The organism is Bradyrhizobium sp. USDA 3364 (assembly GCF_054056355.1).
This window is the reverse complement of record NZ_JBSRYG010000002.1, coordinates 1020147-1481519: the sequence shown is the minus strand read 5'-3', so window position 1 is coordinate 1481519 and position 461373 is coordinate 1020147. Positions and strand designations below refer to the sequence as shown.

Annotated in this window: 367 protein-coding genes, 3 tRNA genes, 43 pseudogenes and 4 riboswitches (2 of these 417 running past the window's edge); of the genes and pseudogenes, 235 read left to right on the top strand and 178 right to left on the bottom strand. The window is 59.6% G+C overall.

Annotation, left to right across the window (positions count from 1 at the left end):
• Together ACVILL_RS06970 and ACVILL_RS06965 are read right to left on the bottom strand one after the other, a co-directional pair.
• Positions 1–695 carry the 5' portion of an ABC transporter substrate-binding protein gene (locus ACVILL_RS06970; protein WP_456728400.1) on the bottom strand. The gene continues 691 nt to the left of window position 1, outside the view, so 695 of the gene's 1386 nt are visible here — the first part of the coding sequence; it begins with the start codon at positions 693–695; its stop codon lies beyond the left edge, outside the window.
• Between the two features lie 172 nt (positions 696–867).
• Positions 868–2829, bottom strand: coding sequence for an AsmA family protein (locus tag ACVILL_RS06965; RefSeq protein WP_456728399.1), 1962 nt, complete (start codon positions 2827–2829; stop codon positions 868–870).
• 244 nt (positions 2830–3073) lie between these two features.
• Here ACVILL_RS06965 and ACVILL_RS06960 point away from each other — a divergent pair, with 244 nt between their 5' ends.
• The 5 genes from ACVILL_RS06960 to ACVILL_RS06940 all read left to right on the top strand — a co-directional run bounded on the left by ACVILL_RS06960 (position 3074) and on the right by ACVILL_RS06940 (position 6499).
• Complete coding sequence (locus tag ACVILL_RS06960; RefSeq protein ID WP_456728398.1) at positions 3074–3781, top strand: CoA transferase subunit A; 708 nt, start codon at positions 3074–3076, stop codon at positions 3779–3781.
• Positions 3782–3804: 23 nt separating this feature from the next.
• Positions 3805–4455, top strand: a complete 651-nt coding sequence (locus tag ACVILL_RS06955) for a 3-oxoacid CoA-transferase subunit B (protein ID WP_456728397.1) — start codon at positions 3805–3807, stop codon at positions 4453–4455.
• Position 4456: 1 nt separating this feature from the next.
• Positions 4457–5101 (top strand): GNAT family N-acetyltransferase, encoded by a 645-nt coding sequence (locus tag ACVILL_RS06950; RefSeq protein WP_456728396.1) that lies wholly within the window; start codon positions 4457–4459, stop codon positions 5099–5101.
• 644 nt (positions 5102–5745) lie between these two features.
• The gene (locus ACVILL_RS06945) at positions 5746–5988 is read left to right on the top strand and encodes a hypothetical protein (protein WP_456728395.1); all 243 of its coding nucleotides are present in this window, start codon (positions 5746–5748) and stop codon (positions 5986–5988) included.
• 25 nt (positions 5989–6013) lie between these two features.
• Positions 6014–6499 carry a Crp/Fnr family transcriptional regulator gene (locus ACVILL_RS06940; protein ID WP_456728394.1) on the top strand — a complete coding sequence of 162 codons (486 nt, stop codon included), beginning with the start codon at positions 6014–6016 and terminating at the stop codon, positions 6497–6499.
• Here ACVILL_RS06940 and ACVILL_RS06935 read toward each other — a convergent pair.
• Positions 6438–7265: a metallophosphoesterase family protein gene (locus ACVILL_RS06935; protein ID WP_456728393.1), complete on the bottom strand. Its 828-nt coding sequence runs from the start codon at positions 7263–7265 to the stop codon at positions 6438–6440. The two genes, ACVILL_RS06940 and ACVILL_RS06935, sit on opposite strands and share 62 nt — an antisense overlap.
• Before the next feature lie 377 nt (positions 7266–7642).
• Positions 7643–11365, bottom strand: a complete 3723-nt coding sequence (locus ACVILL_RS06930) for a PAS domain-containing protein (RefSeq protein WP_456728392.1) — start codon at positions 11363–11365, stop codon at positions 7643–7645.
• 363 nt (positions 11366–11728) lie between these two features.
• On the opposite strand from ACVILL_RS06930, the gene ACVILL_RS06925 reads away from it, so the two are divergent.
• The 3 genes from ACVILL_RS06925 (at position 11729) to ACVILL_RS06915 (ending at position 13157) form a co-directional block, all read left to right on the top strand.
• The gene (locus tag ACVILL_RS06925) at positions 11729–12127 is read left to right on the top strand and encodes a phasin family protein (protein ID WP_456728391.1); all 399 of its coding nucleotides are present in this window, start codon (positions 11729–11731) and stop codon (positions 12125–12127) included.
• A 271-nt stretch (positions 12128–12398) separates the two neighbouring features.
• Positions 12399–12836 (top strand): phasin, encoded by a 438-nt coding sequence (locus ACVILL_RS06920; protein WP_456728390.1) that lies wholly within the window; start codon positions 12399–12401, stop codon positions 12834–12836.
• A gap of 244 nt (positions 12837–13080) precedes the next feature.
• Positions 13081–13157, top strand: a tRNA-His gene (locus ACVILL_RS06915).
• A gap of 1609 nt (positions 13158–14766) precedes the next feature.
• Here ACVILL_RS06915 and ACVILL_RS06910 read toward each other — a convergent pair.
• The 3 genes from ACVILL_RS06910 to ACVILL_RS06900 form a co-directional block, all read right to left on the bottom strand.
• Positions 14767–14898, bottom strand: a complete 132-nt coding sequence (locus ACVILL_RS06910; protein ID WP_456728389.1) for a hypothetical protein — start codon at positions 14896–14898, stop codon at positions 14767–14769.
• Positions 14899–15046: 148 nt separating this feature from the next.
• Entirely contained in the window at positions 15047–18151 is a 3105-nt protein-coding gene (locus tag ACVILL_RS06905) for a DEAD/DEAH box helicase (protein WP_456728388.1), read from the bottom strand.
• 6 nt (positions 18152–18157) lie between these two features.
• Positions 18158–18394, bottom strand: a complete 237-nt coding sequence (locus ACVILL_RS06900; RefSeq protein WP_456728387.1) for a DUF2158 domain-containing protein — start codon at positions 18392–18394, stop codon at positions 18158–18160.
• 226 nt (positions 18395–18620) lie between these two features.
• Between ACVILL_RS06900 and ACVILL_RS06895 the strand changes: the two genes are divergently transcribed.
• From ACVILL_RS06895 to ACVILL_RS06880, 4 genes are all read left to right on the top strand, one after another.
• Positions 18621–19475 (top strand): type IV toxin-antitoxin system AbiEi family antitoxin domain-containing protein, encoded by an 855-nt coding sequence (locus ACVILL_RS06895; RefSeq protein WP_456728386.1) that lies wholly within the window; start codon positions 18621–18623, stop codon positions 19473–19475.
• Positions 19462–20373, top strand: a complete 912-nt coding sequence (locus tag ACVILL_RS06890) for a nucleotidyl transferase AbiEii/AbiGii toxin family protein (protein ID WP_456728385.1) — start codon at positions 19462–19464, stop codon at positions 20371–20373. The genes ACVILL_RS06895 and ACVILL_RS06890 overlap by 14 nt, the downstream gene beginning before the upstream one ends.
• Positions 20374–20511: 138 nt before the next feature.
• Complete coding sequence (locus tag ACVILL_RS06885) at positions 20512–21411, top strand: hypothetical protein (RefSeq protein WP_456728384.1); 900 nt, start codon at positions 20512–20514, stop codon at positions 21409–21411.
• 506 nt (positions 21412–21917) lie between these two features.
• The gene (locus tag ACVILL_RS06880) at positions 21918–22463 is read left to right on the top strand and encodes a hypothetical protein (RefSeq protein WP_456728383.1); all 546 of its coding nucleotides are present in this window, start codon (positions 21918–21920) and stop codon (positions 22461–22463) included.
• 138 nt (positions 22464–22601) lie between these two features.
• Here ACVILL_RS06880 and ACVILL_RS06875 read toward each other — a convergent pair whose 3' ends face one another.
• Entirely contained in the window at positions 22602–22784 is a 183-nt protein-coding gene (locus ACVILL_RS06875) for a hypothetical protein (protein ID WP_456728382.1), read from the bottom strand.
• A 236-nt stretch (positions 22785–23020) separates the two neighbouring features.
• Here ACVILL_RS06875 and ACVILL_RS06870 point away from each other — a divergent pair, with 236 nt between their 5' ends.
• Positions 23021–24097 carry a hypothetical protein gene (locus ACVILL_RS06870; protein ID WP_456728381.1) on the top strand — a complete coding sequence of 359 codons (1077 nt, stop codon included), beginning with the start codon at positions 23021–23023 and terminating at the stop codon, positions 24095–24097.
• Between the two features lie 680 nt (positions 24098–24777).
• Here the strand turns inward: ACVILL_RS06870 and ACVILL_RS06865 are convergent.
• The 7 genes from ACVILL_RS06865 to ACVILL_RS06835 all read right to left on the bottom strand — a co-directional run bounded on the left by ACVILL_RS06865 (position 24778) and on the right by ACVILL_RS06835 (position 37380).
• Complete coding sequence (locus ACVILL_RS06865) at positions 24778–28050, bottom strand: UvrD-helicase domain-containing protein (RefSeq protein ID WP_456728380.1); 3273 nt, start codon at positions 28048–28050, stop codon at positions 24778–24780.
• Positions 28047–30698: a PD-(D/E)XK nuclease family protein gene (locus ACVILL_RS06860; protein ID WP_456728379.1), complete on the bottom strand. Its 2652-nt coding sequence runs from the start codon at positions 30696–30698 to the stop codon at positions 28047–28049. Before ACVILL_RS06860 ends, ACVILL_RS06865 begins: the two co-directional genes overlap by 4 nt.
• Before the next feature lie 211 nt (positions 30699–30909).
• Positions 30910–31749 (bottom strand): HNH endonuclease, encoded by an 840-nt coding sequence (locus tag ACVILL_RS06855; protein WP_456728378.1) that lies wholly within the window; start codon positions 31747–31749, stop codon positions 30910–30912.
• 3 nt (positions 31750–31752) lie between these two features.
• On the bottom strand, positions 31753–33267 hold the full coding sequence (locus tag ACVILL_RS06850; RefSeq protein ID WP_456728377.1) for an AAA family ATPase: 1515 nt from the start codon (positions 33265–33267) through the stop codon (positions 31753–31755).
• A gap of 157 nt (positions 33268–33424) precedes the next feature.
• A complete protein-coding gene (locus tag ACVILL_RS06845; RefSeq protein ID WP_456728376.1) occupies positions 33425–34849 on the bottom strand; it encodes a UvrD-helicase domain-containing protein in 1425 nt (474 codons plus the stop codon).
• On the bottom strand, positions 34836–36563 hold the full coding sequence (locus ACVILL_RS06840) for an AAA family ATPase (RefSeq protein WP_456728375.1): 1728 nt from the start codon (positions 36561–36563) through the stop codon (positions 34836–34838). The genes ACVILL_RS06845 and ACVILL_RS06840 overlap by 14 nt, the downstream gene beginning before the upstream one ends.
• A 118-nt stretch (positions 36564–36681) precedes the next feature.
• Positions 36682–37380, bottom strand: coding sequence for a DNA-binding protein (locus tag ACVILL_RS06835; protein WP_456728374.1), 699 nt, complete (start codon positions 37378–37380; stop codon positions 36682–36684).
• 73 nt (positions 37381–37453) lie between these two features.
• Between ACVILL_RS06835 and ACVILL_RS06830 the strand changes: the two genes are divergently transcribed.
• Genes ACVILL_RS06830 through ACVILL_RS06815 form a run of 4 tightly spaced genes read left to right on the top strand, consistent with a single transcriptional unit; the run spans position 37454 to position 44238 of the window.
• Positions 37454–38836, top strand: a complete 1383-nt coding sequence (locus ACVILL_RS06830) for a Wadjet anti-phage system protein JetA family protein (RefSeq protein ID WP_456728373.1) — start codon at positions 37454–37456, stop codon at positions 38834–38836.
• A complete protein-coding gene (locus tag ACVILL_RS06825; RefSeq protein WP_456728372.1) occupies positions 38833–39507 on the top strand; it encodes a DUF4194 domain-containing protein in 675 nt (224 codons plus the stop codon). Before ACVILL_RS06830 ends, ACVILL_RS06825 begins: the two co-directional genes overlap by 4 nt.
• Positions 39504–43025 (top strand): SbcC/MukB-like Walker B domain-containing protein, encoded by a 3522-nt coding sequence (locus tag ACVILL_RS06820; RefSeq protein WP_456728371.1) that lies wholly within the window; start codon positions 39504–39506, stop codon positions 43023–43025. Before ACVILL_RS06825 ends, ACVILL_RS06820 begins: the two co-directional genes overlap by 4 nt.
• Complete coding sequence (locus ACVILL_RS06815; RefSeq protein ID WP_456728370.1) at positions 43012–44238, top strand: Wadjet anti-phage system protein JetD domain-containing protein; 1227 nt, start codon at positions 43012–43014, stop codon at positions 44236–44238. The genes ACVILL_RS06820 and ACVILL_RS06815 overlap by 14 nt, the downstream gene beginning before the upstream one ends.
• Before the next feature lie 162 nt (positions 44239–44400).
• On the opposite strand, the gene ACVILL_RS06810 is transcribed toward ACVILL_RS06815, so the two are convergent.
• The 3 genes from ACVILL_RS06810 to ACVILL_RS06800 are packed head-to-tail and all read right to left on the bottom strand — an operon-like array spanning position 44401 to position 46019.
• Positions 44401–45126, bottom strand: a complete 726-nt coding sequence (locus ACVILL_RS06810; RefSeq protein WP_456728369.1) for an SOS response-associated peptidase — start codon at positions 45124–45126, stop codon at positions 44401–44403.
• Between the two features lie 3 nt (positions 45127–45129).
• On the bottom strand, positions 45130–45579 hold the full coding sequence (locus ACVILL_RS06805) for a hypothetical protein (RefSeq protein ID WP_456728368.1): 450 nt from the start codon (positions 45577–45579) through the stop codon (positions 45130–45132).
• Between the two features lie 44 nt (positions 45580–45623).
• Entirely contained in the window at positions 45624–46019 is a 396-nt protein-coding gene (locus ACVILL_RS06800) for a hypothetical protein (RefSeq protein WP_456728367.1), read from the bottom strand.
• A 146-nt stretch (positions 46020–46165) separates the two neighbouring features.
• Here ACVILL_RS06800 and ku point away from each other — a divergent pair, with 146 nt between their 5' ends.
• From ku to ACVILL_RS06785, 3 genes are read left to right on the top strand one after another with little or no spacing between them, the layout of a single operon-like run.
• Complete coding sequence (ku, locus tag ACVILL_RS06795; RefSeq protein WP_456728366.1) at positions 46166–47098, top strand: non-homologous end joining protein Ku; 933 nt, start codon at positions 46166–46168, stop codon at positions 47096–47098.
• Between the two features lie 58 nt (positions 47099–47156).
• Positions 47157–47660: an NUDIX domain-containing protein gene (locus ACVILL_RS06790; protein ID WP_456728365.1), complete on the top strand. Its 504-nt coding sequence runs from the start codon at positions 47157–47159 to the stop codon at positions 47658–47660.
• Positions 47657–48121 (top strand): metallophosphoesterase family protein, encoded by a 465-nt coding sequence (locus ACVILL_RS06785; RefSeq protein WP_456728364.1) that lies wholly within the window; start codon positions 47657–47659, stop codon positions 48119–48121. The genes ACVILL_RS06790 and ACVILL_RS06785 overlap by 4 nt, the downstream gene beginning before the upstream one ends.
• Before the next feature lie 84 nt (positions 48122–48205).
• Here the strand turns inward: ACVILL_RS06785 and ligD are convergent, their stop codons facing one another.
• The gene (gene ligD, locus ACVILL_RS06780; RefSeq protein ID WP_456734196.1) at positions 48206–49153 is read right to left on the bottom strand and encodes a non-homologous end-joining DNA ligase; all 948 of its coding nucleotides are present in this window, start codon (positions 49151–49153) and stop codon (positions 48206–48208) included.
• Between the two features lie 142 nt (positions 49154–49295).
• Between ligD and ACVILL_RS06775 the strand changes: the two genes are divergently transcribed.
• Positions 49296–49910, top strand: coding sequence for a cell envelope biogenesis protein TolA (locus ACVILL_RS06775; protein ID WP_456728363.1), 615 nt, complete (start codon positions 49296–49298; stop codon positions 49908–49910).
• A gap of 195 nt (positions 49911–50105) precedes the next feature.
• Here ACVILL_RS06775 and ACVILL_RS06770 read toward each other — a convergent pair whose 3' ends face one another.
• Positions 50106–51080 carry an ATP dependent DNA ligase gene (locus tag ACVILL_RS06770; protein WP_456728362.1) on the bottom strand — a complete coding sequence of 325 codons (975 nt, stop codon included), beginning with the start codon at positions 51078–51080 and terminating at the stop codon, positions 50106–50108.
• Between the two features lie 66 nt (positions 51081–51146).
• Positions 51147–51337: pseudogene (locus ACVILL_RS06765) on the bottom strand (hypothetical protein); the annotation flags it as partial.
• Positions 51338–52210: 873 nt separating this feature from the next.
• Between ACVILL_RS06765 and ACVILL_RS06760 the strand changes: the two are divergent.
• From ACVILL_RS06760 to ACVILL_RS06720, 9 genes and pseudogenes are all read left to right on the top strand, one after another.
• Entirely contained in the window at positions 52211–53413 is a 1203-nt protein-coding gene (locus tag ACVILL_RS06760; RefSeq protein ID WP_456728361.1) for a cytochrome P450, read from the top strand.
• A gap of 94 nt (positions 53414–53507) precedes the next feature.
• Positions 53508–54797 carry a cytochrome P450 gene (locus tag ACVILL_RS06755; RefSeq protein WP_456728360.1) on the top strand — a complete coding sequence of 430 codons (1290 nt, stop codon included), beginning with the start codon at positions 53508–53510 and terminating at the stop codon, positions 54795–54797.
• 1 nt (position 54798) lies between these two features.
• Positions 54799–55107 (top strand): ferredoxin, encoded by a 309-nt coding sequence (locus tag ACVILL_RS06750; protein WP_456728359.1) that lies wholly within the window; start codon positions 54799–54801, stop codon positions 55105–55107.
• A pseudogene (locus ACVILL_RS06745) lies at positions 55094–55940 on the top strand (SDR family oxidoreductase). Before ACVILL_RS06750 ends, ACVILL_RS06745 begins: the two are co-directional and overlap by 14 nt.
• A complete protein-coding gene (locus ACVILL_RS06740; RefSeq protein ID WP_456728358.1) occupies positions 55940–57283 on the top strand; it encodes a cytochrome P450 in 1344 nt (447 codons plus the stop codon). Before ACVILL_RS06745 ends, ACVILL_RS06740 begins: the two are co-directional and overlap by 1 nt.
• A 145-nt stretch (positions 57284–57428) precedes the next feature.
• Positions 57429–58428, top strand: a pseudogene (locus ACVILL_RS06735) (polyprenyl synthetase family protein).
• Between the two features lie 280 nt (positions 58429–58708).
• Positions 58709–60259, top strand: coding sequence for a hypothetical protein (locus ACVILL_RS06730; protein ID WP_456728357.1), 1551 nt, complete (start codon positions 58709–58711; stop codon positions 60257–60259).
• Positions 60256–61143, top strand: coding sequence for a terpene synthase family protein (locus ACVILL_RS06725; RefSeq protein ID WP_456728356.1), 888 nt, complete (start codon positions 60256–60258; stop codon positions 61141–61143). The genes ACVILL_RS06730 and ACVILL_RS06725 overlap by 4 nt, the downstream gene beginning before the upstream one ends.
• Positions 61144–61348: 205 nt before the next feature.
• A pseudogene (locus tag ACVILL_RS06720) lies at positions 61349–61612 on the top strand (IS5/IS1182 family transposase); the annotation flags it as partial.
• A gap of 134 nt (positions 61613–61746) precedes the next feature.
• Here the strand turns inward: ACVILL_RS06720 and ACVILL_RS06715 are convergent.
• The 3 genes and pseudogenes from ACVILL_RS06715 to hisN all read right to left on the bottom strand — a co-directional run.
• Positions 61747–61962: pseudogene (locus ACVILL_RS06715) on the bottom strand (hypothetical protein); the annotation flags it as partial.
• Positions 61963–62096: 134 nt separating this feature from the next.
• Positions 62097–62519 (bottom strand): DeoR/GlpR family DNA-binding transcription regulator, encoded by a 423-nt coding sequence (locus tag ACVILL_RS06710; protein ID WP_456728355.1) that lies wholly within the window; start codon positions 62517–62519, stop codon positions 62097–62099.
• 145 nt (positions 62520–62664) lie between these two features.
• The gene (gene hisN / locus ACVILL_RS06705; protein ID WP_456718553.1) at positions 62665–63456 is read right to left on the bottom strand and encodes a histidinol-phosphatase; all 792 of its coding nucleotides are present in this window, start codon (positions 63454–63456) and stop codon (positions 62665–62667) included.
• Between the two features lie 824 nt (positions 63457–64280).
• Between hisN and sfnG the strand changes: the two genes are divergently transcribed.
• From sfnG to ACVILL_RS06670, 7 genes and pseudogenes are all read left to right on the top strand, one after another.
• Entirely contained in the window at positions 64281–65381 is a 1101-nt protein-coding gene (gene sfnG / locus ACVILL_RS06700; protein WP_456728354.1) for a dimethylsulfone monooxygenase SfnG, read from the top strand.
• A 24-nt stretch (positions 65382–65405) separates the two neighbouring features.
• Positions 65406–66315: pseudogene (locus tag ACVILL_RS06695) on the top strand (ABC transporter ATP-binding protein).
• Entirely contained in the window at positions 66315–67205 is an 891-nt protein-coding gene (locus ACVILL_RS06690; RefSeq protein ID WP_456728353.1) for a branched-chain amino acid ABC transporter permease, read from the top strand. Before ACVILL_RS06695 ends, ACVILL_RS06690 begins: the two are co-directional and overlap by 1 nt.
• 3 nt (positions 67206–67208) lie before the next feature.
• The gene (locus ACVILL_RS06685; protein WP_456728352.1) at positions 67209–68252 is read left to right on the top strand and encodes a branched-chain amino acid ABC transporter permease; all 1044 of its coding nucleotides are present in this window, start codon (positions 67209–67211) and stop codon (positions 68250–68252) included.
• A 27-nt stretch (positions 68253–68279) separates the two neighbouring features.
• Entirely contained in the window at positions 68280–69611 is a 1332-nt protein-coding gene (locus ACVILL_RS06680) for an ABC transporter substrate-binding protein (protein ID WP_456728351.1), read from the top strand.
• A 60-nt stretch (positions 69612–69671) separates the two neighbouring features.
• The gene (locus tag ACVILL_RS06675) at positions 69672–70460 is read left to right on the top strand and encodes an ABC transporter ATP-binding protein (RefSeq protein WP_456728350.1); all 789 of its coding nucleotides are present in this window, start codon (positions 69672–69674) and stop codon (positions 70458–70460) included.
• 22 nt (positions 70461–70482) lie between these two features.
• Positions 70483–71676, top strand: coding sequence for an acyl-CoA dehydrogenase family protein (locus tag ACVILL_RS06670; RefSeq protein WP_456728349.1), 1194 nt, complete (start codon positions 70483–70485; stop codon positions 71674–71676).
• Positions 71677–71683: 7 nt separating this feature from the next.
• Here the strand turns inward: ACVILL_RS06670 and ACVILL_RS06665 are convergent, their stop codons facing one another.
• The gene (locus ACVILL_RS06665; protein WP_456734195.1) at positions 71684–72439 is read right to left on the bottom strand and encodes an IS630 family transposase; all 756 of its coding nucleotides are present in this window, start codon (positions 72437–72439) and stop codon (positions 71684–71686) included.
• On the bottom strand, positions 72340–72723 hold the full coding sequence (locus tag ACVILL_RS06660; RefSeq protein ID WP_456728348.1) for an IS630 transposase-related protein: 384 nt from the start codon (positions 72721–72723) through the stop codon (positions 72340–72342). Before ACVILL_RS06660 ends, ACVILL_RS06665 begins: the two co-directional genes overlap by 100 nt.
• A 409-nt stretch (positions 72724–73132) precedes the next feature.
• Between ACVILL_RS06660 and ACVILL_RS06655 the strand changes: the two are divergent.
• The 3 genes and pseudogenes from ACVILL_RS06655 to ACVILL_RS06645 all read left to right on the top strand — a co-directional run.
• Positions 73133–73315: pseudogene (locus tag ACVILL_RS06655) on the top strand (hypothetical protein); the annotation flags it as partial.
• The gene (locus tag ACVILL_RS06650; RefSeq protein WP_456728347.1) at positions 73249–73773 is read left to right on the top strand and encodes a DEAD/DEAH box helicase; all 525 of its coding nucleotides are present in this window, start codon (positions 73249–73251) and stop codon (positions 73771–73773) included. The pseudogene ACVILL_RS06655 and the gene ACVILL_RS06650, both read left to right, overlap by 67 nt.
• Before the next feature lie 73 nt (positions 73774–73846).
• Positions 73847–74020, top strand: a pseudogene (locus ACVILL_RS06645) (ribonuclease toxin HepT-like protein); the annotation flags it as partial.
• A 143-nt stretch (positions 74021–74163) separates the two neighbouring features.
• Here ACVILL_RS06645 and ACVILL_RS06640 read toward each other — a convergent pair.
• Positions 74164–74367: a hypothetical protein gene (locus ACVILL_RS06640; RefSeq protein WP_456728346.1), complete on the bottom strand. Its 204-nt coding sequence runs from the start codon at positions 74365–74367 to the stop codon at positions 74164–74166.
• Between the two features lie 205 nt (positions 74368–74572).
• Between ACVILL_RS06640 and ACVILL_RS06635 the strand changes: the two genes are divergently transcribed.
• The 3 genes from ACVILL_RS06635 to ACVILL_RS06625 all read left to right on the top strand — a co-directional run bounded on the left by ACVILL_RS06635 (position 74573) and on the right by ACVILL_RS06625 (position 77281).
• Positions 74573–75343, top strand: coding sequence for an SDR family oxidoreductase (locus ACVILL_RS06635; RefSeq protein WP_456718543.1), 771 nt, complete (start codon positions 74573–74575; stop codon positions 75341–75343).
• A 356-nt stretch (positions 75344–75699) separates the two neighbouring features.
• On the top strand, positions 75700–76029 hold the full coding sequence (locus ACVILL_RS06630; RefSeq protein ID WP_456728345.1) for a helix-turn-helix domain-containing protein: 330 nt from the start codon (positions 75700–75702) through the stop codon (positions 76027–76029).
• Positions 76004–77281: a type II toxin-antitoxin system HipA family toxin gene (locus ACVILL_RS06625; protein WP_456724965.1), complete on the top strand. Its 1278-nt coding sequence runs from the start codon at positions 76004–76006 to the stop codon at positions 77279–77281. Before ACVILL_RS06630 ends, ACVILL_RS06625 begins: the two co-directional genes overlap by 26 nt.
• A gap of 18 nt (positions 77282–77299) precedes the next feature.
• On the opposite strand, the gene ACVILL_RS06620 is transcribed toward ACVILL_RS06625, so the two are convergent.
• From ACVILL_RS06620 to ACVILL_RS06605, 4 genes and pseudogenes are all read right to left on the bottom strand, one after another.
• Positions 77300–77554 carry a hypothetical protein gene (locus ACVILL_RS06620; protein ID WP_456718541.1) on the bottom strand — a complete coding sequence of 85 codons (255 nt, stop codon included), beginning with the start codon at positions 77552–77554 and terminating at the stop codon, positions 77300–77302.
• Between the two features lie 234 nt (positions 77555–77788).
• Positions 77789–78000, bottom strand: a pseudogene (locus ACVILL_RS06615) (RES family NAD+ phosphorylase); the annotation flags it as partial.
• Positions 77997–78346 (bottom strand): annotated as a pseudogene (locus ACVILL_RS06610) (antitoxin Xre/MbcA/ParS toxin-binding domain-containing protein); the annotation flags it as partial. The pseudogenes ACVILL_RS06615 and ACVILL_RS06610, both read right to left, overlap by 4 nt.
• A 408-nt stretch (positions 78347–78754) precedes the next feature.
• A tRNA-Ile gene (locus ACVILL_RS06605) sits at positions 78755–78830 on the bottom strand.
• A gap of 807 nt (positions 78831–79637) precedes the next feature.
• Between ACVILL_RS06605 and ACVILL_RS06600 the strand changes: the two genes are divergently transcribed.
• On the top strand, positions 79638–82742 hold the full coding sequence (locus ACVILL_RS06600) for an efflux RND transporter permease subunit (RefSeq protein ID WP_456728344.1): 3105 nt from the start codon (positions 79638–79640) through the stop codon (positions 82740–82742).
• 175 nt (positions 82743–82917) lie between these two features.
• On the opposite strand, the gene ACVILL_RS06595 is transcribed toward ACVILL_RS06600, so the two are convergent.
• Positions 82918–83136, bottom strand: coding sequence for a hypothetical protein (locus ACVILL_RS06595; protein ID WP_456728343.1), 219 nt, complete (start codon positions 83134–83136; stop codon positions 82918–82920).
• Positions 83137–83522: 386 nt separating this feature from the next.
• Between ACVILL_RS06595 and ACVILL_RS06590 the strand changes: the two genes are divergently transcribed.
• From ACVILL_RS06590 to ACVILL_RS06580, 3 genes are all read left to right on the top strand, one after another.
• Positions 83523–84473, top strand: coding sequence for a sulfite exporter TauE/SafE family protein (locus tag ACVILL_RS06590; protein ID WP_456728342.1), 951 nt, complete (start codon positions 83523–83525; stop codon positions 84471–84473).
• A 971-nt stretch (positions 84474–85444) separates the two neighbouring features.
• Positions 85445–85639, top strand: coding sequence for a hypothetical protein (locus tag ACVILL_RS06585; RefSeq protein WP_456728341.1), 195 nt, complete (start codon positions 85445–85447; stop codon positions 85637–85639).
• Positions 85639–86778, top strand: a complete 1140-nt coding sequence (locus ACVILL_RS06580) for an MFS transporter (RefSeq protein WP_456734194.1) — start codon at positions 85639–85641, stop codon at positions 86776–86778. Before ACVILL_RS06585 ends, ACVILL_RS06580 begins: the two co-directional genes overlap by 1 nt.
• A 330-nt stretch (positions 86779–87108) precedes the next feature.
• On the opposite strand, the pseudogene fcl reads toward ACVILL_RS06580, so the two are convergent.
• Positions 87109–88069 (bottom strand): annotated as a pseudogene (fcl, locus tag ACVILL_RS06575) (GDP-L-fucose synthase).
• On the bottom strand, positions 88050–89135 hold the full coding sequence (gene gmd / locus ACVILL_RS06570; RefSeq protein ID WP_456728340.1) for a GDP-mannose 4,6-dehydratase: 1086 nt from the start codon (positions 89133–89135) through the stop codon (positions 88050–88052). Before gmd ends, fcl begins: the two are co-directional and overlap by 20 nt.
• A gap of 918 nt (positions 89136–90053) precedes the next feature.
• On the opposite strand from gmd, the gene glmS reads away from it, so the two are divergent.
• Positions 90054–91880 (top strand): glutamine--fructose-6-phosphate transaminase (isomerizing), encoded by a 1827-nt coding sequence (gene glmS / locus ACVILL_RS06565; RefSeq protein WP_456728339.1) that lies wholly within the window; start codon positions 90054–90056, stop codon positions 91878–91880.
• A gap of 727 nt (positions 91881–92607) precedes the next feature.
• On the opposite strand, the gene tnpA (ACVILL_RS06560) is transcribed toward glmS, so the two are convergent.
• Positions 92608–93033 carry an IS66-like element accessory protein TnpA gene (tnpA, locus tag ACVILL_RS06560; protein ID WP_456728338.1) on the bottom strand — a complete coding sequence of 142 codons (426 nt, stop codon included), beginning with the start codon at positions 93031–93033 and terminating at the stop codon, positions 92608–92610.
• A 462-nt stretch (positions 93034–93495) separates the two neighbouring features.
• Positions 93496–93618, bottom strand: coding sequence for a hypothetical protein (locus ACVILL_RS06555; RefSeq protein WP_456728337.1), 123 nt, complete (start codon positions 93616–93618; stop codon positions 93496–93498).
• Between the two features lie 322 nt (positions 93619–93940).
• Between ACVILL_RS06555 and ACVILL_RS06550 the strand changes: the two genes are divergently transcribed.
• Together ACVILL_RS06550 and tnpC (ACVILL_RS06545) are read left to right on the top strand one after the other, a co-directional pair.
• Positions 93941–94741, top strand: a complete 801-nt coding sequence (locus ACVILL_RS06550) for an effector protein NopP (protein ID WP_456728336.1) — start codon at positions 93941–93943, stop codon at positions 94739–94741.
• 497 nt (positions 94742–95238) lie between these two features.
• Entirely contained in the window at positions 95239–96084 is an 846-nt protein-coding gene (gene tnpC / locus ACVILL_RS06545) for an IS66 family transposase (RefSeq protein ID WP_456728335.1), read from the top strand.
• Positions 96085–96329: 245 nt separating this feature from the next.
• Here the strand turns inward: tnpC (ACVILL_RS06545) and ACVILL_RS06540 are convergent, their stop codons facing one another.
• Positions 96330–97355 (bottom strand): IS110 family RNA-guided transposase, encoded by a 1026-nt coding sequence (locus tag ACVILL_RS06540; protein WP_456728334.1) that lies wholly within the window; start codon positions 97353–97355, stop codon positions 96330–96332.
• Positions 97356–97403: 48 nt separating this feature from the next.
• Here ACVILL_RS06540 and ACVILL_RS06535 point away from each other — a divergent pair.
• Together ACVILL_RS06535 and ACVILL_RS06530 are read left to right on the top strand one after the other, a co-directional pair.
• Positions 97404–97826, top strand: a pseudogene (locus ACVILL_RS06535) (IS66 family transposase); the annotation flags it as partial.
• 62 nt (positions 97827–97888) lie between these two features.
• Positions 97889–98071 carry a transposase domain-containing protein gene (locus ACVILL_RS06530; protein WP_456728333.1) on the top strand — a complete coding sequence of 61 codons (183 nt, stop codon included), beginning with the start codon at positions 97889–97891 and terminating at the stop codon, positions 98069–98071.
• Here the strand turns inward: ACVILL_RS06530 and ACVILL_RS06525 are convergent, their stop codons facing one another.
• On the bottom strand, positions 98072–98509 hold the full coding sequence (locus ACVILL_RS06525; protein WP_018268855.1) for a hypothetical protein: 438 nt from the start codon (positions 98507–98509) through the stop codon (positions 98072–98074). It lies immediately after the preceding gene.
• A gap of 784 nt (positions 98510–99293) precedes the next feature.
• Between ACVILL_RS06525 and ACVILL_RS06520 the strand changes: the two genes are divergently transcribed.
• Positions 99294–101258 carry a glycoside hydrolase family 127 protein gene (locus ACVILL_RS06520; protein ID WP_456728332.1) on the top strand — a complete coding sequence of 655 codons (1965 nt, stop codon included), beginning with the start codon at positions 99294–99296 and terminating at the stop codon, positions 101256–101258.
• Positions 101259–101637: 379 nt separating this feature from the next.
• On the opposite strand, the gene ACVILL_RS06515 is transcribed toward ACVILL_RS06520, so the two are convergent.
• From ACVILL_RS06515 to dctA, 4 genes are all read right to left on the bottom strand, one after another.
• Positions 101638–102024: a response regulator transcription factor gene (locus ACVILL_RS06515; RefSeq protein ID WP_456728331.1), complete on the bottom strand. Its 387-nt coding sequence runs from the start codon at positions 102022–102024 to the stop codon at positions 101638–101640.
• A 103-nt stretch (positions 102025–102127) separates the two neighbouring features.
• The gene (locus ACVILL_RS06510; protein WP_456728330.1) at positions 102128–102784 is read right to left on the bottom strand and encodes a response regulator transcription factor; all 657 of its coding nucleotides are present in this window, start codon (positions 102782–102784) and stop codon (positions 102128–102130) included.
• Entirely contained in the window at positions 102781–105453 is a 2673-nt protein-coding gene (locus ACVILL_RS06505) for a PAS domain S-box protein (protein ID WP_456728329.1), read from the bottom strand. The genes ACVILL_RS06510 and ACVILL_RS06505 overlap by 4 nt, the downstream gene beginning before the upstream one ends.
• A gap of 1078 nt (positions 105454–106531) precedes the next feature.
• On the bottom strand, positions 106532–107836 hold the full coding sequence (dctA, locus tag ACVILL_RS06500; RefSeq protein ID WP_456728328.1) for a C4-dicarboxylate transporter DctA: 1305 nt from the start codon (positions 107834–107836) through the stop codon (positions 106532–106534).
• Positions 107837–109697: 1861 nt separating this feature from the next.
• Here dctA and ACVILL_RS06495 point away from each other — a divergent pair.
• The 22 genes from ACVILL_RS06495 (at position 109698) to ACVILL_RS06390 (ending at position 133150) form a co-directional block, all read left to right on the top strand.
• Positions 109698–110378 (top strand): molybdate ABC transporter permease subunit, encoded by a 681-nt coding sequence (locus tag ACVILL_RS06495; RefSeq protein WP_456728327.1) that lies wholly within the window; start codon positions 109698–109700, stop codon positions 110376–110378.
• Between the two features lie 85 nt (positions 110379–110463).
• Positions 110464–111726, top strand: a complete 1263-nt coding sequence (locus tag ACVILL_RS06490; protein WP_456728326.1) for a serine hydrolase domain-containing protein — start codon at positions 110464–110466, stop codon at positions 111724–111726.
• Positions 111727–112542: 816 nt separating this feature from the next.
• Positions 112543–113634, top strand: coding sequence for a hydrogenase small subunit (locus ACVILL_RS06485; RefSeq protein WP_456728325.1), 1092 nt, complete (start codon positions 112543–112545; stop codon positions 113632–113634).
• Positions 113635–113657: 23 nt separating this feature from the next.
• The gene (locus tag ACVILL_RS06480; RefSeq protein WP_456728324.1) at positions 113658–115448 is read left to right on the top strand and encodes a nickel-dependent hydrogenase large subunit; all 1791 of its coding nucleotides are present in this window, start codon (positions 113658–113660) and stop codon (positions 115446–115448) included.
• 4 nt (positions 115449–115452) lie between these two features.
• Positions 115453–116172, top strand: coding sequence for a Ni/Fe-hydrogenase, b-type cytochrome subunit (gene cybH / locus ACVILL_RS06475; RefSeq protein WP_456728323.1), 720 nt, complete (start codon positions 115453–115455; stop codon positions 116170–116172).
• On the top strand, positions 116169–116768 hold the full coding sequence (locus tag ACVILL_RS06470; protein WP_456728322.1) for a HyaD/HybD family hydrogenase maturation endopeptidase: 600 nt from the start codon (positions 116169–116171) through the stop codon (positions 116766–116768). Before cybH ends, ACVILL_RS06470 begins: the two co-directional genes overlap by 4 nt.
• A gap of 16 nt (positions 116769–116784) precedes the next feature.
• The gene (locus tag ACVILL_RS06465) at positions 116785–117075 is read left to right on the top strand and encodes a HypC/HybG/HupF family hydrogenase formation chaperone (RefSeq protein ID WP_456728321.1); all 291 of its coding nucleotides are present in this window, start codon (positions 116785–116787) and stop codon (positions 117073–117075) included.
• 186 nt (positions 117076–117261) lie between these two features.
• Positions 117262–117687 (top strand): hypothetical protein, encoded by a 426-nt coding sequence (locus ACVILL_RS06460; protein WP_456728320.1) that lies wholly within the window; start codon positions 117262–117264, stop codon positions 117685–117687.
• Positions 117688–117707: 20 nt separating this feature from the next.
• Entirely contained in the window at positions 117708–118571 is an 864-nt protein-coding gene (locus ACVILL_RS06455) for a hydrogenase expression/formation protein (RefSeq protein WP_456728319.1), read from the top strand.
• An 85-nt stretch (positions 118572–118656) separates the two neighbouring features.
• On the top strand, positions 118657–119751 hold the full coding sequence (locus ACVILL_RS06450) for a hypothetical protein (RefSeq protein ID WP_456728318.1): 1095 nt from the start codon (positions 118657–118659) through the stop codon (positions 119749–119751).
• Entirely contained in the window at positions 119744–120085 is a 342-nt protein-coding gene (hypA, locus tag ACVILL_RS06445; RefSeq protein WP_456734193.1) for a hydrogenase maturation nickel metallochaperone HypA, read from the top strand. Before ACVILL_RS06450 ends, hypA begins: the two co-directional genes overlap by 8 nt.
• Positions 120085–121035 carry a hydrogenase nickel incorporation protein HypB gene (gene hypB / locus ACVILL_RS06440; protein ID WP_456728317.1) on the top strand — a complete coding sequence of 317 codons (951 nt, stop codon included), beginning with the start codon at positions 120085–120087 and terminating at the stop codon, positions 121033–121035. Before hypA ends, hypB begins: the two co-directional genes overlap by 1 nt.
• Positions 121032–123290: a carbamoyltransferase HypF gene (gene hypF / locus ACVILL_RS06435; protein ID WP_456728316.1), complete on the top strand. Its 2259-nt coding sequence runs from the start codon at positions 121032–121034 to the stop codon at positions 123288–123290. The genes hypB and hypF overlap by 4 nt, the downstream gene beginning before the upstream one ends.
• A gap of 1 nt (position 123291) precedes the next feature.
• Entirely contained in the window at positions 123292–123528 is a 237-nt protein-coding gene (locus ACVILL_RS06430) for a HypC/HybG/HupF family hydrogenase formation chaperone (RefSeq protein WP_456728315.1), read from the top strand.
• Complete coding sequence (gene hypD / locus ACVILL_RS06425) at positions 123525–124667, top strand: hydrogenase formation protein HypD (protein ID WP_456728314.1); 1143 nt, start codon at positions 123525–123527, stop codon at positions 124665–124667. The genes ACVILL_RS06430 and hypD overlap by 4 nt, the downstream gene beginning before the upstream one ends.
• Positions 124664–125710 carry a hydrogenase expression/formation protein HypE gene (hypE, locus tag ACVILL_RS06420; RefSeq protein ID WP_456728313.1) on the top strand — a complete coding sequence of 349 codons (1047 nt, stop codon included), beginning with the start codon at positions 124664–124666 and terminating at the stop codon, positions 125708–125710. Before hypD ends, hypE begins: the two co-directional genes overlap by 4 nt.
• A 400-nt stretch (positions 125711–126110) precedes the next feature.
• Positions 126111–127223, top strand: a complete 1113-nt coding sequence (ald, locus tag ACVILL_RS06415) for an alanine dehydrogenase (protein ID WP_456728312.1) — start codon at positions 126111–126113, stop codon at positions 127221–127223.
• A 641-nt stretch (positions 127224–127864) separates the two neighbouring features.
• Positions 127865–128059, top strand: coding sequence for a 4Fe-4S dicluster domain-containing protein (locus tag ACVILL_RS06410; RefSeq protein WP_128971097.1), 195 nt, complete (start codon positions 127865–127867; stop codon positions 128057–128059).
• 185 nt (positions 128060–128244) lie between these two features.
• Complete coding sequence (sufB, locus tag ACVILL_RS06405; protein ID WP_456728311.1) at positions 128245–129741, top strand: Fe-S cluster assembly protein SufB; 1497 nt, start codon at positions 128245–128247, stop codon at positions 129739–129741.
• Positions 129742–129811: 70 nt separating this feature from the next.
• Positions 129812–130564, top strand: coding sequence for a Fe-S cluster assembly ATPase SufC (gene sufC / locus ACVILL_RS06400; RefSeq protein ID WP_456728310.1), 753 nt, complete (start codon positions 129812–129814; stop codon positions 130562–130564).
• A 19-nt stretch (positions 130565–130583) separates the two neighbouring features.
• Positions 130584–131906, top strand: coding sequence for a Fe-S cluster assembly protein SufD (gene sufD, locus ACVILL_RS06395; protein WP_456728309.1), 1323 nt, complete (start codon positions 130584–130586; stop codon positions 131904–131906).
• Entirely contained in the window at positions 131903–133150 is a 1248-nt protein-coding gene (locus ACVILL_RS06390) for a cysteine desulfurase (RefSeq protein WP_456728308.1), read from the top strand. The genes sufD and ACVILL_RS06390 overlap by 4 nt, the downstream gene beginning before the upstream one ends.
• 182 nt (positions 133151–133332) lie before the next feature.
• On the opposite strand, the pseudogene ACVILL_RS06385 reads toward ACVILL_RS06390, so the two are convergent.
• The 6 genes and pseudogenes from ACVILL_RS06385 to ACVILL_RS06360 all read right to left on the bottom strand — a co-directional run.
• Positions 133333–133509, bottom strand: a pseudogene (locus ACVILL_RS06385) (transposase); the annotation flags it as partial.
• A gap of 454 nt (positions 133510–133963) precedes the next feature.
• Positions 133964–135847: a TRAP transporter large permease gene (locus tag ACVILL_RS06380; protein ID WP_456728307.1), complete on the bottom strand. Its 1884-nt coding sequence runs from the start codon at positions 135845–135847 to the stop codon at positions 133964–133966.
• A 3-nt stretch (positions 135848–135850) separates the two neighbouring features.
• A complete protein-coding gene (locus ACVILL_RS06375) occupies positions 135851–136876 on the bottom strand; it encodes a TRAP transporter substrate-binding protein (RefSeq protein ID WP_456734192.1) in 1026 nt (341 codons plus the stop codon).
• A 162-nt stretch (positions 136877–137038) separates the two neighbouring features.
• The gene (locus ACVILL_RS06370) at positions 137039–138049 is read right to left on the bottom strand and encodes a transketolase family protein (protein ID WP_456728306.1); all 1011 of its coding nucleotides are present in this window, start codon (positions 138047–138049) and stop codon (positions 137039–137041) included.
• A complete protein-coding gene (locus tag ACVILL_RS06365) occupies positions 138046–138891 on the bottom strand; it encodes a transketolase (RefSeq protein WP_163156047.1) in 846 nt (281 codons plus the stop codon). The genes ACVILL_RS06370 and ACVILL_RS06365 overlap by 4 nt, the downstream gene beginning before the upstream one ends.
• A 20-nt stretch (positions 138892–138911) precedes the next feature.
• The gene (locus ACVILL_RS06360; protein WP_456734191.1) at positions 138912–139661 is read right to left on the bottom strand and encodes an SDR family NAD(P)-dependent oxidoreductase; all 750 of its coding nucleotides are present in this window, start codon (positions 139659–139661) and stop codon (positions 138912–138914) included.
• A 139-nt stretch (positions 139662–139800) separates the two neighbouring features.
• Between ACVILL_RS06360 and ACVILL_RS06355 the strand changes: the two genes are divergently transcribed.
• From ACVILL_RS06355 to ACVILL_RS06305, 11 genes are all read left to right on the top strand, one after another.
• Entirely contained in the window at positions 139801–140682 is an 882-nt protein-coding gene (locus ACVILL_RS06355) for a LysR substrate-binding domain-containing protein (RefSeq protein WP_456734190.1), read from the top strand.
• A 390-nt stretch (positions 140683–141072) separates the two neighbouring features.
• Positions 141073–142575 (top strand): nitrogenase molybdenum-iron protein alpha chain, encoded by a 1503-nt coding sequence (nifD, locus tag ACVILL_RS06350; RefSeq protein ID WP_456728305.1) that lies wholly within the window; start codon positions 141073–141075, stop codon positions 142573–142575.
• 65 nt (positions 142576–142640) lie between these two features.
• On the top strand, positions 142641–144197 hold the full coding sequence (gene nifK, locus ACVILL_RS06345; RefSeq protein WP_456728304.1) for a nitrogenase molybdenum-iron protein subunit beta: 1557 nt from the start codon (positions 142641–142643) through the stop codon (positions 144195–144197).
• A 90-nt stretch (positions 144198–144287) separates the two neighbouring features.
• Positions 144288–145934 (top strand): nitrogenase iron-molybdenum cofactor biosynthesis protein NifE, encoded by a 1647-nt coding sequence (gene nifE / locus ACVILL_RS06340; protein WP_456728303.1) that lies wholly within the window; start codon positions 144288–144290, stop codon positions 145932–145934.
• Between the two features lie 9 nt (positions 145935–145943).
• Positions 145944–147350 carry a nitrogenase iron-molybdenum cofactor biosynthesis protein NifN gene (nifN, locus tag ACVILL_RS06335; protein WP_456728302.1) on the top strand — a complete coding sequence of 469 codons (1407 nt, stop codon included), beginning with the start codon at positions 145944–145946 and terminating at the stop codon, positions 147348–147350.
• On the top strand, positions 147347–147742 hold the full coding sequence (gene nifX / locus ACVILL_RS06330; protein WP_456728301.1) for a nitrogen fixation protein NifX: 396 nt from the start codon (positions 147347–147349) through the stop codon (positions 147740–147742). The genes nifN and nifX overlap by 4 nt, the downstream gene beginning before the upstream one ends.
• Before the next feature lie 6 nt (positions 147743–147748).
• Positions 147749–148213 carry a NifX-associated nitrogen fixation protein gene (locus ACVILL_RS06325; protein WP_456728300.1) on the top strand — a complete coding sequence of 155 codons (465 nt, stop codon included), beginning with the start codon at positions 147749–147751 and terminating at the stop codon, positions 148211–148213.
• Positions 148214–148221: 8 nt separating this feature from the next.
• Positions 148222–148431: a CCE_0567 family metalloprotein gene (locus ACVILL_RS06320; RefSeq protein ID WP_456728299.1), complete on the top strand. Its 210-nt coding sequence runs from the start codon at positions 148222–148224 to the stop codon at positions 148429–148431.
• Positions 148432–148434: 3 nt separating this feature from the next.
• The gene (fdxB, locus tag ACVILL_RS06315) at positions 148435–148734 is read left to right on the top strand and encodes a ferredoxin III, nif-specific (RefSeq protein WP_456718482.1); all 300 of its coding nucleotides are present in this window, start codon (positions 148435–148437) and stop codon (positions 148732–148734) included.
• Between the two features lie 416 nt (positions 148735–149150).
• Positions 149151–150008 carry a host specificity protein gene (locus ACVILL_RS06310; protein ID WP_456728298.1) on the top strand — a complete coding sequence of 286 codons (858 nt, stop codon included), beginning with the start codon at positions 149151–149153 and terminating at the stop codon, positions 150006–150008.
• A gap of 717 nt (positions 150009–150725) precedes the next feature.
• Positions 150726–151121: a Rieske (2Fe-2S) protein gene (locus ACVILL_RS06305; RefSeq protein ID WP_456728297.1), complete on the top strand. Its 396-nt coding sequence runs from the start codon at positions 150726–150728 to the stop codon at positions 151119–151121.
• Positions 151122–151130: 9 nt separating this feature from the next.
• Here ACVILL_RS06305 and ACVILL_RS06300 read toward each other — a convergent pair whose 3' ends face one another.
• The gene (locus ACVILL_RS06300) at positions 151131–151721 is read right to left on the bottom strand and encodes a hypothetical protein (RefSeq protein WP_456728296.1); all 591 of its coding nucleotides are present in this window, start codon (positions 151719–151721) and stop codon (positions 151131–151133) included.
• Between the two features lie 277 nt (positions 151722–151998).
• On the opposite strand from ACVILL_RS06300, the gene ACVILL_RS06295 reads away from it, so the two are divergent.
• From ACVILL_RS06295 to ACVILL_RS06230, 14 genes and pseudogenes are all read left to right on the top strand, one after another.
• Positions 151999–152319, top strand: coding sequence for a HesB/IscA family protein (locus tag ACVILL_RS06295; protein ID WP_050420676.1), 321 nt, complete (start codon positions 151999–152001; stop codon positions 152317–152319).
• Positions 152320–152339: 20 nt separating this feature from the next.
• Positions 152340–152621, top strand: coding sequence for a NifU family protein (locus ACVILL_RS06290; RefSeq protein ID WP_456728295.1), 282 nt, complete (start codon positions 152340–152342; stop codon positions 152619–152621).
• Positions 152622–152692: 71 nt separating this feature from the next.
• Positions 152693–153823, top strand: a complete 1131-nt coding sequence (locus ACVILL_RS06285) for an aminotransferase class V-fold PLP-dependent enzyme (protein WP_456734189.1) — start codon at positions 152693–152695, stop codon at positions 153821–153823.
• Positions 153820–154035: pseudogene (nifT, locus tag ACVILL_RS06280) on the top strand (putative nitrogen fixation protein NifT); the annotation flags it as partial. The gene ACVILL_RS06285 and the pseudogene nifT, both read left to right, overlap by 4 nt.
• Before the next feature lie 57 nt (positions 154036–154092).
• The gene (locus ACVILL_RS06275; protein WP_456734188.1) at positions 154093–154905 is read left to right on the top strand and encodes an SIR2 family NAD-dependent protein deacylase; all 813 of its coding nucleotides are present in this window, start codon (positions 154093–154095) and stop codon (positions 154903–154905) included.
• Between the two features lie 343 nt (positions 154906–155248).
• The gene (gene nifB / locus ACVILL_RS06270) at positions 155249–156808 is read left to right on the top strand and encodes a nitrogenase cofactor biosynthesis protein NifB (protein WP_456728294.1); all 1560 of its coding nucleotides are present in this window, start codon (positions 155249–155251) and stop codon (positions 156806–156808) included.
• A 9-nt stretch (positions 156809–156817) separates the two neighbouring features.
• Positions 156818–157042, top strand: a complete 225-nt coding sequence (locus ACVILL_RS06265) for a 4Fe-4S binding protein (RefSeq protein WP_128970651.1) — start codon at positions 156818–156820, stop codon at positions 157040–157042.
• 1346 nt (positions 157043–158388) lie between these two features.
• Complete coding sequence (locus ACVILL_RS06260) at positions 158389–158709, top strand: nitrogen fixation protein NifZ (protein ID WP_050420795.1); 321 nt, start codon at positions 158389–158391, stop codon at positions 158707–158709.
• Complete coding sequence (locus ACVILL_RS06255) at positions 158706–158945, top strand: nitrogen fixation protein NifZ (RefSeq protein ID WP_456728293.1); 240 nt, start codon at positions 158706–158708, stop codon at positions 158943–158945. The genes ACVILL_RS06260 and ACVILL_RS06255 overlap by 4 nt, the downstream gene beginning before the upstream one ends.
• 15 nt (positions 158946–158960) lie before the next feature.
• Positions 158961–159320 carry a DUF3024 domain-containing protein gene (locus tag ACVILL_RS06250; RefSeq protein ID WP_456728292.1) on the top strand — a complete coding sequence of 120 codons (360 nt, stop codon included), beginning with the start codon at positions 158961–158963 and terminating at the stop codon, positions 159318–159320.
• 34 nt (positions 159321–159354) lie between these two features.
• Positions 159355–159624 (top strand): hypothetical protein, encoded by a 270-nt coding sequence (locus ACVILL_RS06245; protein WP_456728291.1) that lies wholly within the window; start codon positions 159355–159357, stop codon positions 159622–159624.
• A gap of 44 nt (positions 159625–159668) precedes the next feature.
• A complete protein-coding gene (locus tag ACVILL_RS06240; RefSeq protein WP_456734187.1) occupies positions 159669–160823 on the top strand; it encodes a DegT/DnrJ/EryC1/StrS family aminotransferase in 1155 nt (384 codons plus the stop codon).
• A gap of 550 nt (positions 160824–161373) precedes the next feature.
• Complete coding sequence (locus ACVILL_RS06235) at positions 161374–161847, top strand: Rieske (2Fe-2S) protein (RefSeq protein ID WP_456728290.1); 474 nt, start codon at positions 161374–161376, stop codon at positions 161845–161847.
• Between the two features lie 1203 nt (positions 161848–163050).
• Positions 163051–163398: a (2Fe-2S) ferredoxin domain-containing protein gene (locus tag ACVILL_RS06230; RefSeq protein WP_050420686.1), complete on the top strand. Its 348-nt coding sequence runs from the start codon at positions 163051–163053 to the stop codon at positions 163396–163398.
• A gap of 106 nt (positions 163399–163504) precedes the next feature.
• Here the strand turns inward: ACVILL_RS06230 and ACVILL_RS06225 are convergent, their stop codons facing one another.
• The 3 genes from ACVILL_RS06225 to ACVILL_RS06215 all read right to left on the bottom strand — a co-directional run bounded on the left by ACVILL_RS06225 (position 163505) and on the right by ACVILL_RS06215 (position 165567).
• Complete coding sequence (locus tag ACVILL_RS06225) at positions 163505–163759, bottom strand: hypothetical protein (protein WP_456728289.1); 255 nt, start codon at positions 163757–163759, stop codon at positions 163505–163507.
• A 202-nt stretch (positions 163760–163961) separates the two neighbouring features.
• Positions 163962–164705 (bottom strand): OmpW/AlkL family protein, encoded by a 744-nt coding sequence (locus tag ACVILL_RS06220; protein WP_456728288.1) that lies wholly within the window; start codon positions 164703–164705, stop codon positions 163962–163964.
• 448 nt (positions 164706–165153) lie between these two features.
• Complete coding sequence (locus ACVILL_RS06215; protein WP_456728287.1) at positions 165154–165567, bottom strand: ArsC/Spx/MgsR family protein; 414 nt, start codon at positions 165565–165567, stop codon at positions 165154–165156.
• Between the two features lie 561 nt (positions 165568–166128).
• Here ACVILL_RS06215 and nifH point away from each other — a divergent pair.
• The 8 genes from nifH to ACVILL_RS06175 all read left to right on the top strand — a co-directional run bounded on the left by nifH (position 166129) and on the right by ACVILL_RS06175 (position 173991).
• Complete coding sequence (nifH, locus tag ACVILL_RS06210) at positions 166129–167013, top strand: nitrogenase iron protein (RefSeq protein ID WP_050403050.1); 885 nt, start codon at positions 166129–166131, stop codon at positions 167011–167013.
• Positions 167014–167162: 149 nt separating this feature from the next.
• Positions 167163–167873: a nitrogen fixation protein NifQ gene (locus tag ACVILL_RS06205; protein ID WP_456728286.1), complete on the top strand. Its 711-nt coding sequence runs from the start codon at positions 167163–167165 to the stop codon at positions 167871–167873.
• A gap of 371 nt (positions 167874–168244) precedes the next feature.
• Positions 168245–169426 carry a homocitrate synthase gene (gene nifV / locus ACVILL_RS06200; protein WP_456734186.1) on the top strand — a complete coding sequence of 394 codons (1182 nt, stop codon included), beginning with the start codon at positions 168245–168247 and terminating at the stop codon, positions 169424–169426.
• A gap of 485 nt (positions 169427–169911) precedes the next feature.
• Entirely contained in the window at positions 169912–170253 is a 342-nt protein-coding gene (gene nifW / locus ACVILL_RS06195; RefSeq protein ID WP_050402987.1) for a nitrogenase stabilizing/protective protein NifW, read from the top strand.
• Positions 170254–170547: 294 nt separating this feature from the next.
• Positions 170548–170679 (top strand): hypothetical protein, encoded by a 132-nt coding sequence (locus ACVILL_RS06190; protein ID WP_456728285.1) that lies wholly within the window; start codon positions 170548–170550, stop codon positions 170677–170679.
• A gap of 547 nt (positions 170680–171226) precedes the next feature.
• Complete coding sequence (locus ACVILL_RS06185; protein WP_050420689.1) at positions 171227–172336, top strand: electron transfer flavoprotein subunit alpha/FixB family protein; 1110 nt, start codon at positions 171227–171229, stop codon at positions 172334–172336.
• 11 nt (positions 172337–172347) lie between these two features.
• Positions 172348–173655, top strand: a complete 1308-nt coding sequence (locus ACVILL_RS06180) for an FAD-dependent oxidoreductase (RefSeq protein WP_456728284.1) — start codon at positions 172348–172350, stop codon at positions 173653–173655.
• 39 nt (positions 173656–173694) lie between these two features.
• Positions 173695–173991: a ferredoxin family protein gene (locus ACVILL_RS06175; RefSeq protein WP_157348532.1), complete on the top strand. Its 297-nt coding sequence runs from the start codon at positions 173695–173697 to the stop codon at positions 173989–173991.
• Positions 173992–174174: 183 nt separating this feature from the next.
• On the opposite strand, the gene ACVILL_RS06170 is transcribed toward ACVILL_RS06175, so the two are convergent.
• Together ACVILL_RS06170 and ACVILL_RS06165 are read right to left on the bottom strand one after the other, a co-directional pair.
• Complete coding sequence (locus ACVILL_RS06170; protein WP_456728283.1) at positions 174175–174723, bottom strand: carboxymuconolactone decarboxylase family protein; 549 nt, start codon at positions 174721–174723, stop codon at positions 174175–174177.
• 6 nt (positions 174724–174729) lie between these two features.
• Positions 174730–175284: a peroxiredoxin gene (locus ACVILL_RS06165; protein WP_456728282.1), complete on the bottom strand. Its 555-nt coding sequence runs from the start codon at positions 175282–175284 to the stop codon at positions 174730–174732.
• An 845-nt stretch (positions 175285–176129) separates the two neighbouring features.
• Between ACVILL_RS06165 and ACVILL_RS06160 the strand changes: the two genes are divergently transcribed.
• Positions 176130–176327 carry a Ulp1 family isopeptidase gene (locus ACVILL_RS06160; protein WP_456728281.1) on the top strand — a complete coding sequence of 66 codons (198 nt, stop codon included), beginning with the start codon at positions 176130–176132 and terminating at the stop codon, positions 176325–176327.
• A gap of 379 nt (positions 176328–176706) precedes the next feature.
• On the opposite strand, the gene ACVILL_RS06155 is transcribed toward ACVILL_RS06160, so the two are convergent.
• The 4 genes from ACVILL_RS06155 to ACVILL_RS06140 all read right to left on the bottom strand — a co-directional run bounded on the left by ACVILL_RS06155 (position 176707) and on the right by ACVILL_RS06140 (position 180567).
• A complete protein-coding gene (locus tag ACVILL_RS06155) occupies positions 176707–177297 on the bottom strand; it encodes a DUF2478 domain-containing protein (RefSeq protein ID WP_456734185.1) in 591 nt (196 codons plus the stop codon).
• Positions 177298–177325: 28 nt separating this feature from the next.
• Positions 177326–178522 (bottom strand): molybdenum ABC transporter ATP-binding protein, encoded by a 1197-nt coding sequence (gene modC / locus ACVILL_RS06150; RefSeq protein WP_456728280.1) that lies wholly within the window; start codon positions 178520–178522, stop codon positions 177326–177328.
• Positions 178519–179046 (bottom strand): hypothetical protein, encoded by a 528-nt coding sequence (locus ACVILL_RS06145; RefSeq protein ID WP_456728279.1) that lies wholly within the window; start codon positions 179044–179046, stop codon positions 178519–178521. The genes modC and ACVILL_RS06145 overlap by 4 nt, the downstream gene beginning before the upstream one ends.
• A 450-nt stretch (positions 179047–179496) precedes the next feature.
• A complete protein-coding gene (locus ACVILL_RS06140) occupies positions 179497–180567 on the bottom strand; it encodes a cytochrome-c peroxidase (RefSeq protein ID WP_456728278.1) in 1071 nt (356 codons plus the stop codon).
• Positions 180568–182313: 1746 nt separating this feature from the next.
• On the opposite strand from ACVILL_RS06140, the gene ACVILL_RS06135 reads away from it, so the two are divergent.
• The 4 genes and pseudogenes from ACVILL_RS06135 to ACVILL_RS06120 all read left to right on the top strand — a co-directional run bounded on the left by ACVILL_RS06135 (position 182314) and on the right by ACVILL_RS06120 (position 188321).
• Entirely contained in the window at positions 182314–182652 is a 339-nt protein-coding gene (locus ACVILL_RS06135) for a hypothetical protein (protein ID WP_456728277.1), read from the top strand.
• A 1032-nt stretch (positions 182653–183684) separates the two neighbouring features.
• Complete coding sequence (locus ACVILL_RS06130) at positions 183685–185280, top strand: hypothetical protein (RefSeq protein ID WP_456728276.1); 1596 nt, start codon at positions 183685–183687, stop codon at positions 185278–185280.
• A 187-nt stretch (positions 185281–185467) separates the two neighbouring features.
• On the top strand, positions 185468–185713 hold the full coding sequence (locus tag ACVILL_RS06125) for a hypothetical protein (RefSeq protein ID WP_244485016.1): 246 nt from the start codon (positions 185468–185470) through the stop codon (positions 185711–185713).
• Positions 185714–186499: 786 nt separating this feature from the next.
• Positions 186500–188321, top strand: a pseudogene (locus tag ACVILL_RS06120) (NEL-type E3 ubiquitin ligase domain-containing protein).
• A 223-nt stretch (positions 188322–188544) separates the two neighbouring features.
• Here ACVILL_RS06120 and ACVILL_RS06115 read toward each other — a convergent pair.
• From ACVILL_RS06115 to ACVILL_RS06055, 13 genes are all read right to left on the bottom strand, one after another.
• The gene (locus ACVILL_RS06115; protein ID WP_456728275.1) at positions 188545–189264 is read right to left on the bottom strand and encodes a hypothetical protein; all 720 of its coding nucleotides are present in this window, start codon (positions 189262–189264) and stop codon (positions 188545–188547) included.
• A 60-nt stretch (positions 189265–189324) separates the two neighbouring features.
• Entirely contained in the window at positions 189325–190074 is a 750-nt protein-coding gene (locus ACVILL_RS06110; RefSeq protein ID WP_456728274.1) for a hypothetical protein, read from the bottom strand.
• A 740-nt stretch (positions 190075–190814) separates the two neighbouring features.
• Complete coding sequence (locus ACVILL_RS06105; RefSeq protein WP_456728273.1) at positions 190815–191513, bottom strand: hypothetical protein; 699 nt, start codon at positions 191511–191513, stop codon at positions 190815–190817.
• Between the two features lie 1307 nt (positions 191514–192820).
• Positions 192821–193345, bottom strand: coding sequence for a tetratricopeptide repeat protein (locus ACVILL_RS06100; protein WP_244978862.1), 525 nt, complete (start codon positions 193343–193345; stop codon positions 192821–192823).
• A 105-nt stretch (positions 193346–193450) separates the two neighbouring features.
• A complete protein-coding gene (gene sctV / locus ACVILL_RS06095) occupies positions 193451–195562 on the bottom strand; it encodes a type III secretion system export apparatus subunit SctV (RefSeq protein WP_456728272.1) in 2112 nt (703 codons plus the stop codon).
• Positions 195563–195570: 8 nt separating this feature from the next.
• Positions 195571–195999: a type III secretion apparatus assembly chaperone SctY gene (gene sctY, locus ACVILL_RS06090; protein WP_456728271.1), complete on the bottom strand. Its 429-nt coding sequence runs from the start codon at positions 195997–195999 to the stop codon at positions 195571–195573.
• 2 nt (positions 196000–196001) lie between these two features.
• Positions 196002–196541 (bottom strand): hypothetical protein, encoded by a 540-nt coding sequence (locus ACVILL_RS06085; RefSeq protein ID WP_456728270.1) that lies wholly within the window; start codon positions 196539–196541, stop codon positions 196002–196004.
• A gap of 33 nt (positions 196542–196574) precedes the next feature.
• On the bottom strand, positions 196575–197462 hold the full coding sequence (locus ACVILL_RS06080) for a SctD/MshK family protein (RefSeq protein WP_456728269.1): 888 nt from the start codon (positions 197460–197462) through the stop codon (positions 196575–196577).
• A gap of 115 nt (positions 197463–197577) precedes the next feature.
• Complete coding sequence (locus tag ACVILL_RS06075; protein ID WP_456728268.1) at positions 197578–197811, bottom strand: nodulation protein NopA; 234 nt, start codon at positions 197809–197811, stop codon at positions 197578–197580.
• A 73-nt stretch (positions 197812–197884) separates the two neighbouring features.
• Complete coding sequence (locus tag ACVILL_RS06070) at positions 197885–198181, bottom strand: hypothetical protein (RefSeq protein ID WP_456728267.1); 297 nt, start codon at positions 198179–198181, stop codon at positions 197885–197887.
• A gap of 862 nt (positions 198182–199043) precedes the next feature.
• Positions 199044–200849 carry an HrpF/NolX family T3SS translocon protein gene (locus tag ACVILL_RS06065; RefSeq protein ID WP_456734184.1) on the bottom strand — a complete coding sequence of 602 codons (1806 nt, stop codon included), beginning with the start codon at positions 200847–200849 and terminating at the stop codon, positions 199044–199046.
• Positions 200850–201231: 382 nt separating this feature from the next.
• The gene (locus ACVILL_RS06060) at positions 201232–201684 is read right to left on the bottom strand and encodes a hypothetical protein (RefSeq protein WP_456728266.1); all 453 of its coding nucleotides are present in this window, start codon (positions 201682–201684) and stop codon (positions 201232–201234) included.
• 301 nt (positions 201685–201985) lie between these two features.
• On the bottom strand, positions 201986–202687 hold the full coding sequence (locus tag ACVILL_RS06055; protein ID WP_456728265.1) for a secretin N-terminal domain-containing protein: 702 nt from the start codon (positions 202685–202687) through the stop codon (positions 201986–201988).
• Positions 202688–202879: 192 nt separating this feature from the next.
• Between ACVILL_RS06055 and ACVILL_RS06050 the strand changes: the two genes are divergently transcribed.
• The 11 genes from ACVILL_RS06050 to ACVILL_RS06000 all read left to right on the top strand — a co-directional run bounded on the left by ACVILL_RS06050 (position 202880) and on the right by ACVILL_RS06000 (position 211998).
• On the top strand, positions 202880–203401 hold the full coding sequence (locus ACVILL_RS06050; RefSeq protein WP_456728264.1) for a nodulation protein NolB: 522 nt from the start codon (positions 202880–202882) through the stop codon (positions 203399–203401).
• Between the two features lie 95 nt (positions 203402–203496).
• On the top strand, positions 203497–204273 hold the full coding sequence (gene sctJ / locus ACVILL_RS06045; protein ID WP_456724956.1) for a type III secretion system inner membrane ring lipoprotein SctJ: 777 nt from the start codon (positions 203497–203499) through the stop codon (positions 204271–204273).
• Positions 204274–204295: 22 nt separating this feature from the next.
• Positions 204296–204916, top strand: a complete 621-nt coding sequence (locus ACVILL_RS06040; protein WP_456728263.1) for a nodulation protein NolU — start codon at positions 204296–204298, stop codon at positions 204914–204916.
• On the top strand, positions 204913–205536 hold the full coding sequence (gene sctL, locus ACVILL_RS06035; protein ID WP_456728262.1) for a type III secretion system stator protein SctL: 624 nt from the start codon (positions 204913–204915) through the stop codon (positions 205534–205536). The genes ACVILL_RS06040 and sctL overlap by 4 nt, the downstream gene beginning before the upstream one ends.
• Positions 205533–206888, top strand: coding sequence for a type III secretion system ATPase SctN (gene sctN, locus ACVILL_RS06030; protein WP_456728261.1), 1356 nt, complete (start codon positions 205533–205535; stop codon positions 206886–206888). Before sctL ends, sctN begins: the two co-directional genes overlap by 4 nt.
• On the top strand, positions 206864–207400 hold the full coding sequence (locus ACVILL_RS06025) for a hypothetical protein (RefSeq protein ID WP_456728260.1): 537 nt from the start codon (positions 206864–206866) through the stop codon (positions 207398–207400). The genes sctN and ACVILL_RS06025 overlap by 25 nt, the downstream gene beginning before the upstream one ends.
• A gap of 57 nt (positions 207401–207457) precedes the next feature.
• Positions 207458–208513 (top strand): type III secretion system cytoplasmic ring protein SctQ, encoded by a 1056-nt coding sequence (sctQ, locus tag ACVILL_RS06020; RefSeq protein WP_456728259.1) that lies wholly within the window; start codon positions 207458–207460, stop codon positions 208511–208513.
• Positions 208506–209171 carry a type III secretion system export apparatus subunit SctR gene (gene sctR, locus ACVILL_RS06015; RefSeq protein ID WP_050420712.1) on the top strand — a complete coding sequence of 222 codons (666 nt, stop codon included), beginning with the start codon at positions 208506–208508 and terminating at the stop codon, positions 209169–209171. The genes sctQ and sctR overlap by 8 nt, the downstream gene beginning before the upstream one ends.
• A gap of 1 nt (position 209172) precedes the next feature.
• Complete coding sequence (locus ACVILL_RS06010; protein WP_025038819.1) at positions 209173–209448, top strand: EscS/YscS/HrcS family type III secretion system export apparatus protein; 276 nt, start codon at positions 209173–209175, stop codon at positions 209446–209448.
• A gap of 700 nt (positions 209449–210148) precedes the next feature.
• A complete protein-coding gene (gene sctT, locus ACVILL_RS06005) occupies positions 210149–210964 on the top strand; it encodes a type III secretion system export apparatus subunit SctT (protein ID WP_456728258.1) in 816 nt (271 codons plus the stop codon).
• Positions 210961–211998, top strand: coding sequence for an EscU/YscU/HrcU family type III secretion system export apparatus switch protein (locus ACVILL_RS06000; RefSeq protein WP_456728257.1), 1038 nt, complete (start codon positions 210961–210963; stop codon positions 211996–211998). Before sctT ends, ACVILL_RS06000 begins: the two co-directional genes overlap by 4 nt.
• A gap of 182 nt (positions 211999–212180) precedes the next feature.
• Here ACVILL_RS06000 and ACVILL_RS05995 read toward each other — a convergent pair whose 3' ends face one another.
• The 5 genes from ACVILL_RS05995 to ACVILL_RS05975 form a co-directional block, all read right to left on the bottom strand.
• A complete protein-coding gene (locus tag ACVILL_RS05995) occupies positions 212181–212813 on the bottom strand; it encodes a CpaD family pilus assembly lipoprotein (protein ID WP_456728256.1) in 633 nt (210 codons plus the stop codon).
• 9 nt (positions 212814–212822) lie between these two features.
• Positions 212823–214283: a type II and III secretion system protein family protein gene (locus ACVILL_RS05990; protein WP_456728255.1), complete on the bottom strand. Its 1461-nt coding sequence runs from the start codon at positions 214281–214283 to the stop codon at positions 212823–212825.
• 26 nt (positions 214284–214309) lie between these two features.
• Entirely contained in the window at positions 214310–214999 is a 690-nt protein-coding gene (locus ACVILL_RS05985) for a response regulator (protein ID WP_456728254.1), read from the bottom strand.
• A gap of 39 nt (positions 215000–215038) precedes the next feature.
• Positions 215039–215377: a hypothetical protein gene (locus ACVILL_RS05980; protein ID WP_456728253.1), complete on the bottom strand. Its 339-nt coding sequence runs from the start codon at positions 215375–215377 to the stop codon at positions 215039–215041.
• 1637 nt (positions 215378–217014) lie between these two features.
• On the bottom strand, positions 217015–217995 hold the full coding sequence (locus tag ACVILL_RS05975; RefSeq protein ID WP_456728252.1) for a hypothetical protein: 981 nt from the start codon (positions 217993–217995) through the stop codon (positions 217015–217017).
• 733 nt (positions 217996–218728) lie between these two features.
• On the opposite strand from ACVILL_RS05975, the gene ACVILL_RS05970 reads away from it, so the two are divergent.
• Together ACVILL_RS05970 and ACVILL_RS05965 are read left to right on the top strand one after the other, a co-directional pair.
• Positions 218729–219103: a VirK family protein gene (locus tag ACVILL_RS05970; protein ID WP_456728251.1), complete on the top strand. Its 375-nt coding sequence runs from the start codon at positions 218729–218731 to the stop codon at positions 219101–219103.
• 1687 nt (positions 219104–220790) lie between these two features.
• Positions 220791–221531 (top strand): hypothetical protein, encoded by a 741-nt coding sequence (locus ACVILL_RS05965; protein WP_456728250.1) that lies wholly within the window; start codon positions 220791–220793, stop codon positions 221529–221531.
• A 40-nt stretch (positions 221532–221571) separates the two neighbouring features.
• Here the strand turns inward: ACVILL_RS05965 and ACVILL_RS05960 are convergent, their stop codons facing one another.
• The 3 genes from ACVILL_RS05960 to ACVILL_RS05950 form a co-directional block, all read right to left on the bottom strand.
• The gene (locus tag ACVILL_RS05960; protein WP_456728249.1) at positions 221572–221835 is read right to left on the bottom strand and encodes a hypothetical protein; all 264 of its coding nucleotides are present in this window, start codon (positions 221833–221835) and stop codon (positions 221572–221574) included.
• Between the two features lie 40 nt (positions 221836–221875).
• A complete protein-coding gene (locus tag ACVILL_RS05955; RefSeq protein WP_456728248.1) occupies positions 221876–222994 on the bottom strand; it encodes a Fic family protein in 1119 nt (372 codons plus the stop codon).
• Positions 222995–223954: 960 nt separating this feature from the next.
• Positions 223955–224833, bottom strand: coding sequence for an SPASM domain-containing protein (locus tag ACVILL_RS05950; protein ID WP_456728247.1), 879 nt, complete (start codon positions 224831–224833; stop codon positions 223955–223957).
• A gap of 876 nt (positions 224834–225709) precedes the next feature.
• Between ACVILL_RS05950 and ACVILL_RS05945 the strand changes: the two genes are divergently transcribed.
• From ACVILL_RS05945 to ACVILL_RS05935, 3 genes are all read left to right on the top strand, one after another.
• Positions 225710–226948, top strand: a complete 1239-nt coding sequence (locus tag ACVILL_RS05945; protein WP_456728246.1) for a cytochrome P450 — start codon at positions 225710–225712, stop codon at positions 226946–226948.
• Positions 226949–227208: 260 nt separating this feature from the next.
• Positions 227209–227562: a hypothetical protein gene (locus ACVILL_RS05940; protein ID WP_456728245.1), complete on the top strand. Its 354-nt coding sequence runs from the start codon at positions 227209–227211 to the stop codon at positions 227560–227562.
• A 580-nt stretch (positions 227563–228142) separates the two neighbouring features.
• Complete coding sequence (locus tag ACVILL_RS05935) at positions 228143–230371, top strand: hypothetical protein (protein WP_456728244.1); 2229 nt, start codon at positions 228143–228145, stop codon at positions 230369–230371.
• Positions 230372–231282: 911 nt separating this feature from the next.
• Here the strand turns inward: ACVILL_RS05935 and ACVILL_RS05930 are convergent.
• Positions 231283–232188, bottom strand: coding sequence for a hypothetical protein (locus ACVILL_RS05930; RefSeq protein ID WP_456728243.1), 906 nt, complete (start codon positions 232186–232188; stop codon positions 231283–231285).
• Between the two features lie 1165 nt (positions 232189–233353).
• Between ACVILL_RS05930 and ACVILL_RS05925 the strand changes: the two genes are divergently transcribed.
• Both ACVILL_RS05925 and ACVILL_RS05920 read left to right on the top strand, forming a co-directional pair.
• The gene (locus tag ACVILL_RS05925) at positions 233354–233560 is read left to right on the top strand and encodes a hypothetical protein (protein WP_456728242.1); all 207 of its coding nucleotides are present in this window, start codon (positions 233354–233356) and stop codon (positions 233558–233560) included.
• A gap of 446 nt (positions 233561–234006) precedes the next feature.
• Positions 234007–234195 (top strand): hypothetical protein, encoded by a 189-nt coding sequence (locus ACVILL_RS05920; RefSeq protein WP_456728241.1) that lies wholly within the window; start codon positions 234007–234009, stop codon positions 234193–234195.
• A gap of 25 nt (positions 234196–234220) precedes the next feature.
• Here the strand turns inward: ACVILL_RS05920 and ACVILL_RS05915 are convergent, their stop codons facing one another.
• Both ACVILL_RS05915 and ACVILL_RS05910 read right to left on the bottom strand, forming a co-directional pair.
• A complete protein-coding gene (locus ACVILL_RS05915) occupies positions 234221–234544 on the bottom strand; it encodes a hypothetical protein (RefSeq protein WP_456728240.1) in 324 nt (107 codons plus the stop codon).
• Entirely contained in the window at positions 234544–234858 is a 315-nt protein-coding gene (locus tag ACVILL_RS05910) for a hypothetical protein (protein ID WP_456728239.1), read from the bottom strand. Before ACVILL_RS05910 ends, ACVILL_RS05915 begins: the two co-directional genes overlap by 1 nt.
• Before the next feature lie 564 nt (positions 234859–235422).
• On the opposite strand from ACVILL_RS05910, the gene ACVILL_RS05905 reads away from it, so the two are divergent.
• A tRNA-Thr gene (locus tag ACVILL_RS05905) sits at positions 235423–235499 on the top strand.
• 131 nt (positions 235500–235630) lie between these two features.
• Positions 235631–235840: a hypothetical protein gene (locus tag ACVILL_RS05900; protein ID WP_456728238.1), complete on the top strand. Its 210-nt coding sequence runs from the start codon at positions 235631–235633 to the stop codon at positions 235838–235840.
• Positions 235841–236278: 438 nt separating this feature from the next.
• Here ACVILL_RS05900 and ACVILL_RS05895 read toward each other — a convergent pair.
• Positions 236279–237220: pseudogene (locus tag ACVILL_RS05895) on the bottom strand (IS630 family transposase).
• 476 nt (positions 237221–237696) lie between these two features.
• A complete protein-coding gene (locus tag ACVILL_RS05890; protein ID WP_456728237.1) occupies positions 237697–239028 on the bottom strand; it encodes an MFS transporter in 1332 nt (443 codons plus the stop codon).
• Positions 239029–239962: 934 nt separating this feature from the next.
• Here ACVILL_RS05890 and ACVILL_RS05885 point away from each other — a divergent pair.
• Complete coding sequence (locus ACVILL_RS05885) at positions 239963–240328, top strand: hypothetical protein (protein ID WP_456728236.1); 366 nt, start codon at positions 239963–239965, stop codon at positions 240326–240328.
• A 343-nt stretch (positions 240329–240671) separates the two neighbouring features.
• Here the strand turns inward: ACVILL_RS05885 and ACVILL_RS05880 are convergent, their stop codons facing one another.
• On the bottom strand, positions 240672–241103 hold the full coding sequence (locus ACVILL_RS05880; protein WP_456728235.1) for a hypothetical protein: 432 nt from the start codon (positions 241101–241103) through the stop codon (positions 240672–240674).
• Between the two features lie 210 nt (positions 241104–241313).
• Here ACVILL_RS05880 and ACVILL_RS05875 point away from each other — a divergent pair, with 210 nt between their 5' ends.
• Together ACVILL_RS05875 and ACVILL_RS05870 are read left to right on the top strand one after the other, a co-directional pair.
• On the top strand, positions 241314–241568 hold the full coding sequence (locus ACVILL_RS05875) for a helix-turn-helix domain-containing protein (protein ID WP_456718407.1): 255 nt from the start codon (positions 241314–241316) through the stop codon (positions 241566–241568).
• The gene (locus tag ACVILL_RS05870) at positions 241568–242875 is read left to right on the top strand and encodes a type II toxin-antitoxin system HipA family toxin (protein WP_456728234.1); all 1308 of its coding nucleotides are present in this window, start codon (positions 241568–241570) and stop codon (positions 242873–242875) included. The genes ACVILL_RS05875 and ACVILL_RS05870 overlap by 1 nt, the downstream gene beginning before the upstream one ends.
• A gap of 5 nt (positions 242876–242880) precedes the next feature.
• Here ACVILL_RS05870 and ACVILL_RS05865 read toward each other — a convergent pair whose 3' ends face one another.
• The 4 genes from ACVILL_RS05865 to ACVILL_RS05850 all read right to left on the bottom strand — a co-directional run bounded on the left by ACVILL_RS05865 (position 242881) and on the right by ACVILL_RS05850 (position 248158).
• Positions 242881–243114, bottom strand: a complete 234-nt coding sequence (locus ACVILL_RS05865; RefSeq protein ID WP_456728233.1) for a hypothetical protein — start codon at positions 243112–243114, stop codon at positions 242881–242883.
• 401 nt (positions 243115–243515) lie between these two features.
• Positions 243516–243950, bottom strand: coding sequence for an SET domain-containing protein (locus ACVILL_RS05860; RefSeq protein ID WP_253624662.1), 435 nt, complete (start codon positions 243948–243950; stop codon positions 243516–243518).
• Between the two features lie 883 nt (positions 243951–244833).
• The gene (locus ACVILL_RS05855) at positions 244834–246228 is read right to left on the bottom strand and encodes a hypothetical protein (RefSeq protein ID WP_456728232.1); all 1395 of its coding nucleotides are present in this window, start codon (positions 246226–246228) and stop codon (positions 244834–244836) included.
• Between the two features lie 808 nt (positions 246229–247036).
• Complete coding sequence (locus ACVILL_RS05850; RefSeq protein WP_456728231.1) at positions 247037–248158, bottom strand: type III polyketide synthase; 1122 nt, start codon at positions 248156–248158, stop codon at positions 247037–247039.
• Positions 248159–249261: 1103 nt separating this feature from the next.
• Between ACVILL_RS05850 and ACVILL_RS05845 the strand changes: the two genes are divergently transcribed.
• From ACVILL_RS05845 to ACVILL_RS05820, 6 genes are all read left to right on the top strand, one after another.
• Positions 249262–249996, top strand: coding sequence for a type IV toxin-antitoxin system AbiEi family antitoxin domain-containing protein (locus tag ACVILL_RS05845; RefSeq protein WP_456728230.1), 735 nt, complete (start codon positions 249262–249264; stop codon positions 249994–249996).
• A gap of 25 nt (positions 249997–250021) precedes the next feature.
• Entirely contained in the window at positions 250022–250894 is an 873-nt protein-coding gene (locus ACVILL_RS05840) for a nucleotidyl transferase AbiEii/AbiGii toxin family protein (RefSeq protein ID WP_456734183.1), read from the top strand.
• Positions 250895–250977: 83 nt separating this feature from the next.
• Positions 250978–251766, top strand: a complete 789-nt coding sequence (locus ACVILL_RS05835) for a hypothetical protein (RefSeq protein ID WP_456728229.1) — start codon at positions 250978–250980, stop codon at positions 251764–251766.
• Between the two features lie 269 nt (positions 251767–252035).
• Positions 252036–252680 carry a type IV toxin-antitoxin system AbiEi family antitoxin domain-containing protein gene (locus tag ACVILL_RS05830; RefSeq protein ID WP_456728228.1) on the top strand — a complete coding sequence of 215 codons (645 nt, stop codon included), beginning with the start codon at positions 252036–252038 and terminating at the stop codon, positions 252678–252680.
• 37 nt (positions 252681–252717) lie between these two features.
• Entirely contained in the window at positions 252718–253470 is a 753-nt protein-coding gene (locus ACVILL_RS05825; protein WP_456728227.1) for a nucleotidyl transferase AbiEii/AbiGii toxin family protein, read from the top strand.
• Between the two features lie 32 nt (positions 253471–253502).
• A complete protein-coding gene (locus ACVILL_RS05820; RefSeq protein ID WP_456728226.1) occupies positions 253503–253772 on the top strand; it encodes a hypothetical protein in 270 nt (89 codons plus the stop codon).
• A 290-nt stretch (positions 253773–254062) separates the two neighbouring features.
• Here the strand turns inward: ACVILL_RS05820 and ACVILL_RS05815 are convergent, their stop codons facing one another.
• From ACVILL_RS05815 to ACVILL_RS05805, 3 genes and pseudogenes are all read right to left on the bottom strand, one after another.
• Positions 254063–254359, bottom strand: a complete 297-nt coding sequence (locus ACVILL_RS05815; RefSeq protein ID WP_456728225.1) for a hypothetical protein — start codon at positions 254357–254359, stop codon at positions 254063–254065.
• Positions 254356–255474: pseudogene (locus tag ACVILL_RS05810) on the bottom strand (transposase); the annotation flags it as partial. The gene ACVILL_RS05815 and the pseudogene ACVILL_RS05810, both read right to left, overlap by 4 nt.
• A gap of 68 nt (positions 255475–255542) precedes the next feature.
• Positions 255543–255974, bottom strand: a complete 432-nt coding sequence (locus ACVILL_RS05805; protein ID WP_456728224.1) for a hypothetical protein — start codon at positions 255972–255974, stop codon at positions 255543–255545.
• A 496-nt stretch (positions 255975–256470) separates the two neighbouring features.
• Here ACVILL_RS05805 and ACVILL_RS05800 point away from each other — a divergent pair, with 496 nt between their 5' ends.
• The 3 genes from ACVILL_RS05800 to ACVILL_RS05790 all read left to right on the top strand — a co-directional run bounded on the left by ACVILL_RS05800 (position 256471) and on the right by ACVILL_RS05790 (position 258408).
• Positions 256471–256986 carry a hypothetical protein gene (locus tag ACVILL_RS05800; protein ID WP_456728223.1) on the top strand — a complete coding sequence of 172 codons (516 nt, stop codon included), beginning with the start codon at positions 256471–256473 and terminating at the stop codon, positions 256984–256986.
• 217 nt (positions 256987–257203) lie between these two features.
• The gene (locus ACVILL_RS05795) at positions 257204–257722 is read left to right on the top strand and encodes a hypothetical protein (RefSeq protein WP_456728222.1); all 519 of its coding nucleotides are present in this window, start codon (positions 257204–257206) and stop codon (positions 257720–257722) included.
• Positions 257723–257730: 8 nt separating this feature from the next.
• A complete protein-coding gene (locus tag ACVILL_RS05790; RefSeq protein ID WP_456728221.1) occupies positions 257731–258408 on the top strand; it encodes an HAD family hydrolase in 678 nt (225 codons plus the stop codon).
• A gap of 370 nt (positions 258409–258778) precedes the next feature.
• On the opposite strand, the gene ACVILL_RS05785 is transcribed toward ACVILL_RS05790, so the two are convergent.
• Entirely contained in the window at positions 258779–259423 is a 645-nt protein-coding gene (locus ACVILL_RS05785; RefSeq protein WP_456728220.1) for a TonB-dependent receptor plug domain-containing protein, read from the bottom strand.
• Here ACVILL_RS05785 and ACVILL_RS05780 point away from each other — a divergent pair.
• Entirely contained in the window at positions 259422–259718 is a 297-nt protein-coding gene (locus ACVILL_RS05780) for a hypothetical protein (RefSeq protein WP_456728219.1), read from the top strand. The two genes, ACVILL_RS05785 and ACVILL_RS05780, sit on opposite strands and share 2 nt — an antisense overlap.
• Positions 259675–259874, bottom strand: a riboswitch (cobalamin riboswitch). It overlaps the preceding gene by 44 nt.
• A gap of 102 nt (positions 259875–259976) precedes the next feature.
• On the opposite strand, the gene ACVILL_RS05775 is transcribed toward ACVILL_RS05780, so the two are convergent.
• Positions 259977–260447, bottom strand: a complete 471-nt coding sequence (locus ACVILL_RS05775) for a hypothetical protein (protein ID WP_456728218.1) — start codon at positions 260445–260447, stop codon at positions 259977–259979.
• Between the two features lie 12 nt (positions 260448–260459).
• Positions 260460–261881, bottom strand: coding sequence for a short-chain fatty acyl-CoA regulator family protein (locus ACVILL_RS05770; RefSeq protein ID WP_456728217.1), 1422 nt, complete (start codon positions 261879–261881; stop codon positions 260460–260462).
• A gap of 136 nt (positions 261882–262017) precedes the next feature.
• Between ACVILL_RS05770 and ACVILL_RS05765 the strand changes: the two genes are divergently transcribed.
• Genes ACVILL_RS05765 through prpB form a run of 4 tightly spaced genes read left to right on the top strand, consistent with a single transcriptional unit; the run spans position 262018 to position 266116 of the window.
• Positions 262018–262431: an acyl-CoA thioesterase gene (locus ACVILL_RS05765; RefSeq protein WP_456728216.1), complete on the top strand. Its 414-nt coding sequence runs from the start codon at positions 262018–262020 to the stop codon at positions 262429–262431.
• 14 nt (positions 262432–262445) lie between these two features.
• Positions 262446–263975, top strand: coding sequence for an MmgE/PrpD family protein (locus ACVILL_RS05760; protein ID WP_456728215.1), 1530 nt, complete (start codon positions 262446–262448; stop codon positions 263973–263975).
• Between the two features lie 28 nt (positions 263976–264003).
• Positions 264004–265182: a bifunctional 2-methylcitrate synthase/citrate synthase gene (gene prpC, locus ACVILL_RS05755; RefSeq protein WP_456728214.1), complete on the top strand. Its 1179-nt coding sequence runs from the start codon at positions 264004–264006 to the stop codon at positions 265180–265182.
• Between the two features lie 10 nt (positions 265183–265192).
• Positions 265193–266116 (top strand): methylisocitrate lyase, encoded by a 924-nt coding sequence (gene prpB, locus ACVILL_RS05750; RefSeq protein ID WP_456728213.1) that lies wholly within the window; start codon positions 265193–265195, stop codon positions 266114–266116.
• A 24-nt stretch (positions 266117–266140) separates the two neighbouring features.
• On the opposite strand, the gene ACVILL_RS05745 is transcribed toward prpB, so the two are convergent.
• Both ACVILL_RS05745 and metE read right to left on the bottom strand, forming a co-directional pair.
• On the bottom strand, positions 266141–266296 hold the full coding sequence (locus ACVILL_RS05745; RefSeq protein WP_456728212.1) for a hypothetical protein: 156 nt from the start codon (positions 266294–266296) through the stop codon (positions 266141–266143).
• 66 nt (positions 266297–266362) lie between these two features.
• Positions 266363–268708, bottom strand: a complete 2346-nt coding sequence (gene metE, locus ACVILL_RS05740) for a 5-methyltetrahydropteroyltriglutamate--homocysteine S-methyltransferase (RefSeq protein ID WP_456728211.1) — start codon at positions 268706–268708, stop codon at positions 266363–266365.
• A gap of 114 nt (positions 268709–268822) precedes the next feature.
• Positions 268823–269023: riboswitch (cobalamin riboswitch) on the bottom strand.
• A 121-nt stretch (positions 269024–269144) separates the two neighbouring features.
• Positions 269145–269355: riboswitch (cobalamin riboswitch) on the top strand.
• Between the two features lie 114 nt (positions 269356–269469).
• Here metE and ACVILL_RS05735 point away from each other — a divergent pair.
• The 3 genes from ACVILL_RS05735 to ACVILL_RS05725 all read left to right on the top strand — a co-directional run bounded on the left by ACVILL_RS05735 (position 269470) and on the right by ACVILL_RS05725 (position 273881).
• Complete coding sequence (locus tag ACVILL_RS05735) at positions 269470–272349, top strand: ribonucleoside-diphosphate reductase subunit alpha (RefSeq protein WP_456728210.1); 2880 nt, start codon at positions 269470–269472, stop codon at positions 272347–272349.
• A gap of 14 nt (positions 272350–272363) precedes the next feature.
• On the top strand, positions 272364–273494 hold the full coding sequence (locus tag ACVILL_RS05730) for a ribonucleotide-diphosphate reductase subunit beta (protein WP_456728209.1): 1131 nt from the start codon (positions 272364–272366) through the stop codon (positions 273492–273494).
• Between the two features lie 219 nt (positions 273495–273713).
• Positions 273714–273881 (top strand): hypothetical protein, encoded by a 168-nt coding sequence (locus ACVILL_RS05725; protein ID WP_456728208.1) that lies wholly within the window; start codon positions 273714–273716, stop codon positions 273879–273881.
• 344 nt (positions 273882–274225) lie between these two features.
• Here ACVILL_RS05725 and ACVILL_RS05720 read toward each other — a convergent pair whose 3' ends face one another.
• Positions 274226–274657, bottom strand: coding sequence for a hypothetical protein (locus ACVILL_RS05720; RefSeq protein WP_456728207.1), 432 nt, complete (start codon positions 274655–274657; stop codon positions 274226–274228).
• Positions 274658–275307: 650 nt separating this feature from the next.
• Between ACVILL_RS05720 and ACVILL_RS05715 the strand changes: the two genes are divergently transcribed.
• The 3 genes from ACVILL_RS05715 to ACVILL_RS05705 are packed head-to-tail and all read left to right on the top strand — an operon-like array spanning position 275308 to position 277430.
• The gene (locus ACVILL_RS05715; protein ID WP_456728206.1) at positions 275308–275514 is read left to right on the top strand and encodes a helix-turn-helix transcriptional regulator; all 207 of its coding nucleotides are present in this window, start codon (positions 275308–275310) and stop codon (positions 275512–275514) included.
• The gene (locus tag ACVILL_RS05710; protein ID WP_456728205.1) at positions 275514–276197 is read left to right on the top strand and encodes an RNA polymerase sigma factor; all 684 of its coding nucleotides are present in this window, start codon (positions 275514–275516) and stop codon (positions 276195–276197) included. The genes ACVILL_RS05715 and ACVILL_RS05710 overlap by 1 nt, the downstream gene beginning before the upstream one ends.
• 12 nt (positions 276198–276209) lie before the next feature.
• Positions 276210–277430 carry an AAA family ATPase gene (locus tag ACVILL_RS05705; RefSeq protein ID WP_456734182.1) on the top strand — a complete coding sequence of 407 codons (1221 nt, stop codon included), beginning with the start codon at positions 276210–276212 and terminating at the stop codon, positions 277428–277430.
• Between the two features lie 73 nt (positions 277431–277503).
• Here ACVILL_RS05705 and ACVILL_RS05700 read toward each other — a convergent pair whose 3' ends face one another.
• Together ACVILL_RS05700 and ACVILL_RS05695 are read right to left on the bottom strand one after the other, a co-directional pair.
• Positions 277504–278007: a DUF4760 domain-containing protein gene (locus ACVILL_RS05700; protein WP_456728204.1), complete on the bottom strand. Its 504-nt coding sequence runs from the start codon at positions 278005–278007 to the stop codon at positions 277504–277506.
• 138 nt (positions 278008–278145) lie between these two features.
• Positions 278146–278532, bottom strand: a complete 387-nt coding sequence (locus tag ACVILL_RS05695; protein WP_456728203.1) for an avidin/streptavidin family protein — start codon at positions 278530–278532, stop codon at positions 278146–278148.
• A gap of 1353 nt (positions 278533–279885) precedes the next feature.
• Between ACVILL_RS05695 and ACVILL_RS05690 the strand changes: the two genes are divergently transcribed.
• Both ACVILL_RS05690 and ACVILL_RS05685 read left to right on the top strand, forming a co-directional pair.
• A complete protein-coding gene (locus tag ACVILL_RS05690; RefSeq protein WP_456728202.1) occupies positions 279886–280071 on the top strand; it encodes a hypothetical protein in 186 nt (61 codons plus the stop codon).
• A 910-nt stretch (positions 280072–280981) separates the two neighbouring features.
• Positions 280982–281296 carry a hypothetical protein gene (locus ACVILL_RS05685; RefSeq protein ID WP_456728201.1) on the top strand — a complete coding sequence of 105 codons (315 nt, stop codon included), beginning with the start codon at positions 280982–280984 and terminating at the stop codon, positions 281294–281296.
• Positions 281297–282033: 737 nt separating this feature from the next.
• On the opposite strand, the gene ACVILL_RS05680 is transcribed toward ACVILL_RS05685, so the two are convergent.
• Positions 282034–283065, bottom strand: coding sequence for a hypothetical protein (locus ACVILL_RS05680; protein ID WP_456728200.1), 1032 nt, complete (start codon positions 283063–283065; stop codon positions 282034–282036).
• Positions 283066–283148: 83 nt separating this feature from the next.
• Positions 283149–283445: a hypothetical protein gene (locus tag ACVILL_RS05675; RefSeq protein WP_456728199.1), complete on the bottom strand. Its 297-nt coding sequence runs from the start codon at positions 283443–283445 to the stop codon at positions 283149–283151.
• Positions 283446–283969: 524 nt separating this feature from the next.
• Between ACVILL_RS05675 and ACVILL_RS05670 the strand changes: the two genes are divergently transcribed.
• Complete coding sequence (locus ACVILL_RS05670; protein ID WP_456728198.1) at positions 283970–284752, top strand: hypothetical protein; 783 nt, start codon at positions 283970–283972, stop codon at positions 284750–284752.
• Positions 284753–285186: 434 nt separating this feature from the next.
• On the opposite strand, the gene ACVILL_RS05665 is transcribed toward ACVILL_RS05670, so the two are convergent.
• The 8 genes and pseudogenes from ACVILL_RS05665 to ACVILL_RS05630 all read right to left on the bottom strand — a co-directional run bounded on the left by ACVILL_RS05665 (position 285187) and on the right by ACVILL_RS05630 (position 292648).
• A complete protein-coding gene (locus ACVILL_RS05665; protein ID WP_456728197.1) occupies positions 285187–286530 on the bottom strand; it encodes an IS1380 family transposase in 1344 nt (447 codons plus the stop codon).
• Positions 286531–287201: 671 nt separating this feature from the next.
• Entirely contained in the window at positions 287202–287468 is a 267-nt protein-coding gene (locus ACVILL_RS05660; RefSeq protein WP_456728196.1) for a hypothetical protein, read from the bottom strand.
• A 21-nt stretch (positions 287469–287489) separates the two neighbouring features.
• Positions 287490–288044 (bottom strand): YfbU family protein, encoded by a 555-nt coding sequence (locus ACVILL_RS05655; protein WP_456728195.1) that lies wholly within the window; start codon positions 288042–288044, stop codon positions 287490–287492.
• Between the two features lie 118 nt (positions 288045–288162).
• Positions 288163–289074: a tyrosine-type recombinase/integrase gene (locus ACVILL_RS05650; protein WP_456728194.1), complete on the bottom strand. Its 912-nt coding sequence runs from the start codon at positions 289072–289074 to the stop codon at positions 288163–288165.
• Positions 289056–289259: pseudogene (locus tag ACVILL_RS05645) on the bottom strand (Arm DNA-binding domain-containing protein); the annotation flags it as partial. The gene ACVILL_RS05650 and the pseudogene ACVILL_RS05645, both read right to left, overlap by 19 nt.
• 940 nt (positions 289260–290199) lie before the next feature.
• Positions 290200–290784: an anthranilate synthase component II gene (locus ACVILL_RS05640; protein WP_456728193.1), complete on the bottom strand. Its 585-nt coding sequence runs from the start codon at positions 290782–290784 to the stop codon at positions 290200–290202.
• Positions 290781–292175: an aminodeoxychorismate synthase component I gene (gene pabB / locus ACVILL_RS05635; RefSeq protein WP_456728192.1), complete on the bottom strand. Its 1395-nt coding sequence runs from the start codon at positions 292173–292175 to the stop codon at positions 290781–290783. The genes ACVILL_RS05640 and pabB overlap by 4 nt, the downstream gene beginning before the upstream one ends.
• Before the next feature lie 116 nt (positions 292176–292291).
• A complete protein-coding gene (locus ACVILL_RS05630) occupies positions 292292–292648 on the bottom strand; it encodes a Dabb family protein (protein WP_456728191.1) in 357 nt (118 codons plus the stop codon).
• A 792-nt stretch (positions 292649–293440) separates the two neighbouring features.
• On the opposite strand from ACVILL_RS05630, the gene panD reads away from it, so the two are divergent.
• From panD to ACVILL_RS05605, 5 genes are all read left to right on the top strand, one after another.
• Positions 293441–293794, top strand: coding sequence for an aspartate 1-decarboxylase (gene panD, locus ACVILL_RS05625; protein WP_456728190.1), 354 nt, complete (start codon positions 293441–293443; stop codon positions 293792–293794).
• Between the two features lie 803 nt (positions 293795–294597).
• The gene (locus tag ACVILL_RS05620) at positions 294598–295233 is read left to right on the top strand and encodes a dethiobiotin synthase (protein WP_456728189.1); all 636 of its coding nucleotides are present in this window, start codon (positions 294598–294600) and stop codon (positions 295231–295233) included.
• 257 nt (positions 295234–295490) lie between these two features.
• Positions 295491–296960, top strand: a complete 1470-nt coding sequence (locus tag ACVILL_RS05615) for a hypothetical protein (RefSeq protein ID WP_456728188.1) — start codon at positions 295491–295493, stop codon at positions 296958–296960.
• Between the two features lie 2 nt (positions 296961–296962).
• Complete coding sequence (locus tag ACVILL_RS05610) at positions 296963–298165, top strand: DUF2235 domain-containing protein (RefSeq protein WP_456728187.1); 1203 nt, start codon at positions 296963–296965, stop codon at positions 298163–298165.
• Between the two features lie 1601 nt (positions 298166–299766).
• On the top strand, positions 299767–300972 hold the full coding sequence (locus ACVILL_RS05605) for a CapA family protein (RefSeq protein WP_456728186.1): 1206 nt from the start codon (positions 299767–299769) through the stop codon (positions 300970–300972).
• A 482-nt stretch (positions 300973–301454) separates the two neighbouring features.
• Here the strand turns inward: ACVILL_RS05605 and ACVILL_RS05600 are convergent, their stop codons facing one another.
• Positions 301455–303137, bottom strand: a complete 1683-nt coding sequence (locus ACVILL_RS05600; RefSeq protein WP_456728185.1) for an AMP-binding protein — start codon at positions 303135–303137, stop codon at positions 301455–301457.
• Between the two features lie 510 nt (positions 303138–303647).
• Here ACVILL_RS05600 and ACVILL_RS05595 point away from each other — a divergent pair.
• The 11 genes from ACVILL_RS05595 (at position 303648) to ACVILL_RS05545 (ending at position 314367) form a co-directional block, all read left to right on the top strand.
• Complete coding sequence (locus ACVILL_RS05595; protein ID WP_456728184.1) at positions 303648–304529, top strand: N-formylglutamate amidohydrolase; 882 nt, start codon at positions 303648–303650, stop codon at positions 304527–304529.
• Entirely contained in the window at positions 304516–305178 is a 663-nt protein-coding gene (locus ACVILL_RS05590) for an isochorismatase family cysteine hydrolase (protein ID WP_456728183.1), read from the top strand. Before ACVILL_RS05595 ends, ACVILL_RS05590 begins: the two co-directional genes overlap by 14 nt.
• A gap of 130 nt (positions 305179–305308) precedes the next feature.
• Positions 305309–306181, top strand: coding sequence for an ABC transporter substrate-binding protein (locus ACVILL_RS05585; protein WP_456728182.1), 873 nt, complete (start codon positions 305309–305311; stop codon positions 306179–306181).
• Positions 306182–306296: 115 nt separating this feature from the next.
• Positions 306297–306551 carry a hypothetical protein gene (locus tag ACVILL_RS05580; RefSeq protein WP_456728181.1) on the top strand — a complete coding sequence of 85 codons (255 nt, stop codon included), beginning with the start codon at positions 306297–306299 and terminating at the stop codon, positions 306549–306551.
• Positions 306552–306672: 121 nt separating this feature from the next.
• Complete coding sequence (locus ACVILL_RS05575; RefSeq protein WP_456728180.1) at positions 306673–307989, top strand: M20 family metallopeptidase; 1317 nt, start codon at positions 306673–306675, stop codon at positions 307987–307989.
• Positions 307990–308035: 46 nt separating this feature from the next.
• Positions 308036–309271 carry an ABC transporter substrate-binding protein gene (locus tag ACVILL_RS05570; protein WP_456728179.1) on the top strand — a complete coding sequence of 412 codons (1236 nt, stop codon included), beginning with the start codon at positions 308036–308038 and terminating at the stop codon, positions 309269–309271.
• A 70-nt stretch (positions 309272–309341) separates the two neighbouring features.
• Positions 309342–310097 carry an ABC transporter ATP-binding protein gene (locus ACVILL_RS05565; protein ID WP_456728178.1) on the top strand — a complete coding sequence of 252 codons (756 nt, stop codon included), beginning with the start codon at positions 309342–309344 and terminating at the stop codon, positions 310095–310097.
• The gene (locus ACVILL_RS05560; protein WP_456728177.1) at positions 310094–310825 is read left to right on the top strand and encodes an ABC transporter ATP-binding protein; all 732 of its coding nucleotides are present in this window, start codon (positions 310094–310096) and stop codon (positions 310823–310825) included. Before ACVILL_RS05565 ends, ACVILL_RS05560 begins: the two co-directional genes overlap by 4 nt.
• The gene (locus tag ACVILL_RS05555; RefSeq protein ID WP_456728176.1) at positions 310822–311706 is read left to right on the top strand and encodes a branched-chain amino acid ABC transporter permease; all 885 of its coding nucleotides are present in this window, start codon (positions 310822–310824) and stop codon (positions 311704–311706) included. The genes ACVILL_RS05560 and ACVILL_RS05555 overlap by 4 nt, the downstream gene beginning before the upstream one ends.
• Positions 311706–312788, top strand: coding sequence for a branched-chain amino acid ABC transporter permease (locus ACVILL_RS05550; RefSeq protein WP_456728175.1), 1083 nt, complete (start codon positions 311706–311708; stop codon positions 312786–312788). Before ACVILL_RS05555 ends, ACVILL_RS05550 begins: the two co-directional genes overlap by 1 nt.
• A 271-nt stretch (positions 312789–313059) precedes the next feature.
• A complete protein-coding gene (locus tag ACVILL_RS05545; RefSeq protein WP_456728174.1) occupies positions 313060–314367 on the top strand; it encodes an aspartate aminotransferase family protein in 1308 nt (435 codons plus the stop codon).
• A gap of 751 nt (positions 314368–315118) precedes the next feature.
• On the opposite strand, the gene ACVILL_RS05540 is transcribed toward ACVILL_RS05545, so the two are convergent.
• Together ACVILL_RS05540 and ACVILL_RS05535 are read right to left on the bottom strand one after the other, a co-directional pair.
• A complete protein-coding gene (locus tag ACVILL_RS05540) occupies positions 315119–315529 on the bottom strand; it encodes a MobA/MobL family protein (RefSeq protein WP_456728173.1) in 411 nt (136 codons plus the stop codon).
• Positions 315530–315536: 7 nt separating this feature from the next.
• Positions 315537–316253 (bottom strand): hypothetical protein, encoded by a 717-nt coding sequence (locus ACVILL_RS05535; protein ID WP_456728172.1) that lies wholly within the window; start codon positions 316251–316253, stop codon positions 315537–315539.
• Between the two features lie 291 nt (positions 316254–316544).
• On the opposite strand from ACVILL_RS05535, the gene ACVILL_RS05530 reads away from it, so the two are divergent.
• From ACVILL_RS05530 to ACVILL_RS05515, 4 genes are all read left to right on the top strand, one after another.
• Positions 316545–317225 (top strand): hypothetical protein, encoded by a 681-nt coding sequence (locus ACVILL_RS05530; protein ID WP_456728171.1) that lies wholly within the window; start codon positions 316545–316547, stop codon positions 317223–317225.
• On the top strand, positions 317173–317550 hold the full coding sequence (locus tag ACVILL_RS05525; RefSeq protein ID WP_456728170.1) for a hypothetical protein: 378 nt from the start codon (positions 317173–317175) through the stop codon (positions 317548–317550). Before ACVILL_RS05530 ends, ACVILL_RS05525 begins: the two co-directional genes overlap by 53 nt.
• Before the next feature lie 14 nt (positions 317551–317564).
• Entirely contained in the window at positions 317565–317927 is a 363-nt protein-coding gene (locus ACVILL_RS05520; RefSeq protein ID WP_456728169.1) for a hypothetical protein, read from the top strand.
• Between the two features lie 726 nt (positions 317928–318653).
• Entirely contained in the window at positions 318654–320237 is a 1584-nt protein-coding gene (locus ACVILL_RS05515; RefSeq protein WP_456728168.1) for a patatin-like phospholipase family protein, read from the top strand.
• A gap of 398 nt (positions 320238–320635) precedes the next feature.
• Here ACVILL_RS05515 and ACVILL_RS05510 read toward each other — a convergent pair whose 3' ends face one another.
• From ACVILL_RS05510 to ACVILL_RS05495, 4 genes are all read right to left on the bottom strand, one after another.
• Positions 320636–320857, bottom strand: a complete 222-nt coding sequence (locus ACVILL_RS05510; RefSeq protein ID WP_456734181.1) for a hypothetical protein — start codon at positions 320855–320857, stop codon at positions 320636–320638.
• 144 nt (positions 320858–321001) lie between these two features.
• Positions 321002–321343 (bottom strand): helix-turn-helix domain-containing protein, encoded by a 342-nt coding sequence (locus ACVILL_RS05505; protein ID WP_456728167.1) that lies wholly within the window; start codon positions 321341–321343, stop codon positions 321002–321004.
• A 60-nt stretch (positions 321344–321403) separates the two neighbouring features.
• Entirely contained in the window at positions 321404–321535 is a 132-nt protein-coding gene (locus tag ACVILL_RS05500; RefSeq protein ID WP_456734180.1) for a type II toxin-antitoxin system RelE/ParE family toxin, read from the bottom strand.
• A 246-nt stretch (positions 321536–321781) separates the two neighbouring features.
• The gene (locus ACVILL_RS05495) at positions 321782–323950 is read right to left on the bottom strand and encodes a phage infection protein (RefSeq protein WP_456728166.1); all 2169 of its coding nucleotides are present in this window, start codon (positions 323948–323950) and stop codon (positions 321782–321784) included.
• Positions 323951–324624: 674 nt separating this feature from the next.
• Here ACVILL_RS05495 and ACVILL_RS05490 point away from each other — a divergent pair.
• A complete protein-coding gene (locus tag ACVILL_RS05490) occupies positions 324625–326406 on the top strand; it encodes a hypothetical protein (protein ID WP_456728165.1) in 1782 nt (593 codons plus the stop codon).
• A 294-nt stretch (positions 326407–326700) separates the two neighbouring features.
• On the opposite strand, the gene ACVILL_RS05485 is transcribed toward ACVILL_RS05490, so the two are convergent.
• The 11 genes from ACVILL_RS05485 to ACVILL_RS05435 form a co-directional block, all read right to left on the bottom strand.
• Positions 326701–327465 (bottom strand): HAD family hydrolase, encoded by a 765-nt coding sequence (locus ACVILL_RS05485; protein ID WP_456728164.1) that lies wholly within the window; start codon positions 327463–327465, stop codon positions 326701–326703.
• Between the two features lie 4 nt (positions 327466–327469).
• The gene (locus ACVILL_RS05480) at positions 327470–328246 is read right to left on the bottom strand and encodes a hypothetical protein (RefSeq protein ID WP_456728163.1); all 777 of its coding nucleotides are present in this window, start codon (positions 328244–328246) and stop codon (positions 327470–327472) included.
• A 13-nt stretch (positions 328247–328259) separates the two neighbouring features.
• Positions 328260–328967, bottom strand: a complete 708-nt coding sequence (queC, locus tag ACVILL_RS05475) for a 7-cyano-7-deazaguanine synthase QueC (RefSeq protein ID WP_456728162.1) — start codon at positions 328965–328967, stop codon at positions 328260–328262.
• 28 nt (positions 328968–328995) lie between these two features.
• Positions 328996–329358 (bottom strand): 6-carboxytetrahydropterin synthase QueD, encoded by a 363-nt coding sequence (gene queD / locus ACVILL_RS05470; RefSeq protein ID WP_456728161.1) that lies wholly within the window; start codon positions 329356–329358, stop codon positions 328996–328998.
• A complete protein-coding gene (queE, locus tag ACVILL_RS05465; RefSeq protein ID WP_456728160.1) occupies positions 329355–329990 on the bottom strand; it encodes a 7-carboxy-7-deazaguanine synthase in 636 nt (211 codons plus the stop codon). The genes queD and queE overlap by 4 nt, the downstream gene beginning before the upstream one ends.
• Positions 329991–330003: 13 nt before the next feature.
• Positions 330004–331041, bottom strand: coding sequence for a DGQHR domain-containing protein DpdB (gene dbpB / locus ACVILL_RS05460; protein ID WP_456728159.1), 1038 nt, complete (start codon positions 331039–331041; stop codon positions 330004–330006).
• The gene (dpdA, locus tag ACVILL_RS05455) at positions 331038–332324 is read right to left on the bottom strand and encodes a tRNA-guanine transglycosylase DpdA (RefSeq protein WP_456728158.1); all 1287 of its coding nucleotides are present in this window, start codon (positions 332322–332324) and stop codon (positions 331038–331040) included. Before dpdA ends, dbpB (ACVILL_RS05460) begins: the two co-directional genes overlap by 4 nt.
• Positions 332321–333436 (bottom strand): DGQHR domain-containing protein DpdB, encoded by a 1116-nt coding sequence (dbpB, locus tag ACVILL_RS05450; RefSeq protein WP_456728157.1) that lies wholly within the window; start codon positions 333434–333436, stop codon positions 332321–332323. The genes dpdA and dbpB (ACVILL_RS05450) overlap by 4 nt, the downstream gene beginning before the upstream one ends.
• Complete coding sequence (locus ACVILL_RS05445) at positions 333433–334377, bottom strand: hypothetical protein (RefSeq protein WP_456728156.1); 945 nt, start codon at positions 334375–334377, stop codon at positions 333433–333435. Before ACVILL_RS05445 ends, dbpB (ACVILL_RS05450) begins: the two co-directional genes overlap by 4 nt.
• Positions 334378–334568: 191 nt before the next feature.
• Positions 334569–335762 (bottom strand): hypothetical protein, encoded by a 1194-nt coding sequence (locus ACVILL_RS05440; protein ID WP_456728155.1) that lies wholly within the window; start codon positions 335760–335762, stop codon positions 334569–334571.
• The gene (locus tag ACVILL_RS05435) at positions 335759–338167 is read right to left on the bottom strand and encodes a UvrD-helicase domain-containing protein (protein ID WP_456728154.1); all 2409 of its coding nucleotides are present in this window, start codon (positions 338165–338167) and stop codon (positions 335759–335761) included. Before ACVILL_RS05435 ends, ACVILL_RS05440 begins: the two co-directional genes overlap by 4 nt.
• Before the next feature lie 673 nt (positions 338168–338840).
• Here ACVILL_RS05435 and ACVILL_RS05430 point away from each other — a divergent pair.
• The 3 genes from ACVILL_RS05430 (at position 338841) to ACVILL_RS05420 (ending at position 341969) form a co-directional block, all read left to right on the top strand.
• Positions 338841–340646 (top strand): DNA/RNA non-specific endonuclease, encoded by a 1806-nt coding sequence (locus tag ACVILL_RS05430; RefSeq protein ID WP_456728153.1) that lies wholly within the window; start codon positions 338841–338843, stop codon positions 340644–340646.
• Positions 340559–340936, top strand: a complete 378-nt coding sequence (locus tag ACVILL_RS05425; RefSeq protein ID WP_456734179.1) for a DNA/RNA non-specific endonuclease — start codon at positions 340559–340561, stop codon at positions 340934–340936. Before ACVILL_RS05430 ends, ACVILL_RS05425 begins: the two co-directional genes overlap by 88 nt.
• A gap of 274 nt (positions 340937–341210) precedes the next feature.
• Positions 341211–341969 carry a hypothetical protein gene (locus tag ACVILL_RS05420; protein WP_456728152.1) on the top strand — a complete coding sequence of 253 codons (759 nt, stop codon included), beginning with the start codon at positions 341211–341213 and terminating at the stop codon, positions 341967–341969.
• Between the two features lie 27 nt (positions 341970–341996).
• Here ACVILL_RS05420 and ACVILL_RS05415 read toward each other — a convergent pair whose 3' ends face one another.
• Positions 341997–343670, bottom strand: a complete 1674-nt coding sequence (locus ACVILL_RS05415; RefSeq protein ID WP_456728151.1) for a hypothetical protein — start codon at positions 343668–343670, stop codon at positions 341997–341999.
• A 171-nt stretch (positions 343671–343841) separates the two neighbouring features.
• Here ACVILL_RS05415 and ACVILL_RS05410 point away from each other — a divergent pair, with 171 nt between their 5' ends.
• Genes ACVILL_RS05410 through ACVILL_RS05400 form a run of 3 tightly spaced genes read left to right on the top strand, consistent with a single transcriptional unit; the run spans position 343842 to position 363335 of the window.
• A complete protein-coding gene (locus tag ACVILL_RS05410; RefSeq protein ID WP_456728150.1) occupies positions 343842–355298 on the top strand; it encodes a hypothetical protein in 11457 nt (3818 codons plus the stop codon).
• Complete coding sequence (locus ACVILL_RS05405) at positions 355295–362704, top strand: hypothetical protein (protein WP_456728149.1); 7410 nt, start codon at positions 355295–355297, stop codon at positions 362702–362704. The genes ACVILL_RS05410 and ACVILL_RS05405 overlap by 4 nt, the downstream gene beginning before the upstream one ends.
• A gap of 40 nt (positions 362705–362744) precedes the next feature.
• Positions 362745–363335: a polysaccharide deacetylase family protein gene (locus ACVILL_RS05400; protein ID WP_456728148.1), complete on the top strand. Its 591-nt coding sequence runs from the start codon at positions 362745–362747 to the stop codon at positions 363333–363335.
• An 86-nt stretch (positions 363336–363421) separates the two neighbouring features.
• Here ACVILL_RS05400 and ACVILL_RS05395 read toward each other — a convergent pair whose 3' ends face one another.
• Positions 363422–363691, bottom strand: a complete 270-nt coding sequence (locus ACVILL_RS05395; RefSeq protein ID WP_456728147.1) for a hypothetical protein — start codon at positions 363689–363691, stop codon at positions 363422–363424.
• 94 nt (positions 363692–363785) lie between these two features.
• Here ACVILL_RS05395 and ACVILL_RS05390 point away from each other — a divergent pair, with 94 nt between their 5' ends.
• Positions 363786–364496, top strand: coding sequence for a hypothetical protein (locus ACVILL_RS05390; RefSeq protein ID WP_456728146.1), 711 nt, complete (start codon positions 363786–363788; stop codon positions 364494–364496).
• Between the two features lie 267 nt (positions 364497–364763).
• A complete protein-coding gene (locus tag ACVILL_RS05385; RefSeq protein ID WP_456728145.1) occupies positions 364764–365447 on the top strand; it encodes an isochorismatase family cysteine hydrolase in 684 nt (227 codons plus the stop codon).
• 130 nt (positions 365448–365577) lie between these two features.
• Here ACVILL_RS05385 and ACVILL_RS05380 read toward each other — a convergent pair whose 3' ends face one another.
• The 5 genes from ACVILL_RS05380 to ACVILL_RS05360 form a co-directional block, all read right to left on the bottom strand.
• Positions 365578–366597 (bottom strand): hypothetical protein, encoded by a 1020-nt coding sequence (locus ACVILL_RS05380; protein WP_456728144.1) that lies wholly within the window; start codon positions 366595–366597, stop codon positions 365578–365580.
• Positions 366598–366961: 364 nt separating this feature from the next.
• A complete protein-coding gene (locus ACVILL_RS05375; RefSeq protein ID WP_456728143.1) occupies positions 366962–367966 on the bottom strand; it encodes a phosphotriesterase family protein in 1005 nt (334 codons plus the stop codon).
• A 904-nt stretch (positions 367967–368870) separates the two neighbouring features.
• Positions 368871–370181, bottom strand: a complete 1311-nt coding sequence (locus tag ACVILL_RS05370; protein ID WP_456728142.1) for a glutamine synthetase family protein — start codon at positions 370179–370181, stop codon at positions 368871–368873.
• On the bottom strand, positions 370171–371040 hold the full coding sequence (locus ACVILL_RS05365) for a MurR/RpiR family transcriptional regulator (protein ID WP_456728141.1): 870 nt from the start codon (positions 371038–371040) through the stop codon (positions 370171–370173). Before ACVILL_RS05365 ends, ACVILL_RS05370 begins: the two co-directional genes overlap by 11 nt.
• 130 nt (positions 371041–371170) lie before the next feature.
• On the bottom strand, positions 371171–372127 hold the full coding sequence (locus ACVILL_RS05360) for an IS256 family transposase (RefSeq protein ID WP_456728140.1): 957 nt from the start codon (positions 372125–372127) through the stop codon (positions 371171–371173).
• Positions 372128–372737: 610 nt separating this feature from the next.
• Here ACVILL_RS05360 and ACVILL_RS05355 point away from each other — a divergent pair.
• Entirely contained in the window at positions 372738–373832 is a 1095-nt protein-coding gene (locus tag ACVILL_RS05355) for a type IV toxin-antitoxin system AbiEi family antitoxin (protein ID WP_456728139.1), read from the top strand.
• The gene (locus tag ACVILL_RS05350; RefSeq protein ID WP_456728138.1) at positions 373832–374725 is read left to right on the top strand and encodes an antitoxin; all 894 of its coding nucleotides are present in this window, start codon (positions 373832–373834) and stop codon (positions 374723–374725) included. Before ACVILL_RS05355 ends, ACVILL_RS05350 begins: the two co-directional genes overlap by 1 nt.
• A 143-nt stretch (positions 374726–374868) precedes the next feature.
• Here ACVILL_RS05350 and ACVILL_RS05345 read toward each other — a convergent pair whose 3' ends face one another.
• The 4 genes from ACVILL_RS05345 to ACVILL_RS05330 all read right to left on the bottom strand — a co-directional run bounded on the left by ACVILL_RS05345 (position 374869) and on the right by ACVILL_RS05330 (position 377482).
• The gene (locus tag ACVILL_RS05345) at positions 374869–375225 is read right to left on the bottom strand and encodes a DUF1488 domain-containing protein (RefSeq protein WP_456728137.1); all 357 of its coding nucleotides are present in this window, start codon (positions 375223–375225) and stop codon (positions 374869–374871) included.
• A gap of 16 nt (positions 375226–375241) precedes the next feature.
• The gene (locus ACVILL_RS05340; RefSeq protein ID WP_456734178.1) at positions 375242–375508 is read right to left on the bottom strand and encodes a GSU2403 family nucleotidyltransferase fold protein; all 267 of its coding nucleotides are present in this window, start codon (positions 375506–375508) and stop codon (positions 375242–375244) included.
• Between the two features lie 17 nt (positions 375509–375525).
• Positions 375526–375993 carry a GSU2403 family nucleotidyltransferase fold protein gene (locus ACVILL_RS05335; RefSeq protein ID WP_456728136.1) on the bottom strand — a complete coding sequence of 156 codons (468 nt, stop codon included), beginning with the start codon at positions 375991–375993 and terminating at the stop codon, positions 375526–375528.
• A 1012-nt stretch (positions 375994–377005) separates the two neighbouring features.
• The gene (locus ACVILL_RS05330) at positions 377006–377482 is read right to left on the bottom strand and encodes an Lrp/AsnC family transcriptional regulator (protein ID WP_456728135.1); all 477 of its coding nucleotides are present in this window, start codon (positions 377480–377482) and stop codon (positions 377006–377008) included.
• 192 nt (positions 377483–377674) lie between these two features.
• On the opposite strand from ACVILL_RS05330, the gene ACVILL_RS05325 reads away from it, so the two are divergent.
• The 5 genes and pseudogenes from ACVILL_RS05325 (at position 377675) to ectB (ending at position 387799) form a co-directional block, all read left to right on the top strand.
• Entirely contained in the window at positions 377675–379153 is a 1479-nt protein-coding gene (locus ACVILL_RS05325) for an NAD-dependent succinate-semialdehyde dehydrogenase (RefSeq protein WP_456734177.1), read from the top strand.
• 10 nt (positions 379154–379163) lie between these two features.
• Positions 379164–380564 (top strand): aminotransferase, encoded by a 1401-nt coding sequence (locus ACVILL_RS05320; RefSeq protein WP_456728134.1) that lies wholly within the window; start codon positions 379164–379166, stop codon positions 380562–380564.
• A gap of 562 nt (positions 380565–381126) precedes the next feature.
• A complete protein-coding gene (locus tag ACVILL_RS05315) occupies positions 381127–382638 on the top strand; it encodes a porin (protein ID WP_456728133.1) in 1512 nt (503 codons plus the stop codon).
• 2001 nt (positions 382639–384639) lie between these two features.
• Positions 384640–386017: pseudogene (locus tag ACVILL_RS05310) on the top strand (MATE family efflux transporter).
• A gap of 486 nt (positions 386018–386503) precedes the next feature.
• Positions 386504–387799, top strand: a complete 1296-nt coding sequence (ectB, locus tag ACVILL_RS05305) for a diaminobutyrate--2-oxoglutarate transaminase (RefSeq protein WP_456728132.1) — start codon at positions 386504–386506, stop codon at positions 387797–387799.
• Positions 387800–388363: 564 nt separating this feature from the next.
• Here ectB and tnpC (ACVILL_RS05300) read toward each other — a convergent pair.
• Genes tnpC (ACVILL_RS05300) through tnpA (ACVILL_RS05290) form a run of 3 tightly spaced genes read right to left on the bottom strand, consistent with a single transcriptional unit; the run spans position 388364 to position 390809 of the window.
• Complete coding sequence (gene tnpC / locus ACVILL_RS05300) at positions 388364–390016, bottom strand: IS66 family transposase (RefSeq protein ID WP_456728131.1); 1653 nt, start codon at positions 390014–390016, stop codon at positions 388364–388366.
• Positions 390017–390063: 47 nt separating this feature from the next.
• The gene (tnpB, locus tag ACVILL_RS05295; RefSeq protein WP_165124204.1) at positions 390064–390411 is read right to left on the bottom strand and encodes an IS66 family insertion sequence element accessory protein TnpB; all 348 of its coding nucleotides are present in this window, start codon (positions 390409–390411) and stop codon (positions 390064–390066) included.
• Positions 390408–390809, bottom strand: a complete 402-nt coding sequence (gene tnpA, locus ACVILL_RS05290; protein ID WP_166205105.1) for an IS66-like element accessory protein TnpA — start codon at positions 390807–390809, stop codon at positions 390408–390410. The genes tnpB (ACVILL_RS05295) and tnpA (ACVILL_RS05290) overlap by 4 nt, the downstream gene beginning before the upstream one ends.
• 264 nt (positions 390810–391073) lie before the next feature.
• On the opposite strand from tnpA (ACVILL_RS05290), the gene tnpA (ACVILL_RS05285) reads away from it, so the two are divergent.
• Complete coding sequence (gene tnpA / locus ACVILL_RS05285; RefSeq protein WP_456728130.1) at positions 391074–391502, top strand: IS66-like element accessory protein TnpA; 429 nt, start codon at positions 391074–391076, stop codon at positions 391500–391502.
• Complete coding sequence (gene tnpB / locus ACVILL_RS05280) at positions 391499–391684, top strand: IS66 family insertion sequence element accessory protein TnpB (protein ID WP_456728129.1); 186 nt, start codon at positions 391499–391501, stop codon at positions 391682–391684. The genes tnpA (ACVILL_RS05285) and tnpB (ACVILL_RS05280) overlap by 4 nt, the downstream gene beginning before the upstream one ends.
• Before the next feature lie 560 nt (positions 391685–392244).
• On the opposite strand, the gene ACVILL_RS05275 is transcribed toward tnpB (ACVILL_RS05280), so the two are convergent.
• The gene (locus ACVILL_RS05275; RefSeq protein ID WP_456728128.1) at positions 392245–392397 is read right to left on the bottom strand and encodes a hypothetical protein; all 153 of its coding nucleotides are present in this window, start codon (positions 392395–392397) and stop codon (positions 392245–392247) included.
• A gap of 114 nt (positions 392398–392511) precedes the next feature.
• Here ACVILL_RS05275 and ACVILL_RS05270 point away from each other — a divergent pair, with 114 nt between their 5' ends.
• From ACVILL_RS05270 to ACVILL_RS05220, 11 genes and pseudogenes are all read left to right on the top strand, one after another.
• Positions 392512–392721 (top strand): acyl-CoA dehydrogenase family protein, encoded by a 210-nt coding sequence (locus ACVILL_RS05270; protein WP_456728127.1) that lies wholly within the window; start codon positions 392512–392514, stop codon positions 392719–392721.
• A complete protein-coding gene (locus tag ACVILL_RS05265) occupies positions 392721–393152 on the top strand; it encodes an acyl-CoA dehydrogenase family protein (protein ID WP_456728126.1) in 432 nt (143 codons plus the stop codon). Before ACVILL_RS05270 ends, ACVILL_RS05265 begins: the two co-directional genes overlap by 1 nt.
• A gap of 298 nt (positions 393153–393450) precedes the next feature.
• Positions 393451–393696 carry a hypothetical protein gene (locus tag ACVILL_RS05260; protein ID WP_456728125.1) on the top strand — a complete coding sequence of 82 codons (246 nt, stop codon included), beginning with the start codon at positions 393451–393453 and terminating at the stop codon, positions 393694–393696.
• Positions 393697–395223: 1527 nt separating this feature from the next.
• Positions 395224–396900, top strand: coding sequence for an HAL/PAL/TAL family ammonia-lyase (locus ACVILL_RS05255; protein ID WP_456728124.1), 1677 nt, complete (start codon positions 395224–395226; stop codon positions 396898–396900).
• A 494-nt stretch (positions 396901–397394) separates the two neighbouring features.
• On the top strand, positions 397395–398540 hold the full coding sequence (locus tag ACVILL_RS05250; RefSeq protein ID WP_456728123.1) for an IS3 family transposase: 1146 nt from the start codon (positions 397395–397397) through the stop codon (positions 398538–398540).
• 3 nt (positions 398541–398543) lie between these two features.
• Positions 398544–398936 carry an IS66 family transposase gene (locus ACVILL_RS05245; protein WP_456734176.1) on the top strand — a complete coding sequence of 131 codons (393 nt, stop codon included), beginning with the start codon at positions 398544–398546 and terminating at the stop codon, positions 398934–398936.
• Positions 398937–399658: 722 nt separating this feature from the next.
• On the top strand, positions 399659–400828 hold the full coding sequence (locus tag ACVILL_RS05240) for a M24 family metallopeptidase (RefSeq protein WP_456728122.1): 1170 nt from the start codon (positions 399659–399661) through the stop codon (positions 400826–400828).
• A gap of 283 nt (positions 400829–401111) precedes the next feature.
• A riboswitch (glycine riboswitch) is annotated at positions 401112–401199 on the top strand.
• Between the two features lie 183 nt (positions 401200–401382).
• Complete coding sequence (locus tag ACVILL_RS05235; RefSeq protein ID WP_456728121.1) at positions 401383–403407, top strand: recombinase family protein; 2025 nt, start codon at positions 401383–401385, stop codon at positions 403405–403407.
• A 37-nt stretch (positions 403408–403444) separates the two neighbouring features.
• Entirely contained in the window at positions 403445–403639 is a 195-nt protein-coding gene (tnpB, locus tag ACVILL_RS05230; protein ID WP_456734175.1) for an IS66 family insertion sequence element accessory protein TnpB, read from the top strand.
• A gap of 136 nt (positions 403640–403775) precedes the next feature.
• Positions 403776–403973 (top strand): annotated as a pseudogene (locus ACVILL_RS05225) (IS66 family transposase); the annotation flags it as partial.
• Positions 403973–404146 (top strand): annotated as a pseudogene (locus tag ACVILL_RS05220) (transposase domain-containing protein); the annotation flags it as partial. The pseudogenes ACVILL_RS05225 and ACVILL_RS05220, both read left to right, overlap by 1 nt.
• Positions 404147–404227: 81 nt before the next feature.
• Here ACVILL_RS05220 and tnpA (ACVILL_RS05215) read toward each other — a convergent pair.
• Together tnpA (ACVILL_RS05215) and ACVILL_RS05210 are read right to left on the bottom strand one after the other, a co-directional pair.
• On the bottom strand, positions 404228–404548 hold the full coding sequence (gene tnpA / locus ACVILL_RS05215; RefSeq protein ID WP_456728120.1) for an IS66-like element accessory protein TnpA: 321 nt from the start codon (positions 404546–404548) through the stop codon (positions 404228–404230).
• A 224-nt stretch (positions 404549–404772) separates the two neighbouring features.
• Positions 404773–404979, bottom strand: a complete 207-nt coding sequence (locus ACVILL_RS05210) for a hypothetical protein (RefSeq protein WP_456734476.1) — start codon at positions 404977–404979, stop codon at positions 404773–404775.
• Here ACVILL_RS05210 and ACVILL_RS05205 point away from each other — a divergent pair.
• Positions 404887–405439 (top strand): annotated as a pseudogene (locus ACVILL_RS05205) (L-serine ammonia-lyase, iron-sulfur-dependent, subunit beta). The gene ACVILL_RS05210 and the pseudogene ACVILL_RS05205 sit on opposite strands and share 93 nt — an antisense overlap.
• Positions 405440–405458: 19 nt before the next feature.
• Positions 405459–405578 (top strand): L-serine ammonia-lyase, iron-sulfur-dependent, subunit alpha, encoded by a 120-nt coding sequence (locus tag ACVILL_RS05200; RefSeq protein ID WP_456728119.1) that lies wholly within the window; start codon positions 405459–405461, stop codon positions 405576–405578.
• A 320-nt stretch (positions 405579–405898) separates the two neighbouring features.
• Here the strand turns inward: ACVILL_RS05200 and ACVILL_RS05195 are convergent, their stop codons facing one another.
• Positions 405899–406702 carry a Crp/Fnr family transcriptional regulator gene (locus tag ACVILL_RS05195; RefSeq protein WP_456728118.1) on the bottom strand — a complete coding sequence of 268 codons (804 nt, stop codon included), beginning with the start codon at positions 406700–406702 and terminating at the stop codon, positions 405899–405901.
• Positions 406703–407795: 1093 nt separating this feature from the next.
• Here ACVILL_RS05195 and ACVILL_RS05190 point away from each other — a divergent pair.
• Entirely contained in the window at positions 407796–408968 is a 1173-nt protein-coding gene (locus ACVILL_RS05190) for a M20 aminoacylase family protein (RefSeq protein ID WP_456728117.1), read from the top strand.
• Positions 408969–410312: 1344 nt separating this feature from the next.
• Here ACVILL_RS05190 and ACVILL_RS05185 read toward each other — a convergent pair.
• From ACVILL_RS05185 to ACVILL_RS05175, 3 pseudogenes are all read right to left on the bottom strand, one after another.
• Positions 410313–411339 (bottom strand): annotated as a pseudogene (locus ACVILL_RS05185) (IS110 family RNA-guided transposase).
• A gap of 100 nt (positions 411340–411439) precedes the next feature.
• Positions 411440–412762, bottom strand: a pseudogene (gene tnpC / locus ACVILL_RS05180) (IS66 family transposase); the annotation flags it as partial.
• Between the two features lie 214 nt (positions 412763–412976).
• Positions 412977–413195, bottom strand: a pseudogene (locus tag ACVILL_RS05175) (transposase); the annotation flags it as partial.
• A 264-nt stretch (positions 413196–413459) separates the two neighbouring features.
• On the opposite strand from ACVILL_RS05175, the gene ACVILL_RS05170 reads away from it, so the two are divergent.
• A complete protein-coding gene (locus ACVILL_RS05170) occupies positions 413460–414677 on the top strand; it encodes an IS110 family RNA-guided transposase (protein WP_456734174.1) in 1218 nt (405 codons plus the stop codon).
• Here ACVILL_RS05170 and ACVILL_RS05165 read toward each other — a convergent pair.
• A complete protein-coding gene (locus tag ACVILL_RS05165) occupies positions 414656–414979 on the bottom strand; it encodes a hypothetical protein (RefSeq protein ID WP_456728116.1) in 324 nt (107 codons plus the stop codon). The genes ACVILL_RS05170 and ACVILL_RS05165 overlap by 22 nt on opposite strands.
• An 11-nt stretch (positions 414980–414990) precedes the next feature.
• A pseudogene (locus ACVILL_RS05160) lies at positions 414991–415993 on the bottom strand (IS256 family transposase); the annotation flags it as partial.
• 547 nt (positions 415994–416540) lie between these two features.
• Here ACVILL_RS05160 and ltrA point away from each other — a divergent pair.
• From ltrA to ACVILL_RS05145, 3 genes are all read left to right on the top strand, one after another.
• Complete coding sequence (gene ltrA / locus ACVILL_RS05155; RefSeq protein ID WP_456728115.1) at positions 416541–417950, top strand: group II intron reverse transcriptase/maturase; 1410 nt, start codon at positions 416541–416543, stop codon at positions 417948–417950.
• A 70-nt stretch (positions 417951–418020) separates the two neighbouring features.
• A complete protein-coding gene (locus ACVILL_RS05150; protein ID WP_456728114.1) occupies positions 418021–418200 on the top strand; it encodes a hypothetical protein in 180 nt (59 codons plus the stop codon).
• 1012 nt (positions 418201–419212) lie between these two features.
• Positions 419213–419995 carry a GntR family transcriptional regulator gene (locus tag ACVILL_RS05145; protein WP_456728113.1) on the top strand — a complete coding sequence of 261 codons (783 nt, stop codon included), beginning with the start codon at positions 419213–419215 and terminating at the stop codon, positions 419993–419995.
• Between the two features lie 73 nt (positions 419996–420068).
• Here ACVILL_RS05145 and ACVILL_RS05140 read toward each other — a convergent pair.
• Together ACVILL_RS05140 and ACVILL_RS05135 are read right to left on the bottom strand one after the other, a co-directional pair.
• Positions 420069–420536, bottom strand: a pseudogene (locus tag ACVILL_RS05140) (transposase).
• A 40-nt stretch (positions 420537–420576) separates the two neighbouring features.
• On the bottom strand, positions 420577–420945 hold the full coding sequence (locus ACVILL_RS05135) for a hypothetical protein (RefSeq protein ID WP_456728112.1): 369 nt from the start codon (positions 420943–420945) through the stop codon (positions 420577–420579).
• A gap of 48 nt (positions 420946–420993) precedes the next feature.
• Here ACVILL_RS05135 and ACVILL_RS05130 point away from each other — a divergent pair.
• The 6 genes and pseudogenes from ACVILL_RS05130 to ACVILL_RS05105 form a co-directional block, all read left to right on the top strand.
• Positions 420994–421539 (top strand): annotated as a pseudogene (locus tag ACVILL_RS05130) (integrase core domain-containing protein); the annotation flags it as partial.
• Between the two features lie 619 nt (positions 421540–422158).
• Positions 422159–423220, top strand: a complete 1062-nt coding sequence (locus ACVILL_RS05125; protein WP_456728111.1) for an ABC transporter substrate-binding protein — start codon at positions 422159–422161, stop codon at positions 423218–423220.
• Between the two features lie 220 nt (positions 423221–423440).
• Positions 423441–424265 (top strand): ABC transporter permease, encoded by an 825-nt coding sequence (locus ACVILL_RS05120; RefSeq protein WP_456728110.1) that lies wholly within the window; start codon positions 423441–423443, stop codon positions 424263–424265.
• Between the two features lie 118 nt (positions 424266–424383).
• Positions 424384–425085 carry an ABC transporter permease gene (locus ACVILL_RS05115; protein WP_456728109.1) on the top strand — a complete coding sequence of 234 codons (702 nt, stop codon included), beginning with the start codon at positions 424384–424386 and terminating at the stop codon, positions 425083–425085.
• A gap of 149 nt (positions 425086–425234) precedes the next feature.
• The gene (locus ACVILL_RS05110; RefSeq protein ID WP_456728108.1) at positions 425235–426335 is read left to right on the top strand and encodes an ABC transporter ATP-binding protein; all 1101 of its coding nucleotides are present in this window, start codon (positions 425235–425237) and stop codon (positions 426333–426335) included.
• A gap of 247 nt (positions 426336–426582) precedes the next feature.
• Positions 426583–427705: pseudogene (locus ACVILL_RS05105) on the top strand (MFS transporter); the annotation flags it as partial.
• Positions 427706–428254: 549 nt separating this feature from the next.
• Here ACVILL_RS05105 and tnpB (ACVILL_RS05100) read toward each other — a convergent pair.
• Both tnpB (ACVILL_RS05100) and ACVILL_RS05095 read right to left on the bottom strand, forming a co-directional pair.
• Positions 428255–428410, bottom strand: a complete 156-nt coding sequence (tnpB, locus tag ACVILL_RS05100; protein WP_456728107.1) for an IS66 family insertion sequence element accessory protein TnpB — start codon at positions 428408–428410, stop codon at positions 428255–428257.
• Positions 428411–428619: 209 nt separating this feature from the next.
• On the bottom strand, positions 428620–428805 hold the full coding sequence (locus tag ACVILL_RS05095; RefSeq protein WP_456728106.1) for a transposase: 186 nt from the start codon (positions 428803–428805) through the stop codon (positions 428620–428622).
• Positions 428806–429025: 220 nt separating this feature from the next.
• On the opposite strand from ACVILL_RS05095, the pseudogene ACVILL_RS05090 reads away from it, so the two are divergent.
• Together ACVILL_RS05090 and ACVILL_RS05085 are read left to right on the top strand one after the other, a co-directional pair.
• Positions 429026–429946: pseudogene (locus tag ACVILL_RS05090) on the top strand (IS110 family RNA-guided transposase); the annotation flags it as partial.
• A gap of 275 nt (positions 429947–430221) precedes the next feature.
• Positions 430222–431457, top strand: coding sequence for a threonine synthase (locus ACVILL_RS05085; protein WP_456728105.1), 1236 nt, complete (start codon positions 430222–430224; stop codon positions 431455–431457).
• Positions 431458–431617: 160 nt separating this feature from the next.
• Here the strand turns inward: ACVILL_RS05085 and ACVILL_RS05080 are convergent.
• Positions 431618–432149, bottom strand: a pseudogene (locus ACVILL_RS05080) (IS66 family transposase); the annotation flags it as partial.
• Positions 432150–432205: 56 nt separating this feature from the next.
• Here ACVILL_RS05080 and ACVILL_RS05075 point away from each other — a divergent pair.
• The gene (locus ACVILL_RS05075) at positions 432206–432283 is read left to right on the top strand and encodes a hypothetical protein (protein WP_456734173.1); all 78 of its coding nucleotides are present in this window, start codon (positions 432206–432208) and stop codon (positions 432281–432283) included.
• 703 nt (positions 432284–432986) lie between these two features.
• On the opposite strand, the gene ACVILL_RS05070 is transcribed toward ACVILL_RS05075, so the two are convergent.
• The 4 genes from ACVILL_RS05070 to ACVILL_RS05055 form a co-directional block, all read right to left on the bottom strand.
• On the bottom strand, positions 432987–433223 hold the full coding sequence (locus ACVILL_RS05070) for a hypothetical protein (protein WP_456728104.1): 237 nt from the start codon (positions 433221–433223) through the stop codon (positions 432987–432989).
• Between the two features lie 329 nt (positions 433224–433552).
• Positions 433553–435028, bottom strand: coding sequence for an NAD-dependent succinate-semialdehyde dehydrogenase (locus tag ACVILL_RS05065; RefSeq protein ID WP_456728103.1), 1476 nt, complete (start codon positions 435026–435028; stop codon positions 433553–433555).
• 21 nt (positions 435029–435049) lie between these two features.
• Positions 435050–436270: an iron-containing alcohol dehydrogenase gene (locus tag ACVILL_RS05060; protein WP_456728102.1), complete on the bottom strand. Its 1221-nt coding sequence runs from the start codon at positions 436268–436270 to the stop codon at positions 435050–435052.
• 22 nt (positions 436271–436292) lie between these two features.
• Positions 436293–437306: an Ldh family oxidoreductase gene (locus ACVILL_RS05055; protein WP_456728101.1), complete on the bottom strand. Its 1014-nt coding sequence runs from the start codon at positions 437304–437306 to the stop codon at positions 436293–436295.
• A 91-nt stretch (positions 437307–437397) separates the two neighbouring features.
• On the opposite strand from ACVILL_RS05055, the gene ACVILL_RS05050 reads away from it, so the two are divergent.
• Complete coding sequence (locus ACVILL_RS05050; RefSeq protein ID WP_456734172.1) at positions 437398–438117, top strand: GntR family transcriptional regulator; 720 nt, start codon at positions 437398–437400, stop codon at positions 438115–438117.
• A gap of 449 nt (positions 438118–438566) precedes the next feature.
• Here the strand turns inward: ACVILL_RS05050 and tnpC (ACVILL_RS05045) are convergent.
• The 8 genes and pseudogenes from tnpC (ACVILL_RS05045) to tnpA (ACVILL_RS05010) form a co-directional block, all read right to left on the bottom strand.
• A pseudogene (tnpC, locus tag ACVILL_RS05045) lies at positions 438567–439582 on the bottom strand (IS66 family transposase); the annotation flags it as partial.
• A pseudogene (locus tag ACVILL_RS05040) lies at positions 439556–440040 on the bottom strand (MFS transporter); the annotation flags it as partial. The pseudogenes ACVILL_RS05040 and tnpC (ACVILL_RS05045), both read right to left, overlap by 27 nt.
• 120 nt (positions 440041–440160) lie before the next feature.
• Positions 440161–440418, bottom strand: coding sequence for a transposase domain-containing protein (locus ACVILL_RS05035; protein WP_456734171.1), 258 nt, complete (start codon positions 440416–440418; stop codon positions 440161–440163).
• Positions 440419–440512: 94 nt separating this feature from the next.
• A pseudogene (gene tnpC / locus ACVILL_RS05030) lies at positions 440513–441400 on the bottom strand (IS66 family transposase); the annotation flags it as partial.
• Positions 441304–441534, bottom strand: a pseudogene (locus ACVILL_RS05025) (hypothetical protein); the annotation flags it as partial. The pseudogenes ACVILL_RS05025 and tnpC (ACVILL_RS05030), both read right to left, overlap by 97 nt.
• Positions 441467–441733: pseudogene (locus ACVILL_RS05020) on the bottom strand (IS66 family transposase); the annotation flags it as partial. The pseudogenes ACVILL_RS05025 and ACVILL_RS05020, both read right to left, overlap by 68 nt.
• A gap of 31 nt (positions 441734–441764) precedes the next feature.
• The gene (gene tnpB / locus ACVILL_RS05015; protein ID WP_456728100.1) at positions 441765–442139 is read right to left on the bottom strand and encodes an IS66 family insertion sequence element accessory protein TnpB; all 375 of its coding nucleotides are present in this window, start codon (positions 442137–442139) and stop codon (positions 441765–441767) included.
• Positions 442120–442591 (bottom strand): annotated as a pseudogene (tnpA, locus tag ACVILL_RS05010) (IS66-like element accessory protein TnpA). Before tnpA (ACVILL_RS05010) ends, tnpB (ACVILL_RS05015) begins: the two are co-directional and overlap by 20 nt.
• A 165-nt stretch (positions 442592–442756) precedes the next feature.
• Here tnpA (ACVILL_RS05010) and ACVILL_RS05005 point away from each other — a divergent pair.
• From ACVILL_RS05005 to ACVILL_RS04990, 4 genes and pseudogenes are all read left to right on the top strand, one after another.
• The gene (locus ACVILL_RS05005) at positions 442757–443083 is read left to right on the top strand and encodes a hypothetical protein (RefSeq protein ID WP_456728099.1); all 327 of its coding nucleotides are present in this window, start codon (positions 442757–442759) and stop codon (positions 443081–443083) included.
• A 74-nt stretch (positions 443084–443157) separates the two neighbouring features.
• Positions 443158–443820 carry a tyrosine-type recombinase/integrase gene (locus tag ACVILL_RS05000; protein ID WP_456728098.1) on the top strand — a complete coding sequence of 221 codons (663 nt, stop codon included), beginning with the start codon at positions 443158–443160 and terminating at the stop codon, positions 443818–443820.
• Between the two features lie 106 nt (positions 443821–443926).
• Positions 443927–444145 carry an IS66 family insertion sequence element accessory protein TnpB gene (gene tnpB / locus ACVILL_RS04995; RefSeq protein ID WP_456734170.1) on the top strand — a complete coding sequence of 73 codons (219 nt, stop codon included), beginning with the start codon at positions 443927–443929 and terminating at the stop codon, positions 444143–444145.
• A gap of 230 nt (positions 444146–444375) precedes the next feature.
• Positions 444376–444673: pseudogene (locus tag ACVILL_RS04990) on the top strand (transposase); the annotation flags it as partial.
• A gap of 55 nt (positions 444674–444728) precedes the next feature.
• Here ACVILL_RS04990 and ACVILL_RS04985 read toward each other — a convergent pair.
• Positions 444729–445454, bottom strand: a complete 726-nt coding sequence (locus ACVILL_RS04985) for a GntR family transcriptional regulator (RefSeq protein WP_456734169.1) — start codon at positions 445452–445454, stop codon at positions 444729–444731.
• 1747 nt (positions 445455–447201) lie between these two features.
• Between ACVILL_RS04985 and ACVILL_RS04980 the strand changes: the two genes are divergently transcribed.
• The gene (locus ACVILL_RS04980; protein ID WP_456728097.1) at positions 447202–447690 is read left to right on the top strand and encodes a GNAT family N-acetyltransferase; all 489 of its coding nucleotides are present in this window, start codon (positions 447202–447204) and stop codon (positions 447688–447690) included.
• Between the two features lie 90 nt (positions 447691–447780).
• Here the strand turns inward: ACVILL_RS04980 and ACVILL_RS04975 are convergent, their stop codons facing one another.
• A complete protein-coding gene (locus tag ACVILL_RS04975) occupies positions 447781–447930 on the bottom strand; it encodes a hypothetical protein (RefSeq protein ID WP_456728096.1) in 150 nt (49 codons plus the stop codon).
• Positions 447927–449316 (bottom strand): annotated as a pseudogene (gene istA / locus ACVILL_RS04970) (IS21 family transposase); the annotation flags it as partial. The gene ACVILL_RS04975 and the pseudogene istA, both read right to left, overlap by 4 nt.
• An 89-nt stretch (positions 449317–449405) precedes the next feature.
• Here istA and ACVILL_RS04965 point away from each other — a divergent pair.
• Positions 449406–450920 carry an ISNCY family transposase gene (locus ACVILL_RS04965; RefSeq protein ID WP_456728095.1) on the top strand — a complete coding sequence of 505 codons (1515 nt, stop codon included), beginning with the start codon at positions 449406–449408 and terminating at the stop codon, positions 450918–450920.
• 373 nt (positions 450921–451293) lie between these two features.
• Here the strand turns inward: ACVILL_RS04965 and ACVILL_RS04960 are convergent, their stop codons facing one another.
• From ACVILL_RS04960 to ACVILL_RS04945, 4 genes and pseudogenes are all read right to left on the bottom strand, one after another.
• Entirely contained in the window at positions 451294–451464 is a 171-nt protein-coding gene (locus tag ACVILL_RS04960; RefSeq protein ID WP_456728094.1) for a hypothetical protein, read from the bottom strand.
• A pseudogene (locus ACVILL_RS04955) lies at positions 451398–451535 on the bottom strand (hypothetical protein); the annotation flags it as partial. The gene ACVILL_RS04960 and the pseudogene ACVILL_RS04955, both read right to left, overlap by 67 nt.
• Positions 451536–452326: 791 nt before the next feature.
• A complete protein-coding gene (locus ACVILL_RS04950) occupies positions 452327–453304 on the bottom strand; it encodes a cysteine synthase family protein (protein ID WP_456734168.1) in 978 nt (325 codons plus the stop codon).
• A 117-nt stretch (positions 453305–453421) separates the two neighbouring features.
• Complete coding sequence (locus ACVILL_RS04945) at positions 453422–454141, bottom strand: GHMP family kinase ATP-binding protein (RefSeq protein WP_456728093.1); 720 nt, start codon at positions 454139–454141, stop codon at positions 453422–453424.
• A 542-nt stretch (positions 454142–454683) separates the two neighbouring features.
• On the opposite strand from ACVILL_RS04945, the gene ACVILL_RS04940 reads away from it, so the two are divergent.
• A protein-coding gene (locus ACVILL_RS04940; protein WP_456728087.1) for an IS3 family transposase occupies positions 454684–455816 on the top strand; the annotation gives its coding sequence in 2 pieces (ribosomal slippage) (positions 454684–454939 and positions 454939–455816; 1134 coding nt in all).
• Positions 455817–456452: 636 nt separating this feature from the next.
• On the opposite strand, the pseudogene ACVILL_RS04935 reads toward ACVILL_RS04940, so the two are convergent.
• Positions 456453–456638, bottom strand: a pseudogene (locus ACVILL_RS04935) (carbamoyltransferase N-terminal domain-containing protein); the annotation flags it as partial.
• A gap of 165 nt (positions 456639–456803) precedes the next feature.
• The gene (locus ACVILL_RS04930; protein WP_456728092.1) at positions 456804–457193 is read right to left on the bottom strand and encodes a carbamoyltransferase N-terminal domain-containing protein; all 390 of its coding nucleotides are present in this window, start codon (positions 457191–457193) and stop codon (positions 456804–456806) included.
• On the opposite strand from ACVILL_RS04930, the gene ACVILL_RS04925 reads away from it, so the two are divergent.
• Positions 457121–457381 (top strand): transposase, encoded by a 261-nt coding sequence (locus tag ACVILL_RS04925; protein WP_456734167.1) that lies wholly within the window; start codon positions 457121–457123, stop codon positions 457379–457381. The genes ACVILL_RS04930 and ACVILL_RS04925 overlap by 73 nt on opposite strands.
• A 52-nt stretch (positions 457382–457433) precedes the next feature.
• On the opposite strand, the gene ACVILL_RS04920 is transcribed toward ACVILL_RS04925, so the two are convergent.
• Positions 457434–459635, bottom strand: a complete 2202-nt coding sequence (locus tag ACVILL_RS04920) for an FkbM family methyltransferase (protein ID WP_456728091.1) — start codon at positions 459633–459635, stop codon at positions 457434–457436.
• Positions 459636–460061: 426 nt separating this feature from the next.
• Here ACVILL_RS04920 and ACVILL_RS04915 point away from each other — a divergent pair.
• Both ACVILL_RS04915 and ACVILL_RS04910 read left to right on the top strand, forming a co-directional pair.
• Positions 460062–460349, top strand: a pseudogene (locus ACVILL_RS04915) (IS66 family transposase); the annotation flags it as partial.
• A 440-nt stretch (positions 460350–460789) separates the two neighbouring features.
• Positions 460790–461373 (top strand): annotated as a pseudogene (locus ACVILL_RS04910) (saccharopine dehydrogenase family protein) (it continues 503 nt past the right edge of the window).

The window sequence follows — 461373 nt, the reverse complement described above, 5'->3', positions numbered from 1 at the left end:
TCATCATCGACCAGCTTGACGTGGTAGGCGTCCATGAAGGTGTAGAACGACTGAAACGAGTCGGTGGATTCCACGCCCATCGGCTGGCCGACGCCGTAGATGCGCTGGCCGGTCGCCTTGCGGATCGCCGGCTGCACCTTGTCGCACCAGAACGACCAGTAATCCTCCCACTTGGTGGGGATGTCGGCGGCCTTGAAGCCGGCCTTCTCCAGCATGTCGCCCCAGATCTGGACGTGCATGCTCTGCTGCTTCAGCGGGAAGCCGTAATAGGACTTCTTCTTGGTGACGTCGTTGTAGAGCAGGGCCGCTTCGAGCGTGTTCGGCGCGAAGGCGTCCTTCATCGGCAGCATGATGTCGGAGAGGTCCTCGAGCTTGCCCTCGAAGGCCCACTTGCCCTGGGCCTGCACATCGTAAGTGTCGGAATAGGCGACGTCGGGCACGGTGCCGGAATCGAGCGCGGCGACCGTCTTCGGAATCATGTCCTGGATCGCGTATTGCGACAGTTCGACCTTGATCCCGGTCTTGGCTTCGAACTTCTTGATCGTGTCGAGCAGCGCGTCATCTTCGGATTTGTAAAATCCCTTGCCCCACCAGACGGTGATCGTCTTGCCCTGGGCCAGAGCGGGTGCAGTTGCGGCGAACAGGCCGACCGCAGCGACCGCAATTGATAGCGCACCGATAACCTTGGATTTCACGTTGTTCTCCCCTCATGACGCCGGCTTATTTTAACCGGTTGGGTAAAACACTAGCGCATGGCTGTGACCCGATAAAGATGTCGCAGCGACGACTTCTGTAGGGGGCTCGCAGCGAGAGTGTGGATCGGTCCCGGTGCATCCATGCGGAAAGTGAATGGATCGATCGACTTGATCAGTTCGATTTGGCATTCTCGGCCGAGGTCGCCGGTCCGCCTCCGGGCGGGCTCGCCGCAGCATCGGGCGCCGGCTGCTTCGCGTTGCCGCCGGTGAAGCGCTCGATCACCGAGCGCACCGCGTCGCGGGTCTTGCGATCCTTCACCGCATCGAGCAGCGGGGCGGATGCGGGCGAGCGGCGGATCAGGCTTTCCGGATCGGGGAAGATCAGGGGATCGTCCCACGGGCCCTGGATCACGAACGGCAGATCGAATCCGTTGCCGCCGCCCGCGGACGAGGTCAGGCTGGCGACGCCCTTGAGATCGTATTCGCGCGACGGCACCGAGGCGGTGCCGGTCAGCGTGATCTTCGCCGCGGGGCTCTCGACATGGATGTCGTCGGCGGTCGCGACGCCGTCGGCGAATTTCACCGAGATGTTGAGGTTGCTGTAGGGCGTCGAGCCGGAGCGGAAATTGCCGCCGCCGGACAGCGGCCGCTTCTCCAGCCGCTTCAACAGCTGTTCGACATTGAAGCCCGCGATTGCGCCGTCATGCCCGTTCAGGGTGGCGGTGCCGTCGAGCGACGATGCCAGCCCGAACGGGCTCGAGCCGGAGGCCATCAGCGAGACGTTGAGGTTGCCGCGGCCGGACAGCTTGTTGATGCCGAACAGTTCGCTGACGCAGGATTGCAGATCGACATCGGTGAACTGGAATTGCGCCCTGACATCGGCGACCGCGTCCGAGCGCGCGATCGCGAACGAGCCCTTGGCGATGCCGCCATACATCTGCGCCTCGCCGACGCTGAGCGCGAGCGCGCCGCCGCGCAGATTGGCGCCGAACGCGGTGCGGCCGAGTTTCGACGGACCGACCGTCACCTTGGCGGCCGACAGGCGCATGTCGAGATCGGTCGATGACAGCGAGGACAGGTCGAACAGCTGCCTGTTCCAGTCGCGCTGGCCGCTGGCCAGCAGGCGGAACGTCGAGATGTAGGGCGTGAAATCGAGATTGCCGGCGGCGAGCGTCGCCTGCAGCGTCTGCCGGCCGTTATTGGCGTAGGTCATCACGCCCTCGGCGACGTTGCCGTCGAGCTCGACATTGACATTGGTGAATGCGACCGAGCCGCCGACCACATTGGCGCGGGCCTTCAGCGCGAAGCGGCCGAAGCCGCCACCGCCGCCGGGCGGCGCCTGTCCCATCCAGCGCAACGCGTTGCGCAGCGACGGTGAGTCCATGGTGGCGACGCCTTCCATCATCAGGCTGGTGCGGTTGGCCACGGTTCCGTCGAATGCAACCTTCAGCGGCGCGCTGGCGAGCCGGGCCTTCAGGCCGGAACGGTCGCCCGACAGAAGCGCGACGAAATCGCTGGCGCTGATCGAGCCGTCGACGCGCTCGCCGCGCCAGTCGAACTGGCCGGTTGCGGCAAAGGAACGCGAGATCGACGGCCAGGCCAGCGACAGGTCGATATCGCCGAGCTGCTCGGAGATGTTGTTGGTCCCATCCTGGTAATTCAGTTCGCCGTCCTGGATCCGGATTTCGGAGAACGACACCTGATTCTCGGCGCCGGGTGTCATCGCCTTGGCGATGGTCTCGACGAACGGTGTCCAGTTGCTCTCGCCGGCGCCGTCGCGGACCACATGGATATGCGGGCGGAGCATCATGACGTCGGCGATCTCGAACCGCCGCAGCAACAGCGGCAGCAGGCGCAGATTGGCGGTCAGCACATCGACCTGCAGCGCGGGACCGACGGTATCGGCGCCCTTCAGCCCGACATTATGGAAGGAGACATAGCTGCCGGGAAAGACTGAAACGTCGATCGGGCCGTTGATGACCAGTTCGAGCCCGGTGACCGCGCGAATCTGGGCTTCCACCGCGCGCTGCAGCGCGTCCCGGTTGAGGAACCATGACGTTCCGACCAGCCCGACGAGCGCCAGGCCGAAAAGCGCCGCGATCGGCATCCCCAGGCGCTTAATTCCTTGGGCCATCGTCAATGACATATCCGGGTCGGGTTGAGTTTTGTCGGGTCGTCGTCGAACACAGTGGGCGCTCGCCGGAGGCCCCTGCCAACCCACGCAACTTGAAGGGTTTTCTTGACGCTTTCAAGGCCATGTTGACGTCGCAGGGCGTCGCCCGTCGCCGCACGGGGCCGTGATTGACGCATCGCGAAGATTTCGCCTAATAATCCGCATTGTCACAGCCGTTTCGCGCCCTCGATCAGGTATTCGCCGCATGAACAAAGTTTATCCCGACGCCAAATCGGCACTCGATGGTCTCCTCAAGGACGGCATGATGATCATGTCGGGCGGTTTCGGCCTCTGCGGCATCGCCGAGACCCTGTCGGACGCGATCCGCGATTCCGGCGTGAAGGGGCTGACGGTCGTCTCCAACAATGCCGGCGTCGACGGCATCGGGCTCAGCCGCCTCCTCGAGACCCGCCAGATCAAGAAGATGATCTCGTCCTATGTCGGCGAGAACAAGCTGTTCGCCCAGCAATATCTCGCCGGCGAGCTCGAGCTCGAATTCAACCCGCAGGGCACGCTGGCCGAGCGCATCCGCGCCGGCGGCGCCGGAATCCCGGCCTTCTACACCAAGACCGGCGTCGGCACGCTGATCGCCGAAGGCAAGGAAGTGAAGGAATTCGACGGCGAGAAGTACATCATGGAGCGCGGCCTGTTCGCCGACGTCGCCATCGTCCATGCCTGGAAGGGCGACACCGCCGGCAATCTGGTCTACCGCAAGACCGCGCGCAACTTTAACCCGATGATGGCCACCGCCGCGAAGGTCACCGTCGCCGAGGTCGAGCACCTGGTGCCGGCCGGCGAGATCGACCCGGACCACATCCACACCCCCGGCATCTTCGTCAAACGCATCATCGAGGTCGGCACGGCCAAGAAGCGGATCGAGTTCCGCAACACCCGTCCGCGGCCGGCCGCTTAAACCCAATTCTGCAGGAGAGCCTCATGGCCTGGACCCGTGAACAGATGGCCGCCCGCGCCGCCAAGGAATTGCGCGACGGCTACTACGTCAATCTCGGCATCGGCATCCCGACGCTGGTTTCGAACTACATCCCCGACGGCATCGACGTCAGCCTGCAGAGCGAGAACGGCATGCTCGGCATGGGCCCGTTCCCCTATGAGGACGAGGTCGACGCCGACCTGATCAACGCCGGCAAGCAGACCGTGAGCGAATTGCCCTCGACCAGCTATTTCTCCTCGGCCGAATCCTTCGGCATGGTGCGCGGCGGCCATATCGACCTGTCGATCCTCGGCGCCATGCAAGTGGCCCAGAACGGCGACCTCGCCAACTGGATGATCCCCGGCAAGATGGTGAAGGGCATGGGCGGCGCCATGGACCTCGTCGCCGGCGTCAAGCGCGTCGTGGTCGTGATGGAGCATTCCGCCAAGGACGGCCCCAAGCTGCTCAAGCAGTGCAACCTGCCGCTGACCGGCGAGCGCGTGGTCGACATGGTCGTGACCGATCTTGCGGTGTTCACCATCGACAAGCACGGCAAGGACGGCATGGCGCTGATCGAGCTCGCCGACGGCGTCACGCTCGACGAGGTCAAGGCCAAGACCGAAGCGGAATTCCGCGTCGCGCTGAAGAACACCTGAGATGATTGGCGCGGGACGATCCTCGATCCGTCCCGCACGATCCGACGACGCCGGTTTCATCGCGCGCGTCGTCCTTGCCGCACAGCGCGGCCCGCTGCCGCGCGGCTGGTGCGACATCGCGCTGGACCGGCCGGAGGACGAATGCCTCGCGTTCATGACGCGGCTCGCTGCTGCGCGGGTGAAATCATGGTATCACGTCGCCCACTTCCTGATCACCGAGGTCGATGGCATTCCCGCGGCCGCGCTCTGCGCGATGCCGGCATCCGGAACGGTCGTCGCCGCGCGCGCGGCGATCGAGGAGGTGGCGGCGCAGCTCGGCATGGATGCCGATGCCATCGTGGCGCGCGGCGGCTATGCCCGTAATTGCTGGGTGCAGGGCGGCGAGGGCGACTGGCTGATCGAGCATGTCGCAACCGATCGAGCTTATCGCGGCAACGGCCTGGTGCAGCCGCTGATCGGCCGCGCACTCGCCGACGGCAGGGCCGCCGGCTTTGCGCGGGCGTCGATCTCGTTCCTGATCGGCAACGGCGCGGCCGAACGCTGCTACACCAAGGCCGGCTTTGCCTTCGCCGAAGAGAAGCGCGACGCCGCCTTCGAGGCGCTGACCGGCGCGCCCGGCTTTCGCAGATTTGCGCGCGCGATTTGAGCCGTTCACGGCAAATGCTGCCGCATCCACCGCTGTCGTCCTGGCGAAGGCCAGGACCCATAACCACCGCATTCGGTGATGAACGGGATCGTGGCCCCGGCCTCGCGCAACAATTGAGATTTGGGGTAATGGCTCCTGGCTTTCGCCAGGACGACACCGAATGTGGGCGCGGCCTACATTCAGATCGTTCTCCCGGCGAAAGCCGGGACCCATAGCCACAGGATAGCGTTGTTGAAAAGCAGGCCGTGGCCCCAGCGTCGCGCAACAATTCTCATTTGGGGCAATGGGTCCCGGCCTTCGCCGGGACGACGCTGCGGATGGTTCTCGATTCAAGATGTCAAACGCGGTGTCATCACCCGCGCATGTTCGAATGCGACTCCCTCCCCACGCCTAAAATCGAACACGGCGGTCATGACGGTCGCGTCTCCGGAGATATTTTTATTGTCATCTGCGTGTCGCGTCAGTCCAAACGCTTGTCGTGATAGTCCAAGTGTCGGGACCTTGCGCCGTCGTAGTCATCCTTGCGCTCCGATTGTCTCCATCATCGAGGACTGATCCGTGATTGAGGTTTTTCGCCGCTCGTTCGTTGTCGGCCTGCTGTCGCTCGGCCTGGCTCTGCTGTCACCCCATGGCGCGCAGGCGCGGTGGCCAGCGAGGCGCCGCTGAAGCCGGTCGCCGATCCCTTCATCGGCAAGAACATCCGCGGCGTGGCGCGGCTTGCCGAAGGCCTCGACCCGATCAGCGACGAGGACGTCAACTGGGGTATCTACAAGCGCGCCGGCGACAAGAAGGGCGAGCATGTCACTCCCTTACGTCGCCGCACCTGCCGACAATTTGGGCAGATCGCCCAGCTAATCCGGTTTCACCTCGACGGCATCTCTGCCTAGTCTGATGCGGGCGGAGATGGACAGCATGCGAGCGATCCTTGATCACTGCACCGGCGGGACGCGGCGGAGCCTGCCGGCCGGCACGGATTTCGTCGAGGAGGGCGGCAAGACAGGTCACCTGTTCGTGCTGCTCGACGGCAAGGTCGAAGTCCTGAAGGGCGATAGTCTGGTAGCCGTCATCGACGAGCCCGGTGCTGTGTTCGGCGAGATGTCCGTTCTGCTCGACAGGCCGCACAGCGCCAAGGTGCGCACGGCCTCCGATTGCGTGCTGTACGAATTCGACGATGCGGCGTCGTTCCTGCGGGAGCAGCCTGCGGTGGCGCTTCTGATCGCGCAGTTGTTGGCGCAACGGCTTCATGTCGCGACGACCTATCTTGCCGACCTGATGCACCAATATGCCGACCACGGCACCCATCTGGCGATGGTCGGCGAGGTGCTGCAGAGCATGATCAACCTGCCGCCGATGCAGGTCGCGCCAGGCTCGGATCGGCAATCCGATCCAAGGATGTAAGCCAGTCCGGCGCCTCGCGCAGCGGCGTTGCCGGCCGGGACAACGGCTTCCCGAGATCGACGATCTGCGCATCGCCGGCGGCGAGCCAGAACGCCTTGTCCTGATCGAGGTCGAGCACGATGTAGACCGGCGGCCGGCCGGGCTGCAGGCCGGTATTGAACACCCAGGTCGTCCCGATCCGGTCGAACCACGACCCGCTCTGGATGAACGGCGACTGATGCACGTGGCCCGAGATCACCATCGCCGGATGATGGCGCTCGATCCATCGCTTGAGTTCGACGTCGCCGAAAAAGCGCTTGCCGCCCCAGCTCACCGGTGAATCCGCCGGCGGGGCATGATGGACCCAGACCCAGCGGCGATGCGGGATAGCAGCGGCCCCGCCAAGCTGAGCGTCGATCCGCGCCTTGACCATCGGGCCGTCCCACCACGGACACACCGTAAACAGCGTGTCGTCGATGGTCAGGTTGTCGCCGTCGCAGGCAATGCCGGCTTCCCTGATGCCGGCGACCCAGCGCGCGATCTTCTCGCCTTCCGCATTGCGCTCGTCGAGGTCGTGATTGCCCGAGCAGAAGATCACCCGGGTGACGTCGGCGAGCCGCGCGAGGTATTTGGTGACCACGACGATCTGGGCGCGGAAATCGACCGCCGAGCCGAGGTTGAGCGCATCGCCGGCGAAGATCACGAGATCGAATTGCGGCGCGGCCGCGAGCAGCCAGTCGAACTGCGGCAGTGAATAGTGCAAATCGGCGACGACGAGGCAGCGCATCCGCCAGATCCAGATGCCCGTGAAAACAGGGCGAGTCCGCAAGGCAATGAATTTCAAGCAAGCTGAACTGCAGCAAGATTTATGCCGTGCCGCGTAGGCCCGGCGCGACAGATTTTCGCAGCGATGTTGAGCACGTAGTCGGGCTCCCTCCCCCCTTGCGGGGGAGGGTGGGGAGAGGGGTGAGCCTCGGGCGAGATGTTCGACGTGAGCGAGGTCTCACAATCTCAATCGTGCGGTGTCGAAGGGAGTCGGAGAGGACTTGCCGTGTGGCCCCCCTCTCCCCAACCCTCCCCCGCAAGGCAGGAGGGAGCCCTTCCGCTAATGCGTCCCTCACGGAGGAAGCGAGGAAGGTGATCCGTTCGCATGTTGCGAATGGCTCACGCCCTTGCGGCTGCGTGGGCGAAGGTCACCTCGATCAGCGTGCCGGTGCGGCCGCCGGTCTTGATCTGGAATTTGGCGCGGTTGGCTTCGACCAGCGCCTTGGTCAGCGACAGGCTGACGCCGCCGGAGCCGGCCTGGTCGGATGGCGCCGGCGCGCGGAACGGCTCGAGCGCGGCGGCGACCTCGTTGTCGTTGAGGCTCTGGCCGGTGTCGCGCACGCGCAGCATCACCTCGCCGAAATCCGATAGCGCAGTCGAGACGATCACCTGGCCGCCGGCATTGGCGAGATGGATCGAGTTGCCGATCAGGTTCAGCGTGATCTGGCGCAGCGCGCGGGCGTCGGCGACCACAGGCGGCAGCGTGTGCGCGAGCGAGGTGCGGATGATGATGCGCTCGCGGTTGGCCTGCGGCTGCATTACCGCGACGCAGCTCTCCACCATCTCGTTGAGGTTCTGATTGGTGAAGGCGAGGTCGAGCTTGCCGGTCTCGATCCGCGACAGGTCGAGCAGGTCGTTGACGATGGCGATCACCCGCTCGCCGGAGGCGCGGATGTCCTTCATGTATTCGACATAACGCTCGTTGCCGAGCGCGCCGAAGCGCTCCGATATCATCACCTCGGCGAAGCCGATGATGGCGTTGAGCGGGGTGCGCAGTTCGTGGCTGATCCGCGCCAGCATGTCGGACTTGGCATTGGCCGCGCGTTCGGCGAGCCGCCGCGCCTCGCGGATTTCGCCCTCGCTCTTCTTGGTCTGCGTGAGGTCGCGGAACACGGCGAAGAAGTTCGGCCCGTCGGCGCGGGTGCGGCCCATCGTCACCGACAGCGGGATGATGCCGCCCTGGCGGACGCGGCCGAGCGTCTCGCGGCCGTGGTCGAGCAGGCTGGCGACGCCGGCAGATTTCACGCTGGTGAGATAGTCGAGGATGCCGTGCTGGCTCTCCGGCGCGAACAAGTCGGCGAGATTGTGCTTGATGAACTCGTCGCCGTCATAGCCGAACAGCGCTTCCGCGCTGCGGTTGCAGGAATGGATGTTGCCCTCGGCATCGAACATGATGATGCCTTCGGCGGCGGTGTCGAGGATGGCGCCGAGCTCCTCGGCGTCGGCGTGGCCGGCCTGCGCCGGCGGCGGTGCAAGCACCGGCTCCGCGATTGCGGCAGGCTCCGGATCGGACAGCGCGGCGGCGACGGCGGCGTCTTCCTCCAGCGTGCGCGAGAAGATCAGCGCCAGCGCGGACTCTTCGTTCCAGCTGATGGTGTGCAGCCGCGCCTCCGCGGACACCGCAGGCACGCTGCCGTCCGCGCTCTGGTTCGCGGAGATCGTCACCGGCGTGCCGGTGCCGGAGGTGCTGCTCGCCTGCGAGACGCCGGGCTCGACATAGAGCGCGTCGAGGCCGCCTGCGGCTTCCAGCGCGTGCAGGCTGTCATGGCCCATGCGCGCGAGGAAGGCCTGGTTGGCATAGAGCAGGCGGTCGAGCCGGTAGATCAGGATGCCGACCGGCAAAAGATCGAGCAGCGCGCGATCGCGCCGGGAATCCGCGCGCGGCGCCGGCGCTGTTTCGCCCAGCCAGCCCGGCTTTGGCGTGTCGGCCGGCGGCTCCTGCTGTGCGACCGTCTCCTGCTGCGGCGCCTCCGCCGCCTGCAGCGGCTCGCTCGCGGGCGGCTCTGCGGCAACCGGCTCCGTTGCCGCACTCCCGTTCGTCGGTGCGGTGAGGCCGGCTTCGCTCTCGAGCCGCGCCGACAATTGGCGGGCGAGCTCGTTGAAGGCGTTGTTCTCGACCGGCGTCAGCGACGGCGGCCGCGTGTCGCCCGCGGGGCGGAACGGCACCACATTCGGTGGCGGGTCGTGACGCACTTCGTGCGCTTCCTCGTGCGGTTCCACGGCGTGATCCGGATCGGCTTGGTGTGAAGTCTCTGTGGTGGTCGGTTCGGTCAATTCCTCGGCTGGTGCTATCGCGGTCGGCTCGGGCGGCGGCTCCGCCTGCGGCGGAGAAACATCATGTGGCGCGGCGGGCCCGGGCGGCGCATCGGTGCGCGGCGAAGGCGCGACGCCGGCCGACAGCGATCGCGGCGCGACCGCGCCGCTGAAGAACTCATAGCGGCGCAATGCGGCGAGTCGCGCAAGCCCGTCCAGGTCGCGGCACACACCAAAGCCGCGATAGCCGGCGAAATTCCGGGAACGGTCGAACACCGGCAGGCCGGACAGTTCGACCGGCAACCGGCCGCCGCCGTCGACCGGCCAGTGCAGCGTGATGCCGCTCCAGGTGTCGTGGCTGGCGAACGCCTGCATGACGCGGCCCTCGGGGTCGAGGCCAAAGCTCTCGGCGATGTCGCTCCACAGCCGGCCGAAGCCGGCCGCGGTGTGCAGGCCGATCAGGCGGGTAAATTCGTCGGAGCCGAGCGAGAAGCGCGCTTCGTGGTCCATCTGCCACATGAAGCGAAGCGGATGCCGCCGCACCGGCAGCGGCTCGTCGAGCCAGGATGGCGGCGGCACCGGCGCTGATGTCGCTGGTTCGGGAGCCGGTGGCGGAGCGGATACATCCGCGATCGCATAGGGCGAGGGGACAGGATCGGCGGGTGGCGCCGATGTTTCCGGCGCCGGCGCGGTTGCCGTCTCTTCGAGAACAGGCGCGGGCTCCGGCGCAGGCTCTGCGACCTGCGCTTCAGCCGGCGCCTCGATCAGCGCTTCCGACAGCGGCTCCTCGACGGCGGGCGTTGCGTCGGGTGTGGTGTCGAGAGCGGGGCTCTCGACGGTCTCTGCATGCGCCGGTTTTGCCGCGGCGGGAGATAGTGCGGCGTCCTGAGGCACGGGCTCGGTCGCGCTGAAGATCTGCTCGGCTGCTTCTTCCAGCGCCGGATCAAGCGCATCGAACAGCGCGAGGGTGGCCGGCGCTTCGCTCGCCGGCACAGGGGGCTCGTGATGCACGACGGGTTGCTCGACGGCGACCGATGCCGGTGGCGGCTCGACTGCGACGGACTCTTGCGGCGTTGCCGGTGAAGGCACCGGTGTCTCCGGGGCAGCCGTTTCCGCCGCAACCGCATCAGGCACGGCCGGCGCCGCCGGTTTTGCGGAGAGACGCGGCTTGATCAGCGCGACCAGCGCGCGATCCGCGCCGCGGCCGATCCGCTGCAGCACGACGCGGCCGATCGCAACGCTGGCCGCCGCGCGGCCCTGCGCCAGCGCCTCGTCGCGCGTGGCATCGAGACCGGCCTCGGTGAGGTCGTGCAGGCCGGGCAGCGAACGCGCCCCCTCATTGGCTGCGATCAGCAGTCCGTCGCCGCTGAAGGCGGCCGCCGGCCGCTGCAATCCCTGCATCAGCCGCTGCAGTCGCTCGGCGAGCGGCATGCCGCGGCCGTTGGCATTGAGCGCCGACATCAGGATGCCGTGGCTGCCGTCGGGCAGGTCGATCCGCCTGCAGCCGCAGGTCGCGAGCATCCCGGGCGCTGCGCCGAACCCGCGCAGCCGTTCCAGCCGCATTGCGCCGTTGAGGCCGAGGCTGTGGCCGAGCCGCGCGACCTGGCGGCGATGCGGATCGGCCGGACCGAACGCGCGCTTCACCAATTCGGCGCCGTCGGCGGCACCGAATACCTGCGCACCGACCGGATTGGCCCAGAGAATCCGTGCGCCGTCGGCCGACCACAGCCAGGCCGGCAGGGGGCTCGTCGCATGGTCCGCCAGCCTGACATCGCCTAGCGCCTGGATCTGGAACTCCGCGTCACTCATCACGCAAGATTTGACCGCATAGGTTTGGCTTCTTCCTTAGCTCAGCCGAAGCGCCGACAGCCGCAGGACGACAGCCTTAACAGAAGGTTAGTATCGCAACTGGGGGGCGGCAGGTCCATGACCGCAGCAAAACTGCCCCCGGTAAAGCCGGGATAACGTTAACTTCGCTGAACGATCCACAGCCGTTTTGCGTTGTCGGGCGAAGTGTGGTTGCTGCGAAAGCGGCGTGGTGCGGAACCAGACGGCACCGCGTCACACCTGCGATTGCAGTGCCGCGATATCCTGTCGTCTATTCTACCTTGTATTCCACCTTGGGCCCGCAGGGCCAACAGGCGGGCCGATCACCAGCGAGGGAGAGCGACCATGAGTGACAACGGGCGTGACCATTTCGAGATCCCCAAGTTCGAAATCCCGAAGGACATGCGGTCGATGGCGGAGGCGAGCTTCGATCAGGCCCGCAAGGCTTTTGAGCAGTTCGTGACCAACGCGCGGGACGCCGCCGGCAAGATCGAGGAGCGCAACGCCACGGTGCGCGCCGGCGCCAAGGACCTGTCCACCAAGGCGCTGTCCTATGCGGAAAAGAATGTGCAGTCGTCGCTGGACTATGCCCAGTCGCTGCTCAAGGCCAAGGACCTCACCGAGGTGATGAAGCTGCACAGCGAATATGTGCAGGGCCAGATGCGTGCGCTCGCGGAGCAGGCCAGCGAAATGGGCCAGGCCGTCAGCCGCGCGGCGATGGATGCGGTCAAGCCGAAGAACTGACGGGGGCGGCTGATCGGGGCCGATTGTGGCAGGCCCGGCCTTGGTCGGGCGCGGCAACCCCATATTCCGCCATATAAAAAATATGGCGTCGCACGCGATCTTACGTTGCGTTGCACAAAATTGACATGATATGGGTGTTTATTAGGCGCGCCCGACGAAGGGCACTCCCGTGAATCAAGGCAGCGTGATCCATTTCAGCGCTCCCGGCCTGATGGGCTCCGGGACGTCCGCAATGGTCACATCTACTCACCCGTTGCGAAGGATTACACGTATGACCAACCCGTCCGATCCGTTTTCCGCTTCGATCATCCCGTTTGAAGTTCCCGAACAGGTCCGCGCGTTCGCCGAAAAGGGCGTGCTGCAGGCCCGCGACAGCTACGCCAAGTTCAAGGACGCTGCCGAGACCCACAACTCGACCGTCGAGGCCGTGTTCACGTCGATGAACAAGGGTGCCACCGCGTACTCGGCCAAGCTGATCGAGTTCTTCAAGGCCAACACCACCTCGTCGCTCGACTTCGCCCAGGAGCTGTTCAGCGTGAAGTCGCCGACCGAGGCGGTCGAACTGTGGACTCAGCACGCCCGCAAGCAGTTCGAGACCTTCACCGCGCAGGCCAAGGAACTGGCCGAGCTCGGCCAGAAGGTCGCCAGCGAGACCGCCGAGCCGATCAAGGCCAGCGCCGCGAAGTTCGCCCATCAGCCGGCCGCCTGATCTCAGGTCTGCAAGATCCAGCCGAAGGCTCGGGCCGAAGCGGTCCGGGCCTTTTGCTTTGATGAGGAAACGGCCGCGTTCGCGTTTTCGAGCCGGACGGAGCCCGGTTTGCGCCACGAAAGCGCGTTAAGACAAAGCGGGTCGAGGTGCAAAAGCCCGCGTTAAAGCCTTGCCAAAGCGCGGCGTTGCACCTAGTTTCCGCCCGAAATCGCCGCCCCCTTTACGCCGGGCCGTGCGTCAGGATGCAGTTGTAGCTCAGTTGGTTAGAGCGCCTGTCTGTGGAACAGGAGGTCGGTGGTTCGAGCCCACCCAACTGTACCAGCGAAATCAATCAGTTAGAGAAATATCCGCAGCTTCGAAATCCCGTATAGCTACCATATAGCTACCACGACGACGTTAGTCTTGCGCAACTGGATCTCGCTCGTACGACTTAGTCGAAAAATATTTGCGGCGAGCGCTTTCAACAGAATCGACGATGGCAACTTGCCCACGCATTGCCGTTGCTCTCTCAAGGCTGAAACAGGGGTTCGATTCCCCTTGGGAGCGCCAGCAAACTCAGGCGCGGATCGCGTCCCCTGGCGTGGTGTAACTGGCGGCGGGGCACCGCGTTCGCCGTTAAGAAAGCAGGGCTTCTGAAATAGTGGGTTTCAGGGTGTAGCGGACCCTTGGCTCGAACCCCGACGCCTCACAGCGGCTTCGACATGTTGGATAGTAGGCGCGCGGCACTGCAGCATTCTGTTCTTGCAAACAGACCGTCTCCACCTCGCGCCTTTTGACGATCGGGGCTATTCTTTCCTCACTTGATCGTGGTCGGCGAACCGCATCAAGCTTGGCCCTGTTGGCGCCTTCCCGCGTGCGCGAGATTTGGCGCACAGCTTTCGTTAGTGATCAAATGGCGCATGGTGGCCAAAAGGGTTTCGGCATGACCAAACACGGCCGATCGGGGCACGCGACCCGGTCGCCCCGTTTCCGCTTCCTGCAGAAGCTCGAGGCACAGAAGAACGATCGCAAGGACCGCTCCCGGATCAAGGACCCGAAACAGTCCATCGACGAGCTATTCCATTCCCAGAAGCCAGCGCGAACCTAACGGACTAATCGGTCAACCGACCATGCCGAGAACGCGCAACGAAATCGCAACGAATTGGGTGAAACGACGGTGAACAAAACGGGGCGGAAACCCTCGTCACCGCGAGAAAGATCAACAACTTAGAGGGTGTTCACTGCGTTCGGGACGCAGGGGTCGCAGGTTCGAATCCTGCCACTCCGACCATTTTTTCAAGCGCTTATAGTTTCGATGCTTTTTCTGCGCAATGAAATGCGCAACGATTTGAGGCGCGGCAGCCATGCCCGACGACCTCGAGGCACACGCCAAGGACGTCGAGGAGCTATCCGCGACGACCTTACGCTGCTCGAAACTGGAAAAAAGACGACCGGGGAGCGCGAGGGAACTGGCCCTTGGCGTAACGCCGCCTAAAACATCATCAAGCACCACAAGTCCTCCCTTCGGACCCACGAGCTGATTTTGGCCAGCATCAAAGCACGAATTGGTCGTGGCGAGTAGTGCTCAGCTCAGCGCCTTCCGCCAAATGCCTCGGCAGCCTCTTCCTGGAAGTCAGGGTGGTGATGGCCGTAGTTGGTCTCCAGTTGCTCAACTGTCATACCGAGCCAACCAGCAGCTTCCCCACATGTCAACGCCCGCTTGCATCAGCCAGGTCGCTGCGGTGTGCCGCAGTGAGTGGCGGACCACGTCGTCGCCCAGCCCCGCATCCTCCAGAATGCCTTCCCAGGCTGATCGGTGCTCATGAGGCCTTTGGCTCGGCCGCTAGGTCCAAGTTGTATGCGAAATCTGCTCCTCGGGAAGGATTGCCTCTAAGCTGGTGCGGCAATCGGCGGTTCTGGAGTACAAATCGGACTGTTTCCGGACTCTTAATCAGCGGGTCCCAAATGCGGTGATGCCGAGCCATACGCGATAGAGTGCGCCGGCGATCTTCAGCGCCGTGAACGTTTCGACGCTAGCCATCACCAGGGCAGAGATGCCGATCGCGCCGGCGAGGACGTGCACGAACCCACCGAACCCCAGGCCGATGCCGGATGCCAGACCTCGGCTCGACCGCCGGCAAGCGTACGAGCGACGATGTAGAAGATTCCCGGCCCGGGCGTGATGGCGCAGCGTTGCTTAAAGATACGGGCCACCGTAGCGTCTGCCTTCCTTAGGCGACATATGGCTCCAGAACCGGGAGGCTGAGGGCGCTGGTCGCTGCTCTTTGGGTGGCGATGCGTTCGCCGGCCCCGCGTACCAGCGCAAGTTTGCGTTTGTCCCGATCGACGCAGGCGAGGATCTGGTCACTGGATGCGGCCTTGATTTGCTCAGGTTCGCAAAGATTGGCGCCCGCCAAGCGACAATAATCGCCGCGTAGCAAGTCCCCACCAATGACTTGAGCAAGTTCGACAGCCGCGCCTGGTACCCCATAGGTCAAGCGAATAGCGAGCCGTCTTATCCGATCGCCAAGATCAAGAGTTGGATGCAGGATTTCCGCAACGCGGGCTGCAACGGATACGAGATCGCACGTGCGCGAGGCGACTGAGCGGATAGGGCCTGCGGCGCCCCCAAACGCGCCACCAAATTGCGTCATAACCCTCTCGATATCGTTCATGGCACGACCTGAAATGAACAGGAGACAGGCGACGGCCTTTTTGGCGCGCAGCGTGGATTGATGCTCTTCTGTTATGCGTTGATAAAGAGCATTCAGGACCTGCCCAGGTACGCCTTGGCCGCGTAACTCGTTCGGCCATAGTTGAGGTTCTTTTTGTGTGCTCTTCTTGTTTATCGGAAAGAGAACCTCATCGACCTCCAGCGTCGCTTGTGCAGCGGTGATCAGGACTGGATCACTGATTTCCTCAGGCCGAAGCGTGCCGAGGCAATCGACGAGAGCAACAATCGAGCCGACTTCTGCGGCGCTTTCCCCAGCCAGACGGCCGAGTTTGGTAAGTTCGTAGGCCCCTGCCGCGCTTTTTTGAACAAGCTGATGATGTTCTAGGTCAGCCAAGGCGGAGAGAAGATCCGCTCGATCCCATTGCCAACCGGTATGAGCCCGACACGCCTGGAAGGCGCCGAAGCTCGATTCAAGAAACTCGATGATCTCTTCACTCGGTACACCTTCACCTGCAGCGCGGCGGGCGGCGACCAGCACCCGGATGATGAGGGACCGTGCATCCGTTTCGCCGTCCAAAAAGCGCGAGATCAGATCCTCCGGCATCGCAGTAACGTACCGAGACCAAAGATCGTGCTCGGCACGGGGATCGAGAGCCAGAAGATACGAAGCGCCTTTCTCCGAATAGCCTAGCCGTCCCGCGCGCCCCACCAGATTCTTGTATTCGGCGACCGAATACGGTTCATCACCGGGATGGTCCAACCCGGCAATGATGACAGAGGACGCGGGTGTGTTGACGCCCATCGCCAAAGTGGTTGTCGCGGCGATAACCCTAAGTCCAGAATTCGGACGCCGGAACTCCTCTTCGACAATGCGCCTCTCTTCACGCTCAAGGTCGGCGTTATGGAAAGCGACCCCATGTCCCAGCGCGCTTCGCAGATCGGTGCTGGCTTGCGACGGATCTCCGCCAGGCATTTGTGCCAAGGCATCTGTAGCCGGAGGAAGCCCGAGAGCCCCGGCAAGGTAGTTGGCGCAGCCCCGAGCTTCGCCCTTGGTCTCGCGGAATACGATAACCTGTTGGCCCTCGCTCACAAGCTTGCGCACCAGCGGGATGATAAGGTCCTGACTTGAGCCCTTGCCGAATATAGGCTGGATCAGAGGACCCTCGACTTTTTCCGTTCCCGTCGCCGGGTCGATGAAGCGGAAATAGCCATTGCCGAGAAGCAGACCTTCATCAAGCGGAACGGGCCTTTCCGTCCGTCGAAGGAGCCGGGCTCCAAGCCACTGCTCAAGACCATTAGTGTCGCCGATCACGGCAGAGAGCGCGATGATTTGTGGCTCGATCCCTTCATGCCGCCGCATGCGGATGAGGGTCAGGATGAACTCCAAATTGGCGCCGCGTCCGCGATCAGCGATCATCTGGGCTTCATCGATCACGATCACGCCGACCTGCGCCAACACATGCGGAAAGGTGAGGGCGATGGCGGCAAATTTCTCATAAGTCAGTAGCCCAATATCGTACCGGCCCTTCAGGAGCGGCGAGATATCGTCCGTCTCGCCGGTCGCCTCCACGGTGCGTATACCGAACGCGCCGTACACGTTCTCGAAGTACCTTCGCTTGTCCGCTACGAGAGCCTTCAGCGGAAGCAAGAACAGAGCGCGCCTTCGGTCGATGACGCTGCGAAGCGCAGCGAGCTCGCCAACCATTGTTTTGCCGGAGGATGTTGGAGCCGACACAACCAGATTTTCGCCATCCAAAACGCCGAAATCGTTGATGGCGGCGATCTGGAGCGCGTTGAGTGCCGGAATCGCACCTGCCCAGGCGGTGATTAGGCCGTCCGGAAAACCTGCGCCGGTAAGGCTGGCAAGATCAGAACTGATCTTCGCAGGCATTCGTTCTGGGAACGCGGCCCGATACTTGTCCCCTGCGACAAATACCGGCCACTCAATGCCTCCATCGATACTTCCGCGCATGGTGGGGTTCTGTTGTTTTCCCCCTTGTAGTGCAGCGGCCTTTACCCGGTTGGTGACGTGTTCTATAAGACGGTAAAGGGAGATCTTGCCGGCATTGGCGACTTCCTCGGCACCACGCAGCGCCTCCAGCAAATAATGTGTGAGGAATCCATGCCCGAACCGGCGATCTTCATAAGCCGGTTCATTCGCCGCGGACGCCGTCAAGATGATCCGGCCCTCGCCGGCGAGTTGAGCTAATCTCGCTTCTGTCGATTCAAGGCTTCGTGGCTTGGTATCAACCCGTAAGACCTTTGCGCCAATGCCTCCCGAGAAGCAGCAGTCAAGGAATAGAACGAGTCGCTTCGCAGGTATCCGCGCGAACCATTCTTGCAGGACATCAAGCGGCACGGCGGAACCGCTAAGATCGGCCAAATCAGCATCATGAGTGACGAGCTCGTGCGTCTCAGATCCGTGCCCCGAAAAAGCAATCACGACGGTATCTTCGGGATCACACGTAGCCAGTCTGCCGAATTCGGCTTCTAAGCCTTCGCGCGTTGCGCTCTCGTCTGTGAGCAGCGAGCTTTCGCCTCCGAGAGTGTCCGAGAACACCGCTTCCAGCGCCATCGCGTCGCGTCGGGCGCAGGTGAGTTCATCTATGTCTTGGGAGGCGTAACGGTCGATGCCGATGAAGAGACCGCGAAACGCCATCATGCACCTTTAGGACCTGACGATCCCGACCGAGAATGCCGTGTTCGGCTTCTCGGCCTTTTCAAGCACGACAGGGGAGAAGCTTTTTTCCTGAGCGATCTGCTTGTTCCCAACCTTCTCGAACCAGACGCACCAAACCGCCGCTTCCTGGAGCATTGCGGTTATGCCGACCTTTTCGACCGTCATCACGGGGCCGCCTGATTTCACTCGAACCAGGTCGCCCGGTTTGAATTCACTGCCTTCCATTTTTCATCTCTTTCGAGTTGCCTTGAGCCTGCTGGGCCTTGGGATTTGTAACATCAATTTGTTCTTTATTTGTTCGTTTCGCAACTGGTCCTGAATCATCGTCCACAGGACGCGTCTGGGTAGAAGTAGATTGGTTTGGAAAATCGCACAAAAATCAACGGATGATTGATAAATATTGGAAATTTCAAACTAGCCTGCGGTTTGGAAATATGCTATTATATCAATCATGGATAGACAAAAGGGCCAACTCCTAAACCAGCTCGACAAGCTCCTTCCCGAAGGGTTGGTCGTGGATTCCGTTTGGCTCAAGCGGCACGGTTACTCCACTCAGCTCCAACATCTGTATGTGATGCGCGGTTGGCTTGAACAGCCAACCCGAGGGGTTTTCCGGAGACCACGTTACGAACTGAGCTGGCAGCAGGTCGTCATATCCCTGCAAGGCATCCTGAATTATTCACCGCTCGTCGTGGGCGGCCGCACGGCACTCGAATTACAAGGCTACGCTCACTACCTGCCGCAAGCGACGACCCGAGTTCATCTCTACGGTCCCAAGTCGCCGCCGTACTGGCTCGACAAGCTGCCGCTGTCTGTCAAGTTCGTCTACCACAATGACCGGCGGCTCTTCAAAAACGAACCCGTCGCGAAGGGCATAAGCAGCGTCCGCTGGAATGTCGAAACCGGCGAGATGACGGACTTTACGGCGTTTCGAGGAGGCGACATAGCTCGACTGAACTGGGGGCAATGGGACTGGCCTCTAACCCTGTCAACGCCCGAGCGCGCCGTTTTCGAACTCCTCGACGAATTGCCCAACAACGAAAGCTTCGAACAGGTCGATGCCCTGCTCGGTGGCCTTGCCAATCTTCGCCCCGATCGCTTGCAAAAGCTCCTGAAGGATTGCGCAAGCGTAAAGGTCAAGCGTCTCTTCCTTTATTTCGCCGACCGCCACAACCATGCCTGGCTCAAACGGCTGAACAAGGAAGCCGTCGATCTTGGTCATGGCAAACGCATGCTCGTCAGAGGCGGTGTTCTCGATCCGACCTATCAGATAACAGTGCCGGGAGATCTCGATGGCGTTCGCTGACGCTTACAAAAAACAGGTCGCGCTCTTGCTGCGCACTCTCCCATTTGTCACCGAAGAGAAATGCTTTGCCCTGAAAGGCGGTACCGCGATCAATCTTTTCGTGCGCGACTTGCCGCGCCTCTCGGTCGATATTGATCTAACCTATATTCCTGTCGCGCCACGCGCTGAATCCCTTGCCAATATCGATGCAGCCATGAAACGCATCGTCGCCAAGATCAAAGAGAAGATCCCCGGGGCACAGGTCCATGAGACCCGCAAAGAGGGCACGATCGTCAAACTCGTGGTTCGCTCGCAGAACGTCCAGATCAAGATTGAAGTCACGCCTGTACTACGTGGCTGCGTTTTCGAGCCGGTCGTAACTTCGGTGCGTCCCGCCGTTGAGGAGGCGTTCGGATTCGCTGAGGCTCGCACGGTCTCTTTTGCTGACCTTTATGGCGGAAAAATCGTCGCCGCTTTGGATCGCCAACATCCGCGTGATTTGTTCGATATTCGCGATCTGCTGGCCAATGAAGGAATCACCGATGAACTCCGCAAGGCCTTCATCGTCTACCTCCTGAGTCACGACCGGCCGATGTTTGAGGTACTTGGCTCGCCTCAAAAAGATATCAGCGATGAATTCCTTCACGGCTTCGAGGGTATGACGGATAAACCCGTTTTGAAGTATAACCTTATTGCGGCGCGCAAGACCCTGGTTGAAGAAATTGTCGGTAAGATGCCAGAGGCTCACCGGAAATTTCTCGTCTCGTTCGAGCGCGGCGAGCCGGACTGGGATCTCCTCGGCATCCCCGCTGCTGCCGATCTGCCTGCCGTCAAATGGCGTCAGCAGAATCTCGATAAGCTATCGAAAGAAAAGCGCGCGGAGCTCGTTGCGGCCCTTGAAAAGGTTCTCTTCAAATAAGCCTCGCGCCGATCTCGATTAACGTCTGCTCCCGCTAGGCTTTATCTCCGATCAACCAGAAGAGATACACATGAAAGTCATCACCATCGGAAAGCGACTGGTCCCGGCCGATCAGATACGTTTTGCGGGAGGGCGGATATGCGAAAGCTTGTCGATACAAACTATCTCAAGTCCGAGAAGTTGCGCGAGTATCTATCTGACCCAGCGAACATCGCCGTCATTCCCGACTACGTGATGATGGAAGCGCTCGCCAGTGGCGATGCAGCATCCATCTGCGAGCGGTTCAAGATTTTAGCCGAACACCCCGACCAGGTCAGGGTTCTGAAGTCAACCCATGCGATCAGCGGCCTGCGTGCAAAGCGGCGAAGTCGCGGTCTTCAGAAGCGCCTCATCGAGCGAGATCAAACCGCCAATTTCAAGAAGTTCTACGCAACGCTTGAGCGGGCGCGCGACGGCGACGAGCCTGCCAAGCGGCTCTTGGCGCAAAAGTCGGCTGCGGCGACCACCGAAATCGCGCAACTGCGAAAGGGTCAGGAGACCTACACCGCCAATCTGGCCGAGCATGCCAAGAAATACACGGATGCCGAGCTTGCCATTCTGGCCAAAGGAAAGCCAATCCCTCAGGAGTTGTTCAGCAAGATCACGGGAGAGATCGTCGAACTTGCCGACAACATGTTCATGGCGCATGGCTACTTCAAGAAGCAGCCTCCGACGAGGACGTTGTCCAATGCATTCATCTTCCGCTACGCCGTTGCGGGTTACGTGGTGGCGCTTCGCTGCATCAAGGAAGGTGGCGCACAAGGAGCATCGGCGAAGAACATAGGCAACCAGATCATTGATGCGATGATTGCCGCTTATGCAACGTATTTCGACGGCTTCTTGAGTGAGGACAAACGAGCGCAGCAGATATACGAAACCACAGGCGATCTGCTGAAGTTCTATCATAACGACATCAAACGCTTCGAAGAAGCGTCTGCGGCAGAAAACGCGCCAGCCGATGCAACCGTCAGTAGGGCGACAGCCCTCGCCGAAGCATGACGCAACGGATATTGTCGAGGCTAGTCAGCGCGTTCAGTCTTGCTACTGTGCCGGGCTCGAAGACGGAGAAAGAGCCTTCGACCCTGCCAGCGAGATCGCAAAGTTCATCTCGCGTCAGATGCATCAGTTCGTTGATCGTCCAGAGCTGCATTTTCTCCTCAATCGTTTTTGCCGCGCCGATCGCGGCGTTCGAGGGAGGCCGTTGCGCCGGAGGAGGCGGATGCATCGCGCAGCGACCGCAACGCAGTGGAGGAGCACGGTCAGTGCTTGTATCGATCAGCCGACGAAGGTGCTAAAGGTCCGGAACTGGACGCGTGGCGCGGTCAATCGAGTATGAGGGAAGGGAGCTTTTTGGCGATCCGCGAGAACCTGGCCCCTTGATCGGGGATTGATCGCACGCCAAGGAAAACCGATACGATTTGGCTTGCCGCCAAAATAAGGCAAGAAACTCAGTAGACCTGAACACTTTGTGATAAACTGGCCGCAGTCTCCTCGATGATCTTCACATGCAAGACGGCAACACCAAGCTTCGTGCAGAACTTCAGCGTCTTACCGTGCCGCCCGATGGCGCAACCATCGAATGGCTCAATGTCCAGATTCGAGAAATGCACGAGCTGAGCAAGCGAATTCCCCACAGCGTTCGGCTGCAAACTCGATTTTCGGAAGCGATCCATGATTTTAACTGCTTCATGTTCGCCCTGGACATTGCGCCAGAGGCCGTCAGCGATATGCGTTTGGGTCGCATCTTTCCGGGACAGAGATTTATCGAATTCTTGCTGGCGAACAATCATCTTCGTGAAGTGAAGACCGCGCCTTCCATCGTTATCTATTTTAGCGATGGAGTTCCCCAGCATGCCGGAAAGTTCGACGCCGGTACGGTCGTTTCGAAATGGGGCGCTGGTGGAACACATATCTGGCAACACGATCTGTGGCACATTCCGTCTGATTACGGCGACGAGTCCCGTATTTTTGCTAGCTTGCCCGGAGCTGTAGATCTGTACCGGACGCTGATCAGGGACTATGAAGCTGGAGTTTGTCGGCGCGTCCGCTGATCGCAGGCCGGGCTCTATAAGCCACACTTGCCGAGGTTCCAACTCGCCCGTTTGCAGAAGGTGCGGCACCCGAGAGGATAGGCGGTGTTGGCAACGCCGGCATGCTGCCCGGCAGCGGGAAGCAGCATGAACCGCAAACTAGCGACGATGGCCCAGGCTGATGCCGAGTTTCAGCGCCTTTTGCCGCAAAGAGCCTTCGCTTCGCTTTGTCAGTTTCGCGAGCTTTGCGACGGGCGTGCGCGCTTTGGAATGAGCGCGCAGCTCCTTGACGTCCGCCGTCGTATATTCGCGACGGACAATCTTCTTTGCTTTCTTGGCCATTGCTCTTCCGCTGTTTTGTGAGCGGCCTTGTAGCACGGCATTCAAGAGCGTCAATCTTTAGCACAAAGTAGAGCGCGCTTCCGCTCAAAGAGCGATTTGCACAGTCGCAGCACTCAGGCAGTCGTACGATGGGCGCGGCTCGCAGATCGTGCCTGGATGAGTGAGTGCGGTTGCAACCCGTGCCTTCTGCCCCGTGGCATGGTATAGTCTCATTCTTTGTAGGACACGGTATTGCCTTGAAAAAAATCATTGGCGGAATGGCTTACGACACCGACACGGCGGAGTGTCTGACGAGGTCAGATCACGATCACGAAATGTCACAGGCCTGGTGGTCGCTCTATCGGACTCGTCAGGGTGCGTTCTTTGAGGTCGCTGCCGATCATGACGGAGTGGTGGAGACGTTCCGCCCTCTTTCGAAGGAAGAGGCGCGCAAGTATCTGGAGCGCTACGCCAATCATTTGGTGGAACGGTACTTTGGGCCAGTACCCGAGGCCGGGCCAAAGCGATTTTCACGCCGCACCGTCTTTGCCGCCATTCAGGTTCTGAACCGCCTCACGCACGCCGAATTCACCCGTTTCCTCTTCGAATTGGGACCCGACTGGCCGAAGATGATATCGCCGGAGCCGCTAAGTCTTGCCAAGCGGCTTAACGAGCTTATGGGCGCGTACGATCAGAATCCGGACCGCTTGGTTGAGGATGGGGAGAGCCTGGACGACGTTCTGGTCGAAAAGGCAGTGTCGCTGCTGCCCGCAAAGCGCAGGCGGTCCTGGTCGGGCGAAGAGGAAGAGCTGCGCAAGGATCATCGCGATTTTCTGCACCGACTTGAGATCGATGGCTTCGTCATAACGGACGGGAAGTTACAGACGGCGCTTCCGCGGTCTATCGCGTTGCCCGAGGCTCAGGACGAACTTTCCGGACTTCTAGTGAAGCACCGCTTTACCGTTGCACGAGGTCATCTCGATCAGGCCTTCACCGCCCATACGGGCGGAAATTGGGCCGCAGCAAATGCACAGATACGGACCTTTCTCGAAGGACTTCTCGACGAAATAGCCAAACGGCTAGATCCTTCCGTCACCTCGGACTCGGCAAATCAGCGCCGGATTCGACTTGCGGCCCTCGGGTTCTTGAGCCGTGACCTGAACGAGTGGAATGACAATGGCCAAGGTTACGTCAACGGCCTAATGAAGCGTTTGCACCCGCACGGCTCGCATCCCGGCCTCTCCGATGCCGATGACTGCACATTCCGGCTGCACACCGTACTTCTCGCCGCGCGCCTGTTTCTTGTCCGGTTTGACAAATGGGGATCAGCGTGAGCGGGAAGGACGAAGCCGCGACGACAACGGGAGAACTCCGCGAAGACGAGCGGTTTGTCATGACCTCGATTGCCCGAGACCGTTCTGCAACCTGGCGCCCCGGCGAGAATCCACCCGATGCCTATCTTAGGCTTGATGCGGGCACCGTCGGCATGGAGATAACAACCCTGACCCAGTATGTCACCGATGACAGGGGCACGCGGCCGAGGCTTTCGGATGACTCCGCGACGGCTGACTTCGCGAATGCGCTGAATCATGAACTGGGCCGCCCTTGCAGTCCGATCCAACAATCCAGATCAACGGCAACAGCATTACGATCAGCTTCACTCACCACGGAGACACACAGTACAAGAAAGTATCTGCCGTGTTCATGAACCGGAACTCGAGCGCCCAACATCCTCGTGAATGCGACGCAGATTCTCGAGGACCGCATCATAACCAAAGCGCGAAACTGTGCCCATCTTCACGATCGCGATCCAGTGTGGCTGGCACTGCTTAATGACTATTGGCTCGCCGGACAAGCGGCGGAAATTGATCGTTAGTGCTTTTCCTCGATAGCCGTGTTGAAGCGGCGCATTTCGACCTTTTAGTACATCTTGTCGTCCAACGTGATGATGCACGTGTGTGCGACGGAAATCCGAATAGGGAGCAATCGGAAGAATGTTTGGAATGGGGATTGGCTAGTCGATCCAGGCAATTTCGCCTAGCGTCAGGAACACGATCAAGCCTCTTTCTGCACCCGTCGCTGCCAAATAGTCATGCAGTTGTCCCGCATACGCGCTTCGCGTGGCTGAGGATGGATTGATGTCCGACTTCCAGTCAATCGCCACCTCTACCCGTTCGCCTCGGATCGAGAGGGCGTCCGCACGGCCTGCCAGCAGATAGCTTTCGCCTGCTGCCCAGACGGGTACTTCGGGTACGAGATACGGTCGCAATGCCGCGACCTCGGGCAGGGCAAGAGCGCGCAACGCACATCTTGTCATTTCGGCCGGGTCTGGTGGTTGCCGCCCGTCCGCCTCCGCTCGCAACTGAATGAGTAGATCCCGTGCGCGCGAAACAGCGGCCGTCTCGTCTTCCTCCAGTTCACCGGTCAGGAATTCCTCCATGAGCTTGTGAAGGACGATCCCGCGCAACGCGCCGGCGCCTGCGACCTCCCTTTTTTCGGGGTTGGAATCGGAGACAACGACCGTATCGAGCGGATTGCTGAGACGGTCTTGATCGTTATCGCTCGGGCGACGCCAGACGAAGGCTGGCGCGGTATCCTCTACCTTCTGCTGCTCCAACGCAAATACGTCCGGAGACTGTTCATTGTTGAATGCAGTCGCGAGTCGCACGCCGTAGGCGGAAAAACTCGAAAGATCGAGTTCGGGAATCTCCTGCTGCAGGAGATCAATCGAACTGAACCATGTGCTTTTCGAAGCTTGGGGGATATGCGGAAGGATGAGCAGGTCTCTCGCCTGAGTGCATGCGACGTACCAAATTCTCTCGCGCTGATTGGCGTCTTCCCGGCTTTCTTCCGCGCGCGCCGCGGCCAGATCCGGTGACGCCACTCCTCCGACCATCCAGTGGAGCGTGTCGTCGGACTGACGATGCACAAACTGATCGGGCCGATAGAGCTCAGTCGTAGAGTTGATGGGTATCACGACAGGCCATTCGAGCCCTTTCGCCGTGTGAATGGTAATGATCTCGATCGCGTGCTCGGCGGTATCGATGCGGCCTTCTGGCGCCCGCACATTACGCTCCCAGTCCGCCTGAAGGTCTCGAACGAATGCACGCAGCCCGGAGACTCCATAGCTGCGCGCCCGCTCGATGAGCGCGTCCAGATTGGCGAGAGCGCGTGCGTTGCGATTGCCGTGACGAGCCGCCATGATCACGCGGACATTCAGGAGTTCGATCGCCTCCGCCAGGATCAGGCTCGGGGTCGATATTGCTGCTCGCCGCCGCAGCTGTTGCAGACTCGAAAGGATCGCTTTGGCGACCGGGTGATGGACCAACGATGGATTAGTCCTTACGCTGAGGAAATTCGCTCGTGCGCCAGACTGTGGAAGTGCGGCGGTGATATCGAGGAGCTCCTGATCACTCAGCCCGACAAGGGGCCCTCGCATGAGCGCGCCGAAAGCTAGCGTGTCGGAAGAATCCGCCAAGACACGGAGGAGTGCGAGCACATCTTGCGTCTCCTGTCGCCGCATCAGCGTTTGACCGGCCTGCGACGACACCGCCAGGCCGCGCTGCTCAAGCGCACGCTCGTATAGCCAGAGCTCTCGGTGTCCAGGGGACAGAAGTGCAATATCTCCGGGACGCAGGGGAGAGCAGGAATTGTCCGCGCGCCTGATCATCACGTTCCCGATCAAACGCGAACAGATGTCCGCGACCCTCGTAGCCTCGGCCTCACGAAACATTTCGGCATAGATCCGCCCATCGGTGGACACTTGGACCGTGAAGCGCGTTACACAGGGCACGGGGTACGACTGATCCGGGATAGTGGGGGCCAGGGCCACATATCTGGGCTGACCCGTCTGTGCGAATACCGGCGCGAAACATGAGTTGATGTGCCGAATGATCGCCTGCTGAGACCGGAAGTTCGCCGTCACCTCGATAACGGCGCCACGATCCTGGGCACCAATCAATCGGCGGCAGAGCTCATAGGCCTCGATGTCGGCACCTCTGAACCGATAGATCGCCTGCTTGGGATCCCCAACGAGAAACAACGAACCCGGCCGTAATCGACTGTCTTCCCAGCGTTCGGGACGATCGTCAGTCGCAGCGATCGAGAACAGAATTTCATTTTGGACACGGTCGGTGTCCTGGAATTCGTCGACCAGAATGTACTTGTAGCGTTGTCCGATCGCACGACGCACCTCCTCGTATCCCCGTATCAGAGACCGTACGTGCAAAAGGAGATCGTCAAAGTCCAGCACTGCCGCCGCACGCTTTCTGTTCTGATAACTTCCGAGCAGCAGGTCGAGCGACGAGGACAACGTGCAAACGAGAGAGCCGGCGATGTGCCCAATGAGTTCATTCCAGGCATCAGCGACTACCTGATAGTGCCGAAGAGCAGCCTCGCTGGCCGACTCCCCCGGATAGGCACCAAAGGTCTCTGCTGCCTCGATGTACGACTTCAGCTGAATGCCCTTCCCGAACAGCCGGCAAGGACCGGCATCACAGAGCTGCCACAGGGTTGCGAAGTCCGGGCGGCTATCGAAAACGCGCTCGTATCGCGTCGCAAGCCGTCGCAGTTCATGGGCGATGCCGGCCGCAAACTTTTCGTTGGCGATGCCAGCTTGCCACCTTGCAAAATCATCGACGGCCTGGACGAACACGATATCAGGCCGGGCACCTTCCGGCGGCAATATCGGTGCTGCTTCCGGATGCTTTCGGCGCAGCATGGCCAGCTCGCGTATCAGATCGACGACCTTCAACGGAATTTGCTCAGCGAGCACCACGATCGGATCGTCCTCAATCGCATCCGCAGCGAGCCTGCGTGAAAACCAAGCGGATAATTCGCCGAGGAACAGCGCATTGGCGACCGTTTCATCTACGATGCGCGCGCCGGGGTCGAGTCCTGCCTGGACGCCGTGGCTTCGGATAATGGCTTGGCAGAACCCGTGGATCGTCGTGGCGGTGAGTTCATCGAGTTGAGGGGCCACCGCAGACAGGGTCACTCGCTGGGTAGAACTGAGGCCGTGAGGGAGCACGGCTTCGATGAAGTCTGGTATGTCACCTGCCAGGAGCCGGTCGACAGTATCTTTGATGCGGCGGGCGAGTTGGCTGGCCGCGAGCTCCGTGAAGGTGATCGCGGCAATTTCGCCGGGCAGATGGCCATTCGCCAGCATCATCGCAACGCGACCGGCCATCAGCGAGGTTTTCCCCGTTCCGGCGGCTGCCTCGACCAGCAGTACCGACGCAAAGTCGGTCATGGCTCGACAGCGATTGTCCTGATCGATGAGCGTCATTTGGACGAATACCAAAGCTTGCCAAGTTTCTGGTTGGCCGTGCGGAAGTCGGAGGCTTTGCGGCGGAGATAACTGTCACGATCCGCCGGCAGTGCAAGACGCATATCGTCGTACACCGCGTCCTGCTCCGACCGCGGTGCAATTTGTCCGCTCCGAAGGATTTGTACCGCAGCGATCAGATAGGTCGTTGCTTCTGCGATTGCTGCGTCGAGCTCGTCACCTCTCAATTCGAATCTGGCGGGATTGTCGGCCAAATAGACAAGCCTTGTGACCATGGTTCTGACCTCCGGAAGCAAAACCCGGACCGCCATCGCGTAGAGCACGCGCTGCAATTCGCGCCCTTGCCCGAGTGTAATACGCTGGGTCCTCGGTGGCGGTTTGATGCTCTTATAGTCTGTGATCTGGGCGCCATCGCCGGAGACGCGTATATCGAGCCGATCCATCCGCCCGCCATATACGAGACCCGCTTGCTCGATCGGGATCTTGATCGTTTCATCCCACGGCAGTTCGCCGCCTGTCGGCATCTCCTGACCGAACGGCACTTCGCTCCAGCTTCGCGTATCCGCCCTTGTGGGCTCGTCCGACGCCAGTCCCCTGATCGTGCGGCGAGCCGCTTCCTTCACGGTGTGTTGCCATAGGATAGCTGGCGGCACGGAGCGCTGCAGTGGCCAGGAGGCCATAACTTTGCTGGATGCTGCCATAATAGCAGCCTCGATTTCGTCCGCGCTCGCGCGTGCGAAGCCTGGTTCCGGCTCGAGCCGTATTATCGCGCCACCGATGAGCTCGTGCACCAGTTCGCCAAATGTTATCGGATCAAGCTGGAGAGGCTCCGGCTCCAGGCGGATGGAACGCCATCCCAGCGCGTAGCGCCAGACGTAGCCGAGCGGGTCCCGCAGGAGACGCTGAAGTGACGTCGTCGATTGGGTCCGAGCAAGAGCGGCCAATATAGCCGGATGGTCGGGCGCGACCAAACCGTCGTGGCGCGTCAGCGTCGTTTCCCGCTGCCAGTCCCGCCAGCAGACTTGGCTCTGACGGACGTGATCGAGCGCTCCCGCATCGCGCGGCCGCGCCAGAAGCCGGTCCGCTTCACTGAAGGCGTGCTCGGGAATTCTGTCGCGCTTGTGGACGACCTCGTCCGTGGGCCAGAGCGAGCTCGGCGAGAGGATGCTGCCCTTCGCACTGCGCTGTGGACGCGAAAGGACCAAATGCTCGCGCGTTCCATCCCGGATGACCTCAAAATGTCTGCGGTCGCGATCCGCCGTCATCAATCCATGCAGCGTCCGACGGTCGAGAAGGTGATGCGGAATCACGGGATCGTCGTTCTCGAAGCGAGGCCAGGATCGGCTCGTCAGACCGAGCAGACGCGTGAACGGCCGTGGACTCGCAGCGAGGTGCGAAGCAGGGCACCAGACAACGCTGTTCGCCGGGTCTCGCCCATCGCGCACCCGCAGGGCCTGCAATGAAAGCGCAACGGCGTGAGGCGGCGCACTTCGCAACGCTTCATTCCAAATGACCAGGCTCGCGCCGCTGAGCAGGAGAGAGCCGGCGTCCCGGCTAGCCTCCGGACCACGTGCGAGAAGCTCGAGAATCGGAAAAAGGATGGTTTCGGCTAGAATGTCGTCCGCGCGATGCGGTCTGGCCGCGATGAGTGCCTCACGCCATTGTTCCAGGGTCTTCAGGCCCGCGCTGCGCAGTATCCCTGCGAACCAGTCATCTGGGAGCGTGCCGACAAAAGGTCGTGGCGGAAGCCGCCTGATCAGGCGCCAAATGCGCTCCTGGCTGAGGCCGGTGGTCAGAACATCGGCCAATGCAGCACACGCTTGCCCGTCGGGCGTGCTCAGCGCGGGAATGCCGTGGGAGAAGTGAAGGGGAAGTCCTGCACTATTTCTATAGGCGAGAAAATGATCATCCCAGTCCGTCGTTGACGTTGCCGCAATACCGATGTCCTCGGCCTTGGCCTGGCCCGAGGACAGGAGTAGACGCACCCAGCGAAGCGCCTCAACCACCTCGGATTTGGGGTCGGCGCTCGCCTCAGCCGAGGATCTCGACGGGGTAGCTATTGGTTGGCGGCGCAGGGTGCCTTTAAACCAAGTTTGCTCGGAAGAAGTCGACACATGCCAGGAAAGTTCAGTGAAACGTGCGATCTCGTTCAACAGAGGACGCCAGATGGCATCGATCTCCACGATTCCCTGTATCGTGACTGGGCCGAGTAGGGACTTGGAGAACGAAGCCCGGGCCAACCCGGCGTCGCGAAGATCGCGGGGAAGCATACTGGAAGCGGGAAGGCCTTCCCTTACACGCGTCTCGAGCAGACACAGGTCCGCAAAGCGTGCGACGTGCCGGGGCAGGGAGGCAAGGTCGATGTCGGCGCGCCAGGCCGCGTCGAGCGACTGAAGAACCGCCCGAGGCATCCCAGGCAGGCTGCACACGCGGCCGAGATCCTGGAAGCCGCCCGCCGCCAATGCTGTTTGAATGGCAGGATAAAGAACGTCGGTAGCAGCCGGCGTTATGAAGCCGCCGGCGAGACGGGCCGCAAGCAGCGGGAGCGTAAGGATCTCACGGCCGACCCGCCGTTCACGCGCCGCCGCCGTGCGCTGCATCCGCATCGCCAGCGTTCCGTCCACAACAAAGGTTGATCGATCAATCATCTTTTGCTCCGGGCCGGGGCGGAAGTGCAAGTCGTCCCGCCAACCTCGGCGTCGTATGAATACACTTGCCTCGCTTCCGATCGATCTCGTGTCATCAACATTCGCCGGACACTTCCATGAACACATGAAGGTCCTATTTCTCGATCGCATGGCGGAAGATGGCAGGATCCATCTGCCCTATCCGGCATCCAGGCAACACCGTGCGATCTGCCTAATCCTCCTCGATCAACTCGAATCCGCCGTCGCAAAATTCGTCGCTTGCCGCAAGTCCCCAATAGAGTGCGGCTCGCCAGGCGTTCAGGTTTCCGCGCTGACGACTGCGAGCCGTGTGCCTCAGTTCTGATCTAAGGACATCGGCGCCGGCCTTGAAGTTGCGACGAAAGGTGTCCTTGGATTCGACCAATTCCACGGCTGCGTTCGTTGCGTAGAGTGACCCGAGCTTAAGCAGACCGAAGTGGTGCCGGGCACGCGCTATCCGTGCCGCCGAGACCCCTGCGGTCGGTTCGATGGAAAAACTGACCTTGATCGAGTTGTCGATGTCGACACTCGCGTGGAGAATGCGATGTGCTCCCCAGTTGTCAAAATAGGGATGGAAGCTCTGCTCGACGCGTGATCGCGGGGCGTGCGCGAGCTTCGTTTTATTGCAGTCGGAGCAGCTCGGAACAAGGTTCGCGGGAAAGACGGCAAGCTCGGGATAGTCCGATTGCGACAAATAATGATCGATCGTCTTCACATCTCTTAAGCCGCAAAGCGGGCACCGGCGAAACCTTGCCCCGGCCCGCAATCGGTCGTAGATCGGCCGTCCCTTGCCTCGAACCAGAACACGATCGTAGACCTTGGAAAGCTCGTGTTTGCTGACGCCGGCCGGATCCTCGGCCGCCAGCCTGAACAGGTCTTCGATCGTGGCCAACCGCAGATATTCGTCCGCGCGCTCACCCACCCGCTCGGCTACAGCGAGTAGGGCCCTGCGGAGCGCCAGATCACGGGTGCGGACAGCTGCGTCGCGAAATACTTGCTCGGCATCGTCGTCGGGACATCGGATCGCGATCATGGATCACCGCTCATCCCACAGAGCACGAACCAGAGCCCGGCCTTCGGCGCCCAGACGGTCATCGAACGCGGCGAGAGCTTGTTCGACCGTGTTCGATCTCGCCACGATTTTGGAGATCAATTCGTGATATCCGCTCTCCTCGAATTCGACCCGAAAGATCTCCCGCGTCAGAAGCCCGATGTTTTCAGCGAAAGTCTCGACATCGGGACGCTCGATATCGACGTTGTCGCCATCACGGAAGAACAGAGACACGCAGCTACTTGGAACCTCCTGAACGATGACGGGCGCATGCGTGGCGAGGATTGCAGCACCGTTGCGGTCTGCCAGCAACTCGGAGAGCGCCCTGACGAAAGACGCGGCAAGCGGCGGATGAAGGTGTGATTCCGGTTCGTCAATCAGCACCAAGGTCCGTTCGCTGACCAGTTCGACCAGACGCGTCATGGTAAGCAGAACGATCTTATGACCAGAGCTCGCGGCGTCGAACAAGTCGATGGCGGCTTGTTCGACGTCGTCCTGGGGTATTTCTGCCAACCTCTCCAAACGGATCGCGGCAAAGAGTGGGTCGCTCTGGAGCACTCGCATTGCGGACCGCCAGCGTGCTCTCCGTAGACTTCGCAAACATTTGAGCGTGCTCGCGACAAAATCGTCGCGGAGCTCGGCAGTCGTCTTGTTCCTGGACTCCCGCCGGCCGCTCTTCAGGCGTACCATCTTTTTCAAGCCGATATAGGCATACTTGAGACCGGTGGGGGTTCCTTCATTGGAGGGTGTCGGATCGAATTCGTCGAAGGCGCTAAACGCGACGGCGACAAGATTGGCGAAGCCTTCCTCGCCGTTAGATTCGCCTCCGTCATCGACAAAGGTCAGGCGCCCCAGCGTTCGCTTTCGGCCAACCTGCAGGAGCGTGCTCATCGACTTGAGAAGTGTCGTCTTGCCAACGCCGTTGCGCCCGATCACAACATGGATATTCGTGGGTGGAACGGCGTGAGGGGTAACCTGAACCTCAATGACAGCATTCTCGGCGGTGGGAAATCTATAGCGGAAGTGGAATGGCGTCAGTGCCGCTTGCTGATGCACGATTGTTTTTAGTTTCGTGAGCTCTCGTGCCGGAACTGAACGCAGCAGCGAAGTGTCGAAGGCATCTTCTCTTTGAAAAGCAGAGAAGATGTCATCGTTCCATATGGCATCGCGTAACGCCTCCAGTATTTCGGTCCGGTCTGCCTCGTCAATCGCAATCAGATTCTCGTAATAATCCTGGTCTTGGCCGATCGATGCATAGTCAACGCCCAACGCCGTGAACTCGTCGTCGATCTCGGTGTACCCACGCGTCATGCCGCGACGCATGATCTTGACGTTGCCGACGTCGTTACGGATCCCGTTGGCGTCGAGATAGACCAAATAGAACGAAGTCTTGAAGCTGTAATCGTCCCAATTGTCGGTGAGCAGGAAACATTGCCGTTGACCGGCAATGTCGTCGTCCCTAACGGCCCTGCGCGAATACGGCATGACGGTGAATTGCAACAGACGCCTCCGGGCCGTAGTTCTACGGCGACGATGGTTAGATGTATTGGCCAGGCAGGTTGGCCGACCAGGCGGACGGATACAACCTACACAATCCTGTCACAACCTGCATAGCGTACTCTAATCGTCTCCCGGGCTTATTTGCATCTTGGTTGATCTAGCGTGCAAGATTCAAAAGCGGAGAGCGTGAGCAGACCACAATTCGCTTCGATCCGCGCGTCATGGCAACGTACAGATTGCGCGCATCCAGATTGTCGGCGTTGAGGATGACGACAACTTCCGCCTCGAGCCCCTTCAGGAGAAGGGTGCTGCCCACGGCCCGACGTGGCAAAGGGCGGCCAGTGAACCGATTCTGTTCGCGTATATAAAGCGCCGCTTCATAGAAAGTCTTTCCGCCAAGGCCATGGCACATATCCAGTGCGCGCAAGCAGGCCTGCAACACCCCCGGCCGATAAACTCGGACACCCGTCTGCTTGTTCAGCTCGACCAGCAATGTTCCGACTTGCTGGTAAGTTCGATTGCCCAGAAAGGCGATTGCGGCGCGTTCCGCCTCGGAGGCCTCTCGCCTTTCGGCACCGCGCATGATGGTGGTGACTCGGCGGATAAGATCTGCCGCACCGATATTGGTCATCATCTCTTCCGCGAACGATGCGATCTTGAGGAGGGCGTCGGCGCCCGAGAGGTCCAGTCCGGCAGCGAAACTGACGAGGTCGCGAAGGTCCACGGCCTCGACGGTGACGGCGCCTGGCGTTTGGCTTGCGAAGCGGCGCTGGCTGCCCGGGTTTGTGCTCTCCCCGACAATCAGCACGGAACCCTGTCCGTCGGGTGGGACCGTTCGGCATGCTTCCAGCATTCTGGTATGGTCGTCGCCGGAACCATCGAGTTGTATCCACTGGACGTGGGTTGGCAAGGTTCGCAGATCGACTGGCGCGCCCGACAGAAGTTTTGATCGTGCGTCAAGGAGCCACTGACCTAGAACGCCGGCGTCAGCATTGACCCAGCGCCACGGCGTCGTGAGTGCGCCAGCCGGCGCGAAGTGCGAGCACACATGCTGATGCCAATCTGCAAGCGGATCGTTCCCCAACCCGAAGATTGCCTGCATGTCATCCCCCATGACGCAGACGGGCAATATGAAAGAAGCATAGTAGACGACGGCATGCTGCCGGATCGAACAATCCTGATACTCGTCGACCAGAAGACGCGCATAGCTCGCCGCGATCACATCGTTGATATGTTGGTTCTTGAGCAGGTCGGCGGCGGCTTCGCGAATCGCCGGGTAATTGGGGGGTGCACCGCTCACGATTGCAGGATGATGGGCCGCGCGTTGGGGGAACGTTGTGATCAGCCTTATCGCCCAACCATCGATGGTCGACAGGCGATAGGCCGTGGGCTTTATGCCTGCTCTGTCGAGCCGTGAACGAAGCGCGCCAACACCCGCATTGGTGTGCGTCAGGATCAGAATCGGCTTGCGCTCAGTGTGCCGCACCAGCGCGTCTGCGATCAGCTGCGTTTTGCCGCATCCCGCCGGTGCGACGACTAGGCCACGGGCGACACTCAGAAGATCGATCTCACTGGCCGTCATTGGCGATCCAGTTGAAAACCTGTTCCATGAATTGACCGATGCTGCCGTCCAAAGCGTGCTGGAAATCGGGACCAATGATCTCCCGCGCAGCCTGCTCCATGAGTCCGACCGATTTGAACCAGCCCTTCGCGCCCTTGAAGCGAGCGGCCCTACCCAGGATTGCGCGGCTCTCCGGCGACAGTCCGGTCGCGTATTCGGCTCTGATCGCGGCCAGGTCTTTGAGATTTTTTGACGCCGATTTGATGTGCTCATTGACCAGCGCTTCTTCCTTGTCCGCGACGGCAAGCTCGATCAGTTTGGCGACCGCCTGAGCACTGGCGGTCAGGAAGATCTCGTCTTCCAGCGCGCGGCCGTCACGCCATCTAAAAGCCACGCCGCCGGCAGCCCGAAAGGCTGTCTCGAGATGCGGAGTAGGGTGAACGTCGCTATCCCGTAAGGTCGCGACGCGGTAGCCTAGCGCCTGGAGCGCCAATGCACGTTCGAACAGCTCATTGCCTCCGCCGTCCACCAGGGCGCAACCGCAGGCAGCGATCGGTTTGAATCCATTGGATACCCGCAACTGGTCGAGACCGCGCGTCAATCCGACCTCGCTAGCGCCCTCGCATACAAGCAGAGTCTTGGCGAGAAGTGCCTCGGGATAACGTCGGATCGTGCCCTGGATCCCAGTTCTGTCGGCGGTAGGCAGCAGATGGTGTCGATCATTCTGCTGACGCAAAATGAAGAGCTGTTCCGCAGAGAGTTCGCGGACCGCGACGGGTGAGTGGGTCGTCATGAAAACCTGTAGCGGCGCCGGCGTATCCTTGGCGCCAAGGGCGGCCAGCAGCATGATGATGCGGTGAGGCTCCAGCCCGTGTTCCAGCTCGTCAATCAGAATGATCGAGGCGTTTGCTGCCGCCTGCCGCTGGAGCCCGGCAATAAGCAGGCGCGTCGATCCGAGCCCCAGCCCCCGCAGCGGAATGCCACGCTCGTCATGCAAAGAAATCGTGCCGCCGGTAAGCGAGACCGAGCCTGCATCAAGGAGTGCCCTTACCGCGGCTCCGATCGGGATGCCAAGAGATGTCGCAGCCTTCGTCACGAGAGAGAGGGTTTCGGCGACCTGCACGCTTCCCTGCGCGCCGAAAGCTGCTCGGACGTCCCGGACAGCCTTAGCCAGCTCTTTCGAAGCGTCGGCGCGTTCGTCCGACAGGCGATTGAGGATAGATCCGCGCCGCCAAGTCAGATTGTTGTCGTTGAAGGCACCGAGCCGTGTGGGCGCGAGCCTGATGCGATCGGCCCAGTTCAGCGAACGGGTCTGGCCCTGGGCGGCCGCTCGCGGGGACAACAGCGACCATTGCGGCTCGAGGTCGCTGTCGACCAGAAGCTGGACCGTTAACACGGTCTCCAGGCCGGCTCCGGGTTCTGGTGCGATCTCGCCGGTGCCCCGGTCGAAGCCGCGCAGATAGAGGCCATAGATCTCGATGCCCTTCAATTCGTCGGGCAGGGCGCCAAGTGTTACCGCGATCCGAATAGGTTTTTCGACGTCCAGCCCGTGGAAATCGGAGTCGGCGAGCTGCAACGAGCGGCGAGCCCCGATGCAATAGTCGATCGCGTCCAGGAGCGTGGACTTCCCGCTATCGCCGGGACCGACCAGGCAATTAATCCCCTCGGCCGGGCTCCACATCAGGGCCTTCACGCCCCGAAAATTCTCGATCTCTACAACCCGAATGGCTGTCATCGTTGTCGGCCTACCATCGTGTTAGCTGAGGGGGGAGGGTTCCGGATCTGAAACTGCGGACGGTCGGCAGAAGACCAACCGGTCCCGCGACCGCTGCCTTGGTGAATGCTCTTTTGGCTTAGCTGGTGCGCGATTTGGAAGAGCCCATCTCGCGTGATCGGCCTTTTTCCTGTGGGCCAACCGCCTGCTGAGTCTTCAATGAGGCGATGCTGCCGACAAGATCCTCAATTCGCCCGTGAAGGTCCCGGATTTGGTCCCGGTCCTCGCGCCGATGACGTTCGAAACCTTCGATTGTCCGTTGTGCGGCGCGAAAGTCGGCTTCCGCGTTGCGCAGAGCAGACTGCAGGTTGCCAAAGTTCCGGGCGAGATCGTCCCTCTCGGTCGCCACTTGCTTCATGGCCCGTTCCGTCTCCTCCCGCTGGCTTTCGGCGAGCGCGAGCTTCTCCGACAGGGCGAGCCGGTCTTTCTCGAGGGCGGTGATGCGGCTTCGAAGCCCAGCGTTCTCTTCGCCCATCGTATTGGTTGATGCCGCGGGCACGCCTGCCCAATACTTGGCGAGAATAAGCAGGATCTGCTGGGAGGCTCCGGCCGTGAGGTTTAGCAACTCACGCTTCAACGCGGGTGGTAGGCGTCCGGCAAGCGCGGGGCCCTGCGACTGCCGCCGGGGCATCCCGGCTAGGACGGCTTTGATCCGTTTAACATTCCCCCCTCCCAACCGCATCCGGACGCGCATCGGATTGATTTCTTCGCCCTGTGCAATCAATGCTTGCGCCGCCGCCACAATTTCGGAATCGGTATATTTTTGCGGGCGGGGCATAGTGTTCAGCCGATGGTTTGTTTGATTTGTGCTAACTTATTTTACAGAAGGTTCCCCGCGATGAAAGGGCAGAATGAGCTTTCTTGATGTCATTCCGCATACGTTATTTCGCCTGCTGTCATCGCCGGCCCATATTCGCAACGTCGCGATCCTGGAAGCCATCTTTGAGCAGTTCTTCGATGATTTTGCTTTCGCGCCGAAGAAATCCGAGGTGCTGCAGGTCATTCGCCAGGTTCTCGAGAACCCCGATTTCCGGAGCGTTTCTGACGACGACGAGCCAAGCTCAACCGCGGAGACCGCCGAGTACGTTATCTATGGGCGATTGCGGGATGACGGCTGGATCATGGAAGTCGCGAACCGAAAGGCCGCTGAGGTCTACATGCCCCGCGAGGCCCACGCTCTGCTTTCCTCGCTGATCACTCTGAAGGAGGAACTCAAGGTCGATATCTCAGCCGAAGCCAGCCTGATCGACAGCGGCATTTTCGCCGCCTATCAGGACCCCGTCGGCAAGGTCATGAACATTGCCAGTGCGCGCCGCCAAGCGGTGCAGTTACGGCGTTCGATCGACGGTGTCCTGACGTCCCTCCATCGGATCGAAGAAGACCTGATGCGGTCCGAAGGACTCGCCGACCTGCTGGCTAGATTCATGGAGCGCTTTGTCGAGAAGATACTGCTTGAGAACTACCGAGCGCTGAAGGCGTCCGCCTACAATCCAATGCGATTCCAGCGCAGTATCCTGACGAATACCGACCTGTTCATCAATGACGAGGGCCAGATTGCGCGAGCCGCCGTTGCGCTTGCGGATCAGGGCGTGGTCGCCGACATCGCTGCGGCCGAAACCCAGATCATCCAGGACCTCATGCGCATCCGTGCCGTGTTCGCCGGTCTCGGAGAAAAGCTGGACGTGATCGACCGCTTTTCGCATCGGCTCGAGCGCCGGATTGCCACGACCGTGCGGTACCAGGAGACAGCACGCAATGTCCGCGAAGAAAGACTGCGGGATGCGATCCGCCTCGCGTTCACCCACTGGAGCGCCGGCAACGACGAATGCGTCACGCCACTTGTTGAAATCCCAGTTCCTTATGCGAACGCCACTCTGGCTCTGGCGAAGAAAGCGCGCGAGCCGGTCCAACCGCAGACGCGGGAGCAGAAGATAGTCGATCCGGCAGATGTCAAGCGTGAGCAGATGATCGACGCCTATGTCGCCGCCATGGACGTTACTCCCCGTGCCGTCGCCGAACGTATGCGGAAGCTGGTGCCGGATGACGGCACCTTCTTCGATCTCGACCAGTTCGAGCCGGAATCGGCGAGGGATATCGCCATCCTCTACGAAGCACGGTCGGGTGCACTCGCATCGAACCCCGAATTCGAAGTGCGCGCGAGCGCCGCTCGGGCCACAAACAGATTTGTTTCCGGACCCGGCGTGCTCGTGCGCCGCAGACAGGGCAAAGCATGACCTACTTCTCGCGGTGGGCGACAAAGCAAGCAGCCCAGGACCCCAACTTCAGTGCTGAACAGCTCACCGAGACGGCCAATCGGCTCCTGCACCGGCAGTTCGTCTCCCGCGGTGATTTCGGCGGAGCCGCGCATTTCGACCGGATCGCGAGCAACCTCGACTATTTTAAAGACCTGTTCGCGAGCTTCGGGTTCAGCTTCGTCTTCAATGACACCTGGGGCTATGCCGGATTCGTCAGCCCGGTTGCCTACGGCAATGCGCGGGTCCCGACACAGGAAACCATCGTTCTCCTATGTCTTCGTATGCTCTACAATGAAGGCGCCGAGAAGGGCTATTTCGTCGACTCGAGCGCGCAGATCCTCGTCGAAGAAGAGGAGGTCCAAACCGTCTTCTCCTCCATGGGGTCCCGAACTCTCAAGCCGGGCGAATTGCGATCGATTCTGACGACGTTCAAGCGCAAGGGGTTGGTCACGTTCGACCAGAACCACTCGCTCCAGGTGTCCGCCGACATCTACATCCGTCCCACCATCACGGAGGTGGTCGACGGTTCTTTCCTGGCCCGCATCGAGGTATGGGCCGGTCAGACGGTGCGGGCCGCTGAACCTGTCGACGAGGAGGATGATACCGCAGACGATGTCTCCGATAGTGCGCCGGAGAGCTCTCGATCATGATTCCGGCCTTCGTGTTGCGGAACATCGCCGCCGTCAATTTCTATCTCTACGCCCAGGACTTCCCCATTTCCGGGCGCGGCAATGCGGTCTTTCTCGGTGGCAACGGATCGGGCAAATCCGTTCTGCTCGATGCGATCCAGATCGTCATGACGGGCATGAACCGGCGTTACCTCGATCTCAACAGCCGCGTTTCCGAGGGAGGGCGCAGCACCAGAACCGTGCGCGAGGCCTGTCTTGGTTTGCTCGATGATGGTGAAGGCTATCAGCGCGACGCCTGCCTGACATATATCGCTCTCGGCTTCGAGGCTGTCGACGGATCGCGTCGCTGCACCGCAGGCGTCTGTCTCGAGGCCAAGGCATCTCTCAGTGAAGAGAACGTTCTCGGCCTCTTCATCCTGGAGGGCGAGATACTGGGTTTCGCAGACTTCGTCCATCCGAAACCCAGGGGCTTTGAGGAGAAGGCGTGGCAGACTTTCCTGGATGAACAGCGCCGTAAGGGACGAGAGGTCAAGACATTCCAGCGACAGAAAAATCAGGCCTTTTTGCGGGAGCTCTACGCGATCATCAACGCGAATGCCCGAGGGACCCAACTCGATCCCGATCGTGCGCGCGCCGCGCTGCGCCAGGCGCTGTCTTTTGACATCGCGCAGATCACGAGCGTCACCGACTTCGTCAAGCGCTTCCTGCTTGACGACCTCCCGATCGAGATCGAGACCTTCCAGGCGCGTTATAACACCTGGCGCGACATGCAGAAGACCATCGAGCGCGTCGAGGCGGAAATCAGGACGGTCGAGACGATCCGCGCGGCATGCGAGCGCGTCATGGACGATCAATTTAATGCGCGCATGTGGAACTACGGTGCTCAGCGCGCGGAATACGATCGATATGGTGCTTTCATTGCGAAGCAGCGCCAAGAGATCGCCGAGATGCAGGAGAAGCTCGATAGCACTAGGTCTTATCAGCAGACGCTCGTCGAAGGGATCGAGCAGATCCGGCGCCGACTGGACGCCATCAAGGACCAGATCGACGGAACGCCGGCCTTTGAGCAGATCAAGAAGGCGCAGGCCGAGAGGAACACCCAAGACGCCATCCGCAAGGCGGGCGTCATCGAGGCTAAGCCGATCTTCGATGCGCTCAACTCCTTGCGCGAAGCTACGAACAGCCCCGCCTTTCCCAGCGGTCTTGCCAAAATCACAGATTTTGCTTCGAGGCTGACGTCCGACCTGGTCGGCGTCCACGATGCCGCTTGGCCGAAATCTCCCAAGCAGATCGCGGCGCTCGTGTCCGCCGTGCCGCAGCTATCTGACGTCCGGGCCGTGCTCGACGAGCGCCATCAGACCGCCGCCTCGATTAAGGCGGGTTTGACGAAGGAATTTGACGAGGGCGATCGCATATTGAAGAAGCTGCAGTCGGGCGGCACCTACATGTCGAACGACACGCAGGACTTCCTAGCCGATATGGCGAAGATGCATGTGCCGGCGCAAAGTCTTTCGGAAGTCGCCGATATCGCGCCTGCGTTTGCCGAATGGCGCGCCATCATCGAATCGATCCTCGGCGACTGGGCCGATGCCCTCATCATCGAGCCGCGTTTTATGGACCAGGCCTACCGCCATTTCGACAGCCACTATAAAGCGACCAGAGCCAAGCTGATCCAGTCGGAGAATGTGCTGGCTCAGGACCAGAGTGTCCGCTCCGGTACGTTGGCCGAGGCCGTGGTTACCGATAACTCATATGCGCGCGCGTTCCTCAACGTGCGGCTCGGCCGTATCATTCGCGCGCGCTCCGCCAATGATATCCGCAAGGGCGATCTGGCCGCATCAGCCGACGGCAAGTACGCCCATGGCCGCGGCATCGAGTATCGCCAGCTCAAGCAGATTCCGCGCCTGGGACAATCGGTCCGCGAGCAGCAGATCGCCCAGCTCAGCGAACAGCAACGCGACCTCGAGACTAAGTTGCAGACCGCGCGGGACAATGAACGCCGATCATTCGCTGTCCTTGAGGCCATCAAACGCGCTGAGACGACTCTCGTGACCAATCGCGGCGCGGCCGCCCAGCTGCTTGAGACGATCGAATCCGCGGATCGCGAGAGCGAGCGCCAGGTCGTCCTCATTCGCGACCTCGAGGCCGAGTTGCCGGAAGGGGTGATGCAGGAAAAGCGCGAGGTCGAGCAAATGCTCGTTCAATACAAAAAGGAAAGAGACGAAGAGGAGGGGAAGGAAGACGAGCTCATCGACGCCATCGGGCAACGAAAGGGCGCGATGAAGACGAACGCGGACGAACGCAAGAAGGCCGCCGAACGTGCCTGCGAGGCGTTCCCGCCATTCGACCGGCGCTGGCAGCGGCACGATCCCGCGATTGGCCTGGAGGCGTTCGCCCGGCGCGCTCGCGCTGTCTATGTGCAGGAGCGCGCCACGCGCGGGCATCCCGCGCATGTCCGCAATCACTTTGAGGGCCTTCTCAAGGACAGGGCACCGGCCCAGCGGGTAGCGAGGCTGAACGCCGCCGTCCAAGACTATGTTCAGGCAAATCCCGACCAGCATCCGCACTTCGAGTGGACGCAGTTTGTCGCGACCGAACAGACGACCACTCTTTACGACTGGATCGACTCGAGACATCGCGAGCTCACCCAAACCATTTTGCGTAACTTCAAGGGTCAGATTGATAAAGCTGTCGCCGCCCTGGTTGAGACAATGGTGCACGACTTCCTGAGCCGCCTTAGCGGCAACATCGATGCGGTCGACCGCATTAAGGACGATCTGAACCGGGCGTTGCGCGGCAGCGTCTTCATGGGGGAAGTTTATCAGATCCGCCAGGAGCGTGATCAGGACAAGGAGACCATCCGCTACCTGATCGATCGGCTCGACATCGTGGCGCCGAAGGCCACCGCTCTGATGCAGAGCAATCCGGATCCGAATGATCCTGATCAGGTGAAAATCAAAGAGTTGATCGACATGCTGACGATCGAGAATGGCGACGATGCCCAGAATCGCCGCCGAATTCGCGAGCTTGCGGACTATCGGAGTTACTTTCGTTTCAGCATCGATATCTGCGATCCGCAGCAGGGCTACCGCAGAATCTCCGACCTCGAGCAGCGCCGCGGCAAGGCCAGCGGAGGACAGAAGTTCGTCCCGTTCTATATCTGCCTTGGCGTCGCGGCCGCGTCAGCCTACTTCAATCACCTCGGAGGCAGTCGCGAGGCGCCGCCTCAATCGGCGCTCATGCTGATGGACGAGGCATTCGAGAAGCTCGATCCCGACAATATCTACAAGATCATCCGGTTCTACGATCAGCTGGGCCTGCAGCTCATCATGGCCGCGCCAAAAACGCACCAGGCGCTCTATCAAGAGACGTTCGATACATTGATTTCGATTATCAAGGTTGGTCGCGCGATCCAGGTGACTCCGCAGCACTTCCATCACGAGGCCCACGCTCTCTTGCGCAAAGAGAATCCGATGCATCAGCCGCGAAGCTTCTTCGAAGATCGTGTCCGCGAGGAGCGGAGGCATGCCGCGGAATAATCAATACACCGCGGAGACACTGCTGAATCGGCTGCTCGACCGCTTTGAGGCGCCGCTGGCTCGCTCACGCGACATCACGCAGACGATCGACTACACCTTGGTTGGGGGTCCCGCCGCGCAGGACGAATTTCATCGTGTGCTGCGGGATGCGGAACGAGCGGGCGGTATCGCGCTCGAGCAGGATCGACTTGGACGCTTCACCGGCGAATTCGCGCGGGTGCGCCTCGTCGATCCTGACCAGCTTTATCGATTCCTGGTCAGAGCGCGCGCAACAGCGACCGCTGCGACCGCGCATCAGGCGATACTATCCGCCATCCCGGAGATCCTGGCCGATGCCTTCTTCCAAGACATCGAGCAAGAGGCGATTGCAGCCTGGAAAAGCAACAAGACCTTTCTCGGGCTCTCGGTGGGCGAGATCAACACGTTCCTCACGATTATCCGTCTTGTGCATGGCATCGTGAACCTGTCGGGCCGCGATATCGATCACCGGACGTTTTCTCGCCGAATCGTAAAAGACAGCAAGGCCCTGGAACGCATGGAGGGACGCGTCGCCCAGTTGCTCCGGCGTCGCGATCCGAGCCTGGCCGGTGAAGAGCCGCGCGAGGTTCTGGAAGCGAGTGGCATCGTGCGTCGAGCCCATCTCTTGCAGGTCAAGGGTCCGCTTCGGCTCTCTTCCGACGCGCTGAACATCCATGGTACTGGAGATGCGTTTATTGGCCTTCCATGGCTCTCGGTTAGGCAAGCTTCTTTGGCTCACGGCGTCGACTACGTGATGACTGTCGAGAATCCGACCAGCTTTTGGCGCTACAGCACGGAAATCGATGGAAACTATCTCGCACTCCTGACCGATGGATTTCCGGCGCGCGATGTCCTCTCGAGCATGGTGCATCTCGTTCGGCACGCTGTTCTCCTGGCGCCGGAAACGCCAGTGTACCATTGGGGTGATATCGATGCGGGTGGTTTGAGAATTGCCGCCCATCTCGAAGATGCGTTCGGAACTCGTGTTCAACTGCATCAGATGAAGCCAAAACTCGCGCTGGCCTTCGGGTCACCGCTGCAATCGCAGAAAGGTCTCGAGAAACTCGCTATGCGCTCAGGCGAAATCGGACAATTAGCGCTTTGGCTTCGCAGTGAGGAAGCAAAAATGTTGGAGCAGGAGGAACTCGATCCGATACCCCCAATTCTCGCGGGCGGGAGGCTCCTTTCGTCATGAGCGAAAGTAGCGTCGCATCTGCCGGGGGATCACGATCGGAACACAACCTGGCTGCCTTGTTGATTAATCGCGCTGCTCCGCGGATGCGTAGAAGGCGTCCATATCGACATGGATGATCTTCGCCGATGCGGTGCTGGCGCCGTTGGTAGTCAGTCTCGTCGGTCACGTCGTTGGCCCTGTTAGGTTTTCCTTGACGCCGCGAGCGACGATCCGAAGTGTCTCATCCGGTAGAGGCCGCTGCAGCTTCAGGGCCTCGTCCGGAGGAGCCGTCATCCAGGTCTCTACCTTATCCGGCGTCGTTAGGATCACGGGCATCGCCTTCGGATGGATGGCGGCGACCTCGGTGTTTGGCTCCGTCGTGAGGAAAGCGTAGAGGTCGTTGGTGGTCTCGCCTTCCTTGACCTTCCGGACAGATGTCCAGTTGGTCCAGATGCCGGCGAAGCAGGCGAGAGGGCGGGTCTCATCGAGGGCGAACCAGATATCGCCGCCTTCGGCCTTGTTGAACTCACTGAACGAGTTGAACGGGACTACGCAACGATTTTCGACGCTGAGCCAGCGGGCCCAGTGCTTGCTCTTGACGTTCCTGATATTGGTCGTACCGCCGTCGGGCTCCATTCTGAGCAATTCCTTGAAATCGACCGTCTTGCCCTTGGCCTGCAGCTTCTCGGCTCGCTGCTTCGTGGCGTCCATCAGTGCCTTCGATGAAGATGGCATCCCCCATCGCGCCGTAGCGAGCTCGCGGCCTTCGGCTCCGTTCCGCACGATCGGTGCTTTGTAGTCGGGAAACACGCCGGGCATCGGCGCCAGATTGCCCACGTATCGGTTCACGACGCGGAATAGCGCGCTGATAGCGGCCTGGTTGGTCGTGATCGAATAGAGATTGCACATCAATCAGTCTTCGGTTCGAGGGTGGCGAGGCTGCCAAGCCAATTGTAGCAGAGTCGCAGACGGACGCCGGCCCGCCTTGGCGCATTTGCGGCAGCGCAGCCGGCTGGCGAGATCATGCACGAAGGTGGTTGGCGGGTGCTTCATCGCCGCGAGGTCGACGTCGCTCGGCGTCTTGCAGCGCGCGCACCTGATCTCAAGCCAGGGAAAGCCTCCATTCACGGCCTGATCGATGGTGGGCGAGGGATCGATTGGTTCGCCGTCGCTCCACATGCGCTCATTCCAGCTTTCGCAAAGCAGCCTGTCAGCCTGCTGGATCATTGCTTCGCCCTTGGCCCGCGTTTCCGCCGATTGGGCCGCCAGGATGTTGGCCATCGCGCGTGCCTTGCCGAGCTCTTTCGCCAGAGCCTTTCGGTCGCCGCCCGACAGGGGAGTGGGGTGATACTTCGGGGCCATCCGGCATCCAGGCGCTAAGAGATCGGATCGCGTTCCGGAACGGGCTAGGACGTCTCGAACGCCGGCCAGCACCCGTCTTCTTCATGCCTGCCGGTGCGCTGCTGGCACGTGTTGTCGAGCAACCGCTGCGCCACGTCCTTCCAGACCGCGTTGCCGCCATACAATCGGACTGCATCGGCCTTCTGGATTTCCACGGTCCGCTCGCAGCGACGGCAGGAGATGCGCAGCACGTGGCGCTGAATCTCGGAAAGACGTCGCTGTCGCCTTTCAGCTCCGCTGTCGTCCGCGCGAGGGTCTTTCAGGACCGATTCCCAATATTCCACCGGGAGTGGCGCATCTGGAGCCGCCGCGGAGGGGCCCGGTCTACGGGTAGCTTCAGCGGCCAGTTTTTCCATCTGCTTTGGGGTAGGCATACGCCAGCTCGCGGGTCGATCCGCCATGCCGGGATTAGAACATAAAGAGAACAAAAGTCGAGTCCGATCGAGCCTGCTCCGTGAAAAAATCCCCCTGTTGGAAAGGTCACGGTGTCGGAACCAAGCCTGGTCATTCGTCTTGAATCCGGCATCAGTATTGGAGTTCCCCCGTCATGGCCCCCCGCGCTAACTGGAAAGGCTTCCTGCGTCTTTCCCTCGTCACCTGTCCGGTAGCGCTCTATCCGGCCACGTCGGAATCCGAAAAGGTCTCGTTCAACCAGCTCAATCGAAAGACCGGCCATCGGATCAAGTACGCCAAGGTTGATGCCGATACCGGCGAGGAGGTCGACAACGAGGACATCGTCAAGGGTTACAAAGTCGACACCGATACCTTCATTGAGGTGACGAAGGAGGAGCTCGAGAACGTCGCGCTGGAATCGACGCGAACCATCGAGATCGATGAGTTCGTCGACCGCAGCGAGATCGATCCGAGGTATCTGATCCGTCCCTACTACTTGGTGCCGGACGGAAAGGTCGGTCACGACGCCTTCGCCGTCGTCCGCGAAACCATCCGCGAGATGAACAAGGTCGCCATCGGCCGCGTGGTGCTGACCAACCGTGAGCACATCATCGCGCTCGAGCCCATGGACAAGGGCCTGACGGGAACGCTGCTGCGTTACCCCTATGAGGTGCGACCCGCGGCCGAATATTTTGACGAGATCCAGGATGTCAAAGTGACCAAGGACATGCTTGATCTCGCCAAGCACATCGTCAATCAAAAGTCGGGTCACTTCGAGCCGGACAGGTTCGAGGATCAGTACGAAACCGCTCTCATCGACCTCATCAACAAGAAGCGCGCCGGCAAACCCATCACCGCGAAAGCGCGCCCCCGCGGCGAGAACGTGGTCGATCTGATGGACGCACTGCGCAAGAGCATCGGAAGAGACACGTCGGCAGCGACAGAGGCGCCGAAGAAGCCGGCCAGGAAGGCGCGCAAGGCAGCGGCCGGACAGAAGGAAATGCTGATGCCGATTGCCGGCAAGAAACCGGCCAAGGAGGCCGCGGCGAAGAAACCGGCGGCCAGACCGCAGCGGAAGTCAGCCTAGCCTGTCGTGAAGCATCCAGTGGAGCCAAACGGGCGTTACTTCGTTGCCAGGGAGCGATATGGCTGCGCTGAAAAAGACTTCCAGGAGATCGATGTTGAGCGCGGGCATTCTCGCCTACCGGAAGGGCGCTCGCGGGCTTGAGGTTCTGCTCGTTCATCCCGGCGGTCCGTTCTGGCGCAAGAAGGATAATGGCGCCTGGTCCATTCCCAAGGGCGAAATCGATGCCGCGGATGCTCCGGAGCAGGTCGCGCGGCGTGAGTTTGCCGAGGAGCTCGGCCCGAGCGCTTCGATTGGTCCACTCCAGCCGCTGGGAGAGGTCCGACAGCGAGGAGGCAAGCGCGTAATCGCGTTCGCCGGAGAAGGCCATTTTGACCCGGTGGCGCTGATCAGCAATACCTTCGATATCGAATGGCCACCCCGAAGCGGTCGACGGCAGAGCTTTCCCGAAGTCGATCGCGCGGAGTGGTTCGATATCGAGTTCGCGCGGACCAAGATGCTGTCCGCTCAGGGAGAGCTTCTCGATCGTCTTTTGGCGATCGCGGCTGAGAGCGACGGGAAATGACGTTCAGGATTGGAATCATTTCGGACACGCACGGCCTGTTGAGGCCCGAGGCGGAACGAGGCCTGACGGGCGTCGATCACATCATCCATGCCGGCGACATCGGGCGCCCCGAGATCGTCGATGCGCTTCGCCGGATCGCGCCTGTCACCGCCATCCGTGGGAACGTGGACAATGGCGAGTGGGCTGCCGAATACCCCGACACGAACCTTGTGCGCTTGGCGGGAAAGTCGATCTACGTCTTGCACGACCTGAAGACCCTGCAGGCCGATCTTGGCGCCGGCATCGACGTCATCGTCTCCGGGCATTCCCACGTGCCGAAGATCGACACGGTCGGTGGCGTTCTTTACCTCAATCCCGGCAGCGCGGGACCGCGGCGCTTCAGGCTGCCGATCACGTTTGCGACGCTCGAGGTCACGCCTGAGGGCATGCGACCGGAAATCCACGACCTTGGAGACGACTGAGCGCACCATCGCGCAGGGAATACACAACGGAAGAGGCGAATGCGTTAATTCATCCCGTTTGCCGGTTACGTCCGAAGGGAAGCGCTATTTGCGCGGGCGTTCTCGCTCGCGCACGACATCCTTCGCCCGCTTGTCGGACCGGAGCCCGAGGTAGACGGGCTGGCGCAGCTCGCCCTTGCTCGTCCACTCCGCGAATTTGACCTCGGCAACCAGTGAGGGTTTGACCCAGGCCGTGTTGGCCTCGTCCTTCACTTTGGCAGGAAAGGGCGATTTAGGGGCCGTCAGCTTCACGAGCCTGGCATGGAGATCTTCCAGCACCTTGTGGCTGAAGCCGGTGCCGACATGTCCGATGTAGCACCATGCGTCGCCTTCCCGCACGGCGAGGACCAGGGCGCCGAAGAACGGCCTGGTGCGCCTGGGCGCCGTGAACCCCGCGATCACCACTTCCTGTCGCTTTGCCGTCTTGATCTTCAGCCAATCCGCCGTCCGACTTCCGGACGCATACGCGCTGTCGGCGCGCTTCGCCATGATGCCTTCGAGACCCTTCCGCTCGGCCTCGGCGAAGAATTTCGTGCCTTTCGCTTTGCGGTGACGGCTGAAGGCGATCAGCTTGTCGCGCGGCAGAATTGCCTTCAGCCGCTTCTTGCGCTCGACGAGAGGCTGCTTGCGCAAGTCCACTGCATTCTCAAACATGAGATCGAAGACGCAATACTTGAGCTTCGCTTCATGACGCAGCGCATTTTGAAGCAGCTGGAAATGCGAGACGCCGTCCTTTCCGATCGCGACGAGCTCGCCGTCGATCACGGCGTCGCTCTTCACGCCCTCCAGCGCTTTGGCGACCTCGATATAGCTGCGGCTGATGATCTTGCCGTTGCGGCTGTAGAGGGCAACCTTGCCCCGCCGGATTTCTGCGATCATTCGGAAGCCGTCGTACTTGTCCTCAAAAACCCAGCCGGGGTCGTTGAAGGGCGCGTCGGTGAGGGTCGCGAGCATCGGCTGCAAGCGCCTTGGCAGCGTCGACGTCCGGGTCATCCGAGGCCCATCATTAAAAAGCCCGTTGCGAAATGCATGGACGTCCTTCAAGGATTAGGGAACGCTTCGAGGCCGCATCGTGTTCCGCAGGCACCGGGCGTGCGCAAGGGTGACGATCGACCGGGGAGGGCGGGTCAGGCCGATGGCCAGAAAACTGAAGACCTACCACACTTCGCTGGGCTTCTTCGATCTGGCGATCGCCGCTCCCTCGATGAAGGCGGCTCTGGAAGCGTGGGGCGCCGACAGCAATCTCTTCCATCAGGGCGCGGCGAAAGAAAGCGACGATCCGGACGTTATCGCCACGACCGTGGCAAAGCCCGGTGTCGTTCTCAGGCGCCCTGTTGGAACCGACCGAGCTTTCAGCGACCATGCCGAGCCGCCCACCTATCTTGGCGGCGGCGGACCAAAGAAAGGCGCCGACAAGTCGAAAAGCCCAAAGCCGAAGAGCCCTCCCTCTCGCTCTGTCGACACGGCTGGAGAGCGGAAGGCCGCTTTGGCTCACGAACGGGAGCAGAGGCGCCGCGAGCGAGAACAGGCGAAGGAGGAGGCCGCCAGGCAGAAGGAGCGTGAACGCCGTCAGGAGGCGGTGGACAAGGCGCAGGCTGCGCTGGATGAGGCTGAGCAGGAGCACGCGAAGCGGGTCGCCGCTATCCGGGCCGAGGTCGAGGCTCTGGAGAAGAAATCGCAAACCGAAGACGCTCGCTGGGATAAGGAGAAGGAGCGGCTGAAAGCTGCGCTGCGGCGCGCGCGTGGCTAGCCTATGGCGGGCCGACGCGTGAAGTCCCTTCAACCCTTTCGGGAATCTAGGACGCGTGTAGGGGCCTCGTTCACGGTGGCGCGGTCCCGTCCGTCCTCCAAAGCGAGCTCCATGACGGCCTGATACAGCTCGGCTGGAATCATCAGGTGGCTTTCCAGGGGCTTGTTGGCCGCCGGAACCGATCGAATGCATCCATCAGAAATCCTCCCGCAGGCCTCGGTAGAACGGGTGCCGGACCTTTCCCTCGGCTGACTTCGCGCGATACTCGATTTCCGCGAGCAGCTTTGGTTCGACCCAGATGCCCTTATGTGCGATCCGCTTAGTGTACGGCTGCGTCCTCCCGATCAGCGGCTTCAGTCTCTTCTGGAGATCTGCGGCGGAAGCCTTGTCGAAGCCGTGGTCGACCTTCCCCGGATAGACGAGATCGTCGCCCTTGCGGCGGCCGACATAGATGCCGTCCCACTTTCCCTCGTCGAGTGCGAAGCCGGCGATCGTCAGCGTCTCGCGCTGGATGCAGGTTTTCTTGACCCAATCGCTTGTGCGGCCCTTCGGATAGGGACCGTCTCGCACCTTCGAGACGACGCCTTTCAAACCAAGTTTGCTGGCGTGCGCGAACATCTCGCGTCCTTCGATCTCGAAGCTTTCGCTGAACTGGACGTCGGTGCGATCGACGATTCTCCTCAGCTCGGCTTTCCTCAGGATCAGCGGCAGCTTCCGCAGATCGCGGCCATTCAGATGGAGCAGAGGGGACGCGACTCGTCGAGGGCGAACCAAATGTCGCCGCCTTCGGCCTTGTTGAACTCGCTGAAGGAGTTGAACGGCACTATGCAGCGATGCTCGGGGCCGAGCCAACGGGCCCAATGATTGCTCTTCACATTGCGGATGTTGGTCGTGCCGCCGTCCGGCTCCATTCTGAGCAATTCCTTGAAATCCACTGTCCTGCCCTTGGCCTGCAGCTTTTCGGCTCGCTTCGCCGTCGCTCCACATCCGCTCGTTCCAGCTTTCGCAAAGCAACCTGTCTGCTTGCTGGATCATGGCCTCGCCCTTGGCCCGCATCTCAGACGATTGAGGGGGCAGCATGTTGGCCATCGCACGTGCCTTGCCGAGCTCTTTTGCCAGAGCCTTGCTATTGCCGCCCGACAGGGGCGTGGGGTGATACTTTGGGGCCATCCGGACATCCAGGCGCTAAGAGATCGGATCGCGATCCGGAACGGGCTAGGACGTCTCGAACGCCGGTCAGCACCCGTCTTCTTCATGCCTGCCGGTGTGCGCTGCTGGCAGGTGTTGTCGAGCAACCGCTGCGCCACGTCCTTCCAAAGCGCGTTGGCACCATACAATCGGACTGCATCGGCCTTCTGGATGTCCACGGTCCGCTCGCAGCGACGGCACGAGATGCGCAGGACGTGGCGTTGCATCTCGGAAAACCGCCCGCGCTGCGGCCTCATTGACCTTTGCGCGGTCCCGCCCGTTCTCTGGAGACAGCTCCATCACCGCTCGATGGAACTCCGCAGGGATCGTCACCGGACTATCGAGCGGCTTTCCACCCACTGCCAGAAGCGGTCACCTGCCGCAACCAATCCGGTTGCTTGAAATCGCGCAAGGGCCGCCCCGCACATTCAGCCCGAGAGCAGGCCTTTGTCGGGAATTTGATGCGCCGGTTGTCGGCATTGAGCCTCAATGCCAGAAACCTGACATACGCGCCGCTACGAAGTGCCTGCTGAGCCTGCGAATTCACCTCGGCACGCGATTTGCTCTGTTTACGGCATCATCACCAATCGCAGTGCGATGGTCTTCGGGACACGGCGCGCGTCGCTGTTCGCGTTTCGTCCGTTCCGACGGTTTGCTGTAGCAATAACTTGGCGCTCGGTTGTGGACGAGAAAATGCAGGGAAGGGTTGGATGCGATCTAGAGTTCTTCTTTTGGAAGCCAGTGAAACTGCCACGGGAAGTGTGCGACTGGTCCGGAGGCTATATTGGGCGGACAAGTCGGTGGCGGGTACCTCCACCTCCTTCACCGATCCCTACGGTCAGCCGGTTTATCGCGATGCCGACAGGTTCGATGTCATGCGGCGGCACAACCCGCACCTCTCGTTGGGGTAGGGGCCGCATTTCTGCCTGAGCGCTGCGCTGGCACGCCTGGAATTGCGATGCGCCTTCCTCGCGCCGCTCGCGCGGATGGGGGATCTGGCGGTGACTATCGCCGCGGAGGATGTCGTCTACCTGCCGTCTTACGCATTTGCTGCCTGCGCCGCCTACGGGTCACCTTCCGCCCTTCCATCGCTTAGAGAGTGAAGTGCCACCATGTCCGAACAATCCTTGCCGACGCTGCCGATGTGGCGCGTCGATCACATCGAGCCCTCGCCCGAGATGTTGGCGCTACGCGCCAACTGTCCGATCCACCGCGTGCGCTTCCCGTCCGGACACGAAGGCTGGTGGGTGACAGGCTATGACGAGGCCAAGGAGGTGCTGTCCGACGCGGCGTTCCGGCCCGCGGGAATGCCGCCAGCGGCATTCACCCCGGATTCGGTGATTCTCGGTTCGCCGGGCTGGCTGGTCTCGCACGAGGGAGGCGAGCATGCCCGGTTACGCACGATCGTGGCGCCGGCCTTCAGCAACCGCCGGGTGAAGCTGCTCGCGCAGCAAGTCGAGGCGATCGCCGCGCAGTTGTTCGAGGCGCTGGCGGCCCAGCCTCAGCCCGCCGACCTGAGGCGCCACCTCTCCTTTCCGCTTCCGGCCATGGTCATCAGCGCGCTAATGGGCGTGCTCTACGAGGATCGCGCCTTTTTCGCCCGGCTGTCCGACGAGGTGATGACGCACCAGCATGAAAGCGGCCCGCGCAGTGCGTCGCGCCGGGCCTGGGAAGAACTGCGCGCCTACATGCGTGGCAAGATGCGGGATAAGCGCCAGGATCCGGGCGACAACCTGCTGACGGATCTGCTCGCGGCGGTCGACCAGGGCAAGGCGACCGAGGAAGAGGCGATCGGCCTGGCGGCAGGCATGCTGGTGGCGGGGCACGAGAGCACCGTCGCGCAGATCGAATTCGGCCTGCTGGCGATGTTCCGCCATCCGCGACAGCGCGAACGCCTGGTCGGCGATCCATCCCTGGTGGACAAGGCGGTGGAGGAAATCCTGCGCATGTACCCGCCGGGCGCGGGCTGGGACGGCATCATGCGCTATCCGAGGACCGACGTGACCATCGCGGGCGTGGATATTCCCGCGGAAAGCAAAGTGCTCGTCGGCCTGCCGGCGACGTCGTTCGATCCGCGCCATTTCGATGACCCGGAAATCTTTGACATCGGACGCCAGGAAAAGCCGCACCTGGCGTTCTCCTACGGGCCGCACTCCTGCATCGGCGGGGCGCTGGCCAGGCTCGAACTCAAAGCGGTGTTAGGTTCGATCTTCCAGCGCTTTCCCGCGCTACGCCTGGCCGTGCCGCCCGAAGAACTGAAGTTGCGCAAGGAGATCATCACTGGCGGGTTCGAGGAGTTCCCGGTGCTCTGGTGATGCGCGGACGGCGCCGCGGATCGCGATCTTCTCCACAATTTGCCTGCGCGCGTGGGGCGCGCCGGTCAGATCAGCCAGCCGATGGGTAACCAAGATGGACGTGCAAGAAACCACGGCAGCATGCCGGGATGCCTTCGCCGAACTGGCGTCGCCAGCCTGCATCCACGACCCATATCCGTTCATGCGGTGGTTGCGCGAGACCGATCCGGTGCATCGCGCGGCTTCGGGCCTCTTTCTGTTGAGCCGCCACGCCGACATCTATTGGGCGCTCAAGGCCACGGGCGATGCATTTCGGGGGCCGGCACCGGGCGAACTGGCGCGCTATTTTCCGCATGCGGCGACCAGCCTATCGCTCAATCTGCTGGCGTCCACGCTAGCGATGAAGGACCCACCGACGCATACGCGTCTGCGCCGGCTGATCTCGCGCGATTTCACCATGCGCCAGATCGACGACCTGCGGCCGGGCATCGCGCGCATCGTCGCCTCTCGCTTGGACGGCATGGCGCCCGCGCTGGAGCGCGGGGAGGCCGTGGACCTGCATCGGGAATTCGCGCTCGCCTTGCCCATGCTGGTCTTTGCCGAACTGTTTGGCATGCCCCAGGACGACATGTTCGGGCTCGCCGCCGGCATCGGCCCCATTCTGGAAGGCCTGAGCCCGCACGCCAGCGATCCCCAGCTCGCCGCGGCGGACGCAGCCAGTGCCAGAGTGAAGGCCTACTTCGGCGGCCTCATACAGCGCAAGCGCACCGATCCCCGGCACGACATCGTGTCGATGCTAGTCGGCGCACACGACGATGATGCCGACACGCTGTCGGATGCGGAGTTGATCAGCATGTTGTGGGGCATGCTGCTGGGCGGCTTCGCCACCACTGCTGCGACCATCGACCATGCGGTCCTGGCGATGCTGGCGTATCCCCAACAGCGGCACTGGCTGCAGGGAGACGCTGTGGGGGTGAAGGCATTCGTCGAAGAAGTCCTGCGCTGCGACGCGCCCGCGATGTTCAGCTCCATTCCGCGTATCGCCCAGCGCGACATCGAACTTGGCGGCGTGGTGATCCCGAAGAACGCGGACGTGCGCGTGCTGATCGCGTCCGGCAATCGCGACCCGGACGCCTTCGCCGATCCCGATCGCTTCGATCCCGCGCGGTTCTACGGCACCAGTCCAGGCATGTCGACCGACGGGAAGATCATGCTGAGCTTCGGCCACGGCATTCACTTCTGCCTCGGCGCGCAACTGTCCCGGGTGCAGTTGGCCGAGAGCCTGCCGCGGATCCAGGCCCGCTTCCCCACGCTGGCATTGGCCGATCAGCCGACCCGGGAGCCCTCCGCGTTCCTCCGGACGTTCCGCGCGCTGCCGGTGCGGCTGCATGCGCGGGGGACCTGAGATGCGCGTTGTGGTCGACCAGGATCTGTGCGGAACCAGCGGGCAGTGCGTGCTGACGCTGCCGGGCACCTTTCGCCAGCGCGAACCGGACGGCGTGGCCGAAGTGTGCGTGGCGACGGTCCCGCAGGCGCTGCACGCCGACGTGAGGCACGCGGCACGCCAGTGCCCGGTCGCCGCCATTCGGGTCATCGAAAGCGACGCTGGCGATGACGAGCGCGCCAGCGCCGACCCTGCGCCTTCTGCAGCGGAGGCAGAGCGGCATGCCGAGAGAGACCAACGCCATCCAGGAGGACACGATGGGACGGTTTGAAGACAAGGTGGCAGTGGTGACCGGCGCCGGCGCCGGCATCGGCAAGGCATGCGCTCTCGCTATCGCGCGCGAGGGAGGGCGAGTGGTGGTCGCCGACATTGATGGCTCGGCGGCCATCGCCTGCACCGCGCAAATTGCATCCGAGGCGGACCGCGCGCTGGCCTCGGCAACAGACATCGCCGATGCGCAGGCGGTGGTAGCGCTGTTCGAAACGGCGGAGCGGCACTTCGGTGGGGTCGACCTGCTGGTGAACAACGCGAGCGCCATGCATCTGACTCCGCGCGACCGCGCGATCCTCGATCTGGAACTGGCGGTCTGGGATCAGACAATGGCGACCAATCTGCGCGGCACGTTGCTCTGCTGCCGGCAGGCCATCCCACGGATGATCGCCCGCGGTGGTGGCGCGATCGTCAACATGTCGTCGTGCCAAGGGGCTCAGCGGTGACACCGCGCAGACATCCTACGCGGCGTCGAAGGCGGCGATGAACATGCTGTCCGCCTCGCTCGCCACCCAGTACGGTCATGCGCAGATCCGCTGCAACGCGGTTGCGCCGGGTCTCATTATGACCGATCGTCTCCTCGCTAAGCTGGACGAGTGCACGCAACGGCATCTGCGCCGGCACCAGCTCCTGCCGCGGGTCGGCCGCCCCGAGGACGTGGCCGCGCTGGTGGCGTTCCTGCTCTCCGACGATGCTGCGTTCATCACTGGCCAGGTCGTGTGCATCGATGGCGGCATGCTGGCGCATGTGCCGACATACGCCGATGGTGGCAACAGCCGCGCCGCGCGGCCTTCCGGCAAGACCGCCAAAGCGGACGCGTCGCCGCGCTGCTGATGGACATGCTGCTCAACCCGCTGAACCGTCGGCATCGGCTGCGGCACGACATCCCGGTCGTGCCCGGCGCTTTCCCCTTGGTCGGGCATCTTCCCGCCGTTGTTTGCGACCTGCCGCGCCTGCTGCGGCGCGCGGAACGGACGCTGGGCAGCCACTTCTGGCTGGATTTCGGCCCTGCCGGACACCTGATGACCAGTCTGGATCCGGATGCTCTCGCGCTGCTCCGGCACAAAGACGTGTCCTCGGCGCTGATCGAAGACATCGCGCCCGAATTGTTTGGGGGAACATTGGTCGCCCAGGACGGCATCGCGCACCGGCAGGCGCGCGATGCGATCCAGGCGGCGCTCCTGCCCAAGGGGCTGACCCAGGCCGGCATCGGCGAACTGTTCGCGCCCGTCATCCGGGCGCGCGTGCAGAGGTGGCGCGACCGCGGCGACGTAACCATCCTGCGCGAAACCGGCGATCTGATGCTCAAGCTCATCTTCAGTCTCATGGGAATCCCCGCGCAGGACCTGCCGGGATGGCATCGCAAGTACCGGCAACTGCTGCAGTTGATCGTCGCGCCCCCGGTCGACTTGCCCGGACTGCCCTTGCGGCGCGGCCGCGCCGCCCGCGACTGGATCGATGCGCGGTTGCGCGAGTTCGTCCGCGCCGCGCGCGAACATGCCTCGCGCACCGGGTTGATCAACGACATGGTGAGCGCCTTCGATCGCAGCGACGATCCGCTTTCCGATGACGTCCTGGTCGCTAATATCCGCTTGCTGCTGCTTGGTGGTCACGACACCACCGCCTCGACGATGGCCTGGATGGTGATCGAGCTGGCGCGGCAGCCTGGGCTGTGGGACGCCCTGGTCGAGGAGGCGCAACGCGTGGGCGCGGTGCCGACCCGGCACGCGGACCTGGCGCAGTGTCCGGTCGCCGAGGCGCTGTTCCGCGAGACGCTGCGCGTGCATCCGGCGACGCCGCTCCTGGTGCGTCGCGCACTGCGTGAATTGCGACTCGGCCAACGGCGCATTCCCGCGGGCACCGATCTGTGCATCCCGCTGCTGCATTTCTCGACCTCGGCGCTGCTGCACGAAGCGCCTGATCAGTTTCGACTGGCGCGGTGGCTGCAACGCACCGAGCCGATCCGGCCGGTGGACATGCTGCAGTTCGGTACCGGCCCACACGTCTGCATGGGCTACCACCTGGCATGGCTGGAACTAGTGCAGTTCTGCATCGCCTTGGCGCTCACCATGCACGAGGCCGGGGTGCGGCCGCGGTTGCTGGGCGGCGTCGAAAAAGGCCGGCGCTATTACCCGACCGCACATCCGTCCATGGCTATCCGCATCGGATTCTCATGAGCTGGCATCGCATGCCCATGTGGCGAGGCAGCGGCGCCGGCGACGCGCGGCATTGCTGCACTCGGCGCGCGCACGGTGCGACGCCGACAACACCGCGGCGGGCCGCCGCTGGCGGTCTCCTGTCAGGTACGAGGACATGAACAACATGCAGGCCACTTCCACGCCACAGGACGACAGAACTGGTGATTCCGCGCTCGGCGGATTGGGCGCACAGGCGCGCGGCGCATCCGGCGGGCTGCTGCCCGAGATCTGGATTGCAGGACGGCGCAAAGCGGGTCGAACAGGCGCTAGCGCGCCTTCTCTTTGTCGAACATGACGGTGAGACCGAGCTGATGGCGGCGATGCGCTACGCCACCTTGCATGGCGGGAAACGCACCCGTGCCTTGCTCTGCCTGGCGGCCGGCGCACTGTCCGACACGCCGGCGCACATGCTCGACGACGTCGGCGCCGCCATCGAGATGATGCACGCTTGCACCCTGGTCCACGACGATCTGCCCGCGATGGACGACGACGTGCTTCGCCGCGGCCTTCCGACCGTGCACGTCAAGTTCGGCGAAGCTACTGCGATCCTGGTCGGCGATGCGCTGCAGGCGCACGCCTTCCTGACCCTGGCGAGCCTGGATGCGCCGGGCGATTACCGTATCGCGCTCGTGCGCGAACTGGCGCAGGCGGTGTCCTCCGAGGGTGCCGCAGGCGGGCAGGCCATCGATCTGTCGCTGATTGGAAAGCACGTGGAGCTGGACAGGATCGTGGCGATGTACCGGATGAAGAGCGGAGCGCTAGTGCGCGCGTCCGTTCGCATGGGCGCGCTATGCGCCATCGCGGAGGATGCCGCGCACGCTGCGCTGTACTGTGCGCTCGATCGCTACAGCGCCTGTTTCGGCCTGGCGTTGCAGGTGATCGACGACATTCTCGACGTGACAGCGGATACCGCGACGCTGGGCAAGACCCCCGGCAAGGACGCGGCGGCGCAGAAGCCGACCTGCGCGTCGATCATGGGACTGCAGGCAGCGCGCCAGTTCGCGCTGGATCTGTTGCGCGATGCCGGGGAGGCCATCGCGCCGCTGGGGCCGCGTGCAGAACGGTTGGCGCAAATCCTGCAGCGGGCCAACGCGTATCTGTTCAAGCACGCGCCATGCGCATGAGCGTGCCCGTCCGCTTGGAGACGCTCATGTGCCGCTGCGATCGGCCGGCGGCAGCGGTGCATGCTGCACTATGTGCGAAGTCTCCGGCGCCGATCGCAGCGGTTGCCCGGCACGGCCGCGGCGCACGCGGGCGCGCTGCCCGCAAGCCTATGCGGCGGGCCGGCGCCAGCATTGGGGTGGTCGCCGCGCCGGAGCAGGGCGGCCGTCCGGCACTGCCTAAGCGACGGCCTGCGGCGACATGCGCGCGACGTTTGCCCATCCGTCTGAAGGAGCATCCCGCGTGAACGCGCTGTCCGAACAGATCCTCTCCGAATTGCGTCGCCTGCTGAGCGAGATGAGCGATGGCGGCAGCGTCGGTCCGTCCGTCTACGACACGGCGCGAGCTCTGCGGTTCCATGGCAACGTCACCGGTCGGCAGGATGCATACGCGTGGCTCATGGCGCAGCAACAGGCCGATGGCGGATGGGGAAGCGCGGACTTCCCGCTGTTCCGCCATGCGCCTACGTGGGCGGCATTGCTGGCATTGCAGCGGGCCTATCCTTTTCCCGGCGCTGCCGACGCAGTCCAGGCCGCAACCCGGTTCCTCCAGCGCCAGCCCGATCCCTACGCGCATGCGGTCCCGGAAGACGCGCCGATCGCCGCGGAGCTGATCCTGCCGCAGTGTTGCGGCGAGGCCGTATCCTTGCTGGGCGGCATGGCGTTTCCGCGCCACCCGGCGCTGTTGCCGTTGCGGCAAACGCGCCTGGTCAAGCTGGCGGCGGTGACGACGTTGCCGAGCGGCCATCCGTTGCTGCACTCCTGGGAAGCCTGGGGGACGTCGCCGACCACCGCACTCCCGGATGAGGACGGCAGCATCGGCATCAGTCCGGCGGCCACCGCCGCGTGGCGCGCGCACGCCGTGACACAGAGGAGCACGCCGCAGGTCGGGCGCGCCGACGCGTATTTGCAGACGGCATCGCGGGCGACGCGCAGCGGCATCGAAGGGGTCGTTCCCAACGTCTGGCCGATCAATGTGTTCGAGCCATGCTGGTCGCTGTACACCCTGCATCTGGCCGGGCTGTTCGCGCATCCCGCGCTCGCCGAGGCGGTGCGCGTGATCGTCGCGCAGCTTGACGCGCGTCTGAGCGGGCGCGGTCTGGGCCCGGCCTTGCACTTCGCGGCCGATGCGGACGACACCGCGGTTGCGTTGTGCGTCCTGCGACTTGCTGGCCGTGACCCGGCGGTCGATGCGTTGCGCCATTTCGAAATCGGCGAGCTGTTCGCCACCTTCCCCGGCGAGCGCAATGCCTCGGTGTCGACCAACATCCATGCCCTGCATGCCTTGCGGCTGTTGGGAAAGCCCGCCGCCGGCACCAGCGCCTACGTCGAGGCCAATCGCAACCTGCAAGGTCTATGGGACAACGAAAAATGGCACGTTTCGTGGCTGTATCCCACTGCGCATGCGCTCGCTGCGCTGGCGCAAGGCGAGCCGCAGTGGCGCGACGAGCGCACGCTTGCGGCGCTGCTACAGGCGCAGCGTGACGACGGCGGCTGGGGCGCCGGTCGCGCGTCCACATTCGAGGAAACCGCCTATGCGCTGTTCGCGTTGCGCGTGATGGACGGGAGCGAAGAGCCGACAGGGCGCTGGCGCATCGCGCACGCGGTCGCACGTGCGCTGGACTGGATGCTCGCCCGCCATGCGGCGCATGCATTGCCGCAAACGCCGCTGTGGATCGGCAAGGAACTGTATTGCCCCACCCGGGTCGTGCGTGTGGCCGAACTCGCCGGGTTGTGGCTGGCGCTTCGTTGGGAGCGGCGGGTCCTGGCCGAGGGAGCAGGAGCGGCGCCATGATCCAGCCCGAAGGCGCGCTGCAGCAGGTGCTGGAGTGGGGGCGTTCCCTGACCGGGTTCGCCGACGAGCATGCCATGGAAGCCGTCAGGGGCGGCCAGTACATCCTGCAGCGCATCCACCCGAGCCTGCGCGAAATCAGCGCCCGAACCGGCCGCGATCCGCAGGACGAAACGCTGATCGTGGCGTTCTATCGCGAATTGGCTCTGCTGTTCTGGCTCGACGATTGCAACGACCTTGGCCTGATCGCGCCGGAACAACTCGCCGCGGTGGAGCAGGCGCTGGGACAGGGCGAGCCGTGCGCGCTCCCCGGATTCGAGGGCTGCGCTGTGCTGCGCGCTTCGCTGGCTGCGCTTGCCTACGATCGTCGCGACTATGCTCAGCTTCTCGACGATACCCGGCGCTACTGCGCGGCGCTGCGCGCCGGACAGGCGCAGACGGCAGACGCGGAACGTTGGTCCTACGCCGAGTACCTGCACAACGGCATCGATTCGATCGCCTACACGAACGTGTTCTGTTGCCTGTCGTTGCTGTGGGGGCTGGACATGGCGACCTTGCGCGCGCGTCCGGCGTTTCGCCAGGTCCTGCGGCTCATCTCCGCGATAGGGCGCCTGCAGAACGATCTGCATGGACGGGACAAGGACAGGTCGGCCGGCGAGGCCGGCAACGCGGCGATCCTGCTGCTGCAGCGCTATCCGGCTATGCCTGTCGTGGAGTTCCTTGACGACGAGCTGGCCGGCCATACGCGCATGTTGTATCGGCTGACGGCGGAAGAACGCTTTCCCGCGCCGTGGGGAGCGTTGATCGAGGCCATGGCGGCCATCCACGCCCAGTACTACCAGACCTCGACCAGCCGCTACCGCAGCGACGCCGCGGGGGGAGGCTAGCGTGCGCCGGCTTGAACGCGCGGGAGGCGATGGCGTGCACGCACTGCCGTCGGTCCAATCCGGCGCAACGCCGTCGCCCGATGCGACCGACGGAGCGAACATGAGCGACACGGCGCCCTGAGCCGGCTTAAGGACAGCCATCTGGACCTCGTGCTGGGTCGGCAAACGGCGCCGGCCAAGGTTGCAAGAACTGCGAGCGATTGACGATGCGGTGATCGCGCTGTTCAACAAAGTGGTGGAGATCGCCAATGACCGGGGCTGGTTGTCGGGCGAACATTTCAGTGTGGATCGCACGTTGATCTAGGCTTGGGCCGGGCAGAACAGGTTCAAGAAGGACGGCGATGACGAGGGCGGCAGCGACTTCCGCGGACAATCGCGCAGCAACCATGCACACGTGTCCACGAGCGATCCGGATGCGCGGCTGTATCGCAAAGGCAGCACGGCGCTGCGCTACATCGGACACGCGCTCCGCTCACTTCTGAGCAATTCGATGGCGGCACAATGGCGCGAGCCGCAAGCGGTCGCTAAGTTTTTACAAATTTGGAATCTAGGTATGTTGGGATGGAGGAAATGCCTCGCGTGCCTCTCGATGCGCCGCAGTCCCTAAGCGACAACTACGTTCGGATTGACTGAGCACAGTTGCGGAAACATGGCGTTCTGACGGGCCCTGACGTCGACGATCACGCAGTCTGCGTCTACCAGCGCGCAATACGAAACCCGGCTAACGACACCCACTTTGGAATAGTCGGCGAGAATAACGCGCTTCCGCGCATGATCAAACATCGCTCTCGCTGTCTCTATTTCGTCGGGATGTAGCTCATCGCACCCGCGGTCGCATCGAGACCGAACGGAGAGACCATCGCTAAATCTTCTCGGTAGCGAGTGCTATCTCATTGACGGTAATCGCCCCGAGCGTTGCGGGCGGATCGTCAGTCCCCACCCAGGATCACACCTCAGTTTCCGCGCTGCGTGCAACCACCCGCGGAAGTTGAGCACTTGGCGGCATTCAGAGAATTGGTGACGACAATGAGCCCTTCCATCTGAGCTGAGCGTTGGGCCAGGGTGGTTGTCGTGCTTCCCGCGTCGAGAAGGATCGTCTGACCGGCCTCGACCATTGCTGCCGCTGGCCTGGCAATCGCTCTTTTCTCGCGGCTACGTACGGCAGTGCGCAATTGGCAGGCAGCCTCCTTGTCCTTGGCAACCGGAACGACTCCGCCGCGGACCCGGCGGGGTTCTCCGCTTTCTTTCATTTCCATGAGATCGCGGCGTATCGTTTCGAGCGACACTCCAAAATCTTCCGTCAGCCGATCAACGCTTAGCGTGCCGAACGTTGCCAACATCGATCGAATGTGACGCCGTCGTTCCTCTTGCCACATAGATGCTCCCCAGTATCTTAGCAGTTTCTATCGTCGGCTTCGGGCCATAGCGCGATACGACAATAGGCTCGATGCGTCCAACCGACATGATGCTGGCGCCCATCCGTCCACGTAACTGACCGACTCAGCCGCGCTTCTATCGTTTCTAGAGCAACGGCAGAACTTCGGCGTGAAGTTCTGCCGTGCTTGCAGCGATGACCCGCTTGCCGGAGGTGATCGTGAGCGGCTTGCCCTCCCAGTCGGTGACAATGCCGCCGGCTTCTTCGATCACCGGCACCAGCGCCATGAAATCGTAAGGCTCCATCCGCGTCTCGATGACGAGGTCGATGTGTCCCGATGCAAGCAACCCATAATTATAGCAATCGCCGCCGAAGCGACACATCCGGGCAGTTTGGCTGATGCCCAGGATTTGATCGCGTTCTGATTCTGCAAAATAGAGGGGCGACGTGGTGTAGAAGTTCGCGTCGGCGAGGCGCCGGCAGTCGCGAACTTGGCATTTTGTGCGAATGCCGCTCGAGTTGACAAACCAGCTACCCAGGCCGGTTGCGCCCGTCCAGCGTTCCCGCAATGCGGGCATCTCGACGACGCCAATCTGTGAACGCCCTTGGATAGCGAGCGCGACCAGCGTTCCCCAAAGCGGAGACCCGGAAATGAAGCTGCGCGTGCCATCTATGGGATCGACCACCCACGTAGGCGAATCGAGATCACCTTGGATCCCGTATTCTTCACCGAAAATCGAATGCTCTGGAAATCGAGCGGAAATCGCCTTTCTGATGGCTTTCTCGACACGCCGATCTGCCTCCGTAACGGGGCTCTCGTCATCCTTCGTGTTGATGTCTATCGGCCGTCGAAACAATTCGGTGGCGTGAGCACCTGCGCTTCCGGCGAGCTCGAACGCGAAATCGACCAAATCAGACATCGAGTCTGCACCATCCATGCTGGCAACCTCCTGAGCATTACAGATCCAGCTTAAGGTACAAAAACACATATTGCCATATCGCTTTTGATACCGTGGCTTCGGTTGCCACGCAGAAACCCAAAAACAAAAAAAGCCATCTCGATTATTGCTCGCATCTCTAACCGGACGGCCACTCGGGCCTACCATGCGGTAATTGATATTGGCTTCGACAGAGAATTGCCTTTGGCTTCGTCGGGCAATTATGAGTCGCTGGGAAAAACTTGCCGACACTTCCGGGAGGCGCGCAAAACCCACATTGGTCCGCGATATTCGGCACCTCATCTCTTCGCGCATGCATGTTCGCCTTACCGAATGGAGCAGCAAGGCTCGGGGCTAGACGCATTGCCAGCGCGCTATAAGCGTCGCTCGGTGTTTAGCGGCGCGTTCAATCCGAAGAAAATCGACCGCTCAGCATCAAACGACGCATTTTGCATCAACAAAAGAATACCGCTTTCCCGGACTGGCTGAAAAAGAGATTGCCTTGGACTCGCTCGTCTCTGCTTTCTCTGCGACTATTGATCGTTCGCCGATGCTGCCTGCGAGGGGAATGCGGATGACTTGCAATGGCCCGTTTGATCGATCTCGAAGTCGCGCCGCGCCGCTGACATCGTGTCGAACGGTGTGTTGTTGACGCAGCGAGCGTGTGCCGGCGCGTATCACGGATACTGATCGGCCACCCTCCCCTAGTTCAAATCTGCCGGCAGCTCGCATGAGCCGCGCTGTAACCCGCTGGATGGGCGCCCGCGCGAACGCTTCGTGCTGCCTTCCTCACCCCATCACGTCCAACGTTTGAGGTAATTCAAATGACCACCAGTCATGATCAGGTCAAATTCGCTTACTGGGTTCCAAATGTTTCCGGTGGCCTCGTGATCAGCAAGATCGAGCAGCGAACCGGATGGGACATCGACTATAACCGCCGTCTTGCGCAGATCGCGGAACAGGCAGGGTTCGACTATGCACTGAGTCAGATCCGTTTCACCGCCGGATACGGCGCCGAGTTCCAGCATGAGCCGGTCGCCTTCAGCCACGCCTTGCTCGCCGCGACCACAAAGCTGAAAGTGATCGCGGCGCTGCTGCCCGGCCCCTGGAATCCGGCGGTCGCGGCCAAGCAGATCGCGACCATCAGTCAGCTGACCGAGGGGCGCGTCGCCGTCAACATCGTCAGCGGCTGGTTCCGCGGCGAGTTCGCCGCGATCGGCGAGCCCTGGCTCGACCACGACGAGCGCTACCGCCGCTCCGAAGAATTCATCCGCGCGCTGCGCGGAATCTGGACCCAGGACAATTTCACGTTCCGCGGCGATTTCTACCGCTTCTCGGACTACACGCTGAAGCCGAAGCCGGCGCATCCATTGCCCGAGATCTTCCAAGGCGGCAGTTCGCGCGCCGCACGCGACATGGCCTCGCGGGTGTCGGACTGGTACTTTACCAACGGCAATTCGGTGGCGGAAATCAAGAAGCAGGTCGACGACATCAGGGCGAAGGCGCACGCCAACAATCACTCGGTCAAGATCGGCGTCAACGCTTTTGCGATCGCGCGTGACAGCGAGGCCGAGGCGCGCGCCGTGCTCGACGAGATCATCGTCAAGGCCGATCCGGCGGCGGTCAACGCGTTCGGGCATGAGGTGAAGAACGCCGGCAAGGCCTCGCCTGAAGGTCAGGGCAATTGGGCGCAATCCAGCTTCGAGGATCTCGTCCAGTACAATGACGGCTTCAAGACCAATCTGATCGGCACGCCGGAACAGATCGCCCAGCGCATCGTCGCGCTGAAGGAGGTTGGCGTCGATCTCGTGCTGCTCGGCTTCCTGCACTTCCAGGAGGAGGTCGAATATTTCGGCTGCCGCGTCATTCCGCTGGTCCGTGCGCTGGAGGCAAAGGCCACTGCGCACGCCCAAGCAGCCGAGTGATGGGGGTCGCGCGACGTGACGGCGATGGGGACAAATGTCGACGTCCTTGCGCTGGAGGCGGCTCCAGCGGAAGGCAAGGCGCGGCAAACGGTGACCGTCAATGCTCACGATCGGCTGGCGGCGCCGGCCGCGGATCGTGTGGCGCGGCCGGTGCTGGCGCTGAGCGACATCGCGTTGACCTTCGGTGGCGTCGCCGCATTGCGCGACGTCGATCTTGCGGTGGAGCCGGGTGAAATCCGTGCCATCATCGGGCCCAATGGCGCCGGCAAGAGCTCGCTGCTCAACGTCATCAGCGGGCTCTACCGGCCCGACCGCGGCCGGGTCTGGCTCGGCGAACGCGCCTTCGCCCAGGTGCCGACGGCGCGATTGGCGGCGCACGGCGTTGCGCGCACGTTCCAGAACCTCGCGATCTTCAAGGGGCTGTCGGTGTTCGACAATGTCCTGATGGGGCTCGCGCACCGCGTCCGCGCCGGCTTCCTGCGCCAGATCATCGGCTCGCCGCTGGCGCGCCGGATCGAGGCGGAAAACTGCGCCGCTGCCGAAGACGTCATCGGTTTCCTGCATCTCGGCGACGTCCGCGAGCGCGCCGCCGGAAGCTTGCCTTATGGCTTGCAGAAGCGGGTCGAACTGGCGCGGGCGCTGGTGGCGCGGCCGAGGGCTGCTGCTGCTCGACGAGCCGTTCGCCGGTGTCACGTTGAGCGAGAAGCTCGATCTGTCCGAGCACGTGCGCAATGCGCGCGACCTCTATGGCGCCACCATCGTTCTGATCGAGCACGACATCGGTGTGGTGATGGGCCTCTCCGACCGGATCGCGGTGCTCGACAACGGCAGCAAGATCGCCGACGGCACGCCCGACGAGGTGAGGGCCGACCAGGCGGTGATCGACGCCTATCTCGGCGTCGCGCATCAGGACGTCACGGAGCTCGCGGTCTGATGTTCGATTATCAGTTTCTGATCGAGGTTTTGGTCGGTGGCCTGCTGTCGGGGGTGATGTACTCGCTGGTCGCGATCGGCTTCGTGCTGATCTACAAGACCTCGGGCGTACTCAATTTCGCGCAAGGCGCGATGCTGCTGTTCGCGGCGCTGACCTTCGTCAGCCTGATCGAGCGCGGCATCTCGTTTCCGGTTGCTTTCGTCATCACGCTCGCGATCATGGTCGTGCTCGGCGTCAGCGTCGAGCGCGCGGTGCTGCGGCCGCTGGTCAACCAGCCGCCGATCACTTTGTTCATGGCGACGCTCGGGCTGTCCTATGTGATCGAGGGCGCGGCGCAGCTGTTGTGGGGCACCCAGGTCCACGGCCTCGACATCGGGATCAGCGACGTGCCGCTCGACATCGCCGGGGTCCTCATCAGCCGGTTCGACCTGTTCGCCGCGGCGGTCGCGGGCAGCCTGGTGGCGCTGTTTGCGCTGTTCTTCTGCTACACCCGCACCGGGCTGTCGTTCCGCGCAGTCGCCGATGATCCGTTCGCGGCGCTGGCCGTCGGCCTGCGGCTGCCGCGGGTCTGGGCCAGCGTGTGGACCGCCTCCGGCATCGTCGCGCTGGTGGCGGGCCTGCTGTGGGGCGCGCGGCTCGGCGTGCAGTTCTCGCTGTCGCTGGTGGTGCTGAAGGCGCTGCCGGTGCTGGTGCTCGGCGGCTTCGATTCGATCGCCGGTGCGATCATCGGCGGTCTGCTGATCGGCGCCATCGAGAAGCTCTCCGAAGTCTATGTCGGGCCGCTGTTCGGCGGCGGCATCGAGGCCTGGGCGGCCTATGTCATGGCGCTGGTGCTGCTCCTGGTGCGGCCGTCGGGGCTGTTCGGGCAGAAGCTGGTCGAAAGGGTCTAGGCCATGAGCGCAGCACCATCGACCGCACAGCTCTCGCCCGGCGCCGGAGCCTTTGCGATTGCTGTCGGGGCCGCGATCGCTTTCGGCGCCGTTCCGCTGCTCGGCTCCGATTATCTGATGGACGCGGTGCTGACGCCGTTCCTCGCGCTGGCGCTCGCGGCCGTCGGGCTCAACCTGCTCACCGGCTACGCCGGGCAGGTGTCCCTGGGCTCCGCCGCGTTCCTCGCGGTCGGCGCTTATGCCACCTACAACCTTCACCTCCGACTGCCGGAGCTGCCGCTGTTGGTCGATCTGGTGCTCGCCGGCCTCATCGCGGCCGCGATCGGTATCGTGTTCGGATTGCCGAGCCTGCGGCTGCGCGGATTTTACCTCGCGGTCTCGACGCTCGCCGCGCAGTTCTTCGTGCAATGGGCGCTCACCAAGTTCGGCTGGTTCTCCAACGACAATCCGTCCGGTGTGATCGATGCCCCGGTGCTCAGCGTGGCCGGCTTCACCTTCACCAGCCCGGCAGGGCGCTACGTGTTCTCGCTGAGTGTCGTGGTGGTCGCGACGTTCCTGACGCTGCGGCTGTTGCGTGCACAGAGCGGCCGCAACTTCATCGCGGTGCGCGACCACGAACTCGCCGCCAAGGTGATCGGCGTGCCGCTGCTACGCACCAAGCTGCTCGCTTTCGGCGTTTCCTCGTTCCTGATCGGCATTGCCGGCGCGCTGTGGGCCTTCGCCTATCTGCGCACGGTCGAGCCGGCCGGCTTCAATCTGGATCGCTCGTTCCAGATCCTGTTCATCATCATCATCGGCGGGCTGGCCTCGCTGCGCGGCGCATTTCTCGGCGCCGCCTTCATCGTGGTGTTTCCGCTGATCCTGTCACGCGCCGGCGCGGCCTTGCTCGGCGGCGTGTTCGATTCCGGCGTGCTGGAGATGAGCCAGCGCATCGTCGTCGGCGTGCTCATCATCGCCTTCCTGATCGCCGAACCGCGCGGCCTGATCGCGCTGTGGGACCGGCTTTGGCGAGCGGTCGCGCGGCCGGCCGCCATCCGCAACACCTGACATTTCGCACCACTGGAGAGACCCAAGATGATTAAATCGAGATATCTGAAATTTGCCTTCGCCGCGGCGGTGGCCTCTGTGCTGGCCGCAGCACCGGCGGCGCGGGCCGACGAGCAGTTCTTCCCGCTGCAGAGCTACCGGGTCGGTCCCTATGCGGCCGGCGGCACCGGCTTCTTCGGCGGCTTCATCGACTATCTCAATTTGATCAACATCCGCGACGGCGGCGTCAACGGCGTCAAGCTGACCTGGGACGAGGGCGAGACCCAGTACGAGGTCGAGCGCGGCGTCGAGGTCTATGAGCGGCTGAAGGGGCGGCCCGGCGTTGCCGCCTGGAATCCGCTGTCGGTCGGCATCGCCTACGCCATGATCGACCGCATCACCAAGGACAAGGTGCCGCTCATCACCATCAATCACGGCCGCACCGATTCGACCGACGGCCGCGTGTTCCCCTACGTTTTCCCGCTGCTGCTCAATCCCTACAGCGAGACCTCCGGAATCGTGAACTACATCGCGAGCCGCGAGGGCGGGGTCGACAAGCTGAAAGACAAGAAGATCGTCGTGCTCTATCACGGCTCGCCCTACGGCAAGGAGACCATCCCGATCTACAAGCTCTTGGCCGACAAGTACCAGTTTAGTCTAGAGCAGATCGAGGTGCCGCATCCCGGCAACGAGCAGCAGTCGCAATGGCTGTCGATCCGCCGCGCCAAGCCCGATTACGTGGTGCTGCGCGGCTGGGGCGTGATGAACCCGGTGGCGTTGAAGACCGCGCAGAAGGTCGGCTTTCCGGCCGACCACATCATCGGCAACGTCTGGTCCAATTCCGAGGAAGACGTGATCCCGGCCGGCGACGCCGCCAAGGGCTACATCGCGATCACGACGCAGGCCTCGGGCGCGCAGTATCCGGTGCTGCAGGAGGTGATCAAGACGGTCTATGGCGCCGGCAAGGGCAATCTCGACGACAAGAAGCGGATCGGCAGCGTCTACCACAATCTGGGCATCGTGAACGGCATCCTCAATGTCGAGGCGATCCGCATCGCACAGGCGAAGTTCGGCAAGCGCACCTTGACCGGCGACGAAGTGCGCTGGGGCTTCGAGCATCTGCAGCTCGATCCGGCGCGGGTCGAAGCGCTCGGCGCCAAGGATCTGTTCCACTCGATCAACGTCACCTGGGACAATCACGAGGGCGACGGCCGCGTCACCTTCCAGCAGTGGGACGGCGGCAAGTGGAAGGTCGTCTCCGGCTGGATCGCGCCGGACTGGGCCTTCCTGCGTCCGATCATCGAGAAGTCGGCCGCCGCCTATGCCAAGGAGCACGGCATCAAGGTGCGGACCTCCGGCGACGATCCCGTCAGCAACTGACGCCGCAACGGGCGCGGGAGCTGTCCGGCTCCCGCGTCCCTCAAGACGATGGATCAACAGATGAGCGAAACCCTGCTCTCGGTCGAAGGCCTGGCCGCGACTTACAACCACGCGATCGCGGCCGTCAGCGACGTCTCGCTTGCCGTGCGGCGCGGCGAGATCGTCGCCGTGCTCGGCGCCAACGGCGCCGGCAAGTCGACCACGCTGCAGGCGGTCTCGGCGTTGCTCTCGGCGCGGCGCGGCCAGATCACCGCGGGCCGGATTGTTTTCGATGGCCGTGAAATCGCCGGCACCTCGGCGGCAACCCTGGTGCGCGCCGGCCTCGTGCCGGTGCTCGAGGGGCGGCACTGCTTCGCCTCGCTGACAGTGGAGGAAAACCTCATCACCGGCGCGATGGGGCGCGATGCGCGCCGGGCGGAGATCGCCGCGGACCTCGATCGCATTTATCAGCTGTTTCCGCGCCTGAAGCAGCATCGCCGCACGTTCGCCGGACTGACCTCGGGCGGCGAGCAGCAGATGACAGCGATCGGCCGGGCCCTGATGTCGCGCCCGCGGCTTCTGCTGCTCGACGAACCGTCGATGGGCCTCGCGCCACTGGTCGTCGAGGCAATCTTTCGCGCGCTCCAGCAGCTCAACAGCGAGCAGGGACTGTCGATCCTGGTCGCCGAGCAGAACTCGACCGTGGCGCTGCGCTTTGCTGACCACGCGGTCGTGCTCGAGAACGGGCGCAGCGTGCTGGCCGGCCGCGCGGCCGACCTGCGGCAGCGCGCCGACATCAAGACCCATTATCTCGGCGGATCGTCGCAAGGCGATCAGGGCCGGAGGCAGCCGCGCGAAGCTGTCGCATGATTGCAACCCGGAGAAACTGACCATGGCCAACGACAATCTCGCACGCAAGATCGACGACGTTTATGCCAGGCTCGATGCCGCCATCGACGCGACGGTGAAGGTGAATGCCGACCGCAACGACCGCGAGAGCCGCTTTCCGCGCGAGAATCTTCGCGCGCTGGCGGAGGCCGGCTGGACCGGTGTGCTGAACGAGCCGCAGTTCGGCGGGCTCGGCCTCAGCCATCTGGACTTCGCGGAAGCCGCCTACCGGATCGGGCAGGCCGATGCCTCCACCGGCTTGGTCTATGTCATGCATGTTGGTGCGGCGCAGACCATCAATCTGTTCGGTAACGCCGACCAGAAGGAGCGCTGGCTGAAGGCGAATAATGGCAGTCTGCTCGGCACCTATTCGACCAGCGAACGCGCCACCGGCGGGCACTGGTGGTACAATCTGTCCGAAGCCTCGCGCGACGGTGACGACTATCGCGTCAACGCGGAGAAGTCGTTCACAACGAGCTCGGGCCAGGCCGACTATTACGTGGTGCAGACGCGCACACCGGGCGCCAAGGATCAGGCCGACATCATCTTCTTCATCGTCGACGGCAAGGCAGAGGGGATCGAGTCCCGGCCCTGGGATGCGCTCGGCGTGCGGGCCAACCATTCCGGGGCGATCCGCTACAGCAATGTTCATGTGCCGCAACGCGACCGGCTCGGTGCCGAAGGGCAGGGCAAGGAGATCATCTATGACGGCGTGTCCCCGGTCTATCTGATCGGGCTCGGCGCGGTCTGGGAAGGCGTCGCGCGCGGCACGTTGAACGCTGCGATCGCCCACACCACGAGCTTCGTGCACAAGGACAGGAACAAGAGCCTGTCGGACTATCAGGCAATCCGCCAGGAGCTCGGCGCAGCCAAGGTGCTGGTCGAGACGCTGCGGCCGTGGCGCAACGAACTCGCGGGCAAGCTCGACGCGCTCTGGCGTGCCCGCAAGCGGCAAAGCGAAATCCTGATCCCGCTGACCGAGTTCAAGGTGCATGCTGCCGAGGTCGCCAACAAGGTCGCGGCGACGGCGCTTACGGTGACGGGCGGCTACGGCTATCACCGCGGTCCGATCGAGCGCGCCTATCGCGACGCCCGTGCAGCGATCGCGATGGGGCCCTCCAACGTTATCGCGCGCGACTGGATCGGAAAGTCGCTGGTCGGTCTGCCGCTGGAGCTCTTCTACGAGGGGGGAGAGTAAGTCGAATTTAGGGGAACCTTGCCAACCTTGGCGCACATGAGATGTCTCTCTTGTGGAATAGCTCTCCATTGCCGGTGGCGATGCTAGAGCATTTTCCGATCACGTTGCGTCGTAACCAGCCGCGACGAGATAATTTTGACATTCCTCGGGTGAGAAGCGTTTGAGCGCGCTGGCGATTGCTTGCCAGAGATCGGGCATGGTGCGCGCGGCCCGCGGCGCGCAGCAGCGCCTTCAATTTAGAGAAGGCCATCTCGATCGGGTTGAAGTCCGGACTGTAGGGAGGGAGATAGAGCAGGCTTGCGCCGACCGCCTGGATGGCCTCTCGAACGCCATGGACCTTATGAGCGGGCAGATTGTCCATGATAACGGTATCGCCGGGCCGCAGCGATGGGGCGAGCAATTGTTCGACGTAGGCCAGGAAAGCGTCGCCATCCATTGGACCGTCCAGAACAAGCGGCGCGATTAGACCATTTGCGCGCAATCCAGCGGTGAATGTCGTCGTCTTCCAATGTCCATGTGGGACGGCCGCGCGACATCGCTCGCCGCGTGGCGAGCGCCCGTAAAGCCGCGCCATTTTGGTGTTGGCGCTGGTTTCGTCGATGAAGACGAGGCGCTCTGGGTCAAGATCGATTTGCCCTTCGAACCACTCCTCACGCGCAGCATTTATATCGCGGCGCCGTTGCTCGGCGGCGTGCGCTGTCTTTTTTTGAGTGTGATCTTTCTGCGCTGGAAGAAACGCCAGAGCGACGCGATGCCGGCCGATATGCCACGACGCTTCAATAGTTCTTGCAACTCGGCGAGCGTGATATCCGGCTTCGCTGTCACCGCGTCCAAGATCAACTGTGCATGTGCTTCGATGCGCTGCGATTTGCGGTCACCGCCCTGGCGTTTAGGAACGATGTCGCCAACTTCCTTGAGGCGACTGCGCCAGCGGATCGCGCTCGCCGCGCTGACACCAAAACGCTCCGCGGCCTGTCGACAGGACAAGCCACCGTCAATCGCGGCTACCACCCTCTGGCGAAGATCAACTGAAAGCGCCCTGGTCATACATGCTGACCTCCTTCGTCAGCATGTCCCTTGAATCTGACTCGTGCTGTTTTGGGAATCCCTACCGATTCATTCCCGTCGGAAAATGCTCTAGAGCGACCAGGAGGTGTGCTGTCGGGAGGTCGACGGTCTCGATCAGACCAGCGGCGTCCATGTCCACGGCAAGACTCCCGCCGTCTTCTCAAGGCGCTTTAAACGGAGCCTTATCTGTCGAATGGCAGCTAGGGCGGGTCCGAGATCAAGAGCGATCCTGTTGGCGATAATTGGATCCGCCATTTTGCTTCGATATTGAGGTCGATAAGGATATTCATCATCTCCTGCCTTCCCGAACTCGCTATTGAGGGCCTCCCGAGAGAGGGGCAGATGATGTAATGGCGCCATCGGGACATCCAGGATTCGGACAAAGGACCGGCGGGCGCCAGCGCTACGACTGTACGGTCCCCAGTCGGTCTGGCAGGAGGTCGGCCAGGGGCTCCTCGACGATGCCTGCGCTCGGCTGACCGGCCGTCACGAAGAAGACGGCTGTTGGCTCCGGGCGGCGTCGTGCCGCGCTTCGAACCTTCGACCGGCGAGCCCGCGCACGACAGGCTAATAGCGGAAATGCGATCGGTCTATCTCGCGAACGACGTGCCATCTTACCTCGACGAAAAGGCCAAGGTCCTGTTGTCCGAAGGACGCGAGATGTTCAGAAGTCTCGATCTGGAACATCGATGGTTGGTGCCGGAAGACCGGGACATGCACGTCTTTCTATGGAGAGGATCCCAAGCGACCGCGGTCTTCAGTGCAGCCTTGGCGATGGCCGGCCTCAAATCCGGCGTTCACGAACTGGGCGTTTCGGTCTCCAAGATCAAACAGGAGGAGCTTCGCCCGATCTTGGACAAGCTCGCGCAGATGCGGGAGATCGATTCCGAGGACGTCGCGGAATTCGTCGCCAACATCAAGGTCGGAAAGTTCAGAGAGCAGGTCCCGGAAGGATTAGCACGATCGCTCTGGGCCAAGCAGAACCGCGGCAAGATAGCGGACATATCGGCGATGGCCGGCGGCACGTAGCCGTCCGAGCTTTCGGCCGCGAGGGGGAGGGACAACAAAATCCATTAGCTCCTCGCAAACGACATTGACGGCCATGTGCCGACTGGCGAGTCGGCTCGTCAGGACCTGCTGGATCAGATGTCGGCCGCGGATCGATGGCAAACGTCCTCCCTTGTTTGACTCCGAACTCTACGGCCTCCTTGTCGAGTTGAAGGGATTCCGTCACGTCGTCCGGCATCGGTATGGGTTTGATCTTGATCCGCGAAAAGTCGACAAGAACCTTGCTGGAGTACGCACAGCGTTTCCGGCGTTTGTCAAAGCCGTGACCTGCCTTGAGCGGATGACCGCTGGGCCGATGATGAGCCTTCTGCGTCGTCTTGCTCTCTCTCTGAAGGGCCTTGAACACATACATCATGCAGCCGATGGTGCATCCGATATCGGACAGTCTTGGGCGTCAAAGTATTCTTCGATCTCACCAACCGCTCTCTGCTCCCATTCGTCGGCCTGTGTCAGCAATGAAATTCGTTGGACTGGGCGGAATGCTGCGGCTTGACGGCACAGCGAAGCTATTGCGCGGTAGCGACGCACGTTTTCAAGAATTGCCGATCCCGTCATGTTTGATCTTCCCATTCAGCTTCGAGACGCGAACATGAGGCGGATCGATTTTCGATTGGTTAGCGGCCGGCTCGGAAAGCATCTATGGTTGGCAAATCGTTGCGATTTTGCCCCCCCCTCAACGCGGGACGTCAGCGGCGAGCGCTATCGGTAGTGATGCGTTGGTGCTGTAGAGTGCGTTCCGAAACATCCGGAGGTGCAGCGCATGGCGATCGTATTCATTGCCGGCAGTACGGATGGTCTCGGCTGGGCGGCGGCGCAGTCGCTTCTCGATCAGGGGCATCGAGTGGTGTTGCACGCGCGATCGGCGGATCGGGCCGCAGCCCTCGGAGAGCTCGCGTTGCGCTCCGAACGAGTTGTGGTCGGGGACCTGCAGAGCGGCGCCGAGACGAAAGGCATCGCGGACCAAGTGAACGCGATCGGGCGCATGGATGCGATCATCCATAACGCGGGCGTCTACACACAGCGGAGTCGTGGTTCGACTCCAGAAGGCCATGCTGGAACGCTGGCGATCAATACTCTTGCACCCTACGTGCTGACGGCACTGATCGAGCGCCCCGCTAGACTGGTCTATCTCAGCAGCGGGCTGCATCGTGGCGGGGAAGGCTCGTTGGATGACCTTGATTGGACCAAAAGGTCTTGGGATTCGGCCAGGGCCTACGCCGAGAGCAAGCTGCACCTCGTCGCGCTTGCGTCCGCGCTGGCGCGACGCTGGCCAAGCGTCCTAAGTAACGCGGTCGATCCAGGCTGGGCGCGCACGAAGATGGGTGGCGCGGGCGCCCCGGTAGATGTCGAAACGGGTCAGAAGACGCAAGCCTGGCTGGCCGTGAGCGACGATCCGGCCGCGCTAGTTAGCGGCCGCTACTGGCATCAACTCCGGCAACAGGAGCCGGCCAATGAGGCGACTGATCCGAGCTTCCAGGACGAACTCATCGATAAGTTGGGCAAGCTGACCGGAGTTAAACTACCGGCGTAGGTAACCAGCTTGGATCTGCTCTGGGCAAAACCGCCCGCGGCGGACCTATTGCCTGCACTTGAAAAAAATATGAAAAAAATTCCTTGATTTGGGCGTGTCGCCGGCGCCGTCGAAGACTTGCTCGACGCCGTTTTGGCTGGGCGGCGGGAGTCGTAGAAGTCCATGCGGACGCGGTGGTTCGCCCAGCGCTGGTCGAGATTGCTTCAGGCATTGGGAGCCGCGCTTTGGCCTTGAAGATACGTTTGAGGATCTTTTTATTGTACAATGATATGTAGACAGATCTAAGCCTTGACGAAGTTGGCGACAAATGATACCTTTGCATATCTTATAGAATAAAAAAGATACGTAAACAGATCATGGAACGGAACTCGGAAGCAACCCAACAGCTAGGACGCCTCCTCCGGGATGCAAGAAAGCAAGCGGGCCTGACTCAAGAGCAGGTGGCCGAACGCGCGGGCATTTCCCGGCCGCGTTACCGCGATATTGAGCAGGGCAACGCCGCTGCGCGGGCGACTACGCTGATTAACGTCGCGCGCGCTCTCGGCATGGAGCTAATGCTGATCCCACAGGCCATGGTGCCCGGCGTCACCGCACTCCTTCGGCCGTCCGAAGACGAGGACCGACCAGCGTTCACCACCGATATGGATGATGATGATGATGATGAGCACCCGGGTCCGCGCTCCTAACACCATCCAGTCGCTGGACGTGTTCCTTCAAGACCTCAAGGTCGGAACGGTCGTGCGTACGCCAGGCGATTTCAATGCCTTCAGTCTCGATCCGGCCTATCGAGCTATGGCGAAGCCCCCGATACTAAGCCTCTCGCTCCGCTCCGCCGATGGTGGCCTTCGCAAGGATCCGAAGCCCGTAGCACACATGCTGCCCGCGTTCTTCGCGAATATGTTGCCCGAGGACAAGCTTCGCGAGGCGATGGAAAAGCACCACGCGGGAACAGTGAGGCAAGGAAACGATTTCGACCTCCTGGCGGCGCTTGGCGAAGACCTGCCAGGTGCAGTGCGCGTCGTGCCGAGCGACGGCAGCACCACGATAGCCGTTCAAGACAATCCACGTGAGATCAAAGCGCGGTTTTCCTTGGCCGGAGTTCAGATGAAGCTCTCCGTGATGAAAAACACGGGCAAGGGTGGCGGGCTGACTTTGCCTATCGGCGACGAGCAAGGACAGTACATCGCAAAATTCCCCTCGACCAATCTTGCCGGATTGTCGGAAAACGAATTCGCCATTTTGGCGCTTTCCGAAATCCTCGGAATGGATGTGCGGGAACGCGAGCTTGTCGAAAAATCCGATTTCGAGGGAATTCCCGAAGAATTCAATACGCTGTCGACCGGCAAGGTCTTGCTGGTGAAGCGGTTCGACCGTGGGCCCAAAGGTACCCGAATTCACATCGAAGACTTCGCTCAGATCTTCGGTCGGCAGCCATCCAAAAAATACGATGACGCATCATACCACGACATCGCTTCCGCGCTGAACGTGGCGGTTTCGACCGACGCCGCACTCGAATTCGTTCGCCGACTGGCACTTGCCGCACTTGTCGGCAACGGCGACATGCACTTGAAGAACTGGTCCACAATATACCCAGGTGATGGTTGCACTCCGGCCATCGCCCCCGTGTACGACGTCCTATCAACCACCGCTTATTTTCCGAAGGACGATATGGCGCTCTCTTTGGGAGGAGAGAAATCCTTCAAAGCGCTTACTCCGGACCGCTGGCGAAAGTTCGCCAATCGCGCGCGGCTACCCGAACCGGCGGTAATCTCGGCCGTCGAGGAGGTCGTTTCGTTGGTGAACGACCATTGGTGGCAGCTCCCAGAGCGGGAAGTCGTTCCGGCCGCTGTTCTTAGTAAGATCGATGCCAAAATCGAGGAGATGAGCCCGGTTCTAGATCCCGGCCACGTTCCGAGGCCCTCCCTGGCTAACCCATGAGCTTGGTGCTGCCCAGATCTAGATCCGCGGTCGCGCCGATTGCGCTTCTGAACGCTCCACGTACTTTGCGTAGGCCCGGCGGATTCGGTTGTCGTCGTCTCCGCCGGTGTGGATCTTTTCACTTCGTTCCCCAAAGGCGGCGACTGCAATGGCCGTATCGAAGACGCCTTCCACGGTGTCGCCATCACAAAAGGGGATCGCGACTGCCCCGAGATACTCGTCCCGCTTCCGCTTCTCGAGCCCCCACATCTCGTATTTCAGCGAAACCAGCACATGGATGACGTCGTCTTCGACTGCAGTCGGCTCGATCGCATAGAAGCGGTGGTCGCGTCCACAAACAAGATCAAACTAAATTGGCTTGGCGATCTTCTTCACAAAGTAGGCTGCGATATCGGTGGCTCTCATCGTCGGCACTCCTGTTGCCGAAGATTCTATGACCGCATCCTGCAAGACGCGAGCGAGGGAAACACGACGGCGATATGAAGCTCGGTCAAAACGCGGCGGAGCGTCGAGTGCTTTGAAGCCTCTGCGAACCGCCAATTCGAGGATCGCGGTCGCAGGATCAAGCGCAATACACGACGCGAGCGCCTTTGCTGTTCCATCGGTCGCCGACCTTGGAACGCGCCCTCGCCATTATCCGAAGTCGACGCAGAGCGTCCCTGGTCGAGACGCCAAGCGATGAGCCTACCGCCTCCTAATCGCTCTGTAGAAGGCGTCATGCATAGAGGCCGTATGCGAGGCGTTTGAGGTACTGTTCAACGAGCTCGATGCCCACCGGCGTGGCAAGCAGATCGATCGGGCGGCGCTGGTCAAGACCGATGGCTGGACGCTCGAGCCACTGCTCTGCCTCTTCCTGCGAACCGAACACGTCCGTGGCCTTGGCCAGGAGCTGAGCGGCTTTTCTGGAGCACCCCTGCGTCGCTGAAAGGTGCGAAGGCTCATTCCGAGGGCTGTTTCCAACGAGTCCATTTGAATGAAGAGGAGGTGACTGACTAAGTGGGTCAGCGCGGAGAGGCCGTCCAGCAGCAGTTCGTGGGCGTCCAGGGTGCTTGTGATGCGGCGTGCGCCGATCATCGGCGCCGCATGATCAGCATGGTGCTGCTGCTCGTCGGCACGCCGATGATGATCGCCCCGGCATCGGCATCGTCCCCGGCATCATCATCTCCAGCACTACCTGCAGCAGCAGCACCACAAGCGGCAATACCATCCTCGCATCCCGATCGGCGCTGTCGGACTAGCCGACGGCCCAGCGGCCGCTGACCATAGTTGCGATCACGGCGAAATCGCCTACCGTACTCACGGTGAAAGCAGCGCAGCGTTAATGTTTGGGTTTGAGATTTTCTGCCGATTTGAGATGATCTGGCGATGACTTATGAAATCGAGTCGTTCTTCGACTAGAGATCGGTATCGAGTCGTTCTTATAGCCCGAACGAGTCGTTCTTAAAGTGGACTACAGTCGGAGGAAATCGCCGCTGGTGGGCCCGGCAGGACTCGAACCTGCAACCAGACCGTTATGAGCGGCCGGCTCTAACCATTGAGCTACAGGCCCCCGCCACTGAAAGGCGGCGGCGCGGCATGCTGGCATCGTTACAGGTTGTCTGCCGCTCCGGCAAGGTTCAGTCACGCTTCCGCGCCCGCGCTTCGCACTTCTCCGCAGACGTTCCTTTCCCGTTCTGTAGCTCGAAGCGTCAATTCAGTCCAAGGGCCTGCTTTGGCGCTGTTATCATGTGTCCTTATGAAAACGAGCGACGTGCGTAGAATCAGCAGGCCGCGCCGGCCCGGAGTCAAAAGAGAGGCTTTTCCAACCCAGCGAGCTCTTCACTGGTGGTGAGGGGGCGATTAGGCTTCAGCGTTCCTTTTGACAAACCTTGGTATAGGTTTGACAGCCCATCCTATATTACCCACTCACCTTTGTAGAGTTGAGCATCCGTCAGGTCGATTCTACTTTCGACATTGAAGCTGGATCATACGAACGAGCGATCGAAGCGAAGCCTTGAGCTGGCTTGATTCCTTGCTGGAAGTCGTTGTGTTCCATCAAGGCCTGAGGACGAAACTACATGGAAACAGGTGAGCCCAATTCCACGTCTTGAGGCGGGCCGCAGGCTACTTAGGCGCAAAAAAGACATGGATGTTTAACTTGGGAAATGCTCCCGCAATTTGAGGTCGCGGTCAGTGACGAGAAGGGCAAGGCCGATGTTCATCCAAGCAACCACGATGTAAGAGGCGCAGAACTGAGCTCCCTGGTTGGGAGTATGTCCCTTTGGATCAGGTGTTTCCAGTTCCCAAATATTACGCGCATTAGCCGCGGGTAGCGCGACCTGCTCGCGAATTTGCGTTACCTTGAATGAGAGTTGAGATGGCATCTACCGAACTTTTCATCAAACGTCCGGTGTTGTCTGTCGTCCTCAGTCTCCTGATCCTGCTGATCGGACTTCGCGCGGCCACCGTTCTGCCGATCCGGCAGTATCCCAAGCTGTCCAATACGGTCGTCGATATCACGACTTCCTATCCTGGCGCCTCCGCCGACATGATCCAGGGGTTCATCACCGCTCCCCTGGAGCAGGCCGTCGCTTCCGCTGAGGGCGTCGACTACATCACTTCTTCATCGGTGCTCGGTACGTCGACGATCCAAGTCTACATAAAGCTGAATTTCGATCCCAACGAGGCGCTCACCGAGGTGCTTTCTAAGGTCAACTCAATCAAATATTTAATCCCGAAGGAATCAAACGATCCAGTCGTCACTAAGGCAACGGGTCAGGCCACCGCTGTCATGTATATCGCTTTCTCCAGCGAGGAACTGACGGCCAGCGCGATTTCCGACTATCTCTCGCGCGTCGTGCAACCAGTTATGTCAACCGTTGACGGCGTCGCCGCGGCAGACATCCTGGGCGGCCAAAGTTTTGCGATGCGGCTATGGCTCGATGCTGCGAAAATGGCAGGGCGCGGCGTCTCGCCGGCTGATGTTTCGGCTGCAATCGCCGCCAATAACTTCCAGACGGCGGCCGGCCAGACCAAGGGATATTTCACGATCTCCGACGTCACGGCAAATACCGATCTACGGAGTGTTGATGACTTCAAGCGCATGATCGTCAAAGCCATTGATGGGGGCTTTGTGCGCATTGAGGATATTGCGACAGTCGAGCTTGCAGCGCAGACCACAGACGTCAGTGTGGCCATGAACGGCGAGCACGCGGTCTTCATCGGCGTGCAGGCGAGCCCGCAAGGCAATCCGCTGAATATAGTGCGAGGCGTTCGCGCGCTGTTTCCAGAAATGGAGCGTAACCTGCCGCCATCGCTGAAGATGAAGGTGGCCTACGATTCAACGAAATTCATCCAATCGTCGATCGATGAAGTGGAAAAGACGCTCATCGAGGCCATCGTGATCGTGATGGTGGTGATCTTCCTGTTCCTGGCCTCGCTGCGATCGGTCATCATTCCCGTCGTCACCATTCCGCTGTCGCTCGTTGGCGTCTGCAGCTTGATGCTGGCGCTGGGATTTTCATTCAACCTCCTGACCCTCCTTGCGATGGTGCTCGCGATCGGTCTTGTGGTCGACGACGCGATCGTCGTGGTGGAGAATATCCATCGTCATCTAGAAGAGGGGCGGCCGCCCCTGCAGGCCGCCACGAGGGGAGCGCGCGAGATCGTGGTCCCCGTTGTCTCCATGACGATTACGTTGGCGGCCGTATACGCACCCATCGGCTTTCTCGGTGGCCTCACCGGTGCGCTGTTCCGCGAGTTCGCGTTCACGCTGGCCGCGGCGGTGATCGTGTCTGGCGTGATCGCTTTGACGCTGTCGCCGATGATGTGCTCGGTCTTTCTAAAGAGCGCCGAGGAGGGACGGTTTGCAAGATTCGTGAACCGCGTGTTCGCCGCCATGACATGCTGGTACGGCCGCAAGCTCGATCGCTCGCTCGACTATCGCCCAATTACCTGGCTGTTTGCGCTGACCATGCTGGGCCTCGTCGGCTTTCTCTATATGCATACTTCCAAGGAACTTGCACCCGAGGAGGATCAAGGTATCGTATTCGCACTAACGAAGGCGCCGAAATATGCCAATATCGACTATCTCGACTATTACGGCGCCAAGCTCGAAAGGGCATTCCGGAAGTTTTCCGAGACCGATTTGACCTTCGTGCTCAACGGTAGTAGCGGCTCGCAGGCAGGCATGGCCGGAATGTTGCTGAAGCCATGGGACGAGCGCAAGCGATCATCGATCGTGCTTAGGTCCCTTGTTCAAGCCGAGCTGTCCAAAATCGAAGGTATTAACGCATTTGCTTTTAACTTGCCGGCACTTCCGGGCGGATCGGACGGCCTACCGGTGCAGATGGTGATCAATTCGACGCTGGGCTTCCAATCCGTCTATGAGCAGATGTCGAAACTGAAGGACGCCGCGCGCAAGAGCGGTCTGTTCATGGTCAGCGACTCTGACCTCGAGTTCAACCAGCCGGTGGTGCGAATCAAGGTCGATCGGTCCAAGGCCAACGATCTTGGCATTACCATGCAGAATATCGGTGACGCGCTCGCCATCCTACTTGGCGGAAACTACATCAATCGCTTCAATCTGCAGGGCCGCTCCTACCAGGTGATCCCGCAAGTGCCGCGCGAGAAACGCATGGCTCCGGAAGCGATTGGGAACTATTATGTAAAGACAGCGACGGGCTCGATGCTTCCGCTGTCTACCGTCGTCTCGGTCGAGACTGCGACTGATCCGAACGCGCTCACCCACTACAACCAGCTCAGCTGCGCGACCTTTCAGGCTGTGCCGATGCCCGGGGTCACGATCGGTCAAGCCGTGGACTTCCTGGAGGCGGAGGCAAAGAAGCTGCCCGCAGGCTTCAGCCACGACTTCCTTGCCGACGCCCGGCAATATGTGCACGAGGGTGACCAACTGGCCATCACCTTCGCATTTGCACTGATCGTCATATTCTTGGTGCTTGCGGCGCAGTTCGAAAGTCTGCGCGATCCCCTCATTATTATGATCAGTGTACCCATGGCAATTGTCGGCGCCTTGATACCGCTATTCTTTGGCTGGGCGACGATGAACATCTACACTCAGGTCGGGCTGCTGACGCTCGTCGGTTTAATTTCCAAGCACGGGATCCTGATGGTTGAGTTCGCCAACGAGCTGCAGCTCAAGGAGAGACTTGATTGTCGCTCGGCTATAGAGATGGCAGCTCGCGTCCGACTTCGTCCAATCTTGATGACGACGGCGGCGATGGTCACAGGCCTGGTACCTTTGTTGACGGCAACAGGAGCTGGCGCCGCGAGCCGCTTCTCGATTGGGCTGGTGCTCGTCGCGGGCATGTCTATCGGCACGCTGTTCACGCTCTTCGTCCTGCCGGCGGTCTATGTCGCGATCGCCTCCGATCACCGTGTCGATGCGAGTGCCGGTCACGCGAAGAAGGGCCCCAAGTTCGACCTCACCAGCACTGCTGAGGCCCAGCCGGCGGAGCAATGACGCTAACATCAGGCCGGATTGACCGATTGCTGCTAGGCCAGGGCGTTACTTGCAACGCGGTGATCTGACGCGCCCTAAATTCGTGACGGGACCAAAGGCGGTCCCTCGCGGCTGCGCTCCTCTCGACCTATCGTTCGCCCGCGGCAAAAGACTACCTCATCGAGGGTAAAGAAGATCATTTCAAGATGTCGGCGTGGCGAACGGCCCGCATCAAGATCTTCGCGCCATTGCTGCTGAGGTTGGTGCGCATCGGGCGCTCGACGAACGCGTCAACAATCCGCTGTTGCTTCGCCACGATGAATTGCCGACGTTCACCGCAGCCGAACGCTGGCTCACCGCGCCGGGCGCGGAGAGAATTAATGCGCTCTCGAGCAAAAGGCAGCTTTTCCATCATCCAAATTACCCTTGAAGGAGAATTTATTTGCTTTCGCCTGACCGCGTTGAATTGCTAGCTGAAAGAGATGAACTCCAGTCTGATCCGCCTTAGGGTGGCTGCCGACAAGTGTAATTCTGTGGGGTTGGAGAACTGGTTGTCCGCGCTTATACGGATGCCGACGCAGTTGCGGGTTCGATACGAAGACCATTGGTGGAGCAAACCGAGGCGCATGCTGAGTGATTTAGTTAGGTAGCGGGAAGTACAGCGCCGCTTTTGTTGCACAACTGCAGCCCATAACAGGGAGCAAATGTAGAAGCTCTGCACTTGACCGCGGCCATCGGCATTATCAAGGCAGCGGGAGCTCGTAAGCGAGTGGTCAGAATCTTTCGCAATCCTGAAGACCAATGTTTACGTCTGATTCCCCGACGGGATTGGACGCCATCTGGCGTGAGAAAGTTAAGGAAATGGCTGCGTTTGATGCTTCTATCTGGTTCCTGGCCGCAACGACGTGTTTTGCGGCTTTCGTAAACGGAGCCATCGGCTACGGTTTTTCGTCGCTCACTGTGCCGCTTGCGCTGGTTTTCTACACCAATCGCATTCTCAATCCTGCCATTGTCATCGTCGAAGTCTTCGTCAACGTTTACGTGCTCCTCATCAATCTGAAGGGCGTACCGGCGGTTTGGAGACGCGTGTTTCCCATCTTGGTTGGGCTCTTGCCAGGCATTGCGCTTGGCGGCTATGCATTGGCTTCACTGCAGCCGGGCTGGATCAAATTCGCCACCTACACGATCATTCTACCGTTGATCCTGCTGCAAGCCGCCGGTTGGCGCCGCCCTATCGAAGCAAGCTGGCTGATCGGTCTGCCATTCGGATCGATGCTGGGCATCCTCTATTCGGTGACGACTATCTCCGGCCCGCCCTTGGCGATGCTGTTTAACAACCAAGGCCTGGTCAAAAACGAATTTCGCGCCGGCCTTGCCCTGGTGCGCGTGGCGGAATCGAGCGTGACCGCTTTCGTCTATTACAAGCTCGGTCTGTTCATTTCCGAAAGCGGCAGTCTTCTCCATGTCTTAGTACCCAGCGTTGTGCTCGGCATCCCGCTGGGATCCTACGTCATTCGCCGACTTGATCCGGAGATATTTCGACGCATCTGCATGAGCTTCGATGCTTGGATCGTGGGTTTCGGTTTGTCACGGGTTCTGATCGAGCTCAATCTAGTGCAGAGCGCATGGGCTTATAGCGTGCTAGCGGCGACGATATTGATCGATCTTTGGTTGCTATATTCCTTCCTTACCACGCGCCGTTCGAGCTGGTCTGAGCGGCGACCTCGGCAAGCTGCGGATATAAGCGCTTGAACGATGCCAGAGCGCGCCTCGATGTCGAAGGCACCCGTCCTGGACCTGGCCAAGCGATTGCAGAGCTCATTGAGTGCTCGCGACACCGCGCTGGCCCTTTTCGGGGTCGACGGGAACGACATGGACATCCGGTTGATTGCTCCAAAGACAACCCAACGCACGGGCCAGATATCCAAAATCAGAGGAAAACCCAGGACATTTGGAGGCTGATGTTCTCGCCGTTCCACTCGAAATGGCGGTGATCTTCGTCAGTGCACACTACCCAGAAAGAGCGGATCACCCGAAATGCGAAGACATTTGGCACGGCATAGGGAATCACCAGCCTGAAGCTGGAAATAAATGGAATCTCACAAGTATCGGACCGACATTGACGGCTTGCGCGCGACCGCCGTCCTATCGGTCATCGCCTTCTACGGCTCAATCGTCCCCGGCGGCTTTAGCGGCGGAGATGTCTTTTTCGTCATCAGCGGGAACTTAATTGCGTCCGAGAGATCCCTGCGCGCACGTTCAGCCTGCTCAGCTTCTACCATCGTCGCATTCGGCGCAATCTCCCCCATATAACGAGGTGGCAATTCGCTGAGCTCATTGGGTGACGGAAGCGCTTGCGGAGAAGCCAGACGCAAGGCCCGAGGCGTCGCGCACGCCGCACGAATGCAGGAGTCCTTGGCCTCCGCGACAGTGCCGAACAAAGCTAGGTGTTGATCTGGAAGCCCGCTCTGGTGATGCTCGTTGTATTGATCTTGCAACGCAGGGCCGTTGCAAATGATGAGAGCTTCCGGATTGGCTGAAAAGTTCTGTCATAAAAACTGACGACCGTGTTCGAGGTAAGTCAATGCGGGCAGGACGCGTTGGGCTTTGTATGTTTTGCGACAAGGATCCGTGAACGCTGCGCTTCCGACCGTCGGTTACCAGCAAGGACGATTGTCACTCGTAGGGCTAGTCTATCCCAGAAAGATTGCGCGACACGCCGGATGGAGCTCGACAATCACTTTCATTTGGCGTTTGCGCGCCAGGACCTGGGCCAGTTTTGCGACGGCATCGCATTTGCAGAGATGAAGATGGTCAACTTGAGCCCTTCATCATCGAGCTTCGGGCCGCCTGCAGGCGTCGCGCACGGGATGAAAGGCGCCGCGCTCGCGAGCCCGCCCTCTCAGGAGTGCCTGTGATACCATCTTCCAATTGGTCTGCCGGCCTGCTCGGGACGCGGCTCGCATTTTTCGTGGCCGGCTTCGGCCTCGCGGCCTGGGCGCCTTTGGTGCCGCTCGCGAAGGAGCGGCTCGGGGTGGATAACCGCGTGCTTGGTCTTCTGCTACTCTGTCTCGGAGCGGGGTCCGTCATCGCTATGCTTTCGACTAGTGTGTCGAATGCGCGCTATGGCAGCAAGCCCATCATCATCGCGGGTGGGCTTGGCATCTCGCTCATCCTGCCCTGGCTTGCAGTGGCCGGCACACCTCTCAGCCTCGGTTCCATGCTATTTGCTTTCGGTGTTTCACTTGGTTCGATCGATGTAGCCATGAATATTCATGCGATCGAATTGGAGCACGCCACTGGACGTCCATTGATGTCCGGCTTCCACGCCCAGTACAGCATTGGCGAATTCACCGGCTCTGCCGCGGTGACCTCGTTCCTTTCGCTGCAGCGTGGCCCGTTTATCTCGACGTTGGTCTGTTCGGCCATAATGATGATCGCGATTATGTCAGCTTGGCCGCGGTTGCTCGCCATGAGTTCGAGACGGCAGGAACCGTTGTTTGTCTTGCCCAATCGCAGTGTGTTGCTAGTAGCCGTACTCGCGGCTATCACCTTTCTCGTCGAAGGTGCAATGCTTGATTGGAGCGCTTTGCTTCTCGTTGGACAAGGCCTCCTCGCAGAGGCGCACGGAGGCCTTGGTTGTATGCTCTTCTCAATTGCGATGGCCGTAGGCCGTCTCAGCGGAGATACCATGGTAGCTCGATTCGGCGACCGTACCACATTGATGCTCGGGACCGTGCCAATCTTGACCGGTTTCTTGGCCGTGGTGGTCGCGCCGATTGCGTTGATTGCCATGGCGGGGTTCCTGCTTATTGGATTGGGCATTTCAAATGTTGTACCCGTACTGTGTCGACGCGCCGGCAAACAGAAAGTGATGCCCGTAGGCGTTGCGATTGCAGTCATCACCACAGCCGGGTATGCGGGTATACTGGTCGGTCCCGCCAGCATCGGGCTCGTCGCACACATGGTCGGCTTGCCGTTGGCGTTCGCGATGTTAGGCGTGCTCATGTGCATCGCGACGCTGTCGGCGCGGAAGGTGATGGCAGAGTCTCTCTAAGCGTCGGGCCAGAGGAAACAGCGACGCGCGTCGAGCTAATGACCGGTCGCGAGGCGGCGTTCGTGCCGAGCGTCGATAGCTCGCAACTTGATGGGTGTAGAACAGCACGTCGATCATGCCTCTGTCCCTGCAAGTCGGCTGGCTGAGCCGTGGCTTTGACACACCGGTCACTCGGATGTTGGGCGTCCCACCGAGCGCTGTTGTTAGCGAACTGGGTGGACTGCGCGGCGAAGTTGATCGTTTGCGCGAGCGGTTAGCCCGGCTATGTTGGGACGTTCACCGCCGAGTAATTCTGGGATCGGCCCTGCGCCCGCTTGTCGAGACACGCGGTTACTCTGGGGCCGTCCATCTGCTGCCGGCGAGATACGCCCGATACGCGAACTGAATGCCCTCCTGCAGTGAAGTCTGCGCGCGCCAGCCAAGCTTGGCGAGTCGGCTGACGTCGAGCAGCTTGCGCGGCGTGCCGTCGGGACGCGAAGTGTCGAAGCTGATCTCGCCGCGATAGCCGACGGTGGCGGCGACCACGCGGGCGAACTCGGCGATGGTGATGTCCTCGCCGGTGCCGATATTGACCAGCTCCGGCGAGGAATAGGTCTTCATCAGATGGATGCAGGCGTCGGCGAGATCGTCGACATAAAGGAATTCGCGGCGCGGCGTGCCGGTGCCCCACACCACGACACGGCCTGCACCGGCGACCTTGGCCTCGTGGAAGCGGCGGATCAACGCGGCGACGACGTGGCTGTATTCGGGATGATAATTGTCGCCGGGACCGTAGAGATTGGTCGGCATCACGCTGATGAAATCGGCGCCGTACTGGCTGCGATAGGCCTCGGCCATCTTGATGCCGGCGATCTTGGCGATGGCATAGGGCTCATTGGTCGGCTCCAGCGGGCCGGTCAGCATCGAATCCTCGCGGAGCGGCTGCGGCGCCAGGCGCGGATAGATGCAGGACGAGCCGAAGAACATCAACTTCTCGCACCCATTGGCGTGTGCCGCCTGGATCACATTGGTCGAGATCGCCAGATTGTCGTAGAGGAATTCCGCCCGCAGCGTGTTGTTGGCGACGATGCCGCCGACCTTGGCGGCGGCGAGGAACACCGCCTGCGGCCGCTTCGCGGCAAACCAGGCGTTGACCGCGGCCTGGTCGCGCAAATCGACCTCGCCGCGCGACACGGTCAGCAGATCCGCCTGTTCGCGCGCCAGACGGCGCATCAGTGCCGAGCCGACCATGCCGCGATGGCCGGCGACGAAAACCGTCTTTGCCCTTCAGTTCAAACGCCGCGCTTGCCATTGGCCACATCCTGCCTGGCCTCGACGAGATCGCTGGCGACCATTTCTTTCACCAGTTGCGCGAACGGCGTCTTCGGCGCCCAGCCGAGCTTGGCGCGCGCCTTGCTGGCGTCGCCGATCAGAAGATCGACCTCGGTCGGACGGAAATAGACCGGGTCGATCTGCACCAGCGTGTTGCCGGTCGCCTTGTCGACGCCGACCTCCTCGACGCCCTTGCCGCGCCATTCGATGCTGCGGCCGACCTCGGCAAATGCCAGCTCGACGAACTCGCGGACCGAGCGCGTCTCGCCGGTTGCGAGCACGAAGTCGCCGGGCTCGTCCGCCAGCAGGATCTTGTGCATGCCCTCGACATAGTCGCGGGCGTGGCCCCAGTCGCGCTTGGCATCGAGATTGCCGAGATAGAGCTTGGTCTCGAGACCGACTTCGATGCGGGCCACGGCGCGGGTGATCTTGCGCGTCACGAAGGTCTCGCCGCGGATCGGGCTTTCGTGGTTGAACAGGATGCCGTTGCTGGCGAACATGCCGTAGGCCTCACGGTAGTTCACCGTGATCCAGTAGCCGTAGAGCTTGGCGACGCCATAGGGCGAACGCGGATAGAACGGCGTGGTCTCCTTCTGCGGCACCTCCTGCACGAGCCCGTACAGCTCCGAGGTCGACGCCTGGTAGAACCGGGTCTCCCTTTCCATGCCGAGGATGCGGATCGCCTCCAGCAGGCGCAGCACGCCGATGGCGTCGGCGTTGGCGGTGTATTCCGGGCTCTCGAAACTGACCTGGACGTGGCTCTGGGCGGCGAGGTTGTAGATCTCGGTCGGCCGGATCTGCTGCACCAGCCGGATCAGATTGGTCGAATCGGTCATGTCGCCATAGTGCATCAGGAACGGCACGTTGTCGGCATGCGGATCCTGGTAGAGATGGTCGACGCGGGCGGTGTTGAACGAGGACGAGCGGCGCTTGATCCCGTGCACGGTATAGCCGAGCCCAAGCAGATATTCGGCGAGATACGCGCCGTCCTGCCCGGTGATGCCGGTGATCAGCGCAACGCGCCGCTTCGAATCCTGAACCGCCATGGTCTCTCTTAGCTGCGCTGGAAAGAAAGCTTCCCTTCGAATCGTCCTTTGCGAAACGGGCTTCCGGCGCACTTCACCCGCAATCAGAGGAAGCCGATCGTTAGATCTAGTCATACACATCGTGCAGGAACGCACACTACATACATTGATTTATATCGTGCTGGAGGGGGACTGCCATCGAGCTTCAAAATGAAGGCCAACGAACGCTCGCAGATGGCAAACCCCGTTACGTGCGCACGTCAATGAGAGAGGCCGAAAGTCTGTGTTCTCTATCTTTCATTGGGCGCATGGGTGCATTCGCTCGGTGTGGCCGTGGTGCAAGAGGGTGACTTTGCTGAAGCCGCGGTAGTCGATGTATTCGTCTGAACTCTGGCACGCAAGCCAGCGCACGTCGAAGCCTGCGCATCAACAACGTTGGCCCTACAAAATGCCCCGATCCTTCTTCTGAATGGAACCCATAATTTGGGCGGCAGGATCATCGACGATGATCATCGCTCTTCTGCTGACGGCCCGCTCGCGTAAGCGGCGGATGGTCGACGCAAGCACGAAATGTGAGAACGCAGCAAACGTTGGTATAGTTCTTCAAACAAGTTCGATATCGAAAACTTACGTCCGTACAATGGAGGTTCGGTGCCAATTGTTTAGTCTCATCCCGACCAACATAGCTGGAAACCGTCAGAGGCTGATGAGCCTATTACACCCGCGCGACAAACCCTAGGACGGTTGCGTGAAGGCGAGAGCAGGACGTTGTAAGGTGACGCCACACTACTTGCGCGATGTATTCTTGCGACGGCCTTGTGCGGCGATGACGCGGTCGTCGCTATCCAGCGAAAGCCAGTCTTTGTCGAAAGCGAATTTCATGACCAGATTTCCTGTCGGGGACGTCGGGCTCTTTGAGCTTGGGCGGCATTAGTCGATATGTGTGGAATTGTCGGCATCTTGGGGCGTGGTCCGGTCGTCGGGCAGTTGGTCGCTTCGCTCAGGCGATTGGAATATCGTGGCTACGACTCCGCAGGCCTTGCGACGCTCGAAGGGCTACGTATCGAGCTCCGGCGGGCTGAAGGTAAGCTGAGAAACCTTGAGGAGCGGCTGCGCTATTGTCCGCCCGCGGGTCATGCCGGTATCGGTCATACCCGCTGGGCTACTCATGGAAAACCGACCGAGAGCAATGCTCATCCGCATGCTACGGAAAATGTCGCGGTCGTTCATAACGGGATCATTGAAAACTTCCGCGAGTTGCGAGCCGAGCTGGAGCGGGATGGGGCCAACTTCCGCTCAGAGACGGACACGGAGGTGGTGGCGCATCTCGTCGAATCTTATCTCAAGAATGGCTACTCGCCGCAGGATGCAGTACAAGCTTCGCTCCCGCGGCTGCGCGGAGCCTTCGCGCTTGCATTCCTCTTCAAGGCCCACGACGACCTTTTGATCGGTGCGCGCAAGGGATCGCCCCTCGCGATCGGACATGGCAACGGCGAAGTGTATCTGGGGTCGGACGCGATCGCGCTCGCGCCGTTGACGGACACCATTACCTATCTTGAAGACGGCGACTGGGCCGTGCTTACCCGCGCGATCTGCGTGATCTATGGCGCAGACGGCTCAGTCGTCCAGCGGGAGACATCAAAGCCTGGCGTATCGTCACTCCTTGTGGATAAAGAGAACTATCGCCATTTCATGGCCAAGGAAATCCACGAGCAGCCGAGAGTGGCCTGCAAGACACTGGCGCATTATCTTGATAGGTCAGGCGAGCGCGTAGCCCTGCCGCTCACATTGCCGTTCGATTTTAGCTCCATTCAGCGCATCTCGATTACCGCGTGCGGAACGGCAAACTATGCCGGTCACATCGCCAAATACTGGTTCGAGCGGTTGGCTCGCTTGCCTGTCGAGATAGATGTAGCCTCCGAGTTTCGCTACAGGGAGGCGCCTTTGCGCCAGGGTGATCTCGCGATCGTCATCTCGCAGTCCGGCGAAACCGCTGACACACTAGCTGCGTTGCGATACGCCAAGAGCCAAGGCCTGCACACGATATCTGTAGTCAACGTCTCTACGTCGACGATTGCGCGCGAAAGCGAATCCGTGCTGCCGACGCTGGCGGGGCCAGAAATCGGCGTCGCTTCTACGAAGGCATTCATCTGCCAGCTGATGGTATTGGCGGTGCTTGCCGTCGCAGCAGGAAAAGAGCGCGGTAAGCTGTTAGAGATCCATGAATCGAAGCTCGTGCGCGAGCTCATCGAAGTGCCGGGGTTGATTGCTGCGGCGCTGTTGACTGAGCCGCAGATCGAAAAGCTCGCGGGTGATATCGCCAACGCAAGGGACGTGCTCTATCTCGGCCGTGGCACGTCGGCCCCCCTGGCGTTGGAGGGCGCACTCAAGTTGAAGGAAATTTCCTATATTCACTCAGAAGGTTATGCCGCCGGTGAGCTCAAGCACGGACCGATCGCCTTGATCGATGAGGCCGTGCCTGTGGTGATGATTGCGCCTTACGACGAGCTCTTCGAGAAGACCGTATCGAATATGCAAGAAGTTGCAGCTCGCGGCGGCAAGATCGTTTTGATCACCGATGCGAAGGGCGCTTTGGAAGCGACGCTAGACACGCTCATGACCATTGTGCTGCCGGAGATGGTCGCAAACTTTGCGCCGATGGTCTATGCCATTCCGCTTCAGCTCTTGGCTTACCATGCCGCCCTCGTAAGAGGCGCGGACGTAGATCAGCCACGTAATCTCGCCAAATCGGTGACTGTCGAATGAAGCCGCAGTGGTAATGTCGGAGCCTCCCGCCTCGGCATCGGGCTGTTAAGTTTGCGTTCCGTTGTGTTGGTTGTGGATGACGGAGCCGGACAAGTTCTCGATATAGTCGCATCCGAAGTTGCTTGTAGCCTCTGTCTGGTTGCGCGCTCACGCAATCCTGTTGCGCCGCCCCTGGCTCCGCTGATCGGCCAGACAGGTGAGCTTCGAAGGAGAACGATCCCGGCATCAACAGGTCAATCATAGACCGATTAGCTGGACGAGCAGATTCAATCTTGTTTGGGTTATCATCGTAACCCCTGACTAACGCTGATGGGGACCAGGCCCCCCTTCCTACAGGGCCAAATCAGCCTGAAGCCGATTCAGAACCGATGCTCTGTATCCTCGCGCCCTTGCCGAAACCGGCGAGCAGACCGGCGTAGGGAGCTTCGGGCTCCTCCACCGCGGCTAGCTCATTGGCAGCGCGTAGGCGCGGCAACTGACTTTTTTCAAAATGACAGCATGCGCGCCATGTCGGCCAACTTGAGCGTGGTGAGCGTCATGAGGAGACCTCGCCTGAAGGTTGATCTGGGCGGCTAGGAAGATCTCGCGGAATGGCTTGTCGCGAGGTCACAATGTCCAAGGATAGTCGTAAGGACTTCCTGCACCAGCAAGCCCAATGAGTTCACGCCGCGACGCATATCGGTGTGACCGGTCGCAATCCACACCCGCAAGCCCGACGCAATGGGGATCACCGTAGGCGCCCATATGCCAGCGCCGCCACGGCGGCCTTCAGCGTCGCCGCGTCGACCGCACCCGTGATCCGCATCCGAGTTCCGCTCGCAAACTCGATCTCGATCGCCCCGCCGCTACTGGCCGGCGCGACTGGACAAGGCGTCGGCTCCGCGACCACCATCGTCGGTACGAAGCCGGGTTGATCGGCGGCATCCTTCGGCTCAGGTCGAAACGACCGTCGCCATCGCAGCAGCAATGAGCGCGAAACGCCATACCGCCGCGCTGTCGCCGCGACCTGGCGCGGCGCCTGTAAGCTCTCCAGGACGATCTTGACCTTCTCGTCCTCGGACCAGCGCCGCCGCCGCCGGCCCGTGTCCACCACCTCAAGCCGCTCGCCTTGGGCACTGCGCCTATCACTGTCCAAAAAGACAGTTCTCAACAACGCGCCTCATTCGGCAAGGCGGCCTTCACCGGTCTTCACCGGACGGATACTAACGAACTTGCGGGCGCCATCGCTTAGCGGCTCCTTGTTGAGCCGAACAGCGGCGGCCCCTTCCTGTTTGTGAACAGCGTCATCACGTTGCGGGCTGATTGCGGCGAGGTGATAGTGCAGAAAAAATCGGAGGTGACTGCCGACCCCTCAGGGGCCGCTCGTCGTTATAATGTCTGCCGATGTCTCCACTTTCTTTCTGGCAAGGCACAGGAACGAATAAGCGTTGACGCATTCGGCCCTGCTCTGAGTCTAACGCGCACCAGGATGTATGACACCGAACTTCGCAATTACAATTAATCGACTACTCAAGATCGGCCCGTGGTCAGGCCTCATCCGCCCTGAATGGCGACGCAGAGCCACTGAGTTTGGTCGTGTTCCATGCCAAGTCGCACCGCATCGAAAAGATCCTGATCACGGAAACGCCTCAAGAAAGCAACGAGTAAACCCTTGCTCGTGCTTCAGGTGGATGATCCGATCGAACCTGGCGCGAAACAGGTCGCCTTTCCCCGTCGTTTCCGGCTTCTTCGGGCGCATCGCGCGCCTCCGCTACGATGGAATCACGGCTGGCTATTCTGCAGGCTTTCCGGCCTTCCGCCGTGAAAAGCTTGCAATCTCGTATCGCAGCGGGGCCAAAAACCGACTCTCACTCAACGGCTTGGACACTTCTTCACGGCCGACACTTATGAAGACGCCCCCGCGAGCGCGGCGCCGGACTGCGCGCCTGGCCCTGTCGTTTCACCGAATTTAGCTCTCCCTTTATTTGCCCGCGTCAGCTTACGGACAGCTAAGCTGCTTATCAGCGGAGTCAGGTCTAACGGCCTGAACACAATGCAACATCCATAGGAGTGTGGTCGTCATGTACGGTCGAATTAATAATTGGTCGGGTGTTCCATCCGATGATGAATATCATCACGCAAGCTCTCCGGAGCACGGGAATGCCGACGACTTCGCGGACGCATTCTCTAGAATGCGATTGCAGGATTCCGACGCCAGCTCATCCTCGGGTCCAAGTTATTACAACAATCCAAGACCTCCTATTATCGAGATCAACCAAGAGAGATTCCGGCGAGAGGTGAGGACTTTTCATGGCGAAGAAATCGATCATATCGCCAACAATCCACAGGAATACTCACAATTTGTATCCGAAAGGGCTAGGCGCACGGCGGACGTCGCTAGGGATTTTGGCATCCGAAGAGATTCGGACGCCGCCCGATATTACAGCTACCAACTCGGAAATAGGAGCGTCGGTCTCCAAAGAACGGAAGGCGGATTTCCTATGACTGACTTCAACAGCCAAGGCTGGCGAGAACAGTTTCCCGGTCGAACTGACGTCACGTCCATCGTGGATTTCCAGGTTGCTCATCCGCTCGTTTCGAATGCCGGCGATATTCTGCTCGAGCATCAACTTCGGCGAGACGGCGAACGGCCTCTGGTGAACTGGCGTCCTGCGAATGACGAAGCGAGAACCCGTGCAGAACAAATGGGCTTCGTCCATGTGGACCGAGACGATATGGTACTTGACCCAACCCGGTCCGGACCCTGGAGCTACAGGGATGGTGAATGGCAGCGTGATACCCAGCATTCGACGTATCTTTCCAAATACGCCAGCGATCCTGAATCTTCGTCAGAGTCCGACTCGGATGGAGACTTTATGTGACGTGAGATCTCGCCAATCCATGAACGGGGTGGAGCTAGGAGCGCAGACAAACCGACATCTGCGGCTTGCGATCAAGACCTAGGATCGAACCCGGGTAGCGCTGTGATATCGCTGCGTGAAGGTTAGGCAGCTTGCTGATCGGTGGGCTCGTCGGCTTGGTGCGGGAGCTTCTATTCCCAGGGCAGCAATTCGTGCAGACGCGAAGCGGGAAGGTCGGCAATGGCTCGGACTGCAAGCGTGTGCCGATGCGACCTGTGGATCAGCCGGTACGAGCTGGTTGATCATTATCAAGAGGCGTTCGTCACTCATGCGGAGTTGTTGTAGAATTACTCTGCACGAGTGATTGGCCTTCCGATCCAGCATTGCTCCGACAAACCGTGATGGCGCTATCGTCACGGCTTGCAGCGTTGTCGGAGGAATGCAGCACGCGGGCGACTGAGCGTGATGCAGCGATCGCTCACCGCGACGCTGCGATCCAGGAGAACGACAAGCTCCTGATGATCCTGTCCCAGTACAAGCGCGCGATCTTCGGTGCGCGCTCCGAGACACTGGATATCGGACAGCTGCCTCTCTTCACCATCAGCGCACAGGCGGCTCGTGCCGCCGCCAACGACGATGTGATTGGAGGCAGGCTGCCTGACGGAGCGGAGGGCGGTGGAAAGCGACCGGCGCGACGCACCCGCGGGAAGCTTCCGGAGCATATGCCGCGCATCGACGTCGTGATCGATATCGAGAGCCACGGCTGCCCCTGCTGCGGCGAGCAGCTGCACAAGGTCGCGGAGACCGTTAAGGAAGCCTTCGACGTCATGGCGATGCAGTACCGGATCAAGCGCATCGTGCGTCCGCGGTACGGCTGCCGGGGCTGCCGCCAGGGTGTGGTACAGGCACCCGCGTCGGCCCAGGCGATCGACGGTGGAATGGTGACGGAAGCCTTGCTGGCCCACGTCGCGGTGATGAAATATGGCTACCAGCTGCCGTTGTATCGCCAGGAACAGATGTTTGCCGCCCAAGGCATCACGCTCAACCGGCAAACACTGGCCTCGTGGATGGGCCGCCTCGCCTGGTGGCTGAAGCCGCTTCACGCGCTGTTGCACCACGCGGTGATGTCCTACCCGCGGCTGTTTGCCGACGAGACGCCGCTGCCGGTCCTCGATCCCGGCCGTGGCAGAACCAAAGTCTGCCAGTTCTGGGCGACCCCCACCGATGACCGCCCATGGGGCGGCCCGGCGCCGCCGGCGGTGATCTACGTGTTCGCCGAGGATCGCAAGGCGATCCGCGCCAAGCGGCTGTTCGGGGAGTACCGCGGCATCCTGCAGGTCGATGTGTGCGGACGCCCCAGTTAATGCAAGCAAAATATAACTTCGGAACAGGCATGTGGTCGGGTGCTGACGTGTGTCCGGCCTCGGAATGCGACCTCGACACGTCGCGGGCCCTTATGGAATGCGTGGATTGGATCCAATTCAGCTACGCGTGCTCGCTGGCACTCATCGACCTGTTGATTCTTCCAATCCCAGTCCCTGACCGATTGCCCATAACCCTCCGTTAGACCTTACCACATTCCCGATGTCTCTCGGCTTCTGGCCTTGCGTTAAGCAGCGCCAGACGCTGGAGCCTGGTAAGCGCCACCGCGGACCGTCAAGGCCCAGGCGATACGCGCCATTTTGTGCGCTAGAGCGACCGCGATTAGCTTTGGAGGCTTCTTCGAGAGCATTCTTGCCAGCCAGGATCCTGCTGGCAATCCATAGCGTCTTGCCCATCGCACAACGGCGGTCGCACCAAGCACAAGGAGGCGTCGCAGATCTCGCCGGCCCATCCTGGAGATCTTGCCGAGCCTATCCTTGCCTCCGGAAGAATTCTGCTTAGGCGTGAGACCAATCCAGGCCGCAAAATCGCGCCCCTTCGAGAAGGTCTCCGCCGACGGCGATAACGCCTCTATCGCTGTAGCGCAAATTGCGCCGATTCCCGGAATGGTCATCAAGCGAGAGGCGACTTCGTCCTGTCTCGCGCGCACCCGTAGTCCCTTCTCCAGCTCTGCTATCTGCTCCGACAGGGATTTCACATGCGTCAAGAGATTCTGGCAAAGGCTGCGGGCTAGATCGGGCAGGTCCGGATATGTTGCAAGGAGCTCATCCAATCGGGGGATATGTCTCACGCCCTGAGCCACGATCAAACCGAATTCCGCAAGATGTCCGCGCAAACCATTGATCGCCTGTGTGCGCTGTCGGACTAAGAGATCACGAACCTTGAACGCTATTGAGGAGCCTTGCTTCTCGGCGCTCTTAACGCCGACAAAGCGCATCGTTGGTCGGGACGCGGCTTCGGCGATCGCTTCGGCATCCGCCGCATCGTTCTTCTGACGCTTAACGAAGGGCTTCACGTACGAGGGATGGATCAACCGGATATCGTGGCCAAACTTACCAATCTCCCGTCCCCAATAATGGGCGCTGGCGCAGGCCTCCATCGCGACCACACACCTCGGCAACCTCGCGAAAAACTCGAGCAATCTGCTGCAATTGAGTTTCTTACGCAGAACTGTCCTCCCATCCCGCCCAGCTCCGTGGGCCTGGAACACGTTCTTAGCCAAATCCAAACCAATGATGCTAACCTCGTCCACGGACGTCCTCCCTTACCGGGTTTGAACACCCACATCTTGGCACAATCGATGCCGTCGGGGGGCGTCCACTCCATCGGCAATGCCGCCTACAAGGGCCTGATCAAGAGCGGCAGCCGTCTGATGCAGCTGGCGTTCTGCTTCGCGCATGCGCGGCGGAAGTTCTGGGACGTTCACGTCGCGACGAAGTCGCCGATTGCTGCGGAAGCGCTGCAGCGGATCGCGATGTTCTACGCCGCTGAGGATCGCATTCGCGGTTTGCCGGCGACGCAACGAGTTGCGGTGCGACAATCCGACACGAGGCCGCTGATCGAGGACTTCAAGCCCTGGCTCGAAGCGCGACTGCTGGAAGTCTCGAAGAAATCCGGCCTTGGCAAGGCGATCCGCTACACTCTCAAGCATTGGGAAGGCCTGACGCGATTCATCGATAATGGGCGCATCGAGATTGACACCAATGCGGTCGAGCGCAGCATCAAGCCGATCGGGTTAGGAAAGAAAAACTATCTGTTCGCCGGCAGTGAACGCGGGACCGAGACGTGGGCCATTCTCGCGCGCTCATCAACACGGCAAAACTTCACGACATCCACCCGCGGCACTATGTTAATGACGTTCTCAAGCGCATCGTCTCCGGACGCACCAAGATCAATCAGCTGAACACGCTGTTGCCGTGGCATTGGAAAGCCGAGCGCGACGGTTCCGACGCAAAGATCGCTGCTTGATCAGTTCGACGGCAAGGCGTCGGGAACTTCCTGCGCATCGCTGGCGTCGTCGTAAATCTCTTCGCGGATCACGCGCAGCGTCACCTCGTGCAGATACACTTGTAGCGCACCCTCAAGCTCTGTGAACTCCGGCAGCAGGACCCGATCAACGAAGCCCCGTGACGCACGGACCATCACCGTGTTGCGTCGCTGCCGGCGATAACGAAACGGCCGCAGCCCATATCGGCGGCAAAGCGCCAGAAACAAGTGCCGAGACCACTGGTCGGGAAGTGAGAATTGCTGTTCGATCGGTGGATCGTGGCGAGCAAGTTCCTCGACCCGGGCCCGCACCCGCTGCAGTGCGGCTTCCGCTGCAAGGCGCTCACCAGCAGTTCCGGCACCCACGAACAACGCCTCGATCTTCCGAAGCTTCTCGCGCAGCTGCGACTCGCTGGTCATTCTGATCCCCGTTGCCCGCTCCGAACCGGGATCAACCCATCATCGCGCGCCGGCGGCGTCAATCATCCCGACCGTGCTATCCAGAGCATTCCGCGCAGGTCAAGCCCAGGAACCGGTGATCCTCTCGTGACGCTCACGAGCATGCGCTTCGACCCGTCGGGATTGCCTAGGATTAACGCCCCAGCGTCTCAGTTGAATCCTGCGTAGCGGCGGCCCATTCGATCCGACTTGGGTTTCACGCGCCCTGCGGTCCGCCCACCTGCCACGCGTCATCAAAGGATTGTTCGAAACCGGACATTCTCGCGCAGCGCATTAAAGGCCTCGGATCAGGTGCGGGCGGCTTGTCGCGACGAAAGGAGCGGCGTTCCGGCTGTATCTGCGGCTGGCGAGGGCCCTGGGCGATTATCTGCCCGGGGACAGCCGATCGGTTCGTATACCAGGATCGACCCAGCGCTGCGGCGATGCGGGATTTAGCTCGACTGGTAAATCCGGTTGGTTGGGCGGACCAACGGACGCTCGCAGAGCCGCAGATCGGATCGACCAGAAGAACAGCCCTCATTCTCGGCATGGGAATTGCTGGCCCGCTCCTCGAACGAGCCGCTGCCCGCACTTGTCTGGTCGTACGACGCCGCAGGAGAACCCTCTCCATTTCTGTCACTGCAACGCTCGCTTCGGGAATAGGACTGTGCAGCCGCAAACCTCAGTGTCGCAACCCCAGCAACGTAGACAAGGTGAGTTGGCTTGCCTTGCTAGGCGTCCTTCCGACCCAACAGGGAGGAACGAAATGAGTGAGCGGAATGTGGCCGAAATCGATCTTCACAAGATACACGTCTTGGATCCGCTGATTGGGAAATGTCAGCAGTTGGTAAGGGAAGTGGCAATTCCCTACCAATGGGAGGTGTTGAACGATCGCAATCCCGAGGCGATACCGAGCCACGCGGTGGAGAACTTCCGCATCGCCGCAGGAGATGCGAGAGGCGCGTTCCATGGAACGGTTTTTCAGGACAGTGACGTTGCAAAATGGCTAGAGGCGGTTGCTTGGTCACTATGCCAGGCACCCAATCCAGAGCTGGAGAAGGCTGCCGACGAGCTGATTGAATTGATTGCAACCGCCCAATGTGGCGATGGCTATCTTAACACCTATTTCATACTGAACGCGCCTCAGGAGCGCTGGAGCAACCTAGCGGAGTGCCACGAGCTTTACTGCGCCGGCCATTTGATTGAAGCGGGTGTCGCTTTTTTTCAGGCGACTGGAAAACGGCGATTGCTCGAGGTTGGTTGCAGACTTGCTGACCACGTCGACACGGTTTTCGGCCCGGAGCGCGATCAGCTACATGGCTACGATGGCCACCCGGAAATTGAACTTGCGTTGACGCGCCTCTACGAAGTGACGCATGAGCAGCGATATCTCACGCTAGCCAATTTTTTCGTGGAGCAACGCGGCTCGGAGCCACATTTTTACGACATTGAGTACGAGAAGCGCCGGCAATCCTGTGCCACAGAATCAGGCGGCCTGCCCTGGATGTTAAAAAACAAAGCATATAGCCAAGCGCATTTGCCACTTTCCAAGCAGCGGACTGCCACCGGCCATGCGGTTCGCTTTGTATACCTCATGACTGGGGTAGCGCATCTTGCGCGTCTGCGTCAGAACGATCAGCAACGTCAGACTTGCCTACGGCTGTGGCAAAACATGGTGCGGCGCCAGATCTATATCACCGGAGCCATCGGCTCGCAAAGCGCGGGCGAAGCGTTTAGCTGCGATTACGATCTGCCGAACGATACGGCGTACGCGGAAAGTTGCGCGTCCATTGGCCTAATGATGTTCGCGCGTCGTATGCTGGAGTTGGAGCTGGATGGTCAATATGCCGACGTGATGGAGCGCGCGCTCTACAATACCGTTCTCGGCAGTATCGCGTTCGACGGTCGTCATTATTTCTATGTTAACCCGCTCGAAATGCATCCCAAAACGCTGAGGTCCAATGGCATTTATAATCATGTCTCGCCGGTGCGAAGGCCCTGGTTTGGCTGCGCGTGCTGTCCGCCGAACATCGCACGGCTTTTCGCATCGATTGGTCATTATATCTATACGCTCCGCGCCGATGCGCTCTATGTAAATCTCTACGTCGGCAATAGGGTGGAAATGTCGGTCGGCGGGGCTAAGCTGCGACTGCTCATGAACGGCAACTATCCCTGGAAAGACGAGGTGGAGATCGCCGTCGAATCCGCTCTGCCAATTTCTCACACGCTCGCTCTGCGCCTTCCACAATGGTGCAGCGCGCCGGCGGCGAGCCTGAACGGAGAACGTATCAATTGCGAGCCGCGAAATGGCTATTTGCACATTCACCGGACATGGAGGCAGGGAGATCGCGTCAAACTATTGCTGCCGATGCAAGTGCGTCGCGTCTACGGCCATCCGCAAGTTCGCAATTTGGCCGGCAAGGTGGCCATAGAGCGTGGCCCGTTAGTTTATTGCCTTGAGGAAGTCGACAACGGGACCGAGTTACACAACGTTTGGCTTCATGCAGACAGCCAGTTTTCGCTTGTCGACGGAACTGGTCTCTTCAAGGGCAAGATTTTGCTGCAGGCTGACGGAGTGCGACTGCAACACACGCAATCCGAAGAAGCGGCACTTTATCACTACGACAAGGTGCCTGGACAGCTAGAACCGCAGCGGTTGACATTCATTCCGTGGTTCAGCTGGGCTAACCGCGGCGAAGGCGAAATGCGGATTTGGATAAATGAGCGCTGACGCCGACCACAGAGAGCTTCTGAGTTGAACGAAGCTCTTTTGTTGCGCCAGGCGGTATGTCGCAATCGCATTCAGCTGCTACGAATCTGAGCGAAGAAGCGCTTGAGCTTGTCGAATAACTTCTGCGCAAGGTCACCTGAAGTGCCAAAAAGCAGAGACGAGCGGCGTCTAGAGGTGCCAAGTATACCGACTCTTGGTGGCAACGTCGTTCTGAGCGGCCTGATGCCTGGTGGACAGCTCACGGGCCAAGAAGGCAATACGACATCGACTGCCGCTGGCGCCACCTGATTTCGGAGAGCCCGCTTCAATAAGATCGCGCCGGGCTCGCGACCGAATCTCAACATTCAGGGCTGAAATGACTCGCCGCCGGCTGTTCGTTTCAAGTGCGTCCTCCGTTGCGGTTTTCCTTCAGTGCGGCATCGAGGTGCTCGATCAGTGCATGTCCGGCGAAGGGCTTGGCCAAGAAGCCAATCGCTCCTGCGCTCAAGGCTGAGGCGCGCACGCGGTCGTTCGGGAAGGCAGTAATGAAAATGAACGGCACCCCGTAACCGCGAGTCCGCATTTCCGCCAGCAGGTCCAAGCCGCTCATAGCCGGCATCTGCACGTCCGTAATTACGCAAGAGGTCTCGTTCAACCGCGGCGATGTCAAAAAATCCTCCGCCGATGTAAATGTTTGAACTATGTAGCCGCGCGATTTCAATAGGTTCTCCGTCGACGCACGGACAGATGCGTCGTCGTCAACGACAGAAATCAAAGGCGTGGACAAGACGATTCCTCCTGGCGCGGGACTAACGGTTGCCGAGGCATTAGCGACCCTGGGCGAAAAGTGGGCTCGAGTGACGAAATTGTAAAATCATACTTAGGTTTGTTCAGGACGATTTGGCGCCGATCCCTAGAGTCTCAGCCGTTCTGATCAGATCGGCCAGCGAGCGGGCACGCATCTTTCTCATTACGTGTCCCCGGTAGATCTTGACCGTAATCTCGGCGAGCCCAAGCTCAGCGGCTACCTGCTTGTTCATCAGGCCGGCAGCGACCAACTTCATCACCGCTTGTTCGCGGGGGCTTAGGGTCTCAAATAGGGACTGCAGCTCCGCGACGGTTTGCTGGGCCTCCCGTCTTTTGCGGTCGCGCTCGGTCGCAGCGATCACCGCGTCAAGCAATTCCTGATCGCGAAACGGTTTGGTAAGAAAATCGACCGCGCCTCCTTTCATCGCCCTGACGGTCATGGGAATGTCGCCATGGCCGGTAATGAAAATGATCGGAATATGGATGTTCAACTTCGCCAGCTCAGTTTGGAACTCCAGGCCGCTCAAGCCTGGGAGCCGGACATCAAGAACCAGACAGCTAACAACATCCGGAAGTGCGCTCTGCAGCATTTCGCGGGCCGATCCAAATGCAGCGACGTCCAAGCCTACCGATCGAAAAAGGTTGATGAGCGACCGACGCATGGAGATGTCGTCCTCGACGACGAAGACGGTCGCCGTTGTCGAAGCCTCGGGTTTGCTGGTTGGCGAGCGTCGCGTCACGAGACGACCTCCTCATGCAACGGCAGGGCAAACTGGAAGGTCGCGCCCGGCGGCTGCTTGCGCACCACTGACAGCCGTCCTCCGTGAGCTTCAACGATCGACCGGCAGATCGAAAGACCCATTCCAAGGCCGCTGGACTTCGTGGTGAAGAAAGGATCTAGCACGCGGTCAGTATCATTCTCGGCGATCCCGACGCCCCAATCTGTCACGGCCACCTGCACATGCCCTATATCGTCCATAGATGACTGAATCAGCAACTCACGCGTCCGGTCCGTGACTGCGTCCATGGCTTCGATCCCGTTCATCACCAGATTGATGATCACTTGTTGCAGCTGAATCCGGTCACCGAGAATCATAGGCAGCGCTGCCGTCAGCTCGGTTCTTAACGCCACCTGGTGGCTCACCAGCTCTCGTGTCACCAGCGCAATGACGTCCCCAACGACCTCATTGATATCGAGCGGCACCATCTCGATCTCGCCCTTCTTCGCAAGAGCGCGCACGCGACGGATCACTTCGCTTGCCCGTATTGCGTCATCGATGATCCACTCAACCGAAGAGCGCGCCGCGCAAAGATCAGGAGTTTCGCGGCCCATCCAACCGAGGCACGCATCGGCGTTGTTGATAATAGCAGCGAGTGGCTGGTTGATTTCATGGGCAATGGAGGTTGTCAGCTCTCCTAACGTCGTCACACGTGTCACATGCGCAAGTTCCGCCTGTGCCTTCCGCAACTGTTGTTCGGCTTGATCTGCGCGAATAATAGCGGTGATGTCGGTGCTGACGCCGCGGTAACCAAGGAACTTGCCGTTCGGATCAAAAAAGGGCTTGCCGCTCGTCCGAATGTAGATCGGAGATCCGGTCCGGTTGACAGTACGGTAGACCAGATCCCGGAACGGCAGATGCGCCTCCAGTGTGGCCCGGTGCTGCCGCCACTTCTCAGGTTCCTCTTCCACATCGCACGCAATGTCCCAGCGGAGCAGGCCCATCAATCCTGTCGCTAAGATTCCCGCAGCGCTGGTGTGCTCGGACAAGCGCGTAACCTGGTGATCAGGCCCGGTCTCCCAGAGCCAATCGGAAGCCGTCTCAGCGTAATCGCGAAAGCGCTGCTCGCTTTCGCGCAGCGCAGCCAGTGTGTTTTCCAGGCGCTCTCTGGCGGCGTATTGCTCGGTCACATCCATATGCGTTCCGATCAGTTCGCTCACGCTGCCATCGTTGCCGACCACGATATGCGCAACGGAGTGTATGCGCCTTATCCCGCCGTCTTTCAGAAGGATTCGAAAATCATACTCGAAGCGATCTTTCTTGAGCTCGATAGCCTGGCGCTGAACCTCCTGGAGCCCGGGGAGATCGTCTGGATGGATGCGCGAGCGAATGGTCTCTATTGATACAGTCTCTTGCGGATCGAACTCAAACAGACGATCGACCTCGGCGGAGCGATACACAAAATCGAGCCCATGAACGTCCCAGGACCAACTGCCCGTGTGACTGAGATGCTGGGCTTCGGCGAGATAGGCCTCACTGCGGCGCAGCTTCTGCTCTGCTTGCCGCTCCGCGGTAACATTCGTCGCTGCTCCGACAAACTCAATATCACCGCTGGCGGTTCTCGTGGCTCGTGCCCGCGCATGGATGTGCTTCACCGAGCCGTCCGGCAGCAACAGCCGGTATTCATGTTCGAAATCCTTCGGATCTCGCATCGCCCGATCAATGACCTCTTGAACCGAAGCCCTATCATCTGGATGGGTGCGCTCGACGACGAGGTGCGGCGACGGAACGGTCTGCGGGTCCAACTCAAATATTCGAAACGTCTCCTTTGACCAGAAGGCCTCGCCGGTGACGACATTCCAGCCGAAGCTGCCTGTATGGCTCAGCTCCTGCGCCTGGGCCAAATGTGCTTCGCTCCGCTGCAGGGCAGACTCGGTCCGCTTCCGTTCGGTGATATCTTCGCAGGATATCAGAACAATGGGCCGGTCATCAGCCCAGATCATGGCTTTGGCATTTTCACGTACCCACAGTACCGAGCCGTCGTTCCTGACTTTCCGGGCCTCCCAGGTTCGCGATTGACCGATATCTTCAAGGCAGGCGCGAATGCATTCGCGAGCTAACTCGCGATCCTCCTCCAGAAAGACTCCCAGGATGGAGTGGCCGATCAGTTCGGAACGCGCATAGCCGAGCTGTGCCGCGCCGAACGTATTGGTATTGAGGACGGTACCGGCTTCGTCGACCATGACGTACATGGCCGGATTGTGTTCAAAGATCGCTTGCCAGCGTTTCTCGCGGTCCTCCAAATCGGCCGCGCTGATCCGGAGCTTGGCTGCGGCCTCACGCGCGGCTTGGCTTTCCTGGCGGACTTTTCCCATCAGGTGCGTTCCGACGATCGAGACAACGAAAAACGCAAAGACCACCGGAAGATCTTGTGGATCATCGATCCGCAGACTGAACGCCGGCGGCGCAAAGTAGTAAGCTAAAGCCGCGATCGCCACGACGCAAAGCGCGGATGACGCGATGAGGCTGCCCATCAACGAAAACAGCAATACGACTAACAAATAGGCGAACGCCGTCGCAGCGAACTGCGCGTGAAGGTACAAGCAGGCCAGCGTTACCACGGCCAACGTTATGCTGCCGAAGGTAAACTGGGGCGCTGAAACTTTCAAACTGCTGATCTGGCTACGCATTTTTATATCGTCCGGCCTTTCTCGGCGGGAGAGCTATAACATTTTAGGCAAAAATGAGGCAATTCTTTCCGTGCCGACAGACGCTCGTGCGCGGTTCCGAGATATTGCCTTTCATTGAACTCAGCACGCGCCGAAGGAAGACGCATTACAAACGTACGTATAGTTGTCCTAAACCTTTCAATATTCCGCGCTGACCTCTGTACAATCGAGGCTGGGTTGTCTGCTTTCCTCCGCTGCCGGTGACCTCGGGGCAGGCATTCGAGGCTGCGGCCGAGGACCGCCGCGACCCAGTGGCACTCACGACGAGGACAAGGACTCCAGTTTAGCCAGGACGTCGCGGCCGAAAAAGCAGGCTCCCTCGCCGAACCCGGAAAGGACAGGTGCAAGCTGCGCGACCACGCATCTCGCGATCGATCATGCGGAAGGGAGCAATGTAATGTGCCGAGATAGCAAGGCGAAGTTATGCAACTGCTGTCTATGCCTCGCGGCCATCTCCGCCCAGGCTCGGTGCCGACGAGCCGTTAGCCGGAATCGAGAGTGCGTATATGACGCCGAGCCAATACTAGCTATGTGCTAGCCGCCTCGTCTCAGTCAAGGTGCCAATCTAGTCCACGCTGATGACACCATCGCGATCTGCTACGCACCGTAGTATGACTGAGTTGAACGTGGAGGATGCTACCACCTTGTCGGCCGGGCAAGGCAAGTGCGGTGACCACGCACATGGGCATTGTGGGCAGGCCAACACCTTGGTCCGTCACGCTGGATCCGTTCTTTCGCAATCTTACTACCTGGCTCGGCAATGTTGCATAGGCGCTCGGCTGGTCAGGAGCCTTGACCTTGAAAGACCACGCTTGAGAATGACTTTCTAAAATCGCGGCTCCTTCTCGCGTACGGTAACCCTTCACAGGCTCTTGCCGGGGGCGTGACGCGGAGCAAGAGCTGCGTTCTGGGGATGCCGTGGGAGAAGGTTCGATTCGCCGGTCCAAGCACGGTGCCGACTTGAACTGCGAAGCATTGTGAATGCGGTTGCGCTTGGATTCGACGCGTCTTGGCAATGACGGCGACCGAGAGCCGGGGCCTACCTCCTTGTGTCGACAGTGGTGGGCCGGTCGAGCCGAGCGTGCAACGTCGCGTGCTCTAGCTCGCCTTCCCACCAAGATACGAACACGGCTGCAATGCCGTTGCCAGTGATGTTGGTAAGGGCGCGTACCTCGCTCATGAACTTGTCGATCGAGAACACGATTGCCATACCCGGTACCAGCGCTGGGTTGACGACCGACAATGTTGCGGCGAGCGTGATGAAGCCCGCGCCGGTGACGCCGCTTGCCCCCTTGGAGGTCAGCATGGCCACGATCAAGATCGTGAGCTGTTGGCCAAAAGTGAGATCGACTCCGAGTGCTTGGGCAATGAACAATGTGGCAAGCGTCATATAGATGTTGGTACCATCGAGGTTGAAGGAGTACCCAGTTGGGACCACCAGGCCGACCACGGGCTTAGAGCAGCCCAGCCGCTCAAGCTTCTCCATCAATTGCGGCAGCGCGCTTTCCGAGGACGAAGTGCCGAGCACGATCAAAAGCTCGTCCTTGATATAGACAATGAACTTGAAAACCGAAAAGCCGACGATCCGTGCGATAACGCCGAGCACCACCACCACAAAAAGCGCAGCCGTCACGTAAAATAGCGCGATCAGACCGATCAGATTGCCGAGCGCCGTCGGCCCGAACTTGCCAATCGTGAAGGCCATGGCGCCGAAGGCCCCGATCGGGGCCGCTTTCATGATGATGCCGATTACGCCGAACACCGCGTGCGCGACGTCGTCAATCATGCCGCGCAGCCGCTCCCCGCGTTCTCCTAGCGCCATCAGAGAAAAGCCGAACAGGATCGCGAACAGGAGTACCTGCAAAACATCGCCGCGAGCAAACGCGCCGACCACGGTATCGGGAATGATGTTGAGGATGAAATCGACGCTCTTGGACGCTTCCGCTTGCTTGACGTAATTGGCGACCGCTGCTGCGTCCGGCTTGACTGCAAGGCCACGACCGATTTGGACCAGATTACCCATAATAAGGCCCAACAGCAGCGCAAAGCTGGAGACGATCTCGAAATAGACCAATGCCTTGACGCCGACGCGACCGACTTTCTTTGCATCCTGAATGTGCGCGATGCCGGATGCGACGGTGCAGAAGATGATCGGTGCGATCACCATCTTGATGAGTTTGATGAATCCGTCACCGAGCGCCTTGACCCAATCGTTGGTCGCGACAGATGGCCACAGCCAACCGACCAGGGCACCAACCACGATGGCGATCAACACCTGGACGTAGAGGATCTTATACCAAGTCTGCGACGCGCGCGCGGGTGCCGCGGTTGCCATGGTGGTCATGACGCTTCCTTCCCGAATATACTCGAATGCAAGCCGCCGCGCCGTTGAGAGGCGACAGCATCATGCGAGGCTCGTTGTTTTAGCCGTTCCGATAGAAGACGATCCGAGCGGCGGCGCGTCATCCCAAAGGCAGGCGTTCAGTTACGTTATCTTTTTTCGCTAAGCAAGATATGCACCAGATGCCCGATCTGCGGCGAATCAAGTGCCCGCGGATAAACCGTCTCTCACCGTTGGCTCGGTCCAGGCGCTCCGACCGCGGTCGCAAGCTCGAACATGACATTGCAGCATATTGCGTATCTTTGGTCGGCTGGGCGTAACGCGGGCATGTCTCGACCTAGAAGCTTGGCGTGATCGGTATGCGCCGACTGATGAGGTTGATGCAACACTGCGTGAGATTGGTAAAATCCATAGTTTCGATCGTAGGCATTCACACGATGGAAGTCTGGCACATCGAAGATCTAGAACCCCATATTGCCTCGCAAATCTGTGATGGAGGTGCTACATTTTCGCTAGCGGCAGAGCATGTCCGTTCGCGGGGCATTTGTCTCCAGGTGAAGTGACCGCACAGTTCAGCAGAAGGCGGACATCTGGCTGTGCGCACAAGAGCCCGCAGAGGTCGTCCAAGAAGAGGGAATCTTATGGCCCTTGAAGTCCTGCCGTCTGTTGCCGAGTTCAGCGGCAGCGTGGCCCCTCAAGACCGGCTACCGTCGTCGCTGCTCGACGCGGTTGACCAGAATGGGAACGCCGCACATGCTCTATAGCTCCTGCATGTAGGCGCGCACTGCAGAGCCGCATCGTCGTTTGATGAGAATCTCCGAGCACGGCGCATGCGGCGCGCCGCAAGATGATTGGGCGCGCTGATTCTGTCGTTTTTATCGGATTGTCCAAGCGTGCGCGATGCTTGAGCAACGCGCCTTCACGCCACTATGCGCATCGGGGGAGGGGCTGCCACTATCGTAAATCGCGCAGAGGCGCGCTTCGGCGATTTGGTGCGCAGCGAGTGTGGCGTTTGCGCCATCGACATCGTCAAGACCGACGGTGAGCTTGACCACCGTGACGTCTTCTTCAGCGAGCCGCAGAAACGCGCGAACGAAAAGATCTTTGCGCCCGAGGCACTATCACGGTCGACATACGGCACCGCCCGGACGCTCTGTAGGTTCGCTGCAAACCGCTCTCGGCGGCAGGTCCCGGCCCCTGCACAACGGGCTGCATGCCGGATGAAGGCGTCTCCGCTTGACGGTCGTTTCCGGCAATGTCCAGCAAAGGCGTTAATTCCGATGTCCTTGCTAGCAGCCGCGTCCATATCGTAAATGCGAATGCGGCGGGTTGTGCTCGCGCTCAGCCGCGCCCGCGTTCGAGCGAACTCCAAGTGGCCGGGGCAATTTTCGAAACAGAATCCACTTAAGGATCGCCTCGAGCGATCATTAAGCGCCGTAAGATCCAATAACAACCCTGAGGGCGTCAAACTCTGCCAATCATTGTGCCGTCGCTGTCTGCTCGGGAACAAAGATGCCGGAAATCTGACAGAGCGCAAGACCCACTCCACAGCGAACTCGTCGTCTGTGCGCATTTTCTCCCGTTGAGCCTAGAATGCACCACATTGCGCAAGCGGCACAGGGATTGCTGGATGACAAACGAGGAGCTGCAGCCGTCAGACCGGCCGACGCGGCCCCGTGCAGGAGTTTCCTATGAAGTGTGCGACGCTGCTCTTGCTCGCGAAAACGACGCGCGTCAATGTAGTGGTCGCCGCGAAGGTCCGCACCACTAAGAGGCGCTGCGCGCCCCACGCCTCGGCGCGCCGGATGTGTAGGCGATCACTGCCCCGAGACGGCGACCGTCTCTCACTGGGGGGCTGACGCCTATGGATGCGTTTTCGACAGAGATTTGGCAATCCGTTGCGCTTACGATCGAGCTCGCCAGCGTGACGACCATCATCCTCTTGGTGATTGGTGCGCCGCTCGCGTGGTGGCTAGCGCGTTCACATACTGTTCTGCGCGAGGCGGTGGCAGCGATCATCACGCTTCTGCTGGTGCTACCGCCGACGGCACTCGGTTTCTGTGTCCTCGTGCTGCTCGGGCCCGCCGGACCGGGGGGGCTTCTCGCTTCTTTCTGGGGCGAGCGCTCGCTCGCCTTTACCTTCGCAGGAATCGTAGTCGGATCGGTGCTCTCGGCGCTGCCTTTGGTGGTGCAGCCGATCCGCAACGCCTTTGTTGCGATGGGCGACCCTCCGCTGGAAGCCGCGGCGCGGGTTTCTCCGTTGCATGCCTTCATTACCATCGGTTTGCCGCTGGCGCGATTGGAGTTTGTCAAAGCCGCTGTGATTGGCTTTGCTCATACGATCGGCACATTCGGTGTCGTGATGATGATCGGCGGCAATATTCCTGGGCGCACCAAGGTGTTGTCGGCCTACGTCATAGACTACGTCCAAGCATCACGCTGGCGCGAGGCGACTGTAGTTGCGGGCGGTATGGTGATGTTCGCTCTTGCGGTCATCTTCACCTTAGCTCTCCTCGACAGACGCGGTGCCAGGAGAAGCACATGAGCGCAGGCGCGCCAGACCGGATCGAGTGGCTTTCGGCTTGTCAGACCAGACATGCCAGAGCTGGAGCAGCGCGAGCCAGGATAGAATGAACAAGCTTGTTATGGCCGCAGTGGTTGCTGGAATCAGCTTCAATTCAGTGCATTCAGCGCCTCTGCCCGAGGCCATGGCCGATGACGTTGGAGTTTCTCAGCAACGCCTTGCCAAGCTAGACGAGTTCTTCGATCGTGAGATCGAAAGCAAGCGCGTGCCGGGCGCGGTGGTTGCAGTCGCCCGAGACGGCAAGCTGATTCATTACAAGGCGTATGGCCGACTTGATCCTGCAAAAGGATCGTCGATGCGGCTCGATGCGATGTTCGCGCTTGCATCTATGACCAAGCCGATGGTGGCCGTTGCCGGGCTCACCCTCATGGAGCAAGGTCGCCTGCCTCTACGGAGCAGGCTCACGGATTATTACCCGGAATTCGCAAACATGAAGGTCGCGGTGCCACGGCCTGACGGTTCGTTAAAGTATCAAGCGCAGAGTTCTCCGATCTACATCCACGATCTTTATCGGCACACATCAGGTCTCACCTATGGCGCGCCTCCAGATAGTCCAGACCAAGTGGCGCGTCTGTACCCGAATTTTGCAGCCCCGGCGCTAAAGGGTGACAAGCAGACTTTTATCCAGGCCATTACCAAGTTGCCGCTAGCGCACCAACCGGGGACGGAATTCGAATACGGCTTCTCGACCGACGTGCTCGGAGCTGTTGTGGAACAGGTCAGCGGACAACGATTGGGCGACTATCTTGCCAGCAACCTGTGGAAGCCGATCGGGATGCAGGATGCCACTTTCCATTTATCCACATCACAACGCGAGCGCCTCGCGCATCCGTTTCCAGACGACCCGCTGACTGGAAAGCCTCAAGAGATCGAGCTCCTCGAAAGTCCGACAATGTTTGACTGCGGAGGAGCCTGCGCGTTTGCGACCGTCGGTGACTATGTGCGCTTCGGGCAAATGCTGCTAAACGGCGGGGAGCTCGATGGGCAGCGCATTCTCGGCCCGAAGACGGTGCGCCACATGATCTCCAACCACCTCGGGCCGGAGATCAAGAATAAGGTCGCCAATGTGGAGGCGCATCGTGCCGGCTTCGGCTTTGGACTCGGAGTGGCTGTGCGCATAAGCGAGGGTATCTCGGCGGTTCCGGGCAATCCAGGTGAGTTCACCTGGACCGGCGCTTACGGAACACAATTTTTCTGCGACCCGAAGGAGCGTCTGATCGTGGTCGTCGGAACGGCCGCGCCCGGAGAAATCCGGAAGTACTATCGCGAACAAGTCCAGTACATCGTCTATGCTGGAATACTTCGATAATTTACCCGGCGTTGAACGAGCCCGACGACGGTTTTTGGCTAGTTGGCAACCGGCGTTGCCGCTGGACACCGATGACTGAACGTCAGCGCCCGCTATACTCGGCCAGATTGCGCCGGTGCTAGGAACGAATGCGACGCCTCCGGCATCGCGAAGAGACTCTCGCAGGTGAGTGCGGTGTCGTGATATGCTAAGAGGACCGCGCCTTGCCGTCGATTGGTTCGCGCGATGCACTCCTAGATGATCGCTTCAGAACATCCAGACCTTCGCGCTCGATCCCGTGGTAATGCCGTGCGGCAGCCACATTGAATGACAGACAGATCGGATCGATCCGCCCTGCAAATCAAAGCATGTACGCTGCGCGGCTCGGCATCGCGTTCTGTGCGGCGCTGGGCCGCCACTTTGGCGTGTTTCCGCAGTCGGACTATGACGCGGATCGAACCCGCCATTGGTCCGCAGAGAGCAAGTCTGATTGAGATGGACGGCTGGCGCGGTGCCCGTCAACTGCACCAACTCCTTCAACAATGGGCATGCGCGCGCGTGTTCCGATCGTGCAAAAGTGAGTATGATGTGGTCGCCCTGGATTGGCAAATCATTGTGCAGCTCTGTTGAAGTTCTCACATCGACGTTCAAAGCCCGACATCACTGGTATGACAGGGCTCGACGGTGCGAGCCTGTGGCAGGCTGGCCGGCCCGCCGATAGGGCAAGTGTCGAAAGGCTGGCTTGGCAACCAGTCAAGTGTTGCGCTCCGATGGCCTGTTTCTTGCTGCTGTGTCAGCAGTTCGTTACTGCCGACGACGACTCACATGGAAGGGTTCATGGGTGGGGCAACGGAGACGCTTTACAGCGTGATCAGACGTCAGGGCATCACGCGTCGTAGTTTCCACAAATTCTGCAGTTTGACGGCCGCAAGCTTCGGACTTGGTCCGCTTGCCGCGAGCACTATTGCCGATGCCCTGGAGACCAAACCGCGCGTACCCGTCATCTGGCTGCACGGGCTCGAGTGCACCTGCTGCTCGGAAAGCTTTATCCGCTCGGCCCATCCGCTGATCAAAGACACGCTGCTGTCGATGATTTCGCTCGACTATGACGATACGATCATGGCGGCGGCTGGACACCAGGCTGAAGCCATCCTGGAGGAAGCCCGCGCCAAGTATAAAGGAAAGTATGTGCTTGCGGTCGAAGGTAATCCGCCGCTGAAGCAGGGGGGCATGTTCTGCATTGACGGCGGCAAGCCGTTCGTTGAAAAGCTCAGGTCGATGGCGGAAGAGTCGATGGCGATCATCGCTTGGGGCACGTGTGCGTCCTGGGGATGCGTCCAGGCGGCCAAGCCCAATCCGACTGGCGCTGCGCCGATCGATCAGGTGATCAAGAACAAGCCGATCATCAAGGTGCCCGGGTGTCCGCCTATCGCAGAGGTCATGAGCGGCTTGGTGACTTTCATCACCACGTTCGGAAAGCTTCCGGAGCTCGATCGCCAAGGGCGCCCAAAGATGTTTTATTCCGAGCGCATTCACGACAAATGCTATCGACGTTCCCATTTCGACGCCGGCCAATTCGTCGAAGAGTGGGACGATGAGTGCGCGCGCAAGGGTTATTGCCTCTACAAGATGGGCTGCAAGGGGCCAACCACCTACAATGCCTGTTCGGCCCTTCGGTGGAACGGCGGTGTTTCGTTTCCCATTCAATCCGGCCACGGCTGCCTCAGTTGCTCCGAAGACGACTTTTGGGACAAGGGTTCATTTTACGACCGACTCACGACCATCAAGCAGTTCGGCATTGAGAAGAACGCCGATCAGATTGGTATGGCTGCTGCCGGGGTGGTTGGGCTGACCGTCGCCGCCCATGCGGCGGTCACCGCCGTGAAGCGGTTGACCAACAAGCCGGATCGCACAGCTCCACCAAAGTAAACGGAATTGAGAAGAGGGCGACGGTGGCCGGACAGATACCAAATGGGTTCAATCTCGATCGCTCCGGCAAGCGAATTGTCATCGATCCGTTGACGCGCATCGAAGGCCATCTGCGTGTCGAAGCCAATGTCGATGCCGACAACGTGATCCGCAATGCGGTTTCGAGCGGGACGATGTGGCGTGGCATCGAAGTCATCCTGCGCGGGCGCGATCCACGCGACGCCTGGGCGTTTACTGAGCGGATTTGCGGTGTCTGCACCGGCACCCATGCGCTGACCTCCGTGCGCGCGGTTGAGAATGCGTTAAGGATCACGATTCCGGAGAATGCCAATTCGATCCGAAACATCATGCAGCTGTGCTTGCTCGTGCATGATCATCTCGTGCACTTCTACCATCTGCACGCACTCGATTGGGTCGACGTGGTCTCCGCGCTCCAGGCCGCCCCCAAGTCGACCTCCGCGCTGGCGCAGTCCATCTCGCCGTGGCCGTTGTCGTCTCCTGGCTATTTTAAGGATCTGCAGATCAGGCTGACTAAATTCTTCGGATCAGGGCAATTAGGTCCCTTCAAGAACGGTTATTGGGGGCATCCGGCCTACAAGCTTCCAGCGGAGGCGAACCTGATGGCCCTGGCGCATTATTTGGAAGCGCTCGACTTCCAGAAGGAGATCGTCAAAATCCAGGCCGTCTATGGGGGCAAGAATCCGCATCCGAACTGGCTGGTCGGCGGCGTGCCCTGTGCGATCAACATCGACGGAACTGGTGCGGTGGGTGCGCTCAACATGGAGCGCCTTAATCTCGTATCCTCGATCATCGACCGTTCGATCGAGTTTGTCGAGCAGGTCTATCTGCCCGACGTCGCAATGATCGGCTCGTTCTATAAGGATTGGCTCCATGGCGGCGGACTTTCAAGCAAAAGCGTAATGTCCTATGGCGACATCCTCGAAAACGCCAACGACTGTTCTTCGAACAATCTCAAGCTGCCGCGCGGCGTGATCCTTGATGGCAACCTCACGGAGATATTGCCGATCGACCATAGTGATCCGGAGCAGATCCAGGAGTTCGTCACGCATTCGTGGTATAAATACCCGCACGATTGCTGTGGACTGCATCCATGGGATGGCATCACCGAACCGAGTTTCGAGCTCGGGCCAAAAGTCAAGGGCAGTCAGACTGATATCAAGGAACTCGACGAAGGCGGCAAGTATTCGTGGATCAAAGCGCCGCGCTGGCGTGGCCACGCCGTCGAGGTCGGGCCTTTGGCGCGATACATCATCGGCTATGCGCAGGGCAAAGCCGAGTTCAAGGAGCCGGCCGACAGACTGCTCAAGGGACTGAATCTTCCCCTGACGGCGATGTTCTCGACGCTCGGCCGTACCGCGGCGCGGGCACTCGAATGTCAGTGGGCGGCGCATCAGCTGCGTTATTTCCAGGATAAGTTGGTCGCCCACATTAAGGCAGGCAATACCGCAACTGCCAATGTCACAAGATGGAAGCCGGAAACCTGGCCCAAGGAGGCCATGGGCTACGGTTTCGCTGAGGCGCCGCGCGGTGCGCTTGGACACTGGATCAAGATCAAGGACACAAAGATCGACAACTATCAATGTGTCGTGCCGACGACATGGAACGGATCTCCTCGCGATCCCAAGGGCAATATTGGCGCCTTTGAAGCCTCGCTGATCGGCACCCCGTTGGCCGATCCGCTGCGACCCCTGGAGATCTTGCGTACGATCCATTCCTTTGATCCGTGCCTGGCGTGCTCGACCCATGTGATGAGTCTTGACGGCCAAGAGATGGCTTCGGTCAATGTTCGTTAGGGCCATGCTGAACAAGGCTCCGCAGCCTCCCGCTGCCGTCGATGCGGCACCGACCGAGCGCGGCATCGGCCATCGCGGCGCCTACGTTTATGACGCGCCGGTGCGACTGTGGCACTGGGTCAATGCGGCGGCCATTCTGATGTTGGCCTTAACCGGCTATCTGATTGGAACGGGCACACCGGCGATGTCGGGACAAGCAAGCGGCAATTTCCTGTTCGGCTATATCCGATTTGCGCATTTCTCTGCGGGATATGTCCTCAGCGTCGGCTTTGTTCTGCGCATTTACTCGGCCCTGATTGGAAATCGACATGCCACGCAGATCTTTTGTGTTCCGCTCTGGCGCGGGTGCTTTTGGCGCGAGGTGCACCACGAGATTCGCCGGTACGGGTTCCTTGCAGTTGAGCCCGACAGACGCGTCGGGCACAACCCCCTGGCTCAGCTCGCAATGTTCCTTATGTTTACGCAAACGATCACGTTCATGATCGTCACAGGCTTTGCACTTTATGGGCAGGGCGCCGGTAGCGACAGTTGGCAGGACAGGCTGTTCGGCTGGGTGTTTTCAATCTGGCCGAATAGCCAGGACGTCCATACCTGGCATCATCTGGGCCTGTGGGTGATCTTGGTCTTTGTTCTGGTTCACATCTACGCAGTGATCCGGGAGGACATCATGTCGCGCCGGAGCATCTCCTCCATGATTTCGGGTGAGCGCGAGTTTCGCGATTGAATAGCACGCGGCTACTAGTTCCGGAGAACAAGCAGCGGATCCTTGTGCTTGGCATCGGCAATATCCTGTGGGCCGATGAGGGGTTCGGCGTGCGGGCGGTAGAGGAGTTCCATCGCCGCTATGTAGTCGCTGACAACGTCACCATCCTTGATGGCGGCACGCAGGGGCTCTACCTCGTGAGTTATCTTGAGCAGGCCGATTGCCTGATCGTGTTCGATGCCATCGACTTTGCACTCCCGCCCGGAGAGTTGAAGCTCATGCGGGACGCCGAGGTGCCAAAATTTGCTGGTGCCAAGAAGATAAGTCTACATCAGACCGGCTTTCAGGAGGTCTTGAGTGCGGCCGATCTGCTTGGCCGCTGCCCGCGAGACCTCGCTCTCATCGGATGTCAGGCGCTGGACCTGCAGCACTGGGGCGGTCCGCTGACGGCTCCGGTGCGCTTCCAGATTGCGCCGGCGATCGAATTGGCTTGCAAACTCCTGGCGCAGTGGGGCTCGCCGGCCGCACCGCGAACGGCGCCGCTGCCTGCATCAGAACGGCTGTTGGCGAACAATATCGACCATGCAAGTTATGAGATGGGAGCGCAGCCGATCTAGCGGCCCGCGATTGATCATGTGCCTTGGCTTACCAATGATGATTGTTGAGACGGACGACATCACGGCACTTTGTGAGTATCGCAACGAACAGCGGCGTGTCTCGGTCATGCTGCTCTACTGCGCCCCGGTCGGTGCCAGGGTGCTCGTTCATATCGACACCGCCGTGCGACTCTTGAATGAGGATGAAGCAAGACTGATCTCGGAAGCACTCGACGGGCTTGACGCCAGCCGTAACGGCCAGGACTGCGGCCCCTTTTTTGCGGACCTGGTCGGTCGTGAGCCGCAATTGCCCGAGCATCTACGTTAGCGGTTCTGCTGCGGATGTTGCGGTGACTAAGCCTGCTCGCAAATCGATCAATCGCGCGCACCTTCCGCATGGAAAGGTCAATGCTTCGAGCGATGATTCCAGTCTCCCTCACAGCGCGACGATGATTGGCACGTGCCTTGCTACATCTCACCTAGCTCAAACCAAGGACTATCTGAAGGGAGTCTGATGAAGTTCCAGCCGGCGCGGCATGATCTCGCAACCTGTCCGTCCGAGGTGGAGAGCATCAGCGCGCATGCACGCCTGGCCACGCACGCTTCCGCGAGCGCGCCCGAAGTGCTGCTGGCGGTCGCTGCCATGCATTCGCTCCGGGCCGTCCATGTCGCATTATCCCTTCCTGAATTGATCAAGGCTTTAATTGATCAAGGCTTCTCGGCGTTGCGTGCAAGGCGCAGGGCCTGCGCATGCGTTGACTGGAAAGCTGGTCGGAAGACTCGGCCCGCGTCGTCGATCGACGCCAATTTGTGCCATCGGCACGATACGCTCTGCCTGATCGGCAGGCGCCTGGTCCGTTTGGTCAAGATGAACCGCATCGTCGTACCGATCGTTTGGCTGTACGCGGGTAGCATTTGTGCCGGCTATGCCTCCCGATAGATCCAACGGGACATCGTATCATGAAAACAGCGGTCCGCGTCGTATCCGGGGACGTCGAGCAGGTGGTGAGCAAGTCTGCCAGGGGGACGGAAAGTCTCGATGTATTCCATCGCGGCCTGACGACTATGGAGGCGGTAGTCAAGCGCGCCCAGCGCGACGGCAACGAGCTTGCAAGGAACTATCCGAATGTCACGGTGCTGTTGTCGAATGTCGCCGCTGCCGCTCGCGGCCAGAGGCAGAGCACTCGGACGCAGCTGTACGGACTCGCCAATCTCAGCGAGCTCGAGCGCAAGCTGATTGGCGAGGTGCTCGGGGAGGGCGAGGTCGCCGGCGTGGTCGCGCTGCCAGATGGCTCTTTTGCGCAACTCCGGGAGACGGTCCTTGCAGGAATCTGGCGCGTGCGTATCGGGTCCGAGCCGACGCACGAATATGTCGAGGTTGGGGCAATCCCGCAGATTGTGCAGCGCGCCGCAACTGAGTTGACGTCTGCCGACTTTCCGATCGGCGCGGCGCCGGACGGCGCCATGAACGTGCTCGCGGTACTTGCGGAAATACGCGAGCGGGCGCGTGTCTGGCGGTCAGGCATGCGGGCGCATGTTATCAATCTGACGTTGCTGCCGATGAGTGCTGTTGACATGGCGTTCCTGCAGCAAAGTTTGGGCAATGGTCCGGTCCAGCTCATCTTCCGCGGTTACGGCACATGCCGCGTGCAGGCGACCGGGGTGAGGAACGTCTGGTCGGTACAGTACTTCAATTCTTTGGACGACGTCATCCTCGATACGGTGGAGGTGGGAAACGTGCCGATCGTAGCCTTGGCTGCTGACGAGGATTTCGAGGACTCCGCCGGGCGCCTGCAGGCAATTATGGAGGCGTACCTCACATGAAGAACTTAAAGATACTCGAAATCCAGCGGGATCTCGCAGACAGCGCGGCTGCCGTTCCGCGCAAGCTAATGACGCAGCGGTGCATATGAGCTTCGCGATCCGCAACAAAATCGATGTCACGGTCTGGCTTGCTGCCGACGTAATTGCCGCGGTCGAGATCCTGCCACGAGCCCGGCCACTGCTGGCGCGGCTGTTCGCCGGCAGACCGGCTTCGTCGCTGCTCAAACAGATCCCCCGGCTCTTCGCATTGTGTGCTGTTGCGCAACAAACCGCGCTGCTGTTTGCGATCGAGACGGCGCGGGACGAAGCGATTACCCGCACGACGAAACAGCATCGTATTGCGCTGGTCGTTGCCGAGCGCATCGCGGAATTGCTGCGGGGCCTCTTGGTCGGACACCTTGCGCAGGACATCGCCGGTGCCGCCGCGATTCGTTCCGTGATGCAGGGAATGTCCGCACTTATCGGTAGCGGACAACCGGCCTGCGGTGCTGCTCGACGCGAAGCGACGGCAAGAATTGTGGCTGGGCTGGCCGCGATCGGCATGCCGAACGGAGATGGCGCGCCCAGGCCCGGCAGCCCATTGGCAATTCGTATAGCCGCGCTGGACGAGATCGACTTGAAATCGATCCGGATCGCGCACTCGTTCCTGTCCGTTGCCGACGACCGAAACATCATTGAACGGCTGCTCGGCGATGATCCGACATTTTGTCATTGTCCCGACCTTGGGGGGCGCGCGCCCGAGACGGGTCCATGGGCACGCCAAATGACGCGTGATCGGCTCTGGCTGGGTCGGTCGGGTGCGGTCGAGCGGCTGAAGGCCAGAATTGCAGAGATCGTTCGGCTCTGCGATTGGCTCAAGTCCGGCGCTCATATCGACTCAGCGGAGCCTGGGATCATCGAAAGCTACCGGTTGGGTTCGGGACGCGCCGCGACCGCGGTCGAATGCGCCAGGGGCAGGCTCTATCACGCGGTTGAGCTTGATCCTCAGGGCCAGATATGCCGCTTCGAATTTCTTGCTCCGACGGAATGGAATTTCCATAGGAGCGGACCGGTTGTCCGGAACCTGCAGGGCGCGGCGCTGACGGCGAGACGGCATCAGAAAGCGGTTCGTGCGGTGATTGAATCGCTCGACCCCTGTGTCGGATTCACACTCAGGTTTCGCAAAGTTGAAGATGCATGAAATGGCGGTTTGTCTGGGCATCATCCAAATCGTCGAGGAGGAGGTGCGTCACCGATCGTTGTCGCGGGTGCGGAGCATCTGTCTCGAAATCGGGGCGCTCAGCCATGTCGCGCCTGATGCGATCAGGTTCTGCTTTGCTGTCGTTGCAACGCGAACGATTGCCGAGGGGGCAGCTCTTGAGATCCTCGAACTCCCGGGGGTCGCCTGGTGCATGAGCTGTTCTAGCAGTGTCGAAATTGCTCGCCGCGGTGACCCCTGTCCTTGCTGCGGGAGCTACCAGTTGCAAGTAACCGGCGGCGAACAGATGCGAGTGAAAGAACTGGAGATCGATTGATGTGTACCGTTTGCGGTTGCAGCCAAGCGACGTCTTCGTTCGAACTTGCCAGAGGGCGTGATCCGGCGAGCCAAGGCCGTTGCTGTCCTCATAAGCAGAACGATGGCGAGCGCCATGACGCGCATTTTCACGGCGACGAGAGGGTGCAGCATTCGTCCCATGCCCGCCACGGTCATGATCACGAACATTATCAGAGTGATGGTGGTCGGCAAGCGCTTCTGAGCTGCGGCGCCGGCCCAGCTGGATTGAAGGTCAAGGGCACGAGCCGCGAACGCATCATTTGGGTCGAGCGTGACATCCTCGGCAAGAACAATGCGATCGCGGCCGACAACCGGACGCTCTTTGCGGCCGATGAGCTGCTGGTATTTAATCTTATGTCGAGTCCCGGTGCGGGCAAAACCTCGTTGCTCGTCCGCGCCGTATCCGAGCTCAAGCTCAGCTATCCGACCGGAGTCATCGAGGGCGATCAGCAGACCTCAAACGATGCCGAACGCATTCGAGCGGCCGGTGTGCCAGCTATTCAAGTCAATACGGGTAAGGGGTGCCATCTCGATGCTGCAATGATTGGCGAGGCTTATCGCCGCTTGCCGCGGCTCACGCGCGGTATTCTCTTCATCGAGAACGTCGGTAACCTAGTCTGTCCCGCGGCCTTCGATCTTGGCGAGGCCTGCAAGATCGTTGTGTTGTCGATGACCGAAGGTGAAGACAAGCCGCTGAAATATCCCGATATGTTCGCGGCTTCTTCACTCATGGTGATCAACAAGATCGATCTGGCCTCACTGCTTGAGTGCGATCTGGACAAGACCATTGGATATGCCAGACGCGCCAACCCAAAGATCGAAGTGCTCACGGTCTCGGCCCGTACCGGCGAGGGTTTTGGCGCGCTCTACGCTTGGATCGATAGACAGGTGGCCCACCAAAGGCAGGCCGTAGAGGACGCCAGGCGATGAGCGCCGCAACCATTTGCGACCGAACACGACTGCGCGTGCGCGTGAGCGGAGCGGTGCAAGGGGTCGGCTTTCGTCCTTACGTCTATGGCCTCGCTACGCGGTACGGATTGGCGGGATTTGTCGCCAACGGCCCGGAGGGCGTCACAATCGAAGTCGAAGGTGGCCGTGCGTCAGAATTTCTTGCCACATTGCCGCTCGAGGCGCCTCCGTTGGCGCGCATCGACCACATCTGCGTTCAGGAGACAGCGGCGCTCGCGACAGAAAACTTTTCGATCGGCGCGAGCGAAGGCGGAAAATTGTCAACGCACATTATCGCCGACGCCGCGACCTGCGGGCAATGCCTCAGCGAGCTATTCGATCCACAGAATCGCCATTACCTTTATCCCTTCATTAGTTGCTCCCATTGTGGTCCACGCTACACTATTGCCGGGCGGCTCCCATACGATCGCCACAACACGGTGATGAAGGCGTTCAGGCTGTGCGCCGCCTGCACGGCCGAATATGCGGATCCGGCGAGCCGCAGGTTTCATGCGGAGGCGATCGCGTGTCCAGAATGTGGCCCTCGGCTTAGCCATGGGATCAACGCCATTGTCGCTGCAATCGCAGGCGGTCAAGTCATAGCCATAAAGGGTCTCGGCGGCTACCAGCTCCTCTGCGATGCCCGGAACCAGGACGCTGTGCAGCGCCTGCGCAGCAGAAAGCAGCGCCGTCAGAAGCCGTTTGCAGTTATGCTCGGTTCCATAGAGTGCGTCAACGAGATCGCGGAAGCGAACGCTCTCGAGCTCGCGCTACTCGAATCCGCAGCGCGGCCCATTGTGCTCTTAACTTCGCGCAAATGTCTGGCGCCCGCCATAGCGCCCGGCTTGTCTCGCGTTGGCGTCATGTTGCCTGTAGCCCCGCTGCATCATCTGATCTTTCATGCGCTTCGCTCGACAGGAGCGTGGATTGCGGAACCAAGCCCGGTCATTGTCGTCACCAGTGCCAATCCTTGCGGCGAGCCGCTCCTGATCGACAACGCGCAGGCGGAGCGCCGACTCGAGGCGGTCGCCGACCTTGTCGTGACCCATGATCGGGATATTTTAACGCGTGCTGATGACTCCGTGGTCGCGGTGGTGGCTGGCCGCTCCCAATTCATTCGTCGCGCTCGTGGCTATGCTCCCGAACCGATCCAGCTCGCGCAATCTGTGCCGCCCGTGCTCGCCGTCGGCGGCGCGCTGAAATCGACCGTCACCATCACGCGCGACAACCAAGCGTTCGTTTCCCAACATATTGGCGATCTCAATACGCCCGAAGGCATCCGTGTGTTCGAGGGGACGATCCAACACCTTACATCGATCCTTGACGTAGAGCCTGTCGTCATCGCTCATGATCTGCATCCCGACATGGCATCCACCCGCTTTGCGCAAGCAAGCGACCGCGCGCTGATTGCAGTCCAGCACCACCACGCACACGCCGCCGCCGTGATCGCTGAACATGGCCATGCGGGACCGGCGCTAGCTCTGGTGCTCGACGGCCATGGCGTTGGCTCGGATACTGGTAACTGGGGTGGCGAGCTATTGTTGTGCGAAGGCGCGATGTGCCGACGCATCGGGCATCTCGCGCCGCTGCAAATGCCTGGTGGTGATCGCGCATCCCGTGAGCCGTGGCGCATGGCGAGCGCGATACTACACTGGCTCGGACGGGGTAACGAAATCGCGCCGCGCTTTGCAGCGCAACGGCAAGCTCGATGTATCTCGGCCTTGCTCGATCAGTCGGGCGGGGCCACCACCACCAGCGCGGGCCGGCTATTCGACGCGGTGGCGGCGCTGCTGGGGATTGTGAGTTGGCAGAGCTATGAAGGAGAAGCCGCGATCAAGCTTGAGGCGCTAGTGCGGCGGACTGCGATTCTAGAGGCCGGGTGGACGATCGATGGTGGCGTTCTGTCGCTTCGTCCGCTGTTTGCGCGGTTGATTGCGGACGACATTGACGCTGCGGGCGGAGCCGGCTTGTTTCATGGCACCTTCGCCGCTGCCTGCGTTGACTGGGTCATGCGCTCCGCGCGGACAACCGGCGTCAATACCGTCGTTCTGAGCGGAGGCTGCTTTCAGAACGCGATACTGATGGATGAAATCTGGCGCGGGTGCTGCGCTGCCGGCCTGACCCCGCTGGTGCCACAGCGGGTGCCGCCCAACGACGGTGGTTTGAGCCTTGGCCAAGCCTGGATTGCCGCTTTGCAGATTGCTGAACAGTCGTCCGCCAGCGAAGGGAGAGGCTGATATGTGTCTTTCGGTTCCGGCAAAGATCGTAAAAATTCTTCCTGACCACATGGCCGCCGTGTGCATCGATGGTGTTAGCCTGGAGATATCGATTGCTCTTATCGACGAGCTCGACGTCGGTGATCACGTCCTTGTCCATGTTGGGTATGCGCTGGCCAAGATCGATCCGATAGAAGCCACGCGCACGCTGGAGCTCCTGCAGGAGCTAGGCAGCACAGGGCAGGAACTCCGGCCATGAGATATACCGACGAATTTCGCGACAAGACCCTTGCGCAGGGGCTCGCCGCTGCGATTAGCGCCGAAGCCGATCGGCAAAAAGCCTATCGGTTCATGGAATTCTGCGGTGGACACACTCATGCGATATCACGCTATGGCCTTGAGGATCTGCTGCCCGCGAATGTGCGCATGATCCACGGGCCCGGTTGTCCGGTCTGTGTTCTACCTGCCAGCCGGATCGACATGGCGATTCGTCTCGTCGAGCGGCCGGAGGTCACCCTTTGCGTCTACGGCGATCTGATACGGGCGCCCGGCTCGCAAGGACAGTCCCTGTTGCGAGCCAAGGCGCTCGGCGCAGACATCCGGATGGTGTACTCGACGCTCGACGTTATCCGAATCGCCGAACAGGCGCCGAGCCGCGAGGTCGTGTTCTTTGCCATCGGATTTGAGACCACGACACCCCCGACGGCCGTGATGATCCGGATAGCCGAGAAGAAGCGGCTGAAGAGCCTTAGCGTGTTCTGCAACCACGTGCTTACACCCTCTGCGATGCAGAGCATTCTCGAGAACCCTAAGATCCGCAATATCGGCGGGGCTGCAATCGACGGTTTCGTCGGGCCTGCACATGTCAGCACGATCATCGGGACGCAGCCTTACGAGCTCCTGGCGGAACAATTCGGCAAGCCGATCGTGATCGCGGGATTTGAACCGCTCGACGTGATGCAGGCGATCCTGATGCTGGTGCGACAGGTGAACGAAGACCGCTACGACGTGGAGAACCAATACAGCCGTGCAGTGAGGCGTGAAGGCAATCGGCGCGCCAAAGACGAGGTCTCGCAGGCATTCGAACCGCGTGAGCAGTTCGAATGGCGCGGGCTCGGTTTCGTACCAAATAGTGGACTGAAGCTGAAGCAGGCCTACGCGCGGTTCGACGCGGAGGCGCGTTTTGCGATGCACGAACTGCGGGTCGCCGACAATCCGGCGTGCGAGTGCTGCGCCATCCTGCGCGGCGCCAAGCGGCCAGTCGATTGCAAGCTGTTTGGAACCCTCTGCACGCCGGAAACTCCCATAGGATCCTGCATGGTCTCATCGGAAGGCGCCTGTGCGGCGTATTGGACATATGGCCGGGTTCGCGATGATCAGGTGAGGCGAACGTCATGAGCGTACAGGGCTATCAACGCAAGCTCGATATCGAGAACGGACGCGTTGATCTTTCCCATGGGGCCGGGGGACGAGCCATGGCACAGCTGATCTCCAGCCTTTTTCACCGAGCCTTCGGTAATGAATGGCTTGCCCGCTGCAATGATCAATCGGCCTTTGACGTTGCGACGGGTAAAATGGTGATGACGACCGACGGTTATGTGGTTTCGCCGCTGTTCTTTCCTGGCGGCAATATCGGCTCACTCGCTGTGCACGGGACGATCAACGACGTCGTGATGTCCGGCGCGCGCCCTCTCTATCTGTCGGCCAGCTTCATCATTGAGGAGGGGTTCCCGCTGTCTGATCTGAAGACGATTGCGGATTCGATGGGCGCGGCAGCACGCGGCGCGGGCGTCTACATCATTGCGGGGGACACTAAGGTCGTCGAGCGCGGCAAGGCTGATGGTCTGTTTATCTCCACGACCGGAATCGGGGCTCTGGCCCATGGGTTCGATCTCTCCGCCGATAAGGCTATGGTCGGGGACCGTGTGTTGGTGTCCGGCAGCCTTGGCGACCATGGCGTGGCGATCATGTCAAAACGCCAGAACGTCGCGTTTCAAACCGAGATCGTGTCGGATTCCGCAGCGCTACATGACCTTGTCGCCGTTATGATTGCGGCTGGCGGCGCCGGCATCCGGGTGATGCGCGACCCCACGCGCGGCGGTCTTGCCGCAACCCTCAACGAAATTGCGCATCAATCGGGCCTTGGCTTCCGTCTACAGGAAGCAGCCATTCCGGTGAAGGCAGCGGTCGCGGCAACCTGCGAACTCCTTGGGCTTGATCCGATCCATGTCGCCAATGAGGGCAAGCTCGTTGCGATCGTCGCGCCCGATTTGGCCGATGCAGTGCTTGCAGCTATGAAGGCGCATCCGCTCGGACGCGATGCTGCTGATATTGGCGAGACGGTAGCTGACGATCACAAATTTGTGCAGATAGCGACCAGTTTCGGCGGCGGACGGATCGTCGATTGGTTGTCAGGCGAACAGTTGCCTCGGATATGTTGAACAATCCACGCCCATTTGCGACGAGCATGAAGGCGTCAAGCGTGCGCATCTAAGAATCAGGTTGATGATCAATGGTCATTTGGCCATCAGCGGTGGCAAGCAATCCAGCCGCTGGGCAAATCCTGCCTCACTGGCAGACTACGTTGTTCGCTCTTTAACAATGTCGGCAAGACTGGAATCGTTGTTAACTTTTCTGCGAGCCGAGAATCCGATTAAGCGCGTCATCTCCATCGCGGAGTACGACGGTTAAGCTTAGCGAGCACGGTCGCTCAACCCATTCGGCATCGAAAACCTGCACGGCTGGTCAAAGATCGCTGAATTCCTGCGCAATTTGGGCTGCTGCGTCGCAATATCGCTGCGCTCTTTCAATTAGAAAGGCGCACTAGCAAGGAGTTTGCAAATGAAGGTCGGAGTTCCCAAGGAAATCAAGGCACACGAATATCGAGTGGGCCTGACCCCTGGAGCCGTCCGCGAATACGCGGCAGCAGGACACCGCGTAATGATCGAGACCAATGCCGGCGCTGGCATCGGCGCAACCGATGACGATTATCGCAGCGCCGGCGCAGCGATTCTGGATTCTGCAGTTGAGGTATTCGCATCGAGCGAAATGATTGTGAAGGTCAAGGAGCCTCAGCCGTCCGAATGGAGCCAGCTGCGGGAGGGCCAGATCCTGTTCACATATCTGCATCTGGCGCCGGACCCGGAGCAGGCCAAGGGGCTTCTAAAATCGGGATGCACGGCAATCGCCTATGAGACCGTGACTGATGGGCATGGTGGCCTTCCGCTGCTGGCTCCGATGAGCGAGGTCGCAGGCAGGCTCGCGGTCGAAGCGGCGGGTAGCGCGCTAAAGCGCAGTGCAGGCGGACGAGGGCTGTTGATCGGTGGCGTGCCCGGTGTTCAGCCGGCCCGCATCGTGGTGGTCGGTGGTGGCGTCGTTGGTACGCACGCGGCACGGATGGCGGCCGGTCTGGGTGCAGAGGTGAGCATCATCGACCGCTCGATACCTCGGTTGCGCGAGTTGGATGAGCTATTCGAAGGGCGCGTTCGAACCAGGTTTTCGACCATCGAAGCTGTGGAGGAAGAGGTATTTGCGGCCGATGTTGTGATTGGTGCCGTGCTCGTTCCAGGTGCGAGTGCGCCCAAGCTGATCCGCCGGAGCATGCTGAGCTCGATGCGCAAGAGGGCTGTGCTCGTGGATGTCGCTATCGATCAGGGCGGCTGTTTTGAGACTTCCCACCCAACCACTCACGCCGATCCAACCTATGAAGTGGATGGCATCATTCATTATTGCGTGGCCAATATGCCCGGCGCCGTGCCGCTGACCTCGAGCCAGGCACTAAATAACGCCACGCTGCCGTTTGGCTTGGCTCTAGCCAATAAGGGTTTTTCCGCCGTGTTGGAAAATCCGCATTTGCGTGCAGGCCTCAACGTCCATCGAGGCCGGCTGACTTACAAGGCGGTGGCCGACAGTCTCGGGCTCCCGTTCTCACCGATCGAGCAGGCTGCAGCCTGATCCCAGAGGCCCCTATGGGCGTTTCCTCCCTGACTTGGGCCACCCTCCGGGGTGGCTTTTTTTCGGCTCTATCAATCTGCTGGGGTCCGCTGAGATTTATTCGCGACGCCGAGCGCGGCTGTAATCTGCGAGATTTGAACATTTGCGTGCGCCAGCTCGGCCAGGGGGCCCTCGATCACCGGAGCGGCTCCATTTAGCGCCATCGCGACGATTTTTCTGGTTGCGGTATGGAGACGTTGCTTGAGCCGATGACGACGTTGCCCGATTGACATCGTGGTGCCTTCGCTGCCGCTGTCCGGGTGAGCAGAACCATCACCAGAGGGCGATCTGCGATCCCCCCAAGACGGTGGCACGGCTACAATCGAGACCACTTCAAAAGCGCTCCGCCGCCACGTCAGGTCGAGCCGAGCTGCTTCTTATTGGCGAACCCCTTCACATGATCGCTGGCTATCGCGAAATCTCGACAATGCGCAAGCTACGAGATCAAGCAGCTGCGATGCCGATTGTAGGGTTTACGACACCTGGTCGAGGCGGCGGCTTGCGCTATCGAAAGTAGCCAAGACAAATCAAGCACAAGACTCCTTGGCATGAGATTTGAAAGCAAGGCGTCGTCTCGCACCTTTGCTTATGGAATCGTAGTGATGGCCTACAAAATAATCGCGTCACAATGCACGGTCTGTGGTGCGTGTGAGTACGAATGCCCTAACGCCGCGATCAGCCTGAAGAATGACATATATGTGATTAATCCGAGCCAGTGCACTCAATGTGAAGGGCATTTTGATGCGCCGCAATGCGCCGTCGTTTGTCCGGTTCCTGATACCTGTGTGCCGGCATAGCCTACGGGTGGCACTCCGGCGCAAAACATGATCGAAACCCTATCGAGGGCGGCTCCCTTTTGGGTTCGTCTCCTGGTTCTTTCCCAAACTGGCCTCGAGTCGGCCGTGACTTGCGCGATCCGCTCGGAGGAGAGGCGACGCGATCATTGCCGCCGGGAATCGTCCATGCGTGAACGGAGTGGGCAATGGTAGCTGTACAAGAGACGGTCGAGCGCGTCCGGCGCATCGACGTCGACCAGTATCGATATGGGTTTGAGACGCTGATCGAGTCCGACAAGGCCCCGAAGGGGCTGTCGGAAGACACCGTCCGCTTCATCTCCGCAAAGAAGAATGAGCCGGCCTGGATGCTGGAATGGCGGCTGGAGGCGTATCGCCGCTGGCTGACCATGACCGAGCCGACCTGGGCGCGCGTCGACTATCCGAAGATCGACTACCAGGACATCTATTACTACGCGGCGCCGAATCCGAAGAAGACGCTGTCCTCGATCGACGAGATCGATCCGGAAATCCTCAAGACCTACGAGAAGCTCGGCATTCCCCTGCGCGAGGTCGCGATCCTGGAAGGCGTTGAGCCGACGCCCGGTGGCGAGCAGGTGCCGAATCGCAAGATCGCGGTCGACGCCGTGTTCGACTCGGTCTCGGTTGCGACCACCTTCCAGAAGGAGCTGAAGGCGGCCGGCGTGATCTTCATGCCGATCTCGGAGGCGATCCGCGAGCATCCCGATCTGGTGCAGAAATATCTCGGCACCGTGGTGCCGACGTCGGACAATTATTTCGCGACGTTGAACTCGGCTGTGTTCTCGGACGGCTCGTTCGTCTATGTGCCGCCGGGCGTGCGCTGCCCGATGGAGCTGTCGACCTATTTCCGCATCAACGAGCGCAACACCGGCCAGTTCGAGCGCACACTGATCATCGCCGACAAGGGCTCCTACGTCTCCTATCTCGAAGGCTGCACCGCGCCGCAGCGCGACGAGAACCAGCTGCATGCCGCCGTGGTCGAGCTCGTCACGCTTGATGATGCCGAGATCAAGTATTCGACGGTGCAGAACTGGTACCCGGGTAACTCGGAAGGCAAGGGCGGCATCTACAATTTCGTCACCAAGCGTGGCGACTGCCGCGGCAAGAATTCCAAGATCTCCTGGACCCAGGTCGAGACCGGTTCGGCGATCACCTGGAAGTATCCGAGCTGCATCCTGCGCGGCGACAATTCGAGCGGCGAGTTCTATTCGATCGCGATCTCGAACGGCTTCCAGCAGGTCGACTCTGGCACCAAGATGATTCACCTCGGCAAGAACACGTCGAGCCGGATCATTTCCAAGGGCATCGCCGCCGGCAAGTCGCAGAACACCTATCGCGGCCTCGTCAGCGCGCACCGCAAAGCGACCGGCGCGCGCAACTACACCGCCTGCGATTCGCTCTTGATCGGCGACAAGTGCGGCGCGCACACGGTGCCTTATGTCGAGGCCAAGAACTCCTCGGCGACGTTCGAGCATGAGGCGACGACGTCGAAGATCTCCGAGGACGTGCTGTTCTACTGCTCGCAAAGAGGCTTGAGCGAGCAACAGGCCATCGGCCTTGTCGTCAACGGTTTCGCGAAAGATGTCCTGCAAAAGCTTCCGATGGAGTTCGCAGCGGAGGCGCAGAAGCTGATCTCGATCTCTCTCGAGGGATCTGTCGGATAACCAAACGTCCCGCGAGCCCCGAACGCGGCTCGCCGTTCCGGACGACGCATTTTGAGGAATCAGATCAAAAATGACGCTGCTCGAAATCCAAGATCTGCATGTTGGTGTCGACAGTCGTGAAATAATCCGTGGCCTCGATCTTATGGTCAATGCGGGCGAAGTGCACGCGATCATGGGGCCGAACGGCTCCGGCAAGTCGACGCTGTCGCACGTCATCGCCGGCAAGCCGGGCTATGAAGTCACGGGCGGCCAGATCCTCTTCAGGGGCGAGGACCTCCTGGAGATGGAGCCCAATGAGCGCGCCGCCAAGGGCGTGTTTCTGGCGTTCCAGTACCCGGTCGAGATCCCCGGCGTCACCACCATGAACTTCCTGCGCACGGCGCTGAACGCCCAGCGCAGGGCGCGCGGCCGAGGGGAATTATCCACGCCCGAATTTCTGAAAAAGGTCCGTGAGGTGGCCGGGTCACTCAACATTACCCGGGATATGCTCAAGCGCGGCGTCAATGTCGGCTTCTCGGGCGGCGAGAAGAAGCGCAACGAGGTACTGCAGATGGCGTTGTTCGAGCCGAGTCTATGCATACTGGACGAGATCGATTCCGGGCTGGATATCGACGCTCTGCGTATTGTCGCGAGCGGCATCAACGGCCTGCGTTCGCCGGAAAGGGCGATGATCGTGATCACCCACTATCAGCGGCTCCTTCATTACATCGTGCCCGATTATGTGCACGTGATGTCGAAAGGCCGCGTCGTGAAGAGTGGCGGCAAGGAACTCGCGCTGGAACTCGAGGCCTGTGGCTACGCCCAGTTCGAAACCGCGGCCTGACGGCTCAAGGGATTTCCCCATGAAGCAAGTATTGGTTAAGGCCGATGCCGGGTGCGCAACGAGCAATTTTCTAGCAGCCGCGCTCGAACGGTTGCCTGGCGCGGGCCTCGTCCCCCATATCCGTGCGAGGGCATTCGAAGCCTATGAGCGCGCCGGCCTGCCGCATCGGCGCATGGAGGCCTGGAGATACACGGATCTGCGTGCCCTGATCGGCGAGGTGTTGCCACTCGCTCCGCGACCGGATGCAGCGGCGTTGGCGCGCGCAACGGCGTCGGCCAGGCGAGTGGCTGTCGATCAGGCGGTCAAATTGGTCTTGGTGGACGGCATATTCGCGCCTGAGCTATCGGATCTCGGCGAGCTGGAAAACGAGCTCCATGTGCAGTCACTGCGAGAGGTGTTGGAGAATTCGGCCACTGGCGCAATGGCCGGGTTGGTGCTTTCGACGACGGACGATGCGGTGATCTCGCTCAATGCGGCAATGGCCTCAGATGGTCTGGTAATTTCGATTGCCGAAGGCAACACGATTAGACGCCCTATTCAAATCGTTCAGGTCGCAACGGGATCGTCGGTGTCCGCTTTTACACGCTCATATCTGCAGCTCGATAAAGGGGCGCATGCGACCGTGGTGCAAAGTTTCATCTCGGCCGAAGGCGCGAGCGGCTATCAGGCCAACGATGTCTTAATCGCCCTGGCTGGGGACGAGGCGAGCCTTTCGCATCTCCGCATAGCGGCTGACGCCGCTGATGCGGTGAACATCTCGTCGGGGATCATCGCGGTCGGCACCAGAGCTAAGCTCGATCTCTTCAGCATGACGTGCAGCGGCTCCATCAATCGCTATCAGGGATTCGTGACGCTGGGTGGCGAGGGATCCAAGCTCTCTGCGAACGGGGTTAATCTCATCAAAGATAAACTGCACGCCGACACAACAATCGTGGTCGACCACGCCGTGCCGCATTGCACCAGTCGGCAGAAGTTCCGCGCGGTCGTTGATGATTGCGGCCGCTCGGTGTTTCAGGGCCGAATCGTTGTTCGTCCCGTCGCCCAAAAGACCGTCGCCAGCCTGTCGACCCGAGCGTTGCTCTTATCCGATCAGGCCGAGGCGGACAATAAGCCGGAACTTGAAATCTCGGCCGACGACGTGACCTGCAGCCACGGAGCGACCTCAGGAGCGCTGGATGGTAATCTCGTATTCTATCTGCGCGCGCGGGGGCTATCCGACAAGGATGCGCAGATGTTGCTCATTAAAGCGTTCATTGGAGAGTCGATTGAGGAGATATTCGCCGATAACCTGCGCGATTTTGTGACCGCGCAAGCTGAACACTGGCTGCAGGAACGGCTGTGAGCGAACATCCCGCGGTCAGCGATGGTCGTTACGAGGTCGACCGTCTACGTAGTGACTTTCCGGCGCTGGCCATGACCGTTTACGGCAAGCCGCTTGTCTACCTCGATAACGCTGCGTCCGCGCAAAAGCCAAATGCGGTACTTGACCGCATGATGCAGGTGTACTCCAGCGAATATGCCAACGTTCATCGCGGCTTGCACTATCTCGCCAATGCGGCGACCGAGGCGTATGAAGGTGCCCGTGCCAAGGTGGCGCGGTTTGTGAACGCGCATTTGAACGAAGAGATCATCTTCACCCGCAGCGCCACCGAGGCAATCAACCTGGTCGCGCAGACGTTTGGTCGTGAGCGCATCAGCCCGGGTGATGAGATCGTTCTGTCAATCTTGGAACACCACTCCAATATTGTGCCGTGGCATTTTCTTCGGGAACGGCTCGGTGCAGTGATCAAATGGGCACCAGTGGATGATGACGGTAACTTCTTGCTCGATGACTTTGAGCGACTGCTGACCTCGCGCACCAAGATGGTTGCGATCACACAGATGTCAAATGTGCTCGGCACGGTCTTGCCGGTGAAAGACCTGGTGAGGGTCGCACATGCTCGTGGTATCCCGGTGCTGGTCGACGGTTCACAGGGATGCGTCCATCTGAGCGTCGACGTCTGCGACATTGATTGCGATTTCTACGTCATGACCGGCCACAAACTCTATGGTCCGACCGGAATCGGCGTGCTTTACGGAAAATCCGAGCATCTGGCATCGATGACGCCTTTCAATGGCGGCGGCGAGATGATCCGCGAGGTCTCGCGTTCCGGCGTCATTTATGGGGATCCGCCGCACCGGTTCGAAGCGGGTACGCCGCCGATCGTTGAGGCGATCGGGTTGGGCGCAGCCGTGGATTACATCAATTCGATAGGCAAGGTGCAGATCCGCAAGCACGAGAGCGCACTGCTCGCTTACACGCAGGAGAAGCTCGGGGACATCAACTTTGTGCGCATGATCGGGACGCCGGCCGAGAAGGGGCCGATCATCTCGTTTGATGTGAAAGGTGCGCATGCGCACGACATTGCCACCGTCGTCGATCGCGCCGGCGTAGCGGTGCGGGCGGGGGCGCACTGCGCGATGCCGCTGCTCAAGCGCTTCGGCACACTGGCAACATGCCGTGCGTCCCTTGGACTTTACAACACCCGTGAAGAAATTGATGTGCTCGCGCGCGCACTTATCAAGGCACGCCAGCTATTTGCGTGATCGGCGGGCGTGCTGCGTCAAGGTGAGAGGGAGGCCGCATTGAGTTGCGAAGTAGAATGACGTCGTGCCTGATCATCGTCATCGCAGAAGATCAACACCTGAGGTCTCGGCAAGCTAAGTTCGCATTGGCAAGCCTGGTCGGCCAGGGCACCTTGCAGCCGTTTTCCCTTTGCGTCCGCCTTCGTCGAGCGCGGGGTCCGTAGTTCTAACGGCAGGTCGCGCCATGGCGCACCTGAACGTAGGACCCAAAAGATGCCATTAAGCACGCGACGGACATTTACGCGCTGAACGCCACGCGGCTTGTTCGGCAGCATCGGTTTGATGGCGGTCCATTCGTAATCGCTGAGTTCGTAGCGCATGATTCGAGGCTCCAAATTCGGAGCTTGAATCATGTTTCGGGCCGGCCATCAATCGGCAACGCCCCGCGGCCGTACCGGTAACGCTTTGCATATGCTTCCGCTTTCGGCGGCATAGCGGACTTGGCCGGGCTTGCTAGTGGCTCGACCCGGTCGTCCATGATCGAAGTGGACATGACGTAGGATCGGCCTTTCAGAGGCTAGTCGCGCTGTCGTGAAAGTAATCGGAGCTTCGAGCGAAGGGCGACCCGCATTCACGTCAGGCCTTTTCGAAAACTCGCATGGTGATCTGGTCGATGCGCGATCCATAGTCGGGTATGCCCCTGAACGCCGTGTGTCGCTTCGCGCCCGGATCGTTGCCTCCACGAGGGGCAAAGAACTGTGCGAACAACCTGTCTAGCTCGCCAGAAGCTCACCTTGCGGACGATCTCCGCGCAGCTGAGACGTTTCGCGGATCTTAAAGGAAACCTATGGAAATCCACGGCACTGCAGCCACTATGACCGTGCCGAGGAGCAGGGCCAGCATGTACGCCAGGATCGGACCCATGCCTTCGTCGGGATGAATCCGGCTGATGGCGCACGCCGCATAGTAGCCGACGCCGAATGGCGGCGCGAAAAGTCCAATCCCCATCGCCAGAACGACGACCATGGCATAGTGGACCTCATGCACCCCCACCTGACGGGCAATGGGGAAAAGCAGCGGACCGAAGAGCACGATGGCAGGGATGCCTTCGAGCACGCTTCCCAGGACGACGAACGCAAGGATGGTGACGATCAGAAATATCGGCGCACCACCCGGCAAGGAGGTCATGAACTTCGCAAGAGATGCCGAGAAGCCCGATTGGGTCAAAGCCCAGGCCATCCCCGTCGCCGCACCGATGATGAAGAGGATCGCGCCGGAAAGAGCCGCGGTCTCAACCAACATCGGATAGAGGCGACGCCAGTCGAACCGGCGATAGATAAAAAGCCCGGCCAATACGGAATAGACGATGCCTATCGTCGAGACCTCGGTGGCTGTTGCTACCCCCTCGACCACTGCGGCGCGGATCACAAATGGAAGGGCAATGGCGGGAATCGCGATCAGAAAGGAACGGCCGATTTCACGCCTGGTCGCCCGCTGAACGTGCGACAAATCCTCTCGACGGTACCGCCACCACACCACCGCGCACAGTCCGACCGCGAGCACGATCGCCGGCAACAACCCGCCCGTGAACAGGGCCGCGATCGACACACCCGTCACCGATCCGATCGTGATCAACACCAATGATGGGGGGATCGTCTCGGTCTGAGCACCGGTCGCCGCCAGGAGCGCGACGAGGTCACCACGCTTCGCGCCGCGTCTGGTCATTTCGGGGAAGAGCACAGGCGCTATTGCTGCCATATCGGCCGCCTTGGATCCCGAAATACCCGAGACCAGATACATCGCACCGACCAGCACATATTGGAGGCCGCCCCGAACGTGGCCGAGCAGGCTGGCGAGGAAACCGACCATAGCGCGGGCCATGCCGGTCATTTCGATCAACAAGCCGAGGAACACGAACATCGGTACCGCGAGCAGGATGAGATGGCTCATGCCTTCGTCCATGCGACCGATAACGACCACGTCGGGTGTGTTGGTCGTCAGTGTTATGTAGCCGATGGTCGCCAGGCCGAACGCGAAGGCGATCGGCACCGCTGCGAAAACCATAGCGCCAACGATAAACACGAAGAAGATCAGCAGGTTCAGATTGCCGAGGGGTTTAAGGATTGGTGCGAGCAGCGCGAGAACCCCGATCAGCGTTCCTACCGCAGCGATTGCAGCCGCAAGGTGCTTCACATTGGCTGTGGCTGCCAGCCTCAGGGTGGCTACGACCAGCATCAAGCCGACGCCGACCGGCAGGGCGGCCGCGCGCCAAGTGTTGACTATTCCCAGAGCCGGAGTTGTGACGAAGACTTCGTCGGCCGCAAACTCGTAGGCGGGGCGAACTACCAGAAGCAGGAACGCGAACGCGGCAGCCGTCGCAAAGACGTCAAGGAACAACCTGGCTTCCGGTCGGATCATGCCAATGATGGCCGTCATCCGCATATGCTCGGCCCGCTGGAAGGCGACGACCGATCCCAGCATCGCCAGCCATAGAAACAGGATGCCGGCGAGCTCATCCGACCAGACAATCGGGGTGTGGAGCACGTAGCGAGAGACGATGCCGACGAAAAGGACGATCACCTCCGCAATGACCAACAGTGCGGCAGGAATGGCGACGACGGGCTTCAATGCCTTGTTCAGGTTCACAACAGCCTTGCGCCATCCGGAGGCAGGCTCAGGAAGAGCGAGTGTCGCCCCGTCCATGTGCGCATGTTCCATGACTCACCCCAACTTGCCCGAGGCTTTCTCAAGTTGAACCCAGGCCTCCTCGCCGAATTTGGATTTCCAGTCGGCATAGAAGCTCGTCTTTGCCAGCGCCTGCCGGAAGGCGGATCGGTCGACGTCGAGGAATTGCATCCCCTTGGCTGTCAAATCGGTGCGGAGGGACTCAATGAGCTTTGCGATGTCGGCTCGTTCATCGTTGGCCGAGCGATCGAATTCGCGCGTCACGATCTCTTGCACGTCCTGCGGAAGCTTCTGGAACGCGCGCTTGTTGCCGAGGATCCAGTAATTGTCCCAGACGTGACCCGTCAGGCTGCAGGTCTTCTGCACCTCATACAGGCGCGCCGTTGCTATGATCGGAAGGGGATTTTCCTGACCGTCCACGACCTTGGTCTGGAGCGCGGAATAGACCTCGTTGAAGTTGATCGGCGCTGGTCCGGCTCCGAGCGCAAGAAACAGCGACGTCAGATTGGGTGCGGCAGGTACCCTGAGCTTAAAGCCCTTGAGGTCGTCCGGTGTCTTGATCTCACGACCCGACGACGTGATGTGGCGGAAGCCATTGTCCCAAGGTTTGGACACCGCCATGACGGGCGTCTTGGCGATCTGCGCGCGGATGTAGGCGCCGAGTTCGCCGTCCATGGCCTTCCAGACGGCATCGTAGTTGGGGAAGAGGAAGCCGAGATTCACGATGCCAGCGGCGGGTACAAGGGTGGCGAGGATCAGAGAGGAGAGGTTGAAAAGCTCGACGCTACCGTTGCGAACCTGCGTCAGCAGATCCGTATCCGAGCCAAGCTGGTTGGCCGGAAAGAGATTGATTTCTAGGCGACCGCTAGTCGCTTCCTTGATGCGATCGGCGGCCTCCTTGGCCCGAGCATTCACCGGATGCGCGGGGTCCTGCCCGGTCGCGAGCTTGTAGGTGAACTCTGCGGCGGCGGCCGGGCGGCTGAGGATGGCGCACAAGGGGACGGCCGCGCCGGCCAGGAGCAACTTGCGACGGGTGATGGCAGTCGATTTGCGTTTGGTCATTGCTTCCTCCTTGTTGAGTATCGGTATATTGATCGCCAGCAGCACGCTTCTGCTCCCGCCGGTTCTCGGGCACCGACCGCCAGGCAGTGGCCATCGTTCTCCGCGGCGACGCCGCGTAAGCGATTATTCCCTCAGTCGAACTTGACGTATCGAGGTGCGCGCCTAGCGCAGCCACTCCTTGATCTGCCTTGCAACTGCGGCAGTCGAAATGCCGTAACGATCGTGCAGCGTGGGAAGCGCCCCAGCAGCAAGGAACTCATCGGGCAACGCGATCTGGCGGAAGGTGGGATGGACGCCGGAGCGCATCAACAACGCTGCAATCGCCTCTCCGAGCCCGCCGATGATGGTATGGTTCTCGGCGACCACGACGAGACGGCCAGGTTTCCCTGCTTCGCGCAGTATCGCTCCGTGGTCGAGCGGCTTGATTGTCGGGACATGCAGCACGGCCACGTCCACGCTATCACCGGCGAGTTCCTTTGCGGCTTCCAGCGCCCGCATGGTCATGATTCCAGAGGAGATGATCAGGACATCCCGACCGTCCCGAATCAAGGATGCCTCGCCGAGCCTGAATTGATAGTTGTACTCGTCCAGGACGAGGGGCACCTGACCACGCAAGAGCCGCATATATACGGGCCCGTGATGCGCCGCGATGGCCGGAACGATCTGCTCGATCTCATGAGCGTCGCAGGGATCGATCACGGTCATGTTCGGCATTGCGCGGAACAGCGCGAGGTCTTCCGCCGCCTGGTGGCTTGGGCCGTAGCCGGAGGTGAGACCTGGCAAGGCGCAGACGATCTTCACGTTGCGGTCTTCCTCTGCAATCGTCTGGTGGATGAAATCGTAGGCGCGCCGAGAGGCGAACACCGCATAAGTGGTAGCGAAGGGCAAGAATCCTTCAGCCGCCATGCCCGAAGCCGCGCCGTAGAGGAGCTGCTCCGCCATACCCATTTGATAATAGCGGTCTGGAAACTGCTTGGCGAAAATGTGCAAGTCCGTGTACTTGCCCAGATCGGCGGTGAGGCCCACCACCTCGGGACGGCTCCGGGCCAATTCGACGAGCGCGTGACCGAACGGCGCCGGTTTCGTCTTTTGTCCCTCGGCGGCGATCGACGCGATCATCGCGGAGGTGGTGAGCCGCGGTTTCCCGGGCGTAGCTGAGGTAACCGACTTCATGACCTGTCTCCCGCATCAAGTTCTGCCAGCGCCAACTTCCATTCGTGCGCTTCGACCCGAATGAAGTGGTTCTTTTCGCGCTGTTCGAGGAACGGAACTCCCTTGCCCATGACAGTGTCGGCGATGATGATCCTCGGTTGCGGCTCGGGGTGCGAAATCGTTGCGTCGAATGCTGCCACGACGGCGTCCAGGTCATTGCCGTCGACTCGACGTACGAACCAGCCGAAGGCCTCGAGCTTGTCGACCAACGGCTCGAACCCCATCATCTGTTTCGAAGGGCCGTCGGCCTGCTGGTTGTTGACGTCAATGATCGCGATCAAATTGTCGAGCTTGTGGTGTGCAGCCGACATCATCGCTTCCCACTTCGAACCCTCGTCGAGTTCTCCGTCCGAGAACAGCGTGAAGACACGGCTCTTGGAGCCCTTGCGCTTCAACCCGAGGCCCATGCCGACCGCGATGCTCAGTCCGAGCCCCAGGGACCCGCCGGACATTTCCATGCCGGGCGTGTAGGACGCCATGCCCGACATCGGCAGGCGGCTTTCGTCGAAGCCATACGTCTCGAGTTCGACTTCGGGGATAATGCCGGCCTCGATCAGTGCGGCATAAAGGGCGATCGCGTAGTGACCGTTGGAAAGGAGGAAACGATCGCGATCTTCCCAGGTAGGCTCCTCGGGCCGGTAGCGCATCGCGTGAAAATATGCGACCGCCAACACGTCGGAAATATCGAGCGCCTGCGCGATATAGCCCTGGCCCTGAACTTCGCCCATGCGCAGGGCGTTGCGGCGAATGTTGCGCGCACGCTGCGAAAGGCTAGGCGCGTTGACAAGTGAACTCGTGGACATCCGTCTCTCCATTGCTGCTCTTAGTGAATGAGCATCCCGCCGTTGACGTCGATCACGGCGCCGGTGACGTATGCGGAGAGGTCCGATGCGAGAAACGTGTAGATGCCGGCAACATCCTTGGCCTCCCCGAGCCGTCCGAGCGGAATGCCTTCCAGGATCTTCGCTTTCATCTCGTCGTTGAGCTTGCCGGAGGTGATGTCGGTGCCTACCAATCCCGGCGTGACGCAGTTGACGCGGATACCATCGGCGCCAAATTCCCGAGCCATCGCCTTGGCAAGCCCAAGGACCCCCGCCTTCGCCGCCGAGTAGTGCGGACCACCGAAAATGCCGCCGCCGCGCTGGGCCGATACCGACGACATGCATGCAATCGATCCCGACTTGCGCTTCCGCATATGCGGGATCACTGCCTGGGACAGGAACAGAATGCCCTTGAGGTTGACGTCCTGGATACGGTCCCAGTCGGCCGGCGTGATGTCGAGGAATTTGACCGGCTGTGTGATGCCGGCGTTGTTGATCAGGATATCGATTTGGCCGAAACCGTCGACGACAGCTTCGACTGCCTTCTGACACGAAGCCTGGTCGGCGACGTTGCAAGCAATTCCGATATGAGCGCCGCCGAGGCCTTGCGCGGCGGCTTGTGCGGCGGTCCCATCGATGTCGAGGATGGCAACCCGCGCGCCCTCTTCGGCAAATCGTCTGGCAGTTGCGAGGCCAATCCCGCGGGGCGAGGCCGCCCCTGTGATGATCGCCGTTTTGCCGCGAAGCAGCATTCGAATCCTCCCTGTCCCTGTCGTTTTGGACGCCGCGGGTGGCAGCCGGTCCTCTTGCCCCATTGCTAGAGCCGAGGGGCCGGCCGGGACAAACGCGCAGTTGTCTTGGATGTGTGAATCTGGTTCACTTATGGGTATGCTGCTGTCGAGCATCCCGATCTCCGCTATCCGGGCCTTCGAAGCGGCTGCGCGCACCGGCTCCTTCAGCGACGCGGCCGACGAATTGCATTTGACGCCGAGCGCCGTCAGCCACGCGATCCGCAAGCTGGAAAGCACCATGAGCACCGTTCTGTTCGAGCGGAGTGCTCGTTCCGTCCGTCTAACGCCTGCTGGCGAGAACCTGATGCGCCACGCCGGTGCGGCCTTCGACAATTTGCGGCGCGGGATCGAAGAAGTCGCAGGTCGCGGGCCGCAGCTCCTGAGGGTGCATTGTGCCCCAAGTTTCGCAGCGCAATGGCTGGCCCCGCGCCTGACCAAATTTCTCGCGGCCGAACCGAAACTGGAGGTTCGGCTCGCCGCCAATACGGAGTACGCCCGCTTCACGAACGACGATTTCGATCTGGACATCGTCTACGGTTCACCTCGCGGTGAGGGCCTCGACGTGATCCCGCTTGGTGAAGAAACCGTCACCCCTCTGTGTGCTCCTCAGATTGCGAAAAGAATCCGCCAGCCAAAGGATTTGTTGAGCCAAGTTCTTATTCGCTCCGACGTGAAGCAGGTTCAATGGTATCAATGGTTCGCCGCGAACGGGCTCGAACCTCCAGCGATCCATGGAATGCGATTCGACCGCAGCTTCCTCGCAATAGCCATGGCTTGCGGCGGGGTTGGCGTGACGTTGGAATCAACTCGGTTGGCTGAAAGTGAGATAGCATCGGGGCGCCTGATAGCGCCCCTGGCTGGCCGCTCCACCGACATCCGCTACGTTGGTCATCATTTGGTGTTCCCGCGCGCTGGCCGTCAGCGCCGCGCTTTGCAGACCTTCGTGGAATGGATCAGGTCTGAGATTGCGCCAAGTCTATAGAGTAGCGTGAACTGGAGCTGACGTCCGCTCCTCACCCTTCGCGTTATTTCGTCGCGCTGCGGAATTTGGTCGCTATCGGGCCATAGCGGATTCTGGCAAGCCGTCCGCCCGGCAGATTTATGGGTTCACGCCTAGAACGAAAACACGCGCTGATAGCTGAGCGGGGCCATTTCGCACATAGCTCCCCCTTGTTCCGTTTCGAACAGGTCAAACCAAGAAGCCTCCGAGCAAAGCGCGATGTCGCGTTCGCAACAACGGCGTTGCCGCCGCGCGAGACGCGCTAACTGCCGTTAATCGTTATGGGTTTTGTGTTCGCGAAGCGCTGGCATGCTGGTTGCAAAAGTTCTGGTCAGAAGCCGCTCTTGCAACAGCTAACCTTGAGGACATCAGATGAGTCTCGCCACGACCCAGAGTATCGCAGATATCAGGGCTCGCAACAAACAGCTGATCGAGGAGGTGCTGAAGGTCTATCCGGAGAAAACCGCGAAAAGGCGTGCCAAGCACCTCAACGTTCACCAGGCCGGCAAGTCCGACTGCGGGGTGAAGTCCAACATCAAATCCATACCCGGCGTGATGACGATCCGGGGCTGCGCCTATGCGGGATCCAAGGGCGTGGTTTGGGGGCCTATCAAGGACATGGTCCATATCAGCCATGGTCCTGTTGGCTGCGGCCAGTATTCGTGGGGATCGCGCCGCAACTATTACGTTGGTACGACGGGTATCGATAGCTTCGTGACCCTGCAATTCACCTCCGACTTCCAGGAAAAGGATATCGTATTCGGTGGTGACAAGAAGCTGGTCAAAGTTCTTGACGAAATCCAGGAGCTGTTTCCCCTCAACAGCGGCATCACCATCCAATCGGAATGCCCGATCGGACTGATCGGCGACGATATCGAGGCTGTCTCAAGAACTAAATCCAAGGAGTATGGAGGCAAGACCATCGTGCCGGTCCGCTGCGAGGGCTTTCGTGGCGTGTCGCAGTCACTAGGTCACCACATTGCCAACGACGCGGTGCGTGACTGGATCTTCGACAAGCTCGAGCCCGACGGCGCACCAAAGTTCGAGCCGACGCCTTACGATGTTGCAATCATCGGCGACTACAATATCGGCGGTGATGCCTGGTCATCGCGAATTCTGCTGGAGGAAATGGGCCTGCGGGTGATCGCGCAGTGGTCCGGGGACGGTTCACTCGCTGAACTCGAGGCAACTCCGAGAGCCAAGCTCAACCTTCTGCATTGCTACCGTTCAATGAACTACATCTCCCGCCACATGGAAGAGAAATTCGGCATCCCCTGGTGCGAATACAACTTCTTCGGACCTTCAAAGATCGCAGAATCGCTGCGGAAGATTGCGGCCTATTTCGACGACAAGATCAAGGAAGGGGCCGAGCGGGTGATTGAAAAGTACCAGCCGCTGGTCAACGCGGTGGTTGCGAAGTATCGCCCGCGCCTGGAGGGCCGAACGGTCATGCTATATGTCGGCGGGCTTCGTCCGCGTCATGTGATTGGCGCCTACGAAGACCTCGGGATGGAAGTCGTGGGCACCGGATACGAGTTTGGCCACAACGACGATTATCAGCGCACCGCTCAGAACTACGTAAAGGACAGCACGCTGATCTATGACGACGTCAATGGCTACGAGTTCGAGCGCTTCGTCGAAAAGCTCCAGCCTGACCTCATCGGCTCGGGCATCAAGGAAAAATACGTGTTCCAGAAGATGGGTGTGCCGTTCAGGCAGATGCATTCCTGGGACTATTCGGGTCCATATCACGGCTATGACGGCTTTGCGATCTTTGCGCGCGACATGGACATGGCTGTCAACTCGCCTGTCTGGAAAAAGACGAAGGCGCCCTGGAAGGAAACGCCGAGGGCCAAGCTCTTGGCTGCAGAATAGGGCAACAAGTCTCGCTCTCAGCGGAGAGCGGGGCGGTCAATTTCGATATTAAAAGGATCTTAATAATGGCGCAAAGTGCCGAGCACGTGCTCGATCATCTCGAACTGTTCCGCGGTCCAGAATACCAGCAGATGCTGGACAAGAAGAAGATGTTCGAGGATCCCCGCGAGCCCGCCGAAGTCGAGCGTATCAAGGAATGGACGAAAACGCCGGAGTACCGCGAGAAGAATTTTGCGCGGGAGGCGCTAACGATAAACCCGGCCAAGGCCTGCCAGCCGCTTGGCGCCGTATTCGCCTCCGTCGGCTTTGAAGGCACGCTGCCTTTCGTTCACGGCTCGCAAGGCTGCGTGGCCTATTATCGCAGCCATCTGTCGCGACACTTCAAGGAGCCGTGTTCCTGCGTCTCTTCGTCGATGACCGAGGACGCTGCTGTATTCGGTGGCCTGAACAACATGATCGACGGGCTCGCAAACAGCTACAACATGTACAAACCCAAGATGATTGCGGTCTCCACGACCTGCATGGCTGAGGTGATCGGCGATGACCTGAACGCCTTCATCAAGACGTCCAAAGAGAAGGGCTCGGTTCCGGCGGAGTTCGACGTGCCGTTCGCCCACACGCCGGCCTTCGTCGGCAGCCACGTCACCGGCTACGACAACGCGCTCAAGGGCATCTTGGAGCATTTTTGGGACGGCAAGGCCGGAACGGTGCCGAAGCTGGAGCGCAGGCCGAACCAGGCCATCAACATCATCGGCGGTTTCGATGGCTATACCGTCGGAAACCTTCGCGAGATCAGGCGCATCCTGGAACTGATGGGAATCCAGCACACCATACTCGCCGACAACTCCGAAGTCTTCGACACCCCGACAGATGGCGAGTTCCGGATGTATGACGGTGGCACCACGCTGGAAGACGCAGCCAACGCCGTTCACGCCAAGGCGACAATCTCCATGCAGGAGTGGTGTACGGAGAAAACGTTGCAATTCGTGGCCGAGCATGGGCAGGATGTCCTGTCCTTCAACTACCCGATTGGCATATCCGCAACGGATGACTTGCTGGTGGCGTTATCGCGCATCGGCGGCAAGGACATTCCGGAGCAACTCGCACGAGAGCGTGGCCGCTTGGTCGATGCCATCGCCGATTCCAGTGCGCATGTCCATGGCAAGAAGTTCGCGATCTATGGTGATCCGGATCTCTGCTACGGGGTAGCTTCCTTTCTGCTCGAACTGGGCGCCGAGCCAACCCATGTGCTTTCCACCAACGGCAACAAGGCATGGCAGACAAAAATGGCGGCGCTGCTTGCAAGCTCGCCGTTTGGGCAGAGCTGCCAAGTCTACCCTGGCCGGGACCTCTGGCACTTGCGCTCGCTCCTATTTACCGAGCCGGTCGATTTTCTGATTGGCAACACGTACGGCAAGTACCTCGAGCGTGACACTGGAACGCCACTGATCCGAATTGGCTTTCCAGTCTTTGATCGGCATCACCATCACCGCTCGCCCGTCTGGGGTTATCAGGGTGGCCTGAATGTGCTGGTCAAGATCCTCGACAAGATCTTCGACGAAATCGACAAGAAGACCAACCTTCTTGGCAAAACCGACTACAGCTTCGACATCATTCGCTGATGACGAACGGTGCGCGTGCCATCGCCAAACCCGGCGGTGGCACAAATGCACGGCGGTTAATCTCCAATTAGTTTGCTGAGGGGAAAACGGATGAGTTCGCTAGCGGCCACGGTCCAGAATATCTTCGACGAGCCGGGCTGCGCCAAGAATGGCAGTAAGCCGAAGGCTGCTCGCAGGAAGGGCTGCACCAGGCAACTGCAGCCGGGCAGTGCCGCGGGCGGCTGCGCTTTCGACGGTGCCAAGATCGCGCTGCAGCCGTTTACCGATGTCGCTCACTTGGTGCACGGTCCGATTGCGTGCGAAGGCAACTCCTGGGACAATCGCGGCTCGGCGTCGTCTGGCTCAAATCTGTGGCGGACCGCATTCACAACCGACCTGAACGAAACAGATATCGTATTCGGAGGCGAGCAGCGGCTGTGCAAGGCAATCACAGAAATCATCAATAAGTGGGACCCTCCCGCGATCTTCGTCTATCAGACTTGCATCCCGGCGATGATCGGCGACGATATCGATGCGGTTTGCAAGGCTGCGTCTCAAAGGTTCGGCAAACCAGTTATACCGATCAATTCCCCAGGGTTCGTTGGCTCCAAAAACCTGGGTAACAAGCTCGCCGGCGAGGCCCTGCTCGAACATGTCATCGGAACGCAGGAGCCGGACTACACAACGCCGTACGACATCAACCTGATCGGAGAATACAACCTTTCAGGAGAGCTCTGGCAAGTGAAGCCATTGCTCGACGAACTCGGAGTCCGGATTCTCTCCTGCATCTCTGGCGACGGAAAGTATCGCGAGGTCGCTTCTTCTCATCGTGCGCGGGCGGCGATGTTGGTATGCTCAAAATCTATGATCAATGTCGCACGCAAAATGAAGGAACGCTACGGGATCCCGTTCTTCGAGGGGTCGTTCTACGGTATCCAGGATTCGAGTGATTCGCTTCGCCAGATCGCCCGCTTATTGGTCGAGCGCGGCGCCCCCCAAGAGTTGCTCGGGCGCACTGATGCGGTGATCGCGCGCGAGGAAACGCGCGCCTGGGCTGCCATCGAACCGTACAAGCCACGTTTCAAAGGCAAGAAGGCCTTGTTGATTACCGGCGGCGTCAAGTCATGGTCGGTCGTGGCGGCACTGCAGGAAGCCGGTCTCGAATTGGTCGGAACCAGCGTGAAGAAATCGACCAGGGAGGACAAGGAACGCATCAAGGAGCTGATGGGGCAGGATGCCCACATGATCGAGGAGATGACGCCGCGCGAAATGTACAGAATGTTGAAAGAAGCGGAAGCGGACATCATGCTGTCGGGCGGCAAATCGCAGTTTGTCGCACTGAAGGCGGCGATGCCCTGGATCGATATCAACCAAGAGCGGTGCCATGCCTATCTGGGCTATCTTGGAACGGTCAAACTGGTGGAGGAGATCGACAAGTCGCTCTCCAATCCGATGTGGGAGCAGCTGCGTCGACCTGCGCCATGGCAATTCTTGGCGAAGGCGATAGTGCAGATGCGATCACCGCTGGCCGAGATCGCCTGCGATCCTGTGCTCGGCGAAACGGCGCGCCGAGCCAAGGAGATCTGCTTCTGCAACAAGGTCGATCTCGGAACAATCGAGGATGCGATCACCGCCCATGGCTTGATCAGCGTGGAAGCTGTCAGAGAGCACACCAATGCGGTCGGCGGCTGCTGCAACAGACGCATCGAGGGAATCTTGGCGGCCTCACCATCCGCCCTGCCACAGGCCGCAGAATAAGGACCTGTTATGGCCCTCGTCAAAGCGTCTACTAAATCTTGTGCGGTCAATCCGCTGAAGATGAGCCAGCCGATCGGCGGAGCCTTCGCCTTTATGGGGTTGCGTGGGGCTATGCCGCTTCTGCACGGTTCGCAAGGCTGTACATCCTTCGGGCTCACGCTCTTCGTGCGCCACTTCAAGGAAGCAGTACCGCTGCAAACCACCGCTATGAGCGAGGTCGCAACCGTGCTCGGTGGCTACGAGAATCTCGAGCAGGCGATACTCAATATCCACAGGCGAGCCAAGCCAAAGATCGTGGGGATCTGCTCAACCGGGGTTACAGAGACCAATGGCGACGATGTCGATGCCTACCTCAAGCTGATCCGGGACAAGCATCCGCAACTTGCGAAATTGCCGCTGGTCTATGTCTCGACACCAGATTTCAAGGGAGCGTTCCAGGACGGCTGGGAGAAGGCTGTGGCGCGCATTGTGGAGGCGTTGGTCGAGGAGCCGGGCGTGAGTGGACTGCGCGACCCGTCCAAGGTGAATGTTCTTCCAGGATGCCACCTCACCCCCGGTGATCTCGACGAACTCCGGGCCATCCTGGAGGATTTCGGGTTGCGGCCGTCCTTTTTGCCTGATCTGGCAGGCTCGCTTGATGGGCATATCCCCGATGAGTTTACGCCGACAACCATAGGCGGCATCGGCATCGACGAAATTGCGAGCATGGGACGCGCTCAATGGACGATCGCAATTGGCGCACAGATGCGACGCGCGGCGGAGGTCCTGCTGGCCAAGGCCGGCGTGCCATTTCGCCTGTTCGAACGGCTTCGTGGTCTCGACCCCAACGACGAATTTATCACCTTTTTGAGCGAGATCAGCGGCCGGCCCGTACCGGTGAAATATCGGCGGCAGCGTGGCCAGCTCACCGATGCAATGCTGGACGCGCACTTCCATATTGGTGGTCGCAGAGTTGCGATCGCCGCCGAGCCAGACCTCCTGTTCGACCTGTCCAGTACGCTGCATGACATGGGTGCGCAGGTGACCGCAGCAGTGACAACGACGCAGTCGGTCGTTCTTGAGCGAGTTAAGACCGAGGAGGTCCTCATTGGCGACCTCGAGGACCTAGAAGAACTCGCCATAACCAAGCAATGCGACCTACTGGTCACGCATTCGCATGGTAGGCAGGCGGCGGCTCGGCTGAAAATCCCGTTCTATCGCGCGGGTTTTCCGATGTTCGATCGGCTTGGTGCAGGACACCAACTATCCGTCGGCTACCGTGGTACGCGGGACATGATCTTCGATATCGCCAATCTCGTGATTGCTGACCGCGAGGAGAACCATCAGCCTACGCCCGATAGCTGGCGAGCTCCGTCTGCACTGCCACGACGAGCCGGCCACAGCTCGCCTGGCACAGCTGAGAGATCGATTGCATGAAGGTCGCTTTCGCTACGCAAGATCTCAGACGGGTCGATGCCCATTTTGGATGGGCAAAGAATATCGCAATCTATGATGTCACGCCGGGCGGGCACGTCTTTCTTAAAGCAATTGAGTTTGAGGGCGATCTCAAGGAAGACGGCAACGACGATAAGTTGGCGCCGAAGATCGATGCAATCAAGGATTGTGCAATTCTGTACGTCGCCGCCATCGGCGGTGGCGGAGCCGCCAGGGTGGTGGCCAACAAGATCCATCCCATCAAGGTGAGCAAGCCGGAAAGCATCCTGGTGCTGCTTGAAAAGCTTCAGGACGTACTGAAGGGAACGCCACCTCCCTGGCTGCGCAAAGCCATGGCCAAGGACCAGCGCCGCGCGTTTGAGTTCGACGAATGAGGTGAGATGACCGAAGAAATCGTGCGGCAGGGTAGCGGCATCGACGCGCCGTTCCTCGTGGAGCTGATCAAGATTTGGCGCGCTCAGGATGCCAACGGCGCCTGGGCGAGTAAGAGCGATCTCGACCTGCTCGAACCCTACATCTTGGACAAGGAGAAGCGGCGCGCCCTGCCGATTGTCGGCGATCCCGATCCCGACACGCTGTGGCGGCTTGAGCTATTCTTCGACGCGGTCGCGCTCTCGATCGAGAGGGTCACCGGCGTGATGGTCCAGCCCATTATGAAGCTGCATCATGAAGGCTTCGGCCGCGCGGTGTTGATCGCAGGACGGCTGATTGCCGTGAACAAGCAGCTACGCGATGTACATCGTTTCGGCTTCGTTAATCTCGTAAAGCTGGCACAGGAAGGCGACAAATATGTCAACGACGGAATCGAGATGATTCGCAGATTTCCGGACGTGGCTAACTATTGAGGGCGCTCATGAGCGATCGCGAAGCATTGAAAGCAGAACTGAAGAAACTGTCTGGCAAAGCGCTGCAAGCCAAAATGGATTTGCATGATCTGTCGGAGGAATTGCCTGTCAACTGGAGCTCGATTATGACGGTGGCGCAGAAGGCGTACGATGCCTATGCCGAACTCGAGCGCAAAAGCCATGATTTGAAGGCGCTGGAAAATAACCAGAGGGGCTGACTCATGTCATTTGCAGCGCGCGATGGCCGCGAGTGGATACCAGAATACTTGACATCGATCGATGACAAGAAGTGCATCGGTTGTGGGCGCTGTTTCAAGGTGTGCGGTCGAGATGTCATGACTTTGAAGGGAATCAGCGAAGAGGGCGAGCTTGTCGATCTAGACGATGACGCGGATGATGAGATCGAAAAGAAGATCATGGTTCTAAATGATCAGGGCGCCTGCATCGGCTGCGGCGCCTGCGCAAGAGTGTGCCCGGCCAATTGTCAGATCCACACCTCAGTCGGAGCTGAAGTCACGTGAGCGAGGACCGCCTCGTCCAGCAGCAGGAAAGGATAGTGCAATCACATGCGCGACCTGGGCGGGTGACGCGCACGTGATCAGTGAGCTCGCATCTTTGATCAGGCCATCGTGCTCAAACCTCCGAGACTAAGTGACTTGGAAATGATTGATCGGGTATTTTAGTACTGGTTGAGAGCAACAACGTCGAGCGGCACGTCGTTGATCGCCCGTCCGCGACAAGGGACGCGCGGTTCACCTATCCAGTGGAGCCTTAGGGCGGCCGAGTCGTTGTCTGTCTTCCGGCGGATGCCTTGCCGACCCCGTAGTGGGCCGGTGGCGCGGTAAGCTTGTGGTCAGCTAGAGATTGTATCCTCATTGCAGAGCTTGCGCGGCACGAGCTCGATTGCGTGCAATTCGCCGATAGGAGAGCGATCCGGATGTATGGCAGAATCGTTGGCTCATCCAGCCAGTCCACGAGCGCGAATCAAGCTGATGATTCGAGCGAGGCGGGAGATAGCCCCCGTTTTGCGGAAACAGTTGCGCGCATGGAGCGAGGTGGGTCGTCGTCGGGGGCCGCGGCGCCATACTCTCTGAGTTCCGATCCACCCATTATCAAAATCGACGAACAAGAAGACTTCAGGGATCTCGTGGAGAGATACTTGCGTCGCGATATCAGGGACATCGCCGACAACCCACAAGAGTACTCTGAGTTTGTTTCGAGGAAAGCTGAGTGGGCTGCAACTGTTGCTGGATCCTATGCCAACACTTACCGTGATCCGAATAACCCCGCGAAGTTTTTCAGCTATCAGCTGGGTGAGGAAAGTGTCGGCCTGCTAGCAGTGGGTGGCCCGGTCCGGATCAAGGGAGACCGGTTTCGAGAACAGTTCGGGCGTAACGATATCACGTCCGTAGTAAATCTACGCGTTACTCACCCGCTTGTCGAAAACGCAGGCGATATCCTGCTCGAGCATCAATTGCGTTTGGACGGCGATCATCCATTGGTATTGTCGCGTCCTGCCCGACCGGGGATGGAGCCCCGTCTAGCTGAAATGGGTTTTGTTCACGTGGGTCGCAATCACTGGGTGCTCGACCCTCACCAGAATCCCGAAGTGTGGACGAAGAACGAGAACAACGAGTGGCAGCGAATAGGCAAGCCTACAAAATATCTTTCCAAGGTGGAAGAAGCCGGCAGCGGTCGTCGAGAGAGCGTTGAGACGGACTCATCTGACGATGATCCCTCGTTTTATTTGGAGCGTGAACTTCGACGAATGGCTGTTGAAAGCGATTCGGAATAATGGGAGTGAGGCGGAACTGATGGGTTTTCGCCCTGGCTCGCGTACGAGCAGAAGGCGTAGCCTTGAGGGGAGCGCGCGCCACGTCGCGCTCCCTTATGCTTGCCAGATGCCAGTTCGCGAGTTGGTTGGTGGAGTTGGGCCCGCCTTGTGTCATACGAGCCGGGGGCCTGCTTCGCCGAGCCAGCAGGGCCTTGGTGTGCGGTTTGGGAGAGGACCTATTTTAATCCGGCTTTTGAGCGGCAATCTGAGGCAAATGCGGGAACCGATTGCGCTCACGATGTCAGTACTTCCGTTGAATCTGGTATCACTGAACGGGTTGCGAAGTTGGCGATCGTGAAAATCGTTCTGCGACGGCTAGCGCGAGGTGCCCCATCGGGTGTGCGACCAAGCGAGCGTTCCAGCATACGATCGAGCGTCTTGTCGGGCTCGTCCAGCAAATGGATGTAATTATCAGTACAATAGAGCATCAGTTTTATAGAGACCCTGTTTTATAGAGACCCTGGGAGTACCAATGCGCGTACGCTGGGAAGCCGGAATGGATCCCCTACGCCAGGAGCAACGAGCTGCGCACGCGCTTGCGGTTCTGCTAGCCGGTCAAGTCGTGCGGCACCGCTAAGGCTGCGCGTTGGGCTAAGAGAACGCCGAGCAGAACTCCGACGATTCTTGCAGCACAAGGCACAGCAACAGGGCAGAGCCCTTGTGATAGGCGAGCAATGAATGCAAGTAGATGCTATTTACGCGATTTGTGGTTTTAACGACATTCCGAGCCGCAAGGCCATGGGATTTCACCTTATGGTCCTCGATCATGACGGCAATCACCGGCCGTGGTCCATCGTTGTGGTACGCTGGGGTAAGAAGGTGCTTGGCTATCTCAATAGATGTCCGCACAACGGCGTTGCTTTGGACTGGGAACGAAACGAGTTCCTCGATCCAGACGGCGTCCGGCTGATGTGCGGCAAACACGGATCCACCTTCGAGCTCGGAACCGGGCTGTGCGTCGATGGTCCGTGCAAGGGCAGAACGCTCACGCCAATCGCCTTGACAGTGCTGGATGGCGATATCTGTGTCGTCGGCGTGCGTCTTGTCGAAGACGGCGCGTCCCGGGACGAATGAAGTCCGCGCTCAAACCGGCCGGTTCTCGTTGCGGTTTTTTACCGGCTCCATCCTCTCCAGCCCGTCTTCATAGGAGATCTCGTCGTAAGATAGGTCGAGAGCCTTCGCCGCATCGAGGAGGTAATCAAGCTTGCCGCCCGCATCCAGCTTCTTGAGGTCGTCCTTGTTGAGCCCGACCAGGTCCATCATCTCCTTCCAAACAGTGGATTCATCGCACGGCAGGACGTGGAAGGTAATGCCACCGAGCTTGATGTGGTACTTCGCCAGCAAATCGACGTTGTTACAGAACAAGAAATAACTGCCCTTTTGGCTTAACGCACCGTCAAGCACGGCCGCGACGTCAGCAAGATAAGCGAAGGAGTGCAGGTAGCCGGCCAGCACCGGGATAGTACGTTCTCCGTCCTGCGCGATCGTCAGAACCTGTTCGATCGAATAGTCCGGCGGCCGCTTCTCGTCCGCGACTTGCGTCTGAAATTTTAGTGCTATGTCGCCGCGAAAGCCAAACCGGCCAGGCTTGGTCGTCCCGCCCTTGAGTACAGCATTGAGCAGGCGGCCCTCCTTCTCAAGTCGACCGAGTGCGGTGTTCTCGATTGCAGTCATTAAATTCGTCCTCGATTTGAGCTTTTCACCGGCGCGCTGGCCGATGCCAGATGCGATGCAAGTTGCTTGCCGCCGCCTCTGTAACGACCTCCAGCCGTGCCGCGAAACAAAACGCCTATGCGAGAGGCGATCGTCCCAGGCAGCGTTGTCACAAACTCGACACCGGCGCTGATGAAGCCGACAGATGCCACCAAAAAAAGTAAGCGGGATCAAGCTGTGCACGCTGGCACATGACTTGCCATTGTCGGGCAGACCTAAGCTCATGAGAGGGTAAGCCATGATCAACCTGACAGATAGCGCAGTGAGTGCCATCAAAGGCGCGATGGCATCATCAATGCACCCGACCGGCGGCCTGCGCATTTTGGTCGAAGCAGGCGGCTGCAATGGGTTCAAATACAAGATGGGCTTGGCCGAGGTGCCGACGCTTGGTGACACCGTGATCGAATGCGGGGGTCTGAAGGTATTTGTCGACAGCAAGAGCCATGAGCATCTGATCGGCACGACCATTGATTTCGTCCTGGCGCCGGATAGTTCCGGATTCATCTTTCAAAACCCGAACGCCGCCGCGAGCTGCTCCTGCGGCAAATCGTTCAGCTAATAAAGAGGAAACATCGCAGCATGCTGGCCGAACCGGAAGAAGTATGGCAGTCGTCGGCTGCGAGAGCGCTTCGCATTCGCGACGCAATCGGACAGATGCGAGCGGATCTGCATGGCGATCGTGGCGACCGTCGGCTCATCCGGACCAATAGCCACAGGACCATCGCCAGTCTGAACGGCGCATCCGCGTTCTGTAAGCGTCCTAGACTGACGCTGGACCGCATTCAGACGAGGCTGATCGACAAAATAGGCGAATGCGTTCGTCTCGTCCCGATTGCGGCTGTCGGCGAGGCGCTGGATTGAGCGGGATTCAAGTGCCGATTTACCTCGACAATAATGCAACGACCCGGACCGATCCATCCGTCGTGCAAGCCATGTTGCCGTTCTTCACAGAGCAATTCGGCAACGCATCATCCACGCATGTCTTTGGCGGCGAAGTCGCAGTCGCCGTGAAGCAGGCCCGGGGTAGCTTACGGCGGTTGCTAGGCTGCGCATACGATCATGAGATCGTTTTCACCTCGGGAGGGACCGAGGCCAACAATGCCGCGATTCTCTCTGCGCTTGCGACCCAAGAGGGCCGCGACGAGATCGTCACCACCTCGGTCGAGCATTCTGCCATTCTTGCCGTAACGGAGCAATTGGGGGCAAGCGGAGTCAAGACGCATGTCGTACCGGTAGATTCCCGCGGCCGGCTCGATATCGAGGCGTTTCGCAGCGCTCTCGGGCCACGGACAGCGATTGCTTCCGTTATGTGGGCCAACAACGAGACCGGTACGATATTTCCTGTAGAGTTCCTTGCAGGGTTGACCCATGAGGCGGGCGCGCTGTTTCACACCGATGCGGTCCAGGCCGTCGGCAAGATGCGCGTAGACCTTAAGGACAGTGCGATCGACATGCTGTCGCTATCCGCGCACAAGCTGCATGGACCCAAAGGCATCGGCGCGCTATATCTGCGCAAGGGGACAAGTTTCCGACCGCTGATCTGGGGCGGATCGCAGGAACGACGGCGCCGCGGCGGAACGGAGAATATTCCCGCAATCGTGGGCCTTGGAAAGGCTGCAGAGCTCGCGGCGGAGCGGCTCGAACCTGAGCGCGTTCGCATTGCTGCGTTGCGCGACCGCCTCGAGCAGGGAATACTGCACATTGGCGAGTGTATTGCGCTCGGCGATATCAGCAACCGGCTAGCGAACACGACCAATATTGCCTTCGACCATCTCGAAGGCGAAGCGATCGCCCACCATCTCAATCGGGCCGGCATTGCTGTGTCGCTCGGATCAGCCTGCAACGCGGGCTCAATGGAGCCATCGCATGTCTTGCAGGCCATGCGGGTGCCGGCGTGGAGCATGCGCGGTGCGGTGCGCTTCTCGCTATCGCGAGAAACCTCATTCGCGGAGGTCGACGAGGTCGTGTGCGCCGTGTCTGACATCGTGGCTCGCCTGCGCGCCACTTCGCGGGAGTCGGCCCGCTCGGCCAGCCATGATTCACAGTCAAGGAGTTCAACGTGAAAATCATGATCCGCCGGTCTCCGGACGCGGGCCTGTCGATCTACGTACCAAAGAAAGATCTCGAAGAGCCGATCGTCGAGTCCGAATATGAGACCCTCTGGGGCGGGTGGATCAAAATAGCCAATGGCTGGGTACTCGATTTGCCCAAGATGGCGAGCGATACAAAATTACCGATCACAATCGACGCTAAAAAGCGGAGCGCGGACGGAGAGGGTTTCGTGAAGGGGCCTCGGCGGATCGACTTTGTCGATGCAGCCGATGCCAAGACCATGCTCGCGGACATCGCTGCCGGGTTAAGGGCTGCGCGCGTGGTGCCCTATCTCGGTCCTGGCCTCACCGGACTGTCCAGATCCGATGTGCCGACCTCGCCCGAGGCGCTGGCCGACTTCTTCGCCCGCAAGGTTGCGCTGCCTCGGCGGACCAAAGGCAATGCGTGGGCGTCGGCGCAGCATATCGAGGTCAGCAAACATCGCTCTACGCTGACGACATTGATGGTGCAGGCCTTCGCTCGATCAGCGGAGCCGACGCCGTTACATCATCATTTCGCGTCCCTGTCGCCGCCCGTCATCGTCGATGCATGGTACGATGGGGCGATGCGCGCCGCGCTGGGCAAGCGCGAGGGATGGGGTGAAGTTCAGGGCATTACCCGTGCCGGCATGGCGAGAATCGTTGGTATCGCTTCTATGATTCTTCTGGCCAAGAGGTCGACAGTGCCATTGGCCGGCAGCTGGGCGACGTTGCTCTATAAGCCGCATGGCAGCGTGCACCCGGCCAACAACTTCCTGATCTCCGATGCTGACTATGTCGAGGCCTTGACCGAGATCGACATTCAGACGCCAATTCCGGACATCATCAAGGAAAGGCGGAGCGGACGGACCTTTCTCTTCATCGGCTGTCGCTTTAACGACCAGTTGTTGCGCAGCTATGCGCGGCAGATTATCAAGCGCTCGGGTGGCCCCCGCTATGCGATCGTCGATCCGGATACGCTGTCGCGCAACGAGTTCCTTATTCTACTCGAACAAGGTCTGTCGCCGCTTGCGATTCGGCTCCCTTGCGCGGTTGAGATACTGCTCACCCGTTAGATGTGTGAAGCTCGATAGCCCAACTGGTATCGCCAGTTGTGAGATGGCGCGATGCACGAAACGCCCGCTCGGATGAAGCCGGGTGTTGCGCGCGCTTTGGCACCATCATTGATGCGCCAGCCCGCAGAGTTCTGAGTGAGGATGAGGACGTATCTGTCGCATTCTCAACAAGCGTATCATTGCCGCTCTTACATGTCTCAACGTCGGTCGTGGCCCGATAACGCTATGACATGCTGACCAAATATCGTCTTCTGCGCCGTGGCATGTGAGTTGCTACGCCTCGTCTTGAGGCTCGCTCACGGATGGTCCTGGGAAGCCAATGTGCCTGCGGGGAAGAAAGAGAATGAATGCGATCGTGGGGAGCGGAGGATACGCCAAAGCTGCGCTGGATAACGGCACGATGATGCAGTCTGCCGCCGAGCATAAGGGCTGTCGCACCGCAGCCAAGACCGCCCAGGCAGGCTGCGGGTCACAGACAAGCCAAGGCGATCTGCCGAGCGAAATCTGGGAAAAGGTGAAGAACCATCCGTGCTACAGCGAAGAAGCGCATCATCATTACGCCCGCATGCATGTGGCGGTCGCGCCAGCCTGTAACATCCAGTGCAATTACTGCAATCGCAAATATGACTGCGCCAATGAATCTCGCCCGGGCGTAGTGAGCGAAAAGCTTACCCCCGAGCAGGCGGTGAGAAAAGTGCTCGTGGTCGCGACCGCCATTCCGCAGATGACCGTGCTCGGAATCGCTGGTCCCGGCGATGCTCTCGCCAATCCAGAAAAGACGTTCAAGACATTCGAACTGGTCGCCAAGGCGGCGCCCGACATCAAGCTGTGTCTATCGACCAACGGACTGGCTCTGCCGGACCATATTGACACGATCGTCAGGTCTAGAATCGACCACGTCACCATCACTATCAACACGATCGATCCCGAAATCGGCGCCAAGATCTATCCCTGGATCTTCTTCAACCATAAACGCTACACCGGCATCGACGCGGCGAGGATACTCACCGACCGTCAGCTGCAAGGACTGGAGATGCTTAGCGAACGTGGGATCCTGTGCAAGGTGAACTCGGTGATGATCCCCCACATCAACGATCAGCACCTGGTCGAGGTCAACAAGGCGGTGAAGGCGCGCGGTGCCTTCCTTCACAATATCATGCCGCTGATCTCCGCGCCTGAGTACGGCACGGTGTTTGGCCTAAACGGTCAGCGGGGGCCGACGGCGCAGGAATTGAAGACGCTGCAGGATGCTTGTGAAGGGAAGATGAACATGATGCGGCATTGTCGCCAGTGCCGCGCTGATGCTGTCGGACTGATCGGAGAGGATCGCAGCGCAGAGTTCAGTGCCGATCAGATCATGAAAATGGACGTCAAATACGACCTTGGGACGCGGAAGGCTTATCAAGACAGGGTGGCGGACGAGCGGGCCGCTAGGGTCGTGGCCCACCAACAAGAGCTTTCACAGTTCGCCGGCGAGACGAGCGCGATCACGGTTCTGGTGGCGGTCGCAACCAAGGGTGCGGGACTCATCAACGAGCACTTTGGGCATACAAAGGAATTCCAAGTATATGAACTTTCTACATCCGGCGCCAAATTCATCGGTCACCGTCGCGTCGACGTCTACTGCCAGGACGGTTATGGCGAGGAGGACAGGCTTTCGACCATCATTCGTGGCATCCATGACTGCCATGCGGTGTTCGTGGCCAAGATCGGTGGCTGCCCAAAAAGCAACCTGATCAAGGCCGGGATCGAGCCAGTCGATCAATACGCGCATGAGTTCATCGAGAAGTCGACGATCGCCTGGTTCAGGTCCTATCTCGACAAGGTAAAGAGCGGCGATGTCCAGCACGAGGAGCGCGGCGACGCCGCGATCCGCCAGGGAGCTCTGATCTCCGCGGCGTAAGGGGGGTATATGCCATTCAAGATCATCGCCTCTCAGTGTACCAGCTGCTCAGCTTGCGAACCCTTATGCCCGAACGTTGCCATCTCGGAAAAGGGAGGAAGCTTTGTCATCGAAGCGACGAAATGCACCGAATGTGTTGGCCATTTCGACGAGCCGCAATGCGCCGCGGCTTGTCCGGTCGACAACACCTGCGTAATTGACACGTCCTTACCCCGCTATCAGGCGCCAGCTTAGGACGCGAGCTTCCATGAACGGCATGCCAAGAGCTGGGGCTGAAAAATTTGCAAACTTCGTGCGGCGCGTTGTCGACACCGCAGGTCTCGACCTTCGCGTCTCCCGTCGCGAAGGCGGCTGCTCCGGATGTCCCTGCGATCGTGCTGCTGCTCGCCGGCAGCGGAGCGTTGGCAGGCATTTCATTTGGCGCGGCAGGCCAAAAACGCCTCTCAGCTCCGAGCGTAGGCTTCTGGGCCGCGCCATTATCGTTGATGTGACTGACGAGATCACGCTGATCGGCGCATGCGCGGCGGGATCAGCCTTACCGAGCCGCAACATCGCGGAATGCGCCGGGCGAACGAAGCTGCCGATGACCTTCGAGGCCGCAGCCAGGTTGCCATTTGCCGGTCAGGGAACGCTGATCGCGCGCACTTTGTTCGGCGAAGTCCCGGGCCAAGACTGGCGGATGGTTAACGCGACTGATGCTGCACTTGATCACGCCGATATCATCATGCCGCGGTTGCATCCCGCCGTGTTGAAGGACCTCGCCGGCCTGCCGATATGGGCAGGCAATCGGGAAGAAGGGACGAGGCCGCGACCAAGCTGCTCGTACTCGAACCGGCTGACACCATCGGTACCGAATCGTTCGCGGACGTCCTGGAGCGGAGGAGCCAATCCGAAGATCGACCACATTGGCAACACCGCCCTGGGGCATCACTCCAATTACAGGGCCTGCGCTCGTCCGTCGCGCAAGAGGGGCTGCGACTGCTGGCGTTCGGCTATTTGCACAAATGATTGTGCCGGCTACGTCTCCAGCACGTCTCCCGGCGGAATCCCGCGCTCAGCAATGGCGGCACATGGCGCGCAGAGGTCGAGGTCTGAGCGATCGTGTCCACGCAGGCTAATGCCGTCGTCTTATCGTCGATGCTTGATGGCCATAGAAGCCTCGTCTCCCCAGCCGCAACATCGTTTCGTACGGGGAAATGATGCCGATGCTGACCGACAAGGAGCTGGCGACGTCCTCGCGTGCCACTTGGCCCCGCAGCTCCGCAATCAATCGATCTGCGCTGAGGACGTCCAGTTCCGCCACATCGTACCGCGTCGCGCTGCCGTTGCGGGGCTACTTGGTGTAGCTACGGGCCAATACGCTAGAGCGCGGCTAGATACCGCAGAACGGCTGTCACGCGGAGCACGAACTGCCCTACAGCGACATCCTGGTCAGCACGTCGACACGAACTGGCGAACCGCATTGCGGAGAGCGAATCGGCTGAGTGCGGCGAGGGATGAGCACAATTGTGGAGGATGGCTCCTGGTCGGACCGGCAGCACCCCTGATGTCTACCAGCAACGATGCATGAGGAGCGCTACATGAGCGGTATTGTTCGCGACAGCGACGTCGTCGAGCTCGACGAGCCGCCTGTCTTCAGTTTTAGCCAAAAGGTACGAGCCAATCGCACCATTCGGAATGATGGCACCTTTCGTGGCAAGGAGATTGGCGACATCTTGGTCAAGAAGGGAGAGGTCGGTTACGTCATCTCGATCGGGACATTCCTGCAGCAGTTCTACATATATGGTGTCGAGTTTCTGGAAAGCGGCTACCGCGTTGGCATGAAGCGCAAGGAACTCGTGCCGGTGGATGCCTGCGAGGAGATCGATGATCTGCCATTGCCGGAGGAGGCCGTGTCGTGAGTGAACCCGGCTTTCTGAAATATCGGCGGGGCCAGCGGGTTAAAACCACAGTCGATATCATCAACGACGGCTCTTTTGCCAATGCGGCGCCTGACGGCGTCTTGCTCGGCGCCGGAGTGGCCGGAGAGATCATCAGGGTTGCCATCCATACCGATGCGAACGTTCCGATCTATACTGTCGATTTTGGAGAACGGTTGCTCATCGGCTGTCTTGAAGAAGAAATCACAGGTCTTTGAAGGGAGGCTTTCGCGATGAATGCCGGGCTGATGAGGAAGGTCAAGACCGGGCTGGTGGCGCACCCCAACGAGCTTGATCGCAAGCGGATCGAGCGCAGCTTGAGCTCCCGTACGCGCTATCTCTACGTCTCGCCGAAGGTGACACCGGTGAAAGGCGGCTACCTCGTCGAGAGCCCCTGTTGCTCGCGCAATATTGACAAGGACGGCGCACTAATCGACGTCGCGCTGATTCTTTTTGATCGCGTGAGCGGAATTTGGAAGGTGTTTTGCAAGAACCACGCCCAAGGAATCTGGGAATTTTACAGCCTGTATCACCGCCTGACTTCAGCGATCGACGAATTGAACGCGGATCCGGAGCGTCTGTTCTGGCAATGAGGGGCGGCTTTTGAGGGGTCACAGAGGAGCCACGATGACGCTCACTGGGCAGGAATTGATTGAAATCGAGCAGCTGCTTGCGGCCGACAGGGCCGAGGAGGGGCTGTTTGTCGAGCTGCGGCGCCGCTTTCCGCAGCTTGCTTGTGTGCGCTGTGATGCGTCGGATATGCCGGAGCAGCCATTCCGGCAGTTTGTGCGTTTCGATCTCCATCTGATCGATGGATCGGATCACTGCGTGCAGATTACGGCCGATCCGGCACGGGCGACTGGCATCATATTGGCCAAAAGGAGCGCTGCGCAGTGAGCGGCACTGAGCTCGCAGAGCATCCGTGCGATGGCCCGCACAATGTGGAGAATAATGCATCCTTTATCCCACTGTCGGACCCGGATATTACCGTCGCTGAGCTCTCTGCAGTTGAAACCCTGCTATGTTCGTCGCAGATTTCCAGCGGGCGGATCACTGAGGCGTTCGAGCAGGCTTTCGCGGTCTATCTGGGCCGCAAACATGCCGTTGCGGTTTCGAGTGGTACGATTGGGCTCCTGCTTGCACTCAGGGCGCTCGGGATCGGAGCAGGACATGAGGTCATCGCCTCGCCCTACGCTTTTCGCGAAACAGCGCATGCCATCAGTCTCGCAGGCGCACGGGTGGTATTTGCCGACGTCGACTATTGGTCGGGAACATTGGTTCCAGCTAAGGTCGAAGAGAGCATTACGGCCTGCACGCGGGCGATTGTCGCCGGCAATCCCAACGGTCATCCTGCGCCATGGGCAGAACTGCGGACGGTCGCACAGCGCCACCGGCTGCTGCTCTTGGAGGATTCTACCGAGGCGATCGGGTCGAGCTACAAGGGGGAGCTCGTCGGCCGATTTGGCGACCTGGCCGTGTTCGACTTTGCCCAGCCGGTAGCCCTAAGCTGCGGTGAAGGCGCAATGGTGGTGACGGATGACATCGATATTGCGCTTGGGTTGCGCCGCCATCGCGCCCACCGCCTGGACGAGCGATTCTCAGTCGTCGTCGCGAGCACAGCACCTTACCAGGCTGGCATCAGCGATCTCACGGCTGCCTTGGGGCTGGCGCAGCTGACGCGTCTCAATGAAATTCTGCAGCGTCGTCGGCTCATCGAGCAGCTCTATAACGCGCATATCCAGTCATTTGAAGGCATCAAGCCGCCTTATGTCGGTCCCGATGTGACGGATGTGAACTGGATGCTTTATCTCGTTCAATTGGGGACACGCTTCACGCGATCCGGTCGGGACGCCATCATCGATGATCTGCGCGCCGCCCAGATTCAGTCCGCTGCCTACAGCCAGCCGTTGCATTTGCAACGCCACTATTTTGACCTCGGCTATCGCCGTGGCGATTTCCTGGTTACCGAAAAGGTCGCCGATCGTGCTTTAGCGCTGCCGTTTCACACCCATCTCACGAACAAGCAGATCGCGTTTATCGTGGAGACCATGAAAGATGCCTCGATCAACGTGGGCGCAGGTGCGGCGATCTACTAAGATGATCTTTGTGCACCACATGAAAGGAGGATTGATTGAGCACAATCGTAGCTCTGGGCGTGCGCGAGATGAGAAATCAATCGAGCGCATGTCATGCGATGCCCCGCGGGCGGATAGATATCCGCATAAATGCGGAACACGTCGCATGCCGCTGCATCATGTACTGTTCGGGAAGCTGCGGGAGAAATGCTCCTCGCAGAAAGCCTGCTCGATCGTCGCAAAGTGTCGTGCCCACGCCGTGGTTTAAGGCCTACCCGCCAAGATGCTCGAATCCGAGCACGCCATCCTCGGTTTCGGCTGGGGCGTCTCAAGTTAGTCAAACAGAGATTACTATGAACGTACAAGAAGTCATCATTCACGTCCGCTTCGCTCCGAATGGAAGGGTGGTCCAGATCAGCGAGCGCCCGGCAAAGCTCACGCCGAACCAATGGTTTGAAGTTCTCAACGCCCGCGCTAGCTCGGCATATCGACCGCTCGCTCGTGGCCGTGGCATCTTCCGATTGAGCCGTACTACGGTCGAAGCCTTCAAGCAGGAAACTGCGAGGCCGGGATGAGCCAAGCGATGATCGGGAACCCAATGGGCGATCAGATCGAGGTTTTTACCGTCTGTCCGGCCGATGCCATCGAGCGGAGTGGCGCCAGGGGCTTTAGCCTGTCGCGTATCGATGATAGCGGCGAGAGCCGGTTGTTTTCCATTATTGTGGTGCGCACCTTCGGCGACGACTATTTTGGCTATGTGAACCGTTGTCCGCATGACGGCGTCTGGCTGAACATCGGCTCCGGCGAGTTTTTCTCGGCAGACCATTCCTTTCTCAGATGCGGCCGGCATGGTGCAAGGTTCGAGATCAAGACCGGAGTGTGCATCGATGGTCCCTGCAATGGACAAGCGCTTGAGCCGGTAGCGCTCGCCGTGATCGAAGGTGACGTTTGCCTATGCGGCGTCGAGCTACTGGAGGAAGATCGGGCTTCCGAGCGCTTCGAGGACAGCGAAGAAACAATGGATATCACGATCCATCCGGATTGACGGCGTATCATTTGGCTGTTGTTCAAGTTGGCTGAGGGATTTTATCGGAGGACGAAATCGTCGCTCCTAAGCGTTGGTGCAGATGGGTATTATGCTCTCTTAGCTTGTCAGAGCAAACGGCAATCCAACGCCTTGCTGCCGGGCGCCAGCGGGCTCTGCCGTACCAACAAAAGGTTGCTCTTACATCAACTCGCCTAATGGATCTCGCAGGCGGGACGTGCTTCTTGCAGCCGGTCGATAGAACATGTTCAAGAAATGTCCTCGGCGGCTGGAAGTCCGCCGAGGACACCGTCTGGGCTGCGAGAATGGGGAGACCCAGACTGACAGGATCGTTTGGGAGGAAGAATGACGATCCTGTGTCAGAAGCTTTTGGCCGTCAGCGACAGCTGGCTTATTTTCTGCGCTGCAATTGCGATGCCAAACGCCTCAATGCGACCTCTCAGCGAGTGGCGCCGCGATCTTCGGGGGCCGCCGGTTTACGGACGCATGCATGAATGAACACGCGTTCGCTGTTCGGCATTGAGGCGGCAAGTGCGCCTTGACGGTATCGTGGAGGGCTGTGGGCGCGATCCAGGACCGCTGTGTTGCCGGTTTCGTGACGGCCGATCAAGTCCGGGCAGCTTAAGCTATAGCCTTGAACGCGGGTCCGCGTTCACTCTGACTGTCGGGGCGTTTGCGCCAGGCGCTATCCTGTTGAGGTAAACAATAGATCGGAAACAGCGGAGCGCACATCATGCGTGCGAACGGCTGGAGCAGAATGGGGGGCGTCAAACGCGAAGCCAACGATTGTCCTGTCCAGAACAGAAGAGAAACGACATTGTCGGAACTCCAGCATCAACGATGAGGAGCGCCTCAGCAGAACAAGAGATAGTCGTAAAAACGCGAGGATTCTGCATTTGGTGTGGAACTTGCTTTGCAGCAATCGGATGGTTGAGCAATGTAGGAGCAAAGAGATTGCGATGGTAGGAGAAGACGTTGAAACGAATCAGGAAGCTTGTGCCAGACGTGAGTCATCTGTGGCTGATCTTCAGCGTTTACAATTAGTGTTATGTTCGCTCATTTCGCCGGCGTTCGCAGGCGAGCATCGAAATCAGTAGCATCAATCTATCGATGCGGCGTTCGACAGCAAGAGACCCTGTGAGGGCGATGCGAGCCCGGGCCATGTCTCTTTCGGATCGCTCGCATTGATCACAGGATAAGCGCATGGACTCAGAAACCGAATTCGAGCTCCCCCAAATTTATAGGCATCATGTCTTTGCCTGCAACACGCAGCGTCCGCCCACTCATCCGCACGGCAGTTGCGGCGCCTCTGGCGCGCAAGCATTGTGGGATCGAATGGGCAAGGCGATCGAAGCGCAAGGCCTTAACGATATCGGTTTCACGATGGCTGGCTGCCTCGGCTATTGTAACTCCGGTCCCTTGATGGTCGTCTATCCTGACGGAATCTGGTACCGCGCGACTACGCCGGAAGACGTCGACGAAATCCTGGAATCCCATCTCAAGCAGGGTAAACGTGTCGACCGCCTCGTGATGGTGCTAAAGCGCAGCTAAACGCCTTGCTTCGCGCCGCTTGGCCGGGCAATCAAGCATGGACAGCTTCTCCGTCGATGAGCTGTTCCCTCGGTACGTCGGTCGGCTCAGGATGACCGGGTGGCCCTCAGGCGTCAGGACGTGCGAACAGCGCGTCATGGAGCTTGTCGTTATGGCGCTCTTTGAGATGTTCGGTGAGACTGGCCCAGATTAGAGCGCTGCTCGTGCCCGGGCCCTGAACCTTGAGCGTCAACTCCCTTGTCAGACTATCATTGTCACGGCGCAGCGCGGCGCCTTGAATTTTCAGACCCGATCGGCAACTGGCACGGTCGCAACGGCTGACAAAGCAAGAACGTGTTTCTTTCGATGGCTGTTCGATCAATCTGTTCGCGTCACTTAATACTGTCCCTACGCAGCACGCCGCAAGCGCAAGGTGCGGATGGCGCTCACGATCTTCGCGAGACGACGCGTCTTTGACACGCCATCTCGCTCGCGGATGAACTGCGGTGCGGTTGAAGGACGCGCTCGATGGCTCGCCGCGTCCGGATTGATCAACCTTGTCTTCTCTGGATCCTGTTCTGACGTCAGAACTTGTAAGCGATGCCGCCGCTGATGAGCCATGGGTCGATATTGGCGCGCCCGGAGACGGGAATCGCATTGTTTACGGTCGCAGAATAGTCTGGCCGCAGCCACAGCTTCTTCACGTCGAAGTTGAGGCCCCAATGACGGTCAAGCATGTAATCGAAGCCAAATTGGACCGCCGCGCCGAACTGGTTGCTGATGTGCAGATCCGTCACGGTAAGGCCGGCGAGCGACGTATTGGCCGCCGACTGATTGAAGAATGCGGTGTAGTTGATGCCTGCGCCGATATAAGGCTTCAGTGGGCCGAAATCGTTGAAGTGATATTGCAGGGTCAGCGTCGGCGGCAATAGCCAGGCTTTGCCGATATCGAGTCCATTAAGCGTACCAGTGCCGCTGATGTGATGGCGGGTCACGCCGAGAATGAGTTCGGCCGCGATGTTCTTCGTAAAGAAATAGGTGATGTCGAGCTCCGGTATGGCTTGATCGCTGATCAACAGACCGGAGTTGGGAGAAGACAGCGAAGGTACCCCGGAGACGTGGACTGAACTGCCTGCAGTATCCGGGAAAACGCCGAGCACTCGCAGGCGGATCATCCATGGATTGAACGGTTCGATCGGGGGTGCTTTGTAATAAACCGGCGCCGGGCCGAGATCTGCAGCCTGTGCCGAGATGCTGGCCAGCGAGATCGCGAGCGTGAGGAGCGACGTCGTCGTCAGAATTGTTCTTGTTCTCATCGAATTCTCCATTCCAAAAGTCGCGCGATAAGGCGCGCGAGATCTCTGTCACACATGACAAGCGGCGGAGGATTTGATGCGGATCAAAATAGTGGCGGGCTCACCAGAATTATGCGGCTGAGTTGCATAAGAAGCACGGCTAAAAGCGTCGTTGTCTTTGCTTGATAGCTGTTCGAGTCATAGTCCGTGCTGAGTCCAATCTCTTCAGGGGAGTGTTTGTTGGCTTGATGCCCCGGTCCAATCCATGACCGTTGGGCCATGCAGAATCAAAGTGGCAATGCAGCGACCCTGCACATTGCAGGGCCGGTAGAGGCAGCATTCACCCGAGGCGCAATATCGGCAGATCCGTGTTACGGAACAGCCAGCTTGGCCTTCTCAGCGAGGGTCCGAGTCGGCGGTCACGAACCAAGCCGGAAGCAGAAAAATGTTGTTCTTCGCATCAAAGCCTTCTGTGCTAGCCTCACGTTTGCGGACAGCGCGTCTCGTTTGCGTCATGCACACATCCCTCGAGATCATCTGGGGTCTTGCGGCCAAGCAGCGACAGCACGAGCTCATGATCGAATCCGGCGCATCGTGATCCATCGACGTCGATCAGAGGTCTGCGTATCAGGAGCGGATCGTCTAACATCAACGCCAGTGCGCGCTGGGCGTCAATCATGGCGGGATTGACTTCGCCTGATTTGATACGGGGGGCCGCTTGATTGAACCAGGAGGCAACCGGGGTATTGCCGAAGAAGCGGCGCAGTTCTTGCGAAGCCCACGGCTCCATCAAAATATCTTTGGCTATGATGTCGTGACCGGCAGCGTTGAACGCTTGAATCTGGCGCGCATTGGTCGCGCAGCCGGGCTTTCGATAAAAGGTGATTGTCGCCATGTCATACCTATGTTGGCAGCGCTGAGCTGAACGATGGCCATGTCGCTGATGCGTTCGACGCCCATTCGATGGTCTTGCCGATTATCTTCAATGTCAGTTGGCTAAGCGCCGCTGGCATCCGCTGTCCGGTCAGTCTGGATCGCAACCGACATTGTCGCACCGCTCAAGTCCCAGAAAGCCGGTTCACGAGTGGAGTAGCAAGTCCCATTCCGTGGCTGAAGATATGGGACAGCCGATGCAAATGGGCTTCGCGTCAGCGGTTGCCGCTCTTGTTCGTTTTCCGACAGCCGCGCTGACCGATAGGTTCCAAGACAGCCAGGCGCACTTGCGGGCAGGTGGCTTTTTAAATGTAATCAAAGACTTGGGCAGCGCTTACGAGCGTTGGCACGGCGGTTGCTAATATCGGGCAGCAACACTGAGTGAGGGCTGAGTGCACGCCGACGCGTAAGACGAGCGATGTGCTCCTTCCCTTGAACCCGTGTGCCCCGTTTCTGAGAGAGAGAAACAAGCTCGCGCGTCAGAAGCGCGCAACTTTTGGCAAATCGGTTGATGGAGAGCAACATGTCTTCACTAAGGCAAATCGCGTTCTACGGAAAAGGTGGCATCGGCAAGTCGACGACTTCCCAGAACACGTTGGCGGCGCTGGCCGAGATGGGTCAGAAAATCCTGATTGTCGGGTGCGATCCTAAAGCGGACTCGACCCGCTTGATCTTGCACGCCAAGGCGCAGGACACGATTCTGAGCTTGGCGGCGAGCGCCGGCAGCGTGGAGGATCTTGAACTCGAGGACGTGATGAAGGTCGGCTACAAGGACATCCGCTGCGTGGAGTCCGGTGGTCCTGAGCCGGGCGTCGGCTGCGCCGGTCGTGGCGTTATCACTTCGATCAACTTCCTCGAGGAGAACGGCGCCTATGAGAACATTGATTACGTATCCTATGACGTGCTCGGCGACGTCGTTTGCGGAGGCTTTGCGATGCCAATCCGTGAAAACAAGGCGCAGGAGATCTACATCGTGATGTCCGGTGAAATGATGGCCATGTATGCCGCCAACAACATTTCGAAGGGTATCCTGAAATACGCCAACTCGGGCGGTGTGCGGCTGGGCGGCCTGGTCTGCAATGAACGACAGACGGACAAGGAGTTGGAACTGGCGGAGGCGCTGGCCAAGAAGCTAGGCACTCAGCTGATCTACTTCGTGCCGCGCGACAACGTGGTCCAGCATGCCGAACTCCGCCGCATGACGGTGCTCGAGTATGCGCCGGATTCGAAGCAGGCCGATCACTATCGCAATCTCGCTACCAAGGTTCACAACAATGGTGGCAAGGGTATCATTCCGACACCGATCTCCATGGACGAGCTCGAGGACATGCTGATGGAGCATGGCATTATGAAGCCGGTCGACGAATCCATCATCGGCAAAACTGCCGCCGAACTCGCGGCCTCGTAAAGGTCGTGAGTCGCGGCCTTGTGAAGGCGCGCGACGGATGCCGGCCTCCCTCACCCCCCATCCGGGGAGGCCGGCATTCTGATCAGCGCTCCCGGACGGGACCAGGACGCGGCGAGGCAAACCTGGCCGCTATAGAGACCCACAAAATCATGTCCGAAGTGCACTTCCTTCCGTTTATGGCTGCTTGTGAGCCTGATGCGAGCAGTTCCAACGGAATTGTAGCCTACCGCCTCCTCACCGGCGTACTTCCTGCGGATGCCGACATTGCCAGTGACAGTTATTTCGACCGCCACGCTTTGGCATCTATTCTGGCGGCTGCCACGATGGATGGTGGCGCTCTTCCGGAGAAGACTGGCCTATCGGGCGATGAACTCGCGGCTTTGCTCGCGCAGTACTTTCCCTCACTTGAGGTCGAACTTCCCGATGAGCTCCTGAGGTACAAATGCAACGAGAACGACGAAATCGCAATGGTGCGCGATCTTCTCCTGAAGCACCGCTCGACGGAAGGAGATCTCGGCCGCTGGCTGGCTGCCATGATCGCCCGACGAGCCATCGAACCAGACCATCTATGGGAAGATCTCGGATTGCGCAATCGTGACGAGCTCTCTCGGCTGCTCAGCCGTCACTACGCGCCGCTCGCCGCGCGCAATGTCAACAATATGCGTTGGAAGCGTTTCTTCTATCGCATGCTTTGCGAGGATGAAGGCCTCGCGACGTGCACAACACCAGTGTGCACGCAATGTAACGACTTCAATCTTTGTTTCGGCGAAGAAAGCGGTGAGAGCCGGATGGCCGAGCGCCGGCGCGACCAGTTGCTGGAGGCGGCTCGCCAGCAGGTCACCGCTGATTGGCCCATCTGACTTGCCACAAATGTTCTCGTGCGTTGCAGCGCGACAACGCTTCCAGGATCTGGCGATCCCCGCAGCATGTCATCGTGCGGATAAACGCCGCTTTAATGCGAGCAAGTGACCATGGATCCAAGACATGCCGGCCTGAATTGCTCCGGGACCAATCGCCAACATCGCGGCGCGCTGCAATCGCCTTGGCTTTCGAACTCGACCTGGGAATGGCAAAAGCGCCCGTTTCATGAGCCAGTCGCGTTTGCGGCAATCCGTTGGCGGGAGGAGGTTAAGGAAGGAAGCGTAGATTTTCAATCCGTTGGCAGGGATAGCGCAGTGGCGTGCGGGTTGCTGAAGGGGATGTGGTCAAGGATAAGGGGGCAGCCTGCGTGATCGCCTCTAGCGAAGAACCCTCATGGTTCGATCAAGAACGCGCGAAGCCGACCGTCCTTAACGATACGACGCTAAGGGACGGGGAGCAGGCGCCCGGTGTTGCGTTCACCACGAAGGAAAAGCTGGCGATCGCGCGGGCGCTTGCGCGGGCCGGGGTCACGGAGATCGAGGCGGGAACGCCCGCGATGGGCAATGAGGAAATCACAGCAATCCGCGCCATTGTCGAAGCAGATCTTCCGCTGACGACGATAGGCTGGTGCCGGATGAGGAAAGCGGACGTCGATGCGGCGATTGAAGCCCGGGTGTCCATGATCAACATGTCGATCCCGACTTCCGATGTGCAGATCGCAGCCAAGCTCGGTGGTCATCGCAGCCTGGCACTGGAACAGGTGAGGCAATTGGTCGGCTATGCTCGTCAGAAGGGGCTTCAAGTTTCTGTTGGTGGCGAGGACGCTTCGCGCGCCAACGTCGAGTTTCTGATCCGGCTGATTGCAGTCGCAAAAGCCGCGGGCGCGTGTCGTTTTCGTGTTGCAGATACGCTCAGTGTGCTCGATCCCGACGCAACCTACGCGCTGGTCAGGAAACTGCGTGTGACCACCGACTTGGAACTCGAATTTCACGGCCACGACGATCTCGGACTCGCAACCGCCAATACACTCTCAGCCATCAAAGCTGGCGCGAGCCACGCTTCGGTGACCGTCATCGGGTTAGGCGAGCGGGCCGGAAATGCGCCGCTCGAGGAAGTCGCGGTCGCACTCAAGCAGCTCTACGGGCGCGAGACCGGCATCATATTTCCGGAGCTCGAGAACGTCGCCGCACTGGTGGCTGCGGCAGCCGCGCGTGCCATTCCTCTGAATAAGGCCATCGTTGGAGAGTACGTATTTACGCACGAATCCGGCATTCATGTCGATGGCCTTTTGAAGGATCAGCGCACCTATCAGTCGCTTGATCCGGCTTTGCTTGGCCGCCGCAACCGCTTTGTGATCGGCAAGCATTCCGGACTTGCGGCGATTACGGCGTTGCTCGATGAACTCAAGCTGGCCGCCAGCGCCGATCAAGCCAGACAGATCCTGTCGCAAGTTCGCAAGCATGCGATCGAGCACAAGCTGCCAGTCGAGCGCAAAACGGTGGCGGCGATCTGGCGCGACGTGTGCGGATGCCCAGCCAGCCAAAGCGGGTGAAGAGCCGTGCTTAGCAACGTTTGCGCCGACTATTCGAGAGACCAAGTGTGTCGCAAGGAGGCCATCCGATGCCACTGACCGGCGCAAAAATGCCCCTCTTCCTCAGGCCAGTTCGCCGGCCGCAAATCTCCGCTCCAGTTATTGCGGACCATTCCAGCATACATGCTGTGATCTGCAATCCAGCAGCGAGCGGTCCGCGGACTGCCAAGCGACGTCTTCTCTTGAGGCTGCCGTCCCGCCCGACCACCGGTCCGACGAGCATCAGCACCGATTGCGGTTTGGCCGTTCATGCCCCTTCCTCATCCGGGCTGACGTCGGCGCCAGCCGAACCTGCAGATCTGGAGAGCGAAGTTGAGCGCCTCGGCGTTCCAGGGGCGGGCGTTGGCGATGCGCACCCGCTGTGCGACGTAGAACCGCGGCAATATCATCAGGCGCTAAGAGTATCTTATTTGGCGTCCGAGAGCTGATCCAAAGGAGACCTTTCAATGATCAACTCATCCCCGGCAGCCCCTATCCTGGACCGGCTTAGCAACGCCTCGTCGGCAGAGGAGTTCTTTTCGCTGCTTGGCGTCGATTATGATCCGAAGATTGTAAATGTCGCGCGCCTTCACATCCTAAAGCGCATGGGACAATATTTCGCCAAAGAGCAATTTTCTGGCGCCACAGAGCCGGAAATCAGAGCTCGGTGCAAAGCGATGCTGGAGCAGGCTTATGCTGATTTCGTGGCATCGCCGCCGATTGATCAGCGAGTATTCAAGGTTTTGAAGGACGCGGTTGCAGGCCCAGGCAAACCGACAGCTTTTGTCCCGTTGAGCGAGCTGAAGTGACTTCGCGCTCCGCCGTAATGAGGTGTTCTCTAACGATTGCCGTGCGGTCTGAAAGCTCCTTCATCCGGATCATCTCTCCGCCAGCCATGACTCGAGCGACGCTGTCGCATTCCCGACCCATGTCCGGACTGATCGTGTCCAATGCCCTGAGCGAGCATTTAAGTTTCTGTCAAATCATTGCTTCCGCCGGACTTTTGATGGTTCTTGCAAGTGGTACGACACTTGCTGTCGTCGTGCCTATCCCGTCATCGATGCTGACAGATGGCGGTCGTCCGAGATGAAAAAGGAACACCTATGACGCTGCTTCTACCGCCTGCCGAGCGATGCGGCATGATCTCGCGGCTCACGCTCGCGCCCGGTCCGTTCGATATGGCCTTTGATGCGAACGAGGCCGACACCGACCGTGAGATGGTGGTCAGTGGCTAAGTCGTCCGTTGCGCAACATCTGGAGAGGGCATGTACATAGTCGTCAGCGTCGAGCGAGTCCGCGGATGCGCGCAAAGTGGAATTCGTCGCAATGCGGATAGCAACATGCGTCCGGCGGAGGCGCCAAGCGCGGCCGATGCAAGGTGCCGGGGCTGGAGGCTGACCACGCAGTGCATGACAGGTGCGCAGATCCGATCGCTTTGGTGGGCGCACCCGGTGCAGAGCGCTGGGCCGAAAGCGAGGCGCCGATACTGCAGAGCAGGCGGACGCAACAACTCTTCCGGGCACAGATGCCGTAGCGGCGTCGCGGGCACCGTGGCGCTTGTCGAACCGAGCGCGCGAGGCACTACCGTCGAGGACATCTCTGGCTCTGGCCCGCCCGGAGCGTCTACGTCGATGACGAGTTTTACTGCCTGGTCGGTTTGCACTAAGCGGGCCGTGCAGCCGATGAGCCGGCCACCTGCTGATCAGAACTGATCCTCAGTCAACTGAATCTAGATACAAACCTGTGGCGCGGGCGCGCGTATTCTTGAGGGGACTTTAAAGCATGAGCAATGTCACCAAAACGGCTGTGCCTGCGGCGGCCGGCCGGGCAGCAGCCAAGAAGGAACTGCCGGAGCACTTTAAGGCCTACAAGCATGTCTGGGTTTTCGTCGAGCTGGAGCGCGGCCAGGTGCATCCGGTTTCCTGGGAGCTCATGGGAGCGGGGCGCAGGCTTGCCGACAAGCTGAAGGTGAATCTCGCCGCGGTCGTTGTCGGCCCGGAGGGGCAGTCCACCCGTAACGCCGCGCTTGAATCTTTTTGCTATGGGGCCGATCTGACCTATCTCGTGAGCGACAACGTTTTGGCGGATTACCGTAATGAATCCTATACCAAGGCGCTCACCGAACTCGTCAATACCTACAAGCCCGAGATCCTGCTGTTGGGCGCGACAACGCTGGGGCGCGATCTCGCGGGTTCCGTGGCGACGACTTTGTCAACGGGACTCACTGCCGACTGCACCGCGCTCGATGTCGACGCCGATGGTTCTCTTGCGGCGACGCGTCCGACCTTTGGCGGCTCGTTACTCTGCACGATCTATACCTTGAATTATCGTCCGCAGATGGCAACAGTGCGCCCGCGGGTCATGCCGATGCCTGAGCGCGTCGAACGTGATGCTGCCCGTATCATCGTCCATCCGCTCGGCCTTGTCGAAGACGATATTGTCACGAAAGTTCTGTCGTTCCTCCCAGATCGTGATTCCGAGACATCAAATCTAGCCTATGCCGACGTCGTGGTTGCGGGTGGCTTGGGACTGGGATCGCCTGAGAACTTCCGCCTGGTGCGCGAGCTCGCAACTCTTCTTGGCGCTGAATATGGCTGCTCGCGTCCTCTGGTGCAGAAGGGGTGGGTTACGTCTGATCGGCAGATCGGTCAGACCGGCAAGACGATCCGGCCAAAGCTCTATATTGCGGCCGGTATTTCCGGCGCGATCCAGCACCGGGTGGGTGTCGAGGGGGCGGATCTGATCGTCGCCATCAATACTGACAAACGTGCTCCGATCTTCGACTTCGCCCATGTTGCGATCGTCAGTGATGCCATGCAATTGCTGCCGGCGCTGACGGCGGCATTTCGCGCTCGGCTCTTGCCGAATTCGCGCGCCCGGATCGCGGTCTAGAGGAGATTATGATGATTGAAGAGAGGTTCGATGCCATCGTGGTAGGAGCCGGTATGGCTGGTAACGCGGCGGCGCTGTCCATGGCCAGGCAAGGCATGAAGGTGCTGCAGCTCGAGCGCGGCGAATATCCTGGATCGAAAAATGTGCAGGGCGCAATCCTCTACGCGGACATGATGGAAAAGCTAATTCCCGAGTTTCGCGAAGAGGCGCCGCTCGAACGTCATCTGGTTGAACAACGGTTCTGGATGATGGACGACCGCTCGCATGTCGGGATGCATTACCGCTCGGACGACTTCAACGAGGAGCGGCCGAACCGTTACACGATCATACGCGCGCAGTTTGACAAATGGTTCTCGTCAAAGGCGCGCGAAGCCGGCGCGACCGTGCTCTGCGAGACGACCGTGACGGAGCTCGTACGCGACGAGCGTGAAAGAATTGTCGGCGTTCGTACAGATCGCCGCGACGGCGAAATACATGCCGATGTCGTCGTGCTCGCTGAAGGGGTCAATGGTCTGCTTGGGACGCGCGCGGGCCTGCGCGCGCGGCCGACACCCGATAACGTTGCGCTCGCCGTCAAGGAAATGCACTTCTTGCCTCGCGAGACTATCGAAGCGCGTTTCAATCTTAAGGGCGAAGAAGGCGTCGTGATCGAGGCGGCGGGCACCATTTCCCGCGGTATGACCGGAATGGGTTTCATCTATGCCAACAAAGAGTGTATTTCGCTGGGCATCGGTTGTCTCGTCGCCGATTTCCAGCGCACCGGCCAGACGCCCTACGGCTTGCTCGATCAATTCAAAAGGCATCCCTCGGTGTTGCCTCTGCTCGCAGGTTCCGAAGTCAAGGAATATTCGGCGCATCTCATCCCTGAAGGAGGCTACAAATCGATCCCGCAGCTCTACGGGGAAGGCTGGGTGGTCGTTGGCGATGCGGCGCAACTCAACAATGCCGTTCATCGCGAGGGGTCCAATCTCGCGATGACCTCAGGTCGCATAGCGGCCGACGCGATCGGCCTGGTTAAATCGCGCGGCGAGCCGATGACAGCGACAAATCTGTCGCTCTACAAGAAGATGTTGGATGAGTCCTTCGTCATCAAGGACCTCAAGAAGTACAAGGATTTGCCGCCCCTGATGCATACTCACTCACAAAACTTCTTTCTCACCTATCCGCAGCTCATCTCTAAGGCAATGCAAAACTTTGTGCGGGTCGATGGTACGCCCAAGGTTGAGAAGGAGAATGCGACCTTGAAATCCTTTGTCAAGGCGCGCTCATGGACCGGTCTGTTCGGCGATGCATGTCGTTTTGCGCGAGCCTGGCGCTAATTATCAACAGTGTGAGTTCCAACTATGGAAGGACAAAGTATGGATGCCGAGCCCTCGGTGCGCGTGGAAGACAAGCTGTATTACAACCGCTACCTTGTCGACATTGGTCGTCCGCACGTCAAGGTTCGCGCACACACGTCCCCATCGCCGCAGCTAGTCGCGCTTTTGAAAGCGTGCCCCGCGCGATGTTATGAGCTGAACGATGAGGGGCGGGTCGAGGTGACTGTCGACGGCTGTATCGAGTGCGGTACCTGCCGGGTGATCGCCGAGCCCACCGGCGATATCCAGTGGAGTTACCCGCGCGGCGGATATGGGGTGCTGTTCAAGTTTGGCTGAGGATAAGGTGAGGATGGAACGAAGCCGTGGTACGAACCGCCCCTAAGCGTCGGAACATTAGCATATTCGCGCGTTCCGCCTCTGGCACGGGCGCGAGCAATTCGAGCTAGGCACGTTTCAAGGTAACCGGTGTGGCGATACGGAACGGCGCCACACCCTATCGATCGGATGGCAGAGGAGAAATCAGCCCGTTGCCTGGGATGAGCTCGGCCGAGCGGCCTCGATTGCAGTCGCCACTGATTGGACGATCGCAGCAGATCGCACGGCGGAGAGGATCACTCCGGAGCTGATTCCCGCAGCTCGCAGTGTCTTCTCGTGGGCATCGATACAAGCACCGCAGCCGTTTATGGCGGACACAGCAAGCGACCATAGCTCGAAATCAGACTTGTCAACACCTGGACTGCCAATCACGTTCATGCGCAGCCGTGGCGGCATCGTCTTGTATTCCGGATTGGAGGCCAGGTAAACGAAGCGGTAGTAGACATTGTTCATCGCCATCACAGCGGCGACGGATTTCGCTGCGGCGATCGCCACGGGCGTCATGACGGCGGCCGCGGCGGATTCCATTGCGGCAATTACGTCTGCATTGCGGGTGGCAATTGCGCTCGCCAGCAGAAGCCCGTATTGCCGCTGCGGAGAGAGTGTCTCATCGGCCATCAGGGAAGTCAGATTGAGCCTGACGTCCTTGGCGAAATCGGGGATCTTTTCGTTCAATTGTTCAATCGACGACATGCTGCCTCAAGCGACCTTCAGGACTTCGCCGCCGATTTCGCGATTGCAGGGACAGAGCTCGTCGGTTTGGAGAGCGTCCAGCACGCGCAGTGTGTCCTTGGGGCTGCGTCCGACGTTGAGATTGGTCGCGTAGACGTGCTGGATCGTGTTGGCGGGGTCAACAATATAGGTGTAGCGATACGCGACCCCTTCGGGGGAACGCACACCAAGGCCATCGACCAAGGTCCCCTTCGTGTCGGCAAACTGCCAGATTGGCAGATTTTGCAAGTCGACATGTGAGCGTCGCCACGCAAGCTTGCAGAACTCGTTGTCAGTCGAGCCCCCCAGTATCACTGCATCGCGGTCAACGAATTCCTTGGAAAGCCGGGCAAACTCGGCGATTTCGGTCGGACAGACGAAGGTAAAGTCCTTGGGATAGAAGAAGATGATCTTCCATTTTCCTGGAAAGCTAGCTTCGGTCAATGTCTCGAATGCACTCTGCCCATCTTCGTCGTGCGCGTGAAAGCCAGGCTTCACGCCTGTGATCTCGAACGGCGGCAATTGACTTCCAATTCCAAGCATGCGGTCCTCACACGTTTGTTTTCCGGACATGGTGACCACGCTGATGAAGCAAACGATATGCCATCAGTTTCAAGAGCCGATTGTCCCTAGTTGCGCCGCGCAGCGGCTTGGCTGCAGATTTCCCCTCGCGCATTAAGCCCGCTCGAAACGGCAGGAGCTCACCAAGCTGCAAGGATTTGCCGCACCTGAAACGGGAATGATAACCGACCAGGCTCGCGGCGGCAGCAACGAAGGCATGAAGTCTACGTAGCGTCAGGTTGCAGAGTTTCAATCGTACATAGGGCATGGCTCTGAGGCTTCGTGAGCACGAGGAGAGGCTTCAGTATGTCAGGTCCTTTAATGGTGCGCGGGAGTATGTTCTGTGCAGGTACGACCCGGTTGGTTGTAGCTAATGTGAGACGTAAACTGAAGGGTCGAGACAAAGCAGAATCTGCAGTGCCAATAGCAGATCCGGGGGGGCCAGCGGCAATGGCGCGGCCCGCTTTCTGTCGCGATGTGCCGCATGCGACCCCAGCCGGGCGGGTGGCCGAACGCCTTGCTTTTCGAATGACAAGTATCTGGCTTTCGTTTCTCTTGGTTGTTTTGAGGATATCCAGCAAGCACCTATTGCCTTGGAGGCCGGAGCGCCCTCTGCAGCAGCCAGGGCCGGGCAGATAAGAGTGATGCGTGCGCCCAGAGAGGAGCGCGAGGACAGTCGCTTTTGTTCAATTTGACGAGCTTGGCGTCCGGCTTCCTTAGGCCGGAGGCTCCGTGATTAGTGCACCGGAGCGCGAGCTGGTGCAGCTGTGAAGAGTCATCTCATCAAAGGAGAATGGTGTGGAACCGGTCTATAACGATCCGAACTATTGGATGTTGGTACGCTGAGCAGCAGGAGTTGCAGCGCGCGCAACAAGAAGCAGAGGTCGGTCGACTTCCTGTTCTTGCCGGTCAATGATGCCAGCGCCACGGACCTCGATCACCGCGGCTCCCATTGGTCGTTGTTGCTGGTGGACCGCCGCGATCGCGGCAGGCCGGTTGCCTACCACTACGACTCCGCGCGCTGATAAAACGACAGACCTGCAGCAATGCTCGTAGCGCGGATGGCTGCAAGACGCCTCCGTACGCCAGCAGAGGAACGGCTATGATGCGGCGTCTTTGTGGTCGACGGGACGCAGGCGCTGGTCAGGCGGTTGGCGGGAAGACGGCAGCCAGATCTGAACCTTAGCGACCTCGTCGTCGATCGGCAGGCACTGCAGAACAGACTGAGGGGCTGATGTCGGCTTCAACCGAATAGCGCGCGCAGCTGCTTGAACTGCGACTCCCCGCCGATTAAACGTCCGCAATCGGAGCGTTCGCAAAGCATAATGCATCATGGTGTCTCGTAACGAGGAGCGGAGGCCCGAGCTAAGGCTTTTTTCAGAGACGGCGAAGGAGCCCGACGGGCTATTTCGGAGCGGACGTATCCGCTGGTCGTATAGTCGTCATCAAACGCTCCGGTATCATAGTGCCTAAATAGTCGCGGCTCGGGAGGAAAGCCCAGCTGTGTCCTAGGCGCGAGGGGAAATCGCGCCACCATCGCTGAACGATTTGGCGATCGCAAAGTAGCAACGTGCCAACATCACCCGTGCAAGTTCGCCGGGCGGCAAGGCATGTAACTAGAACGGCTATCCTAGGTGGTACGCCACGGCCAATTGGGTCCACGAATTCGGCGCGCAGGCTGCCGCCAGCTGCTTGCTGCCGGCAAAATGTGCTCGTCGCGAGGAGATTGACCAGGTGGCGAAGCGCTCGGGAAACGATAGCTGCGGCCTTCGCAAGTCCATTTATATCGAGCTTATAAGACAAGACTGCGCTGCCGACTTGCTCGCAAATCGAGATTTGTTGCCCTGACGTAATGTCCCCTGCGACCAAGCAGGGCGTACCGTGTGCGCCCGTCAAACGTCGCCAGATGATGCCGCCGACGCGTACGCCTCGCCGCGCGAGATTCTGGGCCAAATCGCCCTGCTGCATATCTACATTGTCTGGCCAGTCGAACACGGCCGCAATATGCTTCGGATCTATCTCATCAAGATTGCCGCTCACTGTCGCACTCCGATTGCTGTTCGTTTCTCGTATCGGCGCTCGTCTGTCGAACGCCTCCTGCTGATGTGGAAGGCCTTACGAGCAACCGCTCTGGGACTACGACCGGCAAGGCGCGCGCGACCTCGGCGAATACGTCAGTGCCATTGCTGAGCCGTAGCGCATCAAAGGAGCGACGCGGGATGCGGGCCAGAAGCGGTACGCCCGAACGGCCAGTTTCGAGAGCCAGGACCAAGGTGACCTCGGCATCGTCGAACGGCAGAGAAGCCTTGATGCGTGCCGGAAAAACATTGAGGATAGAGCTGGCGCGCGGTGGCTCGCAAGCGATGCTGACATCGTCGGCTGCGACGCGCAGCCGCAGCTGTGCGCCCGGCCTAAGAGGCGCTCCAGGGATCAACAGGCGCGCTCCTTTGAGGCGGAGGATGACGAGCCCATAGCGCCCGTCATAGCCGCCGACCACGGTATCAAGGCAGACCGCCGCATCGCCGCGCGCGGCAAGCGCCGGGGCGCTCTGAACGACGTTGAGTGGCCCGGCCGCAGTCACAATGCCATCTTTCATCATGACGAGATGATCGGCAAAGCGCTCGATGTCAGCCATGTCATGGCTGACATAGATCATGGGCAATGGGAGCTTTTCCCGCATGAGCTCGAGAAATGTCAAAATTTCGCATTTGGCGGAGCGGTCGAGCAAAGTGAGCGGGTCGTCAAGCAAAAGTAGTCGAGGTTGTGCTAGCAGCGCACTGCCCAGGGCAAGGCGCTGTCGCTCGGCGCCAGAAAGATGCGATGGCGAACGCTCGAGCAGTGGGGTAAGGGCGAGCAATTCGACCACCCCATCAAAATCGATCAGTGTCGGTTTCGATTTCGATGCGTTGAACAGAAGGGTACGCTTGACGGAAAAATTAGAAAAAAGAATTGGGCGCTGGAATACATAAGCGACCGGACGCAGATGAGGCGGCCGAAACGTCGTTTGATCTTGCCAAATCTCGCCATCGATTGCGCAAAATCCACCCGGCAGACGCTGCACGCCGGCGATGCAGCGTGCGACCGCGGTCTTGCCGCAGCCAGGCGGGCCGAAAATTGCCGTGACGCCTTTCGCGGGTACGCTAAATTGGGCCACTAACGGGATGTTTGCGATAGAGCCGTTGAAGGCGAATTCGATAAAGCCAGGTTTTGCTTCTCTCACGTGCCCGCGCCTGTGATGTATCTTTCTACCAAGATCACGAGCAGAATCGCCGCGATCACCATGCCTCCGAGAGTCCAGACTGTTGCGTTCCAGCGCGGTGTCTCCTCCCCAAGGGGGACATAACGCGTGGCTGCGGCATTACAGATCGATGGTGTCACGATAAGCGGCTTGTTGAGTATCTCCGAGCCGTCGATGATCGAGGTAATCGGACGCTGCCCTGCGCGCTTGCCGATCACGCAGGGAGAGCCCAATTCCAGCATCGTGGAATGCTCAGCCGGCTTGGCCGGGTGGCCGAGGGTGTTCGTTGCAAGCTGAATTGGCGCCGCTTGTGATGTTTGACGGGAAGGCTGTCGGCTCGCGCCAGAGCTCAAGATTGGCTCTGCGGCCGAAATCCCCTCCCATGACGCCACAGCTTTGGTAGCAGATGTGAAGGCTACGCCGGCGCCCAAAATCGTGGCTTCTGCGCTCCCGGGTGCAAGCAGCATCAACGTCAGATCGATCAAGATCAACCGAATAAGCCTCATCTTTGACTCCGGGTCCGCTGCGGCCGCCTTCTTCGCGCCAGCACGTTAGTCCTTGCCCAGCAATCCGCGTGCCGTTGCTGGGAATATGGTGCGCGGCTGGCGTGACAAAGGGGCTTCGCATCGGTCTCAGCCCGACGTCAAAGATGGTCGTATCTTATGGTAGGGTTTTGGACGATCGCGTCATCAACCGCACATGCAGGGCGATGAGATGGAAGCGGGGCGGGGTACCATCGTCACTTGCGCTTTGGAAACGGTGCGTTGGCGAACAGGCGACCGTCAAACTCGCTAATAACGCACAAAGCGATATGATCCAGTTTGTCAGACCTGATCCTCCGGAGGAGAAGGTCGGCTTATTCGCAACCTGGGGGGCTTGACTTGGAGGTCTAGAAGCTTTCGTGCTCGAGCTCCTGCGTTCACGCTAATCACACGGAGTGTCGCGATCGTGACGGCCTATTTGTCTAAAGAGGGCCTTGGGGTGACGTTGGTGCGTGTGGGCAGTATCGGATAGTCGATCTTCGGAAACTGCCCGGTAAGCGAGTTTAGAAAGGCGACAATTTCGTCAGTTTCTTTGTCACTCAGTTTTATACCGAGTTGAACCTCACTCATTACGCCAACCGCTTGTTTGAGGCTCCAGACCTGACCGGAATGGAAGTAGGGAGACCGCAATGCGACGTTACGCAATGGCGCGGAGCGGAAAACATACTCATCGTTAGGATTCTTAGTGACGGCAAAACGTCCCCTATCGTCTCTCGGAAGCAAGTTTGCGGCGGGCCTTTCAATCACGCCGAACGGGAAGTAATCCTGTCCACCGACATTAATTCCGTTGTGGCAAGAGGAGCATCCCTTTTCGATGAATAGCTTTAGCCCGGCTTTCTGGTGGTCACTAAGAGCATATCCATCGCCCTCAAGGTACTGATCGAAAGGGGCGGCGGGTGTGATCAAGGTCGCCTCGAAAGCCTCGATGGCCTTGGCAAAATTTGCAAAGGTAACGGGCGCCGCATCGTTGGGGAACGCCTTACTGAACATAACGACATATTCCGTCATTGAATTCAACGTGCTGAGCACGCGATCGGGCGTCGCATTCATTTCGACTCCGGCCTGGATAGGTCCCGCGGCCTGCGCCTTGAGGTCTGCCGCGCGCCCGTCCCAGAACTGTGCCACGTTGAAGACCGCGTTGAAGACGGTTGGCGCGCGACGTGTACCCTGCTGCCAGCGATGACCGATCGAAGTCGGACCGGCATCTACCCCGCCCATCCCAACGTTATGACACGTGTTGCAGCTAATGACCTCGCTCGCCGAAAGCCTCGGATCGAAGAACAAGGATTTGCCAAGGGTGACCTTTTCGTGAGTGATCGGGTTGTCCTTGACCGCTGGAACCATTGAGGGGATCGGCTTGAATAGTCGCCTGGCGGCGCTCATTAGATCATCATTGGCACCTGCCGCTGACGAAACCAGAATGGCAATAGCCACGACAAATAGCTTGCCTACGATGTAAAGCCCGTCTGCCGCTGGTTTCCTCATATTAAGCCTCGTTCGTCGTAGATTATGCAATCGCGAACATAGAGCGGTGCGCGCGACTCAGTCCGTCCGAAGAACGACTCGCAGCAATCAACGACGAATGATATCTTCAGCGTTGCGGCTAGGCTGCGCCCAGCTCACGCGCCGAGTAGCAACTGCCGTGCCAACGGGGCTCAAGGCCGAAGCCGCTGAGCTGGGGTCGAGCAGTTGCAAACCTGGAATAGCAGCAAGCAATCTAAGCCTGCGGAATCCACGGTAAGATCATTGGCTCGGACGACGAACAAGCCAGCCGACTCGGCGACAACTTCTCGCCGATCGTCCCAGCGGGTGTCCTTTGCGCCTTCAATCTCAACACCAAGCCGAGCGATCATCGACCAACACCGGTGACGTGTCGTACACTGCAACGGTGAAGCGTGCAGCTGGCGGGAGTTCGTCCACAATGCGGATGTGCCTGTCTCAGGGCGTATTTATGCTCGCTAGACGCTCAAAATGCTTGAATCGATCGTAGCGTCAGGTTGTAGGCATTGCGAAGTAGAACTCTCGCACCAGGGGACGCCACATTGGGAACTAGCTTCGCGAATGTCACAAAGGCTGGAGCGCATTGCGCGCGCTGCAAAGCGCAACCGACCTCTCGGTCTTCGCAGTGAACGTGTTGCGCGTAGTGAGACGATGATTCGGGAGACCGTAATGATTGCGGCGGCGCCACGACGGCTGCTGCCGAGCTGCCGCCTGGTTCCTGGAAAACAGATGATGCTCGTTGGGAAAATAACAATAGTGAAGGATATGCGGCTTAAGAAGGGTTTGGTGAATCAAGAGCGACGAATGGGGTGGACCTACAACGGCCGCTGCGCAACTACCCTTGCTGCGATCGCGATCGCAGCCATGTGGTGCACAGGATACGCATGCGCGCGAGATCGGCGGGCCGAAGAGGTCCTCACGTCGTGCAGACCAGACGTAATGCGCTTCTGTGAGCGCTTCACAGGACGGAGGGATGTAGACGCAGCCATGTTTTGTCTTAGGGACAATTTCAAAAGCTTGGGCGTCGAATGTCGCCGCGCGATGCCAACTGCGGCGGACAGAAACGGCGGACCGAAACGACGCCTCAATAGAGTTCCGATCGTCCTTCATCGAGAGTGAGCCGTCCGAGCAGAGGTTACAGAGGTAGACGCACGGTGCCGTGTTCCAGGCTGATTGGCGCCGGACTTTGACCAGCTTGCTGTTCGAAAGTCTATCGCGCTGGAACGTCACGCTACCGAGTCGGAGCTCATCCAACCGCGGCACTGGACTTCGATCGACCTCATTCGGCGATCGACTGGGCCATCACGCGTGTTACGAGGTCATGGTGCGCTCTGAGGTTCGATGTGCTACTACGGCGGATGCCGGCGCTGCAGTCCGTTCGTCGGACAAGGCAACCGCGAAGTTACCGCCGTCTGGCTGGAAATGGTCCGACGAACGAATCCGGTTCAACGACGGAAGTCGTCAGGCCGCACATCGTTCAGGAATTCGTGTTGTCCATTAATATGGCGTTGTTGTCGGCGGCCTAGCATTTCCAGCAGGTGACCAGATCGACTATGCTTGGCAAAAGATCGCCGGAATGCTCGCGTCGGGCACATTCGATCGCGCTCTTCCAGATATCGTCGCCTTTGGATTAGGTTGGGCTGGAGAGTGCGAATCGAGCCGAGAAACTGCTGAGGTTAGCTCCCAATCGAATTCGAGAAGGAACTGCTTGATGCCATTGCGGCGTTTTCGATGGGCGCTTCAGAGGAGCCGCTTGGCGGGGGCGTGGTGCTCTTGGTCGAATTCACTTTAGGGTTCAAGGCCAAAGGAAACGTCGTCGACAAGAGCCGCTCAAAGGCAGACAGCTGTTCGAGCAGGTGCTTCTCAATGCCCTTGCGCTCTGCGCCAGATAGGCCCGTTTTAAGTAACCGACGGCAGCGCCAGATCTCGTTCCGCAGCCACCTGATCTCACTTAATCTATCGTCGATCGAAGTCATTGCAGATGTAGTTCACTTTGCCATTCGAGCATTACGCACGCGGATCGTCATGAGTACCGGTGCCGCCGCATTCATGTCGAATAATTCCGTCTGAGGACTTGCGACTTCCCACCCGTTTCTCCGCAGATGTGGCGAGCAGTTGGATTGGTACAAGGCTCCTGTTAATCGATATCACCTTGCGGCCCGCGTCTAACGAAAAATCGTGGCAGTTCCACGGGTTTTCACTGCGCCGTGATGGCGTATCTTGCACAATTCCTGCGCTCTACAATTTATTTGTGCGTATCAGATACCAAGGATGGTGAGATGCTAAGTCACGTCCGGCATTAGGTGGCTTTAGCATGAGCTGGTAAAGCATGGCGCATGTCGCGAAGGTCTTTATAGCACCAAAACCTACAAGCGTCCGGTGGCTTTGTTGATTGTCCAGGCTGGGCGCGACCTGAGGGCCCTCATCCACAGCATGGGAAATGGGATGGCGAAAATGTTCTCCCTATGGGGAAGGGTGGGGCGGGCCTGAGCGCGACCGACGGCGCTCGCGAACCGATCAAACAAAGCGCATGAGCCAAGGGTGGAATCGCAGCTATCGACGGCAAATGTAGCTGGACGCGGTGTCGAGCTGAATAGCCACTCCACCGGAAATCGTTGCAATCGATATCCGCCTTGTACAATCCGCCTGCGCCTCAGGAGGTCGATTTACAGCTTGAATCTCACGCTGCGACAGGTTGTAGACTTGCCGATGCATCAAGACAAAGCTCGGGATGGGGCGCGCGTCGACGGCTCATTGGCAAATCGAGATGAGGGGGAATGGCTGGCTGATTGCCAATCTTGTTCACGCGATGGCCAGGAAGGGCAGTTGCACCATCGCCACGGGAACGCTGGGCCAGCCATTGTCAAGGGCTGGCAAATGGTGTCGCCATATGGCTGGAACGATGAAATGAAACGGGCAGCAAAATGTGGTTGGCCACAACTGCAATCACGTTGTTTGGTCGCGCAGGGCAAGTGCGCAGAGTGAACAGCCCGGCGCTCGCAGGCAGATGCTGCAAAGAGCGTGGACGATTAATATCCAGCCAGAGACGATGACTGCTTGCATATAGCCGCAGGGTGCTTCGATGAAAGCTCGGAAGGTCTTATGTCCGTTCAAACTAGTCTCACGACGGCGTTAAGCGAAATCGATCGCGCTGTCGGCATTGTTGAATTCTCGACTGCAGTCGTCAGGCGCGACAAGCAACTGTACAAGGCGGACCTGCCGGTGTTTCTGCAACAAGCAGCCGTTGAGTTTCAATCCAGATTTCTACCGAGTTTCGAGGAAAGCATCCGTGCAGAGAAATCGTGGGGCTATGCGACGACATGCAATGCGGTGAGCCGAAGGGCTGGAGGTCAGGCGGGTCGGGATACTTGCGAGAGAATAGCTTCTCGCGTGTCGCAGCTGGACCATGCTCTGATGAAGAAGATCGGTATCAGGGCGCTTTCCATATTTGCGGCATCATTCGGCAGGCACGCCAGGAGAGCGGAATGTCGCCATGGGGCGGTCCGAATAGCCAAATTTTGTCGCGAGGAAAGCAGATCGCTTCAAGAATTGAACAATCTCAGCCTGGCAGGGCTGATAAACGGCTTCAGCAAGTGGCCGGAAGGGAGTGACTTTCGACAGGCCGCGGTTGCAATCGCGGGCGAGGTCATCCGCCGAGCGGGCAGCCACCATCAGCTCTCTGAATTTAGACAGCAAGGCTTGGTGAGCCTGGTAAACGGATTTAGCAAATGGCCAGAAGAGGCGGCCTCGCGCCAAGCCGCGACCACGCTTGCACTGGAAATCTTGCGGCGCCCCCGCCGGGTCGCCGATTTCGCTCAGCAGGGGTTGGCCATCCTTGTAAACGGTTTTAGCAAGTGGCCTGAGGAGTTGCCCTGTGGTCAAGTCACCGTCGCGGTTGCAATCGAAGTGCTTGGACGTGCGACGCGGCTCCACGAGTTCAGCGAGCAGGATCTGGCGAATTTGGTGAATGGCTTCAGCAAATGGCCAGAGGAGAATGCATCTCGTCAGGCAACAGTCGCGATCGCAAGTGAGCTCCTGCGCCGTGCCGTCCAGCTTCCGCATTATACCCAGCAAGGATTGGCGAACCTGGTGAACGGGTTCTGCAAATGGCCTGAAGATGCGACTTGCCGTAAGGCTGCGGTCGCGATCGCGGGTGAAGTATTTTGCCGTGCTGCTCAGCTCCCCGATCTGACTCAGCAGGGGCTGTCAAACCTGGTGAACGGTTTTAGTAAGTGGCCCGAAGAGGCCGCGTCTCGCCGAGCCGCGGTCGCACTCGCTCGCGAGGTCCTGCGCCGCGCCGCTCAGCTCTGCGAGTTCTCACAGCAGGGACTTGCGAACCTAGTCAGCGGCTTCAGTAACTGGCCGGACGAGCTGCCGTGCGGTCAAGTGACCGTCGTGCTCGCAGGCGAGGTCCTTCGCCGCGCCGATCGGAGGACGGGGCTCTCGGATTTCACTACCCAGGATCTCAGGGGCCTGCTGATCGGCTTCAACAGATCGCCACAAGAAAGTGCCGCTCGCCAAGCCACGATCACGATCGTCAATGAGGTCCTTGGTCGCGGTATCAGGCTCCTTAATTTTACCAAGCTGGAAGCGGAGAATTTGCTGTGTGGCTTTAGCAAGTGGCCGCACTACGCCGCCGGGCAAGGGAGGGTGACCGAGATCGTCAGGGAGCTGCAACTCGCGTCTGAGACCGCGTAGGCCCGTGAGAGGAGAAGCGATGTTACCAGATGGGGCGATCGAGGAAAGAAAGCGCCAGCTAGTGGTGTTCGATACTCATGGGGCGATGCCATGGCACGACAACCCGGAACAATGAGAGGTGTCATAGCTCTATCGGCGACGCCCATATTGTACAATATTGAGCGACTAATCAGAAGGACGTAGATTCGTGAGTCAGGCTGAAAACGACGTCGTCGAGCATATGCTCTCATCATTGACGATCAGCTTGTTTCAGAATCGTATCGCGCCATCCGACGAACAGGTGATGTATCATTTCGGGCTGGCCTGCGAAAGAGCGGGGTTGATCGCGACGGAAGAGGTCGCAATACGGATATTGAAGCGCGTGTCGCGCGAGATCAACCAAGCGCAGTCGGTGCTTGAGTTCGTTGGTCGCGGCGAGGGTTGGCTACACTGAGCGCAACGTAAGGAAATTCGATGCCGACAGTGATGTGCGGTGTCTGTTCGACTCGGGAGGGATCCCCGAGCGGAATCACCGCTTGCTTGCCGCAAGCCGCGAAAGCGCCAGTCGAGCTTGAGGATCATGTCCGCGGTCGTTAGTAGCTGAAGGCTAATCATTCAGGTCGGCTTTGCTGATTGGGTGTGCGCCTTGGCCATCGGTGAAGAGCGAGCGCGTTACGCGCAAAAATCTACGAGCGTTCGGCTCGTCGATCAACACAACGTCTCCCAGGAAGGGGTAGCCTCGACCGCACAGGAGCGGCAACGTCGCCGTCCTGTCAGCATCACGCTGCCGGCGTGCCGCCGCTCGGACACCAAATTTACCGAGCTGGAAACTGTTTCGTTCCCGTCGGACTTTTTGCGGAGCGCTGCGCCTAAGCGTCGAGAAGCATCGAAGGAAAGTTGGGCGGCGCATTGATCATCGCTTCGAGGCTGTCAGCTTGTCGACAGCTATATCTCGTAGGCTGAATGTCCCGAATTGCTGGCAAGGCCGGCTCGATGTGCTCAGGCATGGCAGGAAAGGGGAGATGGATTCCAGTATCAACCCGATCCGCGAGCGAGGCCCCTTGAGATTGGTCCTCGGTCGCCATCGGGCGCAGAGTAATCGCACCAAGCCCTGCGTGGCGACCGCTTCGTGATGTGCTCTCGTCAGCCGATGAAGCGCATCCATAGCGGGGCTCTACCGGCTTCATGATACGCCGCCCCGGTGCATTTGCTTCCTTTAGCAACCGAAGAGACGACATCTGTGAATGCAGAACAGCTTGGCACTGGGGCTCCTTCCGAAGCTTCCGATTGGGAAAGCTCCGAACCAGGGTCACCGGCCGCATCGCAATGGGACGAAGCCTTGACGGAAGCGCAGGCGTCTGCCGACTTGCCGGATCAGGTCTTGACGGATTGGGCTGCCGAAGACGGGCAGGGGCAGCATGAGGATCGGCAGCTGGTGGTAAGTCGAATGAGGGCCTGGAGTGACACGGGCGATCTCAATGAGCCAATAGATCTGTCGTCCCTGTCACTGACCAATTTGGCGGCCCCGATCCCGGCCGGCTTGCGCCGCCTGAATGTCGACGACAATCAGCTGAGCAGCCTTCCCGAAACTCTTCCGGCCAGTCTGCAGCGGCTCTACGCGAACAATAATCGGCTGACCGGCCTGCCCGAGCTTCCGCCCGGTCTGCGGCGGCTCTATGCCATTAGCAATGGGCTGTCCAGCCTGCCCACAGAGCTGCCGCCTGGATTGCGGCGCCTGAATGTCGACAACAATCAGTTATCCAGTCTGCCCGATCGCCTTCCAGCGACGCTTCAGGAGTTGGACGTCTCGGGTAATCGGCTGACGCGTCTGCCCGAGCTTCCAGCCGGGCTCGAGCACCTGAATGTCGACTATAACCAGCTGACCGATCTGCCCGAGCCTCTTCCGGCCGGGCTTGAATGGCTTAGTGCCAGCCATAATCGGCTGACCAGTCTGCCCGAGACGTTTCCGGCCGAGCTGCTATGGCTTGGCGCCAGCAACAACCAGCTAACCAGCGTGCCCGAGACTATGCTGACACAGCTAAGCCGCGACGCGAGTGTTGATCTGGAGAACAATCCTCTGTCCGACGCGGTGCTGGCCGGCCTGGCGACTGCCATGCATGCCGGAGACTATGCCGGCCCGCAGGTTTTCTTCTCGAACACCGCAGGCGCGGTGCAAGTTGAGCCGCGGTCGCTGCAGGAGGTTGTCGCGCACTGGCTCGAGGGCGAGCCGGCAGCAATAACCGCTTGGCAGGCCTTCGCCGAAGAGCCGGGTGCCTTAGATTATGCACGCTTTCTCGACAGGCTCCGCGGCACCGTGAACTATGGTAACGACGCGTTCCGGCACGCGGTCGTCGAAGATCTGCGGCAGGCAGTCATCAGGCCGAATTTACGCGAGCAGTATTTCGAACTGGCCTCCGGAGCGAGCGCGAGCTGCGAAGATCGCATCACTTTGACCTGGAACGGCATGCAGAGCGCACGTGTGAACGCGGATGTCGAGGACGGCGCCTATGACGGACGCCTTGGCGAACTGCTCCAGCACGGCCGCGTCATGTTTCGCTTGGAGGCCCTGGACCGAATCGCGCGCGGGACCGTCAACTCGCTTCGTCGAACCGATCCGGACACGGACGTCGATGAGATCGAGGTCTACCTTGCCTACCAAACCCAATTGCGTGATGCGCTGGAAGCTGCGGCACATCGCTCCCGATATGCGCTTCATGAGCGTCTCTCACGTTACCGGGGACGATGTCGCCAGGGCCGAGACGGCAGTGCGGAACCAGGAAGCGACCGAATTTGCGCAGTTCCTGGCGACCCGATGGCAGCCATGGGAAAGTGTGCTAAGGCGCATCGCGCCCGAAGACTATGCTGAGATGCAGGAACGGCTCGTCGATGCGATGGGCGAGCCGTTTCAAGCCCGCTTGGATCGGCGGCTGGCGGAGGATGGGTTGACAGGCGACGCCGATGCCGAGCGAGTGCTCGGCGCCCAGATACGCAACGAGATCGCCCGCGAGATCAAAGGCGCGGTCATGGACCGGGTGCTCGGGGAGCTCGGCTTCGAGCTATGAGCTCCTCCGCTGGCATCATCGATGCGTCTCGTCGCCCGCAAAGCCCAAGAGGGCAGTTGCCGGTCGCGCGATTGGGGGCGGATGAGCTCAACAACAAGTACGCTTGATTGCACCCAATCCAGACGGGGATTCGCACAGTGCATATCAGCATGGCCAAAGCCATTGGCGGCCGGTCAAACGGCTGCTCATAAGCTTAACGAGTGGATGGCGAGTAGTCTCAGCCTCAAGTTGCCTTTGTGCAACGCAGGCTCTCGATGTTCGTCCCCCGCGATCGATAGGATCTTCGCAGCATCAAACTCGATTCTAGATCGCGGAACATTGTGTAGTTCCGTCGTATCCACTGATGTAGCTCGGTGGACCAGTCCTTTTCGTCCCGCAGATATCCGGTAAAGGAAAAGCCAAGTCGGTCGATATATCTCTTGAGAAACGGCGGCAGCGCGGAAATCCGGAGCACCCGCTCGCCATCCATGACTTCAGGTAATCCGCCGCGCAGCGCAAATTCATTGTGGACGGTGACCAGCGATGCTGGCGGAATCTGCCGCCGCAGTATGTCATAACCGCGCAAGGAAATGCGGTCAGCGCCTGCGATGAAGAGAATGATAGGAGCGACATAGCGGCGCGCCGTCTCCTTTATGAAGCCGATTTCCTCGCACATCTTGAAGAATTCGTCGAAGGCATGGAAGCCGAGATCGATCACCTTGGGTACCCGGTCGTGGACGATAAGCGGGTCCATCAACTGCATCTTGCCGTAAGTGTCGGTCACATCCGCGGTCTCGGTGATCATAGGCAGGTAATCGAGCAGTGATGGCTCTTTTAGATTGACATCGAACGACAGGGCGGCACCGTCTTTGAGCAGCAAGAACTCGCTCAGGACGCGCGCGATGAGGGTTTTTCCGACCTGCGGGCTAGGAGAGCAGATGATGTAGATAGGGGTCGCTACCATAGCCAGCAGATCAATCTCGTTTCGTATATGGGCCTGCTCTTGGCCCGCAAGAATATGCGACTACTTCTCGCCACTCCGCGTAGCGGACTTGGCGCCGGTCAATTCCGTCAAGTTGATGCGATCAAATTCGCTCCAGACATTTGCCAGCCAGTGCCGGACATAACCGCGTAGCACGAAAGAGTTGTTCGCGGGCTCATCGTTGCGGCCCTTGTTTGCCACGAAATCTACGAACGGGACGGATGCGACTTCGACCTGCTCATATGCCATCTCGTTCAGTTTCGGGATGGTCAACTCGGTCGCCTGTTTGATGCGGTGAAAATAGGAATTATAGGTCGACTGGTCCCACTGGAAGAACTGAGTGTCATTGATGAAGTTCTTGACCAGATAGTACTTTGCGCCGCTCATGAAGGTAGCGGTCTCCTCGATCTCGTCGAGCGACGCGATAGACGATCCTAGAATGTGGAATACGGCAAAGGTAACCTGGCCGGACCGCGCCGAATCCAGAAATCCGATGTCGCGCAAGGAGGCCAGCGCTGAGGACAGTAATCCGGCGCGAGCGTCGATGACGGTGACAGATAGCCCGGAGTCCAGGGTATCGAAAATCTTCATCTGGTCCGCGGTCGTCGTCATGTCGACGATCTCAGTGATCTCGGGATAAAAGCGCTTCAGCGTTCCCCGCGGAGACTCCGTATCGAAGGCGCGTGTTTGCACGTTGTTGACGCTGAAGTAGTCCAGCAGCGTTCGTGATACGGTCGTCTTGCCGACTCCTCCCTTGTCTGCACCCACCACAATCACAACTGGCTTCACCATCGAATTCTCCTGAGGCACTCGCTCTTGCCGCGCGCGAAGTGCGCAATCGGCGCGTCACTGCTTTGGGTGAGAACATGGCAGAAAGAAGGGTAATTGAATTTTCAACGCGAGAGCTCCTCAGGTTGACCAACGTTTTCAACATCGAGCGAGTTGCGCGGTCTGACTGAGACGTCGGCGCACGCTGAGAGTAGCAAGTAATCGCTCCTGCTCGTGATTTACGTCAGGTTCGTGAGTAGCCGGAAGGCCGGGCGTCGAAGGATCAACCGTGAGCCTGATGATCGTTGCGATAGCGTTCTATCTACCGATCGTTGGATCGGCATGAAGGACGTGAACCTTACGCGGCGTCAGCTTGTAGCATCGATGTAAACAGGATTGAGGTGGTGCTGCACTGCCTGGAGAGTAGTCGCGGCTCTAGCTCGTTCGACATGGGGTGGCCCGATCTAGTATCTCCAGAAGCGTGATGACGTTTTCGCTAGAATGCGTCTCGTCAGTTCGTAAATCCGCGACGACGCAAAATCGCCGGTTCGCCGGTCCGACAACATCGCGCGTGACGACAACTGCATCTATCGAGCTAGGGCGGACTTGTACAAGATCGGGCGTTCCCGATGCGATCGTCGAAATTCGAAACGCTCGAACGCAAACGAAAAGCTGGAGCCAACTGGCACAACGGAAATTGACGAGGAAGGGCGGCGAAGTGGCGCCGACTCAAGTGCCGATAGGCTCGCTGTCAACATTCTGCTCTACACAGAGAATGGCCTGGCGATATTTCTCATGGTCACGATGCGAGAGTCGGCAAGCAGTTCTTTAGAGTACACTGCGCCGAAGTAGTCGAGGACGAAAGTGCCGGAATAGCGTAGACTTTCGGTCGCGCGGATTAGATTATCGAGAATTGAGTCCACTTGGCCAATGCGGTCGCGGTAGCGCGCACGGATAACATTGACGGCGTTCATCGAGTGAACCGCCTCGTCAGCAATCAACTCCCTCAGCCAGTGATGAAACGTGTTGTTACCAAGGGTGTCATAGAAGGGCTTCTCTGCTGCATAGGCACGGCAAGTGCACATCTCATCAAATGCAATCATAACCATGAGGGAGAATTCGTCCTTCAGGTGCTCAACGATTGGACCAAAATCGTGCGGCCGAGCGTCCAATCTCTCCCGAAGATCCTTTTCGGATCCATTAGCGACGAGTTCAATGGTGCGGATGAAGCCATCGGTGTGGCGCTCCTCGTCGATCGCCCAGGCGTTGAAGAATGCCGCAGCTTCATCGCTAACGATGAGGTTTCGGTCGGCTAACTCTTGTTTCAGGTGCCGGGCGTCATATTCCGTGTATAGGTCAGGCCACAATTTGTTCCAACGCGCACATATAGCCGACGGCTCAGCGTTGAACATCGTTGGCGTAAGTTCTTTTGGACTCCAGTGCCGCCGAACCGGCGTGATCATCTGAGTGCCCCTATTCGCGGTGCGAGCGCTCCAGCGTGCCATCGTGAATCGAGCGCTCGTACAGCAGTCTGCTGCAAACTACAGGTGCCGTCACCTATATGCTTTGGCGAGTTGATTCTAGGTCGGAGACGTCTGCCTTGGCCGAAGCGCCACCCGAAAGGGCAGCAAGTGCTTGTGGCCCAGGGCTGCAAATCGAAAACCCGACTCTCAATTGGAGGGGGAAGATGATGCGTCGACGTTGAGAGTGCAGCCTCCTCGGGGCTGTCATGCTGACAGGTACTTTTAGTGTCCCCAGCTCCAGCGACGCCGCTGGTTCGGGCTAGGGATCGGTCAGCCTGGACCGCGCAGAATTAGCCCTGTCGTGTGGCATGGGACCGAGGTTCGGACTGGCACCAAGGGATGTCAAACTGCGTCGGAGTCGATCCCAATCCTTGGCCTCGTCGAGGGGTTGACAACGCGTTGGCCGCTTGTGACTTCGCATTGGAAGCCAACTAGCATTACAGGTCGCTTGATTGATGTGTAAGCCGAGAAGCGCGCTCGACCCTGTTCGTCATCTATACTCTTGCCTGGCTGAGTTTGTTGCCGAACAAACGCGGAGCAACGGCGACCTTGGCCGGCATCGCCGAGACGCGTTTGATGGAAGATGTCCTCCTCGGGAAAGTTCATCGGCTGTCAAGCCGGCAAGAATCTGCCAACCACTCACGCCTTTCGTCCTTGCCGCGCTAACGGATCAAAAACTGTTATGCAGCAAGTTCTCGCCTGGGACCACAGGGGAAATATTTGCACATGACCGGACTGGCCGTTATGGAAAACGTGCGCCGCTATCGTGCGATAGCGTCCCTGTGCCGGCAGGCTGCCGCATTTCGGCCAATCCAAGGGGGCTCATTGCTGGCGCAAGCTGCAGATTGGGAAGACCGTGCAGTTGCGGAGCTTGAGAGATATTTTGATTGTTCGACTGCGTGTCCTCGTTGAAGTGGCCGGGCGATTCAAAGATCCGCTACCCGAGAATGGGTAAATTCAAGATATGGGGAATTGTGGCTGGATGACCTGGTTAGGCAGTCGTGTGAAAGATCGGTTTGAACCTATTGGCTTCTAATTGAGGGTAGAGGCCTGCTCAGTCCAGGCGAGCGCGTGTCGGCTCACGCCATCCAGCCAGGAGATGGCGCTCGTCTCTCGCGATTGTACACGATAAAGTTGGGCTCCTCGCGACAACATCGTTCGAAAGCAAATGTGCCCTTTAATCTCTGCACGTGATCATTATCCAGCTGTCTGTCGGTCAGACGACCGACATGGTAGGCATCCGCGATTTACCGCTGTTGGCTGTGAGATCTCGATCTGGCTAACGCGTACTGGTCGCCAGTTTGCAACTCCTGATTGGAGTTTCGGCTACCCGTCTTGCCTTCAAGTGCGGCCGACAGCTTGAGATTGTTGCGCAACATTGAATTTGTGGGCTCGATCGCGAGGCCTTGACGGTATAGCACTTGCGCCTCCTCGTGGCGCCCCTGTTGATCGAGCACGACGCCCTTTGCATTCAATGCGCGCAGGTCGCCGGGGGCCGCCAACAGTACCTCATTGAGTACCTGAAGTGCCTCATCTGAGGAGTTGCGCGCCAACAAGGCGCGTGCAAGCGAAATTGCCGCATTGACGTTGTCCGGTTGTTGGTCCAAGGTCGCACGCAGACTCTGCTCATCGGCATGAACGAGAGCGCGCGAGATGCGCTCGTGCATGGCGGGATCAAACTCTTTGCCGCCTGCCAAGTCTGACGTGGACCACTGCTGGCGTGAAAGATCGGACGGGCTCGCGCAACCGGTGAGCATCACAATAGTGAGCATCGCAGGCAGAGCCGACCATGGGCCTGGACTAACGAAGCACAAGCGCCGCCGACGTCTGGTCCCATTTGAATTCATAACCTGCTCACGATGATCTGCTGTGCCGTCTCAACTCGCAGCGCTCAGGAGACTGCCCGGGGAAGGGCTCTTGTCCTTGGCAGCTGCCAGCTTCACGGATCCGATCGGTTGGACCGTGAAATCTGCGGCGAGATCCTGATAAGAAAGGACAGGTAGGTCGATTCCGTTGCGGGTGAGAAAGCCGCGAACGAAACGCCGGATATCCATCGAACCCAGAATAACTGGCTGGTTCTGGCTGCGCGCGATGCTCGAATGGATCTGGCGAAATTGGGAAAGCAGCATCTCGCTTTGCCGGTCGTCCAAAACGAGGTATGGGCCGACGGCGGTTTCACGCACGGCACCCCGCACGATATCCTCAGTCTCGCGCTCGACGATAAAGGCGGCCACAACGCGATGCGCGTTGGCATAGCGGTGGCAGATCTGCCGCTTCAGAACAGAACGCACATACTCGGTGAGCAACACGGCGTTCTGCTCCCGCTCGCTCCATTCCGCAAGCGCCTCCAGAACCAAGCGGGTGTTCCGGATCGGGATGCCCTCGTCCAGCAAACGACGCAGGACATCCGCGATCCGAGGGATCGGTGTCGTGCGCAGCACCTCCTTTACCAGATCGGCATATTCCTGCTCCATCCGGCCAAGCAACTGGCGCGTCTCCTGAATGCCAACCAGGCGCTGTGCATAGCGCGTCAACGTGGACCGGACGCGCAAGGCGATGATTTCGCTCGGACCGTGATGCCCTATGCCGGCCGCCTTGAGAGCAGCCGCATGGCCCTGTTCGATCCAGATCCGATTCGTGTCTGGATCCTGCCAGAACGGGATGCCGCTCAATTCGATGTTCGCGACGTCGTCGTCAAGCAAGAGCTTTGTCGGGTCAATAGCGCCCTCTTCTACGGGTACGCCCTCGACGGCCACACTGAATTGCGATCGGGCCAGGTGGTTGGAGCTTTGGGCGGGAATGCGTGGAATTGTGATACCTAGATCAGCTGAGACCAGTGCTGAAACCCGTGCGACGCACTGCTCGAGTTCCCCCACATCCATTGCCTTCATCAGGTTCGGCGCCAGCAACAGCGTAATCGGAAGTGCTTCGGCCGGCACAGTTTGCTTCTGACCCTGCGTGGAAGCGGGAGCCGAACCGGCGGGATTGACGCCGGCCTTTGGAGCGATCTTGCTCTCTGGCACGCCAACCTTGACAAAGCTGGCGGCGGAGAAGAGTGCGGCCAGTATGACAAAAGGGGGCAAAGGGAAGCCAGGAACGAGCCCCATCACAAGCAGGACGCAGGCGGCCAGCCGGAGCGCTTGTGTGCTAGCCGTAAGCTGGTTGACGATATCGGCGCCGAGATTGAGTCTGGAAGGACCGTTGACACGAGTGACAATGGTTGCGGCTGTAATTGACAGCAGCAGCGCTGGGATCTGCGAAATGAGCGCATCACCGATTGTCAGGATAGTATATTGATGCATCGCCTCCTCAAGGGACATGCCCCTGGAGAGCGAGCCGATCGTGATGCCACCCAGCATATTAATACAGATGACTATGAGTCCGGCGATGGCGTCGCCCTTCACGAATTTCATGGCGCCGTCCATCGCGCCGTGAAGCTGGCTTTCCCGCTCCAGCGCGCCGCGTCGGCTGCGGGCTTCGTGCTGATCGATATGGCCATTGCGCAGCTCCGCGTCGATCGCCATCTGCTTGCCCGGGAGCGCATCGAGCGTGAAGCGCGCCGACACCTCTGCCACTCGTTCGGCGCCCTTGGCCAGAACCATGAATTGCACCATGGTTACGATCAGAAATATGACAATGCCGACGGCGATGTTGCCGGATATGACGAAATCGCCGAATGTATGGATGATGCTGCCGGCGTCACCCTCGGACAGGATCAGCCGCGTCGTTGCAACGGTAAGAGCGAGCCGAAAAACAGTGGAGATCAGGATGACGCCCGGCAGCGACGAAAAGTCGAGTGGCGTGTTGAGATACAGGGCAACCATCAGCAGCAATATGGCAAAGCCCAGATTGAAGCCGATCAGCATATCGATCACGACGATCGGGATCGGCATGATCATCATTCCGATCGCCAGAAGAAGCATCAGCGCGACCATCAAATCCGGGTGGGCGGGCGCGCGCGTGATGAGATTTCGTAGAACGTTGGCCATGAAAAGCCTTATTGTTGCCTAGCTGCAGCTGTGTTGGCCCGCAATGAAACATAGCGCTTGAAGGTGGCTTGCGCTTCGGTCATGCGGCCGGCGTGGCGAAGCGCGTGGCTACGCATCAGCATCAAGGGCAGAGATGAGGACGGTTCGTCATCTAGTTTGTCAAGCCGATCCAATACCGACAGTGCTTCGTCACCGCGACGCTCCGAGATGAGAGCGTAGGCCACGATCCGCAGCACGTCGATGTCTCGAGACTGTTCGTGAGCAACCAACCGCAATAGAGCCAGGCTCTTTGCGCTCTGCCCGCACGAAAGATAGATATAAGAAAGCACGCAGAGCAAATCTCGCTCCGGCCCCGAGACCAGCTCGAGAGCATCAGCTTCGGAAACGTTTGGCGGCTGTGTAGATGTGACGTGCTGCAATTTGTCTAGCTCGGCCATTGCTAGCCTTTGATCAAGCCGTTGTGGCTCTGCCGGAGCAAGATTAACCGCTGCAGCTCCAGCTGCAGAAGGGCGGCTCCTTCACGTGCCAACAAATCCTCTGGCGCGGCAGATAGCGTATTGGCTAAACGCTCCAAAAGAGGGCCGTGTTGATCAGGACGCAGAACGTGCGAATGACGTAGCCGCGGCGTCACGAAAGAGAGCAGGCTATGCGCGAGATTAGGCCCGTTAAGCCAAGCGAGTTCCGAGCCTGGCTCGATCTGACCTGGTTGGGCGCGGGCCTCGTCGAGATTGACGCGCGAAATCGCATTGATCGAACCGAGCTCGAGCACGCTGTCGATCGTGGCGTCAACCAAGCGGTCCGGCGCATCGTCATGCCGGGAAGTTGCGCTGTGGCTCTTGTCATCATTGCCACGCGTCCGGTCGACGCCGATGGACTTGGCTCGAGAATTGTCCGGCGTGATGGCAGATGCATGATTATCAACGTTTGGTCCCTGAAAAGAGGTGCCAGGCTCGACGGGATTCGGGGGCAGCCTAGTCATGGCACTTTGCTTCCTTACCTGCGGCCTGAAGCGCTAATAGGATAGAGCGGCAAGCCGGCCATTCCGGCTCAGCAGAACACGCCCTTCCTCAATCCCGTTGACGGTCCATCCATTGCTCAAGAGCGCGCCAACAAAATATTTCTGACCAGCAATGACGATATAAGGATCGCTGCCCCGCCACACAGCCTGGAGTCCAACTGCGGAGGGTGTCTTCTCATCCTTGACGACGACTGCATTGACGAGCGCATAAGCGCCGTTGCTATCGCGATCAAACCGTTGCTGAATGTCTTGCCACGTGGCAAGTGCAGCGGGCGTAACGCTGCCATCGGCGGTGACAACGCCGGCCCCAGAACCGACTTTGATGCCGACAAGGCCTGCTCTGTCAACTTCTTCCTGCAGCAGCCCCGCAGTTGCATCGGTGACCAGAGCATCAGGAGCGTTGAGCGCCAGCTTGGGGGCAACGTCGGCAGCAGGAGGCGGACTTGGCACTGTAGCCGTGTCGGTCTGGACAAAACTGGTCGAGAATGTGCCAACCACGGCAAAGCTGATAACGACCATGGCGAGTCCGGCGAGCGATACACGCCGGCGATCGATAGAGCCAGCTTTTTCGAGATCCTCGATAGACCACTGGATCGACATTTCGCCGGCATACAGGACGGCAGGAAGAGGGACAACGACGGGCTCGTTAGGCAAAATAGTGTCGTGCCCTTCGACACGGACGTCGCTCGCCAGAGCCTCAATCTCGATCGAATTGGAATGCGGGGTGACACGAAGATGGTGCGGTTCGAGGCCTTGTTCGACAAAGATTAAATCAGCATCGAGGCTGCTGCCGATCAGACACGATCCGACCCCCACTTTCCCTGTCAGCCCAGAATAGCACCCCAGCAGCACTTCGAAGCGCTGGCAATGTGGTTCACTCACGGTCGCTCTCCTGAACAGCGAACGGAACCGTACGGCAAAACCGTACGGCCCGTCGAGACTTCACGGACTAAGCAGCCCGGGAAAGTGGGCGACGTACATCGCCCCGCCTCATCCCTTACTGCACCCGCTCGTCGGCTGCTTTCTTGACGGTCGAGAGCTCGGTCGAGACGACGCGAAGTTCCACATCCCTTTCAGCAGCCTTGGTGCTTGTGGCAGTCAGAGCGGCGATTTGCCGTTGGAATGCCGCCTCGCCGGCAACTTCGGCAGTCGCGGAGCCGGCGGCCGCAGTAGCGGTGCCAGCTGCACCACCTGCAGTCGAGGTATGAGACGCACCAACACCCTTAGTCATACTAGTTCTCCTGTGTGCTCGAATTTCGCCGCAACGTGCGGCTCCTATTTTCCTGATGCCGCAACATGCGACGTCAGGAATCCTCTTCTGTTTCAGCCATGACGTCGTCGAAATGACCCATTGCACTATTTGCAAACTGCAGAGCAACGGCTCCCAGAGCGACGCTGAATGCTTGCTGCATAGCGGCTTCTCGCGAGGTGCCGCCTGAAGTGGACGCGCCGCCGCTTACGGGAATGTTCGCATCTGGCGATCGGTCATGATCATCGCGCTCGTCAGGTTTGTGAGATCCTTTTTTGCCGCTGCTTTTGCCGCCAGCCGCATGGAGGTCGGCATCAACGTGCCCAGCGGGGCTAGAGCTCGTAACGCGCATCGGGGTCTCCTATGTCAATTCGATCGTGCCAAGGGAGGTAGTCTCCGCCCACCAATGTGCAAACGTTAGCTTTCGAAAAGCTGACGAGTTTTAAAAAATGACATGTGCCAATGCTGGATCTACGAAAGCCGCAGATCAGATGGTATGTACCAGGACAAACGTTCGTTTGTGGAGCTTGTTCGGGTCGGATCGCTGCTCATCAAGTTGAAAGCTTCAACAGGCGGATGTTAACGCGACCATTAATAGATCGCGTTTGAAGTCGATGTGCTGCAATCTCGGGCTGACGTCACTTTCGATGCCCGCGGGGTCTTTCGACAATTTGCTTGCGGCCGGGCGCAGCGGGACAGAGCTTGACCTGGTCTGGAGCGGGGTGGAAAGCCAGATTGACGGTGATTCAGCGGTCAAGGACGATCCCTCGGTCCTGGAGGGCTCATGAAGGATCCGTCAATCGGGGCCCGCCATCATGCAGAGCGAACAGCAGCCTGTCGCTCGAGAACCGGTCCTTCGCCCTCGCGCTCCGCAATCAGCGTGCTCCTGATCGTTGCGCAAGCCGGCAGGCTCCGCGGCTCTGACCGGTTCTATCGCCGGTTTTAATGCATCGACCTTCTTGCCGGGCTGCGTATGCAGTTGATTGACCTTCGCAGCGGAAAACTGGATTTGAGGTCGGCCTCGTGCGATCGAGCGCGGCCCACATAAATTGTGCGCAGTGAAGAGCGAGACGAGTTCTTCGGATCCGGCGGACGGTATCGAGGATGGTAGAGCTTGCGCGGACCGACTGCTCGGCAGGGAGACCCGACCGCGCGTAAGCCGCACAAGCTCGACTGGCGTTTTCAGCGTGATCCTGACGGAGAGTGCGATCCGGCTAGGCGTTAGCACCTGCAGCTTGCATGCGTTCGGACTCGATGCGAGCCTTCAAGTTGTTCAGGTAGTCTTCCGCGTAGGACTGGGCTACCGAAACCGGGAGGTTGACCCCCGCCGTGGCCGCTTCTTGAATTGCCTGCTTCACCAAGCCTTCTCGCATTGCCAATTTGACCTCAGGGCCGCCGATGCAGCCTACCGCCTGTGCCGCAAGGTTCAGGCCAGCTTCTTCGAGCGCTTGCTTTATGTTGCCACCGCTGATGGCGGTGTGAAGAAGATTTGCAGCTTGCGCTTCGGATTCGAGCACCATTGACGCCAGATCGGCCAATTCGCCCAAGCCTGGAATGAAGCTAAGTACACCGACTGCTGTCGCGGCCCAGTCGAGTACCTTCGAGCCAACCTTGAGCACGTCATTGATTGCGTGCATGAAGGCGCCACCGTTTTTTTTGGGAGACTTGATGTCGGGCTGGTCTGCCACGCCCATCGTCATGTCCGCGACCGCGTCCTTCTCGGCTGCAGTTCGGGCGGCATGCGTCTTCACATGCTGAACGGTGCGGTTCGCACCGGACATGTTGCTGAAGAACTGGTTGAAGTCGCTCTTGCTGATATTGCCGGAATCGACCGTATGGCCGCCGCCGAAGTCGAAGAACTTGTGGTGGGTTTTGTAGCCCGTAATCGCGTTGTTCATTAACCCGAACAGCACAGGATCGGACAGCAGCTGGGAGGCCGCCTTTCGCACCTCGGGCGCGAGGCTCTTGTCATCGGCCATGCTCGCCAGCTTTTCCCGCGTGAGATCGCCCTTCCCAAAAAAGGCGCTTTGGCTCTTGCTGATCGTGTCGAGCGTATTGAGCTCGGCTTTCGTGAGATTCACAGATGATGAAGCAACCTGCAGGAAGTCCTCTTTGTGGACCTTGTCTATCGAGCCGCCGTACAACTGCTTCCATTCATCCGGATGGTCGAGGAAGTATTGAGCGGCCGCGAGAACCTGCGGCGGGCATTTGCCCGTCTTAGCTTCGCCGTCGATGATCTGCTTGAAATCCGAAAGGCTTAGGTTCTTGGGCAGGTTGTCGGAATAGCGATAGAGCTCGCGCAATGCATCGCTCAGCATCATAACCGATGGCTCGCCATTCCCGCTGCCGTCGGAGGGGATGTAGTTTTGCGTATAGTTCTTTGCCCGCTGCTCCTGGAACTCAGCAACTTGCGGGTGGTGATCGGAGAAGCCGGAGAGATCACCTGCTTTGATCTTGCCGCCGCAGTGGCCGTCGCCTTGCGAGCCTATCGCGTAGAAGAGCTCGGGGTCCCGCTGCAGTGCCTCGATCGCCGCCTTTAGATCCGGCGGTGTGGAAGGATCGTTGGCCAAATCTCCCAGAGATTTCCAATCCAGAGGGCATTTGTCCTTGTGTCGGATCAGCACCGACACAATCTGCAGCTCGGCCTCAGTCGGGGTGCCGCTGTTCCACGTGATTCTGGAGCTTTGTACGGGAGCTTCTGCGATCTTTGGGGCGTTCGCAGGGGAGGAGGCTTCCTCGGAGGACGGCTCGGGGGTCTCCTGACATGCGTCCAGTGCGGCCTTGATCTCCGGCGGGATAATGTTCCGCACCTCTCGCGTGAGTTCTTCCGTGAGTTGCTTGGCCGAGTCCTCGGCCGCCGGACCCTGCGGTGGGGAATGCTCGTCAGTCGTGCCCTTCAACGACAAACTGACCAGCACCGCCTCAAAGCCTGAAAAGTCACGCGCCGGCGAGGGCCCGGAGGCTAGCCCCGACAAAGCCAAATTCGAGCTGGTAGTTAGCGGCAGATTGTTGACTGACATCATACGTCCTCTGATTTGAGATCGCACCACAAACTGACTATGTGGCGCAGCCTGAGATCGCGGCGAACAACGAGCAAGAAATGTCGATAGGCGTCAATGGCTCCTACCGCTTGCTTCCGATTGCACAGCGCTCCCAGCGCTCAGTTTCGCTACAATCTATAGGCACATCGCCGTCTAGATATTCACGCCGTATGGTAGGAACGATTAGCTTTCGAGAAGCTGACGGCGCTCAGAGGATTTCACAATTAGTTGCGAAATGGCGTCGCTCAAGGCGACGACGTGTCCTCAATTCGGCATCGGCTTGCTTGGGTGCTCGGTCGCTCTCCTCTGCGACAGCCAGGTCAACGAGTCTGCCGCTCTTCGCAGGATTCGCGTGTGCTGATCAACATCTCGATCTGAGCAGGCGTAGCTGTTTGGCCGATGAAGACCCAGTTGTCCCTGGCGAGATATCCGTTCGCCTGACGAAATCGCCAAGTTCCGGCGGCGCGATGCGTGCGGGCAGCGCGGGCCGCCCTTGGGGCCGTCCGGCGTGAGGCGACCCCGCCTGCATGGGTCCAGGCTCAAGATCTTGCCAAACAGGGTCGTTGCCGAAATCGGAGGCGTCCGCGCGATCTTGAGCGACCGCTGGGCGGGAATTGGACTGCTCGCCGCCGATCAATGACGGCTCGCCGCGCGATGATTGGCCTCCAAGCTCCTGCCAAATCAGGTCCTGACTGTACGCGGGCATTTCATGCAACGCTATCAGTTCACGCTCAAACTCACTTCGATCGGCGGGCGATGAGGCCGAGTGGGGTGGTGGGTTCTTGTCTGCTCCGCTTAGCGCATTGAAGTCCATCCTGTTTCTCCTTTTGCACAACAAAACGGCTCTCAACCGATGCGACAAAGTTCATGACGGACTTCGTAGAGCATTTCAAAGGCTCGCATGAAGCGCTAAGGCTGCAAGGCGGGTCACGGAGACTGCTTGCCCGGATTCCGGCTCGCGCATCCCGTGGTGCGGGCCCGGACGTTTATTGCCTGTCCTGCGGCATCGCCGCGGGACAGCCGCCCTCTAATCATGACAGCAGCGGCTTTCGAAAAGCTGACAGAGGGCATGAGTAGAAATTACATCTCTTCCCAACCTATCTGTTATCATCCGTTCATTTCTTGCCAGTATCAGGTGCGTGAACCGCGCCGTCTTGATGTGATAGTGCGGGCGAAGGAGCGTCATTGGGGCGTCCTTCGCGAACGACCACGCTGGAAGATCCGCGAAATAGCATCAAAACCGACTCACGCGGTGGCTTTTCGGCTCCGTTCGGGTTTCGTCGCGCTTGTGCCTCCGCGACCAGTCCTTTGAGTGTCTGCTCCACAAGTGCGATAAAGCGAGGCGGACCGGACGCGAAGACGAGGCCATCTCCCGGTACGGCTCTCACGAGGTAGCGGTCGTCCGAGATGTTGAGTGCGTCGAGCGCCGCCTTGAATGCGTCGAAGCTGATCGGACTCAAGACCAGAAGGCGGCTTTGCACCTCATGCGCGTCAGATACGTAGAGCACCAGCCCATCGTAGTACCATTGAAGATTGTAGAGATTGGTCAACCGTTCGAGGAACTCGCGCGGTGGGAGATCCGGCATTCGCCCGCGAATTCGTCCCTTCACCCCGGTGCTGATATTGACTCTGATATTGAGGTTGTTGCCGAACTCCTGCAGCGCGGCCGCGAGGTCCTGATCCAGCACTGTGTAACTATACGGCGTCGACGGCAGCGCCAGCGGGGCGCCGAGCGCCTTGATGGCGCCCAAGCAAATGAAAACACCAACATAGAGAACTTTCTTCAAGATATGCAGCCTTGTAGACGAGATGAGCATTTCTGCGATTTCTTCTACTTGAGACTAAGCACTGGAATTCGTCCCAAAATTTGGAGGCCGACGCTTCGCCGGAAATTGGAAGCCAACCGTGATCATTCGATGACAGATGCTCGTCAGCTTTTGGTCAGCTTGCCTCTCTAGGGTGCCAGCCCATTCATGCCAGCGAATGGCTAATCTCACAACGTGACAGAAATGATTTCTCCCATGTTGCTTGGAATTGCGTCGGTCTCCGCCAACCCCGTCGAGTGTGCCTCCAGCGGCTGTTCGCTGGCACACGCTCAGTTTCACGAGAATCTCGCGCAGGCCGCCTTGAAACAGGAGGGCGCCTCTTCTGTGACCGAGCGCGTGCCGGTGTCATTGGTGCCGGAAGTGCAGCGCGCAGTCACGCCGGCGAGCCCGCTTGGCGATCGCGTCCTTCAGAGCATTTCTGCTATCCACCAGGGCAAACCATTTCCTGGAGGTGCAGTTTCGCCGGCACTCGTCGGCGACGCTGATCCCGCGAAGAGTTTCCAGCTTGGGCCGGCCGCGCAACCGCTGCTGCGGCCGCAGCAAGTCGAGGTGCATCCGGCGGGCAAGCCGGAAGGTGCGGATCATTTCGATTCGGCGCTGACGAATTTGCGCGATGTTTACAACGGCGTCGTCCAGGTTTCGCTCATCTCCAAGGGGACAGGTGCCGTCAGTTCATCTCTGAATAAGCTTCTATCAGCAGGCTGAGCGGGCCGTTGGCTGTCTTGACGAAAGGCAAGATCGGTAACGGTCGGCCCGCGAGCAAGCGGCTTCATGCTCTTGTTCTGCTGCTGCTTTTACCGATGCTCACCGGTTGCAAAACCGATCTGTATACCAAAGTTCAGGAGCGTGACGCCAACGAGATGCTTGGGCTGCTGCTGAGCAGGGGTGTCGATGCCATCCGGGTTATCGGGAAGGATGGGACGAGCACCATTCAAGTCGAAGAAAAGCAGCTCGCCTATTCCATCGAGTTGCTAAATGACCAGGGCTTGCCGCGCCAGCCCTTCAAGAGCCTTGGTGAGGTGTTCAAGGGGTCGGGGCTCGTTGCCTCTCCGGTTGAGGAGCGGGCCCGCTACGTCTATGCCCTCAGCGAAGAATTGTCGCGCACGATCAACGATATTGATGGGGTTCTCTCCGCCCGTGTTCATGTCGTTCTGCCGAAGAATGATCTTTTGCGGCAGGATGCAACCCCGTCCTCCGCGTCGGTGTTCATTCGGCACGCCTCCAACGCGAAGCTCTCAGCCTTGCTGCCGCAGATCAAGATGCTCGTCGCCAACAGCATCGAAGGTCTATCATACGACAAGGTGGCGGTCGTGTTCGTGCCCGTTGAGCGGACTCAGCATGAGGCCTCGGTTACGCCAGCGGCAGCTTCGAACGAGTCAACCAGGTTCGTCTCGGCTCCCATTGCGATCGGCGCAGGAGGTGCGCTCGCCGTATTGGGCATCCTATCTTGCGTACTGCTGAGCGCACGTGGGGGCCAACTTCGCCAATCCTGGCGTAAGCTGATGAATCTCGGCAGTGGTGCCAGCAAGCCAGCGGTCCAGTCCGTCGGCAAAAAGCTCTCCTCCGATGCGAAGTAGGCGGGCATTCAGGTCCGTATCGATGGTATCCCCCGACCAAAATCATATACTCAACGCGCATTCCGATCGCCTGCGCGAGCTTGCCGCCTTGATCCATCCGAGCCGTTTGGCCGGCCATCTTGATGGGCTCCTGTCGGAGGCCACAGTACTGCAGTTGCAGAAGACTCCGAGGCTGCAGCAAAGACTGGCCGAATTGCTGCTGAAAAGTGAGGAGGCGTCGAACGGAACTGACTGGGGCAGGGACGTTCTGCTCGGGCATGATCCGCGTCGGGCGGCCCTGCTCGCTGGCAGTATCTGGCACGCCCGCTCGGTGCTGAAGCTTGTGTCAAAGCATGATGTGGCGATTCTGATCGAAAATATTGGTGCGGAAGCACATGCTTTCTCAATCCGACACTTATCTGGTGCGGTCGCGACCACATCGATTGTCGATCCGCATAAACTATCGAGCCAGATTGAACATGACGGACTTGCCTGCCTTGGTGCCTGGCTCAAGGACGCATCAGAGCTTGACCGTGTGCGCGTCCTTTTCCGTTTACCTGTGGGGACCGCCGCCGAATCCCCAGCAGCCGAACACCACAACGCAGCGAGTCGTTTGCTGTCTTTGGTGGTAGCCCACTTGGCCAGCGAGGCGCCAGCGGCATGACGGCCGATGAAATAGCCCGGCCAGACAGCCCACGGATACGGCCGCTTGGTCCACTCATACCAGCCGCAGAACTCGGCATCTGGTACGATGCGGTGCAGACGCGTGCGCTAGCCGACCGCTATCTGCGGCAGGTTCGCAGCTGGGCAAGCAAAGCCCATCAGCAAGAGCGGGAGCGCGGCCACAGCGAGGGTCTTAGGTCAGGATCGGACGAAATGGCACAGCTGATCGCCCGAGCTGCTTCCGATGTGGCCCGGCGAAAAGCCGTTCTGCAGCAGGAGTTGCCACAGCTCGTCCTTGAGATATTGACCGACCTGCTGGGCTCCTTTGATCCCGGCGAGATGCTGGTAAGGACCGTTCGTCACGCCGTCGAGCAAAGATATGGCAGTGCAGAAGTATGCCTTCACGTGTCTCCTGTGAATGCTGATGCACTAAGACATGAATTCCAGGCGTTCGACGGGACGGATGGTCGGCCGAGAGTCAGAATTGATCCGGACCCGGCTATGGGGCCTGACCAGTGCGTTCTGTGGAGCGAGTTCGGCAATGTGGATCTAGGACTTGCCGCACAGCTCCGCAAATTGCGTCTCAGGCTTGATCCGTCCTCTCAGGAAGGCGAATCGTGACGATGCAACGATCAGACCATGATCAAGCGGCCGGAGAAGGAGATTTGCATGCGGCGCTGGCATCTGTAAGGTCCGCAGCAAAGGACGTCGATACGCGGGCTGTGCGGGGACGGATCACGCGGGCGATCGGCACGTTACTTCATGCCGTATTACCAGGGGCCCGTGTCGGAGAACTTTGCCTGGTGCAGGATCACGTATCCGGATGGGCGCTTGAGGCCGAAGTCATCGGTTTGTTGCCGGATGGGGTTCTGCTGACGCCTATCGGCGATATGGTGGGCCTGTCACACCGCGCGGAAGTGGTCCCAACCGGGCGCATGCAGGAAGTGTCAGTCGGGCCCGGCCTGCTCGGTCGCGTGATCGACAGCTTCGGCCGTCCACTCGATGGCAAGGGGCCCATAAAGACGGTCCATACTTGTCCGCTCCGCGGCAGGGCACCCAACCCGATGAAACGGCGTAGCATCGAGCAACCATTTCCTCTCGGCGTTCGCGTGTTGGATGGGCTTCTGACGTGTGGCGAAGGTCAGCGGATCGGAATCTATGGAGATGCTGGGTGCGGTAAGTCGACGCTGATGTCGCAAATTGTAAAAGGGGCGGCCGCTGATGTCACCGTAGTTGCCCTCATAGGAGAGCGCGGCCGCGAGGTGCGTGAATTCATTGAGCGTCATCTTGGAGATGCCATGGCGCGCACGATCGTTGTCGTTGAGACATCCGATCGATCCGCAATGGAGCGGGCGCAGTGCGCTCATATGGCGACCGCACTCGCGGAGTATTTTCGTGATCAAGGACTGCAGGTCGTTCTAATGATGGATTCGCTGACGCGCTTTAGCCGTGCGATGCGCGAAATCGGCCTCGCCGCGGGAGAACCTCCGACCCGGCGCGGCTTTCCTCCTTCCGTCTTTGCGCTGCTGCCCGGTCTGTTGGAACGTGCCGGTATGGGGGAGCGGGGCTCCATCACGGCATTCTATACAGTGCTTGTTGAAGGCGACGGCACGGGCGATCCGATCGCCGAAGAGTCGCGCGGCATCCTCGATGGTCATATCATTCTTTCGCGCGCACTGGCTTCGCGCGAGCATTTTCCCGCCATCGACGTGCTGTCGAGCCGAAGTCGTGTCATGGATGCGGTCGCCTCCGCGCCACATCGCAAGGCGGCCTCCGTCTTCCGCGATCTGCTCTCGCGCTACAATGAAGCTGAGTTCCTGATCAAGGTCGGTGAATACAAGCCCGGCAGCGACCCGCTGACTGATCGAGCAATCGAGTCAATCGAGGAACTGCGCGCATTCTTGCGCCAGGGACAGGACGAGCCGTCCAGCTTTGAGGAGACCGTTTCATGGATGTCGCGTCTCACGGCCTGAATCCCGTGCAAGCGTCGAAATTGCGGCTGGTGAAAGACATGAGGGAGCGAAGCGCGCTTCGTGAATTGTCGAGCATGGAAGACAAGCGCCGAATTGCAGCCGACGCGCTGCAGCGGGCGTCTGAGGATCTTGAAGCCACGCAAAAGCATCGCGCCAAGGTCGAAGCTGAACTTTATCGGGAACTGGCGCAGCTCGAGACAACGTCCGTGACCGAACTCGATCGACGGTGTCACCTCGTCCTTGGGCGACTGGCAGCAGAGATCGAATCGGCGCGTCAGGCGCTTGTGCAGGCACGCATCGCGCACGAGGAGACCCAGCGGGCGGTGAATGAAGCGCGGGCACTATGGGCCGGGCGTTCGGCGGCGAGCCAGAAATGGCAAGAGATTGAGGGAAATGTCCAGCGCGCGACCGCCGTCCGTTCGGAGTCTGCGGCCGAAATCGACGCCGACGATGAAGTTCTGCTCCGATATCAGGGTGGTTCGCGCAGCCGGACGATCGGCGGGGCATTCTAATGGCTGGTTCTGTTATGACGTCGCGAACTGCGCCTGTGCAACATGTCGGTAAGTGCCGTGGCTGAACCCGCACTCTTTCAGCCAGCGGTGAAGCTCGCGCATGAAGTGGTCTCGTGGGTCAACGAGATTGCCGCACGGCGCACCGTCCTGCAGAGCGGCCTTGGCGACAAGCCGCTATCCATCCGTGTGAGCCGGCTTGTCTGGCAGGCCGAGCCATATGCCATGTCGATGCTCGACTGCGTATTTCGCGCCGGAGGCGAGACAGCTGTTTTGTCCTTGCCTCGCCTTCTCGTCGAGACACTGATTTCAACAGTCCAGCAGGGCCTTACTTTACCCTCCGACCCCACCCGCTCGCTCGTTCTCGAGCTTGCACTGGCACCCTGGATCGTTGGATTAGAGAACGTGCTCGCATCGAATGTGCAGCTGATCCGCATCGAAGACGCAACGGCGAAAGACCCCTATCTGGAGCTCGATGTTGCCATCGGAGCGCTGGCAGGAAAGGCTCGCCTGTTCTTGTTCGCGCCTCTTGACGGTCTGATTCCTTCTGCGTTTCGCTTGTTGGGCGAGTTGATTGGCCAATTACCGCGAGAGCAAGGCAACATTTCGTCGGAATTGCCGGTCGTGATTGCGAGAGAGATCGGCTCGCTGCGGGCGCCTGTCAGGCTCCTTCGCCAAGCACAGCCCGGCGACGCACTGCTGCCCGACGTCATTCCCTTTGCCCATAGCCAGCTGATCCTCACGGCGGACAGGTTGTGGGCGCCGGCGCAGGCCGCGGACGACAGACTTGTCCTTCGCGGACCATTCCGCCTGCAGCCCCATCCTCTAAGGTATGTAGATATGACGATACGCTCCCAAACGGAACAAGCAATCCCGCCCTCGGAAGCCGACATCGACAGTGTTGAGATCACGCTTGTCTTTGAATGCGGCCGCTGGCCTATCCCGCTGGGTACGTTGAGAAGCATCAACGAGGGACACGTGTTCGAACTTGGGCGGCCCCTGGACGGTCCAGTCGATATTGTAGCCAACGGTCAATTGATCGGCCGGGGCGACATCGTGCGCATCGGTGAGGCGCTTGGGATCCGGTTACGTAGCAGGTTGGCAGTCAATGGTTGACATTCAACCGAGCATCCTTGCGCTTCTTGCGGCGACGGTCGGCCTTGGCCTGCTGGCGTTCGCAGTCGTCACAACGACGGCCTTCATAAAGGTTTCTGTCGTTCTCTTCCTGGTTCGCAACGCGCTTGGAACTCAGTCCATACCGCCGAATATCGTCCTGTATGGCGCTGCATTGATTCTTACCGTGTTCATAGGCGCTCCAGTGTTCGAGCAGACTTACAATCGCGTGACCGATCCGCAACTTCGCTACCAAACCGCCGACGACTGGTTGATCGCCGCCAAGGAGGGCAGCGAGCCGCTGCGCGCCCACCTCAAAAAGTTCACCACTGAGGAACAGCGCACGTTCTTCCTGTCATCGACGGAACATATCTGGTCGGATGAGATGCGCGGCAACGCATCAGCTGATGATTTAGCAATTCTCGTGCCGTCCTTTTTGATCTCGGAACTTAAGCGTGCATTTGAGATTGGCTTCCTTCTCTATCTTCCGTTCATCACGATCGACCTGATCGTGACGACGATTCTGATGGCCATGGGCATGTCAATGGTGTCACCAACAATGATATCCGTTCCTTTCAAGCTCTTTCTGTTCGTCACAATCGACGGCTGGTCGCGGCTCATGCACGGATTGGTGTTAAGCTACGCAACGCCCGGAGGTTGAGATGGACGAAGCCAGCATCCTCACCCACCTGAGCCGATCACTTGTCCTGTTCATGATCTGGGTTCTGCCGCCGCTCCTGGCAGCTCTCGTGGCCGGATTGGGTATCGGCATCGTGCAGGCAGCAACCCAGCTGCAGGATCAAACCTTGCCACTGACAGTGAAGCTCCTCGTCGTCGTCGCGGTGCTCGTTCTGTTTGCCCCGGTGCTGAGCGCGCCGCTAATCGAGCAAGCCCAGCATATCTTCACTGAGTTCCCCGCGCTCACAGCGAGGTATTAGTGCGGGGAACGCAAGGCTGACCAAGCATAAGCTATGGCGTCGCGTTTGTCTGTCCTCATTGTGAACCGTGACCAGAAGAGGCGAGTTTCGTCAGCTTACCGAAAGCTCGCCTCACTAGCATGGGACAGATAGATATCCGAACTGTCCTGTTCGGCTCGATGGGCCTTCGGAGGAAGAATGATCTCATCTGAAATTGACATCCACTCAATTCAAATCTTGCTCACGATGGAATGACCTGCGGTAAGGCCTGGCCCTCGATGTCTAACCTGGCGAGTTATCAACTAGGGGGACAGGCGAACCGCTTTGATCTCAAGCGGCCGCACGGTTTTGACGTTCTGATGGATCATGCCGCGATGAAGGTGCCGCCCGAGACCGATCGCCGCAAACTGTTGAACTGATGGAAGCTCCGAAGCTCCAGATCATCAGCACCGCCCTGCGGCCGGTGAGACCCGAAGGAGCTTGGCTTGCTGGCCTTGCAGCGGCGCTATTCGGCGGGTCCTATCTTGAAATGGTTTCATACCTTATTGGCGACAGCCGTGGCTGCGGAGAGTTAAAGCTCATGACCTGGCCTGGCGCTAGGTATGTCGCTCTGCAACCGCTAGGACACGAGGTAGATGACCAGCAGAGTGCTTGACGACTCGCATCATGGCGAGGCACGGGCGATTAGATTGGCTTGAAGCGAGCGGCGGGCTGAGCTCAAATGGATGCGTTGTCACCCACCGAGACGCAAAGTCTGGTTCAGACTGCCGTCGAATTCGTCGTTGCGGCCGGACTTGGCGCGGCCCGGGCGCTTGGCATTATGCTGGTTCATCCGGTATTCACCAGGCCGCACATTAGCGGGATGATCCGCGCAAGCGCGACGGTTGTGATTGGATTGCCTTGCTTGATGCAAATCAAGAGCGGCTTGCAGACGCTGGATCCCGGCACCCGTATGATTGCGGTCGCGCTCCTCGGTGTGAAGGAGATATTTATCGGCCTATTATTCGGCTTTCTGCTCAGCATACCACTTTGGAGCATCCAAGCGGTTGGTGACATCATTGATACCCAGCGCGGCATCTCAAGCCAGGTAGACGATCCTGCGACGCGCAGTCAAACCTCCGCAATGGGGCTCTTTCTCGGAACTGCGGCGGTTACGATCTTCGTTGTATCGGGGGGCCTGCAGACAATGGTCAGGTGCCTCTACGGAAGTTATCTGATCTGGCCCGTGTATCGACTGCTACCGCCCCTGACCGAGCAGGGGGCAATGGAGTTTATCAAGCTTCTCGACCATATCATGCATACGACCCTCCTGGTCGCCGGGCCCGTGCTGGCTCTGCTGCTTCTGATCGACGTATCCCTCATGCTGCTCGGGCGCTTTGCGCCGCAAATCAAGCTGAACGATCTCTCTCCGACTATCAAGAATGCCGCCTTTGGCATCATCATGGTGAGCTACGCCGTCTTCCTGATCGAATATATGGGAGCCGAGATCGTTCAGTTCGACGGTGTGCTGGAGTGGCTCGAGATGTTCTTGAAATGAACGACACGAGTGAAGAGAAAAAGCTTCCACCAAGTCACAAGAAGCTGAGGGACGCGCGTAAGAAAGGGCAGAGCCCGCGCAGCGCCGACTTTGTGACCGCGGCAAGCCTTTGCGCTGGTTTCGGCTGCCTGTGCTTCAGGGCGGGCCCGATCGTAGACGCATGGCGCGAAGCGGTGCGGCTCATCGACAAGCTGCAGGGCCGGCCGTTCAACAGCGCGGTCGGGCAGGCGTTGGTCGGATTGATGGACCTTTCTATGGCAGCCGTAGCTCCCATCCTGGGTGCGGCGTTGGTTGCGGCCATCTTGGCCGGCGTCTTGGCCAACGGCGGGTTGACGATTTCCGTCGAGCCGTTGAAACCCAGTTTTGAGAAATTGGATCCGGTCAAAGGGCTGAAGCGGATTGTCTCCCAGCGCTCGCTTGTCGAGCTTGGAAAGTCCCTCGTCAAAGTATTGGTCCTTGGTGCCACGTTCCTCTTCACTGTGCTCGCAGGTTGGAGGGCACTGGTCTATTTGCCGGTGTGCGATTTAAGCTGCCTTGGTTTTGTCTTTAACGAGCTGAAAGTACTGATAACGATTGCTGCCGGCGCCTTTTTGATTGGTGGGCTCGCCGATCTGCTCATTCAGCGTTGGTTGTTCCTGCGCGACATGCGCATGACGCAGAGCGAGGCCAAGCGCGAGTCCAAGGAACAGGATGGTAATCCGCACATCAAGGGTGAACACCGCAGGATCCGTCGCGAGTCGGCGAACGAGTCTCCGCTCGGCATCCACCGGGCAACATTGATACTGAGTGGACCGGCGACGGTGATTGGGCTGCGCTACGTTCGGGGCGAGACAGGCGTCCCGGTGCTGGTGTGCCGCGGTGAAGGCGCGGTGGCGTCACAGTTACTGGCGCAGGCGCGGGCCCAGCGTCTGAGCATTGTCGAGGATCATGTGTTGGCGCGGCAGCTGATCCGCAAAGGTGCGATGGGCAAGGCCGTTCCGATGGATTATTTCGAGAGAGTCGCAAAGGCGGTGTTTGCCGCCGGCCTTGTATAGCGTCGATACGCTCAGACCTTCGGGCAAAGACCCTATGTCGCAGAACCTGGTACAAGCTGCGCGATCCAAAGACAACGGCCGAGCAAAGACAGGATTCCAGGAGCCTCGTCGGCCCATCGCAAGACTGATATGGAAACCAGAGTGCCCAGCGTCGTTCGTCCTGCCCGGATGTTGCGAGCCGCTTATTGGGTTTCTGGCGCCCCCCTGTTTTGGGTTCCACCCTCCAAATTGCTGCGATTGCCCGTCGCCGCGGGCCCACGAGCTGTGATGGGAAGCACTGCGCGATCACCGCTGGTCGGCATGACGGCGCCATTGCCTAGCAGGTCGCCAGGATCGTTGACCATGACTGCGAGGTTATTGCGGACTGAGCAGCCAAGCGTTGGATCGAACGAATTGTCGCCTAGAGAAGGGCCGGTGACAGCGAGCGGCGGACAGACGGCAGGATGTGCTTCGTAGGTAATTGCCTCGATCCGGACCCCGAAATGTGCGGGTAGATCGACGGGAGAGGCGGACAGGCGGATATTGTAGGGGGCAAGGCCCATCGCGCGCGCCTCATGGGCAACCTGCGCTACGAGCCGCGGTGAGCCGGCGACGTCGAGTTGGAGTGCATCGCGCCGGCCGCGGCTGGCATTCGCAATGAAATCCCGCAGGCCGTACCTCTCGTTGCGACGAAGATTTTGAAGCAGCAGGACACTGGTCTTCTGCTCCACCCGAGCCGCTTGTCCAGCCGGTCCGGAAGAAATCGCAGCACTATTTGCACATCCGCCAAGGGCCGCCGCAACTGCGATCAAAAGCCATAGGTGTCGCAAGGTCATTGGCAGTCCTCATTCAATGATAAAGCCGGCACCGACGGTTGCACCCGATCTGGCCGTGCCGGGCGCCGCCTCACGGCCCTTCGATGAACCAGCCAGCGTATTCGTCAGGGTGCGCCCTGCGTCCGAAGGCGGCCCGATGCGATCAGTTGGAGCGCTCATCTTGCCCGGGCCAGATCCCGGTCGGACGATGTAGGGAGTGACAATGATGACCAGTTCGGTCTCCTGCTTCTGAAATGAAGAGGAGCGAAACAGCACACCAAGGATCGGAACATCGCCTAACCAAGGAAAAGTGTCGATGTCGGTACTGAAATTGCGCCTGATGAGCCCCCCAATGGCGAAGCTTTGACCGCTGGCAAGCTCGACGACAGTACTGGCACGACGCGTGGAGAGGCCGGGCACCTTTATTCCGTTGACGTTGACCTCGCTTTCTTTCGACAGTTCGCTGACTTCAGGCTTCACATGGATATTGATCTGATTATTGCTGAGGACGGTTGGGACGAACTCTAGGCTGATTCCGAATTGTCGGAATTGGACCGAGACTTGCCGGTTGTCCTGCATCACCGGAATCGGAAATTCGCCACCTGCCAGAAAACTTGCGGATTCCCCGGACATGGCGGTCAGGTTCGGTTCAGCCAGGATCGAGGCGAGGTGCTCGCTGGCGAGTGCGTCGAGAATAGCGCTCAGGTTGGTATTGCCAGCGCTGTACCCGATGCCGATCGTGCCGCCGCCGCGGGCCGGCCCGGAACCGCCACTTTTTCCGGTGTTAAGGAAAGCGCCGTTCGGACCGGAAGCCGTGAAGTTGATATTGAGGTCCTTGACGGCACTGCGGGAGACTTCTGCCACCCGCACACTCAGATTCACCTGCAGCGAACCTGCCACCTGAATCTTGTTGACGACCAGCGCACCCGGACCGAGAAACTGCTCGGTCACCTTCCTGGCCGTCTCGACGATATCGGCGTTGGGAGCCGTACCGCCAAGGATTGCGCCGCGTGGGGTATAGCTGACCTGGATCGGATAATCGCCGATCTCGGCCTTCAGCGTGGCACGCAGGTCCTCGATCGGCTGGGTGACAACGACGCGCAGTTCGGCGAGAGCCTCGCCGTTTTCGTTCAAGGCGAACAGGCTGGTTCGTCCGGATTTTTTGCCAAATACGAATATCGTGCTGCTCGATGGCGCCTGATAGTCCGCGATCGCCGGGTCGGCAACAAAAATGCTCGCTGCCGGCGCGTTCAGATGAACCGTCTTGCCCTGTGAGGAGGTGAGGTTGAGCGTGCCGGTGGTGCTGCCAGGCGCCGCACGTGGCGGCGGCTCTCCTTTGCCGTCCCGTTTTGTCTCGGCTGCGCCGGCAAGCGGAAATAGCAGAGCAAGTCCGCACAGGACGTGGCACAAGCGGGGCAGAGCGGCAGAGCGTTGCGCGATCATGACCATCGGCGGCAGATTGGCGCCGGCAGCATTCTTGACGACCTTCAAGGGATTGTTGCTTTCAAGTTAGATTGCTAGGCAGCCGATGCCGCGCCGACGAGTTCAAGGGTGTAGCCGACCCCGCGCGCGGTCTTGATCCTGAGCGTCGCACCGGCCTGGTTCAAATGCGCGCGTAAGCGATAAATCCCGACTTCCAGCGCGTTGGTCGAGACATCGTCGTCAAACGCATACAAGCTATCTTCCAGCGATGTGCGCGGCACGGTGCGGCCGGCGCGGTTGAGCAGATGTTCGAGAATGCACACTTCGCGCCGCGCAATTCTCAGCATGCGGCCGCCAACCGAGACTTGCCTTGCGATCGGGTCGAAATGCAGATTGCCGAATGTCACCACCGGCGCCGTCATTTGCGTCGATCGTCGCAGGATGGCTCGCATGCGGGCGATGAGTTCGTCGATAGACACGGGCTTGGGCAGGAAATCATCCGCACCTGCATTGAAAGTCGCAATTCGGCGGCTGAGATCATTGAGACTACTCATCATCATCGCCGGCATTGATCGTCCCTCGCGCCGCAACTGCTTCAGCCAATCCAGTCCGTCTCCGTCGGGCAAGACAGATTCGAGCAGGACCATGTGGTAGTTCGCGCATTCCAGCGCGGCCGACGCCTCATCCAGTGTGCGCGTCACATCAACGGCGAAGCCGCAATTCAAGAGCGCTTCCTTCACGGCGCGGCCAAAGTCCGCATGATGATCAACCAGGAGAATTCGCATTCATTGCCTCTCGTCCATCCTCGGCAGGACTTGAGCGTGTCACGGTTGACCATGTGGCTCGGTGGGCGGCCGCTTTGACGTGAATTTGAAAAGTCGGAAATGCCAGGATGGAGCATAGTGGCAGGCGATCAATGTCTGCCGGTCTATCGTCATCGGATAGGCGGCCTGCCGCGCATCGCGTCCGCCGGCGACACCGTTCAAAAGACCCTGCATGTTGGCTCCGCGATTTCCAACAAGGTTGAAAGCCTTGGCAGCGCGCTGATGCATCTGTGGGCCGAGGCCGCCGCCTGCAGGAGCGATTGCGCCAAACCGCGCGGGTGAAACGAAATCGCAGGCGAGAGCGGCTGAATTGGCCGAACAGACTAGCGAAGTTGACATTTGGAAACTCCCCCAATTCGTCTTAATCCGCGGTCGGTCCTGCTAGGCTGTTGAGCCTGTAGTGTCGTCAAGCCACGACAATGCAAGGTTTTTCGCGTTTTAAGACAGTTCACGCGCTGTGCATCTGGCCGATGTGCTGGAAGAAGCCGAGATGCACGACGAAAGATCAATACGCCTGTCGGCTGGATAGGCATCCTCTCGTTGGCCGGTGATTGCTGCGCAAGGTGCCAACCGTCCAGAAGTGCGGTCGCGCCGAAGTCCTCCCATGCCGCCGCGGAGCGAATGCTGCGAACGAAGGAGGAATCGAGTCCGGCGTTGCGAGCGCGCATCGCCTGAGGTGGTTACGCAGGCTCCGTGTCGTCACACGGGGTAAACCACGAAACAATGATCTGATCTCGAACTCGGCGTGTGACCGGCATGGACAAAATTGCGACTGCCCGCGTTCTTCTCGCCCGCTGGTTCCTGGCCTGGCTACGCGTGGGGCGCGTCGTCCTCCACTGTGCGCAGAGGCGATGCACGATGTCCGCTCTGAAGAGAAGCCATCGAGTAGTGTAACGAGGCGGAGCGGCCGTGCATTGAGTTTTTGAGACGTTCGCAATTCTTGCTACCTGTCAGGAAAAGTTCACGCGAGCGGGCTCTGTCGCGAGACTGTCGGAAATCCTACAATCTGACGCTACGTGAGATTCAAGTGCCTTTGACGACTGCTTGTAGCGGTACCATCAGGCTCGAAAGCATTGTGAGATAACGGCGACACAGTGTGGACCAGACCATCGACCTGCGCATGGCGGTCTTGCGCTATCCAGGTCGTGAGCATTCCGCCGTCCGATCAAGCTTTGCGCCAGAGCCATGGATGTGCACGAAGAGCCAGTCGTTCGTGCCAGGCTTTGGGCAAAGCCATGGCGTCACAATCGGACGATCGACGGATCCGCCTCATGCGTGGCAATTTTGCGGGAAGACCGGGGCAGGTATGCGTTCACGTGACGGGCATGGGCTAACAGCCGAGATGCGGACGAGCGATCGCGCGAGCCAATTTGATCATCAGGGAACTGAGGAGAGAATCGATTGCCAGACGTCATTTTGAATGCTGCCTCCATAGATCGCGGTCGACTATGAGGCGTTTAGGCGTGCCCGGCAAAATCGATTGTTTTGATGGAACACATCCAGGTGACGGATCGGCCCTGCTGCAACAGTATCGCTAGCCGCGGACGAGTGAATAGCTGAAGCGATCGTGGCCGAAGCATTGATCGCGCCTTCAATGTCAGGTCGAGTTAGCAAAAAGGGGCGATGCTTCGCGTTCAGAGGTTTACCTCATCACGCCTCCGGCCACGCGTGATGGCCACTAACAAATTGATGCCGTGCGATGTCAAAACGCAGCCAAGATAGCAGGATGCGTCGAACGGCCAGCTCCTCCCGACCGTCGTAGTGCGACTTTCCCTCTCGGAGCCCTCAACCGCCCGTAGCGCATTGCGTAGGGGGCTGCCCCGTTCGATCGGCGAGTTGATCAGACGTCGGTCGCGCCACGCCCTATGCTCAAACTGTTACGCGTGAGGTGTGCCGTGCTCCAGGTCTACCTTGAGGTGGTTGTCTTGGTGCATGAACCCAAACGAACCTGCTAAATGGCGCGGTCGACAGAGTATCTATTCATTACTCCCGCGCTTGTAGGGATTTGCTTCGCTGGCGGTCCGATAGTTCTCCAAATTGCCGCCCAGGAACAGGCGCTCGGTCTCTCGGGTTGGAGTTCTGCCGAGTGAGCACATCAAATCGACATCCCCGTCGATGTGGTCCGGATCTTCGGCATTCATTCCAAGCCCGATGCTGCTCAGCACGTCGTCGGGCGTCCAGATCGCGGACTTCGGTACCGTGTAGGTGTGCAGCGCATCCGCATTGTTGGCGATCGCTCTCGCCCAAGGATCGCGCGAAACGGCGAGTTTTTCCGGATCCTCGACCAACGATACGAAGGCAGATGTGGTCGTCTGGCCGCGCATATGCCAGCCAGCTTGGCGCGCCCGGTCCATAGGATAGCGCTCCAGCGGGTATCCAACGGAAGAATGATCCCGAGCCGTGTTACGGACATGCGATATTGCGCTCGTGTTTTCTTCCGTGCGCGGCTTGCAATCGCTGTTCTGATTCTGAAAGCGCCGCAGTGTGACATATGACGACCCCGCCACGTCGTCGAATACGCGGTCCCGATCGACGGGGGCTGCGGTTACCGGTGACCAACGTGCCGATTGCTGCTCAGCAAGGTTGATCTCGTTCCGGAGCGCTTCAAGAGTGGCACCCGTCAGTGTTGCGGCAAGTTGAGCGCGGGCGCTGACAAATGACGTGGCTGGATAGCAACCGGCTTCCAGGACCGCCTGGTTCGACGCAGACGACGACGTGCCAGTTGTGGAGCTTGCCACTGACGAGACTGAATCCGACCTTGGCAAAGCCGAATCCTGGTCATTGAGGTCCAGGTCCTCCAACTGCTGCTCAAAGCTTGCTTGATCCTCGGAACTGTGTGCCGGTGCGCTGGTCTGGGCGCTAAGCTCGTCTGATTGCCCGTCGACCTGGCTCGGCTGCTGCAGCACGTCGTGAACCTCGAATGGAGTGTCGGCGGCATTCCGGGGATCAACATTCATTTCAGTCTCCATTCGAGTGCCGGCGATTGGCGCAGACTATTGCAGGCGCAGCTTTCGAGAAGCTGACGGACCAGGCAGGAAGCCATTTGACTTGGCCTTTGAGGGGAGCCGGATGGATTTGGTCAGTGAGGCGATCGTCAGCCAGAAGGAAGACGCGCAAAGCCAGGGATCACAAGTCGGCGCTGTCTTGTGCTCTCTGTCGTTGCTGTTTCGAATGGGCCGAGATCGGGTCCCTTGACTGAGCTCGTTCGGACCGCCGCGCCAGGTTCGCTCCACCACCACCTCTTTGCGGGTACGCCCTCTGGGGCAGCAGTCCTTGCCCGGCTATCGCATGGACAAGCTGGCGGTTGCGACGGGCCGCCGTGTTCTTCTTAAGTTCTCTCGGCCGTCGGACCTGCAATGGACGAGCGCGACCGGTTGCCGTTTTGTGGTTTCCAAGCGGCCGACGCTCGATCAAATCGTTCTAGTCGATTTCGCACGGGGGCGAGCCGCTTTAGCAAACCTGACCTACGAGGTTGTGACGTCGGAATAGCCGTTACAACCACTTGCGCCTAGTTGCGGCAAATTGTCTTTGTCGCAGGCACGCTTGATGTCTTAAATCCGCCAATCGGCTTACACGACGTCTTGCAGCGTGCGATCTGTGGTACTTATCGAGGGAGAAGAGCGTATGAAGTGTACAGGCAAAGGACTGGCGATCGTATTATCCTTGCTTTCGACCGTAGGCGTGAGCACGATGGCGAGAGCCGATGAGCCCTCGCCGAAATACACCGAGGTGCTCCATGCCCTGCAGACCGGCAAGAATGTGAAGCTCGTACTGGACATGAGCCGCTGTACAGCCGCGGAGGGTGGCAAAGCTGCGTCGGCAACTCAGGCTGGTCTGGTCATCAATGCCTTCAGGGTGACCCCCCAGAACGGCATTAGCTTCGCCAATGCCCACCAAACGGTGGACAGCTCCGGACATGCCGTGACCGAGTACATCCGCCATAGCCTCAGCCGCGACGGCAGGCTCACGGTGCGGGCTTCGAAGCTTGTCGTCGGGACCACCGAACTCGTGAACCAGGGCGAATTCATCTGCGAACTGCCGGATGGCGCTAAGTTCATCTGGTAAACGAAGAGAACAGCGCAGGGGACGCGCTTCGAAACCTTGATCCTTTAACCGTGCAAACACCTTCGCAGGTCATGACGCATGGTTTCGATCGTGAGAGACGGCCAGATGGTTTCTGGCCGTCTTTTCCTGAAGCGCGTCGAGTGCACGAACTTGCTGTCTCAAGGTACCGTATGACGCCCATCGATCCTCATTGAACCTCAGTTATCGGAAGATCGGCGGTTCCGGCTATCCTCATATTGTTCGGAGACAGGCCTGTCGTTTGAACATTCCAGACGGGTCTTTCCAAAGTACGTCCGCACCTGATCTGCGATCCTGTGAGGATTCAGCCCGATCAAGCTGCTGGCCCGCGATGATGACGCTTACTCCTCGGCCGCCCGACAATGCGCTCGTATCATGCATCCCGCGTCTTTATCATCCTTTCATCTGAGAGTTTCGTGCTTCCAAATGTGGTCACAGTGATTGGACCATCCCGCTTAAGATCGTGCCGCGACTGCCGCGGTGGGTTTGCACACCGCTTAGGCTGTCGTTTGGACGCAATTCTTGATCTTTCACTTTTCCATTCGGGGTAACGATCCAGCGCAGACTTCCACGCTGAACCGTCATGCCCAGCCCACTGAGACCGGGGGCGCACGCAGGGACGAGCTGCCGAGGGGATCACTCAGCCTGCACAAGCGCAGCGCGGAAGGCTGGGGAGACGGCCGCGGCGAGCGCAACGATCCTCGTGGGCGCCGGGGCGGAGCCCCTCGCGAGGGGGCTAATCGAAGGCCGGATGGGAGGCTCGGCGCGCGTCGAGCCAAGTCGGCGAAGCCGACGCGCCAACTCGATAGATTACTTATTCGACTAAGGCAAACACGACACGGCGCCGATCGACCTCGTCAAGAGTTGAGAGCCAGTCATCCCCTTTTTGGCGATGGAAGAAAGTAAAGAAATGATTCTCCTCGGACAGGAACGATCTGTTTGTTAGAGTCGATCTCCGCACGCGATACACTCATTAAGTTGTCCAAAGTTCGACGAATGAAAATTATTCTAATTGGGTATCAGTGCATCTCTCTCGTATGCACGTGCCGGACGTTAAAATGCCGTCGTTGTCGGAAGATTCTGAAGACGCCTGAGATAGAAAGCACAATCACCAATGGCCAGACTGCTATTGAGATGATTGGAACGCAGGTTGTGTGTCTAAGAGTGCCGCAAACAGCTTGGAGCAGGAGTCTTTTACGAACCGGACGGACTAAACTAACCATGAGGGAGCCCAGCGCTGTTGCAGGGGGGCCGATTTAAAGCGCCAATAGCGAAAGCAGAAGGCTTTTTGATCCATTGCGGAGACGGCAGCATCAAGATGAGCCCGCTGCGGACAAGCTCTACTGCTAGGATCGAGACCTTAGTATGTCGGGAAGCAGACAAACCCAACTCAAACGTCATCCAAACTGTCGACGATTGCTTGGCACGAAGAATGCACACCCCTAGCCATGCCTAGGGCTTTCCGGGCATGGCTACCATCGCAAGTTGCGGCCGTGGCTGGCCACTGAAGTTAGCGGCGCTAACATAAGGCAGACAGCGTCTGCTCGGCCGATACCGGCGGGCGTCTTGTCACGTCGCCGCTAACTTTCAACGGCGTGAATAGCGGGCTTGTAGTACGGTAGAGCAGAATGAACGGGACGCTTTGGAGAGGCGCGAAAGACCTCGGAAAATGAACGCAGAGAACAACTTCGCGGCCCGGCTCCTTGACGCCGGACGCCTAGCAGCAATCGCGCGTACACGTGGCCTGAAGGCGGATGTTTCATACTACGTCGACGAGGCGCTCAAGGAGCTTTGGCGGACCAGATCACCGGAAGAAGCAAAAGCGATCGCAGAGCGTTGGGTCTTATGGGACGCAAAGGGGAAGCCTTGGCCGCGCATGCCCTCACTGGAAAACGTCGTCCCGTTCAAACGGACCGGCGCGGCCGAGATGCCGAGGACGCCCTTGCAAGCAATCCGCGAATGGTTCGAAAAACAAGATGAGGACGTACGATTTGAAATCGCTGGCATGGCGGCGCTTTTGATTTTCGAAGGTGGCAATCTTCTCGACTTCAGCAACAAGGAATGGTGCGACCATTTGCGCCGATGGCTCAGTGAGACGGGATTACCAAACCATAAGGTCATCGGCCGTGCTCTGACGTTTCGCACCTGTTTCGAATATTTCTCGGAAAACAGGTTCACCGAAGCGGCGTGGATGCGATCCAAAGAGGCAGCCGTGAAAATCCTTGCAGATGCTGGCCTTGACCCAACCTCTGAAGCTGCGAGTCTCGCACCTATTGCCCAAAAAGTGCTGGAGAGCTTGCCCGCGCGAAAATGCCGCTGGATCGAAGTAGGCAAGTCCTGGAGCAAACTCGTCGATACCAGACTGGCACCCCGGGTCCTCAGGGGGTGGAACGCCTTGCATATGGAATAAGATCAAAGGCAGCGCTTGAATGTGTGCTTGGCGCGGCGCCCTAATACAGTAAGCTGACGGAGTCGTCATCTGTCTCGAAAAACTGAGCCAACACCTGGGGGACAAACGACAGAATACAAACCAGACCGCCCACAGCGAGGAGAGGAAGCGCCGCGCAGAATGCGACGTTGTAACCGAGTGGCAAGCTGGCCTGGCTCGTTAGCAGGTTGATCGTGCCGATGATCCAAAGCGAGGAGAACGTAAGAAGGGCGGCATTCTTGGTTTCGGCGAACTTGACGAAATCGATGGTTCGGACAAGTTGCATGGAGAGCGTCTTCTCGAAGGCTTCTTCTTGATCGTATCCTTCATGAGCGTTCTACCATCGGCTCGATCAAAGAATAGCTGGTACTTCTGCCGCCTGCTGCGTCTTTCTTCAGGATGCCGAGTGCAACGAGTTCATCAATATCTCTCGAAGCCGTCGCTTGGGAAATCTTTGTCAACTTCGCCCACTTGGATGAACTCATTTTTCCATGGAAGCCATCCAGAAGCCGGTTGAGAACGGCCCGCTGACGCTCATTGAGTTGCTTTCCCGCATGTTCGTCCCAAAAAGTAGCCTTCCGCAGAACGCTGGCGAGGACCACCGCAGCTCCGTCAAAGGCACGGTCCAAGCAATCTAGGAACCACTTAATCCACTCGGTGATATCCAGGTCGCCTTTTTGGGTTCTTTCGAGAACCGCATAGTAATCGTTCCTTTCGCGACGGATCTGGGCCGACATACTGTAGAAGCGGTGCGTGATGTTCTCGGAACGCGCCAGCATTAGATCGGCGATGGCTCGCGCGATGCGTCCATTTCCATCCTCGAAAGGGTGTATGGTTACAAACCATAGATGGGCAATTGCAGCTTTGAGAACGAGGTCCATATCAGCCCGGCTGTTAAACCAGGCCAGAAAGGCGCGCATTTCATTTTCGAGCCGTGCGGCGGCGGGAGCCTCGTAATGCACGTGCTCTCGCCCTATGGGTCCAGAGATGACTTGCATGGGCTCGGACTTCTCGGTGCGCCAGGCACCGACCACGATCTTGGTCATGCCGCTTCGTCCGGTGGGGAAGAGCGACGCATGCCAAGCGTAGAGGCGTTCGGCTGACAGCTCATCGGCATATTTTTCTGTGGCATCGAGCATCATTTCGACGACGCCTTCGACATTCCGGTCAGCCGGTGTAAGCGCACCGATGTCCACGCCCAATCGGCGAGCAATTGACGAGCGCACTTGGTTGCGGTCGAGGACTTCGCCTTCGATCTCACTGGACTTCACGACTTCTTCGGTGAGGCTTTGAAGCGTTGCTTCTGCTTTAAGTGGGAAGCCTAGTCGCTCCATGCGGCCTATGAGGCGCCCCTGCTTGTGGCGGACTGCGGCGAGCCGATCAGCAATGCTTTGAACATTCCAGTTGAAACTGGGCCAGGCGGGAGTGTTGTAAATATACGGCATAATCTCGGCATCCTATGAGGAGATTATGGGGATTCTCCGTCATCCGCAAGCTGCTCGTCAAAAAATGATGAGAATAATCTAGCTAACGTGCGAGCCACTGGCCGGCCTGCTAGCCTGGGTTCCCGTAAGTTCCTGATACGTTCTATAAAGAGAGCTTAAACCTGTGGATTGTTTCCGTTCGAGGCTGGCGGAACTTCCTGAGACGCACCATTTGCGGTTTCCATCCGATTTTATTACCGAAAAGGCGCTCGGCGCTGAACAGGAGCTTTGGAGGCAGGCCGCAATTGGAATAAGGATCGGGCGACAAAGCGCGAGAGCGTATCGCTCCTTCAGCTGGAAAATCCCTCTCCTCATGAGAACGTCAGTCGGCCAATATACTGTTTGCGCTATGAGCGTCCTATTGAGCGGAAGATCAGCGGACAATGTCGCAGTTGATTCTGCGGCAGCTCTTTCGATATGCAGGTGATGACCTCCCCGGGGAACGAACCTGTCGGATGCCCACATCGCATGGTTTGTGAGAGGGCACCAGCGCCGCCGTGTGCGGGTTTTCCTGGCAAGATCGGCAAGTCGAGGTCGTTGTAATCGATCCTGGATGGAATATTCTGCAGCTACTGACCTCGCTGAATTGCAAGCGCAACGTTGGTCTCGTCATGGCGGGCATGTGGGTCAGGCCCGTTACGCTCTCTTGTACGTTCGAACTCCCATTGGAGAGCGGCTCATTGAATTACTGAAGACGGCTTTTGGATCGATCGAGAGGCACGAGATCAACTGCGAAGCCAAATCGTCCGTCATCTTGCGGGAAAAGCATCTACCACCTCCAGTGCACCAGTTGAACATAGGCGATCCTTGGAGCTCTCCTAAGGGCTGGTCCCCGGTCGTGCATTCGCCGAAGCGCGACTCTGATCCGTCTTCTGGGACTAGTCCAGCTGGTGCGGCGCGCTTCCATCGGTATGGCCATTCTCACAGCGCGCGGGCAGGGCTCCTACATTCCGGCTCCGGTTTGGCAAATTCACACGTCCTGCAAAGCAGAAAGCCATCCGTACCGTTCATGCGGTCGGCGATTTCGCTAAATATCCGGCCTTTGAACAGATCTTCGTACTCGTGGCGCAAAAGATTCCCAAGGACATGACGCCGCTCAAAATCCATGCAGCACAAAGTAACATCGCCGTTTGGAAGAAGGACATTCCGATGCTGCTGTTTCCCATTGCACGTCAGAGTGCCGGCGATCGGCTGCCGGGAGGTGATCATTCTCGGATCTATACGTCCTCGCCTGCTACTCAGCGGCCGCAGGCGTTGTAGCTTTTTGGCGGGGATTACGTCGGCTAGATCAGGATGGATTTTACCCAGGACCACCAATTGAATTGAGGGAATGTTTGCCTCAATCAGTCGGCGCATGACATTGATGTAGTTTTTTCCGACGAGGCGGCTGTTCATATAGGTGCCGTCGTCGGGTACGTGAACGACGAAAGTCTTGAACCGGAGCACTTGCAAGCGCCGAACGTCAGTTCCGTTCATTCCAACAAGGGTCGTGAAGATCCGGACGTCGTGGCCGCGTGCGTAAGCATGCTCAACCATCGTGCTACAATGCGGATGCAACCAGGGCTCCGAATATCCGGCAAAACTAATGCCGGTAGCTGTCGGTACGCGTGAGAGACATTGCTTGAAATCCTGAACACCCAGATGCTTGGCTTGGGATACGAGCCTTTGGCGATCTGCAAACTTGTCCTGGGAGCAATAAGAACATCTGACGATGCAGCCGGTGGTCGTGGTTATCTCCAATACCTTGCTACCAGGATCGGCCGCGCGCAGTTTCTTCAGCGTCGTCGGGTATGCCGTCATTCTCTTTGATCCTTTCAGGTGGAACTGCTGGAAGGAGAGCAAGGGGCGGTCGGCAATGCGCCGGGTTCGACAACGCGTTTGCTGAACGTAGCACCGATCTCTCGGGGTCGAATACCGCTTTCTACGTGCTGACTACGCATAGTACCGTTCGCTGTCATTGACATCCTCGTCTAGTTTTCGCGTGAGCCGGGTGCCAGGCCCTGGCCTCCTCGTCGCAATGTGCGCAGAGCTTGCCGAGCAGCGGCGATGCTGATCAGAAGCTGACCGGGCGAAAGGGCTATTTGGAGTTCTGCCTATGACGGTGCCAGGGTCCGGACCATCCTTTTTACTTGTCGCGCAAGCCATCGTCCTTGCGAATGGTTCCGCGGCCATGAACTGGGTGGATAGCGATTGAGCATCGTAGCCTCGGAGACGATCGTCCTCGAGAGCTCCTGTCTCGTTCAGTTGCTGGGCTGCCCGCCAGGATGTTGGATCAAGCAGGCGATTGTCGGGCCGAACAGAACATTTGCGTACTCTCGGTGGTGCTGCGGCTAGGTGGTGTCATGGAGGATGAGCAGCGCTAATGATTGTCGCCGCACGCGCTGCGGAAGACCTGGAAGGCTGTGGCGGCATGTCAGCTATTTGATTTCGAGCAACGATATCGCCGATCTCAGGCGATGCCAGCGTTGCCGTGATGGTTCTAAGGTCCACTGGATTGGATCGACTTAGAAAGTCAATGCGATCTGTCCTGCCAGAAATGGTAGGAGAGGCCGGCTCGTGCTTTGAGATACTCTGTTGGAGCGAGGACATGCTCGCAACCAACACATCAGGGCGGTCGTGGAGCGCGACTATGCGGACCCGTATGCTCTCGAATGAACAAAATCTGCGGAGACCATCATGAAAGCGAGATCGGCACGTAGAGCCGATGAGGCGTCGAGTATCCCGCTGAGCAAGCTGGATGTTAGCGAAGCCAAGCGCTTTCAGGATGATAGCATATGGGGGTACTTCGAGCGGCTGCGAAGGGAGGATCCCGTTCACTACTGCCAAGACAGCTGCTATGGCCCCTATTGGTCCGTCACGAAGTACCACGATATTGTCGCGGTCGATACAAACCATAAGGCATTCTCGTCAGAACAGGGTGTCACGATCGTCGATGTGCCTGACGAGCACTGGACCCCGAGCTTCATTAAGATGGGTCCTCCAAAACACGCCGGGCAGCGCAATACCGTAAGTCCGATAGTCGCACCGGATAACCTGGCGAAGTTTGAAAGTCTGATCCGCTCCCGGGTCAGGGTGATTCTGGACGGGTTGCCGCGCAATGATCCGTTCAATTGGGTGAATATGGTGTCGATCGAACTGACGACGCAGATGCTTGCCACACTCTTCGATTTTCCCTTCGAAGACCGAAGGCTCCTGACCTATTGGTCAGATGTAGCTGTTACACCTCCGAGAGCTGGCCATGCCATCGACAGCTGGGAAAAGCGAAGAACAATCCTGTCCGGATGTCTCGAGTATTTCACGCGACTTTGGAACGAGCGCATTAATGCCGAGCCGCGCCTGGACCTGATTTCTTTGATGGCACATTCGCCCGACACGCGCCATATGAAGCCGGATGAGTTTCTCGGCAATCTGATCCTGCTGATCGTCGGAGGCAATGACACCACCCGCAACTCGATGACCGGCGGCGTCTTATTCATGAATCAGTACCCCGGCGAGCTGCAAAAACTGCGCGATAACCCTGCGCTCGTGTCGAGCGCCGTGTCGGAGATTATTCGATATCAGACCCCGATCGCCCATATGCGCCGCACCGCGGCGGCAGATTGCATTCTGGGTGGCAAGCAGATCAGCAAGGGCGACAAGGTCGTTATGTGGTATATCTCTGGCAACCGGGATCAAGAAGTCATCGAGAATGGCGACAGCTTTGTGATCGACCGCAAGAATGTGCGGCAGCATCTATCGTTCGGATTTGGTATCCATCGGTGCGTTGGTCGGCATCTTGCACAACTGCAGTTGAATATCCTCTGGGACGAAATATTGCGTGCAGGGCTAGACGTAAGCGTTATCGGCGAACCCGAGCGAATCGCATCTAATTTCGTGCACGGCTATTCCTCACTCCCAGTGCGGATTGCAGCCTAGTCCCTGATCGCGTCGGCGGCACGCGGTGCGGTTGGGCTCGTCTTGAACCGCATTCGTTGACGCCGCTAGCGAAAGCGGCCTGATCGGCGCCAAACGATCGCTGCATGTCGCGAGCCGGTCGGCAATCGGGCAGGCGTTGACGAGCCCGCGTAAGGAGCGACAGGTGAGCCGGCCCGGCGCCGTGCAGGCGCCGGACAAGCGAAAAAACAACACCAACGGTGCCCTCCAATTCCCCATATCCGGGCCACCATGGACAGCCGATGAACTTGATATTGAAGATTGTAGCGGTGGCAGCGATTTTCCTTGGAGAAGCGATTTCGATCATCGCCGAGTTGATTGCCTCAAGGCGGTTTGGAAAGGCCGGCGGGGATGTGACGATGCTCCTGCCGATGTTTCTCCTGATATCTTTCGGTGGCATCCTTCTCGTTTTTGGATACGCGCTGGGCTATATGCATCTGAAGAATATCTGGATCATTGTCGCAATATCGGTGGGAGCTATTCTGGTGGTGGAGCCGATACTCACTCTTCTCCTCTTTAGAGACGTTCCGACGGCCGGTTCGCTGATCGGGTTGATGCTCGGTGCGCTTGGTACGCTCGCTGCCGTATGTCTATAAGGCTGATCTGACTGAGCCTGGATGGGTACCAGCTTCGCCGAGATGTAGTTGCAAAAGACCTGCGCATCGTCGGTTCTGCTCGCTTCGGCCGGGGCTAATGTTGTTGCTGATCGGCTTTCTACGCTTCATCAGAGGCGGTGCGTGGCCGCTGGCTTCGTAAACTCTTCTCGAAGTCTCCTTGCCGGATAGTGAGACGCCTGCGGGGCGGCCGTAGGTCTTGATCAATCTTCGCTGGCCAATTTCTGCCCGACCACGGCGTTGCCTCGTGCTCTCCAGCATGTGGATGGCTTCGTCCAGTTCGTGTGAACACACCACTGGTCAGGAAGCAGGATGATCACGAATCGCCTCGCGGCCGGTACTGTCGCATTCGAGTCCGCGGTCATGTGCTTCAGCTGACTATCCGGCAACACACGCGTCATCCCCGCACTTGAGCACAACACAGGAGCTGCGACGGGAAATGAAACCACAGGCGACATACGCTTTTTGGCGCATCCCTGGAGAACGCTCTTGGTCAGCTACTCGTCAGCCAAGCGGTCTATCCAGACAGGCTGCACATCGTCGACTTAATCGGAGATAAAGCATGACGGGCATTGGCCGATCCGGGAAATCGCACGTGGGGGCGGCAGCAGCCGACAGCACCGGGGAACTCGGCGTCGTCCCTGGGGAACGCAGCCGATCCTTCGACGCCGTCGTGGAGCGGATGCGCTCCGGGCCTGAGGAGCGGGCCGTGCCGCTCGCCAGCCAGCCACCAGATTCAGATGTGGTGGCGCCAACGCGGCACGAGATCAAAGCAGCAAGGCAAACATTGGAGAGTCTCCTTGAGGAGCTTGAACCTTGTCGTCGAGCGGCCATGCGCGCCCGAGATTTGCCCGAGGCGCAAGAGCTGATTGACCAAGTCGTCAGGGCAGGCTCAGCAGTTCTGGAGTACTACGCCGATCTGCCCCCAAATTTGGCGCGTCGCATTCTGCCCGACGATCGGGCCCGCCTTCTCCGCGATGACGTGCTTGACGCAGCCACCCAGTGTAACACCGTGGCCAGGCAGATTGTTGACCAACTGGAGAAGAAGAGAAAAGAAGCGTTGAGATGCCTCGAGAGGTTGAAAGGCACCGCAACGCCCCACCAGCTGAGCCGCTCGGTTGCAAGCGTGGCGGAACATTATGCGGCCCACATGGAGTGGTGGGGAAAGAAGACACTGCGCTTGGAGCGGATGCAATCCGTCTGCGCAGCTACTGCGGACTTGCCAAGCGCTACGCCCGAGATGCGCAAGGCCGAAGAGGCCGCACTAAGGCTGCACACCGGCCATGCGCTCAATACGAAGTGCATGTATCTGCAAACCCGGATAGCTCTCGCGGAGCTCTTGATTGACTCGCAAGCGAGCACGTTGGAACCGGGCGCGCACGAAACCCTCATGAACGAGAACGGGCGGGTGCGTCTGCTCGGGACCTTCATCGAAGATGTTTTTCCAGCATTCGTCTCGACCAGCCATGCTGTTCTGAACAGCAACGGGGCACCGCTCGACGCCGAGCATCGCGCCGTTCTGGAAGGTGTCATGGAGCGGCTTTCGGAATTCGCTTCAGGGGTAAGTTCCATGGTTGCCACGCTGAGGGAAGCCGGATCAGGAGCTGACCTTCCGTTGCAGTTGCTGGACCAGATCGTGGAAAGTGCGTGGCTTACGGCGAACGAAGTCATGCGGTTGCTAGCAGTGCAGCCAAAGTTGGCAGCCACAATTGAACCGCCGGCTTGGGCTGCGCTGCCGGAAAATACCGCCATGGTGGGCGAAAGCAGCAGAGCGCGCAGAAAGGGCAAAGGAAGGCGCGCAGCGGCCGCAGGCGAGGGGAGTTCGACGGCGCGCCCGCCCGAGCCGCAACTCGCCAGGCCCGATGCGGCCACGGCCCCGACCGGCAAGGTTATCGTGCTCTCGGACCTCGGTACAAAAAAACTCGCGACCGCGGAGGAGGCACGCGCGAGCGCGTCACCCTCTGCTACCGAGCACCTCCAGATGTGGCAGGCTCCGCCCTCCAGGAAAGCGCTGGCGGGATTACTCGAGCGACTGGACGAACTGGTGCAATTCGATCTGCCGGCTCAGCAAAGTGCCATCTCGCAAGCGCGCCAGATGAAGCCCGAGGACGCCGACCACGTCTTGGATCTCGTCAGTAAGCGCTTGCAGACGCAGGCTGCCGAGATTGAGGCCTGTGTAGTCGCGCTGGAGGAGCCTCGCCGCCGGGGCCTGCTCACGCCGGTGCAAGTGCCCGAAGTGCACGAAAAAATATTTCGGCTCAAGGCGATGCGGTCCGAGGTGCAGGGCCAGGCAAACTCATTGAACGTGCGAAAGGCGGCAATCACGAGCGATTGCATGAAGACCTATGCGTTTCCGTCGCAAAGGTACCTTGAACAATTGCGGGCGGCCGGGGAATTGGCGCCAGTCGATCCACCGCGCGCCTTGCAGGGAGAGCCAGGGAGGCTGTTCGAGGTCAAGCTGCAGCCCAAGGCGCTGAGCAGTGGTGCGAGGCCAAGCCCGATGTGGGTGCACATCCATACCAAGCGGCCGGTACATGCCTGGCAATTGCCAATGTTGGGGGACCTCGACTTCGCCGCTTGCCACGTGAAGTCCGATGAACAGCGCGGCTATAATCGCCACTGGCAGAACGCTCGAGCCGCCGAGGGGCACGACAACGTCGTGATCCACCGCGGCAAGCTCACACCTGCGTTTTGCAAGTCATTGTTGAGCACCGCAGCTGGCGGCCAAGCGTTGTACCACCTTTCCGATGCTGGGCACGTGTCAGCGCAGATGGGGCGACTGGGAATCTAGTGAGCTTCTTGTCTTGCGGCAGCATGCCGTTCGATGGCAGCTTTCATGCCTCCAGGTCGGCTCGGCGGATTACCTGAGCCGCACCGGGCTCTTCAGGTTCCACCTCCCCAACGGATGGAGCTCGGAGGAGAGACCACGCACCAAATCCACGAGAGGCTCGTCGGCTGGAGAGCCGGATCATTTTCGATCACGGGCAAGTAAGCTCTCACTATGAGGCCATTGGTGGCGCCAAAGATCGGCGCGGGCACGAAGCCAGCCGCTGAGCGCGGCAGCCGGAGAAACATGTGTGTGATCCCGAAGACGATACGGCCGGATGCGTCGCGCTCGTTGCGAAGGCCTGCATGTGCGCCGCCAACTGACAAGTAAACCTCCAGAGGGATTGCTTCGGATGGTTGGCATGCCAAAAGAAAACGATGCGCTCTGGTTTGACGAATCGACTTCGCAATGCACAATGAGCCCGCCTGTCCGTTTGCTTCACTTGGATAAGGCGACGAGAGCCCCAGCATCCCGGCCTCCAGGCCCCCAGAAGGTGCTGGGGCTTTTCGTTCTTCCGAGTGTCCCAGCCGGTGAGGGCGGGGCTGCTTCTCTGCAAATCCCGTGACGGCCACGACCGCGTCGGCGTGGCGGGAAGCTCGTTGTGCTCTGCTTGCATTTGCTGACTCGAGTGTGGAGCTCTGGCGACTATAACGGGGCCATATTGGCCTATCGGCGCGCGAAATGCCTCGCTTTCCTCCGACGACAAGTGCGACGAATTTGAAGACGGTACAGATCTCGGCGGACACTTTGATGGTCGACGTGCGCTACCCGACCAACTCCCCCGCGGGCCACTCAGATCAGGCATTATAGATGCCGCGGAACGCTACTTCCGAGCAGCGCGACAAGAGATGTCGCGTTTCTCGCACCCTTTAGCCTCAGCCTCTCGTCTCTGACTTTTTGTACGGATTCGATTCGCTAGCGGTCCGATAGTCATCCAGATTCCCGCCCAGAAATAGTACCTCGCGCTCCTCGGTTGGGGTATCGCTCACCCATGCAAGGTTGGGTTCATCACTCTCAGTCCCGTCCTCAAGGATACTGACGATCTCTTCGGCCGTCCAGGTGGTGACCCGTGGCACCGTGTAGGAGTGCAACTCGTTCGCGCTTTCCGCAATTGCTTTGGCGCCATACTCGTTGTCATCGTCCGGCGACAGGAGCAGTTGTGAGGCCTCCTCGGACAGTGATACAAAAGGCGAAGAATAAGTGTCCCCTCTCATGTGCGCTGCCGCTGCGCGACCCAGATCAAGTTGTTGGCCTCCCCAAATATTCCAGGGGGCGGCGTCGTAACGCAAAGCCGCCATGGAGCGCAGATGGTCCATCGCGCTTTGACGGTCCAGTACATGTGGCTTGCAATGGCTGGCGTGATTTTGAAAGCGCTGCAGCTCAGCGTACGACGATGCCACCACCTCGTCGTAAACGCGGCCACTATCGACGCCGCCGGCTGATGGCCCAGTTGCTTTTGACCATCGTGCTGATTTTTGCGCCGCGAGTTCGATTTCTCTTCTGAGTTCCGCAACGGTTGCGCAGGTCAGCGTCGCGGCAAGCCGAGCGCTCGTCCTGATAAAGGATGCAGCTGCGCACCGTTCGTTCCCCTGAATAGCCCGCGCTCTCAAATTGCCTTTCGTGTCAGTCCGGGACGATCCGGCCCCGGCCGCCTCTGATGTTTGGAGAATTGGCTGAGGCTCTCCAAGCCGCTGCTCAAAGTCTGCTTGCCCCATTTCTTCCTGTTGCAGCTCGACGTAATTCGTAAGAGCCGCAGGACCGATATTGTCAAACGGGTTCATTCCATTTTCCCTTTGGTAGCCTTGTCGATATCAATCGGACAAGTTGATCAGATTTGAGCGAGTCGCGAGGGTCGGAAACCGAGACGTGCACAAACGCCTATAAAACGGAAGCGGATCTGGTTCTCGACGGGGCGGTATGTCGAGGGATCCAGCTCCTTCTTCTGTTCCAGATTATGAGCCCATCAAGCCCAGCCTTGTGCGGATAGAGATGGTATCATGCTAGAGGGTTTGGCTGTCGATCAGCTGACGAGTTTCATTGCTTGAAGAATATCCAGCCCTTGCGACTGTGCCGACCGTCCATTGTTCATCGCAGAGCTGACTTTGGCGAGATGGCGCCATCGTCGCTAAATCCGGCAGTCGAAAGGTCGGCAGACGCAGCCCGGCGGAGGCGCAACGAGCCTGAGCTTAAGTTGCATAAGGAAGGCTGCCGAGGCAGGCTTGCATCGATCGTGAATCGATGTCCCGAAAGTGCCGCTCGAGACGCGGGCTCTGGTCCGAATAGCCGATCTTGTCACAGCCGTCGGGCTCGTGACCGCTTGGGGTTGCGTGGAAGCAGATTGTGCTCTGCAAGGAGTCCTGACGGAGCGCGAGGATTCGCGTGGGCACGCAGGGCATTGGTGGCGAACAAGACCCGCGCGGCGCAACTTCGAGCTAGGCATCCGCACCACACGGCGAATAGCTTAAGCTTCCAACGCTAAGGCGCTGCGACCGAGACGTTGAACTGCCAGCCGGACTTGGCACTACAGCCGAGCAAGCCTTGCGGTGTGGTCTGCAGCGCAGCCGTAACAAAGAGGAACCAGGGCGATCCCCATAATCGTCGTATCGGCCGTGAAGAAATCGCGTATTCACTAATCGCAAGGGGACGCAGGGGTCGTCGGGAAACCCGCGCGGTTCCAACCATTGCAACGCACAGTATGCCATGATCAACAAACGAGGGTGCTTCGATTGCTTCGACAGCTGCATCGATAGCTTCGATGGCTGGGCGAGAGCTCGAGCGTAAACGGCTCCGCTGATTCCGATTGACTTAAGGCGAGGTCCTGCCGAGATATCCGAACGTATCCATTCCGTAGATAGACCCAATCAAGAAAATCAATTTTACCACTTGCGGCGCGGTCATATAGACGTGATGGACGGGTTGGGGCCAACCTAGCGAAGCGACTCTAGAATGAAAAAATTCGTGATCGTGACTGCGAGCGCCCTCGCGCTTGGAACGGCGGCGGTGCCGACCTTTGTTGCTGAGGTTGCCGCCCAACCGGTCGACACCAAGGTGCAGGTAGCCGATACGTCATATCCTCAATGCGCGGATGACCCGTTGGATGGTATCTGCGACTTATTTTTCTGTTTGACCGATCCGTCGTGCGTACAGCACTAACGACGGAAGACAACCAAGCATAGAACGAGGATATCGAGTCCAACGAGGTGCGCCAGTACGAACGGCAGGCCCGAGAAGCGGCAGAAAAGGCCTCGACGCTGCTCCGCGGCGAGTTCATCAACGCGCTCACGGCCCGGATCGGCAAGATGGAGCGGGAACTGCAGTCATTGAACCGTAGCCTCTACGCACATCCCTTCCACAACGAGAGATATTCGTTCCATCGCACCCAATTGGTGGAATTCCGATTAAGCGAGCGGAAACCACGCGTTAGCCGATGTTCTCGGTAGGACTACTGGGACGATCACTGAACGTTCTGGGGTCCATTATCAGCGATTATACGGCCATCCAACGCTATATGCAGTTGTGCCAGCGCGGGCCTTGCTCAGTCCAATTTGCTGATGTCCTTCGTCCCGGTAAGGGTATAGCGTCGGGGCAAAGGGACAAAAATGAAAGACATTCGGAACTATCTGGAGAAGCTCCGCTGCGATGCAGCGGAGTGCGCGATGATCCGCGATCTTACGACAGACATTCCGAAACGAGAGCTATTTTCACGATTGGCAGAGCATTTAGGTTTGCTGGTATCGATGGTTGAGCGCGAGATCGCCACGCGCGAGCCGCCGGCCAGTGCACAGTAAGGCCGCCTCAGTTGGCGGCCTCCTTTCATTTGGTGTTGTCGCCCTTAGCCCAAGGCATCTTATCGGGATCGGGAAAACCAGTATCCACCGACTCAGAACGTCCAGCTGGGGTTACGGGCGCGTCTTTGTAGATCAGCTGAAAACTGCCCTCCAGCAATTGCAGCCACAGCTTGCGTTCCGATATCGGCCATACGTCACCCGACTTCGAAAGACGCGCCAAAAGACCGGCAATGATAGGATCAACTGGCGGCTGTTTTCCTCCACCCCCACCAATGCCGCCACCACCATTTTGTTCTTCCTCGCGCGGCTTCTCTTCCTCACGTTGTGCCCCGGGAGCAATGCCCGGCATCACAAGTCAATTTCGTCCGTGCTCAAAATAGCCAGCCTGCTCAGCCGATCTTTCGAACACTTGTCGGGCGCGCTCTTTTTGTTTTTCGGCGACACCGAGCCCGACCATCTCGCGCTCAGTATACGTTCATTGGCATAGCGTCGTCCGCCAAGGCCATCATCAGCTATCGCACCGGCAAGCGCGACAGCGAGAATACGGACCTGTTCGTGCAAGACCTTCGCCAGCGCGTGATCGGAGCGCCAGAGATCAGCACGGACGGCTTCCATCCCTACAAGGTATCGATCCGCGACGCCTTCAACGGCCGCGCCCATCATGGCGTGATCGTAAAGACCTACAGCGTAACGAACCTGGCTGTAAAAGAAGCCGCGCCGCTACAGCCCCGCCGAAGTAGTAGCAGTAAGCCGTGAGGTAGAGAGTGGGACGCCAGGCAATATCTCGACCAGCTACGTCGAGCGTCAGAACCTCACGCTGCGGATGACGCAGAAGCGGTTTGCACGCCTCACCAACGGCTTCTCAAAGAAGCTCACCAACCACGCTGCGGCGGTCAGCCTGTACGTGTCCCACTACAATCTCTGCCGCGTCCATGAGGCGCTGCGGACCACGCCAGCGGTCGCGCTGGGCATTGCTGAGAGGGTATGGACGATTGGGGATTTGCTCGACGCTGTGCTTCCCATGGAGCCGAATCGGCCGGTCCGCGTAACGCGAAACTTCAGCGTAATTCAAGGAGGTAAAAGCCGATGAATAGTGTGGACGCGCGCAAAAAAATCGCGCTCCCGAATCGGTCGGAACCGAAGTTTCGGATATCTTGAGGGTAATGCGATTCGCCCCGCCTTGTTAAGGGGCGGGGCGAACGCTGAAGGCCGTTACGAGCGGCTTTCGGGCTCGTAGCTCAGCTGGATAGAGCGGGGGCTCCGTAATCCCAAGGTCACAGGTTCGAATCCTGTCGAGCTCACCAACTTCACTACAGCCGGACGTCCGCAAGGGCGTCCGGTTTTTCTTTAGCGCACCAACCCCTTCGGTGGCGAATCACCTTTGCATCGTGCGGCAAAAATGAGTAATTTTCCACTCATTTTTGAGTAGGCGAAAATGGCATCGCGCACAGAGAAAACAGAGCGTTTGCAAGTCATGCTGGGCCTCAAAACGCATGGTTTTCTGGCCGTGCTTTCAGAAAAAGGCACCCACGGGACAAGTCCAACTGATGTGGCTAAGGCTCTGATCGAGGATGGAATTCGACGCGCGATCCAAGAGGAATGGTTGAGCCCTGATGACGTGAGAAAAGTACAGCGTCCCGGGTAATCCCCGATTCTATCCCCACTTGGCAAATGCGAATGCCGGCGCGCCGCACACAAAGAAGCGGCCCCAGCGCGTTGGAATACGCTGAGGCCGTCCTACCGCGCCGCAACTTCTAAGATACCCCTTCTGAGGTAATCGCCCCAGTATGCATTTTGTGCCAAGCTGCATCCATCAGGATTTTGCCGCGACCTTCCTGGGGCTAAAGCCGACGCCGCCCGCAAGCATTTTAAGCGAGGCGGCGTTGTGTTGAGCCCTTAGAGAAAACGGCCCCAGCACCTTTGGGGGCCAAGGGGCCGGTGCTGGAGCCGATACCCGATCCGCCGATCGGTAGCCATCAATCCTGCACCCGGCTCGAATCCCTCGCTATAGCCAGCTTGCAACAGTGTCCTAGTTCCGCAGGACGAGTGTCCGAATTAGGACAGCACCTAGAGCATGATGTGTTTATACGGAAACGTACCCTGAATTTTTGAGATAGTTGGCGCACTCCTCCTTGGAGAAGACGTCGAGGAGTTCGCCGACCTTGCGCCAAGTCGCTTCGACATCACGCGGCTGCGCGGCTCGCATCAGGTGTTTGAGCTTGGCGAAGACCTGCTCGATCGGATTGAGGTCGGGGCTATAGGGCGGCAGGAAGAGCAGATGGGCTCCTGTGGCGCGGATGGCGTTGCGCGCCGCCTTGCCCTTGTGACTGCCGAGATTGTCGAGAATGACGAGTTCGCCCTTTGCGAGGGTCGGCGCCAGCACCTGCTCGACATAGAGGGTGAAGAGCTCGCCATTGATGGGGCCGTCGATGACCCATGGCGCGCTGATCCGGTCGTGGCGCAGCGCCGCGATGAAGGTCATGGTCTTCCAATGGCCGAAAGGCGCAGACGCCTGGAGACGTTGCCCACTCGGTCCCCAGCCTCGCAGTGGCGCCATGTGGTTTTGATCCAGGTCTCGTCGATAAAGACCAGGCGCGAAGCGTCGATCCTGCCCTGATGGGTCTTCCAGCGCGTCCGTTTACGCGCGATATCGGGACGATCTTGTTCGGCCGGCAGGATCGTTTTTTTTGAAGCTCAGCCCTTCGGCATGGACGAACGTCCACACTGCCCGCACGTCGGTCTTGATGCCGCGCGCAGCCAGTTCCTGCGTCAGCTTCCGCAAAGTGAATGGGCCGGAGCGAATGCGTTTGCGCAGCCAGTCGGCATTGGTGCCGGACAGAACCGGCTTCTTGTGACCGCCGATCTTGCCGGGAGAAACGCCTCCGGTCTCCCGCCGCAGATTCTTCCACTTCGTCACACAGGAAGGACTGATCTGAAGCGCTTCTGCAATCGAACGAACGGTCTCGCCCGCGTCAGCCCGCGCCAGAGCGAGTTCACGAAGATCTTCCGAATAGGGTCGCGTCATCCATGCTGGCCCCCGTTCCAGCATGGAGTTTGAATCAGAAATTGTCCCTTCTGGGAATCCCGATTCTCGCAAAAAACAACATGCACTAGCTTGCCGAAGGGAAGCTGTCGAGCCTCAGGGCTCCGTGCCGGTGTTTTGAGGGAGGGATGAGTCATCGGGGAAAAGCCGTTCAAAGAACTTCGGCAAGCTATGTTGTCCAATGAGACAAAAAGCCCCGCTATTCGACCGAAGTAGACGCAGAGAGCCTTGAGGTACTTTGCGTCATCGATCGCGTCGTGTGAAGCGCTGCGGGCGCCCGACAGTCTGATGAGCCTGGTAACCATCGACGAGGTCTTGGGTGCTCTCAGAGTACTCCGCGCTATCGGCTCTCGACGGTCGCGCGATCGACCTGCGAAGGCAGCAGCCTACATTCTCGCCAGACCGCATGAGACGTCACGCGATCGGCTGGAAGTGACCCGTGATCATATTGTCCAGCGCTATGGCGGGCTTTGCTTGTTTACAGCGCTATTAATTTTGAGCGGTGCGGTCTCGGGCATCATGAGCATGGCACAGAGCGCGGCCGTGCTAGCGACAAGCATGTACCAGGCGGGCGCCAGCGCGCTTCCGGTAAGATAGATCAGCCAGGTGACGACTGGTTGAGCTGTGCCTCCGAAAATCGCTATCGCAAAAGCGTAGATGATCGCGAAGGCGCCACCACGAATGTTCTTGGGCAAACCTTCGGCCATGCTCACATAGAAGGCGCTATACGGAATCGTTCCGATAAGTGTGAGCGCGCCGAGACCCCCGAGAAGTGCGAGGGCACTGCGGCTCTCTGAGATCCAGAAGAACACCGGATAGGTCATCAACAACGCAGCGATCTGCGGCCATATCATGATGTGCCGGCGGCCCGCGCGGTCTGCGAGCCAGCCGCCCAGCAGCGCGGCAGCAATTCCTACCGTATTGCTAACGAGCGTGGTGCCAAAGGCGAGAGGCGCCGAAACGTGCAGGGTGCTCAGTGCATAAGTGGTCATATATCCCGTGACATAGGTAATGATCGTGCAACTGGCCAAGATGACAAACCCCAATCTCATGGTGCGGCACGCAGTAGGCGATTTCCGTACCGTCTGGATGACCAGAGCAGGCAGCTCAGGGCGGTGTAACGTTTCGGGTAGGGAGTTCCGCAACCAAAGTCCGAAGGGTAGCGTAGCGGCGCCGAGCAGCAGCGCGATCCGCCATCCGTACACATTGAGTGCCTCGCTGGTCATGGTCAGCGAGAGTATTTCTCCAACAAGCGCTCCGGCCGTCGCAGCGATCTGTTGGCTGGCAGGCTGAAACGAGACAGCAAGACCGCGCCCCTCGGCCGGCGCCGCTTCCAGCAAATAGGCAGTTGTCGGACCAACCTCACCGCCGAGCGCGAAGCCTTGCACCAAACGCGCGACAATGACCAGGAGCGGCGCAGCAGCTCCTATTGTCCCGTATGAGGGAGTGAGCGCTAACACAAGGATCGCGGCGCTCATCAAGACAAAGCTCGCGGTCATCGCGGGCTGGCGCCCGGCCCGATCCGAATACGAGCCGAGCACTATGGCCCCGATCGGCCTGGTCACAAAACCCGCGCCGAAGGTTGCGAGCGACAGCATGAGGCTGGCGAACGGGTCGCTTGCCGGGAAGAACGCCTGACCGATCTGGATGGCGAAAAAGCTGTAGGTCCCGAAGTCGTAGAATTCGAGAATATTGCCGATCGTTGCACCCAACACGGCGCGACGGGTCAAGGGTTCGTCTGCCGGAACGAGGACCGGCTCCGGTTTCCGCCGAGTAGATTGCTTGCCCATTCTCGATCCGTCCGAGGCACGATCACCGGCCTGATCATTTCGAAGCGAGGTCGAGCGCATTGCACTTCATTTGCTCTGCGTCATCTAGCTTGATGTGGGCTGGACCCGCGTCCCCGTGCTCTACATTCCTGACGCATGCCAGGACGAAGCTCACGAGTGCAATAAGAATGCCTGCCTCTTGCGGCCCGTTCAAAGCTTGAGCTGATCGCGGTAATCGCCGGCAAGATGAACAGGCGCGCTGCAATTGTCGGGCGCGGCACTCGTTGTGCTTCTGTGCATGGCGAGTTTGCGACAATTTGGTGGGCACCGAACAGAAGGCGCCTGTTTTCACACAGATGACCGCGCATGCACGCAGGGTTCAGCCGGCGCGCGTATGCGCAAAGGATCAGGCAATTGGCCCGGCTTTTGCTCCACTGCTTACCAATTGTGTGCGGCCACCTACTTTGTCGGGATTGTCGCTGCAGAACCAGGGACCTTCCTACGATCAGAGGTAGCATGAGCTCGCATTGTTGACGACACAATTTAAAGGAAGGATCGTGCCTGCGCTGCAGACGTCGAGGATATCCGCTCATGGCGGGCCGCGTTCAGCCGGACGCACATGGCGAACCTCACGCACCGGACACTGAGCTCCAGGAAAAGGAAGTAAACGTCATCAGCGAGTGCGCCTCTGTGAGTTGATCCAGATTCATCAGGTCACCTCCACGGGAGGAGCCTTCCTTTGATATTGCGGCGCGGCCGTCAGGTTGTCGCCGCGAATGCGCACAGCCAGTGTTTGATCAAGTGCGGATTCCGATGATCTCGCCCGGGTGTACCGATTTGATCTCGCCCAGGAATCAAGGGCAGGCGCGCTTTCTCAGGCGCATTACGCGTGCGCATGGTCGAACATGTGATGGCAACGCACGCTGCAATCAACTCCTCGAATTGAATGGGTAGTATGAATTCGAAGACAATTGCCACCGTCGTGCTTACGGTTGCAGCGGTGCTGGGGTCGCCCAGTAGGGCCGTCGAAATTTACGATGTCGCTGATTCGAACGGTGTGCCGTTCATGCGGGTCCGCATACTCAGTGCCGACGAGGCCGATCCGGGATCTTCATCGCGCAATTTGTCTCGTTGGGAGATAGATCAGGTGCTTACCGGGATTCAGTATTGGGCTGAAATCATCAAGGTCATCCCTGGTCAATCGCCAGCGATGAGGGCGTTGCGCAGATCGCCATTACACGCGGTGACGACCTCGTCTATGCGCCGGCTCACCGAGCATGCTGTCTCGGCCTCGGGTCACGATTACTCGCGCAAGACATAAGGTTCTCCTCGCCGGGGCACTCGCTGAAGCGGTCCGGCGGTCAGCCGCCGTCGCTATCGCTGCCGCGTCAGACGGGTGCCGCTCAAAGGCCGGTGCCGCCGGAGCGCCACTCTCCCCGAGGCTTTGGAAATACTTCTATTCCCAAGCCCTGCGCGCCTTTAGTTCTATAAAGCATTGTATCGCCGCTGCCGCGGCAGCAGCTTAGGGGCGTCGCCCCTCAGCGCGGCGCAAGGACAGGCCTTCGGTTTTGGCTCCCCCACGGTCCGCGGTGCCCCAAAAAAGTTGTTCCAACTTCCTTCAGCCCTTGCGCCTTGCACACCTCGCTACGCCTGCGAGGCAGGGGTTATGGCGGCTTTTTGTCGCGCACAAACTCAGCCTTAAGGAGAAAAATAACAGAACCAAGACCTCCGCCGCAGCCTGTCGTGATGGTGCCGCGCGGCAAACTGAAGAAGTCGCCCAAGAATGCTCGTAAGATGCCAAATTCGAAAGGCTGAAGTCGAAGCTCTCGCCGCAGTATCGCATCCTCGGCATGCTGCAATTTCCTGTCGTCGAACCCGAACGCGGCCCCAAGGACAAACCGACCGGCCACTTTCTGGTCAATGCGGTTGAGGGACGCTGTCTCGCTCAGTTGCTTCGGGCCAAGCGCAAGGAGATCAAGAAGGACGAGCAAGCCGCATTTTTCGATCCCAACAGCGGATGGGTCTTTGCGACCATCTGGCACGACGGATAAGCACGTCTCGAGTACGGCAGCATTGATGGCGGCGATCGATGACATTTTGGAATGTTGCCGAACACTGACTTGCCAAGCACCACCCAGCACGGCCGGCAATCGAGAATAGCCGATACGCGATCGCGTATATCTGTTTCATATACGCATACACGTATATTACTATGATATACGGATTTGCGTATATTGACAATATATACGGATTCGCGTATATTGACAATATATACGGATTCGCGTATATTGAACGAGGAGATTCACATGACGCAGCATATTGCTCGTACGGAAAAGCAACTCGGCGCCATTCTACGGCGGGCCCGCCGACAGGCCGGACTTACCCAGTCAGGCTTAGGAAAGCAGATCCATCTGCGTCAGGGCACCGTATCCCGACTGGAAGCGGGCGAGCCTGCCATTCAGCTCCGCACCCTCATGGAGGCGCTGGCCGCGCTCAATCTTGAACTGGTGGTCCGTACCCGCAGCAAGGCCACCTCGACTGACATCGAGGACATTTTCTGATGGGCCGGCCTCCAGCAAACGCGCCCCTGAATGTGTTCGTCAACGCACGCCTGGCAGGCATGCTCCGGCGCGAGTCCAGCGGTGCGATCGATTTTCGTTACACTCCGCAATGGCTCTCCTGGGAATCGACCTTCCCAATCTCGCTATCGCTGCCCTTGCGCGAAGACCGCTATATCGGCGCACCTGTAATCGCCGTGTTTGACAACCTGTTGCCCGATAGCGAACAGATACGCAAACGAGTCGCGGAGCGGGTGGGGGCAAAAGGTACTGACGCCTACAGCATGCTCTCTGCACTCGGGCATGATTGCGTTGGTGCACTCCAGTTTCTTCCACAGCGTGTCGATCCTGCACCTGCCGGTACGATCGAAGGGAAGGCTGTCACCGACCGCGATGTCGCCGCCATCATCAAGAACCTTGCGAGCGCTCCACTTGGGATGGGGGAAGACAACGATTTCCGGATTTCCATCGCTGGTGCCCAGGAGAAGACCGCCCTGCTGCGGCGAGATGGCAAATGGTACAAGCCGACTGGTACCACGGCGACGACGCACATTCTCAAACCGCAAATCGGTCGTTTGCCGAACGGGATCGATCTCTCGAACAGCGTCGAGAACGAATATTTCTGCCTTAAGCTGCTGGCCGCGCTTGGCGTGCCAACGGCGAACGTCGAGATCGCCGATTTTGGTGGTCGCCGCACGTTGATTGTCGAGCGCTTCGATAGGCGCTGGACCAATGATAAAAGGTTGCTGCGCCTTCCTCAGGAAGATTGCTGCCAGGCTCTATCCGTACCCACCACCCGGAAATATCAATCGGATGGCGGCCCCGGCATGAAAGACATCCTGCAACTGCTCAAGGGTAGCGATGAACCGACCGAAGACATCGCGACATTTTTGCGGGCCAGCATCGTGTTCTGGCTCATCGGCGCAACCGACGGACACGCCAAGAATTTTAGCCTATTCCTGAGCCCCGGCGGGCGCTTCCGACTCACGCCGCTTTATGATGTCTTGAGCGCGCAACCAAGCCTCGACGCCGGACAAATTCAGCGCAAAGCTTTTAAACTTGCAATGTCGGTCGGCAAAAATCGCCACTATGGAATGACTGATATTTTGCCGCGTCATTTCCTGCAGACCGCCGAAATCTCCGGCGTTGGGCCGGCCGTAGTCCACGCAATCTTTGAGGATCTCGTCGAAAACTTCGAGGCAGCCTTTGCGAAAGTGATAAAGGGCCTCCCCAAGGGCTTTCCCAAAGAATTGGCAGACTCGATAAGAGTCGCCGCTATTCGCCGGATCGGTCTTATAAACGACCGTTGACACTTTCAGCCTAAGGGGCTGCGTGCGCGGGCCAGCGCTGGCGGCACCAACACCGGCACCAGCAGGATGAGGATCGTCGGCGTCGGTATCAATGTCGACAGCGCGATCATCGCGCCCATGATCGCCGTCGGCGGCGCCGGCGCCAGAATTGCCGGAACGCGATGATCGGCGCGCCGATGATGATCAACCGCCGCCGGCTCCGCAACCTCCAAGCCTATCTCAGCCGAGCGCATCGACAAATACGTCGGTCACGCGAACCGGGCTGCTCTCGTCAACCAAGTCTTCGAGGCATTCTGGCAGCAGCGTCCGCTCCCACGATCTGCTTCTTCATGAGCGCCTCACCAATTCCTTTAAAGACTCAGGAGGGAATCGTAACAGCAGCCCAGTGTTTTCGCTGCCAGGACGCGTTGCGGACGTTTAGCGAGTCAGTGGCGAAGCCTTAGGTTGGCGCAACAGATGTAGTAACTCCACGTAGGCGCTACCAACGTCATCGAAAGCGCGTTCGTGGGCGCCAAGGGACGTCGAACAAGACCGCGCTCACGATGATCTTCAACTCGCGTCGTCTCGATGGGAACAACCGCTGCCAAAACTATCCCCGGTGCCGATTCGCCGACGGAATCAACGTCGCCAGACCGCAAACTCAATCCAACGCCGCCTGGCGCCTTCCGGCCCCAGGATTCGGCGCTAGCTCTTTAACCCACGATAAGTCGCACCTTGGATCGAAAGACAAGTAATCGCAAGTCAGTTCTTCACCAGGTTGTACGTCACGGGCCGTGAAAATTCGGCAATGATCGTCTTGATATGTGTTTGGCTGACTGCTGTGATTCATGAAACGGGCATTGTCAGCATTGTACTCTACAACACCATCATCAACATCGCGGTCTCTCGGATAGGCATGCTTGTCAAGTAAAGCTTGAAACGTTGGAGGTAGGGCTTCGTACTGTTCAGGCGTCACGGCAATGTCAACGATTGGATTATGAATCCAAACTAATGTGCCTTTAGGTAAAAGAGTAGCGGAGAAAAGTCCGATGCCGCCAAAGCGGTCTGGCTTCAAAATGGTTTCAACAATCAACACTGAAATAGCTCCAAAAGTGACTAACACCGAGCAAGCTAACTGACCTAGGTCCCGCAAATCTCCTGCAAGAATTGGCAGGGTCGTTTAATCGCGCCTCCGCCACAAGTTCGATTTTTCTTCGATCTCTGCATTGTTTTCGGTGCTGCTACTGTCAGATCAGGATCTCAGCGAACTGAGCGAGCGTCGGTGACCTAGTTGGAAGGATCTATGCACTGCTCTCAGAGGTCAGCGACTATCTGCCTCAAAAAATAGGGCATTGCTGGCCGGCTTTCCGCAGAGGCGCTGGATGCTGATTTCAAGAGCTATAACCAGGACACTGGCGTCGCGGCAACGTCGGCGCAGCACGGGCTCAGCTGCGGAAGTCGGTCGGCGCAAAAGCGACGGCGATCGCACCCGGTATCCGACCATTGCTGATCCCGAAGATACGGCACTAATAGACTCGAGGCGAATCGACGACGCTGCAGCACGGCGTTGGCCAGAGGAGCTGCGGAAGGCCACGACCAGGATGTGCATCTGGGTTGATGGACCACCAGAACCGTCATCAGTTGGCACCAATCAGTCGACTGGGGTTTCAATACGACGCAGGAAGCAGCCTCTTTACTCCGAGGATGCTTCCTTTATTTCGGGGCTTAGGAGGGCCTTACGAAGGGCAATGCCGCCAAACGTGCGGTCAAGAACACCGTAGGTTTTTCTTTGCAGCTTTGGCGGCCGGCTCTTCAATAACAAGACGCGATGGCCGTTCGGTTGAACGAGGAGTCGCTGAGCGATGATGCGCGCAAGTTCGTCGGGACGGGTAGCGCTCATCTGCACCGCCCATAAGGTCGCCAAGCTCGTAAGAGTCGCTGGAGCAAGCTGTCGTCCATTAACGAGCCCGATACCAGAGCTATCTGGACGGGCTCCTAGCGTCGGGAGTGTCCGTCGGCGCCATTCGTGGTTCATGGATGAGCCGAACGTCATTGGGCCCTCCCGGCCCCACGATGGCGAAGTAGCGCTCGCCGCGAATGTCGTATTGTTTTACCGGCTGCGTCGCGTCGGGCAACAGGCCCCAGCGGCCGAGCTTCGAGAGCATCGTGGCCGAGGCGGGTTGGGTGCCGTGCGAAAAATCCTCGGGAACGGCGAATGATGCAGCATAAACCTCGCGGGCCGCCGGAGATGTCGTCGCAGCCCTGGCGGACGACGGAGCGGCTTGCTCCATCGACCGTCCAAGCAGCGCTGGCGAGGCCCGATTCGCAGGCCGCGCGCTGGGCTGCGGAACGTTTTCCGGCCGAGATCCGAGACGAATGCCAGCGCCTGGCGGATTAAGCGGGGTGGTTCGCCTCATCTCCGCCGCGGGCACGAACAGCGCGGTGTAGCGGTCATTGTGAACCACGAAACGGGTGGGGCGGCTGTCCTGGCTCGCCGGGACGCTGCTACTGTCAAGGGCAGCAGGCGCGTGCTGGTCGCCGTGCCGCGAGTTAAAGGAACGAACGGCCTCTCCTAAATCCAGGGCTTGGTGATGGCGCGCGGTCGGCTCGCGAGAGGACGATGGGCCGGCGTCTTCCATCATCGCCCACAGCAGATCCTGAACGTAGTCTTCCGCGGGAAGGACGATCGGCGAACCGACCGCTGTCCCGAAAGGCGACGGTGCGCCGGCGTCTTCCATCAGCACACGAGCGACTGAATTGTCGGACTCGCTCAGCTGGCGCCCAATGGCATCCCCTTCCAGCTGATTTAGCGTCCTCTGCCTCTTCGCAGGCCTCAACTGCCCCGTGTAATCCTCACCCATGAGGACCTCGTGCCTTGAAAGGGGGCAGCTCCCTGTCAATTCGGTCGGAGCCGGCTGGTAGCTATCGCTCCGGCTGAAGTGATGCACGGCTCCGGGATCCGGTGCCTGGTGATCGCGCGCGGTTGGCATGAGAGACGATGCTAGGATGGCTTCGCCCATCATCCCTCGCAGCGGATCCTGACGGTGATGTTCCGCAGTCAGCTCGTTCGGCCAACCTAAAGCTTCCTGCGGCGCGCTGTGCTGCGCACCGGTGCCCCCGAGGCGTCTGGTAACTGCGTCTTCAGGGCGGGCCCTATGGTGCCCAAGTTCCAACACCTCGGTGAGTCCACGGTCCTCGTCAGACAGATGAGGGTAGTGATCTGAAGAAATAATCCCTGCGACCGCACTGGTATCAAGCTGCGCCACCTCATCCAAGTACGGCTCAAACTCCGCTTGCTGCTGCGGTTGTGGCTCCGCGGCGTTGTGAGCAGCGCGATCTTGGCTGAATGGGTTGATGCTGTTAAATGGTTCCATGTCACCTCCCGTTTGAGTCGGTCGCGATCCCGAGCAGATGGTGTCGCTCTCTGTTCTCGCTCTATTAGGTTCAGCTGTCGACAAGCTGACGCACTTAGAGACTTAAGAGAGAGCCAAATTGGCTAGCCCCTGCCACATTCACCAGAGGGACGCGCCAAGGATGCCGGATTGCATTTTTCGGAAATACTGGCTGGGCTGAGCCGGAGCCGGCACGAACAGATTCTATTTTGAGTAGCATCATGGGACCTACAAAATCGGTCCCAAATAGAGTGTGTACTGAGCTGGTATGTGCTCTGACGATGCCGACCGGATGGTGCCCAAACTGAGGCGGAAGGCATGCTTTGCCGAGAAGGTCTGGAGGCTGGCCGCAAAGGATGAATCGGATCCAGCAATCTTGGCACGTGTCGCGGTGCGGACAGTGCAGGAATTTCTGCATCGATTGATGTGAAGGTGGACGTGACGTGCGACATGTTGGGTGTCGCCAGGAGCGGGCTTGAATTATTGCACTCGCAAGGCGTCATCCGTCGAACGGGCGAGGACCTGAAAATCGAGCAAAAGCGCTTTCCGGTCTTCAAGGCGATCAGGGCGGTGCATGAGCGATTAAACCGTGACGAAGTTTCGATATTGATCAACTCGCCGTCTGAGGTTACTTAAGAGGGAGAGCCGGATTGGCGCAGCAAATTCTGTAACTGCAAGCGGTCTTGCGGACGCTGCTGTGTTCCGTGGAACAGAGCTGATCAGCGGCAGCATCTCGGCCACGCAAGCGCTCAACAGCACCAAGCGATCAGTTTGGTGATGCCGATCACGACTAGGAAACCCGCTTCAATTGGTTGCCCGGCTGTTCGAGGTGGGCGGGCTTTGGCTGTGCTGCTTCCGTGTCAGCCCATTTCAGTAGCGTCAGTTCGGCTGAGAACCCTGGTCCGAAGGCGCCTAAGATACCGTATGATCCAGCCGCTTGCTCCTCATGCGCCAGCACGTGTTCCAGCACGAATAGCACAGTTGCGCTCGACATATTTCCATGAAGTCGAAGCGTCTCATAGCTGGAAAAAAAGCTCTCAGAGGACCTGCCGAGGCCCCGCTCACAAACTTCCAATACTTTTCTGCCGCCAGGATGAAAGATAAAGCTCCTTACTTGGCCAGGAAGGATGCCAGCCTCCGCGAGCAACGAGTCCATTGCACGTGGCATCAATTCCCTAATCATTGACGGAATGCGCTCGGAGACCACGACTTCAAATCCCGCGTCGCCAAAATGCCAGCCCATTAGAGAAGTCGAGTCCGGGTGAAGCAAACTCGTACTTCTCACGATATCCAGCTTGCCAGAACCGCTTTCAGCTGGCGCGATTAATAACGCGGCAGCACCATCTCCAAAGAGGCTTGAGGCGACAACGTTTTTTGGCGTGAGATCATTCGGTTGGAATGTAAGGGAAGTCAGTTCCACAGCAACGAGGAGAATGCGTTCGTTGGTAGCTCGGCAAAGGGCTCCTGCCAAACTAACTCCTGATGCTCCCCCAGCGCATCCGAGGCCAAAAATCGGCGTCCGTCCCACATCTGGTCGCAACCCGACCTTGAAGATCAGGTCCACGTCGAGACTAGGGGTCGCTATCCCTGTCGTCGAGACGAACAAAAGCCGATCGACTTGCTCGGGCTTAACCCCAGCCCGGTCGAGGCAGAGCATCGTCGCTTTGTACGCGAGCTCCTTCGCCCAATCCAAATATATCTGGTTGGTCTCACTTATGCGATGCTCGCCGAGAAGCCATTCGGGCGTAACACAAAAGAACCGCTGATCGACTAGCGCATGATCGAATACGGTAAGATATCTCTTCAGCTTCTCCATTCTGGATACGAAGTGGTGACCCGCTAAAGCCTTGAGCTCGGTCTGAGAGAACCGAAACGGTGGCAAAGCCGTCCCAACAGCCAAAATTCTGGACATCAGTGCCTCTTGTCGTTCGACATGGATTCACACCAACAAGGACGCCCGCGACATCCAGCCGTTAGCTTTCACGTGGACCAAGCCGACGTTGATGTTCTGCCCAACGCGGGCAGTTCCTACGGGCAGCTCGTTGGAAAAGCCTGCGATTCCGGTTGAGCAAAAACCAACGAGCGGAGGGCCATGGGCACGCAATCGTACTCAGCGCTGGCGGCCAAGGGGGCAGAAAAGAAGACTTATGTCCACGCCTGCTGCACAGCCCTGTTGGCCCTCGCTGCCGTTGACGAGCGGCAGCTGAGTCGCAAGGTCGCAGGTCTGATATTTATTGATGACGACCGCAGTAGCGCCTGTTGCGTACAGGAGGACGTCAATCCAGGCGTCACCGAGTGGGTCGTTAACGGGGCTACAGGTAACAAGTTTGCGTTCATCCTGAAGGCCCGGCAGAATGAGTCTAGCGTTAGAGCCGTCGGGACTGGCGCAGTGCCGTTCATCGCGATTCCAAACACCGAGTTGGCGATCTGCCAGCGGAAGCCGATTTCACCGCCGGCCGGACTTCCTGTTGGATTAGGATACGTCAGGGCAGGAGATGGCGCACGGACCACATCTGCCGCGTTGCCGAGTTCCCAACGTCGACGGCCATCACCGCGATTGAGACCGATATCAGAACCGCTTCGCTCGCAGAGCGGCGCGGCCAGACTGGCGACAGTTGCGACCAGCAAGACGATGACTATCGTGCCCAGGAGCAGCCGTTTCATTCTTCTCGACCCAATCCGAGGTCAACGTTCTTGAGAGGTTCATAGACGCGGATGCATGCCATGTGGCTATCTTCTTGATCAACTGATCAGGTTGGTAGGTGACTGGAAATAGTGTGTCCGCCTCTGCGAATGAATGGCTCGTGTTCTTCTGTGCGAACTCATATGAGTTCGTCGCGACCAAGCCGTGTTGCCATCGTCGATAGGCCTGTCAGGCATCGGATACACTGACGGAATTTCGCGTAGCTGACATGTCGGAGGAAATCGGCTCGGGTCGTCGCCAAGCATTTAGGCGATGCCCGCCATGAGCCGTGAGCCTTTCAGGAACCAGTTACCCAGCTCCAAAATCTGTACGTGAAGTCTGGCTGGCTCGAACAGCCCACCCGCGGTGTCTTCCGGCGACGGCGCGGCGCCTTGAGCTGGCAGCAGGTGGTCATATCCCTACAGACGATCCTCGACTATTCGCCGCTCGTAGTTGGCGGGCGGACGGCGCTCGAACTGCAAGGCTATGCGCACTACCTTCCGCAATCGACGACGCGCGTTCATCTCCATGGACCAAAGGCACCGCCGCACTGGGTTCAAAAGCTGCCGTTGCCAGTCAAGTTCGTCTACCACAACGACCGGCGGCTCTTCAAAAACGAACCCGTCGCAAAAGGCATAAGCAGCGTCCGCTGGAATGTCGAAACCGGGAAGATGCTCGACGTTACGGCCTTTCGGGGAGGCGACGTAGCTCAACTGAATTGGGGGCAATGGGACTGGCCTCTGACCTTGTCCACGCCCGAGCGTGCCGTCTTCGAGCTGCTCGACGAATTGCCCAACCATGAAAGTTTCGAGCAGGTCGATGCACTGCTTGGCGGCCTAGTCAACCTTCGTCCGGATCGCCTGCAAAAGCTTTTGCAGGATTGTGCGAGCGTAAAAGTGAAGCGCCTCTTCTTTTACTTTGCTGATCGCCATCAGCATGCCTGGCTCGAACGCCTCAACAAAGAAGCTGTAAATCTGGGCCAGGGCAAGCGCATGCTCGTTAGAGGTGGCGTCCTCGATCCCACCTATCAGATAACCGTCCCGGGAGATCTCGATGGCGTTCGCTGACATTTACAAATAGCAGGTCGCGCTACTGCTGCGCGTTCTTCCGTTTATCACGGAGGAGAAGTGCTTCGCCCTGAAAGGCGGCACCGCGATCAATCTGTTCGTCCGAGACATGCCTCGACTCTCCGTCGATATAGATCTCACTTATGTTCCCGTCGCGCCAAGAGCTGAATCGCTTGCCGACATTGACGCGGCGATGAAACGCATAGTCGCCAAGATCAAAGAAAAGATACCTGGTGCGCAGGTACATGAGACGCAAAAAGAGGGTGCCATCGTTAAACTCGTCGTTCGTTCCCAGAACGTCCAGATCAAAATTGAAGTCACGCCGGTCCTGCGCGGCTGCGTCTTCGAGCCTGTCTTGATCTCCGTACGTCCCGCCGTCGAAAACGAGTTTGGGTTTGCGGAGGCGCGCACCGTCTCTTTCGCCGACCTCTATGCCGGAAAAATCGTCGCCGCCTTGGACCGCCAGCATCCGCGCGATCTATTCGATGTGCGTGATCTGCTCGCCAGCGAAGGCATTACAGATGAAATCCGCAAGGCCTTCGTCGTCTATCTCTTGAGCCACGACCGCCCAATGTCCGAGGTTCTCGCTTCACCTCAAAGGGACATAACCGACGAATTCATGCACGGATTCGAGGGGATGACCGATAAGCCCGTTCCAAAGGATGAGCTGATAGCGGCGCGCAAAGCACTCGTTGACGCGATCGTTGGCAAAATGCCCGAAGCTCACCGAAAATTCCTCGTGTCGTTCGAGCGCGGTCAGCCCGATTGGGACCTTCTTGGCGTGCCGGGCGCGGCTGATTTGCCGGCCGTCAGGTGGCGCCAGCAGAACCTCGACAAGTTATCGAAAGACAAACGGGACCGGCTTGTCACCGACCTTGAAAAGGTACTGGCACGGTAACCCGCTCAGCCTCCGGCCTCATTGTCCCCTTGCCGCCGTAGTATATCGGATAGCGTTTACACGGACGTGCTAGGCAGTCACTCATGATTGATTTCGACCGACCCCGACTCAAGGAATTTCATCGCTGGATCGCTCACGAGATACCCTGTAGAGAAAAGGAGGCGCGTGCAGAATTGCAATCTATTCCGCTGCCTTCACTCCTCATCCACTATCTGAATTGGCGGGACCGCATTGTGCCGGTAAGGCTCCGCGCCGTCACGACCTGGGATAAGTTCCTAGGCGACAAACGGACATTGGATAATTGGCCGGCCGTCAGTGCTCATGCGGCGCGTATTGCTGCGGGCCAGGATCTCACGCCATATCTTTCGCAAGATATCGCTCAATCCGGGTATGTCCGTTCTCGCGTGGGTAGCAACGGAAAACGCCCGGGTGTTGAGTGGGGTGACAAGGATTATGCGTTAAATGCATATGGATTTCATCACCTGCATCTGAGCGACAAGATCCTTTCGAGCGGCTGGGCTCGTCGAACCAAAGAGCTGCTCTATGTATTGTTCGATCGAAATTCTGCATTCTTCCTTATGGTCGGTGACCATAAGAGTTTTGATGATGGAACCTTAGCGCAGGCGGTGGCCGAGACGCGTGCAGCGTCGCGCGGGTCAATGCCGATCATCGCAGGCCGCGGCTTTGAAGGAGCGGATCACTCGGAACGAAATAGGTTACAACGTCACGGCTTCACAACGACAATGACAGTCGGCGATATACCCGTCCGCCGATGGCATGATGCACGACGAGTGCATGGTCGGCATGGGCGGCACCTCGCTGCACTGGTCAAAAGCAGTCCGTGCTGTTCCGGACACGGCTCAACTGCATGAGACGGTCTATCAGCGGCTTTCGATGAAATCGGTGCGCAATTTCACAAGCTTCGGTCCGTATCCTCCGGTGGCATTACAGAGACATCAGAAGGCTAAGGCGTTCTTTGAACCGCCGCCTTCGGATGAGAACAAGAGCTCACCTGCCGAACTGAACTCTCCTTCAAATACAATGCCTCCTTGAACGGAGCCGGCGGCGCGACGTTAGCGATAGCTGTGATATGAAATGTAGGATATAAATCAGCTATATCCGACAAATAAGATCAAGAGCCATGGCCAAGTCAATTTCAACACAACAGGACCGTGCCATTGAACTCCTCAGGAAGCGCGGCATTGCGCGTCCGTCCGAGCTTGCCACATCAGGCGTCACGGCGGCGACCATTGCCCGCATGAAGGAGAAGGGTCTCGTTGTCCAACTCGGACGCGGCCTCTACCAACTGCCCGACGCGCCTATCGACACGCACCATTCCCTCGCCGAAGCTGCCAAGCGCGTGCCTAAAGGGGTCGTCGCGCTGACCTCGGCGCTCGCCTTTCATGACCTGACCGATACCATCCCCTCGATGGTCTGGCTCGCCATTGGTCCCAAAGACCGGCAACCGCTTCCGACCAACCCACCCATGCAGTTCGTACGCTTCAGCCGGGAGCGGCTTCACGAGGGCGTGGAGACCCATACCATCGAAGGTTGCCCCGTGAAGATCTTCAGCCCCGCCAAAACCGTCGTCGATCTTTTTCGCTACCGACGGAGTGCCGGGACACGCTATCGTCACAGCACCGGCCTTAACCTCGCGCTCGAAGGCCTGCGCGAGGCCCTTAGAACACACAAGGCTACGCCTTCGGAGATCGCGGATTTCGCGCGCAAAGCCGGGGTTTGGAAGGCGATGCAACCATATATGGACGCGATGACCGCCAATGGCTAACCCACCCAAGAATGTTGCCGCCTCGGTCCGCGCGCGATTGCTCACGCTCTCCAAGGAGCGCAATCAGCCCTTTGAACTTCTCCTCACCCGCTACGTGCTGGAACGGCTGCTTTACCGCCTCGGCTCGACAGACTATCGCAATCGCTTCGTTCTCAAGGGCGAGATGCTGATTGCTACCTGGGTCGATAACCAGTTCCGGCCGACCCGCGACCTCGACCTTCTCGGCTCGGGCAATCCGGACCCGGACGCGCTCCTGGCGATATTCAAGGAGATCGCTGCCGTCGATGCCGCCGACGACGTCATCTTCGACCCGGCCAGTTTCACCGTCGACCGCATCCGCGACGAGAACGAATACGGTGGCGTCCGGATCAAGGGCAATGCCACGGTCGACAACGCCCGCGTTCGCGTCGTGATCGATATCGCATTCGGCGACGCCATTGAGCCCGGTGTGCAGGAAACCGACTTTCCGGTGCTGTTGGATTTTCCGGCGCCGAAGCTGCGCTCTTATCCGCGCGAGGCCGTCGTCGCCGAAAAATTTCAGGCGATGGTCGCGCTCGGCCTCGCCAACACACGTCTCAAAGACTTCTACGATGTCTGGGTCCTGATCCGCTCCTACAAGTTCGAGGGCGACACGCTGGCCCGCGCCAAAAGGCGACGTTCGCGCGCCGCAAGACCGAGATTCCGACGGCACTGCCGGACGCCTTCACCCCGGCCTTTACTGAGGACGCCGGCAAGAAGGATCAGTGGGCGGCGTTCACCAAGCAGGTCGCGGTCGATCCGGGCCCGCTGACGGACGTGGCGCAAACCCTTGCGGAGTTCTTGATGCCGCGGGCGAAAGAAGCTCTGTCCCTGAAGGACGGGGAAGAAAGCGACCATGCCGGGATGACCATGATGGTCATGCCGATCATCGCCATGATGACCAGCAGCATCAGCAGCGCGATCGGCGTCAAGATCATCAGCATCATCATCGGTAGCGTCATCAGTACCAGCCGCTGCTGGTCGCTGCCGACATGTCCATTATCGGTCACCCGGCATGACCGTCAAGATCCCGGCGGCCGGACCCTGGAAGGCGCACTTCGTCGCCCTTACTAGAGGAGTTACATCGGTCCGGAGCCTCGAATGTCATTGATGGATTTTTCTCGCCCGACCTTGAGCGGTTTCAGCGCGCGGTGGGCACCACCACGCCGACCAAGGCATGGTTCGCCTATGCGCTCGACCTAAACCGTATCGGGTTTGATCTGCTTCGGAACGCGACCACCGCGAAGTCCGAAAGCGCAGCCTTCGCCATACACGGGCTGTTTGTGCCGGTTCACCAATCATTCCAGTCGGCACTCCTGCTCGCAGAGCGCGGGCTCGTCGGTGATGCGCGAACGGTTCTAAGATCAGGCGTCGAGGGGACCATCGCGATCTATGCGCTGCACTCCGATGCCGCTTTCATCGACAGGCTGATCGAGGCCCCCGATGCGATCCTTGCCGCGATTGGCAAGGAAGTAAGCCAGCAGGCTATCGAGCTGGTAGCCCATCAGCCCGAGCCATGGGCTCAGCCCATCGATTGCTTTCGTAACATCGCGCGCAAGATTGCTGAGAGTGGCGGCAGCGCGCAGTGCGGCTTCACATTCCACCACCACTTCGCCCAGAAGATCGAAGGCCGGCCGCTCTACATTTACCTGACCCATCATGCCGCGTGGGTGTCACCCGCGGGAGCGGGGGCCGCGAGCGTGAACTCGTCGCGCGCGCCGTTTGGGCCGCGTTGTCGTAGACGGTCGAGCTTGAGAATCCGCTTGAGGTGCGCGAACAGCATCTCGATCTTTTTGCGGAGCCGGCGCGAGGTGCCTCCTTCCCACGATGCGATCTGACCGGCCATGTCGCGAGCGCCCTCATAGATTGAGCGCGGTACCCTTCAGGAAGGCTGCTTGGGACAACACCGGGATTTCAGTGCGCACCGATCACATCGTGCTTGCTGGCAAGGTAAAGCATGGTGGCACCGTCATTCACCAGCGTTCCAGTGGTGGTAAGAACTTTGCCACCGGGGCAACGATAGGCGTCTCCGGTATGGTCATAGGTGAAGTCGTCGCGCGAAAAGATCCCGTCTGTCCGGGCCGACTTGTCGAGGACTGTAACGTGCGGCTCGATGCCGTGCTCATAGACTAGCCAGGCGAGCATCTCGGCCGAGCCATAGCCACTGTCGCCGAGGAGCCGGCTCGGATAGAGATCGAATCGTTCGAGCGAGCGCTCAATCATGCGCTTGGCGGTTAAGACCTCAGCCTGCCGGATTGCTGTTGTCGCTTCGACGTCCACGATGATCGCATTCTCGACGTGGATCAGGTAATTCGCCGAATAGGCGAAGAAGGCTTGACCGCCGTGGGCTCCCGTCCAGCGCGCCGCCGGATCGGAGGGCGACACGAACTTCGGGGTGACCTCGGTCGCTGCTCCGATAGCGGCCTCATCGAGGACGGCCAGGTACTCGTTTATCGCTCGGCTTGCCGCCTCCGGTGGGAGTCCCTTGTCGCCTTCAATCCCTTTTTGCCGATTGGCGTCGGCCTTGATCAGGCTCGCATCGACCGCAAATCCTTCACCGCCGACCAGCCGTTCCTCGATACAACGGTGCAAGACGTTCTCGAACACGCGGCGAAAGAGATCGCTTTCTCGGAAGCGACCATGTCTGTTCTTAGAGAACGTCGAGTGATCTGGCACCGCACCGTCCAAGCCGAGCCGGCGGAAAATTGAGATGAACGTCATCGCACAAACGTCGCTCCGATCGGATAAAGGCGCAGATTTCGCTGCTTATGACGCGCTTTCGGCCGAGCGGCTGAAGCTCGGCCGCTTTCAGCCTTGGATTAGCCAATCCTTCGCCCGGGGGTGCTAAGCCGGTCGTGTTTCATCGCAGGCAAAGATATTGACACCCGGTATGCCGATCGTCTGCAGCGCGTCTTCAACGTGTCCGAGCTTTATGTCGTAGCCTTGCAGCGCATCCTCGGCGCTTTCGCCGGAATGATGACGCATCGAAAGTGCATCGGCGGCGCGTGCAAGGGCGACGATGGCGACGCGATCGAGCAGTGAGGAGTCCGCGTTCGACTGGGAGACGTGTGTCAGAGGGTTCTGACCGCTTGGATCCGGAGCGCTGCCCCACTTGGAGCAAAAGTTTACCGCGCACTCGTACTCGAGATGAGCAAGAATATCCGGACGCACTGCACTGCCGTCTACACCGCGTGTATCGACCACTGCGATGGCAAGTCGCGCATCGTCGCGCGCGGCGACACGAATGATAGCACGCTTGAGCTTGCCATTTTTCACACAAGGTTCGGCGCGCTTCAGACAGATTGTCGCGAAACCACCAGCACAGGTATCTGGCCATAGAGAGAGCGTGAATCGTTACCTCAGCGGGTTTGACGGTCCGAGTGAATTGCTATGCGCTGGTACGAAGCTTGCTTAAGGGCAGGATCATGTCCTCTCGGATCGGTGGAGCATGTCAGGTATCGCTGCCGCTTTTCTATTGCCTTGGAGTAGTTCCCATCAGACGGTTTATGATCGGCTCCAGCACATGCTTCCAAAGCTCGCACTTCGCGGACAAGCAGAAGTCGTCGTCACCGCCTTCACGCACAACAAAGGCGTTCGAGGTGGAAGCGTGCCTCACCCATCACACGAACTGTCTTCCATTCAAAAGAATAGGCGGGATTCGGAGGTCAGTCCGCACGTTGCGATCGCTCTTATCAGCGGCCGAGTTTGCAGATAGGATAGGAACGACGATCATCCAAATCCCAAGCGCACGGCCTCGTCCCGTGAACTGACAGTGTCGGTAGATGGAGCGTTAGCAAATGGCCACGAGGTGAGGGCAGAACTGATTGCACAAGGTTACACCCGGGTTGGTCGGACGGATGCTGAGCTGTTGCTCAAGCTGATTGAGAAAATTTGTGAGAGGGATTATTGGCGGCAAGGCTTGCGGGTCAAGTATGAGAACGTTTTCCGTGAAATCGATGAGCGCATTGATGGTGCTATCAGTGCGCTCTTGTTGGACCCAGCGGGAAATCTGGTCGCGTTCCGCAATAGATATGGTTTGCGTCCATTGGAGTTCATGCAGACGGACGATGGAGTTTTGCTCTTTGCCTCGGAAAATTGCGCCTTTGCCGGCCTTCGAGGCGAGTCAGGTCAAATCCTGCCGGGCTACATCAAATATGTGGATGGCAAACGGGGGCATTGCCTCGATCATCGCGTCAGTGTTTCTCAAGAAACCGCCAAGCTATGCGTTTATGAGACCCTTTACCTCGGAAACCCGGATACGTCCATCGATGGCCAAACTCACCGCTAAACCCGCTACAATATCGGTTTCTCGCTAGGTGATCTTATTGCGCAACGGATCTGCGCAGAGCAGGACCCAGATCCCATCATCGTCTCGTCCATGCCTTATACCGGAAGACCTTACGCTGACGGGTTATTTGCATCTCTGGTAGCGCGCGGCGTTAACGCTCAACGACGTGAAGTCATCGAGGCGCAATTCGCTGAGCGAACTCTCATCGGCCCAACCAGTGAGCGCAAGCATCGTATCGCTCGCAAATATCGGCTGGCTTCGACTGATGTTGGCAAACGCACGATACTCATTGCCGATGAAGCCCTCATTCGTGGCGATACCCGGCCGGACCGTGACGAATATGCTCCTTGCTGCGGGCGTCAAAGCTGTCCATTGGGGAATCGGTTCGCCACCTATCGTGGCTCCGAATTACTACGGCGTGGATATTGAGGCCATCGATGAACTGGCTTTTTGGCAGGCATGGAAACGGCTGTCCGCGCAACAGCAGAAGCAAAGCCTGCTGTTCAAAGACATCGAGCCGCATGTTCTTCAATCGGTTGAAAGCAGAATCGCTGCCGCGATCAACGCGACAACTGTGACTTACTTGCCCTTTTACCGATTGTCCTCGTTGCTGCCGCGCGGGAGCGAGGGAGTAGATTTATCACCCTTCACATTCGAAATGCCGACTTCTGCAGGTCAAAGCCGCGCAAACAGAGATCTGCATAGCCTTGTCGCTGACTACCAGAGCGCTGCCTGAGATTGAGTATGATGAGGCCCATTCTTGTTTTTGATTGGAATGGCACGTTGCTTGACGATGCCAGCGCACTACTCCAAACGACGAACGTTATCCTGAAACGTTTCGGTCGCCCGGCGATCGATTTAGACACCTTTCGGGATCATTGCGATGTCCCACTGTCCATTCTTTTCCGAAACATCGGGATGTCAGAATCGGAAGTCGCAGCCGTAGATCGCGATGGCAGTGCAATCTTCCATGACACTTACGAGCCGCTGGCCGATAAAGCAGATCTACGCGTGGGGGCGCGCACAATGCTGGAATGGGTTCGCCGGGAAGCGGCTTCGTCCATCATCGTGAGCAACCATATAGTCGCACCTCTTGTTGCTCAATTGCAAAGGCTCGGCATCGATCGCTGCTTCAACGACGTCCTGGCCTTTGAAAGCCGTGCCACGCAGAATAAGACGATGAGCAAAGGGGAGCGACTTCGGCGATATATGGTGCAAAACGATCTAAAGCCGGAGTCGACCTTCATTATCGGGGATATGCCGGTAGAAACTGATATTGCCCGAAGTCTTGGACTGATCAGCGTAGCCATTACCGGCGGATTTGTTTCCGAGGCGCGGTTGCGGGCTACGAAGCCGGACCACATCATCCAGAACCATCACGAGCTATTGCCGATCGTTCGAGAGCACGGCTCTTTCCACTAGGCGGGTAGCGGGGGCGCGGCAGCTAATAGTCCAATGCCGGTGAGACGCGCAGGGCTTCCGTACTGCGTCTATTTCAAGATTCCGGCCGAGCGCGATCTGAGCGAAATGTCTTGCTCGACAATATTACTCGGATTGCCCGTGCTCTAAAGGTCAAAGTCCACGCGCTTCTTGACGACGGCACTTACTGGACCAAGGCCTATCTCACGAGGCTTGCGGGTGACGGGCGAAGTGAACCGAAACATCCACGATTTGGTCTTTGGTCCCACTCCCAGCGACGAAGAGCCAGAGCCCGTCACCATCGCCCAACCGATCGCCTGGCCCGGCATGCTCAACCCTGTTTTACAGTGAGGGTTCCCATCGAGGTGGTCGGCTAGGTGCCGAGCGTATCGATCGAGCCGTCGAGTTCGCTCCTGATCGGTCCGGTGGTCAGCTGCTTGCTGACATAATTGACCGAGCCGCCGATCGTGGCGAGCCCCGACGTGATCGAGTTCGGGCCCTTGACGAATTCGACCTGCTCGAGGCTCGCCGTGTCCATCACGCGGGAGGTGATGTCTTGCGGACCGATCCAGATGCCGTTGTAGAGTGTGGTGATTTCGCTGCCCGTGAAGCCGCGCATCGAGAACCCCGCGGGTGGCGCCGGCGGCATCGCCCGACAGCACGCCAGTCGCCCCCCGCGCGGTCTCGGTCGTGGTGCGGTATCCTGCTCCTGCATCTGCTGCTGGCTGACGACTTCGACGGTTACGGGCGTCTCGTGTACCGTCAGGCCAAGCAGGCTGGTGCTGCCGGCTATCACGTTGCTGTTGAGCGGCGTCGCGGCCGTTGCTGCGAGAGGGGCCGGTCCCGGCACCGGCTTCGGCGCTGGCGCAGGCTGGCGTGCCGCACGCCGGACGCGCTTAGCGGGCCCGCAGCTTTCGCTGCCACGTTGCTCCGCGCTCGGCCGCGGCGTGGGCGGAGTGACGGTGACGGGATTGAGCTGCTGCGGTGTTTGCGCCGATGCCCGGCCGGCCGCGGCCATGGAAGCCATCACGATGCAAAGCGTGACCGCCGAACCGGCCAGCAAGCGGTGCTTGCGTGAAATCAGTGAAAGCCCTGAAATTCGCGCCGACGAGCGCAACGCAACATCATCTGAAATGAACACAGTGGTGACCAACGGCGAAGCAAAAAAGCCGTCACGTACATTGGCCGTGAGCGGCTGCCGTTCGCCCCAGATGCGGCAGATCCCAACCGGCTTTGCAACGCCCTGGAGCACCCCGCCCAATGCGTCAGCACATGACCACGACGGTAGCAAGGTTTCCTGGCTTGCGGCTTGACGCTTCCGACCACCTTCCCAGATTCGAATCGAATCCACTGGCTTCAAATGTCGTCGGCTCGCCGCTTACAGTTGCGGGGGCAGCTCCGGCCTAGTCCGTGAGGACGCACCGTATTCCCTTGATATGCCTTTCGGCACTACCGCCGATGAGCCTGAACGGCCCCTCCAAGCGAATCAAGCAAGTGGCGCTTGTCGAATGCGGAGTAGCAGCACATGTGGCAGTTTGGTCACGCCGAACGGCTGCGAGCATCTCGGACGTTCACGATCTGTTGGGATGGCGCCAATCCGCGATCTGCTGGGGCCGAGTCGCAAGCTCCCTGACAATATCGGGAGAATACAGGAAGAGGCTGACCTGCTTCCGACCGCTACTGAAGAAGGTGTGGCCAGCGGTCGGTACTCGACCTTGCTTCGACCACCGTCGCAATTCGGCTGAGGTGATCGACAGTATCTGCTCGACCATTCTCCCCGTCAGTGGCTCCTTTTGAAGCTTTTGCAGCTTCTGCTCGACGACTTCACAAACTTGCAGGACGGAGTTCACGTCGCCCAACGGGCAATGAATCAGAATACCCCCTTGGCAATCTGTCACGCTGCATTCGAGCCGCTGGCGAAAGGTCGATCGCGTGATTCGAAGTGCTTGCGCCGCCCTCTTGTGCGAGCCCGCCGTCAATTCTTCTGAAGGAAAGAACTCGATGGTCCGTGTCGTCAAAAGGCTGGCGGTGTTCAGATGCATATGTCCTCTCGGTCAGGGAGTGGAGGCTGCATAGGGAGAAAAGTAGGCGTGTTTTTCATCGATCATAAGCGGGCGTCCGAGCGGAGGGAAAGCCCTCTGCGGGCAATCGACGCGCTCACATACCTTGCAGCCTATGCCAATCGGCGTCGCGGACGCAGGATCGTGAACGTCAAGTCCTCGTGAGTAGACAATTTCTTCGGCGTGCCGGATGTCACATCCCAGGGCGACGGCAAACGTCTTGCTCAGCGAGCCATATCCCCCCTCGCGACGGGTGACGGTGCGCGCGATCCAGAGATACGTGCGATCGTCCGGCATTTGGGCAAGCTGGGTGAGGATGCGTTCAGGAGTCGTGAACGCTTCGTATACATTCCAAAGCGGGCAGGTGCCGCCAATCCGGGAGAAGTGAAAATCAGTTGCAGATTGTCGTTTCGAGATGTTTCCAGCGCGATCGACGCGGATGAAGAAGAACGGCACGCCGCGTGCGGAAGGCCGTTGTAGCGTACTCAGCCGGTGGCACGTGGTTTCGAAGCCGACGCCAAACTTCTGGCCCAGCAGCTCGATGTCATAGCGAAGCTTTTGAGCGGCACCCAAGAATTCCCCATAAGGCATGATCAGTGCTCCGGCGAAATAGTTGGCAAGCCCGATGCGGGCGAGCCCGCGCGTATCCGCATTGGTGAACCGTGCACCGTCGACCAGTGCTGACAATTCTCCATCGCAAGCCAGTAGGGCGATTTGAGTGGCCAACTGGAAAGCCTGTTGGCCCGGTTCCAGCTTTCGCGAGAGATGCAGGGCCGCGCATTCTTGGTCGAAGCGTCGATGTGCCGCAGCAGGCGCATCGTCGAACATCACCGTTATTCCAAATTTGTCGCGCAGATGGTCGCTAAGGCTCGCCGACGTCAGCTGGCGCGATGGCGCAAGCTGTTGCGCGAGCTGCTCGGCGGCGTCGTCCAGCTCGGCAAAGTAGTTGTGGCGTGCATAGAAGAAGTCGCGGACTTCCTCGTGGGGGGTCGAGGGCAGGATCGCGGTCGCCGCCTGGCGGTCCTCGCCGAGCCGCGCGGCGAGCACCGCGGTTTGCTCGATCGCGAGCCGGTGATTGCGGCTGAGCGAGATGATCGCCCGCGCTACCGCGGGCATGTTGACGGCGAGCTCCCGGATTTCGGCGGCTGATACGTTCTCGCCGACGACTGTGGGCGACAGCGTCTCGCGGAGGTCGGCAACCAGCCGCGCCTCGTCATCCTCCGAGAACATCTGCACGTCGACGCCGAAGACGGTGTTGAGTTTGAGCAGGACCGCAATCGTTAGCGGCCGCTGGTTGTTCTCCAACTGGTTGAGGTAGCTCAGCGAAATCCCGATCGCGGACGCCAGGGCCTGCTGGGTGAGGCGGCGCTCCTCACGCAGGCGCTTGAGCCGGACGCCCATGAAAGCCTTCTTCATTTGCTCCTCCGTCGGCTTCGCAAACTTCGCAGTTTTGCTACTCGCCCTTCGCAAGTATCCGCAATTTCAGCACTATTCACACTTTGGTCTATGCGGATATTGCGAATAGCGAGCAAAGTTGCAAGGGCGTCATTCGATGCAGGCTTCCTACGGGCAGGCGGTCAGCGCGGCCGAATCCACGTGTTTCGTCGAACTGGTCTTCCCCGACCAGGCCAACCATTACGGGACCCTGTTCGGCGGCAACGCGCTCAGCATGATGGGCAAGGCCGCCTTCGTGGCCGCGACGCGGCGGGCACGCCGAGCCGTGGTCATGGCAACTTCGGACAAGGTGGAATTCCATGATCCGGTTCGCGTTGGCGAACTCGTCGAGCTCACGGCGAAGGTCGAACGTGTCGGCCGCTCGTCGATGACGGTTGCCGTCGAGGTGATCGCCGAGGCCCTGATATCGGGTGACCGGCGAACCGCGATGCGTGGGTCTTTCGAGATGGTCGCCGTGGACGAGCAGGGCAGGCCGACGCCTGTTGCGTCGTCTCCTCAAAACAACGTCTGACAGGAAACTGAACCGTGAAACTGCACAACGTCCGAACCCACAAGTCCTCAGAGCATCTGCCGCGCGCGGACCAACTGGCCTGGAAGATTGCCGAGGTCGCGTCCGATCCGGTCGCGGTCGTGCCGGCGGTGGTCGAGATGATCGGCAACCGCATCATCGACAACGCTGCCGTCGCGGCCGCCTCGTTGGCGCGGCGTCCGGTCGCCAGCGCGCGAGCGCAGGCGGTTGCGCATCCCTTCAGGCCTGGCGCGACGGTGTTTGGCCTTGCGCCATCGCAGCGAATCTCGCCGGAATGGGCGGCGTGGGCCAATGGTGTTGCGGTTCGCGAGCTGGACTTCCACGATACGTTCCTGGCCGCCGACTATTCCCATCCCGGCGACAACATTCCGCCGGTGCTTGCCGTGGCCCAGCATTGCGGTCTCGACGGCCGCGCGCTGCTGCGTGGCCTTGCGGCCGGCTATGAGATCCAGGTCGATCTCGTGAAGGGCATCTGCCTGCATGAGCACAAGATCGACCATATCGCCCATCTCGGGCCGTCGGCCGCGGCCGGTATCGGCTCGCTTCTCAAGCTGCCGACCGAGACGATCTATCAGGCGGTCCAACAAGCGCTGCACGTCACCACCACGACGCGTCAATCGCGCAAGGGTGAGATTTCGAGCTGGAAGGCCTACGCGCCGGCGTTCGCCGGGAAGATGGCGATCGAAGCGGTCGATCGCGTGATGCGCGGCGAGGGCGCGCCGTCGCCGGCGTGGGAGGGCGAGGACGGCTTCATCGCCTGGCTGCTGTCCGGGCCGAAGGCCAATTACAGCGTGCCGCTGCCGGAGAAGGGCGAGCCCAAGCGCGCGATTCTCGATACCTACACCAAGGAGCATTCGGCCGAATATCAGAGCCAGGCGCTGATCGATCTCGCCCGGCGGATGGGGCCGAAGATCGGCGATCTCACCAAGATCGAGAGCATCGTGATCCACACCAGCCATCACACCCACTATGTGATCGGCACCGGCGCCAACGATCCGCAGAAGATGGACCCCAAGGCGAGCCGTGAAACGCTCGACCACTCGATCATGTACATCTTCGGGGTCGCGCTCGAGGACGGTGGCTGGCACCACCAGAAGTCCTACGCGCCGGAGCGTGCCGGGCGTCCGGAGACCGTGGCGCTATGGAACAAGATCTCCACTGTCGAGGACCCGCAGTGGACGCGGCGCTACCATAGCCATGACCCCAAGGAGAAGGCGTTCGGCGGCCGCGTCGTGGTGACGCTGAAGGGCGGATCGACCATCAGCGACGAGATCGCGGTCGCGGATGCGCATCCGCTCGGCGCGCGCCCCTTCGCCCGTGCGCAATACGTCGCCAAGTTCCGCAGTCTCGCCGACGGCATCGTCGCGCCGCAGGAGCAGGATCGCTTCCTGACGCTCGTGGAGCGGCTGCCCGAGTTGAAGGCCGAAGAGCTCACGGGCCTCACCTTCACGGCCGCCGCCGGGCAGCTTGGCACGACCAGCGCCACCGGCATCTTCGATTGGTCCGGCTCATCCGCCGGACGCTAGATCACAGCAGAACAACGGGAGGAACAGGATGGCCATCGAACCGAACAAGCCGGCGCCGAAGAAATCGGTCGTGCTATCGGGCGTCGTTGCAGGCAATACCGCGCTCTGCACCGTCGGCCGCACCGGCAATGACCTGCACTACCGCGGCTACGACATCCTCGATGTCGCGGAGACCTGCGAGTTCGAGGAGATCGCCCATCTTCTCGTTCACGGCACCCTGCCGAATGCCGCGGAGCTTGCGGCCTACAAGGCGAAGCTGCGCGGCCTTCGCGGCCTGCCTGTCGTGGTGCGCAACGCGCTCGAGGCGCTGCCGGCGGCGGCGCATCCGATGGACGTAACGCGAAGCGGCGTCTCGACGCTCGGCTGCGTGCTTCCGGAGGCGCACGATCATAATCATCCCGGCGCACGTGACGTCGCCGACCGGCTGATGGCATCGCTCGGCTCGATGCTGCTGTACTGGCATCATTTTGCCCAGAATGGCCGCCGCATCGACGTCGAGACCGACGACGAGACGATAGGCGGGCATTTCCTGCATCTGCTGCATGGACGCCGCCCGTCCGAATCCCACGTCCGCGCGATGCACACCTCGCTCAACCTCTATGCCGAGCATGAGTTCAACGCCTCGACCTTCACCGCCCGCTCGATCGCGGGAACCGGCGCGGATATCTATTCGGCGATCACCGGCGCAATCGGCGCGCTGCGCGGACCCAAGCACGGCGGCGCGAACGAGGTCGCTTTCGAGGTGCAGAAGCGCTACGATGGCGTCGATGACGCCGACGCCGATATCCGCCGCCGGGTCGCCGCCAAGGAGGTGGTGATCGGCTTCGGGCATCCGGTCTACACGATCGCCGATCCGCGCAACAAGGTGATCAAGGAGGTCGCCCGACGGCTGTCGGCGGAAGCGGGCTCCACGAAGATGTTCGAGATCGCTGACCAGATCGAGGCTGTCATGGCCGAGACCAAGAAGATGTTCGCCAATCTAGATTGGTTCAGCGCGGTGTCCTACCACATGATGGGCGTGCCGACGGCTATGTTCACCCCGCTGTTCGTCATCGCGCGCACCTCTGGCTGGGCCGCCCATATCATCGAACAGCGTGCCGACAACAAGATCATCCGGCCCTCGGCGAACTATGTTGGACCGGAAAACCAGGCTTTCGTACCGATCGAGCGCCGGGGCAACCCGCCGTCATCCGTGCGCGCCGCATAAAGGATCCTGCATGCCCTATCTCGTTGCATCCGATCTGCCTTCGGAATCCGCCGGCCGGCGATTTCGCGAGCTTCTGAAACGCCCCGGCATCCTGAAGCTGCCGGGCGCGCACAACGGGATGGCGGCGCTCCAGGCCAAGCGTGCGGGATTTGACGGATTGTATTTATCCGGCGCGGCCATGACCGCGTCGATGGGCCTGCCGGATCTCGGCATCATCACGGTCGACGAAGTCAGCTTCTTCATCCGCCAGATCGTACGCGCCTCTGGCCTGCCGCTTCTTGTCGATGCCGACACCGGCTACGGCGAAGCGCTCAATGTCATGCACGCCGTTCGGGTATTCGAGGAGGCGGGGGCAGGCGCGCTGCATCTCGAGGATCAGATCCTGCCGAAGAAGTGCGGACATCTGAATGACAAGCGGCTCGCTGACGCACATGACATGGCGGCCAAGATCGCGGCGGCGGCCAAGGCGCGGCGCGATCTCGTCATCATCGCTCGCACTGATGCGGCGGCGAGCGAGGGGCTCGACGGCGCCGTGGCCCGCGCCAAGCTCTACATGCAGGCCGGCGCCGACGCCATCTTCCCGGAGGCGCTCAACACCGAAGACCTGTTCCGCGCCTTTGCGCAGCGGATGCCTGATGTGCCGCTACTCGCCAACATGACGGAATTCGGCAAGACGCCGTTCTATACGGCGGCCGAGTTCGAGGCGATGGGCTACGCCATGGTGATCTGGCCGGTATCCGCGCTGCGCGTCGCCAACAAGGCGCAGGAAGCGCTCTATGCAGCAATCGCGCACGATGGCGGCACGCATGGTGCCGTCGAGCTGATGCAGACACGCGCCGAGCTCTATGCCACAATCGGCCTGCATGAGTACGAGGCGCTCGACGCCTCGATCGTTCAGACCATCATTCCCGAGGGCATGCCGCAGCGGCGATAGTCGTCGGGCAGGCGCGGCGCTCGTTCAAGAGCGCCGCTCTCCCGACCCACCGAGGTGAATCGCCAGAATTTTTTCGGGCGTCTCGTTCACTTCGATGATTTGAGCGTTGCTGCCGACGAATTCCAGGATCGTCCTGTCGCCCTCGCGTGACAATCCCGCCGACCAGCGAGATGTTGACATGGTAGGGCGTCGCTTTGCCAAAGCGGGTGCATTTGATCCAGAACTGCATCGGCAGTCTCCGTAGTGTCAGGACGCCACCCGCAAGGCGTGCGCAGCAGCGACCATATTGACGAGGGCAGGGCGGACCTCTTCCCATTTGCGGGTCTTCAGGCCGCAATCCGGGTTGATCCAGAGCTGGCCGTCCGACAGGCGCTGGCGCGCTAGCTTGAGCAGCTCGGTCATCTCGTTGATCTCAGGCACGCGCGGCGAGTGGATGTCGTAGACACCGGGACCGATCTCGTTCGGATAACGGTAGTTCCGGAATGCATCCAGCAGCTCCATCTTCGAGCGCGAGGTCTCGATCGAGATCACATCGGCGTCCATCGCGCCGATCGCGTCGATGATGTCATTGAACTCGGAGTAGCACATGTGGGTGTGGATCTGGGTCTCGTCGCGGACGCCCGACGAGCAGATGCGGAAGCATTCCACCGCCCAGTCCAGATAGGTCGTCCACTCCGAACGGCGCAGCGGCAGGCCTTCGCGCAGCGCCGCCTCGTCGATCTGGATCATGCCCGCGCCGGCACCTTCGAGGTCGGCGACCTCGTCGCGGATCGCAAGCGCGATCTGCCGGCAGGCTTCGCTGCGCGGGATGTCGTCGCGAACGAATGACCAATTCAGGATCGTGACCGGGCCGGTCAGCATCGCCTTCATCGGCTTTTTGGTCAGCGACTGCGCGTATTGCCACCATTCGACCGTCATCGGCTTCGGGCGCGACACGTCGCCGAACAGGATCGGCGGCCGGACGTAGCGTGAGCCATAGGATTGCACCCAGGCATGCTCGGTGAATACGAAGCCGGAGAGCTGCTCGCCGAAATACTGCACCATGTCGTTGCGTTCGAACTCGCCATGGACCAGTACATCAAGGCCGATGGCTTCCTGCCAGCGCACAGTCTCTGCCGTCTGCTCCTGCAGGAAGGTCTTGTAGCTGGCGTCGCTCAGGCTGCCCTTGGCATGCGCGGCGCGCGACTTGCGGACCTCGAGCGTCTGCGGGAACGAGCCAATGGTGGTGGTCGGGAACGCCGGAAGATTGAACCGCGCGCGCTGTACTTCGGTTCGTTCCTCGAAGGAGCTGGCACGGCCGCGCATCGCGGTGTCAATGCCAGCCATGCGCTGCGTAACCTTTGCATCGTGAATCCGCGGCGAGGTCTTGCGCGCGGCGGCAGACGCGTCGGAGGCCGTCAGCGCAGCCGCGATCGAATCGCGGCCGCTTGCAAGCGCGGTGCCGAGCGCGACCAGTTCCTCCATCTTCTGCACCGAGAAGGCGAGCCAGCTCTTGACCTCGGCGTCGAGCTTCGCTTCGAGGGCAAGATCGATCGGCACGTGCAGCAGCGAGCAGGACGGCGCAATCTGCACACGGTTCTTGCCGAGCTTCGCGACGACCGGTTCCAGCCGGTTGAGCAGCTTGCTGAGATCGGCGCGCCAGATGTTGCGGCCGTCGAGCACGCCGAGCGAGACGACGCGCTCAGCGGGCAGGTGGGCGAGGTCATCGAGCTGCTCGGGCGCGCGCACCAAGTCGAAATGCAGGCCGGCGACGGGGAGCGCAAACGCAGTGTCGCGGTTTGCGCCGAGGCTGCCGAAATAGCTCGCCAGCATGATCTTGATCTGCGGCACCGCCTTGGCGATCTCGCCATAGGCGCGACGCAGCGCATCGTGGGCGGTATCGTCGAGATCGAGCGCCAGGCAGGGCTCGTCGATCTGCGCCCATTCGGCGCCGCGGCGGGCAAGCTCGCGCAGTACCTCGATATAGACCGGAAGCAGGCGGTCCAGCAGCGACAGCGGTTCGAAGCCGGCGTCCTTGCTCTTGGCGAGTTTCAGGAAAGTAACCGGGCCGACCAGCACCGGTCGGGTCTGGTAACCGAGGGCCTTGGCTTCCTCATATTCCTCGATCGGCTTGCGTGAGGCGAGGCGGAACTGCTGATCTGCAGAGAGTTCGGGCACCATGTAGTGGTAGTTTGTGTCGAACCACTTGGTCATCTCCTGCGCCGGTACGCCATGACCTTGGCTATGGTGCGCGTGACCGCACGACGCGTCATGCGCGCTACCTTCAGCGCCGCGCGCCATCGCAAAATAGGTCGCAAGCGGCACCGGGCCGCTGCTCCAGCCATAGATGGCCGGGATCGCGCCGACCATCACCGAGGTATCGAGCACCTGGTCGTAGAACGAGAAGTCGTTCGACGGGATCACCGAGACGCCGAGCTTTTTCTGGCGTGCCCAGTTGGCGGCGCGCAGACCGACGCCGGTCTCGATCAGCGTCTTTTCGTTTGTCGCGCCGGCCCAGAAGCTTTCCAGCGCAAGCTTGAGTTCACGGCGCGGACCGATCCGCGGCGTGCCGAGAGTCGCAACAGCAAGTGAGGAGGTAGATGTGGAAGACATTGGCTTAACCCCAAAAGTTGGGGGCAAAGGCCGTAGTGACACGTCTGGACTCCGCAAGACGCGGGAAAAGCGCGTGCGGGGTCGCAACCGCACCACCGGGACACCCCGCCCGAGGACGTTCATGTTGTCGAGGCAGGTCTCCTGGCTCGCGGGTCCTAGCTGTCGTCTGGCCTTCCCGAAGCTTTCGCCTCAGTGGCTTTGAGTGGACGACAACTCGCCGCTTACAGTTGCGGGGGCAGCGCCGGCATTGTACCGGCTTCCCTCTTAGCTCCGGGAGAAAGTGCCTCTCGGAGAACCACGACGCCGCCACTTATCGGCAACTTCGCGTGGCCGTCAACTCGGGCGGCATCACGTGTGATCGAGCGACGTTGTTCACATCATCAACAGGCGCCATCCGCATTTTCTGGCGACCCATTGACACAGTGTGCCAAATCACACCAGATATAGTTGTTACGGTCCGTCATGCCGCAAAGCATGGTGGCTAAGAGGGAAGCCGGTGATCTCACCGAAAATCCGGCACTGCCCCCGCAACTGTAAGCAGCGAGTTGTTCCCGAAATCACGTCACTGATGCGTCGTCCGCATCGGGAAGACACGGGAGCGACGACGACCTGCGAGTCAGGAGACCTGCCGTAACACCGAAATTACGTCCACGGGCGGGGTGTCCCGGCGGTCGCTTGCACAGCCATGCCGGTGCGTTGCCGCCGGGATGATGCAGCGTCCCCTGACATCCGGCCCCAACAAACGTCACGGGGTCTGCACGATGTCACTCTCTCTCGATCGCGAAACAAAGCCAGCGCCACTCATCCTGCTGCGTCCGGAAGTGCTTGCCGCGCCGGAGGCCGCTCCTCCGATGCAGGTGATCCGCCGCAATGGCACGGTGTCGAAATTCGACGCCAGCAAGATCTCGGTTGCGATGACCAAGGCGTTCCTGGCGGTCGAGGGGCACACCGCCGCCGCATCGCGCCGCGTCCATGAGGTTGTCGAGCAGCTCACCGCCGAGGTCCTCAGTGCGCTGACGCGTCGCATGAGCGAAGGTCGCACCTTCCACATCGAGGACGTGCAGGACCAGGTCGAGCTCGCGCTGATGCGGAGCGAGCACCATAAGGTGGCGCGCGCCTATGTGCTGTATCGTGAGGAGCGCACGAGGCAGCGCGCTGAGCAGGACGCGGCGAGGGCGGTGGCCCAGCCTGTGGCCGGGCCGGCCATTCACATCACATTGCCGAACGGTAGCGAGGTGCCGCTCGACCACGCCCGGCTGGCGCTGATCATCAACGAGGCCTGCGCCGGCCTCGATGGCGTCGATGCTGCGCCCGTGATCGCCGAGACCCAGCGCAACATCTATGACGGCATCAGCCAGGATGAACTGGCGCTCGCCTCGGTGATGGCCGCGCGCACCCTGGTGGAGCAGGAGCCGAACTACACCTATGTCAGCGCGCGCCTCTTGCTCGACAAGCTGCGCACCGAGGTGTTGTCCTATGTGCTTGATATGCCGACCAGCGCCTCGCAGGCCGACATGGCGAGCCGCTATGCCGAGTATTTCCCGGCCTATATCAAGACCGGGATCAAGGCCGAACTGCTCGATGTCGAACTCGGCCGCTTCGATCTGGCGCGGCTTGCGGCGGCGATGAAGCCGGAACGCGATCTGTCGTTCCAGTTCCTCGGGCTGCAAACGCTGTATGACCGCTATTTCCTGCACGTTCGGGGCAACCGCATCGAGCTGCCGCAGGCATTCTTCATGCGCGTTGCGATGGGTCTGGCGCTGCGCGAGATCGACCGCGAGGGGCGCGCGATCGAGTTCTACAATCTCTTGTCGTCGTTCGACTTCATGGCTTCGACGCCGACCCTGTTCAATTCTGGCACGCAGCGGCCGCAGCTCTCATCGTGCTTCCTCACCACCGTGGCTGACGATCTCGACGGCATCTTCAAGTCGATCAAGGATAACGCGCTGCTGGCGAAATATTCCGGCGGGCTCGGCAATGACTGGACCCGCGTCCGCGGGCTCGGCGCGCACATCAAGGGCACCAATGGCGAGAGCCAGGGCGTGGTGCCGTTCCTCAAGGTCGCCAACGACACCGCGATCGCGGTGAACCAGGGCGGCAAGCGCAAGGGCGCGGTCTGCGCCTATCTCGAGACCTGGCACGTCGACATCGAGGAATTCCTCGATCTGCGCAAGAACACCGGCGATGACCGCCGCCGCACCCACGATATGAACACCGCGAACTGGGTGCCCGATTTGTTCATGCAGCGCGTCGAGGCTGACGGCGAGTGGACGCTGTTCTCGCCCGACGAGACGCCGGACCTGCACGATCTCTACGGCAAGCCGTTCGCCGAACGCTACGCCCATTACGAGGCCAAGGCCGCGCGCGGCGAGATGCGAGTGTTCAAGCAGATTCGCGCCGTCGATCTCTGGCGCAAGATGCTGACCATGCTGTTCGAGACCGGCCATCCCTGGATCACCTTCAAGGACCCGTCCAATCTGCGCTCGCCGCAGCGCCATGCCGGCGTGATCCACTCCTCGAACCTCTGCACCGAGATCACGCTGAACACGTCTGACGACGAGACTGCGGTGTGCAATCTCGGCTCGATCAACCTCGCCAACCACATACAGGACGGCAAGCTCAACGACGCCAGGCTGAAGGCCACAGTGACGACCGCGATGCGGATGCTCGACAACGTCATCGACATCAACTTCTACACCATCCCGGAGGCGCGCCGCTCCAATCTGCGGCACCGCCCGGTCGGTCTCGGCCTGATGGGCTTCCAGGATGCGCTGCATGCGCTGCGGATCGCGGTGGCGTCGGACGCGGCGGTTGCCTTCGCCGATATCAGCATGGAGGCAATCTCCTACCATGCGATCTGGGCCTCCAGCGATCTCGCCGCCGAGCGCGGCCGCTATCCCTCGTTCGAGGGCTCGCTGTGGAGCCAGGGTATCCTGCCGATCGATTCGATCGACTTCGTTGCCGACGCCCGTGGCGGCGTCGCAATGGATCGCACCTCGACGCGTGACTGGGCGATTCTGCGCAGCCGCGTCACGTCGGTCGGTATGCGCAACTCCAATGTGATGGCGATCGCGCCGACCGCGACGATCTCCAACATCTGCGGCGTCGCCCAGTCGATCGAGCCCGCCTACCAGAATCTCTATGTCAAATCCAACATGTCCGGCGACTTCACGGTCGTGAACGACTATCTGGTGCGCGACCTCAAGGCGCGCGGGCTGTGGGACGAGGTGATGGTCAACGACCTGAAATATTTCGACGGCAGCGTCGGCTCCATCGACCGCATCCCCGACGACCTCAAGGCACTCTACGCGACCGCGTTCGAGATCGACTCGAGCTGGCTGCTCGAGGCGGCGGCGCGGCGGCAGAAATGGATCGACCAGGCGCAGTCGCTCAACCTCTATATTGCCAATCCCTCCGGCAAGAAGCTCGACGCGCTGTATCGTCTGGCGTGGTCGCTGGGACTGAAGACCACCTACTACCTGCGTTCGCGTAGCGCGACGCATGTCGAGAAATCGACGCTGAAGGGCACCGACGGCAAGCTCAATGCGGTGTCGTCGGCGGCGCTGGCCTCGCCGGCGCCGGACCTCTCGGGCGCCATCGCCTGCTCGATCGACAATCCCGACTGCGAAGCCTGCCAGTAAGAAGGATCAAGAACATGCTCGACTGGTCAGAGACCGCCGCCACCGCCAAGAAAGCACCGCCGCCCTTCGCGGCGGCGCCTGCCGCATCGACCGAGGCCGCCGGCCTCGGTACCGTCGACCGCCATGGCGGCCGCGTCTCGGTCGACGAGAAGCGGATGATCAACTGCCGCGCCGACGTCAACCAGCTTCTGCCGCTGAAATACAAATGGGCGTGGGAGAAATATCTCGCCGGCTGCAACAATCACTGGATGCCGACCGAGGTTTCGATGCAGGCCGACATCGCGCTGTGGAAGTCGCGCGACGGCCTCACCGAGGACGAGCGCCGCGCCATCAAGCGCAATCTCGGTTTCTTCGCGGCCTCCGAGAGCCTGGTCGCCAACAACATCGTGCTGGCGATCTACCGCCACCTCACCAATCCGGAGTGCCGGCAATATCTGCTGCGCCAGGCCTTCGAGGAGGCGGTGCACACCCACACCTTCCAGTACATCGTCGAAAGCCTCGGCCTCGACGAGGGCGAGCTGTTCAACATGTACCGCGAGGTGCCCTCGATTACCGACAAGGCGGTGTGGGCGATCAAGCACACCCAGCATCTCGACGATCCCGACTTCAAGACCGGCACGCCGGCCGCCGATCAGGCGTTTCTGCGCGACCTCGTCGCCTTCTACGTGATCTTCGAGGGCATGTGGTTCTATACCGGCTTCGCCCAGATCCTCTCGCTCGGCCGCCGCAATAAAATGGTTGGGATCGCCGAGCAGTATCAATACATCCTGCGCGACGAGAGCATTCATCTGAACTTCGGCATCGACGTCATCAACCAGATCAAGATCGAGAACCCGCATCTGTGGACGTCCACGTTCCAGGACGAGGTCCGTGGCATGATCCGCGAGGCCGCCGAACTCGAGGCCGCTTACGGCCGCGATACGATGCCGCGCGGCTTCCTCGGGCTGAACGCGGGGTTGTGCGAGCAGTACATGCACTTCATCGCCAACCGGCGCTGCGCCCAGATCGGGCTGACGCCGGTGTTCGCGGAGGCGGAGAACCCGTTCCCGTGGATGTCGGAAGCGATGGATTTGAAGAAGGAGAAGAACTTCTTCGAGACCCGCGTGATCGAATACCAGAACGGCGGAGCGCTCAGCTGGGATTGAACGTCAATCTTGATCGTTGACCGTGAATGGGGGAGCCGCCGACCCATCATTGGCCCGAACCCGTGCATCAATCGCCCTTGGTCGGCAGCGGAACTGTCGTCCAAGGACTGCGAATTGTAAGGGCTGGCGGCAGGTCGGCTAAACGATTCCGCAAGGGACCTGCGATGAGTCTGCTTACGGGTGACGTGGTGTCACACCCACAATCGCATAGGAGTGACTATGGAAAAATTCGTCAACATCGAGGATCAGGCCAGCGATCTCCGCAGGCGGCTAGAGCAGCTTGAATCCGGAATATTTCGGGTCGGCAAAATTGACGACAATGGCCTACCGATCGATCAAACAAGGTATCAGATTGAGTTCATCAAGAGCGTGCTCGACGTGATCTAGCTAGCGGACCCAGAGACGAGGGACCGCCAAACCGCAAGGTTGACGGTCCCGGCCGCACGCGCCGTCAAAAATGCCCGTTCACCGATCATCCCGTTGCACCATCGAGTCCCTGACCTGGTCTAACCCTTGTCGAACGTGAGGACAGATAGAACCAACGCTGTTGTGCTTGCAGTAACGTCTATTTCGCTTTGCGGGAAGGCGAAAGATTTTGCTGCTCCGCCGCCCTCAACGTGAGCTTCGATCCCGCACTCGGGGCATTTCAACACGTCAGGTTCGCTATGCACGTTCGCACTCCTTCGGTAGCTGCGCATCACGGGTGTGGATAGTCAATCATCGCGGGAAGATCACCGATATGCCATCAGATTCTCAACAACCCTGTCCGGAACGACTGCAGGATCGGGAATAGGACGGGATGGGCTAGCCGGATATCGGGCCAGGTGAGGCTTATGTACGTCGCTCAACTCCGTGATGTCTCCCGCCAAACCATCGTGATCTGGTAGCCCGCAATCGACCGCGGTCTGATACCAGGCTTCCAAGTCGTGGTTCGCCGGGCGGCGCGCCGGAGCCTTGCCTCCAGACTCCACTGCGTTGAGGACAAACGCTTTGAGCGCAAGTTCAATGGCGTGCGTCAGGAGGGAAAGTCGCGGCCAGTTGGGTTGCCCGTTGACATAGCTGGCCTGAGGATATCCTGCATCTCGAAACACCATCGCCCGGTGCAGGTACTGCTGCGCCTCCGATCCGGAAGGCGTCTGGACTGGAAACATCGGCGGGTTCACGGGAAGGGTTCCTCTGAGGGCAATCTCGGGGACAAACGCACCCCTAAAGGGCCACCACGGACAAGGCCGAACCGAGAACGGCCTGGACTCATTTCCTCTGAGCGAACGCTATACCCGAGGCGGGTTGAAGTGCGGGTGAAGTTTCGGAATTGTCCAAAAACCCGGGAAAAACACTTGATTTGGCGGAAGGGGTGTCTTCCATATATCGCTGTAATTGTTGTAATTTTTCTTCCTTGTGTAAATTCTCCACGTGGCTCTCCACGTCGACTAGGCGAAACGTGGGGAGGGGGCTCCTAGTTTATTTTTTCTCTCAAAAGCTACAGCCTAAAGCACGGTTCGGGTGTTGAACACATGTATCGCTCACGGCTGCATCGGGAAGTTTGAGGGAGAAATAGGCGACAGATTGTCCAAGTCTGTGTTTCTCTAACCCTGCCGCCGATACGCGGCACACGACGTTATCTCGCGCAGTCGAGAAGTCTCACAGCACCCATTGGGTGTAGACAGGTGTGGGGCCGAGAAATCAGCGCAGCATTCTGACGGGGAAACTCCGCGTCGGACACGGCCAGACAGCCAACCAACATCGAAAACGTCCGTTCGTGGCCGCTGGCAGCCAAACGCCTCCGCGCGCCCAATCCTTGGAGTCTGCCCCAATGACTGCCCCTCTACTCTCAATGGCCGACATGCGCGCCCGCTATGGGACAAACGGCAAACCGGCCAGCCGAACCTACATCTATCACTGCGAGGAAACCGGCGACCTTCCGCGATCCGTCCTCGTTGGCGGCAAACGCTTCTGGCGACTGGCTGACGTGACCGCCTTGGAAGAGAAGCGCTTTGCCGCAGCTCGTGAGGTGGTGTGATGGCATCAATCACCCGGCAGCATTTCGAATCCGAACTGGTTCGTTCACAGCCTCTTCTCCGTTCCGCAGCTCGCGGACTGTGCGCGCGTCAACCGAACGCGGAAGACACCGCCCACGAAATTCTACAGGACACCAATCTGCGCGCCCTAGAATCCCGCGATCAATTCCATAGCGGTAGCGTACCCTGTTGGCTATACGCTCTCATGCGAAACCTGTTTCGGGACTACCTTCGTAAACGCGGTCGCATTCACAAGCGTGAGGTATCTCACGCGGACCTGCCGCGCGTCGCAGATCGCGACGGCTCCGGCGAGGATGGCTCTCTCACATATGATGCATATCCCGACGCGGACGACCCTCACGGGAAGCTCGAAGCGACCCAAGTCGTCGAGGCCATCGGCCGCATGTCCGAACACACCGCAAGTGCTCTGGTGCAGGCAGGCGTTATTATGCGGGAGTGGCAGCAGATGCCGGTAGAGCATCTTGCGTCATTCTTCGCAGCGTGGGATGGGGCTGGCGACTTCGTCGAAGGCAAGCCGCGATCCGGCGAATACGATAAGCGGCAGACCGCCCGCGAGTGGCTGAAGAACCAGGGCCTCAGCAAGGCGTCGACCGGCGAAGCATTCGGCGCGGTCGTCGATGAGGACGAAGAGCGTTCAGACGGGCAGACCGAAACGACTCATTGATACGATAATGCGATCAGCATTCCCGTTGATCTCGACATCAATAGGCTGCCTCCGCGCCCGTATCTGTACGCCAAGTACTTGATGCGCGGGCACGTCACGTTGCTATCTGCGGCCGGTGGCATTGGCAGATCCGCATGGACGCTAGACGCGGCGATAGACATCGCGTGCGGGGTCAACCACTTGGGAGCTGGCGAGTTCAAGCCGCGTAAGGTTCTCGTCTACAACGGTGAGGACGATCAGGACGAGATGCTGAGGCGTGTCGGCGCGCAGTTTACACACCACAACTTCACGCCCGAAATGCGCGCGTTGGTACGGGAGAACTTGACGATTATCAGCGGCGTCAGGGCATCGATGCGTCTCGCGGAATACAGAGATGGGCGCGTCGTTCTTAACGATAAAGCCTTTAAGAAACTAGCAGAGCTTATCGAAGCGCGCGGTATCGACATCTTAATTCTCGACCCTCTGGTTGCGCTGCACTCAATCCCCGAGAACGCAAACTCGGAGATGAACGCCGTCATGACCCGATTCAAGAATCTCGCGGCGACGAAGCTGATTGCGTTGCTGCTCGCGCACCATGACAAAAAGAACATTGGCGGAAAGGGACTTGATGACGCCAATCAGGACGACGCCCGTGGAGCGGGAACGATAACGACACCTGTGCGCGTCGTTCTCAACATGCGGAGGCTTAGCAAAAAGGATACTCAGACGTGGCGCATCCCGCCTGATGACGCACCGCATATCATTGCGCTGTCAGCCGGGGCGAAGAGCAACTACAGCGCCCGCGATGTCGTTCCAAAGCTCTTTCGTGCCCACTCCGTACAAGCCGAAAACGGCACGGATGAGTTCGCGGCGGACAGCACGGTCGCGCTTGCGGTGTACAACCCACCGAAGCGAGAGGACGTGGGAATCGGCGATGACGCTACGCTCACAGTCCTAGCCGCGCTCGATGGCAGTGAGCCGGTCGGTTCGGACACGCGACATGCTAACTGGATCGGACGCCTGATCGCGGACGCGGCCGGGTGGGACATTGACGCCAAGCATGTTCGGGAGAGCATCCGTGAGATTATCGCCAACTGGACAGCTCGCGGCTGGATCACTGAAGCCATCTCGGAGGCCAGCGGGAAGGGGTCGGAGCGGCGCAAGTCCGTAAAGGTCTACAAGCGCGGTGCGTCGCGCCCTGCGCCGCGTGTGTACGAGTTCGACCCGGTCGACGATGAGGACGAAGCGGCGTAACGGCTGGCGGTCGATAAGTCGGACAGACGTTCAGAGCGGTTCGGGCAATGGGCCGCTCTTTGCGCGAGAGCGCCTAATAGAGCGGGCCGTTGACTCTTTCGATTGCGCGTCGTCTTGCTTTGCTTGCGTAGTCTTCCCGAACAGCACGCTTCTGCCACCGCGTGCTTACTGTATGTAAGTCAATATACGACAACTCGCTCCCTTGTTTCTCTCGAAACCACTCGATGAGGGGTTCGCTCTCATTGTAGCACCAGGGTAGTAGGTCTCCCCAACAGTCGAATGCGACGCGGTCATCGAAGACGCGGCGATTTATGCCGACAGATATCAGCTCACAGATATTGAGCCAGATACGTACCTTCTTGTACGCGGGCGTCTTAATGTAGTTGTCAAAATGAACGCCCGGGCTTTGGATGTTTGCAAGCTCGGCTTTGAAAGTTTCGTAGGTTTCCAGGCACTCTTTGTCCATTGAGGACTTCAAGAAGAAATCGATTGTCGCGCGCTTGCGGGCGATTTGCCGCTGAACTTGAATGGAAGAAATTGCGATGATTGCCGCGACAAATGCAATAGCCGCTGCCAACCACTGGGGGATCGTGCCCCATATTGCGCTGTCCGGAAACGTCCAACAATCGGTCACAGGCCACCGCCGTGTATGGCAAACTTCCGGAGCGGTCCGAGCGATTCGGGCCGCTTGTCTCCCAGCCGGGCGCACATCCTGTTATTGGCGGATGAAGACGTTCTTCCCGTACATGGTGTGGAACTTCTCGGAGTCGGAATAGATCAGTTTCCAGCGTGTTGGAATTTGATCGCCGACGAGCCTCCCACTCCAATTCGTGACAGTGCTGCAGTCCGTGAATGTGACCGTCAGGAATACGGCCCCATTCGATTTCACCGAACCTTCGGCGGGATACGGAATCCCCTGACACTTGAAGCCTGGTGCGAAATTGGTGAATGAGCCGCGAAAGGTGTCACCGGACGTCGACCAGATCGTCAGGATAGAACCGCCATCATTCTTCCAAGTTGAAAGTAGTGGCAGATTTTGCGCGAAGGCGGTGGCCGTTGTAGCCAGGAGTAAGAACACCGTTGTAGGAATTCTCGCTTTCATTATGCACTCTCCTGTTCAGGCAAGTATGTTTTTAAGTCGAAATGATCCGCATACTAACGCTAAGATTGCAGCCTGTTCAATGGGGCTAATGCACGTGAGGGTAGCTGGCGAGCCAAGTCGCAATGAGTTGGCGCGATTTCCGAGGAGGTTGGGTCGGTCAGTCGCGGATTTTGACTGACCGACCAAACGTCGACCAACCGACCCAAAAGGTCACTTGCACGACCGACCGACTGATCGACTTAGCGTCAAAAATCCCCAATTCCCTAATTACATCAATGGTCGGTCGGTCGCGCGACAAACCGACCTGACTAACCGACCGCGCGGTCGGTCGGTTGGTCGGTCAGTCATCTCTCTCCTTTAGGAGATGACTGACAGACCGACCGTCTGTTCGTCGGAGCGAAGGGGAGAGGCAAAGACCGGGGAGTGCAGACCAGAAGGCGGCACGATCGTTTTTCTTGCCGTAGCTGTCACAGAACGCCCCGCTGGGGCGTTTATATCTATGAGGGCCGCAATCCTCATCGCGTCCAAGCCGCGCGAGGCTACGGCATTAAAGAGCACTCCGCACCGCTTCCGATCGCATGGGAATGCACGCTTCCGAAACAACGCGCGGTCACGTTTGATGCGCGTCCGGGGCAGGCTGCCACACCGACCACGCCAAGCTGCTTCCACACAGCACGGCCGGGCCGGAGGCCACAGGATCGTGATCCGTGAGGGTTCGGTCGCCACAGGACCAAACCCCAGGTCGAGTAGGGGCGACGAAGCGAATTGCGGCCGACGAAATCTAGATGAGCGGACTGGCAGACTTGGTCGCCGTCCCGTTCACGCCGCGCGGACGACTCGTGACGATCTGCGCGGCGCATGCTTTCACTAGAGGCATCACACCATGTCCAAATCTGATCCGCTTTTTTCAGGCCTCGCCGCTGGCTTGAAGCCGGCCGACCTTGAACTTCCCGACGACACGATCACGGTCGATACCGACCTACTGAAGACCCGCGAGCGGCTTCGCTGCGTGAAAGGCAACCGAGCGGCTGGCCGAACTGGCCGAAGCCAATCTCGACGTGCAAAGGCGCATCGCCGATGCCGCTGAACGTCAAGCCGACACGTTCGCAACGCTGACAATGTTGTTCGCATCCTGCATCGGCATCGGTCAGGCGTATTGCCCTGGGTCGTCCGACGAGACGCCTCCCGTGAACTATCTCCGCTCCGGGCAGGGCGATCCGTTTCGGTGCGACCGAACGATAGACATCGAAGACACCGATTGAGGCGCGACTTGCGGGTGTCGCGCTCTCATTGCGCCGCGCGAGCGTTTAGTCCTCTCGCTCGCGCGGCGCTCCTATTGATGAGAATCACCACATGATCAATGCAGAACTATTCGCGCAGGTCGCCGCGATCCAAGCGAGCCACTTCCTTGAGTTGGCACGGACGGGATTTGCCATCATGCGCAACGCGCGCGAGCAAGACATACGCGCCGACATGGAGCTTCAAAGACTGTCGTTCAGCGTTGATGACCGACGCCAATGGCAAGCTGCGAGGCTCTAACCCGAACGGCACCAACGGTCCGCTTAAGTTCCTTGGATACCTTCGCAACCGGCGTGCGGGCCTTTGAATGCTTCTTCAAGGTCCGTACGTCCATCGCAGTCCATTCGCGACGATATTGAGTCTTCTTCTTTACGCGTTTCAACTCAAAACTCCACGTCGGTTGAGGTTGCGCTGTTAGCAACAGTCGCATGTCATCGCAACTCACGATGCGTTGCTTGGGGATACCCGTGAGCAACGTCATCAAGCTTCAGTTCGCGCCGCGCACAGCGCCCGTTGAAACTGATATGCCCGATGTTCTTGTTAAAGACTGGCGAAGCTTAGAGCCTGCAAGGACGCTATCGACGTGTTGCGGCTCACCGATGCGTTGCCCGATGTCTTGCTGCCCCATCTTGCATGGGCGGCATCGCGCCGACAGGACGTGCCTGCACGCCATGTGCAGGTGCTAGTGAAGTGCTGCGGGGAGCCGGTGCTTGAACGCGCGCTTGGTCGTGCTCGCTTGAAGCAACTGAAGCTGCGCTTTCCGGTGAGCGAGCTGTTCCAGCCGCTGTGGGGCAGTAAGGTCTGTCACCTTACAGACCTTACAACCATGAGGCGTATAGTAGCGAAAACAAAACTTAGATCAAGTCGTGACAAAAATACGCCGGTCTGCTCTGTAGGCCTTGCACGGTCGATAGATCGTGTGGGGCGTGATAACCCCTTGAAGGCGCACAAAGCGCCGAACGTCCTACGGCGCTATTTTTGTGTTCGACTTTCCGTTTGACGTTCCGCTACGGCGGGAGGGCGGCGAGATAAGGCGGGAAACCGCTCGAATAAGCCCGCCTGTCCTTCACAGGTTATCAACCTCCCGCCGCCAGCGGGGGCTTTCACAGTCTCCCTTGGCGTTCCACGTGAACAAAATGGGGATACTACGATGGAAGCCAACCTTGCTGTCTCGAAGCCGAAGATCAACGCCGCAGGCGATGTCGCTGTCGCTACCCGCATCAGTCTAGACCGCCACCCGGAAAGCGGCGAATGGTGTGAGGCTCACTTCCGTCTCATGCGCAAAGCAGACGGTAAGCTCTACCTCGCCGAAGAGGCGCGCAAGCCTGGAGGACGTGAAGTCGTGACGACGGTCACCCGCGAGCAGGCGGTAAGTTGGCTGACCTACCATCCTGCGCGTCGTCGAGGAGCATCGGTCGCTGAACGTCGATGCAACGAGCGACTGTTGTCTGAGTTGGCAGCGTAAGGGAGCAGAGTATGAGCGATCACGGATGGAACCAATTCTTTGTCGATCCGAACAACGTAGCGGCTGTTAGGATCATACTCTGCTTGGAGCCTTATGGGCCGTTGCCCGATGATGACGGGGAGTATCGTTCGTTTTTGAGCATGATGTCAGACGTGGTGGACTCGGCGGTAAAAAAATTTGCCGAGTGTCCCGAGCGTGTGAGGCTGTTGTTCGAGCGAGAGAAGACCAAGCTCAAATTGATCGATGCTGTAGCGTCAGACTTGGGTTGCTTCTCGATACAGGCTGACCGACGTGGAGCGCACCAAAATTCACGACAGACTCCGCGTCCTAATCGCCGAATGGGCAGAAGCCGAAGAGAATGGTCGGCCCGAAGGAGACGATCCCACTCGGTTGGGGTGCTTACTTCGGGTGGACTGTACGATCACAAAGAGACTTTCAGAATTGGCCTAGATAAATGCGGCGACCCGAGCAGATCGCCCCTAGAGGGCTGACAAAGGCCGATGCAGCCGCTTACTGCGGCTGCTCTGAGGACGCGTTCGATACATGGGTAAAGAAGGGCATTGTGCCGGGGGCGATTCCCGGCACGCAGCGGTGGGACCGGAAGGCGATTGATTGGTATCTGGACCGGGCTTCTGGTCTTCCCACGGATACGGCCGCATCGAGCGATCCGCTGGCAGACTGGCAATCTAAGCGCGCCGAACGAAATCGACCCTGACCAGCGAACGACCTCAGATGCCTCACATCCAGGTGGTACCGTAAATTTTGAAAAGGTCTTTGCAGCCGACGTTTTCCATGTCGATTGTTTTCGAGGGGCGATTGACACCGGTCAGTTTGCTTATGCGTTCAGCGATCATGGTCTGCTCAGGCCCAGATCGGTTTAGCGTTGTGGCGTATACTTTCGGACGAACCGTCCCGGATTCATTTGTCACGGTCATCAGGTCCAAATTCTGTTTGTGGAAGTGAAATCCCAAATAAACGATCCGCACAGCTTCGTTTATGGCCTGATGGATAGCGTCGACTAATGTTCTGTCCTGAATCTGTTCGTTGAAGGTTTTGATCTCCTGTGACAGTCCCTCTATGTCGCCATAATCTTCGACGCCAAAACCCACTTTCCGGCCCTTTGAAGCCCACGCTAGCGAGCCGACTTGCCCGTAAGGGTGGAGCATGCGAATTGATCCCATAACGTCCGCAGCAGTTTGTTCGTCGAAACGGTAAAGTTCGATGATTGCATGGAAAAGGTAATGCTCAAGGCACCGGTCATAATTGAAGCTAATGAAGCTGACGTTCTTGAAAATGTCGCGCGTGTCGCTCGACCTACCGACCCCGTCTTGCATTATGTAGAATAGGTCTGGGAACCACGACTGGGCTACGCGGTCGTTATTCCGCCAGTGGCCATGGTAACGCTGGACATCGCTCTGGTTTTCCGCCCCCAGAATGCTTTGCACAATGGCTAACTTACCGGCAACCCTGATGGCTTCGTTATCTTTGTGGGTGTTCAAATACGCGTCTATAGAGCGAGTATGGTGAATGCCTTCACGGATCGCACAGGCTTCAGCTCGCCACTTATTGAAATCGAGGTCGCGCTTTTTGGTGATACGCTTCAGTGCGTTCGCTATAGCAGCGTCACCCGATGCTAGATCGTGGCCGAAATCTTTGTATTTGATGTGCGTCTTATCGGCGATAGTCGAGCTTAAGGCGCTGCCAACAGGCATATTGATTTCAACTCCAGCGCCCGCCCCAATTATAAAAACTGTACTTGTATTAAACATTTCGTATCCCCGAAATCCGTCTTTCGCTGAAATAGTGCCGCGCACGGTCCGACGTTATCTCTCCGGCATCGCCGCGAGCAACGTTACGGGAGCTGTCGAACCAGTAGCCGCTCGCTCAATTGCTGCCTCTGGTCGTTGATGCGAATGGTCACCGTGAACTCCTCCGGTCCTTCGAAGTCGTACTCGCACCTGTACGTCCCAATTAGTAATTCCTCCGCGCCCCTTTCGATGCGAAGGCCATTATAGTTGGCTCGCCTTCCGCCATCGTCGATGTCTGCATCGTCCGGTTCAAGTTCGCCGTGCTTGCATCGCAGGCTAACCAACTGAATCGAGACATCGCCCCGATTGCGTACTTTCAGCTCGAAATCGTAGTCGGCCATGCGAGACGACTTTGTAAGGTCAATGTCAATCGAGGGTTCGCGCTCTCGCGCTTTATCACGCCGGGTGAGCAGATTAAGAACCAAACCTCCCGCACCGATCAAAAGTGCAATCAGCGAAGTCAGTCTTGCGAACCAATCGACAGTTGCTGTTGGAGCAGGTGCACCAGTCTGCGCAAATGCCGACAAAGACGGTAAGAAGCAGAGGAGGCCTGCAAACAGTAGTGCTGACCGCTTTTTCATAGTTACCTGGCTCTATGCGATTATCGGCTAACGCCTGCGCAGCTTTGCGCGCGTAAGCGTGTCCCACAAATGCGCGAATACCGGCTGGGACATGGTTGCCGACAGCCGCTACTTCAAGCAAGGATAGAGCGAATTTCGGGATTGACAAAGGCGGGTACGTTGTGGCGGCTCTCGGTGAGCGAAGTAGTGATTCGTTTCCGGCGTAACAATTCGGGTCTTGGACTTTCTTGCCGAATTGCCATTTCTAGCTGGGCGGCGTCGGGTCGCACGGAGGGCTCTTCATTATGGCGGCCGAAAGCAAACCATCCGCACCGCAGCGCGGCTCAGGACCGCCGAACGGCCAAGTGCACCTTACAGCGTCAGGGCATACGGCCGTTACAGGCGTGGCTGCGATTGGGGTGGCGGCACCGATTTCGGCATCATTGGCACTTAACAGCACCGGGGCAACGTTCTTGCCGGATGGCTTTGCCGAGAGCCACCAAGCGCCGGACTTGTTCCACCCACCCGAGATTCGATTGACCGAACCAGTCCCGGCCGAGGCCAGCATTACCGAAGCCGTACAGGTGGGCATGACGACTGATGCGGAGGTTATCTGGGCTCCCTTTAGCGAGAATGGGATCGCGGAGCGTCTAGCGCAGAATCCAGATTTCTATCGGCAACTCATCCAACTTGCCGCTGTCGCGCTCCGAAAGGACGCAGAGAACTATTCCACTCACGGCGGACAGGGGAATAGCGCCGCCGTTATCAAAGCCGAGCTCAACGAGATCGCAAATCGGTTTGAAAGTGCAGCCTTAGAGTTGGACGGCTTCGCCACAGATCGTTTTGCCTCGGCGGCTAGGGCAATCGTGGAAGCTCGCGATCAGATCGTTCGGTTCACAGAGAGTTATCCAACTTTCACGAAGGTCTTTCTTGAGCTGACTGGCGTCATTTTCGGCGGCTACGCGCTGCACCAGCTCGGCGGAACGTCGGGTGACGTTGCCGCCTTCGTGTCCTATGCCGTGATTCGACGAGAAAAGCTTTCCGAGATCATAGGAGCGTGGCGAGGGAAGAAGGACGACGAGGAGTAGAGTCTAACGTGATCCGCCCTTTGCGAGGAGGAATTAGCGCGTGGAATTCCGGCTGACATATGATGGCCAGTTGCTTGCGAGCAACGCGGGCGACCGGGATACCAGACCCGCACGCAAAGGGTATAAACGCATCTTACGCCAGAGCTTCCACCCTCAGATAAAGAAGGTTTTTGAGAACACGCCGTTCCTCAACACCGGAACTCCGAGTGGCCCAACGCTGGACGGATATACCGAGACCTATCTTCCTCGATACAGCAAAGAGGCCGTAGCCAATTAGCCCGTCTTATTCATGATTGCGGGCAGGGGCAGCTGGAACATTTCCGGTCGGGGTGAAGGCGCGCGCGAACGCTTCGGCTTTTTCGCCGCTTTTCGACCCGACTTCGTGAACGCGTTGGAGGACGGCAGCGGGGTGACCGGGGCTCATGCCCCGCGCGTCAGGGTGCTTGCGGGACCAGAGCGTTTGCCAAGCCGCGGAACAGGTCGGCGTCGGGGCACGCCGCAGCGAAGGCGAGACGGACGCGGGTGGCGGTCTCGATGACGCGGGCTGCGATCTTGAGAAGCCTGAGCCTGATCGTGTTGAACTCGGCCGTTGCCAGATCGCGCGGCTTTGGGATGGCATCGCGCACGGCGAGGATGAGCCAATAGGCGGCGGTGTGGAAGACGAGGCGGACCTGGTTGGCGAGCGCCGAGCGGCAACTGGTGCGATCGGAGGCGAGCTGGGTCTTGTGCAGCTTGATCAGGTTCTCGGCCTGTCCGCGAGCGCAATAAAGGCTGTCATAGATCCACTCAGCCGAGCCGATATCCAGGCTGGTGACGACGTAGCGGACGTCGAGCCCTTGTTGGGTTGCCTCGATGCGGGCGACGACGCGGCGCTCACGATGCCAGGAGCCGGCCGCGTGGCGGGTCTCGGTGTAGCCGCGAACCACGATCTTGTTCTCGATCGCACGTTCGGTTCGAACTGCATCACAGACCTCGTCGACCTTTCTGGCGAGCGGCTTCGTGCCGGCTAGCGCGAAGATGTAATCGACGCCGTTTTGCTCGCAAAAAGTCATCGCCTCGGGGCCGGCGTAATGGCTGTCGCCGCGGAAGGTGATACGCGTATCGGGCCAGCGCCGGCGAATGCGCCGAACCAGGCGGCGCAGGTGTGCCCGCACCTCGCGGCCGCTCGGCGTCTTGCCGGGGCGCAGGATGACCGCAACAGGCCGGCTGTGCTCGGTGTCGTAGACGTGGATCGGCAGGAAGCAGTGTTCATCATAATGGGCGTTGAACAGCGAGAGTTGCTGACGGCCATGCACCACGTCGACCGTGTCGTCGATGTCGAGCGTGATTGCGCTCGGCGCTCGCGCGTAGCTGTCCATCCATAGGTCAACCAGCACAGAGCTCAGCCGGATCACCTCGCGCAGGTGTGGTGCATTCTCCAGGCGCGATAGGGTCGGCTGCGAACACAGATCCCGGCCAGTGTCCGGCAGTCGGCCGCAAGCCAGCTTGAACGCCGGATCGCCGCGTAAACGATCGAGATCATTGCCATCCTCGTAGCCACACGCGATGGCGAAGATGCGGGCGCGGATCATATCCGCAAGGCTGTGCACAATGCGTCCCGGATCGCGCCGCTCGGGGAATACGCAGGACAACTTCGCGGCCAAGCCGAGGCGCCGGTCCGCCATGGCCAGAAGCATGACGCCGCCATCCGACGTCAGCTTGCCGCCGTCGAACGAGGCTGTGATCTTCTTGCGGGAAACGGCTGGAAATGAGAACGGCAGACTCGTATCGCCCGTCATGGCGAGTGTGGCGGCCCGGATGCGCGGAGGGTGGGTGTCAGCAACCGAATCCTACGCCACCTCAGCGGCTTACGCCACGCTCGCCAGCCTCTCAACAAGCCGCTGATGAATAAGACGGGTTAGTACCAAAGGTACGGCTGGACTTTCTTGCCGTTAGTTACTGAGGAGCTGAAGTTGTCATGTTGGCTCGACGTGCTGTTTCTTCGGCGGCAGCCACGGGGCAGCGTATGGAACCATGGCGACATAGGTAACCGGCTGAAGACGCTCTTCGACAGTCTGCAAATTCCGGACGCCAACCAGGGATACGACACCGTGCTTCCGGCCGATGGCGAAACGCCATTTTACTGCCGCTACAGAATGACAATCTCATTTCTAAAGTCACAGTCGAAACGGATCAATTGCTAGAGGATTTGGATACACCACCGAGCGAGCACGATGCTCGGTTGATTATCACGGTGCGATTGCAGCCCTACGAGTTCACATTCGGTAATATCGCGTTCATCTAGGAGCCAGTCCTGCTTCGCGATGGGCTCGGCCGAGCACAATTTCAATGCACCGAACGCAGATTAGTTCGCCGTCACCCGCCGGTGGCGCAAGAACCGCAAGCTCATGCGGCGCGAAGTCATCTTCACAGTGATGGTAGCGGACGTTTTTGTATCCGGTCGACCGCTTCACTTTCGATGCAGCCCATCAACATCGTCAGGTACATAGCTTCGCGCGTAATCGACTAGCGTCTTTAGGTCGCGACCGAGCTTCCATTCCCATCTATCGGGTGCATTCAAATAGCTCTCTCCTCCAAAATTCTTGCCGACAGCGCGGTCGAGAAGTTGGCTGGCGAAGGCGTCGATATTGTCAGCAAGCTCGGCGAAGTTGTGGTGTGGAGGCAACTTCGTATAGGCCCGTCCGAAACCGAATAGACCGTTGAAAAGGCCCTTCATGCTACCTCCACGCGCCAGCAACTAACATTGGCTAGGATGCCTTCGTGCGTTCAAGATTTCCGTAAGTTCGGCTAAATTGAGACTTCGATTGTGTAGGTTTGCGCGAATGGGCCCGAACACACTGTACATCCGCCTGTAAGATTCGACCGAATGGCTATGTGAGTTCAGGTCACCACGGCCTTTGAAGGAATCGAAGCGATGCCGCATATCGTTCAGCATGTAGTTTGCAATACGATAATGCGGTTCGTTGTTCCCGTCGAAGCCCGGGAATTTCACATGCGTTCCGAACGGCTCCGCATCTTTTGCTAGCTTCGTCTTTTCCGCCGGGGTCAGTGCTTCGTATCCTTCCTCCACGAAGCGCCACATGTCGAGAAAGTCGGTCGTTTCTCGCACCTCTGGCGGGTCTTCAGAACGCTCCCACGGTATGCCCGAAAGCTCCCAGTTGAAGCCCCAGAGCTTGTCTTTGCAGATCGTATTAGCGATGAATTCCGGGTCAAACTCACCCTTGATATTCATTGCCTTATACATGTCGGTCAGCATGAGCAGGATGAGCTTTTCGCCGTCAGTCAACTTCATGAGAGGGAAACTCCTTAATGTAGAGTGACGGTTTTTGCACAAGTTAGGCGTGTGGAGCAAGTTGGACGTTCGTCATGCCCGGAACGAGCATTTTGCGGCTGGCTCGGTCGCACTCGCGCTACCGACGTTCGGACGTGCAGTAAGCCGCCCAGTCGTCCATCAGCTTGCGGCGTTTCGCCAGCGCTGTTCGCCTTCGATACGCCGCTTCCGTATCGTCCCCGGTGGAGTGCGCTATTGCAGCCTCCGCGACTTCCCACGCGTGTGCCGTTTCGTCCCCAGCCCAATCTCGGAAGGTAGATCGCATTCCGTGGGTCGTGGCGTGTCGCTTGGTGTGGCGTGCAATGCAATGCGCTAACGCGGCATCCGAAACGGGCCTGAACGGCAACTGCGTCAGAGCCAGCGGCGTCAACGGCACGCTGTGTTCTCGTTCAGCCTTCATTCGACCGGCCGGGACGGTCCAAAGATCGGCCTTCACTTCCTTATCCCGGTCCATATAGCGGGCTTCACCGTAACGGCAGGCCGTCAAAATGATCCATCGCAACATGCGTGCCGAGTCGGACGCGTCCTCTGCCAACGACTTCCAAAACTGCGGCATTTCCTCGTAGGGCAGGGAGGGGTGATGTTTGACGTGCTTCTTTCGTTTCTGAGCAGGGAGCAGATGCTTGATGATTGCGAGCACTGCCGGATTGCTGCCCCTGGGGCGGAGTTTCTTAGCTTCAGCCGCATTCATTATCTGTTCGATTCTCCCACGGACGCGCGCCGCTGTTTCTCGCTTGGTCAGCCAAATGGGGCTCAGCACCTTGACCACGTCGTCCGTCGTGATGTCGGGGACCGATGTCGCCCCGATCACGGGGTAGACGTAAGTCTTCAGCGTGTTTTCCCATTGCTGAGCGTGCTTGGGGTTCTTCCATCCAGGCTTATGTGTCCCGACGAATTGCTCGGCGAAGAACTGAAAGGTTATCGCCTTCTGGGCCGCCGCCTTCACGGCGATCCGCTGGTCGTTCCTGTGCTCTATGGGATCGACATCCACTGGATCAGCCCGCGCGCTTCCTCGGCGGCCTGACGAGGGCTGGCGAGGCTTTCGCGCGCCTGCGCTAGCTGACTTCTGTCGGCCGATCCCAATCCCATGTAGCGGTCTTTGCCGGTCACAGGGGACCGAAACCGGAAGACCCAAGAGCAGCTCCCGCGCGGGTCCACGTCGAGGCGGAGACCGCCCCCGTCGCCGACTTGTCACCCGGCCGGGCCTTCATGACCTGGGATGCCGTTAGCGTCTCTCTGGCCATCGAAAAGTGTCCTCCAAAACCCGCGCTGCCCTCCACGTCAAAATCGTGAACACGGGCTGACTTAGGATGACACTTTTAGACATAAAGTACAGCAAGCCACTGACAATACAGTGCTTACGCTACAAAAAATGACGTGGGTGAACGGAGAAATACAAGCTGTTGGCGGAAGGGGTAGGATTCGAACCCACGGGCAACCGGTCAACTTCCATGTTCCGTGCTGCGATTCAGTTCACGATTAATGCGATCTTTAACCCGTCGGACTGCAAGAAGTTGCAGCCTCGTTCGGGTCTTGCCACTGATCCTCTTGCTATCGACCTCGAAACTGTAGCGCCACTCGCCGGGGTGCACTTCTCGAATGCTGAATTGGACACCTCTATGTTGCATGAATGCTTTCAACCACGATGACAGACGTTGCAGCTACAGCCGGCGTCGTCGAGCTGCAGATCGCTGTAGGAATTCCTCAATCATGAGAGCGCCGACTCGACATCGAAGAGGACCGCCGATCCGATTGGACCGGCGGCCAAGTCAAGGGAGGAAACGCCCTTAAGGGCAGCGGTAGCAACACTACCGCAAGGCACCGCCAATCTCTTGGCGGATCTCGAGTAAATATTCTTGCGATTACGCCAGAGGATAATCCGCCTGTTCATCAAACAAGGTGATGCGAAGAGGCTCCGCATTGGTGGTCTCAAGTAGTGCATTTGTAGCTGCGCTAAAAGAAAAAAGTTGGGTACGCGGCGTACAAATTAAGCTTTTTCGCGCTTTCGCTCCATCTACTGTTTTTCACGACGTGCATCGAGTTCGTCCATCAAATGCCGCAGCTCATCTTGTCTTCGGCACCCGATTTCTGGAGCTGCTAATAAAGGAGCTCTGGTTCACGCTCGAAAACTTTCCGCCAGGCGCAAGAAATTCATAAGTAGCAAATTACCGTGCTTGGTAAGTACGGACTCCGGGTGAAATTGTACCCCGTAGGTTGGTTGATGCCGATGCGCCAGGGCCATGATCTCACCTTCATCTGAACGAGCTGTCACCATGAGATCCGGCGCGTCTGCTGGACCAAGTTCGACGACCAGAGAATGGTAGCGCCCCACGTAAAGGGGGGACGGGAGTCCCTTGAACAATCCGCCCCTTTCGTGAGTTACATGGGAACCCCGACCGTGCATGGGGCGGCGTGCGCGGACCACGCATCCGCCGAACACGCTTCCAATGCATTGGTGCCCAAGACAGATGCCAAGCACGGGGATGCGCCCCGAAAGTTCGCGAACAACCGCAGTGGATATGCCGGCCTCGATTGGTGTGCAGGGACCGGGAGATATGACGATTGCTCGTGGCTGAAGTTTAACGAGATCGGTAACGTTGATCGTGTCGTTCCGGACGACTTTCGTCTCCGCGCCAAGCTTGCGAAAATAGCGTGCAATATTGAACACGAAGGAATCGTAATTGTCGATGATGAAGATCAAAATGCACCGGCCGGATCGGCACCAAAAGCGCCGAAGAGACTCTGCGCCTTGGCAAGCGTTTCCTCGTATTCGGCTTCAGGATTGGACATTGCCGTTATTCCACCCCCCGCATGAAACAGGGCTTGGTCATCATTGATCATCACTGTGCGGATAGCAACGTTGGTGTCCATGTGTCCGCTGAATCCGATGAAGCCGATCGAGCCGCAATAGACCTCTCGGGCCACTTTCTCGATGTCCGCAATGATTTCCATGGCTCGTACCTTTGGAGCACCGGTCACGGATCCGCCAGGAAAGCAGGCGCGAAGCAGACTGACAGCATCTTGCCTTGCTGCAAGTGCGCCCGTGAGGACCGAGACGAGGTGGTGCACTGAGGCATAGGATTCGAGGTCGCACAGTGTTGAAACGTCAACCGAATCGTCTGTGCAAACGCGTGACAGATCGTTGCGCAGCAGATCGACGATCATGATGTTCTCGGCGCGATCCTTCTCGGACGCAAGCAGGATTTCGGCCCGGCGCCGATCTTCTGCGTGATCCGCGGAACGCGCGATTGTTCCCTTGATAGGACGCGTTTCGACCTGTCGCCCGTCAAGTTTCAGAAATCGCTCAGGAGAGCTCGATGCAATCGTCAGCCTGTCGTAGCGCAGGAGGGCTGCAAACGGTGCAGGGTTCACTGACCGCAGCTGATAATAGAAGGTGAGGGGATCAAACAGGGGCGACACTTTGGCGCTGAAGCATTGCGCGATGTTCGCCTGGAATATATCCCCGGCCAGAATCAACTCTCTGACGTGCCGGACCGCCGCTATGAAGCCTTCCCGGCTGAAGTTCGAATGCCAAGCACCCGCCGTGGCAGGAATGATAATCCGCGGCAACCTTGGTCTGGCAAGCAGCGCGGCAAACTCGTCAGCCCGACGTCGCGCACGGTCGGCTCGCCGGGCGGGATCCTTCTCCGGCCATCCGGTCGAGACGATCCAGCACCTGTGGTCCCGATGATCGAAGCTGAGCACAACGTCATAGAAATGTAGAATCGATTGGGGCAATCCGAGACCGGGGATTGACGGCGCCGGCAGCCGCTCCAGCGTCCGATTCAGATCGTACGCAAGGAAGCCGGCAGCACCACCCTGGAACGGCGGGAGATCGGGGCGATGTGTTTCCCGATATCTGGCGAGAAGGTCGTGCAGGATTGCCCATGGATCTCCCGTAAGTGCCTGTCCATTCCAGCTTGCCTGTCCGCCGGAGACCAGATACGTGCTGAACGGCTCGCAGGTCAGATACGAGTAACGCCCGAGGAGCTCATCTTCTGCCGCGCTATCGAGAAAGGTAAGATGCGGGCGCTGCGCCAGGCATCGTAGCGCCTTGACAGGCTCAATCCACTGCAGCTCGCGAACGTGCATGAGGCTATCGGATGCCGAAGATCGGCGGGCTGTAAAGTCGGCTCCAATCGTAGTCCCGTCCTGAATAAGGGGCGTTCTCGTCCGACACGTACGAAGCCTCGAGGCTGATGATCAAGCTAACCGCGAACCGATCGATTGCGTCGAGCAACCTGGCTTACCCCTGCGGTTGCAGCGAAACGCACATCTGCTGAAAGCTCGTAATCAGCAGCAAACCGCAATTCCCGAAGTGGCCGGACGTTCCGGATTGCTTCTCGATACAGATCGTGCGTTTTGTACGCAGTGAGTTCCGTCGCGCTGTCGAACTCGCCATACACCACGATATCGATCTCATTGCCGAGCTGATCGCTCTTGCGGTTGTACGCGATCTCAAGCCGGCGCGCGTGCGGGATTGAGGTGAGAACCGACAGACCTTCGGCGATCTGGTCGATACCGGAATTATCCCTGGCTGTGAAGAAAACGATGTGACGGATCATGATAACTGCAAACGTGACGCCGCAACCTGGTCGCGTCTTACATCTGGATCAGGCCGAGCGCAATGCACGAATGACGTTGGCAGCAGGAATGCTGTCCGATGCTGTGCGACCATTCCTGCCTTGCAGCAGACGTTTGCAGAAGTTCTGCCTGAGCAGGATGCGGGAGTTGCCTGGCGCCCGACGCTCTGAACGTAGCGTACGAACAGGTGAACCCTGATCGGCGCAATGCTGTGGGCGTTTGTAAAACCAGGCCGATAATTGTGATCGCGTGCGATACACTGGTATGTGCCATGGTGAATACCAATCCGTGATGCGTCGTGTCTTTCGCGATCCCGGCTGACTGGCAGCCATGTCTTTGCGCAGGATGCCATCAGGATTTTATGAAAGGCGAGGCTGGCAACCTCTTCCGAATTGTCCGCTCTGCACGATCAACGCCAGTCGGACGTTCCGCACGGTCGCAGGTTCAGTTCCTGCACCGTATCGCGCAATGTGACCACTCCAGACTCACAGGTCTCGATTATATGATTCCAGAGGAAAAGCAGGACAGGTGATTGCGGCTGTTGGAGTGGTGGGGGCTCGCAGCGATCGATGTTTCGGCGCGGGGCGTTCATCGCCGGGACCTGGATTCAGACCCTGCCCGGCGCATCAATGCTGACTTGCTTTTGACCAGCAAAATCCCGTAAGCCGACCGCCACACGATTCCTGGGCCGGAACGGCATCAGGTCCGTAACCGTGCTCAAGCCAGACCAGAGCAGCAAGTGCACTGCGCACAGACTTCAGGACAGGAGATCCATGCAGGTTACTATGATGAAAGGAAAGATTCATCGCGCCTCGGTGACCCAGGCCGATCTGCACTACGAAGGCTCGATATCGATAGATCGTATATTGCTGAATGCGGCAGGATTCCTGATCAACGAACGCGTCGAAATCTACAATATCGAAACTGGAGCGCGGTTTGCCACCTACGTGATTGAGGCGCCGGAAGGATCCGGCACAATAGGCCTGAATGGAGCCGCTGCGCGGCTTGCGATGACAGGTGACAAGGTGATCATCGTTGCCTACGGCTCCTTCGAGGAGGCGGAAGCAATTACATTCAAGCCGCGCGTTGTGCTGGTTGATCGGGAAAACCGGATATTGCCGGCCTGAACGCGAAAAAGGTCGAGCCGTCGGTCTTCGCCGGTCAATGAGCCTCCTTTACGATGCTGCGGGACTTCAGAAAATAGCAATGGGGTCGATCTGGTCGTCCCGGGGTGGTCGACTGGTGTCGCGACCGTGTGCATTTTGGAACGACCGCACCCGCGGCCCAGACTCGGGCAGCGAAACGGGGCTGATTATGAATTGAGCGACCTTCCTGCTTCGGGGCTGAGAGACTTGTCCTTTGGCGGATCATCCTGATCGGCTGTGCGACGCGACCTGCCGGCATCCCCGTGGATGTTCGCGCGCGTAAGTCGATGATACGCAAATCGCTTCGTCCCGGTTGACCTATGTCTTTGGCAAGGAGCCGGACAAGCTGATTCAGTCACCAGGTCGTAAGGCTGCAGTTCGAAACGTACCGTTCTGCATCTATCGGGATACATCCCCCCAAACATGAACGCCATCGTCCGGTACGGACGGTATTTGCGCGCCGAAAACAATCTTGACCTGCCACAACGCATGAAACGCAACTCAGGGCAGCCGCGACCACTGCGCGGCAGACTCCTGTAGTCAACCGGTCAACCGTACAGCTGCTGCCCCGCATGAGGGAGTGAAGAAACATGTTCGGCGGCCTCTTGCTCGAATCGCCGGGAAGGTCGGGTATCCGTGCGCTATCGTCACAGGAGGCAATCGCCCCGGTGTTACGTCGCTTCACTCGGCGGGCATACGTTTGAGAACTCACGATTGCGTATCGTGAAGAATGAGGTGCGTACAATGCTGGATATTCTCGTCGACGGGACAAGAGTTCAGGCTCGATGAACCCGCAGCGGATTGTGGTGACAGGTACGGGCGGCGGCGTCGGAAAGACGGTTTTCTGCGCCGGGCTTGTTAATCTTCTGGGCGCGAAGTTCTGGAAGCCGGTTCAGGCCGGGCTCGAAGGAGAGACGGACACCGAGCGGGTCATTCGGCTTGGCGCTCTTCCATCCGGTCGTACGCTGCCCGAGCGTTACCGTCTGCAGGCGGCCGCTTCGCTCCACTGTTCGACAGAAACCGGCGAGGTTCGCATCGATACAGATTCGCTGGACGTGCCTGATACGGGAAGGCAGCCACTTGTGATTGAGGGGACCGGCGGATTGATGGAGCCCCTGAATAGCGGCTCGGTCTACATTGATATTCTCGAAAAATGGCGGCTCCCGGTCGTTCTCTGCGCCAGCTCGGCTCCGGGGACGATCAATTACTCACTGCTGTCCATAGACGCTCTTCGAAGACGTCATATCGACATTCTCGGCATAGCCTTCGTTGGCGAAAGGAACTCGGGTGCCGTGAGGGCAATATGCGAGATCGGTCGGGTGCGATGGTTGGGCCGACTGCCATGGATTGCTCCTCTTTCGGCAGATACGTTGCAAACCGCCTTCAGGGCCTCCTTCCGTCACGATGATTTCAGGCCATGACGCCCGGTATTGTCCATACCGTCGGCCGGTACCCGGCAGGTGACAGGCTTTGGCGAATGAGACTACACTTTTTCCACCTCCGGCGACTGACGCGAGACGGGAAGCTGGCTCCGCGCCGGATATTTCGTTCCGGCGTAGCTGTCGCTGCCCGCATCGGGGACGCTGATCGAACGGCCGGGACAACGGCACAGGTTGGCTTGCAAAGTGAATGCAACCATTGGTAAATGGCGATGATCCGGCCGCCGGGGGGGGGGGTAATGCTCAGATCGCTGTTCGTCGCCCTATGTACTGTTGCGCTGACGGGTGTCTCGCTGTGCCCGGCGACGAACGCGCAACAGCGCACGGCTGCGGTGAAGGGCCAGGTACTGGCGGACCAGAGTCCGGTGCCCGAGGCGCCGCGCGAGGATCTGACGGCCGGAAAGCCCGCAGCTGCGGGGGGCCCGGCAGTCGCCGCATCGGGTGATCCCCAGAAGCAATGCGTCAAGCCCGGCGAATTTGCCGTGGAGCTCCGCTCCGGCCGGAATCCGGTCGGCGCTCCCATCGTGCTCCCCACTAATTTCCTGCCGACAAACCAGCGTGTGGACATCGGTGTGCGTACGCCATTCGTCGATGGCATCCGATACTTTGCCGCAATCGACTACGGCGATCAGACCTATATCTTCAAGCGTCAGGACGCTGTCACGCGCCGCGCGACAGAGTCTGATCTGCTGGTGCAGAAGCATCTGCTCGAGCCTGATCAGACAATTGTTACGCTGAACATGGCCGATGATCTGGCCTGGTTCTGGAGCAGGGTCGATTTGTATCTCTACACGTGCAACAGTCCCGTCGGCCAGTCTCCCTGGCGAGTCTCGTCCGTGAGCGTCAGGCTTAGTCCGTACTGGCTCAGCCTCTTCTCGGTATTCGTCGAAATTCTCGTCCTTTACCTTTGGGTCGCATTTGCGCTTCGCAGGCGGGATCACACGTTCGGATCGTTTCTGCGTGGGTTGAATCCTGCCCGGGTCTCCGCAGGGCCGGACGGCAAAGGCAGTCTTTCGACGTTCCAGACACTTGCCTTCTCGCTGGCCGTCGCTGCCCTGATAACGCTGTTGCTGTTGCAGACTGGAACCCTCGTAGACCTCTCGGGCTCGATCCTTGCACTGCTCGGGATCAGCGGCATCGGAGCCACGATAGCCAAGGGTACGGACAGTCAGCGCAATATGCTGTCAGCTGACAATCGGGCTTGGCTTCTGAGACATGGGTGGATTCCCATGGCAAGGACTGTCGTTGACCCATCGAACGCAACATGGCGGGACTTCTTCACCACCGACGGCGTCTTTGACGTGTACCGCTACCAGAGTTTCATATTTGGTCTGGTCGTCATGGGCGGTCTGGTCGCCGCAGGCGTCAGTCAGTTGTCGACGTTCACCGTTCCGAATACGATTCTTGGCATCGTCGGTCTCAGCCAGGCTGTCTACATTGGCGGCAAGCTCGTGACGCCCACCAACATCTCCGAGCTCAACGCCGCCATCGCGGGCCTTCGCTCTGACGAACAAAAACTCAAGGCCGCGGTAGTCGCAAAAAAGCCGGGCCACGTGCCAAGCCTCGCTGAAGCCATTCCGCTGATCGGCCAGGATGCATACGAGGCGTTCCGGCAGAAGGCGAGGGATGTTGCCGCGATCTTCACGGATGCGACCGGCATCGTCATTGCGGATTCGTTGCTCGAACCGCTCGTGACCCTGGGAGACTGAACTTGGCGAAGAACATCCTGCTGTTCGCTGACGGGACGGGAAACGAAGGTGGTCTGCTGCCAGACGAGAGCCGGACCAATGTCTATAAACTCTACCGGGCCACGCGGACCGGCCCCGACTCGATCATCGATCCCGGGAAGCAGTTGGCACTCTATGTCCCGGGGATAGGGACCCCGGCGCCAGGATATGAGAGCCGCTGGCGCCGGCTCAAGGAAACGGTCCAGCAGATGTTCGGCTTCGGTATCACCAGAAAGATCATTGATTGCTACACGGCGATTATCGGCGTGTGGGAGCCCGGAGATCGCATCTATCTCTTCGGCTTCAGCCGGGGTGCCTACACCGCCAGGTGCCTTGCCCATGTACTGGAGCTCTGCGGCATTCCAAGGACGGAGCGTAGTGGTGAATCCATCAGCCTTGATCCTAAATCGTTGCGACGGATCGCCAGAGAGGCCGTTGCCTGTATCTATTGGCTCGGAATGCCACGCAAGGGAACGGATGCGGACCGGCGAGCGGAGCAGTTCCGGTCGGCATACAAATCGGAAGCCGGACGCGCCGTCGGTGCTTCCGTTTATTTCATCGGGATATGGGATGCAGTTGCGGCGATCGGCTGGCAGCGCATCTTTCCCGAATGGACTTACGACCGGCATTTCCCCTCCGACGTTCAGTACGCACGGCATCTGCAATCGATTGACGAAGGTCGGAAGGACTTCAAGCGCGTGCCATGGGGAGGCAGCGGGACGGTCACGTGGCCCGACAGGCAGGGCGAGCCCGAGCAATTCGACCAGATCTGGTTCGCCGGCAATCACGCCGATATAGGCGGAAGCTATCCGGAAAATGAGTCGCGCCTGTCGGACATCACACTCGCCTGGATGGTGGAATTCATTACCGAAAAAATCCCGGAACCCGGCTGTGTCCTCGTCGACAGAAACCTTCTGCGGCTCTATCCGTCAGCCGACGGAATGATGCATGATGAATGCATGGTCGGAATGGGTGGAACGGCGCTGCATTGGTCCAGGACCGCCCGTGAAGTCCCGGACACAGCGCAACTTCATGACACGGTCTATGAGCGCCTTGCCATGAAATCCGTACGCAACTATATGAGCTTCGGCCCGTACAGACCAGTCGCCCTGCAGAAACATCTCAAGGCCAGAAAATATTTCGAGGATGTGAGCTGCGAGGAAAGCTCCGCTGGAGCATCACCGTAGGATCTGTTCCGATCGGGCTGCGCGAGCGATCGAAGCGCCGGCTGGGATCGCCTCATGGACGCGCAGCGGACGACCAGGCTCCCCATGCGCAGATTGGCCTTGTGTCTGCTTTTTTCCCGGTCAATCGTGGCAGGAAGATCTGCTTTCAAGGCTCAAGGAAAGCGTCGTTACGACCGGGCAGGCAAGCAGATGGCGCATTGGCCTGTCGCCATCCGGCGTGGCTACACTTTGGCGAGGCGGAGTCAGCTTGAGTGACGCCCCGCGCGAAACTATACCGGCAACAAACGCGCCTGGTGCCCAGACCAGAAGACCCCAGCGAAGTTGGTGAGGGCAGAGCACCCTCGTCGTCGCACGGTCTCTGATGTTCGTGAATCTCCGGCTCGCCTTGCGCTGGCTCATAGAGCCGGGATTTTGTCACCCTCCTCAGCCGGGCTGGCCCTGTCTGCTATTGTTCGGGTTGTCCGAGTGCTCCTTGGATTGCTGGCGCGGCAGCGGCATCATTCGGGATCGGGAGTCGTCGGCCAGTTGCTCCTCTTCCTGGCTGTCATCCGGACGCCGGCGCCGCCTCTCCGTAGCGCCAACGACTGCGAGAGCCTTCGACGAACCTGCCGCTCCACTCCGAAATCACCAGTTGGTTGCGGTCGAGGTGGCGAAAAATTAGGGGCCCGGGCGAGGGAGAAACGCTGAGGCAGAGCAACAACCGGCCTCCTGATTCGAGCTCGAGATTCGCCGCTGCACCTCTGGATACCGGAATGACCGAGGCGAGCCTGATCTGGCCTCTTGTGGAGTAGTCGGGGATCGTCCGGGTAACCTGCGTTCATATCCTGCCGCTGATCGAAAATCGATCTGCGTCGCCTGTCGTCCGGGAGCGGCCCGGGTGCAGTCCAGCATGGGCGGCAGCAGCGCAACGTCCTTTCATGACAATCTGCAAATGGTGGCTGTCGCCGGCCAGTTGGTTTTCCCTTCGGGAAATCAAACTCATCTGTGTCCCCATGAGCGTAAGGCTCGGGAAGGATGGATAGGTGACCGGAAGGCGTCGCGTAACTGGCAGTCGACGGAGGCTCGCCGAGGCGTCAGCTACCGATGTTGGCAGTTTCAAAGTGCGAGCCTCCATCTACTTTGAATGCATCAAGATCTGGAGCCAAACAGTTCCGGGAAGAGGAAGGAGTTCTATGTCCGCTACCGGTGACAGGTGTTGTCAAACGACGGACCCGCGAGCACTTGGCATCGCCGGAATCGATGGCACGGCAGATTGTCAAATCCATCCGGCGGTCGGCTATGACGCGTCAGAGGCACTGGTTGAGGAGCGCATCAAATACCAACCGGGAAAATCCCGATGGGGACGCGGTCATCGGTTGAATTCGTCGGGAGTGTTCTGCCAGCGCGAATAATCCAGTCACCGACCGCGGCTGTTTAGCCCGCCAGGATCACAAAACGCCTTCCTCTCCAGTCGAGACACATCTGTTATGCCGCGTCACCTTCCCGCAAGTCCTGCCGAGGTTTTCCGTGCTTCTGTCCGGACGCGCGCAGCCGTACAATGCGCGACATGGTTACGTCTCTGGAATCGTCCGCTTCGGGATGTCGCAACCGATCTGGAAGAAATGAAATTCGCCGATATGGCGTACTGGTTCTATAAAAGCGCAAGGCCGATCATAAAATCAGAAAGGAACGTGCCTGAAATCCTGTTTCTAAACGACAGATCCGTTGTGAAGTTGCCGGATGAGTTCAGGAGCGATACGTCGGTGACGCTGAGCGCTGCGGGTGATTTGATTCAAGCAGATGGCCTCGAATCCTCCAGGGATTTCCTTTTTGAGAATGTTGCTTCTGCCCTCTTTGATGCCGACATTTCATTTGCGAACTATGAATCGCCTGTAGCAGATGAGGAGGTTGTAAGAAGAGCCATAGGTGACGGACGAACGGCGATGATGTGTTGCTCATTCGCTCAATATTCCGCGTTGACCGGGCATCGGGGCAGGCATTTTACCGTTCTCAACGCTGCCAACAATCACATACTGGACCTGGGAATAGAGGGTCTTGAAGCTACCCGGAGAGCGATGGCACAAACCGGGATCATTGACATCGGTGCCCCCCGTCACCCCCGGGAATTCGGGCGGGCGAACATTCTTGTCAAGAATCAAGTCACGATCGGGTTCGTATCGGCGACATTTGGACTCAATGCTCATCAGCTCCCCGGGAACGAAATGTTTCGGGTGCACACGGCCAGACTCCTCTCCAGGTATGTCCCGACGGACCTGACGTTGCTCAAAATGCAAATCGAGGATTGCAAGAAGCAAGGTTGTGATTTCACTATTGCATCAATTCATTGGGGCTACGAGTTCGAGTTTTTTCCACGTTACAGACAAATCGAGGCCGCTCATTCGTTGATCGAGGAGGGAGTGGACCTGATCCTGGGGCATCACCCTCACGTTATTCAGCCACTTGAATATTACCGGACGAAGAGGGATCCACACCGGATTGGTGTGATCGCCTACTCTTTGGGCAGCTTGACGTGGGGATGGTATACCGCGCCGCATCTCGTCTTGAGTATGATCTTGAATATTCAATTGTCGAAGGGCAGCAGAAATGGCGCCCGGAGCACATATGTCGAAAGCATCAAGCCCATCCCGGTATTTCGCAGCATTTCCTGTCAGGGCAAAGAAACGCTGATGCGCATTGAACGGCTGGAAGATCATTTGGATGAATGTACATCTTCTCCTTCAGCGGCACGGATCGACCAGATGAAAGAGTACGTTGATCTGGTTTCTCGAAGCCGGATGAAGTCTCTCTCATTGAGCTGCTTTGGCTAGGCGATACTCGACTGCCTGATCAATCTACCTGCGCGGGCGATCACCAGGCCGAAGCGTCGCTGACGCGCACAGACGCGACAACTGCCGCGGATTTTGCTTCGCGCAAAGCTTCGAAGCGCCGAAGATAGATTCGTTGCTCGTTTGGCCAACAAATGGGCCCTGCAGGCCGATCGTATCACCTATGAGCTTTTCGAGTTTGTACCACATTGAATTCCAGGATCTGGCGCGGGACCTCCCTCCGGAGCCTGCCGAAGAGCGAATTTCTCGCCTCCTTTCTGCAGGTAAGAGGCGCCAACAACGAGCTGGCGCAGCGTTTCGGAGTCCTCCTCGACCAGTGCTCAGGCAATTCGTGCCGGGCTCAGGCCGGGATGTTGCCATGACGCCGGCTGTCGAGCAGGGCGCCGTTGCGACGGAAAATGTTTCGGGTCCCGGGTGTCGGGTCCGGACTCGCCTGGTCGCGGCAAACGAATGCTTCTGCGTTGTCATCCACTCGCCGCGACGTGCTCTGCTGCAGCTTCATCCTGGGCCATCTTGCGCAGGGCACCACGAATAATCTTGCCCGTTGTTGTCAGGGGAAGCTCATCAATGAAGCGTACAACACGCGGATATTCATGCGCCGCCAGGCGTGATTTGACGAATTTTGCAATGTCGTCAGCCAATGCATCCGATCCGACATATCCGTCCTTGAGTACGACATATGCGGCAACGACCGCCCCTCGCAGCGGATCCGGCCTAGCTACCACGCCGGCTAAGCGGACAGCCTCGTGCGCAAGCAGGCAATCCTCGACTTCTGAAGGCCCGATCCTGTAGCCGGCGGAGCCAATTACATCGTCATCGCGCCCCACAAAGCGAAGCCGGCCATCAGCATCGCGTATCCCCAGGTCGCCCGTGAGAAGCCATTTCCCATCCGGCCCGTCCGCGAACTTTTCGCGGGTCGCTTCGGGATTTTGCCAATAGCCGAGGAACATCACGGGGTCGGGGGACAAGATCGCAAGCGCGCCTTCCCTCCCGTCAGGCTGACGAATGCCGGTCGCAGCATCGATTACATCGACAACGTGGCCAGGCACAGGCCGGCCCATTTTTTCCGGCAAGGGGGACTCCAGCGCTGCACAAGAAGAAACCACCATGTTGCACTCGGTCTGGCCGTAGAACTCGTTGATCGCCACCCCAAGCGTGGCACGCCCCCATTCAATCAATTCTGCACCAAGCGGTTCGCCGCCGCTTGCCACCGAGCGAAGGCGCACTTCAGGCGTCGGGGTCCCGGGCAGGAGCTTCATCATTTTCAAAGCGGTGGGAGGCAAAAAGGCGTTACGTATCCGGCAGCTTCTGATCAGGTCGAAAGCCGCCTCTGCGGTGAATTTGGTAAACCGACAGGCGACAACCGGTATGCCATGATGAAGCGCCGGCATGAGCACATCGAGCAGACCGCCAATCCATGCCCAGTCCGCAGGAGTCCAGAAACGATCTCCGTCCCGGGGGAGAAACTCGTGACTCATTTCGACGCCCGGAAGATGTCCCAGCAGAACCCTGTGGGCATGAAGGGCGCCTTTGGGGTTTCCTGTGGTGCCTGACGTGTAGATCAGAATTGCCGGATCATCCGCGCGTGTCGACACAGGTTCGAACACATCTGATTCTGCCGCGCAAAGTGCAGCCAGGCAGCTAGCCGGTCCGATCGCGCCATCGACGCAGATGATCAGCTTCAATGCGGGCAGCTGTTGAAGAAGAGGTCTTATTCGCTCGACGCCCGGGACGTCTGTCACGATTGCCCGTGCGCCGGAATCTGCCAGACGGTGCAGAAGGGCATCGGGTCCAAACAGGGTAGATAGCGGGATCGAGATGCACGCGAGTTTTGCGAGCGCAACATGCGCAACTGCTGTCTCGAAGCGCTGAGGGAGCATAACGCCAACCCGATCGCCCATCTCTCCGGCACGCCGGCCGATGCCGCGCGCGCTCAAGGCGTTGGCCAGCCGGTTGGAGAATGCCTTCAGCTGGGCGAAGCTGTATTCGCGAGTGGATTTTCCAGGCTCCACGTCAATGATCGCCAGTCGACCGGGTTCTTTATCGGCCCACCTGTCGCATATATCTGCACCGATATTGTAGTAGTCGGGGATATTCCACCGAAACCCGGTTCGAACCTCGTCGAACGTTTTGCCTTTTTTCAGCATTACCTGTCCTCAGTTGCACGTTTGAGAAGGTCGCCATCCCTGAACCTGAGCTCCGGGCGATATGCATCCTCCGGCTAACTTGTGCTCTTCGTCGTGTTTTCGACGACGGCTTCATTGTCCCGGCGTCTGTCACGAAAAGTCCGACCGCTGACTGCGCGCGCATCGCGCCTGGTTCCTGCAAGCCTGCTGAGGCAGGCTGCGGCGCAACGGGAGGGCAGGAATGAGCATTTGCGAGCCACTTGTGCGCGTCTGATTTACAGCAAAGTCTTCCTGACGCTGGCAGCACCGGGCTGGCAGGCGCTGCTCGCGATCTGCCTCTCCATTTGATCGAACGTCCGCAACCATCCAGCAAAAGCTTGAACAGCTCCGCTGCCCCGTCGCCGGGCTGGATGGCGCAGCGCGCCGTGTCGTGTCCTGCCGTGTCACGCAACCCAACCTGAGCAAATCCGGATCGGAAAAAGTCGAGTTCCGGCAATAGCCTTATGAAAAAAATATGTCAAACGAAAGAAAATGTTTGACTTTGATATTAGAATTTCGTTTTCTCGGGTAATCCAGTGTGGCGACGGATGCCATGCACCAACTTCGGGTGACGTGTTGCAGTACTCAGGAACATTGCCGGGTGTGCTCTCGTCGTCGGACCCGCGCCCGGTTGAGCTGGTCAACGCCGACGGACGTGCTGACTTCGTGGTGGTTTGCGAGCACGCGGGGACCGCTGTTCCGCGACGGCTCGCGAACCTTGGTCTGCCCGCGATCGAAACTCTTGGGCACATTGCCTGCGATATCGGCGCCGAAGGTGTGGCGCGTCGCCTTGCGGATCAGCTCGATGCCCCACTTTTCCTGCAGCGCTACAGCCGGCTTGTCATCGACTGCAATCGTCCCTTCAGCGCACCCGACTGTATCCCGGAGGTGAGCGACGGGACAGTCGTTCCGGGCAATTTACAGCTCGCGGAGTACCGGCGCCGGCAGCGCTATGCGGAGATCCACGAGCCCTTCCATCGGGAAGTGGCGCTCTTTCTGGATCGTCGCGCGTCGGCAGGTTCGCCGGCAGTGCTGGTCGCGGTGCACAGCTTTACACCGCGGCTGGCAGGAGGACCGAGGCGGCCATGGCAACTCGGTGTGCTCTCCAACCGCGACCGCAGCTTTGCCGGGCGTTTTCTGGACTCGTTTCAGGAGCGCAATCCAGCGACAATCTGTGCGCACAACGAGCCCTATGTGGTCGACGATCAGGGCGACTACACGATCCCGGTGCACGGGGAGGCGCGCGGCCTGCCGCACCTGTTGCTTGAAATTCGTAACGATTTGATCGGCGTTCCCGAGGGGCAGCACAGATGGGCGAGCTTGATCGCCGATGGGCTGACCGATGCGCGAGAGAAAAGGCATGTCAACGACTGATTTCCCCCCCACACGCGAGGTGCCGCTCAATCCGAAGCAGTCGGCGCTGCTGTTCATCGACGTGCAGAATTTCTGCGTGCGACGTGATGGCGGCGAGTTTAGGAATGTCCCGGACGCCGAGATTGCCGGCAGGTACCGCTACTATTTCGATCGATTGAAGAACCTTGCCATCCCCAATATGCAGCGGTTGCAGGGGGCGTTTCGTGCCGCAGGCATAGAAGTACTTTACACGACGATCGAGAGTCTCACCAGGGACGGCCGCGATCGCAGCCTCGATTACAAGATCACCGGCTTCAACGTCCCGAAGGGCTCATGGGACGGGAAGGTTATCGACGAGATTGCGCCCGCCGCCGACGAAATCGTGCTGCCGAAATCGTCCTCGAGTGTCTTTGTGTCCACCCACATCGATTACCTGCTGCGCAATCTCGGGGTCAGGCAGCTGGTGCTGGCCGGGCTGGTTACCGACCAGTGCGTGGAATCGGCGGTGCGTGACGCCTGCGATCTCGGCTACCTCGTGACGCTCGTCCCGGATGCCTGCGCTACCTACAGCCAGGACCGCCACGACAACACCTTGCGGGCGATCAAGGGGTATTGCCGGCAGGTCGACACAGAGGTGCTGCTCGACGAGATCGGAACGCGCCCGGGATAGGTCAGGTCATGAGGGCGAGTTAATCGCCAGTCCTTGCGGCTGAAGTCGGTCGCCTGGACCGATCGTGGTGGCGGCGATCATCGCCCCCCGCTGAGGGATGTTCGGTGCCTGCAATCAAGGAGAGGGGAGTATGACGATGACCATGAAATTTTCCGGCCTCTGGATGAGCCTGGGGTTCGCCGCTCTGATCGCGACCAACCCTGTCCAGGCCGCCGACAAGATCAGCAAGATCGGTGTGATTGCGCCGCTCGCCGGCGGCACCGCTGCCGACGGCAACGAAATGGTGGATGGTGCAAGGCTCGCCGTCGACGAAATCAATGCGGCGGGCGGCGTTGCCGGTTACAAGCTTCAGGTCGTTGTGGGAGACACGCAGAACATGTCGGTGGAGGCGGTTACCAGCGCCGTCCAGCGCCTGACCAGTGACCCTGACCTGAATGCCGTCATCACCGGCTATGCCGACTACAGCAATTTCGAGATCGAATTGATGGCCGAGCAAGATATGCCGTATCTGCTCTACGCCAGCACCGACTCGACGCGCGCGATCATTGCACCCCATCCGGACAAGTTCCCGACCGTCTGGTCGTTGAATGCTTCCTATGACGCCTACAAGACGGCAATGATTCCGGTGCTGCATAGCCTGGAAAAGAGCGGCAAGCTGAAGCTGCAGAACAGGAAAGTGGCTCTGATCTCCACCGACAATCCCTACTCGAAGACGATCATGAATGGATTGAAAAAGAGCTTCGAGGAAGACGGCTGGACGGTCACATCTGCTGACCTTCTGCCGACCGGGGAGGTCAGCGACTGGCGGACGTTTCTTGTCAAGGTCCGCCAGGACAACCCGGCAGTCGTCATAAATACCGACCCCCCGGGCCGACAATGCAGCAAAGTTTCTGACCCAGTTTCTCGAGCAGCCGACCAACAGCCTGGTATTTATCCAGTACGCGCCGCACATTCCGGAATTCCTCAAGCTGACGGGCGAGAAGGCAACGGGCGTCATCTATAATCTCATCGGCGGAACGCTGCCGAAAAACCCGCGCACGACTGAGATCAATACTAAGTTTCAAGCTAAGTTCGGCTACGAGCCGGGCTCAAGCGGACCGGCGGTCTACGAGGAGGTTATGCTTTACGCCGACGCATTGAAGAAGGTCGGCGACCCGAAAAAGCGTCTCGCCATCGGAAAAGCCATCGGTGAAACCAGCAAGCTGACAGCGCAGGGCAGGCTTTCTTTCGATCCGAAAACTCATCTTGCCGTCCAGAGCGACGACGGTTTTCCGATCCAGTTCTACCAGGTTTGGGACGGCAAGCGGGTCCTGTTTTCTCCGCAGCAGCACGCGGACGGCGAATTCCGCATGCCGCCCTGGATGAAGCAATAAGTATTGCAGCGACGCGGCGTTATCGCCTCACGCTCAGACATGCTGATCCATGAGACTGGCGGCCGCGCGTTGGCTGCCATGGCCAAGCGATATCTTGCTGGAAATAAGGGAGGGGTTCCAAATGGGTAATCTAGACGCTGCAGTAAAGGCCGCCTGGAACGCGATCGATCGCGAGCGGAGTTACACGACTGAGCTCACCCAAAGGCTGGTCCGAATACCCTCGGTCAATCCGAAGTTCGTCAATGATCCGAGCCAGAACCGCGAGAGCGCGGTCCAAGACCTGGTTAAATCGGAACTCACGTCACTTGGTATGTCGATTGACCGGTGGGACGTCTTTCCGGACCGGCCGAACGTCATCGGTCAGCTCTCTGGCTCAGAAGAGCGCAGCCTGCTGTTGTGCGGGCATATCGATGTGGTGCCGGTCGGCGAGGTCGGCACCTGGACGGTCGACCCCTTCGGGGGTGAGATCAAGGGTGGCAAGCTTTACGGGCGTGGTGCCATCGACATGAAGAGCGGCGTCGCAGCTGCCATTGCTGCCATCCGCGGCATCAGGGCGGCAGGTATCGAACTTGAGGGACGTGTTGCCCTCCATTCGGTGGTCGACGAAGAAGCTGGCGGTTTTGGTGCGATAGACGCTGTCAAGCGAGGCTATCTCGCCAAGGCGGCGATCATCACCGAACTAACGATGGGCGATATCCAGGTCTGCGAAGGCGGTCTGGAATGGATACGCATCACCATCACCGGTCGGCAAGGCCATTCGGCGTGGCGCTACAACGAGATTTGGCCGCAGCGTGATGCACCTGATCGGCTGCGGCCAGCCGTGAATGCGATCGATATTGCAACCCGTTTTCTGGAAGCGCTCAGGAATTTCGAATATTCGAGGTGCCGCATGCGTCAACACCCACTGCTGCCGCCCGGTATGAATACGATCAATGTCGGGGCAATGCGTGCTGGCGCGGGGCTTGGGCCGGACGGGTTGCCGCTCATCATGACCAATCCCGCCATCATTCCGGATGTGGCGGTTATCGACCTCGACTACAAATTCCTGCCCCACCAGACCAAGGAAGAGATCCGGTCTGAGTTCGAAGCGTTCGTCCATCATTTCTGCCAGCAGGATCTTTGGTTGCAGAAGAACCCGATCAAGGTGCAATGGGAGCTCGGTGGCCTCCATTTCCCGCCTATGGATACCGCGCCAGATCATCCGCTTGTGCAGTCGCTTTTGCAGCGTCGAACCCAGTTGGGCGGCAAGCCCAAGATCTCCGGAATGATTGCCGTCGTCGACGCGGCGCACTACGCCGGCGCGGGAGTTGATGCCGTGATCTGCGGTGCAACCGGCGATGGTTTCCACGGCGCCGACGAGTATGTGGATATCGCCTCGTTGGAGGAAACAACCAAAACCCTGGCCGCCGGAATCATCGATTGGTGCGGAATCAAATGATTGCTCGCAAATGAGTAACAAACGCTGTGAAAGAGGGATTGCTACAATGAGGCTTTCTAGTCTTTTGACCTGTCTGGTTGTTGCTGCGCTCGCCGCGGCAGCGCCTGCCCACTCTGCTGATAGAATTGCCAAGATCGGTATTCTCGCGCCGCTGACCGGAAACTCGGCCGCGGATGGAAACGAAATGATCGACGGCGCCAAGCTCGCCGTTGACGAAATCAATGCAGCCGGCGGGGTGGCTGGTTACAAGCTGCAGGTGGTCGTAGGCGACACCCAGAACCAGTCCGCCGATGCCGTGACTAGCGCGATCGAACGCTTGGCGGGTGACCATGACCTGAACGCCATCCTCACCGGCTATGCCAGCGGCAGCAATTTTGAAATCGAGATCATGGCCGAGCAGGATATGCCGTACCTGATCTGGGCGAATTCGGCTCAGACACGGGACATCATCGCGCCTCATCCGGACAAGTTCCCGACTGTCTGGTCAATGGCTCCGTCCCTGGATGAGTACAATACGGCCATGGTCCCGGTTGTTAAGGGCCTTCTTGCAGATGGCAAGCTCAGGCTGCGCAATACGAAGGTGGCCCTGATCTCTTCGGACAATCCCTATTCGAAGACCATCATGAACGGGCTCAAGAAGAGCTTCGAGGGCGCGGGCTGGACCGTGACATCGGCAGACCTTCTGCCGTTCGGTGAGATCGACAACTGGCGAACATTCCTGGCCAAGGTCCGCCAGGATAATCCAGCCGTCATCATCAATACCGACTATCAGCCGGGCAACGCGGGCAAATTCCTGACCCAGTTCCTCGAGCAACCGACGGACAGCCTGGTCTTCATCCAGTATGCGCCTTCGGTTCCCGAATTTTTGAAGTTGACGGGCAAGCAGGCCACGGGCGTCGTCTATAACCTGCTGGGCGGCACGCTCAACACGCCTGCGAACCCGCGGGCTGCCGAGGTGATCAAGAAATATCGGGACAAATACGGCCACGAACCAGGCACGTACGGGCCGGCACTCTACGAGGAGGTCATGGTCTATGCCGATGCCCTGGCGAAGGTGGGGGACCCGACCAAGAGGAGCGCGATCGGCAAGGCTATTGGCGAGAGCCGGAAGCAGATCGTGAGCGGGAAGCTCTCCTTTGATGCGAAAACGCATCTCGCCAACCAAGGTGATGACTCAATTCCCATCCAGTTCTTCCAGATCTGGGACGGCAAGCGGGTTCTGTTTTACCCGAAGCAGTATGCAGACGGAGAGTTCCGCATGCCTCCGTGGATGCAGCAATAGCGCTTCGGCGTGCGGCCACGCGGCAATGGCACGTGGCCGCTTCTTCCACTGCGAGCCGGGAGATGAGACGATGGTAGAACCAAATGACGATAAGCCGCTGCTCGAGATGCGCCAGGTAACCCGGCGCTTCGGTGCACTGCTCGCGCTTGACAATGTGTCGTTCTCGGTTCGAAAGAGCGAGATCTTCGGCATCGCCGGTCCCAACGGTAGCGGCAAGAGCACGCTCTTCAATGTCATCACCGGGATTCCGTTTCCGCCGAGCGAGGGTGAGATACTGCTTGCTGGCAAGCCGATCCATCGGCTGCCCCCGCATCAGATCAGCCGAGCGGGTGTCCTTCGAACATTCCAAAAGGACGCGGAGTTTGCGACGCTGAGCGCGCGCGAGAACGTTTATGCAAGCGCCATCTATTGCGGCAGGATGACATCGACTGAGGCGAAAGAAGCCGCTGACCGGGCGCTCGATGACGTGTCACTCACGGCTGAACGCCGGGCCAAAGCTGCCTCGGACCTTTCGGTCTTTGAGCGGAAGCAGTTGATGATCGCTTCCGCAATCGCGGGCCGGCCCAAGGTGCTTCTCCTCGATGAGCCTGCCGCCGGTCTCACCAAGCCGGAAGTCACGGGGCTCTCCGATCTCATATTTGCTGTTCACCGACGCGGCATAACGGTTGTTCTCATTGAACACGTCCTGCCGCTTCTCTTGAACGTGTCCGAACGTCTGATGATTCTCAATCACGGTGCCATCATCGCCTCAGGAAGTCCGGCAGAGGTCGTACGTAATCCGGAGGTCGTCGAAGCCTATCTCGGGAAACGGGAGGCCAGGCTTTGAGCAACAATACGAACGCCCTCGAAATCGCCGGGTTGCGCGCCGGTTACGATGCTTCCGACGTGCTACTCGGCATGAGCTTTCATGTCGGACGGACGGAGCGCGTCGGGCTCTTTGGACCCAACGGGCACGGCAAGACGACGCTTCTCAACACGATTTCGCGGGTGATCCGCCCGCGAGCGGGAGATGTCCGCTTCATGGGCGAGCCGATCAATCAGCTCGCGCCCCAGAAGATCGTGGCACGCGGCTTGATTCACGTGCCTCAGGCCAATCGCCTCTTTCCCGACATGCAGATCATGGAGACCCTCGAGCTTGCGGCGTTCACGCCGCGCGCGCGGGAGGAGCTGAAGACAAATCTCGATTATGTGCTCAACCTGTTTCCCCGGCTTGCCGAGCGCCGTCGGCAGCAATGCAAGACGCTGTCAGGGGGCGAGCGTCAGATGTTGTCGATCGGCGCAGGGCTCATGTGCGCGCCTCGCATGCTGATGCTGGATGAGCCAACGCTTGGGCTGTCTCCGAAGCTCAAGGACGAGCTTGCTGAGGCAATCTCGGAAATCTCGTCGCGCGGCATTCCGCTTCTTCTCGTCGAACAGGATATCGCATTCATCCTCTCCTTGGTCGACCGTATGTACCTCGTCGACCACGGCGAGATCGGCCGGGAAATCAACCGGAGCGGAGAACTCGACCATCAGGAAATCATGGACATGTATTTCGGGTCGGAGAACGCATGATCACGAGTGACATCCTTAGCGCCATTCTCGTCAGCGGCATCGTGCTCGGCTCCGGCTATGCCTTGATGGCGAGCGGACTTTCCCTGGTATGGACGACACTTGGCATCTTCAATTTCGCTCACGGGGTGCTGATGACGCTCGGCGCCTATTTCGCATGGACCGTGTCGGATGCGGCCGGGCTCAATTTCGGGCTGGGTCTGGCAATCGCCGTTTCAGCAGCGATCATGATCGGTGTGGGCATTCTGATCGAGCGGGTCATTGTTCGGCCGTTCTACGATCATCGCGATATCCTGCTCGTCACCGTCATGACAACCCTTGCCGCCATGATATTCATGCAGAAGGGGATCCAGCTCATCTGGGGGGCAAGGCTCAAGCAATTGGCTCCGATCGCGACGGGCAATGTTCAAATCTGGCAAACGACGATTTCCGCACAGGAGGCGCTCATCATAGTCGTGGCGCCCTTGTTGCTTGGAGCGCTTTGGCTTTTCCTCGATCGTTCGCGGATAGGACGCGGAATACGGGCGGTTGGCCAGAACCGGGATGCCGCCAAGTTGATCGGCATCGACGTCTCCAGGCTTTTTATCATTACGTTCGCCCTCTCGGCGGTCCTTGCCGGGCTTACGGGCGTTCTTCTCGGCTCGATTCGTCTGCTCACTCCGGAATTCGGCTCCGAGCCGCTCGTCAGGGCATTGATCATCGTGATCTTCGGCGGGCTCGGCTCGGTGGGAGGGACGGTTGTCGCCGCCTATCTGATGGGCCTCCTTGAGGCGGCCCTCGTGTTTTTCGTAGGCATCTACTGGGCCCCCTCAATGATCTTTCTCCTGCTCATCCTCGTGCTGCTCGTCCGGCCCCAGGGGCTGCTCGGAAAGGTGGTGCGTTGATGATGGCCCTCCACGATGGCAAGCTTCGCAACGGCAAGGTATGGCTGATTGGCGTCCTGCTTATCGCCGGGCTCCTTGTGCCGATCTTCGTCCAGGACAGCTATCTGCGGCATCTTTTCATCATCTCCTTTGTGTACGGGATTGTCGCAGCGAGCTGGGACCTCAGTCTTGGCTATGCTGGCATCTTCAATTTTGCCCATGTCGCCTTTTTTGGCGTGGGCGTTTACGCGACAGGACTGAGCGCAAAGCTTCTCGGGATTGATCCGTGGGTTGCGATGCTCATCGGCGGGTTCGCCGCTTCTGCTGCTGCTGTCATCGTCGCTCTGCCCGTCGTACGCCTTCAGGGCGTCTATGTGGTGCTGGTCACGTTTGCTTTCAGCCAGCTCGTGATGCAACTTGTGATCAATCAGTCAAATCTCACCGGCGGAACTCAAGGCATGGTACGCGTGCCGACGATATGGTTGCCGGGCTACAATTTCCTGCGCGACTACAAGCTCGGCTACTACTATGTCGCCTTTGGGCTGCTTGTCACCACGACCGTTTGTTTGCGCTGGCTGGTGCGCTCCGATTTCGGCCTCTCGATCAAAGCTCTGCGCGACAACGAGGATTACGCCGTCTCGCGCGGCATCCCGATCGCATTGCAACGCCTGAAGGCGCTTGTGGCAAGTGCGTTCTTCACGGGGGTTGCGGGCGGCTTTTACGTGATCTATCTGCGCGTTGCCTCGCCGGAGGTCTTCGACTTCTCGACCGTGTCGCTCATCTTGAGCATGGTGCTTGTCGGGGGCACGTCCAGCATCTACGGGCCGCTGTTTGCTGCGCTCTTCCTGACCTTCATCTCGGAAGGGCTCGCAGGCATTAACAACTTCGCCGAAGGTCGCTTCATGCTGGTTGCTCTGGCGATGATCGTCGTCCTCCTGTTCTTTCCAAAGGGGCTGGCCTCCGCACTGCCGGCAAGTCTTGCAAGGAACGCGAACCAAAAGCGATCGCGAGAGCCTGTGACGGCTTCGGCGGATCAGGTGCTGATGACTTCGACCGACAAGGAGAACGAGGTTGAAACTGCCAGTCAATCTGCGGTCCGTTGAGCGACCGTAGTCTCATTCGGTGCAGGGCGAGGGTGGGATCCAAGCCTCGGATCAGGCGATACGATTAAAAGCGCGTGGTTGTCCGGGAATTGATCAAGGTCAAGGAGAATTGGCTGGGCTCGCTGCCCTGATGACCTCGTGGGCATGACGATGGTGAGACGACCGCGGTGCAGACTGTCGCAAGCCGTCTTCAACGCGCTCGGTTTCGCACGCCAGTCGTAAGGGGCAAAATGAGCGGCCAGTGTCCAGTATCTCAGCTCAGGAACGAGACATGACCCGGTTGTATGAACGTGAAGCCCAATCGATTTCGAAACTGGCTCATTTGCGCTTCTATCCGCTGGCCGTGAAAGGTGGCGCCCGCGCGACACTGATTGCGGATGACAGCAGACAGCTTCTGGATTTTGCGGCCTCCTGGGGCGCTGCGAGCCTGGGTCATTCCGATCCTCGTATCAGGGCGGCGGTTAACCGCGCTCTGTCCAACCAGGCCGGAGCAAGCTATCTTTCGAGCGCCAACCTGGCGACAGTGCAGTTGGCCGAAGAGCTCCTCTCGCTGGTGCCCTCTCGCGCAGCGGGCAGGATCTGGTTTGGCCATTCCGGTTCGGACGCCAATGAAACCGTCGCACGCATTGTCGTTGCAGCGACAGGCCGGCCGCGGATCATCTCCTTCGCAGGCGCCTATCACGGTGGCACCACCGGCTCTGCCGCAGTCTCCGGTCACCCGTCGCAAGCTCTACCGAAGGCGCCTGGCTTGACGCTTGTGCCTTATCCCAACAGCTATGCCGACGGGGAGGAAGCTGCGGAAAAAGCGCTCGCTCAGCTCGATCGGCTTTTTGCGGGCGCTGTCCCTCCACAAGAGGTAGCCGCTTTCTTCATCGAGCCAATCCAGTCCGACGGCGGAATGCTGGTTCCTCCAGTCGGCTTCTTTGCAGAAGTTGAGCGGCGATGCCGCAAGCACGGAATCCTTCTCGTCAGCGACGAAGTGAAGGTCGGATTAGGCAGAACCGGGCGGCTGCATGCCTTTGCGCATCATGGAATCGAACCCGACATCGTGGTGTTCGGGAAGGGGCTTGGCGGCGGATTGCCGATCTCGGCAGTCGCAGGGCCAGAAGCCATCATGAATTTCGCGCCAGCATTCTCTTTTCAGACGTTACATGGCAATCCGATTTGCGCCGCCGCAGCGTTGGCCGTGCTTGAGGCCATCAAAACCGATCGTTTGGCAGAAAATGCTGCCAAGGTGGGCGCTCACTTGCTCACCCGTCTCCAAGCCTTAAAGAAGAGGCATGGGCTGATTGGCGACGTGCGCGGCCAGGGTCTGGCGATCGGAATAGAGCTGGTCACCGACCAAGGCACAAGGGCGCCGGCAAAACGGCAGACCGCAATGACTGTTTATCGCGCGTTCGAGTACGGATTGGTGATGTTCTATGTTGGTGTCAACTCGAACGTGCTCGAGCTCACCCCGCCGTTGACGTTGACGCGTGAGGAAGCCGACCGCGGTGTCGAGATGCTTGATATGGCTCTTACAGATGTCGAGGCGGGCAAAGTGGACCCTTCGCTCGCGGGAGCGTTCGCTGGCTGGTAATAATGTACCTGATTATGCCGATCCGTGAGACGTTCGCAGGTGCGATGTGCAGCGGCCGCAACAGCGGACTATCGCTTGGAGCGCCGGATAATCTTCGCTGAAAAAAGCTAGCTTGCATGCGGGCGGCTAGGCGGCGCCGCGGATAAAATTCGATGTGGCTTATGGGATTGTCGGACAACCTTCAGGACAGTCGCGGAGCGTTTCGTCTGACCTATGTCGAGCGCATTTCGATGTATAAGTGCGCCGTTGTCTCTTCAATATGGCGATCAGTTCTTTGAGGAATCCGGAGGAAGTTCGCCATCGGTGAAAGCAATATTCCATCGGTTGAGAATTGCTACGTCGGGCACATAGCCGTCTTTGGGCGTTTCCTCCATAGTTTCGCATAAACAGGTCGCCGCCATCAGGCTGTTCCGTTAGTGCCGCTTGGTTTCTTCGGCTACACGAATAACACCGTCAAGGATCTGCGAGATGGCTTACTTGGGATCTCGTCGTTCCCTCTTTGCGCGCTGCTCTTCGCCGACGAGCTGACTGAAGAAAAGGAAAGCCCGGTTGGCGTGAGCCCGGTAAATCTCGCGAATACTCGTAAGCGGTAATATTCCATATCGCAGTTTCTCCGATTCCCATATCATGGAGTGCGATTGCGGATCGCTGCTGTCGTTTTGGGTGGCTTGCAGCCAACGCGACTTGGCAGAATGAAGAGGCTGCCATTTACAACGACGATTGGAGTTCTCCGGCGCTACGTCGCGGGTGCTCAGCATGAGATGCACGTGCGGATTGTTGCCTCGGCCATCTCGTGGATGGCGAGGTCGAGGATGTGACCGCGGGTCACATAGACGTCCGCCATCTGCCGCGCGATGTCGGTGCAGATCGTACGATCGAATTCGCAGCACGAATTCAATCTCCTGGGCAAGGCGGGAGTCCGTTCGCTTCTCTCGGCGGCCTCGACCGCGTTCCAGAGTTTGGCGCGCTCGGCCATCCAGGCCGGTGCGTCAGAAGGCATTCTGATCTCGGTGAACAACACGTCCCGTCGGCCGCCGAAGGCGCTGTCCGTCTCCTCGGATTCATTGGCCAAGGTCTCATCCGCCCGGTAGGCCGCCGCCGCGACCGCCGACCGCCCGTCGCGCCTGCTGATGTTCTTGACGTGCAGGTGGTAGATTGCCATCCCAGCCTCAAAGACTGACGGGAGGAAGGACGCTCTGACGCTGCCCGAACCAAACCAGCCGGCTGCGGTATTCCGGTCCCAAATAATCGATCAGGTCGGGCCATGCGGGATGGGGTCGATGATAGTGCGGCGTTTCATAATCGGCGCGCCACCACCGGCTGAGTATCGTCACAGGCTCCGGCGGGCGCTTGAGCCGAAGGCTGTCGTTGAGGCGCAGATCGAGAAAGTGTGCGATGGCCCATTCGGCCAGATGCAGGGACTGCGGTGTTAAGAGCTTCCTTTTGCCGGGCACGCCGCCCGTGCCGACCACCCCGAGCCAAAGCGTCCGGTCTCGAGGGACCTCACGGAGCTTGTGGTGGTCATCCCGCAAGCGGGAGGCCAAACCATTGTTGCTCTTGCCGACATAATGCATCTTTACGTGATGCTGGCCCTTGAGCTTGCCGAGACAAAGATAGAGTCCCCCCTTGCCATAGTCCCTGGCAACCTCGCGCGCTCTTTCTAGTTCGTACGGTCCGTACCAATCCACGCCAACGACAAGATGCTTATTCGGCATTGAAAAACTCCCGGTTTGCAGCGCGGCCCTCTTGGGACGCGCCAGGGTCCAGGGCTCTCTCTGGCGCAATCGCCGGTTTTCCCCAACGCGGCACGCGTTGGTTGGAAAACTGAGCGCCGCTTCGCCGCCGCTCCTGAAATACAATGCGTACATGTTGGCGGCGATGCGCAAGGGTGCTGTTCTTTGCAGAAAATCTGCGGAATACTGACACGCTTACTGGTTGTTTGACTAGGCGTCCATAGGTTAGGCTCGACCCGGGGTTGTGCGGCGTGGCGTTGAGTAATTCGTTCGATTTCTCCAAACAGCTGGGCATTCTGAAGTCCGGCGCTCGCTGGGGCCGTTGGGGTCTGAAGGCTAGCCGGCAGCGCGCGGTACGTTCACGCAGCGGCTGCCTTACCTACGAATTGATCTCTGACTTTTTGTTGCGCTGATAATTTTCACGATTGCTCATTGGGGGACACTATGAGTTTGTCGATTTTTCAAGCTAGTAAACGGCTGTTTGCGGTCGCTCTGCTGGGACTTGGCGGTTGCGCCATCAATCCGGTCCCCGACGATTACGCGCATATCTCCGCTTCAAATATAGCCAGGCAAGTGCGCTGCGAGGCCCGGCAGGCGGTGATCGACGCGACGATTGGTTTTTTGGCCAGTGAGACCAACAACGAAAACAAGAGCAAGGTGGATGATCATTCCCATAGAATTGGCTTGTGGCTCAGGGACCATCCCGAAGCCATCACAACGTTCGACCCGTCGCGGCTAACGGGTTTTGCCCGTGTTGTGGTCGAGTTGCTCTACGGCACCGGCATCGCCTACTACTACGACCTGACGGGCCTGGAGATTAACAACATCGATCCCACGGCCAACCTAGTCCGACCGACGCCGATCACGTCCCTGGTAACGCTTGGCTTGACTGCCAGCTTCGACCGGCAGCGGCAGAACGAGTGGACATTCACCATCACCGACAAGCCTTGGCGACCTCGTCCAGAAAACCAGCGAAAGCTACTGCACGGGGCATTTGGTTCGGACCGAAAATTTCGTCTACCCAATTGCCGGCAAGGTCGGCATCGCCAAAATGATCAAGGAGTTTGCCTTGATGAGCCTGTTCGAGAACTTGGATGCGCTCAACAAGGAGGTTGTCGCGATTAAGGATGGGCCGCCCAGCATGGTGCAACAGCTTCTGTTCACGACGGAGATCGGGGGTGGTGCAACGCCGAAGATTGTGTTTGCGCCGACCGGTCCGAACCTGCAGGTCAGCGAAGCCACCTTCCCGGTGACCGTCTCCCGGAAGGACACGCATCAACTGACCGTGGGCCTCTACCTCGACAAGGGCGAGGCCAAGTCACTTGGTGGCGTGCGGACCACGCTCAACGCGGGGTCGCTCATTACGGCGTCGGGCGGAAGAGCACAGCAGGGCGCAGCGAACGCGGTTCAGCAGTTCTTGGCATTGAAGATTTTCAAACAGCCATTTTGAGGAGGAGGAAAAGCATGGTGGTGGCTAAAGCGAAGAAAATGCGTAAAGCGAACGCCCGCAAAGCGAAGGCGGTGAATGCTCGCAAGGTGAAGAAGGCTGCGCCCGACAAACCTGCGCGCGCGGGAGGGACTCATGTCGATTTTGGTCTGCGTGGCTTGGGAAGAATTCTGCATGCCGTGCACGGGGCAGGGTTGGCTGACGAGCTCGATGAGCACCTGAAATCGTCAGGACAATTCGCCAAGCTGAGTCGGAAGACGTTGACCGGGATCAAGACATTCGTAAACTCAAGGAGCGACAAGCTGTCCGAGATGGCTGGCGAATTGGATGATTGTGATTGTCCCCCTTGGGATACAGGGTGCGTGTATATACCCGGCTAGGCGCATGACATAATTGGCCCTCGGTCAACCGAGCCGCTGCACGACTGCCGCTATACGAGCAATCGAGCACGGCTCGGGAGGGAAAGGGCGAATTGTGCTTTTCCCTTACTTCCTTGTCTTGCTCACCTTTCACGCCTACTTTGCTGTCTTGAAACCGCTTGGGCAGCGGGACGGTCCTGCTGAAGAGCGAGGATATACCCCTTCCGCAGCGCTGCTCGTTCGCTTGCCGCGCGGCTTTTTGCGGTGACTGCCGCTTGCTACATCTTCTCGCCGAGGCCGCGTTCAATTTATTCGAACCGCGTAGGAGCGAAGAGCCGGAGCAACAGGCCGCGTCGTTAGTGGGTGCCGAAGAAAACGCACGCACTGATAGGCCACACGGGAGGTATGCCGGAGCGACGCGAACGTTCCCCGTTTGGAAAACAGGATCATTGGAGATGTCCCTCATTTATTGAATGATCTAATGGGAGGGCGACCGCGCGTCATTCTTGGCGCGCCAGCGGATTCGTTTAAGCAAGAAATGTCAGCTGATCGCCCGCGCGAGGGATCCTCACCGGAAGCCCGGACGAAGGCGCGGCGCGCGAGGCGCGTAGAGCCCTCGCTAGCGACGTGCCAAGTGCCGCTTGACCGGTCGGCGGCTCACGCTAAGGTAGTAATATTTCATTCGGCGACTGCAGGCCGACCTGCAGAATATGCCGGGATCTCACTATTGCTTAACGTGTGTTTGAGATGAAGAATATCGCGCTTTGCCTCTCCGGGGGTGGCCTTCGGGCTACCTTTTTTCACTTTGGCGTCGTTCGCCTGCTTCGTGATGCTCAACTGCTCGGTCGAGTGTCACACATCTTCTCAGTGTCTGGTGGCAGCATTCTTGCTGCCCATTTGGTCGCGAACTGGGGCGCCTACACCGGTTCGGATGAACAGTTCGTCGAGATCCGGAAGGCATTTATCTCCCTCGCCAAGCAAGATATTAGAGGAAATGCACTTCGTCGGTGGCTCCTGACTTGGCCACTTGATTCGCTTTTTTATCACTTCGGACTGACACGATATCTGGAGCGGGAGTACGCCAAATTTCTGAAGCCTGCGACGGCTCTCGCGGATTTGGGAGGACCTGAGCCGAACGCTCGTCCAGAGTTGCATTTGCTGACGACGAGTTTGACGACCGGCGAGCTGTGTTCGTTCTCCCGAGAGGGCCTGCATCTTTGGGATCCTGAGAGAGATCGGGAGCCGCTGGATGGGAGCGCGCTGCCGCTAGCCAGGGCGGTAGCTGCATCGTCAGCCTTTCCACCTCTCTTTCCTCCGGTTGCGATCGCGACCGAAATGCTGAGCATAGGTCACCGGGGTAAGCTTCCCCGAGAACCCGAGTATCTCATCGACGGCGGTATCTTCGATAACTTCGGCAGCGAACTCCCAGGTCGCCTTTGCGAAGAAGGGTCCCTCGACGTCGAATGCATTCTCGTTAGTGATGCCGGTGCATCCTTTAACTGGGACATCAAGCGGGACAATTGGTGGATTCTGCCGAGAAATGTGCGATCGACCAATATTCTGATGAAGCGAGTGACGGACATGACGTTGTCGCAACCCGCAGCCGCCCAGCCCGGCAGGCTGATGTGCTCAATCAACGCAGAGGTTCCCGAATCCAGGCCAGGCGTGCTTCCCGTCGGCCTTCAGAAATTGATGCCGTTTGTCAGAACAGACTTGGATGACTTTTCAGACGTGGGCCCCTCGCTGACGCGTCACGGCTACGATGTAGCAAGCCGCGCCCTTGAAGAAGATGGAAGATTCTCTCGATATTTGGAACGGGTGCCGCCAAATCAATTCATTGGTGAGACGTGGGATGGCAATAGGTTGCAGAAGCACTCAAAGATCTTGAAGGCTGCTCAACGGCTTAAAGTCACGGTCATCAACTTTAGCGATTGGGCATTCTACCTTGCGGTAATCAAATTTGTAGTCTTGGTATCTTTCGTCACTTACCTGTTTCTCGACTTGCACCGCGAGACCGTCATTCGGGAGGTCGCAAAACCGGTCGCCTCGTCTCCTACGAGCGAAAATGAAGTTGTTATTTCAGCGACGCCGACTACAAGCAATCCCGATGGACTGAACGCGTCACGAGTCAGCCTGGATGCCGTCACGCGCGTTTTCGTCAATCATGCAAATGAAGCGGTCAAACTGTATTGGATAGATCCGGGCGGCAAAGAAACGCCTTATGGTCAGTTAGTACCTTTTACGTCGGTTCAAATAACCACGTACCTTGGTCATCTCTGGATCGCAAAAACGCTAACGGGAAAGGTGCTGTTGGCTTACGAGGTTCATTGAGTGTGTTCTTGCCGCAGTTCTATTTCGACTTATGGCCGACACGCGCCCGTGGACGGAGGCCGACAGTATTTTCGTTGTCCGAACTCGGCATGGTCTATTGACCGAACGGCCTTCGTCCAGTGCGTGCCAGGCCTGGTCCTTTGATTTCAGCCTATGCGCTGGCCGACGGGTCGGGCGAACTCGTAGTCGCAACCACGCGTCCTGAGACCATGTTGGGCGATGCCGAGCCCAAGTCTCAGTCCAATCGGACGCAACTTGCCATGTGTTACGGAGCGGAGCTAACGAAACTTTTGCTCCCTCCCTCCAACTCCGAACATTGTGTGCGATGGGGCTTCGGCCATCGCTTAGGAGATGATCAAAGCGACGTCCGCGCCGGAGCGGCGCGGTGTCTGGGTGGCTCATCCGCGCTGCCGGAGGCGGTCGCGCTCCGCCAGGCTTTGGTCGGCGCGCTGGTCACGTAACTTAGCCAGCCATCCGTCGCTCCAGGATTTGGTTCGCCGGCAAAGTGATGATGCCGGCGGGCTGGCCAATCGGTCCGTTGACCTGTGCTGGATAACGTCGGCGCCAAGCTCACCTTTGCCAACCGGTTCAAACGTATCGGTTGGAAAACGGCCGCGCAGCAGTTCTTCAAGCTCAAGCTCCAGAACTTCGCCCTGCGATTGATTGCTGTGAGGCTTGCTCGGCCTTCAGATTCAACTCCTCGATGGTGTGCGGGTCCAGCCGCGGTCGCCTTGAATGTCATGAACCCTCCCTTTCAGCCTGCGCTAGGCCGGAATAAACGTGATCCGGCCCGCTTCGCCGCGCTTCCGATGCGGCTTTACCGTGATTTCGACATCCTGATCGAACGCTGTCAGCATCCGCAGCAGCTTTTCCACTGAAACCAGCTTGAAATTCCCCCTAAGCAGCTTGGACAGGTCAGGCTGCTTCACCTCGACCAGCTTGGCGGCTTCGGTCTGGGTGATCTGCCGCTCCGCCATCAGCCTTTTCAGCTGAACAACGAGTGCGGCCTTGAGCTGGTGTTCCTCGGCGTTCGGCTGGCCGCGATCAGCGAAAATGTTGCCGGAGCCCCGGCTATGGGCGGGCAGCTTCTTCTTCGTGCTCATCATCGGTCTCCCTTGGTTGCCTTGTGGATAGCCTCGGCGTCGCGCAGGCGCTGCCGGACCAGGTCAATGTGTCTCTGCGGCGTGGCAATCCCCGCTGGCGGACTTTTTCTGGAATGCGTGCAGGACGTACAGGACGCCCTCCAAACGCGTTGTGTAGACGGTTCGGTAGGTATCACCGTCAAAACTGCCGCAAATCTCTAAAACCCGCTGAAGCCCTTCGGGGGCTTCGCGTTGCGTAGGTGTTCACCGAACTGCGCTTCGAAAAGGGACTGGCCGATCTCGCTTCGGAGAGCCGCGGGAAAAGCCCGCAGGTCCTTCTTGCTCGAACCCACGAAAACCGTAGGTTTGATCGTGCGCAGTAGATCATTCACGGCATTATAGTAATATACCTATAATGCATTGTTAATGGTTCTCACCAGCTACGGGGACCAGAGCCTTCCGTCAACTCAGCTTGCTAACGTCCTGATAGAGAGCGCGAAGATGATCGTCGGACATGTCCAAAATGGGCTCGTACATGAACGAATTCAAATGGATGTTTTCCGGCGTCATCAATACGACCCGTTGAATGACCCGCACGGCGCCGTCATCACAGTCCTTGCAGGCCTGATAAAGCGACAGGAGCTTGGTGGTCTGAAGCGCCTTGATGGCGTCGACCTTCTTCTGGTCGTTGATTTTCTTGACCATGAAGCTCTCCGCCGAGAAACGAGCGGCCAAGGACAGCACGATCTTGTTTTCAAGCTTCGAGCTGCTGCCATCCTTGATACATTGCGCCGCTTGCGCCTGGATCGAGGTGACCACCGCGTCGCCGGGCTTCTTCCATGCGCCCATGCCACCAAACAAGCCAATGTATATTTTGTCGAGATCGGCTTCGGTTATCGAGGCCGTGTCCGCTTTGCAGTGGAGCAGGGATGTCAGGCGCAGGTAATCGGGATCATCTTCGCCCTTGGTATATTCAATGAGGTTGCGCATGAAAGGTATCGACGCGATCCTCTTCGTGGGATCATTGAAAAACGCCTTCTTCCAGTCGCGGACGAACACGTTCTGGATGCCGGAGGCGCGTGCCAGCTGCAGACCAGCCTCGCTCTTCGACGCCATGTAGCATTGCGAGTAGGGAACGAGCAGCCGGCTGTTGATGGTACGGAAAAAGTCGAAGTTGTGCGTCAGAATGAGTTGGGTGAAAATCGCGTCTTCGCCGATTTCCATCAGGTACTGGATGATGGCGTATTTGTTCTTGTAGTCGAAGGAGTCTGCAATGTCGTCGACCACCAGCAGGGTCTTCTGCCCCGACTTGCGGCGTGCCTGGATCTCGAAGATGACGTTGAGCACATAGAGGGCCTTCTTTTCGCCGGTGCTGAGGACCTCAACCAGCGACTCCTTTTGCACCTCTGCTGAATCTTTGCCATCCTCGAAGCGAAACCCCAATGAGAGCATGGGCTCTTGCCCGAGCATCACCGAAAGGCGGTTCTTGGCTTCGAGCTTAAACGGCACGAAGAATCGGCTGTTGAAGACGTCGATGACCTCTTCCCACTGTGTACGCTCGGCCGCCGCTTGAGCCTCGATCTCGGCCCGGCGCTTTTCCGCAGCCTGAAACTTGTCGACGACATCGACGTATGCGTCCCAGTTGGCCTTCAGATAGGATTTCCAAACCTCTTCCCGGAATTTATCGATATTGGAGAGCTCCGGCAGAATGTGTTCGTTGTTAGAGACATATTCATCGAACTCTCGCACGGTGGCGTTGCGCTGGATGAGCTTCTCCAGGTCGCCAAATTTCTTGCGTAGATCCTTGTCGCTGGAAATCTGGTCTTTTTCGGCCTTGATAAGCTTTTCAAGCTCCTTCTCGTCCGTGATGTCGATCGCCTTATCGGCGTTCAGGCGGATTGAGTGCTTCGCCTTGAAGAAGCCATTGTCCGCGAGGCTCTTCGCGATAGTGGAAGCATTGTAATAGTTGAAGACACCCTTTTTGAAATACGTCGAGGCGGCCAGCAACTCGTTGTATTTCTTGATATAAGATTCGATCGCCGTCTTGACGTCCTTCGTGTTGAGGAGGGTCAGCACCTTCTCGTCGAAGATGATGTCGTAGTTGATTTCCGCGAACGGGTGTCCTTTTTGGGAGGCGAGTTCGTCCCTGATTCTTATCAGGGCTCGATAGAATTGCTGTTCCTCGCGCGTGAATGCGAGCGATATTTCCGTTGCGATATCCTTCTTAGTACCGGACTGCGCTTTCAGCGCCGCAAGCAAGCGATCCCTGGCGGCATCGATGTCGAGGTGAAGCTTTTCGTACTCCTCCCGAAGTGCCGCATTGACGAGAAGGGTCGATGTCCTCTCGGTGTGGCCGAAGACCTCGTCGTAGGGGCGGACGACCAGTATGCATTCCGGGGCGATCTCAGCGCCGGTTTCGTCGATGACCTTCCGGGCGGATGGGCGTTCGGGGAACACGCGGTCTCCGGACGCCTTGCCGTCCGCGATGTCTTGAAAGGTTTTCGCCAGGGAGGATTTCATGGCGCCGTTCGGCGCGTAAATGGCGCAAGCGCTGCCTGAGCCGAAGTCGAACTGCTCTTTGAGTGTCTTTATGCCGTAGCAGTGTTGCAACTCGACGCTTAGCTGTTTCATAGGTGTCCCCCAGCGCTCGTTCTCGGCCCAAGCGCGCCATCCGGTTCAAGTTTTACGCGCGCGACCACCGTCGTGCAATCGCAATTGCGATTTTGCTTCTTCGACATTTGGTCTAGCCGGGCACTCCCGTTGGAGGTCCGCACCACCTCGCTGATCCCGCCGTGGTCGATGACCTCGTGCAGAATCGGCAGAACAGATGATCGGCGTGAGCGGGAACAGTCCCAAATGCGCTGCTTCATTGAGATTGTAGGTGGGTGACACCTAGCCGGCGTCCGGTCCGTACAGAATAAATTCGAGCTGAGGCGATATCGGACCCGTAATGCCACTCCAAAAATCGCTTCGGTGTGCTACAACTTAAAGGTACATGTTGAAGGATTGCTAGGCGGCTCCGGGCGTTGTCAATTACTCGTTGCGTTCAAGAGCTCTTTTTACCTATCCCCGCGCGCACTCATCGAAGCGGTCGCGTCGCTACAAATGGTCCCGGGCCGAAATTTTCCGGCTCCGTGGAGAATGTTCTTAGCTTAACTTCGAGACCAGGTCCGTACAGAAGCTGAGCAATGCGGACGGGCGAGCTTATGGATGGAGTTCGCTCAGACAGGAAGTGGTCGCACCAAACTGTGCTAGCAAGGTTGAATTACGGCAGGCCTGCCACCTGCTGAGCGGAGGGGACGAATTTGAGCTTTTCGACTCGTCTGCGTGAATTCTCGCAGCTGTTCGTCCTTCCGGTGATCCTGATCCCCGCCTGGCTTGTGTTTGTCGCGGGCTTTTCTTTCGTCGGATTATTGCCGTTGGGGATATTGGTCGTCTCGGCTATCTCCGTGTTTGCGATCCGGGCAGTCTGCCGAAAGCACAGTAGCAACGCTGCCCTCGCCGAGGTCGGATCGAAACTCACCACCTACTGCATGGTGACTGGCGCCGTTTCGGCATGTTTCCTGTTGCTACAGATCGGCTGCTATCTTTTCTTGACGGAGTTCTCACCGCGGCTGAGCACCGTGTCTGCTTGGTACGATAACCTCGAGGCTGGACACATAATTGAGCGCGTGAAGTCCTTCGCTCTGAAGGCGCGCCTTGCGATCATATTGGTTCTTGGCTTCAACCTGATCTTCTTCCCGCTTCTCTCGTCGAGGGTGGCTCAACTTTCGAAAATGGCATCGAAGGGTATAGACGTCGTCGGTGCCTTCTTCGTTGCGGTCCTGCTGTTCTCCTTCTACGGCTCTGCGCCTAGCGGTTTGAACGCCCTGCGGGTCGAACTTCGGTCCGCTCATGATGCTATAGACAATTCATACAAACGAGCCGTTTCCCGCGCGTCCGTACATTTCGCGAAGGTCATGCTGGATAGGGCGGCCCAGCAGGACGACCACCTTTTCCGGACTTCGCCGCCCCCGGGAGATTGGGGTGCTCCGCGACCCGGAGGCGGGCCTCCGGGACCACGACCGCCGTCCCCGCCCACCGGTTCTGGTATTTGGGACACTGAACTCAAGGCCAGGGTCCTGAATTCCGACGAGCGGCTGAACGAGCGCATGGCGAGCAGAACGGCGGCGAACGCAGCCAAGTTCGACGTACGTGGTCAGTCCGACGCGTTGAACGCGCCGCCTGCGGCAAGTACGTCCAAACTGGCCGAGTTCGGATCCGCTCTGGAGGGGCCTCGGGCAGAGTCAGCGCGGGGAGGGGGCCCTCCAGGGGACGATCTCAAACGACCAGGCGGCGGCTCGTCCCAGCAGCGTGCGTTCCGAGAGATGCTCTCGACTGCGCTCGACGTTGCAAAGGTCCCCGAGATCATCGAACCGGTAATATCCGAGCTAGTGAAGGAAACCGTATCCGGGAAGGTGATCGACGAAATATTGACGGCGATGAGCGACGATTTGCTGACTGACGGCATTAGAGCGGCCGCGGTCCAATTCGTTGACGACTACCTCAAGGGAGCGATGTCGTCGTCGGATGCGAGATCTGAGCTCCGAAGAAGAGCATCGGCTTTGCTCGACACGAAATTGGGAGCGTCTTTCAAAGGTGCCTTGAGTGGGATTCGGGGATACGGATCGGTGCTCCTCGACCGTATCCAAAGTCTACGCGGGGGAGGCCGTGATCCGGTGATTTCCCCGCTTGAGGATGAGATGATCGCGGAGGCCAAGTCGAAGGCGTCCAGCCTTTCCGATAACGGTGGAAGGAGCAGGATCGGCTCCGATCTAATCCAAAGGTCGAGGATCGAAACTTCGAAGATTATTGATATTCTTTCGATGCAAGCAAAGACCGATGATTTGGCGGCGCGGTCGGTACTGGACGTCGGATCGAACCTTACGGACGCGGAATCCAAAGCCAGGCAGTTAGGTGCGCTCGTGAGACTGGCCAAAGACCATGGTTACAGGGCGGAGGTCGGAGTTTGCGTCGTGACAATCGGGGGCGTAATCGTAGCAACGTTCATCTCAACTCGACAGGAATGCGAAAGTGCGAGACGATAGACTCGAGCAAGAGGTCCGCTCCCCTGGCGGCGTAGCTTCGACCCACACTCTCGGTGGCGCTCGCCATCCAACTCGACGTGTGCGTCTGTAAGAAGAGTACGCAATCACCTGCTTTCCCGCGGCAGACTACGAGGAACGGCGAGTTTTTCCATCAGCCGAGACGATGGTGACATTACGATCGTCAGCAGGAACGACGCATTCGGTCTGATATCGCCTGCAATGGCGGATGCGCGTGTCTGAAACTGTGTGGGATTTCCGGCTTGATGAGACCGTTTCTATGCGCGACGGTCAGGCCTATTTCAGAGGCGGGAATAGCCGACGCGTCTCTGCAAGGATGTCTGGAACTATCGCGTCGTACCGGTCGATCCTCTTAGCTTCACCTACGTCGACGTCCGCGTTCCAGTACGGCACAAAGCCGCCCGGGAAGTAGAACGTCGAGAAGCCGGCGGCGGCCGCAGCCAGGATGTCCCGGTCGACCTGGTCACCGACCATAAAACAGCGAGCCGAGCCGACGCCCCGCTTGAGGTCGAGATATGCTTGCGAAGTCTTGCGCACCGAGACGACCTCGCCGATCAGGTGTTCGAGGCCGTGTCCGGAAACGAATCTGCGGCACCTCTCGGCCTTCTCTTCGGTCACGATCGTGACCGGCACTCCGGCTTTCGAGATGGCGATGAGTCCTTCGCGAACGCCCGTCCGCAGCGCCGGAAGGCTCTGGATGGCCTCCAGGAAGCGTGACTGAGCTGTCTCGAAGTGGTCGTTCAGTCGGACCTCCGCTCGTCCGGAGATTAGCGCGACCGCTTCTTCTACGTCGCGCCCCTGAAGCACCATCGAGAGACCTTGCGCGAGCAACGCCGGCGGATAGCGCAGATGATCCGGATGCGTCGCCGCGATCTTCTGGTCCAAGTCCCGCAAAAACGCCAATCCTTGATCCTCGTCCTGTGGTGCGTCGCGACCGGTAAGCCGCTCGATCTGCCGCAGCATGTCCAATTGCGCGGCCGCGAACACCCGGTCCGTATCCCAGAGTGTATTGTCGGCGTCCGTGAAGAGATGCGCCTTCAACGGATCATCCCCCTTTCTTGCCCAGGGCCGGACCGGGCGCCGGTGGGTTTACGGCTGGTGCGGTTGAAGGCGTCGCCTTGGGCGCGGCAGCGCTCGAGGATTTGACCATGATCACGTTCGCGCCAGCCAGAAGGAAGAACCCCAACAAGACCCACATTGCGGCCTGCAGAGCGCCCACACCTGGCTTCAGGAGGCGAAGTTTGACCGCTACCTTTTCGGCGACCAGGTAGGATTCCGCTATATAGCATTTGGCGTACAATGCCTTCAGGTCCTTGCCTTCGTTGGGGCTCCCCAGCCCCTTGAACATCTCGCCCCAAGTCGGAGCCGTGACGTCAAGGATACCCTTGTAGAACAGCGTCGACCGCGGCCGATCGGGCGTCGATCCGTTCCAACTATCGGGTATGTTGAAACTGGGCTTGACCGCGCCGAGGATGATAATCACGGAGGTGGTCACCAGAATAACGTAGACGAAAAACGTCAGATAGGTCGCCATGGTCAGCGCCGAAAGGCGATCGATGTCGAAGCCTGCAAAGCCTGGCCAGGGATAGTCCGTCGCGAAGCGGGTGAAGACGGCTCCGACCAGAGCGCTCAAGAATGCGATGATCGTCAGCAGACGCGAGGCCTTGCCGTCCTCATATTCGGTCAGCGCCTTCACTTCGGCGAGACTGGCCTTTGCGCCGTCATGGACGCGATCGAGTGCGTCGTCAGGGATCGACCAACCGTCAAGTTTGGCCTGCAGCTCTCCGAAGCCCGTATTCTTGGGTTTTCCCTTACCAAACATGCAAATCGCCGCTCTAAACCTCGACCGCCGCGCCCATATAACGTCGCCATCCTTCGCGCCGCAACCCACAGGCGTCGCATTTACCGCAGCCGTAACCCCAGTCGTGGCGGTTGACGCGGTCGCCCAGGTAGCAGGTGTGGGTCGCCTCGACGATCAAATCGACTAGCGCCCGACCGCCCAGTTTTTCCGCGAGCTTCCATGTCGCGGCCTTGTCGATCCACATGAGTGGCGTCTCAAGCACTAGGCGCGCCTCCATTCCCAGGTTGATCGCCACCTGCAGTGCCTTCACCGTGTCGTCCCTGCAGTCGGGATACCCGGAGAAGTCCGTCTCGCAGACGCCTGTGACGACGTGCTTGAGGCCGCGCTGGTGGGCGGCGATCGCGGCGAAGGTCAGGAACACCAAATTGCGGCCGGGAACGAAAGTGGAGGGAAGGCCGTCCGGCCGTTTCGAAAGTGGCAGATCCGCAGTCAGAGCACTGGTACTCACCTGTCCGAGCACGGCCAGGTCGATGACGTGATCGCGCCCGAGCCTCGCCTCCCATCGTGGGTCGATACCGGCGATGCCGGATATCACCGCGTCGCGGCAATCCATCTCGATCGCGTGGCGCTGACCGTATCCGAACCCGATCGTCTCGACACGGTCGTAGCGCGACAGCGCCCAGGCAAGACACGTGGTAGAATCCTGACCGCCTGAGAAGAGAACGATTGCGGACTGCTTCATCGCGATCTCCGTGAATAAGTACTCGACGTCAGCGATCGCGGCCGTCGTATTCCGCCCAACAGTCGGTCGTCTCATAGACCCTGACGCTGGCGAGTTGCGCCAGGCGTGGTTTGGTCCGGTCCCAGATCCAGATGGCGATGTTTTCCGCGGTGGGATTCTCCAATCCCGGAACGTCGTTCAAGCAGTGGTGGTCGAGTGCTTTAAGAAGAGGGTCGAACGCCGCCTCTAGGTCGAAAAAATCCACCACGAACCCGGTATGCGGATCGACAGGCCCGTCCAACACGATCTCGATGCGATAGGAATGGCCGTGCATCCGATGGCAACGGTGCGTCTGTGGGACGCTCGGAAGTCGGTGCGCGGCTTCGAACTTGAATGCTTGTGATATCTTCATCGGATGCCAAGATGCTTGTGGGTTTGAACGCTGAGCCGCCACTTCGGATTGTTCAGGCAGTACGCGACAGCCTGCCGCGTGTGGTCGACCACGTCAGGGCCGTCCATCGGTTGAAGCAAAAAATTGTCGAAGCCCATTCTCTCGAAGCGTTCCGGCGGGGCTGCCGTCTGCGGGTACACGAGCTTGAGTTCGTGTCCTCGGGTGATCGCTAGTTCGGCATTCGATTTGGGGCTGACGCAGATCCAATCGATGCCGACAGGGGCCGGCAGCGTTCCATTCGTCTCGATCGCGATACGGAAGCCGAAGCTGTGCAGCGCACGCACGAGTTCGTCGTCAACCTGCAGCAGGGGTTCTCCCCCGGTGAGGACACAGAGACGATGAGCTTCGCCGGCGGTCCATTCGGAGACGATCGCCTCGGCGAGGCTTCGTGCGTCGCGATACCGGCCTCCCTTCGTGCCGTCCATGCCCACGAAATCCGTGTCGCAGAAGCGGCAGACCGCCTCGTGCCGATCCTGCTCGCGTCCCGACCAGAGATTGCAGCCGGAGAAGCGGCAAAACACCGCCGGTCGCCCGGCCTGCATTCCCTCGCCTTGCAGCGTGAGGAATATCTCCTTGATCGCGTAGGGGCCCATATCCCTACCGCCTTCAATTGGCGCGCCGGATGAGGCGCACGAGATAGTGCGACACCAGCCGATAGTCGGCCTTCGTGTTCTGAAGGGCGTGCCACAAACGCTTTTCGGTTCCGAAATTCCACTCGCCGCTGGACCAATGGGTCTTGCCGACCAGACACTTCAGGCCGTTCTCGAACTGTCGCTGCGATTTCGCCTTGTTCCTGATGACGAGTTCGTCCATCGCGTAGCCGAGGGAGATCAGACCGACGCCGTGCACAAGACGCGACGTCTTCGGCGTATGATCCTTCCAATCCTTAGCGAAAGTGTTCTGCACCGCCCCGAAAAAATTGCTGACGAGTTCGACGCCCTCGGACATCAGATCTCCGTTGCTTTCGAAGCCACGAAGCGCGCCCTGCTGCAGCGAATTCATCAATAGCCTCTGCAGAAGGGTGTCCTTGATGATGCCCTCAGGATGGGTCTGTTGGTTGATCTGGCCGCGAAGCGACGAGTCCGGATCGAAGTTAAGGCGTTCCGTCAACAATGCGGCGCCAGCGCGATCGGACAAACGGTGCGGCAATCCGTCCAGCCCCGGCAGCAGTTCGTAGATAAGAGGCTTGGCGATCGGCCTCGTATTGTTGACCAGAATGAATTGACGGTTGAGCTCAGTCATGTCGTCGCAGAGGAACGAAGAGACGAGGAATTCGAATTTCCTCTCCGGCAAGCTCAGCGCCGCGCAGAGACGTTGCTGGCCGTCGACCACCCACCCCGGAGGTCCGTCGGAAGTGTCGACGACGAAACCGCCGTCGCGTGTGGCCGAGGCTCCCTTGGCGAACGCGAGCACGATCGCGTTGGGCAGCATCGCGTCGTCCTGGCCCAAATAATCGCTTATCTCCCTGATATGGGACGCGATCTGCGGCCGCTGGAATCCGTTCAGACGACCTTTCGCGTCGCGGCCGATCCGCTCGATGCGAGCGATCTTCGTTATCTCCTGTGGGGTCGCGGAGAAGCAGATGACCCGATGGCCCTTGCCCTGGCGCGGTGAGATCGTCGGCTCGAAACGTACTTTGGTCATCGTTCTCTTTTCCGGACTTGTTTGCTGTCTGCCGTCAGGTGCGCGTAGAAGACGTGCAGGTTGTGAATGCCGCGTCTCTTGTTGCGATTGGACGAACGGAAGATCAGTGCCTCCACTCCGGTTTCGCGACAGACGCGGCAGCGACAGCGCTCCCAGGGCCGATCGCCCAGCGTTTTCAGATAGGCCGTTCGCAATTCGGCGAGCCTCGCCTCGTTGCGTGCATCGGTCGCGCGCTCGTCCCAGAGGGCGTATCGGCCGTACTCGATGACCGCGTCCACCGCGGATTCTACCTTCATCCTTCGGGAGGCGAACTTGCGAACGCCTTCCAGCGCGCGCGCCTCAAGCCGGAGCAGATTTTCTTGGTCGAGACGACCCCTGCGGGCCCTTCTCAGCAGCTTGTCATTGTCGATCGCCTGGGGGATCCGGACCGCCGTGTAATAGGCGAGTTCACCGCTCTTCCCCAAGGCATAGTAATTGCGCTTGCCGTCCTTGAAGGCGCGCAGCAACGGCGACGTGGTGTCGAAGCTTGCAACGCCGTATTTCCTCACGGCTGCGAGGTGCTCGGTCTTGCCGAAACCGAGAAGATGCAGTTTGACGCGTCTCGGCAGAGATTGGCGGATCGTCGCCAACGCCTTCTCGATCTGCTCGATGCGCAACGGTACCATGCCGCCGACGGCGAGGTAGCTGTAACCCATCTTGGCGAGCGCGGTCGCACAATCGGCCATGCTGCGCGCAGACCAGCCCTGAATGACGCCGACCGGGGTGAACTTCCTGCCCAAAGCCTTCGACGCCGGCAGAAATCGGCGCGCGTTCTCGATCGTAATGTCCACGCGTCGCTTCGCCTCGGCTGAAGGCTTCGCCCCATCCTCAAGGAAATCGAAGACCAGATGGTCGATCGAGCAGCCGTGCGTGAAGCCGCCGTCCTCGTAGAATTCCAGGGTGTCATGGATGGTATAGGGCGGATCCTTTCGGTCGCGATACGTGAAGGCGCCGTTGTCCCCCATCACCATGCTGCCGGGATATTTGGAAAGCGGGTAGCGGAGGAATTCGCGCGCTCCTTCCCTGCGGAAGCGCATCGCCTGCGCCTCCGAATACTTGCCGGTAACGGTAGCGTCCCCGACGATCGCGCGGGAGACCAGGAGCCCGTCGTAGGGCGGGGTGTCGAGGTGCTCGTGCGGGAAGTCGTCGTCGGCGTGCGCGCGCCGACGTTTGGCCGCACGGTCCGCGACGAAGTCGAATTCGGGATCCACGAAATCGAGGCTATCGGAGTACAGGAACTTCATGCGGCGGAAGCCCGGGAAATATCGCGCTCGAGTTGGATCAGGTAGTTGGAGAGCAGGCGTTGGTCCTTGGGTGTCGATTGGAGGTCGTTCCAATCGCGGTTCAGCGCCTCCCATCTTCCTTCGGTCCAGCGGCAATAAGGAGCCAGGCGGCTGAGTACCGACCTCACCGCCAAAATGTCGCCGCCGAAATTGCCGTAACGCGTCATGATCTGATCCATGAGGACGCCCATCGCTGTGATGCCGGCGGCATGCATAAGCCTACTCCGGTCTGGCGGAAGACCCCACGCGCCGGGGAACGCATCCCGAACCGCCGACCAGAAGGAGACGAGAAGGCGATACATCGCGTCGGTGTCGGCAGTCCCGTCGGTGTCGACGTGCGCGGCAAGCGCGCCGCGTGGATCCTGCAAGCTGCGGCGCATGAGATTGGTCAGGGTCGAATCGGTAACGACAGCCAAAGGGGACGAATGGGATGGTCTCTTGACGAGTTGATAAAAAGGCGAGCCCGGCGTATCGGCAAGTGCGGCGCACAGTATGCTCGGAACCCGGCGTGCGGACAGGTCCCGCGGAAGGACGGTCCCCACCGTCGGCAACAGTTCGTCGATGAGGCGCTTGTCGAGGGGACGTGCCTTGTTCACGAGAATGAATTGCTCGCGGTGAACCGCTATGTCACTTGAGACGAACGCGATGACCGGCACTGGAAGATTTGACCCGCCAGATTCGGCGAGTGCCAGCGCGCGCTGTTGTCCGTCCACGATCCAAGCAGACTTCCTTCCTGGTCTCACCGGAATCGAGAGCACGCCGGCGTCGCCGGCTTGGTCGACGGTCTCGTTCTTCGTGCCCCTCTTCTGATTGAATTTTGCGCCGGCGATCGCGAGAATCACGGCATTCGGAAACAGAACGTCGCCGCCGGCCAGATATTCGGCTATTGCCTTGACGTGGGCGCGGATCTCGGGCCGCTGGAATCCCTCGATCTGACTGTCCGTGGACTGCTTGATCCGGGCGATCTCGGCCATTTCGAGTATCCGCGATCCGGGAACGAAGAACGCAAAGACTTCGGTGCCGCCTTGGCGGGTCCTGATGGCGTGCACGTTCACGCATGGAATCGCCTTCATGAGAGCCCTCGCCGCACGTCGTTGTAGATCCGAGAGAATCGCCCTTGTTCGCAGGACACCCCTTCGACATTTCTTAGATGCCTCAGCACCATGTTGGACGTGGGTCCGATCTTCGGCATCAGGCGGGTGACCATCTTTCTGATCTCGTCGTCGGAAACCCGCTTCTGGACCCGGGGGCGGCGAAAGGCGACAGGGGCGAGGCGCGCCGCGACGGCCTTCTTGTCGGTTTCGAGCTTCCCGTCGGACTGCGGCGAAATGTACGTCACGAAATCGAGAAGGGCGCGCTGGGGAAAATCGACCCGCGTTCCTGGGCGCCCCAGCCTGTCCAACCGTTCGTCGTACGGCATCACGTATGGCTTGAGGGCGTCGCACAGATGATCGCTGATGGACAGCCCGAACAATCTGAGCCGAAGACCGTCGATTCGAGAAACGGTTATCAACTCCTTCTCGATCATCGCGGCGTAGGCGCGCGAAAGGCACACCAGAACTTGCGAGCAGCCCTTCGCATCTGTTACCAGAGTCGAGGAGAAGGGTCCCTTCGAGACGGCGGCCCACCATCGCGCGGGGCTCACTTCGCCCTTGATCTTGCGGAGGACGGAGGCCGGGCCGACCGGCCGGATTGTCAGATCGTAGGCCGGAATCGGCGTTTCGCTCCTCACGTAACCTAGTCCGGCGGAAAGAACGGCAAATCTTCCCGAAACGTGCTCCGAGGCCTTGCGGGCCACCTGGAAAGCCCGCCCCTTGTAGAGGTCGGCCGCCGGCTTGAGTTGGGTCTCTCTCTTCAGCCGTCCAATCCAGGCATCTGCGGTCTGCTCGAGCGTTCCGCGCGGCAACGATCTGACGGAAAGCGCACGCGTGCATCGCTTCCCCGCCGAGCAGGTTGTCACGACGAGCGTCGGTTTTCGGAGGCGGTTGATCGTTTTCGTGCGAGAAACTGCCATTCTTTCTGCGACCGCAGCCACTCCCTACTGCAAAGACGGGAAGCCAAGGAATCACGGACGGAATTGGCGAATTTCCCCGACGCCCCCTTAGCTAATCGGACAAGCAACGCGCGCTGTCAAGCTCTGGTTGTGCAGTTTCCTTAGCCTTCCGGAAGAAATGCTCTGCAGTTATCGCCACGCTTTCGCAAGGATCACGGGACTTGGGGCAGTCGGTTTCGACCCGTCGCGTCTGGACAATGATATTTGAAGTCGCAAGCCGTGCAGGTCCGTTGTTCCGGCTGCGTGGGCCAGGGCGCACGGGTCGATCCCCGCGTTATCTCAGCCTGGACCGCCACTTCGATGTCTCCGACGACCCTGTCGAACCGACCGGTTGCCTCATCGAGGGAGGAGGGCGTGACCTCGACAAGCCGAAAGCTGCGATCCTCGAGAAAGAGCTTGCTGAGGCCGCGCGTCTGGCCGGTCTCGAGTTCTTCGCCTTCCTGCTCGGGGCTTTCGCGCTCGCCCAGTAGGAATGCGCGATCGGCCTGGGCCGGCATAACATCGGTCGCGTGCCCTCTCACGTCGCTACGCAGATCGCGAAGGTCGGTCTGCGAGGGATAGAGTTCGTTCAGGTATAGAAGTACGCCCGCGATCACCCTCGCATCCGGATTTTGCCGATGCCGAAGCCACGCATAAGTCTGTATCTGCCACGCCTGGTGGAGCCACGTGTCGCTCCCCACGCTTGGAGGGCGCCTCATGCCCTTGTAGTCCACTATAATCTCGAAGGGTGCATCGCTCCGTTCCATCTCGGCACGCACGACCGGGCTTTGGCGAAGACGGTGAAGAATGGCGTTGCTCGGAGGTGCGCGATGGAGTTGGACCGAGCTTAAGACATCGACTATTCCGGTGACAGAATAGCGTACGGCCCGCATTTGCGCATTGGGCGGTAGCTCCCTGGATCCCATCAGGCGCAGTTCGGCTTCGGCGACGAGGGGAAAGAGATGGACGCCCCACGTGTTCAAGGCCGCTTCAGCCCGGCGACTTGCGATGCCTCGGCCGTTTTCAGTCGGATTATCGTAGTCGAGATACAGAAGGCGCGGCGGAGGACGCAGCCCCCGCGACAGCAGCCTGCGGTAGACCGTCTGCTCGATCGGGCTGATGTGCGTCGCCCACGTCCACGGCCAACCGCCGTCCCAGGGGGCGTCGCCGGCCCTCCACCGCGCAAACGCCTCCTCCATCAGGCCGTGAATGAATTCGCCGAACCACTGTTGAACCGGGACGGAAGGAGGCAAGCCCGCCTTGTTGTACAGACGATACTGGCGTCCACATTTCAGGAACGCCAACAAGTCGCCCGTGAGGCTGTACTCGGGGATGATGCGCTCGACACCGTGCGGACGGATGCTCATCGAAACCTCCTGAGGAACGAGAGGCCTCGCCAAGGCCAGAGATCGGCAGGTGCGCATGAGGGGCGGCGCCAACCGGTGGCCACGCTCTGCATCGGCTTTCTGCTACGGCTCACACCCGTCGTAGCGACGGAATGGCCGACCAGGATCAGCAGGTCCTGGGCGCGACTGAAGGCGACAAAATATTTCCTAGTCAGGTCATCGAATGCGCGATCCCGGCCGGTCCGATTTCCCAGATGGATCTGCGAATATGGACGGAAGAAATCTTCCATCCGATGGACCCGATCGGGATCGGTAGGATAGCGCTTGAAGGGCTTGGAGACCCTTCCATCGCCGAGTTCCGAACCGACGTCGACGATTGTGACCGGAAACTCCAATCCCTTGGCCTGATGGATAGTCATGAAGTTGACCCGGTTGCGGGGCAATGTCTCGAGCAAGTCCTCCTCGACCTCGATCACATCGTCGGCGATCGGAGCGAACACGCGCCAGATCGCGTCGGCCACGCTGCGCGTCGCCAATTCGTCAGTGAGCGAGCCCGGCGCGAAAATGAGTTCGCCCCGAAATCCGCGCAGGAGACTGGCCGCCGACACGGCGCGCATGATGGCTTCCAACCAAGCCAGATGCTCGACGTCGTCCTGGAAAGCGGGAATCCAGGTGACCAGTTTGTAGAGCAAGTCGCTCAAAGAGACATTTGTGTTGCCTCGCAGTGGCCGGGTCGCTCGGCGTCGCTGCCAGTTGTCGACGAATCGTCTCAGATTTGCCGGCCCCGACACGAGAAAGGCGTTGGCGTCGTCGCGCCATCCGCGGAGTTCGCGCAATACCGGATCTCCTATTCTCTGCGAGCCCAACACCTCTCCGTTGGGGTCCAGACAAAGCAGCGCCAAGCCAAGAAGCCTACGTACGGCCACCTGCTTCTTTAGCGGCTGGCCTCGGGGATTGAAGACGCCGATCGGCGGATCGAGTGCTTCGAGTTCGTCGCGTAAAAGGCGCGGGAATCGTTCAGTGCCGCTTGCGCGGTATTCGGATGTCGAGTCGAATAGGATCGCGATATCTCCGGCCGATCCGCGTTCGGCGTCGAGAGCGATCGCGTGTCGGCGCCCCTCGGCGTCGGCAATCCGAATTCGGCCGCCGTTGACCAATCGGCCGATCAGGCCTGCAACTTCCGAAGCGAGCAATTCCTCCCCATCCTCGAACATGCCGACGAGAGGTAGCTCGCCTTCATTGGCAGAACCGTGCAGAAGCGCCGGCTTGCCGATAACCCGCGCCTGCTGAAAAATCACGTCGGAGCGGACGAAGCTGTCCACGAGGTTCACAATATTTCTCGTCGATCGATAATTGAGATTCAGTGCTATCTCGGTTGCTTCGATCCTCACACGATCCCGTGCACGCCCGCGAAAGCCCGCGAAAAGCTCCACGGTGGCGCCGCGGAAGCGATACAGCGACTGGTCGTCGTCGCCGACGACGCAGATCGATCCGCCATTGTCGCGCGCCGCGGCGGCCAGCGCAAAATATATGCTCTCCTGCAGATAGTTCGTGTCTTGATATTCGTCGACCAAGACGAACCGGACAGTCGCAAGGAACTCGTTCATCCGCCCGGAGCCGAGCGCCTGGAGGAAGTATTCGTTGAGACCTGCGAAATCGAAGATCTCCCGCTCGCGCATGACGGCCTCGAACGTCTCGATCGCTTCCAACGCCCGCGACAGACCCACGCTGACGTCGCCAGCGCCGCTGCCGGCGCCGGCCAGAAGCGCGGCGCGGTCGACGCGATCGTTGATGAGACGTTCGCGGATTTCGACGAGGGCGGCGGCACGACCGCCGAGGCCGAGCATGCCGCCGTAGGTATTGAATCCCAGCGTCTCGAGAAACGCGCATAGCCTCCTCGACCTTGCCGCGGCCGTCGGGCGGACGCCCTCAGCCATCATCAGAGCGGCGAATACGTGCGTATCCACCGGCGTCGGTCGAGGCGCTCCTGCGGCCCTAAATTCATTGAGGAGGTCCTGAGCGATGCTGTCGATCGTCCCGACCCGCAGCTGGTTGAAATCCAGCCTCTCGAAGCGAGGGGGCGCAGCGCGGCGCGAGCGCAGGACGCGGGCGCGTATGTTCTCGCCCCACTCGATAATTCTGCTCCGCAGGACCGCGGCGGCTCGACGCGTGAAGGTCGTGGCGACGATTTCGAGGGGATCGAGGCCGTCTACGTAGATGAGCTTCAGGATCCGCAGAGCCGATGCGGTGGTCTTTCCGCTGCCCGGGCCGGCGATGACGAAAAGAGATCTATCGACCGTTGCGGAGACGATGCCAACCTGTCCCTCGTTCAGGCCGCCTGCGCGTCCCACATTCCTCGCGCTAAGAGGAACTCCTGCCACCGCCATCGCATGGTCGCAAAAGTCCTCCCATGTCAACGTTGTCACCTGCGATCCCCCTCAAACCCCGCCGTGCCGGCGATCCTCTTGCGCCGCAACTTAGGTTAGAGCAGCTATAGCGGGACCCTTCGATTTCGTCGATGCCGGAAGCGGGCGAACGGCGGTTGCGTTGAATCATACTTAAGTTGGTACGGAATGAACCGAGCAGAGTATCCTAACGGCCAATGAAGTGCCAATGTCGGAAGGCGATCGAGCTAGGCTCGCTTCGGCAGTAGTTCGGCTGACCGGTCCTCTCTGGAATTTTTGCCTCCTTCAGCGATTAGCGTCCGGTTCGGACGGTGAAGGAATACGACCTGCGATTACAGACGCCCCGAGTTCGCTGGTCAACAGACCTAGCGTTTGTCTCTTAGATTCTGTCGAGCGAGCTTGACCGCGCACGCGATCTATGTACGATCAGCAATCAAAGATTGCATATGAATTTTAGATCGGAATTTTTGCGGGGCAGGACCTGTCGCGGCACCCGGCGAGGGCGGCGCTTTCATGACATCGCGAGCCTTCGAGCGAATTGACGGCTGGTTTTCCGCGCGATCTCTGGTGGACCGCCGGATGCGGCATGCTGCCGAGGTTTGTGACCTTCGCGTGATGTCGGGACGTTCGGGGGCATGCGCGGCGCGGCCGCGTCCCGCGGTTCGCTCGACGTGCTTCCAATTGGGGCTGACTTATGGAAATAGATCAGACGCGATTTCGTAATGTCGTCGAGCAGACGCGCGAAGATCGCGATCGCGTGCGCAAGCTCGTAGAAGGCAAGCAGTGGCGCCAAGCCGAGCCGGACCGAACGCGCATGGCGATGTTCAGCTTGCGGGCCGCACGACAAACGATGCCGCGAGGCGCCGAGGCCGTGCAGGGTCCCGACGACATGCAAGCTTCGTGGTTTCTGCCGGGTGGCGCGACGGCGCGGCGAGCGATCGCATTCGTCGAAGCGACGGGTGGAGGTAAATGGACGGCCGGCTCCGGCTTTCTGATAAGCCCTACGCTCTTCATGACGAACCAGCACGTGATCCAGGACGAAGCGGCTGCGCTTTCGGCCCAGATCACTTTCGACCGTGAAATGGGTGAAGACGGATCGATGCGGCCCACCACTGTCTTCCGTTTGGCGCCCGACCGTTTCGCCCTGTTCTCGCAGCAGGAGGAATTGGACTACGCTCTCGTCGCGCTCGGGCACAGAGTGGCCGGCGATGGCGATCCTGGCGACTTCCGATATTGTGTCCTGTCCGATCGGCCCGACAAGCATGTGATCGGCATGAACATGAACATCGTGCAGCATCCGAATGGTCTGCCGAAGATGATCGCCATCCGGAACAACATTTTGCAGTATCGGACGGAGCTTACGCTTCTGTACGAGACCGACACCGATCACGGTTCGTCGGGCGCGGCGGTCTTCAACGATGCGTGGGAGTTGGTCGCGCTGCATCACTTCGGCGAGCCGTTCCTCGAACGTAAGGACGAGAACGGCAATCCCATTCCGACGAACGTTAACGAGGGCGTACGGATCAGCGCCATCTATCGACATCTCTCGGAAAGGCTCGCGAGCCTCGACGGGGAGCGGCGCGACCTGTTGCGGGCCGCGCTCGATCTGTCGAAGACGGCTCTCGCGCAGACAGGCGGAAAGCGACTCTCGCCGCCCCATCCGTCCGCGGATGCACAAGAGAGTCTGGTGATCGGGGAGGAGGGCGTCATGGCCAGCGAAGTCGGTGGAAACGAGATCAAGGTGACGATTCCGATCGAGGTGAGCGTCCGGGTAGGGGGAGGCTACGCGACCGCCGCTCCAGTAACGCCCGCGCCGCAGAAGACGCTCACGCGCGCGGCGGAAAAGATATCGGTCGACCAGGACTATTCCAACCGCGACGGCTACGACCCGCGGTTCGTGCACGGCGTGACGTTTCCGTTACCCACGCCGGTCGGCAAGCTGGCGAAGCAGGTCGTTCCCCTCAGGGCCGGCGAACCGGACGCGGAGGCCGGCGAACTGAAGTACGAGCACTTCAGCATCAAGATGAACAAGGCCAAGAAGATGGCTCTCTTCACGGCCACGAATATCGACGGCAAGAGTTTCCTGAACGTGGATCGCTCTACGGGCGAGGCTACCGATGGCGCCGAAGGGGAGACCTGGTACGGCGACCCGCGCATCAGCGCGAGTTTCTTCATCGACCAGACCTTCTATTCGGGCTGGTCCAATCTTTTCGACAGGGGCCATTTGACCCGCCGCATGGACCCGGACTGGGGAAGCAAGGATCAAGCCGAGCGCGCCAATGCCGACACCTATCATTTCACCAACTGCACTCCGCAGCACTTTCGCTTCAACGAAAGCACTAAATTCTGGCAGGGCGCCGAGCAATACGTCCTCGAAAACGGAGCGATTTCGGAAGAGAGACCGCGAACCGCATCTGCGTCTTCCAGGGACCGATTTTCGACGACAAGGCCGATCTTTGGGCTGACGACATCCAGATTCCGTCCTCGTTCTTCAAGGTAATCGCCTGGAAGGGCAAGAATGGCGTGAAATCCGTTGGGCTCATCGTCGATCAGCGTCAATTGCTGTCCGAGCAGCGCAAGGGAGGAATTCCGCCGAAGCCCCCGGCCTTTGTCGACGTCTCGCAATGGCGGGTTGCCATCACCGAGATCGAACGGCGGACCGGCCTGGACTTCGGCGATCAAATCAGGTCGGCCGACACGTTCGAGACCAAGGATCAGCCCGTCGTTGGCGAGGCACGGCCGGCGGTTCCGATAAGATCCGAGTCGGATCTTCTGCCTCGGAACCTATGACGATGGCGACGCCGTTCGAGGACGCGGAACGCGGATGAAGAAAATGGCCGGGAGTAGATTTGGCCTGCCTCCTAGCGTTCGCATCCGGTAAGGCGACCGTTTGGTTGACGAAGGGCACCTACGGATCGCCAACCTGATCGCTACTACGAGACCGATGGATTTGAATTCCTCTATGTCCGCACACTCATGACTGAGGTGTTGTTCCAGGATTAGCGCCTCCTCGAACTATTCGACGAGTCAGGCTCTCTCAACAACGAACAAAGAGAAATGCCGCGTGGGCATCATGCTTACCGGCACGGTAACCGACTTACGCCATGACGCAGGGTTGCAGACTTTGGCCGAGGAGATCGCCGTGACTGACACAGGTCTTGGAGTATTGCTGACATTGGTGCCGGCTGCCGCACTTGGATTTTCGCTCTACCAGTATCGCATCAACAGCTTGAGCGCCGAACGCCAGCGCATGCGCGAGCGCGCGATCAAGGCCGCGGACGAAATGGCTACCCTGCGCAGCGATGGGGACGTCGCGCTTGCGTTAAAACTGCTTGACTATGGAGATGTCTCAATTGAGGTGATCGACAGCTATTCCGGTAGCAAAACCCAAGTCAACGTGAATCGGCAGCAATTCGCGCAGGCTCTCGATTATCATCGCAAGCGCGAGAAAGGATCGGATGCGCAATCAACGGAAGACAAATTCGGACCGTTCGAGATTAGAATTCGAGATATCGTCGACGCGCTCCTCGTCTATCTGGAACGGGTCGAGGCGCTGATCGCCGCGGGGGTGATTGATCGAGCCGAATTTGGTGATCTGTTTTCCTATTGGCTCAAGCTGATGGCCGAGCGGCCGCTTCCGGACGATTCGACCCTTGATCATTTCGACGACGCGAGCCGGGCGGCGCTCTGGAATTACGTACGCAAATATGAGTTCATCGGCGTTGTTCGGCTGTTTCGCCGGTATGGCCGTGCCGCGGACTGGAAGGCGACGCCTGAGGAGGCGTTCAAGCCGAGGACGCCTACACCTCTCCTCAAGCCATGAGACCCTCGCGGCCAGGCCTGGTCCGCGTCATTGGTCGCCCTTCGGCGGCTTCTGCGATGCCTTCGCAACCAGATAGGTGGCATGGCTGAGACCGAGCAGGGCCGTGAAGGACTCGCTCACGTCCGGCATCGCAGCAAACAGCGGAGTGCCGGTGTTCAGTGCCGACACGACGGACGCGCCCGGAATGTTCCGGACGCGCGCGAACAGCAAGCCGGCATAGGCGACAACCAGGATTACTGTGATGATCAGATTTTGCACCCTGGAGATATCGATCTCGTTCGCGTTCCCAGCTTCTTCGCCTGTGAAGAAATCCATCACGGTGGCGTAGGCCGGCGAAGGATTTTTGATAAGCGGACTAGGCGAGATCATGCCACCAGTGAAGCGTTGAACGTCTCCTTCCCGGCGCACGCCGCCGTCGGCGAGGCTCAACTGGGTGTCGCCTTCCTTGGCCTTCAATATCAGTTTCGAGGCCATCGGCGAGACGAAGGAGATGCCGAGGGCAAGAAACAGCGTCTGGTTCATGGTCGGGAAAAGATCCTTGTCGCCGACACCAAGAAAGGCCACGTTGAACAGTGAGAGGATACCGTAGCCGCCGAGGATAACGAGAGTCCATACGCTCACCTGTGCGCGAGCGAGCGACATCCTGTTCTGTGCATTGATCCACAAACCCAGGACGTGGCTCTTCAATCCGAGACCCGCGGCCATCACCAGCAACGTGATCGCGAGCATCATGCCGGCCATTTGCAGACCGAGCGACAGCTCTCCGGTGGAATTCGCCATGCCACGGACGTGCCCCCCGAATATGGAGGAGAGGACCCGATCGACCGTTCCACCAGCCGAATCCGCGGCGAGCAGCGCAAGCCGCCATGCGATCACGCATTCTTTCTCCAGTGGCTGGATCGGCGCTCCCGCCGCCGGCAGCGTGGTTGGGGCGCATTTGTTCGTCCGGATATCTTGAGACCATCCGTCGAACTTCTGGCATGCGGCTGCGTTGGCCGCATTGGCATCGCATATTTTCGATTTCTTTAGATCCGCCGCAAACTTGTCGCTGCCCCTCGTAATTTGCCCGCGCAGCAGGGCATGAGCCTCGGCCGCGGATCGCCCGGTCCACATCACCGTGCCCACCACGTAGGTGAACAGCAGAATGGCCAGATAGAGCACGAGGAAAGGTGCGCCAAGCAGGTTGGGCTTGCGCAGGACCGGCGTGCGGCCGTTGCCCGTCACGTCGGAGATGAATCGCACTTCACCCGCAGCAGGCTCGCTCGTCCGTTCATACAGTCCGAATTTGCGCCCGCCACCGTCGTTGCGTTGGGTGAAGACCGGCGCTTGCGGCGTATTGTCGATGATCCTGCGTTGCCATTCGGAAAAGCCGCCGGGCGGGATAACCGGGCGTCCGGCCGCGTTCAACTCCAGCAGCATGACGATGCCCGGAAGATCGCGGCCATTGTATTGGCCGTTGCTGCCGGCCTCCGCCGCGGTCCGCATTTGATCGAAAGCCTCACGGTCCGCCGACACAATTCCCGGAACGAACCGCGACGGAAAAGCCGCAGCGCGCTCGTCAACGGGCGTACGGTCCGCAATCCGTGCCACTGCGGCCTGGAGGCGCGCCAGCATCGGCGCTCCGTCTTCGGCCACAAGATCCCCGGTTTCGGCCCAATCGATCGCGAGGATTTCCGGACTGAGAGGCATATCGACCCCCATGCAAAACTCGCATCGGTGTTGCACCGATGCAGATCATCAATTCTGCCGCCGTCGACGGCGACGGATGAAAAAAAAGAACGCGGTTGTTGACTTGCAATGAAGATTACTGGAAGTTGATAGGTCTTAAACTAGCCGTCAAGTGTTTTTTAGGTTCTTTTCGGGCGCGCCGCCTTGGTTGACCTAATTGTTTTCAACGATGCCAATTTGCGCCTCTGGTTGACCGCCGGACAGGCGACGGACGGTCTCTTCGCCGCCACAGCGCTGCATGCAAAGGCCTCACCCGACAAGTCGCTAGATCTGACGTTTGCGCAGAGCGTCAAGCTCGCTCTTGCTGAGCAACTTTTTTCAGGCGAGGGCGACAATCGGTCACTAAAGAGCGCTGCGGCGCTGAGGGCCGAAGCGCAACAGATCGCGGACGAAATGCGTGCGGCGGCGAGCGCGGCCCTAAAGGAAGAAAAGGCGCGCCTGCTCGAAGGGCTGCGCGCGGCCTTATCAGCAGCGCGACAGATCGACGCGACCCTTGACGTCTCCGGCGATATCTTTGGGATTACCGGAATCGCCGGCGCCGCCGCGCTCACCGCGAGAGGCTCGCTGGACCTGTCGCATCTGCTGCCGACCGACAGCTTCGACGATCCGCCCTTGCCACGCACGGTCGCATTGAATGTCGTGCTCGACGCGGATGCGCAAGCCCAGGCTGGGGCCCTGAACGTGGACGTTTCGTTCCACGCCGAAATTGTCCTCGACCTCGCTCTCGCGGAGTTTCACTGCGATTTCGGTCTCGAACTGCCGCGGTTGCCACGCCTTCCGCCGTTGCGATTGAAGCTGCCTCACTTCACCCTGCCCAAGTGGCGCTTCGGAACGATCGCGCTGCCCACGCTGAAGGCAGAATGGCTGCGTTTCCTGCGGCTCGATCTCCACGTTCCCTTGGACGTCGAGATCCTGAACGATCCGCAGATGTCCATCGACGTCGCCCAGGGCAAGCTGACGATCGGTACGACGACAGCAGTCGACGGCCGCCTCATTTGCAAGGACGACGCGAATAACAACGTCGAGATCCTTGGCTTCACCGGGGGCGGGATCAGTGTCCCGGCCGGCGGAGCCATCTCGTTCACGGGTATCCTGCGGACGCCAAAGCTCTCGTCGCCGAAGGTGACGATCTCAGCGCGTGATATCGACGCGGCCTTCCTGCCGTTCACGACCCGAATCGCGGCCGCGACGATAACGATCGGCGCAGGCGCGGCAGCGAGCTTCGATCTTGCCGCCGGCACAGGCGAACTCTCCGCCAAGAACGTGGTGGACTTTCCGCGCATTGAGCTGAAGTCGAAAGCCGATCCCTCGTTGACGATTGCGCTGGCCGCCACCTACGAGGTGGACCTGAGCACCCGAGGCGGCGAGCATGGCAAACTGACTCGGCTCGAGATACTCACCCCTTATCCTTTGGCGCTGATCGCGCGGGCGGGCAAGGAGGTCATCGCGGGTATTCTGCGTCTTACCTCGATGATCAAATTGCCGGACGCGCCAGATGGGCCGGACTTTCCATCGATGCCGAACCCGGCGCCGCTGCTCGAGCATCTCGGCGCGTTCGTGCTGTCCTGCGTGCGATGGCTTGCCAGCCAAGCCGGCGGCGCGGCCCATGCGCTGTTCGGCCTCGTCGAGGCCGCGCTCGAGGCCGTCGGGCGGATGCTGGAAGCTGTTCGCCATGCGGCCAGCGAGGCGGTCAGCCATGTCGTTGTCGAAGTCCGGCTCGACGCGGACAGCCTGGCGCTGCGGCAGATCGTCATCACGCCGCTGCACCGCGACGGGGCGGCCACTGCGGCCAGGAAAGACCTCGTTTTCGCCGGCTTCACCCTGACGCTTCCCGGCGATGCACGCCCCTCGTTGGTCGTCGATCTATCGGAGCCGCGCACCTTGGTCGCGCTCGTCGTGACGCCAACGACGGATACGGCAATGCTGTCGACCGATCTTTGGCTCAATCGAACGTCGGGCACCGAGGCCGTACGCGACAAGGCCGACAAGGCACAGACGGATAAGGACAAGCGGCCGCTACTCGCCGTCGAGGTCAAGAACCCCAATCCCATCGCGCTGGTCGCGGTCGCCGGAGAAAGGCCGCGGTTCTTCCAGGAACTTGTGGTCGACGGTCCGCTGGATGAAACCGAAGTCGTGAGCGGCAGGACGTACAGGATGCTGCTGCTGAAAGGCCGTCCGCGCTTTGCGAGCATCAAACTTGCCGGCGCGCTCAATGTCTCTCTCAACACGGAAAAGGTCGCCCGCCTGTTGCCATTCCTGTCCGCGCCCGCCAGGGAGTCAGCCGGCGACGATTCCATCTTCAAGGGATTGGGCCAGTTCATCCGAGTCAAGCCGGAGCAGAACAAGGCCACGATCGACGGGCGGGTCGCGAAGGTACCAATCGATGTCCAGATTGTCGTCGGAGGCGGCGACAAGAGCGGCATCGAAACCACTCTGCAGGTCGCCCTCGACATAGAGACGCTGGAATCCCGCATCGAGGGCGGCCGTACCGTTGCGATCGAAGGCACAGACGCGCCTCGTGATCTTCTTGGCCTGCAACTCCAGATCAGGTCGTCGAAGGTTCCCTCAGGCACCAAATTTCCGCAATTCCTGCTCGACTTCTCCGGCGGCGATGCACGTCTGGCGCTCGCGCCGGACGTCATCGCGGAACTCTCCTATACCCGCGTCGCGTCGCGGGGCCGGGGCATTTTGTTCAAAGTCGACCAATTCGCGATCACGCGCGAGGGGATTGATCTCGACGCCACTGTCAATGCAGACGAGCCGGTTCAGATCGCCGGCGTCGATATGCCGTTTCGCTTCTCCAAGGGACAGCTATCGATCAAGCGCGGCGAGGTGCAGAGCTTCTGCATCGACGGCGCGGGGCAACTGCCGCCGGCGCTGGTCGGTGAAGCCAACGCCAAGATATCCATCGCGATGGGGCGCGACCGTTCGGGCAGGCTCGCGGTTCAGGCGGCCGATGCGGAACTCGAAAACGCCGGCAGTCCACTGATTTGCAAGACGACCCGCTTCACGTTTTCGATCAGCAAGCTCGGTCTCTCGTTCCACGATTTCGGACCCGACGGCACTCACTTCTTCTTCCTGCTGACCGGGACGGCGCGGTTCACGCCGGGAAGCGGCGAGTTTTCGTCGGGTCTGCTGAAATATCTGCCGGACCTGACGATCACCCTGGACAAGGCGCCGCTGGCCGGCGATTCGCGGATGTTGCTACGTCGGATGTCGTTCCAGGTGGCGGTCACGCCACCGCGGCGAATCAAGTTCTTCGAACTGTTTGACTTCGAATTGCGCGGCATCGGCTTTCATCCGTCCAGCGATCTGTTCAGCGGCAAGCCGGCGCTCTCGATCTCGGGCCAGGTCAGCTTCATCGAAGCGGGCGATGCCATCAGCACGACGATCGATTTCCACCAGCTCTGGATTGCACCGCCGAAGAACCACGAGCCGCTGCCGCAGGTTCGTTTCGACGGGCTGACGGTGGCGCTGGGGCTCGGCGGTGTCGGCTCGGTCGAGGGGACGGCGATCACTGTCGACGGCCAGATGCCGTCGCTCTACAAGCCGGACATACTGCCATCCGACGTCACCACACGCGGCTTTCTGGCTTCCGGCCGCCTGAACATCACGGGTTGGGCACCGCTGTCCGCCGCAATGGGTTTTCTCGAGATGGAGAGGGCGGGCGGCGATTTGCGCCATGCCTTCTTCCTCTACGGACAGCTCAATCGCCTTAGTGTGACGATCCCGACCCCGATCGGCTCGCTCTACCTGCGCGAAGCGGGCTTCGGCTTCGGCTTCCGCTATACGCTCGCCGCGCTCGCGCAGGCCGACCAGGTCACCGATCCCAAGGCGCTGGTCAAGGTTCTCGACAGCGTCAGCCGATATCAGGGCGAACTCGCGAACGTCCGCGCCTGGCAGCCGGAGCCCGACGGCGATCGCGTGACCCTGGCCATGCGCGCGATGTTCTCGATGTCGTCGCTATCGAAGAGCGGAAAACTCGATGAACGGGAAGAGAAGCTGCCGAATCCCGTGTTGTTCGACGCCACGGTAGCGCTGCGTTCCGACCTCACTCTCCTGATGACGGCGCGCGCATGGATTGCGGTGAATTACTGGACCTGGGATCACAGCATCTCCACGGCCCCGTTGCGCGATCATCCGAGCCTGCGCGGCTACATGTACGTCTCGGTCCCGCGCCAGGAATTCCTGGCGCGGCTCGTCGCCTCGCGCGACGGCGTCATCGGCGACACGCCGCCGCTGCATCCGGCCTTGAAGATGATGCTGCAGGCCGCGGACTGGTCCTCGACGCTGTTCATCCGGCCGGGCTTATTCCATCAGGAGTTCGGCTGGCCCTACGAACTCGGTTTTGCGCTGAAAGACGACAGCGGGAATTTCGGGGTCGATTGCCGTGGCGGCATGATCCTGCGCATCGAGGACGGCGCCGTGCTGCAGGGCGTGGCGTTCCGCGCCTCCGGCTTTGCCCAGTTCGGCGGCTCGGTCGGCGGCGGGTCGCTCGGCGCTTCGGTCTATGCGCGAGCGGACTTTGCGATCGATGCGAAGTTCATCAGCTATATTTCGTTGAAGCGGCTCGATGAAACACTCTTCTACGGCTCGCTCGCCTTCAGTATCACGTTGCGCGTCAGCGTTCGGGTCTGGCTCGATCTTGGGTCGGGCCCTTTCCACATCCATCTTGAGGTTGGATTCAGTGCATCCTTCTGCCTGACGGTGGCGCTGGAGCTCGCGGCCTCGCCGCGGGGGCTCGCGGGACGGGGGGCCGCGCACCTGTCGGTCTCGGCGTTCGGCCGGTCGCTTGGGCTCGGCATCGGATTTGGTTTCAACGAGGGTATGCTGCAGGACGCACGCAGCCGCGTCGATCGATTCCTGTCACTCGGTCTTGCATCTTCGGTGCCGGACCCGGCGTCCGGTTTGACGCCGCCACCACCACCTCTGGTCCAGGCACCGCAACAGGCGGCTGTGGATGCGGATCAGGCATCGCAAGATGCGATGCGGGCACACGATACGCTCAATGACGGTCCGCAGGACGATTCGGGCCTGGTCGAGATCGGACAGTCGCGCTTTTGGGCGATGATCCGTCCTGCGCCACTCGCCGATGGTTACGTGATGACTCTGATCCCCCGCGATCGGACACACCACGCCTCGCAAGGCTTGCCGGCGCTCTCGGACGGCGACGGCGCAACCTATTTTGGAGACAGCGAGTTCTATGCCCCCGATCGCACGGTCTACGAGTTCATGCTCGAATCGACCCGGGCCACGCTGTGGCACCTGATGCCAGAGGCGGCCGCCCCGCTAGCGGCCGGGCCGACCAACATCAGAGCGGACTACGCCAGGGTCGTTGTGCAGGGAGACGATCCGACCAAGAAAGCGTCCCTCGCGGATATTGTGGCTCAGTGCTTCATCGAAGACAGCCTTGGAAATCTCCGGCAGCTCAAGTCGCAAATGCGGACCAACGCCGATAAGCAGCGGTTGCCGCAGGACACGGACAAAGCCAACGCCGAGTTGCGCAAGGCCGCCGAAAAGCTGGCCAGCGCATCCGTCCTCGTGCAGAAGATGATCGCGGCCGAACAGAGGCGATCGAGCCTCATCGCCGCGGTCAATGACAGCGTCGCCGAGCTTGCCGCCCGCATCGTCATCGTCAATGGCATTCCGACCGCGCCCATGCCGGCAGAAGCGTCGCCGGCGGGCACGCCGGTGGTCGACGCGCGCGATTTCGGCCTCACTTTCTTCGTGTCGCGGACGGACATCGGTGAACTCTTCGAGCCCGAAACGCAGCCGGCCCCCGAGACGGGATTCCTCCCAGGTCGATCGAAATTCACGGTAAGATCAATGGATGCCCCCGGCGTGGCCGGTGTCGCCTATCTTTTAAATCCGCCCGGACGTTTCTTCGCCAACAAGGCGCCCGCACTCGCCGGAGCCAAGGTCGCCGCCGAGACCGACGCCATTCGCCTCGACTGGGACCTCGAGCCCTGGCATGCGCGATCGCGCGGCGTCTACGATGACCCGGAATTTCATCTGGTGCACTATCGCGTCGCGCGCACAATTGTTGCGGATGGCGGTGTCCTTGCCAATTTCCCCGCCAGGCCCGTGACGGTGAAGGCGGCCGCGCCGCTGCATTTGGTCGGTGACGCATGGACCCCGATCCGACCGGCCGCGCAGTACACAGACCGGCTGGACGACATGCCGGAAGCCAGCCGACGCGCATTGCTCGGCTCGGGTGATAATCCGGCCGAAGATTGGAAGAAATCCTTCGCCGCCGACAAGGTCGTCCTCACCTATACGGTCGTGCCGGTCGATCTCGCCGGGACCGCAGGCGCCACCCGAATACTTACCCTCGAGATCGGAAGGCCGGCAGCGCAGACCAAGCCGCTCACCTCCGCCCAATTTGTCTTCACATACCCGGCCATGCCCGCGCTGGGCCAGAGCTCAATCAATCCATCGGTGTTGCTGTCGATCGTCGATCCGCAGCCGGCCATGTCCGAGGCGACCTACACGCTCAGGCTGCGCCGCGAACGCGGAATCTCTGGCGGGCTCTATGGCGCGGATTCGGTGACCGAAGGCATGCAGCGCCCGCAACCGTCGAGCTTTGCAGAAAAGTTCACCGACGACCAGGACTTCGTGGTTACGTTGAAGGGATCGCTCAAGGCTCTATCGGCCGGCTCCCACCCGATCGAAATCCTGGATCGCGATCCGGGCGGAGGCCGTGCCTGGTTCCAGCTACGCGATAAGAAAATCGCCGACCTGCAGGCGGAGTTGCAGAAGGGGGCGGCCGGGCGCGATCCGTATGCAAGGCGAATTGGCGTTCTTCGCGGCCGCTATGTCGAGGGGGAGAAATCCCCGGCCTGGTGCGTCGCCGATCTGGCGCTCTCGATCAAGGCTGCGGGCAAGCAGGGCCAATCGGAGGAAGCGCCCGCCGCGCTTATCTCGGTCGAAACCTTCGAGCATCCGGTCCGCCTTTCGTTCGATGCCCTGCATTTCGACGACCTTAATGGCGCCGCAGGCCGTGTGCGGATCCTGCATCCCACGTGCGGCGGCACGATCCAGGATCTGACTGCAGGTGGCGGTGCCGAGTTGTTGCGCGACCGGAAGCGTCGGGTCGGCGCGCGGCTGATCTGGAACGCGCGGCCGTCCAGGGGAACAGGCAATGCCGGTCTGACCCAGGCATCGGATCGGCCGGGCTTTGTCGGCGGCTTCGACGTGTTTTCGATCGATCGTACCTCGCTTCTTACCGCCGACCGTTCTGCGGCGGAGGCGCGTCGCGTGGCTCGCGTCCAAGCGTTGCCGGCGCGCATGCGGGCGATCGATCCCGCGCAGATCGACGACTTCGGCGCAATCGAGTCGTACTATCCCAGCCTGACAGCGCGGATGACGTTTCCGACCGGCGATCAGCATGGGCCGAGAAAGTCCGCGGATGGTCTGCGGCCGTGGTTCTCTCCCGCCGAGAGCCTGCTGGCCTGGCCGGAATGGGGCATCCGTCGTTCGCTGGGCCTCGATTTCGAGGAAGCCGATCTCAGTCCGCTGTTCGCCAAGGGCACACCGACCGCGTTCCACTTCGAAATCGCTCCGCCCGACGGATTACCTGCGCTGAAGCTGATCGGCGACGACGGCTTCGCGGGCACGATCACACTGCAAGATGGAGACAAGTCGCGGTCAAGGTTGCGCCAGGCGTTACATGCGCTGGTGTTCGATCGGGCCGGTTGCTCGGACGTGGACGAGCGAATCCGCTCGGCTCGCGCGGCGGACCCTGTGGCGGACGGCACGCCCGACCCGCTCAAGTCGGTCAAGCTCAAAATTACCAGCTCGAGGCAGAACCGGGTGCAGGACACAGTCTTTATCCCGCTCGATCTGCTGCCTGCCGTTCACCCTGTCATCGCAGACGTGATCGACTGGATGCGATGGGCGGGCGACGCCCCGGGAGAGGTTCCTCATCGCCGCTTCACGCCAGTGATCGATGCTCCGCCGCAGACCAAGGCGAAGACGATCGGCGCCTTCCTCGATGAACGGCCGGAGCCACGCGATCCCTATGGCTGGGCCGTGCTACGCACCTTCGGCCTCGCCACGGGCTTCAAGCTGTTCGACATGGAGCGTGCTGACTACTGCTCGCCGAGAGAGACGCTCACCAAGCTTAAGAAGGCATTGGAGGCGATCCTGCCACGCTATGAGGGGCTCGTGCTCGGTGTCCCCTTCGTTGACGTGCTGTCACGACCTGACGGCCTGATCTGGCTCGAATCCTTCGACGGCAACACGCGGTCGAAAGCACCCGAAACCAGCACGATGCTGGAAGACGAAGCGCTCTCGCTGGTTCAGGTCGCGCTGCGTCCGGTGCCGGAGATCATGACGGGCGCTCCAGACGATGTGCTGGCGGTGCGATATTTCCGTATCGCAGATGTCGACGGTGCCACCATCTCGATCGACCTCGATCGCCTCGACGCGCCGGCGGCGGTCATGGCCAGATCGCCCAGCGTACTCATCGAGGTGATCGACCTAACCACTGGGCTCGCCGCCTCGCGTCCCACCGCGCTCGCACGGAAGAACGACTACGTCGCCCGCTACCTGCTCTCCCGCGACAAGCCCGCTGGCGCGAAGCTGGCACTCAAGCAGCGCGGCAAGTCAGCGGCCTTTGTGCGTGTCGTTGCCCTTTGGCCGGATGGCGTCGCGCCGGTTGGTCTGGAAGCGTTGCTGCGAAGCTGCATCGAGGTGATAGAGCCAGAGGCCGACCCCACGGCGGCCAACGTCGCCGCGCGTGACGACACGGTCGTCGCGATCGACCAGCCGTGCGCCATGAAAAACGACGTCTTGAAGCAGGAGCGCGAGCCGTTCGGCGCGTTCGATCCGCTTTCCGCCGGTTGCGTAAAGGCGCTCATCTTTGGAACTTCGCTCGAGGATATCGAAGCGAAACGTGACCCGCAGGACAATCCGCCGGCACCGGATCAAGTCCAATATCCGCCGCACCCGCCGGCGGTGCGCCACTACAATGCCCTTGTTGCCGCGGCCAAGCCGCAATTCGCCGATGGCTGGCCCAAAGGACTGCCGTCGGCGGCGAACGCGCAACTTGAGATCAATTTTGCCGAGCGGGTCGCGACGCTTTCGCGGCGCTTCCTCGCACATGGTCCGGCTCGTCCGGCCCGCCCCGATGCGACGCCGTTCTCGCTGACGTCCCTGCTGCGCGTCGATCCCTGGCGCGTGGCACCCACGCCGGATGGACAGATGGAGATCACGCTGCTGTTCGAGGACCGCTACGCGTTGCGGCAACGCTACGTCGTGCGTCCGTTCGGGCGCTATGAGAATCTCGACGCGGCGCTGGCACAGCCGGCAGAAGGCGTGACCAAGGCTTTTGGCCGCCAACCTGTGCTCACCGACGTTGCCGGGACCGATCCGGCATTTTCTGCGCGCTCGCTTGATATCGTGGTGCCGCGCACCCATCCCATCGACCCGCCTGTCATCCTTTTCACAGGACGGCTCGATTCATGGGCCAACCCCGACGAAGTCGGATCGGGCGGCCTCGCTCCGATCAGGAAGCTTGGCGCGGTTCAGGAGATCGTACTGTCGCGTCATCCCGAGGAGATCCTCAGCGAGGCAAATTTCGACGTCGCCGATCGGCTGTCCTTTGCGCATGTCGGGGTGGGCTTCCTGCGCCGATTCGCGTCGGCCGACTGGGGAACAATGTTCGTGCGCGATGGCGTCGACCTCGAGGAAGGATTTGGCGACGGCATGATCGGGAGCGTGCCGGCGCTGAGCTTCGCAGCAGATTCCTTCAGCAAGGACGCGGCCGTCGGCGAGAGCCAGAAGCGGTTCTCGCTCGCCGAACGCATCGGCGACGGCTGGCGGGGATTGACGGCGCTGCGCATTCGACAGACCCCGCATGCCATCAGCCTGCAGGCAGTCGCCTATGCGGCCGCGGGCGTCGTGGTGTCGTCCCCGGTCGCCGCGCCAGTGACCCAATCGCGCTACACACTCGCGTTTCCGTGGGGACCCGCAGCGCCACTTCCGCTCGACCAGCCGGCATGGTCGGTGAACGACGCCAGAACGATCGAACTTCTCATCCCCCTGGTGCGCTATCTCGACGGGATGTTCTCCGAGGACAGGCGCGATTGGTTCGGCAACGGCGATCCTCCCAAGCTGTTCAAGCTTCCGGACTACGACGTTAGCTTCGCGCTCGAGCTTGCGCGCGCAATTTCCGGTCAAGGCCCTGGATCGATTCCCTCCGCGCCCGGGAGTGTTGCGACCGAGATCGAGCTTATGCCCCAACTCGTCGATCAGGCAGCCGATCCGTCCTACGCAGCAAGGTCCAAGGGCACGCGCTTCCAGGTGGAAACGAGCAAAGTTGAGCTCGATCCAACCGCGAAGGGCTGGACCCTGAAGCTTGAAATCGTGCGACAGCCACTCGCGCCTGTAAAGCCGCGGACCGGTCTACTGTCACCCGGTGACTACGATGGCCTCAAGGAGCTGGAAATTCCGGCGCCCAAATGGGCCGCCTGGAAACCGCTCGCGCCGATGACGTCCGCCGACCTCAGGATCAGGCGGCCGGATGACGTGCCGCCCCCGGGACAGATCGACTGGGCCCCCTTCAGAAGCGCGATTGGCGCCGCGGCCGACTTCTACTTGACCTATACGGGCTCGCCCGAGGCGCAAACGATTGCGGCCGATCTGCAGCGGTTCCGCAACGTCGCCTCGCTGAACGACTGGCGCGCGCTCGAGCCCCATTCGAACGAATACGCCTCTTCAATTCCGGCCATGCCCTATGGCCTGCCGTGCCCCGGCGGGGGCTTGCTGCCGGCCGCGTCGTTCCTGAGCATCAAGCTCGATGAAACGAAGCGGACACCGCCGCCGGCCCCGGTCGATACCGAGGGCGCATCACGCAGCGATCGCAGCGTGCTTGGCCAGGATGGCGCCGGTCGTACCTACCGGAAGGCATTGCGCCGTCTCGATATAGGCGCGCGCGCAGCGATCGAAGCGCAGCCGAGCGCAAGCACCCATTACGAGGCTCTGTCGTTCGCTCTGCCGGCCTACGACAGCCCCGCAGAGATGGCCGAGGCGGCGCTGGCGCTCGCCGGTCTCGAACTGCCGAACGCTGTTTCCGTCCTGATCGAGACAGGCATCGACGCTCATGAATGGACGGGAACGGGAGATCCGGACGCGGGCGCGCTCGCCGACCTGATCGATGCTCTCGAGTCAAAGAGCGGAGCAAACGGACCGCTGCGCAAAGGCGTAGGCGATGCTCTTTCCGCGCTCGCCTCCCTGGCCGACCGCGGAATGGCCGATGTTCGACTGACCTTGCCGCACCGCTTGAGCGCGGACCCGTCGATTGCGACCGAAGTGCAGGCCCTCCGAAGCAGCGTCGGTGATGGCGGGGAGCCACACCAAAAAGCGGCCGGACTCGTATTGCACGAGCCACCGAGCCAGACGGACCTCGCCGCGATACGAAGCGCATGCGACGATCTGGCAGCGGCGAAGCCGGCGTTGCGGCGCGCCATCGAAAGGCTCCGCGTCGAAATCGAGGCGCGTGCTCGCGAGCAGCTCTTCGGTCCCGACCGCGAATTGCAGTGGACGGCGTTCCATGGCTTTGCCGATCCCGTGCATCAGATCTTGGCGAGGAAGTCATGAGCGGCAACAAGGGCTTGCGTGTGATCCGCCTCCATGGTCCCGCCGTCGAGGGGCAGCCCAGCCTGTGGAGCGGCGACTTCGACCTATCACTGGTCCCGGAGAGCGTCCTGCAGGGCGATGGATTGGTCAGGCATTTTTCGCTGCGTTTGCAGACCATGGCGGCCGCGCGCAGCAGGCTGGCCTGGTCCGGACATTTCGATGTGCCGTTCCACGAGCCTGGGCTATTCGATGCCACCCTGTCGCTCGAACGAGACGGCGGGCACGGTTTGGGCGTGGTGAATGTTCTCGGCGCGACCGAGAAGTTTAAAACCGACCCCGTCGCCGCCCGAATTCGTCCGCTGGACGACGGCGCCTGGCCCGATAAGCAGACAGAGCAGATCGAGGCGCCCGACATGCGCCTTGTCGCTGGCGAGGTCTCGCTGGCGCTGGCGCCGGGCGAGCGCAATCTGTGCGCGCTGTTCGGCATGCGTCCCCTCGGCTGGATCGCCAACAGGCCCGAGCAGATTTTTGGGCCAGGGATTTCGATCGACATCTCTTCGAGGGTCCGCGCGGAGGCGAAATTGGTGCCCGACGGCATCATGTTCGAATTGAAGATACTCGATCCATTCCGGGGGATCGTCGGTGGCGCGGCCAAACCGGACGACCCGCCGCATGAGGTTACCGTGCTGCTCTATCCCGCAGCGGACGAGACCAAGACCCCTCCGGGAACCCTCTTTCGTCTGCGTTTGCTGGAGGATCGGCACGGGAATTTCAGCCGCTCGTTTGCGGCCTATCTGACGGCGCTTTCCGCCGCCAACGCGCCGCTGGCCATCGACATTGCATCCGGAGTTCCTCCGATCGAATGGCCAGTCACGCTGGATACCCATGGAAAGCTGAAGGCCGATTCGAGCGTGATGCTCATCAGGCGTGATGATGTCGGCGCGACATTGTTGACCGGCGTTCCGCCACGCAGCCTCCAGCGCGGCGCGGCCGTCGTGATGCCATATCGCACGAGGCTCACCCGTCATCCGGACGGCAATTCCGTAAGGCTCGTGATCGACAGCGGATCTCCGCCGGGTGCGAACGTCACCCGTTGCGATATCGACTGGCAGAGCGGGGCAAAGGACACGACCTTGAAGGGTCTCGGCATCGCGCCCCAGCCGACGTCGACGACCTCGGACCTTCAGGCATTCGGCGCGGTCGCCGAAACCGATGCCGTTCGCGAGCGGCTTCGCACGCGCTACGTCGCAGGCACGCTGCGCGAGGCGGAATCGGTCGATCCGATCTATGCGTTCATTCCGCTTCAGCGCGGTCTGCTGCAGGCTCCGCTGCCGTGGCCAGCCGAGCCGGCGAAGCCTTTGGTTCCGACGCCACGCCGCGAAGCGATGTCCGGCTTCATCCACGTGCGCAACGCGAGCGGATCTACGCTGGTCGACATCACCTCCGCGGCCCACGTCAGCGTAACGGCAACGCTCAACCGGGCCGCACTCGCCATTTCGATCGCCGTTTCCGATTGCCAGGGGACAGTGACCGGACCGCTGCGGGTGGCCGAGACAATTCCCGTCAATGGTGAGGTTCTGCCGTCGCTCGCCAACGGACCGGCGGCGAGCAGCGCGATGGCGATAAAGCTCGGCCAGCAATTGGCCAACGGCTGGAACGTCGTCGTCGATCCGCTCGGTACGGGCGAGCCAGCTCTGCGCATCGCGGGGCTCACGGGCGACGCCAACGGGACATTGTTCGACGACGACGGCAAGCCAATCGCAAAGGGCGCGGCGGCGATGTTCGTGGCATGGCTGGCGCATCCCGAACTCGCTTTGGTCTCGGCGATGTCGATGACGCAACTCGGCAGCGCTGCGCACAGGGTCTCCAGAACCCGAGATCTCGTTCCGGTCCAAATCGATTTGGATCACGCCAACAAGCCGCAGTATGACATCCATCTCGATCGGCAGGCGGGTTCCTTTTTGCCGCGTCTCGCCACGTCGGGTCTCGGTTCGAACATGCACGGCTGGCCGCGGCCCGCTCTGGAGGAACCGCTTGATGGCGAGCTTACGACCGAGGAGCCAAAAAAATGGGCGCCCGGGGTGCCGCTGGTGCCGCTGACTCTGCCTGGAATCGAGCTCGGGCCAAGCCAGACCGGCAACGACGTCTTTGGATCGATATCCGCTTCGCTGCGTTTTGATCTGCCCGTGCTTGGTGAGCTGTTCGCCGACGTGACGCTGAAGCGTTTCGCCGTCTCGGATACGCCGGCTATCGTCGCGGAGGCGGGGCCAGATCCAGCGATCGCGCATCAGCCGACCGACGAGAAGGCGGATCAGGCGCCGGCGCGCCCTGTGACCGCGGTCGATCCGCAGGCGCTCGAGGCCGCTTGGAAAGAACAGGCCGACAAGCTGGCGCGAACGCGCACCGTGCTGGATCGCCTCACGCCCTGGTCCGGCGCGACGGGCAGTGTCAAGATCACCGGCCTTGTCGAGCCCTACACATGGACGACTGCGTTCGGCTTCGACGTGCGCGGACACGCTACCGGCAATCTTCCCCTCGGCCTCTTCACGCTCGGTGGCACGGCGTATTTCGGTAGCGCCGCATTGGCCGGATTGACCCAGAACTTCGCAATACACGCCGGCCAGATCGCGCCCGATGACGCCTCGCATGACGTCGAAGTGGTCGCAATGGCCGCGAAAATGCGCGATGTCGGCGGGGCGCTGGTCGACATGCGCGGCCTCGGCCTCGCCAAGTCCGCGGTCCGCAAGGGCGATCTTTTGTGGCGCGAGGTGACGCTCGAGGGGACTGGCGGGGCCGCGCGAGCGCTGGCAAGCTTCCGCGCGCAATGTCCCGGAAATTCCGGATGGTCGCTCGAGGCGCGCGATCTGCCGATGCTGATGTCGCCTCTAGAGGCGAAGTTCAGCGCGGACCTGTCGGAAGCCGGCCATGATCCGGAGGGGCGCATCGGCGCCGACGGGCGGATGTTCATCCGGACCAATCTTGCCGGCGCGGTCGCCGAATGGCGGCTGTTCGAGATGACGGCGCCGAGGCCGCGCTTCACGGTACCGCTTGGTCCTTTCCGCCTGCGCCCGCTTCGCCTGCTCGAACTGACGATCTCTGGATCCAACGGGCCGGTCTCGCTCAAGACGCTCAAGGTTCTTGGCAGCGTCGAACTCGACACGATCGGCGGCGACGGCGATATGCCGTTCGACGACGATGCGCCCTATTCCAGCGGCAACCTCGTGGCGCTCAGGTTCGACGAGAATGGCCTTGCCGGGATCGAGCGCGTGACGATCGATCTGGATGGTCCACGAATCCTGGTGGAGCAGAAGCCGGTCCGGATCGGCCTCACTGGCCGCGCGCTCCTCGCGCAGGATGGCACGGCGCGACAGTCGGTGGAACTCGATTTCGTGCTCGGCGTCTCGGCAGGGGCGCCGACGTGCTCGGATGTCAATCTGAGAGTACGGCTGTTCGGACAGAACTACGAGTTGCGCGATGGTCACTTCGCGCCGGGCGCCTCGCCCACTTTTCCCGTGACCTGGGCGTTCCGGAATGAGGCGCAGCCGAACGCGCTCACCGTCGATCAAATCATCCTGGGATTTGCCGGAGGCGAACCCGTCATCGACATTGGAGCCGACATCCGCCTCGCGCCCGTCGAGGCGGATGCTCGTGCCAAGGCAGGACCGGTGTTGTTGGCGCTCGCGATCTCTCTCGCGACAGCGCCGCGGCCGCATCGCTGGTTCGACACCGATCTGGCAGCCGATCGGCGCGTTGCGGTCGACCACGACCGCGGCCTGATTTCGCTGAACGAGGCGACATGGCAATGCGCGGCGATCAACGTGCTGCGGGGGCTGACGTTGCGCAGCAGCACAGGCGCAAAGGTGCCGGTCACCGGCACGGTGGCGCTTGCCGTCGCGGCGCGAGAGGAGGAGCGCGTCTCGGTGACGTCCAACCAGGGCTTTGCATGTCCGCTCGCCGCTGGTCTGACCGTCTTCGAGACCGGTGACGTATCCGCAGGTTCGCTGCGCCAGACGATGCTGCTGAAGTGGGATGCCGCGCTGAAGAAGTTGGTTTGCGAGGCCCGTACGCGCATAAGCCTGCCGCGGATGGATCGCCAGAGCACGATCGGCTGGCCTGTGGGGCTAAAGCGCGAGGAGCCTGCGACGGCACGTCCCCTGATCTGGACCTTCAAGATCGCTCCGGAGATCAGGTCGTGGACGCACAAGGTCAATGTCAGTCTCACCGACGCAGACCTGCCGGCGTCAATCCTTGGACGTGACAGCCGCGATGGCGCATCTGCGTTGTTTCTCCGCCACGCATGGCGCCTACGCGTGGCAAGCGTGCACTCGTTCTCCGAGAATGGCGCAACGAAATGGCAATTTCAAAGCCTCGACGAGGTGGCGTTCTTCGACTTGCGCCAGTTGGTCGTTCAGGCGCGGCGCGATGCTGACAGGCCTTTGCCCGGTTACGACGTCGACGAGTCCTCCTATACGTTCGCGCCGCGGTATCGGAACGAGGCGAAACTGAAGAACAACATTGCGGCGGCCGGCATCGTGCGGCGGGGAATGGCGCGCGCCGGATTCCCGACGCGGGCCATTCAGGCCACGCTCGCGGACCTCGATCCCACCGCCGCGTCGGCGCTGGTTATGACGGGGGCAACGTTGGTGGACGTGTCGGCACCCTCCGGAGAGGGCGTCGCGCTGCCACTTCCGTGGATCGTCGTCGACGGATCGGTTGGCGCGTTGAACATTGCCCAGCGACCGCAGGCCCAAGCTACGATCTCCTGCCGGGTCTCGGCGCAGGACGCTGATCCCGGAAGGACTTATATCGCCGCAGCCGGCGAAATCTTCCCCGCTGCCGGCCGCTCGGTAATCGAGATTGCTGCGATGCTTGCAGAAAGGGTCGGAACCGCTCCCATGCCGTTCATCGTGGCGGACCAGGTTTTTTCGACGGATGGGGAAGATATGCCGGCCAGCATACCGGGCAATCCGCATGCTCCCGCCGATCGCTACGATCGTCCCGTGTTTTGGCGCGCCGCCGTCGCCATCGATTGGGTCGCCAAGCGCCTTTTAGAGAATCCCAACCAGGTGCTTCAGGCGACCACGGTTCTGGGCGGACCCGGCCATGTTAGTCTCGGCATTGGCCTGCGTGTCGGGCAGGGACCTGCGCTGCAGCGGCCTGTCTCATCGAAGCGGCAACTCGTCGTGATCGGGCGGGGGCCGTTGTTTCAGATGTCCGTTCCGGCGGCCGATCTCGACCTATCGGCGGCGCAGGCTGGCGACGTCGATCGTGTGATGGTTCACGCCTATTCAAGGACGCCGGCGCCGCTTGCCATTGTGACGGCCGACGATGCCGGCGTCGACGAAAACAGCCCGCCGTTGGCGAATGCGAGGATGCGCGTAGTTCCGATCAGCGCGACCACGTCCGCGGCAGCCGCGCTGCGCAGTCGCACCCAGTGGCTTGCTACGTCTCCTTCACTAGGCTGGCCGCAAGCGCGCGAAGCGATCGTTCGCGATCCATCGATCAACCTTGGAGCCGAGCAGCCGATCCAGGACAAGGAGAGGGCGTGGAGCGGCCGGGCGCGCGCCTTCGCAGTCGCGCGTCAGGCCACGAACGGCAAAGAGGATCCGATCTATCTCGCATTTGGCCGCAAGACGCTCTTCCGCCGACGCGACCAACGAAACGACCCGACGCTGGCGCCACCCGATCTCGCCTTGTCATTGCTTCCGCCGCGCACGCGTGCGCCGCGCCGGCAGGCGGTCAGAGATGCGATCGATCCGGGCGGTGATGGCGCCTTGCAACTCTCGGCATATCTTCCGGGCGGCATCGAGATGATCACGACGGGCGGAAGGGCCGGTGTCGTCGGAATTGATCATCTCGGCCTGATTGTTCCGGGGGCCGATGCTGCGTTCGACGAGGGCTTCGCGCGTTTCGGCCGCCCGGCCCATCGCGGCCCGTCCATCGTGCAGAATACCCGCAATCCGAGGTCGTCGTCGCTGCCGCTGACGGGCGAAGCAATCGACGGGCGGCGCCGGACCTTCGCTGCGCAGAACTTCGTCGAGAGCGGCGAGCTGACGACGTTTCTCGCGACACGCGGCCCGATGGCAATGTTGCGCTATGCCAAGCACGACGAGCTGTACGGCTTGGCCCTGGTCGTCGCGCAGGCCGACGCTGAAATCGGCCCAAGCTTTGACGGGACGCTCGGATTCTCGGCAAGCGCGCCGAAGGAGAGTAACATCGCCGACGTATTGGCGCAGCGCGGGTTCAGACAGAAGGTCCAGGCAGGCGACGTCGGCACACGCATCGATCTCGTGGTGGGAACTCGCAGCTTCCCGTTTGCGCGGATCCTTCCCGACCAGCGCAATGCGGGCGAGTTCGTCCTTAAGCTCGCAGACGACCAGATCATTGCCGCACAGACCGCGTTGCGTGAAGCCGCACCGGATACGGCGGTGCGACTATCCTTCAGGCTGTCGCCAGAAGATGCGTCTGCAACTTGGCCAATGCGAGGTGATGAGCTGCAGGAGCTGACGCTCGTTGCCGGTGGCGGCGACGAGGACCGCCTTCGAGCCGTAGAAGCCCGCACAGTGACGTTGCCGCTGTTGCTCGCCAACGGCGACGCCCCGCAGCTCAGTCTACCCCTGCGCACGGTCGCGTTCGGCGATCCTGCCTACGACCGCGAGCTCGGCTCGCCCACCAAATCCGATTCGATCCGATCAAGTACGAGCACGAAGACGTGGATGCTGGCGACGGACCGGATGGAATACGATCTCGGCTCCACGATCTACCTGGCCGCCGGCGTGATCATCGAAAAGCTCGGCGACCGGACCGTGTTCGATGACAACAATCATGCCGATCTGAAGATCTTCATTACGGTTCAGCCGAAGTCGATCCCGGGCCTTGATCGGGAGCCGCAGCCGCGACTGTTGCGGATCGAGGGGGTCGCATACCCGACCAAGCTCGCCTCGAACACGGCTGCCGCCTTCACCATCGCTTCACTGCGCGAGGCGGAGGATAGCAAAGAATATAGGGCCAGCGATCCGGCCGCGCTGTCCCCAGGCGACCGGCTTGTCTTGAGCGTCGCGCCGCCCGACGGCGAGAACGTCGTTCCACTGCGGGTCGAAGTACTCCTGGTCGACACTCCGGTATTCGCCGCACCCTCGAGCGTTTACGGTCTCGTATCCCTTGCCAGGCCGGATTTCGGCAGCACCTCATCCTCACCTGGCGAGTGGTGCGCGGAAACGTCCCTGTTTGCGACGGCGCCGATGCCTGACGTGATCGAATTTCCTGATCTGCTCAATGACCTTGCCCAGGGGCATGTGCGCCGCCGCGCCTTGTTCAATTGGAACTTCCTGTCGGCCTCGCCGCTGCGATGCGCGAGTCTGGCCAAGTTCGATCGAACCGGAGCAGCGCAGCTCCCCGACGATCTTGGCGCCTTCATGCCAGTCTGATCCCGACATTCGCAAGCCGCTCAAAACAGGGAGAATAGAAATGAATCTGCAACTGACATTCGATGACGGTCCGCTTCCCGCTCAGACGGCGTTGGTTCCGATCCTGGCTGAACTTGCGAAGCGCAAAGTTAGGGGCGGGTTTTTCGTGCTCGGAGAGGAAGTTGCGCAGAAGCCGGACGCGGCCAAGAGCATTTTGGATGCCAAGCACGTTCTTGGAAATCATTCGTGGGATCACTTAAAGAACGGCACCGGCTCCTACAGCGACCAGCAGATCCTCAAGCAGTTCAAGGACACGCATCAACTTGTCCTGGACAAGGTCAATGTCGCCATGCAGCACTGGCGCGCGCCGCGGAACGACGCCTTGGGGCGGCTTTCCGGCATCCTGAGCGGTCCTGGCAAGCTCTACAGTCTGAGCCACTGCGACTTCAACGCGGACAGCAAGGACAGTCAGGGCGTGACGACGGCGGCGGGCATGCTCGCTGCCATCAAGGAGGACCTCAAGCATACGCCCTCAAGTCAGCCGCGGCTCTTGTTTCATGTCGTCGAGACCACCGCCAAGGCGCTGCCCGACGTTTTGGACGGGCTTGTCCAGGCCGGACATGTATTCGTCGACTTTACGCAGAGCGTATGAAGTTGCACAACAAACAGCACCTGGCCCAAGTGCCCAAGTCGTGTTAGTCCGGTCGTGCGCACAAAGTTCGGTCGGCAGACGCTTGATTAGCCTCGATCCATAGCTGAAGATTTTATGCCATTGAGGCCGGCTTCAGTGTCGATGACGAGGCTGGAAATGCGATGCTTCTTGTCGCATTTACCTTGGACCGCAAAAGCATGGCGGCCGATCGGATCGCAATCTGGCTTCCATGGCAGGCGACTTCTGGTCGCATCCGTTTTTGCCGCGACCGGCGGTCGCGGCAGCAGCATGAGCGTCATGTCCGCCACGATGGTGTGGCTGGCGAGCGAAGACGAATTCATCAAGATCGGATCCAATCTTCCCCACCGAAACTGGTAGTGTCCATATCCTCATTGGTGCTGTAGTAGCCTTAAGGGACCCGGCGCATCACAATAGGACAAGGGCGCGATCATGGCCAGCGCAGTCGACCTGCTGCACGTATCACGCTTCATTCACAACTATGACGCTGCTGCCGCCCAAAAAGGCATCAAGCTTTCGTTGGGAACAGATTTTGACGAGTATGTCTCGATTACGCGGGCGACTGCAACGAAGGGGCGCACATATCCGAATTTCCGGCCGGACCGCTCGCCAATTAGATCAGGCGAGGGATTTTGGATGGTCGGCGTCGACAAGAACAATGACGCTGCGGTCCTGCAGGCCGTTCGACTGTACGATCTTTCGCGAAGCAACTTTGCAGAGCATCTTAAATCCCTGAAAGCGTTCTACGCCGATCCGAGCAAACATGCCCATCCAGAGGATGCGTGCACTTGTGCGGCTCCAACTGCGAAGAAGATGTCTGGCAAAGTAGCATATCACGGCGACGGTTGGGTGCGCAGAGACTTTAGAGGTTCGGGCATACCCGAGATCATGGGAGGGATAGCATTCGGCGTGTCTTTCGCCATGTGGGCTCCTGATTTCATATGTGGACTGGTAGCGCACTGGCTAATCGATAAAGGCGTTGCTTCGCAGTACGGTTATGCTCACCATGAGAGGGCCGGCTCGATCTTGCGGCTGGTGGAAGAGGAAATTGTCGACGATGATTGGCTGATCTGGCTAACCGGCGAAGAGTTGAGGAGCCGTGTTGTTCGTCAAGAGAAAGCGGAGCTGATGTTGGCCTCGTGACCTTCGCCAGCGCATCGAGATGTGTAAACCCGACACGAGGTTAAATTTGGCCCATCCTCGCCACAAGGATGCGCTAGCCTGGGAACTCGCATTGTAGATCTCCTATCTGAAAACTTGCAGTCTGACGAAGCGTGCCTGGATGTGCTGAGGGTACGCCGGTAGCCGCGTCCTCTACTTTGAATTCGTAAATCACTTGATCGATGATCCCAAGGGACCCACAGATTGCGGCCTTGATCTCCCGATCGATGCGCAGGAAAAAACATTTCGATGACTGAACTTCCGACACGCGAGGTGGCGCTCAATCCGGAGCAGTCGGCGTTATTGTTCATCGACGTGCAGAACTTCTGCATTCGACGTGATGGGGGCGAGTTCAAGAATGTGTCGGACGCCGAGATTGCCGGCAAATACGGCTATTTTTTCGATCGCCTGAACAGCGTTGCCATTCCTAACATGCTGAGGCTGCAGGCGGCCTTTCGCGCGGCAAGAATAGAAGTACTTTACACGACGATTGAGAGCCTCACGCGGGATGGTCGCGATCGCGGCCTGAACTACAAGATCGTGGGATTCAATGTCCCGAGAGGTTCATGGGACGGCAAAGTCATTGACGAGCTTGCGCCGGGCGATGACGAAATTGTCCTGCCGAAATCGTCCTCGAGCGTCTTTGTATCGACCAATATCGATTACCTGCTGCGCAATCTTGGCGCCAAGCAGTTGGTCCTGGCGGGGGTCGTTACCGACGAGTGCGTGGAATCCGCTGTACGCGACGCTTGCGATCTCGGCTACCTTGTGACGCTCGTGCCAGATGCCTGCGCCACCTACAGCCAGGAGCGCCAGGACAGTAGTTTGCGGGTCATCGAGGGCTATTGCCGCCAGGTGAACACAAATGCTCTGATTGAGGAGATCGGTGCTGCTTGCTTAGCAGCGGCGCCCGACAACAGGCACTCGCGGTGATGAACACAACCCGCCAAGCGACGCTTACCGTTACAATTTGCCCTATGGCGACGATTGCCGCGTCTGAGCTTGGCTAGGATCGATGCTGATGAAAAGACGGCCTGTCGGCAGTCGACCCGCAGGGCCCAGACTATGGTGGATGACCGCCACCTTGCGTGTCTGAAAAGTCGCTTATTCTTTCCAGAATTCGTATTTTCCTGGAAGTTAACCCGCATGAGCACGTTCCTTCAGAATCGGCCCATTCCGCGCCAAGCCCGGTCCGAAGCCGGACAACGGGCATGCGGGAACGGTGCAGGTTGGAAATGACCAGTTCTGTCGCGCGCTCATCGTTCCTTGGACTGAGCTCTGCGTAGATCAGGCCTTCATGAAGGTGGTACTCGCCAGGGCCGCACGCGGAGCATTGGAAGCCCAGTGCACCGTGGTCCGGTGTCTGAAAGACGGAGTGAAAGGATAAATCTTCTCCGAATCGCTGCACGAGTCTTGATCGAAGCACTCGCGACAAGGGCTCTCCGCCTTTAATAATGCGCCGAATCCCAGCGTAAGTCAGATCGGCAAGCTCCAAATAGGACAGGAGTGGAAGGAGAGCACTGAAAGGTCCAACGATCGCGGTTGCCCGCAACTCTCGCATGATGTCTGCGTTCTCTCGCCCTCTCTTGTGGTCCTGAATAGGGATGATGGTGCATGCCGTTCGTGACAAGGCATAGAAACTGCAATATTCGGCGTGATGGATACCACTCTCTCCCAGTACGAGTACCCTGTCATCACTGGTGATGCCTGAAAGATCGTACGCCTTTCCATCGAAGCATGCGTTGTACAGCATCTCCTCATACGTTCCGATGAGAGCCCTCGGCTTCCTCGCTCCTCTTATGCAAAGGATCATGTCTGAGCCGGGAGATGATCGCCCGGCTTCGGAGGGCACAGACGAATGCAGATGCTCAGAGTGATCGTAAATGTCCCTCACACCCACCATTGCCCAAGCCGATTTGATGTTGGCCAATGTCGGTTGTTCGTCCCCGACTGGGAATTGTTGGCGCGTGCCGGGATGTCTGATTGCTCTTTGCCATAGCCCAAGTAGCGACCGCCGATGGTAGTCGGCGCGGCCTTGAGCAGGAATGAAGTCCACGTCGATCGGGTTGACTTTTGGATCCATGTACGTCCTCGAGAGAGTTATCGCTTCGTTTTCAGAAAGCGCAAGCAACCCCGATCGTCCTGTATCGACATGTGGACGGGACGACATGCTATGTTCGCCAAATAGGAAGTCAGGCCGGCCATGACAGCGGTCCCTCCCGACCTCCAACGGAACTCTACAATGAAGCTCTCACTGCGCTGCTCCAGGATGAATACTTCCGGTTAGGAGTTCGGTGGCGAAAGCTCCAGCCAAGGCGGTTAAATTATCCGGCGTCAGATTACACTCACCAACCAAATCTGGCCCTCTTCTGAAGCCACTTTGACCAACCCGCGCTTGTGCAGCTGCAATCATTCAGCCGCATGCGTGATGCAGTGTGGCGCGCGCGTTAGAGTTTGGGCTTTCCTGGCAGAGCCGCACCGGCAAAGAAACGTCGAGGATTGTCTTCCAGGATCGCGATGATGTCCGTTTCGCGAACGCCGCGGGCGCGCAGCATCGGGATAAAATCGGTGAACATGTAGGTATGCTCTTGCCAGATCTTTCGTGACTTCAAGTCTTCGATTGTGGCAATCTCCTCGGCAGTCATCTGGCGCGCGCTGGGCTTGCCGAGGTGGCCGCAGAGACGATCCATGCTCATTATGACCTGCCCACGAAAACCATCGCGCACGAGCTTCGCCACATTGCTTGCGCGAACCTCGTCAGGCTGGAAGTGGGTCGCCCCGATCTGATCGAACCCGATGTAAGAACCGCCATCCACGATCCGCCGATGGTAAAGGTGATCGGCGTTGCAGCAGCAATGGCCGATAAGGCATCGACTGGGCGCGACGCCGCCGGCTGCGAACAACTGCTGCTGTTCAGGCCCGGCGCCGCCATTTGTCGTGTGAGTAATAATCGGCACTCCCGTCGCTTTTTGTGCGATACAGGCCGCAGCGATAAATTTCTTCTCCTGATCGGTGACCGCCGGCGCGCTCGTCGAGACCTTCAGGAGGGCCGCCTTAACGCCGCTGTCGCCGATCCCATGGATAATCTCGCGGATGTAGAGTTCAGCGATCTCTTCCTCGTTGCGGGCGCGCCAGTAGAACGGCAGCCCCCGTTCCTCATAATAGAATCCGGTGGTGCAAATGATCTGCATGCCGGCTTTTTCAGAAACCTCTTTCATCAGGGTGACGTCGCGCCCGAGTTCAATTGGACAGGGGTCCACGAAGGTGCGCACCTGATGTTCAGTACGCAATTGCACCAGCCGCCGGACGGCCTCCGTGATCAATTCGGCGCGGCTGTATCTGGCAAGTGGATCGAACCAGGCACCTGGAAAGGCGATGAACAGATGTTCATGCATCAAGGTGCGCCCGAGGCTCTCGACTGGGATCGCCCCTGTAACCGTTTCGATCATCATGGGCACCACTTCTCCTCGGGTACTCTATCCGGGCGCAAATCCGCCTGGGAGGCGTCTGCCGAGGCGCAGCTCGAGGCGCTGCGCCGCTCCGGCTGACCGATTGAACTGCGTCCCACCGATGCATGAATTGGGCCAGGTAATATCGACGCAGAGTGCCGGGAAATTCAGGTTAATTGTCGCCTTTGCAACACATCGACGGATTCTTGATCGTCAACGTCTGCTTCCCGACGGAAGACGTCCGGCGCGCCGCGAGAGCGCCTGAAGGCTGGAATATGGGAGACCCGGTCAGCCGGCCTCCGGCGTGGCTGCATTCTACCTCTGGCACGAACTGCTCTCTTTCCAGCTGCGGCAGCGCTACCCGTTCGGGATCATGCCATGCATGGCCTGCTCAGCTTCGCACTGGAGAAGCCTCCAGCCTTGAAGCTCATGATGGCCTATCCGACAGATAGGGATGCGACCGCCACGCGCGAGGTGAAGAAGGCACGGCGAAGCATCCCGGTCTTACCGGGCAGGCGCCGTTCCGCAGGGGCAAGGGTCAGAAGATGTTGCGTGTCCATCAATGACCGTGGGCCGCCGCGTCGATCGGGTCGCCGCTCCTTGCTCGCAGGCGGGCAACTTCTTTGACTTGTCGCCAGCTATCATGCGCAAGCGCCGTTAACGTATCACGTGCCGATACGTCACACCTCTACCTATTGTTCGGGCTGTGTTCCCTCAAGACAGGCGGTGCGGGCCAACGCTTCACGCACGCAAAGGTTGGAGGAGGAGTTACCCGTGGCATATTCGGCGGTCTCGCGCCGTAGCGTGGACCGAGCAGGTGCAGGCACCTGCCGCGGTCCCTGCTAAAAGCTTGCGCGCGCGAGAGGTGCTCCGGACGGTGGACGCTTGCTATGGAGCTTTCCGTCGTTCAGTAGACCTGCTCATACAGGCTGCAGATCTCCTGTTGAGTCTTCCCCTCGACGAATGCCATTTCTCCCTTCTTGTGCTTTGCGTATGTCTCGATGAACCCGGCGGGAAACCACCCGGCTACGGTGGCATTCCCCAGTAACCGATCAAGAGCTTCACCCAAGGATCTTGGCAGGCGGACATATCCGCGCGCCGCCAAGGCCGGCGGATCAAGAAGCGCGAGGTCTTCGGTCGTCGCATCCGGCGTCGGCAGTTCTTCTTCGATGCCCTGGATCCCGGCGTGTACGATGGCGGCGAGTTGCAAATGCGGGCTCGCTGTAGCGTCGGCGGCGCGGAACTCAAAATTGAACTGAGCTGCTTTGGAAATATCGCTCAAATCAGAAACGGGGCAGATGCGTACTGAAGCTTCGCGGTCGCGGAAGCCAAGGTTGTTGAAGGCCGCGCTCCAGCGATGCGGCGTGAGCCGCAGGTAGGATATGACGCTCGGCGCTGTGATCGCGACGATCGCAGGAAGGTACTTGAGGATACCACCAACGAATTGGCCAGCGGTTTTGGAAAGCTCGTGTTTGCCGTTCGGATCCCAGGTTGCCGGCGCGTCGCTATTAAGGAAGCTGAGATGGATGTGAACGCCGTTGCCGACGCCGGCTGGGTCGCGGATTGGGGTGAACGTAATCTCCTTCCCGAAAGCGTCCGCAACCAGGCGGACGAGTTCGCGCAGGATCGTAGACTGATCCGCTATTGAGATCCCGCGCGACGGCCCCATCGTGACTTCATACTGGCCAGAACCAAACTCTTTCATGAAAGTGTCCGGCTCCAAGCCCGCCGCGCGCATGGCTGCTACGAGCGTTTCAGCCAGGCGTCGCTCGACACGGAAGCCGTTAACGCTGTAGGCCTCGCCAATGCGATCCGCGTCATTCCGAAACTGAAACTCGTGTTCGAAAGCCCCGAGCAGCGTCAGGCCGGTGACCCGATCGAGGCGGTCGAGAGCGCTCCTGAGGATCGATCGGGTACAGAACTCCCACGGTCGACCGTCAGTGTGGCGGATATCACCGAGCGCAAAATGCTCCGCCGGCAAATCGTCGCTTAATTGTACGCGCACCCTTGCAGTTTCATCGGGAATGAGGACGAGGTCACCAAGCGAGCCAAACGGGCTTTCGGCAATGGTGTCGAAACACGTGATCTGAGCGTTGGTTGGCGTCCAGCCGATGCCCCGCTTGGTACGCTTGTCGAGTTGCGTAGCGGGAAACGCCTTGCCACGAACCTTGCCCGCAAGATCCGTACAGCATGCAATAAGCATTTCCTCAGCGATCATTGTTTTCCTCCGAAGGCTGACCCGGTGGCACCAGGCGAAGCCTGTCCCAGGCCTCGAGCCGTTTTTTGGTCGTGGACCAGTTCGATTCCGATACCTTGACGATCAAGGCTTCGACGAGGGTGAGCGCGCAGACCAGCGTGTCCCATGCTGTTTCAATTTCGATCGGCAGGGCAATAACATGGTCGCTGTGACGGGCGATTGGCGACATCCACTTGTCGGTGATCAGCACAATCGACGGTCGGCATTCCCTCGCGACGATATCGGCGAGAGTCTGCAGGTCGGGCTGGTAGCGGCGAAAGTCAAACAGGACCAGGACATCTTGCTTGCGGATCGCCAGCAGCGGGTCCGGCCAGTGCTCTGGATTGGGTGGAAGATGATAGACCTTCGGCCGAATCTGCTTGAGGTGCACCGAGAGAAAACGAGCGATGCTGTCACTAACGCGGCCGCCGAGCACGAACACTGCTCGGGCTGGATCCGCGATGAGCCCCAGGATCCGATCGAATTGTTCCTGCGGAACGCTTGCACTCATCTCATGTATTCGTTCAGAGGCTCGCCGCGCATAGTCGGCCAGAAATGCGCGACGACTGCCGAGCTTTTCAGTGGCCTTGAGCTCCAGCGGCGAGCGTCGGCTTTCCCGCAATTCTGCGATCAACTGGCGCTGGAACTCCTGATAGCCGGCAAAGCCAATCTTGGTGACAAAGCGCGTGATCGAGGGCGCACTGACGCCTGTACGCTTGGCCAATTCCTGGATGGTCTGGAGCGCGCCGAAAGGATAATCCGCGAGCACTGCATTCGAAATCTTCCGCTCGCTGGCGGTCAGGTTGGCGCTTTCACGCCTTATCGTTTCGCGCACGGTCATGATGGCTGCAGAAGCCGGTTGGCAAAAAATGGGATATCCATCCTCGAACACTATCGGTTTTGAAAAAAAATAGTCAAATGAAAAAATTCATTTGACTTTGATTGAGGATTTTTGTTGATCGCTTGCAGCCTTATGGCGAAGGCCTCCCGAGGTTTCCAAGTCCTTGCCCCCTTCGCGGCCGACGTCTTGCGGCGGCGCAACTTGTCACGAAGGGCCAACAAGTATCCTCGTTTTGCGATCGTACGTCCCGGCGCGCCATCCGCCTTCCACGCTGAATACGCGGGTTCGATTCCCTTCGCCCGCTCTTGCCGGCATGGGCCAGCGCGTTGCGCATGAAGCGTACGCGGCAGCGTTGCCAAGTGGCGTTGAGTACCTTGGCGACGGTGGCCTTGATGCCCTCATGGGCATCGGAGACGACCAGCTTGACGCCGCGCAGGCCACGGCGGGCGAGCTTGCGCAGGAATGCCGTCCAGAACGTCTCGGCTTCGGCGGGGCCAATATCCATGCCGAACACTTCGCGCCGGCCGTCGCTGTTGACGCCGACCGCGACAATCACCGCGACCGACACGATGCGGCCATTCTGGCGCACCTTCACGTAGGTGGCGTCGATCCACAGATATGGCCAGTCGCCCTCGATCGGCCGGGCGAGGAACGCCTTCACCTTGTCGTCGATCTCCGCGCAGAGCCGGCTCACCTGGCTCTTGGAGATGCCGCTCATCCCCATCGCCTGCACCACGTCATCGACTGAGCGGGTCGAGACGCCCTGCACATAGGCTTCCTGAACTACGGCGGTGAGCGCCTTCTCGGCCATCCGGCGCGGCTCCAGGAAACCCGGGAAGTAGGAGCCCTTGCGCAGCTTGAGAATGCGCAGTTCGACGGCGCCGGCGCGGGTCTCCCAGGTCCGGTCGCGGTAGCCGTTGCGCTGGGCCAGCCGTTCGGGGTTCTTCTCGCCGTAGGCTGCTCCGGTTTGGCCTTCGACTTCCAGCTCCATCAGCCGCTGGGCAGCAAAGCCGATCATCTCGCGCAACAGATCGGCATCAGGGGTCTTCTCCACGAGCGTGCGCAGGTTCATCATGTCGTCGGTCATCGGTGGTTCCTCGGTTGCGTTGGCGTGTCGCAACCCGATCCTACCGGAGAACTGCCGGTGACCACCGCAAAGCCGCCCGCCCGCTACGGCGCTAGTTGAGGGCGCGCGTCCGGGCTGCTTTGCTCTACCGAGCTACACCACCTCCGAGGACACGACCCGAGATGATTGCTGCTTGAATTCGAGAAATCGAAAGATATTCACCACCCTCGCGACGTCGGCGATGCGCGCGGGAGGAAATCCTTCGGAAGTTTTTAAAAGAGAACGGCTATCCGCCAGCGCGATTTTCTGTGTCTGAGAGCCGTGTGCGCGTCGCTTCAACGACGGGCTACATTACCGGCGAAATGGACATTGTGTTCCACGATCCATTGGAATCCACACCCGCCAAAGAGGGCATCCATCGGGTTTGCTGCGCAAACCCGCTTTCGAAGGAATGCAGATCAAGCAAACGGGTGTCTCGCGGCAGTGAGTTCCCTCCCGCGCAATTCGCTAAGTAATTGAATTTATGTAGTTTTACACACGTTCCTTATATTCGGTGTGCAGTAAATGACGCCCCATTAGCAAATATTCAGTCTTTCTGGTATATTTACTGCGCAGCAAAGGGACAGCTTTCGTGGTCGATTGGCAGGAAACGGAGAAGACGGTTGTCGACAAGCTTTTGAAGACACTTCAGGAGCTTCCGGCTGCCGACGCTCACCTCCAGAGCGGCCAGCGGTCTTTCTCCAACACGCGATCGCGGATAGACGCCGAAATCGACCTCAGCATCTCCAATCAAAACCTCACGCTGCTCGTCGAGGCCAAGAAATCCGTCTTCCCACGGGACACGCGCGAAGCGCTTTGGCAGCTACGGGAGTACGCAAGCCAATTTGGCGGCGGCGACCGCGTCATTCCTCTTCTTGCCGCTGAATCCATATCCCCCGGCTCGAAGGAATTTCTGCGACGGGAGAATGTCGGCTATTTCGACATGGGCGGGAGTCTCTTCATTCCCGCGCCCGGAGCCTATGTCCTGATCGATAAACCCGTGCCGAGAAATCTGGCCCGGTCGGTGACCACCGTTTTCAAAGGCAAACGCTCCCAGGTCCTCCGCGTCCTGCTCCATGACCCTCAGCACTGGTTTAGCGTGAAAGCGCTCTCGGAGGCGGCCCGCGTATCGCCTGCCACAGCCTCCGAAACCTTGATCATGCTCGAACGGTTCGAGTGGCTTGCCGTGCGCGGCCAAGGCCCCTCCAAGGAGCGCCAGCTTACCGCGCCGCGAGCGCTGCTGGACGAATGGAAAAAGCAAATCCTCGCTGGCATCAAGCCGAAAGTGCGCCGCTATTACGTGCCCAACGCGACGAACGACGATACGTTTATCGGCCGGATGGACGTGGCTTTCGCGGATACTGGCGTCGAATATGTGCTCACGCAGGAATCCGCCGCCCAACGCTACGCGCCCTTCCTTTCCTCCCTGTCCCGCGTATCCTGCCGCGCGGCATCCGCGCGCACCGCGGCAAATGCTTTAAGCAAGCTCGGGGCCAAGGAGGTTTCCGAAGGCGCGAATTTCATTATGATTGAGAACCTCGCCGAGGAGGGGCCCTTCCTGTTTAAGGAGCGTCATGGCACGGCGTGGCTTGCTAGCCCGGTCCAAGTTTATCTTGATCTGCTGATCGCGGGGGGGCGGGCGCAGGAAGCTGCTGAACATCTTCGCAATGAAAGAATAGGTTTCTAATGGCCAAGCCCGAAACCGCTGCCGGATATGAAAAACAAGTCACGGAAAACTGCGAGCGGTTGCTCGTCACCCTGATCCGAAATCTCGGACCGTGGAAGAAATCCGTTTATCTCGTCGGCGGACTCACGCCACGCTACCTCGTCACGAAGCCGCCGCCGGGTAAACAGCATGCCGGCACGGGCGATGTCGATGTCGTCGTCGAGCAGCAGGTGCTCGCCGACACGGAGGCCTATCGAACCCTCGAAGAAAATCTCAAACAGATGGGGTTCGCGCGCGCCACGAACGACAAGGGGCAGCCACTATCCTGGCGCTGGCAAGCCAAGACCGAATCCGGCGGCTCAATCATTCTGGAATTCCTTGCCGACGATCCCAAACGTGGCGGCGGAAAAGTCGCCCCGCTCCCTGCGGAAGGAGGAAATATCTCCGCGTTGAACGTTCCGCACGCATCGCTCGTGTTCGATCATTACGAGGTCAAGGAGATCGCCGCGGACCTGCTTGGCGGCAAAGGCGTGGCCACCGAGGAGGTCCGCCATGCGGATATCGTGAGCTTCACCTGCCTCAAGGCTTACGCACTGGATGATCGGCACGAACGCAAGGACGCTCATGACATCGTCTATTGCCTGGAAAACGTCGAGGGCGGCATTGAAAAAGCGGCCGAGAAGTTCAAGACGGCGATGGCCGGTAAGCATGCGGAAGTGATCAACGAAGTCTTGGCGATCCTGCGTAAGCATTTCGTGACGGACGACAAAACGGAAGGCTATCGCAAGGACGGCTCAGTCGCCGTGGCTCAGTTTGAAATCGAAGGCGACGACGCGGAAGCGCGCGAGCAACGGACGCTTCGCCAGCGCGTTTCAAGTGATATCGTGACGCGCTTCGTAGAAGCCGTGGGCTAACTTGCGACGTCCAACAAACGGATAACAAAGCGTACAACAATCGCGCGTTTTGTTGATCGACGCAGTTTTTTAAGTGTTTGAATCCGCGAACGGATTCGTGCAGCTTGCTTTCTGTTCGGGGCGCTTCACCCGTTCCAATGTGTTCAATGAGAAAAATTCTCGATGTCGGAGGTCTTCACCAGAATGGCGCCGGGCTCATCGATGGGGGAGGACAGATATTTGGCGCGAGCGATTTCCTCGATCCTCGACCTGTTCTTGAGGAACGCTTGCAGGCGACCCTCTTGTCCGAGACTATCGGCCCCGAAACGGTCATCCAGCGCTTCGCGGCTGACTGCGCAGTTGACCGCGCTGCCGAGCGCCTCTCCGTGGAACGTCACGACATCACGGCTGAAGTCATAGCGAGTCGGGGGATTGTCGAAAGAAAGATCTATGCTCGGAATAATCGAGCGAGGCGCACTAATGGTCTTGAGCACCGCGTCCCGAACGGTGGCCGAGAGCAAGGCAAGCCCTCGAGCATCAATTGGCGCCATCTGGGACCGCGGCCATGCGCTTCCTCCAGGCCGATTTCAGCTCATGGGGGCGCTTTTCGACCAGAGTCGCGAACAAGGCCTCGGACTGCTGCAGGTCTTTGTCGCGCTTCGCAAACCCCTCCGGGCGCCTGCGGGAGACGATGAGCTTGTGGACGGCATAGCGCGCCGGCGCCCGCACGCGCACGTAGATGCCGGCGCCTTGCAGGATAACCGCGGGCTCGGGATCGCGGATCAGGAAGTCCAGAAAGCGCAGCGGTTGGGCGTCCGTGCTCAGGGCAGCAGCTTCTGAGGGCGGTCGGTCTCCTTGCCCTGGTGCGGCGTGAGAAAGTCGACGCGCAAGCAGCCCTTGGCGACATAGCTGGTCACGCGCCGGCCATCGGCGGTGTGAGGAACGGCACGAAAGGATTTGTCGACCTCCTTCAGCACCTCCAGAACGGGCGGCGTGGAGTCCTCCACCGCCACCGAGACATTCTTCAATTGGGCAATGTCGACGTCACCGGTCTGGAGCGATCCGACGGGGAGGCGAACGCCGAGCATCGCTGCATAGGTTTGGCAGGGGATCGTTCCAACGAGCACGCCGCGAAGGCGAAACACGCCGGCCTTGGCAAGCGCCGCGATCACATCGCCGATCTCGGGAACGGGGCGGCGAAAACTGAACGACCGGACAAGGGTGGATACGAGCGCGCGGCGCTCGCGTTTGTCCTGGCGAACCTCCTGCTGGTGGGCGATGCGCTCCACCGGCTCTGGCGTCCCCGGCCGACGTATCGCTGCGACCGTTCGGCGCCGGTGCCGGTCTGGAAGTACCAATACTTGCGGCCATTGATGCTCTTGGCCGTGAACGAGCCGTTGTCGGCGAAGGCCTCCTGGAGAGCGGCATTGGCAGTGCGCTCCAGGAGCTCGGCATAAGTCGTCTGGGCAACCAGGGAGAAGGCCGGCATGGTCGGTTCCGCATTTATACTCAGTTCTGCGGATTGAGTATAATGAACGCGGAACCCCGCGTCGTCGGCGGCGGCGGTGGTTGTGCACGACATCAAAGGCGAAAACTGGGAATTGACCTCCGGTTGGCGTTCGACGTTCTCGGATTGGACCACCATCGCCCGGGGACATTGGCCGGCCTTTCACCGAAAACGAGAAGAAGGCTGGTTTGGCATCGGACGCTGGCTTCCGGACCAATCCGGAAGAAGACGCCGAACGGGCGGAGAGAATCCGCCAGACGCGCGTCGCTCAGCAGGCAAAGGAGTCAGGCTTATTCGTCCGCCTGTCGGAGAAGCAGGACAAGCGCAAGCAAGCACGACCGAGGTGCCGGCTGCTTCCCATCAGCATTCCGGCCTTCGACTCCCGATACCGGGCTATCCGCCGCAGAACTCGCAAAGACTGCACAGGCGATGATTGACCGATCTAGCGAGATCATTCCTTCGTCCCAGGCGGGAAAGCTGGCCTTCGTGGGAGCGAAAGCCGACACGGAACCCGGCCGCCTTCATCTTGATCACATTGCGCACGTGGCGCATCGCAAGCCTCTCCGTCGGCATCCAGGGCCATCTTCGCAAAGCCGAAGGGAGGGGACCCTATGCGAGCCAGAAGAGGCCGCGTCACCCGGTCGACATCATCCGGAATGGCGGGCGAGATCATCTCGGAATGCTGGGCGGCATCGAGCGGAATCCGCACCAATTGCGGTTTGTCCCGAGATCAGCGCGACTTGGTGAAGAAAGGCACTCCAAAACGTATCGACCCGCGAGAGGGGAGGGCCACATCAATCCCCGAGCGGAGCCTCGATTGGAACAGCAAAGCCTGCCTTGACGCGGTCCATTATGACCATGGTTTTGAAGCCCTTTATGTCCGGGTTCTCATAGAAAAATCGCCGGGTGAACTGCTCATATTCTTCCATGGTCCGCGCGGTAACATACAAGACAAAATCGGCATCGCCGGTGACGTAGAATCCATTGACGACGTCAACGGACGACTTGATCGCCTTCTTGAATCTGTCGATGATATCTGAACGCTCCCGCTCCAGGTTTACCAGCACGAGCATTTGAATGGGCCTTCCGACGGCCTTCGCGGAAACAATCGAGACGTCGGCCTCGATGATGCCTTCTGAACGGAGTCTCTTCAGCCGTCGCTGACATGCGGTCGCGGAAAGGCCCGCCATTTCGCCGATCACCTCGGATGTCAAACGATTGTTCTTTTGCACGATCTCGAGGATTTTGGCGTCTATCCGATCGTACTGCATGGTCGTCTCCAGCCTACAGGTGGATTTCGCCGCAAAATGCCTGTGTGATGCAGGAAATCATCCGAGCGGCAGGAAATGCGATGCAAATGTCTTGTGCGACACCAGTATCCTGAATGCACAGGAAATTTCAACAAGATGACCGCTTCGGACCTTCGAATGGCCTTAGAAACTATCCGGCAGAGAAGCCCTCGTTTGCTTGGTCTTGCGGCCAGCAGCCTACAGAACTTGCGCCGCCGCGATTTTTTGGCCGGCGACGCGCTGATTGACGGACGCTGGGTCGCGAGCGACCAAAGAGACGTGGTGGTCGATCCCGCAACCGGGGAAGACATCGCGGACGTGGTTCGTTGCTCTGCTTCGGATATGGGTCTTGCGATCGCGGCAGCTGACCAATCGTTTGCTGCGTGGCGTGGACTGTTGCCGGCAAGGCGTGGGGCGATCCTCAGGTCCTGGGCGGCATTGATGCGCAACCATTCGGAAGAACTCGCCGTCCTGGTGACGAGCGAGCAGGGCAAGCCACTCCAAGAGGCGCGCCAGGAAATTGCATACGGCGCTGGATTTCTCGATTGGTTCGCCGCAGAAGGGGAGCGCGCATATGGAGAGACAATTCCGAGTCATAAGGTAGGAAGTCTGCTTCAGGTGCGAATGCAGCCAATCGGTTTGACGGCGGCGATTACTCCGTGGAATTTTCCAGTCGCGATGATCGCCCGAAAGGCGGGAGCCGCCCTTGCGGCCGGTTGCCCGATCATCGTGAAACCTGCACCCGAGACGCCGCTCTCAGCTCTTGCCCTGGCTAGGCTGGCGAAAGAAGCCGGCATCCCACGCGGCGTGTTTCAGGTGTTGGTTGGCCATCCGATCGAACTTTCGACGCCGCTATTGCGCGATACAAGGATACGCGCGCTTTCATTCACCGGTTCTACCGAGGTCGGTCGTCTGCTTCTTGAGGGCGCCGCCGACACAATCAAGAAGGTCTCGCTGGAGTTGGGGGGGCATGCCCCTTTCATCGTCTTTGATGATGTGGATCTCGAGAAGGCCGTCACGGGCGCGATGGCCGCAAAGTTTGCGACGTCGGGCCAGGACTGCTTGGCCGCCAACCGGATCTACGTTCAAGCAGGCATCTACACGGCCTTCGTCGAGGCTTTTGCTGCGGCGATGGCTCAACTAAAGGTCGGGCATGGTCTCGAAGCTGCAACAGACGTCGGGCCGATGACCAAATTGTCGGTGGCCAACAAGTGCAGAGTCCAGATCGATGATGCAGTGAAGAAGGGCGCGCGTATTGTTGGTGCCCATCAGGGGGGTAGTCTGGGTCCGAACTTCGTTGCGCCAACGCTACTGAGCGATGTCACTGAAGACATGCTCATTGCGCGTGAGGAAACGTTTGGGCCGGTAGCCGCCGTACTTTCGTTCGAGTCCGAGGAAGAGGTCATCGCTCGTGCCAATGCCAACGAGATGGGGCTGGCCGGGTACATCTACACGGACAATCTACGTCGAGCGCTCCGGCTTTCTGAGCAGATCGAGTGCGGAATGCTCGGTATCAATACAGCCTCATTCACTGGGCCGCCGATTCCATTTGGGGGGTGGAAGCAGTCGGGCCTCGGCCGCGAGGGCTCACGACACGGCTTGGCCGAATACATGGAACTCAAATACGTCTGCTTCGGCGATTTGGTAGCCTAGGAGAACTGGAATGATTGACATAACAACCATCGCTGAACGAGATCGCTCGAGTGTCCTGCATCCCTTCACCCAGCTCAAGGAATACGCAACGGGAAAGATCGGTGATCCGACGATCGTCACAGGCGGCCAGGGCGTTCGCATCCAGGATGCCGAGGGGCGCAGCTATATCGATGCCTTTGCGGGCCTCTACTGCGTAAACATCGGGTATGGGCGGACCGAAGTGGCTGAAGCCATCGCGCGGCAGGCGCACAAGCTTGCCTACTACCACACATATGCCGCTCACACGACTGAAGAGCTGGCGAGGCTATCTGATCGTCTCGTGCGAATGGCGCCGGGTAAGCCAAGCAAAGTGTTCTTCGGCTTGTCCGGATCGGACGCCAATGAAACCCAAGCCAAGCTCGTCTGGTACTATAACAACCTGCGTGGCAAGCCGAAGAAGAAAAAGATTATCTCGCGTGAGCGAGGCTATCATGGCTGCTCGGTCGTTTCCGGCTCGATGACAGGTATGTCGTTCTACCATGATCATATGGATCTTCCCTTCCCAGGCATCGTGCACAGTGGCGCACCGCACCACTATTGGGGCGCCGAACCGGGCGAGTCGGAGGAGGCCTTTTCTCGCCGGCGTGCTGCCGAGCTCGAAGAGCTGATCCTGCGGGAGGGGCCCGACACGGTCGGCGCCTTTATCGCTGAGCCGGTGTTGGGGACGGGCGGTATCACGCCGCCGCCGACCGGCTACTGGCGTGAAATTCAGGCGGTGCTCAGGCGTTACGACGTACTTATGATCGCCGATGAGGTGATTTGTGGGTTCGGGCGAACCGGAGCGGACTTCGGCAGCATGCTTTACGAGATCGAGCCTGACCTCGTGACTGTCGCCAAAGGCCTGACCTCCGGCTACGTGCCGCTCTCGGCAGCCATCGTCGGTGAAAGGGTTTATGCGGTCATGGAGGAAGCCGCGGATCGAGTGGGCGCATTTTCGCATGGATACACCTATTCCGGACACCCGATTGCGGCCGCAGCCGCCAACGCGGTTCTTGATATCGTCGAAAAGGAACGACTAAGCGACCGCGCCAGGATCGTCGGCTCGCATTTCCAGAAGAGGCTCAAGGAGCGGTTCGCGCAGCTCGAGATCGTAGGCGAAGTGCGAGGCGTAGGCTTGCTCGGCGCAATCGAGTTCGTTGCAGATCGCCAGACGAAACGGCGATTTGATCCGCAGCTCAAGGTCGGTGCCCGGATCTCGAAAGCTGCCCGTGATCGCGGGCTTATTGCCCGCGCGATGCCGCACGGAGATATTCTTGGTTTCGCCCCACCCCTTGTTGTCTCTGAAGCCGAGATCGATGAGATTGTTGAACTCGCGCACGGAGCGACAAAGCAGGTGCTCGATGAACTCTCGAAGGAATCGGCCATCGCCTGAAGCCGAATTCCGGTATGTCGCTAGCGGATCGTGGGAGCTCTAAAAAAAGGCGCGTTCGCTGAGAAAATCAGCTCGAACTGAAGAACGGCTGCACGCAAGGCGCGCAGCCTGCTGGTGACATCTAGGCAGTCGAACTCATGGGGCACAAAACTCGTCCAGCGACGGGAGGCCGTGTATGGGTATCGCCAGCCTTGTCTCGTCGGCTTCCGCCACGCGCCCATCTGCATCGCGGGATTGGGTGGTGCCATCTAGGACAGTCGCTTTGTTGAAGTGACGGTTTAGCCATGCGGATAAGGCCGCCGGCTGAGTCCATCCTCGATCGACGCGTAGAGGTTAGGTCCGATTCGCACAAAAACTGCGAAACCTCCCGCTCAGGCGCAGAATTTGGAAGTTGCAAGCGCCAAGATCGGCAAACCTCGACTTCGGTCGCCCAGTAACGTTTTCGTCAGACATCGAGGGGGGCCTCGAAGTCGTTCCGTCAAGCATCTTCCATCGCGGTGAAAGTGACAGCGGCGGATCGTTGGAGGACGGGACTCAACGTTACCAACTTGGAGGTTCATCGATGAAATTGACGAAGAGTCTTGTCCTCTGTTCCGCGGCACTATTTGCGGGCGCTGGAGCGCAGGCAGCCGATCTTCCTTTGAAGGCCAAAGCGATCGAGTATGTGAAGATCTGCTCCCTGTACGGACCAGGTTTCTACTATATTCCCGGCACCGATACTTGCATCAAGCTCGGTGGATATCTGCGTGTCCAAACGGCGCTGGCCACGAACGCTGTCTATGATGCGGCCAATAGCGGCGTGGCCGGTGCGCAAAATCGCCTCCGGAACTATTACAGCACTGCCTCCCGTGAAGATCTGTCCATCGACACACGGACCCAGACCGAGTACGGCGTGGTTCGCACCTTCTTCGATGGTGTATTCAACTGGAATTCGGGCGGCTATTCCGGGGGCGGTACAACTGCCTCGAACGGTTCGACTGCCTACAGTGGAGCGACCGTCGCCGGTGGCACGCTGGGTGTCTACTATGCGTTCATTCAGTTCGCCGGCTTCACGATCGGCAAGGCGCAGTCGCAATTCTCCGCTCCGTGGGCCAACTATCCCGGCAACAATTTTGACGGTCTGCCAGGCGGCGGCGGCTGGGACCCGGTCAACCAGTTCACCTATACTGCAGACTTCGGCCAAGGCATCACCGCCTCGTTTTCGGCCCAGGACCAAGTTCAGCATGACACAACCAACATCTGGAACGTGAGTGCGGCGACGGCCGCGGGTCTTGCGACCGGCGCATATGGGGGGAACGATATCGCCGGTACGGCGTCTCCCGATTTTATTGCCATGCTTCGCGTTGACCAGGCCTGGGGCCTCTTCCAGGCCGCGGTCGCCGCGCACGACAATCACGCCGCCTACTACGGCGCCGATGAAACGACCGGCCATCCCGCTGACAAATGGGGCTGGGCTGGAGAGCTGGCTTTGTCGATCAAGAACATCCCGACTGGTCCGGGTGACACGGTCAACCTGACAGGTGTTTATACGAACGGCGCAAGTCGCTACAACTTCCAAGACTATATGTCGACCAGCTATGCGATGTACGGTAGTACGGGCCTTGCTGGTGCTTACCAGAGCGTCGGACTTGGCGGTCTCTCTGACGCAGTGTTCGTTGCAGGCTCGGGCCAGGAGTTGACCACGACCTACGGCTTCCGCGGCGGCTACACCCACAACTGGGATCCGCGCTGGGCCACCAGCCTCTACGGTGCATGGGCTGCTGTGCGATATAACAATACTGCCAAAGGTTATATCTGCGGCGCGTTCGTCGCAACGCTTGCGCTGTCAAGCGGCGCTGCCGGCTGCAACCCGGACTTCAACTATTCGATTGTCGGGCTGGTGACTGGCTGGACTCCGGTCAAGAACCTGACGTTCTCGGCCGATCTCGCTTACACGATGCTCGACCAGAAGTATGCGAGCGGAAGCACGGTAACGCTGCCGCTTCAGTCAGCTATCGCCAAGCCTGGCGCTACCTATGAGCTGAAGGACCAGAACAGCCTTACGCTGCTGCTCCGCGCTCAGCGCAACTGGTGAGTCTCCGCCAACCAGCGGAAAGGAGAAAACGAGAACGGCTCTATTGATCTAAGCTTAACCTCCAAAACGGCCTCCGGCATGCCCGCCGGAGGCCTTTCAAAGTTCGGATTAAGTTAGCGAGAACATCTGAAATTTGGTTGGCAGCAGGCGGCCGCGGGCGCAAGCTCGTATGCCGCTATCGGTGTAAGAGTTGTTCTCGTTAGCACGAGTCTGGATGTGCAAACCTGGTCAGGAGCGTCAACGACGTAAGTGTTCGTTGCCTGGTTCTGTCATTCCGCGCGCTTGGAAAGCATCGGATCATGTTCGCCGACAGGCAAAGGCTGATCTCATGCTCTAGCGGAAACGCAAAGGCCACCGCCTAGCACCACACTCCCAACAGCTCTGATCAATCTGATCGCAATCACGCATCGCAACGTCCGTCTGGCATTCGGTTATGTTCCTCGGACACCTAGACCGGATGGCGTCCATGTCGTTGGCGACAATGTGCGTGTGATGCGCCTTTCATCCGGCGTTACGCCGGGCCAAGGGCCAAGCGGAAATGGCAGCGACTTCGCTGGTTTGGGCTGCATTGGTATCTTTGGTCCCCTCGGCGCTGCCGTCGTCGATGCCCGTCTAGGAGATGCGGACAAGGCGGTTGCGCCATGGCTCGCTCGCCCTGCTTCTACCGCGCTCAGGTCAGCTGTCGTCTTTGTGCGTCAGACCAAGGGGCCGCGGTCGGCACGAGTGAAAGTGAAAGCTCTACATTATCCCATTATCTCGATTGAGTGCGGGTTCTCGGCAAAAGGCGTGATCGTATTCCAACCGCATAGCAGCCATGGCGATCGGAGTGAGCGTAGTGGAATCCGCCAAGCGACCGTGGCCTCTTCCGTATTGACTTCGCAAGTAGGTGCGCGCTGCTCCTTGACCTGAACAGATAAGTGCCAGCATTCGACAATGCGCATTGCCTACGGTGCAGCGCTTGGACATTGAAGTGGTGATTTGGTCAGTCGAGGCGACCGGAGCGCAGTGATCGATGGAATTGGCCTGGCAATGAATGCAGGCCTGGGGATCCACGGCGCAAACCATCCATAGATTTCCGCTCCCTCCATTTGACGTACCTCTTTGGTATGGTCTTCAACTGGCGCGCGGCGGCGGCCTACTCAAGTCGCTTTTGATTGCACTTTTTGCCTTTCGGCCAAAGAGACGCGCTCTTCTTGGTTGCCTGAGTTCGCTACCAACGTTTGGCGACTGCACGCCGCACGATGGGGCCGAGCGGACAATCTCCTGAAAGCTCACATTTGGGCAATCATCGTAACATCGATATCGATGGGTCTTTGATGCCGCCTGTCGGATCTGCGACATGCTTTCGGACCTACGACACGTCGACCTGAGCAAATAGCCGTCACAAATCAAGCTCTCGCAGTTGGCGCGGGCCTTGCTAAGAAGATGACTACTCAGCATCGCTTTGCTCTAGGAGTCCCGGTGATGGCTTATAGGAATAAGGCCTGTCAGCGCACGTCTGCGTTGCGTGTTGATTCGACCGGCGCAACGCCCTTTCTCCGTCTGAGTGCGTGCTCGCATACGATTTCATCGCCATGATCGGCCACACCGGCATCGCGGTTGGCACCGCATCCATTGCGCGAGGCCGATGACCGAGTGGTTCGGCGCGCCGATACCTGCTGCGTTTCATCGCGCTTGACACGGGCGAAAAAGTCGGTGCATGGCGCTAGCGCTACGGGACATGACCAAGGAGATGACCTCCTTATTGGGCGGGGTGCGTCAGACCCGGGCTCAACGGCAGGTCCAAGCGCCATGGCTCGCGTTGCCCGTGAGGAGCGCCTGCAGCAAAGATGTGCGTGAGTCCGCATCCCACAGGCCATCGCGAGTACAGGCGACGATAGGATTCTGTCAGCAAAAAAGAGATCGTCTATCGCCGAGGTAAGCCGGGAGCAGCACAATTTCCATGACAAGTTAGTCGAAAAGAACCCGGCACCGACTTCGCGGCTCGGACGGACGAGACGGATGAGCCATCAAGTCGCTGTCGAGCTCAAGGAAACCGCGAAACTCGCGTGGCCGATGGCGCTGACCCAGGTTGGGCAGATCGTGATGATGACAACGGATATTGCCTTTATCGGGCACATCGGTGCAGAAGCGATCGCAGCGGCAGGGTTGGCTGCCAGGGTCTATGTCCTTGCCTTCACGTTCGGCACAGGCCTGCTGGCGCCCATCGCACCGCTGACGGCGCAGGCATTAGGAGCGAACAATCTCGCCGTGGTACGCCGCGCGCTACGCGTGGGACTGTGGGCAGCGATGATGCTGTCCTTCCCGATCATGGCGCTTGCGTCGTGCGGAGAGTAAATACTGCTAGCCTTGGGCCAGGCGCCCGACACGGCGCGGCTCGCTCAGATATATCTGTTCGGACTGGCTTGGGGCGCGCCGTCGGTGCTGGGTTTTCTGGCTATCCGCAGTTTCATGGGCGCGGTCAACCGGCCGGAGCCGATCTTGTGGATCACGCTCGCGGCCATCCCCATCAATGCCCTGCTGGCCTATCTTTTGATCTATGGCAGACTCGGCCTGCCGCGCCTTGAGCTGTTCGGGGCAGGTCTTGCGACGACCTTGGTGAACTGTGCGACGTTCTTGGCCGGTTTGTGGTTCGTCACAATGCGTCGCCCTTTCCGAGACTATCACGTGCTTGCACATTTTTCGTATTTTGATTGGCCCTTGATGCGGCAATTCATCGTGATCGGGACTCGCATCTCAGTCACCTCGTTGACGAGCTTCGGAGTGTTCCCGGCCGCGGCGCTGCTGGCGGGTCTGATCAGCACCAGTGCACTCGCGGCTCATCAGATCGCGTTTCAGGTCGCCATGATCATGTCCATGATCCCCTTCGGTATCAGCATGGCGGCGGCCGTGCGCGTTGGTCACGCGGTTGGCCGCAACGACCGCCCCGGCATCAAGCGGGCAGGTCTGGCCGCAATCCTGCTCGGTATCATAATCGCCGCAATCCTGACGCTTGTAGTGATCGCCATGCGTTTTGAGATTGCCGAATTATTCCTGGATGAATCGGTGGGCGATGCCGGCGCCACCATCGAACTGCTGCAAAGCTTCTTCTGGTTGGCGCGAGCTTTTTTGTCACAGATGCCGTGCAATTCATTGGGGCGGGAAACTTGCGCGGCTGAAGGATACGCGGATGCCATTTCTGTTCGCCGGCATCGCTTACTGGCTGATCGGCTTCTTCCTTAGCTACTTCCTTGATTTTAAGGTAGGCCTTGGCGTGATCGGTATCTGGATGGGCTTATCAATTGGGACGGCTATTTACGCCGGACTCCTCTTCCTGCGTTTCCAACTGCTGACGAACAGGCTGGCTCTTCAGAACCGCCGGCGCCACGTCGGGGACTAAGCGGACATCGTCGCGGATGAGGGCGGTCACCTCGGTCTCTACTTGCGCGGTCCAATAACGACCGAGCAGCCGCCGGATCCGGCCGGGACCTTGTCGATGCCGACACTCTCCAGTTCGTCTCAAACGACGTTCTCCCGCGGCTCATGACCGAGATAGTTCGGCGCGAACCGTGGAACGCTTACTCGCGCTAGTCCCTCCCTACCAAGTTTGCAGCCCGGTATTGAACGCAATCTGTCAACGTGAGGTGTGAGGGACAGAATACCCTCGCGACAACCACGCCCCGATCCCTCAGGGATACTGCTGACCTTAGTAGGTCCGCGATTTTCAGTTCTCATGTAGGTACATGGGGTCGTGCTCGGCAGCATGCGTCGCGCAACACATCCTGACGCGGGTCCAGAACGCGCGTGTTCGAATCGCCGGTCCACAGTTAACGCGGTCTGACGAAAGCCGCTTGTTCATGAACCTCTCACTTGGAAAGGAAACACGATGGGCGAGGCAATTGGCGAGCCTCCTAACTTGCGAGCTTTCTCAGCGTTAGAATCGAACGTTCGCTTGTATTCTCGTTCGCTTCCGGATGTCTTCAGTCGGGCCCGCGGCTCTATTATGTTAACGGACGGTGGCCGAGAGGTCATTGACTTCCTCTCTGGTGCCGGAGCGCTGAACTATGGCCACAATAATCATGAGATCAAGGCGGCCATTGCCGAGTATCTGGCGTCGGATGCCGTTGTCCATGGGCTTGATATGGCCACTCCTGCAAAGCGCGAATTCATGGAGGCGTTCGATACTGTCATACTTTGCGAACGTGGTCTGCAGAACTATCGCTTTCAGTTCACAGGGCCAACTGGTGCCAATGCGGTTGAGGCGGCTCTAAAGCTCTCACGCAAAATCACCGCACGCCAGAACGTCGTCTCATTCACGCATGGATATCATGGTCTCAGTTTAGGGGCCGCCGCGGCGACCGGTGGTCGTCTTTTTCGCGTAGCCAGTGGCGTGGCTTTGTCCGGCGCAACTTTCATGCCCTATGATGGTTATCTCGGGCCAGCGGTTGATACGTCCGACTACCTGCGGAAGGTATTGCTTGACGAGAGCAGCGGCGTCGATGCTCCAGCAGCCATTCTCGTTGAAACTGTACAGGGAGAAGGGGGAATAAATGTAGCCGGCAAGGAATGGCTGCAATCACTTCAGGCCATAGCAAAGGACGTTGGTGCCCTTTTCATCGTAGACGATATCCAGATGGGGTGCGGCCGCACAGGCGAATTCTTTAGTTTCGAGTTCGCAGGGTTGTCGCCGGACATCGTTGTGCTGTCGAAGTCACTAAGTGGGTACGGCTTGCCATTGTCGATGCTATTGATCAAGGAGGAACGGGACGCATGGCGGCCAGGAGAACATACAGCCACATTTCGGGGAAATAACCTTGCGCTTGTATCCGCTACCGCAGCTATTAACGTTTTTTGGCGCAGCCGGACGTTTTCAGAAGGAATCCAGCGCACGGGAGATCTTATGCGTCGCCGGCTTGATTCCATTGCATCCGAGCATGGAAACAATTTTGCTGTTCGCGGACGAGGTATGGCGCTGGGGTTTGACTGCCAGATTGCTGAAATCGCGGAGGCGACGGCACGCAAGGCATTTGAGAAGGGATTGATTATCGAACGATGTGGCCCCAGGGATCAGGTCGTAAAATTTCTTCCTGCGCTCACGATCGACCTGGAGACATTAAATCAAGGCATTGACATATTCGAGGTGTCTCTGACCGAGGCATTGGAACAGGCCAAGGTCGCATGAGTGACAGCGCCGATCATCGAGGCGGGGCCCGAAGTCGGGAGTGAAGGCGCGACGTCGGGCTGGTGAGAATGGAGTGGTCAGGGATGTTCAACCGATTGTAGTCTCGATCTGCTTTCGGCCCCGCGTACAGTCTCTGTAGGGCTTGGCAAGTGTATTCGAAGCAACAGCGTTCGACGGTAAGCCCCCCGCGAGGGCATGTAGTCCTATCGGCTCGGCCCGCTATCGCTCAAGAACGCTCAGCGACGCCAATCAGGGCCTCCTCAATGTCGCATACAGAAGACACACCAGAGCAGATAGTTGTTTCTATTCATCGTCAATGACGAACCATCAGATAGCAGCTCGCCGTCTTGGCGCGCCGGTTCGTCACGAAAGGACCAAAGTGCAGTGATGAGGCGTGCGTTGCACGTCTCGTGCCTCCTGCAAGTATATGACACCGCCGCCGATAGGGCTTGATTTTCAGAGTATGTTTCGATCACACGGGCTACTCGTACGCATACGACGAGGACCGCGTGATGGACGCATGCGCGCGGGTACGGCGAGCTCTATGATGGCGTTGCGTGAAGGTCAGGCGGCCTGCTGATCGGCGGGCTTGTCGGCTTGGCGCAGGAGCTTCCATTCCCAGGGCAGCAATTCGTGCAGACGCGATGCGGGAAGATCGGCGATACGGGCGAGGACGTTGGCGAGCCAGGCTTTCGGATCGACGTCGTTGAGACGACAGGTCGTGATCATCGTCAGCATGATGGCGGCACGGTCGGCACCACGCTGGCTGCCGGCGAAGGTCCAGTTGCGCCTTCCCAAGGCGATGCCTCTCAATGCGCGCTCAGCACAATTGTTGGTCAAGCAGATCCTGCCATCGTCGAGGAAGCGGGCGAAGTCGTCCCAGCGCCTGAGCATGTAATTCATAGGCTTCAGGACCTCGGAGGAGCGAGAGAGGGTTTCGCGCTCACGCAGCAACCAGGCGTGCATGTCCCCGAGGAGCGGCTTGCTCTTTTCCTGGCGCACGGCGCGCCGCTCTTCGGCGCCGCAGCCGTTAATGGCGCGCTCGATCTCGAACAACACATCCAGGCGCCTGACCGCCTCCAGCGCGATCGGAGAGACCGGTTTACCTCTCTTGCCTTCCCGGGCATTCTTCTCGATGTCAGCCAGCTCGAAGAAGCCCCGCCGCGCATGGGCGAAGCAAAACGCCGGCGTAATCGGCAGCACCTTCTTCTGCGGGTCGAACAGCGGCTCGAAGCCGTTGTAGCAATCGGCTTGCAGGATGCCGGCGAAGGCGGCCAGATGCTTCTGCGGATGCTCGCCTCGTCGGTCGCTCGAGGCGTAATAGACCGCCGCCGGCGGCGCAGGCCCGGCAAAGGGCCGGTCATCCCGCACATAAGTCCAGATCCGCCCGGTCGTGCACTTGCCCTTCGCCAGGATACGGATGGTGGTGTCATCGCCATGAAGGCGCTCAGCAGCGAGCACATGGCGTTCGATCAAGTGGAAGAGTGGCATGACGGCGAAGGTCCCGTGGCCGACCTGGTCGGCCAGCGTCGACAGCGGCAAATCGATCCTCTCGGCCTTAAAGCGCGCACTCTGGCGGTTGAGCGGGATATGCATGCCGAACTTGTCGAACAGGATCGTCGCCAGCAATTGTGGGCCGATGAAGCCGCGCGGCGTGGCATGGAACGGCGCAGGCGGCTGGCTGATCTTCTCGCAATCGCGGCAGGTGAACTTCTCGCGCACTGTCTCGATGACCTTGAAGCGACGCGGGATCTCCTCCAGCGTCTTGGTCACATCCTCGCCGACCTTCGCCAGCCGCGATCCGCCGCAGCAGGCGCAGCTCGTCGGAGCGTCAATGACGACGCGCTCGTGTTCGATGTCGTCCGGCCAAGGCTTGCGCACCGGCCGCTTGCGCGTGAAGGGGCGGACGTTCTGCGTCTTCGCCGCTGCGGCCTGCGCCGCAAGCTCATCCTCGCTCGCCGTGGCGACGAGGTCTTCGAGCTCCAGTTCCAACTGCTCGAGCAGCCGCGCCGTGCGCTCGGAGCGCTGCCCGTACAGTTCGCGTTTGAGCTTCTCGATCCGCAGCTCGAGATGCGCGACCAGCGCCTCGTTGTTCGACAGCTCCGCCTGCGCGCTGGCAGCCATCGCCTCAGCTCGCAGCCGCGCCTCACGCTCGGCCTGCAGCGCCGCCAGGGCACTGACAAGGTCCGATGGAAGATCGTCCGGCTTTGATATCACGAAGCCATTGAATCAGATCAAGCAGCAGATTCAAACCTGCAAAACGACTAACCGACCCGCGTCGGACGCTGGGTTTCTTGAGGGTTGCGCCAATCGATCCCGGACAACAGATAGCTCAATTGCGCCGGAGAGATCGTTACCGATTCACCGGCAACCGATGGCCAGATGAACCTTCCTCTCTCGAGTCTTTTGGTAAACAAGCATGCTCCCTGGCCATCGTGCCAGATCATCTTCACAAGATCGCTGCGGCGACCGCGGAAGACGAACAGATGACCGCTGAGCGGGTCTTTGCGCAACACCTCCTGCACTTGGAGTGCCAACGACGGAAAGCCTCTGCGCATATCCGTGTAGCCTGTCGCGAGCCACACTCGCGCGCCTGTCGGAACCGGGATCATCGGCGCACCAGGGCATCGAGAACTCGCCGCAGCGCGTCTCCATCAACGTCACCGTCGACCCGGATGCGGTGTCCGCTACCGAGATCAATCTCGATGATGCCCTGGCTCCTCCGTCGACGCGCCGGCGCCGTCGTCAATGGCGCTTCGGCCACATCCCGCGGCGGCACAGACGGCCCAATCTCGACCGGCACCAACGGCGCTACACTCGTTTCACCGTGCTTGCAAAGCTCTTTGCGCCACCTGAACAGCTGGCTCACATGAAGGCCGGCCATGCGAGCCACCTCGGAAACAGTGGCTCCGGGCTCGAACGATGCTGCAACTAGCCGTTCCTTCTCATCCTGTGACCACCGACGCCGCCGCTCGACCGATGTGATCACCTCTGCCCGCGAAATCGTCATAGCGCTTCTCCTAGGATTACCCCTAGGACCTGCAGCGCTCGCGTCCGTCAAACAAGGCGGCCCTCAATGGAGGGATACGGCTACTCCAACAAAGCGGCCGATATACCCTAATTGCCGACCCGATCGCTCGCCGATTAAGCCGGGCGAAGGGTATTAGATTAACCAGCGAAGAGTTGATGAGCGATGTTGAGCGTCACGATAGAGCCGATCGGTACGCATCCGGCGGGCGCCGTCTTGTCTGACGCGCTGTAACTCGCCAAGCGTGTGACCTTAAGTCTAGCTTTAAGGTCATCAGGCGATCGGGTCGAGGTTTTGGGCGGGCCGGAGCGACGGCGGCGCTGGTCGCAGGATGACAAGGCGCGGATTCTCGAGGAGACGTTGGCGCCGGGCGCAAAGGTGACTGCGGTTGCGCGTCGCAACGGAGTCGCCGCCAGCCTGGTGTTTACTTGGCGTCGACAAGCGCGGACGTCCGAGCAGACCGTACCATCTTTTGCGCCGGTGCAGATCGCCGCCACGGAGGCGGAGGAAACTCGGAAGCTTTTACCCGCAGGTGATAGCCGAGGGCAGTCTGTGGTGGCCGCGCGTATTGGATTGATCGAGATCGACCGTGGCAACCGGCGACCCATCCGAGTGGATGCGCACGTCGATCCAGAAGCGCTGGCGCGGGTCCTCGAGGTGCTTCAGCACCGATGATTGCCATACCGGGTAATGTGCGGGTGTGGCTTGCGACCGGCCACACCGATATGCGCCGCGGCTTTCCAAGCCTTGCGCGGCTGGTCCAGGAGAGCTTGAAGCGTGATCCGCCCGCCGGTGATCTCTACGTTTCACCAGGGGGACCCTACCGACGGATCGATCGAAGCTCCGGCTTCTATTGATAGAGGGCCGCCGGCGGCCACGGTCCGACCCTCCGATCGAGTGAGGAACTCGTGCCGGCTGCGCTGGTGACCGATTTTTCAAACCAGGGCCGAAGCCCGCTAGTCGTGTCTTTAACTAAAAGCTAGCTGGCTGATTCTTGGAGCTTGACGACTCGGTGCTTCGGACGGGTCATCATAGTTGTGAAAGGTGCCCCGGCATTTCGGTCTGGCCGCAGAGGAGCATAGAGTGTTCTGACCTGCGGGCAGGCGCTTGAAATATTCCCCGATCCGCTGCGCCGGCGGCTCCGCTATGAACCAGCGCCAAACGAATCCAGGTCAGACTTTGCTAGGGGCGGCTAGTTTCTCTAGTCCGCTTCAATTGCTCTCCGATGGAAGGCGACACCGCAAGGGAATCGGCCGCGCCGTACGAGGCTCCCAGCCTGCCCGCCAATTGGTCGTTCATGATGCAGTAGAGGGCCCGTCATGCCCATGGAGTGCAAAACCATTCCGTTCGAAAGCTTTATGGGTACGGCGATCGCGGCAAGACCTTCGTCTATCTCTCCAATGCAGGTCGCGTAGCCTCAGTCTCGCGTCTCGGCAAGTTGCTGCTCGATCCAGATGTGGTCGTTTCGCGTATTGGCTTTCAGCATAGGCAATGCGTGTGTGAGGGCTTCTTCGATCGCCGCCTTCGACTCATAGGCCATAATTGCCTTTGCCGATGCCGCAGCGTTCACCGGCATCTCGACGTCAGTTTGGACGTAACCTCGCCATCTGGCGTCAGGTGAAGGATATTGCGGAGGAAGCGCAATGGCACTGACGAGACAGGAGTTTCCTCTTCGGGGCCGGCGATGAACTTCGAACGGATCACCGAGCATGAGATTCAGCGCGACAGCATGCGCGACTTCTTTAATCGTGAGCTTCCAGAACCGAAGATTCGCGAGATGGATCGCGCACGGCGCATACCGCGTGATCTCTGGAAGCGTCTCGCCCGGCTCGGCTGGCCCGGGCTGTCAGTGCCGACGGAGTACGGTGGCAGCGGCACAGACGCACAGACGTGATGACTGGCGTGATCCTCTGTGAGGAGATTGCGCGGCACTTCCCGTCGCTCGCCACCGACTTGTTGCTCATTTCGATGACCGCACCGGTGCTGCGTGAATCCGGCACGAAGAAGCAGCAGTCGGAACTCCTGCACAGGCTCGCGGCCGGAGAATTCTTGATGAGCTCAGGGCTGGTTGAACCGGGTGGAGGCACTGACGTCTTCGGCCTGAAAACGCGCGCTGCGCTGGTGGGCGACGAGTGGGTGGTAAGCGGGCAGAAGCTCTACACCTCGCTTTTGGATGATGCCGATGCAATCCTGGTGCTCTGCCGCACTGAGTCCGCCGAGAGCACCAACCGCTCGCGGGGATTGTCCCCGGCGCTGACGCCCCGTGGCCGCCATTCTGGAAGGCGACGGCGACCTTGGATGTGGCGATGTGGTCAGGATCGTTGAGTACATGCGCCCCGAGGGCATTGAGAGTTATGCGGAAGCGGCGGCCGTGCGGCGAGAGTTGTTCGCCGGATATAAGCCGGTGGTCAATACGGTCCCGGTAAAAGCCTGCTCAGGCCGGACGCCTCATTGAGATCGAGGTGACCGCAGCGGGCGGCACCTGGCATTGCTCCTGGCACCATGTTCCTACCGTCGGTCGAGCCGGTGGACGACCAAGGGAACATCTGGGCGTCGGCGACCTCGCAGCCCAGACCAGGGTCGCGTACGCGAGCAACGTACGCGATGGCGGCATTCATCCGACTTGCTTAGCGCACAGGAACTCGCCATTCCGGTGAACTGGCGCTGCGTTCAGATCAGGCAGGGGCGCCTTTTGGTCGGTCGTCACCGTTCCGGCGCGCACCTGTTCTCCAACACGTCGCGCGTGATTGGGTCTATTCGAAAGCTACGCAATCATGAGCTCGATAATCTTGATCTGAGCCTCACCGATCCGATCGAACTGCACACCTTCGCTGCGAGCGAGCTGCGCGACCGCGCTCACGTCCAATAGCAGAAGGCCGTCGTTCTCGCCGTCGAACGCTTGGTTGTACTTCTCTAATTCCGATTGCTCCGCGTTCTGCGCGGCCGGAAGACCGGGGCCGCGGCGAGAACGTTACGCAAACGGTGTGCGATCTGAGACGACCCGCCTTATCCCGTCCACTGATAATGCTCTTGGTGATGTCGATCGCTTCTGAAGTTTCGCGTTGATAGCTTAACTAGTTGCGTCATGCAGCGCAAGCACACTAGGCCTTCAGCGGCTGCGGCACGATCTTGTGTCGATCGCACATGTCCGGCCAGAATGTGCGCTTCGCTGAACCGTTCGTCACAAGTAGGTTGCCTTGGTACTGGTCCAATACTGGCAGACAAGCGTCGATGAAGCGCTCTCCGGCGTCGTTAGCCTTGATCACCGTACGGCACGCTTAAATCGCAAGCGATGTTTCTATCCTGCGGTAATTGCGATGAGCGACGAAGTGCTCCGATCAAGCTAGTTGCTCACTACCGCAGCTGGACTGGCATGGACGTTATGTGTGATCGTTGAGGGGCAGCGTTGTGGCAATGTCTCCTAGGCGCTCGCAGCTTTCATGATCAGACCTTCCCTACCTGGAGGAGGGCCGGAACTAAGCGCCGGTTACAAGGCGACGCCGTCAGAGCGCACTGAGATCGCATTCGCCGAACTTGCGGATGGCCTTCTTCTCCGAATCCCCGATCGACAGACCTCTCGTCAAACTAAACACGCTACCGCCGATCTGACCGTCTTGCGCGACAACGCCTCGACACGCATGGCTGCCGCGCCTGTGCTAAAGGCACTCCGTCTTCCCGCCGGTCGTCAACGGACTATATAAAGCAAGACGCGACTTAGCAGGTGAAGTTGGGCTAGTCAAAACGCACTACGCCGAGAGCACGAAGTGCGCGACGAGAAGGAATGTTTCGACGGTACGTGGAGCGGAGCAATAAGTACTCCATCTGACCAAACACATCGTCGATCACAAGGCCGCGTACTTCGAACCAAAAGAATTTTGACGATCACCACGAACCGGCGCTGATCGATCGGATGAACAAGAAGGAGTCGACTACCCCATCGCGAAGAAGGAGCGCCCCAGCGTGAGCGATGTGGTCGACGTGATGGCCGCATTGCGCACGAAAGTCGACAAGGAGCGGGCGTCGATGCCGACTGAGAAGTGACTCAGATATTGCTGCCGATCGAGAGCAAGAGACCGAAGAATGTTATAGCCAAGGACACGGCGGCGAAACTGCGGCGGAAGTCTGCTACGTCGTGCGATCAGCCTAGCGGTCGTGGTCCCAAGCAAGCAGCGACCCAGCGAAAATACTGCAAGGTACGCGTCGGGCCAACTACCGGGATTAGGAGGTCGCCTAGGCTAGCCCCGTCGTCATATCCTCCGTACGATTTTGCTCGATTAGATGCGCGCCAGAGTGCAAGAGCCGCCAGCTCCGGGGCGAGCGGCGAATTGCGACAACATATTATATCTGGATTCGCGTCACTAATCGAGTTGCTACAAATGAAATGGAGTTGCTACAAATGAACGTGCGCGCTAAACCTGCCAGCGGGAATAACGAGTTTATGGTAATCGAATCGGTGGATGCCGCGCGTCGACGGGAAACACCTTTCGTCGTAAAGCTTAATGCAGATGTCAACCTTAATGACATTCACGACGTTGCCGTACATCGTCGCAAGGTTGACCTGGCACCCGCCGTGTTGGAGCTAGTGCAGAAGGGGCGGGCCCAGCTCGAAAATCTACTGACCTCAGGAAAGGTTATCTACGGCATCAATACGGGTTTCGGCGGCAACAGCAATCTCGTAATCTCTGACGATCTACTGGCGCTCCATCAAAGCAATCTCCTCAAGTTCCTATCAGCGGGAACCGGCGATTGCCTTGCAGAGGAACACGTGCGAGCAGCCCAATTTCTGACTCTGTTAGCTTTGGTTCGCGGCTGGTCTGCCGTGCGTCCTGAAATCGTGAGGAGTCTTCTTGAGCACATTAATCTAGGCGTCGTTCCAACTGTGCCGCGACATGGTTCTGTTGGCGCGAGCGGGGACTTGATTCCATCAAGTTACATCGCGAGCGCGCTTTGCGGGTGCGGTCGCGTCTGCTTTGCCGGACAAGAGATGAGCGCCAGTGAAGCATTATCTCGCGCTGGCATAACACCGGTTGAATTGCAAGCGAAGGAGGGGCTGGCTCTCGTCAATGGTACTCGAGCGATGACAGGCATCGGCGCTCTAACGGTGCAGCGAGTATGGATGACGTTTCGAGCTGCGCTCGGCGCGCTAGCCCTGGCAGTAGATGCATTGCATGCCTCGAGAGAACACTACGATGCTCGTATTCACGCTGCGAAAGGGCATCCAGGTCAAATTGCCGTCGCTGCGGCGCTTCGCGAGATGTTGGCGTGTAGGTCATCGTATACTTCTTCAGGTGTTCATAGGTCGAATGAAGCCACCGGGATCGTCCAGCTCGCGGAAGGCGTCCAAGAGATATATTCAATCCGGTGCGCGCCACAAATACTTGGCATTGTTCCGGAATCGCTGGGTGAGGCACGGATGGTGATCGAGCGTGAGGCGAGTTCAGTGAACGACAACCCATTGATAGATCCGGAGACTGGGGATGTCCTTCACGGCGGAAATTTTATGGGGCAGCATGTTTCCCGCATAATGGACGCGCTCAAGATTGATATTGCAACAGTCGGAAATCATATGCATGCCATCATGGCCCTTTTGATGGACAGCCGCTTTTCGCGAGGTCTCCCGAATTCGTTGAGTCCCCGGCTCGGCCTATATCAAGGCTTTAAGGGAGTGCAAATGTCGCATACCTCTCTCGTCGCGCATCTACGGCGTGAAAGTGCTCCAGCAAGCGTTCATACCTTGCCAACCGAACAGTTCAATCAGGACATCGTCAGCCTGGGACTGCACGCAGCGCTTGGCGCAGCGGAGATGGAGCTTAAATTGAGAGACGTCGTCGCGATGACGCTTTTGGCGGCCTGTCAGGCCGTTGACCTGCGATCCAATGGATCTGAACTGCCCTCTGCCTTGAGCCACTTGTATGAAGCGGTGAGGAAGATCAGCGCGCCATTGGTCGAAGATCGGGCGATGGACCGAGATATTGCCGCCATATCCTTCGCGATTGTGGAGGGCTTGTTGCCGCTTCCTCAATGTGAGCCGCCGCGGGACGCGCAGGGGGGCGGGAGAAGTGGTGAAATCTGAGAGAGTGTCACGGTGATGACCAATAGCACTGGGCCTTGGCCGTTGATATCCGTTGGTACGATTGACGTCACGCCATACCGCGAGGTGCAGGCGGTGACCGCCGTTTCGAAAGCTCATATTCGCTGACTCCGCGTCGGCACTGTTTGGGCAATAGGCTGTGGCTCATAGATGGTTGAATGATTGTTTGCAGTTCCGTTAAGTAGTGTTGAGGGGGACTGCGATGGGGCTTGCGCGGCGATGCCGCCATACCCTGATTGCGGCATTGAGCTCAGATTGAGGTTGGTCTCTCTGGGCGATTCCGCTCACGAACACATGGAGTCTCTTTGGAATCGCCCAAGACTAGGACATGTTTGCTTTCCAGAATCTCGCCTTGCATTAACGCATGTTCGTCGTGACCTGCCACTGAATATTTCCTCCAGAAGGAGTTAGAGTCCGGCCCGAAGAAGGACGGACAGATGAAGCGAGCACGGTTCACGGAAGAGCAGATTATTGCGGTGCTGAAGGAGCATGAGGCCGGGGCGAAGACGGCCGATCTGGCTCGCAAGCACGGGATCTCCGAGGCGACGATCTACAATTGGAAAGCCAAATTCGGCGGCATGGACGTTTCCGAGGCGAAGCGGTTGAGGGCCCTGGAGGAGGAGAACGGGAAGCTGAAGAAGCTTCTGGCCGAGCAGATGCTCGATGCAGCCGCACTTCGCGAGCTCCTTTCAAAAAATGGTAGGGCCCGCCGCCAAGCGCGCTGCTGTCGCGCATTTGCAGGCCGTCATGAGCCTGTCGGAACGGCGGGCCTGCTCGATCGTGGGTGCGGATCGGAGATGATCCGCTATCGCTCCAGCCGCCCGCCGGAGGCAGTTCTGCGTGGCCGATTGCGCGATCTCGCCAACGAGCGGCGGCGTTTCGGCTATCGCCGCCTGTTCGTCCTGCTGCGGCGGGAGGGCGAGCCATCGGGGATCAACCGGATCTACCGGCTTTATCGCGAGGAAGGGCTCACCGTCCGCAAGCGGCGGGCTCGCCGCAAGGCGGTTGGGACCCGGGCCCCGATCCTGGTCGAGGCCAAGCCCAATGTCCGCTGGTCGCTGGACTTCGTCCACGACCAGTTCGTCAATGGTCGACGCTTCCGCATCCTCAACGTCGTCGACGACGTCACCAAGGAATGCCTGGGCGCCATTCCTTACACGTCGATCTCGGGGCGGCGCGTGGCCCGCGAACTCACGGCAATCGTCGAGCGACGCCGCAAGCCAGGAATGATCGTGTCCGACCATGGCACCGAGTTCACCTGCAACGCCGTGCTGGCTTGGTGCAAGGACGCAGCCATCGATTGGCACTTCATCGCACCGGGAAAGCCCATGCAGAACGGCTTCGTCGAGAGCTTCAACGGCCGGATGCGCGATGAGCTACTCAACGAGATTCTGTTCTTCGATCTCGACGACGCCCGCGCCAAGATCACCAATTGGGTCGCCGACTACAATCTCCAGCGTCCCCACTCGTCGCTGAAATACCTGACCCCCGCGGCCTACGCCGCCCACCTCACCGCAACGGACGCTCGGCTGCGCAACCCCGACCAGCTCCGCCGATCGTCCGTTGCTCCACCCGCGCCACTTGGCGTACAAAACTCCGAGACTCTAATTGCCGCTGAATGAAAAATTCAGGGGCAGGTCAGAGGCGGTCAACATGCGCTCAATCACTGGGACGGGTTTACGCTGTTTCTCCTCGACGGCCGCGTCGAGATTTACTCCAACACGGTCGAGCGTTCAATGCGCCCGATCGCGATGGGAAGGCGCAACTCATCGTCTAGCGGCAGCGAGGGCGGCGCTGAAAGCCGGGCGATCCTAGCGTCAATGGGGAACATGGCAAAACTCTATGTTTTCGATCCGCAGGCCTGCTTGTGCGATGTGTTGCAGCGTATCGTTTCCCGGCGAACCAAGGGTCATCAGCTGCTCGCCTTCAGGATCAGAACAAATTGCCATCAACGGTGCAGCCCCTTACAGGGGGCAGCAAGCCAAGAACAAGTCCATGTCGCTGATGCGACAATTTAGTAACTTTGTCAGCTGCTCGTTCTTACTCAGAAAGCGGGATGGACGGGATCGCGTGTACAGGGAGCTCGCGACCTACGTGGCCGCAACGATGCCCGCTTCTCGGCCTCAAAGGGGTAGCGCAATCCGTCTAGTACTACGGCCTGCGCTCGCGCTATGAGCGACTGTAAGATTGCAGATGCTGACGAAACGGGAAGCGGCTGCGTGCTTCGACGCCTGCGAGACGACCTTAGGAGGTGGGCTGAACGTGGACTCGTCATCAAGCACGCGCTACAATCCGCGCTGCTGCCTACACGACTTACTCGCCTCGGATCCGCCGAGTGAGCAATGCAGTCGATGCAAATGCCTTGTCGGTCGCGCCGCCGCCCTTAAGACGGCAATCGTTCCAAAGCCTTCAACCGAAGCTGTCCCGGCGTTCGTTGCATCGCTATGCATACTGTTTCCTGACTCAGCGCGCCGACAGGAACCAACCATTGCGAGCCATTGATGCCCGTTGCCGGCGAGGCTCCCTTCAGGACCAGGCTCTTTGTTGATCCGACGCAAATTCCAAGTGTGCGGCAGCCTTCGTAAGGCTAATTATTTTGCCGTCGGTTGATGTGGGATCATATTCCGACGACCATTGCCTACATGGCGAGCCATCAAGCCTCTGGACTCAAAACTTGACGAATAGCAAAATAAAATATACAAAGTATATTCCTAAGGTCTTAGAATGAGGTGTTAGAGAGATGCTGAAGATCAAAGCGGCGGAGTATGAGACAAGGCTCAAGAGCCTTAAGCGCGTAATGGCCGAGCGATCAATCGACGCATTCTTGATTACCGACCAAGCCAACTTTGAGTACTTCTCCGGATACAAATCGATAACGTGGATATCAAAGGCTCGTCCGCTCGCGCTTCTTGTTCCAAGCTCTAGAAGTGGTGCTATCATTATATCCTCGGCCGCCGAGGCGCCGGCAATCCAACTTACTGAAGAGATGCCTTCCCGCATCGAGCACGTCGCCTATTCGGGATTCGTTCTAGCGTTTATCGAGGCGATTGTTGACCAATTGCGAGCCTGCAACGCGCGCCGACTCGCCCTGGATTATGGCTTTGAAAGCAGCGGGTTGGGCTCGCTGAACTTGCTCCATAAATGTAGAAGTAACTTCGCCGCGCTGGACCTGGTCGAGGGCGCCGAGGATATCTGGCAAATCCGCGTTGTTAAATCCCCGACCGAAATCCGTCAAAAGAAGGTTGCTCTGGAAGTGGCGACTTCCTCAATGCTTGAGTGCTTCCAAGAACTGCGTCTTGGAGTCACGGAGATCGAGTTTGCTCGGCATCTGACCATTAGGGCGATTGAGAAAGGGGCCAGCGCGGTCCCAATGCTTTCCGTGAAGTTTGGCAGAGGGAGCTTCCCTTCCCCCTTGCCGCCGACGGAGCGGGCACTAGCCGCAGACGACTTTATCTGGACGGATATGGGATGTCTTGTAGGAGGGAGCATCTCTGATGTTAACCGGATAGCTAAAGCCGGAAAGGTAACCGCAGAGGAACAGGCTCGTTATCACGAAGTCCGAAATATTACGCAGAAAACTATTACTGCATTTCGCGCCGGTATGACGACAGGAGAAGCATACAGCGTCTTCGAAGAAATCGCGCGCAACTCTTCTTTGGGCTTGCCGGGTCCGTTTACGGCCTTCTTTTCTCGTGTCGGGCACGGTTCTGGTTACAGCATTACCGAGCCTCCCTCAATCTCGCCAAGCTCTGAAGAGGTTCTTCGCGAGGGGATGATCATCCACGTTGAGCCGAAGTATTATCTAGAAGGCGGAGTTTATCAGACTGAAGAGGTCGCAGTAATAGGCATAGAGCATAGCGAGCTTTTGACTATCCCTGCGCCCGAGCGCCTTCCCGAAATCAAAATTTAGCGTCTCCGTGGCAATGGTGAGCACTCGCTGCCCGGTAAGCGCAAAAAAAAGAGCGCTTTCAATGCGGTGCGGGGCCGTTCCCGCTCAACCTCCCGATGAAATGATACTTGAAAAGTGATGTAGGTCCGCTGCTAACGCTAGCCTATTCAATGCTCTTTCTGAAATCCGCCAAGGGATTGGCGGTACTTGCGATTGTTTCACTATCGCTGCCCTATGGGCGTTTCCTCCCTAGACTGGCCGCCGGCCCAAAGGACTGGCGGCCCTCTTGCAACTGTCACACTGATTATCTGACGCTGGGAGAGATCGATTTAACGGTGCCGAAGGAGCAACCGTCCCAGGAAACTCTCAGGCAAAAGGACCACGTCAGTCGAAAACTCCGAAAAGAGATGCGCTCGCATCCGCCGACGGGATAACCTTCGAGCTGACCTGCCCCTAAATTTTTCATTCAGCGGCAATTAGAGTCTCGGAGTTTTGTACGCCAAGTGGCGCGGGTGGAGCAACGGACGATCGGCGGAGCTGGTCGGGGTTGCGTAGCCGAGCGTCGCCAATCGACAATGTCCCAAGTCACGGGGAATCTCGAAAGCCAGCGGCGGCAATATGACTTGGCGCAGGTCGCTGAAACCACCGGATTTAAGTCGGTGACGGTCATTGACGACGATCTTGGCCGCTCAGGTTCCGGCAGCACTCAGCGGCCGGGATTTGAGCGGCTTGTGGCGATGGTGTGCTCGGGCGATGTCGGTGCCGTCTATTGCATCGAGGCATCGCGGCTGGCGCGCAATGGACGCGACTGGCATCACTTGATCGACCTATGCGCCCTCGCCGGCGCGTTGGTCATCGATCCCGACGGCGTCTATGATCCGCGGCTTGTCAACGACCGCCTGCTTCTCGGACTGAAGGGGACGATGTCGGAGTATGAGCTGAGCCTGCTTCGTCAACGTGGAATCGCCGCTCGAGACTCCAAGGCCCAGCGCGGCGAGTACCGCTTCATGCTACCATCCGGATTTTGTTGGAGTGAACTCGGCAAGATCGAAATCGATCCCGACGAACATGTGGCGGGAGTGGTTCGACTCGTCTTCACGAAGTTCCGCGAGCTCGGCAGCGCCCGGCAGGTCTTTCTTTGGCTGCGCGCTGCCGACATCAAAATGCCTATGGTCCTGAGGAATGTTCAAATCTACAAGCTCAGCTGGAAAGCGCCGGCCTATCACACGGTGATGCAGATCCTGCACAATCCGCTCTATGCTGGCGCCTATGCGTTTGGCCGAATCGCTCAGAAGACACGGATCGTGGACGGTCGCGCCCGCAAGGTCAGCGGGTTCAAGAAGCCGCGGGAGGAATGGAATGTTCTCCTGCGCGACAATCATTCCGGCTATATCAGTTGGCAGGAGTATGAAGACAATCAGGCGCTGCTGCTGGAAAACGCGCACATGAAGAAGAACTGCTCGCGGAAATCGGCTCGCGGGGGATGCGCACTTCTGACCGGCTTGATGCGGTGCGGACGTTGCGGTCGGATGATGCGTGTGGTCTATGGCCAGGCCAAGGGGAATGCCCATCGCTATCAATGCCGCGGCGATGACGCCCATGTCGGCGCAGGCTTATGCATCGGCATCGGCGGAGTACGGATCGATCGTGCGGTCGCGCTGCAAATCCTCGAGGCTGTCTCCGATCGGGCTGTTGAAGCAGCGATATTGGCGTCCGACCAGATTGAGCGCTCGAGACATGAGATCATCGCCGCCGTCGAACGGGAGCTTGAGGTCGCACGCTACGAAGCGTCTCTTGCCGCACGCCGGTACGAGCTTGTGGATCCGGCGAAGCGTCACGTTGCCCGTGAACTTGAGGCGCGCTGGAATGGCGCATTGGAGCGGGTTGCCGAGCTTGAGGGTCGGATCAAGGAGCTGCGCGCCGCATCGGCGGAAAGTCCCAAGATCGACCGTGCCTTGCTTCTGCAACTTGCGTATGATCTGCCGCGGGTGTGGAACGCACCGTCCACGGACACACGCACCAAGCAGCGGCTGGTTCACATCGTAGTCCGAGAGATTGTTTGCGATCTCGATGAGGACACCAACGAGGCCGTTCTGCTCATTCACTGGACCGGCGGCCCGCACACGGAGGTTCGTGTTGCTCGCGTTAAGACGGGCCGATATCCGGGGGATATGGCGCCCACTGCCGTCGACGCACTTCGTAAGCTCGCTGGTCATTGGCCTGATCGAGAGCTCGCCGTGTCGCTCAATCGGATGCGCTGCAAGACCGGTGACGGCGAGACCTGGACGACTGTTCGCGTGCGGGAAATGCGCGAACGCTTGGGCTTGCCGGAATATGACCCCGCGTCATCCGACGGCAAAATGATCAGCCTCGCGAAGGCTGCGGCCCACTTTGGAATTTGCGTCGGATCTGCAAAGAGCCTGGTTCTGAAGGGCATCTTGCCGGCAACACAAGCAATCAAGGGCTCGCAATGGTTGGTCCCCGTCGGCACGCTGAGTTCGGAAGCAGTACGCATAGCGGTGCAGCGCGTGATCGAACGTCGACCAAAAAACGACATTGATTATCAATACGATAGGATGACCCGTCTGCCCGGAATCTGACAAAGGGACGTACAATGAAACGAGCTGTGCCGACAGAATAAAGATCGTGTGGTGGGACGGGTCCGGCGTGTGCCTCTATTTAAAACGCCTTGAAAAGGCGAAGTTTTGCTGGCCGCGGATCGGGCATCATCGGGTGCAGATGAATCCCGCGCAGTTGATGGCACTGGTGGATGGGATGGATTGGCAACGGGTCCGGACCGTGGCGGTCAAGCCGCCAGAGATTGTTGGGTAAAAGCACTGCGGCGAAGTGAATCAGTGGCCTGAAAGGGCAAGAGAAACGGAGCAAAATGTGCTCTGGTCGGGTCAATGTCGCCGCCCGATCTCAACCTCCCGAATGACGTAGAGATGTTGAAAGCCATGGTGCTTGCCATGCCTTCAAGAACGCGGACGGCGTCCTCCAGGCGCCGGCCCCGGCCCATATCATTGAAGGAGGCATTCCGACGGAAGCGCTTCTGGCCCAGATCGCCGTCGCCAAATACGCCGATGGCCTGCCGCTCTACCGGCAGGAGACGATCTACGCGCGCGATCATGTCGAACTCGACCGCCAGCTAATGGCGCAATGGATGCCGGCAGCGACGGCGGCGGACGAACCTGGGCGACCATCGCGACACTGCTGCAGACAGCGAAGATGAACAACGTCGATCCGCTCGCCTGGCTTGCTCTCACGCTTCAGCGCATCGCCAACGGCTGGCCGAGCAGCGAAATCGACGCGCTTATGCCATGGAACCGCCCCATCTGACGGCCTCAGCTCGCCGCTTACCATCGAGCATCTGCTCGGCCAGAAGCTTCTTCAGCTTCCCGTTCTCCTCCTCCAGGGCCCTCAACCGCTTCGCCGCTCGATTTCAATAATCCCGGCGTCCGCCTTACGCACCACTTTACGCTCCTGGTGAACAGTCGGCGCGGGCATCACGGCGTCCACGACCGCCGGAACAAACTGAACTTCGTCTTCTTGGGAATGACCGCCTGCTGCCTCTCGCAACTGGCGTCGCCAGCCAAACAGATGCGGCGACAATCCATGCCGTCGGGCCACAGAACACACCGAGTCGCCACTCGCCACGATCTCCGCGACGATCCGCGCCTTGTCCTCGTCGCTCCACTTCCGCCGACGACCGGTTCCGGTGAAGACCTCAAGCCGCCGCACCGGCTCCTGATAGCAGTGTCCATTCTAAGCCTAACGGTCGAAGCCGAACCGCAGACTCGCAGATCGCCCTGTCATCCGGTCGGTGGCCGCTCAACGGCGCTTACGTTCAGCCGGCCTCCGAACGCCATGGAATTCAAGGCGCTGGATGCAAGCGCTAATGCTGCTTCGTCCGAAGTTTGGTTCTCGATTGGCGGAGGATTCATAGAGCGACTTGGTGGTGAAAATCAGGAAGGCATCTCGAATATACTCTTGGCTTCGACTATCAATCCTCGAACGAACTTCTCGAACAGTGCCGGATTCATTCCTGCACTATTGTCGAGATCGCCATGGCGAACGAGATTGCGCGCCGTGACGAGGAAGAGCCAATTCAGGAGATCGATCGCATCATCGATGTCATGATGAAGTGCATCGATCGCGGCCTTGCGCAGCACGGCGATCTCCCGGGTGGGTTACGCGTGCGAAGGAGGTCCGGCGCTCTCTTCGAAAGGCTGGAGAAAGCAGTTTTCAGCAATTTGCGGTCCACAAGCCGCCCCTTCGATCAAATATCGGTTTTTGCCATCGCAGTGAACGAAGAGAAAGCTGCTGGAGGGCGGGTCGTCACCGCTCCGACAAATGGGGCTGCCGGCGTCGTCCCCGCCGTCTGTTGCTACTACCGTGACCTCTGCGAGGACGCGACCCAAGGAGGGCTACGGACGTTCCTACTTGTGGCAAGCGCTTATCGGAAGCATCATCAAACGGAACGGCTCTATTTGTGGCGCTGAAGTTGGTTGCCAAGGCGAGGTGGGGGCGGCCGCGGCGATGGCAAGTGCCGGACTCACAGTAGCCTTGGGCGGCACCAATGAACAGGTTGAGAACGCCGCCAAGATCGCCATGAGCATCACCTGGGAATGACCTGTGATCGGTCGGGGGCTTGGTTCAGATCCCTTGCATCGAGCGCAACGCCTTCGGTGCCATAAAGGCAGTCAACGCTGCTTACCTAGCTCTCGCTGGCGACGGCAGGCATCGCCGCTCTTTGCTGGAAGCTCGATAATGGTGTAGCCTTTGCACCAGAACGGATGCTGCGCGCGCCGGTTGGTGATTAGCCGGCTTCGACTGAATATCTGACTTCGATTTGTCCGGCGGCCGATTGGAGTAGTGCGATCTCCATTCGAGCAGCGCTCGCGCGCGAGCGAAAATATTGTGGTCAGGAGCCGTTGGAGATCTCCGCCCAAATCGTTGAAATAGGTCCCCTCCAGAGCCGCATGGTCGTGTCTGGTGATCTTCCTCTGTAGGCCGCTGGAGACGGTTCGAACTTACATGTTGTCGGCGAAACTGCGTTTGCAGCGCTGTTCGCCTCCCAAAGCGCCGTTCCTAGCTCTGTGGTTGTTTCATTAAAATCTTGGAGGCAGAAGAGGAATAAGCGCCAGAGATCAGCTTGTAGCAACAGCATGCCCTTTGCTCGAGGCAATTGCGATCGGCAATCTGCAAGACGCCACGCATCTTTCGGATCAATCCTTGTTCTTCGAATCGGATTAGAGTTTCGGTTACGCCAGCGCGACGCAATCCCAAGGCTAACGAAAGGTAGTCGTGGGTGACTGGAAGCACGTTAGCGTCAAGAGCATCACTGGCCAAGCAGAGCCAGCTTGCTAGCCGCTTTTCACGATCGTGCCGAACCCCGCAAAATCCCGCCTGAGCGCACTGCAATGTCAAGGCTTGAACGTAGCGCACCAGCTGCTCTCTAATCTCTGGACATTCGTTCATTACCCGATGCAAATCGGCGACACGAATCCTGTGCGCTCTCCCAGGGAAAAGCACGACGGCTTGATATGTTGAAAGAATGCCTCCCACTGGGAGCGAAGCGCCGACCGCTCCCCGATGTCCGACCACGGCGGTCTCGAGAATACCTCCCGACGCGACAATTCTCAGCGAGACGAGACCGGATTCTATAAAATAGACATAATCAACCGATCTTCTCGGCTCCTGAAGAACCATCCGTTCTGTCAACACGATCGGTTCGAGAAATTCTCCTAATGCTACAAGATCTTGCGGACAGAGTCGCGCGAGGATTGCGTTGCTGAGAGAGGACCGCATAGTTTGATGCGTGCCACCAGACCAAGATAGCATCGATAAGTTGCTCTGTTCCCGAGTCACGACGTCGATCTCGATGTAAGCCAAATCGGGGGGCTGCGGCGGTAGAGAGGGAATGACAACCCCCGAACGAGCGACCAGTGCTGTTGGGCTGCTGGGGAACGGCTGCGACCTACAAGCCAACGTGTATCTTCAAGCCATTTGGCCCAGGTACCACAAAGGCACTTGGTCCATCTCCTCAGTTGTTGGCTCAGCAGAGCGGCGAATATTGCAGTTACGACGGCCGTACAAGGGCCAGCCAGCATCGACGCCAAGAGCAAGAATCTGTTCTCCGGTGCGCCGACATCGAGTACGTACAGCGGCTCAACAATCCGTCTGTTAATGTCAAGGAGCCCGTCGCTCCTTGCGGTGTCTGTATAGCTGCGAAGGCATCTCGCGCAGCCGTCTATGCGCAGCCAGCCACTCCTGTTGAAATCTGGACTTTTAAAAACGACGAGCTTGCGGTGCTCAATTTCGGTGCAAGAACCGGCTCCTACGGCGTCGAATTCAGCCGCGGGCTCCAATACAGATGAGCTCAGTACCGCATCGAGCGCGCTCCTTTCAGCAAAACCGAACGGTGCGAACCGCGCTTTCAGCACATCCATGGCTTTTCCTCCGTCACGACGAGCCCCGCTCTGCCCGCGCGAAGTCATATTGGGCAAGTGACGCTGCAGCTTCCAGCGACAGCCGCGACCCGTGGAAGAAATGGAAGCTGAGCTCAAGGAGCTGTTGTGTTGTACTTAAGACCTTCCCGCCTCTCCTCGTGAGCTCATGCAGGTAAACCGTATCGATGGTTGGATCTCACGAAGAAGATATACCCAATATACATACCAGCTTTGCGTTGAGGAAGCAAGCCAAAACGAACGATCTAACGAACGGCTCTGGGCGCTAGCGAAGTTCGCCTTCGCGCGATTCAGAGGAGCGCATCATTTTTGCTCTTGCGTGAGCAAGCAGCATGATTATACTCCGTATACTAGGTATCTACAAGTGAAAAGAGGCCCTTGCACGGTGGGGGATGCTTGTCGCCGGCTCGGTCTTGCCTCAAGCATCACAAGGTCCGTCTCGCGATCGGCTTCTTTGTCCCCCGCTTGAGCAGAATGGCCGCTTCGATGGCGGCTACGACTAAACATGGGAGTGCAACATGCCCGCGGTTAATCGATTTGCCGACCTCCACCCTGAGATCACAGGATGGCGCCGCGATATCCATAGTCACCCCGAGCTTTTGTTCGACGTCCACCGGACGGCCAAGATGGTCGCTGCGAGACTGAAGGCGTTCGGTGTTGATGAGGTCGTGACCGGCGTCGGCAGGACCGGGGTGGTTGGTGTCGTCCGGGGCAAGCAGACAGATTCGGGGCGCGTCATCGGCATGCGTGCCGATATGGATGCACTCCCCATCGTGGAAGCGACAGGTCTGCCCTATGCTTCCAAGGTTAGAGGTCGAATGCATGCCTGCGGCCATGACGGGCACACCGCAATGCTACTCGGCGCCGCCAAATATCTTTCCGAGACGCGCAACTTCAACGGCGCGGCGGTCGTCATCTTCCAGCCGGCAGAAGAAGACGGCTGGGGGGCGCGCGCGATGGTCGATGATGGCCTGATGGAGCGCTTTGGTATCCAGGAGGTCTATGGCATGCACAACATGCCGAGTGTGCCGGTCGGCGAGTTCTTTCTCCGTCCAGGTCCTTTGATGGCGGCCTGTGACAGGTTTACGATCGACATCGAAGGCCGAGGGGGGCATGCTGCGCTCCCCAACGCCTGCATCGATACCACTCTTATCGGAACGCAACTTGTCAATGCGCTCCAGTCGATCGTGTCGCGGAATGTCTCGCCAATCGAATCGGCCGTCGTCTCGGTGACCTCACTTCATACTGACGGCGACACCTACAACGCCATCCCGCAAACGCTCCAAATCAAGGGTGCCGTGCGCACGCTCAATGCCGAAGTGCAGGATATGATTGAGGAGCGGATGAAGCTCATCGTGGACCATACGGCCAAGGCTTTTGGTGCGAAGGCAAATATCCATTATGACCGCCGCGTTCCGATCACCTGCAACGCTGAAGCTCAGGCATCGTTTGCCGCGGATGTGGCCTCGGAGGTAGTGGGAGAGGCGCGCGTCACTCGAAACTGGCCACCGCTGCTTGCCGGTGAGGATTTCTGCCATATGCTGAACGCTCGTCCCGGCGCCTTCATCTTTATCGGCAATGGCGATACAGCGGGCCTCCACCATCCAAAATTCGATTTCAACGACGAAGCTATCCCCTTTGGCTGCTCCTACTGGGCGAAGCTCGCTGAGCTCGCCATGCCAGCGACGTAATCTTGATTTGCTATATTAAATGACGCTGTCGGCGTTTCCAAGAACGGAAGTTGACCTGAGTCTGTAGCTGTCGTTGTTGGGAGAGAGTCTGGGGCTCTCCCGAGAGAGCGAGCGATTTCATATCACGTGCAAGCTGCTCGAAACCTCCATGACCTGAGCAAGCGATATGCGCAAGAGCGCGCCGAACGGCCGATCAATATCCTCAGAAATTCCGATGGGGCACCCATGCATATGAGCCGTTTGTCGCGCGTAGGCCATATTCATGTCGCCAGCCACCCTGATCGGCAACACGATCGAGGCCACTTTGTGCATCCTGTACACGAGCGTCTAAGGTGCGAATTCGTTTGCTGCATTCAATGCAGTTCCAAGCAGCACATTGTTCAGGAATTCCCAACTACGACGCTCTACATTGCCGTCTGTAACTCGGTCCCAAGCTTGATATTGGGATTTATCGTCGCGCTGCACTTTCCAAGTGGGATCCTCAGCACGTACTTGTTTTCAACATGATGGGCACGCTTGTAGGTTTGGCTATCGTTCCGCTCGTTCTCTGCCGGTTCTGGCTGGCTTCCAGCGATCGACCGTGCCAGTCCTGACCGACACGAGGGTCTTCAGACCGCGCTGACCGAGTTGCTCAACCAGCTACCAGCAGGTGCCAAGCTCAAGCTGCACGCTGCCAATGTTTTCGAATCCGCGTGGCACGCTCCGATGATGAACCGTCGCTGGCGCATTCGCAGCCTGCCTTCCTTCAGGCAAAACTGGAGCCAGGCGCCAACGTCACGGCCAGACCGTATAGGTCTTTTGTTAGTTCAATCCGGAAAAACCGAGAATTCTCGCGGCGCCCGCCCCGGGCCTGTTGCGGGATAGCGCCCCGAGCCCGCCGGCCACCAGCCGCGCGATCGGCAGCGTACAGAGGTCAACGGTCTCCTCGGCGTACCCATACGACGAAGACTGCCTGATTGACGCATGCGCGCGGGGGCCGGGTAGCGCTATGATAACGCTGCGCGAAGGTTAGGCAGCTTGCTGATCGGTGGGTTCGTCGGCTTGGCGCGGGAGCTTCCATTCCCATATGTGGACGGCCCCCTCCTTGCAAGATATTGTTCAGTGATTTGACGGATCGCTTGCCTCCATATGTCCGGCCTTCGCATGCGGTCGCACATGACCGCTGGCCAAGATGGGTTCCGCAACGCGTGTTCCTAACAAGGCAGCGACCTCGGAGGGCCACTGGGAATGACGGAGTGTCACGCGAGTTTTGGATCGATCGATCGCACCATCTGCTCTTTTTATGCAAGTTCACAGCATCAGCGCAACACGGTGGTTTCTGTTCTCACCGTGGTCGCCAATCCTCTATATAGCCTTTGGTTGTTCCTCCATTCGCCGATACGTTTCACCACTCACCATGAGCTTCCAGGCAGAGCGGGCGATCTTGTTGGCAAGCGCCACGGCGACAAGTTTAGGGCTTTTTCGTTGCAGCAGGTCGGTAAGCCATTGGGAGGCATGTTTGCTTCGACTTGCTCTTACATGCTGAAGAAGAGCGATCGCGCCGACCACCAATGTGCTCCTCAACATTTCGTCGCCGGCACGTGTAATGACCCCAAGCCTGACCTTGCCGGCCGTCGAATGATCTTTGGGTGTGAGCCCTATCCAAGCGGCAAAATCGCGGCCAGACTTAAACATTCGAGGGTCTGGTGTCTTCATCATCAAGAGTGATGCACCAACAGGACCGACACCGGGAATTTTCGCAAGACGCTTGCTGCATTCATCGGCGCGGTGAAGTTCCATTCTCGACCGACCTGATTTGCGACAGCAGATCTCGATATTCATCACGATGCATGGCAAAAAGCTCCCGAGCGAGCTCCGGCAGCGATTGCTCATTCGCTAATCGCTCCAATAGCGGTTCGATTCTGCACATGCCCCTGGCCGCGATGATACCAAATTCCATAGCAAAGCCGCGAATGGCATTGGCCATCTGTGTCCGATTGCGGATAAGCCTCTCTCGCATTCCAACTAACGTCAGCGCTGCCTGCTGATCTGCGGTTTTCACTGGAACGAACCGCATGGTGGGTCGGCTCATCGCCTCGCACAAAGCCTCTGCATCCGCCGCATCATTCTTGCCGCGCTTCACATCCGGCTTGGCCAGCTGAGGCGCGATCAATTTCACTTCGTGCCCAAAGGAAGCTAATAGTCTTGCCCAGTGGTGAGCGCCACCGCAGGCTTCAAGAGCAACGGTAGTGGGCGCCGCCTTCTCGAAAAACCTTACCATCTCTCGACGCGAGAGCTTCTTGCGCAGGATTGGCTTCTCAGCTGCGTTCACGCCATGCAACTGGAAAACGCTCTTTGACGTATCCATGCCAATTCGACGTATCCATGCCAATTCGGATAATCTTTTCCACGGACGGTTTCCCTCGATTGAGAACTTCAACGAACTCACTCAGGCACATTGCGATGCCGGTTGGGAGCCGTCCACCCCAACAGGGCAGAAGTTCGTGCAGACGCGAAGCGGGAAGATCGGCGATCCGGGCGAGGAGGTCGGCGAGCCAGGCTTTGGGATCGACATCGTTAAGACGACAGGTGGTGATCATAGTCAGCATGATGGCGGCGCGTTCGGCGCCGCGCAGGCTGCCGGCGAAGGTGCAATTGCGCCTTCCCAAGGCGATGCCGCGCAACGCTCTTTCGGCGGCGTTGTTGCTGAGGCAGATCCTGCTATCGTCGAGGAAGCGGGCAAAGTCGGCCCAGCGCCTGAGCATGTAATTCGTGGGCTTCAGGACCTCGGAGGAGCGCGAGAGGGTTTCTCGCTCGCGCAGGAGCCAGGCGTGCATGTCGTCGAGCAGCGGCTTGCTTCTCTCCTGGCGCACGGCACGCCGCTCGTCGGCGCTGCGGCCGTTGATGGCGCGCTCGATCTCGAACAACGCATCGAGGCGTCTGACCGCCTCCAGCGCGATCGGGGAGACCGGTTTACCCTTGCTGCCTTCCCTGGCGTTCTTCTCGATATCGGCCAGTTCGAAGAAGCCCCGCCGCGCATGCGCGAAGCAGAATGCCGGCGTGATCGGCATAGCTTTTCTTTGCGGGACAACGGCTCGAAGCCGCTATAGCAATCGGCTTGCAGGATGCCGGCGAAGGCGGCCAGATGCTTCTGGGGATGCTCGCCCCGTCGATCGCTCGAGGCGTAATAGACCGCAGCCGGCGGCGCCGGCCCACCGTAGGGCCGGTCATCCCGCACATAGGTCCAGATCCGGCCGGTCGTGCACTTGCCCTTCGCCAGGATGCGGATGGTGGTGTCGTCGCCATGAAGGCGCTCGGCTGCGAGTCCATGACGCTCGATCAGCTGGAAGAGCGGCATGACGGCGAAGGTTCCGTGGCCGACCTGGTCAGCGAGCGTCGACAATGGCAGGTCGATCCTCTCGCACTTGAAGCGCGCGCTCTGGCGGTTGAGCGGGATATGCATGCCGAACTTGTCGAACAGGATCGTCGCCAGCAATTGCAGACCGATGAAGCCGCGCGGCGTGGTATGGAACGGTGCCGGCGGCTGGCTGATCTTCTCGCAATCGCGGCAAGTGAACTTCTCGCGCACGGTCCGGCCAGGGCTTGCGTACCGGCCGCTTGCGCGTGAAGGCGCGCACGCTCTGGGTTTTCGCCGCGGCGGCGCGCGCGGCAAGCTCATCCTCGCTCGCCGTGGTGGCGAGTTCTTCGAGTTCCAATTGTTCGATCAGCCGCGCCGTGCGCTCGGAGCGCTGCCCGTACAGTTCGCGCTTGAGTTTCTCGATCCGCAACTCGAGATGCGCGATCAGCGCCGCGTTACCCGCTCGACGCTACAAGCAGCTTCAGCGGGAGCTTGCCAAGTTTGCCGCTTCGGAGTTACCGGAAAAGCTGAGGGGCATACCGGCCGATGTGGGGGCTGAACGCTGGCAGTTGATCTGCGCGAGAGCTTTAACGTCGTCGCCCAGGATCGTGTCCCGTTGCGTGGTGTAGCTGGCGGCGGGAGACCGCGTTCACCGGCAAGAGCCGGGCAGGTCAGCTGGCGATCGCCGGAAGGCTGACAGTGGGATCATCGCTCAACGGCGCGATGGTTTCCAGCGTCATATAGCGAGCGCGCTGGACGGCCCATTCATCATTTTGCTCGAGCAGGATCGCGCCGATGAGGCGGACGATGGCGTCTTCATTGGGGAAGATGCCGACGACCTCGGTGCGGCGCTTGATCTCGCCGTTGAGGCGCTCGATCGGGTTGGTAACCGGTATGAGATTTCTTGGTGCCAACGTTCCGCTGCGATGTTCTACATCGTAGCGTATGGTGCGACCATCGGGACAGAGGCACCGGGAGCACGAAGGTGCGGGCAGGCCGATGCATACGATGAGCCGCGAGCTCGAGTTAGTAGCTGGCCGCCTCTGCGACTCGCCCGGTTGCGCTGAGAGCGCGAATCCGTAGTTGTCGTGTCGCCCGTAGCTCCCGTCATGTGGTCTGATTGGCAGGAGGTGCGAATGCGACGGGTGATTGGCATCGACGTCCACCGAACTTTCGGGGAGGTGGTGGTTTGGGAGGATGGCAGGCTCCGACATGCGGGCCGCATTGATATGACGCGGACTGCGTTGGAGGGATTTGGCAAGACCCTGCTGGCCAGTGATGAGGTGGTGGTCGAAGCGACCGCCAACAGCATGGCGGTGTCGCGGGTTCTGGCGCCGTTCGTGGTACGGGTGATTATCGCCAATCCGCTGCAGGTGAAGGCGATCGCCCAGGCTCACGTCAAGACCGACAAGATCGATGCCGGCACGCTCGCCAGTCTGCAGGCGGCCGGGTACCTGCCGCAGATCTGGACGCCTGACGCGGAGACGGAACGCAGGCGTCGGCTGGTGGCGCGGCGCTACCAGGTCGTGCGGCATCGCACGCGGCTCAAGAACGAGGTGCATTCGATCCTGCACGCGCACCTGATCCCGAAGTGCCCGCATGCCGATCTTTTCAACGCCCGCGGCCGGGCGTGGTTGGCCGCCCAACCGTTGCCGGACGATGAGCGCGCGGCGATCGATCGGCACGTCCGCGAGCTTGACCGGCTGGCGGAAGATCTGGCCCTGCTCGACCGCGAGATCGCGCAGGACGCCATCGACGATTCCGCGGTCAACAGATTGATGACGATCACCGGCGTCAACTTGGCGGTCGCTGCCGGCATCATGGCGGCGATCGGCGACATCAGCCGGTTCAACAGCCCGCAGAAGCTGGTGAGCTATTTCGGGCTGAACCCGCGGGTGCGGCAGTCCGGACTGGGCGCCGCCCATCACGGCCGCATCAGCAAGATCGGCCGCAGTCACGCGCGCGCCATGCTGGTCGAGGCGGCATGGGCAGCGGCCAAGGCACCCGGTCCGCTGCATGCGTTTTTCGTGCGCATCCGCGCCCGGCGCGGCCATCAGATCGCCGCGGTGGCCGTGGCCCGGAAGCTCACCGTGCTTTGCTGGCATTTGTTGACGAAGGGCGAGGATTACCTGTGGGCGCGCCCGGCACTGGTCGCCATCAAGACCCGCGCGATGCAGCTTCAAGCTGGACATCCGCAACAGAAAGGCAGCCGGCGTGGGCCAGCGTATGCCTACAACATCAAGGCATTGCGCGACCGCGAGATGTTGATTGCCGCCCAGGCAGAGCAAAGCTACGAGCGCTTGGTGACGCAATGGAAACCACGGCGGCCAAAAACCGGCGCGCGGGCGCCTCAGCTCGGCAGGACAAAATAGGGCAGCCTGGTGGCGCTTGCAGCCGATGCGCCACGCTTCGCCACGAGGTCGCCCGCGCCCGCCAAGGATAATCCCGCCTGACGGCAAGTGCCAGCGAGGAACGCAGTCCCGTTCCACGCCAGCATGCCGCCGTGCTCGGGCCGGTCAAGGCCAAGCCTTGCGGTGGCCGCAAACGCGGCCAGCCTTGACCGCCCCTGCGCGCGGCGGCTGCGAGATCGGTGGCCGGGACGGAAGAATGGCCCGCGGCGCAGCCGAACAAAAGAATGGACGTACTCGATTTCTGCAATCGTCATCTCGGTCATGAAAAAAATCGCTTGTCCATCTCATCCGTCGAGTGCAGCTTGGTCCGGTGTTGCGGCGGGAACGCCATATAAGCGAGCACATCGGTCTCGGCCTCGTCGAGGAAGCCGGCAAGCTTGGGCAGCTTGGGACGAAGCTGGTCGGCGACCTTCCGCCACTGTGCTTGTGCGGCCTCGGCATCGTCCTGGGCGAACGCCGTGGCAATGAAGGCGGAGACGACGCGGCGGCCGCTCTTGCCGGCATGGGCCAATGCATTGCGCATGAAGTGCACGCGGCAGCGTTGCCAGCTGGCATTGAGCACCTTGGCGACGGTGGCCTTGATGCCCTCATGGGCGTCGGAGACGACCAACTTGACGCCACGCAAGCCCCGGCGAGCGAGCTTGCGCAGGAACGCCGTCCAGAACGTCTCGGCCTCGGAAGGGCCAATATCCATGCCGAGAACTTCGCGCCGGCCGTCGCTGTTGACGCCAACAGCGACGATCACTGCGACCGACACGATGCGCCCCTGCTGGCGCACCTTCACGTAGGTGGCGTCGATCCACAGATATGGCCAGTCGCCCTCGATCGGCCGGGCGAGGAACGCCTTCACCTTGTCGTCGATCTCCGCGCAGAGCCGGCTCACCTGGCTCTTGGAGATGCCGCTCATCCCCATCGCCTGGACGAGACCGTCGACCGAGCGGGTCGAGACGCCCTGCACATAGGCTTCCTGAACTACGGCGGTGAGCGCCTTCTCGGCCATCCGGCGCGGCTCCAGGAAACCCGGGAAGTAGGAGCCCTTGCGCAGCTTGGGGATGCGAAGCTCGACCCGTGCCGGCCCGGGTCTCCCAGGTCCGGTCGCGGTAGCCGTTGCGCTGGGCCAGCCGTTCGGGGTTCTTCTCGCCGTAGGCTGCACCGGTTTGGCCTTCGACTTCCAGCTCCGTCAGCCGCTGGGCAGCAAAGCCGATCATCTCGCGCAACAGATCGGCATCAGGGGTCTTCTCCACGAGCGTGCGCAGGTTCATCATGTCGTCGGTCATCGGTGGTTCCTCGGTTGCGTTGGCGTGTCGCAACCCGATCCTACCGGAGAACCGCCGGTGACCACCGCAAAGCCGCCCGCCCGCTACGGCGCTAGTTGAGGCGCGCGTCCGGGCGGCTTTGCTCTACCGAGCTACACCACCACCGGGGAGTACGTCATGCCAAGCTGATGAGTGCTTGTGGGTGCAAGTCCCATCCGGCCAAAGCCGCAGCAGGCGAGCCGGGACCGAGTCTTGCGGGCGTCGCGGCAACGCGGGGTCTGAAGTGTAGACAGGAGCCATGCGGGGTGCGGGAATGAGCCTCGAAAGGTGGATGTTCGCGGAGGCCGAGTGTGTTCCCTAGTCACGAAGGCTACACGAGCATCGTCGTTATGCGAGACGATGCCGCTCCGTCGGGGTCGATGGCCGAATCACGCATGGAAGGCAACCATCGGAACATGAGAGGCCCGACCGGGTCCGCTGGATTGGTCTCCAGTGGGGGACAGCGGCAAGGCACTGCCAGAGCCGCGGTCCGAGCTGAGGTCGGGAGTCGGACTGGTCCATACTACCTGTGAAGTCGTCGAAGGTAACGAGACGCATGGAGGGAAGGGACCAGCCCGAGGGGAGCCTGCGCGAGAAGGCCAGGGTCCGGACACAGAGCCGGGTCGCCTTGCCGCCGAACCTCAAGCGGGTGAACGCGGCGGCCAGCCAGGCCGCCCAAACCCGGTTCACGGCCCTGCTGCACCATGTCGACGAAGACGCTCTGCTTCGGGCGTTCCGACGACAAAAGCGGCAGGCCAGCGCGGGGGTCGATGGGGTGACGGTGGCGAAGTACGAAGAGGGGCTGACGGATAACCTCCGCGACCTCTGCGCACGAGTCCACACTGGTCGCTACCGGCCACAGCCGGTGCGGCGGGTCTACATTCCCAAAGCCGATGGCGGTAAGCGGCCTCTCGGTGTGCCGGCGTTAGAGGACAAGATCGTCCAAAGCGCGGTGGCCGAGGTGTTGAGCGCCGTCTACGAGGCCGACTTCCTCGGGTTCTCCTACGGCTTCCGGCCGGGGCGCAATCCGCACATGGCGCTTGATGCTTTGCATACAGCGATCATGAGTCAGCGCGTGAACTGGGTGCTCGATGCCGACATACGCAGCTTCTTCGACTCGGTCGACCACGAGTGGCTGTTGCGGATGGTGGCGCACAGGATCGCCGATCCTCGCATCTTACGGCTCATCGGGCTGTGGCTACGAGCTGGCATTCTTGAGAGCGGCGAGAAGCACGATACGGACAGGGGCACGCCGCAAGGGGCGGGCATTAGCCCGCTCCTTGCCAACATCTTCCTGCACTACATCCTCGATCTCTGGGTCCACCAATGGCGTCGTCGCCATGCACGCGGTCGCATTGTGACAGTGCGCTATGCGGACGACTTCGTTATGGGCTTCGAGAACAAGGCAGATGCGCAGGAAATGCTCTTGGCCCTCAAGGCGCGGCTGGCCAGCTTCGGCCTGACCCTACATGAGGGCAAGACGCGACTGATCGAGTTTGGCCGGTTCGCGGCCCTCTCGCGTCAGCGGCGCGGCGAGCGGCGACCAGAGACCTTCGCCTTCCTCGGCTTCACCCACTACTGCGGGCGGACCCGAGATGGCCGGTTCATCGTGAAGCACAAGACGGAAGGGAAACGCCTGACGCGTAAGCTGACGGCGTTGCGCCAGGAGGCCTGGCGGCTCATGCACGAGCCACTGGCCACGCAGCACGAGTGGTTCGCCGCTGTGCTGCGTGGACACTATGGCTACTACGGCAGGCCGCACAATTATCCAGCGCTCAACGGCTTCTACCGCGAAGTGCGTCGGACGTGGATGCGCTGTCTGAGACGGCGCAGTCAGAAAAGCCGGCGCATGGGCTGGTCGGAGTTCGAGACCCTGACGGCACGCTTCCGTCTGCCCGTTCCACGCATCACTCGCACTTGGGCGCAGGCGCGGATATGACGCGGGTTACCCTCGGGAAGAGCCGGGTGCGGGAAATCCGCCCGCCCGGATCTGTGAGGGCGAAAGCCGAATGGCTGAGCTACTCGACCACGACCTCGCCCAGCCCGGCAGGAGGCGAACACATATCGCGCCGGAGGGGAGCGGCAAGGCGTTCGCAGCGCTATTGCATCGGCTGAATCCGATGGCTCAGATGCTCGGCCTCTTTGATCAGTCAGCGGAGGCTGAGAGAATGGAGGATCGCCTGAACTAAGATGCTGACCCATCGACACAATCATTGCTCAAACCCGCTGCGACCCGGGGCCCTCGTAACGAGGTGTCGGGGGCAAGCCCAAAATCGCTCGCGAGTTCTGTCCATTGATCGTGTCGAAGGATGTCGTCTCATCAAAATATCGCTCCGGCAAGCCATCGGAATCGACTTAAAGTGCTCGCCGAACTTTGTAGGGACGGGCAAGCCTGTTTAATGGGGTTGACAGCGTATCACGATGGCGCTAGCTCTGAATACTGAGTATGTATTGCTCGGAGGGCTGCCCGCTTACGAAGTTGCATATCCGCTCCCCGAGCCGGAATATATGAGAAATACCTTGCTCGTCCTAAAGATCGAGATATGCAGGGTACGAGGCGGCCTAACGAACCGTTCAGTACTCGAAGTGACGAGGTCGCCCAATTCCTGCTCAATGTGTTGGCGATTCGATCAGCCAAACTCAGACTCGTGCGGCCAACGAGCACCGGTTTGTCATCGTCAATCCGACCAAGTGTCAAGATGGCTCGACTGATCGAAGGAATGAGCTCCGGGCGAGTTTGTTCTCCTCGTCTCAAGAACCGAACGCGACCACACCAAGAGCGCACTTACGCACGCAGTTGGTAACAGACGTGTCTCTCTCATTGAGAAGCTATCATCCTTTGTTTCCGCTCAACCGACGGCGCGAACAACAAGCCGAGCTCGGCAGCATGTCGCGGATGTTTGCATTCATCGGGTTGAGTATGGGCTCGCTCCCATCTGCCGCGTGCTGGCCGGTCACCCGACCCACTTTCATGCTCACGCGGGTCGCGTCAGGTTCGACCAAACGATCCGTCCGTATGCGCTGCGGGGCAGCGATCTGCACGGCGATCCGGCGGATCTGGAACGTGAACTTCTAGGTAAGACGTGCGCAAAATTTAGGAGTCGACACTAGTTGTAAGTGCTGGTGCCTTGGAAGAAGAGGATGGGTGGAAACCCTGCAGTCACGAACAGGCTGGACCTCGGGCGGGAATGGGTGATAGTTATGCGCCAACTTGATAGATCGGGACGAGGGACTGGAAGTGACCGGTTTCTTTATCGCTCCGTCTCGCGAAAATTGAGAGATTTGATCGATGCCGGAACGTACGCGACCGGCACGCAGCTGCCGAGCGCTGGTGACCTTGCCAGGGATTTCGGCGTCAGCATGATCACCATCCGCCGTGCAATTCGCGATCTGTCGCTTGAGGGGATTCTTGTCGGTCGACAGGGTCTTGGCGTCTTTGTCGCAAAGCGGCGCAGGATTGTGCGACTGCTTAGCCCAAGCAAGACCGTGCCATTCGAGGACGACCTGCGCAAGCTTGGTCTCACACCGGGCGTACGATTGCTTCAAGTGGCGCTGACCGATCCGAATGATGGCGACCCTTTCCAGCTTGGGGCATTGGGCGTCGGTTATCGGGTTGAGAGAATTATTCTCGCTGACGACGAACCGATTTGCCTTGATTCACTCTGGTTTCCCAAAGAAGTCGGCGAAGCGCTCATGCCGAAGGTCCGCGAGCAGCTTATGATGCCGTTTATCGAAGCGCTGAAGGCGTTCGACCATTTCGAATACCAGTTCGAAGGCGCGACGGCCACGGAAGAGCAGGCTGCACTCCTCGAGGTAACGCCAGGATTTCCAGTATTAAACTGTCGCACTGTCGCATTTCGGAAAGATGGCACGCCTTTGGTTGTGGGGTGTACCGTAGCACGCGCCGATCGCATCGTTTATCGGTTTTCTCTGGAGGCTAATGTCCGTGAGCCGAGTCGTCCTCGGCGGATGGGAAAACAATGAAGCCTCTGCGGCAAGTGCCGTTAGCTCGATCAGCGTGCGCTAGTTGGGTGCACTGATCTAAAGCGTGATGGCATTAAGTTCGATAGCCTGAATTTTTGAGGTAGTTGGCGCATTCCTCGGAGGTGAAGGCATCGAGTGCATGGCCGATTGCGGCGCAGACCGCGTCGACGGTTCGCGCGGCAGCTTTGCGGAGCAGGTGCTTGAGCTTGGCAAAGACCTGTTCGATCGGGTTCAGGTCGGGCGAGTATTTTGGCAGGAAGAAGAGTTTGGCGCCGACCGAACGGATGAGCTGGCTGCTTTGCTCCTGTGGCTGCCAAGGTTATCCCAAGACGACGATATCGCCGGGTCGAAGGACGGGCAGAAGCACCTTCTCGACATAGGTACGAAAGCTCACACCATCGATCGGCCCCTCGATGAACCATGGCGCATCAATCCGGTCGTGGCGCAGGGCCGCCAGGAAGGTCATGGTCTTCCAGCGGCCGTGAGGAACCTTGGCCGCAAGTCTGTGCCCGCGCAGGGCCCATCCCCGAAGCGGAGCCATGTCGGTCCGGGTCCAGGTCTCGCCGATAAAGACCAGCCGCTCAGCTTCGACGCGACCTTGATACTTTGCCCACTGGGCTCGCCGGCGAGCCATCTCGGGACGATCGCGTTCGCCAGCCGCCACGCTTTTTTTTGAAGCTGAGCTTCTCGGCATGCACGAAGTCCCACACCGAGTGGTAGTCGACCTTCAGGCCGCGACCGGCAAGCTCGGCAACGAGACCGCGAATGGTGAAATCGCCGTCCCTGATCCGCTGCGACAGCCAGACTGCGTGGTCTCCCGAAACTGCCTTCGGCTTGTGCCCGCCCATCTGGCCAGGCTCAACGCTGCCGGTCTCCTCGACCCGCTGCATCCAGCCGATGGCAGTGCTGATCGCCACCCCAAACTGTTTGGCCGCCTGATTGCGGGACATTCCGCCTTCGATCGCGGCCACAACACGCTTACGGAGATCCAGAGAATAAGGCTTGCCCATGGTCGACGCTTCCGCATCCTCAACATCGTCGACGACGTCACCAAGGAATGCCTGGGCGCCATTCCGGACACGTCGATCTCGGGGCGGCGCGTGGCCCGCGAACTCACGGCAATCGTCGAGCGACGCCGCAAGCCAGGAATGATCGTGTCCGACCATGGCACCGAGTTCACCTGCAACGCCGTACTGGCTTGGTGCAAGGACGCAGCCATCGATTGGCACTTCATCGCACCGGGAAAGCCCATGCAGAACGGCTTCGTCGAGAGCTTCAACGGCCGGATGCGCGATGAGCTACTCAACGAGATTCTGTTCTTCGATCTCGACGACGCCCGCGCCAAGATCACCAATTGGGTCGCCGACTACAATCTCCAGCGTCCCCACTCGTCGCTGAAATACCTGACCCCCGCGGCCTACGCCGCCCACCTCACCGCAACGGACGCTCGGCTGCGCAACCCCGACCAGCTCCGCCGATCGTCCGTTGCTCCACCCGCGCCACTTGGCGTACAAAACTCCGAGACTCTAATTGCCGCTGAATGAAAAATCCAGGGGCAGGTTAATGCCATCGTGGTGTTCAACCGGGCACTCGCTGAACCGATTTTTATCGGCTGCGCGGGGCGGGACAGACCTGGTCGAAGATGCGTTTCGCTGCCGCGCAGCTGATCGCGTATACCGAGAATGATCTATCTGCGGCTGGCGACTAACGCGAGCGCTCGTGCCCGTCGCCTGTGGCAGGGGCTTGCGAACCTGCCCGAGGTGTAAGTGGTCGCGCCCGTTCAAGCCAATCTTGTGTTCGTTGCAATGCCGGAGAAGCTTGTCGAGGCGCTGGCCGCTACTGGCGTGCGCTCTGTATAGCAACCAGGGCGCGTCGTTTGACTGATGACACACCTTGATTGCGGCGACGCCGACGTCGATCAACTTATTGAGTTGGTAAGCAGATTAGTCTCTTCGGCGCGCGGATTGTCGGCTCAGTAGACCTCGAATTTCGCCAGCGCGCCGGATGGCTGTGGTGCTTCGAGCTCTCTTCCGACGAGCGCCGCTAGTGCCCCGGGCACCACACTCGGCCGTCGATAAATGATTTGATCCAGTAGACATACCTGATATATAGTGTATCACCAATGTGACAAACGACGGCGGCTCGAGCAAAGGGGAATTGCAGATGAAGAGTGTCGGCTCAAAACTCTCGCGTCGCTCTTTCCTAGTCGGAACGGCTGGCGTCGTCTCGGCAGCGACACTGATCAGAGTCTCTCGCGCCGCAGGGAGGTCCAACTCAGTTACGATGACTAGTTTCGGCGGCTCTTACCAGGACGCCCATGTCAAGGCGGTGATCGAGCCATTCACCAAGGAAACGGGAATCAAGGTCGACTTCGTGCCCGCCTTGCAGCTTGACAAAGTCAAGGCCATGCAGTTGACCGGCAATGTCGACGTCGATGTTTTTTTGAACACTGACGTCAGCGCCGCCTCCGGATCCAAACAAGGTTTTTGGGAGAAGCTCGATCCGGCCCTGTTCGACCTCAAAGATCTGGAAATCCCGCCAGCAACCGATCATGTTACGTTCGAAGTAGCCGGCAATTGCATAACTTGGGATCCAAAGAAGTTTGGTGACGGAAAGCATCCGAAAAACTGCGCCGAATTCTTCGATCTGCAAAGATTTCCTGGACGCCGCGCCTTGCGTGGCACTGTTCTGCTGGGCACACTCGAAATTGCGCTCCTCGCCGACGGCGTGGCGCCGAAGGACATCTACCCGTTAGATTTGGATCGTGCCTTCAAGTCGCTCTCTCGGATCAAGTCCCATCTCATATGGTCAGCCACTCCACCGCAGGACATCTCCTTGGTTCAGGGCGGAGAAGTCGATTTCGGTTTCGCGGGCAACAATCGGATCTTAGCGACGAATCGTCCGGGTGGCGGAACGCCATTGGCGATTTCTTTCGAGCAAACCATCAATCTTGGCGACGCGCTCGCAATCCTAAAGGGTGCGCCGAACAAGGAAAACGCGATAAGGCTGCTTGTCTATTACATGCGTCCGGAGGTTCAGGCTCGGCTATTCGATCTGCTGGGCACGATCCCAGTGTCCAAGAAAGCTTCAACCATGCTGTCGCCCGAGATACGCAAATGGCAGCCGGATTTGAACAGCCCCAACAACGTGATGGTCAACCGTACATATTGGGCTGAGAATTTCGAGTCGGTGAATCTACGTTTCCAAGAATGGAAAATGAGCTAAGTGTGTCGCTGTCGCAAGCGGTGCTCTATTTCCATCACCTGTGGCCGGAATGTCCCTGATTCGAACAACCGATTTGCGGCATTCGGGACCTGCTCATGCCAGTGACCGTTATCGCATACTTCTTTAAACAAAACTTCACAGGCCCCGCGGATTCTTGGCCATCCTTAAGGGCGATCCGAAGGGGCCATTCTTGATCTCTCAACAAGCCCTCGGAGCGCCCATGATCCGCACAAGTACATTGCGTGCGCAGGCCATATTCATGTCGCCAGCCACCTTGATAGGCGGCGCGATCGTTCTCCCGCCAGCTTTGTATATCCTCTACACAAGCGTCCAAGGTCCGAACTTTTCGCTTGCTACGTTCAACGCTGTGCTAAGCAGCACATTGTTCAGGAATTCCTTGGCTACGACACTGTATATCGCCGGCTTGTCGTCCATCTCGAGTTTGGTTTTGGGATTCGTCGTCGCCTTGCATCTTGCGCGTCAACCGGCGCGGCGCAGGTCGTTTTTCATGGTACTTGTCCTGCTACCATTTTGGACCAGCGTGTTGGTCAAATGCTTCGCATTTACGATAATCCTAGGCCGCAATGGAATTATCAATTCGCTCCTAAGTTGGGTCTTCAACGCAAGTATAAAATTACCACTTGTTTTCAACTTGACTGGAACGCTTGTGGGCATGACAAACTACCTCGTCCCGCTTGTTGTCTTGCCGGTCTTGGCTAGCCTGCTCGCGATCGATCCCGCCGTTTATCGAGCAGCATCCATCATGGGTGCAAAACCCGTACGCATTTTCTGGACAGTCACGGTTCCCATGAGCCTACCTGGCCTCTTCGCGGCTCTCGTCAGTATTTTCGTTATGTCTCTGGGGGCCTTTATCGTTCCCGCGCTGCTCGGCAGCCCCCGGGATATGATGCTGGCGAATCTGGTCGAATTCTATAACCGGGAGGTTCTGGACTGGTCCAAGGCGTCTGCAATCAGTGTGATTCTGCTCGCCATGGCCTTCATTCTCATCGCACCTGTTGCCGTTAGACGTCAACGAAAGGTCTGAGGTCTTGTTCGTATCTCACATTCACGACCCGCTTTCGCGCCGCTACCAAAGGATAGGGGCGGCACTCGCTGCGACGATCTATTTCTTTCTCCTTCTCCCGGTTGTGGTGACAATCCCCATGGCCTTCGGACCCACGAATGCGCTGGCGTTCCCGCCCGAAAGCTACTCCTTCGACTTATTCGAAATCTTCTTCGAGTCTTCCGACTGGACAAATCCATTGTTCCAAAGTCTCAAGGTCGCGGTCGCCAGTACCACGGTGGCGATGCTTGCCGGCGTGCCGGCCGGCTACTGGATCTCGCGCCACAAGTTCGCTGGCAAGAAGTTCATCATGGCCTTGATAATGAGCCCACTAATTGTGCCTCATATCGTAACGGGTCTCGGGCTTTTTCTCTACTTCTCGTATCTTCGCATCAGCGGTGCGACCGTTTCTATCGTCCTCGGCCACGTTATGGTTAGCTTACCCTTTGTGATTGTCATGATCGTGGCTGGAGTGAACAAACTGGACCGCAATCTTGAATTCGGCGCTGAATTGATGGGGGCCGGACCCATCCGGATGTTTCTGACGGTCGTTATTCCTCAACTCGTTCCCTCACTCGTGAGCGCCGCGTTTTTTGCGTTTCTACTGTCTATCGATGAAGTGATCATATCTTGGTTCTTGGCGGGCCCGAACACAGTCACGCTGCCCGTGAAGATGTACAGCGCTCTCCAATGGGAGGTGTCACCGTTGATTGCCGTGGTGTCTACTTTGCTAACTGCAATCTCCCTGCTGGTCAGTATTGTCGCGATCGCGCTGAGGAAAGGATCGCCGGTCGATATCTGATCGATCTGCACGACGACCGAAGCGCAACTATGAGGACAGGGTCTCGGATCATGCTACGGCTAGGGAAATGGGAATCAATTGGATACATCGGTCAACATGAACGCACCAGCGCGAGGGCGCACAACGCCTCCGATGAAAGTGTGATTGGGATGCATGACGGTGCTATTGCTGGCGGCCAGTCCGGGCACGCGGTCGCTCTTAGGGGCATATCGAAAACGTTTGGCCCGGTGACGGCTCTTCACCCGACCGACCTGAGCATAAAGAAGGGCGAATTCCTAACTTTGCTCGGCCCGTCGGGATCAGGTAAGACGACGCTGCTAAATTTGATCGCAGGTGCGAGCGAGCCGACAACGGGCACAATACTCTTGGACGGACGCGACATCACGCGCATGCCGCCACGCGATAGGGGCGTCGGTATGGTATTTCAAAACTATGCGTTGATGCCGCACATGACTGTGTTCGATAATGTCGCCTATCCGCTGCGCGTGCGTCGTCAATCTGCCAAATCGATTCACAACAGGGTGATGGAGGCACTTGACCGTGTTGGACTGCACGGCTTCGAAAATCGCAAACCCCGTCAGCTGTCAGGCGGTCAGCAGCAGCGCGTTGGTATCGCACGGTGCATTGTCTACTGTCCGGCCATTATCATGATGGATGAGCCCCTCGGAGCCTTGGATAAAAATCTGCGCGAGCAGATGCAGGGAGAGATTAGACGCCTCCACCGAGATCTGGGCACGACTCTCATCTATGTCACGCACGACCAGGAAGAAGCTCTGAACATGTCCGACCGCATCTGCCTAATGAATACGGGTGAGATCGCCCAGCTAGGGTCGCCGGATGAGCTCTACTTTCAGCCACGCAACCGTTTCGTGGCACAGTTCATCGGCGAGTCGAATTTGCTCGATGGAAGAATGACCAGCGATGGTCGAATGTTGATTTCTGGAATCCACTCCATTGCTGTTCCGACCAGTGCGCGGATCGATGGCCCGAACATTCTCGTGATGATCCGACCTGAGAAGTTGCGTGTAACCACCAATGACCATACCACCCGAGACGATGATAACGCGCTAAGCGGCGAGGTCATGAGCAGTTCGTTCATCGGCGGAACCACTCGCCTGACCGTTAAAGCTGAGAACGGCATCGATATGACGGCGAAGATGATGTCATGTCGTGCTGAAACGAGGCCTAAGCCTGGGACGCAGGTGCGCTTGTGCTGGTCATCCTCAGACATGGTAGTCCTCGAGAAGTGATGTTGGCAAGAAGGTCAAATGCTAACGGCTTAACAAGCGCGTCCGGCGAGCAGCCCTATCAAGCGCTTTCTCATGCGCGGGAGGAATTGCGAATGCTTTACGGTATTCGCCCGGATAGGTACGAGTGTCGAGCGACATCTATGAAGGAGACAGGGCGAGGAGATGCTTGGCTACTTGCGAGCGGATCTGCCCCAAACTGCCGCTGAACTGGGGCAAGCTCTCGGTTAGAAGTGCAGCAGGAGTCGAGATGATCGATTCGACGCACCGACCCGGTCTCGGTGGCATCATCGCCCGGTTGCGCTATCCGAGTTTTCGCCGCATCTGGTTCGCAAGCTTGCTCACGAATCTTGGCACTTTGATCCAAGGGGGTGGCGCGGCCTGGGCGATGGTTCTGATGACGCCATCCCGCGGATTGGGTTGCGCTGGTGCAGACGGCGCTCATGCTTCCCATGATACTACTATCTATGCTGGCCGGACCCATTGCCGACATGCATGACCGTCGCATGGTGGCGCTGGTTGCACTCTCGATTGAAATTTCGGGAGCAGCCGCACTGACTGTGCTCGACCTCTAAGGGCTTGCTACTCCGAATGTTCTGCTGGCGCTTTGCTTTGTGCTTGGTAGTGGCATGGCGTTAAGGGGCCCGGCTTGGCAATCCTCGGTAAGCGAGCAGGTGTCGGTGGACGCGTTGCCTGCGGCCGTCGCCCTGAATAGCATCAGCTACAATATAGCCCGAAGCGTGGGGCCGGCGATCGGCGGCATTTTGGTTGCCGCGGCGGGAGCAGGGGCGGCGTTCGCAGTCAACGCGCTACTTTATCTGCCATTAATAGTCGCGTTGCTTTTGTGGAAGCGCGTCGCCGAACCTACGCATCTGCCTACTGAAAAGCTCAACCGGGTGGTCATTTCTGGCGTGCGCTACATCATGAATTCGCCATCGGTCAGGATCGTTCTGAGCCGCGCACTGCTGACTGGTGTGATTAGTGGAGCGATCATCGCGCTGATGCCGCTAATGGTGCGCGATCTCCTGCACGGCGGCGCCAAGACATATGGCACTATGCTCAGCGCCTTTGGTCTCGGTGCTGTGATCGGAGCGCTCGTTGTCGCCGAAGTGCGTACGCGAATGAGTGGCGAGGCTGCAATTCGCGCTTGCGCTTTGTCTATGGGAGGGGCGCTCGCCACCGCGGCCCTTAGCCGCGAGCCAATTCTGACGGCGGCCGCGCTGGTTTTGGTGGGGACGGCGTGGACGATGACATGGCGGCTGTTTAACATTGGCGTGCAGCTCTCGCCGCCCCACGAGCTGGGTGGCTACTCGACAGCGGCAAGGACATGCTCTGCTGTCAACGCCTCGAGGTCTTGGCCAGGATGGCGATGGCGGAGCCGATCCAGAAAGCGCCGTGCGCCCAAGAGAACGCCCTCGCGGGACCTTGGCCCAAGGCCTCGTACCCTGCTCAGATAGTCAGAAAAGGAGCGCAAAAGCGGAACGTCCGGATCATCGACTACAATGGGCGTCGAGGCCATGAATCGTTCGGGCGCCACCCGTCGCGCGTGTTGGAGCGCAGACACTGCCGCAATCCGCGGTGAGTCCGTGGTGAATGTGCATAGATAGCTATCGACGATAGCTTCGCCGATCGGCCGTGAGCCGCAATGCGCTGCAGCAAAACGGCCGAACCGCGCGATTCGGCTCAGATAAAGCTTAGCGGATGCTTACTTGTAACCGAGCGAGAAAAAGCGCCCCGCGATGCGATCCATCTCGGCGCCGAGCGCCCCGTCACGAAGGCGTTTAAGCACCCCACGGTACGAAAAATAGAACTCGAGCATTGTGCGCCTCCGGCGTTACGGCGCAGGGGGATCCCGCGTCCGCACGAGGGGCACAAAATATTATGTGGCGGAGCAATCCAGCCGTGGCCAGCCCTGGCTGGCGTTAGGGCGCCTCCGCCGCATAATCTCGTCCGACACATAAAACAGGATCTCGTCCCAAACCCTCCTGCACCAGCAATGCCAACCCCTGCATGCCTTTGCGCATGTCAGTGTGACCGATTGCGATCCAGATTCTCGCTCTCGCTGCGACGGGGATCATCGCCGCTTCAGCAGATCCAATACGCGAGACAATGCGGTCATATCAACCATCCACGATCACTCGATACGCTCGGCCCGAGACAATCTCCATACGCCGCTCGCTGACGTCGCTAAAGCTGTCGGCTGCGCTGGCGGCTGATCCGGCATCACCATCGCCGGCACAAAGCCGGGTCGAGGCTCTTCTTCACTGCTCGCCCGGGCGCCAAACGATCATCGCCAAGTCAGCAGCAGCGAGCGCGAGATGCCGTATCGCCGAGCTGTCGATGAGACGGACCGTGGAGTTTGCAGGCTCTCCAAAGCGATCTTGAGTTTCCCGTCATCTGTCCACCGACGACACCGGCCAGTCTCAACAACCTCGGACCGCTCAATCTGGGCACTGCACTTATTGCTGTCCATAAGGGCTGTTACACAGCACTGGCCATAAGCCGACAAGGCGGCCCTCACCGGAGGGAAACGCCAGGAAAGCGTCGCCATCCTTCGGACGAGCGGGGCGATCAGACCGTTGGAACGCAATCCAGCGGTGAATGACGTCGTCTTCCAATGATGGGATGGACGCCCCTGACGGCACCCATGTGGCAGAGTGGCGCTATTGAGACCCCATCACAGGATGGCATCCATGGAAAAAGTTAACACAATCGGTCTGGATGTTGCCAAGCGGTATTCCAGGTTCACGGAGCGAGTGCAGCCGGTTTCGTTGTATTCCGGAAGAGGTTGCGGCGTGACCAGGTTCTATCGTTCTTTTCGGCTCAGCCCTGCGGCCGCGTGGCGATGGAAGCCTGTGCAGGTGCTCACCACTGGGCACGGGCGATTGGTACATTGGGGCAGAAGTCCGGTTGATCCCTCCCGCCCATGTGAAACCCTTCGTCAAGCGTCAGAAGAACGATGGCTGATGCGGAGGCGATCTGTGAAGATGCGCAAATCCAACCATGCGCTCTGTTGCCGTCAAGAGCGAGCAAAAGAAGGCGTCAAGCGCGATCTTCAGAACGCGAGATCTCCTCGTCGGGCAGCGGACCCAGATCTCAATGCACTTCGCGGTCATATTGGCGAATATGGCCTGATCGCGCCACAAGGCCCGTCTCCTATTGAGAGATTGATCGCGGCGCTCGAAGATCCATCGTCTGGCATCCCTCAGGCCGCACTCTCCTGCCTCCTTCAGCTCATCAGCATTCTGCGCGGCCTGCAGACGGAAATCATGGCTCATAGCCCTCAATCAGGAGATCGTCACACGCGCAAAGCACGACTTAGTCGCCAGGCGGCTGATGACCATCCCCGGAATAAGTCCCGTCATTGCGACGGCTCTTGAAGCTTTGGCCCCGCCGCCCGAGACGTTCAGATCCGGGCGAGACTTTGCGGCCTGAATCGGCTTGACTCCTTTACAAGAGTCGACCGGCGCGAAACAGAGAAATGGCGCGTACCTTGCGCATGGGCAAACGGACTTTACGCCGACTTTTGACCATTGCGTGTTCGGCCGTCGTACGTTCGGCGAAGCGCAAAGGCCGCTTGCCGGTCGGCTCCCCCTTGGCTGACACAAATGCTGCCCGCAAGCCTCGCCACCCGGCCTGAGAGGGTTCGGGACTGGTTACTCCGTCGGCCGCCGCGCCATAGAGCTGGCGCGATCTCCCCCCGCGTCAACCACTTGGAATATGGACAGATCATAAGCATCTGAACTTGTTCTGAATTTGTATACCGCGCGCGGGCGGCGACAACGGGCAACTTGGTGTCATTGACAAGAAGTCTGGAACAGTATACCTAGTATGCTAACAATGCAATGCATCTCGTGGTGGCAAATACCTGCCGGGGCGAAGTTTACGGATGGCCTTAGAAAAATCTCTCGCTAATGCTCAGATCTCAATGGGACCCGATCGGAGCTCTTTTCCGCTTTTCCCGCCTAGGCTGCAGGGCGTCGAGAGCATCGACCGCTCATATCAATACCCGCTGGAGATAGGATTCGAATATTTCCGCTTGGATCGGGATTCCTTCTTCGAAGGCAGCGACCGAAGAATGCTTCGTTGGCGTAGCTTGCTTCCTCCCCTTCTCGACCAGTTGAGTATGGGCGAGGGAGGAACGCCTCTGATTGAACTTCCATGCCACACCGGCCAAAGAAAGGTCAGTGTTTTTCTCAAAGACGAGAGCAGAAATCCGACCTTCAGCCATAAGGACAGATTGAACCTATGCGTCGTCAGCGCAGCCAAGATTTCAGGCTCACGCGGCATAGTTGCTGCATCCACAGGTAATCATGGCATCTCGACTGCAGCCTACGCAGCTAGGGCAGGATTAGCTTGCGTCATCCTTGTCCCAGAGCGTTTCAGTAAGAGCTATTTCGCTGCTTTGAATGCTTATGGAGCGTATGCAATTCCGGTCAGAGCTGACCGTAAGTTCGGAATTCTAAGGGATTTTGTAACTGAGCTTGGCTTTCATCCAACTAGCAATTCGACTCCATTTCACACCGGTCATGCCTTCGGGCCAGAGGGGTACAAGACGATCGCATATGAGGTGTTTGTTCAGCTGCGACGGGTACCTGCGGCCGTGGTAGTTCCAACCGGCTATGCCGAGTTGCTGTTCGGAATCGTTAAGGGGTTTCAAGAGCTGGTCGAGCTTGGTCTGGCGGGTGATCTGCCGCAAGCATTCTCCGTCGAGCCTGCGGGATTAGCTCCGCTCGCAACCGCGCTGGAGAACGGGCTGCCAATGGCAACCGTCAATCCTGCGGACAGTCGATTGACTTCTATTGCATGCAGCGTGAGCAGCTATCGAGGCGTCTGGGCAATCTCTAAGTCCAAAGGAACCGCATTGAGAATCACCGACCAGGAGGCATTGATCGCGCAAGCCAAATATGCCCGCAGGGGTCTTTGGCAGGAGCTTTCGAGTTCGGCCGCGCTGGCTGCTGTCGAATTCATCTCGCCAAAATTCAGAAACAAAGATGTAGTAGTTATTGGTACCTCAACTGGAATGAAGGATCCAATCGATTGGCAAACCGTTGGCCGCGCTTGCGCGACGTTTGAAGATGCCATCTGCTACTTGAAAGATGAGTATTCCTATGATCCAGGTTAAAGTGCGCAAAAGCGAACTCAAGCTTCCAGCGATGCACGCTGCTGAAAAAATGGCTAGTGCAACAAGTGGTACGGTGAGTTTCGCGTGCTGCGTGATTGGCGAGCTGAGGCCGTCAGGCGGTGTGGTACCAGAGCGTGAGCGCGTCGATTTCGCTACTCGGCTAGCCGTTAGCGATACGCTGAAGTGTTAGAGCAAGCCAGGCCAACGGTTCGACGTTATCCATTTTCGCTGTCTGCGGCAGTGTTGCGATGGTTGCCCAGGTTCGTGCGCCGCCGTCGCTGCCAGCGAACAGGCTATTCTTCATCGAGATTTTTTGTGGCCGGATGGCGCGCTCGATTATCTTGGAGACGAACTCAATGCGGCCGTCGGTGAGGAAGCGCCTCGAAGATGGCGCGGCGCGAGACGGCATAGCGAATTGCGTAGGCCAGTTTTGACTTACCCGAGATCCGCCGCAAATTCTGCTGCCAGAAGTCGAAGAGATCTGCGACGATCGCCGCTGAGGCTTGCTGGCGCGCGGCAACGTGCGCGCCGGGGCCTTGGCCGCGCACGGTTTTCTCGACCTGCCAGAGCTTTGCCATCCGATCGACCGTTGTCATTGCCACTCTTGAGCTCCCTGCAACATACAGCTCATAGAACATGCGTCTGCTGTGTGATCACCAGCCTGCCAATGTGACGCCATCTTTGCCGCGATCGGGTCGGGCCGTCCTTGCTCGGTCGAGAGGACATCCGTACCTACCTGATCTACCTGGTGAACGAGAGGAAGTTAGCACCACGTTCGGTGCACGTGACCGTCGCAGCGCTCAGTTTTTTTATCGCGTCACGCTAGAGGTCGATTTGGATTTCGATCTGGTGATTCCGTCACCGAAAGCACCAAAGACGCTTGCCGTCATTCTCAGCCCCAAGGAAGTGCTGCATTCCGTCGGCAGTGTGAAGTGCGCCAAGCATCAGACGATCTTGATGACATGCGCATTTCGGAAGCCCTCGCCTAAGGCCAGAAGCGATCGATCGACAGAGGATGGCGTTGCGCGTTGAGCAGGGTATCGCTCTGGCGAAAGCCGCCTTGCGCGGTGGGACAACGAGTGAAGACATAGGCATATGACTGACCATAGGCCTTTTTCGAGGGTTTCCCGACTGGAAGTTGTTGCGACGAGCGCTCGGCGCCGTTGGACGTTAGAAAGCAGCGGGTCGTTGCCGAGAGCTATGGCGGGCCACGTCTGGCGTCGTTGACGCCGCGGCGCAACGGGTTGTCTACAAGACTATCGTTCACGTGGCGCCGGCTGGCGCGCGAAGGCCGGCTGAGCGGGGATGCCGTGTCGGCGATTGTTCCTGTGGAGATCACCTCTGCGCTGGCTGCAGCATCGTCGTGTTCATCGTAGGCGTCGCTTTCGCCTCCGAAGGGCGCGGGAGCAGGGATCATCGAGGTCGAGCTTGGATCCCGCGTGCGCGTCCCGATCGTGACGTGGAGACGAAGGCACTGCAGCGGGTCCTTGAGCTTCTGAGACGGCGATGCCCCCCGATCCCGAGCGGCGTCAGGTCTGGATAGCGACTGGCCACGCCGATATGCACCGTGGCACGCAAAGCCTAGCGGTTAAGGTCCAGGAAAGCCTGAAGCGCCATGCCCATGCCGGAATCTCTACATCTTTCGGGGCCGCCGCGGCGATCTGGTCAATATCCATGACGGCATCGGCCTGTCGCTCTACGCCAGCCGGGCGTTGATCAAGAATATCGAGATTGATGTCGATCTCGTTCTGGTACAGCGGCGGCACCGCAGAAAGGCTTGGCGCTCTCCGGCATGAATGTGCCTCGGCCGACCCTTCGGGTTACGTCACTTTTCGCTTCGAGTTAGTCGATCGCCTTTCGCGCCGCTTTGCGGGATGCATTGTATTTTGCAACATACTCGCGCACGGTGGATAGCTGGGAGCCCGGCTGCAGCCTTCAGACCTAACCTAATTCCGGTAAGTATGGTGTCCGGGAGCGCGACAGAGGTGCTGGAGCCGGAGCATTGTCGAAATACAATCATGAACCGAATAACCAATCCTACATACCACCTAGGTTATTGCGAGTGGTGGGCTCTGCGCACGTGAATGCCAAAGATCTACCAGGATGTGGCGATGTATTTTGCCTCGGTGAACTCAAGCAAGCCGTGATGGGCACCTTCTCGTCCGAGGCCGCTTTGTTTGCTTCCGCCAAACGGCGCGGCGGGATCCGAGACGAGGCCGCGGTTCAATGCCACCATGCCGCTATCTAGACGCTCCGAAACTCGCAATCCGCGGGCAAGACTCTGGGTGTAGACATAGGAAACGAGGCCGTACTCCGTCGCGTTGGCGAGTTCGACAACTTCGTCCTCGCTGTCGAACGCGACGAGGGCTGCAACCGGTCCGAAAATTTCCTCATGCAACAGTTCGGAATTCGGCTCGATCTGGGTTAGAACGGTAGGAGGGTAAAAATAACCACGGCGGTCGAGCGCCTTGCCGCCGGTGAGGAGTTTTGCGCCGCGATTTACGGCGTCGTCCACCAACGAGCCGACCTTTCGCAGACTGGACTCGTTGATCAACGGTCCGCATGCCGTTCCGGGAAGCCAGCCGTCGCCGACCGCCATTCCGCTCATGCGAGCCGTAAGACGCTCGGCGAAGGTATCGAAGATTGGCCGTTGCACGTAGAACCGGTTGGCTGCCGTACAAGCTTCGCCGCCATTGCGCATCTTGGCGATCATCGCACCGTCCACTGCAGCATCGATGTCGGCGTCTTCGAATACCAGGAAAGGCGCATTCCCACCGAGCTCCATTGAACAGTTGATCACGCAGTCGGACGCTTCGCGCAACAGTCGGCGGCCAACTTCGGTCGAGCCCGTAAAGGAGAGTTTCCGTACCCGCGGATCATGCAGCATCGCTCCGACCACAGGTCCCGGAGAGGACGTGGTGATGACGTTCACGACCCCTTTAGGAACGCCGGCGCGTGTCAGCATCTCCATCATGGCAAAGACTGTCAGCGGTGTTTCGGTCGCCGGCTTGAGGATACACGTACATCCTGCTGCCAACGCGGGTCCAATCTTGCGGGTCGCCATTGCCGCCGGAAAATTCCATGGCGTGATCAGGACAGCCACTCCGACAGGCTGATACTGCACGATGATACGGTTTGTACCGCCGGGTGCAATTGAGATCTCGCCGTTGATGCGAACGGCTTCTTCCGCATACCATCGAAAAAACTCAGCCGCATAATTGACCTCACCTTTGGCATCCGCCAGAGCCTTGCCATTCTCGATCGAGATCAGCTCGGCGAGCCAATCTGCCTTTTCCATCATGAGGGTATAGGCTTTGACGAGGATTTCCGCGCGGCGACGAGGAGCGGTCGTAGCCCAATCGCGAGCGGCTGCCGCAGCCGCGTCCACCGCGACAATGGCGTCCTCGACGGACGCATCGGCGATCGTTGCGATGTGCTCCTCGTTTGAAGGATTGAAGACCTTTATGCTCTTGCCCGAGCTTGAGGGGCGCCATGTGCCGTCGATATAGAGGTCGGTCGGGATCGTCCTTGTATCGACGCTTGGAGCTTTGACGGTGACTACGGGATTCATGATTTCCTCCGGGAATCTGACTTAGGTAGCCAAGGACGTGCGGTGGCCATTATAGGCAGCGCTGAGGATCTGGTGCAGTTTCTCGACGTCAAGTGGCACAGGGTTGTTCTTGATCAGGCGTTGTGCGGTAAATGCCTGCTGAGCGGTCCATTGGAGTTTCGCGAGAGGCAGCTTGAGTTCTTCGAGAGTTGCCGGCAACCCGATGTCGCGGAATAGCGAGGCGACGGCGTCAACAGCCGCGAAGGCGTCATAGTTCTCGCCGTTGCGTGAGAGGCCCATCGCTGCGGCTATTTGTACGAATTCCGCGGTGCAGGTCAGGCGGTTGAAATCCATCACGTAAGGCATCAACAGCGCGACCCCCATTCCGTGAGGCGTATGGGTGAGCGCGCCAACCGGATATTGAAGAGCATGGGCAGCTGCGGTCCCGGCCGTGCCGAAAGCGAGTCCGGCTGCCAGCGCCCCGAACATCAAGTCCTCCCGTGCGACTTCGTCGTCGCCATACGATACGGCACGCGCAAGGCTTCGTGAGATTCGCTCGATCGCGACCAGAGCATGCTGATCGGAGAAGGCGTTCTTACCGATGAATACGTGTTCGTGGACCAGCGTTGGAGAGGCTGGACGGCGAACAGCGGTAAAGGCCTCTATGGCGTGAGTGAGCGCATCCGCTCCCGAAATCGCGGTCAATCCCGCCGGACAGCTCATCGTCAGTTCCGGATCACAAATCGCCGTATGGGATATGATGTGCGGGCTGGCAATTCCAACCTTCATGACCCGGTCGGGATCGCTAAGCACTGCGACTGGGGTTACCTCCGATCCCGTGCCCGAGGTCGTTGGCACTGCGATTAGCGGCGCAACGGGGCCTGGTACGTTGAACTCGCCGTAGTAGTCTTGAATCTTGCCTCCGTGGGTCAGTAGCACCGCCGCAGCCTTCGCCAAATCCATGCACGAACCGCCACCAATTCCTATGACCATGTCGGGCGCGAATGCGCGGGCCGACGCAGCACACTCGTCAACGCGGTTGAGGGGTAGCTCGGCAACGGTCCGGTCGTAGACGCGGGCGATGACCCCCTGATTGCGTAGATCGTCCACCATGGCGGAGAAATCGCTCTCGGCGCTTAGCCGTGTGTCCGTACAGATGAACGCCCGCCGGCCGAGCGAATTGGCGACACGACCAAGCGAGCGGCGTTGGCCTCTTCCGAAGATAATAGCTTTTGGGGTGCGTAGCGCGCCGAATAGCGTCATACGTAGATTCCCTACTTCATCGTTAAAGAGGTTGTCGTGCAAGATCGAGCAATTGCGTCCACACTTCATCTGCTATGGAAATACCGTTCCGCAGCCGCTGCTGGCGAGTCGCAAGGGACCGATCGCCTGGAACTGCAACGCGGTCGAAGCCGACTGCTGGCGCGTCAGCGCGCAAGGCGTCAAGATAGGAACCAATTGCGCTTCGCATGGTGCTCGATGCCGGAGTATCAAAGACAATGAATATGTCGCCCTTGTTACACATCTCGGTGGCATCGAGCGTCCCACGCACCTCGCGTCCCAGCGCCGACGCCGTAAGGCTGGCGACAAGCACCTCGAACGCAAGGCCCAATGCATAGCCTTTGGCTTCGCCAAACGGCGCAATTGCGCCGTCCTTCGCGGCAACAGGGTTGGTGGTAGGATCACCGTTGGCGTCAACAGCCCAATGCGACGGAATCGGCTTTCTACGATGTGCGTACTCGTGAATTTGGCCCATAGAGACGAGACTGGTGGCCATATCGAGCACGAAGGGTCTGGGGGTGGCGGGAATACCGATTGCGATCGGGTTTGTTCCGAGCATCGCCCGTCGGCCGCCCCATGGGTGCACGAGGGCTTCGCTGGTCGACAAGGCAATAAGCGCGAAGCCCCTCGTCGCGATACGTTCCGCGTACCAAGCCAACATACCGAGATGATTGTTGTTTGCGATGGCGGCAATAGCGACGCCACTACTGGGGACCCGCTCGCACAGGGCATCTAGAGCGTGACAGGACACAACCGGACCCAAACCCTGGAGCCCGTCCACCTGAAGGAAAGATGTGCCGGTCCAGACATGACGGCCTTTCGTCGTCGGATCGAGCACCCCATTGCCTATGCGGTCAGCTATCCGGCGCAACCGAAGCAGTCCGTGAGACGGGCGGCCCCGCAATTCCGCTTCCATGAGAAGATCGACCTGAAGGTCTGCGTGTGCTGGGGGAACGCCTACATTTCGTAGCGCTCGGATCGCCGTCTCACGAACAAAGGAGGCGGGAAGCAGTTGCACGATAAGATCCTATAAGATATTTGATTTGAAGTCGAGGGTGATATGAAATAAGGAATGGACCTCCGTCAAGAGGGAATCACCGGTGGCAGCAATTCCTCCCAAGCTGCCCCCCTTCGTGGGGGCCGAAACAGCCGAGTTTGGCAAAGCCAGAGCCGTCGTTCGACCATCGGCCCTTGTCGAAGAGGCCTATGAGGCCATCCTAGAACGCATCATGGCACTGACGATCCAGCCTGGCGCGAAGATCACCGTGGACAGTCTGTCCCGCGAACTAGGCGTTTCGCAGACACCGATACGCGAGGCACTCAGCCGCCTTGAGGCGGAAGGACTCGTTCTAAAAACCCATCTGGTTGGCTACAGCGCTGCTGCCCAGATGTCGCGCAGTCAGGTACAACAACTATTTGAGCTGCGCCTTTTGCTCGAGCCTGCTGCGGCAGACAAGGCGGCGAAGTTGATTGATGAGAGCCAGCTCGAAGTGCTCAAAGCGCTGCAGGCTTCCATGGCAAGTCTCCGTGATCACGAGTTTCCCGCTTACGGCAAATTTGCTCGGAAGGACGCGCAGTTTCACGCCGTTATAGCGGCAGCTAGCGGCAACGATCTGCTGGTCGACGCGCTTTCTCGCCTCCACGCACATATTCATGTATTCCGGCTGGTATTTCACACACGCGTAACCTCCGAAGCGATTGCAGAGCATCAGCAGCTCGTGAATGCCTTGGAGACAAGGGACGCGAAGGCAGCTAGCAGTGCGATGCGCGCCCACATTTTTGCATCCCGTGATCGCGTTCTCTCGCTGGCTCAATCGACGCCGTGGTGATGAACTCGTGCGCAAGAAAAAATCGACGATGCCAATTGGTAGGCTGCATTCGAGCCTTGCACCAAAGCCTTCCGCTCTCGACAAATCCTTTTTGCGGATAGCAACCGACTTCCTCGCTGGGATGGCAAGCGTTCCTGCCTGTTAACGAAGAATCCCCGGTGTGTCCGCTGGAGATGCGGACGGCAGACCGCTCTCGCGATACCGCCTCCACTTCTGGCCGGCGCCTCGGCGCTCGCAGTTTGCCTACGCTTTCTTCGGACTCAGCCTCGCGACGATGCCCTTGCTGTTCAGCTAGCGGTTCCTAGCACCAGGGTCCGTAGATGACTCTCACCTCCAAGTCATCGACCAGACGCCACTCCGGTCAAATCGTGCCGATCGCGGCGCTCGGGTCGCCTCGACTGACCAAATCACCACTTCAATGTCCAAGTGTAAGCGGCGAGCTGAGGCCGTCAGATGGGGTGGTTCCATGGCATAAGCGCGTCGATTTCGCTGCTCGGCCAGCCGTTGGCGATGCGCTGAAGCGTGAGAGCAAGCCAGGCAAGCGGATCGACGTTGCTCATCTTCGCTGTCTGCAGCAGTGTCGCGATGGTCGCCCAGGTTCGTCCGCCGCCGTCGCTGCCGGCAAACAAACTATTCTTTCTCGTAATTGTTTGTGGCCTGATGGCGCGTTCGACGATGTTGGAGTCGAGTTCGATGCGACCATCGGTCAGGAAGCGTTCGAAGATGGCAGGGCGCGAGACGGCGTAGCGGATCGCCTCAGCCAGTTTTGATTTACCCGAGATCCGCGGCAAGGTCTGCTGCCAGAGATCGAAGAGATCTGCGACGATCGCCGCGGAGGCTTGCTGGCGCGCGGCAACGCGAGCATCGGGGCTTTGACCGCGCACGGTTTTCTCGACCTGCCAGAGCTTTGCCATCCGCTCCACCGTCGTCGTTGCCACGTCCGAGTTCCCTGCAACATGCAGCTCGTAGAACTTGCGCCTGCTGTGTGACCAGCAGCCAGCCAATGTGATGGCATCATTGCCGCGATCGGATCGCGCGAGCTTGTTATAGGCGGCATAGCCATCCACTTGCAGGATGCCGCGATAACCATTGAGATGCCGGACCACGCATTCGCGGGAGCGGCTGTCTTCGAAGCGATAAGCCACCATCGGGGGACCGCCGCGGCCAAAGGTTCGGTCATCCCGGGCATAGGCCCATAAGTAGGCTGTCTTCGTCGATCCAGAGCCAGGAGCAACGTCGGCAAGGTGGTTTCGTCGGCAAAGACTCGCTCGGCCTTCTTGACCTCGCCGAAGACGTAGTCGGCCACGATCTCGAGCTCGAAGCCTAGCTTGCCCATCCATTGCGCCATTAGCTGGCGGTCGAGTTCGACATGATCGCGCGCGTAGATCGTCTCCTGCCGGTAGAGCGGCAGTCCATCGGCGTATTTGGCGACGGCGATCTGGGCCAGAAGCGCTTCTTGCGGCAGCGCAGTTGCTCGACGCAGGCGGAGCGTGCACTGGATCGACGGGCCACAGCAACGCTCGGTCCACAGCTCGGGATCAGCAATGTCGCAAGCAATCGACCAGCCGTAAGCGCCATTGCGCTTTCGAGACAAATGTGGAAGGCACGCGCACTCTCCTGCGGAATCCGATATTCGATCTCGACCACAAGCGGCCCGCTAGGGGACGTCAACGCCAACCGCACCTTGGGATCTTCAAGCATCTCGGGCTCTTCGCCCTTGGCATTAATCCGCGGCATTGGCAGCCAAAGGCGAGGAGACACGAGGGGAGACGAGGAGAGCAATAAGGCTGCCGCGACCAGGAGGGCCATATCGACGCCGGCGGCGTCGGTTAGATCGCCCCCCAACTGCCTGAGGGCAATCCCTCCAGAGCTTACCGCCTGATACGCTGCGAGGGACCGGTCCGTCACCCAGCGAGGCGACGAAGGCCGATCAACGAGGTCGCCGATCTTCTAGGGCACCGGAGCATCTTAAGCGCGATTTTCCCCGCACGTCGACGCCGGCGGCTTGATGGATTGCCCTAGTATCGGGCGATACCGGGCCGTTCAGGCAGTGGCGGCTTTGTGGAAGTTGAAGGGCAGCAGGTCGGTAATATCGGCGTCGCCTGCGCGCTGAGGCATTTCGGTGAGGACGTGGCGCAACCACGCTAACGGCTCGACGCGTGAGGCGCGGCGGGTCAGCATCAGGCTGTAGACGACGGCACTGGCCTTGGCTCCGTCCACGGTATCGCTGAACAACCAACTCTTCCTGCCAGTTGCAAAAACGCTGATGTCGCGCTCCAGAAGATTGTTGTCGACCGGCATGCTGCCGTCGCCGGTGTAGCGCGTCAGATATTCCCCATTGGTTTCGGGTGTAGGATACGGCGTCGCCAAGCTTGCTGTCAGGCAAGACCTTCGGGGCCATGTCATCGAGCCATACCTTGAGAGCATTGAGGATGGGGACACTATGTTGCTGGCGGAAGCGGCGAATGCAGTCGGCCTGTGTTTCACCCTTCTGCGGTATTCCGTCCCGCGCCTGCCTTTCAACCCGGTAGAGCCGGTCGAAGAACCGCAGCGCCTGCTCGGGCGGACCGCCGCCCTTCTTCCTCGCCCTGAGGGCATCGACAAAGCGCCGCCGGGAGTGGGCCATGCATCCAATGTGGGTGGCCCCTTCCAGCGTGCGCCATGCGGCATAGCCGTCACTTATCAAGATGCCGTGGTAATCGCCAAGGAAGGTCTGCGGGTGGAGTTGGCCGCGGCCCTGCTGATAATCCAGAAGAACGATCGGCTCGCGACTGTCCCTGCCGCTGCGATAAGCCCACATGTATGATGTGCTGGTGGCCTCTTTGTCCTTCTCCTTGAAGACCTGAACCGTCGTCTCGTCGCCATGGATGAGAGGTTGTGATCTGAGCCGCAGCTTCAGGGCGTCATAGATGCGGGAGAGATGTTTCTCGCTCGAGCCGATCACCCAGTGGCCCAAAGCGCCGCGGCTGACCGGAACGCCGGCGCGTTCGAAGGCCTGCGCCAGGCGGTAGAGCGGGCGTGCCATCGACATATTTATGAACCAGCGCAAAACGCCAGCGTTGAGGCCGTGGCAACGCTGCTCGGCAGCGGCTGCGTCGGCATCGGCGCGGTCACGACAGGGGCGTTGATCCCGGTGCGATCGCAATGGCGGCACGCATATTTGAAGCGTACGTTCTGTAAAACCTTCGCCTTCACCTCGATATGAAGTTGCTCGGTGATAGCCTCGCCCATGCGATGCATGGCCACGGCAGCAAGGACACGCCTTCTGATCTTCGGGCAGGTCATACTCGACGCGCTCGCGCGGCAGGTTCGCCGGCAGCGGCCTGCGGCCGCGCTTCTTTCCCGTTGTGTTTTCGACGGGTGGCAAGCTCGTGTCCGGAAGTTCGGCGATATTGTTCGTTTCACTGCCGGCGTCATCCTCATCGGCGGCCTGCTCGGCTTCATCGAAGAGACGATCGACGTGCTTTTCGCTGCGGGGCGCAAAACGATGCAGGCGTGCCAGCGCCAGTTCTTCCTCGAGTTTGACAACGCGGCCGGCGAGTTGATGGTTCTCCGCCTGCAGCGCGGCAATGCGCGCCAACAGCACTTCAACACTCGGATCGCCGGTTCGATTCATCGGATTCTTGAATCTGAACCGTACCGATGCGTCAACCGCTCAACTCGAGAGCCCAGCCGGCAACCTGATATTGCCGCACCGGATGGCGGACCATCGCGTCGATATCGATGCCGTCAAGGATCCAGTGCAATTGCTCGGTCGTAAGCCGGACGACCGCCTCCTGGCGGCGCGGCCATCGGAGCTTGTCTTCGGTCAGCCGCTTCAGGACCAGCACAAAGCCGGACCGGTCGAAGAACAGCAACTTCATCCGGTCGCAACGGCGATTGCAGAACGTAAAGACCGCCGGAGTGAATGGATCGAGCGCCATCCTCTCCTGGACCAGGACCGCAAGGCTGTTGATGCCAGCCCGGAAGTCGATCGGCTCACGGTGCAGATAGACCTGCAGGTCACCGCCCAGTCTGAACATGGCCCAGTGCTCCGATGATCGCCGTCAATGCATCCACATCGCCGCATTCCAGCGCGAGCTTCACGCCGTTCGGCAGCGACACGCTCACTTTGGCCGGAGAACAAAAAGCTGGAGTCCCTTTGGGTTCCGAACCACGCACTTCATCGCAAGCCGGCAATTCCACCGTCGCCACGCCGTCCTGCCGCGACAGGGCTCGATCGGCGGACCCCTCAAGCTGAACCGGGATGAACGCCGGGCGTGAGGACGGCGGCAGCGACCCGGTCGCGGTGCGCTTCTTGATCCACCTCCGAAGGAGGTTCGCGTTGACCCCATGTTCGAGTGCAAGCCTCGATACCGAAACCCCAGGGCTCAAGGCAGGCCGTGACAAGACGCTCTTTAGATGCCGCCTCGTAGCGCCGGCGACCGTTCCGGCCAACAAGCCTGACCCGCAGTTTCTGATCGTCGTCTGCCATCACAAGGTGTCCACCTATTTAAGTGGACACCTCATGCATCAGAGCACTCAAAAGCAAAGGCACGACGAAATTCGCGCTTACGGAGCATCAACACAACAGCGCTGTATGTGAAGGTCGCGGCCTCGCAGTTCGCTGAGGTCGGCTCCCCTTTCCGGGAGGCACCGCATGACCGCCTTCGCCGCATTCCTCGACGACAAGCTCGAGCGCTACATCGAGTTGCGCCGCTCCCTGGGCTACGCCTTCAACAAGCAAGCCGGCACGCTGCGGGCTCTCGTTCGCTACGTCGAGCGATCTCAGCTGGGTGCGCCCGCCACCCGGACGATGGCGCTGGACTTCGTCCTGTCGTTCGGTGGCGCCGCCGACAGCCGCGCGGTCCGTCACGGCGTGCTCCGCCGATTCTACGAGTACCTGGTCGTCTACGACCCCCAGACCGAGGTCTGGAGCGCAAAGCTTTCCCGCGGTCCAGGGCGATTCCGCCGCCGCGCATCCTAAGTGAGGCTGAGCTGACGTCGCTCATCGACGCATGCAGCTTCATTTCGCCCGGGAACCCTCTCAGGGGCCGCACGATGGCGACGCTAATCGGATTGTTGGCCAGCACGGGATTACGATCGGGCGAAGTGGTCATCATCGCAGTCCCTGATCAGACGACGCCCCGCGGCCGGCGCGACCGGGCCTTTCTGCTCTTCTTGGCGAGAACCGGCGCTCGCGTGTCCGAAGCGACCGGCGTCAACGCGAACGACCTTCAGTTGGAGCGAGGACGCCCGCAGGTGCTGCTTCACGGCAAGGGACGCCGAGATCGCGTCGTTCCCATTCCTAAGGATCTGGTACGATCGCTGACGGACCTATTGAGCGAACGCGGCCTCGCCAATCATGAACCGCGGCCGATCTTCGTCGGGGTCCACAACGAGCGCCTGACGCGTTTCGGCGCGACACACATCGTGCGGCGTGCCGCCTCCCAGGCCGGGCCCACGAGGCCAAGCTTGGAGGGCAAGACGATATCGCCGCACATCTTCCGGCATTCCCTCGCCATGAAGCTTCTCCGGTCAGGCGTGGACCTCCTGACGATCCAGGCTTGGCTTGGCCATGCTCAGGTCGCCACAACCCACCGATACGCCGCTGCGGATGTCGAGATGATGCGCCGGGGACTCGAGAAGGCGGGCGTCTCAGGCGACCGCAGCGCGCGTTTCCGGCCGAACGACACCATCCTGCAGTTGCTGGCCAACATCTGATTATTATGTGGCGGAGAAAACCCGGGGTGGCCGGCCTGGCTGGCGTTAGGGCGCCTCCGCCACATAATCTCGTCCAACACATAAGAACGGTAATGTTGCACGCAACATAACCGTTAGCCGGCGTCGTCTTCGTGTTCCGTGGCCGTGCCGGGGCCCTGATCAAGGCGCTTGGCACGACGGGGTCGGGCTATCGCTTTACGCCAAGCGGCTGGATCGCGGCCGCTTCATCTGGCCCGCGACGGTGGATGGCATGACCGCAGCTCAGATGGGTTACTTGCTAGAGGCGATCGACTGGCGCAACCCGAAATACAGCTGGCGGCCGTAGAGCGCCGGATAGGTTGCGCGATAATCCAGTGAGATTGCAAAAAAGCCCGCGCCAAATCGCGGCTTTTGTGATTCCGTCGGTGCATGAGTGATGGTACCGAGAAGTTGCCGGAAGACATTGAGGCGCTGCAGGCGGCGTTGCTGGCAGCGCGCGCCGAACTTGCCAACGTTCGCGCCCAACAGTCCGACGACCAGGCGCTGATCGCCCTTCCTGGCCTCGTCGACCAATTGCTCGCCCCATCGCCGCGGCCCGGCGATAACGTTATCATGGACAATTTGCCCGCTCACAAGGTCGACGGCGTTCGAGAGGCCATCCAGGCAGTCGGAGCAGGCCTGCTCTATCTCCCCGCCCTGCAGTCCGGACTTCAACCCGATCGAGATGGCCTTCTCTAAATTGAAAGCTCTGTTGCGCGCCGCCGCGGCGCGCATCATGCCCGACCTCTGGCAAGCAATCGCCAGCGCTCGCAAACGCTTCTCACTCGTGAAGCGCCAAAATTATCTCGTCGCAGCTGGTTACGACGCAACGTGATCCGAAATGCTCTAACCTCTGCATCGCTATTGCGGATCGACAACTGGATGAGGGATTACAACTCAGAACACCCGCATTTCGTATCGAGGGAGAATGCCAGCCGATCAAATGGTGATTCTGTAATCCCGAATATCTTGAATGAAGGCTTCATGATCGTTAGTTCATAGAAGCGTCGGAGAGTTGCATATCCATTAGGAATCCCGAATGCCTGCTGAGCCTCTTCTGAGACTGGTCCGGCCTCGATTAGAAGGCGTGCCTTTCGAAGCCGAGACCCGCTAAGCTGTAGTGCCTCGCAGACAAATTTGCTTCCAAACTCGTTGACCGCTCTGTCGCTCAAGGAAAGTGGAAAGTACGAAGTGTCAAATATGATCGGTAAAGAATCGACCGATATGATCCTTCTTAGGCAAAGCATTGTTCGAGCCGGTGCATCAAACTCGCTAAGCGATGGATGGCGAATCGCCTCCCTTGTTGCCGATGTCAAGTGAATGCCCGGCTTGATTGCAAGTCGCTGCGCATTCTTAAAAGATGTGCAGCCGTACCTGACGTTACAAGTGAACCTGCGTGTCTCACATACAAACGTTCCTAGCCCAGGGACTGTGCGCAGGATTCCGGTAGATTGAAGGTCTCGGAGCGCGCGTTTGATCGTTATTGCGCTTACGCCAAACTCTTCTGCCAACGCAGCGGCAGATGGTAGAGGTCCACCTGCCTTGTACTCATTTTTGACTACTCGTCGCATGATCTCATGTCTGATTGTTTCGTGCAGCGTACCACAAACTGTCATCTGCATTTAGGAGACTCCCAGAAGTTCATAAAACAACGACCTAAGATATTTGGGAGGTGTGCCGCAGTGTGGACCGGACCCGATATAAAAACACGCACCGGCTCGTCTCGCGAGCCTGTCGCCGCAAAACTGAAACAAGATTTTGGAAAGTGGAGCAGAGGTGCCGTGAGCAAGACAGCGGCGACGCCAGACCCTACATGCGACTTTCGAGAGCCCTCGCCTCGCACCCTCCTGGATTTGAGCAATCTTAGAAAGAGCATGGCCGCCTGCGGTCTCGATGATTCCACGGAGAAGATACCAAAAGTAGAATTGCTTCGAAGAAATTTGCGGTTTCACACATGATAACTATCTAACGTCCCTGCGACACCAGAAGGGGCGATATGGACAGCATCCTATTCGATCTTGTGCTTAAGGATGTTCTGTATCCCGACTGACCCCAAGTGGGGCGTGCCAATCCCCCGAAGAGCCCGAGTTTAAATAGATGTTTTCAGCCGTTAGATTGCAGACGTTTACCGCAAGCTTGAGAGAGTGGACGTATGGACGGTTTTGTCGTCATGCGCTGAGCGGGAGTCAAACTGCTGTCGCACCATATCCATTGCGTTGGTGGGGCGCGCCAATGCGAAGGCTATGCCAGGTAATCACGTCTATCGGTGGCCACTGGCGTACAGCCGTCCTTTGGTGCAGCACGGAGGAGCCGATGACCCACGATCGAGAACGGGTGCTTCAGTTCGGGATAGGGCTATCTCGAAATTCGGAGAACGCAGATTTCGCTCCGTTCTTGAATAACCTTGACCAACCTCCAATGCGTCATAGCAGTCAGCTTTCTCTTTAGATTGCGGTTGGGGCTGAGAAGAGGACGGAATGCCTTCGCACGGTTCATCGGCCTGGAACGCGCTCCATCAAGCTTGTAGCCTCGCGACCGGCTTATCAAGATCCGTGCCAACAGCCGAGAAATGACTTCGCAAAGGTTCTCTGAAGGAAATCCGCAGGAAATATCCACCATTGTCGTGAATGAGACAATCGTGTCAGGAAGAACGGGCGAGCGACGCATGGAGCCATCGTTCCTTTCGGGCCTAAGAGTTGTGAACCCAAGTACAGCATCAGCATAGGTTGGGTCATTCATGAGGTCATACCATTTGGCAATTGAAGGCTGGCCGGTGACGAGCGCATTTCCGGCCGAGGCGTGCCGCAACGCCCACGAGACGACTTAGGAGGTGGGCTGAATGTGGCCTCGTCGTCAGCACATTGAAGTCGCCTCGCCAGATCGGACACTTGGCTGGTTTGATTGATGCAATGTACTTGAGCAGTGAGCGGTCGCAACCGCTTCCCGTTTTGTCAGCATCCGCGATCTCGCGGTCGCTTATAGCGCGAGCGCAGGCCGTAGTCCTAGACGGGTTACACTGTCCCATTGAGGCCGAGAAGGGGGCATCGTTGCGGCCACGCAGGTCAACTCGCGAGCTCCCTGCACACGCGATCCCTGTCCGTCCCGCTTTCTGAGGAAGAACGAGCAGCTGACAAAGTTACTAAATTGTCGCATCAGCGACACGGTCTTGTTTTTGGTTTGCTGCCCCCTGTAAGGGGCTGCACCGTCGATGGAAAGTTGTTCTGATCCTGTATCTGCGCGGTTGGCACGGCTTTTGAAACTCCCCCGTCAAGACCGCAAGGAGCTGCTCCTCGCTATCAAAGGTGAGCAAGGTGTTCATCCGGTGGTCGCCAGAGCTCAAACCTCGATGATAAGGAGATCCAAATGCGTACGACGCTGAAAGCCTTGTCGACCTTTGATTCCGCCATGGTTGCCCATTTGGACCTTGAACCCGAGCAAGAGCAATTCGTGGATCCGTTGGACTGGATATTTTCTCAACTTCTGAATAGCCCACATCCTGAATTAGAGCACCCGTTCGCGATCGTCTTTCGCCATCAGGTTGTTGGCTTTCTCGTTCTTCGCGAAAAGGCGGCTTCGCCTGAATGGGCACCGCCAAACGTGATCACATCCCATAGTCTTCGAATTGGCCGCGCGTATCAAGGGAATGGATATGGTAGGGCAGCGGTTGGGCTTATGGCTGAATGGGTATGGACAAATCGACCAGGTATCAACCGTATCATGGGAGCCATTAACGCACGCAATTTAACGTCTAGAAACGTTCTTCTGAAGGCCGGTTTTCGAGATACGGGCGCTACTCACTTAGGCCCAATCGGGCTTCAGAACATTGTTGAATATCAGATCAGTTCGGGATGATTAGCTCAGTTCTGCTGACTTTTGACTGTCTTGGCAGGCATTTGTGAGGAAAGCCGAGTTGGATTGTACGCATCCGGCGACCCCCCTGACTTAAGCGGCGTGAGCGACGCTGTGAGGCCACCCTTCCTTGTCCGACTGTGCGGCGAGCTTCGGCCAGATCGCCTTGACGCCCGGCAGGCGGAGCTCATTGAGAAGCAGCTCGACACGGGCAGCATCGACGGAGGTAGCGATACCGGTCATGCTGCCTCTCCCAGGTTCGAGCGGCCCGACATGACGCTGACGGAGGCGAGTTCATCGTAGACGTCGAGCGGCGCCAGCTTGACGGCGACACGCGGGATCGAGGCCGCCTCGGGCCGGAAGCGGTCGCGTAGCGCGGCAAGATCGGGTAACTGTCCGGCGTCCAGATCCATCGCGATCGCCTCGGCGAGTTCTGCTTCGCAGGCGCGCTCGTGAGCCAGCGCCAGAAGCTCGACCGTCACCTTGCAGGCGCGCCGGTCATCACCATGCTCCCGCAAGGTCTCGAACAGACGTTTGTAAGCTGCACGTGGGAAGAGTTGGTCGCGATAAACGAGATTGAGGAGCGCCATCGGCTTGCGCCGCAGGGCATGGATGACATGCCGGTAATCCACGACATGACCGCCCCGGCTCTCGGACACAGGTCGACCGCGCCGCAGCGTCACGACCGGTATGACGCCAAGGAAGCATTCGAGCCGGTCGTCGAAGATGCGCACACGCAGGCGATGGCCGATCAATCTTGAAGGCACGGTGTAGAACACGCGCCGCAGGAGGAAGCCGCCTGGGACGTCACCGGGATCACTTTCTCCTCGAAGTCGGTCGTGCGGCCTTTTGGCAGCGGCGTCAACGCCTCCTTCTCGAGCGCGATCGGCTTGGCGAGGTTGGCGTTGCGCCGGCCGACAATCTCGTCGACAAAAGCCCGGTCCGCATCGAGACTGGCGAAGTCGCGCGTCCCCCGCAGCAACAGCGCATCTTCCAGTGCCCGCTTGAGATGGCCGTGCGCGCTCTCGATCGAGCCATTCTCATGTGCGATGCCCGCATTGTTGCGCGTTGGCGCCATGCCATAGTGGCCCATCAGCCCGGCGTAGCGCTGCGTCAGATCCTCCCGTGCGTCGGCGGCCAGATTGCGGAACGCTGCCGACAGGCTGTCGCTGCGATGCTCCCGCGGCACGCCGCCAAGCGCCCACAGTGCGTTCTGCAAGCCCTCCGCCAGGGCGACGAAGCTTTCGCCGCCGAGCACGACATGGGCATGCTCGAAGCCGGAGAACGCCAACCGGAAGTGATAGATTGATCGAGCGGCTCACCCGCGATGGTAATACCGAGCGCGCTCACGCCGGTGAAGTCGGACAGACCCAGGCGGCCGGGCTCGTGCTGCTGGCGGAAGATCACGTCCTGTTCGGGGCCGTTGAGCGCCCGCCAGGCGTTGATGCGCCGCTCCAGAGTGCGGCGGATGTTCGGGTTCAGGTCATGATGCCGTCGGCGCAGCTCGTCCAGCACGCCGATCACGCGGATGCCGGGCGCAGCCTTCAGGATCGGATCGATCTCGGTCTCCCAATACTGCGCGAGCGGATCGGACCGGCGCCGGCCCCTCGGCGTCTTCTTCTGCGATGGCCGCATTGCCTCGCCCTAAAAGTTACCGGATGCTGAGCCGTTGCCTCACGTAAATTGCTCCCTTGGACTGGGAACGAGCGGGGGCAAGGATGGGGCGGCTGAGCATGGCGACGCGGAAGGAACTGACGGCGGCGGTAGCCGCGCGCTATCGGACGTCGGATCGCGCGAAGAAGGCGCGGATATTGGACGAGTTCGTCGACATCACCGGATTCCATCGCAAGCACGCGATGCGACTACTTCGAGGTCAGGAAGACGTACGCTCAGGTCGGCGGGCGCGACGTCGAGTCTATTCCGAGGCGGAACACAACGCGATCGCGCTTCTTTGGGAGGCGTCAGACCGGATCTGCGGGAAGCGGCTGAAGGCGTTAATGCCTGCGCTGATCGAGGCGATGGAACGGCACGGCCACCTCGACCTCGCTCCCGAGATCCGCGACAAACTTCTGGCGATGAGCGCTGCGACGATCGACCGCGCATTGGCGCGGGTGCGAGACGGGTTAGGTCGCAAGCGCCGACGGCCCGCGGCGCACGCCTTGCGTCGCAGGATTCCAATACGGACGTTGGCAGACTGGAACGATTCGGCGCCGGGTTTTGTCGAAGCTGACCTCGTAGCGCACAGCGGTCCATCGGCGCGCGGCAGCTTCATCCAGACCCTCGTGCTCACCGACGTCGCGACCGGTTGGACGGAGTGCGCTCCATTGATTGTGCGCGAACAGACGCTGCTGAGCACTGTGCTGACGGAATTGCGCAAACAATTGCCCTTCGCGCTGCTCGGCCTCGATACGGACAACGACACCGTGTTTATGAACGAGACGCTGAAGGCCTACTGCGATGCGGGCAACATCGTCTTCACGCGTTGCCGGCCCTACCGCAAGAACGAACAGGCGTTCGTCGAGCAGAAGAACGGCGCGGTCGTGCGCAGGATGGTCGGCTATCGTCGGTTCGAGGGCCTGGAGGCGGCTACACTGCTTGCTCAACTCTACCGATCGGCGCGGCTGTTCGTGAACTTCTTCCAGCCTTCGTTCAAGTTGATAGCCAAACAGCGCGACGGTGCGCGTGTGCGCAAGACGTACAGCGCGCCGGCGACGCCACACCAGCGCTTGGCTGCCGACGCTCGCACGCCCGAAGCGGTTCGCGCCCATCTCCAGGAAATCTATGCCGCTCTCGACCCGGTCGCGTTGCTGCACGATATGCGCGCCGCACAGGAGCGCCTCGCGGCGCTCGCGGATGCCCAGCCAATCGTCGATCCTGCCATGGCATCGCAACCGATCGATCTCTTCTTGGCAAGCCTGCGAACCGCCTGGAAGGACGGAGGTGTGCGACCGACGGATCGGCCAATCGTGAAAGCGAAGAGAGGCCGGCGTCGTCCCGACCCGCTCATCCGGGTAACGCCAGATTTGCGAAAATGGTTTGAGGCCGAGCCCTGGCGGACCGGTAGTGAACTGCTCTCCCGGTTGCAGGTAGAACATCCCGGAGCCTATCCGAACAAGCTTCTTCGAACGCTACAGCGTCGCTTGAAATCCTGGCGCAGCGAGCAAGCAAATGCATTGCTGTTCGTCTCCTCGGAGAAGACGCCGTCGACGTATGAGATCACAATACCCCAGTGATGAGCCAGGAACGAGCGGAGGAGGCCGGGCGCTCCGAAACCCCGGCCATCTCCGCACCCGGCCTCCTCCTCACCCATGCCGGGAGCAAAATAAATGAGGCAACGGACCGTACTCGGGAGCATGGATACGTGAGGCAATACGGAGTTTCACCCTGATCGCCGCCGCGCATACAGCCTTACTGGGTGCCCCGATCTCGTCTATCAACTGTCGCGTCATCTTCCCATTCAGCGCCGTTGCAACCACGACCGGGAGGACCCGGCTGTTCCTTCCGGCCGACACTTATGCCGTGCGATAGGTCTCCTCTCGTGTCATCACGGCCCAGATGATCCTTGCCATTTTGTTGGCCAGAGCGACCGCGGCGAGCTTGATGGGCTTACGCGCAATAATGCGTCCTAACCAACTTTGAGCGAAGTTCTGCTTGCCGCGCGACCAGCGGATCGTGGACATGGCGCCAATGACGAGGAGGCGGCGGATGGTGCGGTCGCCCCATCTTCGTGATGCGGCCCAATCGTTTTTTGCCACCGCTCGAGTTCTGACGTGGCACAAGGCCAAGCCATGCCGCAAAGTCGCGGCCTGATCGGAAGCCGCGGATATCCGGCCCAGTCCGGCTAATATCGCGCTGACGGCGATTGGACCGACGCCTGGAACGCTGAGCAGCCTGGCGGCTTCGGGTTCTGCACGACAATGCCTCCGTATTTGGGCTTCGAGAGCATTAATCTGGAGCGGTTAGCGCGACGAGCTGGTCGGCAAGGATATTTAACGGTGCTCGTACCGTATCGGGGATCGGTGTCGCCGGATCGGATATCCTCTTGATGAGAGGATCGACATGCTGAGGGCCCGCCGCTGCGACTACACCGAACTCTGCCATATGACTCCGCATCGCGTTGATGAGTGAAACACGCTGCCGCGACAGAAGCTCATGCGTGCGATGCACCACCCGCGCCGCCTGTTGCGTCAATGACTTGACGGGAGCGGGCCGAACCCGCCGGTCGCGTCACCGCTTCGCAGATCGCTGCGGCGTCCGCAGCGTCGTTCTTTTGCCGTGCCACATAAGGCTTCACATACGAAGCCGGAATCATCTTAGCGTCATGGCCAAGAGCGCGACTCTCGCGTGCCCAGTAATGCGATGATGCGCATGCTTCCATGCCGACAACGCAAGGCGGCAACTTGGCGAAGAAACTCTGCACCTCCTCACGTAGCAGAATGAAAATGGAAATTGGTTGAAGACTAGTCCGCTGAAATCCTGAACGGATAAGGTAGGACGGTATTGGCATAGTTGACAACAATTCGTCGATTCAGAGAGAAAGCGCTGTCAGAGCCGCGGCGTCTATTGGCATGCCCCTCGTCAAGATTGCGCGTCTTGGGGCTCTACGGATCTTCTGGCTCACTCAGCGAGCAGACAGCATTCAACAAGTGGGTGACTGGCGGATCGAATGTCTTGTCGCACGGCTGGTAGTTCTGGGAACCACTTGGTCAAGCGTTCGTCTCCCCCAAGCGTAGCACGACCAACCTTTCAGTCTTTCGGTAGGAGCTGTGACAGCCATGGGCCGTTCGCGTACTGACCCCGGCCACTCAGGAATGGAAGAAAGCCACCCCTCGCTGTAAACGGTTTCAAGGTAACGGTGCCCCTCATCGGGAAATATGGCGACAACTCTTTTGCCCGGATTCATTTGCGACCACCAGTCTGCAATCCTATACGCAGCCCCACTAGTGGGGCCCATAAATAGCCCGTGATCCCCGTGCAATTGATGGGTTGCACAAACCGCATCTGCAGCTGGCAGCCAATGGACCTCGTCGAAGCATCTGTGGTCGAGATTTGAGGGGAGGATGTCACCTCCCAGCCCGCTAAGGTATCGCTGACCACTAGGTTGCCCAAACAGAACTGAGTTTGGAGTATCGACGCCAACAACATGCAGTTCGGGAAACAGTACCCTCAGGCACCTGGATGTGCCGCACATAGAGCCACCCGACCCAACGGCACCGACTAGGCAGTCGATCCTTCCCACCCCGTCAATGAGCGCGCCCGCGAATTTCGCATACGCGAGCGGATAGTCTGGGTTAGAGTGCTGTGAGGGCCAATAGCTGTCGGACCTTTCTTTCAGGAGCACCGCCAGTCTGTGCAACCGTGCCTGCTGAAGCCCTCCACTGTGCGCTGGCTTTTCGATGATGTCTACGTGCACGCCAAGGTGGCTGAGGCGCTTATGAAGATGCCGGTCGAGCGTGCAGTCACTTACCAACGTAAGTTGGTAGCCATGCTGTACAGCAAGCATGGCCAGGGCGAGCCCAAAATTGCCTGAAGAGGATTCGCAAATGCGGGCACCCGGTTTCAACAAACCTTGCTCTGCGGCTCGCTCAAGGATGAAGCGTGCGGGGAGGAGCTTCATAAGAAAAGAGCTGGCGCCATATAGGCCATTTCTCAACTGGATGATTCGCGGATTCTCGAAATCCTCTAGTTTGCGCATCAAAGCTCGGCTAACCACTTGTTGCTCCCAGCTAGGGCGTTAATGTCGAAAGATGGAAGGCTCGAAGCCCGACTTTCTCAGGTCATACATAGCTAGCTCCATGTGTTCAGTAGTCCGTTTGTTTGTGGGATCGAACAGCAAGCCGACAACGGTCCCACTGTGTGCAACCTGCACGCCGACCGCGCCATGGCGAACGCCAATAGTTTGGATATCGCGCAAGCGCGGTTTTGGGAGGAATCTCTCGTTGATCAGGGCGCTGGCGGTAGCAACTCGGCCAAGCAATCCAAGATCGGAATTCCCGATTGCCTTACGCATAAGACTCCGGAGCGGACGAAAGAGTTCGATCTCGAACGGACTGTACAGTGCCGGCTCGAATAGGAGCGTATCAACGGTCCGATCGGGCGTTACATCGACGCCGATGAAGTCGATCGCTGGTAGTGGGTGTTGGAAGCACTCTATCACTATCCCCTCGCGATGCGCAAAGAGCACTGCCTGCTGTGAAAATAATGTGGAATCGCACGCCGTCTCAGCGCTAACCGCAATTTCCATCACGCGCTCGGATGTTGGTTGGACGTCCAGGTAATCGAGAACGGCTAAGATGCTGGCTAGGACGTCCGCTGTGGATGAACCCATGCCGCGCGCAACAGGGATGTTGCTCTCTATCGTGAGATGTCCGCCAGCCTTCATCCCGGCGAACGTCTTGAGCACAAGCTCAGCGGCGCGCTTTGATTTTTTGCAAGATTGTGGGGTGACGGACAATGCGCCTTCGTGCCTCGACCTGAAGTGCGCTCTTGACTTAAGAGCACGACAAGGCAGAGACATCAGCCCACGGTGCAAGCGAGCATTTTCGTCCTCGAAGATGCCCTGGATCAACTCGCCATGGTGACCGATAGCCTCACCGTGTCCCTCTGTTGCACGCATAGTAGACCTCATAATGCGTGTCGGAGTTGAGTTCGCAGCCGATGATCGGATCCGACACTCCGTTGACTGCGGCCGCTTCTTCGAAATTCCGGATGCGATTTTGCAACCTCGCGACCCCGGTCATCAAAATCCGTGCCAATTGAGGGAAAAGACCTCGGAATAGGTCTCTCAAAGCTATTTTGCGGACCCAGATGGGAAGTCCGCAGAAAACCGTTCAGCACTACCGTTGCGAATACGACAATGGTGCGTCAGTCATTGAACATTATCGCAATTATTGCGCGAGGGTGAAGGTGAGAGCCGGCTCCGTAAATCTGAACAGGGCGATAAGTGGAGTTTCTGCCTGACGGCGGGCAAGATTGTCCCGCGAATCAGGAGAGACGATGACGAGACGCGCACGCCGGAACCACACACCGGCTTTCAAGGCGAAGGTGGCGCTGGACGCTGTCAAGGGCGACCGAACGATAGCTCAACTGGCCGAGCACTTTGACGTTCACCCCAATCAGATTACGGCATGGAAAGCCCAGCTGGAGGGTGGAGCTTCCGGAGTTTTTGGACCTGGCAGCGCCGCGCCCGCCGTGCCTGCGATCGACGTGAAGTCGCTGCACGCTAAGATCGGAGAACTGACGCTGGAGAACGATTTTTTAGAAGGAGCGCTCACCAAGGCGGGATTGCTGAGCGCAAAGCGATGATCGACCGTGAGCACGATCTGTCGATCACCAGGCAGGCGGAAGTTTTGAAGATCAGCCGTAGCAGCGTCTATTATCTGCCGCGCCCGGTGTCGCCCGACGATCTCGCGACAATGCGACGGCTTGATCGGCTGCATCTGGAGTTCCCTTTCGCCGGTTCGCGAATGTTGCGAGGCCTGCTGGCTGCCGAGGGGTGCAAGGTCGGCCGCCGGCATGTCAAAACGCTCATGCGGCGGATGGGGATAGAGGCGCTGTACCGTCGTCCGCGCACCACCAAACCTGAGCCCGGGCACAAGATCTATCCGTATCTGCTGCGCGGCGTGGAGATCACGCGCCCGAACCAGGTCTGGGCAATGGATATCACCTACATCCCGATGGCGCGCGGCATCGTGTATCTCGCTGTCGTGCTGGACTGGGCGACCCGCCGGGTTCTGTCGTGGCGGCTCTCGATCACGATGGAGGCGGCGTTCTGTGTCGAGACACTGGAGGACGCTTTGGCGCGTCACGGCAGACCTGAAATCTTCAACACGGATCAGGGCTCGCAGTTCACCGGCTCGGCCTTCACCGGCGTGCTCGCCAGCAACGGCATCGCCATCAGCATGGACGGTAAAGGAGCTTGGCGGGACAACGTGTTCGTTGAGCGATTGTGGCGCAGCGTCAAATACGAGGAGGTTTATCTGCGGGCCTACGACAGCGTGTCCGACGCCCGCGCCTCGATCGGCCGATACCTGGACTTTTACAATGCCCGACGTCCACATTCGAGCCTTGACGGCGGCACACCGGATCAAGCCTACTTCAACCCGCTGCCAATCCGCATGGCGGCCTAACCCCGGCAGAGCCTCCACTTATTCGACGCGGAGATTCTGTTCAGACAACCGGGACCAGCTCTCTCGACAACGATCATGTCGCCATCTGGCTCCTTAGTTGGCAAGTATGAAATGTGGAATCTTCGTGCAAGACGCTGCAAGCCAGCTATCGCTCGCTTAATTCGCTGTCGTCCACAGTCCGCCATCGGACCACACGTCGTCAACGCCCCCCTCGCAGGCAGCTGCAACTTCGGGGAAGAACCCACATCCATTGTGGTTGGCACTGGTGTTACAGCAGCGGAATGCTCGCGAGCTTGTGCTGAGAATTCTGGGATGTGTCTCTAATCGCGCCGATCCGTCGAGATGTACAACAGCAGGGATTTTGTCCTGCTATTTTGCTTGCGTCTGGTGATCGAAGAGCTTGTAGCGATCCGGTGTTCCGGGACTAAAAATATCCGACGCACGATCCTCCAAGTATATCGGCGCTCGGGGCGGAAGTGTTCGCGAAGTTTAATCTCGTTGAGAATCCTTCATTTGAGAAAGAGTGGGGCGTGCCAGTATGCTTCTGGCACCCAACGCCCCATGGCCCGAGCTCGGCGGGGCTAGTGAGAAAGATCACGGGTTTGTTGCTCGCGAGCCGCAATCTCACGCATACTGCTACAAGGCGCAGAGGCCCATTCGGCAGGACTTTGCTGCCTTGAAGGGCCGGACCACTGTAACTGACCATTCCAATCCCACTAACCCCTTCTGCGCCGCCATTGCGTCGCAAGCGGCACCGATCGCCGATCCGCTGTCATTCGGAAAGGGCGGTACTCTGACAGCATCGAACAGGCCGCTGGCACGAAGTCTGCTGTTCTACTTGATATTGAGGCCACCGCGGCCTGATATGCACAAGTTGCGCGGTCTTACGGAGATGAATATCGCCGCAAGGCAATCGCTTTCCGCGGATCAGGAGACGTTTGAGAAAGGCGTGAAAGGATGCGAGCACATCTTCGGGTGCCTTGGCCTTCAGACCAAGCGCGCGCGCTTTGAGGAAGGCGTGTATAGGCGTATGAAAACAGACCTAGTAACGTTATTTATGCCAGCGCGGTGGCGCAGGGCAAGCTCCGTGTTGGCCGCGAAGCGCTCCTCGTAGAGCTCCTGCAATACCGCGACGATGTTTTCATCAGCAGCACCGAGTTCGATGTAGGCCATCAGTTTGTGGCAAGACCTAGGTCTTCCAATCTGGGGGGGGCGCCTGCTTATACGGTTCGAAGTAATGCACGCGCCCGTAGACGTACACAGTCGTCGGGAACAGACATTCGAAAAATCGGGGCCTCCGGCGCATATACGCATACAATAGAGAAGCGCAAAGGTGCCACCGTCCCACACCAGGCAGACGGCCGCACCACGCACCATCGTGGCCCACGATCAATCAACGCATCCGCAAGCGGATTGAAGGAGGCTTCGGTTACATCAAGACCGTCGCGGTCCAGCGCAAGACGAGGTACCGCGGAACAGCGCGTGTCGGCTTCATGTTGACACTTGCCGCCACCGCCTACAATCTGGCGCGAATCCTGAAGCTACTGGCAGCCATGCCACGCTAAGGAGATGGGCGAAGCGGTGCCTCACCAAGATTGATCCCGAAGAACCAACGTGTCAGAAACTCGCCCCCGAGACGCCGATCGGCAGTGGCGCGATCAGATAGTTTTGGATGCCGCGATAGCGCTGGTAGCGCCCGATCGAATGGTACCTTGCTTGCGTGCACCAAGCGGTAAACGCGTCGCTGGCGCGATCCCAGATCTCCACGAACATCATCGGACGCCAGCGCCTGATCGTTTCACGCAGCCCCTCCAGAACGTCGAGCTCCATTCCCTCCACATCGAGCTTTATGAATTCGACCCGCTCATCGAGCAACACGGAATCGCCGGCAATTGCATCCGTTTCGCCGAGCGCGTCGGCGAAGAAACAGGTGTGTCCCAAATTGTACGGATCGGGCGTCTCCTTGCGGAACTTGCCGGCTTTCGAGCCGAGGGCCTTGCCAAGAAAGCCCGTGTCTACATTCTTGCAGCCGTTCAGGCTGCAGTTGATCCTTAGAATCGAGGCGGCTTCGTCGTTCGGTTCGAAAACGATTATCCTTGGTGCGTTCGTGAACTTCGACATGTAGACGGCGTGGTTGCCGACACTCGCTCCGATGTCGACGAATACGCCGGTTCCTCGATAATGACTCGTGATAAGCTGAAGCTCTTCGGCTTCGTAAAATTGTCCTTGCTGGTGGAACTTCATGATCGCGTCGGACGCATTGGTCACGAAAAACTTCACAGGCAGGCAATTCACGTTCGACTCCACTATGTGACCGGCCCGAGACTCTTCGTTCGCGGAAAGGGGCATGCGCTGCCCGACTCGGCCATCTCTGATTTCGCTGGTTCGTTCCAAAGCGGCTCGAATGTCGCTGGCGCCAACCGTGGCGATCCATGACTCGGAATCTGCGACGCCAAATGATATGAGAAGCCGTTCTTGATCTGGATGCCACGCTAGGCCGACCGCAAATTCCACGCCCCTTCGATTGAAATAGAACGAGCGGCTGACGCCGACGAGGTGGTTTGAGCGGTTGAACCAGACGAACCGATGAAAATAGAATCGTCTTTGTTCGGCGTGAGGGACCTCGTGAATCACTGCGAGCCAGCCGCCGTCGAACGGAACCAACTGGGAGCCGCCTCGAAAGCCGTCGGCGGAAATGTCGGGGACGTCCTCTTGAATCGTATGCCCGTCGGAAGTCACGACCCGGGTCGGATCGCAGAGATAGATGAACCTTAAGTCGACGCCTTGGACTTGCGGCATCCAGTTTTTTTCATGTCTCTTCGGTCCGTCTGCCTCAAGCTTTCGCCAATCCACCAGGCGATAGGTGCACTCGCCCTCGGGTTCGAGACGCGCCAATACTTGCTCGCACCACCCCTCGGGCGATAACTCCCGAACCCATGCGCTGCCCCACAAGGCCCCGCGCCAGCTGAACAGGCGAATATCTCCGAAGCCAAGAGAGAGCGGAAATGCGGGCGCAGGCATGTCTTTTGGCGGCAGAATTTCGGCGGTAGAGCGGACCGAAAGGTCAGTGTTGAGACGAAGCACGAAATTCCGCGTCATGAATGGCTGTCCTTCGGGAGTGCTATATTGAAGGCAGTCTTCGGTCACGACCCAATTGACCGTTCGTTGGGCGACGAAGAGTTGATCGCCCAGCCGCGTGACCGACGGATTGAGTGGCAGGTAGCCGTCGGGAGGAGAAAAGTCGATCTGTTGTGCCTTGAACGACGGTAGCAGAACGTCGGCCGATTGTACGTAGAAGCGGAGGTTCGATCGCGCCCGTAGCCGCGGCCCCTGGGCGGCGTCACGGCTGAGTGCGAGATAATTGCATGCGGCGAAGCCTCGATCTTTCCGGGCAGCGTCGCGGGAGCCGCTCGCGGCGATCGAATATTCTTCAAGAAGGCCGGTTGTATAGACGTAATCCTCTACGAACAGAATGTCTGTCTTGGGATATTGGACCGTTAAACCGCACTCCGCAAACAATGCAGCCGAGTGGTTCAGCCCCTTTTCTCGATAGAACTTGGCAAGGTCATAGAGTGGCTCTGCTCGCTGTGGACGTTGATCGAATGCGGCGAGAGCCTCGCCGACAAATCCGCCTTCATCGCCGAGGCTACGCAGGCAACGCGCTTGCTGCAGGCGTGCCATCCAGGCCTCTTCATCCCAGCCGCCCATCTTGGCGCGCTTGGCGTACGTATCGGCGGCCTCAGTGAGACGACCGGCCTCACGATAGGATTGCGCGAGGAAGAACCAGTGACTGGCGTTTTCGGGATTGTCGAGTGGCATAACGTCCTCCTCGGTTGTCGTACCACGCCTGGAGCAAAGTTCAGGCCAGTCAGATGCTGTGGACTCTTACGGATTCCTTGAGGTCGCGATGTCACGCTCCAAACAGTTGGTGGGTTCTGGACACAAGACACGTTCGCTTTCACCCAGAAGCGTACGCTCCAGCTAAATCGATTCACTAGCTGGTAGATCATGTCGAGAAATGAGAGGCGGGTGTTCCTAGACGACGCTGCCGATCGAATCCATCAGAGGTACGCCCAACGATGTTCAGGGCCAACATCGCGACGCTCGGAAGTCCGAAACTTAGCATGTCGGAAATGTCTTTCCGCTGTTTTCGGTAGGCGACGACTATTTGAGTGATGGTGTGAGAATTCGCTTAACGTGGTTTTCGGATGCTTTCCCGGGTAGCGTCGGGGGATCTTGCTGGCCCTCAAGCGCTCGGTCCTGGCGTTCTAGGTGGGCTATGCGGCCGCGGAGCTTCGTCCGCTCTGGCTCAGGCTGCACGAGATCATTCTGACCACGAGCAAGATCGCGGTTGACGATACCACAGCTCCGATGCTCGATCCCGGCCGCGGCCGCACCAAGAAGGCCTTCTTCTGGGCGATCGCGCGCGACGATCGGCCGTGGGCCGGAGCCGATCCGCCGGCAGTGGCCTACACTTACGCGCCCGGTCGCGGCGCCGTCCATGCGCGCACTCGCCGAGACGCGCACCGTGGAGCCTGCTGGCGGATTCTGCCTCCACTCGAATGGGTGAACGTGAATCCGCGAGCTAAAGGAAGCGATTGAGCACGCCGATGGGGTAGCGCCAGGATGCAGCATGCCGCCAACCGCCTCGAGCCATCCAGCGGCTGCCTCCGCTGGCCGCTTGATCGACGGAACGCCTGCCTGCACGGCCTTGGCTGAAACAATCGGCTGATCGAGATAAAACCCTAACACTAACTCGCTCGGGATGCCGCGGAGCTCAGCTACGGTATTTCTCGCCAAACCCTAAAATCGTCCTATCCCCTTCGTCCGACAGGGATATGGGGACTCTTTCGGAGCGTCGACATCATTTGTTATCAACCAAACCAGGGAGGCCGAACTGCGCCTGTTGTCGCTGTGAATCATCAGATTGTCTAATAAACTCGTGACTATCCAAGCCGGAAAAAGGGAAGGACGTGATCCTCACCAGCGCCGGCAAGATCGATGGCGAGATTGCAACGATACCGGCAATTACAGCGTGACGGTCGTCGACCGTAACGGCGAGCAACTCGCTGAAATCGACGGCCATCCGGTGATTTCCCGCGCGATGCTTGACATCGTCAATTGGGCAAGTTTGGTGAGCCGCGCTCAACGGTAAATTCGCTGTGCTTTCGGCCGTCCTCTTCCACTTGACGGCACACATCGCCGAGGCTGCACTGGGAGGCAGGTGCGCACTATCTCGATTGATTTAACTGAGGATGTCACCACCACGAAGAAAGTCGAGGCCCTGGCCCGAAACGCCGAGCGTGCATTCATCCCCCCATGCGATTTGGCCCCCGGCTTTATTTCGATCGTCGCTACGATCTGGCATCCCGCTTCGATACCCTCGGCAGTGTACGCAGGCGCGTCGGCGCGACGCCGCAGTATCCTCCAACGCACTCAACTATAATCTGACCTGGACACCGAGGGTCTGATCAACGAATACATCGAGCTTTGCGAAGCCATCGTCGAGGGCAGACTGGTGAATGTCACAGCCATGGAAGAACGGAAGGAGCTTTCG

Excerpts from the sequence above, each read along its gene's own strand:
- ACVILL_RS06075 (WP_456728268.1), bottom strand. The coding sequence starts at position 197,811 with ATGACTAAGGGTGTTGGTGCGTCTCATACCTCGACTGCAGGTGGTGCA.
- sufD (WP_456728309.1), top strand. The coding sequence starts at position 130,584 with ATGAAGCAAGTATTGGTTAAGGCCGATGCCGGGTGCGCAACGAGCAAT.
- ACVILL_RS05890 (WP_456728237.1), bottom strand. The coding sequence starts at position 239,028 with ATGGGCAAGCAATCTACTCGGCGGAAACCGGAGCCGGTCCTCGTTCCG.
- ACVILL_RS06060 (WP_456728266.1), bottom strand. The coding sequence starts at position 201,684 with ATGGACTTCAATGCGCTAAGCGGAGCAGACAAGAACCCACCACCCCAC.
- ACVILL_RS05525 (WP_456728170.1), top strand. The coding sequence starts at position 317,173 with ATGAGCCTGTTCGAGAACTTGGATGCGCTCAACAAGGAGGTTGTCGCG.
- ACVILL_RS06455 (WP_456728319.1), top strand. The coding sequence starts at position 117,708 with ATGAAAACAGCGGTCCGCGTCGTATCCGGGGACGTCGAGCAGGTGGTG.
- ACVILL_RS05675 (WP_456728199.1), bottom strand. The coding sequence starts at position 283,445 with ATGGCCGACTACGATTTCGAGCTGAAAGTACGCAATCGGGGCGATGTC.
- tnpA (WP_166205105.1), bottom strand. The coding sequence starts at position 390,809 with ATGACGATTTCGCGGGCAGAGGTGATCACATCGGTCGAGCGGCGGCGT.
- ligD (WP_456734196.1), bottom strand. The coding sequence starts at position 49,153 with ATGACCCGGACGTCGACGCTGCCAAGGCGCTTGCAGCCGATGCTCGCG.
- ACVILL_RS06895 (WP_456728386.1), top strand. The coding sequence starts at position 18,621 with ATGGATAGACAAAAGGGCCAACTCCTAAACCAGCTCGACAAGCTCCTT.
- ACVILL_RS05935 (WP_456728244.1), top strand. The coding sequence starts at position 228,143 with ATGACGGGCATTGGCCGATCCGGGAAATCGCACGTGGGGGCGGCAGCA.
- ACVILL_RS06860 (WP_456728379.1), bottom strand. The coding sequence starts at position 30,698 with ATGATTGATCGATCAACCTTTGTTGTGGACGGAACGCTGGCGATGCGG.
- sfnG (WP_456728354.1), top strand. The coding sequence starts at position 64,281 with ATGACCACCAGTCATGATCAGGTCAAATTCGCTTACTGGGTTCCAAAT.
- ACVILL_RS05445 (WP_456728156.1), bottom strand. The coding sequence starts at position 334,377 with ATGGCAGTTTCTCGCACGAAAACGATCAACCGCCTCCGAAAACCGACG.
- ACVILL_RS06825 (WP_456728372.1), top strand. The coding sequence starts at position 38,833 with ATGACCTACTTCTCGCGGTGGGCGACAAAGCAAGCAGCCCAGGACCCC.
- ACVILL_RS05515 (WP_456728168.1), top strand. The coding sequence starts at position 318,654 with ATGAAGAATATCGCGCTTTGCCTCTCCGGGGGTGGCCTTCGGGCTACC.
- ACVILL_RS05615 (WP_456728188.1), top strand. The coding sequence starts at position 295,491 with ATGCTCAGATCGCTGTTCGTCGCCCTATGTACTGTTGCGCTGACGGGT.
- ACVILL_RS05350 (WP_456728138.1), top strand. The coding sequence starts at position 373,832 with ATGGCCAAGCCCGAAACCGCTGCCGGATATGAAAAACAAGTCACGGAA.
- ACVILL_RS05830 (WP_456728228.1), top strand. The coding sequence starts at position 252,036 with ATGGCCAAGTCAATTTCAACACAACAGGACCGTGCCATTGAACTCCTC.
- ACVILL_RS06785 (WP_456728364.1), top strand. The coding sequence starts at position 47,657 with ATGACGTTCAGGATTGGAATCATTTCGGACACGCACGGCCTGTTGAGG.
- ACVILL_RS06260 (WP_050420795.1), top strand. The coding sequence starts at position 158,389 with ATGAGCGGTATTGTTCGCGACAGCGACGTCGTCGAGCTCGACGAGCCG.
- ACVILL_RS05190 (WP_456728117.1), top strand. The coding sequence starts at position 407,796 with ATGCCCGCGGTTAATCGATTTGCCGACCTCCACCCTGAGATCACAGGA.
- ACVILL_RS05980 (WP_456728253.1), bottom strand. The coding sequence starts at position 215,377 with ATGTCAACTTCGCTAGTCTGTTCGGCCAATTCAGCCGCTCTCGCCTGC.
- ACVILL_RS06290 (WP_456728295.1), top strand. The coding sequence starts at position 152,340 with ATGCTGGCCGAACCGGAAGAAGTATGGCAGTCGTCGGCTGCGAGAGCG.
- fdxB (WP_456718482.1), top strand. The coding sequence starts at position 148,435 with ATGTCATTTGCAGCGCGCGATGGCCGCGAGTGGATACCAGAATACTTG.
- ACVILL_RS06185 (WP_050420689.1), top strand. The coding sequence starts at position 171,227 with ATGAGCAATGTCACCAAAACGGCTGTGCCTGCGGCGGCCGGCCGGGCA.
- ACVILL_RS05950 (WP_456728247.1), bottom strand. The coding sequence starts at position 224,833 with ATGACGGCATACCCGACGACGCTGAAGAAACTGCGCGCGGCCGATCCT.
- ACVILL_RS06820 (WP_456728371.1), top strand. The coding sequence starts at position 39,504 with ATGATTCCGGCCTTCGTGTTGCGGAACATCGCCGCCGTCAATTTCTAT.
- ACVILL_RS05600 (WP_456728185.1), bottom strand. The coding sequence starts at position 303,137 with ATGCTGAAAAAAGGCAAAACGTTCGACGAGGTTCGAACCGGGTTTCGG.
- ACVILL_RS06595 (WP_456728343.1), bottom strand. The coding sequence starts at position 83,136 with ATGATGGAAAAGCTGCCTTTTGCTCGAGAGCGCATTAATTCTCTCCGC.
- ACVILL_RS05520 (WP_456728169.1), top strand. The coding sequence starts at position 317,565 with ATGGTGGTGGCTAAAGCGAAGAAAATGCGTAAAGCGAACGCCCGCAAA.
- ACVILL_RS05570 (WP_456728179.1), top strand. The coding sequence starts at position 308,036 with ATGAGGCTTTCTAGTCTTTTGACCTGTCTGGTTGTTGCTGCGCTCGCC.
- ACVILL_RS05440 (WP_456728155.1), bottom strand. The coding sequence starts at position 335,762 with ATGAGCATCCGTCCGCACGGTGTCGAGCGCATCATCCCCGAGTACAGC.
- ACVILL_RS06770 (WP_456728362.1), bottom strand. The coding sequence starts at position 51,080 with ATGGCCCCAAAGTATCACCCCACGCCCCTGTCGGGCGGCAATAGCAAG.
- ACVILL_RS04980 (WP_456728097.1), top strand. The coding sequence starts at position 447,202 with ATGCGTACGACGCTGAAAGCCTTGTCGACCTTTGATTCCGCCATGGTT.
- ACVILL_RS05545 (WP_456728174.1), top strand. The coding sequence starts at position 313,060 with ATGACCCGGTTGTATGAACGTGAAGCCCAATCGATTTCGAAACTGGCT.
- ACVILL_RS05060 (WP_456728102.1), bottom strand. The coding sequence starts at position 436,270 with ATGACGCTATTCGGCGCGCTACGCACCCCAAAAGCTATTATCTTCGGA.
- ACVILL_RS05875 (WP_456718407.1), top strand. The coding sequence starts at position 241,314 with ATGACGCAGCATATTGCTCGTACGGAAAAGCAACTCGGCGCCATTCTA.
- ACVILL_RS06055 (WP_456728265.1), bottom strand. The coding sequence starts at position 202,687 with ATGCTCATCTCGTCTACAAGGCTGCATATCTTGAAGAAAGTTCTCTAT.
- ACVILL_RS06100 (WP_244978862.1), bottom strand. The coding sequence starts at position 193,345 with ATGCTCACTATTGTGATGCTCACCGGTTGCGCGAGCCCGTCCGATCTT.
- hisN (WP_456718553.1), bottom strand. The coding sequence starts at position 63,456 with ATGGATGGTGCAGACTCGATGTCTGATTTGGTCGATTTCGCGTTCGAG.
- ACVILL_RS05815 (WP_456728225.1), bottom strand. The coding sequence starts at position 254,359 with ATGATGGGTCAGGTAAATGTAGAGCGGCCGGCCTTCGATCTTCTGGGC.
- ACVILL_RS06145 (WP_456728279.1), bottom strand. The coding sequence starts at position 179,046 with ATGAGGCTTATTCGGTTGATCTTGATCGATCTGACGTTGATGCTGCTT.
- ACVILL_RS05125 (WP_456728111.1), top strand. The coding sequence starts at position 422,159 with ATGAAGAGTGTCGGCTCAAAACTCTCGCGTCGCTCTTTCCTAGTCGGA.
- dbpB (WP_456728159.1), bottom strand. The coding sequence starts at position 331,041 with ATGACCAAAGTACGTTTCGAGCCGACGATCTCACCGCGCCAGGGCAAG.
- ACVILL_RS06040 (WP_456728263.1), top strand. The coding sequence starts at position 204,296 with ATGGTATCCCCCGACCAAAATCATATACTCAACGCGCATTCCGATCGC.
- tnpC (WP_456728335.1), top strand. The coding sequence starts at position 95,239 with ATGATCCTGTCCCAGTACAAGCGCGCGATCTTCGGTGCGCGCTCCGAG.
- ACVILL_RS06660 (WP_456728348.1), bottom strand. The coding sequence starts at position 72,723 with ATGACCAGGGCGCTTTCAGTTGATCTTCGCCAGAGGGTGGTAGCCGCG.
- prpB (WP_456728213.1), top strand. The coding sequence starts at position 265,193 with ATGCCCTATCTCGTTGCATCCGATCTGCCTTCGGAATCCGCCGGCCGG.
- ACVILL_RS05540 (WP_456728173.1), bottom strand. The coding sequence starts at position 315,529 with ATGGCAATCTACCACCTGCACGTCAAGAACATCAGCAGGCGCGACGGG.
- ACVILL_RS05745 (WP_456728212.1), bottom strand. The coding sequence starts at position 266,296 with ATGTCAACATCTCGCTGGTCGGCGGGATTGTCACGCGAGGGCGACAGG.
- ACVILL_RS05995 (WP_456728256.1), bottom strand. The coding sequence starts at position 212,813 with ATGACCTTGCGACACCTATGGCTTTTGATCGCAGTTGCGGCGGCCCTT.
- ACVILL_RS06880 (WP_456728383.1), top strand. The coding sequence starts at position 21,918 with ATGCAAGACGGCAACACCAAGCTTCGTGCAGAACTTCAGCGTCTTACC.
- ACVILL_RS05655 (WP_456728195.1), bottom strand. The coding sequence starts at position 288,044 with ATGAAGTTGACTGACGGCGAAAAGCTCATCCTGCTCATGCTGACCGAC.
- ACVILL_RS06265 (WP_128970651.1), top strand. The coding sequence starts at position 156,818 with ATGCCATTCAAGATCATCGCCTCTCAGTGTACCAGCTGCTCAGCTTGC.
- ACVILL_RS06865 (WP_456728380.1), bottom strand. The coding sequence starts at position 28,050 with ATGACGCTCATCGATCAGGACAATCGCTGTCGAGCCATGACCGACTTT.
- nifN (WP_456728302.1), top strand. The coding sequence starts at position 145,944 with ATGGCCCTCGTCAAAGCGTCTACTAAATCTTGTGCGGTCAATCCGCTG.
- ACVILL_RS05820 (WP_456728226.1), top strand. The coding sequence starts at position 253,503 with ATGCCGCGGGCGAAAGAAGCTCTGTCCCTGAAGGACGGGGAAGAAAGC.
- ACVILL_RS05945 (WP_456728246.1), top strand. The coding sequence starts at position 225,710 with ATGAAAGCGAGATCGGCACGTAGAGCCGATGAGGCGTCGAGTATCCCG.
- ACVILL_RS05000 (WP_456728098.1), top strand. The coding sequence starts at position 443,158 with ATGGCGACGCTAATCGGATTGTTGGCCAGCACGGGATTACGATCGGGC.
- ACVILL_RS06485 (WP_456728325.1), top strand. The coding sequence starts at position 112,543 with ATGGGTGGGGCAACGGAGACGCTTTACAGCGTGATCAGACGTCAGGGC.
- ACVILL_RS06550 (WP_456728336.1), top strand. The coding sequence starts at position 93,941 with ATGTACGGTCGAATTAATAATTGGTCGGGTGTTCCATCCGATGATGAA.
- ACVILL_RS05145 (WP_456728113.1), top strand. The coding sequence starts at position 419,213 with ATGCGCCAACTTGATAGATCGGGACGAGGGACTGGAAGTGACCGGTTT.
- ACVILL_RS05530 (WP_456728171.1), top strand. The coding sequence starts at position 316,545 with ATGAGTTTGTCGATTTTTCAAGCTAGTAAACGGCTGTTTGCGGTCGCT.
- ACVILL_RS05120 (WP_456728110.1), top strand. The coding sequence starts at position 423,441 with ATGATCCGCACAAGTACATTGCGTGCGCAGGCCATATTCATGTCGCCA.
- ACVILL_RS04965 (WP_456728095.1), top strand. The coding sequence starts at position 449,406 with ATGGGGCGGCTGAGCATGGCGACGCGGAAGGAACTGACGGCGGCGGTA.
- ACVILL_RS05765 (WP_456728216.1), top strand. The coding sequence starts at position 262,018 with ATGCAGGCTTCCTACGGGCAGGCGGTCAGCGCGGCCGAATCCACGTGT.
- ACVILL_RS05780 (WP_456728219.1), top strand. The coding sequence starts at position 259,422 with ATGGAAGCCATCACGATGCAAAGCGTGACCGCCGAACCGGCCAGCAAG.
- ACVILL_RS06135 (WP_456728277.1), top strand. The coding sequence starts at position 182,314 with ATGGGCGCTTCAGAGGAGCCGCTTGGCGGGGGCGTGGTGCTCTTGGTC.
- ACVILL_RS06755 (WP_456728360.1), top strand. The coding sequence starts at position 53,508 with ATGGACGTGCAAGAAACCACGGCAGCATGCCGGGATGCCTTCGCCGAA.
- ACVILL_RS05910 (WP_456728239.1), bottom strand. The coding sequence starts at position 234,858 with ATGATGGGCGCGGCCGTTGAAGGCGTCGCGGATCGATACCTTGTAGGG.
- ACVILL_RS05240 (WP_456728122.1), top strand. The coding sequence starts at position 399,659 with ATGCTGAAGATCAAAGCGGCGGAGTATGAGACAAGGCTCAAGAGCCTT.
- ald (WP_456728312.1), top strand. The coding sequence starts at position 126,111 with ATGAAGGTCGGAGTTCCCAAGGAAATCAAGGCACACGAATATCGAGTG.
- hypA (WP_456734193.1), top strand. The coding sequence starts at position 119,744 with ATGCATGAAATGGCGGTTTGTCTGGGCATCATCCAAATCGTCGAGGAG.
- ACVILL_RS05480 (WP_456728163.1), bottom strand. The coding sequence starts at position 328,246 with ATGTTTGGTAAGGGAAAACCCAAGAATACGGGCTTCGGAGAGCTGCAG.
- ACVILL_RS05960 (WP_456728249.1), bottom strand. The coding sequence starts at position 221,835 with ATGCAACTTGTCCGAACCATCGATTTCGTCAAGTTCGCCGAAACCAAG.
- ACVILL_RS06010 (WP_025038819.1), top strand. The coding sequence starts at position 209,173 with ATGGACGAAGCCAGCATCCTCACCCACCTGAGCCGATCACTTGTCCTG.
- ACVILL_RS06590 (WP_456728342.1), top strand. The coding sequence starts at position 83,523 with ATGTTTACGTCTGATTCCCCGACGGGATTGGACGCCATCTGGCGTGAG.
- ACVILL_RS06505 (WP_456728329.1), bottom strand. The coding sequence starts at position 105,453 with ATGCGTAGCCAGATCAGCAGTTTGAAAGTTTCAGCGCCCCAGTTTACC.
- ACVILL_RS06495 (WP_456728327.1), top strand. The coding sequence starts at position 109,698 with ATGGATGCGTTTTCGACAGAGATTTGGCAATCCGTTGCGCTTACGATC.
- ACVILL_RS05900 (WP_456728238.1), top strand. The coding sequence starts at position 235,631 with ATGGCATCGCGCACAGAGAAAACAGAGCGTTTGCAAGTCATGCTGGGC.
- ACVILL_RS06635 (WP_456718543.1), top strand. The coding sequence starts at position 74,573 with ATGGCGATCGTATTCATTGCCGGCAGTACGGATGGTCTCGGCTGGGCG.
- ACVILL_RS05590 (WP_456728183.1), top strand. The coding sequence starts at position 304,516 with ATGTCAACGACTGATTTCCCCCCCACACGCGAGGTGCCGCTCAATCCG.
- ACVILL_RS05695 (WP_456728203.1), bottom strand. The coding sequence starts at position 278,532 with ATGAAAGCGAGAATTCCTACAACGGTGTTCTTACTCCTGGCTACAACG.
- ACVILL_RS04975 (WP_456728096.1), bottom strand. The coding sequence starts at position 447,930 with ATGACCGGTATCGCTACCTCCGTCGATGCTGCCCGTGTCGAGCTGCTT.
- ACVILL_RS05690 (WP_456728202.1), top strand. The coding sequence starts at position 279,886 with ATGATCAATGCAGAACTATTCGCGCAGGTCGCCGCGATCCAAGCGAGC.
- ACVILL_RS06380 (WP_456728307.1), bottom strand. The coding sequence starts at position 135,847 with ATGGAACATGCGCACATGGACGGGGCGACACTCGCTCTTCCTGAGCCT.
- ACVILL_RS06085 (WP_456728270.1), bottom strand. The coding sequence starts at position 196,541 with ATGACTAGGCTGCCCCCGAATCCCGTCGAGCCTGGCACCTCTTTTCAG.
- ACVILL_RS06365 (WP_163156047.1), bottom strand. The coding sequence starts at position 138,891 with ATGTCCACGAGTTCACTTGTCAACGCGCCTAGCCTTTCGCAGCGTGCG.
- ACVILL_RS06725 (WP_456728356.1), top strand. The coding sequence starts at position 60,256 with ATGATCCAGCCCGAAGGCGCGCTGCAGCAGGTGCTGGAGTGGGGGCGT.
- ACVILL_RS05400 (WP_456728148.1), top strand. The coding sequence starts at position 362,745 with ATGAATCTGCAACTGACATTCGATGACGGTCCGCTTCCCGCTCAGACG.
- ACVILL_RS05785 (WP_456728220.1), bottom strand. The coding sequence starts at position 259,423 with ATGGCCGCGGCCGGCCGGGCATCGGCGCAAACACCGCAGCAGCTCAAT.
- ACVILL_RS05405 (WP_456728149.1), top strand. The coding sequence starts at position 355,295 with ATGAGCGGCAACAAGGGCTTGCGTGTGATCCGCCTCCATGGTCCCGCC.
- ACVILL_RS06460 (WP_456728320.1), top strand. The coding sequence starts at position 117,262 with ATGAAGTTCCAGCCGGCGCGGCATGATCTCGCAACCTGTCCGTCCGAG.
- ACVILL_RS05790 (WP_456728221.1), top strand. The coding sequence starts at position 257,731 with ATGATGAGGCCCATTCTTGTTTTTGATTGGAATGGCACGTTGCTTGAC.
- nifB (WP_456728294.1), top strand. The coding sequence starts at position 155,249 with ATGAATGCGATCGTGGGGAGCGGAGGATACGCCAAAGCTGCGCTGGAT.
- ACVILL_RS06130 (WP_456728276.1), top strand. The coding sequence starts at position 183,685 with ATGTCCGTTCAAACTAGTCTCACGACGGCGTTAAGCGAAATCGATCGC.
- hypB (WP_456728317.1), top strand. The coding sequence starts at position 120,085 with ATGTGTACCGTTTGCGGTTGCAGCCAAGCGACGTCTTCGTTCGAACTT.
- panD (WP_456728190.1), top strand. The coding sequence starts at position 293,441 with ATGCAGGTTACTATGATGAAAGGAAAGATTCATCGCGCCTCGGTGACC.
- ACVILL_RS05430 (WP_456728153.1), top strand. The coding sequence starts at position 338,841 with ATGGAAATAGATCAGACGCGATTTCGTAATGTCGTCGAGCAGACGCGC.
- ACVILL_RS06930 (WP_456728392.1), bottom strand. The coding sequence starts at position 11,365 with ATGAGTGACGCGGAGTTCCAGATCCAGGCGCTAGGCGATGTCAGGCTG.
- ACVILL_RS05925 (WP_456728242.1), top strand. The coding sequence starts at position 233,354 with ATGAAAAAATTCGTGATCGTGACTGCGAGCGCCCTCGCGCTTGGAACG.
- ACVILL_RS06110 (WP_456728274.1), bottom strand. The coding sequence starts at position 190,074 with ATGGTGAAGCCAGTTGTGATTGTGGTGGGTGCAGACAAGGGAGGAGTC.
- ACVILL_RS05985 (WP_456728254.1), bottom strand. The coding sequence starts at position 214,999 with ATGCGAATTCTCCTGGTTGATCATCATGCGGACTTTGGCCGCGCCGTG.
- ACVILL_RS06760 (WP_456728361.1), top strand. The coding sequence starts at position 52,211 with ATGTCCGAACAATCCTTGCCGACGCTGCCGATGTGGCGCGTCGATCAC.
- ACVILL_RS06105 (WP_456728273.1), bottom strand. The coding sequence starts at position 191,513 with ATGATCACGCCGGTTCGGCGGCACTGGAGTCCAAAAGAACTTACGCCA.
- ACVILL_RS06410 (WP_128971097.1), top strand. The coding sequence starts at position 127,865 with ATGGCCTACAAAATAATCGCGTCACAATGCACGGTCTGTGGTGCGTGT.
- ACVILL_RS05870 (WP_456728234.1), top strand. The coding sequence starts at position 241,568 with ATGGGCCGGCCTCCAGCAAACGCGCCCCTGAATGTGTTCGTCAACGCA.
- ACVILL_RS06855 (WP_456728378.1), bottom strand. The coding sequence starts at position 31,749 with ATGATCGCGATCCGATGTCCCGACGACGATGCCGAGCAAGTATTTCGC.
- ACVILL_RS06805 (WP_456728368.1), bottom strand. The coding sequence starts at position 45,579 with ATGGCCCCGAAGTATCACCCCACTCCCCTGTCGGGCGGCGACCGAAAG.
- ectB (WP_456728132.1), top strand. The coding sequence starts at position 386,504 with ATGGGCGAGGCAATTGGCGAGCCTCCTAACTTGCGAGCTTTCTCAGCG.
- ACVILL_RS05265 (WP_456728126.1), top strand. The coding sequence starts at position 392,721 with ATGACTGGCGTGATCCTCTGTGAGGAGATTGCGCGGCACTTCCCGTCG.
- ACVILL_RS05550 (WP_456728175.1), top strand. The coding sequence starts at position 311,706 with ATGATGGCCCTCCACGATGGCAAGCTTCGCAACGGCAAGGTATGGCTG.
- ACVILL_RS05095 (WP_456728106.1), bottom strand. The coding sequence starts at position 428,805 with ATGGACAGCAATAAGTGCAGTGCCCAGATTGAGCGGTCCGAGGTTGTT.
- ACVILL_RS06320 (WP_456728299.1), top strand. The coding sequence starts at position 148,222 with ATGAGCGATCGCGAAGCATTGAAAGCAGAACTGAAGAAACTGTCTGGC.
- nifX (WP_456728301.1), top strand. The coding sequence starts at position 147,347 with ATGAAGGTCGCTTTCGCTACGCAAGATCTCAGACGGGTCGATGCCCAT.
- ACVILL_RS05915 (WP_456728240.1), bottom strand. The coding sequence starts at position 234,544 with ATGCCGGGCATTGCTCCCGGGGCACAACGTGAGGAAGAGAAGCCGCGC.
- ACVILL_RS05315 (WP_456728133.1), top strand. The coding sequence starts at position 381,127 with ATGAAATTGACGAAGAGTCTTGTCCTCTGTTCCGCGGCACTATTTGCG.
- ACVILL_RS06790 (WP_456728365.1), top strand. The coding sequence starts at position 47,157 with ATGGCTGCGCTGAAAAAGACTTCCAGGAGATCGATGTTGAGCGCGGGC.
- ACVILL_RS05665 (WP_456728197.1), bottom strand. The coding sequence starts at position 286,530 with ATGACGGGCGATACGAGTCTGCCGTTCTCATTTCCAGCCGTTTCCCGC.
- ACVILL_RS05085 (WP_456728105.1), top strand. The coding sequence starts at position 430,222 with ATGGCCTTAGAAAAATCTCTCGCTAATGCTCAGATCTCAATGGGACCC.
- ACVILL_RS06960 (WP_456728398.1), top strand. The coding sequence starts at position 3,074 with ATGAACAAAGTTTATCCCGACGCCAAATCGGCACTCGATGGTCTCCTC.
- ACVILL_RS06230 (WP_050420686.1), top strand. The coding sequence starts at position 163,051 with ATGGACTCAGAAACCGAATTCGAGCTCCCCCAAATTTATAGGCATCAT.
- ACVILL_RS05605 (WP_456728186.1), top strand. The coding sequence starts at position 299,767 with ATGAAATTCGCCGATATGGCGTACTGGTTCTATAAAAGCGCAAGGCCG.
- ACVILL_RS06875 (WP_456728382.1), bottom strand. The coding sequence starts at position 22,784 with ATGGCCAAGAAAGCAAAGAAGATTGTCCGTCGCGAATATACGACGGCG.
- sctT (WP_456728258.1), top strand. The coding sequence starts at position 210,149 with ATGGATGCGTTGTCACCCACCGAGACGCAAAGTCTGGTTCAGACTGCC.
- ACVILL_RS06000 (WP_456728257.1), top strand. The coding sequence starts at position 210,961 with ATGAACGACACGAGTGAAGAGAAAAAGCTTCCACCAAGTCACAAGAAG.
- glmS (WP_456728339.1), top strand. The coding sequence starts at position 90,054 with ATGTGTGGAATTGTCGGCATCTTGGGGCGTGGTCCGGTCGTCGGGCAG.
- dbpB (WP_456728157.1), bottom strand. The coding sequence starts at position 333,436 with ATGAAGGCGATTCCATGCGTGAACGTGCACGCCATCAGGACCCGCCAA.
- ACVILL_RS05360 (WP_456728140.1), bottom strand. The coding sequence starts at position 372,127 with ATGACCGACGACATGATGAACCTGCGCACGCTCGTGGAGAAGACCCCT.
- ACVILL_RS06835 (WP_456728374.1), bottom strand. The coding sequence starts at position 37,380 with ATGCCCCGCCCGCAAAAATATACCGATTCCGAAATTGTGGCGGCGGCG.
- ACVILL_RS05880 (WP_456728235.1), bottom strand. The coding sequence starts at position 241,103 with ATGTCATCGATCGCCGCCATCAATGCTGCCGTACTCGAGACGTGCTTA.
- queC (WP_456728162.1), bottom strand. The coding sequence starts at position 328,967 with ATGAAGCAGTCCGCAATCGTTCTCTTCTCAGGCGGTCAGGATTCTACC.
- ACVILL_RS05255 (WP_456728124.1), top strand. The coding sequence starts at position 395,224 with ATGAACGTGCGCGCTAAACCTGCCAGCGGGAATAACGAGTTTATGGTA.
- ACVILL_RS04985 (WP_456734169.1), bottom strand. The coding sequence starts at position 445,454 with ATGACAGTTTGTGGTACGCTGCACGAAACAATCAGACATGAGATCATG.
- ACVILL_RS06305 (WP_456728297.1), top strand. The coding sequence starts at position 150,726 with ATGCAAGTAGATGCTATTTACGCGATTTGTGGTTTTAACGACATTCCG.
- ACVILL_RS05725 (WP_456728208.1), top strand. The coding sequence starts at position 273,714 with ATGGAAAAATTCGTCAACATCGAGGATCAGGCCAGCGATCTCCGCAGG.
- ACVILL_RS06050 (WP_456728264.1), top strand. The coding sequence starts at position 202,880 with ATGATTTCTCCCATGTTGCTTGGAATTGCGTCGGTCTCCGCCAACCCC.
- ACVILL_RS05065 (WP_456728103.1), bottom strand. The coding sequence starts at position 435,028 with ATGAATCCCGTAGTCACCGTCAAAGCTCCAAGCGTCGATACAAGGACG.
- ACVILL_RS06310 (WP_456728298.1), top strand. The coding sequence starts at position 149,151 with ATGTATGGCAGAATCGTTGGCTCATCCAGCCAGTCCACGAGCGCGAAT.
- ACVILL_RS06925 (WP_456728391.1), top strand. The coding sequence starts at position 11,729 with ATGAGTGACAACGGGCGTGACCATTTCGAGATCCCCAAGTTCGAAATC.
- tnpB (WP_456728107.1), bottom strand. The coding sequence starts at position 428,410 with ATGATCCCCGTCGCAGCGAGAGCGAGAATCTGGATCGCAATCGGTCAC.
- ACVILL_RS06775 (WP_456728363.1), top strand. The coding sequence starts at position 49,296 with ATGGCCAGAAAACTGAAGACCTACCACACTTCGCTGGGCTTCTTCGAT.
- ACVILL_RS05685 (WP_456728201.1), top strand. The coding sequence starts at position 280,982 with ATGGAAGCCAACCTTGCTGTCTCGAAGCCGAAGATCAACGCCGCAGGC.
- sctV (WP_456728272.1), bottom strand. The coding sequence starts at position 195,562 with ATGGCCAACGTTCTACGAAATCTCATCACGCGCGCGCCCGCCCACCCG.
- ACVILL_RS06250 (WP_456728292.1), top strand. The coding sequence starts at position 158,961 with ATGAATGCCGGGCTGATGAGGAAGGTCAAGACCGGGCTGGTGGCGCAC.
- ACVILL_RS05975 (WP_456728252.1), bottom strand. The coding sequence starts at position 217,995 with ATGAATGTTGATCCCCGGAATGCCGCCGACACTCCATTCGAGGTTCAC.
- ACVILL_RS06490 (WP_456728326.1), top strand. The coding sequence starts at position 110,464 with ATGAACAAGCTTGTTATGGCCGCAGTGGTTGCTGGAATCAGCTTCAAT.
- ACVILL_RS05320 (WP_456728134.1), top strand. The coding sequence starts at position 379,164 with ATGATTGACATAACAACCATCGCTGAACGAGATCGCTCGAGTGTCCTG.
- sctY (WP_456728271.1), bottom strand. The coding sequence starts at position 195,999 with ATGGCCGAGCTAGACAAATTGCAGCACGTCACATCTACACAGCCGCCA.
- ACVILL_RS05970 (WP_456728251.1), top strand. The coding sequence starts at position 218,729 with ATGGCGAGAGCCGATGAGCCCTCGCCGAAATACACCGAGGTGCTCCAT.
- nifD (WP_456728305.1), top strand. The coding sequence starts at position 141,073 with ATGAGTCTCGCCACGACCCAGAGTATCGCAGATATCAGGGCTCGCAAC.
- ACVILL_RS04950 (WP_456734168.1), bottom strand. The coding sequence starts at position 453,304 with ATGAAGCTCCTCCCCGCACGCTTCATCCTTGAGCGAGCCGCAGAGCAA.
- ACVILL_RS06065 (WP_456734184.1), bottom strand. The coding sequence starts at position 200,849 with ATGTCAGTCAACAATCTGCCGCTAACTACCAGCTCGAATTTGGCTTTG.
- ACVILL_RS05330 (WP_456728135.1), bottom strand. The coding sequence starts at position 377,482 with ATGCAGTACGATCGGATAGACGCCAAAATCCTCGAGATCGTGCAAAAG.
- ACVILL_RS05955 (WP_456728248.1), bottom strand. The coding sequence starts at position 222,994 with ATGCCGTATATTTACAACACTCCCGCCTGGCCCAGTTTCAACTGGAAT.
- ACVILL_RS06740 (WP_456728358.1), top strand. The coding sequence starts at position 55,940 with ATGGACATGCTGCTCAACCCGCTGAACCGTCGGCATCGGCTGCGGCAC.
- hypD (WP_456728314.1), top strand. The coding sequence starts at position 123,525 with ATGAGATATACCGACGAATTTCGCGACAAGACCCTTGCGCAGGGGCTC.
- ACVILL_RS05965 (WP_456728250.1), top strand. The coding sequence starts at position 220,791 with ATGAACGCAGAGAACAACTTCGCGGCCCGGCTCCTTGACGCCGGACGC.
- ACVILL_RS06465 (WP_456728321.1), top strand. The coding sequence starts at position 116,785 with ATGTGCCTTGGCTTACCAATGATGATTGTTGAGACGGACGACATCACG.
- ACVILL_RS06750 (WP_456728359.1), top strand. The coding sequence starts at position 54,799 with ATGCGCGTTGTGGTCGACCAGGATCTGTGCGGAACCAGCGGGCAGTGC.
- pabB (WP_456728192.1), bottom strand. The coding sequence starts at position 292,175 with ATGCACGTTCGCGAGCTGCAGTGGATTGAGCCTGTCAAGGCGCTACGA.
- ACVILL_RS06840 (WP_456728375.1), bottom strand. The coding sequence starts at position 36,563 with ATGACAGCCATTCGGGTTGTAGAGATCGAGAATTTTCGGGGCGTGAAG.
- ACVILL_RS05670 (WP_456728198.1), top strand. The coding sequence starts at position 283,970 with ATGGCGGCCGAAAGCAAACCATCCGCACCGCAGCGCGGCTCAGGACCG.
- ACVILL_RS06295 (WP_050420676.1), top strand. The coding sequence starts at position 151,999 with ATGATCAACCTGACAGATAGCGCAGTGAGTGCCATCAAAGGCGCGATG.
- ACVILL_RS05380 (WP_456728144.1), bottom strand. The coding sequence starts at position 366,597 with ATGGATCCAAAAGTCAACCCGATCGACGTGGACTTCATTCCTGCTCAA.
- gmd (WP_456728340.1), bottom strand. The coding sequence starts at position 89,135 with ATGGCGGTTCAGGATTCGAAGCGGCGCGTTGCGCTGATCACCGGCATC.
- ACVILL_RS05850 (WP_456728231.1), bottom strand. The coding sequence starts at position 248,158 with ATGTCCAGAATTTTGGCTGTTGGGACGGCTTTGCCACCGTTTCGGTTC.
- ACVILL_RS06215 (WP_456728287.1), bottom strand. The coding sequence starts at position 165,567 with ATGGCGACAATCACCTTTTATCGAAAGCCCGGCTGCGCGACCAATGCG.
- ACVILL_RS05855 (WP_456728232.1), bottom strand. The coding sequence starts at position 246,228 with ATGGAACCATTTAACAGCATCAACCCATTCAGCCAAGATCGCGCTGCT.
- ACVILL_RS04930 (WP_456728092.1), bottom strand. The coding sequence starts at position 457,193 with ATGGTGCGTGGTGCGGCCGTCTGCCTGGTGTGGGACGGTGGCACCTTT.
- ACVILL_RS05370 (WP_456728142.1), bottom strand. The coding sequence starts at position 370,181 with ATGATCGCTGAGGAAATGCTTATTGCATGCTGTACGGATCTTGCGGGC.
- ACVILL_RS06675 (WP_456728350.1), top strand. The coding sequence starts at position 69,672 with ATGAGCGAAACCCTGCTCTCGGTCGAAGGCCTGGCCGCGACTTACAAC.
- ACVILL_RS05715 (WP_456728206.1), top strand. The coding sequence starts at position 275,308 with ATGACTGCCCCTCTACTCTCAATGGCCGACATGCGCGCCCGCTATGGG.
- ACVILL_RS06600 (WP_456728344.1), top strand. The coding sequence starts at position 79,638 with ATGGCATCTACCGAACTTTTCATCAAACGTCCGGTGTTGTCTGTCGTC.
- tnpB (WP_456728129.1), top strand. The coding sequence starts at position 391,499 with ATGATTGCCATACCGGGTAATGTGCGGGTGTGGCTTGCGACCGGCCAC.
- ACVILL_RS05660 (WP_456728196.1), bottom strand. The coding sequence starts at position 287,468 with ATGAAGGGCCTTTTCAACGGTCTATTCGGTTTCGGACGGGCCTATACG.
- ACVILL_RS06165 (WP_456728282.1), bottom strand. The coding sequence starts at position 175,284 with ATGCTTGGAATTGGAAGTCAATTGCCGCCGTTCGAGATCACAGGCGTG.
- ACVILL_RS06190 (WP_456728285.1), top strand. The coding sequence starts at position 170,548 with ATGACGCTGCTTCTACCGCCTGCCGAGCGATGCGGCATGATCTCGCGG.
- prpC (WP_456728214.1), top strand. The coding sequence starts at position 264,004 with ATGGCCATCGAACCGAACAAGCCGGCGCCGAAGAAATCGGTCGTGCTA.
- ACVILL_RS06140 (WP_456728278.1), bottom strand. The coding sequence starts at position 180,567 with ATGAGGAAACCAGCGGCAGACGGGCTTTACATCGTAGGCAAGCTATTT.
- ACVILL_RS06940 (WP_456728394.1), top strand. The coding sequence starts at position 6,014 with ATGCGAGCGATCCTTGATCACTGCACCGGCGGGACGCGGCGGAGCCTG.
- ACVILL_RS06325 (WP_456728300.1), top strand. The coding sequence starts at position 147,749 with ATGACCGAAGAAATCGTGCGGCAGGGTAGCGGCATCGACGCGCCGTTC.
- ACVILL_RS06220 (WP_456728288.1), bottom strand. The coding sequence starts at position 164,705 with ATGGAGAATTCGATGAGAACAAGAACAATTCTGACGACGACGTCGCTC.
- ACVILL_RS05940 (WP_456728245.1), top strand. The coding sequence starts at position 227,209 with ATGAACTTGATATTGAAGATTGTAGCGGTGGCAGCGATTTTCCTTGGA.
- ACVILL_RS05585 (WP_456728182.1), top strand. The coding sequence starts at position 305,309 with ATGACGATGACCATGAAATTTTCCGGCCTCTGGATGAGCCTGGGGTTC.
- ACVILL_RS05885 (WP_456728236.1), top strand. The coding sequence starts at position 239,963 with ATGAATTCGAAGACAATTGCCACCGTCGTGCTTACGGTTGCAGCGGTG.
- ACVILL_RS06920 (WP_456728390.1), top strand. The coding sequence starts at position 12,399 with ATGACCAACCCGTCCGATCCGTTTTCCGCTTCGATCATCCCGTTTGAA.
- ACVILL_RS06690 (WP_456728353.1), top strand. The coding sequence starts at position 66,315 with ATGTTCGATTATCAGTTTCTGATCGAGGTTTTGGTCGGTGGCCTGCTG.
- ACVILL_RS05375 (WP_456728143.1), bottom strand. The coding sequence starts at position 367,966 with ATGATGATCGAAACGGTTACAGGGGCGATCCCAGTCGAGAGCCTCGGG.
- sctR (WP_050420712.1), top strand. The coding sequence starts at position 208,506 with ATGGTTGACATTCAACCGAGCATCCTTGCGCTTCTTGCGGCGACGGTC.
- ACVILL_RS05270 (WP_456728127.1), top strand. The coding sequence starts at position 392,512 with ATGAACTTCGAACGGATCACCGAGCATGAGATTCAGCGCGACAGCATG.
- sctL (WP_456728262.1), top strand. The coding sequence starts at position 204,913 with ATGACGGCCGATGAAATAGCCCGGCCAGACAGCCCACGGATACGGCCG.
- nifH (WP_050403050.1), top strand. The coding sequence starts at position 166,129 with ATGTCTTCACTAAGGCAAATCGCGTTCTACGGAAAAGGTGGCATCGGC.
- ACVILL_RS06525 (WP_018268855.1), bottom strand. The coding sequence starts at position 98,509 with ATGACCAGCGAGTCGCAGCTGCGCGAGAAGCTTCGGAAGATCGAGGCG.
- ACVILL_RS06935 (WP_456728393.1), bottom strand. The coding sequence starts at position 7,265 with ATGCGCTGCCTCGTCGTCGCCGATTTGCACTATTCACTGCCGCAGTTC.
- ACVILL_RS06115 (WP_456728275.1), bottom strand. The coding sequence starts at position 189,264 with ATGGTAGCGACCCCTATCTACATCATCTGCTCTCCTAGCCCGCAGGTC.
- ACVILL_RS06235 (WP_456728290.1), top strand. The coding sequence starts at position 161,374 with ATGAGCCAAGCGATGATCGGGAACCCAATGGGCGATCAGATCGAGGTT.
- hypF (WP_456728316.1), top strand. The coding sequence starts at position 121,032 with ATGAGCGCCGCAACCATTTGCGACCGAACACGACTGCGCGTGCGCGTG.
- ACVILL_RS05415 (WP_456728151.1), bottom strand. The coding sequence starts at position 343,670 with ATGGGGGTCGATATGCCTCTCAGTCCGGAAATCCTCGCGATCGATTGG.
- dctA (WP_456728328.1), bottom strand. The coding sequence starts at position 107,836 with ATGACCACCATGGCAACCGCGGCACCCGCGCGCGCGTCGCAGACTTGG.
- ACVILL_RS06375 (WP_456734192.1), bottom strand. The coding sequence starts at position 136,876 with ATGACCAAACGCAAATCGACTGCCATCACCCGTCGCAAGTTGCTCCTG.
- ACVILL_RS05165 (WP_456728116.1), bottom strand. The coding sequence starts at position 414,979 with ATGACCGAGATGACGATTGCAGAAATCGAGTACGTCCATTCTTTTGTT.
- ACVILL_RS05920 (WP_456728241.1), top strand. The coding sequence starts at position 234,007 with ATGAAAGACATTCGGAACTATCTGGAGAAGCTCCGCTGCGATGCAGCG.
- ACVILL_RS06430 (WP_456728315.1), top strand. The coding sequence starts at position 123,292 with ATGTGTCTTTCGGTTCCGGCAAAGATCGTAAAAATTCTTCCTGACCAC.
- ACVILL_RS06800 (WP_456728367.1), bottom strand. The coding sequence starts at position 46,019 with ATGGCGGATCGACCCGCGAGCTGGCGTATGCCTACCCCAAAGCAGATG.
- ACVILL_RS05680 (WP_456728200.1), bottom strand. The coding sequence starts at position 283,065 with ATGTTTAATACAAGTACAGTTTTTATAATTGGGGCGGGCGCTGGAGTT.
- ACVILL_RS05775 (WP_456728218.1), bottom strand. The coding sequence starts at position 260,447 with ATGCATCTGAACACCGCCAGCCTTTTGACGACACGGACCATCGAGTTC.
- ACVILL_RS05595 (WP_456728184.1), top strand. The coding sequence starts at position 303,648 with ATGTTTGACTTTGATATTAGAATTTCGTTTTCTCGGGTAATCCAGTGT.
- ACVILL_RS05730 (WP_456728209.1), top strand. The coding sequence starts at position 272,364 with ATGCTCGACTGGTCAGAGACCGCCGCCACCGCCAAGAAAGCACCGCCG.
- ACVILL_RS06965 (WP_456728399.1), bottom strand. The coding sequence starts at position 2,829 with ATGGCCCAAGGAATTAAGCGCCTGGGGATGCCGATCGCGGCGCTTTTC.
- ACVILL_RS06955 (WP_456728397.1), top strand. The coding sequence starts at position 3,805 with ATGGCCTGGACCCGTGAACAGATGGCCGCCCGCGCCGCCAAGGAATTG.
- ACVILL_RS06905 (WP_456728388.1), bottom strand. The coding sequence starts at position 18,151 with ATGATGGCGTTTCGCGGTCTCTTCATCGGCATCGACCGTTACGCCTCC.
- ACVILL_RS06175 (WP_157348532.1), top strand. The coding sequence starts at position 173,695 with ATGGATGCCGAGCCCTCGGTGCGCGTGGAAGACAAGCTGTATTACAAC.
- queD (WP_456728161.1), bottom strand. The coding sequence starts at position 329,358 with ATGAAGATATCACAAGCATTCAAGTTCGAAGCCGCGCACCGACTTCCG.
- metE (WP_456728211.1), bottom strand. The coding sequence starts at position 268,708 with ATGTCTTCCACATCTACCTCCTCACTTGCTGTTGCGACTCTCGGCACG.
- ACVILL_RS05630 (WP_456728191.1), bottom strand. The coding sequence starts at position 292,648 with ATGATCCGTCACATCGTTTTCTTCACAGCCAGGGATAATTCCGGTATC.
- ACVILL_RS06885 (WP_456728384.1), top strand. The coding sequence starts at position 20,512 with ATGCGAAAGCTTGTCGATACAAACTATCTCAAGTCCGAGAAGTTGCGC.
- ACVILL_RS05505 (WP_456728167.1), bottom strand. The coding sequence starts at position 321,343 with ATGATGAGCACGAAGAAGAAGCTGCCCGCCCATAGCCGGGGCTCCGGC.
- ACVILL_RS06810 (WP_456728369.1), bottom strand. The coding sequence starts at position 45,126 with ATGTGCAATCTCTATTCGATCACGACCAACCAGGCCGCTATCAGCGCG.
- ACVILL_RS06370 (WP_456728306.1), bottom strand. The coding sequence starts at position 138,049 with ATGAAGTCGGTTACCTCAGCTACGCCCGGGAAACCGCGGCTCACCACC.
- ACVILL_RS06900 (WP_456728387.1), bottom strand. The coding sequence starts at position 18,394 with ATGGAAGGCAGTGAATTCAAACCGGGCGACCTGGTTCGAGTGAAATCA.
- ACVILL_RS05495 (WP_456728166.1), bottom strand. The coding sequence starts at position 323,950 with ATGAAACAGCTAAGCGTCGAGTTGCAACACTGCTACGGCATAAAGACA.
- ACVILL_RS05930 (WP_456728243.1), bottom strand. The coding sequence starts at position 232,188 with ATGAACCCGTTTGACAATATCGGTCCTGCGGCTCTTACGAATTACGTC.
- ACVILL_RS05110 (WP_456728108.1), top strand. The coding sequence starts at position 425,235 with ATGCATGACGGTGCTATTGCTGGCGGCCAGTCCGGGCACGCGGTCGCT.
- ACVILL_RS05555 (WP_456728176.1), top strand. The coding sequence starts at position 310,822 with ATGATCACGAGTGACATCCTTAGCGCCATTCTCGTCAGCGGCATCGTG.
- ACVILL_RS06300 (WP_456728296.1), bottom strand. The coding sequence starts at position 151,721 with ATGACTGCAATCGAGAACACCGCACTCGGTCGACTTGAGAAGGAGGGC.
- ACVILL_RS06830 (WP_456728373.1), top strand. The coding sequence starts at position 37,454 with ATGAGCTTTCTTGATGTCATTCCGCATACGTTATTTCGCCTGCTGTCA.
- sufC (WP_456728310.1), top strand. The coding sequence starts at position 129,812 with ATGACGCTGCTCGAAATCCAAGATCTGCATGTTGGTGTCGACAGTCGT.
- ACVILL_RS06170 (WP_456728283.1), bottom strand. The coding sequence starts at position 174,723 with ATGTCGTCGATTGAACAATTGAACGAAAAGATCCCCGATTTCGCCAAG.
- ACVILL_RS05115 (WP_456728109.1), top strand. The coding sequence starts at position 424,384 with ATGGCCTTCGGACCCACGAATGCGCTGGCGTTCCCGCCCGAAAGCTAC.
- ACVILL_RS05035 (WP_456734171.1), bottom strand. The coding sequence starts at position 440,418 with ATGCCGGTCGACAACAATCTTCTGGAGCGCGACATCAGCGTTTTTGCA.
- ACVILL_RS06815 (WP_456728370.1), top strand. The coding sequence starts at position 43,012 with ATGCCGCGGAATAATCAATACACCGCGGAGACACTGCTGAATCGGCTG.
- nifE (WP_456728303.1), top strand. The coding sequence starts at position 144,288 with ATGAGTTCGCTAGCGGCCACGGTCCAGAATATCTTCGACGAGCCGGGC.
- ACVILL_RS05005 (WP_456728099.1), top strand. The coding sequence starts at position 442,757 with ATGACCGCCTTCGCCGCATTCCTCGACGACAAGCTCGAGCGCTACATC.
- ACVILL_RS06640 (WP_456728346.1), bottom strand. The coding sequence starts at position 74,367 with ATGACGGGATCGGCAATTCTTGAAAACGTGCGTCGCTACCGCGCAATA.
- ACVILL_RS06710 (WP_456728355.1), bottom strand. The coding sequence starts at position 62,519 with ATGTGGCAAGAGGAACGACGGCGTCACATTCGATCGATGTTGGCAACG.
- ACVILL_RS05620 (WP_456728189.1), top strand. The coding sequence starts at position 294,598 with ATGAACCCGCAGCGGATTGTGGTGACAGGTACGGGCGGCGGCGTCGGA.
- ACVILL_RS06245 (WP_456728291.1), top strand. The coding sequence starts at position 159,355 with ATGACGCTCACTGGGCAGGAATTGATTGAAATCGAGCAGCTGCTTGCG.
- ACVILL_RS04920 (WP_456728091.1), bottom strand. The coding sequence starts at position 459,635 with ATGCCACTCGACAATCCCGAAAACGCCAGTCACTGGTTCTTCCTCGCG.
- ACVILL_RS06070 (WP_456728267.1), bottom strand. The coding sequence starts at position 198,181 with ATGCGCGTTACGAGCTCTAGCCCCGCTGGGCACGTTGATGCCGACCTC.
- ACVILL_RS06205 (WP_456728286.1), top strand. The coding sequence starts at position 167,163 with ATGTCCGAAGTGCACTTCCTTCCGTTTATGGCTGCTTGTGAGCCTGAT.
- ACVILL_RS05735 (WP_456728210.1), top strand. The coding sequence starts at position 269,470 with ATGTCACTCTCTCTCGATCGCGAAACAAAGCCAGCGCCACTCATCCTG.
- dpdA (WP_456728158.1), bottom strand. The coding sequence starts at position 332,324 with ATGAAGTTCCTGTACTCCGATAGCCTCGATTTCGTGGATCCCGAATTC.
- ACVILL_RS06520 (WP_456728332.1), top strand. The coding sequence starts at position 99,294 with ATGAGTGAGCGGAATGTGGCCGAAATCGATCTTCACAAGATACACGTC.
- sctJ (WP_456724956.1), top strand. The coding sequence starts at position 203,497 with ATGCTCACCGGTTGCAAAACCGATCTGTATACCAAAGTTCAGGAGCGT.
- ACVILL_RS05710 (WP_456728205.1), top strand. The coding sequence starts at position 275,514 with ATGGCATCAATCACCCGGCAGCATTTCGAATCCGAACTGGTTCGTTCA.
- ACVILL_RS06555 (WP_456728337.1), bottom strand. The coding sequence starts at position 93,618 with ATGCGCCCGAAGAAGCCGGAAACGACGGGGAAAGGCGACCTGTTTCGC.
- ACVILL_RS05575 (WP_456728180.1), top strand. The coding sequence starts at position 306,673 with ATGGGTAATCTAGACGCTGCAGTAAAGGCCGCCTGGAACGCGATCGAT.
- ACVILL_RS06625 (WP_456724965.1), top strand. The coding sequence starts at position 76,004 with ATGAGCACCCGGGTCCGCGCTCCTAACACCATCCAGTCGCTGGACGTG.
- nifK (WP_456728304.1), top strand. The coding sequence starts at position 142,641 with ATGGCGCAAAGTGCCGAGCACGTGCTCGATCATCTCGAACTGTTCCGC.
- ACVILL_RS06680 (WP_456728351.1), top strand. The coding sequence starts at position 68,280 with ATGATTAAATCGAGATATCTGAAATTTGCCTTCGCCGCGGCGGTGGCC.
- ACVILL_RS06360 (WP_456734191.1), bottom strand. The coding sequence starts at position 139,661 with ATGCTGCTTCGCGGCAAAACGGCGATCATCACAGGGGCGGCCTCGCCC.
- ACVILL_RS06285 (WP_456734189.1), top strand. The coding sequence starts at position 152,693 with ATGTTGCCGTTCTTCACAGAGCAATTCGGCAACGCATCATCCACGCAT.
- ACVILL_RS05835 (WP_456728229.1), top strand. The coding sequence starts at position 250,978 with ATGATTGATTTCGACCGACCCCGACTCAAGGAATTTCATCGCTGGATC.
- ACVILL_RS06950 (WP_456728396.1), top strand. The coding sequence starts at position 4,457 with ATGATTGGCGCGGGACGATCCTCGATCCGTCCCGCACGATCCGACGAC.
- ACVILL_RS06845 (WP_456728376.1), bottom strand. The coding sequence starts at position 34,849 with ATGACGGCCAGTGAGATCGATCTTCTGAGTGTCGCCCGTGGCCTAGTC.
- ACVILL_RS06275 (WP_456734188.1), top strand. The coding sequence starts at position 154,093 with ATGCTCGCGGACATCGCTGCCGGGTTAAGGGCTGCGCGCGTGGTGCCC.
- ACVILL_RS06890 (WP_456728385.1), top strand. The coding sequence starts at position 19,462 with ATGGCGTTCGCTGACGCTTACAAAAAACAGGTCGCGCTCTTGCTGCGC.
- tnpB (WP_165124204.1), bottom strand. The coding sequence starts at position 390,411 with ATGATCCCGGTTCCGACAGGCGCGCGAGTGTGGCTCGCGACAGGCTAC.
- sufB (WP_456728311.1), top strand. The coding sequence starts at position 128,245 with ATGGTAGCTGTACAAGAGACGGTCGAGCGCGTCCGGCGCATCGACGTC.
- nifW (WP_050402987.1), top strand. The coding sequence starts at position 169,912 with ATGATCAACTCATCCCCGGCAGCCCCTATCCTGGACCGGCTTAGCAAC.
- queE (WP_456728160.1), bottom strand. The coding sequence starts at position 329,990 with ATGGGCCCCTACGCGATCAAGGAGATATTCCTCACGCTGCAAGGCGAG.
- ACVILL_RS06670 (WP_456728349.1), top strand. The coding sequence starts at position 70,483 with ATGGCCAACGACAATCTCGCACGCAAGATCGACGACGTTTATGCCAGG.
- ACVILL_RS05365 (WP_456728141.1), bottom strand. The coding sequence starts at position 371,040 with ATGACCGTGCGCGAAACGATAAGGCGTGAAAGCGCCAACCTGACCGCC.
- ACVILL_RS06025 (WP_456728260.1), top strand. The coding sequence starts at position 206,864 with ATGGATGTCGCGTCTCACGGCCTGAATCCCGTGCAAGCGTCGAAATTG.
- ACVILL_RS05385 (WP_456728145.1), top strand. The coding sequence starts at position 364,764 with ATGACTGAACTTCCGACACGCGAGGTGGCGCTCAATCCGGAGCAGTCG.
- ACVILL_RS05135 (WP_456728112.1), bottom strand. The coding sequence starts at position 420,945 with ATGTCCCGCAATCAGGCGGCCAAACAGTTTGGGGTGGCGATCAGCACT.
- cybH (WP_456728323.1), top strand. The coding sequence starts at position 115,453 with ATGCTGAACAAGGCTCCGCAGCCTCCCGCTGCCGTCGATGCGGCACCG.
- ACVILL_RS06180 (WP_456728284.1), top strand. The coding sequence starts at position 172,348 with ATGATTGAAGAGAGGTTCGATGCCATCGTGGTAGGAGCCGGTATGGCT.
- ACVILL_RS06585 (WP_456728341.1), top strand. The coding sequence starts at position 85,445 with ATGGAGCTCGACAATCACTTTCATTTGGCGTTTGCGCGCCAGGACCTG.
- ACVILL_RS06685 (WP_456728352.1), top strand. The coding sequence starts at position 67,209 with ATGAGCGCAGCACCATCGACCGCACAGCTCTCGCCCGGCGCCGGAGCC.
- ku (WP_456728366.1), top strand. The coding sequence starts at position 46,166 with ATGGCCCCCCGCGCTAACTGGAAAGGCTTCCTGCGTCTTTCCCTCGTC.
- ACVILL_RS05235 (WP_456728121.1), top strand. The coding sequence starts at position 401,383 with ATGTCCCAAGTCACGGGGAATCTCGAAAGCCAGCGGCGGCAATATGAC.
- tnpB (WP_456728100.1), bottom strand. The coding sequence starts at position 442,139 with ATGTTCAGACTGGGCGGTGACCTGCAGGTCTATCTGCACCGTGAGCCG.
- ACVILL_RS05580 (WP_456728181.1), top strand. The coding sequence starts at position 306,297 with ATGCTTTACGCCGACGCATTGAAGAAGGTCGGCGACCCGAAAAAGCGT.
- ACVILL_RS05390 (WP_456728146.1), top strand. The coding sequence starts at position 363,786 with ATGGCCAGCGCAGTCGACCTGCTGCACGTATCACGCTTCATTCACAAC.
- ACVILL_RS05770 (WP_456728217.1), bottom strand. The coding sequence starts at position 261,881 with ATGAAGAAGGCTTTCATGGGCGTCCGGCTCAAGCGCCTGCGTGAGGAG.
- hypE (WP_456728313.1), top strand. The coding sequence starts at position 124,664 with ATGAGCGTACAGGGCTATCAACGCAAGCTCGATATCGAGAACGGACGC.
- ACVILL_RS05150 (WP_456728114.1), top strand. The coding sequence starts at position 418,021 with ATGGCTGAGCTACTCGACCACGACCTCGCCCAGCCCGGCAGGAGGCGA.
- ACVILL_RS06450 (WP_456728318.1), top strand. The coding sequence starts at position 118,657 with ATGAGCTTCGCGATCCGCAACAAAATCGATGTCACGGTCTGGCTTGCT.
- ACVILL_RS06630 (WP_456728345.1), top strand. The coding sequence starts at position 75,700 with ATGGAACGGAACTCGGAAGCAACCCAACAGCTAGGACGCCTCCTCCGG.
- ACVILL_RS05565 (WP_456728178.1), top strand. The coding sequence starts at position 309,342 with ATGGTAGAACCAAATGACGATAAGCCGCTGCTCGAGATGCGCCAGGTA.